The 382,143-nt window shown below is 51.2% G+C and carries 350 protein-coding genes, 6 tRNA genes, 1 rRNA gene, 3 pseudogenes and 1 riboswitch; of the genes and pseudogenes, 147 read left to right on the plus strand and 213 right to left on the minus strand.

Annotated features, from left to right (window positions below; genetic code table 11):
- The first annotated feature begins 155 nt into the window (after positions 1 to 155).
- The 3 genes from PsAD26_RS17670 (at position 156) to PsAD26_RS17680 (ending at position 3,606) form a co-directional block, all read left to right on the plus strand.
- A complete protein-coding gene (locus PsAD26_RS17670) occupies positions 156 to 605 on the plus strand; it encodes a type III secretion system chaperone (protein ID WP_208860435.1) in 450 nt (149 codons plus the stop codon).
- 130 nt (positions 606 to 735) lie between these two features.
- Positions 736 to 1,908, plus strand: coding sequence for a protein kinase (locus PsAD26_RS17675; protein WP_208985744.1), 1,173 nt, complete (start codon positions 736 to 738; stop codon positions 1,906 to 1,908).
- A gap of 171 nt (positions 1,909 to 2,079) precedes the next feature.
- Positions 2,080 to 3,606, plus strand: a complete 1,527-nt coding sequence (locus PsAD26_RS17680; protein ID WP_063311502.1) for a protein kinase — start codon at positions 2,080 to 2,082, stop codon at positions 3,604 to 3,606.
- 41 nt (positions 3,607 to 3,647) lie between these two features.
- Here PsAD26_RS17680 and PsAD26_RS17685 read toward each other — a convergent pair whose 3' ends face one another.
- Entirely contained in the window at positions 3,648 to 4,097 is a 450-nt protein-coding gene (locus PsAD26_RS17685) for a VOC family protein (protein WP_063311503.1), read from the minus strand.
- A gap of 404 nt (positions 4,098 to 4,501) precedes the next feature.
- On the opposite strand from PsAD26_RS17685, the gene PsAD26_RS17690 reads away from it, so the two are divergent.
- The gene (locus tag PsAD26_RS17690; protein ID WP_057461792.1) at positions 4,502 to 4,840 is read left to right on the plus strand and encodes a P-II family nitrogen regulator; all 339 of its coding nucleotides are present in this window, start codon (positions 4,502 to 4,504) and stop codon (positions 4,838 to 4,840) included.
- A gap of 121 nt (positions 4,841 to 4,961) precedes the next feature.
- Positions 4,962 to 6,371 (plus strand): type I glutamate--ammonia ligase, encoded by a 1,410-nt coding sequence (gene glnA, locus PsAD26_RS17695; protein WP_063311504.1) that lies wholly within the window; start codon positions 4,962 to 4,964, stop codon positions 6,369 to 6,371.
- 205 nt (positions 6,372 to 6,576) lie between these two features.
- On the opposite strand, the gene PsAD26_RS17700 is transcribed toward glnA, so the two are convergent.
- A complete protein-coding gene (locus PsAD26_RS17700; protein ID WP_063311505.1) occupies positions 6,577 to 7,173 on the minus strand; it encodes a YceI family protein in 597 nt (198 codons plus the stop codon).
- A 167-nt stretch (positions 7,174 to 7,340) separates the two neighbouring features.
- On the opposite strand from PsAD26_RS17700, the gene PsAD26_RS17705 reads away from it, so the two are divergent.
- The 4 genes from PsAD26_RS17705 (at position 7,341) to PsAD26_RS17720 (ending at position 11,223) form a co-directional block, all read left to right on the plus strand.
- On the plus strand, positions 7,341 to 7,766 hold the full coding sequence (locus tag PsAD26_RS17705; protein ID WP_063311506.1) for a MarR family winged helix-turn-helix transcriptional regulator: 426 nt from the start codon (positions 7,341 to 7,343) through the stop codon (positions 7,764 to 7,766).
- A 705-nt stretch (positions 7,767 to 8,471) separates the two neighbouring features.
- Positions 8,472 to 8,855: a VOC family protein gene (locus PsAD26_RS17710; protein ID WP_063311507.1), complete on the plus strand. Its 384-nt coding sequence runs from the start codon at positions 8,472 to 8,474 to the stop codon at positions 8,853 to 8,855.
- 193 nt (positions 8,856 to 9,048) lie between these two features.
- Complete coding sequence (gene tyrS, locus PsAD26_RS17715) at positions 9,049 to 10,302, plus strand: tyrosine--tRNA ligase (protein ID WP_063311508.1); 1,254 nt, start codon at positions 9,049 to 9,051, stop codon at positions 10,300 to 10,302.
- A gap of 159 nt (positions 10,303 to 10,461) precedes the next feature.
- Positions 10,462 to 11,223: a class I SAM-dependent methyltransferase gene (locus PsAD26_RS17720; RefSeq protein WP_063311509.1), complete on the plus strand. Its 762-nt coding sequence runs from the start codon at positions 10,462 to 10,464 to the stop codon at positions 11,221 to 11,223.
- Here PsAD26_RS17720 and PsAD26_RS17725 read toward each other — a convergent pair.
- Complete coding sequence (locus tag PsAD26_RS17725) at positions 11,216 to 14,386, minus strand: AsmA-like C-terminal domain-containing protein (protein ID WP_063311510.1); 3,171 nt, start codon at positions 14,384 to 14,386, stop codon at positions 11,216 to 11,218. The genes PsAD26_RS17720 and PsAD26_RS17725 overlap by 8 nt on opposite strands.
- A 295-nt stretch (positions 14,387 to 14,681) precedes the next feature.
- Here PsAD26_RS17725 and bcp point away from each other — a divergent pair, with 295 nt between their 5' ends.
- From bcp to PsAD26_RS17740, 3 genes are all read left to right on the plus strand, one after another.
- A complete protein-coding gene (gene bcp / locus PsAD26_RS17730; RefSeq protein ID WP_063311511.1) occupies positions 14,682 to 15,179 on the plus strand; it encodes a thioredoxin-dependent thiol peroxidase in 498 nt (165 codons plus the stop codon).
- 3 nt (positions 15,180 to 15,182) lie between these two features.
- Positions 15,183 to 16,070: a ferritin-like domain-containing protein gene (locus PsAD26_RS17735; protein WP_063311512.1), complete on the plus strand. Its 888-nt coding sequence runs from the start codon at positions 15,183 to 15,185 to the stop codon at positions 16,068 to 16,070.
- 154 nt (positions 16,071 to 16,224) lie between these two features.
- The gene (locus PsAD26_RS17740; RefSeq protein ID WP_063311753.1) at positions 16,225 to 17,445 is read left to right on the plus strand and encodes a M23 family metallopeptidase; all 1,221 of its coding nucleotides are present in this window, start codon (positions 16,225 to 16,227) and stop codon (positions 17,443 to 17,445) included.
- A 71-nt stretch (positions 17,446 to 17,516) separates the two neighbouring features.
- Here the strand turns inward: PsAD26_RS17740 and prfB are convergent.
- The 3 genes from prfB to PsAD26_RS17755 form a co-directional block, all read right to left on the minus strand.
- A protein-coding gene (gene prfB / locus PsAD26_RS17745) for a peptide chain release factor 2 (RefSeq protein WP_152986604.1) occupies positions 17,517 to 18,648 on the minus strand; the annotation gives its coding sequence in 2 pieces (ribosomal slippage) (positions 17,517 to 18,578 and positions 18,580 to 18,648; 1,131 coding nt in all).
- Between the two features lie 149 nt (positions 18,649 to 18,797).
- Complete coding sequence (locus tag PsAD26_RS17750; protein WP_063311513.1) at positions 18,798 to 21,248, minus strand: penicillin-binding protein 1A; 2,451 nt, start codon at positions 21,246 to 21,248, stop codon at positions 18,798 to 18,800.
- A 268-nt stretch (positions 21,249 to 21,516) separates the two neighbouring features.
- A complete protein-coding gene (locus PsAD26_RS17755; RefSeq protein WP_063311514.1) occupies positions 21,517 to 22,770 on the minus strand; it encodes an N-acetylmuramoyl-L-alanine amidase in 1,254 nt (417 codons plus the stop codon).
- Between the two features lie 805 nt (positions 22,771 to 23,575).
- Between PsAD26_RS17755 and PsAD26_RS17765 the strand changes: the two genes are divergently transcribed.
- Positions 23,576 to 26,599, plus strand: coding sequence for a ribonuclease E/G (locus PsAD26_RS17765; protein WP_063311515.1), 3,024 nt, complete (start codon positions 23,576 to 23,578; stop codon positions 26,597 to 26,599).
- Between the two features lie 57 nt (positions 26,600 to 26,656).
- On the opposite strand, the gene PsAD26_RS17770 is transcribed toward PsAD26_RS17765, so the two are convergent.
- Complete coding sequence (locus tag PsAD26_RS17770) at positions 26,657 to 27,799, minus strand: aminotransferase class I/II-fold pyridoxal phosphate-dependent enzyme (RefSeq protein WP_063311516.1); 1,143 nt, start codon at positions 27,797 to 27,799, stop codon at positions 26,657 to 26,659.
- Positions 27,800 to 27,984: 185 nt separating this feature from the next.
- On the opposite strand from PsAD26_RS17770, the gene PsAD26_RS17775 reads away from it, so the two are divergent.
- The 5 genes from PsAD26_RS17775 to aat all read left to right on the plus strand — a co-directional run bounded on the left by PsAD26_RS17775 (position 27,985) and on the right by aat (position 33,326).
- Positions 27,985 to 29,427 carry a M48 family metalloprotease gene (locus tag PsAD26_RS17775; RefSeq protein ID WP_063311754.1) on the plus strand — a complete coding sequence of 481 codons (1,443 nt, stop codon included), beginning with the start codon at positions 27,985 to 27,987 and terminating at the stop codon, positions 29,425 to 29,427.
- Between the two features lie 51 nt (positions 29,428 to 29,478).
- The gene (locus PsAD26_RS17780) at positions 29,479 to 30,222 is read left to right on the plus strand and encodes a DsbA family protein (protein WP_063311517.1); all 744 of its coding nucleotides are present in this window, start codon (positions 29,479 to 29,481) and stop codon (positions 30,220 to 30,222) included.
- Between the two features lie 524 nt (positions 30,223 to 30,746).
- A complete protein-coding gene (accB, locus tag PsAD26_RS17785; RefSeq protein ID WP_063292428.1) occupies positions 30,747 to 31,223 on the plus strand; it encodes an acetyl-CoA carboxylase biotin carboxyl carrier protein in 477 nt (158 codons plus the stop codon).
- 14 nt (positions 31,224 to 31,237) lie between these two features.
- On the plus strand, positions 31,238 to 32,605 hold the full coding sequence (gene accC / locus PsAD26_RS17790) for an acetyl-CoA carboxylase biotin carboxylase subunit (protein ID WP_063311518.1): 1,368 nt from the start codon (positions 31,238 to 31,240) through the stop codon (positions 32,603 to 32,605).
- 31 nt (positions 32,606 to 32,636) lie between these two features.
- On the plus strand, positions 32,637 to 33,326 hold the full coding sequence (gene aat, locus PsAD26_RS17795) for a leucyl/phenylalanyl-tRNA--protein transferase (RefSeq protein ID WP_063311519.1): 690 nt from the start codon (positions 32,637 to 32,639) through the stop codon (positions 33,324 to 33,326).
- 13 nt (positions 33,327 to 33,339) lie between these two features.
- Here aat and PsAD26_RS17800 read toward each other — a convergent pair whose 3' ends face one another.
- Positions 33,340 to 33,873 (minus strand): DUF2155 domain-containing protein, encoded by a 534-nt coding sequence (locus tag PsAD26_RS17800; protein WP_343228993.1) that lies wholly within the window; start codon positions 33,871 to 33,873, stop codon positions 33,340 to 33,342.
- 264 nt (positions 33,874 to 34,137) lie between these two features.
- On the opposite strand from PsAD26_RS17800, the gene PsAD26_RS17805 reads away from it, so the two are divergent.
- Positions 34,138 to 36,225: a mechanosensitive ion channel family protein gene (locus PsAD26_RS17805; protein WP_208985748.1), complete on the plus strand. Its 2,088-nt coding sequence runs from the start codon at positions 34,138 to 34,140 to the stop codon at positions 36,223 to 36,225.
- A gap of 57 nt (positions 36,226 to 36,282) precedes the next feature.
- On the opposite strand, the gene PsAD26_RS17810 is transcribed toward PsAD26_RS17805, so the two are convergent.
- From PsAD26_RS17810 to PsAD26_RS17825, 4 genes are all read right to left on the minus strand, one after another.
- Complete coding sequence (locus PsAD26_RS17810; protein ID WP_063311521.1) at positions 36,283 to 39,120, minus strand: valine--tRNA ligase; 2,838 nt, start codon at positions 39,118 to 39,120, stop codon at positions 36,283 to 36,285.
- 208 nt (positions 39,121 to 39,328) lie between these two features.
- Positions 39,329 to 39,976 (minus strand): DUF2497 domain-containing protein, encoded by a 648-nt coding sequence (locus PsAD26_RS17815; RefSeq protein ID WP_063311522.1) that lies wholly within the window; start codon positions 39,974 to 39,976, stop codon positions 39,329 to 39,331.
- A gap of 221 nt (positions 39,977 to 40,197) precedes the next feature.
- A complete protein-coding gene (locus PsAD26_RS17820; RefSeq protein WP_063292423.1) occupies positions 40,198 to 41,565 on the minus strand; it encodes a TolC family outer membrane protein in 1,368 nt (455 codons plus the stop codon).
- 459 nt (positions 41,566 to 42,024) lie between these two features.
- Positions 42,025 to 42,684, minus strand: coding sequence for a protein-L-isoaspartate O-methyltransferase (locus PsAD26_RS17825; RefSeq protein ID WP_063299627.1), 660 nt, complete (start codon positions 42,682 to 42,684; stop codon positions 42,025 to 42,027).
- Positions 42,685 to 42,986: 302 nt separating this feature from the next.
- Here PsAD26_RS17825 and PsAD26_RS17830 point away from each other — a divergent pair.
- From PsAD26_RS17830 to PsAD26_RS17840, 3 genes are all read left to right on the plus strand, one after another.
- Positions 42,987 to 43,060 (plus strand) — tRNA-Cys (locus PsAD26_RS17830).
- Between the two features lie 533 nt (positions 43,061 to 43,593).
- A complete protein-coding gene (locus PsAD26_RS17835) occupies positions 43,594 to 44,259 on the plus strand; it encodes a ParA family protein (RefSeq protein WP_063311523.1) in 666 nt (221 codons plus the stop codon).
- A 9-nt stretch (positions 44,260 to 44,268) separates the two neighbouring features.
- On the plus strand, positions 44,269 to 44,616 hold the full coding sequence (locus PsAD26_RS17840) for a hypothetical protein (protein ID WP_063311524.1): 348 nt from the start codon (positions 44,269 to 44,271) through the stop codon (positions 44,614 to 44,616).
- Between the two features lie 37 nt (positions 44,617 to 44,653).
- Here PsAD26_RS17840 and PsAD26_RS17845 read toward each other — a convergent pair whose 3' ends face one another.
- Complete coding sequence (locus PsAD26_RS17845) at positions 44,654 to 45,454, minus strand: DNA adenine methylase (protein WP_063311525.1); 801 nt, start codon at positions 45,452 to 45,454, stop codon at positions 44,654 to 44,656.
- Positions 45,455 to 45,919: 465 nt separating this feature from the next.
- On the opposite strand from PsAD26_RS17845, the gene PsAD26_RS17850 reads away from it, so the two are divergent.
- From PsAD26_RS17850 to PsAD26_RS17860, 3 genes are read left to right on the plus strand one after another with little or no spacing between them, the layout of a single operon-like run.
- Positions 45,920 to 46,558: an N-6 DNA methylase gene (locus PsAD26_RS17850; RefSeq protein WP_063311526.1), complete on the plus strand. Its 639-nt coding sequence runs from the start codon at positions 45,920 to 45,922 to the stop codon at positions 46,556 to 46,558.
- Between the two features lie 11 nt (positions 46,559 to 46,569).
- Positions 46,570 to 48,198 carry an Eco57I restriction-modification methylase domain-containing protein gene (locus PsAD26_RS17855; RefSeq protein ID WP_063311527.1) on the plus strand — a complete coding sequence of 543 codons (1,629 nt, stop codon included), beginning with the start codon at positions 46,570 to 46,572 and terminating at the stop codon, positions 48,196 to 48,198.
- A complete protein-coding gene (locus PsAD26_RS17860; RefSeq protein WP_063311528.1) occupies positions 48,198 to 50,741 on the plus strand; it encodes a DEAD/DEAH box helicase family protein in 2,544 nt (847 codons plus the stop codon). Before PsAD26_RS17855 ends, PsAD26_RS17860 begins: the two co-directional genes overlap by 1 nt.
- Before the next feature lie 375 nt (positions 50,742 to 51,116).
- Here PsAD26_RS17860 and PsAD26_RS17865 read toward each other — a convergent pair whose 3' ends face one another.
- The 29 genes from PsAD26_RS17865 to PsAD26_RS18000 form a co-directional block, all read right to left on the minus strand.
- A complete protein-coding gene (locus PsAD26_RS17865; RefSeq protein WP_063311529.1) occupies positions 51,117 to 52,034 on the minus strand; it encodes a hypothetical protein in 918 nt (305 codons plus the stop codon).
- Positions 52,035 to 52,879: 845 nt separating this feature from the next.
- Entirely contained in the window at positions 52,880 to 53,104 is a 225-nt protein-coding gene (locus PsAD26_RS17870) for a hypothetical protein (RefSeq protein WP_063311530.1), read from the minus strand.
- Between the two features lie 272 nt (positions 53,105 to 53,376).
- Positions 53,377 to 53,787: a hypothetical protein gene (locus tag PsAD26_RS17875; protein WP_063311531.1), complete on the minus strand. Its 411-nt coding sequence runs from the start codon at positions 53,785 to 53,787 to the stop codon at positions 53,377 to 53,379.
- 160 nt (positions 53,788 to 53,947) lie between these two features.
- Entirely contained in the window at positions 53,948 to 54,148 is a 201-nt protein-coding gene (locus PsAD26_RS17880; protein ID WP_063311532.1) for a hypothetical protein, read from the minus strand.
- Positions 54,149 to 54,217: 69 nt separating this feature from the next.
- Positions 54,218 to 54,850 (minus strand): TIGR02594 family protein, encoded by a 633-nt coding sequence (locus tag PsAD26_RS17885; RefSeq protein ID WP_063311533.1) that lies wholly within the window; start codon positions 54,848 to 54,850, stop codon positions 54,218 to 54,220.
- A gap of 74 nt (positions 54,851 to 54,924) precedes the next feature.
- Entirely contained in the window at positions 54,925 to 56,283 is a 1,359-nt protein-coding gene (locus tag PsAD26_RS17890; RefSeq protein ID WP_063311534.1) for a hypothetical protein, read from the minus strand.
- Between the two features lie 24 nt (positions 56,284 to 56,307).
- Positions 56,308 to 58,116, minus strand: a complete 1,809-nt coding sequence (locus tag PsAD26_RS17895) for a fibronectin type III domain-containing protein (RefSeq protein WP_063311535.1) — start codon at positions 58,114 to 58,116, stop codon at positions 56,308 to 56,310.
- Complete coding sequence (locus PsAD26_RS17900) at positions 58,116 to 58,520, minus strand: hypothetical protein (protein WP_063311536.1); 405 nt, start codon at positions 58,518 to 58,520, stop codon at positions 58,116 to 58,118. Before PsAD26_RS17900 ends, PsAD26_RS17895 begins: the two co-directional genes overlap by 1 nt.
- Positions 58,505 to 59,092 carry a hypothetical protein gene (locus tag PsAD26_RS17905; protein ID WP_063289114.1) on the minus strand — a complete coding sequence of 196 codons (588 nt, stop codon included), beginning with the start codon at positions 59,090 to 59,092 and terminating at the stop codon, positions 58,505 to 58,507. The genes PsAD26_RS17900 and PsAD26_RS17905 overlap by 16 nt, the downstream gene beginning before the upstream one ends.
- Positions 59,089 to 59,802, minus strand: coding sequence for a hypothetical protein (locus tag PsAD26_RS17910; protein WP_153039952.1), 714 nt, complete (start codon positions 59,800 to 59,802; stop codon positions 59,089 to 59,091). Before PsAD26_RS17910 ends, PsAD26_RS17905 begins: the two co-directional genes overlap by 4 nt.
- On the minus strand, positions 59,795 to 62,041 hold the full coding sequence (locus PsAD26_RS17915; RefSeq protein WP_063311537.1) for a phage tail length tape measure family protein: 2,247 nt from the start codon (positions 62,039 to 62,041) through the stop codon (positions 59,795 to 59,797). Before PsAD26_RS17915 ends, PsAD26_RS17910 begins: the two co-directional genes overlap by 8 nt.
- A gap of 3 nt (positions 62,042 to 62,044) precedes the next feature.
- On the minus strand, positions 62,045 to 62,170 hold the full coding sequence (locus PsAD26_RS30360) for a hypothetical protein (protein WP_275078096.1): 126 nt from the start codon (positions 62,168 to 62,170) through the stop codon (positions 62,045 to 62,047).
- 26 nt (positions 62,171 to 62,196) lie between these two features.
- Positions 62,197 to 62,583 (minus strand): gene transfer agent family protein, encoded by a 387-nt coding sequence (locus PsAD26_RS17920; RefSeq protein WP_063311538.1) that lies wholly within the window; start codon positions 62,581 to 62,583, stop codon positions 62,197 to 62,199.
- 9 nt (positions 62,584 to 62,592) lie between these two features.
- On the minus strand, positions 62,593 to 63,039 hold the full coding sequence (locus tag PsAD26_RS17925) for a phage tail tube protein (protein ID WP_063311539.1): 447 nt from the start codon (positions 63,037 to 63,039) through the stop codon (positions 62,593 to 62,595).
- A 15-nt stretch (positions 63,040 to 63,054) separates the two neighbouring features.
- A complete protein-coding gene (locus PsAD26_RS17930) occupies positions 63,055 to 63,480 on the minus strand; it encodes a DUF3168 domain-containing protein (RefSeq protein ID WP_063311540.1) in 426 nt (141 codons plus the stop codon).
- A complete protein-coding gene (locus PsAD26_RS17935) occupies positions 63,470 to 63,913 on the minus strand; it encodes an HK97-gp10 family putative phage morphogenesis protein (RefSeq protein WP_153041529.1) in 444 nt (147 codons plus the stop codon). Before PsAD26_RS17935 ends, PsAD26_RS17930 begins: the two co-directional genes overlap by 11 nt.
- Positions 63,906 to 64,244, minus strand: coding sequence for a head-tail adaptor protein (locus tag PsAD26_RS17940; RefSeq protein WP_057462215.1), 339 nt, complete (start codon positions 64,242 to 64,244; stop codon positions 63,906 to 63,908). The genes PsAD26_RS17935 and PsAD26_RS17940 overlap by 8 nt, the downstream gene beginning before the upstream one ends.
- Positions 64,241 to 64,519, minus strand: coding sequence for a head-tail connector protein (locus PsAD26_RS17945; RefSeq protein ID WP_063311541.1), 279 nt, complete (start codon positions 64,517 to 64,519; stop codon positions 64,241 to 64,243). Before PsAD26_RS17945 ends, PsAD26_RS17940 begins: the two co-directional genes overlap by 4 nt.
- Before the next feature lie 2 nt (positions 64,520 to 64,521).
- On the minus strand, positions 64,522 to 64,770 hold the full coding sequence (locus PsAD26_RS17950; RefSeq protein WP_063311542.1) for a hypothetical protein: 249 nt from the start codon (positions 64,768 to 64,770) through the stop codon (positions 64,522 to 64,524).
- Between the two features lie 71 nt (positions 64,771 to 64,841).
- Complete coding sequence (locus tag PsAD26_RS17955) at positions 64,842 to 66,155, minus strand: phage major capsid protein (RefSeq protein WP_063311543.1); 1,314 nt, start codon at positions 66,153 to 66,155, stop codon at positions 64,842 to 64,844.
- Between the two features lie 14 nt (positions 66,156 to 66,169).
- Positions 66,170 to 67,018 carry a head maturation protease, ClpP-related gene (locus PsAD26_RS17960; protein ID WP_063311544.1) on the minus strand — a complete coding sequence of 283 codons (849 nt, stop codon included), beginning with the start codon at positions 67,016 to 67,018 and terminating at the stop codon, positions 66,170 to 66,172.
- Positions 67,015 to 68,241, minus strand: coding sequence for a phage portal protein (locus PsAD26_RS17965; protein ID WP_063311545.1), 1,227 nt, complete (start codon positions 68,239 to 68,241; stop codon positions 67,015 to 67,017). Before PsAD26_RS17965 ends, PsAD26_RS17960 begins: the two co-directional genes overlap by 4 nt.
- A complete protein-coding gene (locus PsAD26_RS17970) occupies positions 68,238 to 69,956 on the minus strand; it encodes a terminase large subunit (RefSeq protein ID WP_063311546.1) in 1,719 nt (572 codons plus the stop codon). Before PsAD26_RS17970 ends, PsAD26_RS17965 begins: the two co-directional genes overlap by 4 nt.
- Positions 69,957 to 69,969: 13 nt before the next feature.
- The gene (locus PsAD26_RS17975; protein ID WP_063311547.1) at positions 69,970 to 70,446 is read right to left on the minus strand and encodes a hypothetical protein; all 477 of its coding nucleotides are present in this window, start codon (positions 70,444 to 70,446) and stop codon (positions 69,970 to 69,972) included.
- Positions 70,447 to 70,623: 177 nt separating this feature from the next.
- Positions 70,624 to 70,947, minus strand: coding sequence for an HNH endonuclease signature motif containing protein (locus tag PsAD26_RS30235; RefSeq protein ID WP_084403730.1), 324 nt, complete (start codon positions 70,945 to 70,947; stop codon positions 70,624 to 70,626).
- Positions 70,948 to 71,169: 222 nt separating this feature from the next.
- On the minus strand, positions 71,170 to 71,772 hold the full coding sequence (locus tag PsAD26_RS17985) for a transcription termination/antitermination NusG family protein (protein WP_063311549.1): 603 nt from the start codon (positions 71,770 to 71,772) through the stop codon (positions 71,170 to 71,172).
- A complete protein-coding gene (locus PsAD26_RS17990) occupies positions 71,769 to 73,079 on the minus strand; it encodes a helix-turn-helix domain-containing protein (protein ID WP_063311550.1) in 1,311 nt (436 codons plus the stop codon). The genes PsAD26_RS17985 and PsAD26_RS17990 overlap by 4 nt, the downstream gene beginning before the upstream one ends.
- Positions 73,076 to 73,384, minus strand: a complete 309-nt coding sequence (locus PsAD26_RS17995) for a winged helix-turn-helix domain-containing protein (protein WP_153041530.1) — start codon at positions 73,382 to 73,384, stop codon at positions 73,076 to 73,078. The genes PsAD26_RS17990 and PsAD26_RS17995 overlap by 4 nt, the downstream gene beginning before the upstream one ends.
- Positions 73,377 to 74,126, minus strand: a complete 750-nt coding sequence (locus PsAD26_RS18000) for a hypothetical protein (RefSeq protein WP_063311552.1) — start codon at positions 74,124 to 74,126, stop codon at positions 73,377 to 73,379. Before PsAD26_RS18000 ends, PsAD26_RS17995 begins: the two co-directional genes overlap by 8 nt.
- A 153-nt stretch (positions 74,127 to 74,279) precedes the next feature.
- Between PsAD26_RS18000 and PsAD26_RS18005 the strand changes: the two genes are divergently transcribed.
- Positions 74,280 to 74,543, plus strand: a complete 264-nt coding sequence (locus PsAD26_RS18005; protein WP_153041531.1) for a hypothetical protein — start codon at positions 74,280 to 74,282, stop codon at positions 74,541 to 74,543.
- Positions 74,544 to 74,792: 249 nt separating this feature from the next.
- On the opposite strand, the gene PsAD26_RS18010 is transcribed toward PsAD26_RS18005, so the two are convergent.
- On the minus strand, positions 74,793 to 74,978 hold the full coding sequence (locus PsAD26_RS18010) for a helix-turn-helix transcriptional regulator (protein ID WP_063305358.1): 186 nt from the start codon (positions 74,976 to 74,978) through the stop codon (positions 74,793 to 74,795).
- Positions 74,979 to 75,083: 105 nt separating this feature from the next.
- Between PsAD26_RS18010 and PsAD26_RS18015 the strand changes: the two genes are divergently transcribed.
- Together PsAD26_RS18015 and PsAD26_RS18020 are read left to right on the plus strand one after the other, a co-directional pair.
- Positions 75,084 to 75,557: a helix-turn-helix transcriptional regulator gene (locus PsAD26_RS18015; protein WP_063311554.1), complete on the plus strand. Its 474-nt coding sequence runs from the start codon at positions 75,084 to 75,086 to the stop codon at positions 75,555 to 75,557.
- Between the two features lie 74 nt (positions 75,558 to 75,631).
- Positions 75,632 to 75,886: a hypothetical protein gene (locus tag PsAD26_RS18020; RefSeq protein ID WP_057464815.1), complete on the plus strand. Its 255-nt coding sequence runs from the start codon at positions 75,632 to 75,634 to the stop codon at positions 75,884 to 75,886.
- Positions 75,887 to 76,336: 450 nt separating this feature from the next.
- Here the strand turns inward: PsAD26_RS18020 and PsAD26_RS18030 are convergent, their stop codons facing one another.
- On the minus strand, positions 76,337 to 77,017 hold the full coding sequence (locus PsAD26_RS18030) for a GNAT family N-acetyltransferase (RefSeq protein WP_063311555.1): 681 nt from the start codon (positions 77,015 to 77,017) through the stop codon (positions 76,337 to 76,339).
- Between the two features lie 455 nt (positions 77,018 to 77,472).
- On the opposite strand from PsAD26_RS18030, the gene PsAD26_RS30015 reads away from it, so the two are divergent.
- The 9 genes from PsAD26_RS30015 to PsAD26_RS18075 all read left to right on the plus strand — a co-directional run bounded on the left by PsAD26_RS30015 (position 77,473) and on the right by PsAD26_RS18075 (position 82,659).
- A complete protein-coding gene (locus PsAD26_RS30015) occupies positions 77,473 to 77,700 on the plus strand; it encodes a hypothetical protein (protein WP_208981011.1) in 228 nt (75 codons plus the stop codon).
- Positions 77,701 to 77,759: 59 nt separating this feature from the next.
- Entirely contained in the window at positions 77,760 to 78,053 is a 294-nt protein-coding gene (locus PsAD26_RS18040) for a hypothetical protein (RefSeq protein ID WP_057464812.1), read from the plus strand.
- Positions 78,054 to 78,104: 51 nt separating this feature from the next.
- Positions 78,105 to 78,323 (plus strand): hypothetical protein, encoded by a 219-nt coding sequence (locus PsAD26_RS18045; RefSeq protein WP_063311556.1) that lies wholly within the window; start codon positions 78,105 to 78,107, stop codon positions 78,321 to 78,323.
- 15 nt (positions 78,324 to 78,338) lie between these two features.
- A complete protein-coding gene (locus PsAD26_RS18050) occupies positions 78,339 to 79,919 on the plus strand; it encodes a DNA cytosine methyltransferase (protein WP_084403731.1) in 1,581 nt (526 codons plus the stop codon).
- A gap of 109 nt (positions 79,920 to 80,028) precedes the next feature.
- On the plus strand, positions 80,029 to 80,304 hold the full coding sequence (locus PsAD26_RS18055) for a hypothetical protein (protein WP_063311557.1): 276 nt from the start codon (positions 80,029 to 80,031) through the stop codon (positions 80,302 to 80,304).
- 2 nt (positions 80,305 to 80,306) lie between these two features.
- Positions 80,307 to 80,954: a hypothetical protein gene (locus PsAD26_RS18060; protein WP_063311558.1), complete on the plus strand. Its 648-nt coding sequence runs from the start codon at positions 80,307 to 80,309 to the stop codon at positions 80,952 to 80,954.
- 129 nt (positions 80,955 to 81,083) lie between these two features.
- Positions 81,084 to 81,287, plus strand: a complete 204-nt coding sequence (locus PsAD26_RS18065) for a hypothetical protein (RefSeq protein ID WP_063311559.1) — start codon at positions 81,084 to 81,086, stop codon at positions 81,285 to 81,287.
- 17 nt (positions 81,288 to 81,304) lie between these two features.
- Positions 81,305 to 81,556, plus strand: coding sequence for a hypothetical protein (locus tag PsAD26_RS18070; RefSeq protein ID WP_063289144.1), 252 nt, complete (start codon positions 81,305 to 81,307; stop codon positions 81,554 to 81,556).
- 365 nt (positions 81,557 to 81,921) lie between these two features.
- Positions 81,922 to 82,659, plus strand: coding sequence for a tyrosine-type recombinase/integrase (locus PsAD26_RS18075; protein WP_193758308.1), 738 nt, complete (start codon positions 81,922 to 81,924; stop codon positions 82,657 to 82,659).
- A 194-nt stretch (positions 82,660 to 82,853) separates the two neighbouring features.
- On the opposite strand, the gene PsAD26_RS18080 is transcribed toward PsAD26_RS18075, so the two are convergent.
- Entirely contained in the window at positions 82,854 to 83,936 is a 1,083-nt protein-coding gene (locus PsAD26_RS18080) for a phytanoyl-CoA dioxygenase family protein (protein ID WP_208985749.1), read from the minus strand.
- Between the two features lie 82 nt (positions 83,937 to 84,018).
- Between PsAD26_RS18080 and PsAD26_RS18085 the strand changes: the two genes are divergently transcribed.
- The 4 genes from PsAD26_RS18085 (at position 84,019) to cbiB (ending at position 88,205) form a co-directional block, all read left to right on the plus strand.
- Positions 84,019 to 84,858 carry a hypothetical protein gene (locus PsAD26_RS18085; RefSeq protein ID WP_063311561.1) on the plus strand — a complete coding sequence of 280 codons (840 nt, stop codon included), beginning with the start codon at positions 84,019 to 84,021 and terminating at the stop codon, positions 84,856 to 84,858.
- 114 nt (positions 84,859 to 84,972) lie between these two features.
- Positions 84,973 to 86,142, plus strand: coding sequence for an alkane 1-monooxygenase (locus PsAD26_RS18090; protein ID WP_063311562.1), 1,170 nt, complete (start codon positions 84,973 to 84,975; stop codon positions 86,140 to 86,142).
- Between the two features lie 85 nt (positions 86,143 to 86,227).
- Positions 86,228 to 87,250 carry a threonine-phosphate decarboxylase CobD gene (gene cobD / locus PsAD26_RS18095; protein ID WP_063311563.1) on the plus strand — a complete coding sequence of 341 codons (1,023 nt, stop codon included), beginning with the start codon at positions 86,228 to 86,230 and terminating at the stop codon, positions 87,248 to 87,250.
- Positions 87,237 to 88,205 (plus strand): adenosylcobinamide-phosphate synthase CbiB, encoded by a 969-nt coding sequence (cbiB, locus tag PsAD26_RS18100; protein ID WP_063311564.1) that lies wholly within the window; start codon positions 87,237 to 87,239, stop codon positions 88,203 to 88,205. The genes cobD and cbiB overlap by 14 nt, the downstream gene beginning before the upstream one ends.
- Here cbiB and PsAD26_RS18105 read toward each other — a convergent pair.
- The 5 genes from PsAD26_RS18105 to cobU are packed head-to-tail and all read right to left on the minus strand — an operon-like array spanning position 88,194 to position 95,744.
- Positions 88,194 to 89,642 (minus strand): cobyric acid synthase, encoded by a 1,449-nt coding sequence (locus PsAD26_RS18105; protein WP_063311565.1) that lies wholly within the window; start codon positions 89,640 to 89,642, stop codon positions 88,194 to 88,196. The genes cbiB and PsAD26_RS18105 overlap by 12 nt on opposite strands.
- A 42-nt stretch (positions 89,643 to 89,684) precedes the next feature.
- Entirely contained in the window at positions 89,685 to 90,314 is a 630-nt protein-coding gene (gene cobO / locus PsAD26_RS18110) for a cob(I)yrinic acid a,c-diamide adenosyltransferase (RefSeq protein ID WP_063297505.1), read from the minus strand.
- Positions 90,315 to 90,316: 2 nt separating this feature from the next.
- Positions 90,317 to 94,072, minus strand: a complete 3,756-nt coding sequence (cobN, locus tag PsAD26_RS18115) for a cobaltochelatase subunit CobN (protein WP_063311566.1) — start codon at positions 94,070 to 94,072, stop codon at positions 90,317 to 90,319.
- Positions 94,072 to 95,187: a cobalamin biosynthesis protein CobW gene (gene cobW / locus PsAD26_RS18120; RefSeq protein WP_063311567.1), complete on the minus strand. Its 1,116-nt coding sequence runs from the start codon at positions 95,185 to 95,187 to the stop codon at positions 94,072 to 94,074. Before cobW ends, cobN begins: the two co-directional genes overlap by 1 nt.
- Entirely contained in the window at positions 95,184 to 95,744 is a 561-nt protein-coding gene (cobU, locus tag PsAD26_RS18125; RefSeq protein ID WP_084403748.1) for a bifunctional adenosylcobinamide kinase/adenosylcobinamide-phosphate guanylyltransferase, read from the minus strand. The genes cobW and cobU overlap by 4 nt, the downstream gene beginning before the upstream one ends.
- Positions 95,745 to 95,879: 135 nt before the next feature.
- Positions 95,880 to 96,089, minus strand: a riboswitch (cobalamin riboswitch).
- Positions 96,090 to 96,349: 260 nt separating this feature from the next.
- Between cobU and PsAD26_RS18130 the strand changes: the two genes are divergently transcribed.
- The 10 genes from PsAD26_RS18130 to sseA all read left to right on the plus strand — a co-directional run bounded on the left by PsAD26_RS18130 (position 96,350) and on the right by sseA (position 104,154).
- Positions 96,350 to 96,424: transfer RNA gene (locus tag PsAD26_RS18130), tRNA-Asn, on the plus strand.
- A gap of 39 nt (positions 96,425 to 96,463) precedes the next feature.
- A tRNA-Asn gene (locus tag PsAD26_RS18135) sits at positions 96,464 to 96,538 on the plus strand.
- A gap of 39 nt (positions 96,539 to 96,577) precedes the next feature.
- Positions 96,578 to 96,652 (plus strand) — tRNA-Asn (locus tag PsAD26_RS18140).
- Positions 96,653 to 97,364: 712 nt separating this feature from the next.
- Positions 97,365 to 98,054, plus strand: a complete 690-nt coding sequence (locus PsAD26_RS18145) for a hypothetical protein (protein WP_063311568.1) — start codon at positions 97,365 to 97,367, stop codon at positions 98,052 to 98,054.
- Positions 98,055 to 98,299: 245 nt separating this feature from the next.
- Positions 98,300 to 99,337 (plus strand): cysteine synthase A, encoded by a 1,038-nt coding sequence (locus PsAD26_RS18150; protein ID WP_063311569.1) that lies wholly within the window; start codon positions 98,300 to 98,302, stop codon positions 99,335 to 99,337.
- Between the two features lie 198 nt (positions 99,338 to 99,535).
- Positions 99,536 to 100,966, plus strand: coding sequence for a cardiolipin synthase (gene cls / locus PsAD26_RS18155; protein WP_063311570.1), 1,431 nt, complete (start codon positions 99,536 to 99,538; stop codon positions 100,964 to 100,966).
- A gap of 71 nt (positions 100,967 to 101,037) precedes the next feature.
- Positions 101,038 to 101,766 (plus strand): SDR family NAD(P)-dependent oxidoreductase, encoded by a 729-nt coding sequence (locus PsAD26_RS18160; protein WP_063311571.1) that lies wholly within the window; start codon positions 101,038 to 101,040, stop codon positions 101,764 to 101,766.
- Between the two features lie 99 nt (positions 101,767 to 101,865).
- A complete protein-coding gene (locus PsAD26_RS18165; protein WP_063298980.1) occupies positions 101,866 to 102,510 on the plus strand; it encodes a LysE family translocator in 645 nt (214 codons plus the stop codon).
- 69 nt (positions 102,511 to 102,579) lie between these two features.
- Positions 102,580 to 103,305: an alanyl-tRNA editing protein gene (locus PsAD26_RS18170; RefSeq protein ID WP_063311572.1), complete on the plus strand. Its 726-nt coding sequence runs from the start codon at positions 102,580 to 102,582 to the stop codon at positions 103,303 to 103,305.
- Between the two features lie 3 nt (positions 103,306 to 103,308).
- Positions 103,309 to 104,154, plus strand: a complete 846-nt coding sequence (gene sseA, locus PsAD26_RS18175) for a 3-mercaptopyruvate sulfurtransferase (RefSeq protein WP_063311573.1) — start codon at positions 103,309 to 103,311, stop codon at positions 104,152 to 104,154.
- Between the two features lie 61 nt (positions 104,155 to 104,215).
- On the opposite strand, the gene PsAD26_RS18180 is transcribed toward sseA, so the two are convergent.
- Entirely contained in the window at positions 104,216 to 104,830 is a 615-nt protein-coding gene (locus PsAD26_RS18180; protein WP_063311574.1) for an NAD(P)H-dependent oxidoreductase, read from the minus strand.
- Between the two features lie 100 nt (positions 104,831 to 104,930).
- Here PsAD26_RS18180 and PsAD26_RS18185 point away from each other — a divergent pair, with 100 nt between their 5' ends.
- Entirely contained in the window at positions 104,931 to 105,518 is a 588-nt protein-coding gene (locus tag PsAD26_RS18185; protein WP_063311575.1) for a TetR/AcrR family transcriptional regulator, read from the plus strand.
- Positions 105,519 to 105,524: 6 nt separating this feature from the next.
- Here the strand turns inward: PsAD26_RS18185 and PsAD26_RS18190 are convergent, their stop codons facing one another.
- The gene (locus tag PsAD26_RS18190) at positions 105,525 to 106,328 is read right to left on the minus strand and encodes an HD domain-containing protein (RefSeq protein ID WP_063311576.1); all 804 of its coding nucleotides are present in this window, start codon (positions 106,326 to 106,328) and stop codon (positions 105,525 to 105,527) included.
- A gap of 87 nt (positions 106,329 to 106,415) precedes the next feature.
- Here PsAD26_RS18190 and PsAD26_RS18195 point away from each other — a divergent pair, with 87 nt between their 5' ends.
- Entirely contained in the window at positions 106,416 to 107,033 is a 618-nt protein-coding gene (locus tag PsAD26_RS18195; RefSeq protein WP_084403733.1) for a TetR/AcrR family transcriptional regulator, read from the plus strand.
- 101 nt (positions 107,034 to 107,134) lie between these two features.
- On the opposite strand, the gene PsAD26_RS18200 is transcribed toward PsAD26_RS18195, so the two are convergent.
- A complete protein-coding gene (locus PsAD26_RS18200) occupies positions 107,135 to 108,163 on the minus strand; it encodes a hypothetical protein (protein WP_063311577.1) in 1,029 nt (342 codons plus the stop codon).
- Between the two features lie 97 nt (positions 108,164 to 108,260).
- Between PsAD26_RS18200 and PsAD26_RS18205 the strand changes: the two genes are divergently transcribed.
- Together PsAD26_RS18205 and PsAD26_RS18210 are read left to right on the plus strand one after the other, a co-directional pair.
- Positions 108,261 to 109,376 carry a serine protease gene (locus PsAD26_RS18205; protein WP_063311578.1) on the plus strand — a complete coding sequence of 372 codons (1,116 nt, stop codon included), beginning with the start codon at positions 108,261 to 108,263 and terminating at the stop codon, positions 109,374 to 109,376.
- 94 nt (positions 109,377 to 109,470) lie between these two features.
- The gene (locus tag PsAD26_RS18210; RefSeq protein ID WP_063311579.1) at positions 109,471 to 110,370 is read left to right on the plus strand and encodes a hypothetical protein; all 900 of its coding nucleotides are present in this window, start codon (positions 109,471 to 109,473) and stop codon (positions 110,368 to 110,370) included.
- Between the two features lie 50 nt (positions 110,371 to 110,420).
- Here PsAD26_RS18210 and PsAD26_RS18215 read toward each other — a convergent pair whose 3' ends face one another.
- From PsAD26_RS18215 to PsAD26_RS18255, 9 genes are all read right to left on the minus strand, one after another.
- Positions 110,421 to 111,206 carry a hypothetical protein gene (locus tag PsAD26_RS18215; protein WP_063311580.1) on the minus strand — a complete coding sequence of 262 codons (786 nt, stop codon included), beginning with the start codon at positions 111,204 to 111,206 and terminating at the stop codon, positions 110,421 to 110,423.
- Between the two features lie 135 nt (positions 111,207 to 111,341).
- Positions 111,342 to 112,139 carry an amino acid ABC transporter ATP-binding protein gene (locus PsAD26_RS18220; protein ID WP_063289166.1) on the minus strand — a complete coding sequence of 266 codons (798 nt, stop codon included), beginning with the start codon at positions 112,137 to 112,139 and terminating at the stop codon, positions 111,342 to 111,344.
- Positions 112,140 to 112,178: 39 nt separating this feature from the next.
- Complete coding sequence (locus PsAD26_RS18225; RefSeq protein WP_063311581.1) at positions 112,179 to 113,297, minus strand: amino acid ABC transporter permease; 1,119 nt, start codon at positions 113,295 to 113,297, stop codon at positions 112,179 to 112,181.
- 1 nt (position 113,298) lies between these two features.
- Entirely contained in the window at positions 113,299 to 114,501 is a 1,203-nt protein-coding gene (locus tag PsAD26_RS18230; RefSeq protein ID WP_063311582.1) for an ABC transporter permease subunit, read from the minus strand.
- An 84-nt stretch (positions 114,502 to 114,585) separates the two neighbouring features.
- Positions 114,586 to 115,608 (minus strand): amino acid ABC transporter substrate-binding protein, encoded by a 1,023-nt coding sequence (locus tag PsAD26_RS18235; protein WP_063311583.1) that lies wholly within the window; start codon positions 115,606 to 115,608, stop codon positions 114,586 to 114,588.
- Positions 115,609 to 116,187: 579 nt separating this feature from the next.
- The gene (locus PsAD26_RS18240; RefSeq protein WP_057464408.1) at positions 116,188 to 116,505 is read right to left on the minus strand and encodes a lipid-A-disaccharide synthase N-terminal domain-containing protein; all 318 of its coding nucleotides are present in this window, start codon (positions 116,503 to 116,505) and stop codon (positions 116,188 to 116,190) included.
- Positions 116,505 to 117,281: a glycosyltransferase family 2 protein gene (locus PsAD26_RS18245; protein ID WP_063311584.1), complete on the minus strand. Its 777-nt coding sequence runs from the start codon at positions 117,279 to 117,281 to the stop codon at positions 116,505 to 116,507. The genes PsAD26_RS18240 and PsAD26_RS18245 overlap by 1 nt, the downstream gene beginning before the upstream one ends.
- A gap of 53 nt (positions 117,282 to 117,334) precedes the next feature.
- A complete protein-coding gene (locus PsAD26_RS18250) occupies positions 117,335 to 118,399 on the minus strand; it encodes a phosphatase PAP2 family protein (RefSeq protein ID WP_063311585.1) in 1,065 nt (354 codons plus the stop codon).
- Complete coding sequence (locus PsAD26_RS18255) at positions 118,396 to 120,141, minus strand: glycosyltransferase family 39 protein (protein ID WP_208985750.1); 1,746 nt, start codon at positions 120,139 to 120,141, stop codon at positions 118,396 to 118,398. Before PsAD26_RS18255 ends, PsAD26_RS18250 begins: the two co-directional genes overlap by 4 nt.
- Positions 120,142 to 120,460: 319 nt before the next feature.
- Between PsAD26_RS18255 and PsAD26_RS18260 the strand changes: the two genes are divergently transcribed.
- Both PsAD26_RS18260 and PsAD26_RS18265 read left to right on the plus strand, forming a co-directional pair.
- Positions 120,461 to 121,012, plus strand: a complete 552-nt coding sequence (locus PsAD26_RS18260; RefSeq protein WP_208985751.1) for a CAP domain-containing protein — start codon at positions 120,461 to 120,463, stop codon at positions 121,010 to 121,012.
- A gap of 217 nt (positions 121,013 to 121,229) precedes the next feature.
- A complete protein-coding gene (locus tag PsAD26_RS18265; RefSeq protein ID WP_063311586.1) occupies positions 121,230 to 123,278 on the plus strand; it encodes a M3 family metallopeptidase in 2,049 nt (682 codons plus the stop codon).
- 80 nt (positions 123,279 to 123,358) lie between these two features.
- On the opposite strand, the gene PsAD26_RS18270 is transcribed toward PsAD26_RS18265, so the two are convergent.
- The gene (locus PsAD26_RS18270) at positions 123,359 to 123,778 is read right to left on the minus strand and encodes a DUF423 domain-containing protein (RefSeq protein WP_063311587.1); all 420 of its coding nucleotides are present in this window, start codon (positions 123,776 to 123,778) and stop codon (positions 123,359 to 123,361) included.
- A 177-nt stretch (positions 123,779 to 123,955) separates the two neighbouring features.
- Between PsAD26_RS18270 and PsAD26_RS18275 the strand changes: the two genes are divergently transcribed.
- On the plus strand, positions 123,956 to 124,420 hold the full coding sequence (locus tag PsAD26_RS18275; RefSeq protein ID WP_063311588.1) for a GNAT family N-acetyltransferase: 465 nt from the start codon (positions 123,956 to 123,958) through the stop codon (positions 124,418 to 124,420).
- On the opposite strand, the gene PsAD26_RS18280 is transcribed toward PsAD26_RS18275, so the two are convergent.
- The 7 genes from PsAD26_RS18280 to PsAD26_RS18310 form a co-directional block, all read right to left on the minus strand.
- Positions 124,412 to 124,855 (minus strand): GNAT family N-acetyltransferase, encoded by a 444-nt coding sequence (locus PsAD26_RS18280; RefSeq protein WP_063311589.1) that lies wholly within the window; start codon positions 124,853 to 124,855, stop codon positions 124,412 to 124,414. The genes PsAD26_RS18275 and PsAD26_RS18280 overlap by 9 nt on opposite strands.
- A complete protein-coding gene (locus PsAD26_RS18285) occupies positions 124,855 to 125,328 on the minus strand; it encodes a GNAT family N-acetyltransferase (RefSeq protein ID WP_063311590.1) in 474 nt (157 codons plus the stop codon). Before PsAD26_RS18285 ends, PsAD26_RS18280 begins: the two co-directional genes overlap by 1 nt.
- A 69-nt stretch (positions 125,329 to 125,397) precedes the next feature.
- Positions 125,398 to 127,230, minus strand: coding sequence for a single-stranded-DNA-specific exonuclease RecJ (recJ, locus tag PsAD26_RS18290; protein WP_084403734.1), 1,833 nt, complete (start codon positions 127,228 to 127,230; stop codon positions 125,398 to 125,400).
- 96 nt (positions 127,231 to 127,326) lie between these two features.
- On the minus strand, positions 127,327 to 128,322 hold the full coding sequence (glpX, locus tag PsAD26_RS18295) for a class II fructose-bisphosphatase (RefSeq protein ID WP_063297481.1): 996 nt from the start codon (positions 128,320 to 128,322) through the stop codon (positions 127,327 to 127,329).
- Positions 128,323 to 128,368: 46 nt separating this feature from the next.
- Positions 128,369 to 129,694: a homoserine dehydrogenase gene (locus tag PsAD26_RS18300; RefSeq protein WP_057464399.1), complete on the minus strand. Its 1,326-nt coding sequence runs from the start codon at positions 129,692 to 129,694 to the stop codon at positions 128,369 to 128,371.
- A 31-nt stretch (positions 129,695 to 129,725) separates the two neighbouring features.
- Positions 129,726 to 130,937, minus strand: coding sequence for an LL-diaminopimelate aminotransferase (locus PsAD26_RS18305; RefSeq protein ID WP_063311591.1), 1,212 nt, complete (start codon positions 130,935 to 130,937; stop codon positions 129,726 to 129,728).
- Between the two features lie 317 nt (positions 130,938 to 131,254).
- Positions 131,255 to 131,584 carry a hypothetical protein gene (locus tag PsAD26_RS18310; protein ID WP_208981015.1) on the minus strand — a complete coding sequence of 110 codons (330 nt, stop codon included), beginning with the start codon at positions 131,582 to 131,584 and terminating at the stop codon, positions 131,255 to 131,257.
- 539 nt (positions 131,585 to 132,123) lie between these two features.
- Here PsAD26_RS18310 and phaC point away from each other — a divergent pair.
- Positions 132,124 to 133,932, plus strand: a complete 1,809-nt coding sequence (gene phaC, locus PsAD26_RS18315) for a class I poly(R)-hydroxyalkanoic acid synthase (RefSeq protein ID WP_063311592.1) — start codon at positions 132,124 to 132,126, stop codon at positions 133,930 to 133,932.
- A gap of 63 nt (positions 133,933 to 133,995) precedes the next feature.
- The gene (locus PsAD26_RS18320; protein ID WP_208985752.1) at positions 133,996 to 134,589 is read left to right on the plus strand and encodes a DUF6653 family protein; all 594 of its coding nucleotides are present in this window, start codon (positions 133,996 to 133,998) and stop codon (positions 134,587 to 134,589) included.
- 3 nt (positions 134,590 to 134,592) lie between these two features.
- Here PsAD26_RS18320 and PsAD26_RS18325 read toward each other — a convergent pair whose 3' ends face one another.
- From PsAD26_RS18325 to PsAD26_RS18340, 4 genes are all read right to left on the minus strand, one after another.
- Positions 134,593 to 135,495, minus strand: coding sequence for an FkbM family methyltransferase (locus PsAD26_RS18325; protein ID WP_208985753.1), 903 nt, complete (start codon positions 135,493 to 135,495; stop codon positions 134,593 to 134,595).
- 152 nt (positions 135,496 to 135,647) lie between these two features.
- On the minus strand, positions 135,648 to 136,124 hold the full coding sequence (gene rpsI / locus PsAD26_RS18330; RefSeq protein ID WP_063311595.1) for a 30S ribosomal protein S9: 477 nt from the start codon (positions 136,122 to 136,124) through the stop codon (positions 135,648 to 135,650).
- A gap of 2 nt (positions 136,125 to 136,126) precedes the next feature.
- The gene (gene rplM / locus PsAD26_RS18335; protein ID WP_057464394.1) at positions 136,127 to 136,591 is read right to left on the minus strand and encodes a 50S ribosomal protein L13; all 465 of its coding nucleotides are present in this window, start codon (positions 136,589 to 136,591) and stop codon (positions 136,127 to 136,129) included.
- 231 nt (positions 136,592 to 136,822) lie between these two features.
- On the minus strand, positions 136,823 to 137,299 hold the full coding sequence (locus PsAD26_RS18340) for a hypothetical protein (protein WP_208860425.1): 477 nt from the start codon (positions 137,297 to 137,299) through the stop codon (positions 136,823 to 136,825).
- A 300-nt stretch (positions 137,300 to 137,599) separates the two neighbouring features.
- Between PsAD26_RS18340 and PsAD26_RS18345 the strand changes: the two genes are divergently transcribed.
- Positions 137,600 to 138,826, plus strand: a complete 1,227-nt coding sequence (locus PsAD26_RS18345; RefSeq protein WP_063311596.1) for a hypothetical protein — start codon at positions 137,600 to 137,602, stop codon at positions 138,824 to 138,826.
- 17 nt (positions 138,827 to 138,843) lie between these two features.
- Positions 138,844 to 139,719, plus strand: coding sequence for a leucine-rich repeat domain-containing protein (locus tag PsAD26_RS18350; protein ID WP_063311597.1), 876 nt, complete (start codon positions 138,844 to 138,846; stop codon positions 139,717 to 139,719).
- 345 nt (positions 139,720 to 140,064) lie between these two features.
- On the opposite strand, the gene PsAD26_RS18360 is transcribed toward PsAD26_RS18350, so the two are convergent.
- Positions 140,065 to 140,523, minus strand: a complete 459-nt coding sequence (locus PsAD26_RS18360) for a PaaI family thioesterase (RefSeq protein WP_063301208.1) — start codon at positions 140,521 to 140,523, stop codon at positions 140,065 to 140,067.
- Positions 140,524 to 140,710: 187 nt separating this feature from the next.
- On the opposite strand from PsAD26_RS18360, the gene PsAD26_RS18365 reads away from it, so the two are divergent.
- The 4 genes from PsAD26_RS18365 (at position 140,711) to PsAD26_RS18380 (ending at position 144,069) form a co-directional block, all read left to right on the plus strand.
- Entirely contained in the window at positions 140,711 to 141,541 is an 831-nt protein-coding gene (locus tag PsAD26_RS18365) for an enoyl-CoA hydratase (protein ID WP_063301209.1), read from the plus strand.
- A gap of 21 nt (positions 141,542 to 141,562) precedes the next feature.
- Positions 141,563 to 142,018 carry a DUF3052 family protein gene (locus PsAD26_RS18370; protein WP_063301210.1) on the plus strand — a complete coding sequence of 152 codons (456 nt, stop codon included), beginning with the start codon at positions 141,563 to 141,565 and terminating at the stop codon, positions 142,016 to 142,018.
- Between the two features lie 7 nt (positions 142,019 to 142,025).
- Positions 142,026 to 142,466 (plus strand): CoA-binding protein, encoded by a 441-nt coding sequence (locus PsAD26_RS18375; protein ID WP_063301219.1) that lies wholly within the window; start codon positions 142,026 to 142,028, stop codon positions 142,464 to 142,466.
- Between the two features lie 319 nt (positions 142,467 to 142,785).
- A complete protein-coding gene (locus tag PsAD26_RS18380) occupies positions 142,786 to 144,069 on the plus strand; it encodes an O-acetylhomoserine aminocarboxypropyltransferase (protein ID WP_063311599.1) in 1,284 nt (427 codons plus the stop codon).
- 130 nt (positions 144,070 to 144,199) lie between these two features.
- Here the strand turns inward: PsAD26_RS18380 and PsAD26_RS18385 are convergent, their stop codons facing one another.
- The gene (locus PsAD26_RS18385; protein WP_063305396.1) at positions 144,200 to 145,288 is read right to left on the minus strand and encodes a COX15/CtaA family protein; all 1,089 of its coding nucleotides are present in this window, start codon (positions 145,286 to 145,288) and stop codon (positions 144,200 to 144,202) included.
- 290 nt (positions 145,289 to 145,578) lie between these two features.
- Between PsAD26_RS18385 and PsAD26_RS18390 the strand changes: the two genes are divergently transcribed.
- Positions 145,579 to 145,782, plus strand: a complete 204-nt coding sequence (locus tag PsAD26_RS18390) for a DUF2842 domain-containing protein (RefSeq protein ID WP_063305456.1) — start codon at positions 145,579 to 145,581, stop codon at positions 145,780 to 145,782.
- A gap of 29 nt (positions 145,783 to 145,811) precedes the next feature.
- Here PsAD26_RS18390 and PsAD26_RS18395 read toward each other — a convergent pair whose 3' ends face one another.
- Complete coding sequence (locus PsAD26_RS18395) at positions 145,812 to 146,891, minus strand: polysaccharide deacetylase family protein (protein WP_208985754.1); 1,080 nt, start codon at positions 146,889 to 146,891, stop codon at positions 145,812 to 145,814.
- A 156-nt stretch (positions 146,892 to 147,047) separates the two neighbouring features.
- On the opposite strand from PsAD26_RS18395, the gene PsAD26_RS18400 reads away from it, so the two are divergent.
- Positions 147,048 to 148,265 carry a GNAT family N-acetyltransferase gene (locus tag PsAD26_RS18400; protein ID WP_063311601.1) on the plus strand — a complete coding sequence of 406 codons (1,218 nt, stop codon included), beginning with the start codon at positions 147,048 to 147,050 and terminating at the stop codon, positions 148,263 to 148,265.
- Positions 148,266 to 148,300: 35 nt separating this feature from the next.
- Here PsAD26_RS18400 and PsAD26_RS18405 read toward each other — a convergent pair whose 3' ends face one another.
- Positions 148,301 to 150,670, minus strand: coding sequence for a GumC family protein (locus tag PsAD26_RS18405; protein WP_063311602.1), 2,370 nt, complete (start codon positions 150,668 to 150,670; stop codon positions 148,301 to 148,303).
- Positions 150,671 to 150,890: 220 nt separating this feature from the next.
- Between PsAD26_RS18405 and PsAD26_RS18410 the strand changes: the two genes are divergently transcribed.
- The 5 genes from PsAD26_RS18410 to PsAD26_RS18430 all read left to right on the plus strand — a co-directional run bounded on the left by PsAD26_RS18410 (position 150,891) and on the right by PsAD26_RS18430 (position 155,895).
- Entirely contained in the window at positions 150,891 to 151,448 is a 558-nt protein-coding gene (locus PsAD26_RS18410; protein ID WP_057464382.1) for a polysaccharide biosynthesis/export family protein, read from the plus strand.
- 182 nt (positions 151,449 to 151,630) lie between these two features.
- The gene (locus PsAD26_RS18415) at positions 151,631 to 152,845 is read left to right on the plus strand and encodes a glycosyltransferase (RefSeq protein WP_063311603.1); all 1,215 of its coding nucleotides are present in this window, start codon (positions 151,631 to 151,633) and stop codon (positions 152,843 to 152,845) included.
- 12 nt (positions 152,846 to 152,857) lie between these two features.
- Positions 152,858 to 154,417: an undecaprenyl-phosphate glucose phosphotransferase gene (locus PsAD26_RS18420; RefSeq protein WP_063311604.1), complete on the plus strand. Its 1,560-nt coding sequence runs from the start codon at positions 152,858 to 152,860 to the stop codon at positions 154,415 to 154,417.
- Complete coding sequence (locus PsAD26_RS18425; RefSeq protein ID WP_208985755.1) at positions 154,414 to 155,682, plus strand: O-antigen ligase family protein; 1,269 nt, start codon at positions 154,414 to 154,416, stop codon at positions 155,680 to 155,682. The genes PsAD26_RS18420 and PsAD26_RS18425 overlap by 4 nt, the downstream gene beginning before the upstream one ends.
- Positions 155,683 to 155,818: 136 nt before the next feature.
- Positions 155,819 to 155,895 (plus strand) — tRNA-Pro (locus PsAD26_RS18430).
- 347 nt (positions 155,896 to 156,242) lie between these two features.
- On the opposite strand, the gene PsAD26_RS18435 is transcribed toward PsAD26_RS18430, so the two are convergent.
- The 6 genes from PsAD26_RS18435 to PsAD26_RS18460 form a co-directional block, all read right to left on the minus strand.
- The gene (locus PsAD26_RS18435) at positions 156,243 to 156,953 is read right to left on the minus strand and encodes an acyltransferase (RefSeq protein WP_063311606.1); all 711 of its coding nucleotides are present in this window, start codon (positions 156,951 to 156,953) and stop codon (positions 156,243 to 156,245) included.
- Between the two features lie 171 nt (positions 156,954 to 157,124).
- Entirely contained in the window at positions 157,125 to 157,256 is a 132-nt protein-coding gene (locus tag PsAD26_RS30365) for a hypothetical protein (RefSeq protein ID WP_275507205.1), read from the minus strand.
- 197 nt (positions 157,257 to 157,453) lie between these two features.
- Complete coding sequence (locus PsAD26_RS18445) at positions 157,454 to 158,230, minus strand: glycosyl hydrolase 108 family protein (RefSeq protein ID WP_063311608.1); 777 nt, start codon at positions 158,228 to 158,230, stop codon at positions 157,454 to 157,456.
- Positions 158,231 to 158,322: 92 nt separating this feature from the next.
- A complete protein-coding gene (locus PsAD26_RS18450; protein ID WP_084403736.1) occupies positions 158,323 to 159,093 on the minus strand; it encodes a DUF2793 domain-containing protein in 771 nt (256 codons plus the stop codon).
- Positions 159,094 to 159,206: 113 nt separating this feature from the next.
- Complete coding sequence (locus tag PsAD26_RS18455; protein ID WP_063289197.1) at positions 159,207 to 159,512, minus strand: hypothetical protein; 306 nt, start codon at positions 159,510 to 159,512, stop codon at positions 159,207 to 159,209.
- Between the two features lie 258 nt (positions 159,513 to 159,770).
- Positions 159,771 to 162,833, minus strand: coding sequence for an aminotransferase class III-fold pyridoxal phosphate-dependent enzyme (locus tag PsAD26_RS18460; protein WP_063311610.1), 3,063 nt, complete (start codon positions 162,831 to 162,833; stop codon positions 159,771 to 159,773).
- A 139-nt stretch (positions 162,834 to 162,972) separates the two neighbouring features.
- On the opposite strand from PsAD26_RS18460, the gene PsAD26_RS18465 reads away from it, so the two are divergent.
- Positions 162,973 to 163,401, plus strand: coding sequence for an Lrp/AsnC family transcriptional regulator (locus PsAD26_RS18465; protein ID WP_084403737.1), 429 nt, complete (start codon positions 162,973 to 162,975; stop codon positions 163,399 to 163,401).
- Between the two features lie 102 nt (positions 163,402 to 163,503).
- On the opposite strand, the gene PsAD26_RS18470 is transcribed toward PsAD26_RS18465, so the two are convergent.
- The 6 genes from PsAD26_RS18470 to PsAD26_RS18495 form a co-directional block, all read right to left on the minus strand.
- Positions 163,504 to 164,217, minus strand: a complete 714-nt coding sequence (locus PsAD26_RS18470) for a MerR family transcriptional regulator (RefSeq protein WP_063311611.1) — start codon at positions 164,215 to 164,217, stop codon at positions 163,504 to 163,506.
- Between the two features lie 41 nt (positions 164,218 to 164,258).
- The gene (locus tag PsAD26_RS18475) at positions 164,259 to 164,570 is read right to left on the minus strand and encodes an integration host factor subunit alpha (RefSeq protein ID WP_057464306.1); all 312 of its coding nucleotides are present in this window, start codon (positions 164,568 to 164,570) and stop codon (positions 164,259 to 164,261) included.
- Positions 164,571 to 164,705: 135 nt separating this feature from the next.
- Entirely contained in the window at positions 164,706 to 165,683 is a 978-nt protein-coding gene (locus PsAD26_RS18480) for a beta-ketoacyl-ACP synthase III (protein WP_063311612.1), read from the minus strand.
- A gap of 10 nt (positions 165,684 to 165,693) precedes the next feature.
- Complete coding sequence (gene plsX / locus PsAD26_RS18485; RefSeq protein ID WP_057464304.1) at positions 165,694 to 166,743, minus strand: phosphate acyltransferase PlsX; 1,050 nt, start codon at positions 166,741 to 166,743, stop codon at positions 165,694 to 165,696.
- Positions 166,744 to 166,909: 166 nt separating this feature from the next.
- Positions 166,910 to 167,482: a DUF177 domain-containing protein gene (locus tag PsAD26_RS18490; RefSeq protein ID WP_063311613.1), complete on the minus strand. Its 573-nt coding sequence runs from the start codon at positions 167,480 to 167,482 to the stop codon at positions 166,910 to 166,912.
- Positions 167,475 to 168,035 carry a ubiquinol-cytochrome C chaperone family protein gene (locus tag PsAD26_RS18495; RefSeq protein ID WP_208860422.1) on the minus strand — a complete coding sequence of 187 codons (561 nt, stop codon included), beginning with the start codon at positions 168,033 to 168,035 and terminating at the stop codon, positions 167,475 to 167,477. Before PsAD26_RS18495 ends, PsAD26_RS18490 begins: the two co-directional genes overlap by 8 nt.
- Positions 168,036 to 168,162: 127 nt before the next feature.
- Between PsAD26_RS18495 and PsAD26_RS18500 the strand changes: the two genes are divergently transcribed.
- From PsAD26_RS18500 to PsAD26_RS18515, 4 genes are all read left to right on the plus strand, one after another.
- Positions 168,163 to 168,600 carry an outer membrane protein assembly factor BamE gene (locus PsAD26_RS18500; protein WP_063311614.1) on the plus strand — a complete coding sequence of 146 codons (438 nt, stop codon included), beginning with the start codon at positions 168,163 to 168,165 and terminating at the stop codon, positions 168,598 to 168,600.
- A 357-nt stretch (positions 168,601 to 168,957) separates the two neighbouring features.
- On the plus strand, positions 168,958 to 169,866 hold the full coding sequence (locus tag PsAD26_RS18505; RefSeq protein WP_063311615.1) for a DUF417 family protein: 909 nt from the start codon (positions 168,958 to 168,960) through the stop codon (positions 169,864 to 169,866).
- 150 nt (positions 169,867 to 170,016) lie between these two features.
- Entirely contained in the window at positions 170,017 to 170,436 is a 420-nt protein-coding gene (locus PsAD26_RS18510; protein ID WP_063311616.1) for a thioesterase family protein, read from the plus strand.
- 269 nt (positions 170,437 to 170,705) lie between these two features.
- Complete coding sequence (locus PsAD26_RS18515) at positions 170,706 to 171,986, plus strand: carbohydrate porin (RefSeq protein WP_063311617.1); 1,281 nt, start codon at positions 170,706 to 170,708, stop codon at positions 171,984 to 171,986.
- Positions 171,987 to 172,075: 89 nt separating this feature from the next.
- On the opposite strand, the gene PsAD26_RS18520 is transcribed toward PsAD26_RS18515, so the two are convergent.
- From PsAD26_RS18520 to PsAD26_RS18595, 16 genes are all read right to left on the minus strand, one after another.
- Complete coding sequence (locus PsAD26_RS18520) at positions 172,076 to 174,205, minus strand: sodium-translocating pyrophosphatase (RefSeq protein ID WP_063311618.1); 2,130 nt, start codon at positions 174,203 to 174,205, stop codon at positions 172,076 to 172,078.
- 180 nt (positions 174,206 to 174,385) lie between these two features.
- On the minus strand, positions 174,386 to 175,603 hold the full coding sequence (locus PsAD26_RS18525; protein ID WP_063311619.1) for an MFS transporter: 1,218 nt from the start codon (positions 175,601 to 175,603) through the stop codon (positions 174,386 to 174,388).
- Between the two features lie 410 nt (positions 175,604 to 176,013).
- Positions 176,014 to 177,033, minus strand: coding sequence for a thiamine-phosphate kinase (gene thiL / locus PsAD26_RS18530; RefSeq protein WP_063311620.1), 1,020 nt, complete (start codon positions 177,031 to 177,033; stop codon positions 176,014 to 176,016).
- A 3-nt stretch (positions 177,034 to 177,036) separates the two neighbouring features.
- Complete coding sequence (nusB, locus tag PsAD26_RS18535) at positions 177,037 to 177,528, minus strand: transcription antitermination factor NusB (RefSeq protein ID WP_057464298.1); 492 nt, start codon at positions 177,526 to 177,528, stop codon at positions 177,037 to 177,039.
- Positions 177,529 to 177,536: 8 nt separating this feature from the next.
- Positions 177,537 to 177,986 carry a 6,7-dimethyl-8-ribityllumazine synthase gene (gene ribH, locus PsAD26_RS18540; protein WP_057464297.1) on the minus strand — a complete coding sequence of 150 codons (450 nt, stop codon included), beginning with the start codon at positions 177,984 to 177,986 and terminating at the stop codon, positions 177,537 to 177,539.
- A 156-nt stretch (positions 177,987 to 178,142) separates the two neighbouring features.
- The gene (locus PsAD26_RS18545; protein WP_063289206.1) at positions 178,143 to 178,766 is read right to left on the minus strand and encodes a riboflavin synthase; all 624 of its coding nucleotides are present in this window, start codon (positions 178,764 to 178,766) and stop codon (positions 178,143 to 178,145) included.
- The gene (ribD, locus tag PsAD26_RS18550) at positions 178,767 to 179,912 is read right to left on the minus strand and encodes a bifunctional diaminohydroxyphosphoribosylaminopyrimidine deaminase/5-amino-6-(5-phosphoribosylamino)uracil reductase RibD (RefSeq protein WP_063311765.1); all 1,146 of its coding nucleotides are present in this window, start codon (positions 179,910 to 179,912) and stop codon (positions 178,767 to 178,769) included. It abuts the gene before it with no gap.
- Between the two features lie 94 nt (positions 179,913 to 180,006).
- Positions 180,007 to 180,492, minus strand: coding sequence for a transcriptional regulator NrdR (gene nrdR, locus PsAD26_RS18555; RefSeq protein ID WP_057464295.1), 486 nt, complete (start codon positions 180,490 to 180,492; stop codon positions 180,007 to 180,009).
- Positions 180,493 to 180,560: 68 nt separating this feature from the next.
- Entirely contained in the window at positions 180,561 to 181,874 is a 1,314-nt protein-coding gene (glyA, locus tag PsAD26_RS18560; protein WP_063297549.1) for a serine hydroxymethyltransferase, read from the minus strand.
- 183 nt (positions 181,875 to 182,057) lie between these two features.
- Positions 182,058 to 182,243 (minus strand): hypothetical protein, encoded by a 186-nt coding sequence (locus PsAD26_RS18565; RefSeq protein ID WP_063305415.1) that lies wholly within the window; start codon positions 182,241 to 182,243, stop codon positions 182,058 to 182,060.
- A gap of 162 nt (positions 182,244 to 182,405) precedes the next feature.
- Complete coding sequence (locus PsAD26_RS18570; RefSeq protein WP_063311621.1) at positions 182,406 to 183,758, minus strand: L,D-transpeptidase family protein; 1,353 nt, start codon at positions 183,756 to 183,758, stop codon at positions 182,406 to 182,408.
- Between the two features lie 505 nt (positions 183,759 to 184,263).
- Positions 184,264 to 184,776, minus strand: coding sequence for a winged helix DNA-binding protein (locus PsAD26_RS18575; protein ID WP_057464291.1), 513 nt, complete (start codon positions 184,774 to 184,776; stop codon positions 184,264 to 184,266).
- A 155-nt stretch (positions 184,777 to 184,931) separates the two neighbouring features.
- Positions 184,932 to 185,834, minus strand: coding sequence for a 3-hydroxyisobutyrate dehydrogenase (mmsB, locus tag PsAD26_RS18580; protein WP_063311766.1), 903 nt, complete (start codon positions 185,832 to 185,834; stop codon positions 184,932 to 184,934).
- A 157-nt stretch (positions 185,835 to 185,991) separates the two neighbouring features.
- The gene (locus tag PsAD26_RS18585) at positions 185,992 to 186,402 is read right to left on the minus strand and encodes a DUF6163 family protein (protein ID WP_057464290.1); all 411 of its coding nucleotides are present in this window, start codon (positions 186,400 to 186,402) and stop codon (positions 185,992 to 185,994) included.
- A gap of 57 nt (positions 186,403 to 186,459) precedes the next feature.
- On the minus strand, positions 186,460 to 187,509 hold the full coding sequence (locus PsAD26_RS18590) for an enoyl-CoA hydratase/isomerase family protein (protein WP_244278270.1): 1,050 nt from the start codon (positions 187,507 to 187,509) through the stop codon (positions 186,460 to 186,462).
- A 161-nt stretch (positions 187,510 to 187,670) separates the two neighbouring features.
- Positions 187,671 to 188,810: an acyl-CoA dehydrogenase family protein gene (locus PsAD26_RS18595; RefSeq protein WP_063311622.1), complete on the minus strand. Its 1,140-nt coding sequence runs from the start codon at positions 188,808 to 188,810 to the stop codon at positions 187,671 to 187,673.
- A 468-nt stretch (positions 188,811 to 189,278) separates the two neighbouring features.
- Here PsAD26_RS18595 and hemB point away from each other — a divergent pair, with 468 nt between their 5' ends.
- The 5 genes from hemB (at position 189,279) to PsAD26_RS18625 (ending at position 194,993) form a co-directional block, all read left to right on the plus strand.
- Positions 189,279 to 190,307 carry a porphobilinogen synthase gene (hemB, locus tag PsAD26_RS18605; protein ID WP_063311624.1) on the plus strand — a complete coding sequence of 343 codons (1,029 nt, stop codon included), beginning with the start codon at positions 189,279 to 189,281 and terminating at the stop codon, positions 190,305 to 190,307.
- Positions 190,308 to 190,341: 34 nt separating this feature from the next.
- Positions 190,342 to 191,583, plus strand: coding sequence for a threonine ammonia-lyase (locus PsAD26_RS18610; RefSeq protein WP_063311625.1), 1,242 nt, complete (start codon positions 190,342 to 190,344; stop codon positions 191,581 to 191,583).
- A gap of 199 nt (positions 191,584 to 191,782) precedes the next feature.
- Positions 191,783 to 192,292 carry an RDD family protein gene (locus tag PsAD26_RS18615; protein WP_063311626.1) on the plus strand — a complete coding sequence of 170 codons (510 nt, stop codon included), beginning with the start codon at positions 191,783 to 191,785 and terminating at the stop codon, positions 192,290 to 192,292.
- An 83-nt stretch (positions 192,293 to 192,375) separates the two neighbouring features.
- Complete coding sequence (locus PsAD26_RS18620) at positions 192,376 to 194,208, plus strand: SLC13 family permease (protein WP_057464287.1); 1,833 nt, start codon at positions 192,376 to 192,378, stop codon at positions 194,206 to 194,208.
- Positions 194,209 to 194,246: 38 nt separating this feature from the next.
- Positions 194,247 to 194,993 carry an arginyltransferase gene (locus PsAD26_RS18625; protein WP_063289211.1) on the plus strand — a complete coding sequence of 249 codons (747 nt, stop codon included), beginning with the start codon at positions 194,247 to 194,249 and terminating at the stop codon, positions 194,991 to 194,993.
- Positions 194,994 to 195,009: 16 nt separating this feature from the next.
- On the opposite strand, the gene PsAD26_RS18630 is transcribed toward PsAD26_RS18625, so the two are convergent.
- Positions 195,010 to 195,681 (minus strand): uracil-DNA glycosylase, encoded by a 672-nt coding sequence (locus PsAD26_RS18630; protein WP_208985758.1) that lies wholly within the window; start codon positions 195,679 to 195,681, stop codon positions 195,010 to 195,012.
- Entirely contained in the window at positions 195,668 to 196,252 is a 585-nt protein-coding gene (locus tag PsAD26_RS18635; RefSeq protein WP_057464284.1) for an NYN domain-containing protein, read from the minus strand. Before PsAD26_RS18635 ends, PsAD26_RS18630 begins: the two co-directional genes overlap by 14 nt.
- Before the next feature lie 823 nt (positions 196,253 to 197,075).
- On the opposite strand from PsAD26_RS18635, the gene rpoZ reads away from it, so the two are divergent.
- The 9 genes from rpoZ (at position 197,076) to recO (ending at position 205,133) form a co-directional block, all read left to right on the plus strand.
- Entirely contained in the window at positions 197,076 to 197,471 is a 396-nt protein-coding gene (gene rpoZ, locus PsAD26_RS18645) for a DNA-directed RNA polymerase subunit omega (protein ID WP_057464283.1), read from the plus strand.
- A 95-nt stretch (positions 197,472 to 197,566) separates the two neighbouring features.
- Positions 197,567 to 199,804 carry a bifunctional (p)ppGpp synthetase/guanosine-3',5'-bis(diphosphate) 3'-pyrophosphohydrolase gene (locus PsAD26_RS18650; RefSeq protein ID WP_063311629.1) on the plus strand — a complete coding sequence of 746 codons (2,238 nt, stop codon included), beginning with the start codon at positions 197,567 to 197,569 and terminating at the stop codon, positions 199,802 to 199,804.
- 24 nt (positions 199,805 to 199,828) lie between these two features.
- Positions 199,829 to 200,422 carry a hypothetical protein gene (locus PsAD26_RS18655; RefSeq protein WP_063311630.1) on the plus strand — a complete coding sequence of 198 codons (594 nt, stop codon included), beginning with the start codon at positions 199,829 to 199,831 and terminating at the stop codon, positions 200,420 to 200,422.
- 24 nt (positions 200,423 to 200,446) lie between these two features.
- On the plus strand, positions 200,447 to 201,031 hold the full coding sequence (locus tag PsAD26_RS18660) for a DUF2062 domain-containing protein (RefSeq protein WP_063311631.1): 585 nt from the start codon (positions 200,447 to 200,449) through the stop codon (positions 201,029 to 201,031).
- Between the two features lie 152 nt (positions 201,032 to 201,183).
- On the plus strand, positions 201,184 to 201,603 hold the full coding sequence (gene acpS / locus PsAD26_RS18665; protein ID WP_063311632.1) for a holo-ACP synthase: 420 nt from the start codon (positions 201,184 to 201,186) through the stop codon (positions 201,601 to 201,603).
- 139 nt (positions 201,604 to 201,742) lie between these two features.
- Positions 201,743 to 202,498 (plus strand): signal peptidase I, encoded by a 756-nt coding sequence (lepB, locus tag PsAD26_RS18670; protein WP_063311633.1) that lies wholly within the window; start codon positions 201,743 to 201,745, stop codon positions 202,496 to 202,498.
- Positions 202,499 to 202,639: 141 nt separating this feature from the next.
- A complete protein-coding gene (gene rnc / locus PsAD26_RS18675) occupies positions 202,640 to 203,347 on the plus strand; it encodes a ribonuclease III (protein WP_057464278.1) in 708 nt (235 codons plus the stop codon).
- 46 nt (positions 203,348 to 203,393) lie between these two features.
- On the plus strand, positions 203,394 to 204,314 hold the full coding sequence (gene era, locus PsAD26_RS18680; RefSeq protein ID WP_063311768.1) for a GTPase Era: 921 nt from the start codon (positions 203,394 to 203,396) through the stop codon (positions 204,312 to 204,314).
- 63 nt (positions 204,315 to 204,377) lie between these two features.
- Positions 204,378 to 205,133 carry a DNA repair protein RecO gene (gene recO / locus PsAD26_RS18685; protein ID WP_063311634.1) on the plus strand — a complete coding sequence of 252 codons (756 nt, stop codon included), beginning with the start codon at positions 204,378 to 204,380 and terminating at the stop codon, positions 205,131 to 205,133.
- A 21-nt stretch (positions 205,134 to 205,154) separates the two neighbouring features.
- On the opposite strand, the gene PsAD26_RS18690 is transcribed toward recO, so the two are convergent.
- Positions 205,155 to 205,472, minus strand: a complete 318-nt coding sequence (locus PsAD26_RS18690; RefSeq protein WP_063311635.1) for a hypothetical protein — start codon at positions 205,470 to 205,472, stop codon at positions 205,155 to 205,157.
- 369 nt (positions 205,473 to 205,841) lie between these two features.
- Here PsAD26_RS18690 and parC point away from each other — a divergent pair, with 369 nt between their 5' ends.
- Entirely contained in the window at positions 205,842 to 208,094 is a 2,253-nt protein-coding gene (parC, locus tag PsAD26_RS18695; protein WP_063311636.1) for a DNA topoisomerase IV subunit A, read from the plus strand.
- A gap of 108 nt (positions 208,095 to 208,202) precedes the next feature.
- Here the strand turns inward: parC and yjjX are convergent, their stop codons facing one another.
- From yjjX to dapA, 4 genes are all read right to left on the minus strand, one after another.
- On the minus strand, positions 208,203 to 208,736 hold the full coding sequence (yjjX, locus tag PsAD26_RS18700; protein WP_063311637.1) for an inosine/xanthosine triphosphatase: 534 nt from the start codon (positions 208,734 to 208,736) through the stop codon (positions 208,203 to 208,205).
- 103 nt (positions 208,737 to 208,839) lie between these two features.
- The gene (pyrE, locus tag PsAD26_RS18705) at positions 208,840 to 209,412 is read right to left on the minus strand and encodes an orotate phosphoribosyltransferase (RefSeq protein ID WP_063311638.1); all 573 of its coding nucleotides are present in this window, start codon (positions 209,410 to 209,412) and stop codon (positions 208,840 to 208,842) included.
- Positions 209,413 to 209,540: 128 nt separating this feature from the next.
- Positions 209,541 to 210,017: an SsrA-binding protein SmpB gene (gene smpB, locus PsAD26_RS18710; protein ID WP_057464271.1), complete on the minus strand. Its 477-nt coding sequence runs from the start codon at positions 210,015 to 210,017 to the stop codon at positions 209,541 to 209,543.
- Between the two features lie 67 nt (positions 210,018 to 210,084).
- On the minus strand, positions 210,085 to 210,963 hold the full coding sequence (gene dapA / locus PsAD26_RS18715) for a 4-hydroxy-tetrahydrodipicolinate synthase (RefSeq protein WP_063311639.1): 879 nt from the start codon (positions 210,961 to 210,963) through the stop codon (positions 210,085 to 210,087).
- Between the two features lie 312 nt (positions 210,964 to 211,275).
- On the opposite strand from dapA, the gene PsAD26_RS18720 reads away from it, so the two are divergent.
- On the plus strand, positions 211,276 to 213,573 hold the full coding sequence (locus tag PsAD26_RS18720; RefSeq protein WP_063311640.1) for a transglycosylase SLT domain-containing protein: 2,298 nt from the start codon (positions 211,276 to 211,278) through the stop codon (positions 213,571 to 213,573).
- 298 nt (positions 213,574 to 213,871) lie between these two features.
- Entirely contained in the window at positions 213,872 to 214,777 is a 906-nt protein-coding gene (locus PsAD26_RS18725; protein ID WP_063311641.1) for an alpha/beta hydrolase, read from the plus strand.
- A gap of 66 nt (positions 214,778 to 214,843) precedes the next feature.
- On the opposite strand, the gene PsAD26_RS18730 is transcribed toward PsAD26_RS18725, so the two are convergent.
- From PsAD26_RS18730 to PsAD26_RS18770, 9 genes are all read right to left on the minus strand, one after another.
- Positions 214,844 to 216,076: a porin gene (locus tag PsAD26_RS18730; RefSeq protein ID WP_063311642.1), complete on the minus strand. Its 1,233-nt coding sequence runs from the start codon at positions 216,074 to 216,076 to the stop codon at positions 214,844 to 214,846.
- A gap of 486 nt (positions 216,077 to 216,562) precedes the next feature.
- A complete protein-coding gene (locus PsAD26_RS18735) occupies positions 216,563 to 217,675 on the minus strand; it encodes a porin (RefSeq protein ID WP_063311643.1) in 1,113 nt (370 codons plus the stop codon).
- Positions 217,676 to 218,561: 886 nt separating this feature from the next.
- Positions 218,562 to 219,698, minus strand: coding sequence for a porin (locus PsAD26_RS18740; RefSeq protein WP_063311644.1), 1,137 nt, complete (start codon positions 219,696 to 219,698; stop codon positions 218,562 to 218,564).
- Between the two features lie 610 nt (positions 219,699 to 220,308).
- A complete protein-coding gene (locus PsAD26_RS18745; protein WP_063311645.1) occupies positions 220,309 to 221,475 on the minus strand; it encodes a porin in 1,167 nt (388 codons plus the stop codon).
- 762 nt (positions 221,476 to 222,237) lie between these two features.
- A complete protein-coding gene (gene phnE / locus PsAD26_RS18750) occupies positions 222,238 to 223,614 on the minus strand; it encodes a phosphonate ABC transporter, permease protein PhnE (RefSeq protein ID WP_063311646.1) in 1,377 nt (458 codons plus the stop codon).
- Complete coding sequence (gene phnE / locus PsAD26_RS18755) at positions 223,614 to 224,489, minus strand: phosphonate ABC transporter, permease protein PhnE (protein ID WP_063311769.1); 876 nt, start codon at positions 224,487 to 224,489, stop codon at positions 223,614 to 223,616. The genes phnE (PsAD26_RS18750) and phnE (PsAD26_RS18755) overlap by 1 nt, the downstream gene beginning before the upstream one ends.
- Positions 224,490 to 224,584: 95 nt before the next feature.
- Complete coding sequence (phnD, locus tag PsAD26_RS18760) at positions 224,585 to 225,511, minus strand: phosphonate ABC transporter substrate-binding protein (RefSeq protein ID WP_063311647.1); 927 nt, start codon at positions 225,509 to 225,511, stop codon at positions 224,585 to 224,587.
- 40 nt (positions 225,512 to 225,551) lie between these two features.
- Complete coding sequence (gene phnC, locus PsAD26_RS18765; RefSeq protein WP_063311648.1) at positions 225,552 to 226,397, minus strand: phosphonate ABC transporter ATP-binding protein; 846 nt, start codon at positions 226,395 to 226,397, stop codon at positions 225,552 to 225,554.
- A 397-nt stretch (positions 226,398 to 226,794) separates the two neighbouring features.
- Positions 226,795 to 229,581 (minus strand): bifunctional aconitate hydratase 2/2-methylisocitrate dehydratase, encoded by a 2,787-nt coding sequence (locus PsAD26_RS18770; RefSeq protein WP_063311649.1) that lies wholly within the window; start codon positions 229,579 to 229,581, stop codon positions 226,795 to 226,797.
- A gap of 613 nt (positions 229,582 to 230,194) precedes the next feature.
- Between PsAD26_RS18770 and PsAD26_RS29720 the strand changes: the two genes are divergently transcribed.
- Both PsAD26_RS29720 and PsAD26_RS18785 read left to right on the plus strand, forming a co-directional pair.
- Positions 230,195 to 230,335, plus strand: coding sequence for a hypothetical protein (locus PsAD26_RS29720; RefSeq protein WP_193758309.1), 141 nt, complete (start codon positions 230,195 to 230,197; stop codon positions 230,333 to 230,335).
- Positions 230,336 to 230,345: 10 nt separating this feature from the next.
- On the plus strand, positions 230,346 to 230,597 hold the full coding sequence (locus PsAD26_RS18785; RefSeq protein WP_063311652.1) for a hypothetical protein: 252 nt from the start codon (positions 230,346 to 230,348) through the stop codon (positions 230,595 to 230,597).
- A gap of 44 nt (positions 230,598 to 230,641) precedes the next feature.
- Here PsAD26_RS18785 and PsAD26_RS18790 read toward each other — a convergent pair whose 3' ends face one another.
- Positions 230,642 to 230,899, minus strand: coding sequence for a hexameric tyrosine-coordinated heme protein (locus PsAD26_RS18790; protein ID WP_063311653.1), 258 nt, complete (start codon positions 230,897 to 230,899; stop codon positions 230,642 to 230,644).
- Between the two features lie 746 nt (positions 230,900 to 231,645).
- Between PsAD26_RS18790 and PsAD26_RS18800 the strand changes: the two genes are divergently transcribed.
- A complete protein-coding gene (locus PsAD26_RS18800) occupies positions 231,646 to 233,358 on the plus strand; it encodes a M10 family metallopeptidase C-terminal domain-containing protein (protein WP_063311655.1) in 1,713 nt (570 codons plus the stop codon).
- 133 nt (positions 233,359 to 233,491) lie between these two features.
- Here PsAD26_RS18800 and PsAD26_RS30405 read toward each other — a convergent pair whose 3' ends face one another.
- From PsAD26_RS30405 to dctP (PsAD26_RS18855), 12 genes are all read right to left on the minus strand, one after another.
- The gene (locus PsAD26_RS30405) at positions 233,492 to 233,914 is read right to left on the minus strand and encodes a transposase (protein WP_208985773.1); all 423 of its coding nucleotides are present in this window, start codon (positions 233,912 to 233,914) and stop codon (positions 233,492 to 233,494) included.
- A gap of 428 nt (positions 233,915 to 234,342) precedes the next feature.
- The gene (locus PsAD26_RS18805; RefSeq protein ID WP_063311656.1) at positions 234,343 to 235,716 is read right to left on the minus strand and encodes an aspartate aminotransferase family protein; all 1,374 of its coding nucleotides are present in this window, start codon (positions 235,714 to 235,716) and stop codon (positions 234,343 to 234,345) included.
- Between the two features lie 12 nt (positions 235,717 to 235,728).
- Complete coding sequence (locus tag PsAD26_RS18810) at positions 235,729 to 237,204, minus strand: NAD-dependent succinate-semialdehyde dehydrogenase (protein ID WP_063311657.1); 1,476 nt, start codon at positions 237,202 to 237,204, stop codon at positions 235,729 to 235,731.
- 89 nt (positions 237,205 to 237,293) lie between these two features.
- On the minus strand, positions 237,294 to 237,779 hold the full coding sequence (locus tag PsAD26_RS18815) for an Lrp/AsnC family transcriptional regulator (RefSeq protein WP_244271778.1): 486 nt from the start codon (positions 237,777 to 237,779) through the stop codon (positions 237,294 to 237,296).
- 13 nt (positions 237,780 to 237,792) lie between these two features.
- Positions 237,793 to 238,800 (minus strand): N(2)-acetyl-L-2,4-diaminobutanoate deacetylase DoeB, encoded by a 1,008-nt coding sequence (doeB, locus tag PsAD26_RS18820; protein WP_208980956.1) that lies wholly within the window; start codon positions 238,798 to 238,800, stop codon positions 237,793 to 237,795.
- A 9-nt stretch (positions 238,801 to 238,809) separates the two neighbouring features.
- Positions 238,810 to 239,799: a cyclodeaminase gene (locus PsAD26_RS18825; RefSeq protein ID WP_063311658.1), complete on the minus strand. Its 990-nt coding sequence runs from the start codon at positions 239,797 to 239,799 to the stop codon at positions 238,810 to 238,812.
- Positions 239,792 to 240,805 (minus strand): hydroxyectoine utilization dehydratase EutB, encoded by a 1,014-nt coding sequence (gene eutB / locus PsAD26_RS18830; RefSeq protein WP_063311659.1) that lies wholly within the window; start codon positions 240,803 to 240,805, stop codon positions 239,792 to 239,794. Before eutB ends, PsAD26_RS18825 begins: the two co-directional genes overlap by 8 nt.
- Positions 240,802 to 241,593, minus strand: coding sequence for an ectoine utilization protein EutA (gene eutA / locus PsAD26_RS18835; protein WP_063311660.1), 792 nt, complete (start codon positions 241,591 to 241,593; stop codon positions 240,802 to 240,804). The genes eutB and eutA overlap by 4 nt, the downstream gene beginning before the upstream one ends.
- A gap of 8 nt (positions 241,594 to 241,601) precedes the next feature.
- Positions 241,602 to 242,042 (minus strand): universal stress protein, encoded by a 441-nt coding sequence (locus PsAD26_RS18840; RefSeq protein ID WP_063311661.1) that lies wholly within the window; start codon positions 242,040 to 242,042, stop codon positions 241,602 to 241,604.
- Between the two features lie 13 nt (positions 242,043 to 242,055).
- The gene (locus tag PsAD26_RS18845) at positions 242,056 to 243,342 is read right to left on the minus strand and encodes a TRAP transporter large permease (protein ID WP_063311662.1); all 1,287 of its coding nucleotides are present in this window, start codon (positions 243,340 to 243,342) and stop codon (positions 242,056 to 242,058) included.
- 11 nt (positions 243,343 to 243,353) lie between these two features.
- Positions 243,354 to 243,917, minus strand: a complete 564-nt coding sequence (locus PsAD26_RS18850) for a TRAP transporter small permease (RefSeq protein WP_063293583.1) — start codon at positions 243,915 to 243,917, stop codon at positions 243,354 to 243,356.
- 78 nt (positions 243,918 to 243,995) lie between these two features.
- Complete coding sequence (gene dctP, locus PsAD26_RS18855) at positions 243,996 to 245,015, minus strand: TRAP transporter substrate-binding protein DctP (RefSeq protein ID WP_057464136.1); 1,020 nt, start codon at positions 245,013 to 245,015, stop codon at positions 243,996 to 243,998.
- Positions 245,016 to 245,322: 307 nt separating this feature from the next.
- Between dctP (PsAD26_RS18855) and PsAD26_RS18860 the strand changes: the two genes are divergently transcribed.
- Both PsAD26_RS18860 and PsAD26_RS18865 read left to right on the plus strand, forming a co-directional pair.
- Positions 245,323 to 246,507: a M24 family metallopeptidase gene (locus tag PsAD26_RS18860; RefSeq protein ID WP_063311663.1), complete on the plus strand. Its 1,185-nt coding sequence runs from the start codon at positions 245,323 to 245,325 to the stop codon at positions 246,505 to 246,507.
- 103 nt (positions 246,508 to 246,610) lie between these two features.
- Complete coding sequence (locus tag PsAD26_RS18865; protein ID WP_244278272.1) at positions 246,611 to 247,309, plus strand: GntR family transcriptional regulator; 699 nt, start codon at positions 246,611 to 246,613, stop codon at positions 247,307 to 247,309.
- Positions 247,310 to 247,804: 495 nt separating this feature from the next.
- Here PsAD26_RS18865 and PsAD26_RS18870 read toward each other — a convergent pair whose 3' ends face one another.
- The 5 genes and pseudogenes from PsAD26_RS18870 to PsAD26_RS18895 all read right to left on the minus strand — a co-directional run bounded on the left by PsAD26_RS18870 (position 247,805) and on the right by PsAD26_RS18895 (position 259,617).
- Entirely contained in the window at positions 247,805 to 248,848 is a 1,044-nt protein-coding gene (locus tag PsAD26_RS18870) for an IS110 family transposase (protein WP_063311664.1), read from the minus strand.
- A gap of 268 nt (positions 248,849 to 249,116) precedes the next feature.
- Positions 249,117 to 254,780, minus strand: coding sequence for an autotransporter domain-containing protein (locus PsAD26_RS18875; protein ID WP_193758311.1), 5,664 nt, complete (start codon positions 254,778 to 254,780; stop codon positions 249,117 to 249,119).
- A gap of 403 nt (positions 254,781 to 255,183) precedes the next feature.
- The gene (locus tag PsAD26_RS18880; protein ID WP_063311666.1) at positions 255,184 to 255,873 is read right to left on the minus strand and encodes a Crp/Fnr family transcriptional regulator; all 690 of its coding nucleotides are present in this window, start codon (positions 255,871 to 255,873) and stop codon (positions 255,184 to 255,186) included.
- A gap of 196 nt (positions 255,874 to 256,069) precedes the next feature.
- A pseudogene (locus tag PsAD26_RS28975) lies at positions 256,070 to 256,681 on the minus strand (tyrosine-type recombinase/integrase).
- 500 nt (positions 256,682 to 257,181) lie between these two features.
- Positions 257,182 to 259,617 (minus strand): hypothetical protein, encoded by a 2,436-nt coding sequence (locus PsAD26_RS18895; protein WP_063311669.1) that lies wholly within the window; start codon positions 259,615 to 259,617, stop codon positions 257,182 to 257,184.
- 287 nt (positions 259,618 to 259,904) lie between these two features.
- Between PsAD26_RS18895 and PsAD26_RS29425 the strand changes: the two are divergent.
- Positions 259,905 to 260,063: pseudogene (locus PsAD26_RS29425) on the plus strand (IS6 family transposase); the annotation flags it as partial.
- 196 nt (positions 260,064 to 260,259) lie between these two features.
- On the opposite strand, the gene PsAD26_RS18900 reads toward PsAD26_RS29425, so the two are convergent.
- From PsAD26_RS18900 to PsAD26_RS18910, 3 genes are all read right to left on the minus strand, one after another.
- Positions 260,260 to 260,892, minus strand: a complete 633-nt coding sequence (locus PsAD26_RS18900; RefSeq protein ID WP_153041533.1) for a hypothetical protein — start codon at positions 260,890 to 260,892, stop codon at positions 260,260 to 260,262.
- Positions 260,893 to 261,042: 150 nt separating this feature from the next.
- Entirely contained in the window at positions 261,043 to 261,453 is a 411-nt protein-coding gene (locus PsAD26_RS18905) for a DUF6538 domain-containing protein (RefSeq protein WP_063311671.1), read from the minus strand.
- 143 nt (positions 261,454 to 261,596) lie between these two features.
- Positions 261,597 to 261,686 (minus strand) — tRNA-Ser (locus PsAD26_RS18910).
- Between the two features lie 210 nt (positions 261,687 to 261,896).
- Here PsAD26_RS18910 and PsAD26_RS18915 point away from each other — a divergent pair.
- The 4 genes from PsAD26_RS18915 to PsAD26_RS18930 are packed head-to-tail and all read left to right on the plus strand — an operon-like array spanning position 261,897 to position 265,588.
- A complete protein-coding gene (locus PsAD26_RS18915; protein WP_063311672.1) occupies positions 261,897 to 262,604 on the plus strand; it encodes a CerR family C-terminal domain-containing protein in 708 nt (235 codons plus the stop codon).
- Positions 262,597 to 263,547: an HlyD family efflux transporter periplasmic adaptor subunit gene (locus tag PsAD26_RS18920; RefSeq protein WP_208985760.1), complete on the plus strand. Its 951-nt coding sequence runs from the start codon at positions 262,597 to 262,599 to the stop codon at positions 263,545 to 263,547. Before PsAD26_RS18915 ends, PsAD26_RS18920 begins: the two co-directional genes overlap by 8 nt.
- Positions 263,544 to 264,461, plus strand: coding sequence for an ABC transporter ATP-binding protein (locus PsAD26_RS18925; protein WP_063311673.1), 918 nt, complete (start codon positions 263,544 to 263,546; stop codon positions 264,459 to 264,461). The genes PsAD26_RS18920 and PsAD26_RS18925 overlap by 4 nt, the downstream gene beginning before the upstream one ends.
- Entirely contained in the window at positions 264,458 to 265,588 is a 1,131-nt protein-coding gene (locus PsAD26_RS18930) for an ABC transporter permease (RefSeq protein WP_063311674.1), read from the plus strand. The genes PsAD26_RS18925 and PsAD26_RS18930 overlap by 4 nt, the downstream gene beginning before the upstream one ends.
- A 52-nt stretch (positions 265,589 to 265,640) precedes the next feature.
- Here PsAD26_RS18930 and PsAD26_RS18935 read toward each other — a convergent pair whose 3' ends face one another.
- Entirely contained in the window at positions 265,641 to 268,034 is a 2,394-nt protein-coding gene (locus tag PsAD26_RS18935; protein WP_063311675.1) for a PIG-L family deacetylase, read from the minus strand.
- A gap of 9 nt (positions 268,035 to 268,043) precedes the next feature.
- The gene (locus PsAD26_RS18940; protein ID WP_208985761.1) at positions 268,044 to 269,243 is read right to left on the minus strand and encodes an ROK family transcriptional regulator; all 1,200 of its coding nucleotides are present in this window, start codon (positions 269,241 to 269,243) and stop codon (positions 268,044 to 268,046) included.
- 165 nt (positions 269,244 to 269,408) lie between these two features.
- Between PsAD26_RS18940 and PsAD26_RS18945 the strand changes: the two genes are divergently transcribed.
- The 11 genes from PsAD26_RS18945 to PsAD26_RS18990 all read left to right on the plus strand — a co-directional run bounded on the left by PsAD26_RS18945 (position 269,409) and on the right by PsAD26_RS18990 (position 281,400).
- Positions 269,409 to 270,662, plus strand: coding sequence for an extracellular solute-binding protein (locus PsAD26_RS18945; protein ID WP_063311676.1), 1,254 nt, complete (start codon positions 269,409 to 269,411; stop codon positions 270,660 to 270,662).
- 191 nt (positions 270,663 to 270,853) lie between these two features.
- On the plus strand, positions 270,854 to 271,747 hold the full coding sequence (locus PsAD26_RS18950; protein ID WP_063289273.1) for a sugar ABC transporter permease: 894 nt from the start codon (positions 270,854 to 270,856) through the stop codon (positions 271,745 to 271,747).
- A gap of 1 nt (position 271,748) precedes the next feature.
- The gene (locus PsAD26_RS18955) at positions 271,749 to 272,627 is read left to right on the plus strand and encodes a carbohydrate ABC transporter permease (protein ID WP_063311677.1); all 879 of its coding nucleotides are present in this window, start codon (positions 271,749 to 271,751) and stop codon (positions 272,625 to 272,627) included.
- Entirely contained in the window at positions 272,624 to 274,111 is a 1,488-nt protein-coding gene (gene argH / locus PsAD26_RS18960) for an argininosuccinate lyase (protein WP_063311678.1), read from the plus strand. Before PsAD26_RS18955 ends, argH begins: the two co-directional genes overlap by 4 nt.
- 4 nt (positions 274,112 to 274,115) lie before the next feature.
- Positions 274,116 to 275,174, plus strand: coding sequence for a sn-glycerol-3-phosphate ABC transporter ATP-binding protein UgpC (gene ugpC / locus PsAD26_RS18965; protein WP_063311679.1), 1,059 nt, complete (start codon positions 274,116 to 274,118; stop codon positions 275,172 to 275,174).
- Positions 275,171 to 276,028 (plus strand): sugar kinase, encoded by an 858-nt coding sequence (locus tag PsAD26_RS18970; protein ID WP_063311680.1) that lies wholly within the window; start codon positions 275,171 to 275,173, stop codon positions 276,026 to 276,028. Before ugpC ends, PsAD26_RS18970 begins: the two co-directional genes overlap by 4 nt.
- 353 nt (positions 276,029 to 276,381) lie before the next feature.
- A complete protein-coding gene (locus tag PsAD26_RS18975) occupies positions 276,382 to 277,410 on the plus strand; it encodes a LacI family transcriptional regulator (RefSeq protein WP_063311681.1) in 1,029 nt (342 codons plus the stop codon).
- A 62-nt stretch (positions 277,411 to 277,472) separates the two neighbouring features.
- The gene (locus PsAD26_RS18980) at positions 277,473 to 278,225 is read left to right on the plus strand and encodes a basic amino acid ABC transporter substrate-binding protein (RefSeq protein WP_063311682.1); all 753 of its coding nucleotides are present in this window, start codon (positions 277,473 to 277,475) and stop codon (positions 278,223 to 278,225) included.
- A 123-nt stretch (positions 278,226 to 278,348) separates the two neighbouring features.
- On the plus strand, positions 278,349 to 278,816 hold the full coding sequence (locus PsAD26_RS30020) for a hypothetical protein (protein WP_208985762.1): 468 nt from the start codon (positions 278,349 to 278,351) through the stop codon (positions 278,814 to 278,816).
- Between the two features lie 150 nt (positions 278,817 to 278,966).
- Entirely contained in the window at positions 278,967 to 280,013 is a 1,047-nt protein-coding gene (locus PsAD26_RS30025; RefSeq protein WP_208985763.1) for an amino acid ABC transporter permease, read from the plus strand.
- Positions 279,994 to 281,400, plus strand: a complete 1,407-nt coding sequence (locus PsAD26_RS18990) for a GH1 family beta-glucosidase (RefSeq protein ID WP_063311683.1) — start codon at positions 279,994 to 279,996, stop codon at positions 281,398 to 281,400. The genes PsAD26_RS30025 and PsAD26_RS18990 overlap by 20 nt, the downstream gene beginning before the upstream one ends.
- On the opposite strand, the gene PsAD26_RS18995 is transcribed toward PsAD26_RS18990, so the two are convergent.
- From PsAD26_RS18995 to PsAD26_RS19005, 3 genes are all read right to left on the minus strand, one after another.
- Positions 281,392 to 282,741: an FAD-binding oxidoreductase gene (locus PsAD26_RS18995; RefSeq protein WP_063311684.1), complete on the minus strand. Its 1,350-nt coding sequence runs from the start codon at positions 282,739 to 282,741 to the stop codon at positions 281,392 to 281,394. The genes PsAD26_RS18990 and PsAD26_RS18995 overlap by 9 nt on opposite strands.
- A gap of 23 nt (positions 282,742 to 282,764) precedes the next feature.
- Positions 282,765 to 284,156 (minus strand): aspartate aminotransferase family protein, encoded by a 1,392-nt coding sequence (locus PsAD26_RS19000; RefSeq protein WP_063311685.1) that lies wholly within the window; start codon positions 284,154 to 284,156, stop codon positions 282,765 to 282,767.
- A 186-nt stretch (positions 284,157 to 284,342) separates the two neighbouring features.
- Positions 284,343 to 285,020, minus strand: a complete 678-nt coding sequence (locus tag PsAD26_RS19005; protein WP_063311686.1) for a GntR family transcriptional regulator — start codon at positions 285,018 to 285,020, stop codon at positions 284,343 to 284,345.
- Positions 285,021 to 285,243: 223 nt separating this feature from the next.
- Between PsAD26_RS19005 and PsAD26_RS19010 the strand changes: the two genes are divergently transcribed.
- From PsAD26_RS19010 to PsAD26_RS19035, 6 genes are all read left to right on the plus strand, one after another.
- Positions 285,244 to 286,314: a polyamine ABC transporter substrate-binding protein gene (locus PsAD26_RS19010; RefSeq protein ID WP_208985775.1), complete on the plus strand. Its 1,071-nt coding sequence runs from the start codon at positions 285,244 to 285,246 to the stop codon at positions 286,312 to 286,314.
- 90 nt (positions 286,315 to 286,404) lie between these two features.
- Entirely contained in the window at positions 286,405 to 287,553 is a 1,149-nt protein-coding gene (locus PsAD26_RS19015) for an ABC transporter ATP-binding protein (protein WP_063311688.1), read from the plus strand.
- A gap of 8 nt (positions 287,554 to 287,561) precedes the next feature.
- Positions 287,562 to 288,518 (plus strand): ABC transporter permease subunit, encoded by a 957-nt coding sequence (locus PsAD26_RS19020; RefSeq protein WP_208985764.1) that lies wholly within the window; start codon positions 287,562 to 287,564, stop codon positions 288,516 to 288,518.
- Complete coding sequence (locus tag PsAD26_RS19025) at positions 288,515 to 289,333, plus strand: ABC transporter permease (protein WP_063297643.1); 819 nt, start codon at positions 288,515 to 288,517, stop codon at positions 289,331 to 289,333. The genes PsAD26_RS19020 and PsAD26_RS19025 overlap by 4 nt, the downstream gene beginning before the upstream one ends.
- A 14-nt stretch (positions 289,334 to 289,347) precedes the next feature.
- A complete protein-coding gene (gene speB, locus PsAD26_RS19030) occupies positions 289,348 to 290,334 on the plus strand; it encodes an agmatinase (RefSeq protein WP_063311689.1) in 987 nt (328 codons plus the stop codon).
- Between the two features lie 34 nt (positions 290,335 to 290,368).
- Positions 290,369 to 291,766 (plus strand): glutamine synthetase family protein, encoded by a 1,398-nt coding sequence (locus PsAD26_RS19035; protein WP_063311690.1) that lies wholly within the window; start codon positions 290,369 to 290,371, stop codon positions 291,764 to 291,766.
- 13 nt (positions 291,767 to 291,779) lie between these two features.
- Here PsAD26_RS19035 and PsAD26_RS19040 read toward each other — a convergent pair whose 3' ends face one another.
- From PsAD26_RS19040 to PsAD26_RS19055, 4 genes are read right to left on the minus strand one after another with little or no spacing between them, the layout of a single operon-like run.
- Positions 291,780 to 292,550, minus strand: a complete 771-nt coding sequence (locus PsAD26_RS19040; RefSeq protein ID WP_063311691.1) for an SDR family NAD(P)-dependent oxidoreductase — start codon at positions 292,548 to 292,550, stop codon at positions 291,780 to 291,782.
- Entirely contained in the window at positions 292,550 to 293,488 is a 939-nt protein-coding gene (locus PsAD26_RS19045) for an SDR family oxidoreductase (protein ID WP_063311692.1), read from the minus strand. Before PsAD26_RS19045 ends, PsAD26_RS19040 begins: the two co-directional genes overlap by 1 nt.
- Complete coding sequence (locus PsAD26_RS19050) at positions 293,485 to 294,405, minus strand: bile acid:sodium symporter family protein (RefSeq protein ID WP_063311693.1); 921 nt, start codon at positions 294,403 to 294,405, stop codon at positions 293,485 to 293,487. The genes PsAD26_RS19045 and PsAD26_RS19050 overlap by 4 nt, the downstream gene beginning before the upstream one ends.
- A complete protein-coding gene (locus PsAD26_RS19055) occupies positions 294,402 to 295,718 on the minus strand; it encodes an NAD(P)-binding domain-containing protein (protein ID WP_063290646.1) in 1,317 nt (438 codons plus the stop codon). Before PsAD26_RS19055 ends, PsAD26_RS19050 begins: the two co-directional genes overlap by 4 nt.
- A 65-nt stretch (positions 295,719 to 295,783) precedes the next feature.
- Here PsAD26_RS19055 and PsAD26_RS19060 point away from each other — a divergent pair, with 65 nt between their 5' ends.
- The 4 genes from PsAD26_RS19060 to PsAD26_RS19075 all read left to right on the plus strand — a co-directional run bounded on the left by PsAD26_RS19060 (position 295,784) and on the right by PsAD26_RS19075 (position 299,645).
- Positions 295,784 to 296,482 (plus strand): TetR/AcrR family transcriptional regulator, encoded by a 699-nt coding sequence (locus PsAD26_RS19060; protein WP_063311694.1) that lies wholly within the window; start codon positions 295,784 to 295,786, stop codon positions 296,480 to 296,482.
- A gap of 278 nt (positions 296,483 to 296,760) precedes the next feature.
- Positions 296,761 to 297,765 (plus strand): TRAP transporter substrate-binding protein DctP, encoded by a 1,005-nt coding sequence (dctP, locus tag PsAD26_RS19065; RefSeq protein ID WP_063311695.1) that lies wholly within the window; start codon positions 296,761 to 296,763, stop codon positions 297,763 to 297,765.
- 45 nt (positions 297,766 to 297,810) lie between these two features.
- Positions 297,811 to 298,308 (plus strand): TRAP transporter small permease, encoded by a 498-nt coding sequence (locus PsAD26_RS19070; RefSeq protein ID WP_063311696.1) that lies wholly within the window; start codon positions 297,811 to 297,813, stop codon positions 298,306 to 298,308.
- A 23-nt stretch (positions 298,309 to 298,331) separates the two neighbouring features.
- A complete protein-coding gene (locus PsAD26_RS19075; protein WP_063311697.1) occupies positions 298,332 to 299,645 on the plus strand; it encodes a TRAP transporter large permease in 1,314 nt (437 codons plus the stop codon).
- A gap of 60 nt (positions 299,646 to 299,705) precedes the next feature.
- Here the strand turns inward: PsAD26_RS19075 and PsAD26_RS19080 are convergent, their stop codons facing one another.
- From PsAD26_RS19080 to PsAD26_RS19125, 10 genes are all read right to left on the minus strand, one after another.
- Positions 299,706 to 299,966 carry a TfoX/Sxy family protein gene (locus PsAD26_RS19080; RefSeq protein WP_153041534.1) on the minus strand — a complete coding sequence of 87 codons (261 nt, stop codon included), beginning with the start codon at positions 299,964 to 299,966 and terminating at the stop codon, positions 299,706 to 299,708.
- A gap of 54 nt (positions 299,967 to 300,020) precedes the next feature.
- A complete protein-coding gene (locus PsAD26_RS19085; RefSeq protein WP_063311699.1) occupies positions 300,021 to 300,803 on the minus strand; it encodes an enoyl-CoA hydratase family protein in 783 nt (260 codons plus the stop codon).
- Positions 300,800 to 301,939, minus strand: coding sequence for an acyl-CoA dehydrogenase family protein (locus PsAD26_RS19090; RefSeq protein ID WP_063311700.1), 1,140 nt, complete (start codon positions 301,937 to 301,939; stop codon positions 300,800 to 300,802). Before PsAD26_RS19090 ends, PsAD26_RS19085 begins: the two co-directional genes overlap by 4 nt.
- 9 nt (positions 301,940 to 301,948) lie before the next feature.
- A complete protein-coding gene (locus PsAD26_RS19095; RefSeq protein ID WP_063311701.1) occupies positions 301,949 to 303,145 on the minus strand; it encodes an acyl-CoA dehydrogenase family protein in 1,197 nt (398 codons plus the stop codon).
- 200 nt (positions 303,146 to 303,345) lie between these two features.
- Positions 303,346 to 304,158, minus strand: coding sequence for an IclR family transcriptional regulator (locus tag PsAD26_RS19100; protein WP_084403742.1), 813 nt, complete (start codon positions 304,156 to 304,158; stop codon positions 303,346 to 303,348).
- A 104-nt stretch (positions 304,159 to 304,262) separates the two neighbouring features.
- Positions 304,263 to 304,958, minus strand: a complete 696-nt coding sequence (locus tag PsAD26_RS19105; protein ID WP_063311774.1) for an ABC transporter ATP-binding protein — start codon at positions 304,956 to 304,958, stop codon at positions 304,263 to 304,265.
- Positions 304,959 to 304,978: 20 nt separating this feature from the next.
- Positions 304,979 to 305,749 carry an ABC transporter ATP-binding protein gene (locus PsAD26_RS19110; protein ID WP_063311702.1) on the minus strand — a complete coding sequence of 257 codons (771 nt, stop codon included), beginning with the start codon at positions 305,747 to 305,749 and terminating at the stop codon, positions 304,979 to 304,981.
- Entirely contained in the window at positions 305,746 to 307,023 is a 1,278-nt protein-coding gene (locus tag PsAD26_RS19115) for a branched-chain amino acid ABC transporter permease (protein WP_063311703.1), read from the minus strand. The genes PsAD26_RS19110 and PsAD26_RS19115 overlap by 4 nt, the downstream gene beginning before the upstream one ends.
- Entirely contained in the window at positions 307,020 to 307,952 is a 933-nt protein-coding gene (locus PsAD26_RS19120) for a branched-chain amino acid ABC transporter permease (protein WP_063311704.1), read from the minus strand. The genes PsAD26_RS19115 and PsAD26_RS19120 overlap by 4 nt, the downstream gene beginning before the upstream one ends.
- A 70-nt stretch (positions 307,953 to 308,022) precedes the next feature.
- The gene (locus PsAD26_RS19125; protein WP_063311705.1) at positions 308,023 to 309,255 is read right to left on the minus strand and encodes a branched-chain amino acid ABC transporter substrate-binding protein; all 1,233 of its coding nucleotides are present in this window, start codon (positions 309,253 to 309,255) and stop codon (positions 308,023 to 308,025) included.
- A 306-nt stretch (positions 309,256 to 309,561) separates the two neighbouring features.
- Between PsAD26_RS19125 and PsAD26_RS19130 the strand changes: the two genes are divergently transcribed.
- The gene (locus PsAD26_RS19130) at positions 309,562 to 310,020 is read left to right on the plus strand and encodes a type III secretion system chaperone (protein WP_063311706.1); all 459 of its coding nucleotides are present in this window, start codon (positions 309,562 to 309,564) and stop codon (positions 310,018 to 310,020) included.
- A gap of 149 nt (positions 310,021 to 310,169) precedes the next feature.
- Positions 310,170 to 312,308, plus strand: a complete 2,139-nt coding sequence (gene sctV, locus PsAD26_RS19135; protein WP_057464013.1) for a type III secretion system export apparatus subunit SctV — start codon at positions 310,170 to 310,172, stop codon at positions 312,306 to 312,308.
- A gap of 105 nt (positions 312,309 to 312,413) precedes the next feature.
- On the opposite strand, the gene PsAD26_RS19140 is transcribed toward sctV, so the two are convergent.
- The 32 genes from PsAD26_RS19140 to PsAD26_RS19295 all read right to left on the minus strand — a co-directional run bounded on the left by PsAD26_RS19140 (position 312,414) and on the right by PsAD26_RS19295 (position 341,014).
- Complete coding sequence (locus tag PsAD26_RS19140; RefSeq protein WP_063311707.1) at positions 312,414 to 313,205, minus strand: hypothetical protein; 792 nt, start codon at positions 313,203 to 313,205, stop codon at positions 312,414 to 312,416.
- Between the two features lie 743 nt (positions 313,206 to 313,948).
- Positions 313,949 to 314,866 (minus strand): alpha/beta fold hydrolase, encoded by a 918-nt coding sequence (locus PsAD26_RS19145; RefSeq protein ID WP_063311708.1) that lies wholly within the window; start codon positions 314,864 to 314,866, stop codon positions 313,949 to 313,951.
- A 242-nt stretch (positions 314,867 to 315,108) separates the two neighbouring features.
- Positions 315,109 to 316,242, minus strand: a complete 1,134-nt coding sequence (gene sctU, locus PsAD26_RS19150) for a type III secretion system export apparatus subunit SctU (protein ID WP_063311709.1) — start codon at positions 316,240 to 316,242, stop codon at positions 315,109 to 315,111.
- Positions 316,239 to 317,081 (minus strand): type III secretion system export apparatus subunit SctT, encoded by an 843-nt coding sequence (sctT, locus tag PsAD26_RS19155; protein ID WP_057463728.1) that lies wholly within the window; start codon positions 317,079 to 317,081, stop codon positions 316,239 to 316,241. The genes sctU and sctT overlap by 4 nt, the downstream gene beginning before the upstream one ends.
- A gap of 5 nt (positions 317,082 to 317,086) precedes the next feature.
- A complete protein-coding gene (gene sctS, locus PsAD26_RS19160) occupies positions 317,087 to 317,356 on the minus strand; it encodes a type III secretion system export apparatus subunit SctS (protein ID WP_008546860.1) in 270 nt (89 codons plus the stop codon).
- A gap of 24 nt (positions 317,357 to 317,380) precedes the next feature.
- The gene (gene sctR / locus PsAD26_RS19165; protein WP_057463727.1) at positions 317,381 to 318,025 is read right to left on the minus strand and encodes a type III secretion system export apparatus subunit SctR; all 645 of its coding nucleotides are present in this window, start codon (positions 318,023 to 318,025) and stop codon (positions 317,381 to 317,383) included.
- A gap of 71 nt (positions 318,026 to 318,096) precedes the next feature.
- Positions 318,097 to 319,143, minus strand: coding sequence for a FliM/FliN family flagellar motor switch protein (locus PsAD26_RS19170; protein WP_063311710.1), 1,047 nt, complete (start codon positions 319,141 to 319,143; stop codon positions 318,097 to 318,099).
- Positions 319,140 to 319,889: a hypothetical protein gene (locus PsAD26_RS19175; protein WP_063290631.1), complete on the minus strand. Its 750-nt coding sequence runs from the start codon at positions 319,887 to 319,889 to the stop codon at positions 319,140 to 319,142. Before PsAD26_RS19175 ends, PsAD26_RS19170 begins: the two co-directional genes overlap by 4 nt.
- Positions 319,886 to 320,365, minus strand: coding sequence for a YscO family type III secretion system apparatus protein (locus tag PsAD26_RS19180; RefSeq protein WP_063311711.1), 480 nt, complete (start codon positions 320,363 to 320,365; stop codon positions 319,886 to 319,888). Before PsAD26_RS19180 ends, PsAD26_RS19175 begins: the two co-directional genes overlap by 4 nt.
- A complete protein-coding gene (gene sctN / locus PsAD26_RS19185) occupies positions 320,362 to 321,738 on the minus strand; it encodes a type III secretion system ATPase SctN (protein WP_063311712.1) in 1,377 nt (458 codons plus the stop codon). The genes PsAD26_RS19180 and sctN overlap by 4 nt, the downstream gene beginning before the upstream one ends.
- On the minus strand, positions 321,735 to 322,385 hold the full coding sequence (gene sctL / locus PsAD26_RS19190) for a type III secretion system stator protein SctL (RefSeq protein ID WP_063311713.1): 651 nt from the start codon (positions 322,383 to 322,385) through the stop codon (positions 321,735 to 321,737). The genes sctN and sctL overlap by 4 nt, the downstream gene beginning before the upstream one ends.
- Complete coding sequence (locus PsAD26_RS19195) at positions 322,364 to 323,092, minus strand: hypothetical protein (RefSeq protein ID WP_063311714.1); 729 nt, start codon at positions 323,090 to 323,092, stop codon at positions 322,364 to 322,366. The genes sctL and PsAD26_RS19195 overlap by 22 nt, the downstream gene beginning before the upstream one ends.
- A 15-nt stretch (positions 323,093 to 323,107) precedes the next feature.
- Entirely contained in the window at positions 323,108 to 323,911 is an 804-nt protein-coding gene (gene sctJ / locus PsAD26_RS19200) for a type III secretion inner membrane ring lipoprotein SctJ (RefSeq protein ID WP_063311715.1), read from the minus strand.
- A 38-nt stretch (positions 323,912 to 323,949) separates the two neighbouring features.
- Complete coding sequence (locus PsAD26_RS19205; RefSeq protein ID WP_063297671.1) at positions 323,950 to 324,435, minus strand: hypothetical protein; 486 nt, start codon at positions 324,433 to 324,435, stop codon at positions 323,950 to 323,952.
- 50 nt (positions 324,436 to 324,485) lie between these two features.
- On the minus strand, positions 324,486 to 324,890 hold the full coding sequence (locus tag PsAD26_RS19210; protein WP_063297672.1) for a hypothetical protein: 405 nt from the start codon (positions 324,888 to 324,890) through the stop codon (positions 324,486 to 324,488).
- Between the two features lie 103 nt (positions 324,891 to 324,993).
- Entirely contained in the window at positions 324,994 to 326,178 is a 1,185-nt protein-coding gene (locus PsAD26_RS19215; protein WP_063311716.1) for a hypothetical protein, read from the minus strand.
- 250 nt (positions 326,179 to 326,428) lie between these two features.
- The gene (locus PsAD26_RS19220) at positions 326,429 to 327,175 is read right to left on the minus strand and encodes a hypothetical protein (RefSeq protein WP_063311717.1); all 747 of its coding nucleotides are present in this window, start codon (positions 327,173 to 327,175) and stop codon (positions 326,429 to 326,431) included.
- 26 nt (positions 327,176 to 327,201) lie between these two features.
- The gene (locus PsAD26_RS19225; RefSeq protein ID WP_208985765.1) at positions 327,202 to 328,437 is read right to left on the minus strand and encodes a hypothetical protein; all 1,236 of its coding nucleotides are present in this window, start codon (positions 328,435 to 328,437) and stop codon (positions 327,202 to 327,204) included.
- 63 nt (positions 328,438 to 328,500) lie between these two features.
- Positions 328,501 to 328,959, minus strand: coding sequence for a type III secretion system chaperone (locus PsAD26_RS19230; RefSeq protein WP_063311718.1), 459 nt, complete (start codon positions 328,957 to 328,959; stop codon positions 328,501 to 328,503).
- A 241-nt stretch (positions 328,960 to 329,200) separates the two neighbouring features.
- Entirely contained in the window at positions 329,201 to 331,468 is a 2,268-nt protein-coding gene (gene gspD, locus PsAD26_RS19235) for a type II secretion system secretin GspD (RefSeq protein WP_208985766.1), read from the minus strand.
- A gap of 101 nt (positions 331,469 to 331,569) precedes the next feature.
- The gene (locus PsAD26_RS19240) at positions 331,570 to 332,565 is read right to left on the minus strand and encodes a hypothetical protein (protein ID WP_063311720.1); all 996 of its coding nucleotides are present in this window, start codon (positions 332,563 to 332,565) and stop codon (positions 331,570 to 331,572) included.
- 235 nt (positions 332,566 to 332,800) lie between these two features.
- Positions 332,801 to 333,478, minus strand: a complete 678-nt coding sequence (locus PsAD26_RS19245) for a hypothetical protein (RefSeq protein WP_063311721.1) — start codon at positions 333,476 to 333,478, stop codon at positions 332,801 to 332,803.
- Entirely contained in the window at positions 333,475 to 334,068 is a 594-nt protein-coding gene (locus tag PsAD26_RS19250; protein ID WP_063311722.1) for a hypothetical protein, read from the minus strand. Before PsAD26_RS19250 ends, PsAD26_RS19245 begins: the two co-directional genes overlap by 4 nt.
- Positions 334,069 to 334,113: 45 nt before the next feature.
- Positions 334,114 to 334,581: a tetratricopeptide repeat protein gene (locus tag PsAD26_RS19255; RefSeq protein ID WP_063311723.1), complete on the minus strand. Its 468-nt coding sequence runs from the start codon at positions 334,579 to 334,581 to the stop codon at positions 334,114 to 334,116.
- A gap of 56 nt (positions 334,582 to 334,637) precedes the next feature.
- A complete protein-coding gene (locus PsAD26_RS19260) occupies positions 334,638 to 335,135 on the minus strand; it encodes a type III secretion system chaperone (protein WP_208985767.1) in 498 nt (165 codons plus the stop codon).
- Between the two features lie 100 nt (positions 335,136 to 335,235).
- Complete coding sequence (locus tag PsAD26_RS19265; RefSeq protein ID WP_063311725.1) at positions 335,236 to 336,222, minus strand: hypothetical protein; 987 nt, start codon at positions 336,220 to 336,222, stop codon at positions 335,236 to 335,238.
- Between the two features lie 12 nt (positions 336,223 to 336,234).
- A complete protein-coding gene (locus PsAD26_RS19270) occupies positions 336,235 to 337,299 on the minus strand; it encodes a hypothetical protein (protein WP_063305257.1) in 1,065 nt (354 codons plus the stop codon).
- Positions 337,300 to 337,340: 41 nt separating this feature from the next.
- Positions 337,341 to 337,892, minus strand: a complete 552-nt coding sequence (locus PsAD26_RS19275; protein WP_063289322.1) for a hypothetical protein — start codon at positions 337,890 to 337,892, stop codon at positions 337,341 to 337,343.
- A gap of 233 nt (positions 337,893 to 338,125) precedes the next feature.
- Complete coding sequence (locus tag PsAD26_RS19280; protein WP_063311726.1) at positions 338,126 to 338,500, minus strand: hypothetical protein; 375 nt, start codon at positions 338,498 to 338,500, stop codon at positions 338,126 to 338,128.
- A 5-nt stretch (positions 338,501 to 338,505) separates the two neighbouring features.
- Positions 338,506 to 338,886, minus strand: coding sequence for a hypothetical protein (locus PsAD26_RS19285; protein WP_063290616.1), 381 nt, complete (start codon positions 338,884 to 338,886; stop codon positions 338,506 to 338,508).
- 76 nt (positions 338,887 to 338,962) lie between these two features.
- Positions 338,963 to 340,600, minus strand: coding sequence for a hypothetical protein (locus tag PsAD26_RS19290; protein ID WP_208985768.1), 1,638 nt, complete (start codon positions 340,598 to 340,600; stop codon positions 338,963 to 338,965).
- 15 nt (positions 340,601 to 340,615) lie between these two features.
- On the minus strand, positions 340,616 to 341,014 hold the full coding sequence (locus tag PsAD26_RS19295; protein ID WP_057463705.1) for a hypothetical protein: 399 nt from the start codon (positions 341,012 to 341,014) through the stop codon (positions 340,616 to 340,618).
- 213 nt (positions 341,015 to 341,227) lie between these two features.
- Between PsAD26_RS19295 and PsAD26_RS19300 the strand changes: the two genes are divergently transcribed.
- The 6 genes from PsAD26_RS19300 (at position 341,228) to PsAD26_RS19325 (ending at position 347,112) form a co-directional block, all read left to right on the plus strand.
- The gene (locus PsAD26_RS19300) at positions 341,228 to 342,517 is read left to right on the plus strand and encodes an HrpJ domain-containing protein (RefSeq protein WP_063305258.1); all 1,290 of its coding nucleotides are present in this window, start codon (positions 341,228 to 341,230) and stop codon (positions 342,515 to 342,517) included.
- 65 nt (positions 342,518 to 342,582) lie between these two features.
- The gene (locus tag PsAD26_RS19305; protein WP_063289327.1) at positions 342,583 to 342,957 is read left to right on the plus strand and encodes a hypothetical protein; all 375 of its coding nucleotides are present in this window, start codon (positions 342,583 to 342,585) and stop codon (positions 342,955 to 342,957) included.
- A gap of 477 nt (positions 342,958 to 343,434) precedes the next feature.
- Positions 343,435 to 344,115, plus strand: a complete 681-nt coding sequence (locus PsAD26_RS19310; RefSeq protein WP_244273233.1) for a Crp/Fnr family transcriptional regulator — start codon at positions 343,435 to 343,437, stop codon at positions 344,113 to 344,115.
- A 34-nt stretch (positions 344,116 to 344,149) separates the two neighbouring features.
- Positions 344,150 to 344,389, plus strand: coding sequence for an EscE/YscE/SsaE family type III secretion system needle protein co-chaperone (locus PsAD26_RS19315; RefSeq protein WP_063305259.1), 240 nt, complete (start codon positions 344,150 to 344,152; stop codon positions 344,387 to 344,389).
- Positions 344,390 to 344,415: 26 nt separating this feature from the next.
- The gene (locus PsAD26_RS19320) at positions 344,416 to 344,706 is read left to right on the plus strand and encodes a hypothetical protein (protein ID WP_057463700.1); all 291 of its coding nucleotides are present in this window, start codon (positions 344,416 to 344,418) and stop codon (positions 344,704 to 344,706) included.
- A 180-nt stretch (positions 344,707 to 344,886) separates the two neighbouring features.
- Positions 344,887 to 347,112: an FHA domain-containing protein gene (locus tag PsAD26_RS19325; RefSeq protein WP_063305260.1), complete on the plus strand. Its 2,226-nt coding sequence runs from the start codon at positions 344,887 to 344,889 to the stop codon at positions 347,110 to 347,112.
- A 131-nt stretch (positions 347,113 to 347,243) separates the two neighbouring features.
- Here the strand turns inward: PsAD26_RS19325 and PsAD26_RS19330 are convergent, their stop codons facing one another.
- The 4 genes from PsAD26_RS19330 to dctP (PsAD26_RS19345) all read right to left on the minus strand — a co-directional run bounded on the left by PsAD26_RS19330 (position 347,244) and on the right by dctP (PsAD26_RS19345) (position 352,012).
- Positions 347,244 to 348,608 carry a TolC family outer membrane protein gene (locus PsAD26_RS19330; protein WP_063311728.1) on the minus strand — a complete coding sequence of 455 codons (1,365 nt, stop codon included), beginning with the start codon at positions 348,606 to 348,608 and terminating at the stop codon, positions 347,244 to 347,246.
- Positions 348,609 to 349,003: 395 nt separating this feature from the next.
- Complete coding sequence (locus PsAD26_RS19335; protein ID WP_063289335.1) at positions 349,004 to 350,293, minus strand: TRAP transporter large permease; 1,290 nt, start codon at positions 350,291 to 350,293, stop codon at positions 349,004 to 349,006.
- Positions 350,290 to 350,892, minus strand: coding sequence for a TRAP transporter small permease (locus PsAD26_RS19340; protein ID WP_057463692.1), 603 nt, complete (start codon positions 350,890 to 350,892; stop codon positions 350,290 to 350,292). The genes PsAD26_RS19335 and PsAD26_RS19340 overlap by 4 nt, the downstream gene beginning before the upstream one ends.
- 85 nt (positions 350,893 to 350,977) lie before the next feature.
- The gene (gene dctP / locus PsAD26_RS19345; RefSeq protein ID WP_063311729.1) at positions 350,978 to 352,012 is read right to left on the minus strand and encodes a TRAP transporter substrate-binding protein DctP; all 1,035 of its coding nucleotides are present in this window, start codon (positions 352,010 to 352,012) and stop codon (positions 350,978 to 350,980) included.
- A 57-nt stretch (positions 352,013 to 352,069) separates the two neighbouring features.
- On the opposite strand from dctP (PsAD26_RS19345), the gene PsAD26_RS19350 reads away from it, so the two are divergent.
- The 4 genes from PsAD26_RS19350 (at position 352,070) to PsAD26_RS19365 (ending at position 355,266) form a co-directional block, all read left to right on the plus strand.
- Positions 352,070 to 352,480: a hypothetical protein gene (locus PsAD26_RS19350; RefSeq protein WP_063311730.1), complete on the plus strand. Its 411-nt coding sequence runs from the start codon at positions 352,070 to 352,072 to the stop codon at positions 352,478 to 352,480.
- Positions 352,481 to 352,616: 136 nt separating this feature from the next.
- Complete coding sequence (locus PsAD26_RS19355; RefSeq protein WP_063311731.1) at positions 352,617 to 353,495, plus strand: MurR/RpiR family transcriptional regulator; 879 nt, start codon at positions 352,617 to 352,619, stop codon at positions 353,493 to 353,495.
- Positions 353,496 to 353,519: 24 nt separating this feature from the next.
- Positions 353,520 to 354,371 (plus strand): carbon-nitrogen hydrolase family protein, encoded by an 852-nt coding sequence (locus tag PsAD26_RS19360; protein WP_063311732.1) that lies wholly within the window; start codon positions 353,520 to 353,522, stop codon positions 354,369 to 354,371.
- A 97-nt stretch (positions 354,372 to 354,468) separates the two neighbouring features.
- Complete coding sequence (locus PsAD26_RS19365; protein WP_063311733.1) at positions 354,469 to 355,266, plus strand: enoyl-CoA hydratase-related protein; 798 nt, start codon at positions 354,469 to 354,471, stop codon at positions 355,264 to 355,266.
- A gap of 78 nt (positions 355,267 to 355,344) precedes the next feature.
- Here PsAD26_RS19365 and PsAD26_RS19370 read toward each other — a convergent pair whose 3' ends face one another.
- The 7 genes from PsAD26_RS19370 to PsAD26_RS19400 form a co-directional block, all read right to left on the minus strand.
- Positions 355,345 to 355,563, minus strand: coding sequence for a formate dehydrogenase subunit delta (locus PsAD26_RS19370; RefSeq protein ID WP_063307844.1), 219 nt, complete (start codon positions 355,561 to 355,563; stop codon positions 355,345 to 355,347).
- Positions 355,564 to 355,664: 101 nt separating this feature from the next.
- Entirely contained in the window at positions 355,665 to 358,535 is a 2,871-nt protein-coding gene (gene fdhF / locus PsAD26_RS19375) for a formate dehydrogenase subunit alpha (RefSeq protein WP_063311734.1), read from the minus strand.
- A gap of 4 nt (positions 358,536 to 358,539) precedes the next feature.
- Positions 358,540 to 360,096 (minus strand): NADH-quinone oxidoreductase subunit NuoF, encoded by a 1,557-nt coding sequence (locus tag PsAD26_RS19380; protein ID WP_063311735.1) that lies wholly within the window; start codon positions 360,094 to 360,096, stop codon positions 358,540 to 358,542.
- On the minus strand, positions 360,096 to 360,572 hold the full coding sequence (locus tag PsAD26_RS19385; protein ID WP_063311736.1) for a formate dehydrogenase subunit gamma: 477 nt from the start codon (positions 360,570 to 360,572) through the stop codon (positions 360,096 to 360,098). The genes PsAD26_RS19380 and PsAD26_RS19385 overlap by 1 nt, the downstream gene beginning before the upstream one ends.
- 104 nt (positions 360,573 to 360,676) lie before the next feature.
- Positions 360,677 to 361,573 (minus strand): LysR family transcriptional regulator, encoded by an 897-nt coding sequence (locus PsAD26_RS19390; RefSeq protein ID WP_063311737.1) that lies wholly within the window; start codon positions 361,571 to 361,573, stop codon positions 360,677 to 360,679.
- A gap of 204 nt (positions 361,574 to 361,777) precedes the next feature.
- Positions 361,778 to 362,599 carry an EamA family transporter gene (locus PsAD26_RS19395; protein WP_063311776.1) on the minus strand — a complete coding sequence of 274 codons (822 nt, stop codon included), beginning with the start codon at positions 362,597 to 362,599 and terminating at the stop codon, positions 361,778 to 361,780.
- A gap of 231 nt (positions 362,600 to 362,830) precedes the next feature.
- Positions 362,831 to 363,604 (minus strand): DeoR/GlpR family DNA-binding transcription regulator, encoded by a 774-nt coding sequence (locus PsAD26_RS19400; RefSeq protein WP_063311738.1) that lies wholly within the window; start codon positions 363,602 to 363,604, stop codon positions 362,831 to 362,833.
- 214 nt (positions 363,605 to 363,818) lie between these two features.
- On the opposite strand from PsAD26_RS19400, the gene PsAD26_RS19405 reads away from it, so the two are divergent.
- A complete protein-coding gene (locus tag PsAD26_RS19405) occupies positions 363,819 to 365,333 on the plus strand; it encodes an alkaline phosphatase family protein (RefSeq protein WP_063311739.1) in 1,515 nt (504 codons plus the stop codon).
- Between the two features lie 59 nt (positions 365,334 to 365,392).
- Here PsAD26_RS19405 and blaPSV read toward each other — a convergent pair whose 3' ends face one another.
- On the minus strand, positions 365,393 to 366,280 hold the full coding sequence (gene blaPSV, locus PsAD26_RS19410) for a PSV family class A beta-lactamase (RefSeq protein ID WP_084403743.1): 888 nt from the start codon (positions 366,278 to 366,280) through the stop codon (positions 365,393 to 365,395).
- Between the two features lie 244 nt (positions 366,281 to 366,524).
- Here blaPSV and PsAD26_RS19415 point away from each other — a divergent pair, with 244 nt between their 5' ends.
- The 4 genes from PsAD26_RS19415 (at position 366,525) to PsAD26_RS19425 (ending at position 371,069) form a co-directional block, all read left to right on the plus strand.
- Complete coding sequence (locus PsAD26_RS19415) at positions 366,525 to 367,403, plus strand: LysR family transcriptional regulator (protein ID WP_063311741.1); 879 nt, start codon at positions 366,525 to 366,527, stop codon at positions 367,401 to 367,403.
- A gap of 146 nt (positions 367,404 to 367,549) precedes the next feature.
- A complete protein-coding gene (locus PsAD26_RS19420) occupies positions 367,550 to 369,700 on the plus strand; it encodes an FUSC family protein (RefSeq protein ID WP_063311742.1) in 2,151 nt (716 codons plus the stop codon).
- Positions 369,701 to 369,714: 14 nt separating this feature from the next.
- Positions 369,715 to 369,927: a DUF1656 domain-containing protein gene (locus PsAD26_RS28980; protein WP_084403744.1), complete on the plus strand. Its 213-nt coding sequence runs from the start codon at positions 369,715 to 369,717 to the stop codon at positions 369,925 to 369,927.
- Positions 369,924 to 371,069: an HlyD family secretion protein gene (locus PsAD26_RS19425; protein WP_063311743.1), complete on the plus strand. Its 1,146-nt coding sequence runs from the start codon at positions 369,924 to 369,926 to the stop codon at positions 371,067 to 371,069. Before PsAD26_RS28980 ends, PsAD26_RS19425 begins: the two co-directional genes overlap by 4 nt.
- A 10-nt stretch (positions 371,070 to 371,079) precedes the next feature.
- On the opposite strand, the gene PsAD26_RS19430 is transcribed toward PsAD26_RS19425, so the two are convergent.
- From PsAD26_RS19430 to PsAD26_RS19450, 6 genes and pseudogenes are all read right to left on the minus strand, one after another.
- On the minus strand, positions 371,080 to 372,273 hold the full coding sequence (locus PsAD26_RS19430) for an NnrS family protein (protein ID WP_063311777.1): 1,194 nt from the start codon (positions 372,271 to 372,273) through the stop codon (positions 371,080 to 371,082).
- A gap of 869 nt (positions 372,274 to 373,142) precedes the next feature.
- Entirely contained in the window at positions 373,143 to 374,675 is a 1,533-nt protein-coding gene (locus PsAD26_RS19435; protein WP_063311744.1) for a nitrite reductase, read from the minus strand.
- 116 nt (positions 374,676 to 374,791) lie between these two features.
- The gene (locus tag PsAD26_RS19440) at positions 374,792 to 375,211 is read right to left on the minus strand and encodes a plastocyanin/azurin family copper-binding protein (RefSeq protein ID WP_063311745.1); all 420 of its coding nucleotides are present in this window, start codon (positions 375,209 to 375,211) and stop codon (positions 374,792 to 374,794) included.
- Between the two features lie 205 nt (positions 375,212 to 375,416).
- Positions 375,417 to 376,610: an ethylbenzene dehydrogenase-related protein gene (locus PsAD26_RS30245; RefSeq protein ID WP_275507206.1), complete on the minus strand. Its 1,194-nt coding sequence runs from the start codon at positions 376,608 to 376,610 to the stop codon at positions 375,417 to 375,419.
- A gap of 36 nt (positions 376,611 to 376,646) precedes the next feature.
- Positions 376,647 to 377,141, minus strand: a pseudogene (locus PsAD26_RS30250) (NapC/NirT family cytochrome c); the annotation flags it as partial.
- Between the two features lie 247 nt (positions 377,142 to 377,388).
- Positions 377,389 to 379,062 (minus strand): cytochrome D1 domain-containing protein, encoded by a 1,674-nt coding sequence (locus PsAD26_RS19450; RefSeq protein ID WP_208981673.1) that lies wholly within the window; start codon positions 379,060 to 379,062, stop codon positions 377,389 to 377,391.
- 589 nt (positions 379,063 to 379,651) lie between these two features.
- On the opposite strand from PsAD26_RS19450, the gene PsAD26_RS30030 reads away from it, so the two are divergent.
- The 4 genes from PsAD26_RS30030 (at position 379,652) to PsAD26_RS29430 (ending at position 381,008) form a co-directional block, all read left to right on the plus strand.
- On the plus strand, positions 379,652 to 379,996 hold the full coding sequence (locus PsAD26_RS30030; RefSeq protein ID WP_063311746.1) for a hypothetical protein: 345 nt from the start codon (positions 379,652 to 379,654) through the stop codon (positions 379,994 to 379,996).
- Complete coding sequence (locus tag PsAD26_RS30035) at positions 379,989 to 380,330, plus strand: FCSD flavin-binding domain-containing protein (protein ID WP_063311747.1); 342 nt, start codon at positions 379,989 to 379,991, stop codon at positions 380,328 to 380,330. The genes PsAD26_RS30030 and PsAD26_RS30035 overlap by 8 nt, the downstream gene beginning before the upstream one ends.
- Before the next feature lie 68 nt (positions 380,331 to 380,398).
- A complete protein-coding gene (locus PsAD26_RS19465) occupies positions 380,399 to 380,713 on the plus strand; it encodes a hypothetical protein (protein ID WP_063311748.1) in 315 nt (104 codons plus the stop codon).
- A gap of 55 nt (positions 380,714 to 380,768) precedes the next feature.
- The gene (locus PsAD26_RS29430; RefSeq protein WP_153041535.1) at positions 380,769 to 381,008 is read left to right on the plus strand and encodes a hypothetical protein; all 240 of its coding nucleotides are present in this window, start codon (positions 380,769 to 380,771) and stop codon (positions 381,006 to 381,008) included.
- A gap of 1,041 nt (positions 381,009 to 382,049) precedes the next feature.
- Here PsAD26_RS29430 and rrf read toward each other — a convergent pair.
- A 5S ribosomal RNA gene (gene rrf / locus PsAD26_RS19470) occupies positions 382,050 to 382,143 on the minus strand; the annotation flags it as partial.

The raw sequence follows: 382,143 nt of genomic DNA on the forward strand, positions 1-382,143 counted from the left end.
CTAAGAAATTGGTTCATCGTTACCCAACTGCCGCCGCGTTTTTTCGATCACGAAAATTCACAAAACATAAGCTAGTGCTAAAAGGCACAGATTTAAGAGGCACTTCCTGAGTAAATGTTGATACCAGCGCACCACTTTGGGAAAACTACGAAAACATGCACGAGAGACGAGCCCACTACGACCAGCTAATGACTGCTTTCGCACGACGTCTGGGTATGACCACCCAGCCTGATACTGGACTATTTCTTATAGAAGAAGCAAACGGAAGCCGTTGGTCGGTCGAACTCAATGAAAGCTCGGACCTCATTTACATAAGCACCAGCCTCCTTCTTGCAGAAGATAAAAACACACTGAAGGCGGCTTTGGAGCTCAATCAGGATGTGGATCTCCTACGCGGAGCTTTCCTAGGCCTGTCTCAATCTGGTGACTTGCAACTGAATGCTCAGGCCACACTCCGGTTCACAGATGACCTTGCACTGGAGAATACACTGGTCAACCTGATGCAAATTCGCGAGCAGGTATGCGCACGGCTTTCTGAAACGAAATCCACCCAAACCTCCAAAGCCGTAGAACCGGACTGGAGCACGACGTCTATTCGCCTGTAAAGGTCTCTCACCCATGCATTCCGTCAACTCTCCCAAGCATACTCCAGTTGATCAGAGCCAACTCCAGAACGACGTAAGTGCACAACAAAACTCTGCGCCAAAAAAATCAGAGAAGTTGGAAGCGCGCGGCGTGTCCGTTGAGACCCCAAAGGGCTCAACACCACCATCAACAAGCAATACGAAGCCTCTCGACACCGCTTCAACTGAAACGCTCGCAAACCGGATAAAGCCACCGAGCCAAACCAGTTCAGAAAGTGTAACGCAGGAGGCCTCCGCCCCTTTTGAAGCAGACCGCACCGCGCTTGAGCAAAATGCCAAGCGCCTTGGTGCTGGTGCCTATGGCGAAGTCTATCTTGTCAATCAGGACGGCAAGTCCTTCGCGTTTAAAGTCGCAAGCACCGAAGCCGGTTGGCAGGCCTTGCAGCAAGAAGCAAAGCTTTATGGCAAACTCGCCGACATTGGTCCTCACGACAATGTGATCAAAAGCATGGGCATCGTGGAAGTTCAGGGCGTTCAAGGCCTTGCACTTGAATATGTAGAAGGCTGCGAAGCGGGCAAGCTCTTCACCACAGCCGAAAAGCTTTACACCGACAACAAGCTCAGCCACTCCCAGTACTGGGGCACCGTACAGTTCATTATGCGCGACGTTCTGAGCGGTGTGCACCATCTAGCGCAGGCAGGCATCAGCCACAGCGACATAAAGGGCGGTAACCTCCTTTATGACAAGGAAAGTCAAGCGATTAAAATCGTCGACTTTGGCAGCGCTGCAAAAATCGGCATTGATCCTGTCACTATTGGCACTCCGGACCATTCAGCTCCGGAAGCTCTTTTGTCTCTTCCACACAAAGATGGAGACAAACCACGCGCCAATGAGAAGCAGGACACCTTCGCCGTTGGTCAGATGACCTACCGCGCAGGTGAACATGCCGAGAATTTATTTGGTGCACAAAATACTGGTGAGCCAGCCGCGCTTGGCTTTGCAATGCATTCCAAACTTCGAGATATCGAGCGTCGCGGCGAGACCATTGAGTATCAGGCGCTCAATCAGGCCGATGACCCAGCCGTTGCAGGCACACCGGGCCATTTCGGCAAGGGCGGCGAAACCGCTTATGTTGAGTTCGTCAATATCTCAACCCTGCTGGACATCGATGTGCGTGGCACCGCAGAAGAGCTCCTGAAGACCAACTTCATCTCTGACCCTTTATGTCAGCCAGACGAAGCCCGTCAGGTGATCTCAGGCCTCATGACCAAGATGGAAGAAGACCACAAGGCAGAACTCGCAGCTCTCATGCAACAAACCTGATCTGCTCCTTGCAATGATAACCATCAGAAAGCCGGCCTCTTGGTCGGCTTTTTTGTTGCGCCCCTTCAGGGACATTTTAATCACATCTCTCCATTTCGATACACCTTAACAACATCGCCTCTGTTTACAGTGGAGTGAGCAAACGATCGCAAACAGCTCAAGACCTGTAACATGACAAAGTCGCCTCGCCCTCTTCAGAACCCGTCGAATGATCCATCAACTCAGGATGCCCAGATCAGCGCGTGGGCAGACAATGTCATAACCCTGCTGGGCCTGAGTGAGAGTTCAGCAGAAGACGGACAGACAGAACCAGATTTCGACCATCCCCACATGGCCGCCAGCAGCCGGTTCACCGTCAGCAACGTCGAAGAAATCAGCTCCTCAGAAGACGAGGAGAGCGATGACGAGTTGGAGCAATCACCAACGCCTACAGCGTCGCCCACCAACAGGTTCACAGTCAGCAGCGTCGACGAGCCAATCCTCTCTGAGGATGAAGAGAGAGACGCAGAGCCGGAACAACCTCAGCCCGCCGCAAGCCGGTTTGAAGTCAGCAATGTAGACGAGGACAGCCCCTCAGAAGATGAGCTGGAGCAACCACCAACACCCACAGCCCCGCCTACCAACAGATTCACAGTCAGCAGTGTCAATGAGCCAAGCCTCTCTGAGGAGGACGAGAGCACGGAAGCATCATCAACACTACCTCTCCCCTCCGACAATCTCAAACGCGCCAAACGACTGGGTGCAGGATCATTCGGAGAAGTGAGCTTGTACACGGACGAAAAAAGCGGAAAGTCCATTGCATTCAAAACCGCGCGGTCACAAAAAGGCAAAGACGCCCTGCAAAAAGAAGCCCAGATCTACGGGAAGCTGATGGCCGTTGGCCCGCACAAGAACGTTGTACAGTGCTACGGAATACACGAGATCGACGGCGAAACCGGCCTTGCTATGGAATATGTGGAAGGCTGTGAAGCAGGTGACCTCTTCGAAGGAGCCGAAGAACTCCTCCAAGAGAACAAGCTCAGCCACTCTCAATATTGGGGCGCTTTACAGTTCATGGCGAATGAAGCGATTGACGGACTGAAGCATGTCAACGCGGCAGGCATCAGTCACAATGACATCAAAGGGGGCAACATCCTGTTCGACAAGAACAGCCAATCTCTCAAGATCGCTGATTTTGGTTTTGCAGGCACTATTGGAGAAGATCCACTGGACTTCGGCACCCCGGAATATTCCAGCCCGGAAGCCATCGCCGCCGCTTTCAAAGACGCAGAGGATCGTGACCGCCTGGACGATAAACAGGACGGCTATGCCGTTGGCCAGATGGTATATGGTGGAGGTGAAGGTGAAGCCAATCTTCTGGGCGCACCGGATTGCGACAGCCCTTATGCATTCGCCCTCCATGTTGTGCGCAAACTGAGCAACTCAAAATCTCAAACCGGCGAAGAAAACAGCCCGGAGAAAGCCCTCACGCCAACAGATGATCCTGATCTGGCTGGCGAGCCCGGTTATTACAACGAGAGTTACGAGTCCGAGTACGCCCGCTTCGTCAACAATTCCATGCAGATCGATCCGAAGAAGAGAAGCAGTCTGGATGATATGCAGCAAAGCCAGTTTTTACAGGATCCGCTCCTGCAACCGGACGAAGCGAAAAAAGTCCTCGACTTCATCATGCAGCAAACCAGCTCCAAATCTGCATAGGATAAAAGCTAGCTTCATACGATCAGAACCGGGCAACACGCCTAGCGATTGGACTTTGGCGGCTTTTTCTTCGCATTCCTGGCAGTCTGCCGCTCATCACTGGCAATCACCACATCCTGAGGCTGGGAAAGCTCAATCAGATTGCCGTCGGGGTCGCGAATGTAGACAGACAGGATCGGCGAACTGGCACCTGTGCGGAACACAGGCCCCTCCACAATCGTCACGGCGGCAGCACTCAACCGTGCAATGGCCGAATCCAAACTCTCAACCAAAAAGCAAAGATCTGCAGTCCCCGGCACCTGTTCCTGCGCGATCGGAGTATGATCCACATCGATGGGCTGAAGGTTGATTTTTTGCTGCCCAAAATGCAGGGCCCGCCGCCCGCCTCCGAATATGATCTCCTCCATACCCAGTACATCCTGATAAAAACGACTGGTACGTTCAACATCATGAACGGTAAGCACGACATGGTCGAGAGAAACCAACCTCATCACTCGCTCCTTCAAGCGCATGCCAAAAACTGACTGTCAGCTTCCATAGGAACGCGCAAAATCTGCAACAGCTTTTTCACGACCAACCATAACCCTGCCTTGCACAAGGAACCAACTCCTAGTTTCAGGCGAGATGAACAAAAGGTACACTGCCTATTTTTTAACCATTATGCGCAGTGTTTGTGCACCAGATATATTTCAGATGCAGTTTCCCATTACTATTAAGGGAGCAAACTGCCCGCTTTCGCGGCTTTTTAAGAAAATTTCAAAACTGGCACGGTTTCTGCATTCATATTTCCGTAAGTTTTGAATCGCGAACTTTCTGCACACGCGCTGATCATTTTTAAGAGCATGCCAGATCAGCAGCGCACGCAGATACAAGACGAACTGAGAGTGTGAAGACCATGAAGAAAATTGAGGCGATCATTAAGCCGTTCAAACTGGATGAAGTGAAAGAAGCACTTCAGGAGGTTGGTCTTCAGGGGATCACCGTTACCGAAGCAAAAGGATTTGGCCGCCAGAAGGGTCATACAGAACTCTATCGTGGCGCCGAGTACGTGGTGGACTTTCTGCCAAAGGTTAAGGTGGAAATCGTTCTCAACGATGATCTTGTAGAAAAAGCTGTAGAAGCCATTCGCGACGCCGCACAGACCGGCCGCATTGGTGATGGCAAGATTTTTGTCTCCAGCATCGAAGAAGCAATCCGTATTCGTACGGGAGAGACGGGCGAAGACGCTGTTTAACCCAGAGTTTCACTAGGAAATCACGAGGACTGAATGAGTTAGGGGCAACGATCCCACACGCTTGGTCTTCCAGTTTACAACACTGCGCCACTGGCGATTTTAATAAGAGGAATAGGAAGTTATGACAACCTCCGCTGATGTCTTGAAAGAAATCCAGGAAAAAGACGTAAAGTTCGTAGATCTTCGTTTTTCTGATCCGCGCGGCAAGCTGCAGCACGTCACCATGGATATCTCCCAGGTGAACGAAGACATGTTCGCAGAGGGCGTCGCATTTGACGGTTCTTCTATCGGTGGTTGGAAAGCAATCAACGAATCCGACATGATGCTGATGCCAGATCCGGAAACAGCTCATATCGACCCATTCTTCGCGCAGTCCACCATCTCCATCTTCTGTGACGTTCTCGACCCACGCACAGGCGAAGGTTACAACCGTGACCCACGCATGACAGCCAAGCGCGCTGAAGCCTATGTAAAAGCATGTGGCGCTGGCGACACCGTATTCGTTGGCCCGGAAGCTGAATTCTTCATCTTCGACGACGTTCGCTTTGCAGCAGACCCGTACAACACCGGCTTCAAGCTGGATTGTTCTGAACTGCCATCCAACATGGACAGCGAATACGAGTCCGGTAACCTCGGTCACCGTCCACGCACAAAAGGCGGTTACTTCCCAGTACCACCAATTGACAGCGCGCAGGACATCCGCTCTGAAATGCTGACCGTCATGTCCGACATGGGCGTTAAAGTTGAAAAGCACCACCACGAAGTGGCAGCTGCTCAGCACGAACTCGGCATGCAGTTCCAGACCCTGACAACCTGTGCTGACCACATGCAGATCTACAAGTACGTGGTTCACCAAGTTGCACACGCTTATGGCAAGTCCTCAACCTTCATGCCTAAGCCAGTCTTCGGCGACAACGGCACAGGCATGCACTGCCACTTCTCCATCTGGGAAGACGGCAAGCCAACTTTTGCTGGCAGCCAGTACGCTGACCTGTCCGAGACTGCTCTGTACTTCATCGGCGGTATCCTGAAGCATGCGAAATCTCTGAACGCATTCACCAACGCTTCTACCAACTCCTACAAGCGTCTGGTACCGGGCTACGAGGCTCCAGTTCTTCTGGCATACTCTTCCCAGAACCGTTCTGCATCCTGCCGTATTCCATTCACATCTTCTCCAAAGGGCAAGCGCGTTGAAGTTCGCTTCCCGGATCCTTCCGCAAACCCATACCTGGCGTTTGCTGCACAGCTGATGGCTGGCCTTGATGGCATCAAGAACAAGATCCATCCTGGTGATGCAATGGATAAGAACCTGTATGATCTGCCAGCAGAAGAACTCTCCGAGATCCCAACTGTTGCAGCATCCTTGCGTGAAGCTCTGGAATGCCTCGATGCAGACCGTGAGTACCTCAAAGCAGGCGGCGTATTCGATGACGACCAGATCGACGCATACATCGAACTGAAGATGGAAGAAGTCATGCGCACAGACATGACCCCTCACCCAGTTGAGTTCGACATGTACTACTCAGTCTAAGTTTTGAAGGCGCCGCTCTAACTCCAATGCACATGACGTATCCCCGAAGAGTGCAGACAAAACTTCGGATCAGGATACGTCCTTAAAGAGCGGTTCCATCATTTAGGCACCATAAAACCCCGATCGTTTCCGGTCGGGGTTTTATTTTTTACCATCGCTCAGATCTAATCTGGCGATACAAACCTGCATCAGCAAAGCAGAGAGCTTACCAGCCGCCTTCTCTCATCTCCGCAGAGATCTCAAGGCGCACTCGATCGCTGGTCAATGGTGCAAACTTGCCAACACCAAAGTCACTGCGCAAAATCTCTCCCTTGCCCTCTACACCGATCCACTGCCCCTGATAGTAATCAAAGTAGCTTCCCAGCGGATGCGGGCCATTGTGTTTGAGCTGAAAGTCCAGTTCCACCGGATGCTTCTGGTCCCTGATGGTCAGGTCCCCCACCAATGTCACAGCTGTTGCCCCGGTCTGCTTGACGGATGTGGAAACGAAAGTGATCTCAGGAAATTTTTCCGCATCAAAGAAGTCAGAGCCTTTCAGATGCTCATCCAGCGGCTCAACACCCGTATCCACGCTCGCCGGATCAATGGTCACACTGACTTTCGTTTCTTCAATCTTTGCCGGATCAAACTCCACTTCCCCGCCAACAACCTTCCACTCACCAGATTGCTCTGTCAGTCCCGCATGATTGTAGTAAAACCGAACCTCGGTATGGGTCGGATCAAATTTGTAGCTCGCAGCCTGCGCTGTCGCTGTGAATGCAAGTGACGCCGCAACAACGGCGAATTTCGTGAAATGCTTCATGCTTTTCCTGCCTCATATCCCTGTTTATCACATAAAAACTGTAGTTTTCTGCAAATACATATCCATTAACTTGTTGATTTTTATCATTTTAATATATATGCATGTATATACATCTAAATGAACAAAAACCTTTTTCAAGAGCGGAATGCGCAAATAACGAGGATGTGATGTCTGTCAGCAAAGAGTCAGTTTCTCTCTGGATCGCTCTCAACCGAGTGCAAAAGACCATCTACACCGATATCGAAGGCGCCTTCAAAGCAGAGCGTTTCCCCCCTCTCTCCTGGTATGACATCCTCTGGGAACTGGAGAATGCACCCGATGGCTTGAGGCAATTCGAGCTGGAGCAACGTGTCCTCTTCCAGCAGGCCAACCTCTCACGTGTTATCCAGTCGCTCGCCAAGGCTCAGCTGGTCGAGAGTAAACCCGCCCTCAAAGACAAGCGCGGCAAGACCCTCTTGATCACTTCAAAGGGAAAAAACCTCCGCGCCCAGATGTGGCAAACCTATGAGCGCATGCTGGAAGAAAAACTCGACACTAGAATCAGCAATGAAGGCGCGATCCAACTCGCAGCAGCCTTAAAGACGCTAGTTTAAATTATTTCATCGATCAGTGGATCATGACACCAAACATTGGCTTTGTGCGCAACACAGCGCCTCTACACAGCAACGCAAGAAAACACGAAAGAACGCAAACCAACGCACATTTCAACGCAAAAAAGGAAATGTCATCACGGCGTCACGAAACTGCGTTTAAGTGCAATGAGGTTATCAGTATCTGACCGTGCTGATTAGACCCGCACACTCTTCAAAGGCGACCCTCCCGGGTCGCCTTCTTTTTTGCGCTTTTTTAGAAAAATAGAGTGCCTTCACTAACGCAGCACTAACTATTTTTTCCCCCATCCCTTGAAAGAAAACCCAAGCGTTCCTAAGTTAGGTACAGGTCAACAAAAGGAGAGACAATGACTCCACCGGACCTGCATGTTGTACGGTTTTTATAAAGGCAATTCGGCACTTATGACGACCCTCTGCAAGATGCTACAATATAGCAAAACTACAAAACGGCCTGAGCGACTGAGCGTCATCAGACGGTAAGCACGGATCGAACCCGGACGTACACGGGCGGAAATCATATCAAACGCCCCAGCATATAGCCTTGAAACGGTAAATCGCGGCGATCCAACTATAAAAGCAAAACCCCGTTAAGACCTTCGAGAAGGACGCGGGGTTTTCTTTTGGCCATTGCAATGTAGTCCGCACTCTCTAAAATATACCAATTACATTCATATTTTAGAGAAAACAATGACTGCAGCAGCCGACACAATTGAACTTCTCCCTACGCTCCCATCCCTCAACATTCAGGAAACAAAGGCGTTTTACGCCGACAAGCTCGGCTTTTCCAACGTCATTTACGAACAGGACGACTTTCTGATTCTACGCAGAGACACCTTGGAAATCCACTTCTGGCTCACCACAGAAAAGCACTTGTGCAACAACAGCAGCGTTTATTTCCGTGGAGGACCTATCGCCGATCTTCACGAAGAATATCGCAAACTCGGACTTCCGGAAGACAGCAAGAGCGAACCCCGCTTCACACCACTCTCCAAACGCCCTTGGGATATGGAAGAGTTTTACATCCACGATCCTCACGGCAACCTCTTGAAATTTGGCCGTATTCCGCTCTGAACAGAACACAAGGGAAACACATCTGCGTCGCGGAGAATTCACTCAACACACTCAAACACCAAATTCTCCGCACAATCTCAAATCACCAACACAGCTTTTGAGCTTTGCCAGAAAAAACGAGTGAATCCCGCTGAAAACTCAGGTATAGACCTTTCAACTTGAAAATACTCAGTAAATTGAACAGGCTTGACCAATGAGCTCATATAAATCCGAATTTATGCGGACAATGGAAGAACGCGGCTTCCTGCACCAACTCTCTAACGCAGAAGGCCTGGACGAACTTTGTGCGAAAGAGACCGTAACCGCATATATTGGCTTTGACTGTACAGCCTCCAGCCTGCACGTTGGCTCCCTTGTACAAATCATGATGCTGCATTGGTTCCAGAAGACCGGTCACCGACCGATTACCCTCATGGGAAGCGGTACAACACGCGTTGGCGACCCGACCGGTAAAGACGAGAGCCGCAAAGTTCTGACCGATGAAGACATCGAAGGCAACAAAAACGGCATCAAGCAAGTCTTTGAAAAATTTTTGCAATTCGGCGACGGCCCATCTGATGCAATGATGATGGACAACGCCGACTGGTTGCTCAAACTCAACTACATGGACTTCCTGCGTGATGTTGGCCGCTACTTCTCCGTCAACCAGATGATCCAGCGCGACAGCGTGCGCCTGCGTCTGGAACGCGAGCAGCATCTGTCGTTCCTCGAATTCAACTACATGCTTCTGCAGGGTTACGATTACCTCGAAATCCATCGCCGCACAGACTGCCGCCTGCAGATGGGTGGCTCCGATCAGTGGAGCAACATCCTCTCCGGCGTGGACCTTGGCCGCCGTCTTGCAGACAAAGAACTGTTCGCCCTCACCACCCCGCTGCTCACCACAGCATCCGGCGCAAAGATGGGCAAAACCGCAGCAGGCGCCGTATGGCTCAACGCAGACATGCTCAGCCCCTACGATTACTGGCAGTTCTGGCGCAACACCGAAGATGCTGACGTCGAGAAGTTCCTGAAACTATTCACCATTTTGCCAATGGACGAGATCAAACGTCTGGCAGGAATGGAAGGCGCAGAGATCAACGAAGCCAAGAAGGTTCTGGCAACCGAAGCCACCGCCCTGCTCCATGGCCGTGAAGAAGCCGAGAAAGCCGCTGAGACCGCTCGTAAGGCGTTCGAAGAAGGCGCTAATGCCGCTGGCCTGCCAACCATCGAGATTGCCGCTGCAGAATTGAAAGAAGGCCTCGGCATCCTCAACGCATTCGTCACCGCAGGCCTTTGTACGTCCAACGGAGAAGTTCGTCGCAACATCAAAGGCGGCGCTGTTCGCATCAACGATAAGGCAGAGCAGGATCACAACCGCTCCATCACCGAGGCAGATCTGACCGATGATGGCGTGATCAAACTTTCCCTCGGCAAGAAAAAACACGTTCTTGTAAAGCCAGTCTAACAATCTGACAGCACACTGTTTTTGACAAAGCCGGGTCTTTCGCCCGGCTTGTTCTTTGCCCGCAAATACTGCAAGTTTAAGCAATTGCGTCCGATCTGCTGCACCTGGAACTAGGCCGGATAACCTAAAGTGCTTCTGTCGTATTCAGGAGCAGCCCTCATGGCGGTGCAGGATTGGAAGGCACAGCAATACTTAAAGCACGCAGCTTATGTTGCGGATTTTGGACACGATGCGCTTGAGTTGCTCGCAGTCCAACCCAGAGAAAGCATTCTGGATCTGGGATGTGGCGAAGGCACATTAGCCGAGGAAATCCAAAGCCGAGGGGCAATCGTAACTGGCGTCGACACCGCCGAAGACATGCTCCAACAAGCAAATGAAAAAGGCATTAAAACCTGCCTGATCTCAGGCGAGAAGCTCAATTTTGACACTGAGTTCAACGCAGTTTTCTCCAACGCCGCCCTCCACTGGATGCAGGATTACAAGGGCGTCATTCGCGGTGTGGTGAGAGCACTCAAACCGGGAGGTCGGTTCGTTGGTGAGATGGGATGCGACCGGAACTGCCGTATCATCCGATCTGCCATGGAAAACGTATTTGCCGAAAATCCCGCTTTCGGTCCCTACAAAAGCCCTTGGATTTTCCCGCCACCGGAAACTTACATGCGAGCGCTGAAAGAGGCAGGTTTCTCAGTTACCTACCATACAGAAGTAGAGCGTAAGACACCGCTGGAAACCGGAATGAAGGGATGGTTGCAGCTCTTTACCAACAGCCTTACAGAGCAGCTGAGCGAGGCCCATAAAAAGCGATTTTACAAAGAGACAATTAAGCACCTCAAACCACTGCTTTACTCAAGAAGCAAAGGCTGGGAAGCAGACTACGTTTGCATGCGCTTTGCAGCCTACCTCCCTCTCAAACCTACTTAAATTCAAAGATGCGGCGGAACACACCCGGTGCAATCGCAGAGACCGGATTGACCTGGAACTTAGGCTTCTCAAAGGTGCCGTCCAGCTTATAGGTCACACCAAACAGCCCTTCATCAGAAGAGCCCCCACCAAGAATAAGACCGATCACCGGCAGCTTTGCAAACAGATTGTTCAAAGCATAGGCTGGAACAAACGTGCCTGCCATATCCAACTGACGGCTCTTCAGGTTGGCATCCCCGCTAAAGGTCCCGCCGATAATGGCACCACTCAACGTTCCCTTGGAAACGTTAAGAATATCGCCATTGCGCGAGAACTGCATGCGCATTTTCTGGAACGACGCTTCACCAGAGTTCACTGCAGCAGAATACACTTCACTGTTCCGCGTGCCGCGAATTTCCTTCGGCTTGATCCCTTTCAACGCTTTAATCGCAGGATCTTCCGTAATGGAGAAATCATTTACAGTCAGCTGACCAGCCCAGTTGGTATCACTTGGCATCTGAATATCCAAACGCCCGCTACCACCGCGCATACGCGGGAAGAGATCCATAAACCGCAGGAACTCGCCTGCATTGTTCAGCTTCCCTTTGGCAAAGCGATGCTTCCCCTCTCCGCCCACGGTGAAGTTGAACTGGCCACGGCTGGATGTTGCACCCGAAACGACAAGGTTCACAGCACTCTCTCCACGGAAAAGCCCGTCAACACGCACGTTTTGAGCCTGCACGCCTCTAAAGCCAATCAAGCGCCTAAACGTAAGATCAACCGCAATCAAATCCCGCTTGCGCTTTGCCGCAACAGGCGCATTGTCGGCTCCAAATGAATCCAGCAATGCACGACCATCAAAACGATCCGCATTCATCACGACCTGGTACCCACCACCACGACGAGGCCGAATGGTCATCTTGGCCTTGTCGTTGGGCCGCAGATTGAACGCAGAGAAGTCAGCAAGGGCCAGCTTTCCATTGCCATCAATCTTCAGGTTGCCGCGAACTTCAACACCTTCAGACAGGAATGAGAAGTTATGAAGCGTCCTGGCATTGCCATTTTTTGTAACACGGAACCGTGCGGTTGCACGAACACCCGGAGCCTTACTCCAACCAACCTCACGCACGTTGATCGCAGCTTTTGAAAGGTCCAGCTCAAACACCTGCGCGCCGCCACTATCCTCGTAACTGACTTTAACAGAACCTTTGACGTAGCCCTGAAGATCAACGCCGTAGTCAGTCAGATCTTTAGCATTGGCAACAAACGTCACGCCCTGCCGGTCTTCAGCCCCACTACCATCGCGGCTGGTGCTCAAGTCAATCTCAGACTGGAAGCCATTCAGCTTCCCCTTGCCTGAAATCTGGGTTTGCTTTGTATCCGCTTGAACGGTCAGATTTGCATTTTCAATGGTCTGCCCTGAGATTTTCGCTTTACTGGTAAAATCCTTCAGATCCAGATTAGCCCGCCACTCAACATCTTTAACCTTGAGATTCTTGAGGAGTGGGAACGAGGCTTCAACACGGACTTCACCCATGCCAGAAAGGTCTGCTGGCACGACACTGAAACCCTCCAACGCATTTATAGGTTCAGCGTCAGCTAGCACACCCAAATCATCGGCACGCCCCGTCAGCAGCACAGACAGTTCAGCAGGCAAAGCGCCTGGTGTTGCGATATTCTTGATCCCAAACTGAACCTCTGGCACCTTCACGATGTTCCCGTCTTGCATACGGAAATGACCATTGCTGCCGGAGATCGTGAAATCTTCGTTCTCGATCTTACCAGCCCCGGTAAGGTCTCGCACCACAGGCAGAGTCTTGAGCGCTTTGACTGAGCCATCAATCACATCAAAGGATGCTGTAAGGCCATCCCCCTGCCACGCAGGTGTACTCCGGTCTCCATCAAAGGCTTCAGGCCCAAGCGCCAGATCCAAGGCAATATTATCAACCCGACCAGGGCCGAGATGGTCGATCAACCAATTACGAGTTTTCGGCGCCGTGACTGTCGGCCAAACCTGCAACACTTCGCCAAAGCTCAGGCTTGGGCTGTAAACTGAAAGCGCTAGGGATGGACCCGGTTTCCCGTAGTAGAACGATCCTGCAACATTGATGTCAGCATCAAGTCCGACAGCACGTGCGCGCTCAATAGAGATCAAGGAGTTCGTCGGATCAAACGTCCCCGCTGCATAAGCATCAGGAAACAGCAGCGGCGGTGATTTCACATCCGCTGGCGCCAATACAATTTCGCGAGAACCAAGAGAATAGCTCCACTCCGCTCCTTCGGTTACAGGTGGCTGCACAACGCCGCCAAACACAACGCGCGTGTTTTTACGGCGCAGATAAGAGCGCCCGATAACGATATCGGGATTATCGCGCTGCAAATTGAGGTCCAGAAATGCTTCGTCAATGGTGATAGAATTATCAGGAGCAGTGCGGATGAAGATTGGAGAGGTACGAACATTCATATCCGCACCAACAAACTCTCCTGTCGCCCAAAGTTCAGCATTCGCTTCAACAAAAAGACGCGTATTCGCAAGCTTGTCATCTCGTGCAAAGCTGTGCGTTGGCAGCAAATCTCGCAGTGAGGCATCACGCAGATTGACGGAAATGTTTCTCGCACCAGTTTCAGGCGTAACAGTACGCTTCAGATCCCATGACCAGTCCCCTTCACGGCCTACGATCTTGGCATTCACTGCGAAGGAAAGGTCATCTAGCAACACGGCATTTGCATCAATGCCGTCAGCAACAAACTCTTCACCCTGCGCATTGATCACCAGTCGCCCATACTCAATAGCAACTTTCTCAAGATGCCAGCGCTTGAGCTCCTCAACAGCAATCACACTAAACTTGTCGATCGCCACCACGCGGTTTTGCACCCGTGGCAACGGTTCTGATCCACTCGCCAGTTTGATGGTCGCAGAAGGTCGCTCCAGCGCGACACTGGTGATTTCCAGATCACCGGTCAGCAGCCCAGACAGATTGATGCCGATCTCGGCCCGCGGAAGCAACACAGTCGCAGCAGTGCGTCCTTTGACGCGAATAAGAGAGTCTTCCAGGAGAATACGGCTGCCGTTTTCGCCAAACAGATTAAACTGCGCACTACCAACGGTGACATTCAGCGCTTTACTCTCGAACTGTTTGATTGCCCAATCTACCAGATAGGGAACAGAAAACGGGCCACTCATCACCCGGTAACCGCTAAAACCAAACGCTAAAAATAGAAAAACGCAAACAACACCCCATATTACGCGTCGCTTAAAACGACGTGTAACAGGAGAGCTCTCAAGCTCCGCTGTGGTCCCAACATCAACAGCCAGAATCTTATTCCCTGTTTTAGTGGTACGTTCGATTTTGACCGAATCGTAACCTGCGATAGCATCGCGTGATCACAGGTGCTCTGCAAGATTAATTGCTTATCTACACCATACTCAAAAAAACGGCGTCCCAAGAGACCAAATGGCCCCCAGGAGCAAATAAAGAATGCCTGATACGAAAGATGCGACACCTTCCTTACCGCAGGAAGGCATGCTGGCACCGGATTTTACCTTAGCCACAGATTCGCAAGGACAATTCACTCTATCAGAACAAACTGGCCAGTCGGTCGTCGTTTATTTTTATCCAAAAGATGACACACCAGGCTGCACAAAAGAAGCAATCGCCTTTACCGAAAATGCGGCTGAGTTTAAAAAACACAATGCAGTTATCATCGGCATTTCGCCCGATACACCACTAAAGCATGACAAGTTTAAGGCGAAACACGGACTTAACGTCACACTTGGGGCAGATATCGAGAAAGAAGTTTGTGAGGCCTACGGCGTCTGGGTGGAAAAAAACATGTACGGAAAGAAGTACATGGGCGTTGAACGCTCCACATTTCTCGTTGATAAAGAAGGCAAGATTGCCAAGATTTGGCGTAAGGTCCGCGTTCCCGGCCACGTCGAAAAGGTCTTGGAAGAATTACAAGGTCTGAGCCAGTAAAGAATGCCAAAACTTCCAGGCAAGAATGATGCAGATGCGTTTGCAGGGCAAGCGCATCTATCCCTCCCTGAAAACACCAGCGTAAAGTCCCTTAAGGATGGCGCACGCCAAATCCTCGAGACACCTGATTTGGACCTAAAAGTCGCGCTTGCATACTACGTTGCAAATCAATGGTTCAAAGGTGCCTTGTCCATTTCCCGTGGGACAGGCGAGAAGCCCATGCCGGATCGCCCTGGTCGCCCGGCAAAGCCTGAACTTCTCCCACCACGAGACATGCCCAAACGTGCGGTTGGAGGGAAAAACGGCAAGGTCGCCCTGCTCCATTCCCTAGCTCACATCGAACTCAATGCCATCGATCTCACCTGGGACCTGATAGGTCGCTTCACCGATGTGCCCATGCCACGGTCCTACTACGACGACTTTGTCCGAGTTGGATTGGAGGAGGCAAAGCATTTCACACTCATCCAAGAACGCCTTGCAAAACTTGGGCACGCCTATGGCGATCTGCCAGCCCATGACGGTCTCTGGCAAGCAGCCCAGTCAACCGGCAAGGATCTGATCGCACGTCTGGCGATTATTCCGCTCGTGCTCGAAGCTAGAGGCCTCGACATCACCCCATCCATGATTGAAAAGGCCAACGCCACTGGGGACGAAGATACCGCGAGCGTCTTGCATGTGATCTACCACGATGAAAAAGGGCATGTTGCGTATGGAGCAAAATGGTTCCGCTTCATGTGTGACAGGCACCGTGTGCGCCCTGAGCCACGTTTTCAACAGCTCGTAAAACAGCATTTTAAAGGACCACTGAAGCCCCCGTTTAATGACAGAGCAAGATCTGAAGCAGGCCTCACTCCAGGCTTCTATCGCCCGCTCATCAAATTGACCCAATGATACACTGCACTTAGACTTTATTAACCATAACTAACTTTAATTGAATTTAACAAATCATTTCCAGTAGGCAAACTGAGCAAGTGGTCATCCGATGAAGCTTTCCAGGTGCAGTGAGTTTTCTAACAATTACAACCAATTGAAATTGGATGGCCCAATGTGGCTTTCGCGCATCACATCTGAGCTGCGCGGAATTCCTCCAATGGCCTATTGGGTTTCCGGTCTTGCGGCAACGGCAATCGTCTCCGCAGTATTGGCAAGCAGCTTTCAACAGTCTCTCAGCGAGATGCGACTTAATTCAACATTATCCAGAGAATTGGCGCTCCGTGAAAACTATGAAAGTGAAATTCGGGACCTTAAATTTCAGCTCGGTGAGATGCGTGGACGGTTGGATCAGGATACATCCGGCCTAAGTGCCTCTGCTCGCAAACAACAAGCACAGCTATTACGACAGTTTCAGGAAATCGAAGCGCTGGTGACATTGGCGGAACAATCAAACCTCGTCCTCTCCGCCATCCCGCCTTCTCCAAAACGCAAACCGCAACAAAGACAAGTCAGTACTGCACACAACAACAAACTATCTTTTGCGCCACAGAAAAACAGTGCTCCGCTCGATATTCTGAAAACACTGTCAGGCAAGCAGTCCACCGCGCCACAGCCAGCTGCCCCTCACAAAGACTTCTACGCAAAGCAGGCGCAAGGGCAATTCTTGCTCACTGCTTACACACAAGCGGCAATGGACGACATTAAACGTGCAAACACGCTGCTAAAGAAAGCCGGCGTTGCACAGCCTGTCTTTGTCACCCCAAGTTCATCTGCTGGCGGCATCTATCAGGACATTGGGTCTGCTGATTTGGACAGCAGCATGATTGCTGCCCGCCGGATCATTGAACAACGCATTGAGTTGAATACCAAAGTGGATGCCTTGCCATTTGGCCGCCCGCTCTCCAGCTTCAACATCTCCAGTGCATATGGAGCCCGAACAGACCCGTTCCTTGGCAAACCCGCAATCCACACTGGTCTGGATTTCAAAGCACCTCGCGGAACCTCAGTCAAAGCAACCGGCACCGGCATTGTCTCACTCTCACGGTACAACGGCGGCTACGGCCTATCAGTGGAAATCGTGCACGACAACGGCCTCGTCACCCGCTACGCTCACATGCACAAGCTACTCGTTAGCGAAGGTCAACGCATCAACATGGGCGATATTATAGGGACTGTCGGCAATACGGGCCGCTCAACAGGGCCTCACCTCCACTATGAGGTGCGGCTCAACGGCAAGCCAGTCAACCCAATGCGCTTCATCCGCACCGGCGACAGGCTAGCAGCGATTTTCAAGCCCAAAAAACAAACCAAAATCGCACTCAATTTGCCATAAGACCATTCACTACACAAAAAGCCCCGAAACTAAGTTCCGGGGCTTTTCTAATTCACTAGAGAAGATAAGGCTTAATCCAGATCTTCAACCGCAGCAGGCGCGTTGCCGAATGCACGGTGAGCCAGTGTTGCTTCCATGAACTTATCCAGATCACCATCCAGAACGTCAGAAGGCGCAGTGCTTTCCACGCCTGTACGCAGATCCTTCACAAGCTGGTACGGCTGCAGAACATAAGAGCGGATCTGATGCCCCCAACCGATATCGGTCTTGGAAGCAGCATCCTTGCTCGCCTGATCTTCACGGCGCTGCAACTCAGCCTCATAAAGACGTGCACGAAGCATGTCCCACGCAGTTGCGCGGTTTTTATGCTGTGAACGCTCACTCTGACACTGCACCACAATACCTGTTGGATTGTGCGTAATACGAACAGCAGAGTCTGTCGTGTTCACGTGCTGACCACCAGCACCAGAGGCACGATAGGTATCAATGCGGCAATCGCTTTCGTTGATCTCGATATTGATGCTGTCATCAATAACCGGATAAACCCAGACGGACGCAAAGGACGTATGGCGACGAGCATTGGAGTCATATGGAGAGATGCGAACAAGGCGGTGAACACCTGCTTCGGTCTTCATCCAGCCGTAAGCATTCTCACCCTTAACAAGCAAAGTTGCAGACTTGATGCCCGCTTCTTCGCCGTCATTGTATTCCATCAACTCGACCTTATAGCCGTGCTGTTCACCCCAACGGCGATACATGCGCAAAAGCATGCTGGCCCAATCCTGACTTTCAGTACCGCCAGCACCGGAATTGATCTCAATATAAGTATCATTTCCGTCGGCTTCACCAGAAAGCAAGGACTGCAATTGCAGCTTATTGACCTGTTCTAGCATAGCTTTCAAAGCAGCTTCAGCCTCGTCAACAACGGACTGATCATCTTCCATCTCGCCCATCTCAATCAGTTCCTGATTGTCAACGAGATCCTGCTCAAGCTTGCGAACACCGCCAATGCTGTCATCCAGCTGCTGACGTTCACGCATCAGTTTTTGCGCATTCGTCGGGTCATTCCAAAGGTTTGGATCTTCAGAAAGCGCATTGAGTTCATCTAGACGGACAAGTGCAGTGTCCCAGTCAAAGATGCCTCCTCAGCAGGCTTATGGCCTGCTTGATTTCGTCGACGATGGCCTCCATTTCGGCGCGCATCGGATACCTCACTTTTTTGAAAAACAACTGTGCAGTCAATAACACTGCGTCGGGTGCGAACATAATCGCAGCAAACGATTTCCGCAATCAGCCAGACCACAGAAACTGTGGGCTGGTCATGCAGTTAGCAAGACCAGCCCACGAAGTTTTTAGTAAAGTCCACCTGTGCCGGACATAACGGCGCGCCCAGCTTCCGGAGACAGATCCTGACGGATACCAATCTCATCCTGGAAGCCAATGACAGAGTAACTGTCTGGTGGCGATGTACCCGGCTTGAAGGATTCCAGAATAGTACCTGGAGCTCCGGCACCAGCCCGTAGACCAGTACGGCGGTTGATAGACACCAGCCGTAATCCGTTAGGTACACGGAACTCCAACGGAGGCGCATCCTTTAGAGCATCCTTCATGAAGGCAGTGAAGATTGGCGCAGCAACCTGACCGCCAGTCGCACCGCGGCCCATCTTGCGCGGAGTATCATATCCAACGAAAACACCCACAGTCAGTTCTGGCGTAAAGCCAACAAACCATGCATCGCGCTCATCATTGGTGGTACCAGTCTTACCGGCAACAGGACGACCAACAGCTTTAACACTTGTCGCCGTACCGCGCTTGACCACACCTTCCATCATCGAGGTGATCTGGTAGGCGGTCATAGGATCAAGCACCTGTTCACGAGTATCAATAAGCTCAGGTTCCCCCTGATTACTCCAATACTCTTCGGAGCAGTCTGTGCAAACAAGCTGATCGTTCTGATAGATAGTCTCACCATAACGGTTCTGGATACGGTCAATCAGAGTAGGCTGCACTCGGCGCCCGCCATTGGCCATCATGGAATAAGCTGCTGTCATGCGCATCACGGTGGTTTCACCAGCACCAAGAGACATGGATAGCACCGGCATCATATTGTCATCAATGCCAAAACTGCGTGCATATTCAGCAACCAAATCCATGCCCATATCCTGAGCAAGACGAACAGTCATTACGTTACGGGAAAGTTCAATACCTGTCCGCAGAGTAGATGGGCCGTAGAATTTGCCACCATAGTTCTGTGGCTTCCATGGGTCCTGCCCCGGTCCTTGTTCAATCTCAACAGGCGCATCAAGCACCACTGAAGACGGCGTATAACCATTATCCAGTGCAGCTGCATAAACGAATGGTTTGAACACAGATCCCGGCTGACGCCATGCCTGTGTTGCACGGTTAAACTGGCTTTCGGCGTAGCTAAAACCACCAACCAGCGCGACAACGCGGCCAGTATTCGGATCCATGGCAACAATAGCACCCGAAACCTCAGGCACCTGCCGCAGAACATACTTGCCACTCGCCTGACGCTGGACGTAGATCACATCACCTGGGCTCAGCACTTCTTGCACATTGCGAGGAGCACGCCCGTTGACGCGAGCCCATTTCATATCACTCAGGGAGAGATCTGCACGGACGCGCTCAGTAGAAAGCTTCCGGTTTGCCATCCGCTTTGGACGAAGACCTACAACGGCTTTCTGATTGCTCACAGACAGAACCACTGCACTTGTCCACTCAGGAACATCGTTCAGTGTCTGAACTTTGGCAAGAGCGGCACCCCAGTCGCTGGAGGTGATTTCAATCGTGCTGATCGGGCCGCGCCATTTACCGCGTTTATGGTCAAAGTCTACCAGACCGTCACGCAGTGCCTTACGCGCCTTCAACTGCATTTCTGGATCAAGGGAAGTACGAACGGACAAACCGTCCTCATAGAGCTTCTCTTCCCCATACTGACCGGCCAACTGACGTCGAACAGCCTCAGAGAAATACTCAGAGCCTTTAACGAGGTTACCGGTTGGACGCAGTTTAACGTCAAGAGGCTTGGCCTTGGCTTCAATACCTTCTTGAACCGTCACATAGCCGTTCTCAACCATACGGTCGATAACCCAGTTCCGGCGCTCTATCGCACGGTCCCGGTAGCGGTATGGGTGATAGTTGGACGGGCCTTTAGGAACAGCAGCGAGATATGCAATCTCTTCGAGTTCCAGCTCGTGAACAGATTTATCAAAAAGGATCAGGGAAGCAGCACCAACACCGTAAGCACCAACACCGAGATAAATCTCATTCAGATAGAGCTCAAGGATCTCTTCTTTTGTAAATGCTTGCTCGATACGCAGAGCAAGAAGCGCTTCTTTGATCTTGCGCTCATACTTCTGCTCGCCGGTCAGAAGGAAGTTCTTCGCAACCTGCTGCGTAATCGTGGACGCGCCAACAAGGCGGCGTCCAGATCCGCTGTTACGAACATTGGTGATCACCGCACGGCCAATGCCCCACGGATCGATCCCGATGTGTTCATAAAAGTTCTTATCTTCAGCAGACAAGAAAGCTTGCTTCACACGGTCCGGAATAGCCTGAATCGGAATAAACAAACGCCGTTCACGCGCGAACTCATACATCAGATGTCCATCAGCAGCATGCACACGTGTCATGACTGGTGGTTCATAATCCTTCAGCGCGGTGTAGTCCGGCAGATCCTTGGTTATGTCATTGAGATAAATCCACAATCCGGCTGCTGCAATCAGCCCCAGAACAACTGAAATCCCAAAGAGATATCCAATGAACTTTAAAAATAATCTCATATTCGGGCTCGTTTGCTTTCCCGCTAAGAATGTTCGTATGGTGAAGCCAGCATTCCAGAGCCAGTTTCAAACGCCGTTCCTGATGCATTTCCCGTTAAGGGTCAAGAGGTCACGTCCTGATTGAATGCAGCAGAATCGAATCCAGACTTCACTGTTACAGTTTGGCACCCAATCGCTTTTCATTATGGCAAAGCTGAGGCAGGAACTTAGCCTTTATCCCACTGCAGCAGCGACATATACGCACCCGAAAAACAATCACACCAAACGGCTACTGCTGCGCAATTCTAGCCCGAAAGAAACCGTTCGTCGCTTGAACAATCGCATCCGACACGCGTTCTCGCCACTCATCAGAACCTAACATTTTCTCATCCAGATTATTGGAAAGAAATCCAAGTTCAATCAAAACAGACGGAACATCGTGGCTTTTCAGCACTTGGAACCCCGCAGAACGAAGAGGATTTTTAATAACTGTTGTGGCGCTTTTAAGTTCTTCAACCACCAATCGCGCAAAATGAATCGAAAAATTCTTGGTTTCGCGGCGGGTGAGCTCGACCAGAATATCTGTAACCTCTTCAGGTTCATCAGAAAAATCGACGCCGCCAATTACATCCGAGTAGTTTTCACGGCGTGCCAGCGCAGCTGCCATTCGGTCAGATGCTCGCTCTGAGAGAGTGTAGATTGAGGCCCCACGTGTCGTCTCTGCCCCATTTGTGATCGAATCCGCATGAATGGAGATGAACAGATCAGCCCCCTTCCCGCGCGCCAACTTGGTCCGGTTTCCCAAAGAGATGAATTTATCATCATCACGGGTTAGATAGACCTGATAGTAGCCAAGTTTATCCAGTTTCTCTTTCAAAAACCGACCAAAATTCAGCACGATCGCCTTTTCAAGCGTGCCATTACTGCCAACTGCTCCAGAATCAACACCGCCATGCCCCGGATCGATAATGATCACAGGCAGATCGTTTTCAGCCCTTGCAGCTGGGTCTTGAGTATCTTGCTTAGGAACGGATGCCGTTGCCCCAATGGGCTGCGCATGTGAAGTAGCCTGACCAACAGCAGCTTCAAACTCATCAGGAGAAGATTCGGTCAGATCAATAACAAGCCGTGTCGGCTGATCTTGCACACCGGGCAGCAAAAAAGTTTTATCCAAAGCGACCGGAGAGTTGAGATCCAGCACTACTCTGGAACGTCCTTTGGAGATGGAGCCATACCGCCAGGACCGAACTAATCCCCGCCCTTTTGGCACAAAGTCTCTTGGAAACTCGAAAGTGACAGACGGAAGGTCAATCACCAACCGATAAGGGTGGGACAAGAATGAAAGGTTATATCCAACCTCACCATCCATATCCAGAATGAAGCGCGTCCGTGCCAGATCTCCGGCAACACGTGCATCAGAAACGACCGAAACCGCGTTTTGCGCTGATGCAGCATTACTCATGGCAACAGTTGCAATGAGAGAAAACGCGACACAATAAAAGCTGAGAGCACAGAACCTGAATGCATGACTGATGCGGCTCACCTTTTCACTCCCCTATAGAAACACTGGCAATTTAGTTTAAATCAAGTTGAACGATTAAAACACGATTAAGCGAAAGTCACCCCGCCAAACCTATCATTAAGCATTGATTAACAACTGCAGCTTTCGTAGCAAGACATCGCCAGATCGATTTTCCCAAGCTTGCCAAGCGTCTCGAGGGATCGTAAAAGGTTTACTAGGACTTCGATTTGGAATTGTTCCGTAAAGTTGTGAGCCATATTTTTTGAAGCTGATATCCTGAGATTTTCGCAGTTTTCAAACTGATCGAAATGTTTCAAAAAGCCCATATGAGCCATTTGTGCCGTTTCCGGTTTGTTGATGAGGATGCGGTATAAACCAACTGGAAGAGCAGTCTGCTCGAGAGCCAAGACAGAGTTTTGCCGTGACATTTTCGGTCATGGCGGGTTGTGAACAGATTTTCTGTCGCTTTGGATAAGTGCTTTATCCCCGAATTTTCGGAGAGATACGGCAGCTAGGCGCAGGAACAGACGTTTACAGATTGGAAGCCTGAAGAAGCGCTTCCATTTCAAGCATACCGCCTTATGGGCGGTCAAAAAGAGATCATTAAGGGCGAACGGTTTGTCAAAGCTACGCGCAAATACAAATGAACATGAGTCAAGAAGCAGTGCGCCGACGTGTCAGTCGGTCCCTTCTTGCCGTGGTCATGCGCGCCGCCGTCTCTCCTTTTCTACTAGCAACTTACATAACAAGTTGACCGACCTGACGATGTACAAATCTCAGCGCCACTCGCGCCGTCTTCAGTGTTTGGTCCTAAGGAACTCACTTCATGGCAAACAAGATGCTGATAGATGCGACCCACCCGGAGGAGACCCGGGTTACGGTCGTGCGCGGGAATCGGGTTGAGGAATTTGACTTTGAAGCCGCAAACAGAAAGCAGCTTCGCGGAAATATCTACCTAGCTAAAGTCACACGAGTAGAGCCATCACTTCAGGCCGCTTTTGTCGAGTACGGCGGCAACAGACACGGGTTCCTGGCCTTCAGCGAAATCCATCCGGATTATTATCAACTTCCGAAAGAAGATCGGGAGGCTCTTGAAGCTCAGCTTGCAGCCGAAGCCGCTGCAAACCAGCGTGAGCGTGCGCGTAGAGAAAAAGAAGAAGCAAAGCGCGAAGCCGAAATTCAAAAGGTTGCTGCTGCAAAAGCCGCAGAAGCCTCTGAAGACGTTGTTGCTGAACTGATCGAAGCTGAAACCAGTGCACTCGAAGCAGAACACGAGGCCGAAGCCCTTGCCAGCATGGATGCTCCTTTTCAGGATGACAGCATCGAGGATATCGAAGCTGAAGCTGCTGAAGAAGACGAAGCTGGCGACGCTGCAGCGCAAAAAGCAAACGCTGATAAAGCAGAGGCCGATAAGCCATCTGCAGATGAGCCTGTAACTGAAGCCGCAAAAGCTGACGCTTCTGAGCAAGCAGATGCTTCCGCCATAGCTGCATCAGAAGACACGACTGAAGAAACTGCAGAAGAGACATCTGAAGCTGAAGAGCAGGATGACAGCGAAGAGGAAGCGGAAGAAGAAGTTACCGCACGCCCTCGCCGTCTGCGCGACAACTATAAGATTCAGGAAGTCATCAAACGCCGTCAGCTGCTGCTGGTACAGGTCGTGAAGGAAGAGCGCGGAAATAAAGGCGCTGCTCTGACAACATATCTGTCCCTTGCTGGCCGTTACTCTGTTCTGATGCCAAACACCGACCGTGGTGGCGGGATCTCCCGCAAGATCACGAAGCCAACAGACCGCAAGCGCCTGAAGCAGGTTGCTGGTGATCTGGATGTGCCGAACGGTATGGGCGTTATCCTGCGTACAGCGGGTGCCAGCAGAACCAAAGCAGAAATCAAGCGTGACTTCGAATACCTCCTGCGTCTTTGGGAAAATGTCCGTGAACTGACCCTTGATTCAGCAGCACCAACCCTCGTTTACGAGGAAGGCAGCCTGATCAAGCGCTCTATTCGCGACCTGTACAACAAAGACATCGATCAGGTTATGGTTTCTGGCGAAGAAGGCTACCGTGAAGCGAAAGACTTCATGCGCATGCTGATGCCAAGTCATTCCAAGAATGTTCAGCCTTATCGTGATGCAACACCAATCTTCACCCGTTTCGGTGTAGAAGCCCAGCTTGACGCAATGTTCTCACCACAGGTGACATTGAAGTCCGGTGGCTACATTGTCATCAACCAGACAGAAGCTCTTGTTGCAATTGATGTGAACTCCGGGAAAGCAACCCGCGAACAGAACATTGAAGACACAGCTCAGGCAACCAACCTAGAAGCAGCAGAAGAGATTGCACGTCAGCTTCGCCTGCGCGACCTCGCCGGTCTTGTGGTTATCGACTTCATTGATATGGAAGAGAACCGCAACAACCGCGCTGTTGAGCGTCGCCTGAAAGAATGCCTGAAGTCTGACCGTGCCCGCATTCAGGTTGGCCGTATCTCGCATTTCGGCTTGCTGGAAATGTCACGTCAGCGCATCCGCACCGGCGTGCTCGAAAGCTCATCAGTTGTTTGCCCGCACTGTCATGGTTCAGGCATCGTACGTTCAGTAGAATCTGTTGCTCTGCACATCCTCCGCTCTCTGGAAGATCAGCTGCTGCGTGGCTCTACTCACAACTTAAATCTGAGCACGCCAAACGAAGTGGCGATGTACATTCTCAACCAGAAGCGTCATCACCTGATGGATCTGGAGCGTCGCTTCGGTCTGGAAATCTCTATTCTTGGAGACGACACCGTCACCGAGCAGCACTTCACTTTGGAGCGCGGCGAGCTGGCAACACCAAGCGAGCGCACACAGCCTCTACCAGCTACAGTACAGCCAGACACCATCTTCCCCGTTGAGGAGGAAGAGGAAGACATCGTTGAAGAGGCTCCAGAGGAAGAAAAACAAGAGACAGCTGAAGACGACAGCAATGATCGTCGTCGTCGCCGTCGTCGCCGTCGTCGTCGCACTGGCAACGAGAAAGACGAAGCCGAGCAGCAGGAAACATCAGCAAGCTCTGAAGAGCCGTCTATTGAAGAGGACGCATCCTCTGAAGAGAAATCAGCTGACGCGGAGTCTACCGAGCTAACAGACGAGGAAGAAGATCGCCGCCGCAAGCGTCGCCGTGGTCGCCGTGGTGGCCGCCGCTCCCGTCGCAGAAGCGGATCTGATGAAAACGGCGAGAACGGTGAAAGCTCCGAGGAAGCAGAAGGCTCAAAAGAAAGCTCTGCGGATAGCGTTGAAGAGATCATTGCAGAAGCAAAATCTGAGACCGCAGATGAAGCAGCAGCTGCAGAAGACACTGCTGCTCCTGTAGAGCCGGTAACAGAGGCAGCAGCTGAAGAAGAGCCGAAGAAAGAAACCCGCAAGCCTCGCCGTCGTCGCAGAGTAAAACCTGCACCTGAGGAAACAGCTGAGAAGGAAGCTTCTACAGAAGTAACCGAAGCCCCGGCCCCTCAGGCAGAAGAAGCTGCAGACGTCGCGGTGAAAGAAGCTCCGGTAGAAGTGGCAACGCAAGCCGAACAACCTGCAGATGCTCCGGCAGAACCAGTGAGCAAGCCTGCAGAGCCGGTTGCTGAGCAGCCTAAAGAAGAAAAGCCTGCGGAAGTCGCAAAGGTTGAAGTGAAAGAAGAAGCTCAGGCTGTCGAGGCCCCAAAAGCTGCAGAAGCAGGAGTTGAGGCTGAAGCACCAGCGAAACCGAAAGCACCGACCAAACCGGTCGTGACATCGCATAAGGTTGTTGAAGGGGAAACCGTTGCCGTTGAAGGCGATGATGACTCGCCGCGCCGCACAGGCTGGTGGCAACGCCGCTCTTTCTTCTAAGAGAAAACAAGTTCAATAAAAAAGCCCGCTCAACTGAGCGGGCTTTTTTATTGCCTGTTACTTGAGCCAGTTTTCCAGCCGTTCCACCGCAAGCTTGATATCAGGCTCCTTCCCCGCAAAGGAAAAGCGCATGAATTGGTTCCCGCGCGTCAGATCAAAATCAACGCCGGGCGTTGCAGCAATGTGTGTCTCTGCCAACATATTCTGACAGAACTCCATGGAATCGTTAGTGAGCTGTGAAACACCCGCATACACATAGAACGCACCATCAACCGGCAACACGTCAAACCCAAGTTGAGGAAGATGATCAAGCAGCACCTGCCTGTTGGCGGCATACCCAGCCTTGATCTTCTCATAGTCCTCAGTCGCATCAAAAGCAGCAGCTGCAGTCACCTGCGCCAATTCAGGCGGCGAGATGTAAAGGCTCTGCGCAATCCGCTCAATCGGACGCACAAGCACCTCAGGCAGCACCATCCAGCCAATACGCCAACCCGTCATGCAATAGTATTTGGAAAAGCTATTGACGATGATCGCCTTGTCCGTAAAGCGAAGCGCTGTCTCCTCCTCCATGTCATAGGCAAGCCCATGGTAAATCTCATCGGAGATGAACCACAAATCCATCGCCTCACAAGCTTCAACCAATGCCTTGAGAGCCTCAGGAGACATCATGGTCCCAGTCGGATTCGCTGGACTGGCCACAAGCACACCCTTTAGCGGTTTCTCTTTATGCACCGCCTCAAGAATCTCAGGGGTGAGCGACCAGCGCGTTTCTGGCCCAACCTCAATCTCAACACACTCCAGCCCCAACACCTCAATAATATTGCGGTAGGCCGGATAGCCGGGAGAGGTAATTGCAATGCGGTCCCCTCTGTCAAATCCGGCAAGAAAAGCAAGGTTGAAACCAGCAGAAGAACCCGTGGTTGCAAAGATGCGAGATTCAGGAACCTCCAATCCAAAGGTTTGCTTATAGTAGCGAGCAATGCTCTTCTTCAGCAACGGAATGCCCTGCGCTTCCGTATATCCCAATCGGCCAGAAGACAGATGATCATGTGCAACCTTCAAAACCGAGTCAGGAACAGGCGCTCCCGGCTGTCCCACTTCCATGTGCAGCACGTGTTCTCCGTTCTGCTCAAGGCGGTTAGCAGCATTCAGCACTTCCATAGCTTGAAAAGGCAGGACTTCACTACGTTTTGATCCCATTAATACTGACAAATGCATTCCCTCTTATTTCTTCTTCTCAGAGCCTGTGCTTTAATTTTTCGGGCTACCTAGCAATTTTGCCTAATAACTGCCTATCTTGGGTGGTTAAGGCTTATTTGAAAGTCTATGTAGTACTTTAAGTGCGAACCGCTATGCGCCTGCCAAGCCAATTAAGGGGACTTGACGTGCAATTTAAGAACAATGCATTGAAACGTGTGATTGAACCAGTCAAATCACAAGCAACAAAGTTTGCGCGCAAATTTCTTATAACAGCGACCGCACTTTCTCTGGTTGTACCTAATGTGGCAATCACCACAGCTCAAGCTCAACAAAAGAAGGGGCTCCCCCTCGTTCGCGATGCAGAAACTGAAGATCTGCTGCGCGAGTACGCCAAACCGATCTTCCGGGCAGCTGGACTTCCTGCCAATCAGGTTGAGATCATTTTGGTCAACGACAAGAGCTTTAACGCCTTCGTTCCAGACAGCCGCAGGATGTTTATCAACCTCGGCGTCATCATGGATGCCAAAACGCCAAGCGAAGTGATTGGCGTGATCGCACACGAAACCGGCCATATTGCAGGCAACCATCTGGTTCGTATGCGCCAGGCAGCCTCAAACGCACAGATCATGTCAGTTATCGGCATGATCCTGGGCGCTGGCGCTATGGCAGCAGGTGCAACCACAGGCAACAGCTCCATCGCACGCGGTGGTGCAGCAGCAGTCTCCGGTGGCGGAGCGCTTGCCCAACGAAATTTCTTGTCCTATCGCAGATCTGAAGAATCATCAGCTGACCAGGCAGCCCTGCGCTACCTCGATCGCGTTGGCGTTTCTGCCAAGGGCATGCTCACAACATTTGAACGCATGGCGGATCAGGCTCTGTTCTCAGCGCAGTATGTAGACCCATACGCGCTCAGCCACCCCATGCCACGCGCCCGTTTCAACGCGCTTCAAAACAAGGCGCAAAAGGCAAAACACTTCAATAAGAAGGATCCCGAACGCCTTCAATTAAAGCATGACATGGTCAAAGCCAAACTACTGGCATTCACCAGTCATAGAAACTCAGTTTACCGCGCCTATCCGGAAAGAGACAAAAGTCTCCCCGCGCAATATGCCCGTGCCATTGCAAGCATGAGGTCCGACAAAGCATCAAATGCCGTCAGAAAAATCGATGCCTTGATCTCAAAAGCGCCGGAATATCCGTATTTCTATGAAATCAAAGGACAGGCGCTGCTCGAAGGTGGCAAACCAAAAGCCGCAATTGCACCATTCCGCAAAGCGCTGGCGCTTTATCCTGGCAATCCGCATTTTGAAATCTGGCTGGGCTTCGCAATGGTCGCATCCGACGACAAGCGGTACCTGAAAGAAGCAAAGAGCATTTTGACCAGAGCTCTGCGAAAAGACAGATATTCCATGAACGGCTATGCGCAACTTGCAATCGCAAATGCCCGTCTGGGCGATATTGCTGGTGCAGATCTGGCAACCGCACAAAGCCATATGACCCGTGGTGATATTCGCAGCGCACAGCGTTACGCAAAACGGGCTCAAAAAAAGTTAAAAGTCGGCTCACCTGCCTGGCAACAAGCTGACGATATACTGTCAGTCAAAGTGCCTCAGCTCAAACGCCGCTAATAAATCAGACTGATAAAAACCACGCACCCGAACAGGGTTACAGGAGACGTCATGAAGAAACTCATTCGCCGAGCTGCGATCATATGTGCTGCAACACTCGCTCTGCTGCCAGCAACCTTTTCTGCACAAGCAGAAACGGTGAACCGCGCTGAAGTCGAAACAATCATCAAGGAATACCTTGTCGCAAATCCGGAAATCGTACTGGAAGCGCTTCAGGAACTTGATAAGCGTCGCCTCGCAGAAGAAGAAAGCGCACGCAAAGGCGCTATCTCCAGCCTCTCTGATGAGATCTACAACAGCGACTACCAGATTGTCCTCGGCAACCCAGACGGCGACGTCACGCTCGTAGAGCTGTTTGACTACAACTGCGGTTACTGTAAGCGCGCACTGTCTGACCTTGTTCGCCTCGTAGACGAAGACAAGAACCTCCGCGTTGTCTTGAAAGAATTCCCTGTACTGGGCAAAGCATCTCAGGAAGCTGCACGCGTTGCTATCGCAGTTGCTGAAGTTGCACCAGAAAAATACGAGGACTTCCACCTCGCACTTCTGGGCCAGCCTGGCCGTGCAAACCTCGCTAGCAGCCTGAAAGTTGCGAAAGATCTCGGGATCTCTGATGCAGATCTGGAAAAATCAATGAAGTCCAACCGCGCAGCCGAGACCTTCCAGGAAGTATTCACTATTGCTGAGCAGCTCGGCATCACGGGAACCCCTTCCTACATTTTGGGTGAAGAAGTGATTGTTGGAGCCGTTGGCTATGACACTTTGAAGGAAAAAATTGCAGCTGAACGCGAGTAGATTGATCTCAATCGCGCATATCAACGCATTTTCGCAGCTTTATCCTTAAGAACTCAACTCAGAGCGGACAAAGGTCTTTTCCTTGGTCCGCTCTGACCATATAAGAGGGCCAGTTATGTTTATTTGCCTGGCTACACTTTACCAATACGTCAAGTAAACCTAGATTGTTACACAGAGTTTTTGAGAACAGATTGGTTGCGTAGACGCAACTACATTTGTGTACTTCTGAGTAAATCAAAGCGTTATGTGCCTTTCTGCGCTAATAAACATGATATTGCCTTATGCTCAGCCTAGGCACTCCGGATGCATACTTTTTAAAAGACAGCATCTCGCAACTAGAGAATTAATGGCTATCTAAGCAGTTAATAACCAACTGCTTACGTAGTTCATTCAGTCAGAAAGTCCGCATTTGCTCTGAGCAATTGGATTTTCACAGATTATTAAAAGGCCATCCTTGCTGCACAGTCGCTTTGGGGGCCAAACCGAAGGCTCCTGGCATTAGTCAGGGCATTTCGAACTGGACGATGAAAACGATGACGAAAGAAACTAAGTTTGATCAGGAAATGATCCGCCAGCTTGCAAATGTGCTGGACGAAACCAACCTGACCGAAATCGAAGTTGAACAAAAAGATCTCCGCGTTCGTGTCGCTCGTCAGCTGACAGTGGGTGCAGTGGCACCAGTAGCAGCACCTGCTCCTGTAGCTGCGCCGGCACCAGCAGCGGCCGCACCTGTAGAGATTGCAGTTTCTGCAGACGCAGCCAACCATCCGGGCGCTGTAACTTCTCCAATGGTTGGCACAGCCTATCTTGCACCAGAGCCAGGTGCGTCAGTCTTTATTGAAGTAGGTAAGTCCATCAAGAAGGGCGACACCATTCTGATCATTGAAGCGATGAAGACCATGAATCAGATCCCTTCACCAAAGTCAGGCACTGTGACTGCAATTCTGGTTGAAGATAGTCAGCCAGTTGAATTCGGCGAACCACTTATCATCATCGAATAACAGGCGAAGTCTCTATGTTCTCAAAGATCCTCATCGCAAACCGCGGCGAGATCGCACTCCGCATCCTTCGGGCATGTAAAGAGCTTGGCATTCGCACTGTTGCGGTCCACTCTACTGCTGACGAAGATGCGATGCACGTGCGTCTGGCTGACGAAAGCGTTTGTATTGGTCCGCCAGTAGCGCGTGACAGTTACCTCAATATCCCGCAAATTCTGGCTGCCTGTGAAATCACTGGCGCCGACGCTGTGCATCCCGGTTATGGTTTCCTTTCCGAGAATGCACGCTTTGCTGAGATTCTTGAGGCACACGGCATCACCTTTATCGGCCCTACCTCAGAGCACATCCGTGTGATGGGCGATAAGATTCAGGCAAAGACCACGGCAAAAGAACTGGGTATTCCAGTTGTGCCAGGTTCCGATGGTGGCATCACCCCTGAAGACGACGTCCATGCAATCGCTAAGGAAATCGGTTATCCGGTTCTCGTAAAAGCGGCAGCAGGCGGCGGTGGCCGTGGCATGAAGGTCGCTCTGACAGCAGAAGATCTGGATACTGCGATTTCAACCGCACGCTCCGAATCCAAAGCAGCCTTTGGCGATGATGCTCTGTACATGGAAAAGTACCTCGGCAAACCACGCCACATTGAGGTGCAGGTTCTGGGTGACGGTCAGGGCAACGCGATCCACCTCGGTGAGCGCGACTGTTCCTTGCAGCGCCGCCATCAGAAGGTATTCGAAGAGTGTCCATCCCCTGCTCTGAATGAAGAACAGCGTATGGAGATCGGCGAAGTTTGTGCAGACGCTATGCGTAAGCTCAAGTATCGCGGTGCAGGTACCATCGAATTCCTCTATGAAAACGGTGAGTTCTACTTCATTGAAATGAACACCCGTTTGCAGGTCGAACACCCTGTAACAGAGATGGTAACCGGCATTGATCTTGTGATCGAACAGATCCGCATTGCTGGAGGCTCTACTCTTTCAATCAGCCAGGATGAAGTTCGCTTCTCTGGTCATGCGATTGAGTGCCGTATCAATGCAGAACATCCACTGACCTTTGCTCCATCTCCGGGCACAATCACCTACTACCACCCACCAGGTGGCTTGGGTGTGCGCGTGGATTCCGGCGTTTATCAGGGCTACAAAATTCCTCCGCATTATGACAGCCTGATCGGTAAGCTGATCGTTCATGGCCGGACCCGCGTGGAATGTATGATGCGTCTGCGTCGCGCTCTGAGCGAGTTTGTGGTTGATGGTATCAATACAACAGTTCCGCTCTTCACAGAGCTTCTGGACAATCAGGATATCGCCAATGGCGCCTATGATATCCATTGGCTTGAGAAGTTCCTGGACGCGCACATTGCAGCACAGAACTCCGAAGAAGACTGAGGAGATTTAGGGAGGTCAAAAGCAGACCAGCATGGAATTTAAGATTACCCCACAAATTCTGCTTAAAGCATACGCTTGTGGCATCTTTCCAATGGCTGAGACTGCTGACTCTCCTGATCTTTTCTGGATTGATCCCGAGCGGCGAGGTATCTTGCCGCTCGATTCATTTCACATCCCTAAACGGCTCGCTAGAACCGTCCGCTCCGACAAATTTGTCGTTCGAGCCTCCCGTGATTTCAAAGCAGTAATCTCTCACTGCGCAACAACCACATCAGAGCGCAAAGAGACATGGATCAACGCTGAGATCCGCAAGCTCTATACTGCACTTTTTGCTATGGGGTATTGCCACACAATCGAAGTCTACAACGCTTCTGACGAGCTTGCTGGAGGCCTTTACGGCGTATCACTAGGCGGAGCGTTCTTTGGGGAGAGTATGTTCTCGCTGGAGCGGGATGCCTCCAAGGTTGCCCTTGTGCATTTGTATGGCCGTCTGCTCTATGGAGGCTACAGGTTACTGGACGCTCAGTTTGTGACAGAACATCTGGAACAGTTCGGCGCGACCGAAGTTCCTAAAGAGCAGTATGGCAAGCTGCTGGAAAATGCCTTGATGGTTCACGGAGATTTCCATGCGTTGCCGCAAGAAAGCTCTGGCAAGCTGGTTCTTCAGATCATCGAGGATATGCGCCCTGCTCCACCTAAAACCAAAAACGGCCTCATCTGAGAGGCCGCATTATTTATCGCAGTGTTGCAACAACCTTCGGTCGTGGCACCGGAATTTCCCCTGAAGAAACAAAGTCTTTTCCAGCCAGATCATCTTCTTCGGAAACGATATCAACGGCGGGACCAGCGTAACCTTCTGGCGGAGGCACGGAAGTTGTCTTCTTACAGTTGATCAGCCAGATGTCATAGACGCTGTGCTCAACAGCGTGCACACCAGGGTTACTTGCAAACATCCAGCCACTAAAGATCCGGCGAACTTTACTGTCGAGCGTAAGTTCATCAACCTCAATAAACGCTGTGGTTTGAGAAGCTTCTGTCCGAGGCCGGGAATGGCAAACGCGCGGCGTCACCTGAAGCGCACCAAACTGGACTGTCTCATCAATATAGACATCAAACGTAGTAATGCGGCCGGTAATTTTGTCCAGCCCTTTGAACACTGCAACCGGGTTTTTAATTGGTGTCTGAGCTTGAGCCGGCAATGCAAACGCTGCCCCCCCGATCAACGCAGCAAGTGCGCAAGATGCAGCGCGCCCAAGATATTTACGCATTGTAAAACCCATAAAACTTTCCAGCAGCTAGTGATTCAAACGCCCGAGCTGTAAAGGGCTTAGCACTGGAATGCTACGGGGAAAAGGCCAGAACGAGGCAAACACGCGGCAATCGCTGAGGAATCTCAGCTAACCCACAGGCGTTGCGCGAAAGCCACGATAACCCACCGGCAAATTTTACTTAAATAACAGGGCGTGGATTGTCCAAATGGTCTTGAGTGGCTGGTTTCATAGAACAGGAAACTGGCAACAACCGAGACCTTGATGCAACCAGAGCAACCGCACTCGATAACCCAGCAACAACGGACATACCGCGCCGCCAGTGCGCTTTGCGTTGATTTGCGTTATTTGTGCGTTGCACGCGTTTTTTCTGCGTTTTTTTGCGTTCTTTTGTTTCTGGCACTCCCGAGCCAGGCTCCCGCCCAGTCCCTCTACCAGAAGTACATCAAGCAGCAGCAAAAGCAGATCCTGAAAGCCCCCTCCGAGAAGCCACAGATGCCATCTGACAAGAACGGCATGCCAGAGACCTTACGCATGCCGGCAATGCCGCTGATGGAGTTCCGAGCAAAAGATATCATCGGCATGTTCCCTCTCGCACCTGCCGACACCAGCTCCCCAAGAGCAACGCTGGACAGCTTCCTCGACATCATGGAGGAGACAAACCACCTCATTCAGGAAGCTTACGAAGAGAACACCGGCATGGGGGCGTTCTCTATGGAAACGCTTGGCATGAGCAAAAGCCATGAACACATTCAAAACAAGATCCATCTCGCCGAGATTCTTCTTGAGCGTGCAAGAGGCTGCTTTGATCTTTCCGGGCTCCCTAGCGCAACACGCCAGCAAACATCACTTGAGCTCGTCCTGCAGCTCAAAGAGATACTGGACCGCATCCCACTTCCACCTTTCCCGGATATACCAGGAACGACCGCAGGCACCTACGACTTCAATCAGGCCGATTTAGAAAACTCCTGGACGATCCCCTTCACTCAAATCGTTATCACCAAGATGACTGAAGGACCGCAGCAAGGGGAGTATGTTTTCTCTGCACAAACAGTGGACCGGATTCCAGAGTTTTATGAGGAAGTCAAAGCGCTCCCGTCCCGCTCGCCCATTCAGCAAGACCTTTATCACTTCTTCGCCAGCAGTCCTGGGCACCTGCTTCCGCCAGCCTGGTTCTCGTTGATTGAAAGCCAACCTCCATGGCTACTGGAGCTGTATTATGGACAGGCCGTCTGGCAGTGGTTCGCACTGATCCTGATCACAGCAATTGCAGCAGTCATTCTTTTCTTCTTCGTCACCACCATGCGGCGCCTGCCAGACCGCAATAAGCCTGTTCGGCGGCAAGTGCTCAGCATCATCACTTCCGGCGTCATTGTCGGCTCTCTCATTTTCCTGCGTTATCTGGCTGATTATCAAATCAATATAGGTGGCCCGGTTCTGCAAGTCTATGACCTGACCATCGAAACACTGGTCTGGATTGGCGGTGCAGTCATCATTTACAAAATCCTGCGCCTCTTGAGCGAGCTGGTACTGCTCAAGAACCGCGGTGTTGCCTCCATCGACCGCAGCATCATTCGCACAGCAACGCAGTTCTTCGCCATCCTGTGCGCTCTCATTCTGCTCACTTACGGCGCAACCCGCCTGAATATCCCGCTCTACGGCATCATCGCAGGTATCAGTGTCGGCGGTCTCGCCATCGCCTTAGCCGCTCAACCCACGCTCGAAAACCTTCTCGGCGGCCTGATCCTTTATGCGGATGGCATCGTGCGTGTCGGAGACTATTGCGAGTTCAACAAGGTGCGCGGACACGTGGAAACCATCGGTATGCGCTCAACCCGTATCAGAACCACGGACAGAACGCTGGTCACTATCCCTAACGCCGACCTCGCCAAGATGAACTTCATGAACTACACACTGAAAGATCACTTCCGCGTCGTTCTGAGATTTGCATTGAAGTACGACACCAGCGCAGAGCAATTGGAAAAGCTCATCACCAAGATCAAACGAATGCTGGCCAAACATCCGCTGTCCCAACCAGATGCAGCAAAGGTGAGACTAGAGAACATTAATGAGAACGGCATTGTGATCCAGATCGAAGACAGCGTTCAGGCCGCAACTCGTGATGAGTATCTCGCCATTCAGGAAAGCATCATCATCCGCACCCTGAAACTTATTTCAGACCAAAACATCGAAGTCGCCCACCCCTTCGTCACCAACTACGGCGAAAACAGCGCCCTCCAACCGCCCGAAACTCCAGTTGCTCCGGCTGTGAAACCTAAGCAAGAATCCAGCCCGAAAGCTGAGGTCAAACCCAAAACCAAAGTTCCCAAGACAAAGAAGAAGAAAGCTTAAACAAAAAACGCGGCCTCGAAGAGCCGCGTTTTGCAAAATTCAAAGGATGAACGAGCCTTAGCCCAGAGCTGCGAGGCGCTCCAGAGCGGCATCCATCTTTTCCTTGCGCTCAGCAAGTTCAGCCACTTTTTCTTTTTCAGCAGCAACAACATCTTCCGGAGCTTTTGCAAGGAAGCGTTCGTTTTCAAGCTTCTTGGAGATCTTGGTGAGCTCACCAACAATCTTGTCCAGAGACTTGCCAAGACGTGCCTTTTCCGCATCCAGATCGATAACACCTGCCAGTGGCAGGCAAACGGTTGCTTCGCCAACAACAATCTGAGCAGAGCCCTGAGGGATCTCATCAGCAGTTGTCACGGTCTCAGCACGCGCGTTCTTCATGATCGCTGCTTCGTGGATACCAAGACGGGCCTTGGTCTGCTCAGAAGCACCACACAGAACAACAGGAACCTTCGCTCCAGCCGGAACGTTCATTTCAGAACGAACAGAGCGGATCTGGACGATCATGTCGATCAGCCAGTTGATCTCAGCAGCAGCCTCTCCATCTTCACCAATGGAAGTTGGCCAAGCAGAAAGAGCCAGAAGCTTCTCGCGCTTGTTGTCGCCATCTTCAACCGTACGCATCCAAAGCTCTTCCGTAATGAAAGGCATAAATGGGTGCAGAAGCTTCAGGATCTCATCACGAGCCCAGGCCGTTGTGGCACGAACTTCTTCCTTAGCCGCTTCATCATCGCTGTAGAAGATCGGCTTGGTCAGCTCAACGTACCAGTCACAGAATGTGTTCCACACGAAGCGGTAGGCACCACCAGCTGCATCGTTGAAGCGGTAGGTATCAATCGCCTCAGAAACTTCGCGAATAGCGCGGCTTGTTTCAGTCACGATCCAGCGGTTCACGGTCTGCTTAACGAGCGCAGGGTCAAAGCCGTCTACAGCATGACACTCGTTCATCTCAGCAAAGCGGCAAACGTTCCAGAGCTTAGTGGTGAAGTTGCGATAACCAGCAACACGAGAGGTCGCCAGCTTGATATCGCGGCCCTGTGCAGCCATGGCTGCCAGAGTGAAGCGCAGAGCATCTGCACTGTATTCTTCAATCAGCGCCAGCGGATCAATCACATTGCCCTTGGACTTGGACATCTTCGCGCCCTTCTCGTCACGGACGAGGGCGTGAATGTAAACCGTGTCGAAGGGCTCAGTCTTCATATAGTGCTTGCCCATCATCATCATGCGGGCAACCCAGAAGAAGATAATGTCAAAGCCGGTAACAAGAACAGACGTTGGGTAATAACGTGCAAGCTCAGCAGTTTTATCCGGCCAGCCCATAGTCGAGAACGGCCACAACGCAGAAGAGAACCAGGTGTCCAGAACGTCTTCATCGCGGTACATGGCAACAAAGTCAGCTTCACCTGCATCATGTGCAGCTATAGCGTCGTTCTGCTCCATCAGCTTTACAGGCTTACCATAGAACTCCGCAGCCGCAGCCAGTGCTTCTTCTTCGCTCTTTTCAACGAAGAACTTGCCTTCCGGGCCATACCACGCAGGGATACGGTGTCCCCACCACAACTGACGAGAAATACACCACGGCTGGATGTTTTCCATCCACTCATAATAGGTCTTGTCCCAGTTGGCAGGAACAAACTTGGTGCGACCTTCACGAACGGATGCAATGGCAGGCTGCGCCATGGTCTTGGCATCAACATACCACTGGTCAGTCAGCATAGGCTCAATCGGAACGCCGCCACGGTCACCGTGTGGAACCATGTTGACGTGATCAACAACCTCATCCAGCAGACCGCGCTCTTCCAGCATGGAAACAATCAGCTTGCGTGCTGCAAAGCGCTCAACACCTTCAAGTGTTTCCAGTGTTTTGCTCAGCTCATCGGTCAGTTCCAGACCATCCATAAAGCCTTCTGCTTCACGCAGAACAATGTTGGCTTCACGGTCCATGATGGAAATCTGACGCAGAGAATGACGCTTACCAATGTCAAAGTCATTGAAATCATGCGCAGGCGTAACCTTCATCGCGCCTGTGCCGGTTTCAAGATCAACATAGTCATCAGCAAGGATTGGAATACGGCGGCCAACCAGCGGCAGGATAATGTCTTTGCCCTGCAGCTCTTTAAAGCGCTCATCATCCGGATGAACGATAACAGCCGTATCACCCAGCATGGTTTCCGGGCGAGTGGTCGCAATCACGATGTAATCACGCGTCTCAAACTCGGTCGCCTTGCCGTCTTCATCAAACGCAACAGGGTGCTGGTACGTCACACCATCCGCCAGCGGATAGCGGAAATGCCACATGTTGCCCTGCATTTCCTTCTGCTCAACTTCCAGATCAGAAATCGCAGTCAAAAGTTTAGGATCCCAGTTCACAAGGCGCTTGTCCTTGTAAATCAGGTCCTCTTTGTAAAGAGAAACAAACACTTCCAGAACAGCCTTGGAAAGGCCTTCGTCCATGGTGAAACGCTCACGGGACCAGTCACAAGACGCACCAAGGCGTTTGAGCTGGTTAAAGATCATCCCGCCGGACTCACCTTTCCATTTCCACACACGATCAATAAACGCTTCACGACCAAGGTCACGACGCGTAACATTGCCGCCGTCAGCAGCCATCTGGCGCTCAACGACCATTTGTGTCGCAATACCTGCGTGGTCCATACCCGGTTGCCACAGAACGTCGCGACCGCGCATACGCTGGTAGCGAACCATAATGTCCTGCAAAGTGTTGTTGAGAGCATGGCCCATATGCAGAGAGCCTGTCACATTTGGCGGCGGAATCACGATTGAGTAGGTCGCAGCTCCATCTTCTGCGCCCGCACCTGCCTTAAAGGCCCCTGCCTGTTCCCAAGCGTCGTAAATCCGCGGCTCAACAGAGGCCGCCTCATATGTTTTATCCAGCATACCTAAAAGCTCTTCCACTTATGGAGTTTGTCTGGTGTAAATCGGATGCACTCGCCTAAGTCAACCTTTCATGCAGTTACAGAGCATATTTGAGCGACAAATACCCAAACAGCCCACACCACAGATCAGTTTTGACACGGTTTTCTTAGAAAGAGTAGCAGAGAGCGGATGTGTGAAGGGGAGAGCTTCTCCCCTCACATCCAGAGGATTATTTGCGTGAGATGCGATCGATCTCTTGGCGCACAAGCCGCTCCACCACGCTTGGCAGATGCTGGTCGAGCCAGCCTTTCAGCATTGGGCGCAGCATCTCAGCCACGAGGTCTTCCAGTGTACGGGCGTTCTTGGACAGCACCGTGTTGGCAAGACCGTTAAAGGCGCTGGACACAACTTCGTCCGTCGCGCTTGAGATAAGTGTTTCCGCCGGGCTTTTTGCAGCAGATGGCTCAAGAATGTCATCTTGCCCCATGCTGCTCAGCCCAAACGCTTCAGGACCCGGCTGATCAAGAAAAGCGATGTCTCCATCCTCTTCCTTGTCTTCATCAGCAAGGCCTTCAATAATTTTCAATGAGGAGGATTGCTCGTCGATCTGCTCTTTTTGCGTCAGCTCCAGAACGTCTGGTTCCGCGTCCTTCACCACTTCTGGCTCAGGAGTTGGAGCAGGCTCCATTTCCGCTGGCGCATCATCAAAGAGTTTATCTAGATCGTCCTGTGATAATTCGCGACCTGCGTCCGCGTCACTCAATGCAGCATCTGTCATCTGTTCTGCGCCACTTGCTTCGTCATCCGAAATAATCTTGCGGATCGAGCTCAGGATATCCTCCATGGAAGGCTCGTTACCCTGTGAGACAGCTCCCATGTATGTGCTCCACTTCTAATCGCGTCTAATCCGCCGGCTTTCCGACTCAGTTCATTAATAAATACTTACTTAAATATAGGAGAAAAGCGCCCCCGCCTGACAGCCACATATCCAGCAAAAAGCCAATTCCCACAAGGAAAACGAGCAAATTTGAAAATACGGCAACAAAAAAGGGAGCCGATAAGGCTCCCTTCTTCAAAATTTCATTATATCAGAAGAGCTTAACGCCCATCCGGGGTCCGCAGACCAATCCACTTATCACGTACCAGACGGTAGTGTTCAGTTGGATCATAACGCGCACCGGTCAATGCCAGGCTGTTATAGTCGAGACGACCAACAGAGGAAAGAACCGCATAAGCAGCAACCACACGGTCACGCTGCGCTGTCACCAATGTTACACGCGCATCCACCAGATCACTCTGTGTATCCAGAACATCAAGCGTGGTCCGCTGACCAACACGCTGCTCTTCAATCACGCCTTCCAAAGCAAGACGAGCCGCAGCAACCTGTGCTTCAGCTGCCGTAATGGAAGCGATCGATGCATTCAGCTGCCCCCAGGAGGAGATCGCCTGAGCACGGATGCTATCACGGGACACATCAACCAAAATCTCGGTGCGGCCCAGATCTTCTTTAGACTGGCGCACAACAGAGTATTCGCTACCATTCTGGTAGATAGGAACAGTCACACGACCAAAAATAGATGCTGTTCTGGTCGGCTTTCCAGACACGCCAGGAAGGTTGTTGTCGCTATAAGACAATGTTCCCTGAACATCAGCAGTCGGAAGCAATACACCCTCAGCAGTTTTCACCGCAAACTGAGCGGCATCAACCAGAAACTGAGAAGACTGGATCGCAGGATGCTCTTCCTGACCAATAGAGATTGCAGAAGAAACAGTCTTCGGCAACAAGCTTGTCACATTGGTGCGAGCGCTCAGGTTTTTGGGATCAATGCCAATCACCTGACGGAAAATCGCACGACTTGTGTTCAGGTTTGCCAGCGCTGTGTTCAGTGTGGACTGCGCACGAGCACGACCTGATTCAGCCTGAGAAACATCCGTCCGCGTACCTTCGCCCACATTAAAGCGATCTTTAGAGGCCCGAACCTGCTCTTCCTGGAATTTCAAGTCACTCCGACGCAAAGACACAAGCGCGGTATCGCGAATGACGTCCATATATGCGGTCGCAGCTTGGAAAAGCGCAGTCTGCTCTGCTGTACGCAAATCTTCACGCTGAGCACGAACAATAGCTTCAGCCTGACGGGTAGAGTTCACAGTCCGGAAACCACGGAACAGCGGCTGAGTAACCTGCAAGGATGCTGTATACTCATTACGGTTTCGGTTAGTGCCCTGTGTCTCCTGCCACTGGTAACCATAATTACCACTGGCAATAATGCTTGGGCGCCATCCGGCCAAAGCCTGTGGCACACCTTCATCTGTCGCACGAAGCTGAGCGCGTGATGCGTTTAATGTCGGGTTATTCTGATAGGTAGCAGCCAATGCTTCTTTAATTGAAAGAGCATTCGCGCCTTGAGCACTCACAAGCAAGCCGACTACTGCAACTGCACCCGTTAACGTTTTCCGAGAAACCACTTTATATGCCTCAAACAGGGTCAATCTTACGAACCGCAAACCCAACACACTCGCCGAAATGTATATCTTATTCGGCGTTTTCCGAAACCGACGATCAAGCCGATTTTGGAAAAAAATAAATACTGCGACGAACAGGCAACATCTTATCGAGATAATTACCTAGCCCAATCGCAGAATATCATTCCCCGGAGGCACACTAATAGAACCATTAAGTTTTTACTACCGTTTTTTCACCCAATGATTGAAACGTGGATATCTCTACATCATTGATAGAAAAGACAGCAGCAGCACTCAGTTCCTATTTTACCCTACCAGAGTTTGAAGTGCTTTAAACCAGCATTGGGACAAAACTGTAATTCACATCACGAAAACGGAAATTCATCACAACACTTCACAGAAAAACAAAAAAAGGCGAAGGTTTCCCCTCGCCTCACATTTCCATACCTGAGTTGCAAGCGTTTAGAATTCAAAGACTTCCGGTTTCTCAAATCCTGGAAGCGCACATGCATGCGCATTAAACGCAAACACAGAACTCACATTGCCGCCAGACTTGGTGTAAAGCCGCGCAACACCTGCATTGCTCTCACCCTCAACCACAACAAGACGACCCTCGTCTTTCAGCTGAGCAGTCAAGGCTTCCGGCAGCTCTTCAACGGAACCGTTCACCAGAATAACATCATAAGGTGCATCAGCCGCATAACCCTTGGCCAGATCACCATCAATCACAGCAGCATTTTCAATGCCCAGTTGCTCAAGATTCGTTGAGGCCGCTTCAGACAGCGCCACATCAACTTCCAGACCAACAACAGCCTCAGCAAGATAGGAAACGATCGCTACGCCATAACCGGAGGCAGCACCAACCACCAGAACGACATCCTTGGCAGTGATATCAGCCAGCTGAACAAGACGGCCAAAGATGTGCGGCTTGAGCATTTTACGCTCGCCTTTTTCATCAACGGCTACATCTTCATCAATATAGGCCAGTTCCTGCAGGTTTTCCGGAACGAACTTTTCGCGAGGCACCTTGCCCATAGCACCAATAATGCGCAGGTCTGTAATATCATTGGTCCGCAGCTGATTGTCGACCATCAGTGTTCTTTGTTCCGCGAAGTTGACCATCTTGTCCTCACTGTCTCGCAAGATTCTTTGGCTGAGAAATATCGCTCATGCACCACAAACACAAGCTGCCATATCCGTAAAAATAAACAGTTCCCTCTGTTGTTTTTCTATTTTTGAACTTTGTGGTGCAAATACGAGCTTTTTCATCATGCTGGAAGAAAAGCTGGGGCTCATCCAGAAAGCTACTCACTTAGGTAAACCCCATAGATTTCGGTGTTTTACACAAGAGTGATCGTGGAAAGTGAATTTGCCCGCTTGACTATCCGGCCCAAATATCAGAAAAGCCCCTCACACCACAGCGGGGCCTCTTGGCGGAGTGGTGACGCAGCGGATTGCAAATCCGTGTACGCCGGTTCGATTCCGGCAGAGGCCTCCACTTTCTTTTCCTGACATTGTTATTATTTATCTTTTTGGGGTTTTTCCCTCACGTTTTTCGTGATGGAACCAAGGTGAGGGATTCTTGCCCCCAAAATTGCGCTCTGCTACCCTCCCAAACTTCCTGTCAGGAGAGATCATTTGGAGCACGAGCAATGGAAAACCGTCCAGTCACTTTGGCAGACTTAAAAGAACTCGACGCTCCGGTTCGCGCTCACTGCAATAACTGCCAGAACGCTGATTACGTTTCCACTGAGGGAATGCCCGAGGATACAATCGTAATTTATATTGCTCGGAAGCTGCGTTGCTCGCGCTGCGGATCCAAGGACGTTACATCCCGTCCTTGCTACCAGCACATGGTGCCGCAACATCCCCAAGAGACCTCTCAACGGTAATCAGCTATAACTAACATTCGTAAACTGTTATCTGCTTACGGCTCTCGATTACCTATTCCCCATTAATTGTCGCGGATTGCCTGTTATCTGGCGGCTAAATACCGTTGTCCAGCAACTATCTTTTATTGAGGGGCACAACATGGCGCATACGATTTCAGCTATTCAGCAGAAAGGTGGCTGCGGCAAGTCCACCTTGATAATTTCTCTTGCGAGCATTCTCGCTGGAGAAGGCCACAACATCATCATTCCAGACACTGACACACTCCGCTCTTCCTCACTTTGGGCAGAGCAAGAAGTCTTAGATCGCGGTAATATTGATTTCCTCCGCGAGACAAACGACAACGCAATCACCGGACTGCTGCAAGAGCTTGAGGGTGAATACGATTACACTCTTGTAGACACCGCAGGCTTTAACTCACGTATCGCTGCGTACATCGCAGCTGCTAGTGACCTGGTCTTAATCCCCTGCTCTACAACCGTTGCCGATATTGAGGGAGCAGTAAACACCCAGCGTTTCCTCTCGAAACTGAGTGCGGAGACAGGCAAGCCAATCACAAGCGCGGTGGTAAGGACGGACTTTGACCGCAACACCCGCAATGTTGACGACATCACAAACGAGCTATCTGAAGAATCGGCTCTCGACGTTCTGGACACCATCCTCTGGCACACCACAACATTCAAGACTGCAATGAACACGGGAGACTCCATCAAAGGCCGAGCCAAGGTCTACACCCAGGAACTCGTAGGAGAATTACGGGCAAGGCGCCTCATTCCTCCTGCAATCGTTCGGAAAGCAGCAGCATGAGGTTGAGCTATGGGAGACTATAAAGCGAAGCGACAGCTCATTAGCCGAGACACGAGCACAGTTGAGCAAGCTCCAGAAGCCGCTGTAAAGCCCACTGAGAGCTCATCCATCCAAGACATTATCGCACAGCTAGTGAATGACCGGCCAAGCGAGCATGAGGCCATGCTGAGCGCCTTGCGCAAATCTGAGAGGGGCAACGTCGCTTACTCTCTCGTTCCAATCCCTATCATTGAGATGATTGAAGCTCGCCGCAAAGAACTGAAACTGGGCAAGAAGGAATATTTCTACCACTTGCTGCGAGAAGACGGCTTACCCGTTCCCACCCTAGAAGAACTTGACGCCCGCAATCGGCGATGATTGCGAGCGTCAAAGTTTGTCATATTGGATTGTTAAGCTAATTGGAGATGATCAGCTCAGAGACCTGCTTACCCGCACCTTTCGCAATGGAATAGTTCAGGCTGACAACATCCTGCTGAAAGCCGTCAAAGGTCTGTCGCGTTTCGTCTCTATCATTCAGCGAGAGAATGAAACGACCTGCGATTTTGGAAAGCCGTTCTGCCATCTCCGCAAAGTCGGAGCGCTCAAATACCCCCTTGCCGTAATCTGTCTCACCACCCCAGTAAGGCGGATCGAGATAGAACAACGTCTGCTCTCCATCATAACGCTCTATGCAAGCACGCCAGTCCAAGTTTTCTATGGTCACTGCAGACAGCCTGTCTGCAACCTTCTCTATGTTACTCAGAACACGCTTTACGTTAAAGCGAGATGGCCGCTCTATCGCAGTCCCAAACGACTGTCCCACAGACTTACCACCAAATGCGAGCCGTTGGAGGTAATAGAAGCGAACAGCCCTTTGAATGTCAGTCAGATAATCCAGTCCACTATCTTTGAGCGCTTCAAATTCCTCACGTGAGGCAAACATGTATTCCAGGCTTCGCAAGAACTCAGCCTTGTGTGAGCGCAAAACACGAAAGAACGTGACAAGCTCACTATTTATATCGTTAATCACTTCGCATTTGGTGACAGAGCTTCTCTTGAAAAACACCCCGCCCATTCCGCAGAACACATCCACATAACTCTGGTGCGGGGTCTGATTGATCTTACCGACAATACGAGCAGCAAGCTGGCTTTTGCCGCCAAGATAGGGTGCCACCGGTTCAGCGTTGACCGGAGCGACTTCTCCAAACAAGTTCATATTGAAGTTTACTCTCAAGCTATGGCAAGATTTCCCAACCATACAATTAACAATGTATGGCTTGGTGGGAATGAGCCTTTCAGCTTGCTTAACGCTCTCACGGACTGATTTGACAAGGCCCGTGGATTGACGTGTTCACGCACGTCGTTCTTCCCACCATTAGTCGGCGGGAAACAAGAAGAGAGGGATCATGGGAAAGAGGCGTTTGACCATTTTCTGACATTCGCCTTAGTTCGAGGCACTCCCAGCAAGAGCAAGGTTTCAACTTCAGGTGAACCATTTCAGCATAAGGTAGGTGGCATAAAATCAGCAGAGAGATCTGGCTCCATGAACTCATCAAGAAGAGTGCTTTCACAGGTAGGGGCAAGCAAACTCGTAGCATTGTATACCCAATAGTTGCCAACTCTTGGGTATACATAACTGAAGTGCCTTGGAGAAAGCGCGTGCAGGCGCATATGATGACGCATGAGTTTAATTAAATCAAAAAAAAGAGTCGCTGATCACGGCGAGGTATTCACCCCTTCATGGATGGTTGAGGCTATGCTGGATCTCGTCAAAGGCGAAACGGAACGAATTGATGCGCGTTTCCTCGAACCTGCGTGCGGCAGTGGTAACTTCTTAGTTCCAGTCTTAAAACGTAAGTTTGCAGCAGTGGAATTGAAATTCGCACATTCGAATTTTGATAAGCGCCACTATGCACTCTTAGGTCTTATGTGCACTTATGGCATAGAGCTTTTGGCTGATAATATTGCAGAATGCCGTGCAAATATGCTCGAAGTTCTTTCTGAATACCTTTCAATAAAATCTGACGATGATCTCTACCGCGCCGCATTTCATGTGCTCGCGGTGAACCTCGTGCAAGGGGATGCACTGACAATGAAAGCTGCCCTTGGCAACCCGATCACTTTCGCCGAATGGGGCTACATCGGGAAAGGCAAGTTTCAACGACGTGATTTCCGAATGGATGCATTGACTGGATCCGCTGCGTTCAGCGCTGAAGGATCACTTTTTGCTGGGCTAGGCAAACACGAGATTTTCACACCCCAAAAAACTTACCCCCCCATGACAATTAAAGACCTTGCTATGCAAGTTGGGGGCGCTTAGGTGGAATTTATATGAACCAAGCTGCTTTCACACTTCGCAATCGCAATCCTGACGTTCTTTCTTGCATCGCAAACCTTTCAAATGACGAAGTGTTTACTCCACCTGAGTTCGCAAATCGTATGCTCGATACGCTAACAGACGCTTGGGCAACAGATCATGGCGGAGCAAACATCTGGAGCAATCCGAATGTAACGCTCCTTGATCCCTGCACTAAGTCAGGCGTATTCCTTCGAGAAATCGCCAAACGCCTAATTGTTGGTCTAGAACACGAAATTCCAGACCTGCAAACGCGAGTGGACCATATATTAACACGACAAATTTTTGGCATCGGAATCACTGAACTTACGGCGATGCTAGCGCGCCGCAGCCTCTATTGCTCAAAAAACGCGAACGGCCAGCACTCGATCACCCGCGGCTTCAGTTCCGACGCAGGAAACATCTGGTTCGACCGAGTAGAGCATACGTGGAATCGCGGAAAATGCACCTTTTGCGGAGCAAGCGAAGAAACACTGGCTCGCGGCGAAGATCGCGAAAGCCACGCCTATACGTTTATCCATTCAGACAACATTAAAGCGCGAGTAGCTGCGCTATTTGGAGGCGACATGCACTTTGACGTCGTTATCGGAAACCCACCTTATCAACTTGATGATGGCGGACACGGAACAAGCGCCGCACCGATCTATCATAAATTTGTGGAACAAGCGAAAGCGCTCGATCCTCGTTATCTGACTATGGTCATTCCATCACGCTGGTTTGCAGGCGGTAAGGGACTAGAAGATTTCCGAAAGTCCATGTTGTCGGACAATCATTTACGGTCGATTGACGATTACCTGAGTGCTGCAGACGTGTTTCCCGGTGTAGGCCTCAAAGGTGGAGTGTCCTATTTTCTTTGGGACAAGGACCACCCTGGAAGCTGTCGTATTACAACCAACTTTAAAGATTGGCCGACCTCTGAAGATCATCGCCAACTTCTTGAAAGTGGGGTTGAAATCTTTATTCGCTTCAATGAAGGCGTGTCGATCCTGCGCAAGGTGATACAGATGGAAACTGGGCAAGACAAAACACTTGCCCTGCCTGCAGATCGGCGCTTTGAATCGATCGTAAGTTCACGAAAGCCTTTTGGTTTTACGACAACATTTAGAGGTAGGAAGAGCAAAAAGCCAAATGATCTAAAAATCTTCCAGAACGGAGGAACAGGTTTCGTTTCGAGGGATCAAGTTCAAAGTGGTGGACACCTTATCGACAAATGGAAACTCTTTGCTGGATATGCCGCACCGGGTACAGGAAATCGCGATACTTATCCGCATAAGATCATCAGCACCCCCTTTCTCGCTGAGCCGGGCACTGTTTCTTCGGAGACCTATCTCTCCTTTGGGCCATTTGGCACACAAGATGAAGCACAAAGCGCTCTGAGCTACTTATGTTGCCGGCTAACTCGTTTACTGATCCTACTGCATAAATCATCTCAGCACGTAACTCGCAAAGTCTACACTTTCGTGCCGACACAAGACTGGGACCGCGTATGGACTGATGAGGAACTCTACGCAAAGTATGGGTTGACCGAGAACGAGATTGCATTTGTTGAAAAGATTGTGCGCCCTATGGATCTAAACCTTTCCAAGAATGCGGCAAGCGATTAATGCATAAGACAATCAATGACATTCTCGAAGCCAAGCCACAAGCACGCCCGCGCATCTACGCCTACTCCATAAACGACGATGCTCATATTGGACTTCTCAAAATCGGGCAGACTGCACGCGATGTAGGGGCCCGAGTTCGTGAGCAGCTGCGTACCGCCGCAATCATAAATTTTAAAATCGAACTGGATGAACCTGCCGAACGCGAAGACGGTTATGTGATTTCAGATCACGAAGTCCGCAAAGCTCTAAAAGCTAAAGGTTTTGAGAACCCCACCCTCGAGTGGATGCGATGCTCTCTAACAGACGTGCAGACCGTCCTGACCGAGCTACGCACAGGGCAGAAGCATAGCGGCACCCATCATCAAACCTTTGCCATGCGCCGCGAGCAGGCAGAGGCTGTTGCGCAGACCCATGCCTATTACATGTCTCGATGGACTGAAGACGAGAAAGCTGTTCCACGCTTTCTTTGGAACGCCAAGATGCGCTACGGCAAAACTTTTACAACCTATCAACTTGCCAAAAAACTTGATGCAAAACGAGTGCTGGTGTTGACATTTAAGCCAGCTGTCGAAGATGCATGGCAAACAGACCTAGAAAGCCACTCCGACTTCGATGGCTGGCAGTATATTTCCCGATCTTCTGGCGCAGATCCAACTCAAATAAACAAGAGCAAACCAGTAGTTTATTTTGGATCATTTCAGGACATGCTGGGCAAAGATAAGCTGGGTAATATCAAAGCTAAAAATGCATGGCTACATGAAGTCAATTGGGACCTTGTTGTCTTCGACGAATATCATTTCGGTGCATGGCGAGACACGGCCAAGGAGTTGTTCGAAGGCGAGGAAGATGCCGTTTCGAAAGCTGAAACCAAGGCAGCCTACACTGCAGAGCTAGATGCGGTGAATGAAGATTTGGGTGTATTGTCCAATGCAGAGATAGAATTCCTACCAATGACTACTCGGGCTTACCTCTATCTCTCCGGTACGCCATTCAAAGCACTCGCAACAGGGGAATTCATTGAAGAGCAAATCTTCAACTGGACTTATACCGATGAACAACGCGCTAAAGACCAATTTACTGCGGAAAATCCAGGCGAACGGAACCCTTATAATGCCCTCCCGCAGATGAGGCTACTGACTTATCAGATGCCAGATGAACTGCTAGCTATTGCTAGCGCTGGGGAGTTTGATGAGTTTGATCTTAATGAGTTTTTTGCAGCAACAGGTTTAGAGGAAAATGCTGAGTTCAAGCATAAAGACGAAGTCCAGACTTGGTTAAACATCATTCGTGGCCAGTATGGAACGCACGCTCTAGATAGTCTAAAAACTGGCACGCGCCCACCTTTCCCGTATTCTGACGTGCGCCTTTTGCCCTACCTACAACACTCATTTTGGTTTCTACCTAATGTTGCTGCCTGTCACGCTATGAAACAGCTGCTGGCCGAGCGTCAGAATACATTTTGGCACGAGTATTCAGTAATCGTTTCCGCAGGTCCATCAGCCGGGATTGGATTAGATGCTTTGCCACCAGTTAGGGCAGCAATCGGCAGCGGTTACGAGACGAAGTCCATTACGTTATCTTGCGGCAAGCTTACAACCGGTGTCACGGTCAAGCAGTGGACTTCAATTCTGATGCTACGCAACCTCAAGTCTCCAGAAACCTATTTTCAGGCCGCTTTCCGTGTCCAGTCGCCTTGGTCCATAAAGAATCCAAATGGCGACAATCCCAACGAGGAAGAAGTACTGAAACCGGTTTGCTTTGTATTTGACTTCGCACCAACGCGTGCGCTCAGACAACTTTCAGAGTACGGCATTGGGCTCTCACCCAATGAGCCTAACCCTGAGAACGCTGTTCGAGACCTCGTTTCTTTCTTACCCGTATTAGCCTATGACGGTGCCAATATGACCCAGATCGATGCTGGGGGTATTCTTGACATAGCGATGGCAGGAACCTCAGCAACCTTACTTGCACGCAAATGGGAAAGTGCTCTTCTAGTAAATGTAGACAACGACACCCTGCGTCGTATCATGGGCAACCCAGATGCAATGGCGGCTGTTGAACGTATCGAAGGTTGGCGTGCTCTGGGCGACAATGTAATCGAAACGATCATCAACAAAAGCGAAAAAGTCAAAGACCTTAAAGGGAAAGCTAGAACTGGTGATATTACACAAAAAGAAAAAAAAGAGCTAAGTGCTGAGGAAAGAGAGTTTAGATCACAACGCAAACTAGTTCAGGAGAAACTTATCAAGTTCGCCACACGCATTCCAGCTTTTATGTATCTCACTGACTTTCGAGAAAATACACTACAGGATGTCATAACTAAGCTTGAACCAGATCTCTTTCGGAACGTAACAGGCTTGACCGTCGCAGATTTTCATCTGCTCGTACGCTTAAAAGTCTTTAATACAGAACACATGAATCAAGCAGTTTTCGCATTTCGTAGGTATGAAGACGCTTCACTCTCCTACTCTGGCATTGAAAGCCATCAAGGGCTTAATCACTATGGTTTATATGATACTGTCGTGGAGAAAATTGGTGTTTGACTGTTCTACGTTTGTCGTTAGGGATAGCCGTTATTGAGGCAATTGCTACCCAATCCCTCTCCAGTAAGAGCGACAACTTAAGACCATTCATCTGACCAAAGGGGCATTAGAGGTGCGATTACTGCATCGTCAATCTGAGTTTGTCTCAACCCTTGATAGAACCGCCCCAAGGGCAGCTCATGGCCCTCGGCGGAAGAAGCATTGGATGAGAGGATCGGCAGCAACAACTAAGTTGATTGCAGGATGCTACGCTGCCTAAGCAGCGTAGCTGGACCTATACTAGAGCATGTTGTGTTCTTTCTCAGTCACGCCGCCTTCTTTGGAAAGGGTGCTCTGTTTCACCAATAAAGAAAACCGTTGCGTGAAATGAGAGTTTTATGGACACAGCAGTTGTGACGGAACGCCCGGCCCGCAGTCCACTCTATTGTTTTGAACTTCGTGCAGCAGACTTGGCTGATATGCGAAGGACCGTATGGGGTTATTTAGAGGATCACGAGGCATGAAGCGTTCAGTAACGGCTTCCATAAAATGATCATAGAGTTTCTGCCTCTCGGATGGGGGTATATCAGTCTCAAAGCCCTTTAGCATTATTGTGCAGTGTTCTTTGAACGTATTCTGGAAGCTATGGATCGGTGAGAAGGGAATCACGACGCGCTCCAACTCCCAATGGGTTTCAAGTGCACTTGTTGCCTTTGCCTGGAGCACCACATCTGCAGTATTTGCAATGTCAACGTCGTCTGAATGATGTGCGTTGGCCAAGTCACCACCACCACCTACGATCGCTACTTTGTCAGGCCAGCCAGACAAGACAGCATTGTTAGCCAGACTTAGTCTGGTTTGCAGCTCGCCCAGTAAACTGCGACCTGGTCCCAGCTGAGGGGGTGTTGCACTTTGACAGGAGACTGTTTTTATGTTTCGCAGATTTGCATTGCCCTGCTGAGCTGCCGCAATATACCGTGCGAAGTCGGCATTGCTGAATTCGCTAACGCTTCCCGTGCCGGCGCAACTCCCATGAGACGTTATGAAAAGCTTTGTAAGTATGGGAAAATCAGCAAAGCCGGAGATTTGAACAATCTCTCCGCCTTCGCGCATGTAAAACAGATTTGTGTATCGCCGAAAACCATTGTCTTTTTGCGCCTCCGCCCACGCCACGTCTTGTGAGCTTAGGAAATCGTCACAAAATGATGGAGTTATGAGGACACCACCAAACGCTGTTGCTTCGGCTGTCATCAATCCAGAAAGGACAAGGGTTACTCCGCCAAAGACAAGTCTACGCAGTCTTTTGGAACACATTTGTGGCTTCTCCTTGTTATTGTTTGCCACTCTTAGAGACGGGCTGAAAAAGCTTTTGTGAGTAGTCTCAGGTTATCTGTATCAACTTCTGTGATCCTTTTGGGTGAGCCTGTCTCAATCTCTGATACAAACACCCGAATGGTCAGTTGTGGCCCACGTTACGTGATACCTGCAGACATTCGCTCTAGATTTAGTCACTCAACATCTCGCTACGCCCACAAAGTTCAACACAACGTTGGTTGACTATTATAGCCTTGTGGCCCGCCATTATTGTTTTTGAGTTACGCCGCTGGTGGCAAAAATTAATCCCTATCTGCCCAAATGGAACTAGGTAGACGCGATGCACGTCGCACCCGAAGAGCTGCCCATAAAGAGACTTGGCAACCAATGAAGCCAGTCCAAGCAATCAAGGACTGGGCCCCATTCGCATCAGTCGCCGCTTCATATGCGAAAAGAAGACAACAGATGGAGCTCGCAGTCACCAAAACGACAAAGTAGAACCAAGCATGCCTCGTTACACCGTAAAATCGATTAGATAGGTGCGGAGCAAAAACGCTGGTGTTTCGAAAGAATGAGTTTTGCATAGTGCCCCCCTAATAAATGCCCTATCTATTACTGTGAGATGCACTACCCAAAAAATAAACCCATAGATTTCGTAAGATATACCTTATACTCACACTACAGATTGTAAAGATTTCAACAATATTCACATTTACGTTATTTATATAATATATAAATACACAAATAATACTAAATCATAACTGACCACCAATTATCAGATAAACTTAATTAGATTAGGTTTTTGCATGAGTTAATGCTATCCCCGCCGCTGGATAGCGCTATATTTACATAACTACAATTGCGCCATTCCTTAAATTCAAAGCACGACTTTCTTTGTAAATGATTTGATCACATGCTTGCTCTGTTATCGGCTTGACCTCCAAATTATTGCAAACATGCACACTCTCCTCATAAGACAGTTCTCTCAGAATGGCCAAGGCATGATTGATTGCCTCTTCTTCATTTGCCCCAAGCCCCAGAATAGACGTTCTATAAACTGCAACAAACATGAAAAACTCCTATAAATAACGTGTAAAAAATTTCACACGTATGCATTAGGAACTGATCGTAGCCATTAAGTTACTGGTGAGAATAAGAGGCAAGATAGGGCGGATTCATTTGCTCTCTATTTTGATAGACACTAATCCGCTTGTTCAATTCACGTCATGATAGTGACTTAAGTAATCACAATCTATGAGCTCAATTACCCTTAGCTACTACATAGCGAAAAAGAGCAGCTTGCGATTATTGGTTCAAACTAACATTGTCCGATCAAACGCCATCACCTTTGAGACCGACTGCGCAATAACGTCAGGGTGATCGCCGTCCAAACACTTATCCGTAGAGCCAAGGCCCCAACGGTTCGCATCTCATATGTCTCACCTTGAAAAACCTGGAATCCGAACGCCAAAGCAACCAAGCCCGTTGCTGCTGCGATAATCGCAGACAGACCAAGTGCCCAGTTATGCTGCAGCCAAATCCCAATTCCAGCACCGATGTAGAGAAATCCTGCTAGAAAGTTGAACCAGAGCACAACTGGCATGTAGTCGCCTGCAGCCACTTGAGCCTCAGCAGGACCAAACAGGACGCTTCCACCGGAAACTAGAGTCATCGCCCCAAAAACCACTGCGAGGAGCGCAAGGAACTTGGACCAAAACAGAGAGCTGCATGCTTGAGAATCTGCTGGTGTCATTTTGGGAAACCTTGGTGAGAACGGCCTAAGCGTTAAATGAATGATATAGGATTGGCTACAGAAACATAGCTAACAACGGCGCGGTCACTTACAACCTGCACCAGACAAAACCTAACACAATAGATCAATGATAAGCTCCGCAACGTCCTCGAAGGCCTCCTTACCGTTTACCGCTCCCCTCTTTAAGCTGCCGCCGCTTGAGCCGGTTGTCCAAAATCCTATTCCAAGCCATGAAAAACGCAGCAACTACAGTCAGGATAATGAGCACCGCCTGAAAGAACGGCTCTAGGAAGTTGGCCCAATTTTGGGCGATCCAAGCTGCTAGAAAGGTCAATGCTGTGCCTGTCTCTGATTTCTGCATCTTAGCCTCATTCAAGGATGTGGATCTGCTGGTGAGTAAACTGAAATCACAACTCCAAACTAGAACGCCTTAAGCTTCGTTGATCGAGACAGCACCGTCACGCAGCGTCAACACAGGCTCACCCTGCACTGGATAGCTTTCCGGCCACCGGATATCCAAGAGCCGCCGCTTTGAGACTTTCGTGATTGTGACTGCGTTGGACTGGTTCCCACCCAGCACGTGATAGTGCCCTGCACTCTCAGAAACATAGAAACCGACATGCCCTTTCCAGCCGCGAGGACTTCCACGCCAGAAGACAAGAATAGAGCCTGGTATCGGCTTATCTAAGCGCCTGCCGTATTTCGCCCATTGGCGAGATCCTAAAGGGTTGGTGGGCTGGGTATCAGATACAAGGCTCATGCAATGGGCAACGAACAGGCCGCACCAAGGGGTTTCATCGCTCTGGTAGGAGATCCCTAAATTGCTCGCCCAGCCCATGATCCTTGGATTGTGCGTTGGCCCTGAGATTTCCTTGGTTCCCAGCAGCCGACGCGCCTCAACCAGCCATGGTGGCTCATCGCTTTTGACTGCCTTGATTTTGGAGCTAAGCCAATCCTGATAAGCAGCTTCAGATAGCCTGCCCCAATCACCATCTGGCTTGCCCGGATTAAACCCGAGATCCTGCAGCATTTCCTGAGATTCAAAGTCTGGTATCCGTCCCATGATCACCTCACAAAAAAGGCTCCCTATGGGAGCCGTAGCTGCGCATGTCGCGCTGTTTCAGAAAGAGATTTTGATTAGCTGGCGACGCGATAAACAATCACATCAAACCCACCAGACAGACCGCTTATGCTTCCCGCGCTGTTCAGCCTCAAACCGTTGAGCGAAAAACTCGCCTTGGATTTGACGTTCATCCCAACAATGTTGATGTAACTCAGATTACCTTGGGTGGTTCTTTGACCAACCACCTGAACGACATAACTTGTATCTGGCTGAGGCGTTCCGAAAGTGTAGGTTGCTCCAGAGCGAGTAAGATTAAAGGACGCATCGTCCCCGATGTTGGAGTACAGCGCCACGACCTGAGGCTTACCGACAAGCGTATTCAATTTCGCTGAGTTCAGTTTGGGATCCGTGACAGCCTTGCTCTTTAACTTGCCTGTACTCACTGAGCTATCAGTCAAATCACTCGTGCCGACTTTTGATGAAGTCGCAAGTGCTCCCAGACCCAGATTGGATCGAGCTGCTGACTTACTCGAAACATCGCCAAGGTTATTTGCCTTATTGAGAAAATCGCTTGTGTCTGGTGTCGCCAAGATCCAATCACTGTCATCCTCTGAATAGACCTTCATCTTCTTCTCGACAGAGTGAAAGCAAAGCATGCCATCTTTGAGTGGACCGCCTTGATTGTCGGTAGATGGATTCACATTGAACGAACCAAGATAGAGCTTGTTGAACCGCTGGAACGCTAACTCGGAAGCCTGCTCGACTGCGGCCTCTAGGTTGCTCAATGCCTCCTCAGCAGCTTGCTTTGCTGTTTGAGCCTGATTACGAGCAGCTATTGCAGCTTGCTTCGCTGCCAGCACCACCGCCTCGACATTAGCCGGATTGAGAAGGACGTATCCATCCTGCCCCGGAAACACCGCGACCATTGCTGGGTAACCAGCTTGCAGATCATCTTCGCTCAGCTCATTACCAAGACCGTTGCGAACTGACTTTTCGACGCCCTCAACCGTGATTGTTACAGCGCCAGTATTATTGTGTGCAGGCACAAAGAACGCCAACTCAACCGCCGACAGACTGACGCCCAAACGAAGCTCAGCGGTAATCGCGTTACCGGTCCCCCCGATATTGACCAGTCTCGTGATACTGTCGGCAAGGTCGCGCACATAGTTCCAAGTGTTACCGAGCCACTGGTAGTAACCACTCAAAGCTTGGTTTGGATCTCCACCCACAATAGCCGGGGTGTAATCCGGCTTATTAGTGACCGTATCCAACTCAGCTTTGGTTTTTACAATCACCGCACCAAGCGCTGCGGCGATTTCCATTTGCCCCAGGTAAGCAATGATTTCTTCTTTTTTGGGCTTGTGCGGATCTGTGCTTTCAAGTCCGAGAGTCTCACGCGCACGCCAGACGAATTCCTTGGTAAGGAAGTTCATTGCCAACTCCATTTTGAGAGGAAATTAAACCGCAGCTATAAGAACAGTTGAGCTAGACCAATCGCTATTTTGCCCAAAAACAGAGCGTGTGCGCATGCGGAAGCGATATTCAACACCCGATGTGAGGCTGTCGGTTTCAATGGTCTCTTCGCCATCATTGGCCTGCGCATACTTGGCAGCACCACCGCTGGTTTTCACATATTCCAGCTCATAGGTGAGCGCCTCGGAGAGCCGTGTAAAACTTGCTTCCGCGATAGTACTTTGCCCCTGCTGCTGCATTTGAATTGAGAAGCTATCAACACTCGGGATTGCCTCAGATGCAATACGCTTGGGAGGATCACCTTTTTCGCCCTCATCTTCAGGCTCATAGGCAAACGGGTCTCGCGGAATAACCATCGCCTCGAACACATGCTGGAACGTATCCAGATCCAGAGTGGGAGTACCGTCTAACTCAAGATAAGCATCGATAAGATGTGGTGGATCACTGATCTTGATGAACCTTCTTAAAGGCACCTCTTGGGATGCGAAGTAGTCGCATTTCACACGCACACGAGGTGCATTCACCCGAATAGCTTTAAGCGCTTGCAAGCGCCGCATGTGATTATGGCGCTGCACGCAGTCATTATCGACAGTACGCGACCTGGGATCGTCTTCCTGAACATATGGATCGCCTTCAATGATTGCATCATCTTCAACATAGTGAAGCTCAGGATTGACCCAAAGCCCACGCACCGCCTTGACGCTGGAGGCTGCATTGCGGTTTGGCAAGAACTCAATATCAACGATATCATCTGTTTTCAGGTGAATATCAGGCTCGACCCATTCCCCAGCATGAACGGCAACCTTTCCATCTGCATCGGTATATAGAAGCAGCTCGCCTGCCTCATCAAGCATCCGGCCAACCTGAGTTGGATCGTTGTTTTCGCGGCCACGGAATCCGCCATGATAACGCGGCTCCATATCACCTTTGATGTTCTCAACCTGCTGATCGCAAACGTCCGCAGCATAAGCCCAACTATCAAGATTGATCTGCGAGATCTTCAAAGCATTTCCATAAGGGGCAAGAAGATAGTCAAGCCGTATGAGGGCAAGGTTTTCGCTAAATCTGACCTGCCCATCTCTGGGATCGAAAATCTTCTTTCCGCGAATGGTAGAGGATAGTGTTGGGTAGCCATGCGGGTAAACCGTTCGATGACGCCGGGCACTCACGCTCTTACACATCATCAAAACACTGGCGATATTGTCGCCGCGATGATCCTCACTCCAGATATCATCGAACTTGTCCACCAGCTGCGAATAAGGAACACCGACCTGCGTCCCAACGCGCTCAATAAGCATCACCTTGGCATCACCACCAAGACGATAATACTTGGATGCATCCTCATCATTACTCAGCGACTTGGTGACATTGCCATCTGCATCAATCTCTACAGGATCATCACTCAGGAAGTGCGCGACAAAGCCATCAATCTCATGGGACGCATAGGCAATCACCATATAAGCCGTACCGCTGCGCTCTTCCAAAAACGTCATGTCGCCTGCAATACGCACAGTGCCATATTGATAGGACCGCGATGGCACATTTTGCTTTTGCACCACCTTGCCATCAGCTGCACTTGGAATAGGTGCAGCATTGTCTTTTCTCTGCTGACTGCCAAGCAGGGCATTCACACCCAGCCCAATACCAGCGGAAAGGCCAACTCCAATAATCCCAACACCAATTGAGGACACCGCAGCCCCCGCAAGGATCGCTTGCGTTGCAACAGAGGCCCCAACGAAGGCCGCGCCATTTGACAGAACAAACGCAACAGCAAATGCAGCAGTAGCAGGCATCAGACACTCCAGATTTTAAGAGCAGGCGCGTGAATAGCTTCAAAGCCCGAGTTCCAGTGAACTTGCCAGTGCTCACCATCCCAGATCGCACCCCACTGCCTGAGAGGGGAATGAAGGCTGCCGATCACGCCAATATCGCCAGACTTTCTGGTTTGGACCTCATTCAGGCCCGCAATATCTGCACACCTGCCAACCAGCTCTAAAGCACCGCCAGCTTCAATAATCAGCTGTTTCATCTGCTTTTCTGTTGAGTAAGTGCCACGCAAATGAACGGCCCCATCAGGGTATCCATTGGCACTCACCCAATCAGCAAGAACGAGGCAACAGTCAGCCGTGCCCGGATCAAAAGACAAGCTTTGCCGATCTGCCAGCCAAGCCTCCAAAAGACTTATGATCGCGGCCATGGGATTGTCTGCTCACTCATCAAAGTAATGCGCTCACACGACAAGTCAGGCGGTAGATCTGGATTGACCTTGAGCGAATAAGCTCGTTGATCAGAATCCGATAGCACTGCGTTGCGCCGTGATTTACGAGCATGAAAAGCATTGCCCACGACCAAGGTCACATTATGCAGAATTTGAGGCTTGTCTCGATCATTCACCGCCCGCTTGCGGAACTTCAGGTCGATCACCTCGCCCGTGAACTTGACGATTGCTCCTGGAGGCAAAGGCTGGAAATATTGATCACAACTCTGGAGCAGGATTTGCACCTTTGAGCCGATGACATCACTCTCCTGCGTCTCCTCATAGGCCAGATCGGCAATTTGCTGATCGACACCGGACAGCCCCATGTCCATCGTGGTCGCCTCACCAGAAAACGCATATTGGATCGTTGTTAAGGCAGAGGCCGGAAGCACCCCGGCAGGTCGCCAGTGATTTCCATCCCTATCAACGTAAGGATGAGAGCCAAACCAGAAGCGAGCAGTTCCAGTTGGAAAATGCATCGCCACAAGGATCATGATGCTTCGAAAGGTCATGGAGCAGACGCCTCGTCCCAATAATCAATAGCCTCGACAAAGTGCACGCTCTTTCTGGTAAAGCTTGAGCTACCGAAGTTCAGGTCCAACTCACTGTCACTGGCAAGCTTCATGAGGCAGCTCGGCTCTGCCACATTCAGCAGTGCACCCGCCGGGATCTTTGCTCGTACAGCCGGGAAAATAGGTACCCGCACCACATTACCTTCAGCCTCAATAATCGGCCCAGTGTTATAGAGCGCATGCAAATAACTGAAATAGATCCCGGATAGCCTCAACCCACTTTGCAGTCCGCGAAGCTTAAGCACTGTTGCCCCTAAATATGCTTCTTCTTCCAACTGCACAAAAGCAGGTTCACTCTCATAGGAAGTTCCATCGCTGAACTCCGTTCCATCGGCATGAGGCACATAGGACCGCGCCTGCTTTGCAAGTTTTTGTACCCGTGAGGTCACATGAGAAACAGAAACGATCACAAGTCCCACTTGCCCTTGCAAGGCGACCTCAATCCCGTTCCAAGCTTCTTCTTGGCGCAGATCGCGCCTGCGCAACACGATATTGGGGATGACAGCTCTCCAGAAACCCAAGTCCGTCCGTGTAACCAACTCACGCCCACCAAGTGTCATCCCACCAGTGTTGGTAGTTGGTCGTTTTCTGAAGGTTGTCTTTCCTTGGCTGGGAAGCAGAGAATGGGGCCAATGGATCACATTAGTCACGGAAGCCACCTCCCCGTTCCTGCTCATACATACTGAAGTCACCGACAGTATATTCACGGCTATTTTGGGTCGCCGCTTCAATGATCATAGGTGCCGCTTCCTTGACCACGTTTCCGGACACACTCTCAATCCGAGCTTCCAGATCAGGGGTAACTTCAAGGATCACGCGAGAAACCATCTCACCGCCCCCACCGCTAGATTGAGGGAGCTTGTGGAACGGAGTGATTGTTGCCGGACCTTCGATCAGCTCAGGAACACCGCCCTCACCCGCAATCCCCCATTTACCAGCCCCCAGGTTGCCCCCTTCTGAGAAAAAACCACCAAAGCTGGAGAGCAAGGTTGAAATGATCCCACCAATGTTGCCGCCACCACCAACTGAGCTGGTCATACTGGACACAGAAGACTGCAGCAGCATCTTGGCAATCCCCTTGCCCATGTTCCCAAGCACATCAACAAACCGCTCACCTTCAAAGATGACATCTGTTAGTGAGTTGGTGATGGATTGATTGACGCTTGCCATCATGCGGCTTTGCCGCGTCTGTTCTTCAATCTTACCTGTTAACTGGGAGACCGATTTTGACCGTGCCTCAATCTCTTCGCGGAGTGTCAGTCCGGTTTTCACAGAACGCTCATCGAGATCCAAACCTTGCTGCTTTGCCAGATCGAGCAGTTTGTATTTTGTGGTGAGCGCTGCAACTTCCTCACGGGTACGGCCAAACATCTCAATCCGGCGCTCAAGAGCCGTGACCTCCTGATCACCCAGCCCAAGAACATCCGGCCCCTTGTTGGTGATAGGCCGTGCAGCCTCCTGCAGCCGAGCCTGTTCACGAGCCATGCGGATGTACTCTTCGCGCTCTTTAGCAAGCTGAGTTCCACCTGTTGGCCCGACCTGCTGTGCAAGCGGATTGACAGTGCGATCAAATTCCAGAGCGGCCAAAGCCCCAGCCCGAGACACCGGATCATCTTTGTATTTTAAGCGTACCTGAGCATCTTCCAGCGAAGTAAAACCATTGCGTTTCATGGCCTCCATCGCATCAGCTGCACGGCTGATTTCATTGGCCATTGTGGTGGCATCAGCTGAGAGACCTTTAAGCTCCACCCCATCAGTCGCCGTTTTCAAACGCTTGGTTGTGCTGACCGACTGGCGAGCAATGCTTTCCACCCGTGCCAGTTCCTTGCCTACCTCTGCCAGCTTCTCATCAGGAAGCTTAGTCAGGATCTCACGCATTTTTGCAAGCGCTTCAGAGACGCGCTCCATATTCCCGCTTGCTCTTGCATCTTCAAGAGCAGCCATTTCAGCAGCCCAGATTTTCACGAGATCTGAGGAAGCTTCCAACTCTTGGTTGAGATCTTTAAGTGTGTTCTCGACACCTTCAAGCCCGATAGCATCAATTGATCGGGACTGACTGAGAGGATCACTCAGCTGCGAAATGCGATGTTGAATAGCCTGATACTTCTTAAGCTTGAGATCCAGCTCAGCAAACGCATTGTTCCCACCCAGAAAATCATCAAAGAAGGTGTCTAGAGCCGTATCAGTTTTTGTCTGTGCAGCCTTGGAATCCAGCTCTGCTAACGCAGCCACCAGATTGAGTACAGCGCTTGTAACCTCGCCGTACTTGTCTCTGACGTTCTCCAATCCATTCTTTGAGTAGTCAGCAATGGAGCTGTTAGCTCTTGAGATCGCACTCTCAGCTTCATTGAACGCCTTGGTGAAGGCATCAACTTTCTTGCTGGCGCCTTCTGCATTGTCGCCCATGCTCAAGAGGACACCTGCAAGAGGGAAACCAATCCCCGCAATCACACCCAGAACAGGCATTAACAAGCCGACAGTACCGGTCAAAGCTCCAAAACCAGCAATCAGCTGCGGGATCTGCTGCCCCATAACCCGCATAGGGTCAGTGCCCATCTCGAATTGCACCGCCATATCAGCAACCTGATTTGACGTGTTCTGGATAGCAAAGCGCCCGCCTTTAGAGATGTTGAAGAAGCCTTGCATCTCCTTGCTAGCACCTTGGGTGGCCTTCCCGATCTTGCCAAAGTTATCATTCATCCCGCCAGCAGATGCCTGAAGTTTCGCAAATTTCTGCTGCGTTTGCTCCAGTTGCTTCTGAAGCTTTTTATTCTCCGCAGCCATCCGATTAGATGATTTCACCGCAGCCGCTTCTGATCGGCGCGTCTGATCAATGAACTGCTTCCACGTTGTCTCTAAAGTGAACACCAAGCCAGGCATCTTTGCCATCAATCAAAACCCCTCAATGCCCAGCTCCCGCAGCTCTTCATCTGAAAATTCACCGCTGGGGTTCCCAGATTTGCCACCATGGACCTCATTGTAACCCTCTACGCAGGCCACATATTCCCACAGGCTCATCTGATCAATTTCTCGTGGAGTGAAGCCTATTGCGGCCCCTCGTTTGTAGAACTTGGAGAACTGCCAGAGTTCTCCTGTTGCCTCACCCCCGCCTGCTCCCCCACGGGATCATCATCCTCGCCTACGAGCGCAGTGGTCAGGATCTCAATCGCAACAGGTTTGAACTCAAGCGCCCCATGCAATTCAAACAGATGCAGAACCATGGGCCCTGCCTCTTTGTTTGGCATTCCAGCACCGATCAAGCCTTGGCGAATGGTCTCAATCAGATCATCAATAAACCAAGTCCCTGTCGTGATGCGCAGGAGGATGACTTCAGGGCCAGCGTTGCAGTTCTTCTGCAACGCACGAAGCTGGCCGATGTTCAGCACAAACTCGTGCTGACCACCTATCCATTCAATGCTTTGAGCTTCCATAAGTTAGCCTCAAGCTTTGTTTTCAATTTCAGGAGTACCAACCAAGTTGATCGCGATGGTTTTCGTCACACGGCTCTTGCCATCAGAACGTGCCTGATCGAGCTGTGATAAGATCGCCGGAGCTTTCTCCCATTCAGGATCACCAGAAGCAGCCTTCAGGTTACCGAGACGCACCGGGAGCTGCTTTGCAGAATAAAACCAATTCAACATCTTGCCATGAGACTCCTGCGCCCAGGTTCCTTCTGCCGAAACCGAAACCTTCACAGAACGTACATCACTCAAGATCTCATTGGGCTTGCTTTCGTCATCACAATCCACGACCTCGGTCTCATCAACATTCGCCTGCCGCTGGATCGTAACACCCTTAAGGCCGCAAACTCTGGCGTAGTTACCATCTTCCGCAAAATCGATTTCAAGGACCATTTCCTCAAAACGTTCTGTTGTCGGCTTAGTCATGACAAACCCCTTTCGTTAGTGAACTTGGATTTCGAATGTGAACTGCAAAATTCCGTGCGTTACGCCCTCTTCAGGATCAGGAACAACCCGCTGAAGTTCCAGCTCTGTAAGCACGTTGCCAAAAGATGGAAGTGGAAGCTCAGCTCCGCTGAGTACATTGCGCACCGCTCGCAAAATCTGTTTTGCGTGCACTCTGCCGGGCTTCTTTGACCAGCAATCAATTTGAAGTGTGATTTCTTCGATAGTGAAGCAGTCGTGATGATCCTCAAGTTCATCTTCAGGACCAAGGCTCACATAACCTTGCTGCTCCCCCCAAGGCGCTCCATCAGAGGAAGCTTTGGTACTGTCATAAACACCATGCACCACTTCCATGAGCGCAGCGTCTCCCGTCAAAGCAGCAATCACTGCCTGCTGAAGCTCCAGATCTGGATTAGCCATCATTCAGTGCCTTGATTGCTTTGTTAATACGCCGCGTGATCAGAGACTTCACAGCACGGCGCTGCGAACGGTAAACGGTATAGAAAAACGGATTGGCTTTGCGATCTTTGGTTCCGAACTCTTGGATCAAAGCATTTTGGAATTTTATGCCACGCTTATTGGTAACCATCGTGGTGCTGTTGCCTGCGTAAATCACGATGCGAAGACCGCGTTCAGGTGACTTAAGATCCCCAATCTCCATGGCACCTTCTGGTGGCTTGCCCCACGTCCAACCGATACTCGCCAGCAGTTCGCCTTCATCCTTGGGAACCAGCATGCGCATGCGCTGGACGATACGCTCTGCCCCTTCCTCCATGGCTTGCCGAGCTGCGTTTTTGACGGCATCCGGCAAGGTTTTGCGCATGAACTGCCGGAACTCTTGCTGACCTTTAACCATCGATATCACCGCTTTCACAGGTCAGCTCAAAATAGAGCTGGTCATCTGTCGGGATCTTGCTGCGAATTGCGTAGATGGTACCTGAGAGAAGATCTTTCATACGCCAACTGGTTTGGATCGCCTCAGTATCTGGAGAGCGCCAGATAGTAACCACAGTCGGCTGAATACCTTCGAGGCGGGCACCGATCACACGCTCACCGCCGCGTAGAAACTTGAAGTGCGCACGCTCTTCAAAGCGCGGCTCGTAATCAGAGACGTGGTTGCCGTAACCATCAGACTTTGACACCAAAGCCTCGAACGAGACGACCTCCCGCATTGATTTACTGGTCATCCGGCAAGGTTCCTATAGGGAGCCATCATGACTTCATAAGCAGGAGGTGGAGGAGCATCACCACCCCGGCTGGTGTAGAGCGCAAACACATGCATGCTCAAACACGTCTTGATCGGCTCAGGAAGTCCATTGGGAAAGTCGACTTTGAGATCCCGCCGCAGATGTTGCGCAGCAAACACCTCAGCCGTGCGAATAAACGTCAGGAGGAGATCGTCATCATGACCATGTGAGATGGCCAGATGACGCTTCGCCTCTTCCAGCTCGATCAAAGGCAAAGTTAGTCTCCATCCTCTTCGGATTCTTCCTCCCCTGCGTCTTCATTCGCAGGTCCAGTCAGATCGAGATACTTGATACTTTCCGCCTGCACTTGCTTGGCAGTCAGTCGCTTCAAAGGCGCATCATCACCTTCCATCAATGGCTTGACGACTTTTCGGGTTTTGGCGTCTTTTTCATTGACCTTGTAGACACAGCCAAACCGGAAGGTACCAAGCACCGTATGGCGTGTTGAGTTCACTTTGAGGTACATGCTCATTCTCCTGAAAAAGGCTCTGCAATCAGAAGATCGCAGAGCCAGTTGGTGACCTCGGTTATTTCAGATTACCCGAAGACAAAGTTGCCCTTCACCATCGCCGCAGCACGTTTGATTGCCAGAGCAACCCGTTTACGACCCTTCATGGTCAGCATGTCTTCAATGAAGTTGGTGTCGTGCTCGGAAGAAATGAGCACTTCGGTTTCCTGACGGTCATAATAAGTTCCCGCCATCGCCAGATCGCCAGTCAACCACTCGCCCGCAGACATGGTGTTGGATTCCACTACATCCTTACCCCAGAGCATTGGAGTGCTCATTGAACCTGGGTTACCGAAGATGTATCGGTCCTGACTATCTTTCAGGAGGTCAATTGCCGCCCAATCAGTCGGGTTCATCACAAAGGATGTTGAAACGTAATCCGCCAATGCGACCTGCAAAATGGCAAGACGCAGACGATCAATCCGCGTGGCATTGGGTAGGCCAGCAGCCGCAGCAAATGCCACAGCCTCAGTCAAAAGCCCCTTCAGGTTTTCACCCTGCCCATCTCCAGCAAGGATCTGCTTTTCTTCTTCCAGATCCAGACCATAACGAAGCTCGGAGTCGATCTCCGTTTGCAGGAAGTCGGAATCTGCCAGAGCTTCTTCTGTGATATTGGTAACGTGGGCAATCTTTTTGACTTCAGAGGTGGCCTTCTCCCAACCAAAGCTGGATTCCGGCATTGTCCCCTCTTCGGCAACCATCGCCGCCTTATTGTCACGAACTACCTGCTTGCGGTACTTCACCAGATCAGAACTGGTTTTGCCCTTGGTCAGCAGATCCCGGATAAGCAAGCGTCGCCGAGGCATACGGATCGGATCACGTTCTTCTTCATGGTAGATCAAGCCACCAGCCGAGCCTGCAGCAGTGGTGATTGCATTCGAGACGGTAATTCGCAGATTGCCTCGTGCACCACCATCGGCAAACGCCTTGATCCGGTCATCTTCTGCCACGAATGCCTGACCAAGTGTCATCACCGGGGTAGAGCCGCCGCCTCCAATCCCCTCAGCCACTTGCTGTGAGATTTCCAGTGTCTGACTCTGGATGCCTTCCAGAGTATTTTTCAGCTCTGTCATCGAGTTGTTTAAGGCTGTCTGCTCAGTCAGAAGCTTGTCAGCTTTGTTCTTTGTCTCCTGAGACAGCTCACCAGATTTCTTCGCTTGATTAAGCGCATCTTCTGCTGTCGCTTTGACTTTGTCCGTCACCTCACTCAGCTTATTATTGACCTGCTCCAGAAGCTGCTCAGTGGTCATAGCATCGTTGCGCACAGATCCGACAACGGCATCAGGACGCGCAAGAGCAAGCGCCGCCAAGCAAATGGCGGGCATCAATGATTTATTTCTCATGGAAGTTCTCCGATTTACATGGAGTTCAGTCTATCGAGGAGGCTTACCACTCCCTCGTGTGCGGCAGCGCCAGACTTGCCGGTTGGGGCAGCGCCAGACGTGCCCCCTTTCAAAGCCGCAATAAATGAGCGACGTTTTGATCTTGGAATATTGTTGCGAGCTAAAAGAATATCCATTTTCTTCTGTGCTGCATTGGGAGAAGGCTTATCAGATGCTTGACTGGGAACTTGATCAATCTCGTCTGAGGAGAGGAGCCCATCAGCAAAACCCTGCTCAACTGCTGTATCACCGTTAATCCAGGTCTCCTTGTCGAGCTGATTGCTCAGCTCGTCCTCGGCTATACCGGTTCGTGCTTGATAAATCTTGACTGCAGCGTCATCAAAAGGCTCAAGCCAATCAGCAACCTCACGAAACGCGTGACGATCACCACATGCACAAACCCAGGTGTTATGGATCATCAAGAAAGCCGCTCGCCCGATCTGGATTTCATCTGCTGCCATTGCAATGACAGAAGCTGCCGATGCTGCTAACCCCAGCACCTTCACAGTCACCTTTGCCTTGTGCTCGCGCAGCAGATTATAGATCGCCAACCCTTCGAAGAAATCCCCACCGGGAGAATTGATCGAAACAACAACATCCTTCTCGCCAATGTTGCGAAGCACTGCCGAAATTCGCTTGGCAGTCACCCCGTCATACATCCAGCTCTCGCCAATCGGATCGAGGATGGAAATGGTGTTTTCGCCGTCCTCACCAGCTGCTGCTTTGATATTGGGATTCCAGCGCTGCATGACGCTGTCAGCAATCGCACTTTGAAGACCTTTCCCAGCCAGCACAGGGACATTTGGCAAATTACGAAGGCTCATTTGTCTTCCTTTCCAAGCAAGTCAACCAGTCCCATAGAGGTTTGAACAACCAGCTCATCACTGTTGCCACCGCGTCGTGGCAGATTGAGCTTGTCGCGGCCCTCATCGCCAGACATGAAGCCGCCCATGCGCATCTTCAGGAGGAAATCACCCTTTGCCTTGCTGTCCATTTGCAGCATCGCTTCACGGTTATACTCCGCGTACCAGCGCTTTCGCTTCTCAATCGGAATGAGGTCTTTCAGGATGCGTTTTTCATACTTGACCAGCAGTGGATTGATTCCGAGCGTCAACCACGACAACATCACCGCTTCTACGCCACTGCCCCACATTGTTTGGCCCTCTGCTGAGTGACCAATCACAATCGGGGGAACACCAAACCATCTGCAAACATCTTCAACGCTGTAACGCCTCGTTTCCAAGAGCTGTGCATCTTCTGGGTTCATCTGAAGTTGCTTGTAAGCAAGGCCAGCCTCCAGCGTTAGAATTTTGCCCGCCTTACTCGATCCTGAGAACTTTGTGAGGATCGCCTGAAGCTGGTCTCGCTGCTCCGCATTTAGGCTATGCTCAGAACTCAAAACACCCGCAGCCATCATCGCATTGGAGAAAACACTGCCTGCTGTTTCGTCGGCAGCTATCGCGGCACCTATCGAGTTTGCTCCGTATTTGATCGCTGACATGCCAAGCCCATCACCAGCACCAAAGCCGCGCAAGTGAAACACCTTGTCAGCAGGCAAAGTGCTATGCTTGCCCCGATCATAAATGTCGTAAACCAACTCACTAGCTGAGTTCCGCTTCGGGGTAATGTTCAGCAGGGGCTTCAACCCAACTAGCCTTTTCCCTAAGAAGATCTTCTCGGCGCAGCCATTGCCGCGCAAAACTGCATGAGCAGTCATCCCCTCCCAGAACTCAACAGCGGTTTGCTCACGATTTGGGTTTTCACAAAGGATCTCACACAAATCGTCTTCAACCTTCACTCTGCTGTCGCCCTCACCCTTCTCATAAATCGCGAGAGGAAGGGTTGAGATCACCTGCGCAGTTTTGCGAACGCAGTCCCAAACCGCAGAGACAGCCAGAGCTGTAGTGGCATTGACGGTTTTGCCCGCAGCAGAAGAATGCCCGCCAACAGACCAAGGGTCCCCTCCGCTGAGGTTGACCCACCCGGACTCACCTGCACGCAACTCTTGCTTAATGCCGCGAGCTGCTGCTTTTAGAAATCTGATCATATAACCATCACCGGATTGCTGAGGAAATCATCCAGGCCGTTATTACCTTCAGCCACCGGATGACGACTCATAAGGTCGAATGCATTGAACGCTGCTGTAAGCGGGTCAATCTTCATGGACCCTGCGGCTTGCTTGGTCACATAGTCAGCGTTGCCGCGCCTTTCGGTTTTGGCGTTGGAAACACACCACGCCATCATCCGCGAGCCGCCGTGAACCAGAGATTTATCAGCAAGCTTTCGCGCCATGCCTTTGGTAACGCCGGAAAGCTTATAGCCTTGAGGTACACCAACGATTTGCTCTTGTTTGACCTCACGCTCAATCAGCTCATCAATGATTGCCGCAACTCCAACCGGATCCAGCCCGATTGCGTTCTCTTTGGGAAACAGGCCACGGTCCAGAACTTGCTCCATGTAATCAGCAACAATTAGAGCATCGTCCTCCGCATTCTCGCAGATGAACAGATCACCATCCTTCGCAAAATCCTGAAGAGATGTTGCGATCTGCTTGCGCTTTTCCAGCGCACTGCTGTGGCAACACGCACAAGCCCAAAGCAGCCACCTGCTTTTCTCGGTCTCGCTCTCTTTTTCGCGCCCGATAAAACAAAGCCCTAAAAGGTCATCCATTCCGCCGCAATCAACCCCAGCAGTCACGACCTCACATCGATCCAAAAACTCTTCAAAATCCCGGATGGCAGTGAACTCGGCATCCCGCCAATAGTCAGCTCCAGCCCATCTATCTCGCCGCAAGTTCATGCCGATTGGCACATTCAGATGCTTGGCAAGAAAGCTTTGTTTGTCCTCTTCACCAGTGCCATCCATGGCCTCGCGAAGTTTGGATTCCAGCCAATTCTTACGAACGGAACGCCCTAGATTGGGATTGGTGATGTAGTAGTTTTCCGGCTTCAGGTAATCCTTGTTCTTGAGCATTGCTTTTGGGAACTCGTAGAGAACTCCCAGCCGCTCAGGATCGTGAATTTTCCCGTCGCGTACATCGCGGTAATATTCAAGTTTACTCTTCCACACCCCTGCTGGCGGCTCATCGGAATGCGTGGTCAGGTAAACAACAAATCCTTCAGGACGAGCGATCAACCCGCCAGTGGCTTCCTGCAGCATGGCAGCAGCCTTTGGCTTCTTGCCAAACAACCACAGCTCATCAACCAGAACAAAACCAGCTTTTTTGCCAGAAAGCGTGTCGCTGTCAGCAGCCACAATCTTGAGGTTCGAGTTTGTGGTCTCGTGTTTGATTGTTCGCTGGTGCGAGATCACCTTGAGGATGCTTTTGAGTTCCGGATCGTAGGAGACCATCGCCGCAGCAGGATCAAAGCAGTTGTTGGCCACCTCAATTGTAGGAGCCAACAGCAACAACTCATTGAGGTGACGCCAGTTGCGAATAAGCGCCGTCACCATGATCCCGGCAGCAATGGTGGACTTGGCATTTTTCTTTGAGATCAGGAGAAGGAACTCACTAATCAAACGCTGCCCTTGTTCCGCGTCATAAGCTCCAAAGATCGCTCCAACAAAATCAAACACCCATTGGTCACAGCACTCACCAAATGTCGGCATGCCCGGAACATCAACCACCTTGAGCGACTTGAAGACATTCAAAGCCGCCTCTGCTTCTGCTGAGAACAACGGATCAAAGGGAATGAGAGATTTCCCTTGAACAATGCGTTGCTCCCAATCCACGCAGGCTGTTGACCAGTGCTGAACTTTCAAGACAGATCTTTCTTCAGTTGATCAACTGGGGAGCTTGGGGAGGTGCAAACTTTCCGTCATAGGTTTCTGCAGTTTTCTTTCGCTCTTCTTTTTTGCCGAGCGCTTTTTCAGATGCTGCAGGAACACTCTTTCCGCGGTTAGCAATCGCCTCTGCAAGTTTGGCACGATCAGAACTTTCAAGCCGCGAGAAGATTTCCTTGATCGCTGAGACCTTCCCCGCTTCCGCCATGTCCATGAGCTTGCCCATCAGCTTGGCTTCTACCCTCGCCCGAGCATCATCCTTGACCTTGAGCTGACGAAAATAATTCTTGCGCAAAGTGGGAGCTGTGATCCCTAAAGCTGCAGCAATTTCATCCTGAGTTTTTCCAAAGGCGAGTAACTGTATGACAAGTCTACGCTTTTCGTCGCTCACCACATGAGGTGGACGCCCTCGTTTTCCAAACCCTTCAGGAATTGGATCGCCTAGCAGGTCAAATTCGAAGTCGGCCAAAAAAAAATCTCTCAGTTATAATGGGGCGGGTAAGGGCCATTCAGCCCCCGGACTTTCACCCTACCCCCCATTTTCCCTTTAAAATCAATAGCTTGAAAGTCCAGCCGCTAAAGCCTTCACAGCCGCCTCAGAGGCGCTCAACAGCTCCCGAGCAACTCATTCAAACTGAATTTCACCTTATAAATCAATGATTTGGAAACGCATCCGCCGCGCCTGTGCAGTCTTCCGATTGTGGCACCAGGTGCAAAGGCACTGGATGTTGCCCGGATCGAGGTCAGCGCCGCCATCCTTGCGCTCGACGATGTGGTCAGCGATGAGCTTGTGTTGCCGCTTCGAGAAGTCCTTGCCGCACATCTCGCAGACATAGCCGCGCAGCTGCTTGATGTACTTGGCGAGAGCCTTCCATTCAGCCGTGAGGTAGAACGGATCGACCGCCTTAGGCGCTTTGCGCAGCCTTGAGCCCAATGTGTTCAAGCGTGGTGTGATGGATTTGAGTGGCAAAGGAAGCAGCCTTCAAACAGAAAAAAGGCCCGCCTCTCAGCGAACCAGTTTGACGCACTCTGCATGCGTGTCGAAATTCCATAGAAACTCTTCGCGCCAACTCCGCTTCTCAGCGTCTTATGTTGACTGGGTCTCGTGTCTGGGTCGCTTCTGTTTGGTGTAGCGGGTTCTAGCCGCTCAGGCCCCAAGAGATTCACGTGATCATCCTGACGCGTATCATGATTACCCTAACGACACTTTGTCAACTGGTACCGTTGCATTCATCACCCGACCGAATGCCTCAAGCTCCACTCGAACCAACTCACCGCCTTGCCTGAAGCTGCGAACCTCGCCTATCAACTGAGCACCAACGCCAGCCACAAGCATGACCTTATCACCAATACTAAAGAGCTGACCCTTAACTAGTTTTCGCCCAACCTCAGCTTCACATGCCGTGTCGACTATTCGAAGCATCTCGCGCATCGGCACACGATGAGGAGCGCCCTCTAAAGTTGCCGAAAGAATTTTTTCCACACCATCACATTTTCGGACTAAATCGCAGGTGTGGCCTGCATTCACATCCAAACCTACAAACAGATAACGAGGGAACATCAAGCAGCTCACAGCGAACTGCTTTTTCCTTGTCTTCGACCTCCGGCACTCGGCCATCATTGGTAGATAGGCAGTCAGGCCAACCGCATTGATCCCTTCGAAAGCTCGATCCTCACAGTTCGGATTGGTGCGAACCACAACCCACTCAAGAGAGCTGCCTTTGATGAGCGAACGCATGAACTGATAGTTGCGCTCAAGCGCTCGTCTTTCCTCGTTGGGAGCAGTCATCGTCATTCAGCAGCCTCCTGAGTAGCCGTTGTGGTGTTTGTGATTTGATTGTGCGCTGCTTCAAAGTTCTCAAGAGCTGCAGTTACAGCCTCAAGCAAAGTCTCGTGTTCATCACCAACAAGCCTCGGCATCCAGACCCACTCTGGCAGCGCATGATCAGGAGCAAACCTAGGCCAACCACGCTCCTGGTGAAGCCGCTTCCAAGCCTGCCAGATCTCGCTACCAACCTTCACAACTTCAAACTCATCACCCAACGAAGACAGCTCATTCGGGACAGTTCCGCCACTTCGCTTCCGTTCGGCAGCTTGATGCATGAGAACAACCGAGTCCCAACCGTATTTCGACAATCGGTCCAGCTTCTCTTGCTTCTCGATATCTCCCCCAGCCGTTAGTCGCCCTTGGATTATCGAAGGTGGTTTCGGAAAGTGCTCAGGCGCAAGGGGAGGCTTGAGCAGTTCGGAAAACCGATAAGCTCCCCAAAGCTTGCCATAGGGCTTGGCTATCTGCACCTCACCGCCCTCATTTCCAGAGCCTTTGGGCAGCAGCTCCCATCGCTTTTCCTTGAGATAAGTCAGCAGAGAGCAAATCTTGGTGCGACCTAAATCCCTGATGTGTTTCTCGTAAGATTTCGCCAGCTTTGCAGCTTGATTGCGGTCCTCCTCAGTCAGTCCAAACCACAGCCGCTCAGCAGCTTCCGCACTGTCGCCTGCCCCTGTCGACCAGCCAGCATGAACCTTTTTCAGCCTTCGAACCCATGTTTCACGAGTGACTTTGCCCTTATTGTCATTTTTGACATTCTCGCTCTTACACGCGCCCTCTCTCTTCTGGACTGGTATTGGATTGTTAAATGGACTGTTCTTATCTTGGTGCACGTCGTGCACCGCCTTAGGTGCATCACGTGCACCACCTTCATGCACCTCGTGCACCACCTTTTTTGAGTGAGCTGGTGCATCTGGTGCACCGCCTTCCTCCTCAAACTCGGTAGTTTTGACCATCCGCTCAGATAAGCTGGGCGCAACTAAATCACGCTCAGGCCACCGCGCCACGTACTCATGGCGCTTCCATCTTTGCCCTCTGAAACCATGTTGGCTGACCTTGATCCAACCAGCTGCACGAGCCGTCTCGATATGGTTGAGAACTGCCCGCTTGCTCAGCCCGCTATACTCCATCAAATCTTCAATTGACGGATAGCAGCTCTCCCCCATCGTGTTCATAAACATGCTCAAGGTTTGCAGCACATGCTTTGTGGTCGCCGGAAGTTCAGACTGGCAGAAGGCTTGCCGCCAATTCCATGCCTTTCGGTCTCCGCTCATGTCCAGCCCTCCACTTCCATTTCAGGAGATGTGAGCATGTAGTCATTTCGCCTGAGCTTTGCACCCGCAGCATCGTAGCGCCGCACACCGACCCAGCCAGCCTGTTGTGCCCTCTTGAGGTGCTTGGTCACCACCGGTTTGCTCAAGTTGGCCCGCTCTGCCAGATCGCTAACGGGCACCGTAAAAACCTCACCAACGCCACCGACAAACAAGCTCAGTGTATGCAGTACTAAGCAGGTGCCGGATTCCATGTGGTATTGCGAAAACTCGCGCCGCCACTCTTCAATGTTTCGAAATTCACGCACTGCAAGCCTCCATTGTTTCAGGGAGAGAAAACAAAGGGCCAGGTTGATCCTGAAGTTCAGGGCCAGTAGCCAGTTCTAGGTCATTTAGCTTTGAAAATTGCCCTTTGGAGCCGGGAGGCACCCAGATGAGCTGGGTAGAGCTTGCCTCTTGGTCTGTCCGAAAAATGATCCAGCAATACGCCGTTGCAGTGGACCCTTTGGGATCATATCGCCCCTTATGGATCGGCACCCTTTCAGCAAAAACCGCCACGATTGCAGGTGGATGAGCAAGAAACAGTGTTGCAACACGCTCGATTGTCTCCAGCCACCTCAATGGAACAAGCACAGCAACGCCTCGCTTGGGCTTATGGGCTAATGCACGTTCCACGAACTGCTGAGCCAACATGCCAAAGGGCGGATTGGTGACAATCCAATCAAAGGTTCCGGTAGGGAATTGCCACTCAGGGAGCACTGTCAGGAAGTCCCAAAACTCCCCATGTGCATCGCCAAACCCGCGATTGAACAGATCGGACGCCCAAACCAGATCAAAGTATTCTCGGAGCGGGATCGCCATATGCCCACCACCGCAAGCACATTCCCAAACCTTCAACGGCTCCCAACCCGCCTCTCCCACTCGCTTGAGGTGCAAAAGCAATTCGCACAGAGCACGCGTTGCCCATGGTGGCGTAGGGAAATAGTCACCAAACTTCTCAGGCTCCACTCGAGACGCCATAACCGCTCGTGAGTTCTTAGGAGAGCTCATGCAGCAACCCTCCCGAGGAATTCCGTAGATCGACGTTCAGGTGAATGCGTGTTGCAATCGGCATCGCGTAAAGATGCAGAGAGCCTTGCCGGATGCGCCAACATAGCAAAGCTCTCTGCGCACACTGGCAACCCGAGGAAAGGAACAGCCAGCATGAGTGATGAAGTATTCGAAGAAGCCGTAATTGAAGTACATCCAGAAGAGAATTTAGAACAGAGAGCACATAATGAAGTTCTATTTGTCTTACTGTGCAAAGTGCTTGAAAGCCTAACACCTGAGCAAAGAAAATCTGCTGTAGGACAATTTGAACATTATGCCAGAAACTTGAAATATGGCGATCGCACCAACGACGATGACTGCGAAGTCGTGGAAGAAGTTTGCTATCAATACCTCCGTCAGATTCGATACCTCCGCTAGAAGCAAAGTGGTTGCAAACCTCGCCTAGAAGAAGAACTAGCTTAGTCAATTTTGATTTGTTGACTGGGTTTTGCTCTGCCAACAGATTATGAGGAAAGGTCATGCAGCAACCTCTCGCAACATAATGTGCAAAAGTTACACGACGTTTATCAGATTTGAACACTACACCACCTCCCCCAAACAATGCGCTGCGTGACGAGATTGGCTGCATTGAGGGAACCATCTCTCAATACAGCCAACTTTTACCAATCACCTCTTGGCAGTAGGAAGGTTTTCATCTTCAGTGACTTGCTGTTGCTCCAGCATGAAAAGCTGGTAAGATCTTTCAAGAACGGCTGTTTTCTCTGAAAAACCATCCCGCTCAACACGAGAGATGCAACTTTGAGAGCATCCAAGCGCACGCGCCATCTCCAACTGAGTAAGCTTAGCTTTCATTCGAATTTCGGTAGGCTCTAGCATCGCTATAAAATCCCGTGGGTATAATATTTACTCGACACGTGTATTTTCAATGCCAGATGCATAGTCCAAAGTCAACACCCAATGCATAAAGCCGATTGGCACTGTGGAGCTATGGAACCACACGAAAGACTTAGAACAGCCCGCTTCAATGCAGGCTTTAAAACAGCTACAGCAGCCGCCAAGTCTCTTGGCGTCAACGTTAGCACCTACTCAAGCCACGAGAACGGCTCTAGGGCATTCGGTCATGAAGAGGCTGCTCACTATGCCCGCCGCTTCAAAACATCTCCCCAGTTCCTTTTGTATGGAGAAGGCCGATCACCCGATGATACAAAACCAGACGCTGATGACCTAACACACAGCCTGCTGGGTGAAATGGCGAACAATTCTGATAGACCGCAAACGGATAAGCTTGACTTAGAGTTATTCTTAAAGTCTTTTGAAGAAGGAATAAGACTTGAAGAGCAAATTCTTGATGGCAGGGGTAGCATTAGAGATTTATCTATTATAGTTGAAAATATTTATAACGCTGCAAAGAAGAAAAAGACTGATAAGTGATATTTTTTAACTGAAGGATACTGTCCTAAAGTTTCGCTACGCGCTCTAACCATAAGTACCTAAAGAGAGACCATATGGACAACGAAAGCGCACTATCACTGATCTGGCATCGTCCAACCTTCTCACACAAAGAGGAAGTTTTGGACCTTATTAAGACCGCCGAAAAGTACGACCTAATCACACCACTTAAGATGATGTGTGTTAATCTTTACGATTGCCCCTACATCGATTTACTAAGCGAAAAGCAGCAAAAAGAAGTAATCAACGCCTTTCGCCCCGCGCTGGTTCTGGCGTACACACAACAGAAACAGGAGCAGGAAGTTGCTTGAGTACACCAAGAGGCGCCCCGCTACTGCACTCATACTCGAAGAGTTGAGCACAACGGGTGCACAGCTTTTGCACATCTGGAATAAATCCAATGGGCACCTCTCACCCGAGTTCATCGATTACGCACGCAAAGTACTACTCATGGCGCCACCTGCCACCCCCAGTGACAGCCCTGACATTCTAATGATAGGCAACGACAGCTTCGCACGTCACGTGTTCGGGGCGGACTGGGCTCAACACCCAACCAGAGCCAGAAAGGCGATGTCACTGACATATCGACAATTGGTGGCGAGCAGTTATTGGAATGCGCACCAGTCAAACAAGCCAATTTTTGACCTGATCGGCGCAAACCTTTCCGACAATAACTATCGCGAGTATTGCAGACTAATCCTGCCCGTACATTCACGAGCAGGAATTTCGCAACTTGTAGTTTTCACGAAAGAGCTACCTGATCAATCATCTCGCGCTATATCACTAATCAACTGATTCAGAGCGTATGAAGGGTTTGCACAAAACGCCAGCCCCTTTGGAAAGTCTCGAGACGGCACCTCAAAGCGAATGCCATCTGACTGACCCACCAACCATCCCCAGCGCGCTCCATTTCCATTCAAGAAATCAGTGGGACGCATCCAGCAATAAATCCAATCAAGTCGCCAAAGATCAAAAGCCATAATCTGCGCGAACTCCATCAATCTGCGCGCGTACCCCCGCTTCCTGAGATCTGGCCTTATCCAAAGATCGCCCAGGTATCCAACCTGCCCCGAAATACGCTTCGCGATCTCAGGCTGAACATTCGTCACCTGTACAGGATTGCCATCAACATCAACATATCGCAATCGCCAATAAGTGGCCAAGAATTCCGACAACGCCAACCCTTGCAGCGGCTCTAGCCTAATTGCCGCAAACCCACATAAATGCTTCTCACCAACTAACCTCAGGCCTAGCCATGCAACATTCTCTTTACTCTGTGCGTTGAGAGAATATGCAAAATGCGGTGTAAGCCCGCCCTTAGCCTCGGGCAAAGCTTCTTCAGCAGCGGCAAACGATTCCCCCTGAACAATCTCAAAGCCGTTTTTCTCAAACTCAGAAATCAGCTTAGCAGCTGCCTGATAGAGCACTAAACGCGCCACCATATTGGTACCTCCAAATACCCAAAGAGCAATTGGATGCAGATATCCACATAAAACCTAACGAAATTACCCCTTAAATCTAACAATCAACATAGTTTGACTCGTGTCCTAAATTCATTTTTCGGACGCAGAGCATAATATTTATGCCATACGCATTGACAACGGCGTATACTCAGAGCATATTTTTTACACTGACTGTGTGGATTTGAATATCATGACCGAATTTGAAGCAATTAAGCTTCTTCGTGAACATCGAAGAAAACTGTCTCGACTTCCAGCTGGCTCATTAGTCCGTTTTCGAAGGAGCCCGCCTGAAGACTTAGGCCGATGCAACATCGGTATTGTGCAACGAGATGCAGCCCTTAGTGCTGTGGTCGTTCTCTACATCGATAGCAACAACCAACCTCAGCAAGCAGTAGCAGCAGTTTCAGATTTATTTATCGCAGAGGGTGAACGAGATGACATCTCAGATTGATGACAAAAAGGTGCGGGACACACGCGACGATCTACAACCTGGAATTGACAACCTGACCAGCCAGATCAAAAGCGCCGCGGTGTCTGACACAGATAAAGCAACTCTCGCTTTGCGTGCAGGGAAGGCAATCGTCTCAAACGTTGCAGAAGAGATCTTGGTGAACCAGTTCGCCGAGACACTCTCAAAGGAAGATGAAGACACCACCGCCTAACACAAAATAGAGAGAGAGGGCCCTGCTCTGTCTCTCTATCTCCAAAAGGGAGTATTTCGATGCATAGCGCCACAATCATTCAATTCCCTGCGACTAAACAGAGCCCAGCTCAAGCACCCTCCAAAACCGTACAGCAAGTGGGTGAAGAAGCGCTCACCCAGACGAAGGACGCTCATAGAGACCTCTGCACGTTCCTCTCTGACTTGAGCTTCATGGTCAAAGAGACCCCGCAGGATCGCCGCGCGATCAGCGCTCGCATCCTCGCCATGCACGAAACACTCACCAACGCCGATATCGCGCTGGTGAAGATGCTTCAGCAAATGGAAACCGCAACTCCAGCAGGCACTCTTTAGGGCCTCCAATACCTCACCTCTTCGCTCCCCTCAATCACGAGGAACAGTCCCATGAATAGCATTGAGAAAGTCGTATCTAGTAATCTCTGCCGCGAGATCCTGTTCCACGTGAACGAGGCCGCGAAGCTATCCGTTCTGGTGGCCTTCGCCATAGTGCTGCTGCTCCTCGCCCCCGCCCTTGATGAAACAGTAATCGAGGCAAAACAGAGCATCTCCTCTGAGTTCATCAGCACCCAGCTTTCCTCTTTTGACGTCCTAAACGAACGCTAGAAGGTTCATGCGCCTATGAAACGTAAAGCGACACTTCAGAGCGAGCTTTTCGCTCTCCCGATTACACGCCCGCATCACGAACTCATCATTGACGCCTTCGCAGGTGGTGGTGGTGCCTCAACAGGCATTGAGATGGCAATCGGCAGGTCACCAGATATCGCAATCAACCATTGCGACAAAGCCCTAGCCATGCATGAGCAGAACCACCCGGACACCATCCATCTGCCTCAAAGTGTTTTCGAGGTTGACCTGCCAGCCTACACAAACGGACGTCCCGTCGGCTTCCTTTGGGCATCACCAGACTGCCGCCACTTCTCCAGAGCAAGCGGAAAGAAGATCCTCTCTCCCCAGGTACGCATGCTTGCATGGGCAGTGGTCAAGTTTTGCCAAAACCTAGGCAGAAACCGACCACGCGTAATCGCACTTGAAAATGTGGTCGAGTTCTTAGACTGGGGGCCACTCGATGAAAAAGGCGAGGTTATCAAGGAACGTGCTGGCGAAACCTTCAATCAGTGGTGCACCGCGCTGCGCAAGCTTGGTTACAAGATCGAGTTTCGCAAACTCAAAGCCTCAGATTATGGCGTCCCAACAATCCGAAAACGCCTCTTCATCGTTCTGCGCAGGGATGGAAGAAAAATCATCTGGCCATCGATCACACACGGAGACCCAAGTTCTAAGGGCTTCGAAGGTTCTTGCTTACTCCCTTGGCATACCGCAGCTGAGTGCATTGATTGGTCAATTCCTTGCCGGTCAATCTTCGAACGCAAGAAGCCTCTTGTCGAGAACACCTGCAAACGCATCGCCGCTGGCATCAAGAAGTTCGTGATTGAGGCTCAGCAACCGTTCATCTTGAACATGAGCCATGGCGGCTACTTCGAACCACTCACTCGCCCGCTGACAGCTATCAAAACAGAAAGTGGCGGATGCCGAGCTTTGGTTGTGCCTTGCATTGATCGCCAGTTTGGCAACTCCAGATGCGCTTCAATTACTGACCCAATCGGCACAATAACCGCCAAAGGTGGTGGTAAATCAGCCTTGGTAGCAGCGTTTCTACACAAGTACTACGGGCAAAAGAAGGAAAACGAGATCAGGGGCCATCTACCTAGCGAGCCCATACATACCCTCACTTCTGAGCGGCGTTATAGCCTCGTTACCAGCCACCTCACCAGCTTTCGCGGCACCTGCAAACACGGCCACGACGTTAATCAGCCAATGCCTGCAGTAACAGCAAGTGGAAACCATATCGCAGAGGTTCGCGCATTTCTCACCGCCTACTACGGCGAGAGCATTGGCTACTCAGCAAACGCACCACTTGGAGCAGCAACAACTAAGGACCGCTTTGGCCTTATCACTGTGAATATTGGCGGCGAGCCCTACACCATCACCGATATCGGCATGCGTATGCTAGAGCCTTCAGAGCTGTATCTGGCGCAAGGTTTCCCCTCCGATTACACCATCAATTTTAACCACAATGGCAGACCGTTCTCAAAGAAAGAGCAGATCAAGAAATGCGGCAACAGCGTTTGCCCGCCCCTAGCGAAGCTGATTGTTGAAGCCAACGTTCCCGAACTCATGGCAATGGAGGAAGCAGCATGACCTTCCTTCCCCTCATCTTCACTGTAAACACCCTCCGCATGTGGCAGCTCTACTGGTTCGGAATGGAGCCGGCTCGCTATGGAACAGCCCTAGAGCAGGAGAACGAGCAATGAAGTGCCCTAGCTGCGTTGGAACCGGACGCGATGACTATTTCCACCTTGCATTAAGCGAGTGCGAACGCTGCAACGGAACCGGCTCTCTCCCAATTGAAGACCTCAATCCGTCTGCCCTGAAGACTGCTTCGAAAGCTTTTTGGGAAACTCAGTCTACGAACAACCAAGTGCCTTTCGACGAACTCACCCTGAGCAATCAAATGGACCTCTCTTGGCACGCTGCGAAGATCATTCTCGCCTACCAAGAACGCGACGAAGAAACACGGAGCTAACCATGCCAGTCTTAGCACCTAAAGCCACGGCGTCAGCAGTCGAGACCATCAAAGAAACAGCCAGAACCGCTGGCTACTCTATGCCTGCATTCAAGCGGATCATTGAGGAGTTTATCTACCCTCTTCGCTGGTCAGAACGGCAGTCTCGCCCGTCTCAAGATCCTTACTTTAAGACCTCCGAGTTCTACTCAAAGCCACCTCTTATGCTCTACATGATCGTGCGCAGGGACTGGTATAACGGGAAAACCGATTGGCTTGCATACTTCCAGCGCGCCAACGGCATCTATTCTTCAGACAACAAACCACACAGCACATTCGAAGAAGCAGAAGCAGCCTGCAACAAGTTCCACCGCGACCACGTCTTGAAACTTATCGACCTGGAGGCAGTCTGCAGCGAGGTCTTTGAGATGGTGGCGAACATGCTGGAAGCCCAAACCGGCACAGCCGACAAAACCCCGTGCCCCTCCTGCTCTGGCAACGATGCAAACCGTTGCGACTGCGTAGAGGATTACTGCACCTGCACGCTCCCTCGCACAAATTGCGACCATTGCAACAACAAAGGCTGGCTCCCCCAGACACCCGCCAGCAACCTCCTCACTGAAGAGGAGGGCAAGCTGGCAACATTCCAGCACGTCACCCACGCCCATTAGCATTGCCGAGGTTACTCCTCCCAAGCGCGAAAGCGTCGCCTCGGCATGAGCGGCTCAGGAAAGGCGCACCTGAGCCGCTACCCACCCTTCTCAACACTGGTCGCAACCTAAGCTCAAAGAGGCACAGCAATGAGATTGGAAACAGAAGTCAACCCGATCCACATCGGAATCATGCTGACAACCAAACCGGAAGCCTTAGCAGAGCTACTCACCGCCGTTGCTGTTAACGCTCCCTCTGAGCTTGCCGAGCAAGTCAACGAGCATGTGCCAGAAGCCCTACGCGACCGCACATCCGACCTGCTTGAGAAACTATTCATCGCAATCTCAACCTGAAACCAATGAGGTGATAAATGTTAGATGGCAAAACCAATCCGTTGAACTTCCCGCCTCGCGGTTTAGGTAGAGTGGATGCCGCCAAGTACATTGGCATAAGCGCAAGTCTTTTCGATGAGCTGGTTGCAAAACGTTTGATGCCTGATCCTAAAATGATGAACACCAGAAAAGTCTGGGATATCCGAGAGCTGGACAGAGCTTTCGATGAGCTCCCGCATTCCAACCAATCGGCAACAACAAACAGCAACCTACCAAGCGACTTCGTGTAACCATGAGCACAACAAAGTTCAAAGGCGTTCATACCGAACGAGATCGACACGGAAAAATTCGCAGGTACTTTCGCAAAGACCGACAGTCACGCAGAATCCGCCTTAGAGAAGAGCCCGGAACACAAGCTTTTCTTGATGAGATCGCCCGCGCTCAGCTTGGGTTAACAAAGCCTGCACCCCTGACAAAAGATAAGCCGAAGAAGACTATTCGAAAGGTAAAAGGAACATTCGGCTGGCTGGCAGAGGAGTATCTCAGTCGAGTAGGACCCACCTTTGCAAAGTCAACAGTAGACCAAAAACGCCGAGTGCTCACCGCTATTGGCGACGAAACGTGCTTGAGCGCCTCTGCGTCTGCTTTGCGAGATATGGACTATCGCGGACTAACCAAAGCACACGTCACTAAACTGCGCGATCAAAAAGCCGGTACTCCTGAAGCAGCAAACCACCGTGTGAAAGCTTTATCAGCCCTTTTCGAGTGGGCTTGCGGAGAAGCTGAACTTGCAGAAACCAACCCCGTCCATGGGGTCAAGAAGTTCAAGTCAAACACGACCGGCCACCATACTTGGACACAAGATGAGATGGACCAGTTTGCTGCTCACCATAACCCAGGTTCAAAAGCCCACCTGTGCTTCACAGTTTTACGCTACACCGGCTTGCGCATATCCGACGTTTCTCGGCTTGGACCAAAACATCTCTACACTGATCGCGAAACAGGCTTACTTCACTTTAAGATTGCAACCAAAAAAAATGAGAGCAACACTTCGAAGGTGATTGATATGCCGGTACTCCCACCACTAGCATTGGCTATCAAAGACCTCGATGAACAGGCAACGTTTGTCCAGACACAGTGGGGAAAACAGTACTCCATAAAAAGTCTTGGCAACCGCTTCAGCACTTGGTGCAATCAAGCTAATCTTCCTCATTGTTCAGCTCACGGAATCAGAAAAGCTGATGCCGTTCTGGCTGCTGAACAAGGCGCAACTGCTCATGAACTACTGAGCATGTTCGGCTGGGAAAAACTAAGCACCGCCGAAATCTATACGCGAAAAGCAAACGCAAAAAGACTGAGCCAAACAGGCTCTTCAAAACTGCTAAAAAAGTGAGGGAAACCAATTTGCTAAGTCTTTGTTTTTTAGTCCTTAGCCTTTCCCTCACCTACCACCTAACAATATGATTATTCAAATATAACCCGCTTCGGCAGAGGCCTCCATTTTTCTTCTCCCCCATTGATATTATTAGCTATTGCCCATCTCTGGCGCAGAAAAATTGCGTCTTGCGATCAGTCATGTCTCATGTTTTACAACACCGGAGGCGCGTCTACTTTTACGCGGCCAACCTCCCGATGATGGCTCGGTTTACCTGTCAGCTTGCTCCTTAAATTCAGATAGCCAGTATGAATCTCTGACTGCCGCCCCTTCACGCCCGGCAACGAGCGCAGATCTAACCCAGACCATGGAAAGTACGGCGAACGGCGCAAATCTGCGAACAGACCAATACGAACACCCGGGCGCGTTGCAATCCCGCGGCGATGGAACCCATGCGTATCAGCAATCACCAGTGAGTTTGCAGGCACATCAAAACTGATAGGCTCACCATACCCCAACTTTAAGATATCATCCTCGCTTGCACGAAATGAGCCCGCTGCATGCATACCATCGGAATGTTGAACTGCATTCAAACTCTGCTCAAACTCCCAGGCAGTCCGTTCCGGTGTATAACGATGAGACCCCGGCACATAATGAAAAGGCCCATCGGCAACATCTACATCGCGCAAAAACAGCCAGGCTTTAGATGTGGCATGGAACGTATCAATGTGAAAATCAGTCTGCGGGTCTTTCTTCTTCTTGTCTAAATCCCACAAAACAGCATGCAAAAACATAATGGGATCCGCATTATATGACCCCACATAGCGCATGGCATTTTGCAAAAACGGATCATGCACTGCCCTGCTCAGGCCGGGCAAGTCTTTCAGCACTGAAGGTGGCAAACCGATGAAACGTGTCACCGTTTTCCCTTGCCGCATTTCGCTTGCTGCAAACGATTTCGTTGCAATCTCACCCTGAATTTGCGCAAAAACGTCCTTGGAGAGAAAATTCTCTTTCACCACATATCCATTGTGATGAAAAAACGCTTTATCTTCATTTGGCAGAAAGTGAACCATCTGACGACGACGCAGATCAGCCATTTTCTCGGCCCACGCCACACGCTTCAGATAAAACCCACGCTCATTTAACCAACGACTTCCAATAATCGGATTCTTCTTAAATGACTTTTGCCCCATCAAGGCATCAATAGCCCAGATAGGGCTTTTTAAAATTCGCAACACACCAGCCCCTACTCTTCTGGCAAAATCTGCCAGAACCTGTGCAGTAACAGACACTCTACGTATTCCTGTAGTCATTTGCCAATTAAACTCATTGGGCAGGCTATTGCAGCACTGAGGATTTAAAGGGCAACTTTCCATGAGCGATACACTTGATCAACCAACCAAACGCTCACCTCCTGCACGCCGTAAAAAGAGACGCCGGAAAGCAGAGTTTGCCTCCGAAAGCCACATGTGCACTCATTTCATCAATAAGCTTCCAAAAGAGTGGGTCGCTTATCCTGAGTGGGGCAACTGGGATATTCTGCTTGTCAGAACAAAAGATGGCTTTCAGGTTGGCATCGAGGCCAAGTTGCGCCTCAATGCAAAAGTCATCTCTCAATCAGCAGAAACCGCCTATCAGAGTGACAAACCGGGACCAGATTGCCGAGCAATCCTGATCCCAAAGGGCTCCAATCTCGATTTTCAACCGGTTTGCAACATCCTGTCTCTACAGATCATCGAGGTTGAGAGCGAATCCTCCAAAAGCCCAAGCACGGTCAGCTGGTACCGGCCCAAACTCCCCAATCCAGATCGTGCGTCTCCAGCAGGAAATTTTAAAGAGTTTTATCCCATCAAACGGTTGGAACTTCCTGAAATCATTCCAGTTGTTGAAGCCGGCAAGCCCTCTCCCATCAAGCTGACACCGTGGAAAATTAAAGCCATCAAGCTTGACATTCTACTGCAAAAGCATGGCGTGGTTACGCGCAAACTGTTCAAGGCCCTCAACCTCAGCACAACGCTTTTCCTCCATTCCGGCAACGGCTGGATGCTGAAGGGATCAGAACGAGGCGTATGGACACGCGGTCCCAGTTTCCCCGATTTCAGAACTGGGTGCGAAGAGAACTACGACGAGCTGGAAAAACGTTACAAAACATGGGTTAAGACCTTACCGATGGAAGGCATCCTCGCACCGGAAACCGAAAAAGAACCCGCCTAATGAGCTGCCCTTTGTTGTTGCATGCAGAACAAACACCCCGAAACAACAGAGTTTCACTTGACGTAAATAGCTGTTAGATTACCCTTAGGTAAACCAAGCATCTGGGAGGGAGCGATGGTTGTCAAAACGCAAGATGAGACGGGCACCTTCAAAACGTTCAGGGACGCAAAGCGATATTACTGGCTGATTGCTTATGCCAGCAGCAGCGTCACACTCATCACAGTCGCGCTTTATGCCTACACGCACGTCACAGCAACTCTGTTCATTCCCCTCGTTTACTTCTTCATCGTCATTCCCGGCCTGGACGCTCTGATTGGCGAAGACCCGTATAATCCGCCCGATGATGTGCTGGTTCAAATGGCAGAAGATCCCTATTACAGTCGGCTCGTGCGCTGGCTCGTACCATATGCCTGGATCAACCTCTTTGCCGGTGTCTGGCTTGTTGGCACCTATGACCTGCCTCTCTGGCTGATTGCTTTGTTTGCCTTTGGCAAGGGTCTGTTCGGCTCTGGCACCATCATGCTTGCCCATGAACTCGGCCACAAAACCAACAAGACAGATCAGCTGTTGGCTAAATTTGCGCTCGCAGTTGTCGGCTACGGTCACTTTTGCATTGAGCACAATCGCGGTCATCACGTGCATGTGGCAACACCAGACGATCCAGCCAGCTCCCGCATGGGAGAAAGCATCTACGCCTTCGCTTGGCGCGAAATCCCCGGCGCATTCATCAGAGGCTGGCAGAACGAAAAGGAGCGCCTGCACAAGAAAGGCCTCAGCACCTTCTCGGTAAAGAACGATATTTTACAAGGCTATGCCATCACATTGATTGTATTTGCCATTTGCACTGCTCTGTTCGGCTGGAAGGTTCTGTTGTTGCTGGCTATTCAAAGCGTAGTCGCATGGTATGGCCTGACGCAGGCAAACTATGTGGAGCATTATGGCCTGCTGCGCCAGAAGGACAAGAATGGTAAATACGAGCGCTGTCAGCCGCGCCATTCATGGAACACCAATCACATCTTCTCAAACCTGAGCACGTTCCACCTGCAGCGCCATTCAGACCATCATGCCAATCCTCTGCGCCCTTATCAAACCCTGCGAAACTTCCCAGACTTACCCTGCCTTCCGAGCGGATATCCCGGCTGTTTCGCTCTGGCGGCTATCCCGTCACTGTGGTTCAAAACAATGGACCCTAAAGTGCTGGAATGGGCTGGCGGAGACATTGACAAGGTCAATCGCGTCAAAGGGTATGAACCGGTCGCATATACTGCCCCGAACATCTGTTGAAACACACAGAATACCACTGCATTACATGGTAATCACAGGGCCGCCCCGCTAAAACAGGATCAAGTTTTGAAGCGGGGTTAGACCAATGCAACATGGTGGCGATCTTTCAAAGGCAATCGCTGAATTTGGCGGCGAAGTCTGTGACTGGATGGACCTTTCCACCGGCATCAACCCTGTGGCCTACCCGGCCGCAGAACATATCACATTCCGCGGACTAGCCGAGCTGCCAAGCGAAAGAGCAGAGACCGCGCTGATTACAGCTGCGCGAAAGGCCTATCAAGTCGAGCCGCACTCAGGCATCACCGCAACACCCGGTACTCAGGCAATCATCACCGCACTACCGTATTTATTGGGCGCTAGCTCTTCAATCGCAATCGTCAGCCCAACTTATGCTTCCCACGAAGAAAGCTGGAGAACCGCAGGTGCGGCCGTCCAATGCGTTTCCGCTCAAGAAGCCTTTACCGCCACGACAGATCACCTCTTACTCGTGAACCCAAACAACCCGGATGGCCATCTCTTCTCAGAAACAGAACTGCTGGAGCTAGCCGCAAAGAAAAAAGAAAGCGGCGGCTACCTGATCATCGACGAAGCTTACATGGATTTATATCCAGAAGCCTCAATCATCCCAGATCTTGCCGACTTTCCAATTCTGGTTTTGCGCAGCTTTGGCAAGTTCTACGGCCTTGCAGGCTTACGCCTCGGCTTCCTTGTTGGTCCCAAAGCGATCACAACGAAACTACAGAACCAGTTGGGCAGCTGGGCGGTCTCCGGCCCCGCACTGGATATTGGTTGCGCCGCTCTGTCGGATATGAACTGGCAAGACGAAATGCGGGCGTTTTTGAAGACGGAGATGGACATCTTCAGGGCTACATTTCAGGAGCGAGGTATATCAGTCATAGGCCACACCAATCTCTATCTGTTGATTGACCACCCTTCTGCTCACCAGCTCCATACAGCGCTGGCGAAAGAGAAAATCTGGACACGTGTGTTCGATTACAGCGAAAGTTGGTTACGCCTTGGATTACCGGCATCTCAAGCCGCCCGAAAGCGGTTCACGCAAACTTTCGAAAGTGTAGTGCGATCGGTTGAAAATCATGCTGCTCTTTGAAAACACACTCTGGGTCGTACTACTTGCCATTCTTCTGGATGCCATCATTGGCGACCCAAACTGGCTGTGGTCCAGACTGCCGCATCCAGTCACTTTGATTGGCAAGCTGATCTCCTACATGGATCACAACTACAACAAACCCGAACACCAACGTTCAGCCCGCAAAACCAATGGCATTCTGACGCTTGTCTTATTGATCAGCAGCGCTGGCTTTGCTGGACTGGCACTCCAGTATCTGCTCGATTTCCTGCCATTTGGTAGCATTCTGGTTGCGCTGATCGGCATGACCTTGATCGCACAAAAAAGCCTCTACCAGCATGTCGCGAGAGTACGCGATGCCCTGAGAAACTCCGGCCTTACTGAGGCCCGCAAGCAAGTCTCCATGATCGTTGGCCGCAATCCGGAGTATTTGGATGAAGCAGGCGTCAGTAGAGCAGCCATTGAATCGTGCTCAGAGAATTTCTCAGACGGTGTAGTTGCACCCATCTTCTGGTTTGCCATATTGGGCCTGCCCGGGCTGTTCATCTACAAAGCCGTTAACACCGCTGACAGCATGATTGGTCACAAAAACGAAGCCTATGAAGACTTTGGTTGGGCCTCCGCACGATTTGACGACCTGATCAATTTACCAGCCTCTCGCTTGTCCGGTCTATTGATCGTACTTGCCGCACTCATTTCTGGCAGAGCCTATAAAACAGCATTCAGCACCATCCTTAGGGAAGCAAAAAACCACCGCTCCCCCAATGCAGGCTGGCCCGAAGCTGCCATGGCAGGTGCACTCGGAGTAGCCCTTGCAGGCCCACGCCAGTACGCTGAGTACCGTGTTGAAGATCCCTTTATGAACGCAGAAGGCCGCAAAATCGCTGATGCAGACGACATTGACGGTGCACTGAAACTGATGGCAATTTCCAGCGCGCTCCTAGCACTCCTGATCGCAGCAGTTTTAGTTATCTAACGTCCGCGACCGGGCAATTTCCCAAAGCGCGTCCAAATCCAGATGCTGCTCCAGATGATCCGCCAGCGCATCCAGCGCCCGTTCCACGCGATGCTCATATCCCAATTGAGAAACAGCTCCAAACCCTTTTAGGAATGCCGCACGAAACGCATCTGAGCCAAAGATACCGTGCATGTAACATCCGGAAATCTGGCCATTTTTCGAGGTTGCACCATCCACGTGGTCCCTTAGATCAACAAATGGCCGCTCACAATCCGGACCAGACGTCCGCCCCACATGGATCTCATAACCTGTGACACTCTCACCACTCGGGACATGCAACCCGGTCTTCTCAGTGGTTTCCTTATGAGCTGTCAGAACTGTTTCAACGTCCAGCAAGCCAAGCCCTTCAACGGTACCAGCCTCACCTTCAATGCCTTCAGGATCAGCAATCACCTTGCCAAGCATCTGGTAGCCACCACAAATGCCGAGCACTTGCCCACCGCGGCGGACATGACCGTAAAGATCAATATCCCACCCTTGAGCGCGGAAGAAGGCAAGGTCCCCGATAGTGGACTTGGTACCCGGGAGCAAAATCACATCCGCATCAGCTGGCAGCACCTCCCCCGGGAGCACAAACTCCAACGAAACTTCAGCTTCCATGCGCAGTGGGTCCAGATCGTCAAAATTCGCAATTCGGCTGATGACGGGAACCACAACCTTCAACTTACCGCGACAGGTGCTCTCAGAAAGGTCCAGCGCGTCTTCTGCAGGCAGGTCCATCACCTGCGCAAACCACGGCACCACACCGTTACACGGCCATCCGGTCTTTTCTTCAATAGCCGTTACACCTCTATCAAACAGTGAGGGTTCGCCCCTAAACTTATTGATCAAAAACGACTTTATGCGGTTTACTTCACCAATCTCCAGTACAGCATGCGTACCAACCAGCGAGGCAATGACGCCGCCGCGATCGATATCACCACACAGCACAACCGGAACATCCGCAGCCTCGGCAAAACCCATGTTGGCAATGTCACCAGAGCGCAGGTTGATCTCAGCCGGCGAGCCAGCTCCCTCAACGAGAACCAGATCAGCCCTTGACTCAATTTCGGCAAAACTCTCCATAACATACTGGATAAGCGTGCCTTTTTGCCGACCAAACTCCGCCCCGCGCAACGTACCAAACCGCTTACCCTGCACAATCACCTGAGATCCGCTATCGCTTTCAGGCTTCAGCAGAACAGGATTCATATGCACACTCAACGCAACTTTTGCACCACGCGCCTGTAAGGCCTGAGCTCGCCCGATCTCGCCACCATCAGCGGTAACAGCAGCATTGTTGGACATGTTCTGCGGCTTGAATGGCTGAACGGAAAGACCACGGCGCGTGAAAGCGCGTGCCAGTCCGGCGACCAGTACGCTCTTGCCAACATTGGAACCTGTGCCCTGTATCATCAGAGCTGGTTTTCTTTTCTGCGAAACGGAGGACGTCACAACTTAAAACTCAATGCCTTCCTGCGGCTTCACACCAGAGCGGAACGGATGCTTGATCTGGCCCATCTCAGTCACAAGATCCGCAATCTCAATCAGCTCGTCTTTTGCATTGCGACCCGTGATAACCACATGAACATCATCGGGTTTTTCATCACGAAGGAAGGATACGACATCCTCAAGCGGAATGTATTCGTAACGCAGCACGATGTTCAGCTCATCCAGCAAAATCATCTTATGTTCGCGAGAGCTGATCAGCTCCTTTGCTGCATCCCAGGCGGCGTGCGCAGCAGTAATATCCCGCTGGCGATCCTGCGTTTCCCAGGTAAAGCCTTCGCCCATGCGTTTGATGGTGACGAGATCGGAGAAACGATCCAATGCCATGCGTTCGCCGGTCTCCAGGCGACCTTTCACGAACTGAACAACAGCTACCTTGTGACCATGACCAAGACTGCGGAAGATCATGCCGAAACCAGCGGTGGATTTGCCTTTCCCCTTGCCCGTGTGGACAATCAGCAACCCCTTCTCAATGGTCTTAGTCGCCATGATCTTATCGCGAGCAGCCTTTTTTTTACGCATTTTTTCAGCGTGGCGTGCGTCCAGATCTTCTTCACTCATGTCAGCCTTGGTTACCATTCTTATTCCCCTCCATCCATGAGCGCGCGTCGCAGCTCCATTAAGTCATCATAGGCACTGTTTCGTTTCGGTACCCACATATCTCGTTGAATGATCTCTAAAAATCGCTCAGTCATTTCCAAAAGCGCCGCAGAATTCTTTTCTGCAATAAAGTCCCGCACCTCATCATCATAAAGATATGCATCATAGAGCTGATCAAAATGATGGTGCGAAACAGCATTGGTCGTCGCCCCAAAAGCAAAGAGATAGTCAACTGTCGCCGCCATCTCAAAAGCACCTTTATACCCGTGGCGCATAACACCTGCGATCCATTTTGGATTGGCAGCTCTTCCCCTGACAACCCGTCCGATTTCCTCAGAAAGCGTGCGAATGACAGGGCGCTCGGGGCGAGAGTGGTCGTTATGGTAGACGTGGGGAGCATCGCCTTTGAGCGTTTCAACAGTTGCGGCCAGACCGCCCTCAAACTGATAATAGTCATCAGAATCAAGGAGATCGTGCTCTCTGTTGTCTTGATTATGAACCACTGCATCAGCGTGTGTGAGGCGGGTGGCCAGATCGTCTTTGGCTTGTTCACCGTCTTGCGAGCGACCATAGGCGTAGCCGCCCCATTCTAAAAAACTCTCCGCAAAGTCAGCGCGTTTATCCCACAGTTTCTCGTCGATCAAAGTCTGCAAGCCAGCGCCGTAAGCTCCTGGTTTACTGCCGAAAATCCGGCTGGAGGACCGTTTTCGCGCCTGTCCTTCTTCAACACCCTTGGCCAGTAATTCCCCAAGCTCAGTTTGGTACCGCGCCGCCAACGGATTGGCGTCCTCCGGTTCATCAAGATCGCAGATTGCAGCAACGGCAGCATCGAACAGATGTATGAGTTGTGGGAATGCATCGCGAAAAAAGCCGGAAATTCTGAGGGTTACGTCAACGCGGGGGCGTTGGAGCTCGGAAAGTGGAACAATCTCAAATCCGGTAACGCGGCCTGAAGCTTCTTCCCAAACCGGGCGAGCCCCAATCAGCGCCAGCGCTTGAGCGATATCATCCCCGCCGGTGCGCATATTTGCGGTTCCCCAGCAGCTCATGGCGATGCTTTTCAGCCACTCACCGTGCTCCTGAAAATGCCGCATAATCAATGCGCTAGCGCTTCTCTCACCAAGCTTCCAGGCGACCTTTGTAGGAACGGAACGAACGTCAACAGAATAAAAGTTACGCCCGGTTGGAAGCACATCAGGGCGACCACGAGACGGCGCACCCGATGGTCCAGGGGGGACAAACTGCCCGGCCAAGGAGGATAACACCCCCTCAACTTCAGCCACTCCAGAGGCATCCACTGACTGCGCGATGTCTTGCTCCAGAGCCTCCAACACGGCAGAAGTCGCTGTAAACACAGCCGGAACCGTCAGCTCGCCAGAAACATACGCCAGCGCGAGCGCTTCCAACCGCTCAACCGTATCCCCGCAACTCCGCCACGGCGCGTCAACAAGCTCCTGCAAAAGCTCAGGCCGTTCTCCAACCCACGCCTGCTCAAAGGCACAGTCCAGCGGGTCAAACTCAACCAGATTCAAATCCTCAGAAAGCGCACGTAACAGACTGTTCTCATATGGCTTTTCGCCACGAGGCACGCGCAGCAATGCCACCAGCAGCTCGGCCCGCTGCTCTCCTGTTGGCGACTGCCCCAGAATGTGCAGCCCATCGCGAATTTGTAGCTCCTTCAGGTCACACAAGTACGCATCGAGCCGCGCCAAACGCGTGTCCTCATCCATCTCGGATGTCAGGCCTATATCCTTGTCCATGCCTTCTCGTGCAGCAACGCCAAGTATCTCTTTTCCAAGCGCTTTCAGGCGGCGATGATCCACACCGGCGGCAATGTAATATTCATCCAGCAATGCCTCCAGCTCCAGCGCGGAGCCGTGGCTCTCGGCGCGAGCCAGCGGAGGGGTAAGATGATCGATGATCACCGAGGATAACCGCCGTTTCGCCTGCGATCCCTCTCCGGGGTCGTTGACGATGAAAGGATAGATATTAGGCACAGGCCCAATCACGGCTTCAGGATAGCAAGCCTCTGATAAGGCTAATGCTTTTCCCGGAAGCCATTCCAGATTGCCGTGTTTGCCAAGGTGGATAAGTGCGTCCGCCTCAAAGCTGTCGCGCAACCACATGTACCAGGCAAGGTAATGATGCGGCGGAACAAGCGCCGGATCGTGATAAGTCTCCTTAGGATCAATGTTATAGCCGCGTGCGGGCTGAATACCGACGGTGACATTGCCATAGGTCTTCAGCGCCAGCTGGAAAGAGCCATCCACAATATGCGGATCCTCCTCCGGCGCACCCCAACGTTCCTCAATCCCCTCGCGCACAGCGAGAGGAAGCTGAGAAAACAACTGCTTATAGCGAGCAAGCGCAAACACTGCCCCGCCTTTGCGTTGGTTTGCGTTGCTAAGTGCGTTGGTTGGCCCAGCCAGCAGGTCGTCTATCAACGCCTCGGAAGCTTCCGGCGCATTCTCAGCAATCTCATAACCTGCTGTTTTCATAGCAGAAAGAAGATGCGTGCAAGAGGCAGGCGTATCCAGCCCAACCCCGTTTGCTATACGCCCATCCTTGTTGGGATAGTTTGCGAGGATTATGCCGACTTTGCGTTGATTTGCGTTTTTGTGTTTCAGCTGCGCCCAATTGGCCGCCAACGCTGCTACAAACTCAACACGGTCACGTTTTGGTACAAACCGAACAAGTGAACATTGTGTCCTGACATCACGGTCCCCCTCTTCCTTAAACGAGATCGCCCGCGTCAAAAGACGGCCATCAATTTCAGGAAGCACCACATGCATGGCAAGATCGCGCGGGGATAAGCCCTGATCACTCTCTGCCCAGCCTTCTTCCGAGGAGGACGACAGTACAATCTGCAGAACACATGCACCTTGCTTGTCGAGCACAGTGCTGGAATGAACAGTGCCAGCCGTCGACAAAGCAAAGGCTGTGGCGTTCAAAACCACGTCTGGCGGGCATGCCTCAAACACACTGGAAACAACGGCAGCGCATTCCGCCTGCTTCAGGCTCGCCACATAAAGCACCAGCGGATTTATCCCCTGCGCCTCAAGCTCATGGCATAATGCTTGTACTGGCTCGATTGCGCCGCTCTGGTAAAGCGCACGATAAAACACAACAGCAGCAACGGGGCGGCTCGGATCTTTCCAACTGGCCCGCACGTCCTCCAGAGTAGGAAGCGCATGGCCCTGCAACACCAAACCGGCCCGCGGCAACGCCATCGGCTCCGCTGGGGCCTGGGCAGGAAGCTCAGCAATCTGCGCCGCATAAAGCAAGGCGCCTGAGAGGTTCTCTGCACCGCCCTCAATCAGGTATCGCCACAACATTTGCGCAACGGACACAGGCACAGTGGAACGCTGTGCCAGCTCTTCATCCCATTTGTCGTCGCCTGGCAGCAGAACCAGCTTTACACCAAACGCGCGGGCAGCTGCTTCCAGCCGCTCAACGCCGTAACGCCAATATTCCACCCCGCCCAAAAGGCGCACCACAACAAGCTTGGAGGCCTGGATGGTCTGCTCAACATAAAGGTCAACAGAATACGGATGTGATAGTGCAAGAAAACTGGCAAGGCGAAGAGAGTATCCCTCATGCTGAGCATGTGCCGCCGCAAGCCCGGCAAGCTCCGTATCTGCCGCGCTTAAAAACACAACATCCGCAGGCGCCTGCTCAAGGTCGACGGCCTCTTCTCCATCATCCAATCGGCGTGACTGTCCGACAAGTACGTGCATCAGCGCTTAACCAGTTCAAATTCACTGAGCGCAGCCTGCACACTGTGCTTGTCCAGCCCCGCAAGGCCAATCACTACCAGCTTGGAATGGCTTTCACTGCCAGCTGCAAACCACGCTTCCACACGCGGCCCAACCGCCTGCACCAGCACAGGCGCGGTTTTGCCATCCACCACCACACTACCCTTAATGCGCAGCACACCAGAAACCTTCATGGCCGTTTCCACCTGAGCCTTAACCTCTTCTAGAGAGGCAAAGCGGCGAACCGGCAAAACAAAGCTCTCAAAATCATCATGAGAATGTTCGTGATGATGATGGTGGTCGTGGTCGTGGTCGTGGTCGTGGTCGTGGTCGTGGTCGTGAGCATGCTGTGCTTCATGGTGAGAAAGGCGCAAGTCCATATCATCTTCTGCACCAGCATCCCGCCCAAGCAGAACATCCAGCGCCAGCTCACCATGAGAGGCAGAAACAATCTCAACTCCATCGCGAACACGGCCACGGATCGTCTGCTTGACAGCCGCCAATTCTGCTTCAGTCAAAAGATCAGCTTTGGAAAGCACAACAAGGTCAGCACAGGTCAGCTGATCAGCAAACAACTCTTCCACCGGGCTTTCATGGTCCAGCGCATCATCCGCTGCCCGCTGCGCAGCAACAGCCTCTTCATCGCAGGCCACTTTGCCAGCAGCAACAGCCGGTGCGTCTACCACGGTCACCACACTGTCAACGGTCACGCGCGGCTTGACAGAAGGCCAGTTGAACGCACGCACCAACGGCTGTGGCAGGGCAAGGCCAGAGGTTTCAATCACAACAACATCCGGCACCTGCTCGCGCTCCAGAAGCATCTCCATGGTTGGCAGAAAATCATCAGCTACTGTGCAACAAATGCAGCCGTTGGCCAGCTCCACCACTTCATCAGCAGAACAGTCCGGGTCAGCACAGCCATTGACCAATGAGCCATCAAAGCCCATCTCACCGAATTCATTGACGATCAGCGCAATGCGCTTGTTCTGTGCCTTCATCAGCAGGTTACGCACCAGCGTTGTTTTTCCGGCACCCAGAAAACCAGTGATAATGACAGCAGGGATTTTTTTAGAAGGCGCAGCAAAAGAAACAGTCATAGGGAAATCTCCGGAAAAACAGCAGGCTTCAGCTGCAAAGGCTGTCCAGCAGCCACAAACATCACAAAATGGCAGAGGTCGGCGATACGCTGGTTCAGGCGTCCAGCTTCATCTCGAAAGGCGCGGGCCATGGCGTTTTCAGGCACAATGCCCATGCCCACTTCATTGCCAACAAACACAACGGGGCATGGCAAAGAGCTAAGAACTGCCTGAAGCCGCTCCAGCTCCACGGTCCAGTCCCGCTCCGCATGCATAAGGTTGGAAAGCCAAAGTGTCAGGCAATCAACGAGGATCGCACGATCGCTGCTGGCATGCGTTTTCAGCACGCGCACAAGCTCCAACGGCTCCTCAACAGTGTCCCAAAGGTCGCCACGCTGCACCTTATGATGCACGATGCGTTCCTCCATTTCACCGTCAAAGGCCTGGCCTGTCGCAATATAAGTCGGGCGTCGCCCGCTGCTTATGACCAGCTTTTCCGCATATGCGCTTTTCCCGGAACGAGCACCGCCCGTAACCAAGCAATGGCGAACACGAAGGTCGCCTCTCTGTTCAGCCATCTTTGTTAGCTGGCCAGCAAGCATATAGAAGCCGGGGCTTCACCTGGGGAATATGAAAGTCGAGCAACTGTCTCGCACGGAGACAGAAAAACATGTGTCATGAGCACCTCTCGCCGTCCACCCGACAGCAGTCCTATGTCAAATCATATCTCCAGCCGGTCTCCTGGCTTGCGGCTCAACCGACCATAGCCCCTTCCCAGCCCTTAAAAGGCCAGTGGGATTTTCGCTAAGGTCTCACCGCTCACAGTTGCGGGGGCAGCTGCGGCTTGTCTCCATAAAATATGGAACCGCATTCCCGTTTAATCTTGTCATTCCAAAGCCTGAGCCGGAACAAAAAGAAACTGGAGTTCTGGCCTTCAATGTGCGGCGCAATCAGCTCTCCTGTCAATTGTCTTTGTGAGGATTCCAACATCACCAGAAAATCAAACCCGCAAAATCCGCGGTTTTTGGAGATTTCTGGCTAACCCCCTTGGATATCTCAATAAAAAAATAGAGAAACTGTCCACAAATCGAAAAATACGCAAAAAACGACTTGGCAAACACAACATGCCTCTGTAAAAGCCTCCTCACGCAAACGGCGAGGCAAACTCGCAAGGGTGTCATGATCCCCGGTAGCTCAGTGGTAGAGCAAGCGGCTGTTAACCGCTTGGTCGCTGGTTCGAATCCGGCCCGGGGAGCCATTCTTTTTCGTTTGCAGCCATACGGCAAGATCATCGTGATCCCCGGTAGCTCAGTGGTAGAGCAAGCGGCTGTTAACCGCTTGGTCGCTGGTTCGAATCCGGCCCGGGGAGCCACTTCTTTTATCGATCGCCGCCAATGGCAACATAGTATGATCCCCGGTAGCTCAGTGGTAGAGCAAGCGGCTGTTAACCGCTTGGTCGCTGGTTCGAATCCGGCCCGGGGAGCCATATTTTTCTCTTTATCCTCCCCTTCTACTTAAACACCTCTTCTCTTCACAAAACACGTGCGTGCGCGTCTATCCAGAAAACAAGAAAAATGATGGGTAGAAAACCATGTTCACGCGAAGCGAAGGCGCAGCACTATCAAGTGCCGCTGGCCGAAGACATAAAGTCCATTTGGGTAGAACTCTCTTCCGCACAAAAGCGGAGGCGTTCCATTTTGCGCTAAAACTCACCCTGATCCTGCACATGGCGACCCACTGATCCAGCACCGGCTCCTTCAATTTTCAGGGAGTTCATAAGTCTGGAGAGCTGTGCATATCAGCAACGAGCCCAAATGCCGCCCGACAGCCCTTGGCACCCACAAAAAATTGGCCGAAATGAAGCGCTGTTCTTTCAAAAACTTAGCTCATACGGAAAAATACTAGTTTTTTTTGCCATATGTACAAACTGCGACCTACATCACAGTTCTATCCAAATCCTATAGCAAATCAACGCAATGAAAATTTTACATAATAGCATTTAAATAGCCTGAAAGTATAAATACGCGAAACATAATTTATATACAATTATTATGGCATAGATACTCTAAGTAAATGCGTATACCTCTAATATATCTAGTGCATATTACCATAATCACTACTAAGTGACGACTAGTGAAGTGCACATAATAAGGCGCCCCCTCTGGGAAAGTTGCTGCGTAAAAGTCAGGGAGCCATAAATGAGTAGTCTGTTACCATCCTGCGGTCTGCCGCAAACCTTCAAGTTGCACCTCACAAGATCAGTGTTTCTTGCCGCCTGCATCGCTGCGCCACTCGCTTTGGCTGCGCCTTCGCACGCAGAAACGCCACCCGCCTCCGCACCTGCCACAACATCAGGCCCTCAGCTCATCGAAAAGTCCGACAACGGCAACACCTACGCCATGCCAGAGGATTATCTGGCCGTCACCGTTGCTCCGCCCTCCAAAACACCCTACGCCGATCCATTAGAGAGCGATTTGTCCATCTGGGTTGGTGAGGTGGAAATTGAGGGCCGCAAGACCCTGTGGGTCGAGCTGATCGATACCCACGGCGAAGTCATCTACAATTCCGAGGTCCAGCAAAATGAGACGCACCTGCTGCCAGATGGCAGAGCCATAGCCGTCACAGTGATGCAACCTGCCACTCACAACAAAGCACTGCAGTCTGCCAGCCTGAAGAAAGACCAGTCCCGCGTGCCAACCGATGAGCGCTTTGTCATCACCCGCAAGGAAGCTTTTGCCCCGGCATTGGATACGCAGGTGAACCTGCTGGAAGTGCAGCCCGTCCCAAAGGAAGTCCATAACTCCTTCATGCTGCGCGCGGGCGAGAACGGTGAGATCCTCTGGAAAGCCACCAAGGATGCCATCACCTGGCTGGAAAGCAGGTCCTGACGAAGACTGGACTGCGCGCAAATCGATACTCTCTCAAATCGCATTTAGCGCACTCATTCGAAAGCCACGCACCCCGTGAGCAATTTTGTTCTCACGCGCAATCGCAAAGAGAATAATATCCTAGTCTGACGCACCCTTTGGCAGCCCATTTCTTGTTCTCGTGGGGTCAGCGCAGTAGCGTGGTCTCAAAAGGGGTAAACACCCGCATTCTGATTTTTGGTCATACGAATTATTTGAGAGAAACTATGGATACGCGCGCCTCTGCCATCGAAGCCATCGGCAACACTCCACTTATTCGCCTCAAAGGCCCCTCCGAGCGAACCGGCTGTGAAATTCTCGGCAAAGCCGAGTTCATGAACCCGGGCCAGTCCGTCAAGGACCGCGCCGCGCTCTTCATCATCAATGACGCAGTCAAACGCGGCACGCTCAAACCGGGCGGCATCATCGTGGAAGGCACGGCCGGCAACACCGGCATCGGCCTCGCGCTGGTCGGCAACGCCCTGGGCTACCGCTCTGTCATCGTCATTCCAGAGACCCAGTCTCAGGAAAAGAAAGACATGCTGCGCATCGCAGGCGCTGAGCTGATCGAAGTTCCGGCTGTCCCTTATAAGAACCCGAACAACTACATCAAAGTCTCCCAACGGGTTGCAGAAGAGCTGAACAGAACCCACCCGCAAGGCGCCATCTGGGCCAACCAGTTTGATAACACCGCCAACCGTCAGGGCCACATTGAAACCACCGCTCAGGAAATCTGGCAGCAGACCGACGGCAAAGTGGATGGCTTTATCTGTGCGGTCGGCACCGGCGGCACGCTTGCCGGCACCGGCATCGGCCTGAAGGACAAGAACCCGAACATCAAGATCGGCCTTGCAGACCCACACGGCGCAGCGCTTTACAACTATTACGCCCACGGCGAACTGAAGTCCGAAGGCTCCTCCATCTCGGAAGGCATCGGTCAGGGCCGCATCACCGCCAATCTGGAAGATGCACCGATCGACATCCCTTACCGCATCTCTGATGAAGAAGGCCTGCTGATCAACTTCGAGCTTCTGGAACACGAAGGCCTCTGCCTTGGCGGCTCTTCCGGCATCAACGTCGCTGGCGCAATCCGCCTCGCAAAAGAACTCGGCCCCGGCCACACCATCGTGACCATCCTGTGCGATTACGGCACCCGTTATCAGGGTAAGATGTTCAACCCGACCTTCCTGCGCGAAAAAGGCCTGCCAGTGCCAGAATGGATGGAACGCAAGTCCGAAATCGCCATTCCATTTGAAGCTGCCTGAGGCTTGTGCCTATCCTTGAGCCGAGAGGATAATCCCCCGACAAGGATAGGCAAAAAGCGATTACCAAGGCAGTTTATACACCGCCAAACAACGGCAAACTGCCGTTAACGGAAGTCTTTGCAAAATACGCCAAGAGGTTTTGACCAATCCTCTTGGCGCAGCTATAAGTAGGTCCTCGCCTTACAGGAGTTGTAACGCTTGGAATCTTCATTTAGCCTTCTTCCCCTGATCGCAATTTTCAGTGTACTTTTCTACGCATTGGCAGTCATTTGTGCCATTCGCGAGATCATGTACTCGCGCACCTCACAAGGCAGCATTGCCTGGCTGCTCTCCCTGTTTTTCATCCCCATGCCAACGGTCCCGCTCTACTTCATCTTCGCGTGGAAACGGCTGGATGATTACATCGAGGTGCGGGACGATATCTCCCAGATTGAAGCGGACGTCCTCAACCGCCACACACCGTATGTAGACGGCACAGCCAGCAACAAATGGCGCGTACACACCCGTGTCGCTTCCGTGCCCTTCTTAGAAAACAATCAGTGCGATCTGCTCATTGATGGCCCTGAGATGTTTGCCTCCATCATTGAAGGCATCCGCACCGCCGAAAGACATGTCCTCGTCCAGTTTTTCATCATCCGCGAAGACAGTATTGGACTGGAGCTGGCCGACGCCCTGATAGAACGCGCCAAAGCAGGCCTGCGCGTCTGCCTGCTTTACGACGACATCGGCTCCCGCTCTCTTTCCACCCAGTACCTGACGCGCCTGCAAGACGCCGGCGTCCGTGTCAGCGCCTTCAACAAACGCCATCGCCTTATGCGCATGCTCGGCCCCATGCGCCTCAACTATCGCAATCACCGCAAAGTCGTGGTCACAGACAGCAAACACTGCTGGATCGGCGGTCACAACATCGGTGAAGAGTATCTGGGGCTGTCCAAGGAGTTCGGCCACTGGCGAGACACCCACGTCAAAGTCACCGGCCCTGCAGCACTGGCGGCCACACTGTCCTTCAGTGAAGACTGGCAATTTGCAACGGGCAAGACATTACAACTGGAGCTGCCCTCCACCTTCTCCCAAACGGGTGGGGAAAGCGTCATGGTCATGCCAACAGGCCCGGCGGACATTCAGGAAGACTGCGCCATCACGTTCGTGGAAAGCATTTCAAGAGCCAAGGACCGCATCTGGATCGTCAGCCCATACTTTGTACCGGGCATCGAGGTCCTCACAGCCCTCTACGCAGCCGCTTTGCGCGGTGTGGACGTCCGCATCCTCTTACCGGAGAAAGCCGACCACTGGCTCGTCTGGCTCGCCAGCTACGCCCATGCAGATAACCTCGCCAGCCATGGCATCAAGGTCTATCGTTATCTGGAAGGCTTTCTGCACGAAAAAGTCATCCTCATCGATGAGGAATTGGCAGGCATCGGCACAGTCAACTTCGACAACCGCTCCTTCAACATCAACTTCGAGATCACACTCTGGTTCACAGGCCAGAATATGATCAGGAAAACCGAAGAGATGCTGCAACAGGATTTCAAAGGCGCCCGACAAACAGATCGCCTCGAACTCAACAACCGCCGCTACGCCTTCCGCGTCCTCGCCCAAGCCGCTCGTCTGTTCTCACCCATTTTGTAGATCCTTTTTCTTGGCCACTGATCGCTTTTGCAAAAGCGATTGCTCGCCCCGAACATTAGAATATTGATTGAATGACCAAAGATCAGAAAAAAGTTGTTTTGATTACAGGCGCAGGACGCGGATTAGGTTACGCGACAGCCGTTGCGTTCAGGGCCGCAGGCTATGAAGTTATTGCAACAGCACGTGACACCTCTGAGAAGCAGGACAAAGCGGGCCTCAATTGGAGACTGCTGGACGTGAAAGATGCTTCAGCCTGCAATGGAATCATCGCGGACACGTTTGCTGAATATGGCCGATTAGATATCTTGATAAACAACGCTTCAGGCTACACCGGCGGTATGCTCTTCGATGAGCTATCTGACGAAGAGATCATCGTAGAAACAGATATCACTCTCAAAGCCCCAATGCTCCTCTCCAAGGCTTTCATGAAACATGGAAAACACCAAGGTTTTGGGAAAATCATTTTCATTAGCTCAACAGCAGGCCTCACCAACCGTGGTGCCGCCAGTAAGTGGTCAGCCTATTCGGCAACCAAAGCAGCGATACTTCGATTTTCTGAAAGCCTGCAAGGCGATCTCTATGCCTATGGGATGCAAAGCCATGTCATCATCCCAGACAATCTTCGGGAAACAGAAGACATGAAAGAACTGTCTCAGGAAGCTGCTACATCATACGAAGCGGTATCTGAAGCGCTTTTGTTTCTGGCTCAACTTAAAGGCAACCTCTCAATTTCTCGCATGGATATACGCCCGGCTATCATTGCGAGCAATGATGCTTCCAATAAGCCCGAAACTCTTTAGAGCACCCTTCGAAATAATGAGGACAGTTCAGTAGACTTGCGTGGGGGCAGTAAAATACGTTAGGGCCAATTGAGAATAATAACCCAGAGGGCCTTTCGCATGTATTTTGTGCCTGAACTAAGTGTGATGGCGGGCTTTACCCTTGCTGCCTTCATCCTGTCCATTACCCCTGGACCGGACATGACCTTCTTCATGAGCAAAACGCTCACACAAGGTCGCAAAGCGGGACTGGTTGCGATCATCGGCGCAACAAACGGCATCATGATCCATGCGTTTCTGGCAGCCATCGGCATCTCCGCGCTGCTCGCTGCATCTGAGTTTGCCTTCCAAATCCTCAAAACAGTGGGCGCGCTCTATCTGGTCTACCTGGCCTTCCAGATCCTGCACAACGGCTCAGCCCTCTCATTGGAAGAAGGCGAAGCATCCCGCGAAACACCAAGAGCCATCTGGGCAAAGGCTGTCACGATCAACCTGCTCAACCCGAAAGTTGTGCTGTTCTTCGTAACCTTCCTGCCACAGTTTGTGTCCGCATCTGATCCATACGCAACCTCCAAACTGCTGTTCCTTGGTTTCTTTTTCATTCTGCTGAACGTGCCAAGCAGTCTGGTAATGGTGTTTGGGGCCTCTGCTGTCTCCAAGTTCCTGCGCAGCTCACCGCGGGTGATGCGCATCCTCGACTATTCTTTCGCCGGCATCATGGCAGCTTTCGCTGTGAAGCTGCTCAGCGCCCGCTCCACCGCTTAAGATCACCAGTTAAAAGGTGCGCCAATTCATTTCATGGCGCACCTGTTTCAATCCATTTGAGATTATTCCATGACCGAACATTTGTACCGAGAAGAGGCTTACCTGCGCAGCAGCGAAGCGGTTGTAAGTGAAATCACACCGGAAGGTGGCATCATTCTGGACCGGACCTGCTTCTACCCCAATGGCGGCGGCCAACCGGGCGACTGTGGCTCTCTTGAGCTGGAAGATGGCACCCGCATTCCAGTCGCAGCAGCTGTCTATTCCAAAGACCGCAGCCAGATTGTGCATGTACCAACTGAGGGCACCGAGCTTCCAGCAGGATTGACCAGCGGCACAAAAATCACCGCGCACATTGACTGGGAGACCCGCTACAAGCGCATGCGTGTCCACACAGCATTGCACTTACTCTCCGTTGTTCTGCCTTTCCCGGTCACCGGTGGCCAGATCAGCGATGGCACAGGCCGTCTGGACTTTGATATTCCCGAGGCAGCACTGGACAAGGAAGAGCTGTCCGGCAAGCTTCAGGACCTCATTGCTGGTGATCATGCCGTGACGCAGGAATGGATCACAGACGATGAATTAACTGCCAATCCTGGCCTTGTAAAAACCATGAGTGTAAAACCACCTATGGGCAGCGGACGGGTAAGACTGATAAGAATTGGGGAAGACGTTGATTTGCAGCCATGCGGTGGAACGCACGTGTCACAAACCGCACAGATTGGCAAAGCTGTAATCACTAAGATTGAGAAAAAAGGCCGTCAGAACAGACGCGTCCGTATCCAGTTGGAGGACTAAAACATGGCTCAGGACCCGATTGTTTCGACAAGCTGGCTCAAGGATCACCTTGATGCTCCTGATGTAGTTATCATTGATGCTTCCTGGTATCTGCCTGCCATGGATCGCGACGCTAAAAAGGAATACGAGCAAGAGCATATTCCCGGCACACTGTTCATGGATATCGACGAGGTCTCCGACCAGAATTCCCCGCTTCCGCACATGATGCCGGAACCGCACATATTCTCTTCTAAAATGCGTAAGATGGGTATTGGTGACGGCCAGACCATCGTTGTCTACGATGGCATGGGCATTTTCTCCGCCGCACGCGTCTGGTGGATGTTCCGTGCCTTTGGGGTAAAGAGCGTCTTCGTGCTGGACGGTGGCTTGCCTGCGTGGAAGGAAGAAGGATATCCGGTCTCCGACGAAGTGCCTGCCCGCATGGAACGCCACTTCACAGCCATGTTGAACAACGACATGGTCCGCAACCTCGATGAGGTGCAGGACGCCATGGACACCAGCAGCCACCTTGTGCTTGATGCACGCGCACCAGAGCGCTTCAAAGGACTGGCACCAGAGCCACGCGAAGGCGTACGTGCCGGCCACATGCCAGGCGCTCTGAACCTGCCATTTGGCCTGCTGTTGAACGACGGCAAGCTGCGCTCCAAAGAAGACCTGCAGAACATCTTCGCACAGGCTGGTGTGGACGCCTCCACTCCGGTGATCACCTCTTGCGGTTCAGGCGTGACAGCAGCTGTCATCACCTTGGCTCTGGAACAAGTTGGCTTCACCAAAAACGCACTTTACGATGGCTCATGGACCGAATGGGGCTCAAGCTCTAAGACTGAAGTCATCAGCGAGCCGGCCTGAGTTAAACCAGAATCATATTCGCAACAAAGCCCTGCAAGTCACTGACTTGCAGGGCTTTTCTTTATGCAACGGCTAACACATCCTGTCGCGCAACTGCGTCCTGTTTGCCAAGCTCAGTTATTTCAGCAATCCAGGAAGCACGCTCATCCTCACTCGCCAGATACATTGGCGAGAACATCTTGAAGCTGTGCTCTTCAAACCCGATAAAGTCCAGTATCTGACGCCCCATGATCTTGTCATGAGCACAGTCATAAAGCTCGTCATAGTAATGCGCTGCTGTATCACTGGTGATAATCACACGTGCGCTACGACCTTTAAAAAGCTTCACGGGAAGCTCTTCCCCTTCCACCATTTTGAAGGCAACGCCCGGCAGCAAGGCACGGTCCAGCAGACTTTTCATCTGGCCCGGCATACCACCCCACCACAACGGATAAACAGGCGTCCAATGACTGCACCATTTCAGGTTCTCCTGAAAAGCAGCCACATCCGGCTCCAGCTCCTGATTTCCTTTAAAATCACCTGAGAGCAACGCACTTTCAAAGGTCATGGCGCTCAGGCGCATCACACGAACCTCCGCACCCGCTTGACGCGCAGCTTCGCCATAAGCTTCAGCAAGTGCATGCCCAAAGCGATCCTCTCCGAGATGACCGCTAAACACAAATATCCTGTTTGTCATGGGAACTCCATTTATTTGACTGCGGTCAACTTATTTTCAAAATATGACTGGAGTCAATTTATTTTTTGACCATAGTCATATTATTCAGATTGAGGGAACCATGCTTCAGGGCAAACAAAAACGAGCACAGGAAACCCGCCAGCGCATTTTGGTGGCAGCAACAAACCTGTTCAATGAAGGCAACTTCAATGCGGTCAGCACAGAAAGCATTGCGGAGCAAGCCAACGTTTCCAAGGGCACACTATTCGCCCACTTCGGCGACAAGCTTGGGCTGTTTGCCGAGATCGGTTTGAAGGAGCTGAAAACCTGCGTGGATAGCTGCCAGGAAGCAGCAAAAAGCAGCCCTTTGAACGGGCGCGATTTATTGAATCAATCTCTCATGGAAATTCTGGAATACTTTGAAAATCAACCAGAATTCCTGCGCATCTTTATTGACGTTGCAGGCTGGGAAAAAGGCATCAGAGCAGAAAATTTCGTCAATGTCGCAATCAGCATTGATACGCTCTTTCAAAGTATTGTGGAAAGAGGCCAGCAGGACAAATCTATTCGGCCTATAGATCCAAAACTGGGAGCAGTTTCTGTTCGTGCGTTCATGATCCACGTCGCCATTGGCCGTGTCTGCGGTGAGTATAAAGACACGCAAGAGCAACACGCTGAAGTTCAAAAGCTGCTCTCACTGGTGCTCTGAACAGCGCTATACGCCGTAGATATCAAACGCAGTCTTCGGCGCTTTGCCACCTGTCAGCTTGGTCAGCACATAAGGTCGCGTGCCTTTCATATGGTCCGCAGTTTCAAACTCCAGCGCCTCAATCACACCCTCTCGCGGATGCTTCTGCATAATTTCATCCACGCTGGACTTGGCAAGACGGCGATGCCCTGCCCCAAACAGATCACACATCGCCCCGCGATTGACCAGATACGCCTCGTCCCCATGCACCCGCGCCGACACATAGGCATTCAGATGCAGCGCAATCGCATCCCCCACCTTATGCACCGTATCACTGTCATGTCCACAAGCTGATAAATGATGGCAGGCCACCTCCGCCCCAGAGATAGCAAAGCAGCACTCATACACATGGGTCTCGCGATTGTTGATCAGCCCACTGTCATGCAAAATAGCTGCTGAAAACAAAAGCTCCCGATCAAACGGCACACCCGCATACTCCCCCAGCAGCACGCCAAACAGATAAGTCCGCCAGCTGTGATGCAACAATCTCGTATCATGCGTCTCAACAGCAAAATCCAGGCTATCACGCACCAATGCTGTATTAGCAGGCAGCAAAGCCTCCAGCTCAGAAGAAACCGGCGCTAACAAGCCCATCCGGTCTTTCACGCCATCCCCCAGCTCAACCAACTGAGTGCGCACCAGATTACCAACCAGTTTGAGATGCTCCAAAGGCGTCAATCGCCCCTTGCTGTATGCTCCCTCACGCATCCCCCAGTTCAGGCTACCCATCACCTGCGCAGAGGCCCCGCACTGCTTTGCTGTTCCAGACATCACTCTCTCTTCCAAAGACAAAAATAATTATGTACCGTATTGCATCAATATTCTGAGCTCAATATTTTTATGCGAAGCGATACATAAATGAGTCCATCACGCCCACGCGGACGCCCGCGCCTTTTTGACAAAGACGAAGCGCTGAACACAATTCAGCGGATTTTCTGGGAAAACGGTTACTCAGCAACCAGCCTGGATCAGATCTCCGCAGAGACCAGAATCAACCGCCCAAGCCTTTACGCCACGTTCGGCTCCAAGAAGGACATGTACATCAAGTGCCTGGAGCACTTCGCCGAAATGATGGGCAAACGGACAGAAGCAGCAATCCTGTCCGAGACAGACATCTCACGTGGGCTGGAGAAGGTCTTTATGCAGGCCATGGAGATCTACCGACCCAAAGCATCAAAGAGTGATGGCGGCCCAATGGGCTGCTTCGTCACCTGCACAGCCCCATCCGAAGCTGGCGCAGATGAAGAGATCAAAGAAGTCCTGAAAATGGTCCTCGACAAAATCGACCAGACCATGCGCGAAACTGTAGAGGCGGCGATCAAAGACCAGAAAGTCCAACCAAAACAAACCGCTAAAATCACCGGCAACCTTCTGGGCTGCCTGCTGAACGGCCTGTCCCTGCGCGCTCGCTCCGGCACCTCACGAGACGAACTGGAACTCACAGCAAAAGCAGGCATCGAGCAAATTCTTGCATGATATCTGCATGCCAGCGCATCACAGCACACCGCATCATCGGCAAAGCAACGAACGCACCAATCCCCAGGATCGGTGCGTTCGTAGTGCCAAGTAATGACTGATCAGGTCATAGCACCTTGCGCAACAAGGGCTTGATCAATAGCGGCTTTAAACCGGCTCGCCACCTTCGCAAATCCATCAGACGTGCCGTGGATCTCATCCACCCAGTCCGTCAGATTTGGCATAGCCCCTCGGCAGTCAACCACGATGACATTGGCATCGCTCGCGGCCAGACCATCAAGCATGTTATAAAGCTCATCCAACATAGCACTGATGATCTTACGCCCCAGCACGCTTGGAATATTGCGATCTGACAGCGGCTCACCCAGCCACTCATCTTGCGCAGCATGCAGCGGGTCGCGCGTATCCCCTTCCCATCTGTAAGGGAACACGTAATCGTAGCCATGCACGAAGACAGGCATCTCCTGCAGTTCCGCAACACCGCGAATGTCGCTGATCACCCGCTCATAAGCTCCTTTGAGGAAAGCAAGTTTCTCATCAAACACCAAGCGGTCAATGTGCCCCTCCACATCAGTAATATCACCGTTAAAGTCCTTCAGGACATCGAAGAGCACAGCAACACCGGTATCCGGATCCTCGCCAATGACATCATTCCCGGCAGCCGAAAACAGGAACCCGGACACCTGATCTTTGTAGTCTCGCAGCGCTGAAAGATATTCGCGGCGACGCGCCCGGTTCGCACCATACACCATATTTTGCGCCGTATCCCCGGCAGCGTCTAAGGAGTAAATGTTGAAATGCGCGCTGAGATGATCAATGACGTCATCAATCAGGATCGGAAACTGAAACCAGCTATCTCCCTCTGAAATCAGCATAGGTCGTTCAGGATGATCCCTGAGCGCATCCTTGAACCGCCAGTACCGACGTATACGAGAGGCCCAATTACCGATCTGAAGAGCATTCTCAAACTCCTGATCAGCCTCAGTCATCTGCACCATGTCAGGCTTTATTCGAAACTGTATGTCAAACGCACCAGAGTGCTCAACTACATCACAGTACTTCAGAAGTTGTTCCTCAGAAACGTTTGGATCCCTTGCAAGCTTCAAAAACTCATCATATGTAATTTTCATAGTATTCCCCCTCCTAGATTTACAGATAAACTTTACACAAGAGGTGAGTTTATGATTAAGCTTGCCATATGCAGATAACAATTTAAAGGTACTTTTCATGACCCTTAAATTACAAAGTTTAAACAACGTATTACTTGAAAAAGCGACACAGCGAGTGCAGTCCCGCCTCGGGGAATTAAATAAGACGCGCAGCGCAATTCTTGCAGGTACGCAAGCAGAAACAGATAGCCGGGAACGTCTGAAGCTCTACCAAAAACGACAGGCATCACTTGCCTTGTCAGAAGGTCATGCCATCTCCGCACAGCCCTCAATCTTTGAGGATGATACGCAAGATCTTTCTAGGCTGGGCAATGAAGCTCTGATCGGCACGCGCAACGATCTTCTCCCGATCGAGTTCTTTGAATACGGCCTTTATGCCGCTCGTTCAGTTGGCAGAATTGAGCATGTTGAAGGGCTTAGGTTCGGCACCGGCTTTTTGGTCGGCCATGGTCTCATCATGACAAACCATCATGTTTTGCCAAGTGAGCACGAAGCCCGCCAACACTTCTTTGAGCTGGGAGCAGAAGCAAACCGCATCGGCAACCAGACGCCCTCAAAAATCTGTTCCATAGAACCAGACCGCTTTTTCTGGGCAAGTGAAGAACTGGACATCGCAATCGTTGCAGTCGTGGACGAAGACCCAAGCTTCATTCCACTGGACCATTATGGCTGGCACGCCCTCATCCGCAAGCAAGGCAAAATCAAGAAAGGAGATCCGATTAATATCATTCAGCATCCCCTTGGACGCAACAAAGCCGTGATCGTCCATAACAACCACCTTCTGCATATTGAAAATGGAACTGATGCACACATGTTTTGCTGGTATTCCGGCGATACGCAAAAGGGAAGTTCTGGCTCCCCCGTCTTTAACAGCCGCTGGGAAGTTGTCGCCGTGCACCACATGGCAATTCCGCAAACCAACACAGCAGGTGATATTCTGGGCAAGGACGGCGAGCCCATCACCCGGGCAACCGCACGCAGACACCCAGACCAGATCGCCTACGTCGCCAACGAAGGCATCCGCACCTCTCGCATCGTAGATGCATTGGAAGTAGCCCAATTCACCAAAGCCCACCATGCTGACATCCGCGACTTCCTCCTCAAATCCTGGAGCAGCCCCGGCGCCCAACGCAGAGGCCTGCGCGCCGCAGTTAGAAGCGCACAGGCTTTGTAAATGCTTCCTTGTTGACGTCTTGAGCACTCACAAATCATAGTCTACGATACTTGGCAATATTGAACTGCGTCCCTACCAATGACTTGGAATGACAATGGCTTATCCAAACCTTGCACGCGCACGAGATTATATTTTTTCCAATGCAAGGCTTCTTGAAAGGCACTTCTTTTCATTTCACTTTGAAGCAGCATCAGCGAAACAGGTCGAGCAGGCATTAGCCGCCTACCAGCACGAAAATGGCCTTTTTGGCTATGGTTTGGAACCAGACAAACGTGCGTCTGACCCACAGCCCATTGATCAGGCTATTGCGATGGAATTCTTAGATAGCGTCGGAGCAGCCCCCAGCAAGTTCCTGTCCATATGCAACGCGCTTCCTGAACTCACAAACCCTGATGGCGGCTTACCATTTTCGCACCCAACGGTTGAAACTGCTCCACATGCACCTTGGTGGTCGTGCAAAGAGCCGCAACCCAGCTCAATCAACCCGACCGCCGTGATCCTTTCCTACCTTTGGAGAAATGGCATCTCTCATGAATGGATGAAACATGCAGAAGATTTCTGCTGGAATGCGCTGAATAAACTCGACGCAACACGCCCTCATTCCATTCAAAATGCTCTGTTTTTTCTTGCTGCTCATCCAGATACTCAACGGACGGAACGTCCTTTGCGAGAATTTCGGAAGTTAGTGAGACAAGTCACCTGCTTTGACCCAAACGCACAGGACTATGTCTTCTCCCCACTGCGGTTTGCCACAAGTCCCGATGGCCCCGCATCCTCATTCTTCACAAAGGATGAACTCCAGCTTCATCTGGAGGCTCTCATCAATCAACAACAAGATGACGGCGGCTGGCCAATCAACTGGCCAGCAATATCGCCGGGCGTTTTATCAGAATGTCGTGGGATCGTTACTCTAAGAAACCTGAAGCTGCTGAGAGACTACGGTCTGCTTGAAGTCTCTGGAGAAAAGACCAAGGCACACCTACTTGAACATTGAGAGGCCGAAATACCCGAACCTCTCAATGACTAAACTCTCAGCACAACACACTAAGCACCCAGCCGAATCCAGATACCGGGGAACTCATAGGAGTTCGGGCCAATTTGTGTAGCTGGCTTCTTGTTTTGGGTCTGAAGTTCGAAGCTCCCGATGGTCGAGATCTCTAGAACATCACCTGTCGCTGGATCATAAATCATCGCTTTATTAGCTTCTGTTGGATGTCGGATGCCAGCAACCCAATGCATTGTATTTGTATTCGCATACTGCACCAGAATAAGGTTCACCTGACAAAGCTGGAAGGGAATATTAGAGACATTCGAAGAAGTAGCACTCTGTTTTAAGTCGCTTTTAATAAGATCGACTTCTCTATCAAATAAGTTCCCCCCTTTTGCATTCTGTACATTAAAACTCTTAAACAGGTTTTCACCGAAGGTTGTATAGTAAGCAATGTTATTCAACAGACTCGGTGCGAGGGTGCTCGCAACTGCAACCATGCCAGACGGGCTGTTTTCCAAGTCCTGACTACCATCATTTGTCTTATAGGTTGCCTTTGGCGGTTGCAGCTCTAGGTTTCCAGACACTTTGTAGGCTTCTTTCGTAACCTCCTCAGCAACCCGCAACCTAAAACCAGTGAGATAACTCAAACGCCATAGATTGATACGCGCATTCTCATTGGTGAGACTATAGCCCTTCGTTACATCAGCTGCGTCAATCGTTTTTACGTTAGTTGCAGTTGGAAGAAATCCAAGCTCAGCAAGTGCCGCATTCACGCAGTACGCACCGCAGGATTTAGGGGAATGCTGCACGATACCTTTATATAACTCAAAGTTTGCCATTTTTATTTTTCCTTGTTGAGAGCTATGCTCTGCAAGGAAGGACGTGTCGGCGGGTAAACTGTGAAAACGCCAACAGCAGACAAGAAAAAAGCCCCGCTGAAACAGCGAGGCTTTGAATTGGGAACTCTGTCCGGATCAGTGATTGAGGATCTGGGAGAGGAACAGCTGAGTACGTTCATGCTGCGGATTGGTGAAGAATGGCTCTGGCTCATTCTGCTCAACAATCTGCCCCTGATCCATAAAGATCACGCGGTTTGCCACTTTACGGGCAAAGCCCATTTCGTGGGTCACACAAAGCATGGTCATACCCTCTTCCGCCAGACCGATCATCACGTCCAGAACTTCCTTGATCATCTCAGGGTCAAGTGCGGATGTCGGCTCATCGAACAGCATGACCTTCGGGTTCATGCAGAGCGAACGGGCAATCGCCACGCGCTGCTGCTGACCACCGGAAAGCTGACCTGGGTACTTGTTGGCCTGCTCAGGGATCTTCACGCGCTCAAGGTAATGCATCGCAACTTCTTCAGCCTGCTTCTTAGGCATCTTGCGAACCCAGATTGGAGCCAGCGTACAGTTCTCCAAAATGGTCAGATGCGGAAACAGGTTGAAGTGCTGGAAGCACATACCAACTTCACGGCGGATCTCATCAATCTTCTTGAGGTCAGAAGTCAGCTCAATACCATCAACAACGATCTGGCCCTTCTGATGCTCTTCAAGACGGTTGATACAGCGGATCATAGTGGACTTTCCAGAACCCGATGGACCACAGATAACAATCCGCTCGCCGCGCATAACCTTCAGGTTAATGTCGCGCAGAACATGAAAGTCACCATACCATTTATTCATGCCGTTGATTTCGATAGCCACATCGGTATCAGAAATCTGCATTTTTGAGCGGTCCGCCTGAACATCAGCGAGATTTGCGTCACTCATTTTTAATTCTCCGAGTTTCTCTTGGCTTGCGCCAGGCGACTAGCGATGGCCGGTATGCAGTTTGCGTTCCAAATACATCGAATATCGGGACATTGCAAAGCAGAAGATAAAAAACATGAACGCGATAAACGCATAAAGTTCCACAAAAATACCATTCCAACGTTGGTCAGCGAGCGTTGGCGCAACCAATCCAAGAGGATCCATGAGGCCAATAATCAAAACCAGTGTGGTGTCTTTGAACAAGCCAATAAAGGTGTTCACGATACCTGGGATGGAAATCTTGAGCGCCTGCGGCAGAATAATCAGACGCATGCTCTGCCAATATCCAAGACCCAACGCATCCGCAGCTTCATACTGCCCCTTTGGCAACGCAGCCAGACCACCTCGAATAACCTCAGCCATATAAGCACTGGCAAAGAAGGTCACCATGATGACAACACGCAGCACGATGTCAAAGTTCACGCCCTTTGGCAGGAAGTAGTTGAGCAGAACATGCGCAACAAACAACAAGGTAATCAACGGTACACCGCGAATGAACTCAATGAAGATAACCGCCAGAGACTTCACAATAGGCAGGTTAGAACTGCGAGACAGCGCAAGAATAATACCGATAGGAAGCGAGAACGAGATACCGGACACACCGATAATCATGGTCAGCAACAAACCGCCCAGCTTAGTGGAGGAAACCGGCTCAAGACCAAAACCACCCCAAATCAGCCAGAACGCCACAAATGGGTATGCCAGAGAAGCCATCAACGCAGTACCACGCTTTGGCATGCCATCCCAAAGGGCTGGTACAAGGGCCAAAAACAGCAGCGCGAAGGCCAGAATCGGACGCCAGTAAAGCTCGCTCGGGTAAAAACCAAATAGGAACTGGTGATAACGCTCACGAATAACGGCCCAACAAGCACCATTGTCTGTCAGTGCCCGGCATTCATCCAGAGAGTTCGCGTTCCAAACAGAGTCCACAAACGCCCAATTGACCACACCCGGCACGGTCGAATACACCGCAAAGATTGAAAGTAGCGTCAAAATAGTGTTGAGCGGCGACGAGAACAGGTTTTCACGGATCCAGCCGACAGCACCAGTTGTACCCTGGGGAGGTGGCAACTGAGGCTTTTCAGAGGTCGAGACAAAGGCGAAATTATTTTCACTCATGTTAGCGCCCCTTCAGCTTTACGGATTCATTATAAAAATTCATGACTGCTGAAATAGACAGCGAGATCAACAAATATGTTGCCATCAGAAGCAACATGCACTCCATCTCACGGCCAGTCTGGTTCAGTGTAATACCGCCCAGTGTGCCAGTCAGATCCATGTAACCAACTGCAATCGCCAAGGATGAGTTCTTGGTGATGTTCAGGTAGTTGGAGATCATTGGTGGAATGATAATGCGCAAGGATTGCGGCAGAACAACAAGGCTCATGGTCCGCCTTGGACGAAGGCCAAGAGCATACGCAGCTTCAGTCTGTCCCTTGTTGATTGCCATGATGCCCGCGCGGACAATTTCCGCAACAAAAGCTGCAGAGTAGATGGAAAGCGCAAACCAAAGAGCGATAAGCGGAGTCCCGACTTTGAGACCGCCCTTCAGGTTAAAGCGACCTGCAACAGGATAATCAAGACCAATCGGCATACCAGAAGCAAAGTAAGCCAAAACGGCTGGTACAATCAAAATACCAAGACTGATGTAGCCCACGGGCAGAATCTGACCAGTCGTTTCCTGACGCTGACGTGCCCAACGACGGAATACAAAAATGCCAGCGATGGAAGCGAGCAAAACTGCAACAACAATCTGGTAGCCACCATCGAAGGTCAATCCAGGAACATAGAAACCACGGTTTGTTGCATAAACCGCCCCTTCAATAACTGGTGCTTTAAGAGCCTGCTTAGGGGTTGGAAACACATGAATGAAGACAGCGTACCATGCCAGAATCTGCAGCAGCAGCGGCACGTTACGAACGCCTTCAATGTAAACCGCCATCAAGCGAGAGACGACCCAGTTATTGGAGAGACGCAGAACACCGACAAAAACGCCGATGAGTGTTGCAGTCACGCAAGCCAGGAAGGCAACCAGCAATGTGTTGAGCAAGCCAACAAGTGCCGCTTTCCAGTGTCCTGAAGCGGATGTATATTCTACCAGCATCTGACCAATGTCATAGCCTGCTGGCTCAAATAAGAAACCGAAATTGAAATCTTTGCCAAGTGCTTCGAGGTTCTCGACAGCATTGCCGATGAGCATCATCACAACTGACAGAGCAACGATAAGCGCGATAATCTGGATCGTATAAGACCTGTATCGAGCATCTCGCCACAGTTGCGACAACTGGAAGCTATTATCGGCTGGTACGGTTGAAGTGCTCATAAGTAGCCCGCCTTATTTATTATGCTTAGAAAAAAGGGCGCTGTCATCGTGCAACAGCGCCCCTTTTGTCAGATCAAGGTCAGATCAACGGAATGGAGGTGCGTACTGCAGACCACCTTCGGTCCATGTCGCATTCAAACCACGAGCCAGGTTAACTTTGGTCTGTGTGCCGAGGTGACGCTCAAACATTTCGCCATAGTTACCAACGGCTTTGATAGCTACGAGAGCGAAGTCATTGCCCAGTCCAAGGGATGCACCCATTTCACCTGAAGAACCAAGCAGACGCTTAACTTCTGGATCTTTGGAGTTTGCAGCCTGATCGTCAGCATTTGCAGCTGTGATGCCTTTTTCTTCCGCAATCTTCATTGCATTCAGAACCCAGCGGCCAATGTCTGCCCACTGATCGTCGCCATGACGTACGAGCGGACCGAGAGGCTCTTTGGAGATGATTTCAGGAAGAACGATGTGGTCGTCTGCATTCTCGAATGTCGCACGAGAAGCTGCCAGACCGGAAGCATCGGTGGTGTACACGTCACAAGCGTCTGCAAGGTAGTTTGCACGACCTTCGGTGTTTGTCTCAATAGACAGCGGCTCGTAAGACATGTTGTTTGCTGAGAAGTAGTCAGACAGGTTCAGCTCAGTCGTTGTACCAGTCTGGATACAAACGGTTGCACCGTCCAGTTCCTTAGCAGAAGCAACGCCAAGAGACTTCTTCACCATGAAGCCCTGACCATCGTAATAGCTCACACCAAGGAAGGTGAACTTCAGGTCTGCATCACGGGAGAATGTCCATGTGGTGTTACGGGACAGGATGTCTACTTCACCGGAAGCCAGCGCAGTAAAGCGGGTCTTACCAGTGGTTGGTGAGAAATCAACTGCATCCGGGTCACCAAGAACAGCAGCAGCTACTGCACGGCAATAGTCAACGTCAAAGCCCTGCCATTTGCCGTTTTCGTCGGTGTAAGAAAAGCCTGCAAGACCAGTGGAAACCGCGCAGCGCAGCGTACCGCGCTCTTTCACGTCTTCGAGAGTGCCAGCAGATGCTGCAGACAGAGCAGTCGCTGCGAACGCTGCACCCAGCGCAACTGGAAGGATCATTTTTTTCATAGAATTGGAGCCTCTTTTTCTTGTCCAATTTTAAAATTCATCACCGGAAGTAGCAGGCTATTTTCCTCCTCTAAGAAAAACACCCAAGACAGACATGTCAGCGCATGTCCTTAAAGCCCCCCTATTGGCTTCAACCACTCCTCGCTAAGCATTCGATGATATTTCTCTAAAAACGTCAAGAGGTTTTTATTAATAAGTTAGTCTACGAGGTGCTATTCATCAACGATTGCAAAGTTTCTATGCAATTTATATCTCAGTTGCACGCGCTTTAACCATTAATCAAAATTGCAAAATATAGTTCTTTATACACCAGCAAACAAATTAATCCAAACAATACTGAAATAGAGAGGAAATATTACTTAGGCTACAAGCGCAATGAAAAAACTAACCTTAAAAACTGACCGCAAAATCTGAGCAATTTTCTTCAAAAATACGTATTTCACACTAACCTTTACAATCCCACTGCACAAATAATACGCAATTTTACGAAAATCCCACAAGGAAGTCTATCTTCCCTATGGGCAAATAGCGTTCAACTATACTCGTGTATTCAGATTGCATTTATTGCGGATAAATCGCCTAGAAATTCGGGTCCTTGCGTTTTTCCTTGTAGATAAGCCATAGATTTCGGAAATAAATGATCAATCCGAGGCCCTGTCCCGCAATAAAAACCGGATCCTTCTTGACGATAGCGTAAGTCAAAAGGAGCGATCCGCCCCCTATTGAGAAGAACCAGAAAGCCACTGGGACAATGGATCGCCCCACCCGCTCAGAGGCAATCCATTGGATCATAAAACGCATCATGAACATGAATTGCGCGACAAATCCCCAAAGAACCCAGAAGTCCCATTGAGCGACAAAAACATCATAAAGCCAGTCATACAAACCCGAGAACATCAATGGTCCTCCTTCGCAGGAGACACATCCGAATCTGTCACCATCACCACTTCGGGAATGACTTTACGGCGTCGGCGCAACCACCAAACACCAAACAGATCAAGAACCCCAACAAGCGCTCGGTCAAAGATCCCATATTTCGAGACACCGTGCTCACGCTCACGGTCAACCACATCCACGTGGACCACCTCATATCCTTCACGGATCACAAGGGCCGGCAAAAAACGATGCCAGCTGTCAAAGTACGGCAGCTTCAAAAACACATCACGCCGTAACAATTTGAGCCCACACCCGCTGTCCCGCGTATTGTCTTTGAGAATTGCTCCACGCAGCTTGTTAGCCGCTTTAGAAGCATAACGTTTGAAGAGGCTGGCTTTTCGCCCCAGTCTTTGCCCGGCAGCAAGACCAACACGCACACCACCCTTCTCCATCGCCTCAAGCATTTCACGATAATAGATCGGATTATTCTGCCCATCGCCATCGATCGTGGCGACATACGTGCCCCGCGCATGCAACAATCCAGTGCGTACAGAACAACTCTGCCCACCAGACCGTTTATGATGGATCAACCGCAAAAAGCCGTGTTCCAACGCATAGCGCCGCAACACCTCTAGACTATCGTCAGTAGAGCAATCATCAACCACAATGGCTTCAAATCTGTAGTCCTTCAGAGCTTCCGCAATCTCATCCAGCAAAGGAGGAAGATTATCTCTCTCATTCTTCGCAGGGATAACAACGCTGACGTCAATCTCATTTACACCGGCACTCTTGGTCATTCCAGTTACCCCTACCCTGAGACGGAACTCCGCTCAGGCTAAGGACAACAACCTCAATCAGCCCGGAGTGTCTCCGATTGTTTTTGTACGGGAGAAAAACTGTCAGATCGCGCTGCCCGCCAGGACCTCAAACATAAAGCCGCAGAGATACTGCTCATGACCGGTTGCACACCGCCTTTATCATCAAATGAAAACCCGATCCGCCGACGAGCCATCCAACGGGCACAGCAATAAGAAAATGCCCCACCTATGATAATGCCAGCGACAACATCACTAGGATAATGCGCTCCTACAATCACTCTACTGGCAGCAATCCAAAGCCCAACAACAGCAAGCAGCCACCGAAGTCTGGGGGCAATCAATGCTAAAGCAACGATCAGAGCACCAGCTGTTGTCGAATGCCCGCTTGGAAGGCTTGAAAGCTTTGCCTCCCACGCGAAAAAGTCGAAATACATTGGCCCCATTTCATCAAAAAGGGTCGGTCGGGCACGCCCGATATTCCATTTCAGAACAATGGCCAGCAGCCCGCTGACAGCGACAACAAAGAACAGATAACTCCCGTATATCGTCAGATACGACACTGCCATCTTTCTACGAAATGGGAGGCGCTGCCAGCCGCCAAAAATCATTGCTAGAATCCATAGTCCAGTCGGGAACAGGATCCAGTCGGACTTGCCGACATCTGTAATGACCTCGAAAATATCATGATAGGCAACAGGCAGTTTCCGGGCCCAAATCGGGCTACTATGGTCCAGAAAGACCATTGCCAGACCGCATAGCCCAATCAATAAGGCCGCAATATTTTGTGGCTTCAAAAGTGGAGGGAGAGCAGCGGCTGCAACAGAGCTCCGCGCTCTTCGGTTTTTCAAAATTGCTGAGGTTTGTCCAATATGCTGCCTTGCATTATTGCCAGCAACTCGTAAGGCTTCAATCAGGCGCTCTACAATTGAAGGAGTGGAACTCCCTTCCCGCAGAGCATCTTCCTTATAGTTTTTCTCATAAGGCGTTGCACGACTTACTGCCTGTTTGAAAGCCTGAGCTTCGCGGGATTTATCCTTTGGTTGATCCTCGTCCTGAGCTGGACGTTCTAAGGTATCTATGGAGCCATTATCAGTCATTGCGTCGCCCCGCCCGCAGAAAAAATATGTATCAGCAATGCTTTACCGCCATTGATATTCAGGCCAGATACAGTTGATACTTCCGAAGTCCTCATCCCCAACCGAAGAGCTTCCGCATCAAACCGATCCAGCTGCCGTCCTTCCACCAGCACAATTCTGCAGGTCCCTTTAGACACTCCGCTTCTCTGGCTTCCGTCCGCCAGAAAACGCGCTGCAGCTTCTGCGCCAAGTAGTTTTGTTTGCGTGCCCTGCAAAAATACGAAGCTGGGCTCATAAAAACCTGCTGTTGCAACATCTTTCCGCTCACATCCCGGAAGCTGCTCAACAGCTTCGGCAAGACGGCTCGAAATCCAGATGGTCGACAGGGCTGGGCCAGAAAAAGCCCAGAAGCCGACAAACATCAGCAATGCGGAAGCCCCCACCGTCGGCAATGCCCCGATGAGTTCTCCCGCAATCAGTTTACGAGTGGCTGATAACGCAGCAATGACAGCCAACCCACACAGCACAACACCGGGAGGAGACGGCCAGAGATCAAGCAGCAAAGGTCCAACAACAACAGCAATAAAAATGCCCAACGGCACCAACAGGAACAAAAACGCAGAGGCGTATCGCCAATAAATACCGACCTGCTTTGCCCCGTCAGTCGTCAACACACCCGCCGTCAGCAACGCCAACGCTGGCATCATCGGCAGTGTGTAGTGAGGCAGTTTCGTTGAAACCAATTCAAATATGACCCACGACGGGATCAGCCAACACAACAAGAATCTATAACAAACTTGATTCAATTCTTGCCTAATGCCCTTAAAAATCACAAGGAGAAAAGAAGGGATTGGCCAGAAAATTACGAAACTGATTAAGAGGTGTGTGAGTGGTGGAGCACCGTGGGACTCTCGCCCTGTTCCCACTTTACCCCAAAGATCTGCACCAAGAGCGTCCCGGAAGAAGGCACCACTTGTCTCAATGTAAATAGCAACCAGCCATGGTGTAACCAATGCAAGAAACAGCAGAAAACCGGAGATTGGAGCTAATCCCCCCAACCACGAAACACGCCTTTCCCAAACCGATAAAGACAGGATGGTTAGGCCGCATACCATTAGAATAATCGGCCCCTTGATAAGAGTGCCCAGCGCCAACCCAAACCAAAAAAGCATGGCATATGTCCAGAGCGCTTTACTCTGTTGTGCCGTCCAGACACGAGCCAGCGCTCCTTGAGACAACATCACGCAAGCCAAAAGCACCGCATCCGTTTTTGCCAAATGCGCTTCAACATTTAAAATGAGAGCTAACCCAACAAGCAGTGCGCCTAAAAAGGCCTCTTGCTCCCGGAAGAATGCTCGCCCAGCCCAATACGTCAGCAACACAGCTGCAATTGCGCCAATGACAGACGGGAGGCGATAAACCCAGATCGGCGCTCGCTCTCCATATCCCAATAGCTTGGCAACACCCACTTGCGTCCAGTAAATTCCGATCGGCTTTTTATTCCGTGCCAGCTCTTGATAGTGGATGGAAACATAGTTGCCTGTCTCCATCATTTGTTTGGAGGCCTGAGCAAATCTCGGTTCATCACGATCAAGCGGAGGAACAGTCATCAACCCGGGCAGGTACAAGCACAAACATAAAAGCAGAAGAATAATCGGAGCCAACCAGTCGCGCCCTGCCATACGAAGCCAGAGAGCCTGTTGCTCAGGCCTCTCAACCTCGTCGCCACTCACAGACATTGCAAGATTCATTTGCGCAGACATAACCGCCCTAAGGTCCTCCAAACTCCCGAAAAAACACAGACTAAGAGCCTGTTGCTCCCTGAGAACAATACGCAGCTGACCATCTGGAACACATTCCCCAAAACTCCCCACTCAAATGCACGGTGGGCCTAAATCCATAAACTGTACCCTTGGTCGGAAAGCTGAAGAGCACCTGAAGCACCAAGACCGCACCTTCTAAGAACAATCAAAATCAAAGATCAGCTTGGGAATTACGTGGATTATTCGTGAGCGGTACAGTTTCGGCCCAATTTCACGCTTAAGATGAGAGGAACTAATCGGGCATTTCGGGATTACACACGTGCGTTTGGAATTAAAGGCGACGGCAGCCTTGCTGCTGGCAGGAACACTTGCTGGCTGCGCTGGCTTGGGTATGGAGACTTCAAAGGTTGAGTTGTCTCAGATTGCGATCAACAAAAACGAAGCATTGCGCCAGACCAATGCATGGCGTGCGAAGCATTCCCTGCCGCCGATCAAACTGGACCCACACCTCAGCGAAGTCTCTCAAGACATGGCCGATCACATCGCCCGACTGGATTCGCTCAAAACCAGACGCCATTCCTCCTCCAGCCTCATCAGCCGCACTCAGACCGGCGGCTACAAATCCTTTGCAGGCGCAGAAAATCTGGGCGCAGGCTACGCAAACATTTCTGCGGCAATGACAGGCTGGAAAACCTCTCCCGATCACAACAAAAACCTGCTCAACAAAAACGTCACCCATATGGGCATAGCGCGCACAAACCGAGCAGACGGCACCTACCAGAATTTTTGGGTCATGACACTCGCTGCCCCTCAAAAACCAGTGACAGCAACAGGTTTCACAACTGTCTCGCTGCCCTTCCCAGTCCAGTAACTTCCCTTGCGTCGAGAATTGATTAGGGGAATTTTCACCCCGCTTCCTTTACGCAGTTGCAATTCGCACCCATATTCACATTTCCAGCGCGCATTCCCATGAAGAGGCATTGCCTCCTTGAGGGAATACGCGTCCACAATTTCATTTAAAGCAGTCTGGCTCTCCTCCTAAATGGCCCGAGTCCAGCCTGTGTTTTGAATTTCATCGGAGATTTAATATGAGCGAGACCGCAAAGGTTCTTCTGCAAGACTGGAAAACCCCGTTTGGACTTCCCCCGTTCGCACAGATCAAGCCGGAAGACTTTGAGGGCGCATTTGAAGAGGCCTTTAAGGCAGGCGAAGACAACATCAATCGCATTGCTCAAAATTCTGAAGAACCAACTTTCAAAAATACCATCGCAGCATTGGAGCTGGCCGAAGACGCTCTGGAGCAGGTCGCAAGCGTATTCTTCAACCTTTCCTCTGCAGACACCAATGAAACCCTGCAGCAAGTTGAGCGCAATGTTTCGCCAAAACTGGCGGCCTACAGCACTAAGAAGTATTTGAACCCTACCCTCTTCAAGCGTATTGAAACGCTGATGGCGAAGAAAGACACGCTGAACCTGACATCTGAACAGGACCGTGTGCTGGAGCGTTATTACGCAATTTTCCATCGTGCAGGTGCCGGTCTGGACGCCAATGGCAAAACCCGTATCGCGGAAATCAATGAGCGTCTCGCAACACTTGGCACCAACTTCGCGCAAAACGTTCTGGCGGATGAAGCCTCCTACAAACTCGTATTGGAAAACGAAAGCGATCTGGAAGGTTTGCCGGAGTTCCTCGTAAAAGCCGCAAGTGCTGCTGCTGACGAACGCGGAGAACCGGGCAAATACGCCATCACCCTCTCCCGCTCTTCTATTGAACCGTTCCTGCAGTTCTCCAAACGCCGCGATTTGCGTGAGGAAGCCTTCAATGCTTGGGCAAGCCGCGGTGATAATCCCGGTGAAACAAACAACTCAGCCATCGTCCGTGAGACAGTGCAGCTCCGCAATGAGAAAGCCAAACTCCTTGGCTTCGAGAGCTTTGCAGCATTCAAGCTGGATGATGTCATGGCAAAAAACACTGGTGCAGTGGATGACCTGCTCTCCAATGTCTGGGGACCAGCCAAAGCACGCGCATTGGAAGAAGCTGCTGACCTGCAGGATATGGCGCAATCTGAGGGCGACAACATCGAGATCGCTCCGTGGGACTGGCGTTATTACTCCGAGAAGGTCCGCAGCGCCAAGCATGATCTTGATGAAGCTGAGATCAAGCCGTACTTCCAGCTGGATCAGATGATCGAAGCGGCCTTTTATACCGCAACCCGTTTGTTCGGCCTCACCTTCAAAGAGCTGAAGGGGCAAGACGTATATCATCCGGATGTGCGTGTCTTTGAAGTCTTTGACAAAACCGGCAACCATCTCGGCATCTTCATTGGCGATTACTTTGCCCGCGCGTCAAAACGCTCCGGCGCATGGATGAGCGCCTTCCGCTCACAGCAGAAGCTGAAAGGTGACGTCCGCCCAATCATCGTCAATGTGATGAACTTCTCAAAAGCACCTGAGGGTGAGCCAACCCTGCTTACCTTTGATGATGCCCGCACTCTGTTCCACGAATTTGGCCACGGCCTGCACGGCCTCATGTCCAACGTAACGCACCCACTTGTCTCCGGCACCAGCGTGGCGCGGGACTTTGTGGAGCTGCCATCCCAGCTCTTTGAACATTGGCTGGATCAACCGGAAATCTTGAAAAAGTATGCCCGTCACTACCAGAGCGGTGAAGTCATTCCAGAAGAGCTTCTGGAACGTCTGCTGGCTGCTGCAAACTTCAACCAGGGCTTTGCGACAGTCGAGTACCTCGCCACTGCCCTTGTCGATATGGCGATCCATAAAGAAGATAAGCTCGACGATCTCGATCCCGCTCAGATGGAAAAGAAGATCCTCAAGGGCATAGGTATGCCAAAAGAGATCATCATGCGTCACCGCATTCCACACCTCCTCCACGCTTTCGCGGGAGACGGATATTCTGCAGGTTACTACAGCTACCTTTGGTCAGAAGTTATGGATGCCGACGCGTTTGAAGCGTTTGAAGAAACTGGCGATGCATTTGACGCGGATACAGCAGCCAAACTGGAGAAATTCATCTACGCAGCAGGCGGATCTCAGGACCCGGCAAAAGCTTACATGGATTTCCGCGGTAAACTGCCATCCATTGAGCCGCTTCTTAAAGGCCGCGGACTGGTCAATTAAAAATCAGAGAACCAAGTCAGATATCAAAAAGGGCGGACCAGTTGGTTCGCCCTTTATTATGAGAACTCAAAAGGAGAAGGCTAGCCTCTCATCATCCGGTTGAGACCACTTAAGAAAACAAACAGCCAGCCAAGGATCATCAGCATGCCACCCGTAGGCGCAGCAAAGTCAAACAGCTTCTCACCGACAAACAAGCGCTGAGCCAGATCACCACAGAACAAACCAACACCGGCAAACAGCAACAGCATGGCAAATGCAATGCCCTTTGAGCCTGTAATCCCGTGAGCAACCCCCAAGCCGACGAAAGCCGCTGCATGCATCATCATGATTTGAGAGATAATACCAAGATACTGGTTATCGACTGCATGCGAGCTTGCCGCTGAAGTCAAAAGGGCGATAACACCGCAAAACCCGCCAAGCGCCAATCCAAGACCAAGCCCTTGACCAAGTCTAATCCGAGGCTGGTGAACGGGCGCCGCTTCACTTGCACTGTCCGGCATAGCTGCTCCTTAAATCTCAATTCCAAATCACATTCTGCGCGAAACACAAACACGCATCAACTGCATATAGGATAGCCAGTAAAGTTTGCAAAAAACCTCAGCAGCACTCCATGATGTTTAATAGCTGACGAAAGTTGCCACTGAGATATAGTTCTTCAAACTGTATAGAGGAAGACGATGCACGAATCTCTGAGTATCTCGAAACTAGCTGATGTTCCTCAGTTCCTCGAGCCAGCAGCAAAAGGCATGTGGTTGGAATGGTGGGAAGAGGAAGGCCACCCGATTGAAGATGTTTATGAGGAACTCCGCACGAGCCTCAACAAAGAATCCATTCCCACAACATTGATCGCACACAACCAGACCGAGTTCCTTGGCATGGTCATGTTGGTGCAATCAGATATGAGCAAGCGCCCGCAGTACTCACCATGGCTGGCATCCCTATGGGTCGCCCCAGAGCATCAAGGCAAAGGCATCGGCTCCCGGCTCACAAAAGAGCTGGAGGCACTCGCTTTAAACGATGGCACAACACACCTCTACCTCTTCGCAAAACTAAGCTTGCACCGGTTTTATGAAGGCTTGGGGTGGCAGTGCATCGAAAATGACGTGAATGGAGTAGATATTTTCCGCAAGCAATTAAGCTGAAACAGCAGGCCGCTTCATCAGCACCTTATGCAGTCCGGGCCCATAGCCATCCGTCTCAACGGACTCAGCGACAAACCCCATTCTCTCATAGAAGGGACGTGTATGCTGCGAGGTATCGATGTAAACCGCCTGATCTGGATAGTCTTCCGCAATATGCGCAAGCCGGAGTTGCACAAGCGCTCTGCCAATCCCCTGACCGTGCAGTTCACGGCGCACCATACCCCAAGTAAGCCCCACTCCTTTAGCATTCAGGCAATACCCACCAGCAGCAACAACCAGCCCATCTTGCTCGGCCACATAGTATGGATCATCAAGGCTCTTCAGGTCCAGGCTGTATTCTTCCAGCTCAGACTCGATGAAATACTTGGGAACGTTGCCCTTAAAGATCTCAAGGCATGCGTCATAGTCAGCCGTTTGATACCTGCGAAAGTCCATCACACTGTCCTGGGTGGTCTTGGTTCTAAAACATATCGCATGACAGGCAGTTTTCGCCCTTCAGGAAGCGAAGGTTGATACCCCACTTCTTCTGCTCCCATACGCTCATAAAACCCTTTGGCGTGAGGATCAGATACGATCACCAATTCTGACATCTGTTGAGCTTGCAGCCAGTTCTGTATGAAACCAAACATAATCCGCCCGGCTCCCTTACCCATCAATTCCGGTAAGACCCAAAAATCTTCAAGCTCACAGCACTGCTCTGCATCAACGGAAATTGAGAAGACACCAGCAATCCGGTCCTCAGTTTCCAAAACCCAGAAATGCCTGCTTGCCAGAACAACCTCATCAACAATCAGATCAGGCAGCCAGACATCCATCATCTCCTGCGAATAACCCCAATGGCCTTTCGCTGAGAGGATAATCTCATTCATCTCCGAAATATGCTGTGCTCTGGCCCTGATAATATTCAAGTTCAGGCCTCCTTAGATGGAGAAGACTAAACATCTCACGCAAGCTGACACAATCCAATGAGCCCGGACTTATGCTCCGTATTGCCCTCGGGTCGGGTCTGCCACATCAATAATGCGTAAGGATGGTTTCGCTTGCCCCTGCCACGTATCAACACTCAAACTACCAGCAATATGGAGGGGCTTGCCGCGGGCTTGTAAGAGCGCCTTTCCATGAGGTTGGTCTTCCGCTTTAAAAGCAATCGCCTTCAGGTTTGTTCCCTCATTGCCGCCAAGCGTCACACTCACATGGCCTTGTCCAACCACCTTGGAAAATTTGATCGGCACAGATGGCAAGGCAAAGACAGGTTCTGCGTGCGAGGCCCCATAAGGCCCTGCCTGTTCCAGCATATCCAGCAGGCTCAGATTTGCACCGGCAGGCGTCAGCACACCATCAATAGTGAGTTCATGGTCAGCAGAGGCCTGCTCCACATCTTCACTCAGCTGCTCCGTCAAGAAGGCCTCAAACTCAGGCACTTTTTCCTTTTCAATGGTAAGCCCTGCCGCCATCGCATGCCCACCACCTTTGACGAGCAAACCCGCCTCAACAGCTGCACGAACCGCAGAGCCCAGATCAACACCAATGATTGAACGGCCTGAGCCAGTGCCCAAACCCTTTTCATTAAACGCCATAGCAAAAGCAGGCCGGCGGTAACGCTCCTTCAACCGCGAAGCGATCAACCCAACAACGCCCGGATGCCAGCCGTCTGCTCCCGTTAAAAGCACGGCAGGAGGAACAGTGACCTCCATTTTCTGAAATGCTTGCCCCTCGCCTTCTTCCAGCATCACAGCTTCCATGGCCTGACGTTCTTGATTGAGCCGTTCCAGCGTCGCTGCAATGCGCTCCCCCTCAGCCCGGTCATCAGAGGAAAGCAGTTTCATACCAAGAGCTGAATCGCCAATTCGTCCACCCGCGTTAATGCGCGGCCCAAGCATATAGCCCAGATGGTACGGCGTCGGCTTTCCGCTCAACCGGGAAATATCAGCAAGGCACGACAGCCCGACATTCTCACGCCGTGCCATCACTTTAAGCCCCTGCACCACATAGGCGCGATTCAACCCCTTAAGCGGTACCACATCACAAATCGTTCCAAGTGCAACAAGATCCAGTAAATCCATAAGGCGCGGCTCTGCACGCTGCGCAAAAGCACCACGCCGCCGCAATTCTCGGTTCAAACCAACAAGAAACAGGAAGGTGACACCCACAGCTGCCAGATGGCCCTGCCCCGACAAATCATCTTGCCGATTGGCATTCACCAGAGCATGAACTTCCGGAAAGCTCTCATCCACCTGATGGTGATCCAGAACCACCACTTCCAACCCGATCCGCTTAGCTTCATCAAACGCTTCAAACGAGGTGGAACCACAGTCTACTGTAATCAGCAATCGCGCTCCGCCTGCATGAAGCTGATTGATTGCTGTCGGGTTGGGTCCGTAGCCATCAATAATACGATCCGGGATGTAGACATCCGGCTCTGCTCCAAGCTGCATCAGGTAGCGCTTGAGCAAAGCAGAGGACGTCGCCCCATCAACATCGTAGTCTCCAAAGATCGCGATCTTGACGCCTGCTTGCAACGCGTCAGCAACGCGCGCGCAGGCCTTGTCCATATCCACCAGTTTCGACGGATCCGGCATCAGATCTTTAAGGGAAGGATTTAAGAACCCGGAAGCCTCTTCCAGCGCCACGTTGCGCCCGGCAAGCACTCGTCCCACCACCTCAGGCAAGTCTGTTCGTTGAGCAATGGCAAGTGCTTGTGAGAGCCCCTGATCATCAAGCCGCTCACGCCACATACGTGCACTCAAAGACTTTTTGACACCAAGAACGACACGCCGTTCGGCATTGGTTGCATCCAACGTCATAACCATAGAAAGAAACTGCCCGGATTCTCGTATAAAAGCAAAAGGGGCGAGTGCTCAACACACCCGCCCACTCTGTTTATCTAGCTTGAAGGAAGCGCTAAATCAATCCAGATGGAATTTTTCCAGCTGTGTATGCTTCGCTTCAATGAAACGAACAGTGCCGGTCGTGGAGCGCATCACAACAGTGTGGGTGGTGATGTTATCACGGCCCAGCTTCACACCCTTCAGGAAGTTACCAGTTGTTACACCGGTCGCAGCGAACAGAACGTCTCCGCCAGCCATTTCTTCCATGGTGTATTTGCGATTGATATCGTCAATACCCATGCGGCCTGCGCGTTCAACCTGCTCTTCGCGAGTGATCACCAGACGGCCCTGCATCTGACCACCAATACAGCGCAGAGCTGCAGCAGCCAAAACGCCCTCAGGTGCACCACCAATACCAACATAAAGATCGATACCGGTCTCTTCAGGGTCAGTGGTGTAAATGATGCCAGCAACATCACCATCACCAATCAGGAAGATGGAAGCACCGGTAGCGCGGATGTCGTCAATCAGCTTGGCGTGACGCGGACGGTCCAGCACACAGACGGTTACGTCTTTCACTTCACAGCCCTTTGCTTTCGCAACAGCTGTAAGGTTTTCCTGAATTGGGCGATCCAGATCGATGGTACCCTCAGGATACCCCGGACCAATCGCGATCTTATCCATGTAGCTGTCAGGTGCGTTCAGCAAACCGCCTTCTGGTGCCAGCGCGATAACAGCAATGGAGTTTGGCATGTTCTTCGCACAGATCGTGGTACCTTCCAGCGGATCAAGTGCGATATCAACCTTTGGCCCGTCTTTGGTGCCAACCTTTTCGCCAATGTAGAGCATTGGCGCTTCATCACGTTCCCCTTCACCAATCACGACGGTACCGTCGATTGGCAGCTGGTTCAGTTCGCGGCGCATTGCGTCCACAGCAGCCTGGTCAGCTGCCTTTTCATCGCCCCGTCCACGAAGACGTGCTGCAGATACAGCAGCACGTTCCGTAACGCGTGCAAGTTCCAGTGTCAGAATACGGTCAAGAACGTCAGTTGCGTCCTGATGACTATCCGCCATTTAAACCTCTCGGGTGTCCTGTATTCACGTTAAACGTGAGGAAGTATTATTTCAGGTTCTCAATTCGTAACATCTGAGGCTTACCAGATGTTACTTTTTCAGCAGCAATCGCATCCAGAGCTTCGCGCACAGCCAGTTCAGTGGTCTCATGCGTGATAAGAATAACACTTCGCGGTGCTGCAGGATCGCTTACACCATCCTTATCATTTCTGGAATGCGGTCCACGTTGGACAATAGACTCAAGTGAGATCCCTTTGTCCGCCATACAGCGCGCAATTGTGGCGAAAGTACCGGCTACGTCCAACACAGCCAGACGAATGTAATAACCACCTTCATGCGCTCGCATACGCGCTGGAACATAATCTGCAAGTGTTGTCGCAGACTGACTAAACACCGGCAGAGAAACATCACGTGCAATATCGACAAGATCGGAGATCACAGAGGATGCTGTTGCATCACCGCCAGCACCCGGACCGACCAGCACCACTTCACCAACTGCATCACCATCAACAGCAACAGCGTTCAGCACACCATCAATGCGGGCAATCGCAGAAGACTTCGGCACCATAGTTGGATGCACGCGCTGTTCGATCCCTGTATCAGTACGCTGAGCAACACCCAGCAGTTTGATCCGATAACCCAGCTCATCCGCAGCGCGAATGTCAGCCGTCGTGATGGAAGTGATCCCTTCCACATAGATCGCATCGGCATTCACTTCACAGCCAAACGCAAGGCTGGTCAGCAGAGCAAGCTTGTGTGCGGTATCAAACCCTTCGATGTCAAAGGTTGGATCAGCCTCCGCATATCCAAGACGCTGCGCATCAGCAAGACACTCAGCAAACGACAAGCCTTCCTGCTCCATCCGCGTGAGGATGTAGTTACAAGTGCCGTTCATGATGCCGTAAACGCGGGACACATCATTGCCCGCAAGGCTCTCACGCATGGTCTTGATGATTGGAATACCACCAGCAGCAGCGGCCTCATAGTTGAGGCTCACATCTTTGGCTTCTGCAAGGTGTGAGAACGCAACCGCGTGCTTCGCCAGGAGCGCTTTGTTAGCTGTGACGACGTGTTTTCCAGTCTCTAACGCAGTGCGAACACTCACCTCAGCCGGACCATCTTCACCACCAATCAGCTCCACAAAAACATCAATCCCGTCGAACTTGGCAAGTTCAACGGGATCTTCAAACCAGGTCAATCCATCCAGATTAACACCACGATCTTTAGAGCGGCTGCGAGCACTCACAGCCACTACTTTGATAGGTCGGCCACATCGATTGGCAAGAACATTCGCCTTGGCCTCGAGGATACGCACCAACGAAGCACCGACGGTTCCTAGACCAGCAACGCCAACTTTCAAAATATCAGTCATAAATACCCAGTATCTTTAGGTGGGCGGGCGCCTAAGCGCCCGATTTGCTCAATTCCTCAGAATTGCTGCCCGCGTCTTCAAAAAACTTCCGAATGCCACGTGCGGCCTGCCTGATACGCTGTTCGTTTTCAACCAGACCGATACGTACAAAACCTTCACCGTGTTCACCAAAGCCGATTCCCGGAGCAACCGCCACATCTGCCTTTTCAATAAGCAGCTTGGAGAACTCCAAAGACCCTAAATGTTTGAACTGGTCTGGAATTGGAGCCCAGGCAAACATAGATGCTTCCGGAGCGGGAATATCCCAACCGGCGCGTCCAAAAGAGTCGATCAACACATCACGGCGCTTCTTATAGATCTCGCGTGTTTCACGAATGCAATCATCTGATCCGTTCAGCGCAGACGCAGCTGCCACCTGAATTGGAGTGAACGCACCATAATCCAGATAGGACTTCACGCGAGCAAGAGCCGCAATCAGACGTTCATTACCAACTGCAAAGCCCATACGCCACCCCGGCATGGAGAAGGTTTTGGACAAAGAGGTAAACTCAACAGCAATATCCGTTGCCCCCTCTACCTGTAGGATGCTCGGAGGAGGAACATCACCAAAGTAGATTTCGGAGTACGCCAGATCAGAAAGCACATAGATTTCGTGCTTACGCGCGAACGCAACCACATCGCCATAGAAGTCCAGATCAGCTACACTTGCTGTCGGGTTCGCTGGGAAGCACAAAATAATTGCAATTGGCTTCGGTATGGAATGGACCACAGCCCGCTCCAGAGCCTCAAACAGCTCAGGACCCGGAGTTGCCGGGATAGACCGCAGTGAACCACCTGCCATCAGGAAGCCAAATGCATGAATTGGATAGGATGGATTAGGGACAAGCACCACATCGCCCGGCGCGGTAATCGCCTGGGCCATGTTGGCAAACCCTTCCTTGGACCCCAGTGTCGCAACAACTTGCGTATCTGGGTTTAGCTTTACACCAAAGCGACGCTCATAATAGCCAGCCTGTGCCTTACGCAGTCCCGGGATCCCTTTGGATGCGGAATAGCGATGTGTGCGCGGGTTCTGAACAGTCTCCACCAGCTTATCGACAATATGTTGCGGAGTAGGCAAATCTGGGTTGCCCATACCCATGTCGATAATATCGGCGCCTGCCGCTCGCGCTTTGGCTTTCAGACGATTGACCTGTTCAAAGACATAGGGCGGGAGCCGGCGTGTCTTGTGAAAGTCGTCCATGACGCGAGCCTCACTTTCTTCAGTTTAGCGTTTCAAGCTATATTTTGATTTCTGTTCAAACTTGGTCCCGAGTCATTTCAGCCAAGTTTCCACGGCCTTTTAGCAGGTGCGAACATTTTTCGCATCATTCATGAGGGATAAAACCGACATTTTTTTAAAGTTTTCAAAGAAGATGTGAAACTTTAAATCCAAAGAAAAAGCCGCAGGATTCTGCGACTAACAACGGGACCTACAATTTCAACTTGAGAAATTAGACGGCTTTCGCACAAAATGCACAACTAAAGGTGCACTCACCACATTAGAAACATGGCGAAAGATTATTGCGCCTGCACATCCTGAGATTGCTCAGCCTGCTCACCAGCAATCGTTTTCAGCTGTTCTGCACTGGACTCAAAGCTCCCACCAAGACCTGCCCTGCGCTTACTCTCAGAGGAGATTGCAAGCAGATTGGCTTCAGAAGCCGCACGCTGTTCTGGGGAAAGCAAATCGCTGGAAACTTCTGGCGGCAGTTCAGCCACACCAGTCTGCTTTGCGCCGTTGCCTTTTTCGATGGCCTCGTAAACCGTCAAAGATTCGCCAAATGCACAACCGCCAACAAAACCTGCCAGCACAACTGCACAGCAAACTCGTTGAAACTTAAGCAACATCTGGAACCTCGCGTTTTATCTGATGACGACACAAAAGCAGCGCACATAACTTTATTAAAAATGCACTTAGCAGTTGCGTCATCCGTAGTCCACATATATTACCCTGTTAACAACACATAGTTTATTACTCTAGGGCAGCTGTCATTTACTGAACACAGAACACGATATACTCAAACCATAACCGATAAATATTAAGAAGAAATACTATTAGAATTCGGAGTATTCCGAGTTTTCCTCAAGAGTTGAACTCATCCATAAAACTTAAGAATAACCCAAAACTTCTCACAGTTCCGCAAGATCACTTTACTTGCTAAATACCTACTAAGAATCCACCTAAGGACTAAGACAATCAGCATGGATTTTCACGTGCCTGTCAAAATTCTTAGGGATATACTCATTATGCCGTTTTTGTAGGCTAAGACACCGCCCCATTACGCATGAGTGTATGTGGCATATTTTTGAGCACGATCACGCACACCAAATACTATTGGGTCTGGCGAGTATTAATCAGACACCAGATACGAGGACTGAGCAGGCAAATGACCGGTGAAGACACCAATCCAATGTTGCAGTACATCCTCAATAATCCTGAGGAGTTTGCCAAGAACCTCTCCGAGATCGCCGAGAATGGCGGCAAGGCTCTGGCAGCCTATCTGGAGCCTCGCGAAAAAGGCGAAGCAGCATCCGGTGGCACCGAAGAACTCAACGCAGTGGTAAAGACACTCGCTGAGGTCGGTAATTATTGGATGAAAGACCCTTCCCGCGCCATAGAAGCTCAAACCAAGCTCTGGTCTGGATATATGAACATCTGGAACTCCACGCTCCAGCGCATGGCTGGAGAGGAAAGAGAACCAATCGTCGTCCCCACCAACACTGACAAGCGCTTTAAAGACAGTCAGTGGGACGACAACAACTTCTTCGACTTCATCAAGCAGATGTACTTGCAAACGAGCAACTGGGCTGAAGAACTTGCCGAAGGCGCCGATGAACTGGATGACCACACGCGCCATAAGGCGGGCTTTTACATAAAGCAAATCTCCAATGCCATGTCGCCGTCCAACTTCATCCTCACCAACCCGGAGCTGCTGCGCGAGACCATGTCGTCCAACGCCGGCAATCTGGTGAAGGGCATGAAGTTGCTCGCAGAAGACATCAAGGCCGGTCACGGAGACCTACGCATCCGTCAGACTGACCCGGACAAGTTTGAAGTTGGCGTGAACGTTGCTGTCACACCCGGCAAGATCGTAGAACAGAACGATGTTTGCCAGCTGATTCAATACACACCAACGACAGAAACAGTTCTCAAACGTCCGCTCCTTATTGTTCCGCCTTGGATCAACAAGTACTACATTCTTGATCTTAACAAGGAAAAGTCCTTCATCAGATGGGCAGTCGATCAAGGCCATACTGTCTTTGTAGTCTCGTGGATCAATCCGGATGAGACGCAGGCTCAAAAAAGCTTTGAGCATTATATGCGCGACGGCATTCTCAACTCTCTGGAGCGCATTCGCAAAACCACACAGCAGACGACCGTCAACGCCATTGGTTACTGCGTCGGCGGCACTTTGTTGGCTGCTACCCTCGCCTACCTTGCCAAAATCGGAGAGCAAGATCGCATTTCATCCGCAACCTTCCTGACCACTCAGGTGGATTTCACCTATGCAGGCGACCTGAAGGTGTTTGTGGACGAAGAGCAGATCGAAATTCTTGAACATCGCATGGGCGAGAAAGGATATCTGGACGGCTCCAAAATGGCGACGGCCTTTAACATGCTGCGCTCAAACGACTTGATTTGGCCTTATGTCGTCAACAATTATCTGCGCGGTAAAGATCCATTCCCGTTTGACCTGCTCTATTGGAACGCGGACAGTACGCGCATGCCGGCAGCCAACCACTCCTACTACTTGCGCAATTGCTATCAGAAGAACGCACTTGCGAAAGGCGAAATGGAACTGGCCGGGCAAAACCTCGATCTGAGCGATGTCCAAATCCCGATCTATAATCTGGCAACAAAAGAAGACCACATTGCACCTGCAAAATCCGTATTTAAAGGCTGCGGATGTTTTAGTGGTCCCGTAGAGTACGTTCTGAGTGGCTCAGGCCACATTGCTGGCGTCGTCAACCCGCCATCCAAAGAGAAATACCAGTACTGGACAGGAAGTAAGCCAGAGGGCGCTCTGGAAAACTGGATGCAAGATGCACCTGAAACACCGGGATCATGGTGGCCACACTGGCAAAAATGGATTACATCTCAGGATGATAATCAGGTAAAAGCACGCAACCCGGGCGCACGTCGCACAAAAATTTTGGAAGATGCACCAGGCAGTTATGTTAAGGTGCGCATATAAAGAGAACACGCAGTGAGTCTGCTCGACGCCACGCTTGTTCTCACGGAATGAATGGAGGACAACGTGGCAGGAGATCCTAAGCTATCACAAATGCAACCGCGAAAGATCGGCGGCTGGGATCCTCGACATGTTCGGCACCTGAACACCCAAAGCGCAGCACTTACGCGCATGAACAAACCCAAAAACCTCTTGGTTAGATGCCTTGTGCTTCCTGCATTGCTTGCGCCCTTGTGGTATCAACCAGTACTAGGCTGGTTTTGGGCATTAGCCTTATCACTTGCAGCTGTTGCATGGGTTTGGGTCATTCCACCTTTTGGCAAAAAAGCAATTGGCGCTCAAACCTGGCTGCAAAAGGCGATACTAGGTGAGCGAATGTGGCTAAACCGGATGTTTGTTCCGGTTCCAGCCCCTTATCATCAAAAAGCACTCGCTCTTCTTGTCATCGGTCTAATCGCAGTTGGCACAGCAATCTGGGCAGCAACCACCAACAATCTTCCGCTTATGCTTACGGGCGGCATCCTCGCCTACCTCGCAAAGCTCGCCTCACTGTTTGTGATGGTAAAAGTCTTCGAGCATATGAAAAATGCTCATCCGCTCTACAAGAGCTGGCGCAACATTCCAGTCAACGACAACAGCCTGAAAGCAAAAGCGAGCTGAGTCTTAGTCAGTCAACAAGGGCGCACTATAATCGTCTTGCTTTGCAGAAACAGACGAAACACGCCTCTGTTCTGAAACAAACCAGTAATCTGCTCCGGAGCATTCGGGCTGGACGATTACATATCCCTGCGATTTCATAAAGGTAATTAAGGCACCTTGCTGCTTTGAATTATGATTGTGCTCAACGCATAAGAAGTCAAAGGTTCTGCGCGAAAAATCTATTCCTTTGAGGACCTCCAGCTCAGTTCCCTCCGTATCAATGGATATGAAGGGAATATGATCAGGAACATTGTGTTGAACCAGAATATCCTCAGTCCGAGCAATCGGAACCTCAATCTCACGCCCCGGCTTTGTCCCCTGCCCTACGACTGAGAGCATTCCAGAGTACTCGAAAGTATCAGCACAAAAGAAGCGAAGCGCCCCTCCACCTGAACTCCAAGCCGCCCTCTTATCCAGATCAGCATCACGCCCCGAGGAAATCTGCTCCCAGCAATCTGGATTGGGCTCCACAAGCAAACCAGACCAGCCCAATGCCTTTTCAAAAAGGAAGCTGTTGGAAAGATGCGTTCCATCTCCAACGCCTATTTCTACAAAAAAGCCCTTTTGCTTCTCGTAGAATGGAAACTGCTTCAGGAAATGCAACTCCTGAAAACGTTGTGCACGGCAATAATAGAAATACCGCTCACTCAATCGCGCAAGCTGCTCATCAACCAAGCCAACTCGCAGAAACTCTTCCAACCGCCTCATATTGGAAAAGCCCTTATGCTCTTTCAGATAAAGCACCCTCGAAGCGCTCAGGTTTTTCTTATCCAACCGCAACGCAAGACGAGCCAGCGTCCCACTTCGCCTGTGCGGAACAAGCGCCATTAGGAATGCCGACAAGAACTTTTGCGACCACTGGATCAATGCACATCTCCACCGCAGTTTCGCACAAACGTGGCAGGTATCCCTCGGCGCAACAACTCTGCAATTTCACCCACGGCAAGACAGAGAGCTCAAACACAAAAAGGGCCGCCAAATGGCAGCCCTTTCCGCACAACTGTTTCCAGTATCGCGTATTAGCGCTTGGAGAACTGGAAGGAACGACGAGCTTTACGCTTACCGTACTTCTTACGTTCAACAACACGGCTATCACGAGTAAGGAAGCCTTCTTTCTTCAGAACCGGACGCAGTGCTGGCTCGTAGAAAGTAAGTGCTTTAGAGATACCGTGACGAACAGCACCAGCCTGGCCGGAAAGACCACCACCAGCAACAGTAACGTTGATGTCGTACTGGCCATCACGCTCGGTGAGCATGATTGGCTGACGCAGGATCAGCTGAAGTACTGGACGAGCGAAATACTCAGAGTACTCTTTGCCGTTTACAACGATTTTACCGGTGCCTGGCTTGATCCATACACGAGCGATAGCGTCTTTACGCTTACCAGTTGCGTATGCACGGCCTTGTGCGTCGAGCTTCTGAACATGTACAGGAGCTTCGTTCTCGGTAGGGGCGATTGCGCCGCCCAGTTCCTCAAGGGACTGTAGCTCAGACATAATTAACCCCTCTTCGCATTTTTAGGATTCATGGCTTTAACGTCTACCACTTCTGGAGACTGGCCATCATGCGGATGTTCTGCAGCAGCATAAACACGCAGGTTACGCAGCTGTGTACGGGAAAGAGGTCCGCCTGGCATCATACGCTGAATAGCCTTTTCCAGAACGCGTTCTGGGAAACGACCTTCGATCAGCTGACGTGCAGTGCGCTCTTTGATACCGCCAGGGTAACCAGTGTGCCAGTAGTACTTCTTGCTCTGGTATTTTTTACCAGTCAGTACAACTTTGTCTGCATTGATAACGATTACGTTGTCGCCATCGTCGATATGTGGTGTGTAGGTCGGCTTGTGCTTGCCGCGCAGACGGTTTGCGATGAATGCTGCCAGACGGCCAACAACAACGCCTTCTGCGTCGATCAAGATCCACTTCTTGTCGACCTCAGCCACTTTAGTGGAATGAGTCTTCATAAGATCTACCGTAGTTTTGACGGTTAAAATTCTTGGGAGAAATTCGTTCAGGCCCGAAAGAGCAGCTAAACGTGATAGCTCCGTGTAGGAACGGGTAGATACGCGAGCTTGGGCACAACGTCAAGAACAAAAAAACACACACTCAAGCAAATTAGTCAATAAAATCAATATGATACAAAATAGGTATTATAATACCACACTTTTTCCGCATGAATCTGAGGGTTTTGCACCTCAGGAGACACCTGCCGCGCGTGCAGCAGTCAGAATAAGATCATCCACCTGCAATTCATAGAAGACCCAATTGGCGCTGTAACAGCTGACATAATAGCCTAAACCTGCAAGAGCCACACGATATTCGCGCAAATTGATGGGTGTGAAATGAACCGGATAAAAGAACCGCCAGCGGCTTCGGGTCAGGCGTGTCGTCAACGTGGCATTTGCCAGCAGAAGATTGAAGAACACAAGGCTCACGAAGACGATTGGATCTCCAATGAAGGCCGTATCCAGATAGAACATCGTATCGCGGAATTCAGCAAAGACCCGAGGCTCACTAACCACATAGAGATCAAAGAACGCTGGAACAGCCAGAATCAAGAGGATGTTCAGTGCTAGAAAGCCGATATAGCCGATTGTGGCGAGCAGCGTACCAAAGCGGAGTGGCACCAACAGGAAATCAAGAATGAAACCGAAAAACGCACGATAGAACACAAGCCTGCCTCCCCACACGCCGTCTTCTCAGGTCTCCCATCCATCAAAAAACGGCCTTTGGCTTTAGTCCCTGAATTTTAAGTGGCTTTTTGCTTTTGGATCAACAGACAATTCAACTTTCAGGCAAATTTAATTTAAAAATTTCAATAAGCTGAGAGTTGTAGGCACTTCAACGCAGTGCAGTCTTACGGAGCACGTGCCTCATGCATTGGATAACATGGGATGAACACATTTCCGTGCGGAAACTATCGAATCGATTGTTCAATCCCAAATTGTTTTTCTCAACTATGAGATTTTTGAATGCACCTTCCCCTTTTCTCTCTTATTTCGTTCTTACTCATAACCCCTGCTCTTGCTGATGCGCCACCACTTCAGATCATAATTGAAGCTGACGTAGCCTCCCCCATGAGCGGAACTGCAACAGTGAGTTTTCCAACTCCGCAAAAAATCAAGTTGCTGAAGCCCCGCACTCTTCGAGGAGACACAGAGACTTCCGCAATCCAATTCCTCTGTGATGGCATTCAAAAAGCCAACGTTGCCTATGAAGAGCAATTCTCATGTCGTGAGCTACAGTGGACTGTCACCTTCCAGAATGTGCAGGCCGCCCCTAACGCCATTGCCAATCAACAGAACCTCTACTCTCCTGCCGGGTGGTGGAGCCTGACGGAGTGGAATGACATTCCTCGCTTCGAAGGTATCTCTAAAGTAGAGGTCTGCGGTAAAGTCCATGGCAAGACATATGCAATCAAATGCAACCCTCTGCCTGCACCAAACCAACCACCTTTGATCCTCACATGGGGGAAGTCCACCAAAACGCTGGCAACTGGACAAACGGCGCTCACACTCTTCAAAGATGACCCAACTTCAACCATGAAAGCTGAGAACCTGCTCGCTCTTCAACAGCAACTTGAATACCTGCAAGAAGTGCTTGGTTCTGAGGAGAATGCACCAAACTATATCGACCTTGTATGGGTCGCAATCGACAAGGAACTGAGGCAAACAGCCGGTGCTGCTGGCAAACAAGCGTTCCTCGCCAATTTTGCAGTAACAGATGGCCCAACCACAAACGACAGCATCGCAAAACTTCATTGGGTCTCCGCCCACGAACTGTTTCACATGCTTGCAACCCAACCTTACCCACTCTGGATATCTGAGAGCCTTGCTCAGTATTACGGCTATAAATCACTGGAAAAAGCAGGTTTGCAAACAAAAACTCCAATGGAGCAATGGCAAACCTTTAAAGAGCACTACCCCCATGCGGCAATAGGCCTTTATGAAGCCCACCTCAATGTAACGCGGGAGAATAACTCCAGCTACTATCCTCTTTTCTATATGAAAGGCGCTGCATTCTGGCTGGCAGTCGATCAGGAATTGCAGAAGGCAGGAACATCACTCGATGAGGTTCTGCCTCAAATAAAGTCTGCAGCATCTAATGATGCGACATTGTCGTCGGGCACAATCAATCTCCTGAAAACTACGCTTTCGAAGCAGCTTGTTTCGACGCTACAACAACAGTACCTCCACTAAGCACATTTCAGGTTCCCATGATCACGCAGGCTTCAACTCAGTATCAACGTCTCAAGAGCATCAGGCATCGACAAGATGGAACTCCATGCGCCGTTCAGTCCGACAGCAGACTGACGGATATCGCTCTGACAAAGTGCAAGCTGGATCGTTTCCCATCAGAGTTATTGCATCATAGATCCTTGCGAAGCCTCTATCTGGGACAAAATCCAATCAGCGATTTACCGCAGAATCTTTCTGATCTGCAGGCCCTGAAGGAACTCTACATCTACGGATGCAAGCTGACACAACTGCCCGACAGCCTATGTGACATGCCAAATCTGGAGATCTTGGACCTCAGCCACCAAGCACTGGAACATCTTCCTGCAAAGATAGGCGCTTTGAAGAAACTGCGTGTGCTCTATGCCAGCAACACAGTCATGACGCAGCTACCGAAAAGTATTGGTGATCTTTCTGCTCTTGAGTATCTCGGCTGCACCGACAACACCATCGCGCATCTCCCGGAGAGCATTGGGAACCTGCAAAGTCTGAAAGAGTTGAGACTCTACGGCAATGGCTTGTGTGCACTTCCCCTGAGTTTTTCCGATCTCTCATCCTTGCGAGAGGCCTATTTGCGCAACAACGCTCTCACAAAACTTCCTGAGGACGTAGGCAAGTTGCATCAGCTCGAAGTGTTGGACCTCCGCAACAATCAAGTCTCTCAGCTCCCAGAAGGATTTGGAGACCTTCCCAACCTTTACCAATTAGATCTCAGGGCAAACCCGTTGGAGGAGCTACCCTCCAGCATGAGCAACCTGAAGAGTCTGCGCAAATTGGACCTACGCTGGACACGCCTGACCAAAGAGCCGGAGTGGTTTGAAATCCTGCGCGCACAAGGCACTCTGATTTATCTCTGACCTTTAAAGTGCCCCTAAAAAACAGTGGTAGCGACGTATGTCCTAAATATTATCATGGGGAATGCATCGCTATCTCTTACTCACCCTATCATTTTTGCTGGTTTGGGCTTGGAATGCTAACGCGCAAGAAAGCAAGTTCCGCAAACGCCCTCGTAGTCTGTTCAAGCAACCAGCTTGCTATTGCACCAACCGTGGCATTCGGATCGAACTGGGTGATTTTTCCTGTCTCTATGTAGATGGCACTGCCTATCTGGCTCAATGCCAAATGGCACTCAACAATCCAATGTGGCGAAAGATCCAAAATGGTTGCCCAACAACTCAGTTGGACAACAAAAAACACGCATCCTATCCCTTGAACGAGGCCGGAGGGATGGAGTAAGTCGCTGTGGCATGGGCAATCAGATCATCGCTGCCTTGGCGAGTGATTTCACAATCCATAACGACAAGACGCTTGCCGCCCTTCAGGATGCGACACGTGGCGATCATCTCACCAGCTTCAGCTTTGCGTAGGAAGTTGATATTGATGTTAGTGGTCACAGCAAGTGCATGAAGCCCCATATTGCCCAGCAGAACCACATAGGCCGCATAGTCAACCAGAGCCATTAACGAAGGGCCAGAAACAGTACCACCAGGACGCAAATGCGCGTCCCCGGCCTTGAGCCTGACAATTGCTTTTCCCGGTAGAATTTCATCGATGAAATGTGCACGACCTAACGCGTGCATCTGCGGAAATGCCTTGTCCAGAAATTCCGTCAGCTCTGCCGGACTAAACTTAACAGCAGGCGCCGCTACCTCACTGGTCATGAAGTCCCTCCTCCTCACGCAAGCCGACATATTGAAATATGGCTCCATGATTTACCAGATGAACAAAAGTTCTAAACCGTTGCGCTAGGCTCAAGTTTTGTTCACTCTGTGATTTAACACTTAATCAAGGCCCGATAGCCTGCTAAAGGCATCTCAACGACTATTTACAGTACTATGGAGAACCACCATGTCTGACGCAGGCACCACTAAAGATCAAAGCGAAGCAGAACGCCCAATGCTTGGCAAACTGCTGCACAATGGTGTTCAGCGTATCGTCATGCAGCGCCCGGAGCGCATGAATGCTCTGTCCATGGCCATGATGAAAGAGCTCTGCACCGCGCTGGATGAAGCGGCAGCAAACCCGGAAGTGCGCGTTGTGTTGCTCGGTGCTGAAGGTAAAGTCTTTTGCGCAGGTCACGACCTGAAAGAGCTAACAGCTGCACGAGCACAAGCAGATGACGGCAAAGCCTTCTATCAGCAGACATTCGATCAATGCGCTGAGCTCATGCAGAAGATCGTGAACCTTCCAAAGCCAGTCATCGGCGTTGTAACTGGCGTTGCAACAGCAGCAGGCTGCCAGTTGGTTGCCTCCTGTGATCTGGCATTAGCACTGGATACAGCAACCTTCTGTACCCCGGGCGTTAACATCGGCCTCTTCTGCTCCACCCCAATGGTAGCTCTCACCCGCAACATTGGCCGCAAACAAGCCATGGAAATGCTATTGACCGGTGAAAGCATTGATGCCTCCACCGCGAAGGAATACGGGCTGATCAACCGGGTGGTGCAAGCCGATTATCTGGAAGTCGTGGTTCAGAAATACGCTGAAGTGATTGCGTCTAAATCAGCCCTCACAGTCAAAACCGGTAAGGAAGCATTCTACAAGCAGGCTGATATGCCATTGGCAGAAGCATATGCTTACACCTCTCAGGTCATGGCAGAGAACATGTTGGCCAATGACGCAGAAGAAGGCATCAACGCCTTCCTTCAAAAACGCACACCAGATTGGAAAGACAGCTGATCAAGATGTAGGGAGCCGCACATGACAGCCGGGCATTCAAAAAGATCACTAGCTCAAAAGCTAGGTCTGAAACCCGGCATGAGCTGCTGGTGGCACAACATGCCACAAACCGTCTCCGATGAAATTGCAGCAGGAGTTGACGATCTAGTCCTCCTGCCTACTCTGGAAAACGGCGTAAACACTGCCCATATTTTTGTAACGGGTCAAAGCGAGCTAGCAGATCTGCTGAATAAACTGCGCAGGAAACTGAATGCAGGCGGTATGATCTGGGTGTCATGGCCCAAGAAGGCATCCAAAGTCCCCTCACAGGTGACAGAAGATACGGTGAGAGAAGTTTGCTTGCCTATGGGGCTGGTCGATATCAAGGTTTGTGCGATTGACGCAGTCTGGTCCGGCCTCAAGCTTGTTATTCGCAAGGAGCTGCGTGCAGAGCACAGACGAATGCAGTTGGCAGCCAAGGAAATTGCAGAAAGTTGATAAGAACATGAATCACGATCATTATGCAAACAGCTACATCCAAGGCATTTTGGAAGGCACCAAGACAATCGCATTGGTTGGAGCTAGCAACAAGCCAGAACGCGCCAGCTTCCGCGTTTTGAACTACCTGCTGGAAGAAGGGTATACCGTTTATCCGATCAATCCCGGTCAGGCCGGAACCGAGATCGCAGGCGCAAAAGTCTATGCTTCCCTGACTGACCTTCCAGAACCTGTCGACATGGTAGATGTCTTCCGCAATTCAGAAGCGGCTGGCGGTGTCATTGATGAGGTAATCGCTCTGCCAACCCATCCCAAAGTAATCTGGCTTCAGCTGGGTGTGAGAAACGACGACGCAGCAGCACGAGCAGAAGACAAGGGAATCAAAGTGGTAATGGATCGCTGCCCTAAGATCGAAATTCCACGTCTGGCATCAGTTGCAGCCAGCTAAACACTCCTATAAGGCGCTCTCGATGCCGCGAAAATTGAGAGCGCATCCGATAAGTTAGAACGATTTTCCAATCTCACCAAGTAGAAGCGAACAGAATTTCAAGCATCAAATAGTCGTCAAGTTGCTTGAGCTTTCTGCAAGAGTGAAGCACGCTCATCTTTTCATCTGCGCTTGCCAACCTCCGGTTGCCCCCTCATAGTTCCTAGCGGGAAATTATATAAATTTCAGCAGAGAATGACGCGCCTGTTCCAAGGAATTGCAAAGCATGCACCTTGCGCAGCACCGCTCCATCCTGCAAGCGCATTGAAAGGACTGCCTCATGAGCGATCACACCCCAGGCTTTGATACCCTTGCAATTCACGCAGGCGCGAAACCAGACCCAACCACAGGCGCGCGCGCAACACCAATCTACCAGACCACATCTTTCGTGTTTGAGGATGTAGACCACGCAGCGTCCCTGTTCGGCCTGCAAGCATTTGGCAACATCTATACCCGCATCACAAACCCAACCACCGCTGTTCTTGAAGAGCGCGTGGCAACATTGGAAGGCGGCACTGCAGCTCTAGCCGTGGCGTCCGGCCATGCAGCACAGCTTCTGGCCTTCCACGCCCTCATGACCCCCGGTTGCAACATCGTTGCCTCTAAGCGCATGTACGGCGGCACCATCAACCAGCTCAACCATTCATTCAAAAGCTTCGGCTGGGATGTGAAATGGGCCGAGGGTCTGGACGCACAAAGCTTCGCAGACCAGATCGACGAAAATACTCGTGCCGTCTTCATCGAAAGTATCGCCAATCCGGGCGGTGTGATCATGGATATCGAGGGCATCTCAACAGTGGCCAAAGAAGCTGGTGTCCCGCTCATCGTCGACAACACAATGGCGACCCCGTACCTCTGTCAGCCAATCAAGCATGGTGCAGATATCGTGCTGCATTCCCTGACCAAGTTCATGGGCGGACATGGCAACTCCATGGGCGGCGCAATTGTTGACGCTGGTACATTCGACTGGGCTGCCTCCGGCAAGTATCCAATGCTGACCGAACCCCGCCCAGAATACAACGATATGCGACTGTTTGAGACCTTCGGCAACATCGCTTTTGCGATCTGCTGTCGCGTGCTCGGCCTGCGGGATCTCGGCCCTGCTATCTCTCCACAAAATGCCTTTATGCTCATCACAGGCATCGAGACACTAGCACTGCGCATGCAAAAGCATTCTGACAATGCCTTGAAGGTCGCTGAGTTCCTCCAGAGCCACTCAGCTGTCAGCTGGGTTTCCTACGCAGGCCTTGCCAATGACCCATTCCATCAGGCACATCAGAAATACTGCCCGAAGGGTGCAGGCGCTGTCTTCACCTTCGGCCTGAAGGGTGGCTATGAGGCAGGCGTTGAACTGGTAAAAGGTCTGGAGCTGTTCTCTCATCTTGCCAACATCGGTGACACTCGCTCACTCGTAATCCATCCAGCATCGACAACACATCGCCAGCTGTCTGACGCTCAAAAGACAGCCGCTGGAGCGGGCCCTGATGTTGTTCGCCTTTCCATCGGCATTGAAGATGCTGCCGATATCGTCGCAGACCTGAAACAAGCCCTTGAAAAGGCATAATACCTATATATTTCAATGCAGTATGATTGATAAATGAATCAATCTGCAAGCGGTGATCACATAACAAGAAAAGGCGCTCACAAGGCGCCTTTTTCGATTCCACATCAAACACTTAATCAGACGAACTGAATCATCTTCTCAATGCAGCTTCTTTCTCACGGCGAAGCAGACAAACCTGCTCGACGGCAAGCGCCAGAACGATAAGAGCCATCGCCTGATGCGCCAGTGCGCGATCCATCTGCACCATGCCAAGCAACGTCACAACACCAAGGAACACCTGAATAACAATCGCCACCATGAGCCAGCTGGCATTGCGCTTCAGTACGCCCTCTCTGTTGCCGCGCATCAGATAGAACCCCTGCAGAAACACAGCAATCACCAGCACATATGCAATCATGCGATGCTGGAATTGCACCATCATCACATTCTCAAAAAAGTTGATCCACCAAGGAGACATGACAAACAAACCTGATGGTATAATCTGTCCATCCATCAGCGGCCAGGTGTTAAAGGTCAACCCAGCATTGAGGCCTGCGACCAGTGCTCCGAGGAACAGCTGAAAGAGCACCAAGGCAACAATGCCATATGCACCAAACAAACCATCACCAAAAACATTCCAGCCTTCACGCTCAAGCTCTGGACGCCGCTTTAGAACGCCAGCAAGATAATAGAGGTAAGCAAACAGAATACAGGCCACACTCAAGTGCACAGCAAGACGGTACTGGCTCACATCCACACGGTTCACAAGACCAGAAGCAACCATCCACCAGCCAATCGCCCCTTGCAATCCACCCAGCAGGAACGCAACGACAAGCCGCGGCTTAAGCCATGAACGAACCTGCCCTCGCGCCCAAAACCACACAAGCGGGATAAAGAAGAACAGCCCGATCACCCGGCCCAGCAGCCGGTGTCCCCATTCCCACCAAAAGATCGCCTTGAATTCGCTAAGCGTCATGCCCTCATTGAGAAGCTTGTATTGGGGGATTTGTTTGTATTTCTCAAACTCCTCCGTCCATTCAGCTGCACTCAGCGGCGGAATTGCACCATGTATTGGCTTCCATTCAGTGATGGAAAGACCGGATTCTGTCAGACGAGTCGCCCCGCCAACAACAACCATGGCCAAAATCAAGAAGCAGATAAACAGCAACCACACACGAATTTGCCTGCGGTTGGAAAGGTCTTGAGCAGAAAGATCTGAACTGTAGAACGGAGTAGACATGACACCTATTCGAAGAATTCGTTTGCCCCTATATATGTCAGATCAGCAGCCAAATCAGGAAAAATACGCAGATTCTCACAGCAGTCTAGACAAATTACCTAGATTCTTCGGGTGAAAGTCAGCCGCGCAATAGCACTGGTGTGTCATAGACTTAGGGAACACAAAAGCGGATCTGCACACTGTAAATTGCAAATTCCCAGCAAGATCCTCTTGAAAAATATATGCATTTTGAACTATGGCTTGCGCGGAAAAGAAAGGCCCTACGCAAAGAGGCTTTCAAGGAGAACTCTATGGTTTCGCCATTTCGCCGTTTCATCGGCATGGTATTTCTGGTCACTTTTGTTCTTGTCTATATCTTCCTGGCAATGGTCATTGGCGATATGACAATGGCGGGCAAGCACTGGTCTATTAAGCTTATCTTTTTTGCAATTGCTGGTTTGATCTGGGTGGTCCCGGCAGGATTGATTATCAGCTGGACCTACAAAAAGCGCTAAGACCAAAAGGCTCTGGCACAGACCAAAGCTTAAGCCCTTCTCAAAAAAGACCGGACGCGCCTCACTGCGTAATAAGCCGCAAATGCTGCTCCGGTCAGATACACATCAACCATTCTTTGGTGTTGATGTAATCCATTCAATGAGACGCGCGGCAAATGATAGCGCCGGTTGAGACTATCAGCACTCAAGGTTCCCGGTTGCGTCGTCACAGCCGCCGCAAAGCCCAATTCCTCGGCCACACTCTCACAGCGCTCGTCAACCGCTTCAGCAAAGCCATAGGGATACGCCAACACCGTCGGCGCCTTGCCAAGCTGCGCAGTCATCTCCTCCAACCCTGCCTGAATATGCTGCCGGATGTCGTCTCTGGTTGAAAGGCGCGCCAACATCGGATGAGTGTCCGTATGTGCACCTAGGCTTACCAGTGGATCCTGTGAGAACGCGCCTAGCTCGTCAAAGGACAGAATAAGCTCGCGGCAAAGTGCGCGCCAATCCAATCCATAACGCTCTGCAGCCTCACGGATGACTGCGCGTTGCTCAGCTTCTGGTACTTCGCTGATCAACATACAGCGCGCTGATATAAACGCGGCCTCTTTTTGCTTCAAAGAGGTACAGTCATAATCAAACTGCTTATCTTCATATCGGAATGAGACGTAGTCATTCTTGGAAATAAGCTGTTCTATGATAATCCACCACAGCTCAGAGTTATGCTTGCTGTATTCGCTGCTAATAAAAACAGTGAAAGGAACATTGAGTTCTTTCAGCACAGGAAAGGCCACATCCCGGTTATCTTTATAGCCATCATCAAAAGTCAGAACCGCAAACTTCTGAGAGCATTGCCTTTTGCGTTGAAGCCGTTCCAAAGCAACATCCAGCGAAATGAACTCGTATCCCGCCTTTCGAACCTGAAGAACGGTTTTACGTAGAAATTCAGGAGTAACTTCAAGCAATTTATTCGGCTGAAAGGCACGCTCTGTTTCAGGCAAAACACGATGAAGCGTGAAAATAAGGCCATCGCCAGCGGTCATGTTCCGAAAGAACCTTGCAGGCCCACGGCTACTTAAAAAGTAGCTGGCGTAATCGATAAATAAATGTTTGAAGGACTTCCGCACGGAGACCCCCTAGTTCCAAACCGAAATATGTATCAAATTGTAACTGGGAATTATTTACGATTAATTTCAATTTGGGTTGCTCTACCTAGTTAGATTTGAGATTCATTAAGAGCTTGGAACTAATAATTCCTTGTATTTTATTTAGGGCATTTTTCAATGGCACTTCCACAATCCACGTCAAACAGCGAGCGCTCTAACCGTGCTGATTGCAATAACACGCTGGATTTGAATAAGCTTTCTTTTCAGATCATCTCAGATACAGATTTGCCAAAACTGCGGAATGATTGGCTCATTCTGGAAGCGTTAGGCCATGGAAGTGCCTATCATGCCTATGAATGGTGTAAAAGCTGGGCAAAGCATGTTGCCCACTCCGAAAGAGCCACCACACTGGTTGTTGCCGGATATATCGACTCAAAACTCCACATCCTGCTACCTCTCGCCCTCCATCAGTGCCACCTAGCAAAAACCGCACGATGGCTCGGAGAGGAAATCTTCAACCAGAACACGGGCTATTGGTCTCAAGAGCTATTACAAGCTCCGCAAGCACATTTTCTCCGTCCTCGCCTGGTATCAGCTCTCAAAGCATGGGGCGTTGATCTCATCCACCTTGGCAACATGGCAAGTCATGTTGGCGCCTACGACAACCCGCTGATCCTTTTGGATGACACCACGAGCACGAATGCAATCTATCCGTTTGAGCTAACAAGCCCTGCGGAAGAGTTCGTCAAAACAAAACGCTCAAAAGGTGCTCGCAAAAAGCATCGCAGTAAGCTTAACAAACTTCAGTCATTGGGAACGCTCATCTTCACGGCCGAAACCACAAAAGAAGGTGCTGCAACCACCGTTGATGCCATGATAAGGCAACGAGAGCTTCGTCAGGCTGAGACGGGCATTCCGACAGCTTTCGCTCTTCCCAATTACCAACGTTTTGTGCGTGAGGCCTTCACAAACCTTTCGCAAGATGACAGCCCGTCAAAACCGGTGATTTACAGCCTGAGGCTTGATGATGAAATCATCAGCACATGCCTCAGTCTTAAATCTGGGAAACGAGTATATTGCTACTGCACTTCCATAATCAGCGGAGAGCTGATGCGCAATAGTCCAGGCGAACTGCTCATGCAGCACGTCATTGAGGATATGTGCGAGGAAGGCATGGAGGTCTTTGATTTTGGACTAGGTGAAGAGCGCTTCAAGCTGGCATGGGCTGAACCGGAATACCTGAAAGACTGGATCGAACCACTCACCTTCAAAGGTAGGCTCGCTGCGGCGCTAGAAAGCCTCAAACTCAGCTTTAAACGTAAGCTCAGGAACAACGAGCGTTTTTGGCAGCTTTACAGACGTGTCCGAGGAATTTTCGCGCGTATGCAGCGCTAAGCTCATTCAAAAAATCTGGAAACAAGCAACAGCTCTTATGCTGCCATGTCAACCTGAAGCCAAGCCGCAGCTTCATTGCTGACCACTCGTTCCACCTCAACAGGTGCCTTGGTGTGCTTCTCAAGAATAGTCAGAGCTTTTTCCAGTTCAGGACCTGCTGGTGACCCGTCAGTCGCAATAATCACACGGTCCGCTTCCGAAAGCATCTGCGCACAGATCAAACTCGGTTCGATAAGCCCAAGGTCAGCAACGATCACATCGTACGTTAGATCTAAAGCTTCCATGATGAGATTATAGCGCCCGCCATAAACCACTTCATCACGAATAGGCATGACACCTGATTGTATCACATGCGCACGGGAAACAGGGTCGCGGTGGATCACGTTCGTAAAGGCCGCCTCGCCTTCCAACAACTCGGCAAAACCCGGCTTCAGCGGATCATCAGAACCCTCTTCAGCCTGAGGCACATCCCCAACTTCTTCAAGCGGCGTTTCTTTGAGGATGGACTGAGCCCCTTCACCGCCTTCAGACCGCACCTCGACGACCACAGGCATAATACCGCGCTCGGCAATCTTGCGCGTACAGCTTAGGGCAACGCGTGAAGACAGGCTTTCATCCTCCACGCTCAGCACAACCACACGGCCAACTTTTGCTAGCTGATTAGCGTTATCAGCCTTGACTTCTTTTAGAGTGATTGACGAAACCTCAGCACTTGCTTCTTCTTCCTCAAACTCCTCGTCAAACTCTTCTTCTTCGCGTGCTTCGTCATGCTCTTCTTCAAAAGCTTCATCCTCAGCAAGTTCAGTCATTTCCTCTTGAGGCTCTTCCTCCTCTGAGGTTTTTTGCTCCTCATCAGACTTATCTTCCTCTTCAACAAAGGAAGGCTTCAGCTCGACAGGAGGAGCGACAACAGCATGGCTGCGGGTCGTTGCATCCACCACGCTTTCAAGCGCATTAGAGGTTGCTGTACCAGTCGCTTCTTTCGGATTAGCGGCAGGTGCTGTTGGCGTAGAAAATGTTTCTCGGCGCAAAACTTCACCAGCAATCAAAGCACGTGCAATCACCCAGAGGCAGCCGAGGAAGAACGCGGCAAAACCAGCAATCGCAGCAAGCGCAGAAGGTTTCCGGCCAGATGGTTCACTTGGCACAGAGGCACGTGAAATCACACGGGAGTCAGCATTCAGCACACCAACGCCCTGCAGCACTTCAGCTTCGCGCAGGCTCACAAGCAACTGGTTCAGCTGCTCTTCTTTGGAGCGTGCTTCGCGCTGCAACTCCTGCAAACGAACCTGATCAGCGCCCGAACGGGCAGCTTCTACCTTCAACGCATTCACCTGCTCATTGAGAGCGACATAACGGTCCTGAGCAATCTTGGCATCATTCTCAAGACCAATAACAATTTTCTCCGCCTCAGCGCGGATCTGACGATCGTACCCACGCAGCTGGGAGCGCAGTGCTTTGATCTGCGGGTGATTTGGCAGGAGAGTAGTTGAAAGCTCCGCAATACGATTTTCCAGCGCCAACTGACGCTCACGCAAGCGTTGGATTAGAGACGAAGCCAGAACCTGCGTCGCAGTTTCCAAAGACCCACTATCCTCCAGCAAGGATCGGATCTGTCGTGCCTGAGCTTCAGCCTGCGACTTGGCCACGATGGCGGAAGAAACCTGAGAGTTGAGCTCGGCCAGCTGCTGTTGGTTTAGCGTCCTGTTTTCGGACCCGAGCAACAGGTCAGCACCCGCACGAAATTCAGCAACGGTCTTTTTCGCAGCCTCAACTTCGTTTTCGAGGCGCGCAACCTGCGGCGCAAGCGCATCGGCCGTGTTATTGGTCACCGCGCGCTTCGCATTATCCTGCAGCATGCGATATTCGTTGATCACCGTGTTAGCAACACGCGCTGCAAGTTCAGGATCTTTGCTTGTAAAACGCACTGCGATAACGCGGGATCCGTCGACCTGATACACATCCAGATTGCTCGTGAACTTGTTCAGCAACCGCTCTGCTTCACTCATCTGACCAGATGTCGGCTCAAGCCCAACACGGGTCATCAATTGATCAACAAGGCCCGGCTTGCTTTTGGCCGCAAAAACACTGTTGTTCGCAAGATCAAGTGTTTGCACAACGTGGCGCGCCAAATCGCGCGACTGCAGCAACTGTACTTGGCTGGCAATGCCTTCTTTATCCAGCAGAGATCGTTCCTGCTCGCTGTTACGGATTTGGCCTGGCAGGATAATTTTGGCTGTATCAATGAGGACTTTGGATTCGCTTGTGTATTTGGCAGTTTGCTTGCTGGCCAGGTAAAAAGTGCCAAAGGCGATCAGCGTTGCAAAAGGGATCACCCAAAGGAGCCCCTTAAACACTTTTTTGAACAGCACGCCCATATCAAGAAAGACATCTTCTTGCGGCACAGCCCACTTCCCCACTCAATACAAAGCCCGAAACAATTTTCAATCACAAGAATGCATAGACAGGGTAACCAAGTTATTAAGCACCTTAATCAAATGCTGGAAAGAAATGACAAAGCGCCCAACAATTCTTGCAAAATTAACTAGAGGATAATTACAATATTTATACTCTGTTAACCTTGAGCGCCGAAATATACTCCCAATGAATTTAAAGGATTTCGTAATGCGCCCGCGCCTACTAGCAGTTATTGCTGGCTTAACTCTGTTAACGAGTTGTTCATCCTATAAAAAGCCAGAGCCTGCTTTTCATGAGGAACTGGTCCAGCCATACACTCTTGCTGCAAGCGACGAAGTCCGCATTATTGTTTTTGGGCAGGCTGATCTGTCTAATACCTACAAGATTGATCAGGGCGGCAGCCTCGCCTTCCCACTAATCGGCCAGATCAACGCAACAGGCAAAACTCCAAAACAACTCGCAAGCATGATCCGCACCCGTCTGAAAAACGGTTTCATCCGCGATCCCGATGTGTCTGTGGAAGTTGCCGTCTATCGCCCAATTTTCATCATGGGTGAAGTCAGAAACGCAGGCCAGTACGCTTACCTACCAGGCATGACCGTGCAAAATGCCGTCGCCACTGCTGGAGGCTTTACTGCAAGAGCCCGCCAACAGGATGTTGATCTAACGCGTCAGATCGGCGGCGAAGTTGCCAGCGGACCGGCACCAATCACAGCGCCTGTACGCCCTGGGGACACGCTCTATGTGCATGAAAGGCTCTTTTAAATTAAGAGCATGCACCCTACATGCCTTTGCGTTTTATTAGGCTAAATCTCACGATTAAGAGTTAATTAACCCTGTCGATTAACAGGTCAAACAGTATTTTAAGCTAGCAATAAACTCAGTTGCGCGGCGGTCTGTGCTGGGGAGCATAAGACAATGCATGCGCGGTGGGGAGTTTGCTGCGGATGTCTACGGACAAGCTAAAAATCGTTCATTGCATACGTGCGCCTTTAGGCGGTGCGTTTCGTCATCTTATGGATCTTGTCGAAGAGCAGATCGAGATGGGCCATGAGCTTGGCATTGTCTGTGCCTCCAACGCTATCCCTCTCTCATCAATAACACAACTAGAAGCCTTAAAGCCTAGTCTTTCCCTTGGCTTACTCACAGTTCCCATGGCGCGTTCGCTCGCTCCCAAAGACCTTTTCAGCTTCTACAAACTCACAAAACACCTTACCCCTTTAAAGCCGAATGTCTTGCACGGTCATGGCGCGAAAGGTGGCGTCTGGGCACGCATCATAGGGTCTGCACTGAGGCTGAGGGGAATCAATACACAACGCGTTTACAGCCCTCACGGCGGCAGCTTGCACTACGATTTTTCAACCACCTCAGGCAAAGTCTACATCACGCTTGAAAAGCTATTGAGACCACTCACAGACTCGCTCGTGTTTACCAGTGCGTTTGAGAAAGCAGCTTATCAACAAAAGATCGGCCTGAACGGTAACCATCCAAACCACAAGATCGTACATAACGGTTTGCGGCAAGCAGAGTTCAAACGCAGCACAGCTCGCGAGAACGCAGCCGACCTACTCTTCGTCGGAGAGCTTCGTCTTTTGAAAGGCGTCGACCTGCTCATCAATGCTCTGGATGACTTGCACAAAAACACCAAAACCAAGCCAAACCTTGCAATTGTAGGAGATGGTCCAGATCGTGCTCTGTTTGAGCAAATGGTCCGAGATAAAAATCTGCAAGCCTACGTTATCTTCCATGGGTTCTTGCCACTCAGCCGAGCTCTTCCACTCGGCAAAACAGCAGTCATCCCCTCACGAGCAGAAGCTCTGCCGTATATCGTGTTGGAACTCCTTGCTGCACAAAAACCACTGATCACAACACATGTTGGTGGCATCCCTGAGATTTATGCAGAGCATCAAAAGACACTTGTTCAACCCGATGATCAGCAAGCGCTGACAAAAGCAGTCAGTTGGGCTCTCTCTCACCCTGACGAGCAAATCCAACAGAGCCAACAACTTCAGAACCATTTGAAAATGAATTTTACTCTGCCGCAAATGGCGCAGAGCATCACCCAACTTTATCACCCTGTTCAAAGTGCAAAAGATGGACTGGCAGACGCCTCACGGCAGTCTCAACAGTCCACGCTGCACTCACAAAACAAACTCACTTAGGCGCACGGCACAATGGTCAAGCATCGCTTCAATGTAATTGAGAGTGGCCCATCACCTGATGACCAATCCGGGACGAACGGTCAGCAGACTTCTTTGACAAAAAATGAAGATACCACAACAAGCAACCTGTCCAAGGATGCTCTGGAGGTGGCAGCAACCCTGCGCACCAACACCATCTCTAAAACGGTTTTCGATGGTTTCATGCGCTGTTCGGATGCGGCCCTGATTGTTCTGACAGGTATTATCGCTTATCTGAGCGGAGCCTCCCTTGATATCCCGCCTCTTTGGCAAATCTTCGCACTGTTCGAAGCATCCCTGATTGGCGTCATGCTGTTTCAAATGGCTGATCTGTATCAGGCTAACGCTCTGCAAAAAGTCGTGGCTCAGGCCATGCGTCTCATCACAGCATGGGCACTGGTATTCGCGGCTTTGATCACGTCACTGCTGCTTATCCTGCCATCTACGGAAATTCCGCAGGCCTTCCTGCTGAAGTGGTTTGTGAGCGGGGCTGTGGTCCTCACAATCTTCCGAATGGTCATGCGCGGCTTTATCGTGCGCTGGACTCGCATGGGTCGCTTGAGCCGCAGAGCAGTCCTTGTCGGTGGTGGACAAAGTGCTGCTGATCTCATTGCAGAACTTGAGCGCCAACCAAACAATGACATTGAGATTTGCGGGATTTTTGATGACCGCTCAAATGATCGTTCCCCACCAAGCGTCGCTGGCTACCAAAAGCTTGGCAATGTTTCTGATCTGGTAGAGTTCGCCCGCATCGCACAAATTGACATGTTGCTGGTGACAATCCCGATCCGCGCAGAAAAGCGCATCATTCAGCTGCTGGAAAAGCTCTGGGTTCTCCCGGTCGATATCCGCCTCTCAGCGCATGCAGACAAACTCCGCTTCCGCCAAAGAGCCTCATCTTTCGTTGGTGCAGTGCCGTTTGTCGATGTTCTTGAAAAACCGATCGCGGATTGGGACACAATCGCAAAGCGCGCCTTCGATATCTTCTTCGCAAGCATTTCGCTGATTGCCCTCTCTCCGGTCATGCTGGTCACAGTATTGCTGATCAAACTGGACAGCCCCGGCCCGGTCATCTTTCGACAGAAGCGCTACGGCTTTAACAACGAGCTGATCGACGTCTTCAAGTTCCGCTCCATGTACCACAACATGACGGACGCCAACGCCTCAAAACTGGTGACCAAAGGCGATCCACGCGTCACCAAAATTGGCCGCATCATCCGCAAGACCTCCATTGACGAGTTGCCTCAGCTGATGAATGTACTGATGGGACAGCTCTCTCTCGTCGGCCCTCGCCCGCACGCTCTCTCCGCAAAAGCTGAAGATCGCCTCTACGAGAATGTGGTGGATGGCTATTTCGCACGCCATAAGGTCAAACCAGGTGTCACTGGTTGGGCGCAAATCAAAGGTTGGCGCGGCGAAACGGATACCGAGGACAAGATCCAGAAGCGTGTCGAATGCGACATCTACTACATTGAAAACTGGTCCGTTTTCTTTGATCTCTATATCTTGATTAAAACACCGTTCTGCCTTCTGGAAACGGAAAACGCATATTGACCGACTTATCGCGCTCACACGATGAAATCAGAAATGCACGCCCCTTCTGGTACGTGCCTCTGACAATCGGTACAGAAACAATAGCCAGAGCATTGTTGTTTCTGACCGCATCTGTGAGCGCGCTCGTCATCATAGAACCAGCTCCCTATGACCTTCTAATCGCCCTCTTGTTGGTGGGCTGGTCCTTCTTTGGGCTGGAATTGCGTAAGGACATTCTGCCTCTCCTGATCCTGCTGTGTTTTTACATAGCAGGCGGAATTCTTGCCTTACCCGCAGCCGCAGACACCAAAGAAGCTGTCACTTTCTACGCAGTAACGATCTTCCTGGCGTTTTCATCCTTCTTGTATGCAGCAACCCTGTCTGCAAAAATTGAACGGATAGACATCATTGAGAAGGGCTACTTGCTGGCAGCCCTGTTTGCCACACTGCTTGCCATTGCTGGTTACTTCAACGCCTTCCCCGGCGCTTATGACCAGTTCACCCTGTATGGCCGCGCAAAAGGCACCTTCAAAGACCCAAACGTCTATGGCCCCTTCCTGCTTCTACCAACCCTGCTGATCACCTATGACATTCTAACCAAGCCTTTGAAAGAGAACATCTTCAAGTCAGGCGCCCTGCTCATTCTCTTGCTGGGTGCGTTCCTTTCCTTCTCCCGGGCAGCTTGGGGCATGACACTGGGCGGCGCACTCATGGTGTTTCTGCTGGTCTTCATAAATGAGCGACGTTCAATCCCGCGCATGAAGCTGCTGGGCATCCTTGGTTTTGCAGGCATTGGCCTCGTCATCGCCCTACTCGCAATTCTATCAATTGAATCCATATCAGAGATGTTCACCCTCCGCGCCAAGCTCGTGCAGGACTATGACGGCGCACGTTTAGGGCGTTTCGGACGCTGGGGGGAAGGCTTCACACTTGTCACAGAGCGCCCGTTCGGCCTTGGTGTTGGCGGCTTTAACTCCATCTTCCCGGAGGATGAGCACAACGCCTACTTAAAGGCCTTTACAACCTATGGGTGGCTTGGTGGCCTGTCTTATGTGACACTTGTTTTCTGGACATTGATCAAAGCTTTGCCGCTGGTCTTCAAGCCACGGCCTTGGCAGAAATACATCATCTGCACCTACGTCGCGTTCCTGCTACACGCTTGTGTTAGCTTCATTATCGACACAGATCATTGGCGCCACTACTTCCTGCTGCTTGGCATTCTGTGGGCCATCATCGCAGCAGAATCTGGCATCTCGCGCTACAGGCGTTTTCCACCAACACAATAAGCCCAGTCTCATTTGATCCTTGATCAGACAACCTGAATTAGGTAGGAAAGTTGTGTGGTAAGCTGTTAAGGCAGCTCCACAAATAGGAATACTTGCATATGCGGCAACGCACCCAGGCGCAAGGTTCCTCACGGTTCGGGTAGTAGCGCAGCCTGGTAGCGCACTTCACTGGGGGTGAAGGGGTCGTCGGTTCAAATCCGGCCTACCCGACCATCTTTTTCAATAGGTTATGTGTAAAAAGTTAAAGTGGCACGTTGTTGTAAATGTACCAAAATCACTTTTTATGATGTTTTTGGAAGCTCAAACCAATGCTGCAAAACAAATCCAACCGCCGCTCCAATGAATCTTTCCGATCTCACAGATAAGCACGCGAAGCGCCAGATGCTCAACGTCCATTCCAACTTTCAGGAGTACAGACAATGGAAGAGCGTGCAGGATATCCCCGACTAACTAACCTAGTATCTTACTCAATCTGATTATTTTTATACAAAGCTCTATAGCAAAAAACGCAGTTGCATCGCATCTAACAAGAAGCAAAATGTTATGTAATTATGGATTGCTCATAATCTACCTTTTGCCTCTGCTTGCCAGTATTTAAAGTCAGCTTCAGAAAATTCATCTTGCTTTTTGGGATGCCAAGAAACCCCACGCTTTACGATAACTGCTGGTGATCCGGCAATTACAGTTCTTTCTTCTGAAAACGAGGAATTTACGAACGAATTCGCCCCAACAATGCAATCATCAGGTAGAGCGGTACCTTTGTTTATTAGCACTCCAACTCCCACCCAAACATGATCACCAATGGAAATAGGCGTTGATTTGTTTACACGCCGTCGACTTTCAACATCTATCACCGAATGTGCATCAGAGGTACGCACTTCGATGTTTCGCGAGAACATACAGTACTTGCCAATACGAACATACTCCGCCTCTTCACAAAGAATATTCACACGCTGGAACGAGGAGAAATCACCAAGCGAAACTGTTTGCTCATTACCTTTAACTAGAATCTTACCCCTAAACTTGCATCCTTTCCCCATCTTGACGGAATTACGTTTGCCATCAAAAATTATTTTGCCAACAAAATCCGATTTATCTTGCATCTCCACGCGGTTTCCCTCACCACGCCTCACTAAAATTCCCCCCTTGGCGCGCGAACTATCGCTAATGTCGAGGTAGTTCTTTTCTCCTAAGGCGAGTTTCAATGCTGGCGTCGAAGGCAATACGACACCTCTAGCTTGCTTAGCTTTCATTTTATCGGGCAAAAACATCGAATATAACTCCAACTAATCATTAGTTCGGGATCAAGATATATTGCTACCAACCTAAAGCAATTCAGAGAAATTATTAGCGCTTCAGGGTCTGCTCCTCTCTTTTTTGCAATTGAACCAAGGTGAAAAACTCTTGCCCTTGCAATTGCGGCGTGATGCCAACCAAAATGCTTAACAGAAGAGATCAGTTGGAACATGGACGGTATGCGCATTGGTGATCAGCAGATCGACAGCCTCACCTGCATGCGCATTTGTAAGAGTGGTAAAACCAAGAAGAAGAGAAACGAAGCTAAGTTTTTTCATGGAACCTGCAATGCCTTTCCAGCAGTTCAGAATTTTGGTGCCCGGTTGTATTGAGAGAACCTGCAAGCACACTAAAACGTCCTTGGCAGAACGTCATTGGTAGTTCCCACTACAGATTGCCCGATGCTCCAAAATCACTGGGGAGCTTTACAGCACCGCTGCGTAAGCTCTCGCTCCTTCGCCTCCCGAACTCAAACCTATGCCATCCGCTCTTTCTGGATCATCAGATAACCACCAATGCCTGCTGCAACAACAAGCGCAAAAGCGAATGCCCACTGCAAGGGCCCAGAACCGGCAAGCATGCCGGAAACTGCGGAGATCAGCACCCCGGCCTTGCTTATCCCTTCTGGCGTCAACCAAGTGCTCATTGCAGATGTCTCCTCGCCCCGCGCTTTGGCTGCGCCATCTGGCATAACTCCATCACGGACAGGCAGTGATTGAACCGCAGATGCTGGCGACTTGATCAACTCAAAAGAACGCTGCTGCACATCCTTCACCCGGCGCGTCCATCCATTTTTGTTGTAAGGCCAGTTATTAAGCCGCTTCATAAAACGCAGACGCTCAGCCGAAAGCTTACCGACCAGATCACGCAGATTACGCTTTTCAAGTGCTCCAAACGTTTCAACACCAGCCACACCATCAACAACAACGCCAAGGATAGCTTGAAGCGTTTTGACCGCCCGCGCAGGCCCCGAGTTCACAGCAAAATCAAAAAGCGCATAATCCAACCCTGAAGGCATTTTATCTCCCTTCACAGCATCCCAATATTGCGCCCGAAAGATATCGACGGCCTCAGTCTGATCCATAGACTGCACATCCTGAATGCTGACAGACTGTCCTCGCCACGCACTCAAAGTCCGCTGAGTAATGCCAAAGTTTGTTGGACCACCCGGATCAGCCTTACGGTTTCGATGGGCAAATCCCCCTTCACTCTCAAGCAAGTCCGAAACAATCAATTGGAAGGTATCCTGCATCTCTCAGTCCCTAATAAAAAACGGGAGCCAAAGCCCCCGTGCAAACACAAAAAAGGCCGCAAATGCGGCCCATGAAATTCAAACGATAAAGATCAGTTCTGTGGCACCACTGGTAGGAAGTAGTGCAAGGACAATCGAACCTTGCCTCCGGTGAAGTCACTAGTATTCGCGGTCATCCGCAATGGTGTGTCAGCATAATACGCCGTCGGCCCAATCACCCCCGCATTACCAGAACCAACGGCAATGCCCAGGGAGCCACCAAACTTGCTAGTCTCACCAGCAATTCCACAGTCGTAGGAACTTGCACCCGTGACTGCCTCAACCACACGGGCAGATACACAAAACACGATTGCACGGGAGGGAATAACCAACGAGCTCACAACAAAACTACCAGAAACAGTAATCAGCTCATCTGCGGTCACAAACTGGCTCTGTGCACCATGGGCACTCTCGCTCAGCACAGTCTTCTCCTGCTGAAACGCCGCGCCGCCTGTGGCGCTATCAACGCCCAGCCCAGTAACAGAAGAAAACCCAGCCCAACTGCCACCAGAGAAAACCTGCATCGCACCAAGGCTTTGCACCCATGCCGCCCAGCCCTCAACCGGGGCTAAAAACCGCCAGATGCCAGCATCAAAGGCTGCAATCTTACTCTCCTGCCCGGCAAAAGCGCCCGTCGCAGCAGCAGGCACGATATAACGCACCCCTTCTACAGGGTCTGCAGGTGGTGTGCTCACACTGTTGGAAACAACGCAAAGCTGCACAACCAGATCAACAAGTGCCAAAGCCTCGTTGTGCGTAACATGCTTTTGCGCTTGAGCAGCTGCCAGAAATGGCAGCTTTAGATGCGGTGTCGTCTCACTCATCATGATCCCCATAGATCGCCTAGCCTACGCAAAAGCGTACCATCCAGCGTCACAAGGGGGATAAGTTGAGATGAAGACCGCAGGCAGGTCAGCCCGCAGCAACAACCAAAAGCTTAAGCAACGTGGCGACCAGTGCCATCACCAGCCAGAGACCAGATGCGCGTACGGTTACGAGCCATTTTCTCGTCAACGGCAAATGAAAGCTCAGCACCATGCAAACCAACAAGACGATGCAGCAGGATCGCAATCTCCGCGGCATCCGCAGCGACATCACGTGAACTCTCGCCACTTTCGACAGCCAGCTGCAGAGCGGCAAGCTCTTCTTTTGCCCGCGCAATCAACGCATTCAGGTCAGCAACCTGCCCAAAGGTTCGCTCACCCCAGGCCGTAATACTTGCACTGCTTTCAATGGTTACCATGTTCGCCCACCTTCAAACTCTGGGGCCTGCTTTCAAACGGCTGGCATGCCAACCTGTTCTAAAACAAACCCAAAACAACAAGCCGGAGCACTCAGGACGTTGCGATCAAGAGCGACGCTTCCGGATTTTGAACATGAATTGAACTCACCCTTACCTTCATCCCGTTAGCCCTCAGGTCAAAGAAAAAGCGGAGACAACTTCCTGTCCCCGCCTATTCTTCAGGTAAAAAAGGCCAGACTTTGGCCCTTTTTTGATAGTTTACATGGTTTCCAGAGCTGAAACGGACTCATTCATGGCCTGATCGAGAACATCCAGCAGGTAATCGGCATTTTCCTTAGAAAAAATCATCGGTGGCCGCATCTTCAACACATTGTCATATGGCCCCTCGGTTCCCATCAAGATACCAAGGTCCTTCGCACGGTTGGCAACACGTCTCGCCATATCTGTTGCTGGCTCTTTGGTCCAGCGGTCTCTCACCAGCTCAATGCCCAGGAACAAGCCCATGCCCCGCACATCGCCAATAAATTCATACTTCTCCATCATCTTTCGGAAGCCAGAGAGGATATAGTCACCAACAACATGCGCATTCTCGCGCAATCCATCCCGTTCAATCACGTTCAGCACAGAAAGCCCAACAGCACAGGAAACCGGATTACCACCAAAGGTGTTGAAGTATTCCATGCCATTGTTAAAGCTGGCAGCAACCTCACGAGTGGTCACGAGCGCCGCCATAGGATGGCCATTACCAATCGGCTTGCCCATAGTCACAACATCCGGCGTCACACCTTGTGTTTCAAAGGCCCACCAATGTGATCCGACACGACCAAACCCAACCTGCACTTCATCAGCAACGCACAAACCACCCTCCGCACGGATCAGCTTGTAGACCTCCTCCAGATAACCATCTGGCATAAACACCTGACCAGCCACACTTGGAATTGATTCAGCAATGAAGAATGCCGGAGCACGCCCCTGTTTCTTCATCAGATCCAACTGCTCAGCAACGCTTTGTATATAGCTTGCAGTAATCTCTTCAGGTGCCCAGTCGGCCGGTGCGCGATAGGCATCCGGAATAGCTGCCTCAAACACATGGTTGGGCCGCCCCTTGCCACCATTACGCTTATATTTATAGGGGCTCAGCGCAATCAGCTCAGGTGTTGTACCATGATAGGCCCAATCCAGAACCACTGCATCACGACGCCCCGTATGCGCCTCTGCTATGCGAAGCATCAGGCTGTTCGCCTCACTGCCCGTACATACAAACGAAGCAACCGCCAGATCATCCGGCAGTGTCGCTGTCAGGCGTTCAGAGTACTCAACGATATTATCGTGCAGGTAACGCGTATTGGTGTTGAGCAAACCCGCTTGATGAGACAAGGCCTCAACCACATCTGGATGTGCATGGCCCAGATGGCAAACATTGTTGAAGCAATCCAGATAGGCCCGCCCGCGGTGATCAATAAGATAAGCGCCTTCACCACGCACAAATTTGATTGGCTCACTGTAAGAGATAGACAGGTTCGGCAACAGGTTCTGACGACGCGATGAAACAATCTCGCCGACTGACCGTCCAGCACTGCCCAGTGTTTCTTGCGGTAATCCAGCAAAATCGATGGCACACGGAAACAAGTCAGCCCACACATCAAGATACTTCTCTTCACCAACACCAAGAATTTCTTCAGCACTCAGGGAAACGTCAGCACAGAGCTGCAGGTGAAGATGGGGAGCCCAACCACCGTTCTCATCTTCCGCACCCAGATACCCGACTGTCTCACCAGCTTTGACCACATCGCCCGCACTCAGTCGGCTCGCCGCCTCATGGGCCATGTGCCCCCAAAGGCTCACAAACGGCTGACCACAGTCTGTTTCATGGTCCAACGCAATCATGCAGCCATAACCAAGCGGGTCTGTCTCAATCACCACAGACCGTACCTTGCCATCCATTGGCGCACAGACACGGGTTCCTGAAGGCAGGAACAAATCAAAACCCAGATGGTTCCGGCGACGCTCTCCCTCAATAAAGCGGCTCTCAAAGAAATCCGAGGAGTAAACACTGCGGCTTTCACCCCATGGACCAATGCCGAGCTCAACGCCATGCGCCTCGCAGTACTCTTCCCACCACTCCTGCGCAGCTTCTGGCTGGCGATCACGAGACGTCACTGTCATCTCGTTGTCAGGATCAGCATAAGGCACCAGTTCCTTGGACATAAGCTTGGGGTGACGCGCAAACAAGGAGGCAAATGAACCACGGTTTTCTGAGCAAAACGCCGCCACTTTACGCGCGCCCGGCACCGCATCAAACCCACAGGCCTTGCGCAGGATTGCCGTCGCAAACGATGGCTTCATCCCATAAAGTTTATAAAGCAGATTCCAGGCTGGCGCTTCACTAACAGCTAAGTATGGATTGTCCTCAGTCTCATCTTTCCGAAGAGCAGACAAGCTCACGCTCGTCACCAATCGCATTGCAATCAGATCAAAGAGAAGATCGACCTCCCCTTCTTCCAGCGGGTACTCCGCATGATACGCAGCAGCCAGATCAGCCGAAGCCCCAATCGGATCAGGCACCTCCATAATTGTATAGGCCGCTGCAATCGCAACTTCAGCAATGACCGGTGTGTGCAGGCTGTCACCAAAATCAATCAAACCACAGACGCGGGAATGGTCTTCTGGATCAACCAGCACATTCCAGTCATTGGCATCATTATGAATGACGGCAGCACGCAACCCAGCGAGTTTAGGCACAACATATCGCTCAAACCGATCAAGGAAATACTCGACCACACGACGATGATCAGGGTCACCAATGGCGCTCAAACGCGTGCGCGCATCCCCAGCCGCACGTAAATCCCATTCAAAGCTGCGCAAAGCCCCTGGATGCACAAAGCCACGCAGCGCCTTATCCATCTTGCCAAGCAGCATTCCCAAACTGGCAACAACACCATCCTCACGCTGAGTTTCAGCCAACGGCACACCCGGAACCCAGGAAACCACGCGCATGGCATGCGCAGCGCCATCTGGCCCGACAACACTTTGCGTGGCACCACCGCCCTTTGTCAGGCGCAGGCGCGGCATAGGCAAATCAGGCGAGGACACGGCAAGGTGCTGCAACATCGCTGTCTGAAAGCCTGTCTCAGTTTCCGGTTCACTGGCATTGACGACCTTGACCGTCCAGCGCGTGCCATCCTTCGCATCAAGGCGATGGTTCTGGTCGCGCTCACTCTCCAATGGAGACAAATCACCTTTCAGGTTCCAATGCTCCAGCAGAAGGGCTGCAATGGTATCGCGGTCAAAATTGGGGGCGGGATGGCTAATATCAGTCATAAATCTCTCCAGTTGCCCGGAATATAACGCACGCTGATATTTCAGAACACCGACTTTATGTCAGTTGCACCGCCACTATGTCGCGATTAATAAGTATTTTAACGGCACTCTTCCTGATAGTCCGTTCAGAGGAACTGCAGTGCTCGACGCCACCGACCGCGAGATTATCGCGATCCTTTCCAAAGAAGCCCGCATCCCGATCAAGACGCTGGCAGCCCGCATAAACCTGTCTCGCAGTGCCACCAGCGAACGCATCACACGGCTGGAGAACAACGGCACAATTCGCGGCTACAGGGCAGACATCGGCGGCCTCGATCCCACGCACATCTCCGCCTTCCTGTTCATCCGCCTATCACGCACGCCAATGCGTGAAATCCTCGACATACTGGCGGCGTTTCCAGAGATTAAACGCGTGAGTTCGGTAAGTGGAGAGCTCGACCTTGTGGTCGAAGTCGTTGCCTCCTCAATGGAGATGCTCAACAACGTCAGAGACGCCATCGCATCCACTAACGGTGTGAAGGACCTGACAACCACTGTCATTTTGAGGGATGAGTTTCAACGCACCTGAAACAGCAAAGGGCGCCGACTGCAACAAAGCAGTGACTGACGCCCTTAAACCAACGCTCAGATTAGCATTCCACCAACCCAAGACCCTATTAATTTTTGCAGATTATCGCGCCTGATCTAGCATACGCTTACACTCCAACAACTCAAAGAGCGTAGACTGCAGCCGATCAACATTGTCCTTGGAAAGTCCAGCAGAACCAGCTGCCTCTTCCTTTTCAGAACCCATCAAACGATCCATGAAACCAAATGCTCCATGTCCACCTTTGCCATGCTGATCCGGCTCGTCATCCGGCAACAGACCGGACGGCAATGGCATCTGCGGCTCAGGCTCGCTCTCAAGCGGAAGAACCGCCTGTTCTTCAACAGACCGTTCAGCAACCCAGTCTTCCTGAGGCTCATACATCTCATCTGGAGACGACATGATAGCCTGCGCGACCGCAGCTTCCGCTGCACTGCGCACTGAACCCTCAGAAACTTGGGATGGATCAGGAGCTACGCCGACAGGCGTATTGGCGCTGGACGAGGTTGGGATGACAACGCCACCACCCTCTTTCCAAACGTCCATAACGACGCGCACGCCTTGCTCTCGCAAAATACGTTGCACGCCTTTAATCGTATAGCCTTCCCCATAGAGCAAATGGCGGATACCGCGCAAAAGCTCAAGGTCGTCAGGTCTGTAGTAGCGCCGTCCACCGCCTCTTTTCAGAGGTCTGATCTGGGTAAATCGTGTTTCCCAGAACCGCAGAACGTGCTGCGGCAAATCCAGTTCACTCGCTACTTCACTAATTGTTCGGAACGCGTCGGCGCTCTTCTCCACGATGCAGACCCTCTAAACCTTACTATTATCGGGGCAGCAAATTAGCTGGCGCCCTCAACCAGTGCATCATTAATGCGCTGCTTAAGAACATTGCTTGGCTTGAATACCATAACCCGGCGTGGAGAGATCGGAACTTCCTCACCTGTTTTTGGGTTACGGCCAATGCGTTCACCTTTCGAGCGAACAACAAAAGAGCCAAAGCTAGACAATTTGACAGACTCGCCGCCTTCCAGGCTGGCAGAAATTTCTGCAAGTACCTGCTCAACGAGTTCGGCAGATTCAGTCCGAGATAGGCCGACTTTCTGGTAAACCGCTTCACATAAATCAGCGCGGGTTACAGTGTGACTACCCATTCCACCCTCCTCCGGTAAAGCCATGATCCGTAAGAATAAAGCTTGCTTTCAACAAGTTACGGTATGGCCAACCGGCGTCAGCGTCAACAGCTCATTTGCTAAGAAATGCAACCCTCTGGGGTTTTTTGCCGCTTTTTACCACTTAAGGAGTACTGAACCCCAGGTAAAGCCGCCGCCCATTGCTTCCAGCATGATCAGATCTCCCTTTTTGACCTTGCCAGCTTTAACAATGCTGTCCAGAGCCAAAGGAATCGATGCAGCCGAAGTGTTGCCGTGCTCGGAAACTGTTTTCACTACCTTTTCAGGAGCGATGCCAAGTTTCTTTGCAGAGGCATCAATGATGCGTTGGTTCGCCTGGTGCGGAACAAACCAGTCCAGGTCTTCCGCAGTTGTACCAGTGGCATCAAAGGCAGCTTCAATCACATCAGTGACCATGCCAACCGCGTGCTTGAACACTTCTTTACCCTGCATGCGCAGATGACCTGCAGTCCCAGTGGTGGAAGGACCACCATCCACGTAAAGCTTTTCCTTATGACGGCCATCAGAACGCAAATGACAGGTCAACACACCGCTGGTCTCAGCAGAAGCCTCACCTTCCTGCGCTTCCATGACAACAGCGCCAGCTCCATCGCCAAATAGAACGCAAGTCGTGCGGTCTTCCCAATCGAGAATGCGGGAGAATGTTTCAGCGCCAATCACAAGCGCACGCTTAGCCAGACCGCCGCGCAGATATGCGTCAGCAGTGGTAACCGCGTAAACAAAACCAGAGCACACAGCCTGAACGTCGAACGCAAAACCGTGGTTGATACCCAGTTCGGCCTGAACAGCAACAGCTGTTGCCGGGAACGTGTTGTCAGGTGTAGAGGTTGCCAGAACGATCAAATCGATGTCCTGCGCATCAACACCGGCATTTTCCAGCGCAGCCTTGGCAGCCTTCACTGCAAGATGAGACGTAAACTCACCCTCTGCCGCTATATGACGGTTCTTGATCCCGGTACGCTGAACGATCCACTCATCAGAAGTGTCAACAATCTCGGTAAGCTGCTGGTTAGTAAGTGCTTTTTCAGGCAGATAGCTGCCACAGCCCAAAAATACAGAGCGAAGTGCCTTCACTTTAAACCCTTCAGTTTTCTTCAGCCTCTGAGAAACGACCACGATGGTAGTTTGCCAGATCCTCGGAGATCTTTTTAATCAATTCATTCTTGGCCATATCATAGGCAAGTTCAATGGCAGCACCAAAACCTTCGGCATCAGTTCCGCCATGGCTTTTGATAACAATCCCATTGAGCCCAAGAAAGACCCCGCCGTTGACTTTACGCGGATCCATTTTCGCCCGAAGCCGCTCGAAAGCCCCCCGCGCAAAAAAGTAACCGATTTTAGCCATGAGCGTACGTTTCATAGCAGCCCGTAGGTAGCCAGCAAACTGTTTTGCAGTTCCCTCGGCTGTTTTAAGGGCAATATTACCAGCAAACCCTTCGGTCACGACAACATCAACGGTGCCTTTACCAATGTCATCACCCTCGACAAAGCCGGAGTAAACAAGGTTTGGAGGAGACAGTTCGCGCAGCATTTTGCCAGCTGTACGCACTTCCTCAACACCCTTCACCTCTTCAACACCAATATTAAGAAGACCAACAGTCGGCTGTTTCACGCCATGAACGGAACGACACATCGCTCCGCCCAAAATAGCAAAGTCAATCAGCTGCTGCGCGTCCGCGCCAATCGTAGCACCCACATCAAGCACAATGGACTCACCGCGAAGTGTCGGCCACATTGCCGCAATCGCAGGACGCTCGATGCCAGACATGGTACGCAGGCAAAACTTGGACATCGCCATCAGCGCGCCCGTGTTACCAGCAGAAACAGCAACATCTGCTTCAGAATTTTTGACCGCAGCGATCGCATTCCACATGGAAGATTTACCGCGGCCCTTGCGCAAAGCCTGACTCGGTTTTTCGTCCATGCCAATCGACACATCGGTATGATGAACAACGGATGCCTGCTTCAGACGAGGGTATTCCTCGAGCATTGGCTCGATGACTTTACTGTCACCGAAAAGTAGGAATTCGATATTCGGGCAGCGTTGCAGCACCTGATCAGCACCAGGCAGCACCACCTCAACACCGTAATCCCCCCCCATAGCATCAAGAGAAATACGTATTTTTTCAGACATTTCCAATTTCTTGCCTTGTCCCAACAAAGTCTGCCCTTGTATCGGCAGACCTCGGAATAGTTAAGAGCATTTTCCCTAAGTTCAGTGGAAATGCGCGTCGCGAAGATACTCGATTATAAACGTCTCGCAACACCCACCTCTAAAAAACCTTTGCAGCAATCTAAGATTATTTTTTGCCTTTAAGGGCTTCTAGTGCAGCAAACGGAGAAGGCTTCTGCTCTTCATCCTGTTTCAGTTCTTCCTCCGGGTCCGGAGCATATTTGTCATCCATTTCAACCCCTTTCGCCCGAGGAAATGGATCCAGACCCAACGCAAAGTGTTCACAAACAACAGCTCCGAAGTCCACCTGCGGGCCTTCGAAATAATCCGGCGGATCACTCTCATCAATATCCAGATCTACTTCCAAGGTATCATCATCACTTCGGCGACGCCCCCGGGAATCTTGATCCGGCAAAAATGTACGATCGAACTCTTCGTCCACCATGCACTCAACTGGCTCAAGCGTAACAACACATTGTTGAATAGCTTTGGCGCGGATGTGACCGCGCACTGCCAGTCCATCTCGGCGCCACGGACGCACTTCAAGGTCGGCTTCGAACTCAGGCAGCTTTATCAAATCATAGGCCTTGGCGATCTGCGCCCGCTCGCTCTCGTTGAGAACAAGCTTTACTTGTTTGGTTTTCTTACCAAGACGCACCGCATCGAAAAAATAGGCCCACGGGTATTCAGTTTCAGCCATCGCTGGCGCTTTCCCTTATAAGTTCGGTTTTTGGAGCCACAAATTTGACGTCGCCCGCAAGAATTTCATGGGTTGGAAGGGCAGCAAGACCTTCCACCGCCTCATGCATGTAATGAACCAGCGCTCTTATCGCAACAGCTTCACCGCCCTCGCCATAAATGTTTCTTACAAAGGCCTCAAATAGAGCGGAATTGTCCTTGTTTTCCAGAGCCTGCATATAGCTGGCTGTGCGTCCGTAAAACGATTCGACCATAATTCGAACCCGTTTACGCACACCTTCATCGCCAATACCGATCTCTCGCATGCTCTGGTCCATATCCTGAAAAAAATAATCGAATACAGCCTGTGCAAATTTCCGGGACGCCTTATCTTCGCCTCCTAACCGGTGAAAGACACAAAAAGCGTGCAAAACAATCATCTCGAAGCGACCTTCGCTCGTATCAGGTATACCATAGTGCTGATAAAACACTGGTAGTCGTGCCTGCGCGACGATCCGCTCGTAAGTTGTTCTGACGGATGTGTCTTTACGTCGACGGAAAAAACCGAAGATCATGGCACCTCTCTTACGCTTGTCGAGTTACTTGTGTGACTGCCACGAGGATGGCATAAGCACAAGTCTGAATCTAAACCGCTTGCTTGCTGCATTTTGCTGCAATTTGCAAGCCAACAGGATGTTTGGAATGATTGCATTCGCACGCCGTACTGTGTTCCTCGCTTTTTTGAGCCTGCCACTTGCCGGCTGCTTCACCCAGACACTGACACATGGCCAGGTTGTTTCACCTGATTCAATTCAAGATGTTCAAGTCGGTTCCAGCCGTGAGCAGGTAGAACTTCTCCTTGGTAGCCCGTCCACCACATCTAATCTGGACGGTGAAGCTTACTATTATATCTCGCAAAAGAGCGAAACAGTGGCATTCTGGTCTCCGTCAATCGTCGACCAGCGTGTTGTCGCTGTGTACTTTGATAAAGATGGCTACGTGAGATCCGTTGCTGATTACGGCATTGAAGACGGCAAAGTCTTTGATTACCTCGGTAGAAAAACACGCACCGGCGGTGCTGATTATGGTCTCCTGACGCAGATCCTGCGTGGAGCTGCAAATCCATCAATCGGTCTCTAAGACCCGCCATCACGAGTTTAAAAAACGGCGCCTGTTTTTCAGGCGCCGTTTTTTTTACGCTCACAGCCAACAGGTCAGGCGGCTCTATCCCATTCATATCGCGAATGCTGTCAAATCCTAAGCTTCACGCTTAAAATCACGCTGGTGTTATTGGAGGTTTGCTAGATGTGATCCTGTATTGAGGGGTTATACGCATTCTGGCCGTCTTCTTCCGTGGTTTCTTTAAGGCATTAGAGCGCGTTCCTTTTGATTGGAAACAATCAAACGACAAGAATTCGCTCCACCAAGGATGTTAGATCGCGATGCGTGAATGCAAATAAACGCGAAGTGCTCTAACGACAAACGCGAAGTAAAATCATGACGCACTCCTCTTCTGCCCTCAAAAAAATTACAGATCTGCGCCCCTCAGATCACGCTCTTTTTGTCTATCTCACACTCGTCACTGCAACCTACCTGATCTGGGTTGGCCTGCTGAAGCTGACAGGACCGGAACATCAGCAAATTCAGTTCTGGCTCGGCAACAGCCCAATTTTCAGTGGAGTAGTTCAAACTCTCGGCGTACCTCTCACCGGCGTTTTGATGGCTCTTTTTGAAGTCCCGGCGGGCATTCTGGTTCTGCTTGGCCTGAAAGATCGCCGCCTTGGCATCCTCGGCTGCTTGATGGCCATGCTGATCTTCGCCCTCAACTTACTTTATCTGTTCACAAACCCTGTGTGGATGGATGCCCTTGGAGGTTTCCCGATTATCGGCTCCGGTCAAAACCTCCTGAAATACCTCTCCATGTTTGCAATCCCGGCCTACATTCTCGGGCATCACATGCACACAGCTGGTAAGGAACAGACCGCAGACTCTCTCAAAAAGCTGGCAGTGTTCGCAAGCTTCGCTGGCATCGCACTGGTCATGGGCTGGATCGGTGCCATGAAGTTTTATGAGTTTGAGGCACAAGGCATTGTCCGCCTGATGCAGTCCAACATCTTCTTCAGCTGGACCTATCAGGTCTGGGATGTTCAGGGCGCTTCCAACTTCATTGGTATCGTAGAATGGGTCTTCCTGCTTCTGCTATTGTGCCTGCCATTCAACCGCTTCCTTGGCGGTCTGGGTGTCCTCGGCATCGCTGCAACAGCATTCGGCACCCTCACTTTCATGTTCTCTGTACCGGGCTGGGATGCGGACTCATTCTTCCCCCTCCTCAACCGCACAGGCATCTTCGTCCTGAAAGACCAGTTCCTGCTCGCCGCTGCCATCATCCTCTGGCGCAACTACTGAGCAGCCCATAGATAGCAATTATTGGAAAGCCGGTGCTCCTCAGGGAACACCGGCTTTTTCATGCTCACCTGAAGGTATCTGACAGTCGTAATGACCTGCAGGTTTCTTCCCAATAGGCTGGTCAGGATTGCGATTGTATTGGAAACAAAGATGTTTGAGACATATCGCGAGATCGTTTACCCGCAGCAGGAAGATCACATGGGCCATATGAATGTGGCCTGGTACACCTCCAAGTTTGATGAAGCCACCTGGCACATGCTCGCCCACATTGGCATCACCCCAGCCTATATCCGCGAGAGCAAGAAGGGCATGGCCGCATTGGAGATCACCTATAAGTATCTGGCGGAGGTCTCCGCAGGTGACCTGCTTGTCGTACGCTCCGAAATTAAAGAAATGCGCGACAAGACCATCCTCTTCAAACACACCATGTTTGACTCAATCACCAACACTCCCGTTGCCACCATGCAGGCCGTCGGCGTCCATATGGATCGCGAAGCCAGAAAGTCCTGCCCTTTCCCCGCATATGCAAGAGAACGCTATGAGGCCCTGCTGCCGGAGCCAGCAGCCTAATCAAGCACATCAAAATTACTTAGCAGGTTTCAGATAGAAGCCGCCGCTAAAACAACAGACTATAGTAATCCTGTAAGCGAATCTGAGTAGGACATGCAGCGCTGCTGCATACCAGATTGATGCGGGCAAATTCTTGAATAAGTGCGGGCGTTTTTTTTGCAAAAGGATGGGTTCCATCAAAGTGTTGGAGCATGCGGCGTAAACAAGAGTGCACGCTGCATAATCCTGAGTTTCTCTGTTTGCCTGAGTCAGTCTAGGGGAACCAGCTTTTGCAAGCGCTTAAGGTACCTGCGATAAAAAAATGCATATCGCCAGTTCTACAGTTTCTAGAGGTTGTCGGCATAGCGCTGACAGCCAGCACGGAACTTCGCGCGCAAGTGGGCAACTGGCCATTAGCCTGGGCGCAATGGCACAATGAAACACGCGACTGGGGCGGTATCCGCACCAACCTTTCTGACGAGGGTCTTGATCTAGGTGTGCTCTACACCCAGGACGTTGCCGCAAACCCAGTTGGCGGCCTAAACCAGAGCGCAACTTATGGCGCGCGGCTGGAGGGCATGGCCATGCTGGATTTTGAGAAGATCTTCGGCATCAAAGGCAGTAGCCTGCACTACATCATGTATCAAGGTCTGGGACAGGGCCTGTCACAGGAGGTCATTGGCAACGACTTTGGCGTCACCCAAATTTTCTCAAGCGATATCCTCGCCATCGCCAACTTCAGTCTGGAGCAAAACCTGCTCGATGATCAACTGTACCTCTCCGCCGGTCGCCTCGCTGTGGGCGACATCTTCGCAAGAGACGATACCTTCGCGTACTACCTCAACGGTGCACTCAACAGCACCCCTGGTCAGCTGCTCATCAACCAGCCCACTTTCACCACCTACCCCTTCAACATATGGGGTCTGGCAGGCAACTATACCTTCCCCGACAATCAATACGTCAGCCTCGGCGTCTATGACGCATCCGTGGATGATCTGAACAACGCCGAGAACGGCTTCAACTTCCGCTTTGTGCCCAAAGGCAGCGTGCTGATGGTCGGGCAAGTCGGCGTTAATCCGGGAAAAGAAGACACAAGCAAGTATCTCCCCGGCCACTATCAGCTGGGTGCCTTTTACAACACTGGTAAAGTGGATGTTCTGGGCCCCACTACCACGCAGACCCGTGAAGGCAACTGGGGCGCCTATGCCATCGCACGGCAGATGATCTATCAGGAAAAGGACCTGCAAGGTCTGAGTCTCTGGGGCCTTGTTACAATCGCACCACAACAAGCCATCAACACCCAACCTCTCGGCATCAGCGGCGGCTTGTTCTACCAAGGCCTGATCCCCAACAGAGACAATGACGTTACTGCCGGAGCCTTCATTCTTGGTTATTTCAGTGATCACCTGCCCGGCCAGTCTTATGAGCTCGTATTCGAAGCCACCCATCGCTACCAGTTCGCCGACTGGTCCTATCTCTCACTGGATTTTCAATATGTGGTCAACCCCGCCGGAAACGACGACATCCCGGATGCCTGGGTCTTTGGCACCGAGTTCTCGGTGAAATTCTAACCTCCGCCCAAACCCCAGACATCAGAACAGCAAAAAGCCCGGCCATCTCCCAGACCGGGCTTTTTAGTCTCAAATCAGATCAGAACAAACTAGTGCGCCAGAACTGCTAGAAGCAGCAGAGCCACGATGTTTGTGATCTTGATCATCGGGTTCACAGCTGGACCAGCGGTGTCCTTGTAAGGATCACCAACAGTATCACCTGTCACCGCAGCTTTATGGGCCTCAGAGCCCTTACCACCGTAATGCCCGTCTTCAATGTACTTCTTGGCATTGTCCCACGCACCGCCACCAGCGGTCATGGAAAGCGCAACAAACAGCCCAGTCACAATCACACCAAGCAGCATAGCGCCCAGGGATGCGAAGGCATTTGCTTTGCCAGCAATCGCTTCAATCAGGAAGTAAATGACGATTGGAGAAAGCACAGGCAGCATGCTCGGAATGATCATTTCCTTGATTGCAGCCTTGGTCAGCATATCAACAGCACGGCCATAATCAGGGCGAACTTCACCCTTCATGATGCCTGGCTGTTCTTTAAACTGACGGCGAACTTCTTCAACCACAGCTCCCGCTGCACGGCCAACCGCTGTCATGGCCATACCGCCAAACAGGAATGGGAGCAGACCACCAAAGAACAGGCCGACAACCACATATGGGTTAGACAGTGAGAAATCGATAGACGCCTCAGTCATCCCCTTGAAGTAAGGGAATTGCTCAGAGTTCGCCACGAAGAACTTCAGATCCTCCGTGTAAGCCGTAAACAGCACCAGAGCACCAAGACCAGCAGACCCAATCGCGTAGCCCTTGGTCACAGCCTTTGTGGTGTTACCAACAGCATCCAGCGCATCAGTCGTGTCGCGCACTTCCGCAGGCAGGTCTGCCATTTCAGCAATGCCACCAGCGTTGTCCGTGACTGGACCAAACGCATCTAGCGCCACAACCATACCAGCCAGCGCCAGCATGGTTGTCACTGCAATGGCAATACCGAACAGACCAGCAAGCTGATACGTGACGATAATACCGGCAATGATCACCAATGCAGGAAGCGCAGTGGATTCCATGGAAACCGCTAGACCCTGAATAACGTTAGTACCGTGACCTGTTTCTGATGCTCGGGCAATCGCCTGCACAGGACGGAAGTTGGTACCGGTGTAATATTCAGTTATCCAGATGATCAGACCTGTCACCACAAGACCGGAGACACCGCAGAAGAACAGATCCAGCGGAGTAAAGCTAACGCCATTGCTCTGCGTCAACACTGTATCCATACCGCCGAAGACCCAGTAGGTCAGCGGATACAGGATGATCAGCGAAACAATTGCAGTGGCGATGAAGCCCTTATAGAGCGCGCCCATAATGGAGTTGGACGCACCAAGACGCACAAAGAACGTACCAATGATGGATGCAACAGAGCAAACACCACAGATCAGCATTGGATACAGCATTGCAGACTGCAAATTAGCCGTACCAGCAAAGTAGATCGCTGCAAGAACCATCGTCGCAACAAGCGTCACGGCGTAGGTCTCAAACAAGTCAGCGGCCATACCTGCACAATCACCAACGTTGTCGCCAACGTTATCTGCGATTGTTGCCGGGTTACGTGGATCATCCTCAGGAATGCCAGCCTCAACCTTACCAACAAGGTCACCGCCAACATCAGCACCTTTTGTAAAGATGCCGCCGCCAAGACGGGCGAAGATGGAAATCAGAGAAGCACCAAAGCCAAGAGCCACAAGCGCATCAATCACAGTACGTGAAGTTGGCTCAATACCCATAGGTCCGGTGAGGATCAGGTAATAAACGGCAACGCCCAGAAGAGCGAGACCGGCAACGAACATCCCGGTGATAGCACCGGAACGGAATGCAATAGAGAGCCCTGCCCCAAGGCTCTGGCTTGCAGCTTGTGCAGTGCGAACGTTTGCCCGTACGGAGACGAGCATTCCAATAAATCCTGCGGCACCGGAAAGAACGGCACCGATAACAAATCCAATAGCTACGGTGATAGACAGCAAGTAAGCGACGATGGCGAAGATAACCACGCCAACAATTGCAACACTGGTGTACTGACGAGTGAGGTATGCTTGCGCACCCTCTTGAATGGCACCAGCGATTTCCTGCATTTTCGCAGACCCGGTGTCAGCAGCCATCACGCTGCGAATTGCCCAGATGCCGTAAACGACAGAGAGCAAACCGCACGCAATGGTAACGATAAGTTCAGTCATATTTCCTCCCCTAAGGGTACCCTGCTACTTATGTGTGTGTTCGTAGCAAAATCCGCACTGCAATTGTGTAAATTAACGAACACAGTGACGGTATATACCTGTCACTATCCGTCAAGTTGCTTTTGCGTGGTAGTGGAAGGAAACACGTATGTTGAAAGGAGAGAAACTATTTGGAATTATTCAAACTTTAACTTCCCGTTTTTCAGTAAACATCAGTGAGACAACAAGAAATAGACATAAGATAACGAACGGGAACACCATTAGGTTGACAGTTTCCCATCCAAACACGTTTAACAATTTCCCTGAGGAAAACGAGGCAGTTGCGACTAAACCAAAGACGAAGAAGTCGTTTATGGACTGGACTCTGTTTTGTTCTTCTGGCCGGTAAGTTTGTGTCAGCAACGCAGACGCTCCGACGAAAGAAAAGTTCCAGCCAAGACCAAGTAAAATCAGGGAACTCCAGAAAATCCAACGCTCTAGTCCCGTAAGGCCAACCAGCGCGCACACCGCATAAAGCAAGAATCCGGTGCCAATTACAGCTCCATGGCCGAATCGGCTGATCAAACTACCCGTAATAAAACTAGGTGCGAACATGGCAATCACGTGCCACTGGATGCCAAGAGCCGCATCTGAGTTCGTCAACCCGCAAGCAACCATGGCGAGCGGTGCAGAGGTCATGATCAGATTCATGATCGCGTAACTGATCATTCCACAACCAACAGCCACAAAGAACTTTTGTTGCTTCAGAATCTCTAAAAGCGGCCGTCCACGTTCATGCTTTTCCATCTTCGGTGGCAAAGGTATTTCCAAAAACGCCACAAAAAACAAACCGATAAGCATCAAGACCGCTTGTGCAAGGTAGGTTCCGACAAAAAGGAACGGCTCAAACATGCCTTGTGTCAGAATTACGGTCTGCGGACCAACCACACCGGCAAGAATACCACCGGTCAAAACCCATGAAATTGCTTTGGGCTTGAAGGCAGGGCTAGCGGTATCAGCAGCAGCAAAACGCGCCTGTTGGGTAAAGGCCATCACAAAACCACTGCCGAGTGTAGAAACACAAAGCAGCGTAAAACTACCAAGGTAGGCAGCGTAGGCGGCAACCAAAGCAAACAGCACACCAAACAACAGAGCACCAACAAGCCCGGCACGGCGCCCAAAACTACGCATGATCATGCCAGCAGGCAACGTCCCGATGGCGGTTCCAAGCACAAAAGCAGTAACAGGCAGTGTTGCCAGAGACTTGTCGTCAACCAACAAAACTGAAGCAAGAATAGATGTGGTTGCAAAAATGATAGGGGGAACACCACCAGCAAACGACTGGGCAAGCGCCAAAAGCAGCGCATTGCGCTTTGCCAATCCGTCATCAATCAACGGAGCCGCCAGAGTATTTGCCATAATGTAAATCTTTCAAAGAAGTCAGGAAGGAACCGACAGCCTAATCAATTCCACGTAATGAGCAACCACAGAGCTCACCAGATCATCTGTAACTTCGGGAGATATACGCACAACTCGATGAGAATACGTCATGCAAGGCACCTATTGTCGATTATAACGGCAAACCCAACACAATGCGTCTTGCAATCCCTGCAACGAACATCAGACCCCACCACAAAAGCAGTGATTTTCCTATGTGGTAGAAAATCAAACGACTTCTGGTCCGTCTTTGGCGTTTTAACGTCGTTGCAGCGGGAACTTTCCGCAACTTAACAACCAAGTAAAGCAATGAAATAACGAATGTTATAAAATAGATAGCCGACTCCATCTGAGTACCCTAGCAAAAATAAGGCTCAGGTCGAGACCACTGATCAAAAATGCTTGAACCCGTCAGCCCCGTGAAGCGCATAGGTCTCGCCATTCAGGCTCAAAGCAATCTCTTTCTTAGAAACATCAGCAGCACCCAGCACACCAATCTGAGCACAGCGCAAATCAGCTTCCTGAAGTGCCACTTCAAAAGCCTCTGCATTCTCAGGCATCACAGCAACGAGGATCTCGTAGTCATCCCCTCCCGTAATCGCTGTTTCAAGGAAGGCAGCATCCTTTGCAATCATTGCAGATGCAGCGTCAGACAGAGGAACAGTCTCCAGCTTCACGGATGCCTGTACTTGCGACGTCCGGCACATGTGGCCTAGATCAGCCACCAAGCCGTCAGACACATCCATCGCAGCAACAGCATAATCACGAAGCGCTTGAGCAGCACCAACACGAGGCTGCGGCAGCAAATAACGGTTTAGGAGGAAATCACGCTGCCCAGCAGAGAGCTCAAGCTTATCTGCGAGTTCTTCATCAAGACGCAACTTCAGGCCAAGTGCGGCATCACCAATTGTTCCGGTCACATAGAGCAGTGCACCAGCAACAGCCTCATTGCGCCGAACCACCTGCCCCGTTGGAACCTGACCAAACGCGGTGATGGAAAGCAGCGGGCCTTGCGGGCAGGAAATCGTATCCCCGCCAAGAAGATCAATCTGGAACTGATCCTGAACCAGCTTCAAACCGCGGCAAAACTCGGCAACCCACTCTTCACTGATGTCTTTGGATAGCCCAAGGCCCAGCAGATACCCCTTAGGTTCTGCGCCTTTGGCAGCCAGATCCGAAAGGTTCACACCAAGCGCTTTTTGCGCGATTTCAAAGGGAGGGTCGTTTTCAAAAAAATGAACCCCTGCCATCAGCATGTCTTTGGTTACAACCAAATCACATCCGGTGTCAGGGGCAAATACAGCAGCATCATCTTGCAGATGCACAGCACCCGCGCTGGTGGCGAGCGGCGCAAAATAGCGCTCAATAAGCGAGAACTCTCCCGGTCTGGAACTGGCAGCTCTCTCGCTCATTTTTTAGTCTTCAAATTCAGACTGACGCAGCTCGCGAGCCAGACGGTTCATAATACCGTTGACCAGACGTGCCTCATCTCCATCATAGAAGGACTTCGTCACATCAATGTATTCATTGATGATAACGCGGGCCGGAACGTCTTTTTTACGCAAAAACTCAGCACAGCCAACACGCAGGATCGCACGCAAAGTGGTGTCGATACGCTTCAGTGGCCAATCTTCAGAAAGCGCTGTGTGAATGCGAGGATCAATACGCAGCTGATCCTCAAACACCGCCTGCACCAGATCACGGAACCATGCCGGATCTGCATCACGGTACTGGTCGCCATCCACTTCCTGACCAAGCCGGTAAGCTTCATACTCATTCAGCACATCATTCAAACGCGCACCAGTGATTTCCATCTGATACACAGCCTGAACAGCAGCCAATCGAGCAACCCCGCGCTTATTCGCGGGTTTCACTTCGGCGTTTTTCTTGTTGTTTTCCGTTGTCATCCTAAACCTTACACACCGAACCGGTCGCGCACGTCAATCATAGCAAGACAAGCTTCAGCAGCACCGCCGCCCTTGTTCTTTTTAGAAACGCTTGCGCGCGCCCATGCCTGATCATCATTCTCAACTGTCTGGATGCCGTTACCAACTGCAACGTTTGCATCCACAGAAAGATCCATGATCGCACGAGCCGACTCGTTAGAAACGATGTCGTAATGGGTTGTTTCACCGCGAATTACAACACCGAGCAATACAAAACCGTCATAATCTGCGTCGCCATTTTCCATTGCGGTTAACGCCATGGAAAGCGCAGCAGGAATTTCGAGCACACCTGGCACAGCCAGTCGAGAGATTTTCGCTCCTTCACGGTCCAGCACATCTGAAGCACCTTCATAAAGGGCATCAGCCAGATCTTCGTAAAACCGTGCTTCAATAACAAGAATGTGCGGAACGGCGCTCATTTAATTTCTCCTAATGCCAACCTCATCTTTTCGCTGAGAAATCAGCAAAGATGGGTTAAGGCCACGGGTACGGACAGTACCCACGTATGTGCGCTCAGGAACCACGCCCCAAGCGAAATGTCCAGTTATTTCCTGCGGAAGATTTTGGCTATAAGGCTATTTTGCAATTTCTGCAAGGCTTGGAAACTCAGCAAGACGCGCAACGTACCGTGCCATCATGTCAACTTCCAAGTTTACCTCATCCCCCTGCGCTCTGTCGGACCATGTGGTCACCTCCAGAGTGTGCGGAATAAGGAAGACAGAAAACGTATTTCCTTCAGCCTCGTTCACCGTCAAAGAGGTGCCATCCAACCCCACGGATCCCTTCTTCGGGATGAACCGCGCGAACTCTGGCGCACACTCAAATTTCAGATAAACGCTCTCAGGGTGTTCGGTTCGCTCAACAATGGTCGCTTTGCCATCCACATGCCCCAGAACCAGGTGACCACCCAGCTCAGCGCCCATGGAAAGGGAACGCTCCAGATTGACCCGCTTGCCCACGCTCCACTCAGCAACAGTTGTCAGCGCCAGCGTTTCGGCAGCCGATTCAACCGTAAACCAGTTCTGCTCGCCATCACGACCTTTCGCAACAACAGTGTGGCAAACGCCGGAACAGGCTATAGATGCACCAATATCGATCCCGTCAGGATCGTAAACAGTACCAATTTTTGTCCGCTGACCTGCAGCAATCTGCTCCAGCTCAAGGATTGTTCCAACGTCACTAACGATGCCCGTAAACACCTAGAACCTCTCTTTTGGCGTATACCGCCACAACAGATCTTCGCCCACAGGACGCAGCATCTGCTTGTTATAACCGTCTCGCAAACTCTCCAACCCTTCAAATCCGAAAGGCTGAATACCATCGGACCCAATCAGGTTGGTTCCCTGGAAAATCAATAGCTCATCCACCAGATCTTGCTGAAGCAGGCCGTGCGCAAGTTCCGCACCGCCCTCAACCATAATCTGGGAGAGACCATGCATGTAAAGCGCATCCAGTGCCTTATCAAGACATACCTTGCCATTTCTGAGGCAGTCATTGACGATAACTGTCACGCCTTCCCGCTCAAGCGCACTGACGCGATGATCCGGCGCATGTTCACCAATCACCACCCACAGGGAATTAATCTCTGCGTTTTGCACCAGTTTGGAGGAAAGCGGAATCCGGGCCTGACTATCAAACACCACCGGCTGCGGTGAGCGATGCGCCATGCCAGGCAGGCGCACAGAGAGCTCGGGATCGTCTTCTAAAACCGTACCGATGCCAACAACAATGGCATCCATCTGCGCCCGCATCGCATGCACCAGCTGCCGCGACAACGGACTGGAGATCGCCACCTGTCCGGCTCCGCGCTTGCCGATATAACCATCTTTCGACACAGCCATCTTAAGCTGAACAAAAGGACGCTCATTAAGGATACGGGAGATATGACCGCGAACGGCCTGTCGGCATTCTTTTTCCAAAATACCGATTAGGACGTCAACACCGCCCTCTTCAAGGATCTTTTTACCGCGACCAGCCACAGCAGGGTTGGGATCAGCGGTGCCATAAACAACGCGCGCCACGCCAGCCGCCACAAGCGCCCGCGCGCACGGGCCAGTCCGGCCATAATGCGCACAAGGCTCAAGGGTCACGTAAGCTGTTGCGCCTTGGGCATGTTCACCAGCATCTTTGATGGCCAGCACTTCAGCGTGGGAGCCACCGGGAGGCAGAGTTGCACCCTGCCCCACAATCACAGGCCCATCACCAAAATCTTTTGTCAGGATTGCTCCAACAGGAGGGTTGGGCCACGTCCGGCCCTTTGCACGAATGCCATAGCTGATCGCCGCCGCCATAAAGCGCTCGTGCTCAACTCGTTCCTTTGCATCTAATGCTTTGTAACCAGACAAAGCCATCCCCCTGCCAGCACTACAGCGTATTCCCTAAAAGAAAAGCCCGATCCTCGGAGAAATTACGCAACACAACACTGCAAAAAGCCAGAGATTACGTCCGTGGCGGCATCATCAGCGGATCAACATCCGCATCGGAAAGCTCATCCAGCAGAGCCTCAAAGTCTTTGGCCTCGCGGAAATTCTTATAAACAGAAGCGAACCGCACATAAGCCACATCGTCAAGGGTTTTCAGCCCTTCCATGACCAAATGACCAATATCTTCCGCCACAACGTCACTTTCACCGGAGCTTTCCAACTGCCGGACAAGTCCGCTCACCATACGCTCGATACGCTCAGGCTCAACAGGACGCTTGCGGGTTGCGATCAGAACAGAGCGCATCAGCTTTTCGCGATCAAAAGGTACTCGGCGCCCGTTACGCTTGATAACGGTCAGCTCGCGCAGCTGAACACGCTCAAAGGTGGTAAAACGACCACCACAAGTCTGGCAGACCCTGCGCCGACGGATAGCTGTATTATCCTCGGTCGGGCGCGAATCCTTCACCTGGGTGTCATCACCCCCGCAATATGGACAACGCATCTCGCCTGCCTCCTTACTTAAACACTAAAGAACCGCCGAAGGATGTCCGGCGGTTCTTCTCGTTTAAATTAGTTTTTGTAGATTGGGAACCGGGCAGTAAGGGCCAGTACCTTCTCTTTGACCCGTGCTTCCACAGCTTCGTTGTCGTCAACGGAATTTGCTTTGCGCAGACCTTCCAGAACCTCGGTAATCAGCTTACCGATTTCACGGAATTCTTCCTTACCAAACCCGCGGGATGTACCAGCAGGTGTACCAAGGCGGATACCGGAGGTGATGGTCGGTTTCTGAGGATCAAGCGGAACACCGTTCTTGTTACAGGTGATGTTCGCACGGCCCAGAGAAATCTCTGCGTTTTTGCCGGTCAGTTCCATTGGACGCAGGTCAACCAGCATCAGGTGTGTGTCAGTACCGCCAGAAACGATATCCAGACCACCTTCAACCAGTGTCGCAGCCAGAACCTGTGCGTTTTCGACAACGTCTTTCGCGTAGGTTTTGAACTCAGGACGCAGCGCTTCACCGAAGGCAACAGCCTTACCAGCGATCACATGCATCAAAGGACCACCCTGCAGACCTGGGAAGATCGCGGAGTTGATCTTCTTTGCAATGTCAGCGTCGTTGGTCACAACCAGACCACCACGAGGACCGCGCAGGGTCTTATGGGTGGTGGATGTTGCAACATGCGCATGCGGGAACGGGCTTGGATGCTGACCACCAGCAACAAGACCAGCAAAGTGAGCCATGTCGACCCAAAGGTAAGCGCCTACTTCGTCAGCGATTGCGCGGAACGCAGCAAAATCGATCTCACGAGAATAAGCAGAACCACCAGCGATGATGATCTTTGGCTGGTGTTCTTTAGCAAGCTCACGCACCTCATCCATGTTAATGTGGCCAGTGTCGGTGTTCAGGCCGTACTGAACAGCGTTGAACCACTTGCCGGACAAGTTCGGGCGTGCGCCGTGTGTCAGGTGACCGCCAGCATCAAGGCTCATGCCGAGCAGGGTGTCGCCTGGTTTCGCCAAGGCAAGCAGAACAGACTGGTTTGCCTGAGAGCCGGAATTCGCCTGCACGTTAGCAAAATCGCAGCCGAACAGCTCTTTCACGCGGTCGATTGCAAGACGCTCAACGATATCGACGTATTCACAACCACCGTAGTAACGGCGGCCAGGATAACCCTCGGCATATTTGTTGGTCAGGACGGAACCCTGCGCCTCAAGCACAGCGCGAGATACAATATTTTCCGAAGCGATAAGCTCAATCTCGTTCTGCTGACGAGTAAGTTCTTTATTGATTGCCTCGAGAAGCTCTGGGTCACCAGAAGCCAGGCTACCTGTAAAAAACTCTGGGTAGAGCGGCGTCGTAATTGGATTATCCGATACGGACATAGGTGGACCTCATGACAAGGTTGGAGCAACAAACTGACGAAACGTCCCAATATCGTTTCGCATTCCCATCCCGACAAGTTGTAGCTTCGGGTCCTAGCCCATTAACATATAGGGGGTAACGAACCAAGCGTTGTTCATAGGAATTGCGCAATACTATTGCTGCCATCACCCAAAATTTATGAATTACGCATCTTGAGGTTGTAATTTTCGTTCCAGCTTACGAAGTGCCAACTGCTTCAGATGCGACTCACTCGCATTACGAGGCCCCACAACAAACACCTCAACACCGCTGTGAGCACAAATTGCTGTCATGCGAACAGCATTCCCAACCACGCGCGTCTCAAAATAGACCTGCCCCAGCTTAGACATATGGCCCCTCGCCTCGCTTCTCTCAGATTCGTAAGTTGCCTGCCGTTTTAGCAGGTAATACGGCGCAGCACAGGCTTGCCTGCAATCACATCCCCAAAAGAAAAGGGCCGCTCTGCATCTGGCAGAGACGGCCCTTCAAACTTGAAACTCTTGGCGCAAACCTTACTGAGCAGACGCCTGCGCCATTGGATCAGCGCTCGCTGCGTAAAGCCCATCCTTATCGTAGATATCATCACGGAAATGAACCATACCGTCGCTCAGCGCCCAAGCTGTGACATAAGACATATGCAGCGGCACACGGCTCTTCATCTTCACATCTGTACGCTCACCAGAGTTGATGGCTGCATCCACACGGCTGCGTGTCCAGTCTGGTGTTGTTGAGCCCAGCAACCACGTCACCAGCTCACGCACGTTCTGTACACGCACACAGCCGGAAGAATGGAAACGATAGCCTTCGCCGAACAAAGACTGCTCTGGCGTGTCATGCAGGTAAACCTGATGCGTGTTGTTGAAGTTGATACGGATGCTGCCCATGGAGTTGCCTTCACCCGGGTCCTGAGTGAAGCGATACTGGGTCGCTTCATCCGTGGTCCAGTCAATCTCCTGCCACTGCTTCTCTTTTCCATACCAGTCATAGATATGGATGTTGTTCTTCGCCAGATACTGCGGATCCTTCTGCATTTTCGGAATTAGATCTTTCCGGATAATGCTGACAGGAACAGTCCAGTACGGGTTGAAGTTCACTTCATAGATCGCAGAGCTGAGGATCGGAGACTGCCGATCTTGCTTGCCAACAACAGCAGTGTGACGGGAACGAACACGGCCATTCTCAACAACCTCAATACGAGCCGCCGGAATGTTCACGTTTACATAGGTGTCAGTCACGTTTTCAGCCAAAGCAGAAACACGCTCCAGATTAGTACGCAGCTGCTGCAAGCGCACCTCAACAGGAACATTCATCGCAATCACAGTTGCCCGACCCACAACACCGTCTGGTGTCAGGCCATGGCGTAACTGAAAGCGGCGAACAGCTGAATCAACGTAACTGTCAAAAACTTCAGAAACACCCGCCTGCTGCGCCATGTCACCTGAAACAATCAGGCGCTGTCGCAAAGCTGCAATCGCTGGTGCGCGCATACCAATGCGCAAAACTTTCTTAGTGGAGACCTCAGGCCAACCGCCGTTGAGAGCGATACGCTCGTAATCGAGAATCGCATCGATCATGTATTGGGTGGTCTGCTTGGAGATAATCGGTGCAACAAAGTCGATCTGCTCCAGAGATGAAACGCCTTCATCAAAGGTGTCTTCCCATTCCGTGCCCTGACCAACGATAGGCTGAGTAGGAACAACCGACGCTGGCTGACTGACGGCTTGCTGAATGTTGCCGCTGTAGGAAAGCAGGTCTGGAACCTTCACCTGTGCCTGTGCCTGTGCAGACATCATACCTGCAGAAAGGCCCGTACTCACAACGAGAGCCAGAGCAAACTTGCTGCGGTTTAAAAGAGGTGCCAACACGAAATAGTTCTCCTAGCAATCAGTCATTCTGTAAGATTCCATGTAACTTGGTAAACAGAGACTTAACATGGCAAATCTACATGGCATTATCTTAGCAAACTCGCAAGACTTCAGCCAAAAATCGGGGAGGAACATCTGTTGGTGAATTAAAGAAAGTGATCGTTCCCCTGAACAAATCAGAGTTGACAGTTTCTAAATTTCCAAAGCCAACAGCACTTTTTCAGCCCGAAAAGTGAGAGCGTGTATTCCCCACTCAATGTGACCGTTTAATGGCTAATTACCCTAAGTGGGAAAAAGGTGGTCACGCAGCGAGTGTTGGTTTGCACCTAGTGCAAGAAAGCAACAATCAGCCCAACTTACTCACAGAGGCCTTATCCGGAGCTGATCCGCCATCCACACAACCCTGGCAAACGCAGCACCCCAAACCACCCTCCTGAAAACGCAAAAACACCGCTTCCGGTGCAAGGAAGCGGTGTTTTTTCGAAAGCCCTGATATCGCCGAAAATTACAGACGATAAAGGATTTGATCTGTCCAGAAGCGTTCCAGACGACGCAGGGACCGGTTCAGCTCTTCAAAGTTCTCGGTTGAGAGCTCACCAACCTGCTCAACAGAAAGAATATGACGACTGTAAAGGTCATCAACAATCTGAGCAATCTCGCGTCCTTTTTCCGTCAGGCTCACACGCACAGAGCGGCGATCCATCTGGGAACGTTCGTGATTGATGTATCCGGTTTCAACGAGTTTCTTCAGATTATAAGAAACGTTGGAACCAAGATAATAACCGCGAGTACGAAGCTCGCCTGCAGTCAGCTCGGCGTCGCCGATGTTGAAGAGAAGCAGCGCCTGAACGCTGTTCACATCAGAACGACCCATCCGGTCAAACTCATCTTTAATGACGTCAAGAAGACGACGATGCAAACGCTCGATGAGCGTCAGTGCCTCGAGGTATGCAGGCTTCAGCCCTACCGTTTCTTCTTCTTGCGCCAAGACCTCAACGGCCCTGTTTGTATTGATCATCTGGTTGCGCCTCATGTCCATATTTTTCGTGCGTTCGTATTTTTATCAGCACTTGAAGCAAATTTACGCGACCGCTTCTAAGAACCGCTTAAGAGACACGATGAATTATTTCTTAATCACTAGCAAGCGTGTAGACCTTTCCGTTAACCCTCTGTTTACCCTGACTTCCGAAGCAAGTGGATGATGCCGGAGAAGTCGACGTTTTCCCCGCCATTGTTACAGTATTCCTCATAAAGCCGAGCCGCCTTCTCACCCATTGGTGTGTTAGCTCCGCTCGAATCTGCCGCCTCTTCCGCCAGTAGCAAGTCTTTCAGCATCATTGGCGCTGCAAAGCCGGGCTTATATTCATTGTTGGCTGGCGACGTCGGAACCGGTCCGGGAATCGGGCAGTAGGAGGTCAAAGACCAACACTGACCGGAGGACTTGGAGGAGATGTCGTAAAGCTTCTGTGGGTCCAGACCCAACTTCTCAGCCAAAACAAACGCCTCGCAGGTACCAATCATCGAAATACCAAGCAACATGTTGTTACAGATCTTTGCTGCCTGCCCAGCGCCAGCATCACCGGCATGAACAATCGAGGCTCCCATAATATCCAGGAGCGGCTTAGCCCGTTCAAATGCAGAATCAGGCCCACCAACCATAAAGGTCAATGTGCCGTTCGCAGCACCCACAATACCACCGGAAACCGGAGCATCGACCATGCCCATGCCAGCTTCGCTTGCTGCTTTTGCAACATCGCGGCTACTGTGCACATCAATAGTCGAGCTATCAATAAACAGCGTGCCCTTTGGTGCATGCGCAAGAATTCCATCTTTGCCCGTATACACGGCACGAACATGTTTCCCTGCTGGCAGCATGGTAACAACAGCCTGAACGTCGCGAACCGCTTCAACTGCTGACGAAGCAACTTGCCCGCCCGCAGCCTGAAACGCAGTACGCGCCTCTTCAGAAAGATCTACACCGACGACTTCATGTCCGGCTTTGACAAGATTTGCAGCCATAGGGCCGCCCATATTGCCAAGACCAATAAAAGCAACGCGAAGAACAGTTTCTCCCATTGCATCCTCCCGAAAATCGCCGTCCGTCAGGATTTTGAACATTTAGAACTTGCCCCAAGCTGATCACTTAGGGTTCGCTCAGATCAATTTGACGTGAACGGCAGTTTGCAAAACAGTAAATTTCAATGAGTTACAGACCAAACTGAACTTTGGTCGATCAGGCCCGTTCCTCTCGCTCTGCAAGGTAAAGCAGAACGAGATAAAGGGCGATTGCACTGATGTAGAATACGACCTCAGTCGGACTACGACCAAAGACCATGGGAAACACGGAATACATCACCACTTGAGCCAGTGAGCGGAACAGCCACATCACTGTTCCCCAGCTGGAAAGCAGCCACAGACCGATGGCAGTCACCAGATCGAGAATAGCGAAAAAGATAATGGTAGACTGCACTTGTACGCCGACGCTCTCAAACGGAGCACCGTCAATCAGGCGCACCCCAAGTATTGCGCCCCAGTAGCTTAGGCCTGCAAACAGCATAAAGACGGCAAGCAGCCTGACATACGCATGCAGCAAAAACTGAAAGGAGGGAACCCTCTTCATCAGCTCTACAAAAACGCCAGGCATACCTAAAGCTCCACCTTACAAATCTGCCTCAATCACGGCAGTAAGCCCCTCGCCCCGTTAAAATACGAGGTCACCCCCCTTCGGTGACATAAAATGGGCCTCAACATCAACTGTTTTTATTTCATCGAGGCTTGAATGCTGCCATTTAGGGGCGTGATCCTTATCGATAATCACAGCTCGTACACCCTCATAGAAATCCTTGCCCAGCAGAATCTGCGAAACAATCCGATGCTCCATGACCATACACTCAGCCATGGAAAGCCCCGCACCGCGCCGCACCTGCTGAAAAGCAACTTCCATGCTGAGCGGTGAGCGCTTACCAATCGTTTCAAGAGCAGCAACTGCAAAGTCATCATGCTCCGAGCCCTGCAGCTTGCGCAGACGGTCCACAACTTCCAGCGTGCTCTCAGCGCCAAAGCACTCATCCACCACATCCGCTTTGGCATGTAGCGGCGCAGGCCCCGGATCAAACGCATAACGCGCCAGCACAGGCTCTACGTCCTGAGCCTCACACAGCGCCTCTGCCAACGCAGCCATATCCTCAGATTTCACCGCATGGGTCAAAATGCCGGTCCAGTAGCAATCCGCTTGCCTCAACCGCTCCCCGGTCATTGCACAGTACATGCCCGTGTTCTGAGGCATCTTCGGTAAGAAGTGACTGCCGCCCACATCCGGAAAGAAACCAATCGCCGTCTCAGGCATGGCAAACATCGTCTTCTCACTGCCAACACGATACGCACCATGCACAGAGATACCAACACCACCGCCCATCACAATACCATCAAGCAGTGCAATCAAAGGCTTAGCGTAGCTTTCCATGTAAGTATTGAGGCGATACTCATCTGCAAAGAACGGCAGGCTCACATCAATTTTCTCAGGACCGTTTTCGGCAACCTGACGAATATCTCCACCCGCGCAAAAGGCCTTTTCACTGTTGCTCTTAATGAGAACATGATGGACTGCATCATCAATCAGCCAGCGCTCCAGCTGCCGGTGCATAGCAACGCACATCTCATGTGTCAGCGCATTCAGCGCCTTGGGGCGATTGAGAATGATAAGACCAGCATGGCCCTTCTCTTCAAAAAGAACATCAGTAGTTTCGGACAAGACTTCCCCCGCATATTCCTGTTGCACAGCGTACCTATTCATTTTGCTAAAATTATCTGGCGTATTTCTGAAAACAGGACACTGGTTTCCGGTTAAAGATACGCAACACAAAAGCTAAAGCAGCTCACTCAGCCCCTCCTAAGAAGAACCGCTTCAGCAACTCAAGCTTTCATCAGTTCACGCGCCACGATGACGCGCATAATCTCGTTGGTCCCTTCCAGAATCTGGTGCACCCGCAAGTCGCGCAAATGACGCTCCAGCGGATAATCCTTCAGATACCCGTAACCACCATGGATCTGCAGCGCTTCATTGACCACCTTGAAGCCCGTATCCGTCGCAAGGCGCTTGGCCATCGCCGCCATCTTGGTCGCCTGAGGATCTTTCCGGTCCAGCAGAGCCGCCGCTTTGTGCAGCAACAAACGCGCCGCTTCCAGCTCAGTCGCCATATCTGCAACCTTGAACTGCAGCGCCTGAAACTGAGCCAGCGAACGCCCGAACTGCTTGCGCTCATCCATATACTGCAAAGCCCGCTCCAGACAGAATTGCGCCCCACCAAGTGAACAGGCCCCAATGTTCAGGCGCCCACCATCAAGCCCGGCCATGGCAATCGAAAAGCCTTGTCCCTCTGCGCCAACCAGGTTCTCAACTGGAACACGGCAGTCTTCAAAGATCACCTGCGCCGTCGGCTGGCTGCACCATCCAAGCTTATGCTCGTTGGCCCCAAAGGACAGACCCGGCGCATCCTTCTCAACAACGATACAAGATATCCCCTTCGGCCCATCCTCACCGGTTCGCACCATGCAGACATATACATCCGATACACCGCCGCCAGAGATGAAGGATTTTGAGCCGTTGATCACATAATGATCACCATCCCGCACAGCCTTTGTGCGCAGAGACGCCGCATCAGACCCGGCCCCCGGCTCAGTCAGGCAATAACTCGCCACCTTCTCCATGCTGCAAAGATCAGGGAGAAATCTCTGCCGCACCTCATCAGACCCAAACCGGTCCACCATACCAGCGGCCATATTATGGATGGACAAAAACGCAGAAGTGGAAACACATCCTTTGGAGAGCTCTTCAAAGATCAGCGCACCATCAAGACGCCCCAACTGCGAGCCACCCACATCTTCACGCACATACAGCCCGCCCAGACCCAGCGCAGCAGCTTTGCGAAGCACATCCAGCGGGAAATGAGATTTCGCATCCCACTCAGCTGCAAAGGGCGCCATCTCCTCCTGCGCAAATCCGGCTGCCATATCCACAAAGGCACGTTGATCTTCGTTCAGTTCAAATTCCATGGAATCCGTCCTCCCGGCAAGCGGCCTCCCACAACCACCAGCCCCAATATTAATGTAATTGCGTCAATCGGTAGACCCACACCAAAACTGCGTCAATTCTCGGAAAGACCAAGATAAGACCAATTGCTCAGTCAAAACAGCGTCCCGTACACAGCAACGTTCCAAAAACGCAAAGCTTTCAAACCAACGCAACAAATCGCACAAAGCTATTTTCCGCGAGTGATTCCCCGCTTGTTCCCCTCGCACCTCCGATTAGCTGAGAGGATAAGTCTGTCGTCCACCGAATTAATTGCTCTGAAAGCGAAAACCTTCCCGCGATTCTAAAGAACCTCTGGAACACAAAAAGAATTTGAGTTTCATCAAGCAAACTCCCCGTGCTATCTGACATCAAATGCCCTAGTAGTTTTGAGTAAACCGACGCTCTCAGAGCTAAAGACGCCACACAACAAGTCATTCAGGTGAGTTACCATGCCGTTTGCCAATGAATCGCATTCTTCCGTAGACATGAACCAGATTTTGAACGGCCGCCGAATGCGTCGCAATCGTCACAGCGATTGGTCCCGTCGTTTGATCCGCGAAAACACAATCACCACAGACGATCTGATCTGGCCAATCTTCCTGATTGATGGCGAAAAGAAAACCGAACCAGTCACCTCCATGCCAGGCGTTGAGCGCTATTCTGTCGATATGGCAGTGCGCGCCGCTGAGCAGGCCGCAGAACTTGGCATTCCGGTTATGGCACTGTTTCCAAACACTGACCCTGACTTGCGCGATGAAATGGGCACCGAAGCGCTGAACGACAGCAACCTGACCTGCCGCGCACTGCAAGCCATCAAGGCAGAAGGCTTCCCCGTTGGCCTGATGACAGACGTTGCGCTGGATCCTTACACCTCTCACGGCCACGACGGCCTGATGGCAGGCGACAAGATCATCAATGACGAAACCGTAGATCAGCTCTGTCGTCAGGCGCTTATACAGGCAGAAGCTGGCTCCGACATCATCGCCCCTTCTGACATGATGGATGGTCGCATCGGTGCAATCCGCTATGCACTGGACAATAACAACTTCGAAAACCTGCAGATCATGGCCTACTCAGCAAAGTACGCCTCTGCCTTCTATGGTCCGTTCCGCGACGCTGTTGGCTCCAACTCTAACCTGAAGGGTGACAAACGCACCTACCAGATGGACCCGGCCAACACAGATGAAGCGCTGAAAGAAGCTGAGCTGGATCTGGATGAAGGCGCAGACATGATCATGGTGAAGCCGGGAATGCCTTACCTTGATATTCTCCGCCGCATCAAAGACGCCTTCCTTGCACCAACCTACGCCTATCAGGTCTCCGGCGAATACTCCATGATCTGCGCAGCAGCGCAAAACGGCTGGATGGACAAGGACAAGGCCATGCTGGAAAGCCTGATGGCGTTTAAGCGTGCCGGTGCAGATGGTGTCTTAACCTACTTTGCACCTGAACTTGCGAAAAAGCTAAACGGCAAATAAAGCCCGTAAAACAAGACACCTGCGAGAACAAAACATGCCAAAGGTGGCCTCACCTCTTCTCACCCTTTCAAAGATTGAAGAGGCTGCAAACAACATCAAGGGCGCGGTGATATCAACACCGCTCCTGCCTGCCGCTCAACTGGATGCCATCACTGGCGCCACTGTTTTCGTCAAATACGAAAACATGCAGGCCACCAACGCTTTCAAAGAACGCGGCGCCCTGAACAAGCTGCTGCACCTGACAGAAGAAGAAAAGAGCCGCGGCGTGATTGCCATGTCCGCCGGCAACCACGCACAAGCTGTGGCTCTTCATGCACAACGCCTTGGCATCCCTGCACTCATCGTCATGCCCAACGGCACGCCTTATGTGAAAGTTGAAGCAACCAAAGCCTATGGCGCAAAAGTCGTCCTCGCTGGTGAAACTGTCGACGATGCCAAGCAAGAAGCCGACCGCCTTTCTGAAGAACACGGCTATATCTGGGTGCACCCGTTTGATGATCTGGAAGTCATCGCAGGACAAGGCACAATCGCTCTTGAAATGCTGAAGGACCAGCCAGATCTGGACATGCTGATCGTTCCAGTTGGCGGCGGTGGCATGATCTCTGGCATCGCAGTTGCAGCCAAAGCAATCAAGCCGGATATCGAGATCATCGGCGTGGAGAGTGAGCTCTACCCGTCCATGTATGCCGCTCTGCGCAACCAGCCAATGGAATGTGGCGGCAACTCTCTGGCAGAAGGCATCGCGGTTAAAGTACCCGGCACATATACCCAACAACTGGCTAAGCAATACGTCGATGACATTCTACTTGTCAGCGAAAGCCAGATCGAAGAAGCCATCAATATCTTCCTCACCCGCCTGAAAACAGTGGCTGAAGGTGCTGGTGCTGCTGGCCTTGCCGCCATGTGCGCCCACCCAGAGCGATTTAAAGGCAAAAAAGTTGGACTTGTCCTCTGCGGAGGCAACATCAATCCACGTCTGCTGGCATCCATCGCCCTGCGCCAGCTTGTGCGCCTTGGCAACATTATACATATCCGCTGTAACATCCCGGATCGCCCTGGCATCCTTGGCGAAATCTCGACAACGATCGGTCAGTTGGGCGGCAACATTCTGGAAGTGTCTCACCATCGCCTCTTCCTCGACGTTTCCGTTAAAGGCGCAACGTTGGACGTGGCCATTGAGACCCGCGACAACCAGCATGCGAAGGAAATTATCGCCGCACTAGAAGCCGGAGATATCCACGTCTCCCACCTGTCTTCCGGCGAGATGCGCTTCTAGGGATATCCCCACTCGCTAACTGCAATTGAAATCAGCATCTGCGCCGAACACCGCGTTCGCGCAGACGCTCGCATGACAAGTCGCGCAAAATTATCCTCTCTTTGCCGGATTCTACAAAAATAGTTTGCTACCCCCGCTTGAAACTTGAAAATAGCACACCCAATTCTACTGAGAGACGCTGGGGAATGCCCCAGCACAGTTGAACCTGACAGAGGCAGAAATGAGCCAAGAAGTGAGCGCGCACCCGAACATCTATTATGATCCCTATCTTAATCCTCAGCTGTTTGACGGTGTGCGGAAAAAACGGATCTTTGCGTGCATCATCGATATTATCGCGATCACCGTTCTTTCCGGCATCGCTTACTTTGTCGTCGGCTTCCTCGGCATCCTGACACTCGGCCTTGCATGGCTGTTATTCCCTGCAATCTGGCCACTTGTTGCCCTAGCCTACACTGCGTTTTCACTGGGTGGGTTTAACTCGGCAACACCAGGTATGCGTGCGTTTGGCTTGGAAATGCGCCTTAGCAACGGCGGCCGTCCCTATCCGCTCTATGCAGCAATCCACGTCCTGCTCTTTTATTTCTCAGTAACAATACTCAGCCCTTTTGTCCTCATAGTCTCATTGTTTAGTGACCAAAAGCGCCTGCTCCATGATATCGTGCTTGGTGCCGTTATTATGAATTCCCCGGTGGATAGTCTGCATCGATAACAAACCAATGATGCAACGTGCAGTGACGAACCTGCCTGGACCCTCTAATAACGTGTGAAAGTGTAGCACGAGCGGGGACGCGCATGGAGAACCTGAACATACCGATGATCCTGACCTTTGCGATCATCGGATTCACGATTATCCTTTATGCGCTCGAACGCATCGCCATCGAAATCGTAGCACTGGGCTCTATTGTTGCCCTCATGCTGCTGTTCATGGTTTTCCCCCAGACATTGAATGGAACGCCAATCAGGCCGGAGGACTTTCTCTCCGGCTTTTCCAATCAAGCGCTGATCACAGTGATCTGCTTGCTGATTGTCGGCCAAGGCCTCTTCCAGACAGACGCCCTCGACAAGCCCGCTCAGGCAATCCTGCGCATATCAAAACAGCGCCGCTGGCTGGCAACCGGCCCCCTTCTTCTCACCGTGGGCATCGTCAGCGCATTTTTGAACAACACACCCGTTGTTGTCATCACGCTACCAATTTTGACCACCGTCGCAGCTGCGCATAACACCTCTTCCTCTCGTTTTCTCATGCCCCTCTCGTTCATTACGATCCTGGGCGGCATGACAACGATGATCGGCTCCTCCACCAACCTGCTCGTAGCCAATGTCGCCAACGCAACCGGCGAAGTCCGCATCAACTTCTTCACCTTCACCGCATTTGGCTCCATTCTGGCTGCCGTCGGTGCTGTTTATGTTTTGGTGATTTTGCCGCGTCTGCTCAAGCCTCGCCAGACCATGGCAGAGGAGTTCACTGGCAAGGATGGGCGCCAGTTCATTGCACAGATTCCAATAGTTTACGGTCATCCACTGGTGGGTGAAAAGGCCGTTGCAGGCATGTTCCCAGCGCTTAAGGAAATGACGGTTCGCCTGATCCAGCGCGGCGAACGCCCGCTCCTGCCGCCCTTTGAAGATGTTCAGCTGCAGCCCGGCGATACAGTAATTGTTGCCGCAACTCGTGACACCCTCACCCGCGCTATTAGCCAACGCCACCCACTCCTTCCGGCAGATGCAAACGAGAGCCCGACCAGCGAAGCAGAACACGCCTCTCCATCCGGCACGCTCACTCTTGCAGAAGCAGTTATTGCGCCCGGCTCCCGCCTGATTGGCCGCACGCTCTCCATGACAAGTTTCCACGCCGACACCGGCTGTGTTGTCACCGGATTACAGCGTCGCAGCCGTATGCCACGCATGCCAATGACCGATATCCGTATGGAATCTGGGGATGTTTTGCTGATTGCCGGTAACCGGGAAGAGATCAACCGCCTGCGCGGAAACCGCGATGTTCTGCTCATGGACTGGTCCGCAACCGAATTGCCACAACGACAATATGCCCGTCGCGCATTGGCAATCTTCGTCGCCATGATCACCTTAGCAGTGTCTGGTGTCGTGCCAATTGTGGTGGCATCAATCGCAGCAACCCTCGCCATGATCATGTGCGGTTGCCTCAACATCCGCCAGACACTCCGCACGATCGACAGCCGAATATTCATGCTGATCGGCGCCTCCATTGCCGCCTCCCTCGCTCTGGAAGCGACGGGGGGTGATAATGCCATTGCACAGACATTGCTCAACATTGCTGACGGCAGATCTCCAGCCTTTGTCCTCTCGCTTCTCTTTGCCGTTGTTGCGGTTTTAACCAACTTACTAAGCAACAACGCTACAGCGGTGCTCTTCACGCCCATCGCAATCGAGATGGCACACAGGACAGGCGTGCCCGTAGAACCCTTCATCGTCTGCCTGATTTTTGCAGCAAACTGCTCATTTGCAACACCAATCGGCTATCAGACAAACCTCATTGTAATGGGTCCAGGTCACTACCGTTTCTCAGATTTTCTCTTCGCCGGCACACCTCTTGCCATAATCATATGGTTGACCTTCTCAATTGTCGCTCCTTACTATTATAATCTGTAAGGCGAAAAGAGGATAAATAAGAGAAAGGGACGCTCTAGGTGACACGGCAAGCCTATGATAACCCGCAGTTTTATCTGACTGCCCCTACGGACTGCCCCTACCTGCCAGATCGTAAAGAACGTAAAGTCTTCACGCATCTTGTCGGGCCCAACGCCCCTGCGCTCAATGATGTCCTCACACAAGGCGGCTTCCGCCGCTCGCAAAACATCGCCTATCGCCCAGCCTGCGAAGACTGCCGCGCCTGCGTTTCAATCCGCGTCTGCGCACAAGAGTTTCAATGGACGAAGTCTTTGAAGCGTGTCTGGAAAGACAATCAGGATCTGATCGGAACAGAACTTCCACCCGGCCCATCAACAGAGCAATACGATCTGTTCCATGAATACTTAAGTGCCCGCCACACCAACGGCGGCATGACAGAGATGTCCCCAACCGACTATTCCATGATGGTGGAAGATACACACGTAGAGACAGCCCTCATTGAATACCGGCGCAGAGGCCCAAACTCCTTCATATCCGGCGAAGGCGAAGGACCGCTGATTGGCGTTGCATTAACAGATCGCCTTTGCGACGGCCTGTCCATGGTCTACTCGTTCTTCGACCATAACGAGACCACCAGAAGCCTCGGCACCTATATGATTCTGGAACACATTGCCCGTGCACAGCACCTTGGTCTGCCCTACGTATACTTGGGATACTGGGTTCAGGGTTCTCCAAAAATGACTTACAAAGAACGCTTCAAGCCACAAGAGCACCTTGGTGCACAAGGCTGGGAAAAGCAGAAATGATATCCCCCTCTCAAATCTAGAGGGATTTCAGATAGCCCTGAACGCGCAGGAACACCGACGTAAACTCTTCAGCAGTAATGCGCCGCGTGTTTACGTTGTACTGCGAACAATGGAAGCTGGAAAACATTCTGAGAGAAGGCGTAAGCTGAATTTCGCTAGCATGCGCAAAAGGATAGTCACGAAGCCTCAACTCAAAGGCTTTGAGCAGCTCTTCATGTGCCGTCCGCCCCACAGCCACAACAGCCCTCGTAGCATCACTAACCAACAGAGAATCCAGAAAGAATTCGCGACACATCCGGATCTCAGCAGGCTTAGGCGCATTCTTCGGCGGCATACATTTCACCACATTGGTAATGCGCACATCAATCGGCTCTATCCCAAGTTCAGGCTCCGCCTCATTCTTGTAAGCAGCAAAACCACTCACCGTCAGCGCACCATTCAGCATCTCACCTGAAAAATCACCAAAGAATGGAATACCTGTACGGTTCCCCCCTTTATGCCCAGGCGCCAACCCAACAACAATAAGAGAGGCATCAACCGGACCGAAATCCAGCACTGGCGCATTGTGCCAGTCAGGATGAAGCGCGCGCAACTCCTCCCTATACGCAACAAGCCGGGAACAGAGTGCACACTCTCTCCCCGGCTTCTGCAAACTTTCGATACCGTGACGAACCTTAGTAGTCGTCATCTCCGATCTCATCATCCTCTTCTTCAACACGAGGTGGACGTTCGCTTGGGTCACGTCCAACACGCTGCATCAGCGTAGACAATTCAATGAAGTGATCAGCCTGACGGCGCAGGTCATCAGCAATCATTGGAGGTTGTGTCTGAAGTGTAGAAACAACAGAAACCTTACGGCCACGACGCTGCAGCGCCTCAACCAGAGAACGGAAGTCACCATCACCAGAGAACAGTACAATATGGTCAACATGATCAATCAGCTGCATGGCGTCTACAGCCAGCTCGATGTCCATATTGCCCTTAATTTTGCGACGTCCTGCAGAATCCACGAATTCCTTTACAGGTTTGGTAACAACTTTGTAGCCATTGTAGTCCAGCCAATCGATCAGAGGTCGAATGGAGGAATACTCCTGCTCTTCCACCAACGCTGTGTAATAGTAAGCGCGTAGCAGGTAGCCCTTTGATTGGAATTCTTTCAAGAGACGCTTGTAATCGATATCGAAGCCAATAGCTTTCGCCGTCGAATAAAGGTTCGCTCCATCAATGAATAAAGCAATCTTTTCGCGGGGATCAAACATATTATTTTTAGCCTTTCCGCTGCACAGACGCGTAAGTCAGTAACTTGTTATAAGCAATCACTTTCTGGGCATGCCTGTTTGCTGTCGTGACATGCCTAGAATGTATGCCATTCTAATTGACCCGGTTGCACTCTACGTTAAATCGAATACGCATTCGTTACGGACAAACATAAAACCTTGCCCCTCAGCATATATATTGCATTGGCCTAGTTAATATTGGACCAATGCGGTTCGATTCACCGGCCAGAAACTAAAACAAGATGAATGAAATTTACAGATGTCATCTTGCATAAATTAACAGGAACCCACCAAATATTCCCAGTTTATATTATAGATCCAAGTGAGCTTAGAAACAAACCACCGGATATAGATACTAAAGGTTCCAATAGAAACAAGGTTTCCTTGTTTTTTCGGATCTTGGGTATCCCAAGAATATCCAGGCCCGAAAATGGGTTAATCTCTTATGTTATTTTTTTTCATCTATTCCAATTCCAGTGTACAATTCAGATCTTGAATAGCATTCAGGAGTTGCAGATTTGAAAATTCATTCCCCCAGAAGAAGTAGTAATAAAAAACTAATCCGGCACAGCACTGCACACTAAAACATCTCTTCACAATAGTATTTAAATTAAAATCATGCGCGATAGACCTAAAGCCCCAATTTTTCTATGGCCTAATCTTAAGCAGCAGAAAGATGGAAAAACGCTCCTCTCATAATAAGATGTAAAGGAGTTGCACAAAAAATGCAGAAACGGCCCTTGCCTTGCAACAAGAAGCATTCTATGAGTGGCCTCTGAATTCCCAAATATTATGGAGTGATCGAATGGCACGTGTGACCGTCGAAGATTGCGTCGACAAGGTTGAAAACCGGTTCGAGCTGGTTCTACTTGCCAGCCATCGCGCCCGGATGATTTCAAGTGGTTCTCCACTTACAATCGACCGCGACAATGATAAAAATCCGGTCTGCGCACTTCGCGAGATTGCTGAAGAAACTGTGAGCCCTGAAGATCTTAAAGAAGATCTCATCCACTCACTACAGAAGTTCGTTGAAGTTGATGAACCAGAAGCTGAAACAGCTCCAATGGTTCCAAGTGACCCACAGCAACTTCAGATCAATGCCGTTGATGATTCAGAAGTAGAATTTGACAGCATTACTGAAGAAGACCTGCTCAAGGGGCTTGAAGGCTTGGTGCCGCCGGAACGTTCCGACGACTACTAATCGCCCTCTGCAAGATGTCGGCGTCGGCCGGGCCGGCGCCTCGCATTTTCTGGTCCGGCCCTAGCTTATTTTTAAAGTGAAGCGGCCGCCCGAAAATGATGCGTCAATACGAACTTGTTGAGAAAGTAACCAGCTACAATCCCAATGCGGATGAAGCACTGCTCAACAAGGCATATGTTTATGCCATGCAAAAGCATGGTACCCAGACCCGCGCTTCTGGGGATCCTTATATTTCCCACCCTCTTGAAGTTGCCGCAATCCTCACGGATCTGAAGCTTGACGACGCAACCATTGCTGTCGCACTGCTTCACGACACCATTGAGGACACCGATGCCACACGTGCGGAAATTGATCGCATGTTTGGCGAAGAGATCGGCAAGCTCGTAGAGGGACTTACAAAGATCCAGCGTCTGGATCTGGTTTCCAGAAAAGCAAAACAGGCCGAGAACTTCCGCAAGCTCCTGCTGGCGATTGCGGACGATGTGCGCGTCCTCCTCGTGAAGTTGGCTGACCGCCTGCACAACATGCGCACACTTCACCACATGCGTGAAGACAAACGGCTCCGTATCGCTGAAGAGACCATGGAAATCTATGCACCTCTCGCGGGCCGCATGGGTATGCAGGACATTCGCGATGAGCTGGAAGACATCTCTTTCGAGACACTCTACCCGGATGCCCGCGATACAATTCGTGAGCGTCTCGCGACCCTGCATGGCAAGAACGAGAGCCTGATCACAGACATTGAAGAGGACCTGACGCAACGCCTCGCCGAACAAGGCATCACAGCCAAGATCAGCGGCCGCGAAAAACGCGCCTACTCCATCTTCCGCAAGATGGAAGAAAAATCTCTCGGCTTCGAACAGCTTTCAGATATCTACGGTTTCCGTGCAATCGTGCCAACCCCGGAAGATTGCTACCGCGTCCTTGGAGTCATCCACACAGCATGGCCATGCGTACCGGGCCGGTTCAAAGATTATATCTCTACTCCAAAACAGAACGACTATCGCTCCATACACACGACCGTGGTTGGGCCGAAACGTCAGCGTGTAGAGCTGCAGATCCGCACCCAAGCCATGCACCGCATCGCTGAAAACGGCATCGCGGCACACGCGCTCTACAAAGACGGAGTTACCGGTGGCCGCAACATTCAGTCCATGACTGCTGAATCCCGCGCCTACGGCTGGTTGCGCGGCACTATTGACCTGTTAGCACAAGGGGAGTCCCCGGAAGAATTCCTTGAACACACCAAGCTTGAGCTCTTCCACGACCAAGTCTTCTGCTTCACACCAAAAGGCCGCCTGATCGCATTGCCACGCGGAGCAACACCAATCGATTTCGCCTACGCCGTTCACACGGATATCGGCAACACGTGTGTGGGCTGTAAAATTAACGGACGCATCTCCTCTCTGGTCACTGAGCTGACCAACGGCGATGAAGTTGACGTCGTCCGCTCACAAGCGCAGACCCCTCCTCCGGCCTGGGAGAACATTGCTGTCACAGGCAAGGCACGCTCTGCAATTCGCAAGGCAACCAAAGCCTCCGCACGCCAACAATATGGCGGACTTGGCAAACACATCCTCGAACGTGCCTTCTCCCATGCAGGCAAGGACTTCGACGAAGCCGCTCTTGAAGCGCACATCAAGAAGTTCAACATGGAAACCACGCTCGACTTGCTCGTCGCTGTTGGGCGCGGGGATGTACAGGCAAGCGCAATTCTGGAAGTTGCTTATCCAGACTACGCACCAGCACAAACAGCTGACCGCAACCCAAGTGCACCACCCGCAGCAGGCTCAGCCTCAGAGGGCTGGTTCGATCTGGACAAAGGCAGCTCAGTCAAGTTCAAGATTCCGGAAGGATCTCAGGAGAGTTCCAAGAACGGCTCTCTGCCGATCCGCACTAGTGTGTCCGGCTCACTCCCTGTGCGCTTTGCCCCGAGTGGCGGCGCAGTTCCGGGTGACCGAATTGTTGGCATTCTGACACCGGGCGTTGGCATCACAATCTACCCGATCCAATCACCGGACCTGAAAGAATTCGACGATCAACCCGAGCGTTGGCTCGACGTGCGCTGGGACATCGACCCCAATGCACCGGAGCGTTTCCCAGCACAGATCAGCGTCTTCGCCGTCAATGAACCAGGCTCACTGGCAGCAATCACCAAGGTCATCGGCGACCATCGCGGTAACATTGATAATATCAAAATGATCCGCAAAGCCTCCGATTTTCACGAGATGCTAATTGATCTTGAGGTATGGGATTTGAAGCACCTGAATCTGATCCTGAACCAGCTGCGTGCCAAACCCAATGTCTCAGAAGCGCAAAGGGTGAACGGCTAGCCGCTGATAAAAAGAGGAAAACCCATGGGCCCCAACGCAGTCCTGGACGTTTTCAGAGAAACAAAAGCTCTGAAGGAAGGCCACTTCATCCTTCCTTCAGGCTGGCACGGCTCAGCTTACCTGCAACGACAAAAGCTGCTGGAGTACCCGGATAAGGTCGAAACCCTCGCCTCCGAACTGGTGAAGAAAATCGCCGCCAACCAGCTCCTCAACTTCTCCCATTTCGTTGCCCCCAGCTTAGGCGGGTTGATCGTTGGGCTTCAAACTGCAAGAATCATGCAGAAGAGTGCCCTATGGTTACGTCGCGAAGGCGGCTATCTCACGACCGGCCCTGCGACCATCCCTCCAAAGTCAAATGTATTTATAGTTCAGGATGTTGTAGGAACAGGTCACCTATGTCTTTCCACAATTGATGCGCTGCAGTCACTGAGCATTAACACCGTAGGTATTGGTTGTTTTATCGACAGGAGTCTTGACGATACGGACTTAGGAGTACCGCTAATATCTCTTGCTCCTTTAAAACTGCCGGTGTATGCAGCCGAGAATGTACCAAAAGAACTCGCTGAGATACCGGCTATAGAAACAACCCCGGTCGAGCCGTTTAACTGGCGCGATTGAAATGAGCAAAGTACTTGAACCGAAATGATTTTTAAACGGCGGGATAAACCAACAAGAATAGAACGTATCCGCGTGGCTGTTTGGCCGCGCCACAGTTGGTCTCGCTCTTTCAGGTACTTAACAAAACGGGTTTTGCGTCTTTCAGCTAGCCCAAGAAAGATTGCAGCAGGCTTTGCCGCAGGCGCCGCTGCTTCTTTTACGCCATTCCTCGGTTTCCATTTTATTCTCAGCTTTGTCTTGGCCTATATCTTGCGCGGCAACATGCTCGCTGCAGCTTTAGGCACGGCAGTGGGTAACCCGCTCACCTTCCCGTTTATCTGGGCCAGCACCTATAAGGTTGGCCTCTATATTATGGATCTGGAAGACAAACCTCTTCCGGATCTGGGCGGTAAGCTGGACCATTCCATGCTATCCCAGTCTCTGGATTCAATCTGGCCAATCCTCAAACCAATGCTGATTGGCTCAATCCCACTTGGACTGGCCGCAGGCGTCTTTTTCTATTTTGTTGTTCTTGGCTCAGTCTCCACCTATCAAAAAGCCAGAGCTCACCGCTTTCGCTTGAAAAGAAAGCTGGCAACGAAAAGCAAAAAAACTGCTCAGGAAAAATAGCACAGACTGCCAGACCGGCAGCTGCACAATGAGCAGACAAGCAGGAAGCGAAAGTCGTTTCCTCAAAAAGCATTGTACTTGAACAACTTACTCTGAAGGCTTGTGAGTTTCACGTTCACGCGCCAATATATCCGTCACACAACGAGGCAGAGATGATTATTGGCATTGGCAGTGATCTGAGCGACATTCGAAGAATAGAGAAAACACTCTCCCGTTTTCCTGATCGCTTTACAAAGCGCGTCTTCACGGATGTTGAACGGGCAAAAGCAGAAGGTCGCGCCAACAAGGCTGCAACCTATGCAAAGCGCTTTGCGGCCAAAGAAGCCTGCTCCAAGGCCTTGGGCACAGGTCTCTCCATGGGCGTTGCCTGGAAAGAAATGGGCGTCGTTAACCTGCCAAGCGGCAAACCGACCCTGCATCTGTCCGGCGGCGCGAAAGAAAGACTGGATAAACTTGTGCCAAAAGGCTTTGTGCCACGAATTGACCTTACAATTACGGATGATTACCCGCTGGCACAGGCATTTGTCGTTATTTCGGCTTGGCCAGAGGACTGGCCCGGTCTAGAGCCGTGAAAACGTAAATGAACTGGATTGCAGAAGCGGCCTTGAACCGCTAAGAGATCCACCTATGTGAATATTATTGTCAGGAGACTGACTCGCACTAATTAAGTGATGGGCATCGGGCCAAGCGAGTATTCTCTTACCACGAAGGATGAACATGAGCCAATCCAAAGAAAAGGAGCAGGAAGGCAGCGTATATGAGACCATTAAGGTCATCGCTCAAGCTCTGCTACTCGCTCTGGTTGTTAGAACATTTCTTTTTCAGCCATTTTTTATTCCTTCGGGCTCCATGAAAGATACTTTGCTGATTGGCGACTACCTGTTCGTCTCTAAGTACAGCTATGGCTATTCTAAGTACTCCTTCCCATTTGGGCTGGCACCATTTGATGGACGTGTCTGGAGTTCACCTCCAGAGCGCGGTGACATTGCCGTTTTCAAACTGCCAAAAGACAACTCCACCGATTATATCAAGCGTGTGATTGGCTTGCCTGGCGATGAAGTTCAGATGATCAATGGCATCTTGCACATCAATGGCAATGCTGTTGAGCGCAAGCGCATTGACGATTACATCGAAAAAGACGTTTATGGGAACATTCATAAAATCCCGCGTTATATCGAAACACTGCCAAATGGCATAAGCTACCAGACCCTTGATATCACGACCAATGGCTCTCTGGACAACACTCCCGTTTATCACGTACCAGCAGATCGCTATTTCATGATGGGCGATAATCGGGATAATTCGCAAGACAGCCGCGTTCTTTCCGAAGTGGGCTACGTGCCGTTCGAGAATTTCATCGGCCGTGCTGAAATCATCTTCTTCTCTATTGAAGATGACCAGCCTGCATGGATGTTCTGGAAATGGCCTTGGACAGTTCGCTGGGATCGCCTTGGCGACGTACTCTAAAGCGTAGCGCCTGCAAATGGTCTCCGGTTTTCGGAAAAAACTACGCCCAACCACACTTGAAGCAGTTTGAGTGATACAGTTAGTGACACAAACTGCTTCAGAAAGTCTGCAAAGCAGTCTTTGAAGGAATTAGCCGGAATTATGAGCAGAAGAAAAAGACCGGTATCAGACGCAGCTCTGGAAGAGCGCATCGGCTACAAGTTCACGAACAAGGAACTCCTTGTTCGTGCTTTGACGCATGCCAGTGCCCTTCCGGTTGCAAAGGCTTCCCTACAGAGCTACCAGCGCCTTGAGTTTTTGGGCGATCGAGTGCTCGGCCTTGCAATTGCGACGATGCTGGAAGAAAATTTCCCTAAAGCAGATGAAGGGGAACTTGCTCGGCGCCTGAACCAACTTGTAAAGCGCGAGACATGCGCTGAAGTTTCCAAGGTCATCGACATTGGCCAGCATATGCGCGTCGGCGAAGCTGAAGCACATACTGGTGGACGATCTAAAACAGCAATTCTTGCAGACATGTGCGAGAGCCTGATTGCAGCAATTTACCTTGATAGCGGATTTGACGAAGCCGAGAGCTTCATCAAACGCTATTTTGCTGTAAGAATGGTGTCTTACACAGGTCCATTGCGAGATGCCAAAACAACTCTTCAGGAGTGGGCACAGTCCAAAGGACGCCCTACTCCGTTATACGAAACAGTCTCTCGCAGCGGCCCAGACCATGCCCCGATCTTCAAGATCCGCGTGAATGTGGAAGGCGTTGGTCCCGGCGAAGCCGTCGGAAGCTCAAAGCGCATTGCAGAACAGTCCGCTGCCGAGAACATCCTGCGCCGCGAAGGCGTGTGGAGCGAATAGGTCTTAAATGAACGACGAAAACAACAACAATGACCTGCCAGAGGGTATGAACTTCAACCTCGGCAAACTCAACGAAAACACACGCGCTGGCTTTGTCGCGTTGATTGGCGCGCCAAATGCGGGCAAGTCGACGCTGCTGAACCAGTTGGTTGGCACGAAGGTTTCAATCGTCACCCACAAGGTGCAGACAACACGCGCAATCGTTCGCGGTGTTGCGATTGAAGACGACAGCCAGGTTATCTTCGTTGACACACCAGGCATCTTCCGCCCGAAACGCCGTCTTGACCGCGCAATGGTCGACACAGCATGGGGCGGAGCCAAGGACGCTGACGTCGTTGCCGTTCTCATCGACGCCAAGAAAGGCATCAATGAATCTGTAGAGCGTATTTTGAACGAACTGGAGCACATCAAACTCCCGAAAGTTCTGATCCTCAACAAGATCGACATCACCAAGCGCGATCAACTTCTGGCACTTGCGGCAAAAGCCAACGAGTACACCAAGTTTGATCAGACCTTCATGGTATCTGCTATCAACGGTTCCGGTACAAAGGACATCCTGAAGTACTTTGCTGAGCAGATGCCCAAAGGCCCATGGCTCTATCCGGAAGATCAGGCCTCCGACATCCCACTGCGTATGTTGGCTGCTGAGATCACCCGCGAGAAGCTTTACCTGCGCCTTCATGAAGAGCTCCCTTACATCTCCACTGTCGAGACCGATAAGTGGGAAGATAAGAAAGATGGCTCCATCCGTATCGAGCAGACAATCTTCGTTGAACGCGACAGTCAAAAGTCAATTGTGCTGGGCAAGAACGGTCAGACCATCAAAGCAATCTCAAAAGCGGCACGTGAAGAGCTGACAGAAGCCTTTGAGACCACAATCCATCTCTTTGTGTTTGTGAAAGTGCGTGAAAACTGGTCCGATGATCCAGAACGCTATCGCAACATGGGATTGGACTTCCCACACTAGCGTATCCCCGAAAAGCGGATCCGGTTTTCGGACAAGGATACGCTGCGCTTAATGAGCACAATTATGCAGTGGCAGGCAGAAGGCATCGTCATTGGAACGCGCAAGCAGGGTGAAAACAACATCCTGCTTGAAGTTCTGACACCGGACAAAGGCCGCTGCCTGGGCTTGGTGCGCGGCGGCAGATCACGTCGCCAGCAACCTGCCCTGCAGCTGGGTAATCATCTCAACCTTACCTGGCGCGCGAGGTTGGATGAACATCTGGGCTTCTTCACAGTTGAGCCCCTGCAATTACGCGCCGCCCACCTCATGCAAACTGCAAGAGCCATTCACGGCCTGCAAAGCCTGTGCGCGCAAGTCCGCCTTCTTCCCGAGCGCGATCCACACCCCAATCTGTTTCACGCGCTGGACGTCATTCTCGATCATCTGGAAGACCCTCGAATTGGTGCAGCACTCGTGCTCCGTTTTGAGTTGGAGCTGCTCAACGAGCTCGGCTTCGGTCTGGACCTTTCAGAATGCGCCGCCACTGGTGTCACAGAGGAACTGAATTGGGTCTCCCCCAAGTCAGGCCGTGCAGTCTGCAAAACAGCCGGGCAACCCTACGCCGCCAAACTGCTGACACTGCCAGAGTTCCTGAAAGCACCTCAATCGCGGCTCTCCCAAAACATTCAGATTTCACAGGGAGATATGGAAGCAGGGTTCTCGCTCACCGGCTACTTCCTGTTCAAATACATCTATGAGCCACGCAGCATTGCGTGGCCTCCCGCGCGAGACAACTATGTAACCGCACTCAAAAAAGACTTCTCAGACTTCTCTGACTGACGCTGGCGACCATTAAACCCTTCAATCAGATTGCGGCCCATTACCACCCGGTAAAACAATCACCGGACCAGTACTGTCACCTCCCAGAGGAATATAACGCTTCTTGGGCGGTGGCACATAAGGGTGCTGATCCTCAGGTGGAGGTTGATACCAACTGCGAAGCACACCGGGCGCCTCAACTACCGCGCTCTGCTCAGCACCTTCCAAAGATGGCACTTGCTGTCCAGGTGTACCGGGAGCTGGTCCTCCATGATCCGCAGCATGGCTGCAAGCCGTGATTGCCACGACCCCAAACACCGCAATAAAGCCTTTCAACGCCAAGCTTTGTTTCCTCACCATAACCTCCGATCACTCAACACGTTATCTCCCAAACAGCGACAACATCCTGCCATGTGCACTCTCCAGGATAGACGAGCAAAAATCAGGTCGGCTTAAACCACCGCTGCAAATCCGAGCATTAATCGAAACCACCTGTTGCCTCTGCTATCTGCAGCTGATGGGTGAGAACTCACGCCACCAAAAATGTTAGAACAAGATGCGTGAATACCAACGAATGCAACGCACTCTAAGTAATCACCGCAGTGAGTCGCAAAACGCATGATCGCTACACAGGACTAAACCTTGAAAAAGCGCTGTTTTCTGAGGATTTCATAGGTAGAACGGTGCGTTAGCATGGACAGAACAAGCCAAGAACGATAACCAAGTGTCATGGGACAGGAAGTGATCGGCCATGATGGCCCGGAAACAATCAATCTTAAAGATGCACTGGAAGAGCGTTACCTCAGCTACGCTCTGACAACCATCATGCATCGCGCACTGCCAGATGTACGCGATGGCCTGAAGCCGGTGCACCGACGGATTCTGTATGGCATGCGCCTCTTAAAGCTCGATCCAAATCAGGGCTTCAAGAAGTGTGCGCGTGTTGTCGGTGACGTCATGGGTAAATATCACCCGCACGGTGATGCCGCCATTTACGACGCACTTGTCCGTCTCGCACAGGATTTCTCCGTTCGCTATCCGATGGTGGATGGTCAGGGCAACTTCGGTAACATCGACGGCGATAGCGCCGCTGCGATGCGTTACACCGAAGCCCGCATGACCGACGTGGCCACCCGTATTCTGGATGGCCTCAACGAGAACGCTGTCGACTTCCGTGAAACCTACGACGGTCTGGATTCCGAACCAGTCGTTCTTCCCGGCAACTTCCCGAACCTTCTGGCAAACGGCTCCACAGGCATCGCAGTGGGCATGGCAACATCCATCCCCCCACACAATGCCTATGAGCTCTGCAACGCCTGCCAGCTTCTGATTTCCAAACCAGATGCGGAAATTGAAGAGCTCCTTGAGCACATCAAGGGCCCGGATTTCCCAACCGGCGGCACAATTGTCAACGATCAGGGCTCCATTGTAGAAGCCTACAAGACTGGCCGCGGCAGCTTCCGGACACGTGCGAAATGGCACAAAGAGGATGGACAACGCGGCACCTACAACATCGTTGTCACAGAGATTCCATACGTCGTTCAGAAGTCCCGTCTGATCGAAAAAATCGCAGAACTCCTCATGGCACGCAAACTGCCGTTGCTGGATGATGTTCGCGATGAGTCCGCTGAAGACGTGCGCGTGGTTCTGGTGCCACGCAACAAAAACGTTGACCCTGAACTCCTCATGGCCTCCCTTTTCAAGCTGACGGATCTGGAAAACAGATTCTCGCTGAACATGAACGTTCTGTCCAAAGGCGTTGTTCCAAAGGTCATGAACCTGAAGGAAGTCCTGCAGGAGTGGCTCGAGCACCAGAAAGAAGTCCTGGTCCGACGCTCCAATCACAGACTTGACCAGATCAACCACCGTCTTGAAGTTCTGGAAGGCTACCTCATTGCCTACCTGAACATTGATGAAGTCATCCGCATCATCCGCGAAGAAGATGATGCCAAGGCGTCTCTCATTCGCGCGTTTAAGCTGACCGACGTTCAGGCGGAAGCCATCTTGAACATGCGCCTGCGCTCCTTGCGCAAGCTCGAAGAGTTCGAGATCAGGAAAGAACACGACAAACTCTCTAAAGAAAAATCAGGTCTGGAAGCTCTCCTCGCCTCCGACAAGAAACAGTGGAACCGCGTTTCCAAACAAGTCGGCGAGATCGGCAAGGCCTATGGCCCTGAGACAGAAATCGGTAAGCGTAGAACAGACTTCAGCACCGCAACGGACCACGATCTGGAAGAGATCCACCAGGCCATGATTGAGAAAGAACCGATCACGGTTGTTATCTCAGAAAAAGGCTGGATCAGAACACTTAAGGGCCATGTACAGGACGTCAGCACTCTCACCTTCAAGCAAGGCGATCAGCTGCACCTGTCCTTCCATGCAGAAACCACCAGCAAGATCCTGATCTTCACCAGTGGTGGTAAATTCTATACCCTCGGCGCAGATAAGCTACCAGGTGGCCGCGGCCATGGTGAACCGATCCGCCTGATGCTAGATATGGATGAGACGCAAGAAATCATCAGTGCTTTCGTACATGACCCTGAGCGCAAACTCCTCATGTGCACCGATGGAGCATATGGTTTTGTGGTTCAGGAAAAGGATGTGATCGCCAACACCCGCAAAGGGAAACAGGTGCTCAACGTGACAGCTCCGGCAAAGGCTGTCCTGTGCGTTCCGGCTATGGGAGACTATGTCGCGGTCATTGGCCACAACAGAAAACTCCTCACGTTCCCGCTTGCGCAAATCGCAGTCATGACGCGTGGTCGTGGTGTTCGCCTGCAGCGCTACAGAGATGGCGGCATTTCCGATATCAAGACCTTCAGCTCAGAAGAAGGCCTGACATGGACAGATGCGTCCGGTCGCACCTTCAAGCGCACTCTGGAAGAAATGCAGGACTGGCGCGGCGACCGCGGCCAAGCCGGACGCCTACCACCAAACGGCTTCCCGAGAACCAACAAATTCGATGGAAGTTCAACAGGTTAAAGCGATAATCAGAATCTAATTCTGCGCAATCTACCTAGTACCTACAAAAACAGAGCCTCAAGGGCTCTGTTTTTCGTTTCAGATGAATCTACCTCTCAACAACACCTGCTAAGCATCTCTAAATGCTGGAGATCTGAACGGTAGTAGCGCACAAAAGAGCGTATCTACATAGACCGACTGCCGCGTCATACGATCACTCGTCAACAACCCAAATGCCCCGCCCTTGTGCTTGATATTCTCTGTCCCAAAGACCTCGTCAATAGCGTGCCCGAGTTCCATCCCAGAGCGCACCAATTGCATAACTTTCTCTGGCAACGGCAGCAGCATGGAACGGCTCGCTGAAACCTGTCCTTCCCGTGATATCACAACCATCCATGCAAACGTGTAGGCAATGCCGTGCAGCTCACAAATGCCACCTTCCAGCCCCACACCAAAGTCCGCATCAGCCACAGCATCCAACGCATTTTCCGCACGTTGAACAGCACCCTGACGTGTTTCCTCATCACCCATGGGCTGATCAGAAACACTAGAAGGAACACCTGCAGAAACCAGCTCAATGTCATCAGCTGGAAACTGAGCTCTAAACGCCTCAAGCGTCGCATTCACCTTGACCGGATTTTGAGAGGCAACAACGACTTTCATTCAATAACTCCAGAACAATCAAGGCTCTTTAGCCTACACTTTGAGCAAAGTGAAACAGACATCGAAGCACACACAAGCAAAGGCAAAATCATGCGTTGCCTACTCACTGGCTTTCCATTTGGCATGCCTGATCACCGAGCTGCACCTCTAGGTCAGCCCGCGTAAAAACCGGATAGACAGGCAACTCAGGAGCAGCGTGAATTGCAGGAGCATCGTCCCCTCGCCAAATTGCGCAAACAACGGCGCGAACATCTGCCCCCTCTTGCGTAGCTAAACGCAATGCATCAGCAACAGCCCCACCAGTTGAGATAACGTCTTCTACGAAGACCACTTTTCGCCCAGTCAGATTTTGTCCTTCGATCGCACGACACGTACCGTAAGATTTAGGCTCTTTTCGAACAAACGCCGCAGGAAGGCCGGTTTCCAGAGACATCGCAGTAACAAGAGGGACACCTCCAAGCTCAAGACCAGCGATAATTTCCGTTTCAGGTGGAAGCAACTCGCTCATTGCCCGTGCGAGCGGTCGCAAAATGTGAGGAAGTCCTTCGAAGCTGTACTTATCGAAGTAACGTGCAGAAACCTGCCCGGAACGCAGCACGAACTCACCTTCGAGCGTTGCAACTTCCGCAATTTGCCGCGCAAGATCAGACAACAATAACTTCGTTTCGCTAGACATCCGCTCCACCTCCAAACACAGTTGCCCCTTATTAGAAGGAATGCAACTTTCCAGCAAGTTTTCGGATCAGCTTTATCTACGCAAGCGTAATGTAAAGAGCTGGAGCATCACCAGATCTATGGGATGCTCTAGCCGTTTTTAAGCAGACGCTGTTTTTCGCGGTTCCAGTCCCGAGTTTTTTCGGTCTGGCGCTTATCATGAGCTTTTTTACCGCGACCCAAAGCAACTTCCATCTTTGCCCGCCCATCTTCATTGAAGTAGATCTTCAGGGGCACGATTGTTTTGCCTTCTTTTTGAACGGCAGCAAACAGCTTGTTCAACTCGCGGCGATGCATCAGCAGTTTACGTGGACGGCGAGGCTCGTGGTTAAAGCGATTGCCCTGCGTGTATTCTGGGATGTAGACGTTGTAGACCATCATCTCACCCCGGTACTCAGCAGCATAGCTTTCAGCAATATTGCTTTTACCCTGGCGAAGAGACTTTACTTCTGTGCCCCTCAGCTCAATACCGGCCTCAAACACATCTTCAATTTCGTAGTTAAAACGGGCCTTCCGGTTATCCGCAACAACCTTGCGCCCGGGAACGCCACCTTTTTTGGCAGCCATTTCTTTTCCTTATTTCATTCAATAAATATCTCCGCGCACGCTCATATTAGGTGCGCGGAGCAATACACTAGTTGATCAGGCCTGCATGAACCATAGCCTTGCGAATGCTTTCCTGAGTTTCTTCACTTACTGTGACCAAAGGCAGGCGCAATTCGTTTTCCATTTTGCCAAGCAGAGACAAAGCATACTTTGGACCTGCTGGATTTGGCTCAATGAACAGGGCTTGGTGTAGCGGCGCAAGACGATCCTGAATGGAGAGCGCAGTTACAAAGTCACCTGCAAGGCACGCTTCTTGAAACTGCGAACACAGCGCAGGCGCAATGTTTGCTGTCACAGAAATACATCCCTGACCACCATGAGCGTTAAAGCCAAGTGCAGTGATATCCTCACCAGAAAGCTGGATGAAGTCATGACCACATAGATGGCGCTGCTCAGAAGCACGTGCAAGGTTTGCAGTTGCATCTTTCACACCGACAATGTTGTCCACTTCATTAAACAGATCCGCCATCGTCTGACTTTCCATATCAATAATGGAGCGTCCCGGAATGTTATAGATGTAGATAGGAAGATCTACAGAAGCAGCAATCGCTTTAAAGTGCCCCTTCAAACCAGCCTGATTAGGCTTGTTGTAATAAGGCGTAACGGACAAAATCGCATCTGCCCCCACTTCCTGAGCGTGCTGCGCAAATTCAATCGCTTCAACCGGATTGTTGGACCCAGCGCCCGCCATCACAGGAACGCGACCAGCAGAAACCTCAACTGCCATCTGCACGACACGCTTGTGTTCAGCAAAGGAAAGAGTTGGGCTTTCTCCGGTTGTTCCCACAGGCACGAGCCCGTGGGAGCCCTGTTTTATCTGCCAATCCACGAATTCCCGGAAGGCCTTCTCATCCACTTTGCCATCCTTGAAAGGTGTGACAAGTGCTGGAATTGATCCTCTAAACATCTCAGGTTCCTCGTTGGATTACATATATACAGAGCAAATTTTGCCAGTGCCCTCAAAGGGGTGGCATACAATAATGTGATCTAGCCTATCTCGGCAACATCACCAAGACCTTCTCTTATAAGATTCGGGAATTTTTTTGTGCTCATAATTAGGCCAGTTTCACAGGAGAGTATTATCGTCCCTTGGGTGAAACATTAAACAGATATTTACCCTGTTTGTGGCAAGCAGAATGAGGGATTTTTTGGGAATTAAACCGTCCGGTGCGTTTTTACCGGATAAACAACACTCAGGTGAGACGGGCCGACGAGTAGTATGCGTATCCGTGAGTTTCTTCTAGTATCGACACGTGTAAGTGCATTTGCCATTGCCACGACTGTTTCCGCGTCGGCATTTTCTGCTGTATCCTCTTTAAATCACAGCGTTATTCCGGCTCCAAACCCTGCAAAGGTAGTGCGCACAGTCGCTTTGAGCACACAGCATGCTGCTGCTCAAAGCAGATCGCTTGCCGCCACACCGCGCTCCAAACCTCCAGTGATTGGCAGGGGCACTGCAGGTGGAACAAAGAACTCTCAACTGTCCAGCTATGCTCCTGCTGCACCTCTCAATAACGGGCGAACTCAGATTTCCACCCGCCCTTCCAGCCCGCAAAATGCACTGGAAGCGACTGCAGCGCTAACAAGCTCTTATCCACAGGACTTGAGCACAGCTCAAGCAACGGGATCAGTCGAACCACTTAAAACGGTTCTCCAGCACGTTAAATCCGGACGCCTGAATGAAGCACTGCGCGCTCGAAACGCTTTGCCGGATAACCTCGATCGTCGTGTGGCGGATTGGTTCATTATGCTACGGGGCGGGCCCAAAACACCGGTCACCCATATCGCTCAGTTTGCAGCCAGCGCACCACACTGGCCAACCGCAAAAGTCGTGCGTGCTCGCGGCGAAGCCGCCCTCGCCGCATCCAATTTGACACCCTCTCAGATCATCGCAGCATTTGGCTCTACTGTTCCAGAAACAAAGGACGGCAAACTTGTTCTCGCCAAAGCGCATTTGGCAAAAGGCAACAGGACCGAAGCTGCAAAACTCATTCGTCCACTTTGGCAAAAAACCGTCTTTGAGACACCCGAAGAAGCTGCAATCCGCTCTTCATTTGGCAGTCTCCTACGACAAAAAGATCATCGCCTAAGAGCAGAAATGCTCCTGTACCGCGACAGAGCACGCGCAGCAGAACGCCTACTTTCAGAACTGTCAAAAGACGAACAGACTTACATCAAGGCCCGCATTGCCAGCATTCGCAAAAACGGCAATGCGCTCAGCAAGTTAAAGAGCGTTCCGCGCTCTATGAAATCTGACAGCAACTACCAGTTCGCACTCATCCAGCACTACCGTTTGCAAGGGGATTACGACACCGCTGCAAAGTTGATGGAGGCAGCCCCGACCAATCCGACTGCTTTGCTCAATGGCGATGACTGGTGGAAGCAACGCCGCGATATTTCCCGCGAAATGATCGAAGCTGGCAAACCACGTCTCGCCTACAATATCGCAGCCCATCACGCGGCAGAATCTCCGGGCATGATTGTCGAGGCAGAGTTCCATGCAGGCTGGTTTGCGCTGCGCTATGTGGGCGATCCACGACTGGCAGAGCCACACTTCAAACGCATTGCCAAACTCGGCAAAACAGCACAAACGCTGTCCCGCGCCTACTATTGGCTGGGCCGCACCCGCGAAGCTTTGAAAGATACAGAGGGCGCCGTTGACTACTATAAACAGGCTGGCGCTTTCCAAACGGCATACTACGGTCAACTAGCGCTCGCCAAACTCGGCATCAACCAAATGCCTCTGGCCACACTCCCTGATGTGACAACAGCCGACCGAACTGCATTCGATCACAACGAACTCGTGCAAGCCATCAAGCGAATGGATGAAGCCGGACTGCACAATGATACACTGTTGTTTTATACGCACCTGGCGCGGACACTGCCAACAAACGGTCAAATCAGACTTCTGACTGAGCTAGCAGAATCTCGCGGCGTCTATCAATGGGCGACAATGGTTGGTCGTCTGGCACAGGCAGAACGTGTCGAAGCGGCACCGCTCGCTTACCCGACCAACGCAATTCCGCGCAAAACACGCATCACAAAAGGTGTAGAAAAACCAGTCGTTTACGCGATTGCTCGACAAGAGAGCTCATTTAACCCAAAAGCGCGCAGCAGCGCAGGTGCATTGGGATTACTCCAACTCATGCCGGGGACAGCTCGCGACACGGCTCGCAATCTGGGGGTCTCCTACAAGAAGTCCCGCCTGACATCTGACCCAGCCTACAACGCCACACTGGGCGCAGCCTTTTTGGGAGAGCTGGTGGACGAGTTCGGTGGCTCCTACATCCTCACCTTCGCCGCGTACAACGCTGGTGAGAACAAGGTGAAGGAGTGGATTGAGCGCTTTGGTGACCCACGAGATCCAAAAATAGATCCAATAGATTGGGTTGAATCAATCCCTTACGGGGAAACGAGGAACTACGTGCAGCGCATCACGGAAAACCTTCAGGTCTACCGATATAAGCTGGAAAACAAGCCACTCACGATCACACAGGATCTCACGCGCGGCTACTAATCCCACTGCAAACAACTCAAAACAACCAAAGCCCGGCGATTTTGCCGGGCTTTTTGTTGTCAGCAACAGAACATAAACCCTTCGGGCACCCTTGCATCTCACCCTCCAACTTTGACAAGACACGTGCATAAACCTGCCCTATGGTGAGGATAACTGATCCAGCGATTCATCAGGCAGTTTTCATAGTAGCAAACACACGCACTGGGAAAACCTGTCTAAAAGCGCCCTTCAGAAGCCGGAAGTTAAACCGGACCGCATTGTAATCGCTGAAAACACCGAAGCATTTCGGGAGGAACTTATGCTTCAAGCCCCAGATTACATTGATGTCGACCTTCAAAACGTTGCAGGCGCAACCCGTTTCACTTGGAAAGCCAGCGATGGACTAACCCTATCTGCACACATCTGGGACCCGGATACTCCCCGCAACCCAACAGTCCTTTGCCTTTCTGGCCTAACGAGAAACACAAGAGATTTCTATCACCTAGCAAACTTTTTGAGAGAAAATGGTCACCGCGTCATCGCAATGGATTACCGCGGCCGTGGCCTGTCAGATCACTCTGAGGATTTTGAGACCTACAGTCTTGATCAGGAAGCCGACGATATTGACAGGGGCATCGAAGCGCTCGGACTTGAAAAATTTGCACTCATCGGCACATCCCGCGGCGGCCTCCACTCTTTCTCCATGGCCCAACGCCACCCAGAGCGCCTGCTATCAGTCATTATCAACGACATAGGCCCAGTCATCGAACCACCAGCTCTCGACGACATCATTGCCTCAGTCGGCACCGTCATGTCCCAACCAAACATGAAAGCCGCAGCAGAGCGCCTCGCTTCCATCCATGCAACAGCGTTCACAGCCATGTCAGAAGCGGATTGGATAACATTCGCCAATCAATTATACGCTCCCAATTCCGACGGCGTATCATTACGCTATGACAAGCACTTGGGCGATACACTCCGTGGAGACAAGAAAGCTGCACCTGAAGATGATCTCTGGCTATCTTTCAGCGCGCTAAAACCGTTTCCTCACCTCTTACTCCATGGACAAAACTCACGTCTCCTCACAACAAAGACTGTCAAGAAAATGCAGCAGTTGCACGAGAAGATGGAACTCGCAGTCATCCCCAATCAAGGACATGCGCCTCTACTCTGGGACCACTCTACCCAAACGCGCATCCTCAATTTTATAAGACAGCACGCTTAGCAAACACAAAAAAGAGGAGTTGGCTCATCAGATCCAACTCCCAAGTTCTTCAAGAAACTTAATGTCTTAGAAGGTTCTCTGAACTCTGAAGAGCGCACTGGCCTCATCAAAGTCTTTTTCATCCTCCGGCGATGTTCGTGCATAGCCAAGGTCAACACCCATTTCCATTCCGCTGACAGGTGACCAGACCAGATCCCAATCCAAAGCAAACCGATCGAAGTCAGGAAGCGCAGCACCAGTTGGTGTGTCAACAACCGCGTAACTCGCATCAAAGTCTGTCCGCACTTCAGGCGTCACATAATGCGTAAGCCCACCTGAAAACGACAGCGCTTCGGTCTTTCTGGTATCGCCGTTGATGTAGTAAGCGTCAAAAACTTCATCGTCATCAATACCCACATAGGAAACAGCACCGTTTCCATACTGGAACTGCAGAGCCATAGCATCCTGACTACCCATCTGAGGGAGGTTAATAATCGCCCCTGCCCCCAACGCCCATCCAACTTCACCAGGCACATAAGCTGCGTCTGGTCTGATGTTCGTCACAGCCGCCGCGAGCTTCGCACTGCCCCAGTCACCATCCATCCGGAATGCCGCTACAGAATCAGGCGCCTTGTTCCCAGCCTTTCCGTTTTCGCTCGCAACACCCGTAAACACGCCATGCGCACGGTAAACAGGATCCTCAATAGAAACGGTAACGGAAACACCACCATCAAACACTTCCGTATAAGCTGCGGCCCAGGAGTTGGTGTCCGACCAATCGCGATGCACAGAGCCAAAGGTAGCGCCCGTAAAGAAGTCAAACAGAGAACCAGTGCGCCCAATCGTAAAGCCACCAAACTGAATATAAGCTTTGTTCAGATCCATTTCCGGAGAGTCACCATATCGTTCAGTGTCTGAATCCACTGTCGCTCTAAGCTCAGAAAAAGTGCGAACAAACCCAAACTCGGTCTCTGATCGCGCATCCATGCGGATGTAGGAGCGAGCACGAAAGCGCATCGAGTTCAAATCACGCCCTTTAGGATCATCATCAACCACGCCGCCCCAGTTACTCGGCTTTTTGGGAAAGCGACGATACTGCGCATCGGTACGTACCCGACCACTCAAGCGCAGGCACGTCTGCGTACCAGGGATAAAGAAAAACCCCTCACCATACGCATCACAAACCTGCACATAGTCTAAGGGTTCCACCAGATTGAGCGGCTCAGGCTCAGCCTCAAAAACAGGTTTAGGCAAGTCTGTAGCCTGTGCTGTAACTCCGAATGACAGCAAGACCGGCAGGAATATCAGCTTCTTCGTCATAGTATTGAACCTCCATCCGTCACTCGGAGTAGCCCAATGCCCACAAATGCAGTGATCAAAATCAGCTGCAATGACTACCCCTGTGCAACTAGACAATTACGCCAAGGTTCAATTTTCGCAATTACTATGGATTGGGCAGGATTTTCTCACCCAACCGAAACGAGCAGGAAGTTCAACTGAGCAAAATTTCACAGCTTGGGAGGTCACCATGGCGTAATACTCATTGAAAACTTAGGTATCGCGCACAAATGGGAAAGCCCGGCGGGTTGGAACCGCCGGGCTTGAGAGACTGATTGAAAGATCAGGATATATGAACTTCAACCAGATATAGATTAGAAGGTTTCGAGCTAAACCAAAACTCATAAAATCTTGAAGTAGTACCTTCCTATACCGCCTACACATGCAAGTCTGTGGCAAGTATCACATCAAGGCTTTATGAAAGTGGTCCCGGCGACACCGCCGCCGGGACCCTCAATCTAAGAGATCTTAGAAGGAGTACTGTACGCGAGCAGCAACCTGTGCAGAGTCACCATCAAAATCATCGCTACCAACTTCAGCTTCTACGCGTGTCCAGCCAGCATCCAGGGCAATAACCATGCCTGCAACTGGCGCGTACGCAATAGAACCGTTAACTACGGTCTGATTGAAGTCAATCTCGCTGCCGATATCGTAGTTTGCATAAGAACCGTCAAGTGCCAAGGTAACTTTGTCTGTGGCTGCAACTTCAATACCTGCAGCAACTACGTAAGAAGTTGTGCCAACTTCATCAGCTGCACCAATCGCCAGACGTTCTGCAAGTGGGAGAATGTCATTGTCAGCTGAACCAGCTGCGTAAGCAAGTGCATCTTTCGCGTAAGTTGCGCCAAAGCCAAACTTCACAGCATCAGTTGCAGCAACTTCCAAAGAACCAGCAACTGCAAAGCCATATTCATCGTTAGAGAATGCGTGAGCAGCTGCAGACACATTACCAGTGAACATGCCCTGTGTTACAGAAAGTGCACCAACGAAATCAGAACGGTTCATCGCACCGCCATAGGCTTCTGCATCTTCCAGAGCAAACTCTGCAGTGAAACCGTTACCGAGAGAAGTGGAAGCAGAAATCTGCATGGTGTCTTCGCCACCAGATGTAACACCAATCACACCGATTGCAGAGTAACCGCCAAAGGTATTGAATACGGAACCAGTACGGCCAAGAAGAACAGAAACATTATCAAAGCCGAGCTGAAGGTATGCGTCGCCCATACCAAGAGTGTCTTCTGAAGACTCATCCCAAGATGCGGTCAGCTCAGTGTATGTCTTAATTGACATCATTTCTGTAGCGGTCATGGACTCCAGGTAAACATAACCACGAGCAAGTGTTGAATAAGGGTTCGCAGTAGAAAGGCTTTCAGTCAGATCATGCGAAGTCCACTGTGTACGGATACGACCATGTACGCGAACACAAGTGTCCTGGCCTGGCAGCTGGAAGTAGCCAGCGCCGAATGCGTCACATGCCTGTACGTAGTTTACTGGCTCTGCAACTACCGGAAGGTCGGCAGCCATTGCTGGAGTTGCAGCTGCTGCAGCAGCTGCTGCGATAGCGATTTTCTTGAAGTTCATCACAAGCTTCCCATAATATGGATTTTAAACTTTATTTAAAACAGATCATCAAACCGCAATTCAGGTGCATGCACCGTCATCAAGCGTGTCTGAACTGTCCCTGTGAACCCTCCGCCTCAAATCAAGCGCCTACCTGATGAGAAAGCCCCCTGAAGGTTCGTGAGGAGAAATTACAATATCTGGAGTTTTAGGCAAGCCCACTTAGGTTTCATGCATGCCTATTTCTACTTGTGATTTTTTACATGTGTCTTTTTAACAACACGACAATTAGGCAAGTGCAACAATCTCTCGCTACGTTGTGAAAGTCCTTATCCTTGATAGAGGGATAGATATGAGTGACCACTTTATGAAAGGCATTGAATATTATTCTTTTTAATCAAACGGTTAGAGCATAATAGATACGCAATCACACACTCAGCAGTGGCCAACTAAATCATCACCTCAAATACAACTAAATATGCAGCACTGAGAAAACATTCAGTGTGTATAAAGACCTCATAGGATTAGGCAATTCATGCAGATATCGTCGAGTGGGTGTAATTTTGATGAACTCGGTAAACCCTATAAACACTCTATTGCTGAGTGTCTCTGGATCAAGGATCAGGCAAATCTACAGAGATGCACGCTTAAATCAGAGCATAGACATCAAAGACTGTGCGGCGTGCCCTAACAACAACCCATCTGCATCCCATAAAACTGGAACACAGCTCATCTCTACACTAAGGGGGCAAGGCAGGATTACGGAAAAGCATCTAAAGTTAGAGCCGTCGCTCAGATCACCCTTAGTGCCTCCCAATATCGTTAAACACAAAAAACCCCGGTAACCGTAGTTACCGGGGTTTTCGAAATTAGATGGCTAACTAAGCCATCAAATTTTTACACCAAATTAGAAGGTGTACTGTACGCGAGCACCAACTTTGATCTCGTCGTCCAGCTTGTCACCATCAATTTCTTCCTGTCCCCAGCCTGCTGCCAGAGCAAGACCAAGACCTGATACTGGAGAGTAAACAACAGAACCATTAACGGTGAAATCAACATAATCTGTGTCTGTAGAAATCTCTTCAACACTCAGGTATGCCAGATCCAGCTGAGCAGAAACTTTCTCGGTCAGAGCAGTCTCGATGCCAGCAGACAGGTTGTAACCTTTGACGTCGTAGCTGTCGATGTCGTCGTTGCTCACGCCGAGGTAAGCGCCAGCTTCGTTTGCATACTGAGCCTGGAAGGTGAACTCTGTACCTTCTTTAACCATGTCCAGGTTAACAACTGCAGTTGCACCAATTGCATAACCGTAGTCGTCGCCATCAGCTTTGTTGTGAGCCGCGCCAGCAAGCTGGAAGGAACCCCAACCCTGAGCAACTTTCAATGCGCCAACGAAGTCAACTGCGTTTTCATCGCCACCACGGTAGCTGGAATCTTCAATAGAAGCAGTTGCAGTTACACCATTACCGAGATCACCAGTGAAAGAAGCCTGAAGAGTGGACTGATCAGACCACCAACCACCAACTGGGCCAATCCATGTGTAACCAGTGAAACCGTCGAATGCGGAAGCTTCACGACCAAAGAGGAAAGAACCGTAGTCTGCGCCGAGCTGAACCCAAGCATCGTTCACTTTAGTTGAACGAGATGCACCCTGGTCCCACTGATTTTCCAGTTCAGTATAAGTCTTGATGGTACCAAAGTCGGTAGCAGTCATGGAAGTGAAGTAGATGTAACCACGAACATATGAGCTGTAGTTGTTTTTCTTTACTTCATCATCGTTATCGAGATCAGCCTTACCATCGTCATTGCGGTCGAAGTTATCGCCAAGGCCTTCATTTAGGTCGTGGGAAACGTACTGCGCGCGGATACGACCGCCGAGTTTGATGCAGGTGTCTTTGCCTGGCAGCTGGAAGTAACCAGCGCCGAATGCGTCACATGCTTTTACGTAGTTTACTGGCTCAGCAGCGAGTGGCAGATCTGCAGCCTGTGCAGAAGTTGCAGCTGCAGCAGCTGCTGCAGCGAGTGCAAGAGTTTTAACGTTCATAATCCTGACCTTCCAATGTCTCTCAATAGAAAGAAGAAACTGGCGTGACCTGTTTGGAGCAGCTCACATTTCCTCTTTTCCCTGCGACACGAGAACCAGAAAGGCTCACCATAATTTGGCAAAGCAATCAATCGGCTCGACCGCGTCGATGGACATATTGATGCCCGACGAGATGGAAGATCGCAATATCAACCTAGTAGTTTGGGAGGGGAGAAACATCACCACGTCAAAGTAGTGTGTTTTTTTTGACACAACGGCTTTTATGGATGCTCGAAACACTCAACTCAGACGCCACAGATCATAGGCATTCTAATTTTTATTAACCCGTTGAAATATAAATATTAAATGCAGAACCGATACGTCTAGATCAGTATATTCAATTGCTTAAAAAACATAATCACCCTGAACGCATGCAAAAACCCACGCACTGGGGATTAAAATGCCGACTAAAATTTAATATGCAAATTCAAAATAGAAATAGGCAAGAGTACCCACATGCACATAGCCTCAAACAGAGGAACCCGGTGGTTTTGGACACCACCGGGAATGAGAGTCATTGGAAAATCTGGATTATTGAAAGTCCAATGAAGGTCTAAGGCTTAAGTCAGCCTTAGAAAGAACGCTGTACGCGGAAGTTCAAGACAGCAGCGTCTTCCTTTGAAGAACGATCTTCGTCTTTCTGCTTCCAGCCAGCACCAGCAGAGAACAGCAGACCAGAAACAGGACGGTATTCCATAGTTCCGGCAACAACAACTTCGTTAAAGTCAGCCAAGATTGTTTCTTCGCCGGACTCTACGTCCAAGTAAGAAGCTTCAACACCGGAAGACAACTCGCTTGTCCAGTTGTGCATGTAACCACCAGCAACAGACCAAGCTTTGTTGGTTTCAATATCACCATCAGTGTTAAGGACTGCGTCTGCAATATCGCCTTCAGCTCCAACATAAGCCATAGCACCGTCTGCATAAGCAGCCTGGAAGTTGATCACGTCACCAGGAGCAATCATGTCAAGATTGAAGCCAACAGCACCTGCAACAGCGTATCCAACCTCAGAGGAATTACGATTACCTGAAGCGTCAACTTTAGTTACGGCACCAGAAAGACCAGCATAGCCCCAACCCTGGTTCAGCAGAACTTTCGCGACGAAGGAAGGAAGGGTGTTACCTGCCGTATTCAGGTCGGCAGCAGGACCAACGAATACACCCTGCTCACGGTCAGCGTTGTCTTCAATAGACGCAGCAATCGTCAGGCCGTTACCCAATGCGTGGGTGTAGGATGCCTGCCATACGGTGTCATCAGCCAGGTGGCGGTCAAACAGGTTGGAAGCCAGTTCGCCAGTCCAAAGATCGAATGCAGAAGTTGCAAGACCGAAAGTGAAGCCACCAATCTGAACATAACCCTTGTCCAGTTTAACACCTGCAGCATCACGTGAGTCGGAGTTAGAAGTGTACTGGAAATCCATATATGTACGGATCAGACCCAGCTCAGACTGTGTACGGGTATCAATACGCAGGTTCGCACGGGAACGGAAGTTGTGGTTGTTGTCTTCTCTGCTGTAATCTTCATCGTCCAGCAGGTCAGTGAAGCGTGCTTCAACACGGATACGACCGCCGATTTTGATTGCAGTTTCAGTGCCTGGCAGTACGAAGAAACCTGCACCGTATGCATCGTTGATGCGTACGTAATCTACTGGTGCGATGTCAGCTGGAAGATCAGCAGCCTGAACGGAAGTTGCAGCGGCAGCAGCAGCTGCTGCGATTGCGATAGCCTTGAAATTCATAATTCTAACTTTCTTTAAAACCAGAGCAGCTCGACCACATGTCGATCCCTGACCACTCTGGCTCCCCACTTGCGCATCCTGATCAAAGCAATGTTTGAAACATCACTTTATTCAGCGGGCACCGGTAAGTGCGCCCCGCGCTGTTCACAACATCAATATTTGTGATCTTTAGTTTTTAATCAATAATTCAAATGAAGTTTGAAAGTCATCGAAATACGATGTGGCACAAATAACACAGGGAATTTAGGGGAGATAAGCCAAACCAAGAACGGCAACACGCACTAGAAACAAACCATTTCAAAGCAAAAGCGAAGATTAAACCCATAATTTATTGTTATGTTCCGAGTTACTGGAGAGGTGTTGAGACCGGACCGGTATAACTTAAGAAAAACAAACATAAATCGTCACTTATTCAGTCAAAAACCTACTATCTCATAGCTTTTTCCTTCCAAGTGAGCTGCAACTGACTGCAAGCATACATCAACACAAGCAACAAATCATAATACATCAATAATTTTGATATTAAATACATAGACTCCACACAACACATAAAAACACATGTAAATCAATAAGTTAGCTAAATTCACATAGGGCCACTGCGATTTATCGGCCTAAAACGCATTAACTTTTGCAGTCTATACGATGTGGACAAATCCACCTCAGCGAGCATTTTTCACGCAAAGGACAACTGACTACCTACCAAAAACAAAGAGGGCAGCCACTTGAGTGACCGCCCTCCTCCATAAAACTGAGTGTTTTGTCCTAGGCTTGGCCTTCAATGAGTTTGCGACGTAACCATCCTGAGAGTTGATCCATCATCATCACCACTACAATAATCAGAAAGATCAGGTAGAGAGTGTTCTCCCAATCCTGTCTGGTTCGCATAGTCTCTATAAGCTTTAGGCCTATTCCCCCTGCTCCCAATGCTCCAATCACGGTGGCACTGCGTGTATTGCTCTCCAGATAATAAAGCATCTGGGATATAAAGAGAGGTAGGATTTGCGGAAACAGCCCGAACCGGTATTTCTGAACCGGAGAAGCTCCCGTTGCTTGCACGCCTTCCGCCTGTTTCTTATCTGCATTCTCAATCGCCTCAGAGAACAACTTGCCGAAAGTACCCGTATCGGTGAAGAAGATCGCAAAAATCCCGGAGAGCGGCCCAAGTCCGAACGCCCGTATAAAGATGAGCGACCAGATAAGCATATCGACCCCGCGTAGGAAATCGAAGAACCGGCGCACGCCTGTTCGCGCCAACCTCACCGGATTAACATTCGCAGCAGCAGCAAACGCAAGCGGCAATGCTAGAATACCCGCAATCAAGGTACCGACCACGGCCATGATGAGAGTTTGCAGCAATGCGAAATAAACCTCCCCATGCTGCCACTCACTGTTCATCCAAAACTCATTGAACATAAAGCGCAGGTTGGAAACATCAGGATCCAGTCTTTCCGAAGAGAACGCCAGGGATATCAGCTGACCAGCACTCAGCCCGTTCAGCTTGCTGTCAAAGTCAAACCAGAAGTTCTCCCACCCAACGAAATAGCGATGCACCTCAACTTTGCTCTTTGTCAGCCAGATACGTGTATATAAAGAGGGCCGCGCATTAACCTGGGTTTTCGAGACCTTCAGCCAGTCAGCCTCCGCTCCACCAATAAACTGCGGAACCCCATCTCCAACTTTGAATGTAAAAGGCTCACCAAACTTTGGATGAGTGTAAGTCACCACATCATCTGCAAAATGAAGCACCCCATCTTCACCGAGCAGAATGGAGGATTGCCCACGTGATTGCTCAATCCAATCTGGCTGCTCTTTATATATAGCCCGTCTGTTGCCCTCCAGGCTAACAACAAATCCCTGATCAGCCTTCTTGAACTGATACTTTGCATGCACCTTGTGGGCATAAGCATCCAGTGCAAACAGTTGAGCCATGTCCCCACGGGCCTTCTCCATCACGCCCGGAACATCAAACGCGAAAAAGCAGAGACCCAAATAAACAACAACCAACAGCGACAGCACCGGCCCAAGCAAGCGCTTTTTCAAATCCAGCCCGAGAACACCGGGATACTGCTCGTCCAACCGTTGCTCTTCATGATGCGACGTCCCACGCAAGGCACTAATATCTGTCTTAGAACGCTCCATCAAACTTGCCCCGTCTGACCAATAAGTATTTGTCGCATCCAGCCACTGAGGTAATCGATGGACGTGATTGAAAGAACCAGCATGAAAATGATGACAAGAATGTCAGCTCCATAGTTCCAGTCGACAACCATCTTCAACTCGGCACCAAGACCACCAGCTCCGACAAACCCAAGGATCGCAGAGGCCCGCACGTTCACTTCCAGCCGAAGCAGCGTGTAAGACAAAAAGTTCGGAAGCACCTGAGGCAGAATGCCAAAGCGAATTTGCTCCAACCAGTTGCCACCTACACTGCGAATGCCTTCAGCAGCCTTCAGGTCACAGTTCTCATTCACCTCAGAAAACTGTTTGGCGAGTGCACCAATTGTATGCGTTGTCACCGCAATCACAGCAGCAACCGGACTTGGCCCAAAAATCAGAACCAGCAACAGCGCAATCACAATCTCTGGAAACGCGCGAAAAATATCCATCACCCGGCGCATCGCAGCAACGGCAAGCCGATTGCTCACCAAGTTACGGCTCGCAACAAAACTCAGCGCCCCACCCAGAAAGAATGCCAGAAGAGTTGAGACCAAGGCGATGTTGACGGTCTCGATTAAGTACGGAAGATATTGAAGAACAAGTGCGAAGAGCCCAACCAGCCCTTCCTCATAAGCACCAATGAACAACTCAGCCGGATAATCAAAGAATTTACCCAAGCCGGTCCAAAAGCCACCAGAATTTGCTTGGTCCGCAACAAACAAGCCACCGAAGATGCTCAGGACACAAAGGCCGAGCAGAGAAAGAGTATATAGCGTTCGGCGCCGGGCAACACGCTCATAGGCCTGAGAAATCTCGGCCAGACGGGAAGCTTCGGCAAGCGCCAGATGAGCGGCCACTTCAACATCCTCCAAACAGGGAAATGATGAGAGCCACCACGGCCCCCATAAAGAAAGGGCGCGGTCAGATCCGCGCCCCTTTACTACTCTGAGAATTAGTTAGCTTTTTTTGCTTCGATCTTACGGCGACGCGCTTCAACAATGGTCTTGTAAAAATCGTGGTTCACTTCCACAAAGTCAGCGTACTCACCACCCTGTGCGGAGTAGAAGCACTCGGTGTTATCAGTCACCATAGACTTCAACGAGGCAACAACCTTCTGCTTTACGTCGGATGGAAGCGACTTACGTACAACAAGCGGACCGTTCGGGATCAGCGGAGACTGCCAGACCTGAACCAGATCAGACATATCAACCATGCCTTTATCTACCATCTTACGCAGATTACCAGAGGTGTAGCCCTCTTCCCATTCGCCAACACCAGATGCCCAGGTGACGCCGCCGTCAACATCGCCATTCAAAACAGCAAGAACGTTCTGCTCGTGTCCACCAGAAAACTGCGTAGAGGCAAAGTACTCTTTCAGGTTCAGGCCCATATCGTCAAACGCAACAGAAGGAACCAGATAACCGGAGGTGGAGTTAGGGTCAGCAAAGCCCATGCGCTTGCCCTTCATGTCTTCCAGCGTTTCAATGCCAGAATCTGCACGAGCAACCAAAACAGAATAATAGCCTGTTGCGCCATCTGTCTGCTTGGTGGTCAGCACTGGCTCAACAGCACCAGGAGCTGACAGGTAAACAGCAGAGTAACCGGAAGCGCCAAGCTCGGCATAATCCAGGTTCCCACCCTTCAGGCCTTCAATGGTGCCAGCATAATCAGCTGCCGGGAAAAGCTTGACCGGAACACCCAGCAGCTTTTCAAAACGGTCAACCAGACACTGGTTGGAACGAAGACGATCCGCCTCATTCTCACCACCAAGAATACCAATGCGGAATTCAGTGATTTTCTCTTCAGCCAGAGCCATAGGCGCAGCAAGAAGGGTTGTGCTAACAGCAAGAGCTGCAGCGACTTTACCGATGATTTTCATCAGAGCACTCCAATATCAGAATATAAATCTAAACCCGCTGCTATTCAGCAGCAGAGACAACAGGCGAAGCATCGCCTTTCGCCAGTTCCAGGGCAGCGATTTTTGCACCTTCGCTACCCAGAGAAGTTGAGGTCATCCCCTCCTCAAAACTGTCGTCAGCACCGTAGATCTCACGGGCTACTGCGGTCGAAAGCTCATCCGGTTTCCCATCAAAAACAATCTCACCATCACGCATGCCAATCACGCGGTCACAGTAATTACGGGCAGTATCAAGAGTATGGAGATTACAAATAACTGTCAGGCCATCTTCCGCGTTGATCGCCTTAAGAGCGTCCATCACCACCTGCGCGTTCATCGGATCCAGCGAGGCAATCGGCTCATCTGCCAAAAGCATTTTCGGTTCCTGCATAAGAGCACGAGCAATCGCAACACGCTGTTGCTGACCACCAGAAAGATTTTCCGCCCTTTTCAAAGCCGTTTCAGCAATGCCAAGTCTTTCAAGTTTCAGCAGAGCCTGAACCCGCTCTTCACGAGTGAACAGCTTAAGCATGCTTGAAACTGTTCCGTGTGCATTCAGGCGTCCCAACATAACGTTGGTTAAAACATCAAGGCGAGGAACCAGGTTGAACTGCTGAAAGATCATCGCGCAATCACGCTGCCAGCGGCGCTTATACGCCCCCTGCAAGGCAAGCACATCAACACCATCAACAAGGACACGCCCGTCGGTTGCCGGGGTAAGTCTGTTGATCATCCGCAGCAACGTGGATTTACCCGCACCAGAACGACCAATAATGCCGATCATCTGAGGCTTCTCAACAATGAAGCTCGCCCCTTTGACAGCAACATGCGCGCCAAATTCTTTTCTAACGCTTTCAAACTGGATCAAGAGTTCAACCCCGGTACCTGTTAAAATTTAACGTACTAGGCACACGCGATTGTTACAGCGAAATGACGCTCACTCACAAAGCGACCCCGTCAAAAAACCGTCACACCCCACCTCCCCCACATAGCTGACAAAACGAGCATTACATTACGTTTCTATGACAGAAGGAAAAGGAAACCGGCTTTCAAACCAATCTGTCAGAACTCTGATTTTCAGGGAATCAAAACCGACGATTGAACGCTAAGCACTCTAAATGTTCAGTAGGGCTGAACACCTAACTTCTGAAAGCATCGACATTTAAAAAGCAAATGGGCAGTACTGTTAGGTACCGCCCATTCGAATAGAAATTAGTGCTGTTTGCCAGCTGCTAGGTCTAAGGCCGCTATCCTGCGATTAGACCCTAGAAGTGAACTGACTTCGCAGCAGCAGGCTTCTGGAGTGGTGGGGCGAACTTGGTGAGGTCGATGCCTTCCACTGCTGCTTTGTATTCATCCATGTTTGGAGTTCTGCCGAGGATTGCGGAAAGAACAACAACCGGAGTGGACGCCAGCAGGGATTCACCCTTTTTCTCAGAGGAATCTTCTACCACACGGCCCTGGAACAGGCGGGTAGAGGTTGCCAGAACGGTATCACCCTTAGCAGCCTTCTCCTGGTTACCCATGCAAAGGTTACAGCCAGGGCGCTCCAGGTACATAATGTTTTCGTATTCGGTACGTGCTTTTGCTTTTGGCATCAGATCGTCGAATTCGAAACCGGAGTACTTCTGCAAGATCTCCCAGTCGCCTTCTGCCTTCAGCTCATCAATAATGTTGTAAGTGGGAGCTGCAACAACAAGCGGAGCATTGAACTCGACCTTACCGCCGTCTTTCTCAAGATTCTTGAGCATCTGAGCAACAATCTTCATGTCGCCTTTGTGCACCATGCAGGAGCCAACAAAGCCCAGATCAACCTTCTTGTCACCACCGTAGTAGGAAACAGGACGGATGGTGTCGTGGGTGTAACGCTTGGAAACGTCATTGTTGTTCACGTCAGGGTCAGCGATCATTGGCTCAACGATCTGGTCCAGATCAACAACAACCTCAGCGAAGTACTTGGCATTGTCATCCGGGGTCAAAGCAGACTTCTCACCAGATTTGATCTCAGCAATACGCTTATCCGCTTTCGCGATCAGACCTGCCAGAACCTTGGCATCATTGTCCATGCCTTTGTCGATCATGATCTGAATGCGGCTCTTGGCCAGCTCAAGAGAGCCGATCAGAGTTTCATCGTTGGAGATACAGATGGAGGCTTTTGCCTTCATTTCTGCAGTCCAGTCAGTGAATGTGAAGGCCTGGTCTGCCAGCAGTGTGCCGATGTGCACTTCGATGATGCGGCCCTGGAACACGTTGTCGCCATGCTGTTTGAGCATCTGCGCCTGTGTTGCATGTACGACATCGCGGAAGTCCATGTGATCAGCCATAGTGCCTTTGAAGGTCACTTTTACTGACTCTGGAATCGGCATGGTGGCTTCACCAGTTGCCAGAGCAAGAGCAACGGTACCGGAGTCTGCACCGAATGCCACGCCTTTGGACATACGAGTGTGACTGTCGCCACCGATGGTGATGTCCCAGTCATCCACGGTAATGTCATTCAGCACCTTGTGGATCACGTCTGTCATGGCGTGATAGACGCCTTTAGGATCGCGCGCAGTGATCAGGCCAAACTTGTTCATGAACTTCATGAGTTTAGGAATATTGGCCTGCGCCTTCAAATCCCAAACAGAAGCGGTGTGACAGCCAGACTGGTAAGCACCGTCAACAGTTGGAGAAATGACGGTTGCCGCCATGGACTCCAGCTCCTGAGAAGTCATCAGACCAGTGGTGTCCTGAGAACCAACAATGTTCACCTTTACGCGAACATCGGAACCTGCGTGCAGAGTTGCGCCCGGAGTAGTGCCAACTGCATTGCGGTTGAAGATCTTCTCAACAGCAGTCAGGCCCTGACCTTCGTGAGAGATTTCTTTGGATGCTGCGAAAGCGGACTTCAGGTCAACGCCGAGTGTCTCGGATGCAAACGTCTGCAACTTCTTACCAAACACAACAGCGTAGGAGCCGCCTGCTTTCATAAACTCAACTTTTTGAGGCGTGAAAGCGGAAGAAACATCAACCAGCTCTTTATCACCATCATAAAGCTTTTTGGTTTTGGAGTTGATGGTGAGCACCTTGCCAGTCTCAACTGAATAGGTCTGCTCAAGGACAGGGTCACCATTGTCATCCAGAACGGTGTTGCCATTGGCATCTTGCTTTTTAACCCAGTTTTTCAGGTCAAGGCCGATGCCACCGGTTACACCAACAGTGGTCAGGAAAATCGGAGAAATACCGTTGGTGCCAGCAACAATCGGAGCAATGTTCACGAAAGGAACGTATGGGCTTGCCTGCTTACCGGTCCACAGCGCAACGTTGTTTACGCCGGACATGCGGGAGGAACCAACACCCATGGTGCCCTTCTCAGCAATCAGCATCACGCGTGCATCAGGATGAGCTTTCTGCAGTTCCTGAATTTTCGCCTGACCTTCTTCAGAGATCATGCACTTGCCGTGCAGCTCACGATCTGAGCGAGAGTGCGCCTGATTACCAGGAGAAAGCAAGTCGGTGGAGATATCGCCTTCACCAGCAATATAGGTAACGACCTTGATTTCTTCTTCTACTTCAGGAAGCTTGGTGAAGAACTCAGCCTTCGCGTAGCTTTCCAGAATATCTTTTGCGATCGCATTACCTGCTTTAAACGCAGCTGCAAGACGATCAGTATCAGCTTCGTACAAGAACACCTGAGTTTTCAGAACGTCCGCTGCCTGAGCTGCGATTGCTGCATCATCGCCAAGAGCCAGATCAAGAAGAACCTCTACAGAAGGACCACCCTTCATGTGAGACAGCAGCTCAAAAGAAAATGACTGAGAAATCTCCTCAACGACAGAGTCGCCAAGAATAATTTCTTTCAAAAACTTCGCCTTTTCACTAGCTGCACTGGTTGTGCCTGGCAAAGTGTTATAAATAAAGAACTTAAGAGAACCGTCTCTGTGTTCATTTTTGAGATCTTTAATCTGCGAAATGATCTCATTCACAAGTGCGCCATCTTCGATCGGCTTGGGGTTCAAACCTTGGGCTTTTCGAGTGTCAATCTCATTCAAGTAGTCAGTGTACAAGCTCATGATTATTCCGACGCATTTGTGTTAGACGATTTATGTTTGGTGTATCTTGAACTCTATGTCAAAACCATCTCAGGCAAACCGGCTCAAGTTTGTTGTATGCGGTCGTATACCAAATGAGATTAGCATGCAAGATGTTTCCAGCAGTTGCAGAACTCCACCCCCACCCGTTCGCTGACAAGCTTTACCTGTCCAAGCAGCTCCAGAACAATAAATCCTGTGAGACTTCATACAATTCCTCTGCATTCAGTTGTTATGAGACAAGCAAAGACACCCCAAGAAGCCATGTGGGTGATTTAGGCACTCAGAAAGAGGAGCCGCATCACAAATTGGTGTGAAAATATCTAAAGCCGTCAAGTCAGAAGAAGACCTGTCATTGAAGTCACCCAGACAACAACGGAAGTTGAATGAAAACCAGTTGGAAGTCATGTTTTCAAAAGTGGGAAGATGGCGGACACCTGCTTTGTCCGTGATGACTTACGCGAGATGCTTCAGGTCTCATCCCAACAAGAAAGCTGCCATAGCAAACCGCGTCTATTCTCTGTACGAAAATTTAGTGGAAAATGACGTCTTTAGTGATCACTGCAACGTGTCTCTGTTCCTTTTTAGCAAGGCCATGAAGTTGCTCATTCTGGCAAACTTCGCCGCCACCCTGCTCTTCCTCGCCCCTGCCCTTGACCAGACAGTGGTTGAGGCAAAACACAGCATCCCCGCGAACTTCATCACCACTCAACTTGCTGCGTTTGAACTCAGGTAAGGAGGCTAAAGTGGACCTCGCCCCACGCCGCAAAAAGGCACCACCATCATTCCCGGTTACCAACCTCCTGCCGCGCTCGGACAGGGAGCTGGAGATAACACTCAAACGCCTCCTCAACGCCCAGAAAATCATCGCCCCCCTCATCGCAGCAGGCAACACAAAATACCTCTCAATCTTCCAACGCCTGAAACGCGAGATCGAAGAGTTCCAACAACGCAAGGACGACCCGGCATTGGCGCTTAGGATTGCGAAGGACGATTAGGCCAGAGGTGTTGGTAGCTCACTCTGTACCTTTGCAGGTTGCGGCTACTGACCTCTCCAGTAGTTATTGGCTGCTGCAATCGTTTGATACTCAAGAGCGACAACTTGACTTGCCGCAGTTAAGCTGTCCGGATTGACTGAGTAGACTGAACGCCCCTGCTTCAACTCATCCAGATCATTTTGAATGTTGTGAATGGTATGACGAGCAATCAACATCGCAAGTTGCCGTCCTTCCTCTGGTGTTTTGGTAATCAAGGTACCACCAGGGATCATGACGAGTTCTGCGTTTGGTAGCTTATCCATCTTACACTCCGTTTTTGTAAGGAACGAAACATACTATCCATCAGATAAAGAGCCGCTCTTACGAGGATACAGCCCACTCTACAGAGAGAAGATTTGGCATTCCATTAATAGAGACAGCCCATTGCCGGATATTCCTCCAACCTAAAACCGCAGAACAATGGGAGTGCGAGTTGGGTATCAGGTTAGGGTCTGCATTGTTCGGGCTCCTGATGGGGAACAAGAGATAACTCTCGAACGCTTCCTCTACGCCCCCAAAGTCATTGGCACGCTCATTGCAACAGGCAACACAAAATACCTCCTAATCTTCCAATGCCTAAAACGCGAGATCAAAGAGTTCCAGCAACGCGAGGAGGACTTGGCATTGGCGCTTAGAATTGCGAAGAACGATTAAGTGGGTGAGGCAGAGAGAGCTAAGGCGACTATAGTGGGCGCCCGCCTAAGATGCCCAGATCCATCTCCCCCTGAAATCAGCCGCGTAAAACAGCATCCAGAACAAGGAGGGCCAATCCAGAGAAAACCAAAGCGCTGGCAGCACTTAAGAAAATCAATATTTAAATCTGCGCACATTTACACCGAATGACTCATACATGTAAAAAATACGAAGAATACCCTTACTTAACATAAGTATTGCTTAAATATATTAATGAATACTATTTATATATTTAAATATTGCAAGAATCATATTTAATTTTATACTTGCCTGATTGCTTTTATATTAAGGGATGTAGAAAATGTGTAAATTATGCATGATGAATCAACTGCATGTACCTGCAGACAGTATATCCTACAACTCAAGTGTCACGGAGCAAAAAGCGGCCCTCAGCGCACAAGCTGCCGATGGGGTTTCAGCACAGGTCGAGGTGACAGATTTCTTAGCAAATACTCTAGTCATGAATGAAGGAGAAGATGCTGACGCAGGGCCCTCGACGCAATACCTCATTGCCGCAGGGGATAGCTTTTCAGGTACACTTGAAACCAATGGGGACCGCGACTGGGTGGCGATCGACCTTAGTGCGGGATCAAATTATACGATCAACCTTAATGGGAGCGGAGCTGCGCCGGTTACAGATACTTATTTAAGAATATACGACGCCTCAGGAAACCTAGTTGCGTTTGACGATGACGGCGGACCTGGTTTAAATTCATCTTTAAACTTCATAGCATCCACGTCAGGCAGATTTTACATCAGCGCCGCTGCCTACTCGGATGGGCAGACCGGAAGTTATACTGTCAGTGTGGAGGAGACCTTGGCTCCATCACCGCTGGATGCGCTCGATTGGGGTGGTTCCGCTGTAGATACAACAAATATTTCTGTCTACTTTGCGCAAGCTGGTGAAGTGTTTGATGGCCAAAGTTCAGATGGTTGGACGCAGGCGCAGATTGATGGCGCGATGGCATCGTTAAACGACTTATCGCAAGGGACAAATCTCACTTTTTCGGTAGCAAGCAGCTCAAATAATGCAGAGTTTAAATTTGTAACATCTGCATTTGGCGGCAGTACTTATGCCTATATGAATCCTCCGAGTGAAGCAAATCCAGGCGTAGCCGTTTTCAATACCTCTAATATGAATTTAGCAAACCTAGATCCAGGCTCACTTGAGTACTTTGTGTTTCAACATGAAGTTGGTCATGGACTGGGTATGGCGCACCCTCATGATACTGGGGGCGGTTCAAGTGTGATGAACGGGGTTTCTAGCTCACGCGGCGATTACGGTGACTTCGATCTCAATCAAGGTATCTATACCATGATGAGTTATAATGTCGGCCATGCAGAGCTTTATCCGGAATGGCCGAGTACTTATGGCGCGACGGTGGGCCCTATGGCGTTCGACTTGGCGCTTCTGCAGGAGAAATACGGAGCAAAAGACGCGAATATAGATAACAATACATATCTCCTGCCAGAACTTAACGGTTCAGGCACATTTTATTCGTGCATCTGGGACACCGGCGGTATCGATACAATCGCGTATACGGGCTTCAGCAGCGTCAATATCTCGCTTGTAGCCGCTACTCTTGATTACAGTAGCACAGGTGGTGGTGTACTCTCCTATGCAGAAGGTGTGCGCGGAGGGTATACCATCGCCAATGGTGTTGAGATAGAAAATGCCTCTGGTGGCGCTGGCAGTGATACTGTGGTTGGAAACTCCTTGGAGAATGTACTTCAGGGTTTCTCCGGCGATGATTTCCTTGATGGAGCTCAAGGAGATGACCTTTTAGAAGGTGGTGCGGGACGTGATACCTTTAGTTTCACGAGTATAGGTGACACTGACACTATTGCTGACTTTCAGGACACAGTTGACTTTATTCAGCTCGGCCCTGAATTTGGCGCGAATTCCTTTACAGAGCTGTCTTTGACCAATAGAGATGCCGACGTCATTGTCGCCTTTGGAGATAGTGAGATCATTTTACAAAATACGGATCTCTCACTTATTGGCGCTGAGGACTTCATCTTCGTTTAACTTACAATCCCAACATTGGGGTGTAAGGTAAGCGTTTGGCGAAGGCGACCTACCAACCAGCAACGGGACCTGTTACGCTGACATTGCAGCGTAACACCACGGCATTAGGTCGGTGATGTGGGTTATCTTGTGATCAGCGATTTAGGTCAGAACCCACGTGAGCCAGGCATGAGGGGTCCACATTGTTGAGCTTGGCTGTTTCGATGAGAGTATAGGCGACTGCCGCAGCTTTATAGCCACCTTCTGATCGCATGAAGAGATAATTTTTCCGCCCAAGAGCAACAGATCTCATTGCCCGCTCGGCCGTGTTGTTGTCGAGCTCCAGAGAGCCATTGTCGATATAAGGCCGTGCTTTGGGCAGGCGCGAGAGGGCATAACGAGTTGCTCCAACCAGCGACGACTTGCCGGATATTCTGGAAAGCTGGGCGTTTAGCCTGTCAACATTGTGGGCAAACCCAACATTAGCTGCAGGTGGGAAACGCAGAGGAGATAACAGACCGATGTGGAAGCTTGGGCCAGAACCAGCTATTCGACAGATTCCATCATGGGTTGAGATAACAAACGCACTCCGGTATCGGCGCTAATACCGACTACATTCATTCTAGGATAGTTTGTTCCCCATAGAAGCCATATGGGCAGGTGAGTGGTTTTGGATAAGGGAGTGTTTGGCCATAATCACTAGATTAGGAGTGAAGTAGGGCGCAAAATACAAAGACCCCGGCGCTACAGCTGAGAAGGCGGTTAAAGACAATCGACGCAGAAGCCTTTCGAGAGGAAATGATGGCATCACAACCTTAACGCCTATCCGAAAACAAGCAGGAGATGCACTTCAACCATAGCTGTCATCTCAGACCTCAGAAACCAGAACTTTGCCTCATGTTCCTTAAGAATCCAGATAATCTGCTCGTTTAAAGATCTCTACCTTTTTTGAGAATATGAAGGTCATGTAGGCTGATTGAGACACCAGCCTACACTAAATAAGTGTCAACCTAATACAGCCTTCACTGCTCTTACTGTTGCGGCAACGACTGTGTCTGCTTCTTCGTGTGTTAGGCAGAATGGGGGGGCGAAGCCGAGGATGTCGCCTTGGGGCATTGCGCGTGCGATGATTGCGTCCTGAGATAGCAAGGCTGCGGAGATTTGAGCCCCGATTTTGTCGGATGCCTCGAAGAAACTATGGTCGTCGCGGTCTTTGACAAACTCTACGGCGCAGAGTAATCCCTCGCCGCGCACATCTCCCACATTAGCATGCCCCCCCAAAGCTTCCTTCAGGGATTTGTTGAGATATGCACCAGTGGTTCCGGCCTTCTCAACAAGGTTCAGATCGTCAAGCAATTTGAGGTTTGCGACACCGGCTGCGGCCCCAATGGGATGAGCTGAATACGTCCAGCCATGGCCTATTGGCCCATTTTCATCTGTCCCCTGTTCAAGAACCTTCCAGACCTTGTCTGAGACAATTGAACCGGAGAGCGGCGCGTAGGCGGATGTCAGGCCTTTGGCAATGGTGATGATGTCAGCTTCCAATCCATAATGATCAGAACCAAACATGGATCCGAGGCGCCCGAAACCTGTCACCACTTCATCAGCAATCAGCAGAATATCGTGCTTTTTCAAAACGGCTTGAATAGCCGTCCAATAACCAGCTGGTGGTGGAACGATCCCGCCGGTTCCCAGTACCGGCTCGCCAATAAACGCCGCAATCGTGTCGGCCCCTTCTCGCTCAATCAGAGCCTCCAACTCAGCAACACAATGGGCGACAAATTGCTCTTCACTTTGCTCCAAATTGTCACGGCGGAAATAATAGGGAGCCTCTGTATGAATGACCTGTTCTACAGGCAGATCAAACTTCTTATGAAACAGCTCAAGGCCTGTCAGCGAACCAGTCACCAGACCCGAACCGTGGTAACCGCGCCAGCGGGAGATAATTCGCTTTTTCTCCGGCCGACCTAAAATATTGTTGTAATACCAGATAAGCTTGATGTTGGTTTCATTGGCATCTGAGCCGCTCAACCCGAAGTAAACCTTAGACATATTACTCGGCGCACGATCCAAGATCATCTTGGAAAGTGTGATCGAGGCTTCTGTACCATGCCCGACATAGGAGTGGTAATAGGCCAGTTCTTTGGCCTGTTCGGCGATTGCCTCAGCAATTTCCTGACGGCCATATCCCACATTAACACAGTATAATCCGGCGAACGCATCCAGCATTCGGCGCCCTTCACGGTCCTCAATGTAAGAACCTGAGGCGGTCTTGATCACTCGAGTAGACGTTTCGCCTCGCGCGTGCTGAGCCAGATGAGTTGATGGGTGGAAAAAATTCTCCCGATCCCATTGTGCCAGCTGATCGTTTCGTAACATGACTTTCCTCCCTTATGCCCAGTCGCGGCAAACGTATTTAACTTCAGTAAACTCTTCCATGCCCAGCCGTGCACCTTCCCGGCCCAGACCAGATTGTTTAGTGCCTCCAAATGGAATGGGTGCGCCAGTCACCTTTGTGCGATTGACTGCAACCATTCCGAATTGAAGAGCACGGCTAACTCTGTAAATCCTGCGCGGATCATCGCTATGCAGATAGGCAACCAGTCCATACTCGCTGTCATTGGCGCGGGCGATGACTTCCTCTTCACTGTCAAAAGGAGCAATCGCAGCCACTGGCCCAAAGGTCTCTTCACGCATAATGAGAGCCTCAGCGGGCACATCAACCAGCACCGTCGGCTCAAAAAACAGTGGTCCCAATGAATGTCGGGTGCCCCCACAGGCAATCTTCGCGCCTTTGGCAACGGCATTGGCGACATGTTCTTCTTGTTTCTGAACAGCTTTTTCGTTCATCAACGGACCAATGTCCGGATCATCCAATCCAGGGCCTATGGAAAGAGATTGAGCTGCTTTGGTAAAACTCTTGCAGAACTCTTCGTAGATCGGACGCTCAACAAATATTCGGTTCGCCCCCAGACAATCCTGACCGGATGTTGCGAACTTGGATTTTATCGCCTCAGCAACCGCGTTCTTCAGATCTGCCCCATTAAAGACAATAACCGGAGCATGTCCGCCAAGTTCCAGGATAAGGCGTTTTATGGTGGAGGCTGATTGGCTATAAAGCAGTTTGCCGACAGGGGTAGACCCCGTAAAGGATAGCGCCCGCACGCGGCTATCACTGGTCCAGGGCTCGACAATTTCTGGAGCTGAGCCAGTCACCACATTAAACACCCCTGCGGGAACTCCAGCTCGCTCAGCCAGTTCCGCTAGGGCGAGTGCGCTGTACGGGGTTTCTGCTGATGGGTGGGCAACGATCGTACAGCCTGCAGCCAAGGCAGCGGCAGCTTTCCGTGTCAACATCGCACTTGGGAAGTTCCAGGGTGTGATCAAGGCAGCAACCCCAACCGGTTCTCGCCAAAGCTCCACTTCTGCATCGGCTAGATGACTGGTGACGCCTTCAATGTTGGGACGCTTGGCTTCCTCGGCATAGAACTCAACAAACGCTGCACCATATTCTATTTCACCACGGGCTTCTGACAAGGGTTTGCCCTGTTCCAGAACCATGATCCGTGCGAGGTCTTCTTTATGCGTAAGCTGAAGTTCAAACCAGCGACGCAAAATAGACGCTCGTTCTTGCGGTAGTAATCCCGACCATTTGGGAAAGGCATCTGAAGCTGCAGTTACCGCAGCAGACGATTCATCTGATGAAAGGCCTGCAACATCCCCTAGGTAATCCCCGTTTGCTGGATCAATAACCGCAAATGTCTCATCTGTTCTTGCAGCACACCACTTTCCATTTATGTAGGAAAAGGAACGCACTAGCGCTTTGTCTTGAATGTCCGTCCGTGCAGACAAGGCTGTTTCTGACATGGCGCATCCTCCTTGCTCTACAACAGAATTTGCCTGTTTTTGGCGGAGGATGTGACCGAATGAAGTGTTCATTACAGAGTAATCGTCTGCTAATCGGCCGCGAAAAGAAGATTCAACGGAGGTGCCGCATTTCCCTTTACAGGCTTTGTCACAATGTACGTGAAGTAGCGGGATAACCCGATGCGTGCATCCAGCATGGTGTCGATCAGCCTCTGATAAGCGTCTACGTCTCTGGTCACGATCTGTATCAGATAGTCAAATCCGCCCCCTAATGCCCAGCAAGCCACGACTTCCTCGTAGTTCTGCATGGCTGTTTCAAAGGCGTAAAAGCTCGCAGCCGTGTGGTCCACCAGTTCAGCAGCGACGAAAACAGTGACGTGAGGCCCCAGTTTTTTGAGATTAATCCTTGCACCATAACTTTCGATCAGACCAGATTTCTCCAGCTTCTTCAGCCGGTCCCAGCAAGGTGTTGGAGACAATCCGATGCGGTCCGCCAAAGCGGCTTTGGTGATGCGGCCCTCATTTGAGAGTATTCGCAGGATATCCAGATCACGCTGATCAAGTTGCATGCTCATCTTTTGATATCTCTCACACTTCAGGAACGCCAATCACCGCCGCACAATCACCGGATTTGATCAGCCCGGGGAAATGACGACTGATGAGGATGCCGCTGCGCTTTGCGTGGTATCTGGTTGGTTCAACACCGGTTCTGTCCATTGGCCAAACACGGGCAACAATGTCACCTTCTCCAACGGGATCTCCCAGATCGACCATAGGTTCGTATAGCCCGCCCTGCTCGCAGAATGTAAAGCAATCTGCCCCTGGCATCCCTAAGTTTACGGAGGACTCCAGTTGTTTTTCTCCTTGCAGGATACCGAACTGGATCAAGACATTACGCAATCCCTTGCGTGCGATTCCGATGGTTTTTGCCGTCGCAGTTCCACCACCGCCCAGTTCAGTTGTCACAAGAACCTTGCCCATGCTTTCAACTGCTGTGTCGTACATGCCTATATTATCGATTTCGAGGAGCTGAACGGAGTAAGGTGCGTTAAACGCAGCCATTGCTTCAAAGCAGGCCTTCTCATTGCTCTTATCTTCCAGAATATGAGCTGCTGCGAACGGCACAAAATCAAGGGTCTTACCTCCACTATGGAAGTCGACAGCGACATCTGTCAGAGGAAGCAGGTAACGCTGAAAATAGTCGGCAATTTTCTCAGTTGGAGTTCCGTCAGGACGACCTGGAAATGAACGGTTCAGGTTTCCCCTATCAATGGGTGACGTCCGCGTTCCCGCCATAAATGCCGGGAAGTTGAAGGCCGGAACTATGATAATTCGACCAGTTACGTCCTCTGGTTTCAACGCAACTGTCAGTTCCTGGAGGACAACTGGCCCTTCGTATTCATCGCCGTGATTTGCGCCTGTTAAGAGCGCTGTCGGCCCTTCTCCGTTTTTGATGACCGTAATGGGAATCATAACAGAGCCCCACGCACTGTCATCACGGCTATAGGGTAACCGTAAAAACCCATGATGAATGCCGTCCTGATCCAATGGGATTGTGGGCGTAATGGGATTTGCCTGCATAATTTTCGTCCTGATACACACGGATCAACTATTGATCGCTGTGCCTGCTTTTACGGCTTCAGCTCGGGCTCCGGCCAAGGTGGCAATGGCGGTGTCTTGCACCCCAGTTCCTGTCAGATCGCAAACCGTAATGTCTTTGTTCGACTGCCGCCCTGGCTTTTGGCCAGAAATTACTTGTCCAAGTTCCGCGTACATCTCAGTACTGTTGATCGTGCCAGCTGCTATCGCTGTACGGAGTTCGCCTTGTTTGATGGATTGAGATAAGCGGTCACAAACGAAAACAGAGGCACCTGGAATAACGCAGGGCGCGAGTTCTGATTTATAGTCGGCATCTGATCCCATGGCGGTGATATGCTGCCCAGGTCGCATCATATCCGCCTTGATCAAGGGCTCTTTGGAGGGGGTTGTTGTTACGACGATATCGGATTGAGCCATAACCTCAGCAATGCTGCCAGCAATGACTTCAATTCCCAATTGAGTTGAACACTCCCGAGCACAAGCAGCAGCTTTTTCGCTGTTGCGCCCCCAGATAACAGCTCGTTCAATATTACGAACAAGCGTCAATGCTTGCAGTTGGAGGCGGGACTGAATGCCACTTCCAAGAATACCGGCAATCTTGCTGTTCTCTCGTGACAGATGCTTGGCTGCGACGGCTCCAGCGGCAGCTGTGCGCACATCGGTCAGATACCCGTTATCGAGCAGTAACGCCTTGACGATGCCGGTCTTTGCATCAAACAGCACCATCAATCCGTTCAGGCTTGGCAGACCCAGTTTAGGATTGTCGAAGAAACCCGGGCTCATCTTGATCGCAAAACTGTCTATGCCGGGAACATAGGCAGTCTTCACATCCACTTCCCCATTGTGCTCAGGTACATGAAAGCTCAGGATAGGCGGCATTACAACGTTTTCTGTTGCAAGCAATCGAAATGCATTTTCTACACATGCAACAGCATCCAGATCCAAAGAAACAGCAGAGCGCAGATCTGCCTCCGTCAGGATATTAATCTCAGGCATAAAGGCTTCCATTCACAGAGGTCGGCGCAGCCACATCGACGTTCTCGCCGTCGATCAAGCGTTTATGCAGCGCCATATCAATATTTTGCCCGCTGATGAGGCTCACACACTTTCCGGGTATTTTGATCTTTCCAGCGAGTAAGGCAGCAATACCGACACTGCCTGAGCCTTCAATCACCAGACGTTCCTGCCAGTAAGCGTGTCGAATGGCTTCTGCTATTTCTTCTTCGCTGACCAAGATCAAGTCATCTACCAGATCCCGTGTCATCTCGAAGGTATAGGCATTGTTCAGCCCAATCCCACCACCCAATGAATCTGCGAGTGTTGGCACTTCTTCAACAAGGATCGGTTTGCCTGCATGCTGGCAGCTATACATGGCAGCACCGCGCTCCATTGAAACGCCAACAACACGAATTGAGGGACTGATGGTTTTCATCACCAACGCCACTCCAGAAATTAAGCCACCGCCCGAGACTGGTACAAGTACCGTATCCAGATCAGGTGTTTGCTCCAGTATTTCCAGCGCAACAGTGCTTTGCCCTGCAATGATATCCCGGTGGTCAAATGGCGGGATCATCGTCATTCCGTCTTCTACCAGCCGGTCTACTTCAGCCTGAGCATCGTCCTGAGAACTTCCGGTTATTCGAACTTCAGCACCCAGCGATTGAATTGCCTCTACCTTGTTCTGCGGAACAAGTTTTGACATACAGATGATGCAACGCACCCCTGCTTTTGAGGCAGCATAAGCCAGACCGCGACCATGGTTTCCAGTTGAGACACCAACGACACCAGCTTCTTTTTGAGCTGCGTTGAGTGACAAAATTGCATTTGTCGCACCGCGCAGTTTAAAGCTTCCCGTGATCTGCGTTTGCTCAAGCTTCAACAACACTTCTGCAGAACAAGTCTGGCTCAAGCTGGGTGAGCTGACCAAGGGGGTCGTTCTAACGTGCCCCATTATTTTTTGGCGTGCAGAAAAACTGTCATGAACGGTGATTTTTTGCGTCATTGTGCGCTCATCCGATCTTTGATTGAGTGTTGGAACAGATGGCCAAAACCATGTACGACTTGCTCGGAGTCCAGATGCTGAAGGCAACGCCAGATCATTGCCTGATTTGAAGTCACCACTGGCTTGCCAATCCGATCTTCAATCCTATGAATGCACACTGCGGCCCTCAACCCGGTACACGAGATGAACAATGCATCTGCACTCGGCTCCATAGCTGCACAGGCAGCCTCAATAATCGTAGACTCGGAAAGCCGCGCAATCTCACGGTCATCATCGACACCGAGATAGTTTGCACTGGCAATTTGAAGGCCATTATCGGCGAAGTACTGAAACACTTCCTGCGAAATACTGGCAGAGTATGGAGTTAACACGCTGATCCGTTTTGCATCTAAAGCTTCGAGCGCATCAAATGCTGCAGAGCTGGGTGTCACAAATGGGGTGTCAGATTTGCCAGCTTTCAAGTAATCCCCGACAACTGCGTTTCCCAAAACAACTGAAGCAGCCGTACAGCTGTAAGCGATTACGTCCAACGCATCTCCAGGTAATATCTGCGAAGCAGCTTCTGTCAGGCGTGGACCTGTTGCCAGCAAATTCGCTCGTGTACCTGGGTTTTTATAGGTGATCCGGTTTGCGTAAATGCCGATCTGATCAGGATCGCACATGCGTGCGAAATCCCCTTCGCTGGTGTGATCTGTTGCCAAAACAATCAGACCTATCCGTTTATTGACTGAACGGGCGTCAAAGTTGGCTTCAACCAGAGAGGTCTTAGGACGACAATCAAAAATCATGTGCCCTCCTAAACAACAAGGACCGGGCATTCCGCCAAGCCTGTTACCTTGTGAGAGACACTGCCAAGCAAATATCCTTCGATTGAACCCAACCCTCTGCTCCCCAAAACAATCACATCGTTTTGGTGTTCTCTTGCAAAGCCCACAATCGTGCGGGCTGTTGGGCCGGATTTGGCAAAAGCGCGGATGTTTGCACACCCGGCATTCAGGGCAAGTTGCTTCCCCTGCTCTGCCACTTCACGAGCGTGATTACGCATCACATCATCCACGCTCTCATTTTCATCCGGGCGCACGATTGCGAAGGATGCTTCCAACATTGAATGATGTTTGTAAACGGTCAGAAGAGAGAGCGGGATGTTGCCGCAAACAGTCGCCAATTTAACAGCCTTGAGCAGTGCTCGCTCCGCCCCTTTAGACCCATCAAATGGAACAAGGATAGATTTGAACATCGAGTACTCCTTGTTACTTGGCAAAAGCTAAGTCGCGCAGAAAGAGCGCAATTTGTGGGAAAAAGATCAGAGCAATGGCGACCCCAACCAACATCAGGATAAACGGTGGCGTCCCGCGGATAACCTCAGCATAAGGTCGCTTGAACACTGCGATGGCCGTGAAAATGTCACATCCAAATGGCGGCGTTGCTGAGCCTATGGCGACCTGCAATGTGATGATCGTGCCAACCAACACCGGGTCCAAACCGACAGCCTTAACAACTGACGCAAAAATGGGTACCAGCACCAGAATAACGACGATTGGGTCGACAAACATACAGCCAACAAAAAATGCAGCTGAGATGACAAACAGGATACCCATTGCGCCCATGTCAGAAATGCCAATCGCAGTCAGGATTTCCTGCGGGACCTGAGCGAAAGAAATGATCCAGGAAAATGCTGCGCCTGCGCCGACCAGAATGAACACCACTGCGGTGATTAAACCGGTTGATTGAGCTGTCTTGTAAACATCAGTCAAGGACATGGAGCGGAACACAAAGACTTCCAGAACCAAAGCGTAAAGCACACACACTGCGGCCGCTTCTGTAGGGCTGAAGATGCCGCCATAAATGCCACCAATAATGATTACCGGAAAACCTAGCGGCCACAGCGCCTGCCGGACTGCGGTCAACCGCTCCCGCCAACTGGCTTTAGGCTCAGTTGGGACTTGGTTACGGACGGCGTAAATGTAGCTGTAGATTGAAAACAGAACGAGGATGAGCAGTCCCGGCCCGATGCCTGCGATAAACAATTCTGCAATAGATGTATTTGAAACAACGCCATAAATGATCATTCCAATTGATGGTGGGATCAGAAAAGCAATGTCACTGGCATTGACGATGAGCGCCAGAATGAAGCTGTCTTTGTAACCGGCCTTCAGCATACGTGGTCGCAAGGGCGATCCAATAGCCACAACGGTTGCCTGTGTGGACCCTGAGACTGCGCCAAACATTGTGCAGGCCATTGCTGTCGAGATGGCAAGACCACCGCGCACGTGGCCCGCAAAGGCCATGACCAAATCAATCAGGCGGCCAGCGGACTGTCCCCGTGTCATGATATCTGCTGCAAAAATGAACATGGGCACAGCAATGAGCGATGCAGGCCGAATACCTGCAACCATTTGCTGAATCATGGTTTCCATTTGCCCGAAATCACCGAACATCATCAAAAAACCAATGAAGCTCCCGACGATCAAAGGGATCATCATAGGAAACCCAAGAAGAAGAAGAGTAATCATCGAAAGGAATATTGTTGCTGCCATGATACTATCTTTCAAACCTCGATCTCATCTTCTTCATAGCCCTCAAGCATGTGGGTCGAGAGATAGATATCGGGAGCAGTCAAGTTCTTGATGGCAGTGAGCAGGTACTGTGTTCCCGTCATGAAAAAACCAACGGGCACCCAAACCAATATCACCCAAACAGGGATTTGCAGTGCAGGTAACACCCGGCCACGAGAGGCCTGTGTTTCAATGTAGTTGATTGAGTAATAACAGAGCAGGAACAGAAAAATTGCGGTCACCAGCGAGATCAGGACCATCAGAATTTTACGGTAGCCAGGAGACAAGCCGTCATAAATGGCGCTCATGCGGATGTGGCGCCCATGCCGTGCTGCATAACTGATACCAGCGAACGTGATCAGAATAATCAAGATACGGTTCAGTTCCTCGGAAAAGAAGATGGAATTTCCAAGCACAAAACGCCCGATTACATTGGCGATCGTGTTTGCTGCCATCAAAAGAACGCCGACTGCAAGCAGGACGGATTCAATCCGACTGATCGCTTGGTCAATAACACCCAAAAAGCCTGGCAAGTTTGATTGTGCCTGATCACTCATTCCACCGTCCCGCATTACATGAGGCGTGTAAGGCGAGGAGTGCTCGCCCTACATATTTTGCGCGATAACAACTGGCTGTTAGTCTGCAGTCGCGGCCAGATCGGCTTTCATCTGTGCAATGATTGCAGCGCCGCTATCACCTGTCATCTCGATGAAGGTCTTTTCAACCTCAGCCGCGGCTGCCTTGAAACATCCACGCTCATCTTCGGTCAGAACAGTGACTTTCATCTCTGGCTTGGCTTCCATGATCTTAGCAAGCTCAGTTTCAGCGGCTTGTTGCTGATAGACGACGGTATGGTCGTACGCAGCAGCTGCTGCCTTTTCCACAAGGTCCTTATCTTCTGCGCTTAAGCCATCAAAGAAATCTTTGTTTGCCATCACCGCGGTGGTGAAATTGTTGTGTCCCGCATATGTGATGTAATCGGTGACCTCATAGATCTTGGTTGAATAGAGGAAGAAAGTCGGGTTCTCCTGCCCCTGAATAAGGTTGGTTTGCAACCCACCATAAACCTCGCCCCATGGCAGTGGTGTCGGGCTCGCACCAAATGCACGATAGCTCTCAACCAGCAGTGGGTTGGTCATTACGCGAAACTTGACTTCATTCAGATCAGCACATGTTTTCACCGGCTTCTTGGTGGTCATTGCCACCTCGCCCTCGGGGAACATGTTCAGCAGTTCAAGGCCTTTTTCAGCATAGAGCGGCTTGAACATGTCATTGATCGCCTTGCTTTCCCGGTAGAAGCGAGCGAGATGCTTTTGATCTGTAGGAAGGAGATAAGGCACAAAGAACACTTGTGCTTCCGGTATCAAAGCCCCGGTGAAGCCCGGAGACTGATCAACAAACTGCAAGATGCCATCTTGTGTCTGTTCCATGATATCAGCAGACTCACCAAGCGTTCCATAAGGGAACAGCTGGATTTCATGATCAGAGTTTGCTTCAATTTCTGCTTTGAACTTTTGAGCATACACGCCCTGAACATCAGTCATGGCTTCTTCAAAAGCATATCGCCATGTATCAGCCTGCACCGCTCCGGTTGCAGCGAGAACTAATCCCACCGCTGCGCAAGATTGTAACGCCCGTTTAAAGATACCTGTCATTAATTCCTCCCCCAAAATCATCATGATGAATATCTGTTTTACTCGGCATCTTGCGCGCCGTTTCCAGTGAATGCCTGTGACTGCTCATAGGAACTGCCACGTCGGCAGGTTTGCTATGCAACCACAAACCTACGTGCAAATACTTGATGTACACAACATGATCGATATTTCGGCATAGTCAATAATAAAATTACCCAAATAGCTATGTTTTTCTAATTTTAATGCTGGTAAATTTGTTTTTTTTGATTGATCTTATTGGCGTTAGTTGCTGTTGTGTACAATTACAATTTTGACAAGGGAGGGCGACATGGGCCTAGAAAATGCTCCATTCAGCAAAACAGAATACGATCGGCGCATTGCTCAGACCCGCAGTGCCATGATGCAGGCCGGGATTGAGGTCTTGTTTGTGACTGATCCATCGAACCAGGCTTGGTTGACGGGCTATGACGGCTGGTCATTTTACGTGCATCAAGGCGTAATCCTGCCACTGGAGGGAGATCCGTTGTGGTGGGGCCGGATCCAGGATGCAAATGGGGCGCTGCGAACTGTTTGGATGGATGACGACCATGTGCTTGGCTATGCAGATCGCTACATCCAGTCAACAACCTGCCATCCTATGGAGGATCTGTCATCACACCTTGAAGCAAGAGGCTACTCCACATCCCGTATCGGCGTGGAGATGGAAAACTATTATTACTCCGCCAAAGCACATACGGTTTTGTTTTCAGAGCTCCCCAATGCAGTGCCTGTTGATGCAACGGCGCTGGTTAACTGGCAACGCGGTGTTAAATCAGAAGAAGAACTTGTTTTCATTCGAAAAGCAGCAGCCATCTCGGACAAAATTATCAGGATTGCACTTGATAAAGCTGAACCTGGGATGAGGAAGAATGAGCTGGTTGCGGATATAAGCCATGCCGGGATTACTGGTGTTGGAGATGACTGGGGAGACTATCCTGCCATTGTGCCTCTGACTCCATCTGGAAGGGATGCGACAGCACCTCATCTGACCTGGAACGGCAACCAAATGCGAACTGGAGAGATTACCTTCTTTGAACTCTCCGGCTGCTACCGGCGTTATCACGCCCCACTGTGCCGCTCAGTCTTTCTTGGCAAACCTCCACAATCGATGGTCGACGCCTCAATGGCCCTGACAGAAGGGTTGGAAGCTGGCCTGGAGGCGGCCAGAGCAGGAAACCGTGCCTGTGATATAGCCAATGCACTCAACAATGCACTCGCCAAAGTCGGCATTGATCGTGGAGGACGCTGCGGTTACCCGATTGGTCTGAGCTATCCACCTGATTGGGGCGAGCGCACTCTCTCGCTTCGACCTACGGATGAAACAGTTTTGTTGCCCGGAATGACCTTTCATTTCATGCCAGGCCTTTGGTTGGATGACTGGGGGCTGGAGACCACGGAAACAATCCTCATCACCGAAGCAGGCCCGGCCCGAGCTCTTTGTAATGTTGAGCGCAAACTCTTCGTAAAAGACTGATTTATAAACACGTCAGGCCAAACAACTAGTGTGCCAAGGGATCAATAGCTTTGCCCTTGGCACTATGAGTATATAGAACGAGAACACGAGAAAAGAGTGATCGGTGAACATCTTGGATCTGGCAAATATAGACTACAGCGCACGCGACCGGTTTGACCGGATGTATGATGAAATTAGGGATCGTATCTGCCTGTTGGATTACGCGCCTGGAAAACGACTTTCTGAAACAGAACTGGCGGAAGAATTCGGTGTGAGCCGGACACCATTGCGCCGGGTGCTAGTTCGCCTGGAAAGCGAAGGCCTACTGCGCTCAGTTCACGGTGTCGGTACCTTTGTAACGGACGTGGACATCAAGGAGCTGGAGCAAACCTATCTGCTCCGCATGGAACTAGCGGAACTCAGCGGAAAATTGTCGCCCGCACCTCCCACAGAGGAGATACTGTCTGAGTTTGAGGCTTTGACTGCCCGCGCCAAAGAACTTCAGACAAACCCAAATGCTCGCGAGTTCTCGATCCTGATCATGGATTTCTTCCTCACCATCCTCAAGCTCACAGATAACGGTCCTTTGCGCGAGATTTCGGAGAGACTCTACATGCAGACAACCCGCATCTGGCTCAAGTCTCTATTTGCATCCGTCATCGATTTGACAGACGAAGTTATCATCTTCAACCGGGAAATGGATGACATCCTGACAGCTTTAAAGCTGGGAGACCTGAAAGCCGTCTCCCTCATCCAAAAAGCCCACATCTCCATGAGCTTCACCCGCATGAGGATCTCTTACCAAAACGTTGAGAACAAGTAGGGTGGATGCATGAAGTTCGACAAAATTAGTTTTTGAATATCGGAATGTTTGGCCCTGTTATGCGGCTTGTGCGTGGTAGCGCAAACGGCGGAATTGAAGAGTTTTGCATTTAATCGTCTGCCGTTTTTTTCAGGATCTGCTTATCCCGCCTGAAATAAACATCGGGTGCCATATGAAGGGTATGAGTGACGTCTTTGGCCTTCATAGTGGTGCATAGCTTCAAGGCGATGATGTAGCGGCTGCCAGCGTTTAGGGCCGTTATGTATGGACCGCCTGCATTTCGCAAGAGAGTTGTTACTTGAAACCTTGAAGTCGCTACTATGTATCCGACCTGTTTATCGGCACGCGGGCCGTGGCCTTGATGGTAATACGCACGTACCTACAGTCTAATTAGCGGACAGGTTACTTAGAACCATGCTGGCCCTCTGACTTTGGGTGCGTTCTTTCTTCCGTTCCATGCTCATGCTCTGTCGCGAACTTTTAAGGAGGTTCTGGTTAGATCGCCTCCATGTCAGTTGTATGGTTGTCAAACTCCGTGCAATTGTACAATACGCTCCAGGCGATCCTTGCCGGTTTATTGGCCAAGGCGACGGACAGTTTATTCTTATGCATTCGCTTGGATGCCCGCTCCAGCCAGTCTTCGAAGCTTAGGTTCTGCCAAAGTTTTGGTCGCATCATCAAAACGTGTGCCGCTTGCACCAACAACGTGCGTAAATAGCGATTTCCGGCTTTTGATATTTTGCCTAGGGTGGGCTTATCTCCTGTGCTGTACTGCCGAGGGACCAGGCCCAACCAAGCGCCAAGGTCTCGTCCGCGTTCAAAAGCAGATCCGTTACCGATGGCGGCCACCAGCGCGGTGGAGATGATGGGTCCGATGCCGGGGATACTCATCAGCAGTTGGCAGCCAACGTCATATTTGCTGATCTGTTCGATCTCGGTACTGGTCGCATCGATGCGTTCGTCTAGCCACAGCCAGTCTTCATAAAGGCCGATCAGGATGTCGTGCATGCGCGGAGAAATCTCATCACCGCGATTGTCGAGAATGGCGAACAGAGAGTTTCTCAAACTGCTGCTGCCTGTGCGCACCGCAATTCCTTGCTCTAACAGAAAGGCCCGGATCTGGTTGATGGTGGCGGTACGACGCGAGACCAATCGGGATCGAACTCGGTGCAGGGCTTGTAGATCGAGCTGATCCTGGCTCTTTTCCTGCACGTAATTCAAATTGGGCCGCAACACGGCCTCGGCCACAGCTTCAGCATCGTTGTAATCGTTCTTCTGGCCTTTGACGAAGGGCTTGGTGTATTTGGCGGCGATGATACGGGGATCGAACCCCAATTTGCGCAGTGTTCGGCTGACAAAATACGCACTCATGCACGCTTCCATGCCCACAATACAGCGCGGCAACTTCTCGAACGTCGCCACGAGAGACAGACGCTTGATCTTTTTCCGAAAAGCGTAGCTACCATCATCATTGAACCCAACGATGTGCAATGTATCTTTGCCAATGTCGATGCCGACTGAGAGAAGTTCTGTGGTCATGGGACTGCTCCGGTTTGATAAGAACAGGATCACTATAGAACCTGCGCCTTGGGGGAGCAGGCGGTCCATCCCATTACCGGACATTTGTGCGGTTCTATCAATAGCTGAGGCAGCCTAGATGGCAGAAGGCCGTGCTCAGACGGGGATAAAATAGCAGGATTGGTGCATATGGATTTTGACAGTTGGAAAGCATTTGCCCGCCACTTCAGTTTACAAGTGGCGGGCGGGTCTATGTTGGGTAGGTGGTTTTGCGCAGGCAGGAGAACGGTCAAAACTTCAGAGCAATGTTTGCTTTGAGTCCCTGATCTGTGAAGCCGGAACCAAACCGGCCATCGTAGGCCAGACCCAAGGTTGTGTTACGCCCCAGATCCACCGATGCTCCCAGATTCAGCAGGAGGGCATCTCTGGCAATCGGAATACCGGCAACGGAGAAGTCCTCGCCTCCGGCAAAGGCATGATTGACAACAGGTGTTACATCGCCAAACGCATGCTGCCAGGCAGCTTGTGCTGATAGCTTTGCGGTGAATTGACCAAGGTTTGCCCGGGCATCTGCACGCAACCCGATACTGGTGAAGGTGCTGTCCATTGTCTGGCGACCAGCCTTCAGCGCAGCAGAGCCACCGGTTTCGGAGTACCCATCGCTGGACAACTGGATGTAGGATATGTTGGCAAAAGGCTCCAGGCTGGTCGCTGCATAATCAAAACGATACCCCACTTCACCAAAGATCTGCGCAGTTCGCGCTGTGTAGGACCCTGACAGGCTCTCGGCAAAGCCAGTGAAGGCAACCGAGCGGGTCGTGTCGATATCATGCCATGCATAGCTGCCACCTGCGCGCACCCCCAGAGGCCCAAATTCTGTGCCACCATATGCACCAAGATGCAGCGTGTCTGCCGTCGCAGAGGACGTTCTGCCATTCACCTCGATACTGCTGTTGTCATAGCCACCGAAAAAGCCAAGGCGGGAATTTTCACCAATCTGAGCATCTCCACCCAGAAGGAAACCGCCGATTGACCGGTCAAGCCCTGCAACATTGCTGTTTCCGCTCCAGCGTCCCCAGGAGCCAAAACTTTGCCCCCAGAACGCGAAACTCTCGCCAACGCGCTTTTCCACTTGCTCTTGTCCATCCGCAGCAACGGAATCCATTGCAATGCGCACACGACTGAGGGCGGCCTCACGGGCAAAACGGCTATCTTCAATCAGCACTGTTTTTATTGAGGCGTGGGTTTCACCTGAAAGCTGATCGAGTGCTCCTGGTGCATCTGAGTTGGACAGGTTCAAGACTGAATTGAACAAGCCTCCGCTGCCAAGTGAGAACGCACCTTCACCCGCAGCGCACTGATTAGCACTCATCCCGGAAATGCAGAACGTGCTGGATGCCATTTGGGAACCGAGATAAACATTGTTCGCATCGTATGACAGAGCAAAATCAAGGAACGCGAAGTCATCTGTTGGGGTGGATGAATCAAACGTTCCGGAGACGCCCCCTACAGCGCTCATAATCGTATAGACCATATTTGCAGCATAGGTTGAGCCATCGTCGGTTCTGTTTTCCGGCTTCACATGTACCGAACCACCATTGATTGTCACGGCACCGCTGGCGGCCAGCAGATCGTTGTTGATGCCTGCTGCGTTGCCCCCATCATTCAACTCAACCTCAAAGGTTGAGCCACTATTGAAAACAAGAGAAGTCGCATTCAAAGTCCCGACGGAGTTTCCAGGTGCAACCACAGCACCTGAATTGAAAGCAACAGCCCCCACAGTCCCCGAACCACCAAGGCTACCGCCGTTGACTGTAACATCACCAATGGTGCCATTAACAACCAGCTCACCACCTGTAACAGTGGTGCCGCCGGTATAGGTGTTGGTGCCGGTCAGGATCGTGGTGCCGGCAAGTTGATTGACAGTACCACCTCCCGAGATCGCGTGTGAGAAGGTGTAGTCAGTATCCGTATGGTTGAAGTTGATCACCCCGGTACCATCACCAAATTTAACCGCTGCGGCATCTAATATCCCAGCGGCCTGCGCGGTATCACCAGCAGCAGCACCAATGTTGAGCGTGCCACTGGAATCTGTCAGCCTGCCCAGATGAACGCTGTTTTCCACATCAACCACACCACCATCTGAGATCGTCAGGGTACCGTTTCCGAGCAGTCCGATGTTCAAATAGTGGCTGTTTTCCCAAAGAGACCCATCTCCGGTCACGACTACGTCTCCCGAAGAATCTGTATCCGCACCGATAACTCCTTTTTGACTGGTCACCCGGCCACTTTCGGCAATGGTCAGAGTTCCGGTTCCCTGAGTTCCCACGTAAAGACTGATACCTTCTGTATTCAAACCGAAATAGTTTTTCCAATGTGACCCTTCGCCAGTCACCTCCACAGCCCCGGTTGAGCCTGTACGATCTCCAATCTCGCCATAAGCGCTGGTAACTAAACCGCCCTCCAAGACACTCAGGGTTCCGTTTCCATCGCCTCCAATGCTAAAAGCACCCCCAACTCGAAAACGTGAATCAGGACCTGTTACCGTTACAGCTCCAGAAGAACCTGCGTCCTTAGCCACAAGGGTATAAGTTCTTGCAGAAACGTCGCTGCCATCGGCAATAGTCAGAGCTGCTGTTTCAGGGCCACCAACGCTAATAAATAGGTTGCCGGTCAGAGTTGCACCATCCCTGAACTCCAGCTTTCCTTCTGAAACAGTGGTTTCGACGTTGTAGGTGTTGTCACCCGTCAGGACGAGTGTTCCAAGACCAGTTTTTTCCAGTGAGCCAGTTCCGGTCAGGTTGGAAGCAATGGTTGTGGTGAAACCGGCGCCCGTGCTGGTTCCATCCCCAACCCGAAACGGAATCCTATCAAAACTATAACGAGCATTCAGAGCTAAATCGCCGCCAGTCACTGTATAGCCATCGGCGGCAAACTGCATGCCTTTGGAAACCGAGACCCCGGCGCTATCCACGGTGACTGTGCCCGGTGTTCCCTGGAAAATCAGCGTGCTGTCGGGCTGATAAGGTGCACTTACTGAGCCGGTAGCATCGGTCCAGTTGGTTCCGGTCATGCTCCAGGAACCAGAGCCACCATGAACGGCTCCATCAGCACTTGTCACCGCTCCGTTCCAGAAGCTCAGCTGGTCCGGGTTCACCAGAAGATTGACCTGTCCGGCTGTTGCTGTCTGCACGTTGTAAAGGAAACCTATTGGCGCGGTGCCCACCATCAGACCGTTATCGGTCAAACTGCCACCATAAGTGATCAGGTTATACACCCCGGCGTCAAAGCCCCCCGAATCGGTAACGTTGAGCGATCCGTCCAGCGTCAGATCACCGCCAACGGCGATGAGGTCGCTGTCTACGCCCGCTGTGCCGGAAGGAGATCCAAGCTCGAAGTCCAGAACGGATGCGGAGGTCAGATTAAGGTCACCGCCAATTGTCAGCGTACCCGGACTGTTACCCGCTGCAATGGTTCCGCTTGCAACGGACACTGATCCGCCAATCGTGCCTGACCCGCCAAGGCTACCGCCGTTGACTGTAACATCACCAATGGTGCCATTAACAACCAGCTTTCCTCCTGAAACAGTGGTGCCACCGGTATAGGTGTTGGTACCGGTCAGGATCGTGGTGCCGGAAAGTTGGTTAACTCGGCCGTCTCCGCTGATCTCTGGTGCGAATACGTAAGAAGTATCCGTGTGGTTAAAGTTGATCACCCCGGTACCGTCACCAAATCTAACTTCCTCTGTATCAAGGGTGCCTGCCTTCACAGCCATCTCACCTGCTGCAGCGCCAATATTGAGTGTGCCTTGTGAAACAGCACCGAAGGCCAACACGACATCACCATCTACATCCACGATGGCGCCATCCGCGATCGTCAGCGTCCCGGGCGCACTATCTCCGATGATAATACGATCGCGACTCTCCCAAACGGAGCCTTCGCCCGTCACTGTAACAATACCCGAACTGGTCCCACTGAAGCTGGTACTGTCAAAGCCAATGTTGGCGAGACCAGAAGTGACCTTGCCGCCATTCTCTATTTTTAGGGAGCCGGCACCATACTGGCCGACCAAAAGAGAGCCTGCCTCCCAGATGGATCCGCCATCCGTCACAGTCACGGCACCTGTGGCATTAGGTCCACCTATGACGCTGGCCCGACCACTGGTAGCCCTGCCACCATCGGAAATGGTCAGCGTTCCGGTCCCATACAAGCCAATTATAGAGTTAGTAGCAACATTTAACGAAGCTCCTGAACCCGTCACTGTCACGCTGCCCGACACACGGCCAATAAACATATTTTCGCTATTAACCTCACTGCCCTCTGCAATGGTTAATGCGCCGGTGCCGGCATAGCCGACCCTCAGCGTTTCAGTATCGGTCAAAATACTCCCGGCGCGCAACTCCAGCGTACCGCCGGAAACTATTGTGTCACCGGTGTAAGTGTTGGTCCCTGTCAGTGTCACGGTGCCGCTGCCAGTCTTGGTCAGTGCGCTGGTTCCGGTAAGCGCGGTGGCAATGCTGCCGTTTTCGACTGTATATGAGCTGCCCAGGAGTGTGCCGCCCATAACTGTTCCGTCCGCCAACGTGAATGCACCGGTGGTCAGGGTTTCGCCCGCTTCGATGGTGAGTATTCCACCATCAACCGTGGTACCGCCGACTGTTTCGCTGTTGGTGACCTGCAATCGCCCGCCGGTGATGCTAATCTCACCGGTGTCTGACAAAGCAGACCCGCCCCTTAGCTCCAAAGTGCCCCCCGACACTGTGGTGCCTCCGGTATAGGTGTTGGTCCCGGTCAGGATCGTGGTGCCGGAAAGCTGATTGACACTGCCAGTCCCGCTGATGTCTGCGGAGAACGTGTAGTCACTATCCGTGTGGTTGAAGTTGATTACCCCGGTACCGTCTCCGAACTCAGCCGTGGATGCATCAAGCGTACCGGCCGCAGCAGCCGTATCGCCGCTACCCGAACCGATGTTCAAAACGCCAGAACCCGTTGAATTAGAACCCAGCCGGGTCACCCCGGACACACTCACTGTTGCATCCTCTGAAATCGTCAGAGTACCATCGCCATCGCGGCCGACATATAGATTCTCTGAATTGTCCCAGGTTGCCCCGGTGCCGGTCACCTCAACAATGCCGGTTGAGCCTTTGTAACGGCCGATAAAGCCAGATTCGTTACTCACCGTGCCGCCATCAGACACCGTCAGAGAGCCCCCCCCATCGCGGCCGACACTCAGATTGCCCGAATTACCCCAAGCTGACCCAGTGCCGGTCACCTCAACAATGCTGGTTGAGCCTTTGTAACGGCCAACATAGCCGTAGTCACTATTCACCGTACCGCCATCGGATACCGTCAGAATGCCATTGCCAGATCCTCCGACAGCTAGAATGCCCGAATTGACCCAGGTTGACCCAGTGCCTGTCACTTCAACACTGCCGGTTGAACCGTTGCTATAACCGATGTGGCCGTACCAATTACTCACCATGCCGCCATCGGACACCGTCAGTGTGCCATTGCCATATTCTCCGACAGCAAGTTCAATGCCCGAATTGACCCAGGTTGACCCGATGCCGGTCACTTCAACGGCGCCAGTTGAACCTCTGTTATAGCCGATATAGCCGTAGTTACTATTCACAACGCCGCCATCGGATATTGTCAGAGTTCCTTCGCCGTTGTAGCCCACACTCAGATTTTTTGCCTTTGCCGTTCCGTTGGTGGTTTTATCCGTTACAGTGGTCGGATTGGGTGCTGTGGTATCGATGTAAACACTTCGTGCCCCATTCGGGATAATATCGTTAGACCAGTTATCCTCAGCAAACCAGTCGGTCGAGTGGTTACCTTCCCAAGTCTGCCCAAAGGCATCGGTTGCTACGGACAACATCAAAGGTCCTGATACAATTAGCCCTGCCGCAAGATAGGGCGCTCGACTTGCTGTAGTGCCGGCCACTTTGGTCATGCGCCCACCGCACCGCAGATGGTCCAGAAAGTGCTCAAAACATGCTTTTGAAGGGGGCGTAGTCATATGGTTATCGGAACTCTTGGTTCAAAATCTTTGATGTACCCATCTCACTTCAAAACCTGATCGTTTTGACGTGAAATGACGCGGAACTTATCGGTGACCTGCTCAGGAACGATCGTCAGTTAAACGCCCCTAAGCTAAGTCGCTACAGATCTTTCTTCCCAATCATTCGCAAGACGGCACGCCGATACCGGCGGCAGCACTCAAAATGCTGACACTTGAATATCAATGGGATAAAAATACAGAGGGATTGTACGTAGTCGGCAGCGCAAAGAATGCTAAGAACTTAGCAATCTGGCTATTTACTCAGATTTGTGCACACGGCATGAGCGGTTAGACCTCAGAGAGACAAATGCTCGGCTCTGGCGGCATCAATCCAGTCTGACAGGGCTTGCTCATCCGGCACGGCAATTGCGCCATACTTCAGTACGATCAGGCCATTGTTTTCCAGCTGTTTGAGCGCTTTACCCATAGAAACACGTGAGGTGCCCACAGCAATAGCCAAATCAGACTGGTTCCAGTTGAGCATCCCTGGCACTTCTGAAGCTTCGAGCATGTTCTGTAAAAACACCGCTGTATAAGCAGGCAAAGGCAGCAAACGCAGATCGTCAAGCATGTTCAGCGCCACATTCAAACGGCTTAACGTCGCTGGCAAAGCTGCGCGGGCGATTTCGGGATGGGCGTCCATTAGCGTCAGAAAGTCAGCTTTGTGAACATAGCCAATTGTCGTTTTACCAACTGCTGTAGCATTTTGCGTCCGCTTGCGGCCGGTCAGCACGCCTATGATGCCAATGAAATGGCCCTCACCAAGCACTGCAAGAATTGTTTCTCGGCCACTGGGGCTGAAACGCCCCATTCTAACTGCCCCTGAACGCACAATGAGCAGGCGATCACCATCATCACCGGTCGAGAAGATCGTGCGGCCGTCCTGATAGGTGTGGCGCTGCTCGACAGCTGCAAAAGCGGCCTCGACCTTTGGGCTGAGCAGGTCAAGGAACTTGAGGCTCCCGTGATCCAGCAATCCTGTCATGGCCAAGGTTCCTTAAAAAGCGTTGAGGGCATACACTTCATCACGTATCCTGAACACCGCCCTTGTTGTCAACACACCATACTGTTAGGTGCAGTGTCTCAATTGTGACCGCAGTTAGCGATAGCCACGAATATCTACAATTGGTCATGCTGACAACTGAAGAGTGCGGAGCTGCTCCCTACCAGCTCCTTGATTGCTAAATGTCGATTTTCTCTGACAACGAAAGTGCATCTTTAAGGTCTATACCTAAGTATCTGACAGTACTGTCCATCTTTGTGTGGCCAAGAAGAAGCTGCACGGCTCGAAGATTACCTGTCTTCTTGTAGATCTGCGCTACTTTAGTTCTGCGCATTGAGTGTGTGCCGTAAGAACTTGGTTCTAGCCCGATTGATAAAACCCACTCTTTCAGCATTCGGCCATATTGTCGCGTCGAAATGTGCGGCCTATCATGAAACCGGCCTGGCCACAGGTACTCTGACCCAATCATTTCTGGACTGTCTATCCATTTTGACAAGGCTGATCTGGTTCCTTCCATGAGTTCAAACTGAACAGGCTTACCGGTCTTACTCTGAATTATTGAAGTGCACTCTTAAACTCGCCCTGCAGTAAAAACATCGACAACCTTAAGACGTACAAGGTTACACCCTCTGAGTTTGCTATCGATTGCCGTATTGAACAAAGCTAGCTCACGTACTTTGCCTGCAAGTTCAAGGCGAACACGAATGGCCCAAACGTGTTTTGGTAGCAAAGGGCGCTTTTGCCCGACAATCCTGCCACGATTCCAGGCTGGTTTTACTGGTCTGATCATAGGAAGGTTTGATATGGTCATGACAGCTCCTCCAAACCACCCTCAACCACCACATCTAGCTAATCTTACAGCGTACAGAAGACGGTATTGAGGTCTAAATTGGTAAGAACAACGAACTACTAGTTTGCTTGCCAAGCGTTACTCAGAGGACCAGAATATGTGTAGTATAGTTTTCGGTAAAGTTTATTGATGAGTGATATCGCTTTGATATCAGGCCATTTGGAGACATTGGAGCATTTCCATCGGGGATTGAAGTAGCCCCAACCTAAGGCATTTACGGTAGCGTTCATGCATATCCCGCCAAGGGTAACCTATCCCCAAGACAGACAATATACCATTGATGAAGCGCCAGTTCTCTTATACTGGACGGCACCTCCGCCACGCTCACTGGGCTCCGGCTTCTCTATGACCATTCCCGATCATACAAATCGCTGCGCATATACCAAACTCCCCGTCACTACGGGGAGCTTGAAGTACGCTGTGCTTTGCAAGGGAAGAGCTTAGTCAGCGGGGTCCAGATCCGGCAAACCAATTTTGTAGTATAACTTATTGCTGTCATCGCCACCTTCCGAATGCCGATGCACTTCTATAAAGTGGCCATTATTATCCATGGTTACAGCAAGATTGGAGCCATGGTCGTATTTCTTACTTTCACTCCAGTCTATCTTTTTTTTCTCAAATTGTATTTTTCCAGTGCGGTAGTATAGGTCAGCGCTGCTACCGCAACCTCGATGAATCTCCACACAATTACCACTATTGTCCATCGCTACTGAGTGATCTGAGCCTGAATCGTATTGGATACTATCACCCCAACTTATGGTCTTTTTGCTGAAGTCTATTCTGCCAACGCGGTAGTAAAGTTTATCGTCGTTACCAGAAGCCGGGTTGCCTCTATGTGTCTCTACGCAATTACCATGATCATCCATTGCGATGGCAATGTCAGCGCCCGTGTCATACTTGTCGCTATCTCCCCAATGTATTGTCTTTGCAGTGGAGTTAACGATCCCAACCATGTAGTAGAGATTGTCTTTGTCGTCGCCGCTACCGGTGTGTAGCTCAACGCAGTTACCATGATTATCCATGGCGACTGCGACCTTGGTCCCGGTGGTGTAATTTTGATTATTGCCCCAATTGACTGTCCTGGCACCTATATCCGCAAGTCCAACGGCATAATATAGTTTATTGCCACTCCCACTTTCCCTATGCACACAGATACAGTGGTCTTTATTGTCCATAGATACGGCAAAGTCGGAGCTGCTTGTAAAATATATACCGTTTCCAAAGTCGATACGATTGCCGGAGAAATGCGCCCTTCCTACGCGGTAGTAAAGTTTGTTGCTATTTCCACCAGAGCCACGGTTCATTTCCAGGCAGCCTGAGATGTAATCTGTAGCGATCGCCACCGAGGAGCCTGTAGTGTAATAAATGCTAGGCCACCAGACAGCGTCAATAGCTGTATACGCTTTCCAAGTCGCGATTGAAAACGTTCCAGCTAGCGCACTCCTGGAGGTTGCAAAAATCTCGATACTGGTAGGTGACGTTATCTGAAGACCTTTCCCCCATCGAAAATTGGCACCAAGTTCTGATGGCCACATCATATCTGTATCTGGCTTATAGCGCGCCTTGATATCAGCTAAGCTGATTGCGGTTGATGTATCGTCGTATCTTGTTTCCGCATCAACTGACGAGGAGGCTCCAGTATCCAATAGTATTGGAGCACGAACTTCCGTTACACTTGCACTATGATCCCCTTGAATTTGGAGCCGATACAAACCAAAACTTCTATCGGTGCCGTGCATTGTGAAAATAAAAAGCTGTCCATCTTCCTGTGTCGCGAGGGCGAAACCACCCTCCGAACTAAATGTGTCAGGGAGATCTTTCTTTGAAATCAACTGAATGAGGTCGAACTGGGTTTGCGCACTAATGTCAGTAGTTTGGGATCGATAAACACTTAGCCCTGGGCTATCCCCTGCAATGACAATGTATTTCCCTTTTTCTTCACCTACTGACTTTTCTTTCGTCATCCCTGCGCCATTTACCCCGCTATCTTCCCTCGGGATCGTGGTCAGAAGTTTCATCGGTTTGTTTTTTGCCGTGGGGCGCACATCGTAGATTTGCACTTCCGAGCAGGTGTTATGTTTGTCACTTTTCTCGAGTGTAAGTGCCATATAGCTACCGCAGACTTGAACACCTCCTGGATGACCCCAAGCGGGATCATGTTCGGTGTTATAAGTTGCTTGAATTATGTCACTGCCTCCATATTTTTTTGGAATTTTATTTCCAATCATGTACATGCCTTGCTGGTCGTCAGTCATCACGTTTGTGTGCGTGAAGACTAACTTTGAGCCAAAAGCACCAACTCCTTTAAAATGTGAGTAGATCGAAGGGTGGATGGTAAAATAGTAACCAGTCCCACCAGAGTTTGCATTGACACTGTCAAAAGTCGCTGCTGCATTTACCAGCTGTGGGTTTTCCGGAATAATTTCCGTCGCATCACCGCTTTCAATCACAAATCTGGCGTCGTTGGTTTTTCCATTTGTGCTGCGCGCATCCACCGTCCAATAGTGTCCCTCGGAGCCTTTGGTTGGGAAAATTCTCTGCACCGGCAGTAACTGAGAAGTCATAGCTTCGTATATCTGATCGCTAGTGCCGACATCGATTTTGTTCACGTTCCCAATCGGATTGGCGAATGTGAAATAGATGCTGATGGGGTTTTCAGGCGACTCAGATTTATATTTTACCCAGCCAGCGCACCCTGCGACGGACAATTCTGCCTCATCACACTCGACGGTTGCGCGACCACCATCGGGAGCTATTTCTTTTGGCCACTCGCTATCATCTGCGAGTTGACCATATTCTAAGTGAGCTTGCTCAAAAGTGAAAATGGATGGGCTGTTATTGGTGATTTCTAAGCGAATGCGGTGATCTTTTTGCAAAGGCTTTCTCCCTAACGTTAATGCGCCGCCATCGAAATAATTTCGTTAATTGGCTAAGAGCCATGACACGTTGCTATCATCGCTTACGATAACAGGTGCTGTGCTCGAGGCGCTGGTCAGCGGGAGTATATTTTCGCTGGAAAGTGGCACAACCCAAGATTGTTTTGTCGCCTATATGTTTTCGCTATAGGTCGGCATTCTCGCTTTAGGTTCATCGCCTTACAGATTGATCAAGGAGACTGAAAAGCTCTAGGCACTGTTGACAAGGCCCTTCCCTCACAGAGCATAGGACTCTGCGCAAAGGTCAGGCTGGTGCCTTCAACTTCTCGAAGGATGTTCTGGGTGAAGCCCGCCTCATTGAGCAGGCCTTTGGAATTTGCCCCAGTGCTCGATCTGAAGCCATGACTATGCTCGAAAACCATCTTCAGAGTGATAAAATCTATTAGGATAGCCCTGAAGGGCTATCCTTAGCGTACTATTCTACCCCTAACCTCAAACGATCCCTGGATAGGTGCCGAGTGGCACCAAAAGACACTCAGAGAGAACATCCAGTAGTTGATGTTCAAGATTGAAGGTATGAAAGTGACCTGTAGTTGAACACTGGCCAAAGTTTAGACGGGCTTTAAGCCATGTGAACGGCAGCTAATGGTCAACTCCTGATTCCAGCATGCTCTCCTCAAAAGAGTGTCGCAGTGAGTACGGGGGGCGTTCTGTTTCTTTCAGTTTGCACTCGACCATTACCTTGTTGCTCAGGGCACCCCAGCGATCTGCCTTCAGGTGGTAAGCCTGAACTCCGCCCATTGTGACGATCCGCTTAGCTGCATCCAGCAAAACGCCGAAAAGTGGAATTTCTCGCTCTGACCATTTGGTCTTCAGTTTGCGCTTAATCACCCCGTCGCTGTACTCCTCAACGCAGATGTGAGGCACTTCATGTTCCAGAACAAAGTGCTCTAACTTCACACCCAGCAGCTCGGAAGGCCGAAGCCTTGCTTTGATCAGGAGCCTGAACACCAGCATAGCCTCCTCATTGGTCACACCAAAGGCATCTGGAGCCAGCAGAACGGTCTTAATCCAATCACGTGAGAACGACGGCCTATGATCCTGCAAATCGTTCTGTGCAAGTCTGAGCTGAAGAAACGGGTTAGCCAACTGCTCCTGCTTTAGATCTCGCCAGGTCGAAAAAATTTTTGAGAGGTGCGTGAAGTCCTTGTTCGCGGCGCTGGGCTTCTTTCTTTCATCGACAACACATTCCATCCACCACTCACGAAGCTTCAATCCACCATCACAAGTTAACTCGTGGACATTTTTATCACTTACGACAGTGATCAATTTATTGATGGCTTTTTGTCTGGAGTTCTTTCATTTGCGAACTTGATCATCACTCTTTCCCAGGAGCAGATCTGGCGTGAGATCCAGACAATCCTCTTAAAGCCTAGAGACCTTCAGGATCGGCTTATCTGCTCCGCCTAACAATCCATACGCAAGAACAGAAACTGTTTTGGATTGCTCACCCTCCGGGATCACCTCAATACGATTGAGCAGACCACCCAGAGGTTCTGCAACAACCTCTTCCAATGACAGGTAGGTATACCCCTGCACTTCTGCAAAATTGACTGCAGCCTCATAATGAGCTTTTGCCCCTTCATGATCTTCTGCAAGCAAAGCCTCCCAGTCCGCGACAAGCCTCTCCTCAATAATGAGAGACTTCTTTTGTGCCACATCAGGGCTTTGAGTTTTGAGGGAGAGCTGGATGCGTGAGCGCGGATGGACAGAGGCATATCTTTTAGGAACACGCTTCACAAAATAGTACATTCCACGACTGATCGTATAAGCCATATTCTACCCATCCTACATGCAGTGTTATGTAATTTGTTATGAAGAATGTAATGTAGCTCAGTCCGCCAGCGTTAAATCACTTTGCGCAAGACGCTTTAACCTACTGATTAAGCGTAGCTATTCATATTTTCAAAAAGGGAAGATGGCGGACACGGAGGGATTCGAACCCTCGAGACCCTTCCGGGCCTACTCCCTTAGCAGGGGAGCGCCTTCGACCACTCGGCCACGTGTCCATGAGCGGGTAGATACCACGAACCACCTGAAATTCAAGAGCAAGTAGCAACTGTAGCTGTGGAAATAGAAAATACCCTGTGTAGAAACTACAAAAGTCCCAATCTCACCCCCAATTTCCCATCAATACGAATTTCTGGATGCGCACTTTACAAAATTCTGAAACAGGCGTAGATTTTCAATCAAACGATTGATTGAAAATAGGTGCCATCATGACAAACTCCCCTACCCCAAATGAACTGCGTGAAATTCTGGCATCTGACACCCCATCGGCCAAAACAAAACGCGACCTTATTGAATCTGCGCTCTACCACTTCGGTCATGAGGGATATGCCGGCACGTCCACGCGCTCTATCGCGCAAACAGCGAAGGCCAACATTGCTTCCATTGCCTATCACTTCGATGGCAAGGCCGGGTTGAAGCGGGCATGCATCAACTTCATTGCCATGTCGATTGGCGATGTGATGTCCGTTGTGCTGAACAGAAAGCTCTCTGACATCGAGCATCTGTCGCCTGAAGACGCACGCACTAAGATTCTGGAGATGATCGACCGCATGATCACCTTCACCCAGACAAACAAGCGCGCTGAACTGGTGATTGGTTTTATGCTCAAGGAGGTGTTGCACTCACCAGAGGAAGTGGACACACTGTACCACTTGATCTTTGAGCCGCTGATGGACCGTGTCACCGTGCTCTTCAGCCGCGCAACTGGCCAGCCTGTCGCCTCTGATGAACTGAAGCTCGCAATCTTCGCCATGATCGGCCAGTTGCTTTACATCCGTCTGGCCCGTCCGCTGGTGCTCAAGCGCATGGGCTGGCAAGCCGTCGGTCCGGATGAGCTGGCACAGATCAAATCCATCCTCCACCGCTCAATTAACGCTCTGTTAGATGAGCTGTCGAAAGGCTCGAACGATGCTTAATGTCTGCGCTCTTCCTCTCGTTGCAAGCTGGATCGCCTTTTGCGCACCAGAGCAGAACCTGACTGCTGGCTATGTTGAAGGCGACTACCTCAAGCTGGCCCCGGTGGAACTCTCAGAAATTGCGGATGTGCAGGTAGAAGAAGGTGAGCGGGTCAAGAAAGGCCAGCTCATCGCCGTACTGGAATCCTCCGACGCCAACATGAAGCTCGCCGAAGCCAAAGCACAATTGCAGCAGACACTCGCATCACTCAATGACCTCAAGCTTGGCAAGCGCCCTGAGGAGATCGACGTTTTAAACGCAACCCTGCGCTCCGCACAGGCGCAAGCCAAACATTCGCAAAACGTCTACGACAGATATCAAGGTCTTCTTGGGCGCAAAGTCATCTCTCAGGCACAGTTTGATGAAGCAGAGACCGCACTGCTCGTTTCACAGGCTCGCATAACTGAACTGCAGGCCGAGCTCTCCGTTGCCAAACTTCCGGCACGTGAAGACCAGATCGCAGCAGCCGAGAGCCTCTATGAAATGGCAAGGGCGAAAGTTGACCTGGCTGAATGGCTACTTGAGAAGCGCAAGATCTACGCGCCGGAAGATGCCAAGGTCACGGACGTGTTCCTGCACTCCGGTGAAATGGCAGGCCCCACAGCGCCGGTTGCCAGCCTGTTACCCGTCAACTCCATCAAGCTTCATTTCTTTGTACCGGAAGAGCAATATGGCCAGCTTGAAGTTGGCACCAAATTCAACGCCAGATGCTCCGGCTGCACTACCCTGCAAGCCCTGCAGATCACCCACATTGCAGAGGGCCCGGAGTTCACCCCGCCCGTCATCTACTCTTTGGAGACACGCGAGCAGCTGGTTTATGAAGTGCAGGCAAAACCCATCACAAAGCACTCCCCATTGAGACCCGGTCAAATTTTTGACGTTGATCTGGACAGCTTGCAATGAACGCAATTGAAGTCAAAGGCCTGACCAAACGCTTTGGCGACAAGCTGGTCGTCAACAATGTCTCGCTCAAAGTCAATCCGGGTGAGATTGTCGGCTTCCTTGGTCCCAATGGCTCAGGCAAAACCACCAGCATCCGGATGATGTGTGGCCTTCTCAAGCCAGACGAAGGCAACGGACAGGTGCTTGGGTATGATCTGATCAAGGACCGTCTGCTGATCAAAAGCCAGGTCGGCTACATGACGCAGAAATTCTCGTTCTACGAAGACCTCACCATTGAAGAGAACCTGAGCTTCGTCGCACGGCTTTACAACCTCACACCCGTCAAAAAGCACACCACCGCGACGCTGGAAAAGCTCGGCCTCTTATCCCGCCGCAATCAATTGGCAGGCGAACTGTCAGGTGGATGGAAACAACGCCTCGCTCTGGCGGCCTGCACCATGCACAAGCCCAAGCTTCTGCTGCTGGATGAACCCACCGCTGGTGTGGACCCCAAAGCCCGCCGTGATTTTTGGGAGGAGATCCACCACCTTGCAGCTGATGGCATGACCGTTCTTGTCTCCACCCACTACATGGACGAGGCCGAGCGCTGTCATCGCATCACCTACATCTCATATGGCGAACTGCTGGCAGATGGTTCCTTGAGCGACGTTATCGCAGATGCAGGACTGTACACATACACACTCACCGGCCCCAACCTTGAGCGTTTCATTCCTCAGCTTCAGGAAAACAAAGGCGTGCAGCAGGTCGCACCGTTCGGCAACTCATTGCACGTGACAGGAACAGACCTTCAGGCATTGAAACGCGCGCTCAAACCACTGGAGCAACACGAAGACATCCGGACAGAACAATCAGAAACCAATCTGGAGGATGTCTTCATCAAGTTCATGAGTGACAGCACGGACAATATGCAATGAGCAGAGTATTCTCCCTTCAGCGGCTCTTTGCCATGCTCATCAAAGAGTTCATCCAGATGCGCCGCGACCGCATCACCTTTGCCATGATGCTCGGCATTCCCCTGCTTCAGCTCGTGCTGTTTGGATACGCAATCAACAATGACCCGCGCGGCCTCCCCACGGCTCTGGTCTCAATGGCAAATGATCCATACTCTCGCGCTGCCGTCACAGCCCTTGAAAACTCTCAGTACTTCAAGTTCATTGATGTGAATGTCTCACCGTCAGAAGCCCGCAGCCTGCTTCGGCATGGTAAAGTCACGTTTGTGGTGACCTTCCCGAGCGATTTCGCCAAGCAGGCAGAAGCAGGAACGCCCAACGCACTGATTGAAGCAGACGCCACAGACCCGGCAGCGTCCGGCGCTGCGGTCGCCTCTGCCCCGGCAATCATCGAAAAAGCCGTTGCATCCATCAAACAAAAGAACCCAAGCCTGAAGCAGGATCTTTTGAAGTCCAGCACCATCATTCATCGCAAATACAATCCGGAAGGCATCACCCAGTACAACATCGTCCCCGGCCTGCTGGGCGTCATTCTTCAGCTGACACTGGTGATGATGACTAGCATCGCGCTGACGCGAGAAACAGAACGCGGCACCATGGAAAACCTTCTGGCCATGCCCGCATCTCCTTTCGAGATCATGTGCGGCAAAGTCCTGCCCTATCTGGGCGTGGGGGCGGTTCAGGTCGCCGTAGTGTTGAGTGCAGGCCGCCTGCTCTTCAACATCCCGTTTGAAGGCGGGCTGCTGCTACTCATCGGTGCCATACTGGTTTTTGTGCTGACATTGGTTCTGCTGGGTTACTTCATCTCAACAGTCGCCCGCACGCAAATGCAGGCCATGCAGATGACGTTCTTCTTCTTTCTGCCGTCACTGCTACTTTCCGGCTTCATGTTCCCCTACGCGGGCATGCCGGAATGGGCGCAAACGCTGGGCGAGATCTTCCCACTCACTCATTTCCTACGCGTTGTACGGGCGATCTTGCTGAAAGGCGCAGAATGGAGCGAGGTATCTGCAAGCGTTTACACCCTCTTCCTGTTCGTCGGCCTGCTCCTGATGTTGGCTCTCAAGAGGTTCAAGAGGACACTGGACTAACAACTGCCCGCAAGAAAAGAGGCACTGTTTTGCAGCGCCTCAATCAGATCAACTAGCTGGCCTCAAAAGCCTCAGCACTTTGAGAGGCGCCCGCCTCTTCAGTTCCACTTGAGACCAGATTGGCCATCAGGCGAAAAGCCCCCGGCACCAGCTTTTCCATCTGGTGATGCAGGATAAGCGAGGTGTGAATGTGCTGCCCCTGCCCAAAGTCACCCGCAAGCAAAATGCCTTGGTGAGGTGCTTCATCAGGGTCCGCCATCTCCAGCAGCGGCTCATAGGCAGCATTCCAGCTCTTCGCAAAATAGAGCCCGCGCTCCTTGTGCCAGTTCGCCCAATCGCTCTTGCCAATCTCGTTAGGCTGGTTGAGCAAAGCATGCTGCGGGTTCAGATAACGCACCTCAGCATTCTCATCCGTCACCCGCCAACGCAGACTTGGTGATCCAATTTCAAGCGGTTGAAGGGGCAGTTTCTCTGCATCCCACCGATCCCATGGACGGTGATAGAGCGTAATCAGGCGCCCGCCAGCTTTCACCCACGCATGAATATCCGCAATCACATCATGCAGGTCCTGTCGGTTACGAAATGCGAAGATACCAACAACAAGGCAATCCAACCCCTGCAAGCGCTTGGCACTCAACTCACCAACAGGCAGATCCACTACATCAACGCCAATGTCAGCAAGCCATTTGGCAACACGGTCATTACCGCTCCCAACATAACCAACACGCTTCGCATCAAGGCGAGCATCAACAACACAGATCCGAACCGTCGCCGGAGTAACACGTACACGCTGGCTTACATGCGGATAAGAGACAACATGAACGGTGTAAGCCTGCTCGCCTCCTTGCAGGATCGGCAACTCATAAAGCCCATTGGCAACATCATCCGGCAGAGCAATCTGGAAAACACCATCGTCAAACTGCTCCGTCCATCCTTCAGGCACATTAAGGCTCAATCCGTCCGCATTCCCACCAACCGGGATGCTCAAAGACCGGTTCTCCAACGTGCTGTTGAGCACGAACCCCGTGTCGTCCAATGTAACCACATGAGACGGAAGTACAATCGGCTCCACCTCAAACGGCAGTCGCGTTTCAACCGCGACACCATGAGATGTAAACTGAAGCCTCGCACATGGTGCCTGAACCGCATCAGGACGATAAACAGCCGGATACGGATCACTGGTATCAGCGTCAGCCCCAACTTGGACGCCCCCGTCTTGCTGCTCCCACCCCTTCGGCAGATCCAGTTCAAAGCTCACGGCTTCACGATTGCATTCAAAAGCAACCTCAGCGCTCTCACCGTGCTTCAACTGGTCTTGAGACAACCGCACAGAGGCAACAATGCCCTCTGCCAGCTCAAGCACTTTAGCAAGCTGCAATTCCTTGCGCTCCAGACGGTGCAGAACTTCATCACGGGCGGCCTCAGGGCACTCCTCCATCGCTTTACGCAACAACTTCAGCGCCTGGGCCGCAGCCGCGCCAATCATTGCACGGTTCGGAAACGCCTCAATCGCATCCAAACAATGATCATGCGCCTTGTCCAACAATGCTGAGAGTGCTGGAGCACCTGCAAAGGAAGCAAGCTCGGAAAGGTCTTTCGGCAGATTATCGGTTAAAGATTGTTCTTCAGCGCCAACGGTGCTTTCCGCCAGATGCAACGGCCAGACGTTGCTATTGCTGTACGCTTGCCAGCGCCCCATGCCTTGCGTTCTATGGAACGCACGGGACTGCTCACCAATCTGAGCCCAGCTCCAGCCGGTGACTTCCTCCTCACCATTACCATCAAACTCAAGCGTCGCAGGTGGCGGCGGAACTTCATCATCATAGGCCCCACCCGCGCCAGACCACGCAGGCAGGTAGAGCTTCTTGACCGTCCAGCACGGCAGATCAACCTCAGGAAACTCAGGATCAGCCGCGGCTTTCATCACCTCAAACGCAGCCTGTGTCATGGCGCGGTGGTGACCATGCTGGCCGGGAATATTCAGAAAAGTTGGACTAATGATGTCTGGCCGCTCTTGGCGGATGATTTCAACAAACCGCTTCAGCGTGCGTTGATGCCCCCACTTGCCAAGTGTCTCAACACCACTTTTTGAAAACCCGAAGTCAAAAACACTGTCCTCAGCATTTCTCGAAAGCCAGTACATGCGCATGTTCAGCACATCACAGGCTTTTTCCATTTCTGCGGTGCGCAATACACCAAGGTTCTCAGTCGCCTCGGTCCCGATATCGTTTTGCCCGCCCTCACCACGGTTGGCGCACGCATAAGACAAGGCAATGCCATCGCGAAGACCAATCGCTGCCAGCATCTCAGAAATCTCATCATCCGGATGAGCTCCCGTATTCATAAAGGAAACCGTTGACTTGAGCGGCTGCAGCGCCCGCCAAAGGTTCACCATCCGCACACTTTGTTTGTGCTCGGCAATACGTTCTTGTTCTGAAAGTGGCATCGTGTCCCCTCAGGCTACCTTCGAAATACTTGGAATATAGGTGTCGTGTATAATCAGCGCTGCCGCTCCAAGAGCCGCAGTCATCCAACCAGACGCTCCACGCACTACACGCGGCAAGGTCCGGTCAGCGCGGACGGAAACCGTCGCATCAATCAGGTTCAGTTGAGCAATCAACCGCTCAAGCAGCTCCGGCGGCATGGCGCCACCCAGAATAACGGCCTCCGGATCAAACAGGTTCTCAAGCGTTCCAATGGCTTGCGCCAACGGGTCAGCCGCTTCACGGATCCACTCATCCAGATCAGGATCATTCACGGCCAGCAGATCAGAAAGGTCCTTCTGGCTCTCGGCAGACTTGCCGCGCTTTTGCAAAAACTCACTGGCCGCCATACGGCTGGTGTAGGTTTCAAGGCACCCACGATTGCCGCAGGAGCAAAGCCGCCCGCCCCGCTCCACAACAACGTGCCCCAGCTCACCCGCGTTGCCAAACGCACCGCGCAGGATCTCACCATTGGAGATCACCCCAAGCCCCAGACCAGTGCCAAAATAAACAAAACAGAAGGATTGCAGATCCGTAGCAGAGCCAGTTGTCTGCTCTGCAATCGCTGCCGCCGTCGCATCATTTTCTACGCGCACAGGCACCTGAAGCACATCTTCAAACAGCACCTGCGGGTCTTTATCGTCCCAGCCAACCAGCTCGGCCTTCCCCGCTCCGGTCAATCCCACACGGCCAAACGGACCTGGCATAACGATTCCCGCACCCAAAACAGGCGGTGCGTTCTTGCCAATGGATGAAAGAGCCTCATCGCAGGCCGCCTTAACGGTTGGCAAAACCACAGCGGGCTCACTGCTCTCGATATGTATGCGCTTGGTGTAAAGCGTATCGCCAAGAAAATTCACCAGCGCGCACAAGATCGCGTTGGGGCGAACTTCCACCCCCAGCGCAACAGCACCCGCCGGATTTAAAGTGTACTGCACCGCAGGCAAACCACGCCCTTTTGTTTGCCGCTCACCCGCAAGAATCAGAGCCTCGCTCTCCAATTCAGCTATGATGTTACTCATTGCCTGTGTGGACAAACCGGTCAGGCGCGCAAGTTCTGCTCGCCCCAGTTTGCCATGAGAACGTAAGTGCCCGAGAACGACTTTCCTATTGTGAAGTCGAGTTCTTTCGGCGTTGGAGCCAATGATTTTAAGTGGTGTTTTTCGATGCATATCTATCCATTAAATCAAAACACTTGAATACTCAACTCAATTGAATTAAATCTGTTCAGCATTGTGAAATATTAAGAGAAGAACATTTCTTTTCGCAATTTATCAAAAGAAGCCGGGGCGAGGAATAGAGGGCAGCTCCGACTTTAGGACTTAGGAGAGGGTCTTATGAAGCAGTTGAAAAAGTGGATGCTGGGGGCAACCACCGCGGCTTGCGCAATGTATGCAGCAGGCAGCGCACAAGCAGTTGAAATTGAGTACTGGCAATATTTCTTTGAGCCACGTGTGAAAGCAATGGAAACCCTGATCGAAAACTTCGAGAAGGCAAACCCGGACATCACCGTGAAAATGACCCACTTCCCGTATGCGGATTACCGCACGAAAGTGGCAGCAGCGATCCCTGCAGGTCAGGGCCCGGATGTGGTGCAGCTGTTTTATGGCTGGTTGAACGACTACGTAAACGCACAACTCATTCAGCCACTTCCAAACGACGTTTTCCCGCCAGCTGAAATTGAGGCTGAGTTCTTCCCAATGGTTCAGGCCATGAAGCGCGGCGATCAGTACATGGCCCTGCCAACCGCAGTGCGCTCACTGGCTCTGTTCTACAACAAGCGCCTGTTCGACAAAGCTGGCATCGACGGCCCGCCAAAGACACTGGACGAACTGGTTGAAACAGCAAAGAAACTCACCCAGAAAGACGGCGCAGGCAACCTGTCCACCGTTGGCATCACCACAGGCATGAACGCACAGGACCACCACTGGTTCCGCGAAGTGCTTATCCGCCAGTTCGGCGGCGATCCATACATGGATAACTACAAGAAAGTGAACTACAACACAGATGCCGGTAAAGCCGCTCTGAAGTACTACTCCGATCTTGAGTTCACCCACAAAGTAACCGCAGCAGGCTTCATGGATGAGCCACAGGCCGCCTTTAAAGCAGGCCGGGCAGGCATGCACATCGACGGCTCCTTCCGCATCGGCGCACTCAACAAAGTCCGCGGCCTCAAGTGGGGCGTTGCAGAGCTGCCAGCCGCAGCTAATGGCACCCATTCCAACTATTCGTCTTACTGGGTGAACGGCATCACGTCCAAAGCCACCGATGAGAAGTACGATGCAGCTGTCAAGTTCATGAAGTACGTCACCTCCGATGAGGCCATGCAAGTCTGGCTCGACACCGTTGGCGAACTTCCTGCGAAACCATCCGCAGCGATGACAGAAGCCAATGCCAACCACGAAGTCTACGGCCCATTCATCAAAGGCCTTGGCTATGCGAAGACAACAATCTTCGCCAACGAAAGTGGTCAACGGCAGGCTCTGATGGACATGGTTGGACGGATGCGTCTTCAAGATCAGTCTGTGGATGACTCTCTTGCTCAGGCAGCAGACGAAGAGCAGAAGATCCTCGACGACTACTACAACTAAGCATCACGCGAAAGTCTATCAAAACGTATGTGTGTGGGGGCTCCACCTTGCCCCCACACCATCAAGACAGCATGTAGGGCAAAGGTTCTTTAAGCAGAGCCATAAACACCTTAAAACAAATAGTTAGAGCAGTCTCATGACTCATAATCTGAGCGAACTGCTGCAATTCCGGCTATAACCAGGGGGCGGTTTTGGGGATTTATAAGAGGCTCTCGATCTCGCAAAAGCAGATCGTCTGGGCGTGGGGGCTACTTGCCATCCCAATCGTTTTTTATGTAGTCGTGCGCTTCTATCCAACAGCGAACGCTATTCTGCTCTCTTTTCAGGAATGGAACCTGCTCGGCTCCCGCAATTGGACCGGGTTCGACAATTATGTAAAGCTGTTCAGTGACCCCACATTCTGGAAAGTGTTCGGCAACACCTTCCTCTATTTGATTTTGGGAACACCAAGCTCTCTGCTCCTTGCCTTCGTGATCGCGTTCCATCTCGACAAACTACGCTTCATGCATGGCACGATCCGGGCATTGTACTTCCTGCCATTCATGACCAGTGCGGTCGCAATGGCGTGGGTCTGGCGCTGGTTCTACCAGCCAGTTCCAATCGGCGTCTTCAACAACACGCTGGCCACCTTCGGCATCCCGCAGATCCCGTTTTTGAACTCAACCACCTTTGCACTGCCATCCATTCTGGCACCGGCCATCTGGGCAGGACTGGGCTTTCAAGTCATCATATTCATGGCTGGTCTGCGCGCTATTCCGCAAACCTATTATGAGGCAGCCCGCATTGATGGTATTTCCGCATGGGAAACGCTGACCGAGATCACCATTCCGCTTCTCAAGCCAACCATCGTCTTTCTGGTTGTCTTCTCCTCCATTGGCTTCCTGCGCATCTTCGATCAGGTCTTCAACATGACCACGAATGATCCCGGCGGCCCGCTCAACTCCACCAAGCCGTTGGTTCTGATGATCTATGACACGGCCTTCAACTCTTTTGACATGGGGTATGCGGCGGCGCAAACAGTTGTTCTGTTCACCGTTTTGCTTGTCGTCAGCCTGCTGCAATTGCGCGTCATGAGGGATAAGTAATATGGTTTTCTCAGATACTCTGGACACAAGCAAAAAGGCCTCGGCCCTGCGCAATTCTGCCCGCAGAAAACGCAGTCAGGCGCAGTTCATCCGTTGGCTCCTGCTGTTTGCAGGTGGCATCGCCATGATCATGCCAATCGTCTTCATGCTGTCCACGTCCTTCAAATACCCGTTTGAAGTCTACAACCTGAACCTCATCCCGGAAGAACCAACAATCGAGAACTACACCTACGTTCTTGAAGACGGGCGCTTCTTCGGCTGGTTCACCAACTCTTTGTTCATCGCAACCATCACTACCATCTGTAACGTGCTGTTTGACAGCCTCGTCGGTTACGTCCTGTGCAAGTACACCTTCCCGGGCCGTTACATCATCTTCATCGCCATCCTGTCGACCCTGATGATCCCGACCGAAATGCTGGTTATTCCGTGGTACCTGATGAGCTCTGCATTCGGCTGGCTCGACACCTACTGGGGCATCATGTTCCCCGGTCTCATGACGGCCTTTGGCACCTTCCTCATGAAGCAGTTCTTTGAAACTGTGCCGGACGACTTCCTGGAAGCTGCACGCATTGATGGCCTCAACGAACTGCAGATCTGGTGGACGGTGGCCATGCCGCTGGTACGCCCAGCTTTGGCAGCTCTGGCAATCTTCGTGTTCCTCGGCAACTGGACAGCCTTCATCTGGCCACTCATCGTCACCAACAGTCAGGAAATGTACACCCTGCCCGTTGGCCTCACCACCTTCTCAGTAGAAGCGCAGGTGGAGTGGGAACTGATCATGACAGGCGCAGCAATTTCAACCATCCCGACCCTGATCGTATTCCTGGTATTCCAGCGCTACATCATTCGCGGCGTAGTAATGGCAGGGCTTAAAGGATGATCGACAGCTCCAAATTCCCCCATCCTGTCTACAAAGACACGGTGCTCGCACCACTCTTTGAAGGGGTCAAAGCACATCATGTCGCCTCGATCACTCAGATCAATCAGGCCCATTTGGTGATGCTATGCGAGACTGGGATTGTTCCAGTTGAAACCGGCAAGCAAATCGCCAAGGCATTGCTTGAGATCGAAAAGGACCTAGCTGACGCTGATCCGGAATACACAGGCGAATACGAGGACTATTTCTTCCTCGTTGAAGCTGAGCTGAAAAAACGGCTTGGCCCTGACATCGCTGGCATGCTGCACACAGCCCGCTCGCGCAATGACATGGACCACACCGTCTTCAAGCTGGCGCTGGCAAAACGCTGTGATGCTCTCACCCAGCAAGCTCTGCATCTGTGTGATGTGCTCATCAAGAAAGCCGAGATCGAAAAGGAAACGCTGATTGTTGCCTACACCCATGGGCAACCGGCACAGCCATCCACCTTTGGCCATTACCTGTCCGCCGCACTGGAAGTTCTGCTGCGTGATCTGGAACGGATGAATCTGGCAAGAGCTGGCATTGACCACTGCCCGATGGGGGCTGCAGCCATCACCACCTCTGGCTTTCCGATCAATCGGGAGCGTATGGCGCAGCTGCTTGGCTTCAGCGAACCGCTGCTCAACTCCTATGGCTGTATCGCCTCAGTAGATTACGTGACTGGCCTCTACTCGGCCATGAAGCTCATGTTCCTGCATCTGGGCCGCGTCATTCAGGACATGCAGTTCTGGAGCGCGTTCGAAGTTGGACAGCTCTACGTGCCAAACAGCCTGGTGCAGATCTCTTCTATCATGCCGCAAAAACGCAATCCGGTGCCAATCGAACACCTGCGCCATCTGGCATCCATCACCGTTGGCCGCTGCGATGCAATCGTCGGCACCATGCACAACACCCCGTTCACCGACATGAACGACAGTGAGGGGGAAGTGCAGCAGGCAGGGTATGCAGCCTTTGAAAGCGGCAGCCGCGTGCTGGATCTTTTTGCAGCACTCATCGCCGCAAGCTCAATCAACGAAGCGCGCGTCGCAAAGAACACGGACGCCTCCTGCATCACCATCACAGAGCTGGCAGATACGCTGGTGCGTGAAGAAGGTCTCTCCTTCCGTCAGGCCCATGAGATTGCAGCAGACACAGCCAAAGCAGTGATCGCAGAGCAAAAGCCACTGCGTGACGGCTTTGACCCATTTGGCAAGGCCTTTGAGGCGCATGCTCAAAAGGTATCCAGCATGAGCGAAGACCAGTTCATGCATGCTGTCAGTGCCGAAAATTTCGTTGCTATTCGCACCCGTCCCGGCGGGCCAGCTCCAAGTGCCTTGGACGCTGCTTTGGAAACTTACAAGCAGTCCGCCAAAGCCTTGAGAGCCAAAAACAAATCATTTGCAGATCAAAGCGTGCAGGCCACTTTAGTGCGCAGCGCTGCTTTTGCAAAACTAGTGCAGGAGTGATCGATTGACCACCGTATCCCTAAACAATCTCGTTAAGTCCTACGGGGACACTCAGGTCCTGCATGGCATCAATCTGGACATTCAATCCGGTGAGTTCGTTGTTCTGGTTGGCCCGTCCGGCTGCGGCAAATCCACCACCCTGCGCATGATCGCAGGTCTGGAGGAAATTTCCGCAGGCGACATCCGCATCGGCGGTGATGTGGTCAACGACATGGAACCCAAAGAGCGCAACATCGCCATGGTCTTCCAGAACTACGCGATCTATCCGCATATGACAGTGCGAAAGAACATCGGTTTCGGGTTGCGCACCTCCAAACTCTCCAAGAACGAGAAAGACGCGCGCATCGATGAAGTCTCCGGTATTCTGGAACTAACGGGCCTGCTCGACAGAAAGCCGAACCAACTTTCCGGCGGACAACGCCAGCGCGTCGCCATTGGCCGCGCCATGGTGCGTGATCCAGCTGCTTTCCTGTTTGACGAGCCTCTATCCAATCTGGACGCACAGCTGCGCACCCAGATGCGACTGGAGATCAAAAAGCTTCACCAGCGCGTTGGAAACACCATCATCTTCGTGACACACGATCAGGTCGAAGCCATGACCATGGCAGACCGTATCGTGATCATGAAAGACGGTCACATCCAGCAGGTCGGCACACCATTCGAAGTCTTCTATGAGCCTGCAAACATCTTTGTGGCTCAGTTCATCGGCGCCCCTTCCATGAACATGCTGAATGGCATTGTGAAGGGAGAAACGATCGCTCTGGACAATGGCACCTCAGTTCAGGTGCCAACCACCAAGCTCAGTGAAAATCAGCAGGTCGCCGTTGGCCTGCGCCCAGATGCCCTGCTGGTTCAGGAAGGCAAAGGCCTCTTTTCCGGCGAAGTTTCCGTGATCGAGCCACTCGGCACAGACACCCTCGCCTATGTAAAAGTGGGCGAAAAGGAAGTCATCGCCAAAGCCTCCGGCAGAACACCGCCTGCCGTTGGCGAGACGGTCAACCTGCATGCAGCACCTGAAGCCATTCACTTGTTCGATGCACACACCGGGGAGGCTATCCGGTGATCTCAAAACAAACCGATGGGGCAATCGTCTGTGCGGGACGAGTTTATTGCGACCTCATCTTTACTGGGCTCACCGAACTGCCAAGACTAGGCGAAGAAACTTACGCCGAAGAACTGGCAGTTGAACCCGGAGGCGGCGGTTTCATCACCGCTGCCAACCTTTCCGCATTGGGCCATAAAACGACCCTTCTGGCCTCCATGCCAGGCGGCCCGTTTGGCTCTGCGATTTTAGACAAGATGCAGCGCAGCGGCGTTGACCTGAGCCTGTCGCCATTCAACACCACAAACGGTGCTCAGGTAACAGCCGTTATCGGCTGTCAGGAAGACCGCGCTTTCCTGACAAAGCGCAACGGTACCGCAGTCCCAAGAGACATGCTGGACGCGTTCAGCACATCAAAAGCCAGACACCTCCACATTGGAGAGCTGGCAACGCTGCAGGAACTTCCAGAACTTCTGGAGATCGCCAAAGCCGCAGGTATGACAGTTTCTCTGGATTGCTCATGGGATCAGAACTGCCTCTTAAATGGCAACGTTCAGAACCTCATCGCGCAAGTGGATCTGTTTCTGCCAAACGAGATGGAAGCAGAACATCTGGGCTACCTGAAAGAGCCAGCCAACTGCCCGACACTCACAGTCGTGAAAAAGGGTAAGGCAGGCGCAACCGCCATCACTAAGGACGGCGAGATCACCGTTGCTGCAGACCCCGTCCCTGTTGTCGACACAACAGGCGCCGGAGATGCCTTCAACGCTGGTTTCCTGAGCTCATGGCTCCGCGGTGCAGACATCAAGACCTGCCTACACGACGGTAACAAGTGCGGTGCAGCAGCCGTCATGCGCATCGGCGGCGCACCTTAAATCAAACAAAAAGGGTCACACACGCTGTGGCCCTTATCCCCCTTAGCTCTCCCTTTTATCCCCGCTTTCATCTTCCCTCAACACCACTTGCAGTCGCAGCACATATGCGCACCTCAATGTAATACCGATGAACGCATCTTCCTGCCCTTTCAGCGCAAATTTTACATAGCAACGCACATTGCAACGCAAAAAATAAAACGTATTCTTTGTGTATTTATAAAATTACTGATCACTCCAAGAAATCTATATTTTCAGCTATTATTGACAGAAATAAATTTTGATTCCTAAAATACAAACGTTTCAATTATTGCTTTTCTGAGTCTGGAAGAGCCCAATCTGTCGGATTTCATTTAGTGACACGCGCAACAATCAAAACCGTCGCTCAAAAAGCAGAACTCTCGGTTGGTACCGTCTCAAGAGCATTGAAGGATTGCTCTTCAGTCAAGGACAAGACCAAGCAGCGCGTTCGCCAAATCGCCGAGGAAATTGGCTACGTCCGCAATCTCGACGGCCTCCGCCTGCGCACCGGTCGCACCTACTCTGTCGCCGTCGTCATGACCACCCCCACCACCGGCAGCCATGAATGGGAAGGCGTCGAATACACCAACATTCTCAATGGTATAATGGGATCCTTGCGCGGCACTATGTACCGAGCGGCAATCTATCCGGTTGATGATTTTGACAGCAGCTTTCAGGAAATCCGCAATATCGTGGAACAGCGTTTAGCCGATGGCATCATCATTTCAGGCACCCGCCCAGATGACGCCCGCATCAGCTATATGCTGGAAAAGGACTTTCCATTCGTCACCTACGGCATGAGCGAGCACTTCACCCCCTACTCCTATGTGGATGCGAACTCGCAGGAAATGTCCCAAAAAGCCACCACCCGCCTCATCCAGCTCGGTCACACAAACATCGTCTCCATCAACCCACCAGACGAGCTGATGTACTCCAAACAACGCCAACGCGGCTACATCCGCGCCCTGCAAGACGCGGGGATAGAAGTCCAAGCAGAATTCATCGCAACAGGCCCGCTCACACCAGAGTTCGGCAAGGCGACCGTTAAAGCTTTGTATAATAGCAACAAAAAGCCAACCGCCTACATTTGCGCCAACGAAGCAAGCGCACTCGGCGTGCTCTCCGCCTTTTACGAACTGGGCATAAAGTTCGGCAAGGATGCGATTGTGAACGCCACCGACGACCTCAACGTCAGTGCATACTTCACCCCACCGATCACGACATATTTCCTGCCTATTGAAGAAACCAGCAAGGCTCTCGGCGAGTTCATCATACGCCGCATAGAGGGTGAGTCGGCACAAGACCTCCAAAGAATGGTCATGCCACAACTGATCGAACGGCAGGACGACCGCCTGAAACCATAAGTGTCAGGCCCACGCGGCCCAGCGCTCTGCTGAGCCAAGCAAAATTATGAGGAGAGCATAATATGTTACGTGAAATTATTGCCGCATCTGTTTTTGGCACCATGATGATCGCAGGCGCACAAGCCGCTGATCTGGAAGGGAAAGTTCTCAAAGTTGGCTCCGATACCACCTACCCGCCAATGGAAACCGTTGATGAGAGAACCGGTGAAATCGTTGGCTTTGACGTAGATATCATGGACGCCATCTGCGCGAAAATTAACTGCAAGGCCGAGTTCGTAACAACCGCTTGGGACGGTATCTTCGCCGCACTGGTCCAAGGTGAGTTTGACGTCGTTGTCTCAGGCGTGTCCATCACCGACGAACGCAAGAAAACCATGGATTTTTCAGAGCCTTACCTTGTCGTCAGCCAGGCTATCCTGCTGCGTGTAGAAGACGAAGGCACATCTCTTGAGGGGTTCCAGAGCGGCAGCAAAACACTGGCCGCCCAAACCGGAACCACCAACGCTCAGCTGGCCGAAAAACTCGTTACACGTGAGAACACACGCCTTTACGACACATTCGCAGCCGCCATTCTCGCCCTTCAGAACGCTGACGTAGACGGCGTGATCATCGACGGCACCTCCGCCCATGCCTACGAGCAGGAGTTTGCTGGCGAACTGACAGCCGCGATCAAAGGACTGGAATCTGACCCGCTCGGCATCGTCTTCCAAAAAGGCTCACCAATGGTTGACGCCTTCAACGAAGGCCTCGAGCAAATCAAAGCAGACGGCACATGGGATGCCCTCACTGCCAAATACTGGGGTGTTGAGAACTAATCTCTTTTAGGCGCTATGCCTAAACCTCCGGGCGGGACTGTTCAAAGTGAGCAGCCCGCTCTCCCAGTCTTTCGAAGCAATCCACGGAACACATCAAGCCATTGATGTGAGTGGAGGAATCCCGTGAATGTCTTAAGAACACTGCAGCCCAGCAATGTCATCCTCATTGCTGCCATGCCCTTCATAATCTACCTGTTTGTCTCAACCAACAACTACAAGCGCTCGATCTTCGCAATCGTCGGCATCGGAGAAAACGCTGGTACATTGTTTGCAGGCTTCCTGTGCCTGCTGGTCATCTTCACCACAGGTTTTTGGCTTGCCTACTCCCTGCTGAAAGGTACCGAGCTAAGCAAAGCCAACAAACTTGGCCAAAACTCTGCATTCATTATCTATTTTGCCCTTCAGGTGCTAATCGCAACCAACACCATAGACCTGTCAGTCTTTGTTGACTCTGTCATCGCCAACAGTGTTGATCCCTACACATCTGACCTTATCCAAAAAGCAGTCAGACCACGCCAGCTCACACCAGAAGCTCAAAACTCAGTGCTTGGCATTTTCTCCAAAGCCGCCTTCATTTACCTGATTGCTTAACTTAGCATCCTACTGTTTCATTACCTCAGCAAATCAAAGCAAGCATTTGTTTCCATAAGCAGATACATGCTGCCCCTGCTCCTCCTGACCAACTTACTCGGTGCTTTTTACATACTCTTTGTCGCCCACGCAGGGTTCGCTGCAGGGTTGATGGTCACCCTGCGCGCAGCATTCTTTGCCTACTTTGCCTCAATGGTCTTAGGTCTCATCTGGGCAGGTCTGCAAAGTCTGGAAAAGAAGAAGCATACCAACCTCTTCTACGCGGTTGCCGCTCTCATCTTCTTCGGTCTCTGCGCTGTCTTCGCCCTGCAACCGCAGCAGTCCTACAGCCTGATCGGAACCTTGGAAGGCCGCGTCGCCATCATCAAAGGCACCCCGCAGTCAATCACCGACCAGATCCGCTTTGGCGAATATGATGGCGCAGATCACACCAGTATCGACATCCGCAGTGTGAAGGACCCAAGCCATGCACTGCTCACCGTTGAAAAGAACGAACGTGTATCGGCAGCTTTCATTCCAACTGAAGCCGTTCCAACAAATGCAAATCTCATCTGGCAGACATCCTTCTTGCCGGATGAGAGCAAGTATCCGGCGATCACATTTGGCGTACTTGGCTTTTTCACCACATTGTTGGTGATCTGCTCTGTTTACCGCACCGAACACCCACTCGCCATTGCGGCAGAGTTCTTCATAGACACCGTCCGTGGCATCCCGATGTTGGTGATCATCCTCTACGTGGGTCTGCCTCTCAGCGGGGCCCTCAAAAGCGCATCAGACGGCATGGTCAATCTGTCCAACATGGCCCGCGGCATCGTTGCCATTTCCATCGGCTACTCCGCCTATATGGCCGAGATTTTCCGCGCAGGCATTCTAGCAGTCCCCAAAGGGCAAATCGAAGCTGCTAGAAGTCTGGGCTTAAGCCGCTGGAAAGTCGCTCGCTTTGTCGTGCTCCCGCAAGCCTTATCCATTGTGATCCCGCCACTTGGTAATGAGTTCATCGCCATGCTGAAGGATACCTCTTTGCTGTCGATCCTCTCTGTTCGCGACGTTACACAGCGTATGAGAGAGTTTCAGGCGAGTAGCTTCCTGCCATTTGCCCCATTCAACTCCGCTGCAATTCTTTATGTCGTCCTCACTCTGGGCGCTGCCAGCATAATCAAATCAATTGAGAGACGTTATGAGCGCAAATCACACTAGTAAACTGCAGCATCTCCAACAGCTGGCAAACTCTATCAAGTTCCCAAGAAACACGGTTCTGGGAGCCGCCACCGCATCCTACCAAATTGAAGGTGCTGTCAACGAAGGCGGTCGCGGTCCAAGTGTATGGGATCATTTCACCCGCATCCCCGGTAACATCGCAGACGGCACCAACGGCGACATAGCCTGTGATCACTATCATCGGTTGGAAGAAGACGTCGCTTTGATGAAAGAGCTGGGTCTCACGGCCTACCGTTTTTCCATCTGCTGGTCGCGCATCCTCCCCAATGGCCGTGGCCCAATCAATGAAGAGGGACTGGCCTTCTATGAGCGTCTGACTGACTTGCTGCTCAAAGCAGGAATCACACCATACGCAACGCTCTATCACTGGGATTTACCTCTTACCCTACAAGAAGAAGGCAACGGCTGGCTGCGCAGAGGACTGGTCGACGACTATATCAATTACGTCGATATCACCACGCAACGACTAGGTAGCAAAATCAAACACTGGACCACCTTCAACGAGCTCTTCACCTTCACTTGGTGGGGCTATGGATTAAAAGAGGACGCTCCAGGCTTCGGCGGCGGCGCAAAAGCAGCTCTCGCGGCAAGTCACCACGCCCTCCTCACCCATGGTAGAGCCGTTCCAATCATCCGAAGGAACGTACCTGACGCCCAAATCGGCATTGTTCTGGATTTGAACCCAGTCACCCCAGCCAGCGATACCATTGCAGATCTTGAAGCAGCTCGACGTTTTGAAGGCTGTCAGAACCGCTGGTATTTGGATGCCATCTTTAACGGTCAATATCCAGCTGACATGCTTGAGACCTACAAGACTGTTCTTCCTTACATTGAGGAGACAGACCTTCACGAAATTGCGCAGCCTCTGGATTACCTCGGCATCAACATCTACCGCAGATCAATTATCAAGGATGGAACCGAGTTCGCACCAGTCAACTTCGAACGCTATCTACCAAAAGGTAAATACACCCAGATGGGCTGGGAAGTTTATCCTGAGTGCCTCTATGACATTCTGCAGTATGTAAACACCAACTATGCTCCCAAACAGCTCTTCATAACCGAAAACGGAGCAGCCTTCTCCGACACTTTGGAAACAGATGGAAGCATTCAGGATTGGGACCGCAGCACCTACGTTCTGTCCCATCTACAGCAGGCAGCCAGAGCGATTGAAGATGGAATACCGTTAAAAGGGTATTTCTGCTGGACACTCATGGACAACTTCGAATGGGCAGAAGGGTATCTCCCGCGCTTTGGCCTGATCCACGTTGATTTTGAAACCCAGAAACGCACCATCAAGCAAAGCGGCAGGCTTTACTCCATGGTCGCTAGCCAACTGCAGAGTGAGATGCAGGAAACCTCAGAGTAATCTGTCCTTCAACTCAAACCAGGTGTAGCTGAGAGCAAGCAGGTGGCGGCGCATAGTCCTGAAAGGAAACTCTATCGGCGCCTGCTTCATAAAACTTGGGTAAGGCATTTTTGTTGCCGCACCAAGCATCTCAGCTGCCACCAGCTGCCCGGCATAAGTGGCCATAGCAATGCCGTTCCCATGATAACCAAAAGCAGCGTAAAGCCCCTGCGTATCGGGAACCGCACCTGCAAATGGCACAAGTTTATGGGTCAAACAAGCAAGACCAGACCAGAAATCTGGCGTTTCAACATTCACCCATTCAGGAAACATCCGCTCAAGGTCACGCCGTGTAGCTGTGCGCATACGCTTTCGCGCATGTGGTGTAGCACTCACGCTTCCCCGCATACCAAAAAGCATCCGATTGTCCGGGAGCAGACGGAAGTAATGCAGCAAAGTCCGGGTGTCATAGGCCATCTGATTAGAGAACCACCCCTGACGCTTCAATTCCTCATCAGAAAGAACGCGCGACATCAAAATGTTAGATTGTACCGGAAGATATTTTCCAGCCATCCACTCCGGCATATTTTCAGAGGAATAGCCATTGGTCGCCAAAAGTACTTTTTGCGCACGCAACTGGCCAGTTCTTGCTTTCAGGACATACTGCCCATCTGCAGCAGGAGTAATGCCGAGCACAGAGGTCTGTTCATAAAACCGGCCTCCTTGCGCCTTCACAGTCTCAGCAAGACCTCGCGCATATTTGTAAGGATGCAGCGCAAACCCGATTGGAATCGTCAGCCCAGAAGAAAGCCCTGAGGCCATCATCCCAAGCTCTGCAAGTTCATCTTTGTCATGAAAGGTGCAGCTGATCCCATAGCGCTTTTGTACGTCCGCAGCTGTATCTTTCAGTTGATCAACGCGCCGAGCTTTGTGAGCAAGAACCGTTTCTCCTTTGGAAACAACATCGGCATCAATCGAGTTCTGCTCCAACAGCTCTGCAACCAAATCAATGGCTGCACGCTCTGCATAAAAGTACCGCCGTGCATCCGCTTCCCCATAGCGATCAATCAAGTCAGCATCATCTGCAATCGTCCCGCCCAGACAGCAGAAACCACCATTGCGACCAGAAGCCCCCCATCCAATATGTTGAGCATCCAGCACCGCAACATCGACACCCTGCTGCGCAAGTTTCAACGCAGCAGACAGCCCTGTGTATCCACCTCCAACAACAGCCACTTCACAGGACTGTTCATCACAAAGCGGCTCACCAAGCGCTTGCTTAGAGAACGAACGGTGCCAGAAATTCTCGGCAACCGGTTGATCTCCATATGCATCCTCTTGAAATATATGGTGCAAACTCAATCGAGCCTGAGCCTCCTTAAAACTTATTTGATGCCTTGAGCAGTTACATCAGCAGCCGTCAGGTCCAATGCACGATGCGCCTTCTCAATCAACTCATCAACTTCGCTGCGCGAGATCACAAGTGGCGGTGAGATGATCATGCTGTCGCCAACATGGCGCATCACCAAACCACTCTCAAAGCAATGATCGCGGCAGATCGTTCCAACAGTGCCTTTTTCAGCTTCAAAACGAGCTCGGCGTGCCTTATCAGGCGAAAGTTCCAAAGCACCAACCAGCCCGCAGATACGCGCTTCACCAACCAACGGATGCTCGCCAAGAATCTTCCATTTCTCAGCTAGATACGGCCCTGTATCATTCGTCACTTTTTCTGGCAGTCGCTCATTTTCAATAATATCAAGGTTCGCAAGTGCTGCAGCACAAGCTGCAGGATGTGCCGAGTAAGTGAAACCATGATAAAATTCACCGCCATGCTCAATAAAGCCCTTGGCAACCTTCTCACTCACCACAACCGCACCAATCGGCAAATAACCTGAGGAAAGCCCCTTGGCAATCGGCATCAGATCCGGTTTGAAGTTGAAAGTCTGTGACCCAAACCAGTTACCCGTACGCCCAAACCCGCAAATCACTTCATCAGCAATCAGCAGGATGTTGCGTTCACGGCAGATACGCTGGATCTCGGGCCAATATGTTTCCGGCGGAATGACGACACCACCCGCACCCTGAATAGGCTCCCCGATAAAGGCCGCTACATTGTCTTCTCCAAGCCGGTCAATCTCAGCTTCAAGCTCACGTGCACGCATCAGCCCAAACGCGGCAGGATCCATATCTCCGCCTTCACCATACCAATAAGGTTGGTTGATATGGGTGATGTCAGGAATAGGTAGACCGCCCTGCGCGTGCATCGCACTCATACCACCCAAGCTCGCACCGGCCATGGTCGAGCCGTGATAAGCATTGTGACGGGAAATAATCGTCTTCTTGGTCGACTTGCCTTCACTAGCCCAGTAATGACGCACCATACGCACGACAGTGTCATTGGCTTCAGAACCCGAACCTGCAAAGAACACATGGTCCAGATGATCTGGTGCCAGATTGGAGATCCTTTCAGCAAGAGCAATTGCAGGCGGGTGAGAACTCTGAAAAAACGTATTGTAATATGGCAGTTGTTGCATCTGCCGGTGAACCGCTTCGATAATCTCTTGACGGCCATACCCCACGTTCACGCACCAAAGCCCGGCCATACCATCCAGAATCTTGTTGCCCTCAGAATCCCAAAGATAAACACCATCAGCCCGCGTGATAACGCGCGTCCCTTTAGCATTCAGGGACTTGGTATCTGTAAATGGATGCAGATGATGAGCGGCATCTTTTTCTTGCAAAACATGGGTAGGCGGAAGATTAGCGATATAGTCCATGGGGTCAGTCCTTCCGAAAAGAGGCATGCCCTGCAAAACGGGCAATAGAAGTAAACTCCCAATTATTTTGTGATCACAAATATAGGAGAGTCAATCTTTACTTCAATAACAACACTGCCTGCCTTTGCTTTCAGTCTACCGTATTTGTGCCTTTAGCTTTGTGAATTCAACAGACGAAACAGCAGATCATCGTGTTTTTCTCGCAAGACTGAGGGACTCTCTGATAAAACCCATTCCCTGTGCGATATCCGCTTCCAAGGCGTCATTCAGCGCGTTCTGATCACGCGATTTTAGTGCTTCCAAAGCCTGTTTATGCTGATCCTCCAGATTCGCAGTACCAGACCGCCCATAGACAAGACGCATAAATGGACCAAACTGAACCCATAGATTTCTGACAAGTTTGATAAGAATTTCGGAATGGCTTTTTGAGTAAAGGTAAAAATGGAACTCATAGTTTCCGCGCATGTACCCTTCCACGTCACCTGTTTCCAGAGCGACATCAATCTGATCATCAATGTCCTGGAGAACCAGAATATCTTCCTCTTTCAAATTATCGAGAGCTTTAGAAGCCAGTTCAACTTCCAGAAGTCGCCGCGCAGACCAAATTTCATCGATTATATCAATACAGACATCCGGGATAGAAACGCGCCTATTGCCGTGTAATTCCAATGCATTTTCTGCAATGAGACGTCGCACAGCCTCGCGAACGGGCATCGCACTCACACCCAGTTCGTCAGCCAACCCGCGCAGGGTCACAGCCTTGCCTGGAAGAAAGCCACCAAACAGAATCCGCTCTCTCAACTGTCGGTAAACCTGCTCGTAAACAGGGATCCCGACAGGGAGAACAGCGCTTTTAGAAGTCATCTTACTCATGAAGGAACTATAGAAGCACCCGCACCAGCTGCAAAGATAATTTGATCACAAACTATTGCCTAGCTGAGAATTCTGTGGTCATCTTTCAAAACATGCACACAATTAAGAACAACGGAGACAGCCAGATCCAGACAAGCCAGCACCAATGCTGTGCAAGAATTTGAGGGGGGAAGATGAAATGAGTTCAAACTTCAAGTCCAGACTGACGGGCACAATGGCAACCGCAATGATGGTTGCATTTGCAGCCAGCGCAGCGCACGCAGAAGGTACTGTCAACGTTTACAACTGGTCTGATTACATCGACGAAAGCGTTCTGAAAGATTTCGAAGACGAGACCGGCATCAAAGTCAATTACGACGTTTTCGATTCAAATGAGGTCCTGGAAACCAAACTGCTCGCAGGCACCACCGGTTACGACATCGTCGTTCCAACAGGCAGCTTCCTCTCCCGCCAAATTCAAGCTGGCGTCTTCCAGAAGCTGGACAAAGAAGCTCTCCCGAACCTGAAAAACATGTGGTCGCTCGTCTCCGACAGGACGTCCATCTATGACCCGGGCAATGCTTATTCCATAAACTACCTATGGGGTACCACCGGCATCGGGTACAATGTAGAGGCCGCCGCAAAGCGTTTGGATGGCAAACCGGTCGACAGTTGGGAAATCATCTTCAATCCCGAAATCCTCGCCAAGTTTCAGAACTGTGGCATCCACATGCTGGACGCTCCAACAGAGCTTATCCCCGCAGCACTCAACCACCTCGGACTAGACCCTGACAGCCACAACAAGGCTGATATTGAGAAAGCCGCAGCACTCCTCAAAACCATCCGCCCATACGTTCAGAAGTTTCACAGCTCCGAATACATCAACGCACTCGCGAACGGTGATATCTGCTTAGCCATCGGCTGGTCTGGCGACGTCTTTCAGGCGCGTGACAGGGCAGCAGAGGCCGACAATGGTGTCACCATCAACTACATCATTCCAAAGGAAGGCGCGTTGATGTGGTTTGACCAGATGGCAATCCCAACGGATGCAGCCAACTCCAAGGAAGCGCATATGTTCCTGGATTACATCATGCGCCCGGAGGTCATCGCAAAAGCCTCCAACTACGTGGTCTATGCCAACGGCAACAAAGCCTCCCACGAACATCTGGATCAGGAAGTGCTGGAAGATTCCGCCGTATACCCTGACGAAGCAACCATGGAAAAACTATACGTCACAACACCTTACGCGCCAAAAATCCAGCGGATTGTGACCCGCGCCTGGACCGCTGTGAAGTCAGGCCAATAATCATCGGCAGCAGCGGGCAACTCAAATTGTCCGCGCGCCTCCCATGTTTCCTTGGAAGCAGGACGACAACAGAGGGTAGAGCGGGCCACGATGGAAACTCTGGTAAGCACTCAGCCAGTCTGCAAATTCGCACCTTGGGAAGATCCGGCTCAGGAACCTTTGGTGCGCTTTGAAAACGTTACAAAGAAATTTGGCGATTTCACTGCCATAGAGGACCTAACGCTCAACATCTATGAGCGCGAATTCTTCGCCCTTCTCGGTCCGTCCGGTTGCGGTAAGACGACTATGATGCGCATGCTGGCAGGTTTCGAGTATCCCACAGCTGGAAACATCATGCTCGGCCAGAGCAACTTACGAAAAGCTCCGCCGCACAAGCGGCCCGTCAACATGATGTTCCAGTCCTACGCCCTCTTCCCGCATATGACAGTGGAACAGAACATCGGCTTCGGCCTTAAGCAAGAAAAGACACCCAAGACCGAGATCCGCCGACGTGTTGAAGAAATGCTGTCACTGGTCCAGCTGGAACCTTTCGCCAAGCGCAAGCCACACCAACTCTCCGGCGGCCAAAAACAACGCGTGGCCCTTGCCCGTTCCCTCGCCAAGAAGCCCAAGCTCCTGCTGCTTGACGAGCCGCTTGGTGCGCTGGACAGGAAGCTGCGCGAGCAAACCCAATTTGAGTTGATGAATATTCAGGAGCAGCTTGGCCTCACTTTCGTCATCGTCACTCATGATCAGGAAGAGGCTATGACAGTCGCGAGCCGCATCGCCGTGATGGACCACGGCAAAATCGTTCAGGTCGCGACACCAGCTGAAATCTACGAGTATCCAAACTCCCGCTATTCCGCTGACTTCCTCGGCGACGTAAACATCATTGAAGGTCAGATTGGCGTCACCACAGGCGAAACGGCGAGCCTGGCATGGGCTGAAGGTGAAACTCCTTTGGCGATCTCAACCAAGCTCCGTCCTCAAGCAGGAACGACCGTCTGGCTCGCAGTTCGCCCTGAAAAACTCCGCATCTCTAAAGACAAACCAGCAAACGTTGACAACTGCATTAAGGGCGAAGTCTGGGACATCGGCTACACTGGCAACATCTCAACTTATCACGTCAAAGCCTTAAATGGCTCCATTTTGAAAGCACAGGTCTCCAACAGAGAACATCTCGCCGACCGCCCAATCACATGGGAGGACACCGTCTATGTCTATTGGGAGAAAGGCGCTGGCGTCTTTCTGGAAACGTGAGGTGAGCGATGGCAGTTGCAGATATCACCTCCCCCTCAGAAGAAATACAGGAGGCATCCAGTCCCAGTTCAGGCTGGGGGCGCAGATTGCTCATAGCAATCCCGTATATCTGGTTGCTGATCTTCTTCCTCGCGCCTTTCGTCATTGTACTGAAGATCTCCTTGTCCGATGTCATACTGGCCCGCCCACCATACTTTCCGAATTTCGACATTTCAGAGGGCTGGCAAGGTCTGCTCGCCATGCTTCAGGCGTTTGATCTGGAGAACTATGTCTGGCTAACGGAAGATACACTCTACCTGAACTCATACCTGAGCAGTCTCAGGATCGCATCCATCTCAACGCTGCTCACTTTGGCAATCGGCTATCCTATCGCCTATGCCATGGCCAAAACCCCGAAAGAGTGGCGTGCAACCCTCCTGATGCTGGTGATCCTGCCCTTCTGGACCAGCTTCCTCATCCGCGTTTATGCATGGATCGGCATTCTCAAAAAAGAAGGCTTCCTCAACTACTTCCTGCTCTGGACAGGCATCATTGACGAACCCTTGATGATCCTCAACACCGACACTGCCATCTATATTGGCATCGTTTATTCCTACCTGCCTTTCATGGTCTTGCCACTCTACGCAGTTCTGGAAAAGCTCGATATCTCACTGCTGGAAGCTGCAACGGATCTGGGGTGTTCGCCCCTCAAAGCCTTTTGGGTCATTACCCTACCCCTGTCATTATCAGGAGTTTGGGCAGGCTGTTTCCTAGTCTTTATCCCTGCTGTCGGTGAGTTTGTCATTCCAGACATTCTGGGTGGGTCCAGTACTATCATGATCGGCAAAACGCTCTGGGTGGAGTTCTTCTCCAACAGAGACTGGCCAGTCGCATCCGCCGTCGCAATTCTGCTGCTGCTTATGTTGATCCTACCCATCATCCTGTTCCAGAAACAGCAGGAAAAACAAGCGGAGGCCAGCCAATGACCCGCTTCAATTGGTTCAACACAACAACGCTCACACTCGGCTTTGCATTCCTCTACCTGCCGATCATCCTGCTGATGATCTACTCTTTCAACGAATCTAGATTGGTCACCGTTTGGGCTGGCTTCTCCACCAAGTGGTATCAATCAGTCTTCTTCAATGAGAGTTTCATCAATGCCGCATGGGTCACACTCCGTGTTGGTTTCATCTCAGCATCTGTCGCGACTGTGCTCGGCACCATGGCCGCACTTGTGCTCAATCGCGCTGGCCCATTCCATGGCAAAACGCTTTTCACTGGCATGATCTACGCGCCAATGGTCATGCCTGAGGTCATCACGGGGCTATCACTACTCTTGCTATTCGTCTCACTGGATTTCACCCGAGGCTTCTGGACAGTCACACTGGCGCATATCACGTTCTCTATGTGCTACGCCGCCGTTGTCGTCTCTGCCCGCTTGGTGACCTTTGAGCGCAGTTTGGAAGAAGCTGCGCTTGATCTTGGATGCACCCGTTTTTCCGCCTTCATGCAGGTAACGCTGCCCATCATATTTCCCGCAATTTTGGCAGCATGGCTGCTGGCCTTCACACTCTCGCTGGATGATCTGGTCATTGCTTCCTTTGCTTCAGGCCCGGGCGCGACTACCCTGCCCATGAAGATCTATTCTCAAGTCCGCATTGGCGTTTCACCTGAAATCAATGCCCTGTCATCCATTCTCATCGCTGTTGTTGCCGTTGGCGTGGTCACTGCTTCGCTGGTCACAAAACAGGCACAGGTCAAGCGCATGAAAGAAGAACGACTGGCGATAAGCTCAATCTGATCGAGGAAGTACACGTGTCTGATACAAAACACCCATCCTCGCTGGATGAATACTCGCAAGGTGATCTGGCCTACACTCGCTCCACCCCTTACGGGACCATAGCTGAATCCAGCTATGCTGGAGCACTCAGCTTTATGCGCCGCAAATTCACCAAGGACCTTAAAGGGATAGATGTCGCCGTCTGTGGCATCCCCTTTGACACCTCAGTCAGCAACAGGCCGGGTTGCCGCTTCGGCCCAAGAGCCATCAGACAAGCCTCCTCCATTCTGGCTTGGGACCATGCATGGGGTTGGTCATTTGACCCGTTCGACCGTTTGGCAGTCGCAGATTATGGTGACTTCATCTTCGATCCCGGTTACCCCATGAGCGTCCCAGACGAGCTGGAGCAGCAGGCCTCTGCCATTCTGGACGCGGGTACAGCAACACTCATGCTCGGCGGAGATCATTTCTGCACTTACCCTATGCTCAAAGCGCACGCCCAAAAACACGGGCCACTCTCCCTCATCCAGTTTGATGCACACAGCGACACATGGACAGACAATTCCAACCGTATTGACCATGGCACCATGTTCTATAGAGCGGTAAAAGATGGTCTCATCAACCCGCAGACATCGATACAAGTTGGTATCAGAACCAACAACGAGAACACACAGGGCCTCACCACAATTACGGCGGACTGGGTCCGTAATAACGGGGCAGAGGCAACGATTGAACGCATTCATAACGTGGTTGGAAAAAGTGCCTGCTACATCAGCTTCGACATCGATTGCCTCGACCCTGCTTTTGCACCAGGAACAGGAACACCTGTCGTTGGCGGCCTGAATACCGGAGAGACACGGGAGATCCTGCGTGGCCTCGCTGGCATAAACCTGAAAGGCATGGACCTTGTAGAGGTCGCACCTGCCTACGACCACGCAGAAATTACAGCGCTGGCCGGGGCCACTTTAGCTTTGGATTTACTTTGCATCTATGCCAGCCAGTTCAATCAGAACACCAGATAAAACAACACATCAGATCACGACCAGAAGAGTTCGCATGCCCACCCTGACAGCAGTACAGCCGCAATTGGAACAGTTTCGACTTGAAGCCGATGCCTTCCTGAAACAACACCCAGACCTCGAAAAGATCGAGGTCCTCTATGCTGGCTTTTGTGGCCCGCTCCGAGGCAAATGGCTTCCGGCAGAAATGCTACACAAACTGGCGGAAGGCGGTGTCCGGTTGCCGTTGTCTACGGTCGCACTGGACGTCTGGGGCATTGATGTCCCAGCAACCGGCCTTGCTATTGAACGCGGGGACCCTGATGGCATCTGCATCCCAGTTTCAGGAACGCTAAAGCCTGTGCCGTGGGCTAAAGTGCCAACAGCACAAATCCTTGTCACCCTCTTCGAGATTGAAGATCAGAAACCAAACCCGCTGGACCCAAGGTATGTTCTTGAAACCGTTGAAAAGAAGTTTCAGAGTAAGGGCCTGACACCTGTTGTCGCCACGGAGCTGGAATTCTACTTTATCGACATTGAGTCCGGCCCAACCGATTTGCCACTCCCACCATACATTCCCGGCACCAACCAGCGTCTTGAGGCCTCACAGATCTATGATCTGGACATCATGGCTCAGTTCGAACCGATCCTCATGGAGATCAACCAAGCCTGCAAAATTCAGGATATCCCTGCGGACACCACCATCGCCGAGTTCGGTCACGGCCAATTTGAGATCAATCTGCTGCACGTACCAAGCGCCGTCGAAGCAGCCGATCATTGCTTGTTGTTCAAACGCGTAGTCCGCCATATTGCCCGCAAACACGGCATGGATGTCACGTTCATGTCAAAACCCTACGCAGAAGAAACCGGCAGCGGCTTCCACCTACACACCAGCTTGCTCGATGCAGAAGGTACCAATGTTTTCAGCGGCACCGCCGAAGAAGCAAACCCAACCTTGAGCAATGCTATAGGTGGCCTGTTGGACACCATGCTGGACATGCAAGTTCTGTTTGCCCCACATGCCAATTCCTACCGCCGCCTGCAGCCGGGCTCTTATGCCCCAATCACTTGTTGTTGGGGTTATGATCATCGCGCTGCAGCGATCCGCGTACCAGCCACACATGGCAAAGGTGCAAGATTGGAGCATCGCGTCTCTGGCGCTGATGCCAACCCATACCTGGTCGTCTCCGCTATCCTTGAAGGCATTCATCAAGGATTAGAAAACCAGAGCACCCCTGGCACTCCGATCACACCGGAAGCGGATCTCACCCAATATGACCACCTGACAGGCAACTGGGAGACAGCGATCCAAGCATGGTCGCAAAGCGAAACAGCAAAGCAGATGAGCACAGCAGAGTTTCATCGCCTGTACGGCATCAGCCGGAAAGCTGAGTACGACGTGTTTGCAACCACCATAACCGGTTTTGAATGTCAGACCTATGCCAAGAAGGTCTGACATTGCATCAAGACTAAGAAGTCTCCTTGATGTTGCGCTCCATCAGCAATTGATAGGCTTTGGGTGACAACCGGTTGAGCCACCACGCCAGACTGGCAACACGGCCAACCGGTTTCATCTCCGTCTTACGCACATACGCCTTGTAGATGATGTCCGCCGCCCGCTCCGCGCTCATATAATCAACGCCATCTGTTGACGATCCCGGACGGGCCAAACCGTTCTCTTGTGTCTCCGAGCGTCCAACATTGGTTGCCACAAACGAAGGCGCTGCAATCAATGTATGAACGCCATAAGATTTTTCTTCAGACCGCAACGAGCCGAAAAAACCCTCCAGCGCATGCTTGCTGGCCGCATAAGCTGTCCGTTTAATTAGTGGCGAGAATCCTGCAACTGACGAGATCGCCAGATGGCATCCACTGGAGGCCCGCACCGCTTTCAAAAATGCCCGCGCCGTATGCACCGCTCCGAAGTAATTCACATCCAGCACTTTGCGATGCGCTGTCAGGTCCATGTCCGCAAACAATCCGATATGCGTAATGCCTGCATTGTAAACCACCAGATCAATGCTGTTGTGCCGAGCCAAAACCTGCTGAGCAACCTGCTCAACCGCACCCCCATCCGTTAAGTCGCAGGCATAAATGCTCTGTCGCTCATTTTGTGGCAGCCCCTCCAGTGCCGGACCGGGTAAATCAAGCAGAACCGTATGCCAGCTCTCGCGCTGCAACCGGGTTGCAAGTGCCTGCCCTAAGCCACCAGCACCGCCTGTAATAACCGCTGTTTTCATCAAAGCCCCACAGATGCTCGCCAGTGTTCAAACACTTCTGCACTTGTCTTTTCCGGAGTATAGCCAAACACTGATTTCAACCGCTCATTGGCCAGCACAGGACGGTATTGCAAAAACCGAACCTGCTCCGGTCCATACCGGGAAAGCCGCAGTGGTTTCGCCACACCTAAAACAAATTTCAACAACCAGGACGGCAACTTGAGAACAGGCTTATTGAGCATTTGCCCCAACCGCTGCATTGACAACGCTCCATCACCCGCCACGTTGTAAATCCCCTCAGGAGCTTCTGTCGCAGCCAAAAATAGAATGCGCGCAAGATCTTCCGTCCAGATAAACACGAACGCACTGTCCGATCCGGCGACCCCAAGCAGCCTCGGCTTATGGAACAACGCGGTAATCTGATTGTTCATGCCCGTTCCAAGAACCGTCCCAACCCGCAACACAATCTGCTCCAGTTGCGGTGCCTCCGCACGAGCATGAGCCAAAGCAGTTTCAACCAAGCGCTTATGGAAGGAGTACGCGAACTCTTTATTGCCGCGAATATGATCATCCTCATGCAATGGCACAGGATTGTCTGCATGATACCCATAGGCTGCCCCGGATGATGTGACGACAAGGCGCTTCACACCTGCTTTGATCGCAGCATCAATCACCGACTGAGTGCCAACAACATCAACCAGATACTCAATATCCCGTGTAGAACCCGCAGAAGGTGTGACGATGGAAGCCAGATGCACAATCACATCAGGCCGCTCGTCCTCAATCAGTGCTGACACCCTGTCTGTAGTCACATCCAGCGTTTTGAAACGGGCATTTGCTGGGAGGCCACTCGGCTCACGAATATCAGTCGCCACAACCTCCAGCTCCGTGCCCGCCAACTGCCGCAGAAATGCGTGTCCGACACCTCCGGCAGCACCGGTAATAAGAAGCTTGGTCATGACGTCGCCTCCGCGGGAAGCTTGACTGCTTTGCGCGCCATAAAACTGGCAAGCACCAGTCCGCTGATCGCATGCCAAATCCCCCAGGCAGCCGCCACAACAGACATGCCGCCAAGCCCACCAAAAAAGCCGAAGATCAACACCAGCCCCAGACCGGAATTTTGGATGCCAGTTTCAATCGTAATTGCCCGCCGGTCATAAGCAGACACACCAGCAACGCTCGCCAGAGTATACCCCGTCGCTAAAGCCAGCCCATTATGGACAATTACGAGAGAGGCAACAGCACCCACATAGGCAAGAAAAAACGACCAGTTGGCAAACAGCGCGAAGAAGATGAAGCCGATGAAAATCCCCATGGACGCCATGCGCAGTGGCTGCCGGATTTTAGCAGCCAGCTGTGGCTTGATGCGGTTGAGCATGATGCCAAGGAACAATGGCAACACCAACATGAAGCAAACAGTAATTGCAACTGACAGCCTATCGATATGCGTCTCTTGCAATATCGCGCGTGTCGGGCCGTAAAGACTACCCCAAAATGCGATATTAAAGGGTGTCGCAACAATTGCTCCGACCGTAGCAAAAGCCGTCATGGAAACCGATAGCGCTGCATTACCTCCTGCACGATGAGTGATGAAGTTTGAGATATTACCACCCGGACACGCCGCCACCAGAATAAGCCCCAAAGCAATCGAAGGTCGGGGCTGAACGATCAGAACAAGCAGAAATGTGAGGCTCGGCAAGACCAGAAATTGAGAGCACAGCCCAATCACCACAGGCTTTGGCGACAGTGTCAATCGCTTAAAATCCGCAGGACACAGGTCCAGCGCGATTGAGAACATCACAACACCCAAAATACCGTTGAGCAAGGTCAGCGAACCAGAACTGAAGTTGAGAACAACAAGGTCAATGTCACTCATGCCATTTCCCTCTTCAACGCCTGTGTGCGCTTGTTCAGTGCGGAGCGATAACTCTGTTTGTCCACGTAGTAGGCCATCCGCGCCAGCTTGAGGTAGTTCATCCCCCCTGTCTCACGTTCAAATCCGTTGGCTTTCTCAGCTTTGATTGCCTCAGCTGTCCTACTTCCGTCCTTGAGGCCTCTCAGATAACGCGCAACCAGTTCCGCCTGATCATGGCGCCCCTGCCAACCCAGACCGATTGCCTCAATCATGCCCATTACAAACAGATCATTCCGTTCTGGATGCATGCAGTTCAAAAACAGATGCGGTGCATCGTCCTGCCAGTTCAAAAGCTCTTTGTCGATAAAGGGATAATGCAGTTTATAGCCAGTCGCGGTGACGATGAGATCATACTCAGCCTCTTCACCATCACGAAACCGAACCGTATGCCCATCCAGTTCCTTGATGTCGGCCCGAATACCAACATCCCCGTGACCGGCATGATAGAGAATAAGCGAGTTCACCACCGGATGGCTCTCATAAAGCTCGTAGTCTGGTTTGGGAAACCCATAGGCCTGCGGATCACCAACAAACCATTTCAGCAATGTTTGATCCACTCGCCGCTTCAGCCAGAGCGGCAACTTCACCGCCCCACCCATCGTGTCTGCCGGTTTCCCGAAAACATACTTGGGAACAAAGTAATAGCCGCGACGCATAGATATGTCGCACTGTACCCCATGATGGATCGCATCCACCGCTATGTCGCAGCCTGAATTGCCCGCCCCGACAATCAGCACCCGCTTACCAGCAAACTGCCGCGCACTCTTGTAGTGGCACGAATGAATGAGGTCGCCAGAAAACTCTCCCGCAAACTCTGGCATGTTGGGCTCAGAAAGCGTGCCATTTGCAATTAGCACTCCGGCAAACTCAGCTGAATGATCTCCGTCCTGATCTCTCCAGCTAACCGTCCACCCCTCACCATCACCTCCCAACGGCGCGATGCAGGTCACTTCTGCTCCAAAACGATAGTGCCGCTTCAAATCGAACTTTTCGGCAAACTCCTGAAAGTAGGTCTTTAGTTCGCGGTGACCGGGATACTCAGCAATGTGATCATCCATCGGAAAATCTGTAAACTCGGTCATTTTCTTGGATGAAATCAGATGCGCGGATTCGTACATGGTCGACTTCGGCCCATCAATATCCCAAAGCCCACCCACATCGCTGTGCAGCTCAAAACCCTGAAAATCTATTCCCTGCTCAATAAGTGTCTTGGCCGTGGCGAGCCCCATCGGCCCTGCCCCAATTAAGGCATAGCTCTCCTTTGAAATATTCACTGTTCGTCCCCCCTCAGAACCACAATTAGATTGAACAGTCGTACAAAATAAGGCAAGCTCTTTTTATGATTAAGAAGATTTCGCAGGAAAAACAAAGACAAAGAGCCCCTTCAAAAAGCTCTTTGGAGACGCGGCAGAAGATTCTCGACGCAGCAGAACACCTGTTTGCCTTTCGCAGTTATGACGCTGCGTCCATAAGAGATATCGCCCAAAAAGCAGGGGTAAAACTGGGCCTCGTAAACCACCACTTCGGCACGAAGGAAGACCTGTTCTTTAAAACGGTCGAACGCCGCGCCGAAGAACTCGCTCGTCTCCGCCTTGATGCGCTGGAACAGCTGAAGGCTTCAGAAGAAGTCATGACATTGAAGGGTATTCTGGAGAGTTTCTTCTACCCTTATCTGGACAAAGCTGAAAACAGCGGCCCCGGCTGGCTCGCCTACGCACGTCTGGTCGCCATGGTCTCTGCAGAAGAACGCTGGAGCGCTATCTCTCAGGCTTGTTTTGACCCAACAGCAAAAGTATTTCTTTCAGAAATCGCCAAGCTCTACCCCACTGCCAACCTTAGAAAAGTCTCCGCAACCTTCGTCTTTTCCATCTCTTCACAAATCGCTCTATGCACCTCAGCCTGGCGTGTTGATGCAATGGCAGAAGAAGATCACACCTCCGGCATTGCTGAAATGAAAACATTGCTCGTAGCCTATGCCACCGCCGGCATCCATAGCGCCCTGTCGCAACAAGACACCACTATATATGCAAATGCATAGATAAAACACTATAACTTAATCATTCTAAGCTTGAATATATATGTGTTTGTATGTACCCTCCATCTATTATTAGGGGCTCAAGCAATAGGTTACAGAGCGCATTTCATATAAAAAGACGTGTTAAGAGCGATTTTGCATACTGACAAACCACTCTAGATTCATAGGGGAAAATCAGCGTTAGACTGAGCTCATCAGAGCAATTGAATCCAGTATTGACGAGAGCCCTCAGACAATTGCGCCAAACGGACGGAACCACCGGCGCAATCTGGGAGGGATCTATGAAATTCAAATCTTTAAAACGTGCATTTGCATCTGTTGTGATGGGTGCTGCACTTCCATCCATCTTGTTTGCCGGCTCTGCGCAGGCAGAAGAAATTCTCAAAGCAGTTTCAGCTTTTCCAAAACCACTCGCCTTCACCCAGTCCTTTCTGGGCTATGTGGATCTGGTCAATGAACGCGGCAAAGGCATCGTGCAAATCCAGCATATCGGCGGGCCGGAAGTCTTCCCTTCCAACCAGCAGATCGCCGCAGTTGAGCGTGGCATCGTAGACATCCATTATGGCCCAGCCGGATACCATCTCGGCTCCATGCCAGAAGCAGATGCCTGGCTCGGATCAACCATAACAGCAGCAGAAGGCCGCAAGAACGGCGGCTTCGCCCTGATGGAGAAGGCCTTTCAGGACCGGCTCGGCGTCAAGCTGATGGCCCATATTGATTCCGGTATCAAGTTCCACATTTACACGCTCAACGAACCGCAAAAGAAAGCGGATGGAAGTGTCGACCTAACAGGCAAGCGCTTGCGCACCTCTCCTGTTTACAAAAGCTTCTTCGAAGCGCTGGATGCGATTCCAGTTTCTGCACCGGTCCCGGATATTTACACCGGACTGGAACGTAGCGTGTTTGACGGCGCAGGCTGGCCAATTGTCGCCATTCAGGATCTCTCATGGGACAAGTTCCTGAAATACCGTGTTGATCCCGGTTTCTTACAAACGGACCTGTCCATCGTTATGAGCCCATCCAAATGGGAAAGCCTGAGCCCGGAAGCGCAAAAGATCCTTCAGGATGCAGCGATCGAGTATGAGCAGAAATCCTACGACAACTTCCAAGCAATCATCGCAGCAACCGACACCAAGGTGCAGGAAGACGGCATGACTATTGTCCGCCTCGAAGGTCAGGCTGCTAATGATTATCTGGACAAAGCCTATGAGGCTGTTTGGAGCCGAATGAAAGCCAGCAACTCGCCTCTCTATGACGAGCTGAAGAAAGCCTACTACCAGCGTTAAACATGGAAGGGGCACCTGCCCCTTTCTCCCTTATTGAGAGAACCCATGTCTCTTCCAAAACTTTACTCCGGCCTTATCACAGGCCTTGCGGTGACTGGTGCGCTGTCATTCGTCTTCATGACCTTTGCCATCGTAATAAACGTGATCCTGCGAAACACCGGCCAACACCCCATACAGGCCACTACAGCCCTGATTGAATACGCTCTGCTGTTTGCCACCATGGCCGGAGCTCCCTGGTTGGTGCGTCAGGGTGGCCACATCGCAATCACATCCTTCACCAATTTCCTGCCGCCAGTCATGAGAACAGCCTTAGGGCGCATCGTACTCATCATTTCAGCTGCAATCCTCGCAGCTCTAAGCTGGCGTGCCACGCTACTCACAGCGCAAATGTGGGAACGCGGCACCTATGACATCCGTTCAATCGCCATTCCCTCATGGGTTCTCTACGCCTTCCTCGCAGCAGGCTTCGGATTAATGGCACTTGAGTTCTTCAGACTGCTCATTCGCGGAAATATATACTCCGGCGAAAGTGCGCAGCACTAACACCTCAGAAAAGGACCAAACCCATGGACTGGCACCTTTCTCTGGTCGCAATGTTCACTACCATTCTGGCACTGATGGCCATCGGCATGCCTGTTGCTGTCGCTTTTTTGACGATCAATTTACTGGGCACGCTCTACTTTATGGGCGGGTTGAATGGTATTGATCAGCTGATAGCCAACTCCACCACATCCATCACCAACTTCTCACTAGTGCCCGTACCGCTGTTTCTGGTCATGGGCGAACTCCTGTTTCACACCGGCCTTGCCATGCGCGTGTTCGATGCGCTCGACAAATGTTTCGGCGGCATCAAAGGCCGTCTCTCCTACATGACAGTGGTCGGCGGAACAGTCTTCGCCACACTCTCCGGCTCCTCCATGGCCAACACCGCCATGCTTGGCTCAACCTTGATGCCGGACATGGTCAAGCGGGGATACAAGCCACACATGATCATGGGGCCGATTGTGGCCACTGGCGGTCTTGCCATGATCATTCCGCCCTCGTCTCTTGCTGTCTTGCTGGGCTCAATCGGACGCATTGATGTAGGCGCACTCCTTATCGCGGGCATGATCCCCGGTCTTTTGCTGGCTCTGATGTTCATTCTCGTCATCCGCACCCAGATCACATTGGATCCTGCCTCTGCACCCGGCCACCCAGATGTCAAAGCATCGGTGCCGGAGATGATCAAAGCCGTGACGTTTGATGTTCTCCCTATGGGGTTGGTCATCTTTGCCGTTGTTGGCCTGATCCTGCTTGGCTGGGCAACACCATCCGAGTCAGCTGCCTTCGGCGTCCTTGCCGTGGCCTTCCTTGCTGCGCTCTATCGAAAACTCACCATTGAAGCGATAACCAAGTCACTCAAAGGGGCGCTGATCGTTTCAACGCTCATGTTGACCATCATCATCGGCTCCACCACCTTCTCACAGATATTGGCATTCTCCGGTGCATCTTCCGGCCTGATCATGTGGTCTTCCAGCTTTGACTTGAACGCCTACACTATGCTGGCCATTTTGTTCCTGACACTGGTGTTCCTCGGCATGTTCATGGATCAACTCTCCATCATGATGCTCACATTGCCAGTCTTCATGCCACTGGTCAGTCTCTATGGGTTTGATCAGGTCTGGTTTGGCGTTGTCATGCTGCTTGCGTTGGAACTGAGCCTCGCAACGCCGCCATTCGGCCTGCTGCTGTTTGTGATGGTGGGCGTCAGCCCCAAAGGAACAACCATCGGCAACGTAGCATGGGCCGCTTTGCCTTACATCCTCTGCACACTTGCCCTGATTGTCATTCTTGCCATCTTCCCTGAGCTGGCAATATGGTTACCTCAAATCATGAGATAAGAATGGGCTTACTTTGCCTTGAAGCGGAACACCTGCTTCAAGGCATTTTTCTCCAACTGCTCAGCTTGCCAGCTCTGCGTTTGCTTTCAGTTCTTTCTTGTCTTCAGCTGAAAGAACCCGCCAGTCACAATCCCGAAGGCAGGCCTCCATGGCATAAAGCGCGAGGATGGACACGCCACGACCAAACCGAAACTTCAAACGCTGATAAGCTTGCACAGATCCAAGCTCACGCAGATCATCTTCACTGCAAACATCAACTTCAGACAGCATATACTCAGTCTTCGGGCCCAGGTTTCTCAAGTGACTGACCGGCTTCGTCAAAACGCATCACCCCAGCTGTCTTGCTGAGGCTTCACCTGATCTAGACGCCACGCCCTACGCATAATTTGGAGACCGGCGTTCCAAGAACGCATTAATCCCCTCCTGCGCTTCGTCGCTGCCTAAAGCCTCTGCCATACTATCTCGTTCCATATCCATCTGAGTGTCAAAGCTGTTATCAGCTGAGGCTTCCACCAATCGTTTGATCGCCCCTTGCGCACCCGCCGGACCTTGCGCAATGCGGTCCGCCAGCAGATGGGCTTCAACCAGAGTTGGCCTGTCACAAATCACGTTCACTACACCCAACTGATGCAGCCGTTCAGCCGAAACAGGTTGTCCCAGCAAACACATCTCTAAGACCAGTTGACGGGGAATAAGCCTGGACAATGAAGCGGTAGCCCCACCATCCGGCGTCAGTCCAACCTTCACATAAGCCAGCGTAAACTGAGCCTGCCGCTCCGCCACCAGGAAGTCACAAGCCAGAGCCAAAGACACCCCAGCCCCCGCTGCTCCTCCATCAACTGCCGCAATCACCGGCTTCGAACAGCCTTTCACCTGCCTCATCAGATTATGGAGCTTTTCAATATTATCTTTCCGCTCAGACATCGTCATCTCACGGCGTTTGACCAGTGTGTTCAAATCACCGCCAGCGCAGAAGTACCCACCCTCTCCCATCAAAATGACAGAGCGTATCTCTGCCTCCTGATTGGCCAGATCCAGAGCCTGTGACAACCCATCATAGTACTCCGGAGAAAGAGCGTTACGGCGTGAGGAGTTGCAATTGGTGACAATAAGACGATCCGCCTTGCGCTCAACGCTGACAAGTGAGGCACGCTTCATGACATTGCCTCTCGCGCAGCTTCCCTCTGCATAGCTCCAACAAAACGTTCCAGGTGGTAGTCTACATCGCCAAGCTGGTGATCCATCATCATCAAACGCTTGGCATAATGTCCCAGAGCATATTCCTCAGTCATACCAATACCGCCATGCAACTGAATGGTTTCTTCGCACACCAGCTGCGCCACACGTCCAATCAGGTTCTTAGCAGCACTCACATGCTTGTCTATCAGGGAAGGTTCCGCAGACAGGTGCCCTGCCACATTAATAAGCGCAGAGCGGGCCTGTTCAATCTCGATCAAGACAGTAGACATCCGGTGCTGAAGCGCCTGAAACTTGCCCAGCGCCCGACCAAACTGCGTCCGCACGCGCAAATACTCAGCTGTCAAATCCTTCGCGGCTTCCATCGCTCCAACAGCCTCGGCGCACAGTGCAACCACACCTGCTGCCCGAGCTGCGTCCAAAGCAGGAAGAACGGCCTTCGAAGTTCCAAGACAAGCAGAGGCTGGAACCACCGCATTCACCAATGCAATATCGCTGGCGTGATAGCCATCCAGATTAGGGTAAGAATACCGCTCCATGCCCGAAGCATCGGCATCAACCAGAAACAGTTGCAGCCCTTCAGCATCACGAGCACTCACAATCAGCTTGTCCGCACTTGGCCCGCCAATCACAACAGACTTCGTCCCATTGAGCCGATAGCCACCTTCAACCGGCTCCGCAGTTGTCTCCACCGCGTCCAGGTCATAGCGCGACTGAGGCTCTTCCAAGGCAGGAACGATCTTGAGCTGCCCTCTGATCACATCCCCGATCAGCGCCTTCTGCTCCTCAGACCCAAGCTCGCTCAGCAATCGCCCAGCCATAACGCCAGAGGCCATCAAAGGCTCCACACAGGCAAACCGCCCCAGCTCCTCAAACACAACCGCAATATCAAAGCCACCACCTCCAAAGCCCCCGTGCTCTTCCGTAAACAGCGCCCCGATCACGCCCAGCTCGGCAAAGTCACTCCAGATTTTGTCCGAACAACCCTGTACATGTCCAACAGAGATAGCCCGTTGTTTTGCATCGTAGTTATCTGACAGGTAGCGATGCAGCGTGTCCTGAAGCATCCGACGTTCTTCACTATGATTGAAATCCATGGAACGCTCCTAAAGGCCGAGGATGGCTTTGCTGATGATGTTGCGCTGGATCTCGTTAGACCCGCCAAAGATGGAAAGTTTGCGGTTGTTGAAGTAGCTCGGGCTCGCAGCAGCAGCATAATCCGGTCCAACACCCTGAGCATTTGCACCGCTGTCCAACGCCTCAGACACAAACGGCATGGCATAGCGCCCAACCGCTCGCCGCGTCAGATCATTGATCGCCTGCCGGATCTCCGTCCCCTTAATCTTCAGCATGGAACTCTCCGCTCCCGGAGCCTGCCCCGCAGCCGCTTTGGCAATCATGCGCAGGTTCGTTGTTGCCATAGCCATCAGATCAATCTCGATTTGTGCAACCCTTGCAGCAAAATAAGGATTGTCCAGCAAAGGTTTGCCGCCAGACATCTGCTTGGCACAAACATCCTTCAAATGAACAAGAGCTGCCGTCGAAAAGCCCACACCTGCAATGTTGGTACGCTCATGGGTCAACAGATATTTGGCGTAGGTCCAGCCCTTGTTCTCGTCCCCAACAAGGTTGGCGACCGGCACCCGCACATCCTCAAAAAACACCTCATTCACTTCCTGCCCACCATCAATCAGCGTAATGGGCCGAACTGTGACACCCGGTGTCTTCATATCAATCAACAGAAACGAAATGCCTTCCTGCGCCTTGACCTCCGGATCCGTACGCACAAGGCAGAAGATCCAATCCGCATGCTGTCCCAGTGTAGTCCAGGTTTTCTGACCGTTGACAACATAGTGCTCACCATCACGCACAGCACGAGTTTTCAGGGAAGCAAGATCGGACCCCGCCTGCGGCTCGGAATACCCCTGACACCACCAGTCCGTGCCATCCAGAATACGTGGCAAAAAGTGATCCTTTTGCACCTTGCTTCCAAACTTCAAAAGCACGGGTGCCAGCATGGAAAGCCCGAAAGGGATCGTACGCGGCGCATGGGCAAGGCAAAGCTCTTCCTCAAAGATATGCCGATAGACTGCATTCCAGCCAGTCCCACCATACTCCTCCGGCCAGTTGATCGCCAGCCACCCTTGCCTGTTCAGCGTGGCATGCCACTCTTCATGATCCGCTTTGGAAAGCCGTTTTCCCAATCTGACTTTTTCTGAGAGCGTCTGCGAAAGGTTCTCTTTCAAAATCGATCGTACTTCGTCACGAAACGCCAACTCATCAGCTGAATAGTTCAAGTCCATATGCCGCCCTCCCTGCTTCACTGGACATAACTGTCGGGAGGACGTGGAACACATGCCCCACCTCATCTCCATCATGAGATCAGAGTATCGCGCACCCATATTATTTCAATATGTAATTTATAATTCCACTATGCAGAATTTACAGTAAGAAACTACCTCGACCTAAGCCATTTCCTCGTGCTGCAAGTTCCTGAAATACGTTAGCCGCGGTTGATCAGAACCGAGGGCAAGCCCAGTGCGCGTTCCAGCTCTTTCACTCGGTCCCGCAATTTAGGCCCAACCTCATTCTGCATGCGCTCATAGCTCAGCATGTCTGGCGTCGCCCCGCAGCTGATTGCAACCGGTTCGCCAAAATCATGAGACCGGAATCCAGTTGAGACCGCATTGATGTTCTCAGCATAACGCTTGTCTTCATCAACAATGATAAAACCTTGTGCCAACAACTGCGAGTAACCCGCATTTCTCGCAGCCTGCAAAGCCTCTGCACCGATGCTCTCATCCCGTCCCTGAATACGCTCGCAAACCTGAGCAAACTCATGGTCTGTTACGCTTGCCAGATAAGCATGACCAGAGGACGAACCAGTGATCGGAATGCGATGTCCCACTTCCAACCAGATAGCAGGTGCTCCCTGTGGTCGCCACGTCTTAGTCAACAGCATCTTGTTTTCATCAAGCACAGCCAACAAAGCCAATGTACCCGTCTCATCAGCAAGCTGCTGCATCATTGGGTTCGCCGCTTCAATGAAGGAAACAGAGGCACTGGCAATATTTCCCAGCGCCAGAGCAGCGGGACCAAAACGATACCGGTCATGACGACGCGCATGGCTGAGATAGCCAAGCTGCTGAAGAGTGAAAGTTAAGCGGGAAACAGTGGACTTCGGAATGCCGGTACGCTGAGAGATTTCCTGGTTGCCCAGCCCATCATCAGAAGCCCGGAATGCCCGTAAAACCTGCAGCCCTCGCGCCAGCGTTGTCGCAAACCGCCGGTCTTTTTCTTCATGTCCGCTCAACACTAAAACCCCACCCCAATCATTTACATCCCTTGCCTAACACACATCATCCACCTCAAAGAACACCAGCACGGCATCCAGCGGCAATTCTCCAAGACAAATGCCGCTCATACCTCCAGCCATTCTCTTCGGATGTCATCGCGCTCACGGAACTCCTCCGGTGTCCCATGATAAACAATCTCCCCATGCCCCATCACATAAACCTGCTGGGCGATCTTCAGGGCAATGGAAAGCTTCTGCTCAACGAGCAAAATAGAAACACCAGCTCGCGCAATCTCTGCAATCAGCTCGCCAACCTGAGACACAATTTTAGGTGCAAGCCCTTCAGTCGGTTCGTCAATAATGATCAGGTCAGGATCTCCCATCAGCGTCCGGCAGATGGTGAGCATCTGCTTTTCCCCGCCAGAAAGCACACCAGCTGCCGTATCAGCGCGAGATTTGAGATTAGGGAACATGTCAAGCATCTGCTCAATGCTCCACCTGCCTGGTTTCCGCATGTCCTTGATACCAAGCAGAAGATTATCCCGCACACTCATCAGGGGGAAGACATCCCGGTTCTCCGGCACATACCCAAGCCCCTTACACGCAATGCTATGGCTCGGCAGGCCAGAGATAGTCTCACCCTTGAACCAGATATCTCCTTTGGGTGCCACCTCTCCCATAATCGCCTTGGCCGTGGTGGAACGCCCCACTCCATTACGTCCCAGCAGCGCCGTCACACTGCCCTTGGGCACATCCATATTCACGCCGCGCAGCACATGGCTCTTGCCATAAAACGCATGCAGATCTCGGACCTTCAGCATTTCACCTCCAGCAGTTCCACTCATGCGCTCATCTCCGCAAAATCTGTCTCATCTCCAAGATAAGCCTCTCGCACCCGCGCACTGCCGCGAATTTCCTCTGGCGTCCCTGTTGCGATGATCTCGCCATAAACAAGCACCGAAATTCGGTCAGAAAGCCCAAACACAACACCCATGTCATGCTCCACGATCAAGAGCGTCTTACCTTCCGTTGCCATCTCGATGAGTTTGATCGCCCTGTCAGTTTCTGAGTGACTCATGCCAGCCGTCGGCTCATCCAGCAAAATCACATCTGCCCCACCTGCAATGGTGATAGCAATCTCCAGCGTGCGTTGATCCGCATAGGTCAGCAGCACAGCAGGCACATCGGCTCTATCCGTCAGCCCCACCTTCTCCAACACCTCGGCAGTCTTGCGCTGCACCTCCTTAAGGTTACCAATATTCCGCCAGAAACTGTGCCCATACCCAAGCGACCACAACACCCCGCAACGTACATTCTCACGTACCGACATATTGGCGAAGATGTTGGAGACTTGAAAACTACGCGACAATCCAAGCCGGTTAATCTGGTGAGGTTTCAGGCCCGAGATCTGCTGCCCAGCCAAACTTATTGTTCCCGAACTTGGCGGAAACAGACCGGAGATAAGATTGAACAGCGTGGACTTGCCAGCTCCATTGGGACCGATAATCGCATGCCGTTCACCTCGGGCAATGTCCAGCGAAACCCCTTCAATGATCTTCGCCGGACCAAAGTTTTTGCGCAGGTCCCTCAGCTGTAAAGCAGGAGCGCTCATGAGCCCATACCTCCCTGCCTGGAAAGCACTTTGAGCGAACCCATGCCAACACCAGCAAGCACCAAACCAACTGCCCATGGCATCATCTGGTCAGGTGCAAGATGGAAACCAAACGGTTCAAAAGCCTCTCCAAACCCATTAGAATGCCGCACAGCCAACTCAACCAGCACAATGACGCCAGCTGCAGACAGCAGGGCCGAAATAGCAAACACCCCAGCCCGCACAAGCCCCTTGCCACTCAGTGATTGCCTTAAGGCAGTCGTCCCGCTCAAAAGCAAACCAGCAAGTCCGCCCGGCGCAAATAAGATCATCCCGATAAACAAAAGACCCAGATAAAGCAGCCATGCCTCTGAATAATCTGAGAGATTGGACTGCATGTAAGTCAACACCACAGCGCCAAGAATAGGGCCTGCAAAGTAGCGAGCACCACCAATGAACGCCATTAACAATACCAGACCCGACGGGATCACGCTCAGGCTTTCTGGCGTAAAGATCTCATAGTTCACCGCAGACATACCGCCCGCCAGTCCGGCGAAACCGCCAGCAGCAATAAACACCAGATATCTAACACGGTTAGGGTTGTAGCCTACAAACTGCACGCGCTCCGGATTATCCCGCACCGCCTGCGCCAACTTGCCAAGTGGCGTGCGGGTGAATGCATACATCAGCGCAACCCCAAGAAAGGTCCAGAACGCGATAAACCAGTACACTTCACCCAAAGGCCCAAGAGACAACCCGAACAGCTCAACACCATTCATGCGATCGCCAGTGATGCCTTCCTCGCCACCGAAGACACTGATAAACATGAAACCGGCAGCAGCAACAAGCTCAGCAATGCCAAGCGAAATCATGGCAAACGGCACACCCGCCCTCCGGCAGGACGGCCAACCAATCACAGCTCCCGCCAGCGCTCCTCCAGCAAAGCCCACCAAAGGCAATGCAAACATGGGAAAGGCTGCCCAGAGCCCCCCATCATAACTGGCATTCTCAATCGCATTCATCCCATGCATGGCTGCATACCCGCCAAGGCCAAAATAAACAGCATGACCAAAGGAAAGCATACCCGCCTGCCCTAACAACATGTTGTAGGACAGCGCAAAAACCATATTGATGCCGATGGCATTGAACAGCGACAGCCATGTTCTGGATGGCTCAAACAGTGGAATACTTAGCAGGATTAAGGCAAGCAGCAAAAGCGGCAGAACCCGCGTCGCAAACTTGTAGCGTGCACTCGGTGCCAGATCAGGCACCCGGTCAAGACTGTAGTCGGTCAAAACTCACGCTCCCCCATCAGACCACGGGGACGCAGCATCAACATCAGCACCAGAAGAAGGAACGGCAACATGGGAGCCAAAGACGCAATCGTAATACGTCCGATATCGCCATCAGCGCTTAATCCGGCAAACGAAAAGATCTCTGCAAAACTGCTATCAATTGAAATGGCAAAGGTCTGAAGAAAGCCAATCAGCAAACTGGCAATAAACGCCCCTTCCAAACTGCCCATGCCGCCGACAACAACAACCACGAAGACAATAGGCCCAATGGAAAACGCCATGGACGGCTCAGTCACCAGATAGTTGCCGCCAATCACCCCGGCCAGACCTGCCAGCGCGCACCCCGCAGCAAACACCAGCATGAAAATCCGCGGTACGTTATGCCCCAGATGAGACACCATATGCGGATGCGTCAGCGATGCCTGAATGATCAACCCGATCCGTGTTCTCTTGAGCAGGTACCAAAGTCCCGCCAGCATGGCGATGGACACAGCCAGCATGAAAATCCGGTAAGCTGGATATTGAGAGCCGAACAGTTCAAAGAGTGAATAATTAAGCTCTGGCGGAATCTCATAGGCAACCGCAAACTTGCCCCAGACAATCTTCACCAGCTCCTCAATCACATAGGCCAGACCAAACGTGAACAGCAGCTCGGCCACATGCCCCCTGGCATGCACTTTGCGCAGGCCCCACTTTTCAACGCAGGCACCAGCCGCTCCAACGCAAATCGGCGCCAGAAATAACGCAAACCAAAAGCCGGTATGCTGGCCAAGCGTAAATGCAAAATAGGCGCCCAGCATGTAAAAGCTGGCATGAGCCATATTGAGAACGCCCATCATACTGAAAATCAACGTCAATCCGCTGGACAGCATGAACAGCAACAAACCATAGATCAGCCCGTTGAGCAGAGCAAAAACAACCGTCTCCATAACATCCCTCAAAAGAAAAGAGCATGCTCAGGCCCGATTGCCCGAGCATGCCATTGTTCAAGTAAGATTGTTAGGAAGGACGACGCATCCTGCACGTCGTCGGAGTTTCAGTCGCCGCTGCCGGAATGGTGATATCTGTTTTAAACCCGAAGCCGGTATTCTCCACATCACGGGCCACGCCCTCAGAAAACGTTGAGATATAAAGCGGTTGCATCAGCTGATGGTCATCCGCCCGCATGGTAACCTCCCCATAAGGCGTCTCATAGGTCATGCCTTCCAGCTCAACCGCAACCTTGGGCACATCCACGGACCCGACCGCATCAACAGCCTTATCAAGCATATTCATCAAGGTGAAAACCCGCTCGTAATAGTAATCGAGACTATTGGTTTTCTCAAAATCATCCACCCGAGCCATCTGCTTTTCAGAGGCCTCAATATTCTCATGGAACTCAGTGATCTGTTTCACCAGGCCAACAGCACTCTGCCCCATCGCAGTCGGAGCCCCCAGACCGCCGCCATAGAACGTCAGATACGGCACCGTATGACCGGAGGCATTCGCCGCTTTCACAAGCAGCGTCATGTCTGTTCCCCAGTTTCCGGTGAACACAACATCCGCTTTCGCACTCATCATTTTCTGCACGTATGGTGTAAAATCTTTAACCTTGCCAATAGGATGAAGCTCCGCACCAACAATCTTGATGTCCGGACGCTTCTCCTCAATCATGGACTTTGCAGCAGCCGTAAACGCCCGGCCATAGGAGTAATCCTGTGCAAGAATATAAGCCGTTTTGATGTCTTTCTGATCCCGCAACCAGTCAGTCAGACCCGCCATTTTCATGTCTACATGCGCATCAAACCGGAAATGCCAGTAGTTGCATTTCTTGTTGGTCAGCGCCGGATCAACCGCCGCATAGTTAAGGAAAAGCACCTCTTCTCCCGGATTACGCTTGTTGTGCTTGGCTATCGCATCGGTCAAAGCATTTGCAACGCTCGACCCGTTCCCCTGTACGATAAAGCGAACACCCTGATCAATCGCCTTCTGCAGCTGTACGAGGCTCTCTTTCGGATTGATTTTATTATCAAAAGCAACCACTTCCACCTGCATGCCGCCCATGCCACCAGCCGCATTGATTTCATCAGCAGCATACCGGAAGTGCTTCACTCCAGCATCGCCCGTACTCCCGAACGGGCCTGATAGCGGATCAATATATCCGATCTTGATTACCTCAGCTTCCGCAGAGAGAACACTGCCAGAAAGCAGAAGTGCGGCTAGACTAGATTTCCAAAAAACACCTTTAGACAAAACAACCCCTCCCCCAAAATGATTTTCATTATTATTTTATTACGGTAATGAGATATTCATCAGACTATATTGTCAAGAAATAAGTAAAACCCAATTCCGCATAGTGACTTAAGCAATTTCGCAGACGAATACAGCATCGTGTCATCTGTTTGAAAACTTCACCGAAAGCTGCTCCCAACAAACATTGCATGCAGTCTGCAAATTTATTCTTCAGTTGATTGTACTTTGTATCAAACAGCACAACACGCCCTTGATACCGCCCCTACAGAATATCCCAGTTAAATCAGTAGAGTTAGGGACAGCTGAATGGGCAACTTCAAAATCATTCACGACTTGATGGTTGAAGTCGGACCGCTTCTGGAAGCCTTGGAGATATCAGAGTACGCAGAAGCCAAAACCTGGACTGTTCTACTGGAAGATTTCCTGATCATCCTGGAAAGTGATGAAGACAATAATATCCTTCATATCTCCACCATTTTAGGGAGCCCTGCGCCAGAAGCCCGAAGGGATACTTATCTTAACGCCCTACGCTACTCAGGGGAACAACAGGTGGAAAACAATTATCGTGTTGGCCTTGTTGAGAAGGACGGTGATCTCGCATTGATCAAAACCGAGTACACCAACAATCTGGATAGAAACAAACTCTACACCACGCTCAAAGACTTCTTGAGCGAAGCTGGCAAACTCAATCTCATGATTGAGACCACACCCGGACCGCAGATCTCCCTGACGGAAAACGCCGGCGAAATCATTTTACCCGCCTGATAAGCGTTTACGAGCAAGGATAACTCCAAATCTTCTTTGAAATTTTTACTCAAGTGTTTGCTGCGGCACACCTGTGGCTTTTTCCAATTGTTAGAAGCGAAAGGTGAATTGGCCTGAAAGCAAGAGCAGGCTGAAATCAGGAGCAGGACGTGCAAAAAATCTTTCAAATGTTGTCAGGGAGAAATGATGTTCTCCTGGCATTTCTTTTGATCGCAATCGTATTCATGATGATCCTTCCGTTGCCGACGGTTCTCGTGGATACGCTCATTGCAATCAACCTGAGCCTTGCGGCGATCCTGCTGATGGCTGCGCTCTACCTGAAAGATGTTGTAGCCCTCTCAGCCTTTCCGTCTATCTTGCTTCTGACGACTCTTTTTCGCTTGTCTCTGTCTATCACGACGACCCGTCTGATCCTGCTTAAAGCCGATGCCGGTGAAATCATCGACACCTTCGGCAACTTCGTGGTTCAGGGCAATCTGGTCGTCGGTATCGTTATCTTCCTGATTCTGACCATCGTAAACTTTTTGGTGATCACCAAGGGCTCCGAACGCGTGGCAGAAGTCTCCGCCCGTTTCTCCCTTGATGCGATGCCCGGCAAGCAGATGTCGATCGACTCCGACATGCGTGCTGGCCAGATCGAACTGGATGAAGCCAAGCGCCGCCGCACCAAGCTGGAAAAAGAAAGCCAGCTTTACGGTTCCATGGACGGTGCGATGAAGTTCGTAAAGGGCGATGCAATTGCAGGCCTGATCATCACCGCGGTTAACATCATTGGCGGCGTCATCATCGGCACCTCCCAGCATGGCATGAGCGCTGTTGATGCTTTGGATCGTTACACCATTTTGACCATTGGTGATGGTCTGGTTGCTCAGATCCCGGCTCTGTTCATCTCCATCACAGCTGGTTTCATGGTCACCCGTGTAAGCACAGAAGATTCCAGCGACCTTGGATCTGACATTGCCAAACAGTTGAACAGTGAACCAAGGGCCCTCATGATTGCAGCGACAATCATGGTCGGCTTCGCGCTTATTCCTGGCTTCCCAACTTTCATCTTCCTGCTCCTTGCAGCAATCTTCGGCTCTGTTTCTTTCTTCTCCATGCGAAAGACGAAATCTCAGTCCGCTAGAAAGGATTCGCAGCAACTCTCAGCCTTTGCGCCCGCCATAGCGCCTGAAGGCGAAGCTATGATGATGCCCGACGAGGACATGGCGACCGAGGTGGAAGCCGCCCAGGATCTGGCCATTACAATCACGGTTCCACTCATTGTCGATATCTCGTCCTCAGTCAGGTCCACACTCAACCCGAAGAAGCTCGACAGAGAAGTCGCAAAGGTGCGCAAAGCGCTCTATTTCGATCTCGGCGTCCCCTTCCCCGGCATCAAACTGCGCCTCAACGAAAGCCTGCCGGAAGGCGAGTACCGTATCCTCGTCAACGAAGTCCCTGTTGCCCGTGGCGCAGCGCGCTCCGGCTATTTCATTGCCCGCGAAACACCGCCAAACCTCGCTATGTTCAACATTCCTTATGAGGAAGGCGACAGTTTCCTGCCAAACACCCCGTCCTTCTGGGTAAACAACCGACACTTTGAACAAGCAACCCGCGCTGGCATCCAAACCCTGACACTCACCGGCATGCTCAGTTTGCATCTGGCTCATGTGCTCAAACAGCACGCCGCAGAATTCCTCGGCATTCAGGAATGCATGTTCCTGCTCAAGCACATGGAAGGCGACTTTGACGAGCTGGTGCGCGAAGTAAACCGCGCCGTCCCTCTCATCTCATTAGCCGATGTTCTCAAGCGTCTGGTGCGAGAGGACATATCCATCCGTGACATGCGCACAATCCTGCAGGCCATCGTCGAATGGGGCCAGAAGGAAAAAGATCCGCTCATGTTGACGGAACATATCCGCATGGCATTGAGCCGCTACATCACGCACAAATACTCTGCAGGCCAGCACATCATTCCGGCATACCTCATCGACAAGGACATCGAGGATGAAGTTCGCGGTGCCATCAGACAAACCAGCGGCGCATCCTATCTGGCGCTTTCGCCGGATACACACCGTCAGCTCATCACTGTCATGCGCAGCGCGATTGGCGATAATTTGGCACACAACGGTATCGCCCCGGTCATTCTGGTCCCAATGGATATTCGCCGCTTTTTCAGAAAAGTGATCGAGCGCGACTATGCCGATCTGGCTGTGCTGTCCTTCCAGGAACTGGCACCAAACGCCAATATCCAGCCATTAGAAAAAATCAGTTTACGCGGCAAGGTTGGCACCCTACCAGCCTGATCCCCGAATACCGCGTAAAATCTGCCCTTTGCCCGGGCAGTAAGGTGGAACCCGAATAACCATAATCAGAAGCCCCAACTTCGGGTCATCGGGTTCCACCTGTTCTTAAAATGTTGGGAAGAAATCATCATCCTCGTTGATCTCAGCACCGTACTCCCCATCATCAAACTGAAAATCCTTATAACCATCCTTTTCGGTCGCTCCAGCTTTTAGTCCCTCCTCCAGAACCTTAAAGGCATCGGCAACCTGATTTGCAGGATTTTTCCAGAATACGATCTGACCAAAAATCATTGCTTCTGAGTAGGTCCCTAAAGACGTAAGCACTTTTGCTGCATCATCTTTGTTGAATAGATTTCCGTCTGGTTTAATCAGTGCAAGGTGCACGCCTTTTACCTTGGTGCCGTCTCGCACGGTAACGCCGATGCAAGAACTGAAGCCGGTGAATTTGATTTCCCCTTCCCCGCATCCAACTTCTCGCTCAGCTATAGCCATGATATCCACAGCCTCTTTCAAACTTCCATCTTCCGGCAGGATCAGATCTGGCTTGGAGGCATCACCATCAACGGCAGGAACATCTTCAGGCTTAGACGGCTCCTGAACTTCTGCTTCCACTTTTTCTTGAGCAGCTGTTTTTTCAGGCTCCGTAACGTCATCTTTAACCTGCTCGTGGACGCCATCGGGTTCTTTTTCCTCAGCCTTTTCCTCGCTCTTAACGTGGTCCTGACCGACAGCTTCCACCTGGTCCTGAGAACCGGCTTTCAGCTCTGGCTGTTCATTGCCGTCTGGTTGATCACCAGTCCCAACAGGCTCTTCATCAATTACCTGAGCTGGGATTTCCGGGTTAACACCAATGTGTTTCAAAACATCAGTCGCCCATTTTTCGTGCTCAACACCCATTCTTATTCTCCGAAAAGTTACCCACCAAGTCTCGCGGGGACACTTTAAATTCACATGAAGGTGGAGCATCCATTTTTGTACTAATCCAACCCAAGTCTCAGCAACCCGCCATACAAACACCAATGGCACCGCATGGCCTTCCATGCAGTGGTGGAATTTAGGGTCCCGAGATACGGGAGAGGCAAGGCGAGCAGGCAGTGCCTGCGCTAGGTATTAAATTAGTTTCTTCGGCATTGGCTGTCGCCTTGCCCGGGCGTTTTTGTATGAAACAAGGTCTCCACCGAAAGGCATTGGGAGCAGGTGCCTACCCATCAACGTGAGGCCTCACAAAACACAAGGCTTTGCTTCGAAACTCACCTCTTTGGGCAGTTGCTGTAAAGGACAGTTTGACTTGTCCCTGACAGCTGCAGCTGCCAGTGTAGACGCCCATCGGGTGACCAGCTTCCGCTTGGTCCCTGCACTAAAGACTTTCAAGGGGTGTTTCAACGGACCCGCCGGAGGATGCGTTATGTCTCCCGGTAGCCCCGCCCAGCCCACGGGGAGCTGACGGTCGCTCCGCCAGCTGCCCGTGTACGTGGACACGAGATAATCTTAGGGCTGGCGGAACCTGGGGGAATAAGTTTTTGATGCAAACGCGACAAACGACAGCGTATCTCCGAAAAGTGGAAACCGGTTTTCGGATAAAGATACGCAAAAACAAAGACTAAAGCAGTTCAGGTATTTCAATTTAAATGCGAACTGCTTTAAGGCCTCAACCGCTCAAGAAACGGCGCAACAACCGGGCCCCAGACTTTAGGACCCTCGTCCCTCAGAAAGAGATCATGACCATTCTCACCCTCAAGCGGTAAAATGGCAAGCTCTTGCTTTGCATCACTTTCTGATGTGTAGGCCTTAAAAAAGAACTTGGCTAACTTCGGGCTATAGAACTCATCATTTTCCGTATAAATCCAGAGTGTTGGTAGCGTTGTCCCAGCCCCAAACATCCTGAAACCTTGTTCTGCCTGTTCTAAATCCCGCGCACTATAATCATCTATTGCCACTGCCCCCGGTGCGAAAGCGATGACACCGCGAACACCATTTGGAGCCTTCCGAGAAGCAGCTAATACGCTGTTCCCACCTGCAGAAATTCCGAGAAGGACAATATGATCAGCAACCACAAACGGCTGATCCTGAAAGTAACGCACTGAACTATTGATATCATGAACGCGCTCCTCAAGGACCTTTATGAAACCGTCTGAATCCCCATCCTCAACAACAGAACGCTGCCCCTCTGAACGTCCGTAGCCTCTGCGAATAACAACAGCAACTGCATATCCTCGCGCAAGAAACCACCTGATTGCAGCGTCAGGACGGAAATCATAAGGGCCTTCACGAGGAGCACTCCGAGCCGCCCCATGAGTAAAGACCGCCAGAGGAAAAGGCCCTTTCCCATCAGGTTTAAAGGTGGTCGCATCCAAAGTGATCGTCCTACTGCCGTCTTCCAACTCAACCGGAACCCGCCAAATCTGCATATTCAGTTCACCAAGCGGCTCACTGATGGGACCACCCTTTTGATGCGGCGATTGCGCAAGAGAGGCTTGCACAAAAAACAAGAAAACCAAAACTGACAAACTGGTGATGAAACCCGAGACCACGTCCCGCTTATTGAGCCTATAAAACATCTTGCCCTCACTTGAATTACAATTGCATTACAATACAATTACAAATGAAGCACGATTCTCACACAACTGCAAGCTGGATTATTCAAGACAGAAAGACCAGGAAATGTAGGACTTAGGGCGCTTCTCGGAACATTGATGAAACGACAGTGTATCTCCGAAAAGTGGAGACCGGTTTTCGGATAAAGATACGTAAAAACAAAGACTAAAGCAGTTCAGGTGTTTCAGCTTAAATGCGAACTGCTTTAGTTCAGCGGCTCATCACCGCTCTTCTTCTCATGCTCAAGATCGATCACACCGCGTTCAAGCGGGCCGTTGTAAAGAATGTCTTTGTTCTTATCGATCCAGACAAGAATTTCGGCAACAGCTGCAAACATGTCTTGCGGAATGAGCTCTTCTATCTCCACTTCCGCATGCAACATACGGGCAAGCTTCACATTGGCAAAAATCGGCACACCTGCCGCCTCAGCTTCTGTACGCATCTTAAGCGCAGTCAGATCAAGCCCCTTGGCAACCACCAATGGTACAGCAACCTCATCCGGGCGATAGGAAATGGCAACCGCGTAGTGCATCGGGTTTACTACAACAGCACTGGCTTTGCGGGTATTCTCAAGGTTGTCGCTCATGAGAATTTCCTGAGAAATCCGCTTACGCTGCCCTTTAATTTCAGGACTGCCCTCGGACTCCTTATGTTCCCGCTTCACCTCTTCCTTCGTCATCTTCAGGCTCTTGATGTGGGTGTGCTTCTGAAACATAAAATCAAGGATCGCCACGCCAACAAAGGCCAGAAATGAAATCCCGAGGATCAGTTTCATAATCGCACCACTGATATTAGCAATGCAGGGAATGCCGCAGGAGAGCGAGTTGATGTAAGCGCCAATTGCGTACTTCACTGTGAAGTAGAGCATGGTGCTGAGCAAGGCGATTTTCAGGATGGATTTGAGAACCTGCACCACCTGCTTCATGGAAAAGATGCGCTTGAACCCTTCAGCCAGACTGATCTTGCTCAGCTTGGGCATGATGCTGTCAACGGCCCAGAGAAAGCCAAACTGCACGAAGTTGCCAAAGATGCCCGCCGCAATGGCAACACCAATCAGCGGCAGCACAATGTCCATAAAGGTCGAAAAAACACCAAACACCCCTTCTCCGGCGGAGGAAGAAAAGTCTCGCCGTGTCGCCAGACTGGCCATGTCATCCATCAGGCCAACCAGCTTGGAGAAATTGCGGTCCCACGCAAACCAGAGATAAGCAATCACCGCAAACAGCGAGATGGTGGTCGTCACCTCGGTACTCTTGGCCACCTGCCCTTTTTCACGAGATTCACGCTCTCGTTTGGGGGTGGGAAGTTCGGTTTTTTCGCCAGCACTCTGCCCACTCATGGACGGACCTCAAGCTTTTGATCCTGATAGATATCCTTGCCTTTTTCAAAGATCCCGAAGATCTCGTCCGTAAACAACTTCAGCTCAATCTGGTGCTCTGCTGCTTCTGGCAGCAGGAATGACAGATAGAACGTCAACAGAATGACGGCCACGCCACTCTTGATCGGCATGGCAAGAATGAACACCTGAATTTGCGGATCAAACCGGCTGATAATCGCCAGTGCAAACTCTGCAAGGAACATCAGGATCACCAATGGTGCAGCCATAACAAACATCAGGCGCATCGCATTGTCGAAGATCGACAGGATCAGCTCCGGGAAATCCTCTGGCAGAACAGGAATAAACTCTGTCACCGGAAAGATCATGTAGGAGTTATAAACCAGTGTCAGGATGAAGAAGAACCCTGGCGTCAGGAAGAGATAGAGAATGAACGCACGGGAGAACAAATCCCCGACGGGCGAGCTCTCGTTCCCCAACATCGGATCAATACTGGAGGCAACCGCAGCACCGCGCTGGTTGTCAATCAATGTCCCAGCGGACTGCACAGCCCAAAGCAGACAAGAGATCGTATAGCCAATCAGAAACCCGATGGCATACTCCTTGAAGAAGTAGACAACAAACATCGATCCGGTTGGCGAAAACCCGTCTACATACTGCAGGTTATAGGGGTACAGCGGGATCGCAATCACCATCACAACCACATTGCGCGCCATGCGCGACATCAACGTGGCATTGAAGATCTGTGATGTTGCAAACACCGCAAAAATACGCGGAAACGTCAGCAACAAAACAAGAAATGCATCACGATGGACTGTGGTGATCTCCGCAAGCAGGTTCATTGGCGTTACCTGACCAAGGTCGGAAAATCATCAAACAAAGCCTGCGTAAAGCCAATGGTCTCCGAGCCAAGGAAGCTGGACATCATGAACAGCGTCAGCGCCACGGCGATCAGCTTGACCCCAAACTGGATTGTCTGCTCCTGCATCTGCGTCAAAGCCTGCAACAGCGACACAGCAAGGCCGACAAGCGAGGCAACAATGATTGGCGGCAAAGACAGCATCATCACAAGGATCATCGCCTCGGAAATGCGGTAGACGGCGTCTTCAGGGGACATAAGCTACTCCTCTCACATTTCCGGCTAAACGTAGGTCTTGATGAGACCGAGGATCAAACGCGACCACCCATCCACGGCCACAAACAGGAACAGTTTAAACGGCAGGGAAATCGTCAGCGGCGACACCATCATCATGCCCATGGCAAGCAGGATGTTGGAAACAACAAGGTCAATCGCAAGGAACGGCAGATACAGCAGGAACCCGATCTCAAACGCCTCACGTAACTGCGAAACGGTATAGGCCGGCAGCAGAATTGCGATGCTGTCCTCTGTCATGCTTGCGGAAATATCAGCAGGCCACAACTGGCGGGACGCCTCAAGGAAGAACGCCTTTTCCTTGCTGTCCGCGTGCTTGGCGAGAAAATCTTCAAGCGGCCCCTTGGCAGCAACAAAGGTGGTCTTCATCTCCTCCACTGTGGTGATGGAGAGGTTTCCTTGCTCTACGATCTCAAATGTCTGCAAAAAGACCGGCAGCATGATGTAGCCGGACAAAATGATAGCCAGCGCATTCAACGCCATATTAGGTGGAATCTGCTGCACGCCAAGCGCGTTACGCACCAGCAGCAGCACCACCGAAAGCTTGATAAAGGATGTGGCGACAATGGCCAGAAATGGAACAAGGGCCACAACCACAAGCACTAATATGAGCGAGAATGGATCAGACGTCATCAGCAAATCTCAGATTGGGCGCCTTTGGGCACCTCTGGTTATGTTAGGCTTTGGCGTGACCGAAAGCAGCTTTAAAGGCCGGTGCCCCGGTCAGTTTTGGAAATGCGCAGTGCGACCCGCTCATCAATCTGCACCAGATGCCCCTTGGCAATGCGCTTGCCCGCAGCTCGCACATAAACCGGTGTCTCTTCATTGAGCGCAGGCACATCAATGTTCACCAACGATCCCGCCGCCCAGCTTTCCAGCTCGGCAATAGAGATCTCGCGCTCATCAACTTCAAACCGCACCGGCACTGTCATCTGCGACAGATCAATGGAGCCAATTTCCTCAGCATCACTCACCTGTTCCGCATTCGCTTCTTCGGTTAGCTCACTCATACCGTTCACACTCTCAATTCGTTCGCAGCCCCATCCCTGCTCAACCAGCACCAGATAATGCCGGCTCAGCGGCCCGTCCACGGTGATCCGTTGCCCCAGCGCAGGCGCATCCAGCACCACCAGATCCCCAATGCGCAGACTGGAAACCTCAGCGGTTGGCAACGACGCTTCACACAGCGTCAGGCAGATGGAGGTGTTCAACTGTTCACGCACCGCGCGCCACGCAGGCTGCGCGGTCAGCGGCAAATCTCCAAGAAAACCGGAGAGCGCGTCAGGCCGCACACCAACTTTGGCCAGCACAGGAGCACCGCCAATTTCGCCATACCGGACAGCAAACCAGCTCAGTTGCTCCAGTTCGCGCGCTGGCAACAAGGCAGATACAGCCTGCAACGGCAGCTCACTCTGGATCTTCGTAAAATCAGCAGGCAATTCATTGCGCAAGTTAGAAACAATGCCTTCAACCAGAGCATTGCGAAGTCCGTCTTCCAGCTCAAGAACATCCGCATAAGCGAGCGGCACATTCAGTTGTGCAGCAAACGGAAAGTCCTCAAGCACCAGCAGAGCTGTTGCACCAGATGCACTGCGCAACACACTCCCTTGCGCAAAAGCGGAAGGCGCCTCACTCACCTGAAAGTTCAGCGTGTGCGTGCTCTCAACCGTAATGTCCTGCTCCGCGTAGCTCAAAGCTGCGTTCCAGTAGGCCAGCGGGTCAGTTTTGGATTGGTAATTCAAGGATGTCATGAGCTCGTGCTGTTCCCCGCAAAGATGGAGGACAGACCTCCCATTGAAGACGAACCAGCATCAACACTCTCAATCTCCTGCTGTTCCAGTCGATCAAGAATGCGGATTTTCCGGTCAGGAAACCGCTGCTGCAAAGTGCTCATGAGCCCCTGCGCTGCAGCCTGAACTTCACCAGCAACCCGGTCACCACTCACGCGCTCCAGCACAACAGCCAGACCGCCTTGTGTTGTCATAACTTTCAGTCCCGCAAGGCCAAACCGGTTGGCATCAAGGGTCAGGCTCAAGACGCGTCCATCACTTTTGTCTGCCATGGCCTCTGTGCGCATAGCCTGTTCAATCTGGTTCGCAATCGCACTCATCGCCTTATCGACACGCGCCTCAGTACTCGCCTGACGCACGGAGCTGAACAGCTCGGACGGATTGGAAACGGAAATACTGCGGGCTTCAGCGGGATCAGACGCGGCCAGCAACCGGGCATGGCTCAAGTCAAGCGGGTCAGTCTGCCCTTGCTCGGAACCTTCGCCCTCCTCCTGAAAAGCACCCTTTCCATGAACTGGAACAGACTTGCCTTCGGCGCTGCGCAACTGTTCCTGAAACAAGCTGACATCCTGCCGGTTCAACCCCTCGGAAAATTTGTTGCCCTGCTGCTTGCCAGACGTTTTGCCATGCTCACGAGGTTGCTTACCACGTATATTTTCAAGATTTTGCTGCTGCTCAAGTGGCTGCGAACCCTGAGAAACTTTCATAATTCCACTTGCCTTCGCCCGGAAAACTGCTCCTCGATCTCCTGCTCCTCCGCAGCCTCCATTAAGGCATTAGTCTCAACCCGAAGATCATCCGCAACCTTTCCATACTTATCTTTGATGCGAAGTGCTTTTTGATACTCAAGGCGGGCAGCATCCGCATTTTTAAGCGCACGATCATAAACATAGGCCGCGCGTTCCGCTGCGTCCTCCAGCTTTTTGACCGCATTTTCAAGGATCTGTGCCTGCTCTTTCACTTTATCGAGATCATCCGTTGAAATGACCTTTTTGATGATCTCCAGATAAAGCGCATCCTGCTTGGCTGGCAGCGCGGCACGTTCATCTGCCGCAACTTGCCGCTTGTGCTCCAACTGCTCTTTGGCACGCCGAACTTTCTCCAGCTCAGCATTGAGCGTCCTTTGAGCTTTCTGCTCCTTAAGTGTTTTGACGAGATGAAGTTTTTTGATTTGGTTGATCACGCAACAGTGCTCTTCAATTTGCCCAAGGCCTCATCAAAGCCATTGAACTCATCTGTGCGCTGCTGAAGGAACTCCTTGATCGGCTTGTTCTTGGCAATCGCCAGATCAGCCTCAGTATCAGCCCCCTTCTGGTACTCACCAATCTGCACCAGAAGCTCAACTTCCTCATACTTCGCCAGCAACGAGTTCACCTTGCCGGACATTTCACGATGTTCAGGCGTGGTAACCGCCGTCATCACACGGCTTTTGGAACTCAGAATATCAATGGCAGGATAATGGTTGGCCGCTGCCAGCTTACGCGACAGCACAATATGCCCATCCAGAATGGAGCGGGTCTCATCAGAAACCGGCTCATTCATATCATCGCCTTCCATCAGCACCGTATAGAACGCGGTGATCGAGCCTTTGTCGTTCATCCCCGCACGCTCCATCAGGCGCGGCAGCGTGGCAAAAACAGACGGCGGAAAACCACGGCGGGTCGGAGGCTCGCCAACAGCAAGACCAATCTCACGCTGCGCACGAGCAAAACGGGTTACAGAATCCATCAGCAGCAGCACGCGCTTGCCTTGATCGCGGAAGTATTCTGCAATTGAGGTCGCCACAAACGCCGCTTTTGAGCGTTCCAGGGAACTCTTGTCAGAAGTAGCAACAACCACAACGGACTTCTTCATCCCCTCTGGCCCAAGGTCGTGCTCAATGAACTCACGCACCTCTCGGCCACGTTCACCAATCAGTGCCAACACGGTCACATCAACGGCAGCACCCTTCACAAGCATCGCCATCAGCGTAGACTTACCGCCACCAGCAGAGGCAAAAATGCCCATACGCTGCCCTTCGCCTGTGGTCAGCATACCATCAATAGCACGCACCCCCATTGGCAAGGGTTTGTCGATAATCCGGCGCTGCATCGGGTCCGGCGGTTCCTGATTGACCGGATAATGCGTTGCAGGTGTAAACTCCCGGTCCAATCTATCAATGAAATTGCCCATGCCATCTAAAACCCGGCCAAGCAACCCTTCCCCAACGGGAACAGACTGCACATGCCCGGTCGGACGAACCTCTGTATCTGGCCCAACGCCATAAAGTTCGCCAATAGGGGCCAGCAGCGCTTCATCATCATGAAACCCAACCACTTCAGCCATGAGCTTGCGACCCGTAGAGCGTGTGTAAAGCTCTGCGATTTCACCAATCTCCACTTTCGGCACCACCGCATGGATGAGCGTACCCACCACTTTGCGCACCCGGCCAGTCAGCGGATAAGGCTCTACATCTGTCGCAGCTTTAACAAGCGCACGCCCAAGCCCCGGCAACCGGGACTCAATTTGCTTACGGCGCTCTTCGACGTGTTCGGCAGGTTCAATGAAAGATGTCATTCCCCCTCCAAAGATCGCATGGAGGGCATTTGAGGAGCTGACGTTCTGCGCAGAATCTCTTCAATTTCTTCCAGCCGGACTTGTAAGTTGCCATCAACCCGGCCAACGGGTGCATCAAGCACAATGTGAGCGCCCTGCAAGTCTCCGTCCTCAACGATTTCAAGAAACTCGATCTGCTTGAAACCATCCGTGATGGAACGGGTCATAGCCATCGCCCTGGCGTACATCTCAGGCGCAACATGCAGCCGCACACGCTTTTCAGCACGCAGCGATTTCAGCATGCTGCGCGCCATCAGGCGCACGCGGTCCGCATCATCAAACTCATCCAGCAAACGGCGCAGCAGTGTAATTGTGACGCCGACAATATCATGCTCGATCTCACGCAAGCGTGTGTCCAGCACAGCTTGCTCACCAAGAATACGCTCACAAGCTTCGGACCGTGCTTTACGCACACCGTCCTCATACCCCTGCTTTTGCTGCTCTTCATAAACGCGCGTCGCATCCTTCAGAATTTCTTCTGCCTTGCGCTGCGCATTTGCGATGATCTGCTCAGCCGTTTCAACACTAGTGAACTCGGCTTCCTTGATGATATGAGTGCCCGGCGTCAGGTTTGCGCCCAGCTCTTTCAGTCTATAAATGCTCGCCATTCTGGCAATCTCCGACGCAAATACTGGACAAAATGCTCTTGCTGCTCTGCTCGCATAACCTGCAAGCGAGCGCTCAGTTTCTCGTTGATTTCATTGGAAAAGCGAAGGCGAACAAGCGGCTCAAGTTTTTCATCAACAGCACTGACAAAAGCCAGAATGCCCTCGGCACCAACGAGTGTCAGCGCCTGCAAAGCCTCTTCATCACTTCCGCGGCATAGATGATGGAATGCCTCATCATTCTCGCTTTCATAGCCAAGCGAGCTGAAGAAGAACGCCACATCGCGAATGGCGATATCAAAAACCTCTTCACCAAAAAGGGCTTCCATACGCTGACAGTCATTCTTCAGCACAAGGCGCCCGATCATTTCATGAAGTCTGGCAATCGCAATGATGCGCACGACGCCGCCAAAATCTTCAGCACCCAAACTGCACAACATCAGTGCAAGTCGAGCCTGCTCTGATACTGCCAAAGTTTTCGTGACCGCCACATCGACAGCAAGTGCAGTCAGTCCGAGTTTTTGTGAGACATGCGTGTTCAAAGGCCGCTGAAAATCTCCCTGCCCGGCCAGACCACGCAGCACGCTCAACTCAAGACCGGACACTGCCAGATGGTCATCATGCGCAAAGGAAAGAGGGTTCAGCAAAGACGCAGCAAGTCTGGCCTGAAGCGGCCAGACTGCGGAGTGATGTGGAGTGCCTGTCATCATGCCAGTCCCCTGCTACTAAGCAAGTTCTTCAGGCAGAAGCTCGTCGTCATCTCCGCCTCTGGCTTTTTTACCGCCGGAGCTGATCTGCTTGAACAGCAAATAGCCAACACCGCCAACCAACAGCAGCAGCACAACACCGATAGCCCCAAGGATCTGCCAGAACATACCGGCGTCATCACGCGCAATGCGCAAGCCTGGGAACACAGCCTCATATTCCTGCGCAGAACGCTGTGAGACGGGCTTCAGTTCACGTGCAGGCACAAGCGCAACAGAAACGCTGGCATACTCAACACCTTCAATTGCGTTACTGACCAAACGCTTGATCTGAGGGATCAGAAATTCAATATCAAACTCAGGGCGATGCTTGATGAAGATCGCTGCAGAAGAAGGTTTTACCTCTTCACCAAGATCCGCCTTTTCCGGCAAAACGATGTGAACGCGCGCAGAAACAATACCATCGATTTCGGTAATGGTCTCAGATACTTCCTCACTCAACGCATAGATAAAGCGAATACGTTCTTCAAACGGCGACGAGATAATGCCGGATTTCTGAAAGACCTGACCAAGCGTGTCACGCGCACGTTTTGGCAAACCATTGGCGTTCAAAATAGTGACGGCACGCTGAATATCTTCGTCATCCACCTGCAAGGTGACAAGACCGTCTCCCAGACCAACTTTCTGAGCAGACACACCATTTTCCAGCAACAGGCTAAGCATTGTGTTTGCTTCCTGTTCGGAAAGATTGGTGTACAGATCTGTGTTGCAGGCGGCCAAACCAATCACCATGCCCACAATTGTAATAAAACGCCGAATATTCATTTAGACTTTCACTATACCTACTGAATGCGCAGTCTTAATCAACGCATCAAAGCGTCCAAACCTTGCGTGGTTTTGCCTGCAATTTTCGAGCTCACATCAACCAGCAAAGAGTAATTCGCCACTTCGATCTGCATGTTGATCAGCTTGTCAAAGTGACTGAGTTGGCCACCTTCAGAAATTGCATTGATGTTGGAACTGGTCTCAGAAAAAACACCCCTGACCTTGGCCAACCCATCAATTACAAAGTTGCTGCCCGTCGGATTGACGGAAGCAATTTGTGTGGGTGCTGATACCGCTGCCACATTCTGGGCAGCATTAACCTGCTCCACTCCGCCAATGACCACATTGCCATTCACAATTTGCCCGGTCACTGGCGGCTGTACACCTCCAGCTGCGCTAAGCGCTGTTTGGAACTGATCCTCGAGCCCGGTAACATCGCCTGTAGAACCACCGGCTGATGGAGCTCCGCCCTGCAGCGCCTGCTGCAGTTGGGAGGTGAGTGCGCTGTCCAATACTGTTGCCATGAATGCTCCTCACGTACTGCTGAAACTAAGGTAACCTGAGCTAAACGTCCTTAACGGGACATCATCGCGCTCACTGGATTGGCAAGGTCATCTCTGGAAGACAAAGCCTGCGCAGCAATCTCGGCACACGGCGTACCAGCTGCCATCTCACAAACTTCACTCAGGATTTCGCAGGCCGTATCAACCTCACCCTTACGAAGCAGCGCCAGTCCGCGATACGTCTGGATGGTATCGGTCGGCGGCGCATTCTCCAGACAGAGCAAGGCCTCATCCACATTGCCGCGCGTCATCGCAGCAAGGCTCCGCCCTAGGGGTCCAGCTTCCTGGTCCGGACGCATCACCTGAAACGCTTTGAAAATGGAGTCAGCATGCTCTGCAAGACCATAAGAGACAGCAATAAAGCCGAGCTCCGCGATCACCTTTACGGTTTCGCTATCAAAATCTTCTGCGTTCATTCCACCCTCATTCCAAAGCCTGCATGCGACCTGCTATCTTCAAAGAGCAAGCCGCATACGTATTCTTGTTGTCAGTCGATCGATTAAACCTTGCTACCCAAACCTAACGATTGTCCCAGCGAGCACCCTGATGAGGTGGAACTGGAGGAGGAGTATTCCCGCCCTTCAAATTATCCGGTTTAGGCAATGGGGCTGGCTTTCCATCCGTCGTAAAGTTTTCGTAAATCGCCTGATCATCACCAAGAAGCACATCAGAATAGTCACTGCTGTTCTCTACAGCACTCTCCACCCCTGAATTTACGTAGAGTGGCTCATTGTTCACAGCGCCGACCTTCTCCCCCCACTGAGAATTCACCTGAGACTGATCGATAGTCGCGTAAGTCTCATCAAGCAGGAAACTGCCCGGCTCTGCCAACGGTCCGGCATTAAAGTTCAGCTTGTTGTAAGGGTTCTCATTATCGATGACCTGACGGTCGATGTCAGCCAACACGCGAGCAGATTCCTTAAGCTGATTAGCGGTAAAACGCTCAACAACAGGTGCCCCCTCTTTCGTGCCAGCCCCCTTATTGATTGCAGTATAGAGTTGATCACCAAGAGCCTGCTTTTTCTGCCCAACCTCATAACGAGGACCGGTCTGCACTTCTGCATAAAGCTCTTCTTCAACGCCTCCAACAGCGTCAGACAGACTGCCTTCCACACCGGGCACATCTGTATAATGACTTCCATAGATCGAGTTCGGCAAAACAAGCGACCCATCAGTATCAATGAAATGCCCCGCCCCACTGGTCACGGCAATCTGATCATTTGCACTTGCATCAGAAAGAGCGTCTTTAACCAAAGACTTGATCGTTGTGCTCAATTCTTGCAATGCTCCGAAACGCACATCATTGCTGTGATATGTCGGATTGCTTTGAACCTTCTCAAAGGCTGCTGCCAGAATATCACCAGTTTTCGCCTGATGGTTTTGAAGCCCACCTTTTTCCAAACCAGCAGAGATCTCATTCTTTGCCAATTGTGTAAAGACATGCCAGTTGTTCAGCTTTTTGTCGTGGGTTTGCAACGCATTCCCAAACAGTTTGCCCCCAGTCAGCTTGGCCAAACTTGCCTTGGAAACCTTACTGCTTCCATCCTTTGTCTCTGCACTATAGATGGTTTCACCATCTCTGATTTCACCACCAGTAACACGAACCTGCGCATTGTCTTTAACGAAGTCCCTGTTCGCCGGGTGATCAATCTGCGCCAAAACATCAGATAATTGGCTACTACTGGAAAAGCTAACTCCGGTCATTCTTGCCTCCGCATTCCATAAGCCTCAAACGGCTCGTTACCTGTAAATTCTTGAATTTAGAATGCACGTTTGAGGCACGTAGCTGAGTGCCGTTGGTCACAGCCACGGACATTTCCTGCAGAAAAAACATCAGAACACGGGTTGGTTATTCTCCGTTATCTCAATAACTTAGCATTAAGTGCCGAACAGCACAAAGGCCGATCCAACAGAACCGGCCTCTCAGAAATAAATGGCATGCAAGAAGCAGGAACTAAGCAACTGCCATCTGGCGGGCAATTGCTCTCATCTCAAGCTCTTCCCAAACCCGCATTTGCTCATTAAAACTGCGTATCTGATCGTTAGATGCCGAGATATTCTGCCTATCTGCAGATCCGAACGTTTTGATCATGATTTCAGCCAGAACCTCATCAGAGGTTTCGTCCTGAACACAGCCACTGGTCCGCACGAGGTATGCCAACCCAAGCTCAATCTTCTCTTCCGCCTCATCAAACATTTTTGCTGCGATTGAAAAGATCGGAGCCGATGGAAGTACATCAATAACAATAGCATTAATGCGTGTGAGCTCGCCGAAACTCAAAGCTATCTCTGAAGGTCCACCATCACCAAATGCCTGCTGAATAATCTCCTTCATATACTCAACCACATCACAATCATGCGCTTTGATCTGATTTTCAATGAGGACTTCAAAATCGAACCATGTCCCGGCATCTTCAATATCATGCGTTTGCTGCTCGAATGCCTTTGCCCAGGCAACCAGAAACCGACTTCTGACACCGAGCTTTTCCAACATTTCCCAGAGAGGACGCGAGACACTGAAAGCGCCCGGCTTCACCAGTTTCGTTTGAAAGACAAGTTCATCCTCAGTTCGCCCGCGCGCCTTTTTCAGCGGAGGAATAAGCAGATCAGACTTTCGTATTTTCAGATCATATTCACTACTGAGAAGCGCACTCAGCAGGTCGTTAAGTGTTGGCCTTGAAGGAAGAACAAGGTCAATCATAAAGCATCATTCCAGTTTTGTTGTTATTATGTTGGCACAGTTGAAGCACTGCGAACCGTGCGAATTGCATGTGAATTTTTCGTCTGATAATCCCGATCAAACGACAGAACTTTAATCCGGCGTTCTGTGACTTTGGCTTCCTGCACTTCGCGTTCAACGGCATCATCTTCAGCACCAGAAAACGCATCTTCGACACGGATTTCGTGCCCACCTTCATCCGCAACGTCGCTCTCTTCACCAACCGGCGTAATCTTGGCGGCCTTGGTCTTCAGCTTGTCGCGGCTATAGGCTTTCTCACGCACAGCTTCATCCTCGTCAGAACCACCCGTCTCCACCTCACCCTTCTCATCAAGCAACTCACGCGATTGCTGGAGGGAGAGTTCAGTAGCTGAAGCGTCACTCATGCTATTAAAACTGGCTTCATAAGCAGAATGCTCATCATGTGGTACGTCTACAGGTGGCTGAACATCATCCGTTGGACAAACACCGTCACCGTGATGAGGGATGTCACCATGCATACCATCGTCACCACCAGTTGGTGTCGAGGGCCGTCGCTCCAGATAGTCGTCCAGATTACGTCGTCCTAACCCCGCATAAGAAAACCGAAAGTCATCATCACTGACGTATCGCATTTGATTACCCGCCAGCTGAAAACCGAGAGAAGACATCAGCAACGCACTGGAAACACCAACGGTCGCCTTTGGCTCCTCTTTGAAGTTCTCAGGCAGAACAGTCACAGCGCCCTGGTTCTTCAAATAGGAACTCAGCGTCTTGAGGGAGGAGAACTTCAGTCCCTTTGGGTTGTTCTTCTCTTCCTCATAAACAAACTGCGAAATGTAGCTGATGGCCTCATCAAACAGCTCCTGACGTTGATCGACAGAATCCTCATAGAAGCTCTGCGCCGCCTCATTCCTCAACAACTGATAAAACACATTCCAGTTGGAGACCTTTTGCTCTGGTCGATCTGCTTTATGCTGAAGAAATCGGGTGTGGCGTGTCACAGCGCGGCATAGTCCAAGCACTTTATCACTAAGCCCGTCCCCGTTTTCGCGAGAGACTGTGGCCTTGTAAAGCACCTCACCATTTTTGCTCGCACTTCGGGTCAGGCTCACACGGGCATCCTGAACCGACTTGCCCGAAATAGCAGCCTCAAGGCGTGCGACCACATTGGTGTAACGGTCATTTTGAGAAAAGAGGATTTCAGTCATTGTGGCCCGCCAGATACCGACAGCCGCCAAACCACCCTCCTCAGGATCAGTCACAGGATACTGTCTTAAATTTTTGGAGAAAGAAACGTTTAAGCCCCATGAAAGGAGCTAGGATTTTTAGAGGTTTATCAGAGAAGCTGGTTCAAACAGGTCATGTTCATCATCGTCAGCTGCACTTTCAGCCAACCCACCCATTTCACGAACAATCTTCAGCCAGCCTGCCGAAACATCAGCAAATGCTAACACAAACTTGGCAAGTTTTTGAGCATCCCAGGCAACAGCACGAAGGTCATTATGCATGACCAGCGCATCGTTTTCGATCAGCACCAGACGCATGCCGCCTGACTGGAAGCTTTGCGTGTTGTAAACGAGAACCAGCTCCAGGATCCGGTCTCTCTGTACCGCCGTCAGCTCACACAAACGCGCAGAAACACAGATACGATCGCTGTCTGTGACCAGCTTGAACTTTAAAGAAAATGCATCCAGGTCGACAACACGAATAGATGGATCCTGTTCATCTTCTTGTGGTTTCACACCTAATATCTGGCATGCATCATTGAGCAATTTATCGAGCATTGGGGTACTCCGCTTCCTTACTTTCTTGCAGACAACACTGCCAGAAAACGAAGAAACACAAAGTGCCAAACGATACAGTTTGAATAAGATGTAAACTCAATCCGCATTATTTTTCTATTATTATTCAAAAGCCTAGCAGATACAGAAAGAATGAATTTCTCTCACCATCCTACAACTTAAAAAAGAAATCCCCCAGAACACCGAAGCATTCCAGGGGACACATCTGTCAGTTCAAAGCAGCTTAGAAAGAAGACAGTTCACGGCGCAGTTTTTGCGTAATGTTCTGCAGTTCAGACTGCTTGCGAACAACACGCGGTGTAATCATCACCAACAGCTCAGTTCGCTTTGTGTCATTCGTTGTATTGTCCTTAAAGAGCTCGCCAAACACTGGGATCTTGCGCAGGATCGGCACACCAGACTCACCCTTTTCTTTGCGCTCCTGAATAAGGCCACCCAGCAAAATGGTCCGTCCGGATTCAACAACGATATCCGAGTTGATGGTTCTTGTTGCAATAGTCGGTGTCAGCGATGATTCAGTCTTGTTTTGCACCACATTACTCACCTCCTGCTGAATCTGCAGCAGAACGGAGTTGTTGGAACGAATATTCGGCTCAACCTGCAAAACAATACCGGTGTCTTTTACATCCACCTCATTGGTCACAGTCACGTTGCCATCATTGCTGGAAGATTGACTGCGAGACGCAAACGGCACCTGATCACCAATCACAAGACGCGCTTTACGGCCATCCAGAACAGTCAGATAAGGAGACGAGATCACCTTCACCTTGGTGATGTTCTGAAGTGCCTTCAACACCACATCAACCCCAACAGTATTGAGGGAAAGAGCACCACCAGCGCTAGCTGGACGAGAGGCCCCTTCTGCGACTGTACCAACACCACCCGCAAAATTGCCTTTACTCAGGTACCACTGGACACCATAGGAAAGGTTGTCATTAATGTTCACCTCAGCAATTGTCGCCTCAATCACCACCTGAGAAAGCGGCAGATCAAGTGCTTGCACAACATCGCGGATATGTTTGAATTCTTTATAGGTTGAGTTCACCAGCAACGCATTGTTCCGGCTATCAGCAACGATGCCTATTTTCTTGGCAACGGCGACTTTGGCACCGCGCGTCTCAGCAATATCGTCAAACAACTTATTCGCGTTGTTAAAGCGGTTGTTGATTGAATCTCCACCTGGATTTACGGAAACACCAGTAGCAGAAACCGGGAACTTGCGGGCAGAAGAGCCATTATTCTGAGCTTTTTGCTTCTGCTCATTAGCCGGCGGAGCAACAGAACCACTGCCCCCTTCACCCGCAAGGATCTGCGTGAGCTGCGTTGCAATTTCATTTGCAGGCAAATACTTCAGCGAGATGATCCGCACCTTAGGTGTATCAAGAAGACTATAATCCACTTCCTTCGTAATCCGGCGCACACGCTGCAACATCTCGCGGCTCTGTACAGCCACAAGCAAAGACTGCTGCGCCTCAAGCGGAATAACAGTCAGGGGCGAGTTTACTTGGTTTGGATAAAGCTGCTGAAACAGAGTGGTGATCTGCTTGGCAACCTGACTTGCTGAGCTCTGCTGCAAGCGCAACACAGATACAATCGTCTTGTCATTATCGCGATTGTAAAGGCTGTTCACCAACTCTTCAGCCGCACCAATATCTTCTGGTCGCGCCCGAACCGCAATCTTGTTCGATCCTTCAACCGCAACAGCAGAAGCTCCAGCTGGCAGGATAGCCTGCAGAACCTTCGCCGCATCATCGGGGGATGCTGAACGAACAGGCAGGATCCGAAGCTTAAGATCGCCCGCAGACCCAACACCAGAAAACTGCTCAATAGCCTGAATGGTTTCAGGACGGCCAATGTGGAAGATCTGATCAATGAGTTTCAGAATATAGCCATTGCGGCCCAAAAGCACACGAACCAATGACAGCATCTGATCTTTGGCAATTGGCTTTTCCGTCTGAAACGTAACAGCACCTTCCAGCGGCTCATCAATCACATAATTGACCTGTAAGATGCCACCCAGTGTTTGCTGGATGAAATATTCCAGCGTTTCACCGCGGAAGTTCAGACGCACCACATCAGAGGTTGCCTTGGCATCACTGGCCTGAGCAACGCTGATTTCCTGACGATTGGTGCGGTTCAGTCGCGAATCTGCCAGCAAAACCTTGGCTTCTTCATCATTGAAGTAGAAAGCCGCACCAGGTCTGCCTTTTTCTACATTTTCGCTATTCACCCAACGGGTGTTGATTGACCGCCCCAAGACCCCACGCGTGTTGGATGCCAATCTTGGTTGACCTGAAAGGGCAAGATGGTTTTCACGCTGGTTCTCTTCAGAAAAGAACCGCTGAAGCTGGTCAGACAACCCCGCTGGTGGAGCTGTATTATCCCATTCCTGATCAGCTGGCTGAGTTGTCGTACACCCCAACAGGATCAAAGAAAGAGAAAGTACACCTGCTGTCTTGCGCAGCATTGAACTTAGTTTAGCACCAATCATTTCAAACCTATGCGTTCAGCACAAGCGCCCAATACGATCCCCGGAGCTAAACGAACCAGGGGGCTATCGCACTTGTGCTGCCCGAACTTTATTCGATTACGTTAAACGCGGCCGTTATCTAAAAGCAGCTGAAGTCGGCCGGTCGTATCCGAAGTATCCTGACCATTAACGGACTGTTCCGCCACAGAAAGCGATTTGGAGATAGAGCTGGACACAAAGCCGACCAGACGCAAGGCGTACTCAGCTTCGAGAAGCGTCATCAAAGCCTTCTCATCTTTCACACGATCCTCAGCAAACACACGCACTTCCTCGCGCAGCTCTTCAATAATGGTGTGACGCTCATCAAACTCAGGTTTGGTCCCGTTCAGCTTGCTGGCAGCATCTGTCAAAGCACCCTCCAGTATAGACTGACCATGTTCGTCCATCTCACCAGTCTTGGGAGCTCCAGCCATTTCCTCAAGCGCAGTACGCAGCAAAGATTGCACCGCATCGCTTTCACTCAAGTCTTCAAGTTTGGTGTCCAGCTGCTGGACAGTGTCAGCAAGCGCAGTCTCCACCTCACCGATAGAGGTATTGATCTGGGCAATCTCACCATTCAGGCGGGCAACTTCTTTAGGATCCTGAACGAGTTCGCTATCTGGATCATCCGGATCACTTGGCACAGTTGCCGGAAGATTTGCCAGCTCATCTTGCTTGGAGGCAAGGCTGGTCTGCAGATCAGACAACTGGCCTTCCTGTTCCTGCTGCTGCAAGTCCAAAGCCTCAATGTCCGCCGCAATATCTTCCTGCAAAGCAAGCGCCTGCAGCAGCTCAGAGCGTGCAGAACGAACTTTTTCAGATTGTCCGATAAGATTTTGCTCTTTCAACGAGGTCTGAATTTCCTCAAACCGGGCAACAACCTGCCCGACAAGCACTTCCAGATTTCCGCTGTCTGGCGGTGGCTGCAAGCCGAACGCTGCCGACACCCCGACTGAGAGGAGCTGACTGGCAGACGGAATAGACTCAACACTCTTGTTCGCGGCCGGGCGAACAATCTGTGCACTGTTATCAATTGCATTGGATACAGATGAAGAACCAATTGGCGTAACTGCAGTCATCTCAGACTCCTTGAATTATCTCTACCTATATCTCGCAGATAACCCAGAGGTCGTGTTGTGCCTTAAAACACAGAACCTGCCCTCAATTGGACATTATTGGGACAATTACGGAGTGAAAAAAACGTTACTTCAATGTGTGTGCTGAACGTACAACACCTGCGGCATCCACCTGATCAAACACAAAGAATAAGATCAACATCCAATCAAGCTACGTGAAAGACTGTTGAACGCTACCTTACGACGAACTGTCATCGCCAGAACTTGCAGTCTGCTTTGCAAGGGCTGCTTTCAGGGCAGACAGAACGCCGTCTGTGAGGAGCATGAAAGCATAAGCATAACCAGGCCTCCTCTTATGCTCACTCAACCGAGGAAGCTGCGTATATAGGCGTTGCAGCAAGTGATACCGATTCTCGATTTTCGCAATCAACTCATGCAAATCAATAGGCGAGTAAGAAGCCACCTCAAAGGTTGTTAGCCCGATGCGATTTTCATCAGAGAACGTAAGGCTAGGCTTCTCATAGGCAAACCAGCGCGACAGATCAAATTGCGCGCTGTACTTGAGATACAGGTGGTCAGCCTCCTTCAGGCGATTGACCGTTCGGGCCGCCCGTTGCTCATACTCAAATCGATGGTCTTGAGAGAGCACTCTCGTCCGCGCCAGTTCGGTCCCATATTGCAACGCAATCTGGCGATCCACAGACATCTTGCCAGCACCAAGCGGTTTGACGCTCTCTATCTTTCGTGCAGATGTCAGCAAGCCAGCCGTAAACGACAGCTCGCGATACAGGATCCCTACATCACCGGAAATCTTGGAGAATTTCTCCGCTTGCATCGGACCGGCAAGCTCAACAACTCCGTTCTCATCCTCACCCAGGTCATAGGGCAGATGTAGATAACCGGAAGTCGCAATCATGACACATCACTGTCTCGTGCAGCAGACTTTTTCTGCGCCTCCAATGCAAACGCAAGCCGCTTGGAATACTCGATGAGCTCAGGAACAGGCCGCACCTTCATCAGTTGATAAAAGCGTACCAGCTCCACAGTCGCCTCATCCAGCTCCCGCGACCACAAACAATGCTCAGCAAACCTGAGGGCGACGGCTGGATGCGCCTCATCAAGAAGTTTGGCTTTGCGAAGCGACCTCTTGACGTCATCCCCGCCAAGTGGCCAGTTTGCATGGCTCAACGCCAACCCAAGCCAATACTCAACATTGTTTGGATTAAGCAGACAGAGAACTTTAAACTGCTCCTCTGCTGACGCTTTTTGCTGCAAGTGCAGAGCCTGATAGGCAAACTGATAAAGAACCTTCTCAAGCTTCCCATCAGCCTTCAAGGCACCTGAGAGGCCCTGTCTGGATTTGATAGCCTCAATCACAGCCTGAGCACTTACATCACCGCCGCCGAGCGCTTGAAAAACAGCATCAAGATTGACATCTGTCTCCACTGGCTGATCTGCAGAGGCGGCAGAAGCCGGAGTATTGTCTGTAACAGGTGCGAGTGGCATCGTTTATCCCCGGCCTCAAAACTCGGTAAGTGCAGTATGTGGAGCTCAGGCGTTGTTCAGCCCGGTCAATAGCTTTTGAGCCGCCTGATGAATCTCAGCATCCTTGCGGTCCTTGGCATATTTCAAAGTGTCTTCAAGGTCTTCCCTAGCCTCAGTGATGTGGCCCAAAGCAAGACAAGCAACGCCAGAGAAGTAATATGGACGCGGATTGGTCGGGTCGAGCACCATTGCAGCGGAAGCTGCCTGCACAGCAAGTGTGTACTGCTGCAACTGCACTGCACAGTTCGCCAGCCCAAGCTGCACATCCACATTGATCGGCTCAAGCAGAACAAGCCCAGTGTAGATCTCCAGCGCCTTCTCAGTCCGCCCTGTATCCATCAAGCCCTTGGCCATCACCAGACCCGGATTGATGTCATCTTTCATAAGCCCCAGACTACGGCCAATTGCACCTTTTGCGATTGCCTTGATGTCTTGTTCTGGAGAGTTGCCCAGTTCTGAAACGAGCTCAGTCATATCGTGCCTCTTTACGGCTTAAGAATATAAGAATGTTTGAGAGCGGCAGCGCGGCATTAAAGGTGAAACACCATGGCGCCATCCAGCTCATCAGAAAGAGAGGTTTGCGCAGCACCCAGCAACGGATTGCCCTGATAACCACCTGTGTCAGCTGAAACCAGCGGCTGATAAAGGCTCACAACAGACAAGAGCTCCTCAACCAGTCCAGTCAGCTTCTCCAGCTCTGTGTACCCGCGAAAGCTCACCGAAAGCACAAGCTCTTCTGCACCATCATCAGCCTTGCGTAAAACCGCCAGCGTTCTGAACTGCGACAGGCAGGCCAGATTTAAATGCAGGATATCTTCAATCTGTCGGCCTCTGGTTCCCACTGTTTCACTCAGTGAGCCAATAACCGTCGTGACTTCAATACCACCACCATCAAGGGCATCAGAAAACACGAGTTGGACACCGTCAACATTCATCGAAGCGGTGTTCTGCTCGGAGAAAATCGGAGCACCTAATCCCAGCTTTCGCCAGAGCTTATCCAAGCACCCTGAAAAGTTTAAGGAGAACACGAGAAATCCTCTCTGACATGCGCAAGATCAGCAATCAGTCGCCAAACGCGAAAAAACAGGTGTGCGTTGAGGGTAATAAACGCACACCTGCTTTTGTGGCTTAACCGCGAGTAATCGCAGCCGCCCGTTCGTTTTCGATTTCGCGAGACTCTTTCAGGAACTGAATGATCGCACGGATGATATCGTCCAGAGCTTTCTGGATAGATTCAGCCTGATCATTTTCCTTACGAACCTCTTCAGCAGCTGCTGCCAGCTCCTGAGAAATCGCTTCATCTTCTTTTGCATTTGCCTGAGTGAACGCACTCGCACCCTGAGAGGTCGTGTTACCCAAAGTGTTAGCAACACCACCAATCGTCGCGATGGACTGCGCACGAGATCCGGATGCACTTGCGACAGCATCAAAACCTTTCGCTTGCGCGCGGTAGTCACCGGCACGCTGCGAATAGAAGTCATTCAGCTTGCCACCCTTGCCCGGCCCGACATCAGCAGCTTTCGCATCCATCTTGCCAGCCTGTGAGTTGGCATTTGCAGAGTTTTTCGCTGCACCCAAGCCTTTTGCAGCACTACCAATCGCAACTGCTGACATCACAATGGAGACAGCAGAAGAAACAACAGTCACAACAAGACTGATAATCGCACCTGTACGGGTCTCTTCAGCAGCATCGCGGCTCTTCCCTGCCTGAGCGTGCATCTGCGTCTTCACAGTCTCACGTGCAATCAAACGGGACTCGAGCTCGTTATTGCGCTGATTGACTGCAGACTTATAAAGAGCCTGCGCAATCAGACGAGACAGGTTGCCCGTGGTGTCGACTTTGTCGAGAGAACCAATCGCAACAGTCGCCGCTTCCAGACGCCCAAGCGCCTCATCCGTTGTCGCCTTGTCAAAATTCGCACTTGCAGCAAACTGCGGCAAGGACACGAGTGACAGGAATGTTCCGTGATGCTCTGGTGGCAAAGTTGCCAGACGCGCTTCTACGCTCTGCTGGAACTCAGTTGCCCGCTCTTCAGAAACGGCAAGTTTGCCGTCCTGAAAGAAACTGGGCGGCAGATAATCTCGATTGTAACTGGCACCTACGGTTGCTGACATAAATACCTCCTTTTAACCTGCAAACTTTGTTCTACCCAGCGTATCAGCACGCTCATTCATGGAACTCACGGTTCCATCCAACGCATCAGCGAACTGTTCGCCTGCTTTGGTCAGGATGGAGAGCAGCTGATCGATGATCTGACTGAGCAACTGGATAAACGCATCAAGGTCAGTGGCATCTGCCTGCAGTTCCTTGGACTGCGCAACATCCTGGCTAGCTGTGTAAGAAACAGCACCCGCTGCAATCGAACCGGCACTACTACCGATCTGAATGATCGCGGAAGTGATGGAAGAGATCGCCTGGATCATCGCGCCAACACTGCCTGCCTGAGCACCCGGAATAAAGAAGGACGCAGCAGCCAGAGTGATACCGACAACGGCTGCAACCACTTTCATGGCAATATCAACCTTCATGACGGTTTCTTCATCCGCACCAGCGGCCACAGCAATGTGTCCGGCGATACTTTGGCCAGTCGCGGCCTGCACCGTGGCATCAATGGCCATGGCAAGCTGCACCACGCCGGCAGCAATCATAAACGCCCCGACAACCTGAAGCCCTGGAATAACCGCCAAAATTGTACCGGCCACAATGGAGATTGCCGCAGCAACCCACTGAAATGCCAGAGAGATCTTCTGCCAGATACTGAGACCTTTTTGCTTCTTCTCAGCTTCTTCCTGCTTGCGGATAGACTCTTCAAGCTTGATCGCCTTATCCTGCAAAGCACCTTTCTGCTTCGCTTGGGTAAGACCCACTTTGTTCTTCTCAACGGCTTCCTGAGTGCCCTGCATTTTGTCCAGAACGGACGCAACAAGCACTTCAATATCCTGGAAGCTGGAAGTGGTCAGCGGAGTGTCAGGACCAACCTGAGTAAGGCTGTTTGAAAGGCGTGTAATGTGCTGCGCAAACGCAATGGTCGCAATCATCGGCGTACCACCAACAGATGCAAGTGCTCCCGGCCCAATCTTACCTGCACCTTTTACATCACCAGCCTTGCCAGCCATTTCAGAGGTCGTATCAAAAATATCGCCCAGACTGTTGCTATTCAGACCAAGGCCCAGACCTTTAGGAAGCTCCATATCTATTCTCCATGCTTAAATAATTGAGATCAAAACTATTGTCAGACCAGTTTTTGGCGTGCGCTTTTCATCATGGTTTGCGCATACTTCTTGTCGTCATAATTTTTGACGGGATCATCAAACATGCGCAGTGCGGCTTCAAACGCGTCACCAGCTTCCTGGTATTCCTTTGCAGCCAGCAGACATTCACCAAGACGCAGATACCCCTGCGGGTTGGTCGCATCCATACTGATGAAATGCAGATAGAGCTTCACGGCCATGCGAACGTCGCCCTGAATCTGATAGGTCATCGCAAGGCCATAGGTGTACTGCTCTTCCATCGGAGCAATCTGCACCAACATAATAAAGAGCGACTTCGCCTTCTCGACCTGACCGACAGAGATGTTCCGGCGAGCCATCTCATAGACAGCTGCGAGCTCCTCCTCTGACAAACCCAGCATCTCGGATATGGAGACACCCTGCTTCATCAACTGGTAGAATTTTTCATCCTTGAAACCCAGTGAATCAAGATGCTCAACGAGCGGCTCAGCGATCTCTTTAATCGTCTCAGCAAAGAGCTCTGGTGACTGTTTGGGCATATCGAGAAGTGACATGGCGCCCTTTCTTTATCTCTGACTAATTCAGCATTTAAGAAAACAATAGAGCGCAATCAGAAGGTGTTCTGTGCCAAACAGAACACAAGAATAGGCAATACGCATTGTGCAGTGATTTTTTATGCATCACGAACATGTGAGCACAGCCAACAGGCTGATCTGCCACCAACAAAAGGCAGCTCAGTCTGAATAAGAGGAGGAAGCAAACCCTCCCCTTCGATCACAATCTGGAGTTATTGGGAGAGTTTCTGCCGGCGGTTGCCAAGATAGATATCAATCGCATCCTTAGCCTTATCAGCATCATGGAGCGTATAAAGGCAACGCGCACGAATGTAATGACGCATGGACTGCTCATCACTACGCGTATACTTACCAAACTGCTCAAGTGGATCCAGCAGGTCCAACTCCCGCAGACTTTCGAGCGCAAGGTCAAAACGGTTGAGAAGGAAAAGCAGAACCGTGCGAGCCAGAAGCACGTCTTTGGAATGATCCTCCATCACCATCATACCCTTCACCATGGTGAGCGCCTCTGCATATTTGCAGTTTTGCGTCATGATGTAGATACTGAGAAGAAGGAAATCTCGCTGCCGACTGTTGAGCGCTGTCATCAAATTTACCCCTGCAACAACATGGCAAGGGCTGCCTGCAGGTCTTCATCAAGCAACACATCACCCATCAACAGGTCTGCAACACCTTTTAGAACACGCTGCCGCTCACCCTGCTCACGCAAAGCTGCCGCAGCAAACAAACGCTGAAGCTCCTTGCGCATTTCGCTCAACTCAGTCGGCAAAAGAATGTCTGTTTCAGATAAATCCGGCAATAAAAGAGAAGGTAGGCGCTCATCCAGTGTCGGACGGTACAAGACCTCATTTAAGGGCCGCACTTCTGGCAAAAATACAGGAGCAAGTTTTTTGCCCTCTGGCAATTGAACCTGATCTTCAACCTTCCAGTTGGAAACCTCATTCACGCCAATTGTAATTGATGCAACCCGCATTCCGAATCCTGTACCCAGTCAAAATAAAACGCAGCCCTGACTTACATGCCAGAGCTGCCATCACAAAAAATCGCTTTTAAGAGAAACCACGCGCAATCTGAATGTTCAGATCAAAACTACGGCGCACAGTACCAGTCGCCTGCTCGTACGAACGGTTCTGTTCACGGTTATCCTGGTTAATATCGTTGGTCAGCAACTGAGGGTTCAGAAGCGTAACCGCATCACTCAACTGCGTTGAGAAGCGCTCCCACTGCGTCCGCTTAAAGGAGTTCTTGCTTCCACTACTATTGTTAATCATGTCATGCGTTGGCCGGGTAATATTGAATTCCTTCTCAACAGGATGTGGTTTACCTGCAGCAAGATCCTCAAACATGTATGCAACTGCCGTACTAAACTGACTGGGATTCCCAAAAGACACAGAAAGAGAGTGCTTTTCTTTATCCGCGTCCTTTCCGGTATCATCGAACTTCTTCAGTGCTTCGTTCACAATACGCTGCATTTCCGCATAGGCCTGAGACAGCTGGTTGAGCTGGGTCAGCTGCTCTGTTCTCATTGTAATGATCGCCTGCTGTTTCAAACTGGCCTGATTCTGAATGAGCGCCACCAGCGTCGGTAAATCCAACCGGGAAATTGTACCATCCGAGTTTGTGATACCACCAGCAGATAACATCTGCTGCTCAGCTTGCTTGATTGCCAGAATGCGTTGCTCTTGTTCGATAAAGACAGCATAACCACGATTAATCGACGCATTCCTATCTGGCGTAAGAACATCCCTTGAATCCCGTGCCGGATTAGCCAAATTTGGCGTCTTCACATCAAAATAAGCATGCGCCCGCTCAAAACGCTTCACAATTTCCTGCATTTCGGTAGCCAGATCTGAACGAGCATAAATTCCGGTATTAGGAACATTATCTCTCAGCATTTCCAACTGCTTGACGTAGGCTTGCTTGTCCTCATTGAACTTATCACGGTCAGAACTTGAAGTTTTGTTAGTCAACGTCTTGTTCTTAACGTCATTAATCTCTTTGTCGATCTGGGCCGTAATCACAGCGCGGCTGGCAGCAAGGTCTGTATCTGCATTTGGCAGCAGGTCCAACAACGGCGCAATTCTGGTCTTAAAGATGGAGTTATTTGCGAGTCGCTCCTGCTCCGTCTTCGAGAGCTGGAAAATACGAGATTTTGTCAACTCGTTCACGATGGTTACGCTTCGTTTATCATCGGAGCGAATTACACCAACCTGATTGGACCCTGTACCAATGACTGTGTTTCCTGACTGAATCTGCGCCTCAGTGAAATTATCGCGCAAATAACGCAGCTGAACGGCCGGATGCCAGGAGACAAATTCATGCGGTGACGGATTGCTATAGTTCGCAGGCAAGTCTTCATCAGCAACAGTATCAGCTGGATCTACCAAAACACTGGCCACATAAGCATTATACTTACTCGGGTCGGTCGCGTAGTTCGTCGTCCCTGGAATCGACAACAAAGGATTCTCAAAATCAGGATCGGCTTCCGGCAGGTTGGATAAGAAACTATCCCAAACACTGGTCTGCGTTTCTGCAGCCTGCAGCGCAGGACCTTGCTGCGCCGCCCTTTCCTGAGCACCATCACCAGCACCACCGGAGGCAGCTTTAGCTATGTCGTCATCTTTTGGAGGAGCAAGAGTATCTGGGTCTACAGTAGTAGATGAGCCTGAGCCAACACCATTAATCATTTTCATCTCCTCACATCACAAAATAAGGCGAGTACGACCCGCATTCTTTTGGGGCTTCGCAAACTGAGACCGCGCAGCACCGCTATTATTTTCGTTGTCTTTCAATCGCTTCGTGAAATGCTCAGCAATCGCGTCATACCCCTGCAAAAAGCCATCAAAGCTCTTCGAAGCAAGCAGCCCGTTAATCAAACTCAGCGCGACCGGATCTTTCTGAACGGCAGGAAGATCAAGCAACTCCTGCAAGCTCGCAACCATCTGATAAGACACATCTTGCCATTCATTTTCTGAAGGCCAGTTCTTCTCAGCGTTACAAAGGCTTAATGCATCATCCAAATAGGCACTCAACGCGCCTGCATCACCACTTACAGTGAACTGGGGAAGCAACTCTTCCTTGCTGGATCCGGTCTTCGCCATACAACATTCCCATCAAAGCACTATACGCCCTCTATAAACGGGCAGACCGGGGCACCGCTGTTCCGAACGACACACCTTCAAAATCGAAATTTAGCAATGACAGAATTAGCAAAATGGGTGAGCCCACTTGTGTCGCCCGACACAAAGCAATTTCGCTAAAAGAAGTATGAAAATGACATATTCTTATTCGTAGTATCAGCGGAGGACTTTTCAATGAGCTTAGAGGTCTTAAGATCAACGATTGCCACTCACAACGCTGAGTCGCCAGTTGGCGCTCCACTGGTTGCAGAAGCCACAGGGCAGCGCCGCGCTGAGCGCGTCATGCAGCTCAACAATCCATCCAAACTGACAGATGCTGCTGAAGAGCTAGGCCAGGCCGTGTCCTCACGCCTCGACAAAAGATCACTGGAAAGCCGTTCAATCCGACAAGGGCAAGGCGCTAACATAGAAGCAATCACACGGATTGCCGACTATTACGACAAGCTGCCTGACATGCCCTCTCAGGATAAACTGCAAGGTTTGGTTCAACGGCTACAGGACTATCAGCACAATCAGAGCACCAACGGTGATGGCTCAGGACAACTCACCCCTCAGGACGTATTCGCATTCCTGCAGCAGTTTGACGGTGACGTAACGCACCAGTATGCCGCCCTGCAGATCGCTATCGAACATTTTGAGACCACAGGAGCAAACGATGCTCTTTTGGGAGCTCTGCTCAATGCCCGCGAATACATGGAAAGCGGTGAGACTGGACGTGATGTGCGCGCAGGCTTTGCAGTCGCGGAACTTGCCCATGACAAAGCCGAGGACTTGGGAACCGATCCTGCCGTCATCCGCGAGCACTACCGCGACATGCTGCGCAGTGAAGCGAACTTCGGAATCATCTTCGATAAGTTCAATGACCTGATCGCACGCACACATTCAATGCATCACGATGTAAACGGCAATGAAAGCTCACCCCTCACCTCTTTTGATGATGTTGTGGACCTGTTTACAACCGCCGCAAGTCAGGGCTTGGAAATTGCAGATACCCAGGATGAGCCTGCTCATCTGGAAGCGGTCCTGACCGAGCTGGGCAAACTGAAGAGCCTGCGAACCGTCTATGAGGGTGTGCATGTCGCGACCAAACTGACAGGTCGCAGCTTCTCAGAGTTCACACGTGTTGTGGAAGAGCTGGGCACAGAGAAGCTGGCAAGCTCACTGTTCCATTATCTGGGCAAAGCAGTCACATCACCTGCTGACGCACAAAGTCTTGTTGCGCCACTCGCCCCTGCTGGGGCCAGCGCATCATTGAACTACACAAACAACCTGCTTGCATTGCACCGTGAGGTTCCTGACACCATCCTCACCAACGAAAACATCCGCAATCAGCAACTCGAAACATTACTGGTACTATCAGAACAGCTGACGATCCTGGAAGAAGAGCAATATCAAACAGCAACCGACGCTACGCCGGTTAATAACTTTGCTCAGCTCAGCGCTGCGTCAGCTACTGTTCACTGACCCGTCATCGCTAATGAAATAGCTGCTGCAACATGAAACCAAGGAAGAACAAAGGAGAGGATTGAATGCAGTTTTCAAGTGCCATCCAGTCAAGCCTGGAAGCGTTCGCAAACAATATGAAGATCCCCTTTTCTCCGCAGATGGATGGAAGTCTGTCTTACCTCCTTTCACAATCCGGTGAACTGACGTTTACCCCTGTTGAAGGTGGCAACAGCGTCGTTGTCAGCCTTGGTCGAACCACAACGGGTGACCAGAATTCAGCAAATGAAGCTCTTTTGAGCCGAGCTGGCTTCAAACCTGAAATTGGAACCAATCTGCATACAGGGAAATCTAAAGATGGAACGTTACATCTGGCGGTTTTATACGAAGCAGGACAACTTAGCCCTGCAAAACTCGAGCAAACGGTCGATTATCTGATAGGTGAATTGAGTTCACTATAAAAACTACAATCAGTGCATGCAGGTATACACCAGTTTCAATCTTATAATGACTCACACTTGTTCACATTACGGAGGGAAATCGTGACTTTTTCGCACTTAAAATCACAATCCCGAGGGATACAGTCAATATCCATTAAAATATAAGTTAGATGATGACAGCCAGACTTGACTCGCTTATTAGCTGTCTTAATTATAGTTTTGTCCGTGTTCTGAAGCACAATTCTTCGCAATTGTGTACGAGTGAGATTGGGGTGGAATATTGGTAGAGTATAATAAAAAAAAGACGAAGTATATTTGCTCTGCGGAGACCAGTATATCTTCATCCTCTAAAATAGCTGCACTTATTTAAGTAAGAGGACACGGTACATTTCTATGGAAAAGGCAGTATATGATGCAAGCCTGGGTAGAGGCGCATCAAGAGCTCATAATACTGGCACCTCATCCTCAGGTGAAAGCAGCTGGAAAGAAAACGCAGCATTGTTTCAAGAGCTGAATGATGAATTATGTGCATCTTTAGAGCAATCAGCAATTCGCCAAACCTACTCAAACGGCGAGAACATCTATCTTCAGGAAGATGATGCTGAATTTCTTTACATCATTGAGAGTGGACATGTTCGCTTAAGTCACTTGCGCGAAGATGGATCTACCTTCCTTTATGCCATCATCACAGCAGGCCAAAGCTTCGGCGAATTAGGTGTCTTTCAGCGATCTGTTCACGCAGATACAGCTTGCGCGTTAGGAAACGTAGTCGTTCACAAAATCAGACGCTCTGCATTTCATGTCATCAACGAGCAGAGTGCCGAGATTTGTCGCGCGCTGGCTGTAGTTGTAGCGAAACATTATCGCTCCTACATCGAATCGACACGCTGCTTGTCACTGCCAAGCCTCTCGGCTCGCCTGGCACATGCGCTACTAAGCCTGCTTGAGTCGATCGGCACCCCTGCGGGCGATAACCCAAAGGACAAGTCTGTGATCTCTGGCGCAATCGTTACACAGAGTGACCTGGGTGCAATGGCACGCGGAACACGCAGCAATATCAATCGCCGCCTGAAAGAGTGGGAGCGCGCTGGCATCATAAAAATTAAGGATCGTTCTATCACTGTGCTGAATAGGACAATGCTGGAACGGAACTTGCTCAATAATGAATCAAACTTTTAAGAAGCTGGTAAGCGTTGCAACAAAGGACTAACGCGTGCAAGACGAAAACACCAATAACGAGATGTATGTCACCGATCTGGAAGAGACTTTAAAAAGTCAGCAAGGTTCAGAACATGCCCAAAAACTCGAAAAGAAATTGGACGCTCTTTCCTCTTGGGTACGTGAAAAATCCGAGGAGCCTCAAACTGAGGTGGACTACCAACGTATTCAAACAGTGATAAACGGCATCGCTGCAGCACAGGACGTCCTGCGCAAGTTTCCAGTCCAGAATTAGAGCCGCGTAAAAGCAGGAGTTTCAAAATGGTCAGTTTTGTCACAGGTGTAGATACCCCGTATACTTCAACCGTTGAGAAAGCATTAGAAAACAAAGCTGGTATGAACGCGCTCGACATCAGCGTGCGCTTTCAGACCGAGATGGACAAGATCAATGACAAAATCATTGAAGCTCAGAACTCCAACTTGGCTGAGACCGAAAAAATGTTCACTCTGCAGCTGCTTGTGAACACTTATACCACCATGGGTCAGACACGAACCAGCATGGTGAAGGCGCACGCCGATATGGTCAAGGCCTGCGCACGTAACATTGCCTAAATCATTTTAAAAGGCTCTCTTCCGGTTGCCAAAGCGAGTGTGGAAGAGAGCCTTTGTATATTCAGGTCCATGAGACAGGTTCGGTCTTCCCGAACGCTGACAATCCATGGCATTTTCCAGTTCGCTTTTGGCAAATAGTCAATCTGGCGAACTCCAGCGCTTGTTTAGGTGGGACGGCGAATGGGTAAACTCATCCTCAAAATTCTTGTAGGCCAACAGGCTGGCGCGGAAGTCATGCTCGAGCCGGGTGAGTATACACTTGGTTCGGACAGAAACGACGATTTGCAACTGGCAGATCTGAGCGTTGCCGCAAGCCATATGCAGCTACGCCTGCAAGACAACAAAATCGAAATCTCTGCAAAGGCAGGAGATGTCCGGACAGAAAACGGTGTCTCCCTAAGTAGTGGCAATGACGAATGGGTCGAGATTGAGCCTCTTGATGTCATCAGCATTGGTGTCATCAAAATTGCACTTGGCGCCAAAAACGCTCAATGGGCAACACTAAGCAAAGCGTTGAATGCTCCCCATGAAGATGACGAGCAAACAGCAGAGAACTCTGCAGCAAACTCAATCCTTGGCGAGAATGCAAAGCACGTTGACGCGATATTTGCTCCAATTGCAAAACACCGCAAACGCATAGCTTTTGCAACAGTTGCAAGCGCCGTCGTTCTTGGTGGTTTTTACCTCGTTGGCTCAGGCAAAATATCTCCTCGCACAGCAAGTGCCCTCCCGAATGGCGGCATTGATGCAGTGCGTATCGCTCTGGCAGATCTCCCCTTTGCAGAAAGACTGAGCCTGCGTCAGGACGTGGATGATCAGATCTATCTGACAGGCTATGTCAGCGAACCTGTTCAGCGCCGGGCAATCACAGAGGCAGTAGAACGCACTGAAGTACCTGTCCGCTTGCGCGTGCGCGTCATCGAAACACTGAAAAAAGATATTGCAGGTTATCTGCAATCTCGTGGATCCAACGTAAGCTTCGCACTTGCGGATGACGGAGAGTTAACCCTGAGCGGTTCTGTTCTCGATAAAGCAAGTGCTGACCAGCTAATCGCGGACCTACGCGGGCTGAATGGCATCTCCGGCGTAACATCAAACATCAAAACTGCAGATGATTATCTTCTGGATGTGCGCAAGCTGGCCAAGCGTGCTTTGATTGATGACACCATCATCTTCCGTCTCGACGATGAAACTCTTGAAGTCAGCGGTATCATAGCAAGCCAGGACATTGATCGCTGGTCTGGCTTCTTACGCTCGTACTCCAGGCAGTACGCTACGTTTATTCCACTGCGTTCTCTCGTCAAGTTGGTACAAGAAAACGGACAGGTCGTAGATCTCAAAGCCAACTTTGATGGCGGTATTGAACCCCTGCTTGCTGCTGTTGATCCACTCACGAATGAACCGGTCGAAGAACGCCAAACCAAAGTATTGGAACTGGCGCGGGCAATCAAACAGCAAGACGGTTTTGCACCTAGCCAGCCAAATCAAAAAACTTCCAGCCGCCTCGCCAAGAGCAATGCGGCAGGACAACGCAAAACTGGCCCTGAAGCACCTGCAACACCGCTTCAAAAAGCAACTGAACGTTTGCTAAGTAGCATCGGCATTGCATCCGCTCAAGCATCAACGTCACCAACCAGTCAGCCGACAGTGTTAGAAGAAACAGATGCAGGCCAACAGACGACAAACGGAAAGCTGGAAGCAAAAAGCGAAAAGCAACAGGGCGCAATCTCTCAAAGTAAAGCAGATGTCCGGTTCCAAAACGTCGCTCTGGACGATCCTGAGCTTAACGAAGCGGCTGAAGTCGTGTTCCTTGCTTGGATGGAATCCGCTAAGGCCAAAGGCGTGATACCTGAAGAGCTGAAAAAGAACTTCCTGCCCTTGCTTGTAACGCCGCCCTCTGAGGGTCCTCTCTGCTCTGAAAATCTTTCAGTACCAGTCTCACAGATCCCTGTGACTGTACTGTGGCTCGATATCCTGAGCAGCAGCGAAAGCCTCGCTCTCACAACGTTTCCAGAGGAACGCCAGCGCTACATTTTGGAAGCTGCAGTCAATCCAGCTGCAACACGCGACTGCCTGATCAAATCAGAAAAAAGCAACAACATTGATTTGATCCCCTACTCCAACTTCATTAGAGAGAGCTTGCGAAACCCTGGTTTCATCAGCTTCCTGACGCGGGACCTCTCATCTCCGTCTCTGACTGTCACCGGAGCGAGTCTGATCGGTGAACGCTATGTTTTGAACAGCGAAAACAAACGCTACAAAATCGGCCAGTCCATCGATCAAAGCAGCCGCCTCCTTGCTGTCGGCGAGCTGGGTGCTTTGATCCGTGAGTATGAAGGATACTCTGTCGCGATATATGGCGATCAGACAGCCTGGGTCGTCCGCGAAGCAAACGCGAGGCAGTAAGCCATCGCTCAACAAACAGTAGAGCACTTACTGTACAAACATACGAAAAGCCGGGTCTCATATGAGACCCGGCTTTTTCTTAGGCCACAACGTCTACTTGACTATAAGAGCCATCATCATCCAGCACCACTTTAACGAAGTGGTTCAATCTGGAAACCCGCAGCTTGAGGGAAGATCGATGTGTTCCCGCGGCGGTCCGCTCTTGATTCAGCTGGTGGAGTGATGTTGAACATCGCCAGCAGGTTACCGGTGGTACCTTGCAGCTGATAGGTAGAGAACTTCAGAATATATTCTGCAGAAATCAGATCGATGCGGCTGTTAAACAACGCGTTTTCAGCGTTCAGCACATCCAGCAATGAGCGCTGACCAATGTTGTATTCCTGACGGTAGCCGCTCACAACACGCTGGTTGGCAGAAACGGTTTGACGCAGAGCGGAGATGCGCTCGCGTGTTGTTTGAACAGACGCCCATGCTTGCTCAACAGCTTCATCAGTTTCGCGGCGCATACGATCAACACGTGCCTGTGCTTCTGCATGCTGTTCAACCGCACGGCCACGCATCGCACTGTCATAACCGCCATTGTAAAGGTTCCATCTCAGGCGAACCATGATGCGGTAGTCATCACTACGTCCTTCATAACCATTCAGGTCATCTCCGAAATTGGCAGACCCATTCAGAGTAACCCGTGGCATGAAGGAGGAGTTGCTCTGCTCAATCGCAAAACCAGCAGCATCCGTGTCAGCCTCAGCCGACAAGATCAGCGGATTGCTCTGACGGGACATTGCAAGTGCAGAAGACAAACTCTTTGCAGCAGCTGAGTTTGCAGCAGAAACAGCACCCAGATTGCTTGGAGCAACACCAACGACGCGGCGATACTTCGCCATTGCATCCAGCAATGACTTACGCACGCTTGCTGTAATCATGCGAGTGGCGGCAACACGTTCCTGCACCTGAGCAAGATCAGCGGCACCAGTTTCACCGCCATCGTAACGTTCTTTCACTTCACGTGCGAGACGCTGGTGAAGTGCAGTGTTCTCTTTGGATTTGTTCAGAATCTTCTGATGGCGCACAACATCGACATAGGCTTCAACAGCATCAAGTGCAATCGCTTCAGAGCGTTCCAGAACACGCAGAGCAGCACCATCAACACGGGCGCTCTGGCGATAGATCTCATTCACTGAGCCGAAGCCGTCAAACAACAGCTGCTCAGCCTCAACACTCACCTGCTTGGCTGCACGCCATTGCTCAGTGGTGTTGGATTGTGCCCTGCGCAAGCGCTCCGCACCAAAAGAAGCATTCACACTCAACTTCGGCATGAACGCACTTTGAGAAGCACGCAATTCCTGATCACGCGCCCTTCTGTTTGCAGCGGACTCTACAATGTCTGGATTAGTGAGAACGGCGGCTTCAACAGCATCTCGTAAAGACGCAGAATGAGCAGACGTCACTCCCAACGCGCACATCAACAGTGCAACAGAAGTACCTCGAAAAAGCATTACCTACACCCCAATGACTTTTCTACTTTGGGCGCACTTCTATAGCGGCCAAAGACAGCGCCTCGCTTACAAAGCGAGGATTATCGGCTGATCTGGAAAATGAATATTATTAGGTAAATTCAACTAGAATATTTTATCTAGTACCTTTCCGGACAGAGTAAGTCACACCCTCAAAACGTGTAGTTGAACAAATAGAAATCACTTTTGAACAGACAATAAACTTTCATCGCAGCCACTTAAGTCAGTTAAAATTTAATTTAAATTTCAACTATTAGGGCTGGTTTTATTTCAATCCACGTCTATCCCCCCTCAATTTTCATGAAACATCCCTCACAAAAAAGAGGCGGATGCTTCGACATCCGCCTCTTTAAAATCTGCATCATTTTGCAAAACGCTTAGTTCAGCAGCAGGTTTGGAATGTACAGAGCCAGCTGCGGAATGAACGTGGTCAGCACCAGTGTCGGCAACCATGCAAAGAAGATGAACATCAACGTCGGCTTCAGCATCTTATCGACCGAGGTTTCTGTCACCTTGGATCCCAGATACAGCAGCGGAGCAGTCGGTGGCGTAATGTTCGCCATGCCCAGGTTCACACCCAAAACAGCCGCAAAGTGGATTGGATCCATACCAACGCCCTGTACGATTGGAAGCAGCAGCGGCGTTGAGAGCAGGATGCCGGAGATATCATCCATCAACATACCGATGATGATCATCACCAGATTCACCATCAGCAAGATCATGATTGGGTCTTCAGAGACGGAGTAAACAAACTCCTCTGCAATCGCCGGGATGTCTTCAAAGATCAGGAACCGGCTCACGATCAACACCATGAAGATCATCGCCATAACCACCCCAATGGTGATGCCTGAGTTCAAAATGGTTTCACGGAACGTTTTCCAGGTCAGACCACGGTAAACGTAAATCGCAACAGGGATCGCATAAACAACAGCAACACCAGCGGCTTCCGTTGGTGTCATGATGCCACCATAGATCCCGCCGAGGATGATGACAGGCATCATCAATGCAGGAAACGCTTTCAGGCCGCGACGCTTGAACTCGTAGTTGAAGTCATCTGGACGCTTTTCCAGATTGATGTCTTTATGCTTGCGCAGCATCACCTGGTTTACGATGATCAAAAGCGTAATGAGGATCAAACCGGGAATGACGGTGGAAAGGAATGCACGCAGCACGGACTGCTGTGCGACCCAGGCATACAAAATGTGAGAAGCGCTTGGTGGGATCAACAATCCAAGCGGTGCAGCACTGACGATCAGCGCAGCAGACTGTCCTTCAGGATAGTTGGCTTTGCGCAGATGCGGCATCATGATGCCACCAATGCAAGTCAGTGTCGCGTTTGCACTTCCGGAAATTGAACCGAATACACCGGACGCAAGCACTGTCGCAGCAGACAAACCACCTTTGATGTGCCCGACAAACAGCTCCGCCACGCTGACAAGAGGCGCAGCGATACGCCCTTTTTCCATAATGCCGCCAGCAATAATGAACAGCGGAATAGCCAGCAGAACCACATTGTTCATTTTCCAGTGGCCGGTTGGTAGATAACCAGCAACATCATGGCCGCCCATATAGGCAAGGAAAATAAGAATTGCGCCAAATGCTAGGTGTACGCTTACACCAAGCAGCAAAAGGCCGCATAGAATGGCAATTGACCCAACAATAATCATTGCGCTGCCCCTTGAGCTTTTATTGGTTCTTCTTCAGGGTGTACGTTTTCCGCAATTTCGCGGGGTTCCCGTTCCGGCCATTTAGGACCGTTTCGCAGCAGCAGATAAAAGTGCAGCACGGCGAACATGGTCATGAACAGGAAGCCCAGGAAAATAGCTAATCGAGGCGCAAAGAATGGAATCTTCAGCGCAACGGTCGTTTGCCACATGGGGTAGGAGGCAAGTTCTTCCTCAAGCATGAGCCAGCCCCAATACGTGACCGCACTCAAAACGCCAATTTCAATGATTTCTACAGCCACCTCACGCCACCAGATGATGCGTGGGTTTTTGATCAGAAAGCCAAGCACGTCTGCGTTGACATGCTCTTTGCGTGCTGAGGCGACAGCAGCAGCCATGAAGAACATCCAGAAACTGATGGTCATCAGCCATTCTTCATAGGCAAAAAGGTTGCCACCAAAACCATAACGGACAATCACAACCATAAAAAATGTGAGCGCCATGATTACACCGCCGGCTGTAATCATGAAGTTCATCAGTTTAATGACGCCGTTCAGCGGTTTAGCCACTGGCCTTGGAAGTTCGCTCGTCAGAATACTCATCTGATATTTGCCCTTCGTTTCTTGAAACCAAATAAGTCATAGAAAAGGCCGGCGCAGGGTATGCGCCGGCCTTGAAGAGAAGGGCTTATTGGAAGTCTTTCTTCAGACGGTCAATGGTGTCCTGACCAACAACTTCAGCCATTGCAGGCCAAACTTTTTCACGTACACGCTCAGCAAGAACTTTTTCCTGCTCAGGGGTGAAGCTCAGGACTTCATAACCAGACTCTACGAGTTTCTGCTTGAAGTTCGCATCGTTCTCTTTGTTGAACTGGAAGTACTGCTTGGAAGCTTTATCAAACGCAGCTTTCACAACAGCTTTCTGCTCATCATTCATCTTGTTCCAGGTTTTCAGAGAACCATAGAAAGAGTTGATTTCAGAGATCGCGTTGTACTCTACGAAGTACTTACCAACATTGGACTTTGCGAAGATGGTGTAAGCAGCCTGCTTGGTGCAGCACAAGGTGCCGTCAACAATACCGGACTGCATTGCAGGGAACATATCACCCCAAGCCATCGTGGTGGTGTTGTAGCCCAGAGTTTCAGCCATGTCTTTAACAACAGCAGAAGACCAGACACGGATGTTCATGCCTTTGTCGCCAAAGCCTGCATAGTCTTCAGGCTTTTTGTTCGCAACAACACCAACAAAACCTTCAGGGTTGTGATTGAACAGCTTCAGACCGAGGTTTTCAAGACGCTCATTGATGATCTTGTTGTACTCAGAATCTGGGTTCAACATCACATTTTCCAGATCATCCCAGCTGGTGAACAGGTATGGCATGGACATGATGTCGAGCACTGGATCTTTGTGGGAGTAGATGAACGCCATCACAAAGTCCACGTTACCGCGGATGGTGTCTTCAACCAGAGACTCACCGGAACCGAGCTGGCTTGCAGGGAAGACAGAAACTTTCAGGCCAACATCAGCAGCCTCAATTTCCTTTTCGATCTGCTTCAGCATTTTGGTGCCTTCGTGATCGACAGGTACCGTACCAGCGATTTTCAGACGCAGATCAGCAGCGTAAACGGAGGACGCCAGTGTCAAAGCAACTGCACTTGCTGCACCTACGCTCAATACGCGACGGAAACCCTTTGATACAGATTTAAGGCTAGGTTTGTTCATTCTTGTCTCCCTAATAACCATCCAGATACGCATCTATTGCTTATCATTGGCTCCCGGATGGCCGATTATGCCTCTCGCAACACTGGTGACTTGCGTCAAATCGTGTCACTCAAGATTTTTAGATTGCTACAGCTCAAGGGCCGCAATCAGAAACATCTTTCATTGCTCTTGATGAGCGATGTCCCTGTAAGTGCTTATCCCCTTCTGCCGAATAGATGCGAAGAACTGGCAATAAAGCGCAGTGCGTTTCACATGCATACTTTTACTAACTCGGGAAACATACTAGATATAATTCAAATGATCCATATTTTTTTCACTATTGACCATTTGTCACCTTATGAACTAGTCATATCTACTGAATTTGAAGAAATTTTGGGCGGAAAGCTCTTCAAATTATGGCAATTTAGGCAAACCAAATGGCAGCAGCAACTTTCTGCATCAAAAAAAGACACTGATATATCAATTTAATATCGGTCAAAAATCGTGAGGAATATCGAAGGTGCAGAAACACGCCGCGCAAAAATCGAGAATTTTGAGTGGCTGATACATTTGATCCATTTGCATCAAAAAATTTGAAACAATGATTCGTTTGGGAGGGGAAACTATGACGAAAAGCTATCAGGAGACGGTTGATCAACTCACGAAGGCCTATCCAAATCTAAGTAAGCAGCTCAAAAAAAGCGCGGCTTATGTCTTGGAATACCCAAGTGATGTCGCCACCCTGTCCATGCGTCAGGTTGCAGCCCGCGCAGACGTCCCTCCTCCCACAATGAACCGCCTTGCGAAGTCTCTTGAGTTCGGCACCTACAATGCCTTGCGTGATGTTTATCGCGGCGGGTTCGAGGATTTTTCCTCCAACTATCCATCCAGAGCCGGAGAGCTGCAGGCCACACATGGCACTTCAGATATTGAAGCTTCCTTGCAGAGCTTCAAAAGCGCAGCTCTTGGCAACCTGAAGCATTTATTCGACACCGTCGATCGGGATCATCTCCAACAAATAGTCTCGTCACTGGCCACCGCGCGCAACGTGGTTGTCGTGGGTATGCATGCATCCCACTCACTCGCAAATTACTTGCACTATGTTGCCTCCATGTGTTTTCGCAATTGGCGGCTCATCAATCGCAAGAATGGCGAAATCGCGGATCAGGTTGAGTACATCAATGCCGATGACGTTGTCGTCGCAATCTCCCTGAACCCGTGCGCTGCAGACACAGTACTCGTTGCAAAACGGGCCTATGAAGTGGGTGCAAAGGTTGTCGGCATCACCGATACCAGAACATCCCCGCTTGCCACTTATTCAACCGACCTCCTGCTCACACCAGTTCAAAGCCCGCATTTCTTTGAGAGTTACGTCGCCACTGCGGCACTTCTGGAAATGATCCTTGGCTTACTGGTGGCAGATAGCGGGCAGGTCGTCATCGACAACATCACAAGGCTGGAACGCTGCCGTAATGAACTCGGCGAATACTGGCCAGACCAATAAACCAATAAGAACTCGGAATACTATATGACAAAGCTCAGTCTCCTTGCCGGTCAGATCAACATTCCTGCAATGACCACAGTAGACCAAAGAGACGCACACGTGCGCTCCGTGACCGCCAAGTTGCATCAGCAACTCACTACAAAGCCACATGATCTGGTTGTTCTACCTGAGCTTTCGACCGTTGATTACTCCAGAGCCGCCTTCGCTGAACTCAGCGTACTGGCAGAAGACCTAGACGGCCCCTCCATCAAAGCATTTGGCTCTTTGGCAAAAGAGCATAACACCACAATCGTCTTTGGCATGCCGCGCAAAGCAGAGGAACACTACAAGATCTCGCAGGTCGCTGTCGGGCCTGATGGGGCAGTCATCGGCTACTACGATAAGCTCCACATCTGCCAGTATGGTGCATCCATGGAGAAGGAATACTTCGAAAAAGGCGACCACCTTTTCACGTTCTCCGTGAAGGGAATAAAGGTTGCGCCAATCATCTGCTATGACATCCGTATTCCTGAACTCAGCCGTACGCTGGCCCTGCAACACGGCGTTGACCTGATCTTGCACAGCGGCGCGTATGCCCGGGATGAAAGCTTCTTCAGCTGGCACGATTTTGTGGTCACCCGTGCTCTGGAGAGCCAGATCTTCTTCCTCAGTCTCAACCGGGCTGGAGAAAACTTCGGCAACTCAACGTTCTGCCCTCCCTGGACAGATGAAAACACACCGCGCACCACCTTCCCTCAAACGGGCGAGCATTTCGCAAGCATTGAGCTGGATACGGCGGTCATTGATCAAGTGCGCGAAGACTACACTTTCCGCAAGGACCTGCTGGAAGATTACTCACAACTCAAGCATCAAGAACCTGAGCTGCTCAACCAATAGCTAGCTCTATTCCCGTCAGTTTTCCCTCTAGTATCGGTTGTAAGGATGCGATCTGAAACGCTCGCACCACTGCAACTTTCTGGAGGAAAAACACGCGATGGTAGATCTGCCAAAGCTCATTGACGCAACTCTGACGCTTGAAAAGCGCGTTGCCACACTAACCATGAACCGTCATGACCTGCGCAATGCCCTCACCGGCTCTGCACTGATTGATGACATCGTGGCCACAGCAGAATGGATCAACACCTGCCCAGAAGCCTCTGTACTGCTTCTGACAGGCGCAGGATCAGCCTTCTCCTCAGGCGGCAACATTAAAGATATGGCAGAACGTGGCGGCGACTTTGCTGGCAATGTGGCTGAGGTCGAAAACCATTACAGACGCGGCATCCAACGCATCCCCCTTGCCATGCAGAATGTGGAAGTGCCGGTCATTGCAGCCGTCAACGGCCCTGCCATTGGAGCTGGCTTTGACCTTGCCAACATGTGCGACATCCGCCTTGCTTCCACAAAAGCCAAGTTCGGTGAGACCTTCCTGAACCTTGGCATCATCCCCGGCGATGGCGGCGCGTGGTTCATGCAGCGCTTAATTGGTTACCAACGCGCAGCAGAGCTCACCCTGTCAGGACGTATTATCAACGCACAGCAAGCCAAAGAGTACGGTCTTGTGCTGGATGTCTACGAGCCAGAAGACCTCATGGCGGAAGCCAACAAGATGGCTCAGCAGTTCGCCTCCCAGCCCCCAAAGGCCACGCGCCTCACCAAACGCCTGCTGAAGATGGCCCAGCGTACAGAGTTAAAAGACTTCCTCGATCTGTCCGCCTGTTTCCAGGGCATGAGCCACAATGAGCCTGAACATCTGGAAGCCGTGCTCGCCTTTATGAAAAAGATGCAATAAGGCCGCAAACAAGAAGAGCGCTGCATACTGGCGGATACCCGACAGCGTACAGCGCTCATTCAAGAAACGAGAGATGCCTTACTTCGCAGGCCTGCGAATGGAAGGTTCCGCTTCCAAAACCAGCGGATTGAGCCCTTCTCCACCATCCTTCACGATAGCAAACAGCTGCAACCGCATGCGCGGCTCCCAAAAATCATTGATGTGATCGGCAATACCTGCAACCGCCTCTTCATGCGGCTTATGCTTGAAGAAACCAGCAATCTGGTTTGCCATGTAGGTGAGCTTTTCTGGTGCCATACCCGAGCTCTCCTCCCTTTTGAATTCTCAGTTCCATTGAACCCAGACTGCACAAGCCTCTCTCAAGTCAGAAAAGCTCATGCCGCCCAGCGTCAATGCACTTATTCCGCAGCTTCAATCCGGCGCGACCGAGCAGCATGTTCCTGATACTCTTCCTGCCAGTCTGTCTGACCGTTGGAAAGAGAAACCTGAACCGCAGTCACCTTGTATTCCGGACAGTTCGTCGCCCAATCAGAATAGTCGGTCGTCACCACGTTTGCCTGTGTCGCTGGGTGGTGGAACGTGGTGTAAACAACACCCGTTGAAACACGATCCGTCACATTAGCCCGCAAGCTGGTTTCGCCAGAACGGCTCATAAGCTTGAGCCAGTCACCATCTTTAATGCCGCGCACTTCTGCATCGTGCGGATGGATCTCCAGCACATCTTCCTCATGCCAAACCACATTGTCTGTACGCCGTGTCTGGGCACCAACATTGTATTGGCTCAGAATACGGCCAGTGGTCAAAAGCAGCGGGAAGCGTGGTCCGGTCTTCTCATCTGTCGCGACATAATCGGTACGAATGAAACGGCCCTTACCACGAACGAACCCATCCAGATGCATGGTTGGCGTGCCTTCTGGCATCTCATCGTTACAAGGCCACTGAACAGAGCCCTTCTCTTCCAGAAGGTCGTACGTCACATTGGCAAAGCTTGGAGTGGTTGCCGCAATCTCCTCCATGATCTGCGAAGGATGCGTGTAATTCCACTCTGCGCCCATTGCATTGGCCAGCAACTGGGTCACTTCCCAATCCGCATAGCCATTGCGCGGCGCCATCACTTTACGCACGCGGTTGATACGGCGCTCAGCATTGGTGAAGGTGCCATCCTTCTCAAGGAAAGTGGAACCCGGCAAGAACACATGCGCATAGTTCGCGGTCTCATTCAAAAACAGGTCATGAACGATCACACATTCCATAGCTGCAAGGCCTGCAGCTACGTGCTTCGTATCAGGATCAGACTGCAAGATATCCTCACCCTGCACGTAGATACCCTTGAACGTGCCTTCAACAGCTGCATCAAGCATGTTCGGAATACGTAAGCCCGGTTCGTCGGAGATAGTCACACCCCAGATTTGCTCATAGATATCACGCGCATCTGCATTCTTCACATGGCGATAGCCCGGCAGCTCATGCGGGAACGACCCCATATCGCAGGAGCCCTGCACGTTGTTTTGACCACGCAGCGGGTTAACACCAACGCCTTTCTTGCCGATGTTGCCAGTCAGCATGGCAAGGTTGGCGATGCCGATAACGGTCGTCGACCCCTGACTGTGTTCCGTCACGCCAAGACCGTAATAGATCGCACCATTGCCGCCGCGTGCATAAAGCCGCGCTGCGCCACGCACTTCCTCAGCAGGAACACCCGTTAGCAACTCAGCAGCTTCCGGGCTGTTGGCCGGATTAGAGACGAACTCAACGTAATCCTGAAACTCATCCATATCACAGCGTTCACGAATGAAGGCTTCATCGAACAAGCCTTCAGTTACGATCACATGCGCCATTGCCGTCACAATGGCAACGTTCGTTCCCGGACGCAGCGCCAGATGGTGCGATGCCTTGATATGCGGAGACTTCACCAGATCAGTCCGGCGCGGATCAATCACGATCAGCTTTGCGCCCTGACGCAAACGCTTCTTCAGACGAGAACCAAACACCGGATGCCCGTCTGTCGGGTTAGCACCGATAACCAGCACCACATCGGAATGCTCAACACTGTCAAAGTCCTGCGTTCCCGCAGAAGTGCCAAACGTCTGACCAAGGCCATAACCGGTTGGCGAATGACATACGCGTGCGCAGGTGTCCGTGTTGTTGTTTTCAAACACGGCACGGGTCAGCTTCTGGACAAGGAAAGTCTCTTCATTGGTACAGCGAGAGGACGTGATCACACCAACAGACTCTTTGCCGTACTGCTGCTGAATGCCCTTCATCTTGTTCGCTGCAAAGCTCAGCGCTTCATCCCAGGATACTTCACGCCATGGCAGATCAACGCTCTCACGAACCATCGGGTTGAGGATACGGTCCTGATGCGCAGCATATCCGTATGCAAAGCGGCCTTTCACGCAGGAATGACCACGGTTCGCTTTGCCGTCTTTATACGGCACCATACGCACCAGCTCATCACCGCGCATCTCTGCCTTAAAAGAACAGCCGACACCACAGTAAGCGCAGGTCGTCACCACAGAACGTTCCGGCTGTCCGATATCGATAACAGACTTTTCCTGAAGCGTCCCTGTCGGACACGCCTGAACACAGGCTCCGCAGGACACACACTCAGAATCGAGGAAACTCTCCGACATGCCCGCAGTCACGCGAGAGTCAAAGCCACGACCGGTAATGGTCAGCGCAAAAGTTCCCTGCACCTCTTCGCAGGCCCGCACACAGCGCGAGCAGACAATGCACTTGGCAGGGTCATAGGTGAAATAAGGATTGCTCTCATCTTTTGGCTTCCAGCAGGCATTCACCTCACCGCCGCCATCACGCATTTTAAAGTGGTTCTGCGCATCAGCGCCATAGCGCACATCGCGCAGACCAACCGCTCCGGCCATGTCCTGCAGCTCACAGTCACCATTGGCAGCGCAGGTCAGACAATCTAGCGGGTGATCAGAGATGTAAAGCTCCATCACTCCACGCCGCAGGCCCTTAAGGCGATCCGTCTGGGTGCGAACCTGCATCCCCTCTTCCACCAGAGTGGTACAGGAGGCAGGCGTTCCACGGCGTCCTTCAATCTCCACCAGGCACAGGCGGCAGGAGCCAAAGGCATCAACCATATCCGTCGCGCACAACTTGGGAACCTGAATACCAGCTTCCATGGAAGCCCGCATCACAGAGGTTCCTTCAGGCACGCTCACATCAAAACCATCAACGGTGATAGTGACAGTCTTTTCAGCGGTCGATTGAGGAGTACCAAAGTCTGTTTCTTTAATCAGGGTCATGGGTTCACTCCGCCGCGTCTGTTAATGGCTTTACATGAAAATCCTGCGGAAAATGCGTCAGAGAACTCATCACAGGATAAGGTGCAAACCCGCCAAGAGCACACAGCGAGCCCATCTTCATCGTATCGCAAAGGTCAGTCAGCAACTCCACTTGCTGCTCCGGCTGATCCCCTTCGGCAATCCGGTCCAGCACTTCCACACCGCGCACAGACCCAATACGGCACGGCGTACACTTGCCGCAGCTCTCAATGGCGCAGAACTCCATGGCAAAACGTGCCTGCTTGAGCATATCGACCGTGTCGTCAAACACCACGATCCCCGCATGGCCAATCATGCCATTACGCTCAATAAACGCCTCATAATCAAAGATCGTGTCAAACAAAGACGGTGGGAAATAAGCCCCCAGCGGACCGCCAACCTGAACAGCCTTCACCGGACGACCGCTCAACGTGCCGCCGCCAATATCATAAATCAGCTCGTTCAGTGTCAGACCGAAAGCCGTCTCAAACAACCCGCTGTTCTTGATGTTGCCAGTCAACTGGATCGGAATAGTCCCGTGGGAGTAGCCAACACCATAATCTCGGTAGAACCGTGCGCCGCGATTCATAATGATCGGCACAGACGCCAGCGACATCACGTTGTTGACCACAGTCGGACAGCCAAACAGACCCTCAATCGCAGGAAGCGGAGGTTTGGCCCGCACAATACCGCGTTTGCCTTCAAGGCTGTTGAGCAGCGAGGTTTCCTCACCGCACACATAAGCACCAGCCCCTTCACGCACTTCCATATCAAACGCATGATCAGAGCCCATTACAGAAGCTCCGAGAATGCCAGCTTTGCGCGCAATCTTGATCGCGTCCTGCATAATAGCAACCGCATGCGGGTATTCAGAGCGGGTGTAGATGTATCCCTTGGTCGCGCCCACCGCGATACCCGCAATGGTCATGCCTTCGATGAGAACGAACGGATCGCCCTCCATGATCATCCGGTCAGAGAACGTACCACTGTCCCCTTCATCGGCATTACAAACGATATACTTCTGCGCACCTTGCGCCTTCAGCACAGTGTTCCATTTGATACCCGTAGGAAAACCAGCGCCACCGCGGCCACGTAGACCACTGTCCGTCACATCCTGCACAATTTCCGCAGGCGTCATTTCAAGCGCACGCTTCAGGCCAAGAAAACCGTGATGCATCTCGTAATGTTCAAGGGAAAGCGGGTCAGTGATGCCACAACGGGAGAACGTCAAACGCGTCTGTCGCTTCAGATAAGGCATCTCTTCGGTCAAGCCATGACACAAAGGATGGTCACCACCATCCAGCAGACCCACATCCAGCAGTCCTGCCACATCAGATGGCTTCACCGGACCATAGGCTATCCGGCCCCGCTCGGTTTCAATCTCAACCAGCGGCTCCAGCCAGTGCATACCGCGTGATCCGTTACGAATGATTGTCGCATCCACACCGCGCACACGCAGCTCTTGCGCCAGCGTCTCAGCAACACGGTCGGCGCCAACCGCCAAAGCAGCAGCGTCGCAAGGAACGAAAAGGACAGCCCCCATCACTTCACCTCCTCAACAAGCTTCAGCACAGCCTCTTCATCAAGGCGCCCATGCAGGTTGCCATCCATCATGGCAGCTGGTGCACACGAGCATAGGCCAAGGCAAAAGACCGGCTCCAGCGTCACCTTTCCATCAGGTGTGGTTTCGTGCCACTTGATGCCAAGGTCTCTTTGAATATCGTCTGCAAGCTTTTCGCCGCCCATCGACTGGCAGGCTTCTGCACGACAAACCTTCAACACATGGCGTCCGGCAGGTTCTGTACGAAAGTCGGGGTAAAAACTCATTGTGCCGTGCACTTCAGCACGGCTCAGGTTCAACCGATCTGCGATCTTTAAAAGCGCATCCTCGGGAACATAACCAAATTTCCCCTGCACATCGTGCAGGATTGGCAGGAGCGGCCCTTCCTGATGTTCGTGGACATCAATAATCGCGGCCGTTTCTTTTTCTATATCCTGCGATTGCGTCTGCAAGGCCATAAAATCCTCCCTCCTCGCACGTCAATGCTTCGTGTTGGCACAATATGTCGCAGGCAATCAATATGATATATCCGTTGGGCGATTGCACATCCCTATCGATGAAATCACGTAGAGAGCTCTTTGCCCTGCGAAATTCTAGTAATTCTCTTTAGAAAAATGTCCAAAAGCGGCGCACGAGGCTCACGTTGCGTCGCAATCAATCCAACCATAATACTGGCATAAGGATCAGAGATCGGGATGATCTCCAGATGATCAGAGGCAATTGTCTGCGCCACGGCCTGCGGGATAATCGTCCCCCACCGCCCGGTACGCACATGAGCCAGCAAACACATGATGGAATCTGACTGCAGCACAGGCTTTGCCACCACATCAACATCATGTAGGATATTGTTGATGATACGACGGCATTGCATGTCACTGGTCAGCAAGCACAACGGAACCCTGCTCACATCCTCCAACGTGGCATGCTCGCGGCCAGAAAGCGGCCCGCCTTCAGCCACCACAAAGCAGTAGCGCTCTCGGTAAAGCGGAATTTGCAAAACCCGCCCCAAAGGCTCGTTGTCCAGATAGGTCAGCCCCACATCAATTTCCAGATTTTCCAGCTGCGCCAGAATCTCAGAGGATGGTCGCGAGAACACCGCAAAATCAACGTCCGGGTTTTCCTCGCTAAAGCATGTGGTGAGTTCTGGAACATATGTCAGAGCTGTGGGAATGGAGGCAATCCTCAACGTACCTGATTGACCATCACTGACCGCCTTCAGCTCCTGCTTCATGGTCCGCGTATCAGCCACAAGCTTGCGGGCCCATTCCAGCACCCGCTCCCCTTCTGGCGTCAGCCCCTGAAAACGCGAGCCACGCAAAACCAGCAGAGCGCCAAGCTGTTCTTCAAGATGTTTGATATTGGCCGAAAGCGTCGGTTGCGTCACACCACACTCGTCCGCCGCCTTCCCAAAATGCTTCTCACGCGCCAACGCAATAAACATCTCCAGCTTATCGATCATGGATTATCCTCGCAAACGTTCCCGCAACACCATCCATCAGCAAGCACCAGTCTGTCAGGCCAATACTGCACGGGATTGCTCATATCCTCCTACAAGCAATCCCTTAGATGTTTTTTCTTAGCTCTCAAATGAACTAGCATATTCAGAGCAAGAACGATAACGCGGAACGTCAAGAACACCGCGCGGTTTGGATAAACTCTGCAATCAGACGTTCATACCAATGAAGCTAACACCAGCGACCATGAATATGGCGGCCAGCATGCGACGCACCCAGTTGCCTTCACCCAGGACGATAAAGCCGATTAAGGCGGCAAAGATGACGGAGGTTTCGCGCAAGGCTGAGACAGCGCCCAACGGTGCAAAGTTTTTGGCGTAAAGCACCAGACCATAAGCAATCATGGAAACCAGACCACCCGTCAGACCCAGTACCCATGTGCTTTTAGAAAGGCTTGGCAAAACAGACCACCGCCGCACACCAATGAATGCCGCGATAAAGACCTGCAAAAACGCACCCCATGCCCAATAGCTCAAGGTATTACCGGAGAGCCGGACACCAACACCGTCAACCAGCGAGTAAGCGGAGATACAAACACCCGTGGCAACCGCAAACCCAAGCGCCGCACCACCAACACCTTGCCGCAAGGCAGACCAGCTGGACATCTGAATACCAAACCCAATCAAGCCAATGCCAAACCACGCCCAGAACGGCAGCACTTCGCCCACAAACAGCATCGCCCATAAGGAGACCAGCGCCGGGACAATACCGCGTGCAATGGGATAGACCACACTCAGGTCCCCATGACGGTATGCCTGCCCGAGCGTGTAATAGTAGACAAAGTGAATGCAGGTGGAGAGCGCCACGTAGCCAAAACTCTCAGGTGCTGGCAAAGGCAGGATCATGATCATCACACCCGCTGGGATCACATGGCCGAATGCCACAAGTCCGAGAGTAAGTGTGCGGTCACCGGCTGTTTTAACAATCGCATTCCAAATCGCATGCAGCAGTGCTGCCGCAAGGATTATCATTATGATGGATAGGCTCATCAATCAAAACCATTCGTAGTGTGGAAGCCTGCCCGGCAGCTTTTGCAAAGCTCCATCATCCAAGCTGCGACTGACCTCGCAACACCAGAAACCGGCTTCCATCTTGTTTTATCTATCTTTTAAAATGCTGTAATTTCGAAGGTTTTCGATTTCTGCATCCGGTTGCCTGTGTGCAGCCTTAAGCAAACCACAGGCGGGTAGTCTTGTTTCAACTCAGCTTTTTCGGGAGGCAATGAGGCATTGAATACCCCAGTCCGCAAACGCAGTCGCAAACGGCTCTTCAAGCGGGCTGTCGGTCACCACATAATCCACCTGCCGCGGATCTGGTCCAATATACGGCGCTGTCTCACTCAGCTTGCCATGATCAAACGCAACCAGCACCTGATCCGCTTTCTCTGCAATGGCTGCACTCAGTTGGGATTCAACACTGCTTTGATAGAGAAACCCCTTGCTGGCAGAGACTGCATCAAGGCTGAAGATGGCCATATCAAGCGCGAACCGCTGTACCTGACAATAGGTGTCGTGACCAAAGGTTCCCCGATCATTGACCTGCATTTCACCACCAAGCAAATGCACGCGGTTGCCGTTCACATTCACCAATGTCTGCGCAACTCCAATCGAGTTTGTGACCACCGTCAGGTTCTTCCGCAATCTCAAGTCTTCTGCCACATATGCAGTGGTTGAACCGACATCCAGATAGACGGTCATGCCATCTTCAACCACATCACACACAACAGAAGCGATCAGCCGTTTCTCATCTGTACGCTGTGAAATCCGACGAAAGAAGCTTGGGTCGTTTTGCGAGCTCGCCAGATACGCCCCACCGCGCACCCGCTCAATTTCAGAGGTCATGGACAAAGACTTCACAGTCCGTCGTACGGTCTCTTCAGAAACATCCAGCGCCTTAGCCAGATCAGCGTTGCGTGCTGATCCGCCAAGCCGTTTCAAAACTTCCAGAAGTTCCAGTTCGCGGTGGCTATGAGACATCTGCCCCTCACGTTTGCGCTGATAATCACGTTATGCGACTGCCTTACTCCACAACTACAGTCAAATTCCAACACATATGTCGAATTATGTTGGAATTTGTGCGTAGCTGTGGATTATTTGCTGGCAAACGACCACAGTTACATCTCTCTTTCATATTGCCGGAGTAACGGTCTGTCGGACTGCGCCACACCTGTGGCTTTGGGGGATCAGGAACATGCAAAACAAACGCAATGTGCTTTTTATCATCATCGACCAGCTGCGCGCGGATTGTGTGTTCGGTGAACTTGGCAAACATGTAAACCTGCCAAACCTACGCGCGTTCATGGAAGAGAGCGTCACCTTCACGCGCCATTTCTCCGTCACCAATCCCTGCGGCCCATCCAGAGCGTCACTGCTGACAGGGCAATACGCCATGAACCACCGCTCCGTTCGCAATGGCACGCCCCTGCGCCACGACACGCCCAACATCGCAACGCAAATGCGCAAGGCAGGCTATCTGCCCATGTTGTTTGGATACACAGACACTTCCCAGGATCCCCGTGCCTTCCACCCAAACGATCCAGCAGTCAGAACCTACGAATACCCGATGAACGGCTTCCATGAGATGATGGAGATGCGCATGGATATGTCCTATCCATGGCAATCCCACCTCATGAACCAGGGTTATAAATTTGAGAAGTACTGGGACGTCTACAAACCGGTCTCACCGGAAGGCAAAACACCACGCCTCAATGATCCTGCGCTCTATGCAGCCAAGGACAGCGACACGGCTTTTCTGACAGACGCCTTCCTGAAGACCATGCCAGCCTACAGCCAGCAAAACTGGTTCGCCCACCTCACTTACATTCGGCCTCACCCTCCGCTCGTCGCCCCTGCCCCGTATAACGACATGTACGACCCGCAGAGCCTGCCGCAACCAGAGCAGCTGGAAAGCATGGAAGACGAGCAAGCCCAACATCCGTTTTTCACTCCAGTGATGCAGAACAACAGCGCAGCCAGCTTTGTTGAAGGCTTCCCGGATCTGGAACCAACAGACGAAAACATCCGCACCCTGCGTGCAATCTATCTGGGGCTGGCCACAGAAGTGGATCACCATGTAGGCCGTGTTGTGCAGTTCCTCAAAGACACAGGACAGTACGACGATACCATGGTGATAATCACAGCTGACCATGGCGAAATGCTGGGCGACCATCACAGCTGGGGGAAAATGACCGTTTATGATGCGGCCTACCACACCCCGCTTATCATCCGCATGCCAGACGGAGAGCACGGAACGCAGGTCTCAAAGATCACCGAGTCCATCGATATCATGCCAACCATTCTGGAATGGGTCGGGCAGGAAGTCCCAAGTTCCGTGGACGGCAAATCCCTCCTCCCGTTCCTTAAAGGCGTAACACCTGAGGACTGGCGCACTGTCTCCATGTCTGAGCTGGACTTCGCAGATCCACTGCAGCCAACACTCTGGCAGCAACAACTTGGAACTAAACTGGACAACTCCTGCCTGAGCATCTTACGCGATGAGCGTTTCACACTTGTGGAATTTGCAGCCGATCTGCCCCCCATGCTGTTTGACGCACAAGGCAAAGGTGAAATGGAAAATCTGGCGGAACAGCCAGAGCATGCTCAAACACTAGCCCGTATGACCCGTGAACTCCTCCGCCACCGTATGAAGAACATGGACAAGACTCTGTCCAACTGGATGATCACAACAGACGGCCCGAAGCACTGACCCAAAAACGGGGCATCACCAAATGCCCCGTTTCTCATCGCAAAGAGACAAACAGCTGATCAACGCTGCTTGATCTCCTCAATCATCGCCTTACCAATATCGGCGATCACCGCATTGCGCTGCTTAAAACTCGCATCACTGCCCATCATATAAACCGAAGCCAAATATGGCTTTCCCGTTTCCGGCCAGATAACACTGATAATCCCGCGCGAACCATTCTGACCTCCACCGCTCTTGTCTGCAATGCGCCAGCCCTTCGGCAGATGCTTTCGGATCAACTCATCCGCAACCTTGTCATCCACCATCCACTGCTGCAGCTGTGCGCGGGAAGACGGGAGCAACACATCCTCAAACAGCAGCCTGTCCAAGGTCTTCAGCACCGCAGAAGGTGTGGTGGTATCACGGGAATCTCCGTGCTTGGCTTCATTCAGCGCTGGCTCATTCCGATCCAGACGCGTCACGCGATCCCCAAGCCCACGTAAGAATCTGGTCAACCCCTCCGGCCCGTCAACACGTTTAAGAAGCAAGTTTGCAGCAGTGTTATCGCTCATGGTGACCGTCGCTTCACACAACTGGCCAACACTCATTCCTGAAGCCACATGGTTCTTGGTGACAGGAGAATAAGAGACGAGCTCGGTTGCTTTGTAAGTGACAAGATCATCAAGGCTCTCTTCACCGCGATCAACGCGGCTTAAAACGGCTCCGCAGAGCAAGGCCTTAAACGTGCTGGCCATGGGAAAGCGCTCATCCTCCCGGTGTTCAATCCCCCACTCAGATCCAGTGTGCTGCAACACAACCCCAATTCGGCCACCAACCTCACTCTCCAGACGAGTGACAGTGTCCATCAGCTCTCCAGAGACCGCAGCAGCTGGCAATCCCCAGACAATAGCAAGAGTGCAGGAAAAAACCCTCAAAGGTGTACGCATTCTTTGAAAAAGACGCCGCATAGTCAAACTCCTAAAATGACAAAGAGCGTGCCCAAAACAAATAATTCTCATAGTTTAGATACAGCTTGGCTGTTACCGCAAAGCCTAGCACTCAGCAGCATAAATTCGCCAAAACCTGCGTTTAAACCTGAAATCTCTTTGTAGTGGACACCTTACTAATCAGATGCATCCTCAGACCTAAACACTTTTAGGTAGAGCCACAAACGACTAATTCTCGACACAAATATTAGAAAAACTAATACGCATGGACCGTCCAAATATCCCCCTCAACGCCCTGCGCGCCTTCGAAGTCGCTGCCCGGCAAGGCAGTTTTACCCGCGCTGCAATCGAGCTGCGTGACACACAAGCTGCTGTAAGCCATCAACTTATCGCGCTGGAAGAACTGCTCGGCACATCTCTTTTCCACCGCACACCAAAAGGTCTGGTCCTCACCGATGAAGGCACAGCCCTACACCCCATCCTCACCCAAAGCTTCGACAGGATCGGAAATGTCCTCGATCGTTTTCTTGATGGTCGCTATCAGGAAACTCTCAATGTGGGCGTTGTGACCACCTTTGCAACTGGCTACCTCATAGAGCGCCTGCCAGATTTTCAGCAAAAACACCCCGGTGTGAACCTGCGCCTGTTCACCAACAACAACCGCGTCGACATAGCGAAAGAAGGCCTTGATATTGCAATACGATTTGGAGAAGGGCTCAGGCCTGGTTTGCAAGCGACACCGTTGCTGACAACACCTTTAACTCCCTTGTGCTCACCAGATATTGGAGCGTCCCTCAAAACCCCTCAGGATCTCACCAAGCACATTCTTTTCCGGTCCTACCGTTCAGATGAATGGGAATTATGGTTCCAAAACGCATCAACGCCTTGCCCAAAAATAACAGGCTCAGTCTTCGACTCATCCGTTGCCATGGCCGACATGGTCGAAGCTGGCCTCGGCATCGCGCTTCTGCCCTACGGCATGTTCAAGCGCAGAATATCGGAAGGCCGTTTAGTCAGACCATTTCCTAACGAGATCACAACTGGCAAGTACTGGCTCACCCACCTCAAATCCAAACCAACCACAGCAGCAACCACCCTCTTCAAAAGCTGGTTACTTTCTGAGCTGTCTGAGCACGTAGCCTAAAGACCGCCATGCCTTATCACCGCTCAAACGGATGATGAAACAACGCAACGAATTGAAAGAAAAACCAAAACCTATCCCACATGTCTTCAACCTATTTTGACTGGAGTGCTTTTCAGGCATGACTGGAAACGTCAGCGAGTGAGGATATGTTTCTCAGCGACAAAGCAAAGGATTCAATCAAGGTTGGGTTAGCAATGGTGATCGCCTACGCCATTGCGCTCTACATGGATTGGGATCGCCCGTACTGGGCTGGGCTTGCCGTTGCATTTATCTCGCTGGAAACATCAGGGCAATCTTTCAACAAAGGCGCGCAGCGCATAGGCGGGACACTCCTTGCAGCGGTCGCTGCACTGGTGATCCTGTCTTTATATCCGCAACAACGCTGGATGTTTATGGTTGTCCTATCCAGCTTTGTTTTAATTTGCACTTATATGAAAAGCACCACACGAAATGCTTACTTTTGGAACGTGGCTGGCTTCGTAACAATTATTGTCGCGGTAGATTCAGCCTCAAGCAATGAACCAGCATTTTATACCGCAATGTTACGGATCGAAGAGACCGCTTTAGGCGTGATCACCTACAGTGTAGTCTCAGCAATACTCTGGCCAAAAACATCAGCCAAAGCACTTTACGGCACAACCAGCCAACTCAGCCGCGCTGCCGCTAGCATCTTTCAAGACACATTGGACAACGGGTTCTCACGCGCACCGCGGCAATACCTGAAGCAACAAGGCAAATTCTCAGCGCTGCAAGCCAGATTTGAGGAGCTTTCTAATATTGCCCAACTCGAAAGCTATGAAATCTGGGAAGTCCACGATTTATGGAAGGATACATCCAAACTCTGGATCGACTACGAACGAGCAATCGAAGCTTGCCGACAAAACATAGACGATGTTCAAGGACTTGATCTTGAAAAACACCTGCCTTGGCGCAAGCAATATATGGAGGAAATCGAGCACCGTTTAGCTGGCATCGCCCAGATGTCTTCCGGTGACCACATGAGCTACACCAGTCCACAACGAGAGTTTCATGTAAACACATCCGATACCACAGGGCTCAAGCAACTCGAGAAAGCAGCTCTTTCGCTTTACGTTAATCAACTTAAGAATCTCGAGAACATTACATATCAGCTATATGAGATAAACGCTGTCATATTTGGCTTACACCAGCGTTCTGATACAAGCTTCACAATTACACATCCGCAAAAAAATCACATCATTAATATTGGAGCCTTGAAAGGCGCTTTTCGAGCATTTCTATGCCTTTGGGTTGCTTACATTATCTACATTTATGTCCCGGATATTCCAGGCGGCTCAGTGCTCCTTATCCTGGCAGGTGTGTACAGCATTTCCTTGTCAACAGACCCGTACATCAGGCCCCTAAGGCTACTCAAAATCGGCGTTCCATCAACGATCTTCGCGGCATGCATCTACCTTTTATTAATGCCGCATTTACATAGCTTCTGGTCTTTGGGCGCGGTCATTTTCATATCTGTTTTTTCCATTTCTTATTTCTTTCACTCTCCCGAGGCGACCCTGGGACGAATGTTTGGCCTTGCCAACTTCGTTATGACGACCGGTATAAGTAACAATCAGACATACAGCTTTAGCTATGCAGTCGATCAGCTGCTCGTTTTCCTGATCGTCATAGCGATATTTACGTGTGTTTCTACATTCACACTCAACCTTCGACCAGAGATCCAATACCTCAACCTGCTACGCCGTTTCTTCAACGGTGCAAGTTATCTTCTGGCCGATCAAAATAACGGTATCGCCTCAAAAGATACTGTCTGGCGGCGCTATCTGAGGCGCCATTATGTCAACGAAATCCAGAACATCCCACATATTATGCGAGGCTGGATAGCAGCGATTTCTCCCAAAATTGAGAAAAGCGAATTAATCAAGATTATCGTTGTGCTTGAAGCCCTTTCCATTCGCCTCACTGTTCTGATGGACGAGTTCAAAACCGCAGAAGAGAACCAATTTTATGCAGTGCTAAAGCAGGAGATTCACGGGTGGAGCATCCAATTGAAGACTGATCTCGCCGGACTGGTAGAAGAGCCCTCAGGAAAGGCATTAGAAGCCGCTGCAAAAGAACGCAAAATCAAACTTCCGGAAATAGAAGAAACGATCTCAAAGGCCATGCAAAGGCAAAACAAAGACGAAGTAGAGTTAGGAGAACAGTTAAATGTCTATCGCATTCTTGGAGGTATTCGCAGTGTTTATCAGGCATTAGAGGACTACGAAAAGCAATCTCAAAAGGTCAACTGGCCGTATCTGAAGGAAGCTCGTTTTTAAAGGAGTATGCGTCAATGAATGGCTATCCTGGTGAATGGGCTCTTGGTTCTGTTTACTTCCCCCCTCTCTTGATCGCTTCGTTCTTGGGTTTGCTTCTTAGTTGGACCACATCACGCCTATTAAACAGATACCGGCTTTCCAGATTTCTCCTCTATCCGCCCGGCGTCTTCATAGCTTTGGCAGTCATCTATACCGCAGTAATTGGAAGTTGGGTTATTCCGATATGAAAGCATTAAAACCCATACATAAAGCAATAATCACAGGCACTATCGTTGGCGTGGCAGTGCTCGCCTTCGCCTACAAATACTATGCCTACCTGCAAAATCCATGGACACGCGATGGCCAAGTCAGAGCAAACGTCATTCAAATAGCAACCCGTGTCTCCGGCCCAATCGTAGATCTTCCAATCAAAGACAATCAGAGCGTCCAAGCAGGGCAACTGCTTTTCCGTATCGATCCAAGGACATTTGAAGCAACCTACGCGGAAAAGAAAGCCGATCTGGACCAGACAGTCGATCAGCTCAACGCCCTTGCAAGAGAACGAGATGCGGCTGAGGCCAGCGTCGCTCAATACCGCTCAAACATTGAGCAAGCAAACTCGGAAGTACGTTCATCCATAGCCACCCTAAAAAACATTAAGGGAAATCTGGAGAGAAACGCAAAGCTTCTGAAGGATGGTTTCGTCACTCAGCGTACCTATGACCAAATCGAAAAAAGCTACATTGTTGCTCTGGCAGATGCTGAGCAAGCACAATCAGGTCTGGCTCAGGCTGAAGCTGCACTTGTTGAAGCAAAAGCAACTCTGGCTCAGGTCGTGGCAACACTTGGAGCGAAAGGAGACGAGAACGCTCAGTTACGCTCTGCCAAAGCAGCATTACGCATGGCGGAGCTGGACCTAGGGTTCTCACATGTATCCGCACCAGTCTCTGGCTACGTCACCAATCTGAACCTTCGTTTGGGCAGTCAAACTGTCGAAAACCAGCCGGCACTCGCCCTCGTAGACATTTCCAGCTTCTGGATCGACGCATACTTTCCAGAAACAAAAATCCGCAGGATCAACATCGGCGACAAAGTCGTCATGACTCTCATGGCTTACCCTGATCAGGTGGTCCATGGCGAGGTCGAAAGCATCGGCTGGGGCATCTCTCAATCAGATGGCAGCACCGGCTCCGATCTTCTGCCCAACATTAACCCCACCTTCGAATGGATCCGCCTTGCACAGCGTATCCCAGTCCGCGTAAAACTCACAGACATTCCCAAAGACATCCTCCTTCGCGTAGGCACAACCGTCTCCGTCCTGGTCCTAACCAACACCGCCAACGACACAACCACACCCGAAGAACCCCCAGCACCACTGCTGTTTCAGTAGTTTTCACCGCTCACTTCTTCCCCCAAACCAACAGTGGTCCAAACGTCGCCACATACACCACAAACGCCAGGATCCATGCAAGGGCTGAGGCGTCGTAGAGGCGGGTTGCGAGGTCTGGGAACAGGCCTGCGGAGAAGCGCAGGAGGACTGATGTGGCCATTGCGCAGTAAAGGAAGGTGGCACCGCGGCTTGCTTTGAGCCCCTGACCAGTATGGCCGAGGGTTGCACGGGTCATGACGGCTAGCGTCATCATACCCAGGACGCCAGCCATAAGCAGGTGTTGGGCTCCGGTGATATCCAGCAGGTCTGGCTGGAGGATGGCAAAGCCAAGTGCGAGCAGACCCAAGGGCATGAACAGATAGCTCGCGTGCAGCACCAGAACCAGAGGTTCCTTGAAGGTATACTGCCCTTTCCAGCGAACCAGACGCGCGAAGTGCAGCGCTCCGGCAATCAGAAGTACCACACCCGCCAGCCAATGATCTTGCAGCGCAGTCCAGACAAGCAGTGCGATCAGGAGGGCAAGCAGTGAAATCTTGTCGAACAACTGCATCGGGCTCGCTGGCAGGCTCTTACGGCCTTGCTTCACCAGCCAGTTACGGGTGAAGGAAGGAATAATCCGCCCACCGATCAAACCTACCATCAGAACCATGGTGGAGATACCCAGACGCATACCATAGCCCTGCGCTGCGTATCCATCGCTCCAGGCTTCCCAATGGAACAGCAGGTTGGATGCTATGAGCAGGCCCAGCAAACCCAACACGATCAGGTTGCGCCAGTTTTTGCCTGCCATAATTTCGCGCAGGCACGCAATGGCCAGCACCAATGGCATTGCAACATCAAGCGCGGCAACGACGCTTGATGGAAGGTAAGCGCCGAACAGGATCGCGGCACGGCCAATCACCCAAAGGCTGAACAGGACAATGAGTGGCTTGCCCACAATGGGCATACGCCCGGTCCAGTTGGGAATAGCGGTCAGCAAAAAACCTGCAACAACGGCGCTTAGATAGCCGAAAAGGAACTCATGGGCGTGCCACGAGACAGGATCAAACGCAATCGGCAGCTCGATGTGCCCGGAAACGAGTGGAATCCAGAGCAACATAAGCACGATTGCCCAGACTGCACTGGCGAGGAAGAACGGCCTGAACCCATAACTGAATAGCACAGGGCCTTGCCAGGATCTGACTTGTTCCATAGTGGTCGACATGAGGCGCTCTTTTGGCTTTTGTTGATGCGCGCGTGCACATTCAGTGATCGATGCGTTAGAGCGAATTCTTGTCGTTTGATTGCATTCAATCAAACGACAAGAATTCGCTCCACTAAAGATGCTAGAGCGCGATGCGTAAATGAAAATGAACGCAACGTGCTCTAGCTTTACAATCAGCTTCACCAATCTAACCCGTCATGTCCTTGACCATTATTAAGTGCGCTCTGCATTTCAAAAATGTTCCCGAAAAGCGGTTTCGGTTTTCGGGTGAGAATATGCTTGGTCTAATGAGAGGAGAGTGTCTCGATACGTCAGTTCGTCCAGGATATCTCTTAGCTGGCTTATGACCATACAAGCACTGAAAGCACCACATGGCATCCCATGCAGTGTTGAACCAAAGTTCCCGGAAATCGGGATGAGCAAGGCGGCAGGCAACACCTGCGCTATTTGTTAGTAATGAGTCTTCGACATCAGCTACACGCCTTGCCCGGGCTTTCTTATAATGAACAACGTCGCCTCTTTTGCCTATAAGGCACGATAGCCGGTTTCCCGGAAAGAAAGTGGCTTATCCAGTCAGGTTTCCCTGCTCAGACAGTTCCTCCGTCTTTGACAGACACGTCAGTAAAAGTGGATTTCCCACCGGTACATCTGCATCCGTCACCGCGTGATACCCTATAGTCCTGGGCCCTTCCCCTCAAACCATGCGGTCACGTTTGAAGTTCGGTTCACCGGACCACTGAAAGGTGCGTTACGTCTTCCAACAGCCCAACCCAGCCTACGACAAACTGACGGTCGCTCCGCCAGCAGCCCGTTACGTAGGCATGGGATTAGTATGGGCATGGTTTTGAGCTAGGGGGATAAGTTTATCTTTAATTTTCAGGCGTTCCAACACCTGTAATCCTGTTGCCGACGTTGTACTTGCCGCGAGGCTTTCTCATGGGCAGACGCCGCACCTCTTCCAAGGTTTGTGCATCATAAACAATGACAGCCCCATCCTCTTCCCAGACAGAAACCAGGGCGTATTTGCCATCATCTGTGAACTCCACATGGGCCGCACGGGAGCCTTTTTGAGGGCGCAGGGTCTTTACAATCTCAAGGCTCTGCTTGTCTATCACCTGGATCGCGTCTTTGTCTGGACCAAAGAAAACATCTACCCAGACATAGGGTGAGTTCTCGTGCGTCCGGGTGAAGAAGCCGGAGCCGAGCATCTCAATCTGTTTGATGGTCTCCCATGACTTCATGTCTACAATGGAAACCAGCGGTTCTCTCAGATGCGGGGTGGCCATGACGGTCCGCTCACCCATCTTCCAGGTAGAACCTGAACCCAGGTGTGGCAGACCTTCCAAGTCCAGATCAGCAATCTTGTGCCCGATGACCAAATCAACCACCTGTCCACCAATGCCACTGGGGGAAGCACCCATCACGTATTCATCGCTTGGGTCGAGATAGAAATCTTCAACCAAACTTTTGACAGTGATCTTGCGCAAAGGGAACGGGTCTTTGTTAGGCGCAGGCCCCTCAACACGCCAGTCATGGGCAAATCCGTAATGCGGTGGATTAGGGCCATAAAACACTTCCCAAATAGAGGGCGCATCCTTCAGCGCCAACACAAAGCTCTTGCGTTTGGCGGCGAGGTAAACAGCGGAGACACGGCTTGGTGTGCCGTCCTTGCCTTGAACATACTCTAGTTTCTGCGGGCTCAAATCATCAGCGGAGAGAATGACAAAGGTGTTGGGCAGATAGTTCGCTACGGCAATCCACTTGCCATCGTGGCTCAAAGCAATGTTACGGCTGTTCAGCCCGGCACGAATACGGCTCACCTCCTGTAACCCGTAAAGGTCATACTTCAGGATCCAGCCATCGCGGGACATGATATAAACGTAGCGCCCATCAGGGGAGAACTTGGGCTGCCCGCGCGTCCCAAACGGAATTTTGAAACGCGTCAGAACCTCGAAGCTGTCGCCATCCACCACGCTGACAGAATGGTCCAGCGTCTCCACGACCAATGTCAGGTTCATCGGGTCGGCAGACCAGACAGGCTTCACAGTCGCTTTGTAATCATCGTTGGCAATCAGGCTCGCGGAAATCTGCTCCATCGTCCATGTCGGTGCAGGCTTCAATGGCGTTTTGAGAAAAGCGCTGAGTGCGTCAATCTCCTGGTCGCTCAGCACATCCTGAAAGGACGGCATCTCAGTTGCGTTTCGCCCGCGTTTGATTGTGTCTTGCAACGCCGTGCCGCGCATACTTCCCAAAGTTTCGGGAAGCAGAGCCGGACCGATCAGGCCCAAACGGTTCTCACCGTGGCACTCTACACAGTGCTTTTGGTAAAGGGCGGCAGGGTCGGCAAGGCAAGCAGATGCTGAAAGAACAGCCGAACCAAGAGCAACAAGGAGCCTGATCATTAAATAAACTCGAATTAGGGGAAAGTACCTCTGAAGCGCAGTCGCAGTGCTGGTTCAAAGCCACGCAAAAACAAAGGCAAAGCAGTTCATGTGTTTCACCTTAAATACGAACTGCTTTAAGGTGTGACGGTCACCATGCCGATCATCTTCTGCGTTTCCCAATGCGGGCCACACAGATATTGCTGCGATCCCGCGCTCAGGAAGGTGAACTCGAAGGTCTCTTCAGGAAACAATCGATCGGACTCTTTCTCACCCGCCTCATTCAAATGAACGGTGTGGCTTGTCCGCTTGTCAACATTCACCCAGCGTACGGTGGTGCCAACAGGGACAGAAAGCTTTTCTGGGCAGAACCGATACTTGTACATCTTCACGATCGTAACGCCATCTGCCTCAGCTGCCGGATTTCCAAACATATCGACATAACGAGCTTCTGCTTTTGCGCACAGTGCAGCAGCTTTGTCATCCGCCGCAACGGCAGGTGCCACCATCAAAAGACCCAGAAGAAGTGCGGAACAGTGAAGAAATCTTGAGTACATGAAGCGCCCCCTTGCAAATGCATATCCAAAAATCACGTACTATTATTGATAAGGATACGCTCGGAAAAACTTAGAGCAAGTTCTGCATATCTCTGAAAAATGGAAACCGGTTTTCGGATAAAGATACGCAAAAGCAAAAGAATAAAGGAGGATCCAGCCTCCAGAAAAAAAGGTGGCCAATTACTCGGCCACCCTTTGTGTTTTTTTAGCGCCCTACCACATTGATTTGGGCAGTTTCGTCATCCAGTGCCAGACTGGTGTTCAACGTCACGTGGTGGAAACGTGCAGCTGAGAAGTCATCATGGATAGCAAAGCCAACTGTGTAGGTCTTGCCAGCTTCAAGCGGCACATCACCTGGCTTGTCGCTTGCCAGCGGACGGGAGAAGACCACAGTCCACATACCAGCAGAGAGCTTGGCAGAAGCAGTGATATCACCGTCGTTTTGGACGCGACGCTCAAGCAGGTAGCCATTGGTTGCGGAACCGTCCGCATAGACGCGCATCAGATCCATGAAGGTACCGTCAGCCAGCAGCTGATCGAGTTCCTCAGCTGATTTCAGCTTGTTCCAACCACCTTGAGCCTTACCACGACGACCTTTGATCTCGACCTTTGTCCGGGTCTCACTCAGGTACTTCTGGATGGACTTCTTGGCTTGCAGCATCTCAGCAACATCACCGGAAGCAGCGATTGCTTCTGGACCCGGATCAAACGGCATGTAGGTGTTGTCTGCATGGCATGTTGCCCAGCAACCAACCTGTTCACCCATCTTGATACCGGTGCCGGTGATCATCATGGCAACCTTGATCTGGTTTTCAGGGTCCATCTTGCCACCGTCAACAAATGGTGCAGGTGCATGAGGAGTATCTGGCCATTGCAGGCGGAAGTAGACATTCTCATCATCATGAGCAGCCTGCATCGTTGCGTTGATCACACCACGCTTCCCAGGAATTGGGGTCGGCTCGGTGTTGTCAGTGCCTTTGACGATCTTGTTGCCAATGTTGTTCAGCTCTTTCGCATGACAGGTTGTGCACTGGTCGCCACCCTTTGTCAGCGGACGAGCACCACCGTGCTGCTTGCCGTTCTGCACAAACTCGAAGGAAGCCTGACCAGGGTAGAACAGTGTCATGTCTACGCTGTCCACACCGCTCCAGTCGATGTTGGCACCAACAGTGTCGCCTGCATCAGCAGCAGGTGCTTCACCGGCAGCTTTTGCACGTTCTTCAGCAACGGCTGCGTCAACAGCAGCTGCAATCTGAGCCTGTGTAGCTTCCTGCTGTGCTTTCTTCGCAGTGCTTGCAGCCTCAGCTTCAGCAGCTTCTTTGGCTTCAATGCGAGCAAGGCTCTCCAGATACTCTTTCGGAATCTCGCGAACGTAATTCTGGTCAGGAGCTTCAATCATCTCCAGATATTCATCAGATGCGCGGTCACGAACGTTCTTATGCGCAATACCTTTATGGCAATCGATACAGGTCTGCCCTGTTTTCATTGCATTCAGGTGCTGCTGACGTGCGCGCGGCTTCTGGAATTCCGGCATCATGGATTCAAAATCATGACAGTTGCGGCATTCACGAGAGTCAGAAGACTTCATTCGCGCCCATTCGTTTTTGGCGAGGTGCAGACGCTTCTTGTCAAATTTCTCTGGTGTATTGATGGTGCCGACCAACTTGCCCCAAACTTCTTTGGATGCCTTGATCTTGCGGATGATCTTATGTGTCCAGTCTTTAGGAACGTGGCAGTCTGAGCAAACTGCACCAACGCCTGACCGGTTTACGTCGTGGATTGTGCCCTGATATTCCTGATAGACAAAGTCATTCATCTCGTGGCACGAGACGCAGAATTCTTTTGTGTTTGTGGCTTCCATGACGGTGTTGAAACCGCCCCAGAAGATAATGCCGACGACAAAAGCCCCCAAGAGGCCAGCAACCGGCATTCCCCATAGGAAATACCGGCGCCAGATCGGCTTTTTCTTTTCCGTACCGTTGGACTGGGTCATTTCCAGGCTCCGTTTTGGATTTTCTGTCGACCCATCCTTGTCGGGTCGTGTGCGGTCGGCTTTCAAGATACGGGGAGCAAATCCGTCATCTCCGACTGGTGTCCAGCCGTTGCAGTCTCGATACCGCTGATAAAAAAGAAGGGCGGGCGTGGTGCCCGCCCCTCAAAAGGATCGTTAGATCACATTAGGTAACGTGGTTCGAACGGATGTGAACGTTGAACTTGCCGGTTGGAGCGTAAAGGCCCTTAATCCGGGTTTTCTCTTCAAGGGTTTCTGCGTCGTAAACAACGATTTCACCGTTTGGAGCAAGAGAGTCGCCCATGTTCCAGTTGGATACCCAAACTTCAGAACCATCTGCGTTGAACTCGAAGTGAACAGCGGCATTGCCCTCTGTTTCGGTGATGGTGATTGTTTTCACAATCTCACCGGTTTCTTTCGAGATCACCTGAACAGCCTGCTGAATTTCAGGATCTGGGTGTTTGGTCTGGTCAGCCCATACGTACTTGGAGTCTGGATGTGTACGGATGAACAGGCCTGGGCCGTCAGTTTCAACTTCGTAACACTTCTTCCAAGCTTCATCCGGACGTCCTGCTGGGTCGTTCGCCCAAACAGAAACAGTACCAACGCCGAGGTGGGTTGTACCTGCAACCGGACCACACTTAGGATCGTTCCAGTTAGCACCTGGACCTGGATGTGGAAGAGCAGCAACGTCGATCATAGCTTCGAGCTTGCGCTCTTTGGTGTCGACAACAACCATTTTGTTCGATGCGTTAGCAGCGATCTGGAAGTAACGGCCTGTTGGATCGAAGAAGCCGTCATGCAGGAACTTAGCGGAGTCGATTTTGTCGATACGAAGGTTGTCGATATCGGAATAATCAACCTGCCACATCTGGCCAAGTTCTTTAACAGCAACCAGCCATGTAGGCTCATTTGGAGTTGTGTAGATAGCAGCAACGCGGCTTTCTTCTACATAATCTCCGTCCACGTTCACGCCGCGGGTTGAAACAACCTTAAGCGGTTCCATGGTCACTGCGTCAGAAATCACGAAGTGTGGAGGCCAGTAAGCACCACCAATGATGTATTTGCCATCGCCGGATACGGCAACGTCGCGTGCATCATAAGCAACGGTAACTTCAGAAACGAGCATCTTGTCTGGTGTCTGCCAGAGGTCGATTTTCGTCATCTTGCCGTCACGGCCCATGGTGTACCAGAAACGACCTGGATTCTCAGGCTCTGCCAGTTTGTGGTGCTCGGATGCTTTGATCACGTGCACTGCATAACCGGTAGGAATATGAACCAGAACTTCTTTGGTGTCGCCGTCGATGACTGCAACTTTACCTGCATCACGCTCGATAACAACGAAGAAGTTTTCCCAGTTGCGGCCATGCATAGGCTTGGTTGGGTAATCTTTTTCTTCGACGTAAACCTTGCGGGTTTCCTTCATCTGAGCAAGTGACATCTCAGGTGGCTTTGGCGGATCCAACATAATGTAGGTCGCCATGTCCTTGATTTCTTGCTCGCTCAGGATTTCCGAGAAGTTGTTCATGCCGCCTTCTGTGCCCCAGGCGATGATCTTCTCAAGGCGTTCCTGACCTAGCTGAAGGGTACCACCTTCAGTGACGGTGCCGTCTTTGCCTTTTTTCTTCCAATGCGGCTCAAGGTTTTTACCTGTCGCGCCCTTGCGCAAAACGCCGTGACAGCCTGCGCACTGCTCAAAATAAAGCTGCTTAGAACGTTCAAAGGCTTCTTCGCTCAGTGTTGGACCTTCAGCAAATGCAGGTGCAGCTGCACTACCAAGCAACATCGCGAAGCCGGCCGCTAAAGCGTACCCTGACCCACGTCTCTTATTTTGTAACATTCTCAATCTCCAATGCTGGTGAGACGAGGTCACAGTGAATTGAACGGCCGCAGTCCTCCTTGACTAATGTTAAGCAAGAAAACTTAGAACCCCGCCCTGAAACATCACGCCCCAAAAAACCGCCGAAAACTCCCCATTTAGCCAAACTTGCGACAGAACGTCTCAATCTGAAATTGAGGTGTAAAAAGAAGTAAATTAATTTGACCCAGGCCATCGCCAACAGGTTGCTCCGGTACACTGTGAAAGAGTGACACCCCGATAAAGCCTCAACAAAATCGCATTGACCAAGCTGATTCTAAATTTTCAAAAAACTAATTCAGTACATTGAGGTGACGATTCCGTTGTAAATAATGCCACCTCACAAGTGCAGCTTCTGTCAAATGCCGATCCGGCTTAGATATCAACAATGATGGAGCCGGGCTCGACACCAATGCAGAAATCAGCTGGGATCAATTTACTCGGATAGTTTGCGTGGATCACCAACTTCAATGCTGCAGTGACTAGCGTCTGCCAACCGATGCAACTTCTTACATCCGACTGGCGCAGTCTCTATGTATCGACTTCGTCAAAAAGGCTATTGAAGGCTGGTATGCAGACCCAGCTGCTCAAGGCGCTGGTTGAGGCCATGCCGGAAGGTGGCACTTTTGCCATGGTTTCTCATGTGCTGAAGCAACGGAACCCGACTGCCCAGATCCTCATTCTTGATCCAAAGGAGAAGTTCTCCAAGCAAGGCCTGTTCATGGAAGGCTGGGAGAACCATTATGCAGGCATGGTGGACTGGCTAACGGACGAGTTTACCGGAGGTGTTCAGCGCGTTGCCCCGAACACCATGGAAATTGTGTTGGAAGACGAGACCATCACAACAAGCCGGTTCGATCAACGAGGCAGGTTGGTGTACGATCGTTCCAGCAACACAGCAAAGCCAGTTGGATGAGAACATCCATGTGCTTGGTGATGCGCCCCAGAACGGTGACATGCCAAAGTCCGGCTATTCTCCCAACAATCAGGCCAAAGCTGCATCCATGGCGATCAGTCACGCCCTCACCGGGCCACGCGCGTTCAAACCACGGTTCTCCAACACCTGCTGGTCGCTGATCTCTCCAGACAACGGCGTGAAGGTTGGTGCAAGCTATATAGCCACAGATAAGAAGATCGCCAAAGTGGCTGGCTTCATCTCCCAAAACAACGAGGACGACGCCCTGCGCAAACAAACCTACGAGGAAAGCCTGAGCTGGTACGCCGGTATAATCTCTGACATGTTTGGATAACGAATGTAGCTGCAGGGTGCTCATCTGAGTACTCCGCGGGTTTGAGGCGGTACTGAGAGGACTGTTTGATGTCTTCATCACCTCCAGTTCCGACGCTGACTTCCAACATCCGCAAAGTTCTGGAACCTCAACTGATCGCAAGATCTGGCTCAACCAGTTGGCATGCTCCCCAACCAATCAATGCAATTTTGATCACTGATCAGCCCTTGGAAGATCTCATGGGTGACATCGGCTGGTACAAGAACGACACCTACACCCGCAACCACATCAACCTCTTCACCTACATCCAACTGGCCCTTCAGAATCTTCTACCCGTTTTCCGAGCTTTACCTCTGGGGCCAACCAGCCATCGGCGCCTTCTAGATGCCGTGAGACTGGATTGAGCGCATCCACATCCGGTGATGGCAGGTTGTGCAGAGCAATAACAAGAAAGGCTACATGGGCGCTATCAGCAGAGATCACAAGCTGATCATCAAATACTACAAAGCGATCCCCACCTTCTCCACGGTATCGCCGCAAACGTTGACCGCGACCGGAACCTGCTCAAAACTCAACTTGCACAAAGCAAACTCATCAGAAGAGCGTCTATTTCGTCGTAAACCTCAACCGTTACGCAAGGCAACGACTACGAATACATTACCGATGGCAAACTACTGGTTGCAGCAGCAAAGGGGATAATTCTAACAAGACGGGAACGTTAGTTTCTGGGGCTTTGAGGTGCAAAGTCGTCGGGAGACAATGAACATGGCGTCTATTTTCTTTTTTACAGACGAACCGTCCCTGCACACCGGTTATTCCTAAAGACGAACATCACCCTTCAAGCCACTCACACCTACTTTCGACCTAGCAGCGCAATATAACCGCAAATCACTCAAAGCAACGCACATAACAACGCAAAGCCGTGCTATCTACTGAGGAACGGCGTAAAAACCTCCATGTGAGGTGCCTCTTCTTGGTCTAAACGCAAAAGCGATCCAATTCCATCACCCGTGTAGGCTTGAAGCAAAACACATTTCCTGAACGGACTGAAGGTTCCGATCACGATACTGTCGAATCATTCGGGTCCACCAAAATCAGTGTATCTTCCTTGCCTGAGACGATTGGTTTGCTTCAGACTCATACAGAGAAAGCATCATGTCACCTCTGTACACATGACCAACTCAAAACAGGCATGATGAAGTTTGGCAGCTCCTCGATAAGTACTGCTGGAGTTTGATGATCCCAAAACGTTTATCCCCTATTTACATGCCAGAGCACTTCACTGAACTCGTCTGAGGTAGGGGCATAGATTAATTCTATTCGTTTTTCGGGATCAGTCTACAGGGTGAAGTGCATCCCGGGCCTATCTCGCCAATCACGCCCTAACGCAGAACCACCTCTGCATTACACGCAATTATTGGTTTGCTGTCACAGACCTAGTCTACGCCTCAAGTGCCCCATGACATACGCATGCTCCCCATCTTTCAGAAACGCATGGAGAGGTGTTGTATTCTAATCATTACAGCACTGCGAGGCCACATGGATCAATCCCTTGAAGTCGCTGTTTGAGTTTCACTGAGGCCAACTGGTGGGTTTGTATTTAGGGATATGAGAGCACGTTCACTCAGGACGGCTCAAACCCAGAACGCAAAAAAGCCCCCGTGCGTTATGCATCGGGGGCTTTTGAGTTGGTTTATGTTCTTTGTTATTTTGAAGATTTAGTCGGTGTGCTTTATTCATGCCCGGCGGCGCCCTACTCTCCCGCGTCTTAAGACGAAGTACCATTGGCGCAGGGGCGTTTCACTTCCGAGTTCGGGATGGGATCGGGTGCGTA

Source organism: Pseudovibrio sp. Ad26 (assembly GCF_001623285.1).
Classification (GTDB): Bacteria; Pseudomonadota; Alphaproteobacteria; order Rhizobiales; family Stappiaceae; genus Pseudovibrio; species Pseudovibrio ascidiaceicola.

What these genes read in the sequence shown, in the direction of transcription:
- PsAD26_RS17670 (WP_208860435.1), top strand. Translation starts at nt 156, where the DNA reads ATGCACGAGAGACGAGCCCACTACGACCAGCTAATGACTGCTTTCGCA.
- PsAD26_RS17680 (WP_063311502.1), top strand. Translation starts at nt 2,080, where the DNA reads ATGACAAAGTCGCCTCGCCCTCTTCAGAACCCGTCGAATGATCCATCA.
- PsAD26_RS17685 (WP_063311503.1), bottom strand. Translation starts at nt 4,097, where the DNA reads ATGAGGTTGGTTTCTCTCGACCATGTCGTGCTTACCGTTCATGATGTT.
- PsAD26_RS17690 (WP_057461792.1), top strand. Translation starts at nt 4,502, where the DNA reads ATGAAGAAAATTGAGGCGATCATTAAGCCGTTCAAACTGGATGAAGTG.
- glnA (WP_063311504.1), top strand. Translation starts at nt 4,962, where the DNA reads ATGACAACCTCCGCTGATGTCTTGAAAGAAATCCAGGAAAAAGACGTA.
- PsAD26_RS17700 (WP_063311505.1), bottom strand. Translation starts at nt 7,173, where the DNA reads ATGAAGCATTTCACGAAATTCGCCGTTGTTGCGGCGTCACTTGCATTC.
- PsAD26_RS17705 (WP_063311506.1), top strand. Translation starts at nt 7,341, where the DNA reads ATGTCTGTCAGCAAAGAGTCAGTTTCTCTCTGGATCGCTCTCAACCGA.
- PsAD26_RS17710 (WP_063311507.1), top strand. Translation starts at nt 8,472, where the DNA reads ATGACTGCAGCAGCCGACACAATTGAACTTCTCCCTACGCTCCCATCC.
- tyrS (WP_063311508.1), top strand. Translation starts at nt 9,049, where the DNA reads ATGAGCTCATATAAATCCGAATTTATGCGGACAATGGAAGAACGCGGC.
- PsAD26_RS17720 (WP_063311509.1), top strand. Translation starts at nt 10,462, where the DNA reads ATGGCGGTGCAGGATTGGAAGGCACAGCAATACTTAAAGCACGCAGCT.
- PsAD26_RS17725 (WP_063311510.1), bottom strand. Translation starts at nt 14,386, where the DNA reads ATGAGTGGCCCGTTTTCTGTTCCCTATCTGGTAGATTGGGCAATCAAA.
- bcp (WP_063311511.1), top strand. Translation starts at nt 14,682, where the DNA reads ATGCCTGATACGAAAGATGCGACACCTTCCTTACCGCAGGAAGGCATG.
- PsAD26_RS17735 (WP_063311512.1), top strand. Translation starts at nt 15,183, where the DNA reads ATGCCAAAACTTCCAGGCAAGAATGATGCAGATGCGTTTGCAGGGCAA.
- PsAD26_RS17740 (WP_063311753.1), top strand. Translation starts at nt 16,225, where the DNA reads ATGTGGCTTTCGCGCATCACATCTGAGCTGCGCGGAATTCCTCCAATG.
- PsAD26_RS17750 (WP_063311513.1), bottom strand. Translation starts at nt 21,248, where the DNA reads ATGAGATTATTTTTAAAGTTCATTGGATATCTCTTTGGGATTTCAGTT.
- PsAD26_RS17765 (WP_063311515.1), top strand. Translation starts at nt 23,576, where the DNA reads ATGGCAAACAAGATGCTGATAGATGCGACCCACCCGGAGGAGACCCGG.
- PsAD26_RS17770 (WP_063311516.1), bottom strand. Translation starts at nt 27,799, where the DNA reads ATGGGATCAAAACGTAGTGAAGTCCTGCCTTTTCAAGCTATGGAAGTG.
- PsAD26_RS17780 (WP_063311517.1), top strand. Translation starts at nt 29,479, where the DNA reads ATGAAGAAACTCATTCGCCGAGCTGCGATCATATGTGCTGCAACACTC.
- accB (WP_063292428.1), top strand. Translation starts at nt 30,747, where the DNA reads ATGAAAACGATGACGAAAGAAACTAAGTTTGATCAGGAAATGATCCGC.
- accC (WP_063311518.1), top strand. Translation starts at nt 31,238, where the DNA reads ATGTTCTCAAAGATCCTCATCGCAAACCGCGGCGAGATCGCACTCCGC.
- aat (WP_063311519.1), top strand. Translation starts at nt 32,637, where the DNA reads ATGGAATTTAAGATTACCCCACAAATTCTGCTTAAAGCATACGCTTGT.
- PsAD26_RS17800 (WP_343228993.1), bottom strand. Translation starts at nt 33,873, where the DNA reads ATGCGTAAATATCTTGGGCGCGCTGCATCTTGCGCACTTGCTGCGTTG.
- PsAD26_RS17805 (WP_208985748.1), top strand. Translation starts at nt 34,138, where the DNA reads ATGCAACCAGAGCAACCGCACTCGATAACCCAGCAACAACGGACATAC.
- PsAD26_RS17810 (WP_063311521.1), bottom strand. Translation starts at nt 39,120, where the DNA reads ATGCTGGATAAAACATATGAGGCGGCCTCTGTTGAGCCGCGGATTTAC.
- PsAD26_RS17815 (WP_063311522.1), bottom strand. Translation starts at nt 39,976, where the DNA reads ATGGGAGCTGTCTCACAGGGTAACGAGCCTTCCATGGAGGATATCCTG.
- PsAD26_RS17825 (WP_063299627.1), bottom strand. Translation starts at nt 42,684, where the DNA reads ATGGTCAACTTCGCGGAACAAAGAACACTGATGGTCGACAATCAGCTG.
- PsAD26_RS17835 (WP_063311523.1), top strand. Translation starts at nt 43,594, where the DNA reads ATGGCGCATACGATTTCAGCTATTCAGCAGAAAGGTGGCTGCGGCAAG.
- PsAD26_RS17840 (WP_063311524.1), top strand. Translation starts at nt 44,269, where the DNA reads ATGGGAGACTATAAAGCGAAGCGACAGCTCATTAGCCGAGACACGAGC.
- PsAD26_RS17845 (WP_063311525.1), bottom strand. Translation starts at nt 45,454, where the DNA reads ATGAACTTGTTTGGAGAAGTCGCTCCGGTCAACGCTGAACCGGTGGCA.
- PsAD26_RS17850 (WP_063311526.1), top strand. Translation starts at nt 45,920, where the DNA reads ATGAGTTTAATTAAATCAAAAAAAAGAGTCGCTGATCACGGCGAGGTA.
- PsAD26_RS17855 (WP_063311527.1), top strand. Translation starts at nt 46,570, where the DNA reads ATGAACCAAGCTGCTTTCACACTTCGCAATCGCAATCCTGACGTTCTT.
- PsAD26_RS17860 (WP_063311528.1), top strand. Translation starts at nt 48,198, where the DNA reads ATGCATAAGACAATCAATGACATTCTCGAAGCCAAGCCACAAGCACGC.
- PsAD26_RS17865 (WP_063311529.1), bottom strand. Translation starts at nt 52,034, where the DNA reads ATGTGTTCCAAAAGACTGCGTAGACTTGTCTTTGGCGGAGTAACCCTT.
- PsAD26_RS17870 (WP_063311530.1), bottom strand. Translation starts at nt 53,104, where the DNA reads ATGTTTGTTGCAGTTTATAGAACGTCTATTCTGGGGCTTGGGGCAAAT.
- PsAD26_RS17875 (WP_063311531.1), bottom strand. Translation starts at nt 53,787, where the DNA reads ATGACACCAGCAGATTCTCAAGCATGCAGCTCTCTGTTTTGGTCCAAG.
- PsAD26_RS17880 (WP_063311532.1), bottom strand. Translation starts at nt 54,148, where the DNA reads ATGCAGAAATCAGAGACAGGCACAGCATTGACCTTTCTAGCAGCTTGG.
- PsAD26_RS17885 (WP_063311533.1), bottom strand. Translation starts at nt 54,850, where the DNA reads ATGGGACGGATACCAGACTTTGAATCTCAGGAAATGCTGCAGGATCTC.
- PsAD26_RS17890 (WP_063311534.1), bottom strand. Translation starts at nt 56,283, where the DNA reads ATGAACTTCCTTACCAAGGAATTCGTCTGGCGTGCGCGTGAGACTCTC.
- PsAD26_RS17895 (WP_063311535.1), bottom strand. Translation starts at nt 58,116, where the DNA reads ATGCCTGCTACTGCTGCATTTGCTGTTGCGTTTGTTCTGTCAAATGGC.
- PsAD26_RS17900 (WP_063311536.1), bottom strand. Translation starts at nt 58,520, where the DNA reads ATGGCCGCGATCATAAGTCTTTTGGAGGCTTGGCTGGCAGATCGGCAA.
- PsAD26_RS17905 (WP_063289114.1), bottom strand. Translation starts at nt 59,092, where the DNA reads ATGACCTTTCGAAGCATCATGATCCTTGTGGCGATGCATTTTCCAACT.
- PsAD26_RS17915 (WP_063311537.1), bottom strand. Translation starts at nt 62,041, where the DNA reads ATGGCAAAGATGCCTGGCTTGGTGTTCACTTTAGAGACAACGTGGAAG.
- PsAD26_RS30360 (WP_275078096.1), bottom strand. Translation starts at nt 62,170, where the DNA reads ATGAGCCTGTGGGAATATGTGGCCTGCGTAGAGGGTTACAATGAGGTC.
- PsAD26_RS17920 (WP_063311538.1), bottom strand. Translation starts at nt 62,583, where the DNA reads ATGGAAGCTCAAAGCATTGAATGGATAGGTGGTCAGCACGAGTTTGTG.
- PsAD26_RS17925 (WP_063311539.1), bottom strand. Translation starts at nt 63,039, where the DNA reads ATGACTAAGCCGACAACAGAACGTTTTGAGGAAATGGTCCTTGAAATC.
- PsAD26_RS17930 (WP_063311540.1), bottom strand. Translation starts at nt 63,480, where the DNA reads ATGATGGCTAATCCAGATCTGGAGCTTCAGCAGGCAGTGATTGCTGCT.
- PsAD26_RS17935 (WP_153041529.1), bottom strand. Translation starts at nt 63,913, where the DNA reads ATGGTTAAAGGTCAGCAAGAGTTCCGGCAGTTCATGCGCAAAACCTTG.
- PsAD26_RS17940 (WP_057462215.1), bottom strand. Translation starts at nt 64,244, where the DNA reads ATGACCAGTAAATCAATGCGGGAGGTCGTCTCGTTCGAGGCTTTGGTG.
- PsAD26_RS17950 (WP_063311542.1), bottom strand. Translation starts at nt 64,770, where the DNA reads ATGTACCTCAAAGTGAACTCAACACGCCATACGGTGCTTGGTACCTTC.
- PsAD26_RS17955 (WP_063311543.1), bottom strand. Translation starts at nt 66,155, where the DNA reads ATGAGAAATAAATCATTGATGCCCGCCATTTGCTTGGCGGCGCTTGCT.
- PsAD26_RS17960 (WP_063311544.1), bottom strand. Translation starts at nt 67,018, where the DNA reads ATGAGCCTTCGTAATTTGCCAAATGTCCCTGTGCTGGCTGGGAAAGGT.
- PsAD26_RS17965 (WP_063311545.1), bottom strand. Translation starts at nt 68,241, where the DNA reads ATGATCAGATTTCTAAAAGCAGCAGCTCGCGGCATTAAGCAAGAGTTG.
- PsAD26_RS17985 (WP_063311549.1), bottom strand. Translation starts at nt 71,772, where the DNA reads ATGACGATGACTGCTCCCAACGAGGAAAGACGAGCGCTTGAGCGCAAC.
- PsAD26_RS17990 (WP_063311550.1), bottom strand. Translation starts at nt 73,079, where the DNA reads ATGAGCGGAGACCGAAAGGCATGGAATTGGCGGCAAGCCTTCTGCCAG.
- PsAD26_RS18000 (WP_063311552.1), bottom strand. Translation starts at nt 74,126, where the DNA reads ATGAGCTCTCCTAAGAACTCACGAGCGGTTATGGCGTCTCGAGTGGAG.
- PsAD26_RS18005 (WP_153041531.1), top strand. Translation starts at nt 74,280, where the DNA reads ATGAGTGATGAAGTATTCGAAGAAGCCGTAATTGAAGTACATCCAGAA.
- PsAD26_RS18010 (WP_063305358.1), bottom strand. Translation starts at nt 74,978, where the DNA reads ATGAAAGCTAAGCTTACTCAGTTGGAGATGGCGCGTGCGCTTGGATGC.
- PsAD26_RS18015 (WP_063311554.1), top strand. Translation starts at nt 75,084, where the DNA reads ATGCATAAAGCCGATTGGCACTGTGGAGCTATGGAACCACACGAAAGA.
- PsAD26_RS18020 (WP_057464815.1), top strand. Translation starts at nt 75,632, where the DNA reads ATGGACAACGAAAGCGCACTATCACTGATCTGGCATCGTCCAACCTTC.
- PsAD26_RS18030 (WP_063311555.1), bottom strand. Translation starts at nt 77,017, where the DNA reads ATGGTGGCGCGTTTAGTGCTCTATCAGGCAGCTGCTAAGCTGATTTCT.
- PsAD26_RS30015 (WP_208981011.1), top strand. Translation starts at nt 77,473, where the DNA reads ATGACATCTCAGATTGATGACAAAAAGGTGCGGGACACACGCGACGAT.
- PsAD26_RS18040 (WP_057464812.1), top strand. Translation starts at nt 77,760, where the DNA reads ATGCATAGCGCCACAATCATTCAATTCCCTGCGACTAAACAGAGCCCA.
- PsAD26_RS18045 (WP_063311556.1), top strand. Translation starts at nt 78,105, where the DNA reads ATGAATAGCATTGAGAAAGTCGTATCTAGTAATCTCTGCCGCGAGATC.
- PsAD26_RS18050 (WP_084403731.1), top strand. Translation starts at nt 78,339, where the DNA reads ATGAAACGTAAAGCGACACTTCAGAGCGAGCTTTTCGCTCTCCCGATT.
- PsAD26_RS18055 (WP_063311557.1), top strand. Translation starts at nt 80,029, where the DNA reads ATGAAGTGCCCTAGCTGCGTTGGAACCGGACGCGATGACTATTTCCAC.
- PsAD26_RS18060 (WP_063311558.1), top strand. Translation starts at nt 80,307, where the DNA reads ATGCCAGTCTTAGCACCTAAAGCCACGGCGTCAGCAGTCGAGACCATC.
- PsAD26_RS18065 (WP_063311559.1), top strand. Translation starts at nt 81,084, where the DNA reads ATGAGATTGGAAACAGAAGTCAACCCGATCCACATCGGAATCATGCTG.
- PsAD26_RS18070 (WP_063289144.1), top strand. Translation starts at nt 81,305, where the DNA reads ATGTTAGATGGCAAAACCAATCCGTTGAACTTCCCGCCTCGCGGTTTA.
- PsAD26_RS18075 (WP_193758308.1), top strand. Translation starts at nt 81,922, where the DNA reads ATGGACTATCGCGGACTAACCAAAGCACACGTCACTAAACTGCGCGAT.
- PsAD26_RS18085 (WP_063311561.1), top strand. Translation starts at nt 84,019, where the DNA reads ATGAGCGATACACTTGATCAACCAACCAAACGCTCACCTCCTGCACGC.
- PsAD26_RS18090 (WP_063311562.1), top strand. Translation starts at nt 84,973, where the DNA reads ATGGTTGTCAAAACGCAAGATGAGACGGGCACCTTCAAAACGTTCAGG.
- cobD (WP_063311563.1), top strand. Translation starts at nt 86,228, where the DNA reads ATGCAACATGGTGGCGATCTTTCAAAGGCAATCGCTGAATTTGGCGGC.
- cbiB (WP_063311564.1), top strand. Translation starts at nt 87,237, where the DNA reads ATGCTGCTCTTTGAAAACACACTCTGGGTCGTACTACTTGCCATTCTT.
- PsAD26_RS18105 (WP_063311565.1), bottom strand. Translation starts at nt 89,642, where the DNA reads ATGATACAGGGCACAGGTTCCAATGTTGGCAAGAGCGTACTGGTCGCC.
- cobO (WP_063297505.1), bottom strand. Translation starts at nt 90,314, where the DNA reads ATGGTAACCAAGGCTGACATGAGTGAAGAAGATCTGGACGCACGCCAC.
- cobN (WP_063311566.1), bottom strand. Translation starts at nt 94,072, where the DNA reads ATGCACGTACTTGTCGGACAGTCACGCCGATTGGATGATGGAGAAGAG.
- cobW (WP_063311567.1), bottom strand. Translation starts at nt 95,187, where the DNA reads ATGACTGTTTCTTTTGCTGCGCCTTCTAAAAAAATCCCTGCTGTCATT.
- cobU (WP_084403748.1), bottom strand. Translation starts at nt 95,744, where the DNA reads ATGGCTGAACAGAGAGGCGACCTTCGTGTTCGCCATTGCTTGGTTACG.
- PsAD26_RS18145 (WP_063311568.1), top strand. Translation starts at nt 97,365, where the DNA reads ATGAGTAGTCTGTTACCATCCTGCGGTCTGCCGCAAACCTTCAAGTTG.
- PsAD26_RS18150 (WP_063311569.1), top strand. Translation starts at nt 98,300, where the DNA reads ATGGATACGCGCGCCTCTGCCATCGAAGCCATCGGCAACACTCCACTT.
- PsAD26_RS18160 (WP_063311571.1), top strand. Translation starts at nt 101,038, where the DNA reads ATGACCAAAGATCAGAAAAAAGTTGTTTTGATTACAGGCGCAGGACGC.
- PsAD26_RS18165 (WP_063298980.1), top strand. Translation starts at nt 101,866, where the DNA reads ATGTATTTTGTGCCTGAACTAAGTGTGATGGCGGGCTTTACCCTTGCT.
- PsAD26_RS18170 (WP_063311572.1), top strand. Translation starts at nt 102,580, where the DNA reads ATGACCGAACATTTGTACCGAGAAGAGGCTTACCTGCGCAGCAGCGAA.
- sseA (WP_063311573.1), top strand. Translation starts at nt 103,309, where the DNA reads ATGGCTCAGGACCCGATTGTTTCGACAAGCTGGCTCAAGGATCACCTT.
- PsAD26_RS18180 (WP_063311574.1), bottom strand. Translation starts at nt 104,830, where the DNA reads ATGACAAACAGGATATTTGTGTTTAGCGGTCATCTCGGAGAGGATCGC.
- PsAD26_RS18185 (WP_063311575.1), top strand. Translation starts at nt 104,931, where the DNA reads ATGCTTCAGGGCAAACAAAAACGAGCACAGGAAACCCGCCAGCGCATT.
- PsAD26_RS18190 (WP_063311576.1), bottom strand. Translation starts at nt 106,328, where the DNA reads ATGTCTGGAACAGCAAAGCAGTGCGGGGCCTCTGCGCAGGTGATGGGT.
- PsAD26_RS18195 (WP_084403733.1), top strand. Translation starts at nt 106,416, where the DNA reads ATGAGTCCATCACGCCCACGCGGACGCCCGCGCCTTTTTGACAAAGAC.
- PsAD26_RS18200 (WP_063311577.1), bottom strand. Translation starts at nt 108,163, where the DNA reads ATGAAAATTACATATGATGAGTTTTTGAAGCTTGCAAGGGATCCAAAC.
- PsAD26_RS18205 (WP_063311578.1), top strand. Translation starts at nt 108,261, where the DNA reads ATGACCCTTAAATTACAAAGTTTAAACAACGTATTACTTGAAAAAGCG.
- PsAD26_RS18210 (WP_063311579.1), top strand. Translation starts at nt 109,471, where the DNA reads ATGGCTTATCCAAACCTTGCACGCGCACGAGATTATATTTTTTCCAAT.
- PsAD26_RS18215 (WP_063311580.1), bottom strand. Translation starts at nt 111,206, where the DNA reads ATGGCAAACTTTGAGTTATATAAAGGTATCGTGCAGCATTCCCCTAAA.
- PsAD26_RS18220 (WP_063289166.1), bottom strand. Translation starts at nt 112,139, where the DNA reads ATGAGTGACGCAAATCTCGCTGATGTTCAGGCGGACCGCTCAAAAATG.
- PsAD26_RS18225 (WP_063311581.1), bottom strand. Translation starts at nt 113,297, where the DNA reads ATGAGTGAAAATAATTTCGCCTTTGTCTCGACCTCTGAAAAGCCTCAG.
- PsAD26_RS18230 (WP_063311582.1), bottom strand. Translation starts at nt 114,501, where the DNA reads ATGAGCACTTCAACCGTACCAGCCGATAATAGCTTCCAGTTGTCGCAA.
- PsAD26_RS18235 (WP_063311583.1), bottom strand. Translation starts at nt 115,608, where the DNA reads ATGAAAAAAATGATCCTTCCAGTTGCGCTGGGTGCAGCGTTCGCAGCG.
- PsAD26_RS18240 (WP_057464408.1), bottom strand. Translation starts at nt 116,505, where the DNA reads ATGTTCTCGGGTTTGTATGACTGGCTTTATGATGTTTTTGTCGCTCAA.
- PsAD26_RS18245 (WP_063311584.1), bottom strand. Translation starts at nt 117,281, where the DNA reads ATGACCAAGAGTGCCGGTGTAAATGAGATTGACGTCAGCGTTGTTATC.
- PsAD26_RS18250 (WP_063311585.1), bottom strand. Translation starts at nt 118,399, where the DNA reads ATGACTGATAATGGCTCCATAGATACCTTAGAACGTCCAGCTCAGGAC.
- PsAD26_RS18255 (WP_208985750.1), bottom strand. Translation starts at nt 120,141, where the DNA reads ATGTCTGCGCAAATGAATCTTGCAATGTCTGTGAGTGGCGACGAGGTT.
- PsAD26_RS18265 (WP_063311586.1), top strand. Translation starts at nt 121,230, where the DNA reads ATGAGCGAGACCGCAAAGGTTCTTCTGCAAGACTGGAAAACCCCGTTT.
- PsAD26_RS18270 (WP_063311587.1), bottom strand. Translation starts at nt 123,778, where the DNA reads ATGCCGGACAGTGCAAGTGAAGCGGCGCCCGTTCACCAGCCTCGGATT.
- PsAD26_RS18275 (WP_063311588.1), top strand. Translation starts at nt 123,956, where the DNA reads ATGCACGAATCTCTGAGTATCTCGAAACTAGCTGATGTTCCTCAGTTC.
- PsAD26_RS18280 (WP_063311589.1), bottom strand. Translation starts at nt 124,855, where the DNA reads ATGGACTTTCGCAGGTATCAAACGGCTGACTATGACGCATGCCTTGAG.
- recJ (WP_084403734.1), bottom strand. Translation starts at nt 127,230, where the DNA reads ATGGTTATGACGTTGGATGCAACCAATGCCGAACGGCGTGTCGTTCTT.
- glpX (WP_063297481.1), bottom strand. Translation starts at nt 128,322, where the DNA reads ATGGCGGATAGTCATCAGGACGCAACTGACGTTCTTGACCGTATTCTG.
- PsAD26_RS18300 (WP_057464399.1), bottom strand. Translation starts at nt 129,694, where the DNA reads ATGACTGATATTTTGAAAGTTGGCGTTGCTGGTCTAGGAACCGTCGGT.
- PsAD26_RS18305 (WP_063311591.1), bottom strand. Translation starts at nt 130,937, where the DNA reads ATGGACGACTTTCACAAGACACGCCGGCTCCCGCCCTATGTCTTTGAA.
- PsAD26_RS18310 (WP_208981015.1), bottom strand. Translation starts at nt 131,584, where the DNA reads ATGTTGCTTAAGTTTCAACGAGTTTGCTGTGCAGTTGTGCTGGCAGGT.
- phaC (WP_063311592.1), top strand. Translation starts at nt 132,124, where the DNA reads ATGACCGGTGAAGACACCAATCCAATGTTGCAGTACATCCTCAATAAT.
- rpsI (WP_063311595.1), bottom strand. Translation starts at nt 136,124, where the DNA reads ATGTCTGAGCTACAGTCCCTTGAGGAACTGGGCGGCGCAATCGCCCCT.
- rplM (WP_057464394.1), bottom strand. Translation starts at nt 136,591, where the DNA reads ATGAAGACTCATTCCACTAAAGTGGCTGAGGTCGACAAGAAGTGGATC.
- PsAD26_RS18345 (WP_063311596.1), top strand. Translation starts at nt 137,600, where the DNA reads ATGCACCTTCCCCTTTTCTCTCTTATTTCGTTCTTACTCATAACCCCT.
- PsAD26_RS18350 (WP_063311597.1), top strand. Translation starts at nt 138,844, where the DNA reads ATGATCACGCAGGCTTCAACTCAGTATCAACGTCTCAAGAGCATCAGG.
- PsAD26_RS18360 (WP_063301208.1), bottom strand. Translation starts at nt 140,523, where the DNA reads ATGACCAGTGAGGTAGCGGCGCCTGCTGTTAAGTTTAGTCCGGCAGAG.
- PsAD26_RS18365 (WP_063301209.1), top strand. Translation starts at nt 140,711, where the DNA reads ATGTCTGACGCAGGCACCACTAAAGATCAAAGCGAAGCAGAACGCCCA.
- PsAD26_RS18370 (WP_063301210.1), top strand. Translation starts at nt 141,563, where the DNA reads ATGACAGCCGGGCATTCAAAAAGATCACTAGCTCAAAAGCTAGGTCTG.
- PsAD26_RS18375 (WP_063301219.1), top strand. Translation starts at nt 142,026, where the DNA reads ATGAATCACGATCATTATGCAAACAGCTACATCCAAGGCATTTTGGAA.
- PsAD26_RS18380 (WP_063311599.1), top strand. Translation starts at nt 142,786, where the DNA reads ATGAGCGATCACACCCCAGGCTTTGATACCCTTGCAATTCACGCAGGC.
- PsAD26_RS18385 (WP_063305396.1), bottom strand. Translation starts at nt 145,288, where the DNA reads ATGTCTACTCCGTTCTACAGTTCAGATCTTTCTGCTCAAGACCTTTCC.
- PsAD26_RS18390 (WP_063305456.1), top strand. Translation starts at nt 145,579, where the DNA reads ATGGTTTCGCCATTTCGCCGTTTCATCGGCATGGTATTTCTGGTCACT.
- PsAD26_RS18400 (WP_063311601.1), top strand. Translation starts at nt 147,048, where the DNA reads ATGGCACTTCCACAATCCACGTCAAACAGCGAGCGCTCTAACCGTGCT.
- PsAD26_RS18410 (WP_057464382.1), top strand. Translation starts at nt 150,891, where the DNA reads ATGCGCCCGCGCCTACTAGCAGTTATTGCTGGCTTAACTCTGTTAACG.
- PsAD26_RS18415 (WP_063311603.1), top strand. Translation starts at nt 151,631, where the DNA reads ATGTCTACGGACAAGCTAAAAATCGTTCATTGCATACGTGCGCCTTTA.
- PsAD26_RS18420 (WP_063311604.1), top strand. Translation starts at nt 152,858, where the DNA reads ATGGTCAAGCATCGCTTCAATGTAATTGAGAGTGGCCCATCACCTGAT.
- PsAD26_RS18435 (WP_063311606.1), bottom strand. Translation starts at nt 156,953, where the DNA reads ATGTTTTTGCCCGATAAAATGAAAGCTAAGCAAGCTAGAGGTGTCGTA.
- PsAD26_RS30365 (WP_275507205.1), bottom strand. Translation starts at nt 157,256, where the DNA reads ATGAAAAAACTTAGCTTCGTTTCTCTTCTTCTTGGTTTTACCACTCTT.
- PsAD26_RS18445 (WP_063311608.1), bottom strand. Translation starts at nt 158,230, where the DNA reads ATGCAGGATACCTTCCAATTGATTGTTTCGGACTTGCTTGAGAGTGAA.
- PsAD26_RS18450 (WP_084403736.1), bottom strand. Translation starts at nt 159,093, where the DNA reads ATGAGTGAGACGACACCGCATCTAAAGCTGCCATTTCTGGCAGCTGCT.
- PsAD26_RS18455 (WP_063289197.1), bottom strand. Translation starts at nt 159,512, where the DNA reads ATGGTAACCATTGAAAGCAGTGCAAGTATTACGGCCTGGGGTGAGCGA.
- PsAD26_RS18460 (WP_063311610.1), bottom strand. Translation starts at nt 162,833, where the DNA reads ATGACTGATATTAGCCATCCCGCCCCCAATTTTGACCGCGATACCATT.
- PsAD26_RS18475 (WP_057464306.1), bottom strand. Translation starts at nt 164,570, where the DNA reads ATGGGTAGTCACACTGTAACCCGCGCTGATTTATGTGAAGCGGTTTAC.
- plsX (WP_057464304.1), bottom strand. Translation starts at nt 166,743, where the DNA reads ATGTCTGAAAAAATACGTATTTCTCTTGATGCTATGGGGGGGGATTAC.
- PsAD26_RS18490 (WP_063311613.1), bottom strand. Translation starts at nt 167,482, where the DNA reads ATGGCTGAAACTGAATACCCGTGGGCCTATTTTTTCGATGCGGTGCGT.
- PsAD26_RS18495 (WP_208860422.1), bottom strand. Translation starts at nt 168,035, where the DNA reads ATGATCTTCGGTTTTTTCCGTCGACGTAAAGACACATCCGTCAGAACA.
- PsAD26_RS18500 (WP_063311614.1), top strand. Translation starts at nt 168,163, where the DNA reads ATGATTGCATTCGCACGCCGTACTGTGTTCCTCGCTTTTTTGAGCCTG.
- PsAD26_RS18505 (WP_063311615.1), top strand. Translation starts at nt 168,958, where the DNA reads ATGACGCACTCCTCTTCTGCCCTCAAAAAAATTACAGATCTGCGCCCC.
- PsAD26_RS18510 (WP_063311616.1), top strand. Translation starts at nt 170,017, where the DNA reads ATGTTTGAGACATATCGCGAGATCGTTTACCCGCAGCAGGAAGATCAC.
- PsAD26_RS18520 (WP_063311618.1), bottom strand. Translation starts at nt 174,205, where the DNA reads ATGACTGAACTTATCGTTACCATTGCGTGCGGTTTGCTCTCTGTCGTT.
- PsAD26_RS18525 (WP_063311619.1), bottom strand. Translation starts at nt 175,603, where the DNA reads ATGGCAAATACTCTGGCGGCTCCGTTGATTGATGACGGATTGGCAAAG.
- thiL (WP_063311620.1), bottom strand. Translation starts at nt 177,033, where the DNA reads ATGAGCGAGAGAGCTGCCAGTTCCAGACCGGGAGAGTTCTCGCTTATT.
- nusB (WP_057464298.1), bottom strand. Translation starts at nt 177,528, where the DNA reads ATGACAACGGAAAACAACAAGAAAAACGCCGAAGTGAAACCCGCGAAT.
- ribH (WP_057464297.1), bottom strand. Translation starts at nt 177,986, where the DNA reads ATGAGCGCCGTTCCGCACATTCTTGTTATTGAAGCACGGTTTTACGAA.
- nrdR (WP_057464295.1), bottom strand. Translation starts at nt 180,492, where the DNA reads ATGCGTTGTCCATATTGCGGGGGTGATGACACCCAGGTGAAGGATTCG.
- glyA (WP_063297549.1), bottom strand. Translation starts at nt 181,874, where the DNA reads ATGTCCGTATCGGATAATCCAATTACGACGCCGCTCTACCCAGAGTTT.
- PsAD26_RS18565 (WP_063305415.1), bottom strand. Translation starts at nt 182,243, where the DNA reads ATGTCTAAGCTGGGGCAGGTCTATTTTGAGACGCGCGTGGTTGGGAAT.
- PsAD26_RS18575 (WP_057464291.1), bottom strand. Translation starts at nt 184,776, where the DNA reads ATGATCAATACAAACAGGGCCGTTGAGGTCTTGGCGCAAGAAGAAGAA.
- mmsB (WP_063311766.1), bottom strand. Translation starts at nt 185,834, where the DNA reads ATGGGAGAAACTGTTCTTCGCGTTGCTTTTATTGGTCTTGGCAATATG.
- PsAD26_RS18585 (WP_057464290.1), bottom strand. Translation starts at nt 186,402, where the DNA reads ATGCCTGGCGTTTTTGTAGAGCTGATGAAGAGGGTTCCCTCCTTTCAG.
- PsAD26_RS18595 (WP_063311622.1), bottom strand. Translation starts at nt 188,810, where the DNA reads ATGGAATTTGAACTGAACGAAGATCAACGTGCCTTTGTGGATATGGCA.
- hemB (WP_063311624.1), top strand. Translation starts at nt 189,279, where the DNA reads ATGCCGTTTGCCAATGAATCGCATTCTTCCGTAGACATGAACCAGATT.
- PsAD26_RS18610 (WP_063311625.1), top strand. Translation starts at nt 190,342, where the DNA reads ATGCCAAAGGTGGCCTCACCTCTTCTCACCCTTTCAAAGATTGAAGAG.
- PsAD26_RS18620 (WP_057464287.1), top strand. Translation starts at nt 192,376, where the DNA reads ATGGAGAACCTGAACATACCGATGATCCTGACCTTTGCGATCATCGGA.
- PsAD26_RS18630 (WP_208985758.1), bottom strand. Translation starts at nt 195,681, where the DNA reads ATGACGACTACTAAGGTTCGTCACGGTATCGAAAGTTTGCAGAAGCCG.
- PsAD26_RS18635 (WP_057464284.1), bottom strand. Translation starts at nt 196,252, where the DNA reads ATGTTTGATCCCCGCGAAAAGATTGCTTTATTCATTGATGGAGCGAAC.
- rpoZ (WP_057464283.1), top strand. Translation starts at nt 197,076, where the DNA reads ATGGCACGTGTGACCGTCGAAGATTGCGTCGACAAGGTTGAAAACCGG.
- PsAD26_RS18650 (WP_063311629.1), top strand. Translation starts at nt 197,567, where the DNA reads ATGATGCGTCAATACGAACTTGTTGAGAAAGTAACCAGCTACAATCCC.
- PsAD26_RS18655 (WP_063311630.1), top strand. Translation starts at nt 199,829, where the DNA reads ATGGGCCCCAACGCAGTCCTGGACGTTTTCAGAGAAACAAAAGCTCTG.
- PsAD26_RS18660 (WP_063311631.1), top strand. Translation starts at nt 200,447, where the DNA reads ATGATTTTTAAACGGCGGGATAAACCAACAAGAATAGAACGTATCCGC.
- acpS (WP_063311632.1), top strand. Translation starts at nt 201,184, where the DNA reads ATGATTATTGGCATTGGCAGTGATCTGAGCGACATTCGAAGAATAGAG.
- lepB (WP_063311633.1), top strand. Translation starts at nt 201,743, where the DNA reads ATGAACATGAGCCAATCCAAAGAAAAGGAGCAGGAAGGCAGCGTATAT.
- rnc (WP_057464278.1), top strand. Translation starts at nt 202,640, where the DNA reads ATGAGCAGAAGAAAAAGACCGGTATCAGACGCAGCTCTGGAAGAGCGC.
- era (WP_063311768.1), top strand. Translation starts at nt 203,394, where the DNA reads ATGAACTTCAACCTCGGCAAACTCAACGAAAACACACGCGCTGGCTTT.
- recO (WP_063311634.1), top strand. Translation starts at nt 204,378, where the DNA reads ATGCAGTGGCAGGCAGAAGGCATCGTCATTGGAACGCGCAAGCAGGGT.
- PsAD26_RS18690 (WP_063311635.1), bottom strand. Translation starts at nt 205,472, where the DNA reads ATGGTGAGGAAACAAAGCTTGGCGTTGAAAGGCTTTATTGCGGTGTTT.
- parC (WP_063311636.1), top strand. Translation starts at nt 205,842, where the DNA reads ATGGGACAGGAAGTGATCGGCCATGATGGCCCGGAAACAATCAATCTT.
- yjjX (WP_063311637.1), bottom strand. Translation starts at nt 208,736, where the DNA reads ATGAAAGTCGTTGTTGCCTCTCAAAATCCGGTCAAGGTGAATGCGACG.
- pyrE (WP_063311638.1), bottom strand. Translation starts at nt 209,412, where the DNA reads ATGTCTAGCGAAACGAAGTTATTGTTGTCTGATCTTGCGCGGCAAATT.
- smpB (WP_057464271.1), bottom strand. Translation starts at nt 210,017, where the DNA reads ATGGCTGCCAAAAAAGGTGGCGTTCCCGGGCGCAAGGTTGTTGCGGAT.
- dapA (WP_063311639.1), bottom strand. Translation starts at nt 210,963, where the DNA reads ATGTTTAGAGGATCAATTCCAGCACTTGTCACACCTTTCAAGGATGGC.
- PsAD26_RS18720 (WP_063311640.1), top strand. Translation starts at nt 211,276, where the DNA reads ATGCGTATCCGTGAGTTTCTTCTAGTATCGACACGTGTAAGTGCATTT.
- PsAD26_RS18725 (WP_063311641.1), top strand. Translation starts at nt 213,872, where the DNA reads ATGCTTCAAGCCCCAGATTACATTGATGTCGACCTTCAAAACGTTGCA.
- PsAD26_RS18730 (WP_063311642.1), bottom strand. Translation starts at nt 216,076, where the DNA reads ATGACGAAGAAGCTGATATTCCTGCCGGTCTTGCTGTCATTCGGAGTT.
- PsAD26_RS18735 (WP_063311643.1), bottom strand. Translation starts at nt 217,675, where the DNA reads ATGAACTTCAAGAAAATCGCTATCGCAGCAGCTGCTGCAGCAGCTGCA.
- PsAD26_RS18740 (WP_063311644.1), bottom strand. Translation starts at nt 219,698, where the DNA reads ATGAACGTTAAAACTCTTGCACTCGCTGCAGCAGCTGCTGCAGCTGCA.
- PsAD26_RS18745 (WP_063311645.1), bottom strand. Translation starts at nt 221,475, where the DNA reads ATGAATTTCAAGGCTATCGCAATCGCAGCAGCTGCTGCTGCCGCTGCA.
- phnE (WP_063311646.1), bottom strand. Translation starts at nt 223,614, where the DNA reads ATGGAGCGTTCTAAGACAGATATTAGTGCCTTGCGTGGGACGTCGCAT.
- phnD (WP_063311647.1), bottom strand. Translation starts at nt 225,511, where the DNA reads ATGAAAATCATCGGTAAAGTCGCTGCAGCTCTTGCTGTTAGCACAACC.
- PsAD26_RS18770 (WP_063311649.1), bottom strand. Translation starts at nt 229,581, where the DNA reads ATGAGCTTGTACACTGACTACTTGAATGAGATTGACACTCGAAAAGCC.
- PsAD26_RS29720 (WP_193758309.1), top strand. Translation starts at nt 230,195, where the DNA reads ATGAAGTTGCTCATTCTGGCAAACTTCGCCGCCACCCTGCTCTTCCTC.
- PsAD26_RS18790 (WP_063311653.1), bottom strand. Translation starts at nt 230,899, where the DNA reads ATGGATAAGCTACCAAACGCAGAACTCGTCATGATCCCTGGTGGTACC.
- PsAD26_RS18800 (WP_063311655.1), top strand. Translation starts at nt 231,646, where the DNA reads ATGATGAATCAACTGCATGTACCTGCAGACAGTATATCCTACAACTCA.
- PsAD26_RS18805 (WP_063311656.1), bottom strand. Translation starts at nt 235,716, where the DNA reads ATGTTACGAAACGATCAGCTGGCACAATGGGATCGGGAGAATTTTTTC.
- PsAD26_RS18810 (WP_063311657.1), bottom strand. Translation starts at nt 237,204, where the DNA reads ATGTCAGAAACAGCCTTGTCTGCACGGACGGACATTCAAGACAAAGCG.
- PsAD26_RS18815 (WP_244271778.1), bottom strand. Translation starts at nt 237,779, where the DNA reads ATGAGCATGCAACTTGATCAGCGTGATCTGGATATCCTGCGAATACTC.
- PsAD26_RS18825 (WP_063311658.1), bottom strand. Translation starts at nt 239,799, where the DNA reads ATGCCTGAGATTAATATCCTGACGGAGGCAGATCTGCGCTCTGCTGTT.
- eutB (WP_063311659.1), bottom strand. Translation starts at nt 240,805, where the DNA reads ATGACGCAAAAAATCACCGTTCATGACAGTTTTTCTGCACGCCAAAAA.
- eutA (WP_063311660.1), bottom strand. Translation starts at nt 241,593, where the DNA reads ATGATTTTTGATTGTCGTCCTAAGACCTCTCTGGTTGAAGCCAACTTT.
- PsAD26_RS18840 (WP_063311661.1), bottom strand. Translation starts at nt 242,042, where the DNA reads ATGTTCAAATCTATCCTTGTTCCATTTGATGGGTCTAAAGGGGCGGAG.
- PsAD26_RS18845 (WP_063311662.1), bottom strand. Translation starts at nt 243,342, where the DNA reads ATGGCAGCAACAATATTCCTTTCGATGATTACTCTTCTTCTTCTTGGG.
- PsAD26_RS18850 (WP_063293583.1), bottom strand. Translation starts at nt 243,917, where the DNA reads ATGAGTGATCAGGCACAATCAAACTTGCCAGGCTTTTTGGGTGTTATT.
- dctP (WP_057464136.1), bottom strand. Translation starts at nt 245,015, where the DNA reads ATGACAGGTATCTTTAAACGGGCGTTACAATCTTGCGCAGCGGTGGGA.
- PsAD26_RS18860 (WP_063311663.1), top strand. Translation starts at nt 245,323, where the DNA reads ATGGGCCTAGAAAATGCTCCATTCAGCAAAACAGAATACGATCGGCGC.
- PsAD26_RS18870 (WP_063311664.1), bottom strand. Translation starts at nt 248,848, where the DNA reads ATGACCACAGAACTTCTCTCAGTCGGCATCGACATTGGCAAAGATACA.
- PsAD26_RS18875 (WP_193758311.1), bottom strand. Translation starts at nt 254,780, where the DNA reads ATGACCAAAGTGGCCGGCACTACAGCAAGTCGAGCGCCCTATCTTGCG.
- PsAD26_RS18880 (WP_063311666.1), bottom strand. Translation starts at nt 255,873, where the DNA reads ATGACAGGATTGCTGGATCACGGGAGCCTCAAGTTCCTTGACCTGCTC.
- PsAD26_RS18905 (WP_063311671.1), bottom strand. Translation starts at nt 261,453, where the DNA reads ATGGCTTATACGATCAGTCGTGGAATGTACTATTTTGTGAAGCGTGTT.
- PsAD26_RS18915 (WP_063311672.1), top strand. Translation starts at nt 261,897, where the DNA reads ATGACAAACTCCCCTACCCCAAATGAACTGCGTGAAATTCTGGCATCT.
- PsAD26_RS18920 (WP_208985760.1), top strand. Translation starts at nt 262,597, where the DNA reads ATGCTTAATGTCTGCGCTCTTCCTCTCGTTGCAAGCTGGATCGCCTTT.
- PsAD26_RS18925 (WP_063311673.1), top strand. Translation starts at nt 263,544, where the DNA reads ATGAACGCAATTGAAGTCAAAGGCCTGACCAAACGCTTTGGCGACAAG.
- PsAD26_RS18930 (WP_063311674.1), top strand. Translation starts at nt 264,458, where the DNA reads ATGAGCAGAGTATTCTCCCTTCAGCGGCTCTTTGCCATGCTCATCAAA.
- PsAD26_RS18935 (WP_063311675.1), bottom strand. Translation starts at nt 268,034, where the DNA reads ATGCCACTTTCAGAACAAGAACGTATTGCCGAGCACAAACAAAGTGTG.
- PsAD26_RS18940 (WP_208985761.1), bottom strand. Translation starts at nt 269,243, where the DNA reads ATGCATCGAAAAACACCACTTAAAATCATTGGCTCCAACGCCGAAAGA.
- PsAD26_RS18945 (WP_063311676.1), top strand. Translation starts at nt 269,409, where the DNA reads ATGAAGCAGTTGAAAAAGTGGATGCTGGGGGCAACCACCGCGGCTTGC.
- PsAD26_RS18955 (WP_063311677.1), top strand. Translation starts at nt 271,749, where the DNA reads ATGGTTTTCTCAGATACTCTGGACACAAGCAAAAAGGCCTCGGCCCTG.
- argH (WP_063311678.1), top strand. Translation starts at nt 272,624, where the DNA reads ATGATCGACAGCTCCAAATTCCCCCATCCTGTCTACAAAGACACGGTG.
- PsAD26_RS18980 (WP_063311682.1), top strand. Translation starts at nt 277,473, where the DNA reads ATGTTACGTGAAATTATTGCCGCATCTGTTTTTGGCACCATGATGATC.
- PsAD26_RS30025 (WP_208985763.1), top strand. Translation starts at nt 278,967, where the DNA reads ATGGTCACCCTGCGCGCAGCATTCTTTGCCTACTTTGCCTCAATGGTC.
- PsAD26_RS18990 (WP_063311683.1), top strand. Translation starts at nt 279,994, where the DNA reads ATGAGCGCAAATCACACTAGTAAACTGCAGCATCTCCAACAGCTGGCA.
- PsAD26_RS19000 (WP_063311685.1), bottom strand. Translation starts at nt 284,156, where the DNA reads ATGGACTATATCGCTAATCTTCCGCCTACCCATGTTTTGCAAGAAAAA.
- PsAD26_RS19005 (WP_063311686.1), bottom strand. Translation starts at nt 285,020, where the DNA reads ATGACTTCTAAAAGCGCTGTTCTCCCTGTCGGGATCCCTGTTTACGAG.
- PsAD26_RS19010 (WP_208985775.1), top strand. Translation starts at nt 285,244, where the DNA reads ATGGCAACCGCAATGATGGTTGCATTTGCAGCCAGCGCAGCGCACGCA.
- PsAD26_RS19015 (WP_063311688.1), top strand. Translation starts at nt 286,405, where the DNA reads ATGGAAACTCTGGTAAGCACTCAGCCAGTCTGCAAATTCGCACCTTGG.
- PsAD26_RS19020 (WP_208985764.1), top strand. Translation starts at nt 287,562, where the DNA reads ATGGCAGTTGCAGATATCACCTCCCCCTCAGAAGAAATACAGGAGGCA.
- PsAD26_RS19025 (WP_063297643.1), top strand. Translation starts at nt 288,515, where the DNA reads ATGACCCGCTTCAATTGGTTCAACACAACAACGCTCACACTCGGCTTT.
- PsAD26_RS19035 (WP_063311690.1), top strand. Translation starts at nt 290,369, where the DNA reads ATGCCCACCCTGACAGCAGTACAGCCGCAATTGGAACAGTTTCGACTT.
- PsAD26_RS19040 (WP_063311691.1), bottom strand. Translation starts at nt 292,550, where the DNA reads ATGAAAACAGCGGTTATTACAGGCGGTGCTGGTGGCTTAGGGCAGGCA.
- PsAD26_RS19045 (WP_063311692.1), bottom strand. Translation starts at nt 293,488, where the DNA reads ATGACCAAGCTTCTTATTACCGGTGCTGCCGGAGGTGTCGGACACGCA.
- PsAD26_RS19050 (WP_063311693.1), bottom strand. Translation starts at nt 294,405, where the DNA reads ATGAGTGACATTGACCTTGTTGTTCTCAACTTCAGTTCTGGTTCGCTG.
- PsAD26_RS19060 (WP_063311694.1), top strand. Translation starts at nt 295,784, where the DNA reads ATGATTAAGAAGATTTCGCAGGAAAAACAAAGACAAAGAGCCCCTTCA.
- dctP (WP_063311695.1), top strand. Translation starts at nt 296,761, where the DNA reads ATGAAATTCAAATCTTTAAAACGTGCATTTGCATCTGTTGTGATGGGT.
- PsAD26_RS19070 (WP_063311696.1), top strand. Translation starts at nt 297,811, where the DNA reads ATGTCTCTTCCAAAACTTTACTCCGGCCTTATCACAGGCCTTGCGGTG.
- PsAD26_RS19075 (WP_063311697.1), top strand. Translation starts at nt 298,332, where the DNA reads ATGGACTGGCACCTTTCTCTGGTCGCAATGTTCACTACCATTCTGGCA.
- PsAD26_RS19085 (WP_063311699.1), bottom strand. Translation starts at nt 300,803, where the DNA reads ATGAAGCGTGCCTCACTTGTCAGCGTTGAGCGCAAGGCGGATCGTCTT.
- PsAD26_RS19090 (WP_063311700.1), bottom strand. Translation starts at nt 301,939, where the DNA reads ATGGATTTCAATCATAGTGAAGAACGTCGGATGCTTCAGGACACGCTG.
- PsAD26_RS19095 (WP_063311701.1), bottom strand. Translation starts at nt 303,145, where the DNA reads ATGGACTTGAACTATTCAGCTGATGAGTTGGCGTTTCGTGACGAAGTA.
- PsAD26_RS19105 (WP_063311774.1), bottom strand. Translation starts at nt 304,958, where the DNA reads ATGCTGAAGGTCCGAGATCTGCATGCGTTTTATGGCAAGAGCCATGTG.
- PsAD26_RS19110 (WP_063311702.1), bottom strand. Translation starts at nt 305,749, where the DNA reads ATGAGCGCTCCTGCTTTACAGCTGAGGGACCTGCGCAAAAACTTTGGT.
- PsAD26_RS19120 (WP_063311704.1), bottom strand. Translation starts at nt 307,952, where the DNA reads ATGGAGACGGTTGTTTTTGCTCTGCTCAACGGGCTGATCTATGGTTTG.
- PsAD26_RS19130 (WP_063311706.1), top strand. Translation starts at nt 309,562, where the DNA reads ATGGGCAACTTCAAAATCATTCACGACTTGATGGTTGAAGTCGGACCG.
- PsAD26_RS19140 (WP_063311707.1), bottom strand. Translation starts at nt 313,205, where the DNA reads ATGGGTGTTGAGCACGAAAAATGGGCGACTGATGTTTTGAAACACATT.
- PsAD26_RS19145 (WP_063311708.1), bottom strand. Translation starts at nt 314,866, where the DNA reads ATGTTTTATAGGCTCAATAAGCGGGACGTGGTCTCGGGTTTCATCACC.
- sctU (WP_063311709.1), bottom strand. Translation starts at nt 316,242, where the DNA reads ATGAGTGGGCAGAGTGCTGGCGAAAAAACCGAACTTCCCACCCCCAAA.
- sctT (WP_057463728.1), bottom strand. Translation starts at nt 317,081, where the DNA reads ATGAACCTGCTTGCGGAGATCACCACAGTCCATCGTGATGCATTTCTT.
- sctS (WP_008546860.1), bottom strand. Translation starts at nt 317,356, where the DNA reads ATGTCCCCTGAAGACGCCGTCTACCGCATTTCCGAGGCGATGATCCTT.
- sctR (WP_057463727.1), bottom strand. Translation starts at nt 318,025, where the DNA reads ATGACGTCTGATCCATTCTCGCTCATATTAGTGCTTGTGGTTGTGGCC.
- PsAD26_RS19170 (WP_063311710.1), bottom strand. Translation starts at nt 319,143, where the DNA reads ATGACATCCTTGAATTACCAATCCAAAACTGACCCGCTGGCCTACTGG.
- PsAD26_RS19175 (WP_063290631.1), bottom strand. Translation starts at nt 319,889, where the DNA reads ATGAAAGTTTCTCAGGGTTCGCAGCCACTTGAGCAGCAGCAAAATCTT.
- sctN (WP_063311712.1), bottom strand. Translation starts at nt 321,738, where the DNA reads ATGACATCTTTCATTGAACCTGCCGAACACGTCGAAGAGCGCCGTAAG.
- sctL (WP_063311713.1), bottom strand. Translation starts at nt 322,385, where the DNA reads ATGGCGAGCATTTATAGACTGAAAGAGCTGGGCGCAAACCTGACGCCG.
- PsAD26_RS19195 (WP_063311714.1), bottom strand. Translation starts at nt 323,092, where the DNA reads ATGATGACAGGCACTCCACATCACTCCGCAGTCTGGCCGCTTCAGGCC.
- sctJ (WP_063311715.1), bottom strand. Translation starts at nt 323,911, where the DNA reads ATGAATATTCGGCGTTTTATTACAATTGTGGGCATGGTGATTGGTTTG.
- PsAD26_RS19205 (WP_063297671.1), bottom strand. Translation starts at nt 324,435, where the DNA reads ATGGCAACAGTATTGGACAGCGCACTCACCTCCCAACTGCAGCAGGCG.
- PsAD26_RS19210 (WP_063297672.1), bottom strand. Translation starts at nt 324,890, where the DNA reads ATGAACGCAGAAGATTTTGATAGCGAAACCGTAAAGGTGATCGCGGAG.
- PsAD26_RS19215 (WP_063311716.1), bottom strand. Translation starts at nt 326,178, where the DNA reads ATGACCGGAGTTAGCTTTTCCAGTAGTAGCCAATTATCTGATGTTTTG.
- PsAD26_RS19220 (WP_063311717.1), bottom strand. Translation starts at nt 327,175, where the DNA reads ATGATTGACCTTGTTCTTCCTTCAAGGCCAACACTTAACGACCTGCTG.
- PsAD26_RS19230 (WP_063311718.1), bottom strand. Translation starts at nt 328,959, where the DNA reads ATGCTCGATAAATTGCTCAATGATGCATGCCAGATATTAGGTGTGAAA.
- gspD (WP_208985766.1), bottom strand. Translation starts at nt 331,468, where the DNA reads ATGATTGGTGCTAAACTAAGTTCAATGCTGCGCAAGACAGCAGGTGTA.
- PsAD26_RS19240 (WP_063311720.1), bottom strand. Translation starts at nt 332,565, where the DNA reads ATGACTGCAGTTACGCCAATTGGTTCTTCATCTGTATCCAATGCAATT.
- PsAD26_RS19245 (WP_063311721.1), bottom strand. Translation starts at nt 333,478, where the DNA reads ATGATTGCGACTTCCGGTTATCTACATCTGCCCTATGACCTGGGTGAG.
- PsAD26_RS19250 (WP_063311722.1), bottom strand. Translation starts at nt 334,068, where the DNA reads ATGCCACTCGCACCTGTTACAGACAATACTCCGGCTTCTGCCGCCTCT.
- PsAD26_RS19255 (WP_063311723.1), bottom strand. Translation starts at nt 334,581, where the DNA reads ATGACTGAGCTCGTTTCAGAACTGGGCAACTCTCCAGAACAAGACATC.
- PsAD26_RS19265 (WP_063311725.1), bottom strand. Translation starts at nt 336,222, where the DNA reads ATGTCAGCAACCGTAGGTGCCAGTTACAATCGAGATTATCTGCCGCCC.
- PsAD26_RS19270 (WP_063305257.1), bottom strand. Translation starts at nt 337,299, where the DNA reads ATGGAGCTTCCTAAAGGTCTGGGCCTTGGTCTGAATAGCAACAGTCTG.
- PsAD26_RS19275 (WP_063289322.1), bottom strand. Translation starts at nt 337,892, where the DNA reads ATGTCACTTCTCGATATGCCCAAACAGTCACCAGAGCTCTTTGCTGAG.
- PsAD26_RS19280 (WP_063311726.1), bottom strand. Translation starts at nt 338,500, where the DNA reads ATGACAGCGCTCAACAGTCGGCAGCGAGATTTCCTTCTTCTCAGTATC.
- PsAD26_RS19285 (WP_063290616.1), bottom strand. Translation starts at nt 338,886, where the DNA reads ATGCGGGTTGCATCAATTACAATTGGCGTGAATGAGGTTTCCAACTGG.
- PsAD26_RS19290 (WP_208985768.1), bottom strand. Translation starts at nt 340,600, where the DNA reads ATGATTAATGGTGTTGGCTCAGGCTCATCTACTACTGTAGACCCAGAT.
- PsAD26_RS19295 (WP_057463705.1), bottom strand. Translation starts at nt 341,014, where the DNA reads ATGGCGAAGACCGGATCCAGCAAGGAAGAGTTGCTTCCCCAGTTCACT.
- PsAD26_RS19300 (WP_063305258.1), top strand. Translation starts at nt 341,228, where the DNA reads ATGAGCTTAGAGGTCTTAAGATCAACGATTGCCACTCACAACGCTGAG.
- PsAD26_RS19305 (WP_063289327.1), top strand. Translation starts at nt 342,583, where the DNA reads ATGCAGTTTTCAAGTGCCATCCAGTCAAGCCTGGAAGCGTTCGCAAAC.
- PsAD26_RS19320 (WP_057463700.1), top strand. Translation starts at nt 344,416, where the DNA reads ATGGTCAGTTTTGTCACAGGTGTAGATACCCCGTATACTTCAACCGTT.
- PsAD26_RS19325 (WP_063305260.1), top strand. Translation starts at nt 344,887, where the DNA reads ATGGGTAAACTCATCCTCAAAATTCTTGTAGGCCAACAGGCTGGCGCG.
- PsAD26_RS19330 (WP_063311728.1), bottom strand. Translation starts at nt 348,608, where the DNA reads ATGCTTTTTCGAGGTACTTCTGTTGCACTGTTGATGTGCGCGTTGGGA.
- PsAD26_RS19335 (WP_063289335.1), bottom strand. Translation starts at nt 350,293, where the DNA reads ATGATTATTGTTGGGTCAATTGCCATTCTATGCGGCCTTTTGCTGCTT.
- PsAD26_RS19340 (WP_057463692.1), bottom strand. Translation starts at nt 350,892, where the DNA reads ATGAGTATTCTGACGAGCGAACTTCCAAGGCCAGTGGCTAAACCGCTG.
- dctP (WP_063311729.1), bottom strand. Translation starts at nt 352,012, where the DNA reads ATGAACAAACCTAGCCTTAAATCTGTATCAAAGGGTTTCCGTCGCGTA.
- PsAD26_RS19350 (WP_063311730.1), top strand. Translation starts at nt 352,070, where the DNA reads ATGGCCGATTATGCCTCTCGCAACACTGGTGACTTGCGTCAAATCGTG.
- PsAD26_RS19355 (WP_063311731.1), top strand. Translation starts at nt 352,617, where the DNA reads ATGACGAAAAGCTATCAGGAGACGGTTGATCAACTCACGAAGGCCTAT.
- PsAD26_RS19360 (WP_063311732.1), top strand. Translation starts at nt 353,520, where the DNA reads ATGACAAAGCTCAGTCTCCTTGCCGGTCAGATCAACATTCCTGCAATG.
- PsAD26_RS19365 (WP_063311733.1), top strand. Translation starts at nt 354,469, where the DNA reads ATGGTAGATCTGCCAAAGCTCATTGACGCAACTCTGACGCTTGAAAAG.
- PsAD26_RS19370 (WP_063307844.1), bottom strand. Translation starts at nt 355,563, where the DNA reads ATGGCACCAGAAAAGCTCACCTACATGGCAAACCAGATTGCTGGTTTC.
- fdhF (WP_063311734.1), bottom strand. Translation starts at nt 358,535, where the DNA reads ATGACCCTGATTAAAGAAACAGACTTTGGTACTCCTCAATCGACCGCT.
- PsAD26_RS19380 (WP_063311735.1), bottom strand. Translation starts at nt 360,096, where the DNA reads ATGGGGGCTGTCCTTTTCGTTCCTTGCGACGCTGCTGCTTTGGCGGTT.
- PsAD26_RS19385 (WP_063311736.1), bottom strand. Translation starts at nt 360,572, where the DNA reads ATGGCCTTGCAGACGCAATCGCAGGATATAGAAAAAGAAACGGCCGCG.
- PsAD26_RS19390 (WP_063311737.1), bottom strand. Translation starts at nt 361,573, where the DNA reads ATGATCGATAAGCTGGAGATGTTTATTGCGTTGGCGCGTGAGAAGCAT.
- PsAD26_RS19395 (WP_063311776.1), bottom strand. Translation starts at nt 362,599, where the DNA reads ATGATAATCCTTGCGGCAGCACTGCTGCATGCGATTTGGAATGCGATT.
- PsAD26_RS19400 (WP_063311738.1), bottom strand. Translation starts at nt 363,604, where the DNA reads ATGTCTCATAGCCACCGCGAACTGGAACTTCTGGAAGTTTTGAAACGG.
- PsAD26_RS19405 (WP_063311739.1), top strand. Translation starts at nt 363,819, where the DNA reads ATGCAAAACAAACGCAATGTGCTTTTTATCATCATCGACCAGCTGCGC.
- blaPSV (WP_084403743.1), bottom strand. Translation starts at nt 366,280, where the DNA reads ATGCGGCGTCTTTTTCAAAGAATGCGTACACCTTTGAGGGTTTTTTCC.
- PsAD26_RS19415 (WP_063311741.1), top strand. Translation starts at nt 366,525, where the DNA reads ATGGACCGTCCAAATATCCCCCTCAACGCCCTGCGCGCCTTCGAAGTC.
- PsAD26_RS19420 (WP_063311742.1), top strand. Translation starts at nt 367,550, where the DNA reads ATGTTTCTCAGCGACAAAGCAAAGGATTCAATCAAGGTTGGGTTAGCA.
- PsAD26_RS28980 (WP_084403744.1), top strand. Translation starts at nt 369,715, where the DNA reads ATGAATGGCTATCCTGGTGAATGGGCTCTTGGTTCTGTTTACTTCCCC.
- PsAD26_RS19425 (WP_063311743.1), top strand. Translation starts at nt 369,924, where the DNA reads ATGAAAGCATTAAAACCCATACATAAAGCAATAATCACAGGCACTATC.
- PsAD26_RS19430 (WP_063311777.1), bottom strand. Translation starts at nt 372,273, where the DNA reads ATGTCGACCACTATGGAACAAGTCAGATCCTGGCAAGGCCCTGTGCTA.
- PsAD26_RS19435 (WP_063311744.1), bottom strand. Translation starts at nt 374,675, where the DNA reads ATGATCAGGCTCCTTGTTGCTCTTGGTTCGGCTGTTCTTTCAGCATCT.
- PsAD26_RS19440 (WP_063311745.1), bottom strand. Translation starts at nt 375,211, where the DNA reads ATGTACTCAAGATTTCTTCACTGTTCCGCACTTCTTCTGGGTCTTTTG.
- PsAD26_RS30245 (WP_275507206.1), bottom strand. Translation starts at nt 376,610, where the DNA reads ATGATTGAAGCTCCTGACCAGAATTACGTTCGCGAGATTCCGAAAGAG.
- PsAD26_RS19450 (WP_208981673.1), bottom strand. Translation starts at nt 379,062, where the DNA reads ATGTTACAAAATAAGAGACGTGGGTCAGGGTACGCTTTAGCGGCCGGC.
- PsAD26_RS30030 (WP_063311746.1), top strand. Translation starts at nt 379,652, where the DNA reads ATGCAGACCCAGCTGCTCAAGGCGCTGGTTGAGGCCATGCCGGAAGGT.
- PsAD26_RS19465 (WP_063311748.1), top strand. Translation starts at nt 380,399, where the DNA reads ATGTCTTCATCACCTCCAGTTCCGACGCTGACTTCCAACATCCGCAAA.
- PsAD26_RS29430 (WP_153041535.1), top strand. Translation starts at nt 380,769, where the DNA reads ATGGGCGCTATCAGCAGAGATCACAAGCTGATCATCAAATACTACAAA.